Source organism: Mucilaginibacter mali (assembly GCF_013283875.1).
Classification (GTDB): Bacteria; Bacteroidota; Bacteroidia; order Sphingobacteriales; family Sphingobacteriaceae; genus Mucilaginibacter; species Mucilaginibacter mali.
Genome location: NZ_CP054139.1, coordinates 917,592 through 1,378,964 on the forward strand (window position 1 = coordinate 917,592; position 461,373 = coordinate 1,378,964).

The 461,373-nt window shown below is 46.2% G+C and carries 393 protein-coding genes, 4 tRNA genes, 3 rRNA genes and 1 pseudogene (2 of these 401 running past the window's edge); 240 read left to right on the plus strand and 161 right to left on the minus strand.

Features of this window, described 5'->3' with window-relative positions; all coding sequences use genetic code 11:
* On the minus strand, positions 1 to 482 hold the beginning of the coding sequence (locus tag HQ865_RS03985) for a family 43 glycosylhydrolase (RefSeq protein WP_202020447.1). It extends 1,126 nt beyond the left edge of the window; 482 of the gene's 1,608 nt are visible here — the first part of the coding sequence; it begins with the start codon at positions 480 to 482; its stop codon lies off the left edge, out of view.
* Between the two features lie 140 nt (positions 483 to 622).
* On the opposite strand from HQ865_RS03985, the gene lepB reads away from it, so the two are divergent.
* The 4 genes from lepB to HQ865_RS04005 all read left to right on the plus strand — a co-directional run bounded on the left by lepB (position 623) and on the right by HQ865_RS04005 (position 8,644).
* Entirely contained in the window at positions 623 to 1,729 is a 1,107-nt protein-coding gene (lepB, locus tag HQ865_RS03990) for a signal peptidase I (RefSeq protein ID WP_173413645.1), read from the plus strand.
* 426 nt (positions 1,730 to 2,155) lie between these two features.
* Positions 2,156 to 4,495 (plus strand): penicillin-binding protein 1A, encoded by a 2,340-nt coding sequence (locus tag HQ865_RS03995; protein WP_173413646.1) that lies wholly within the window; start codon positions 2,156 to 2,158, stop codon positions 4,493 to 4,495.
* Positions 4,496 to 4,743: 248 nt separating this feature from the next.
* Positions 4,744 to 7,929 carry a DPP IV N-terminal domain-containing protein gene (locus HQ865_RS04000; RefSeq protein WP_173413647.1) on the plus strand — a complete coding sequence of 1,062 codons (3,186 nt, stop codon included), beginning with the start codon at positions 4,744 to 4,746 and terminating at the stop codon, positions 7,927 to 7,929.
* A 109-nt stretch (positions 7,930 to 8,038) separates the two neighbouring features.
* Positions 8,039 to 8,644, plus strand: coding sequence for a fasciclin domain-containing protein (locus HQ865_RS04005; RefSeq protein ID WP_173413648.1), 606 nt, complete (start codon positions 8,039 to 8,041; stop codon positions 8,642 to 8,644).
* Positions 8,645 to 8,943: 299 nt separating this feature from the next.
* On the opposite strand, the gene HQ865_RS04010 is transcribed toward HQ865_RS04005, so the two are convergent.
* Entirely contained in the window at positions 8,944 to 9,300 is a 357-nt protein-coding gene (locus tag HQ865_RS04010; protein WP_173413649.1) for a GIY-YIG nuclease family protein, read from the minus strand.
* An 85-nt stretch (positions 9,301 to 9,385) separates the two neighbouring features.
* Here HQ865_RS04010 and HQ865_RS04015 point away from each other — a divergent pair, with 85 nt between their 5' ends.
* The 5 genes from HQ865_RS04015 to bioD all read left to right on the plus strand — a co-directional run bounded on the left by HQ865_RS04015 (position 9,386) and on the right by bioD (position 13,018).
* On the plus strand, positions 9,386 to 10,165 hold the full coding sequence (locus tag HQ865_RS04015; protein ID WP_173413650.1) for an XRE family transcriptional regulator: 780 nt from the start codon (positions 9,386 to 9,388) through the stop codon (positions 10,163 to 10,165).
* Between the two features lie 66 nt (positions 10,166 to 10,231).
* Entirely contained in the window at positions 10,232 to 10,651 is a 420-nt protein-coding gene (locus tag HQ865_RS04020) for a hypothetical protein (protein ID WP_173413651.1), read from the plus strand.
* A gap of 144 nt (positions 10,652 to 10,795) precedes the next feature.
* Positions 10,796 to 11,200, plus strand: coding sequence for a hypothetical protein (locus HQ865_RS04025; RefSeq protein ID WP_173413652.1), 405 nt, complete (start codon positions 10,796 to 10,798; stop codon positions 11,198 to 11,200).
* A gap of 73 nt (positions 11,201 to 11,273) precedes the next feature.
* The gene (locus tag HQ865_RS04030) at positions 11,274 to 12,395 is read left to right on the plus strand and encodes an aminotransferase class I/II-fold pyridoxal phosphate-dependent enzyme (protein WP_202020448.1); all 1,122 of its coding nucleotides are present in this window, start codon (positions 11,274 to 11,276) and stop codon (positions 12,393 to 12,395) included.
* The gene (bioD, locus tag HQ865_RS04035) at positions 12,392 to 13,018 is read left to right on the plus strand and encodes a dethiobiotin synthase (RefSeq protein ID WP_173413653.1); all 627 of its coding nucleotides are present in this window, start codon (positions 12,392 to 12,394) and stop codon (positions 13,016 to 13,018) included. Before HQ865_RS04030 ends, bioD begins: the two co-directional genes overlap by 4 nt.
* Here the strand turns inward: bioD and HQ865_RS04040 are convergent.
* The 5 genes from HQ865_RS04040 to HQ865_RS04060 all read right to left on the minus strand — a co-directional run bounded on the left by HQ865_RS04040 (position 12,996) and on the right by HQ865_RS04060 (position 19,512).
* The gene (locus HQ865_RS04040; RefSeq protein ID WP_173413654.1) at positions 12,996 to 13,634 is read right to left on the minus strand and encodes a hypothetical protein; all 639 of its coding nucleotides are present in this window, start codon (positions 13,632 to 13,634) and stop codon (positions 12,996 to 12,998) included. The genes bioD and HQ865_RS04040 overlap by 23 nt on opposite strands.
* Before the next feature lie 67 nt (positions 13,635 to 13,701).
* Entirely contained in the window at positions 13,702 to 14,328 is a 627-nt protein-coding gene (locus tag HQ865_RS04045) for a hypothetical protein (protein WP_173413655.1), read from the minus strand.
* Positions 14,329 to 14,417: 89 nt separating this feature from the next.
* Positions 14,418 to 14,978, minus strand: coding sequence for a hypothetical protein (locus tag HQ865_RS04050; protein ID WP_173413656.1), 561 nt, complete (start codon positions 14,976 to 14,978; stop codon positions 14,418 to 14,420).
* Positions 14,979 to 14,990: 12 nt separating this feature from the next.
* Positions 14,991 to 16,490 carry a RagB/SusD family nutrient uptake outer membrane protein gene (locus HQ865_RS04055; protein ID WP_173413657.1) on the minus strand — a complete coding sequence of 500 codons (1,500 nt, stop codon included), beginning with the start codon at positions 16,488 to 16,490 and terminating at the stop codon, positions 14,991 to 14,993.
* A gap of 13 nt (positions 16,491 to 16,503) precedes the next feature.
* Positions 16,504 to 19,512, minus strand: a complete 3,009-nt coding sequence (locus HQ865_RS04060) for a SusC/RagA family TonB-linked outer membrane protein (protein ID WP_173413658.1) — start codon at positions 19,510 to 19,512, stop codon at positions 16,504 to 16,506.
* A 153-nt stretch (positions 19,513 to 19,665) separates the two neighbouring features.
* On the opposite strand from HQ865_RS04060, the gene HQ865_RS04065 reads away from it, so the two are divergent.
* The gene (locus HQ865_RS04065) at positions 19,666 to 20,559 is read left to right on the plus strand and encodes a 3-hydroxyacyl-CoA dehydrogenase family protein (protein ID WP_173413659.1); all 894 of its coding nucleotides are present in this window, start codon (positions 19,666 to 19,668) and stop codon (positions 20,557 to 20,559) included.
* A gap of 60 nt (positions 20,560 to 20,619) precedes the next feature.
* On the plus strand, positions 20,620 to 20,910 hold the full coding sequence (locus HQ865_RS04070; protein WP_173417715.1) for a YXWGXW repeat-containing protein: 291 nt from the start codon (positions 20,620 to 20,622) through the stop codon (positions 20,908 to 20,910).
* A gap of 129 nt (positions 20,911 to 21,039) precedes the next feature.
* Here the strand turns inward: HQ865_RS04070 and HQ865_RS04075 are convergent, their stop codons facing one another.
* Together HQ865_RS04075 and HQ865_RS04080 are read right to left on the minus strand one after the other, a co-directional pair.
* Positions 21,040 to 21,243, minus strand: a complete 204-nt coding sequence (locus HQ865_RS04075; RefSeq protein ID WP_173413660.1) for a hypothetical protein — start codon at positions 21,241 to 21,243, stop codon at positions 21,040 to 21,042.
* A gap of 258 nt (positions 21,244 to 21,501) precedes the next feature.
* Positions 21,502 to 22,497, minus strand: a complete 996-nt coding sequence (locus HQ865_RS04080) for a fumarylacetoacetate hydrolase family protein (protein WP_173413661.1) — start codon at positions 22,495 to 22,497, stop codon at positions 21,502 to 21,504.
* 405 nt (positions 22,498 to 22,902) lie between these two features.
* On the opposite strand from HQ865_RS04080, the gene HQ865_RS04085 reads away from it, so the two are divergent.
* From HQ865_RS04085 to HQ865_RS04105, 5 genes are all read left to right on the plus strand, one after another.
* A complete protein-coding gene (locus tag HQ865_RS04085) occupies positions 22,903 to 24,060 on the plus strand; it encodes a homogentisate 1,2-dioxygenase (protein WP_173413662.1) in 1,158 nt (385 codons plus the stop codon).
* Between the two features lie 98 nt (positions 24,061 to 24,158).
* Positions 24,159 to 25,283, plus strand: a complete 1,125-nt coding sequence (gene hppD / locus HQ865_RS04090; protein ID WP_173413663.1) for a 4-hydroxyphenylpyruvate dioxygenase — start codon at positions 24,159 to 24,161, stop codon at positions 25,281 to 25,283.
* 253 nt (positions 25,284 to 25,536) lie between these two features.
* Positions 25,537 to 26,190, plus strand: coding sequence for a DNA alkylation repair protein (locus HQ865_RS04095; RefSeq protein WP_173413664.1), 654 nt, complete (start codon positions 25,537 to 25,539; stop codon positions 26,188 to 26,190).
* Between the two features lie 104 nt (positions 26,191 to 26,294).
* Entirely contained in the window at positions 26,295 to 26,768 is a 474-nt protein-coding gene (locus HQ865_RS04100) for a YciI family protein (protein WP_173413665.1), read from the plus strand.
* A gap of 8 nt (positions 26,769 to 26,776) precedes the next feature.
* Positions 26,777 to 27,388: a YdeI/OmpD-associated family protein gene (locus tag HQ865_RS04105; RefSeq protein ID WP_173413666.1), complete on the plus strand. Its 612-nt coding sequence runs from the start codon at positions 26,777 to 26,779 to the stop codon at positions 27,386 to 27,388.
* Between the two features lie 540 nt (positions 27,389 to 27,928).
* Here HQ865_RS04105 and HQ865_RS04110 read toward each other — a convergent pair.
* From HQ865_RS04110 to msrA, 6 genes are all read right to left on the minus strand, one after another.
* A complete protein-coding gene (locus HQ865_RS04110; RefSeq protein ID WP_173413667.1) occupies positions 27,929 to 28,687 on the minus strand; it encodes a class I SAM-dependent methyltransferase in 759 nt (252 codons plus the stop codon).
* A gap of 24 nt (positions 28,688 to 28,711) precedes the next feature.
* The gene (locus tag HQ865_RS04115; RefSeq protein WP_173413668.1) at positions 28,712 to 29,578 is read right to left on the minus strand and encodes an aldose 1-epimerase family protein; all 867 of its coding nucleotides are present in this window, start codon (positions 29,576 to 29,578) and stop codon (positions 28,712 to 28,714) included.
* 356 nt (positions 29,579 to 29,934) lie between these two features.
* Positions 29,935 to 32,382, minus strand: a complete 2,448-nt coding sequence (locus HQ865_RS04120) for a bifunctional YncE family protein/alkaline phosphatase family protein (protein WP_173413669.1) — start codon at positions 32,380 to 32,382, stop codon at positions 29,935 to 29,937.
* 293 nt (positions 32,383 to 32,675) lie between these two features.
* Entirely contained in the window at positions 32,676 to 33,470 is a 795-nt protein-coding gene (locus tag HQ865_RS04125; RefSeq protein WP_173413670.1) for a 5'-nucleotidase, lipoprotein e(P4) family, read from the minus strand.
* Between the two features lie 27 nt (positions 33,471 to 33,497).
* Entirely contained in the window at positions 33,498 to 33,695 is a 198-nt protein-coding gene (locus HQ865_RS04130; protein WP_173413671.1) for a UPF0175 family protein, read from the minus strand.
* 34 nt (positions 33,696 to 33,729) lie between these two features.
* On the minus strand, positions 33,730 to 34,275 hold the full coding sequence (gene msrA / locus HQ865_RS04135; RefSeq protein ID WP_173413672.1) for a peptide-methionine (S)-S-oxide reductase MsrA: 546 nt from the start codon (positions 34,273 to 34,275) through the stop codon (positions 33,730 to 33,732).
* Positions 34,276 to 34,357: 82 nt separating this feature from the next.
* Between msrA and HQ865_RS04140 the strand changes: the two genes are divergently transcribed.
* Together HQ865_RS04140 and galB are read left to right on the plus strand one after the other, a co-directional pair.
* The gene (locus tag HQ865_RS04140; RefSeq protein WP_173413673.1) at positions 34,358 to 36,817 is read left to right on the plus strand and encodes a hypothetical protein; all 2,460 of its coding nucleotides are present in this window, start codon (positions 34,358 to 34,360) and stop codon (positions 36,815 to 36,817) included.
* 89 nt (positions 36,818 to 36,906) lie between these two features.
* A complete protein-coding gene (gene galB, locus HQ865_RS04145; protein WP_173413674.1) occupies positions 36,907 to 39,342 on the plus strand; it encodes a beta-galactosidase GalB in 2,436 nt (811 codons plus the stop codon).
* A gap of 371 nt (positions 39,343 to 39,713) precedes the next feature.
* Here the strand turns inward: galB and HQ865_RS04150 are convergent, their stop codons facing one another.
* The gene (locus tag HQ865_RS04150; RefSeq protein ID WP_173413675.1) at positions 39,714 to 40,337 is read right to left on the minus strand and encodes a hypothetical protein; all 624 of its coding nucleotides are present in this window, start codon (positions 40,335 to 40,337) and stop codon (positions 39,714 to 39,716) included.
* 557 nt (positions 40,338 to 40,894) lie between these two features.
* On the opposite strand from HQ865_RS04150, the gene rpsF reads away from it, so the two are divergent.
* The 6 genes from rpsF (at position 40,895) to HQ865_RS04180 (ending at position 43,937) form a co-directional block, all read left to right on the plus strand.
* The gene (gene rpsF / locus HQ865_RS04155) at positions 40,895 to 41,257 is read left to right on the plus strand and encodes a 30S ribosomal protein S6 (protein WP_173413676.1); all 363 of its coding nucleotides are present in this window, start codon (positions 40,895 to 40,897) and stop codon (positions 41,255 to 41,257) included.
* 5 nt (positions 41,258 to 41,262) lie between these two features.
* Entirely contained in the window at positions 41,263 to 41,526 is a 264-nt protein-coding gene (gene rpsR / locus HQ865_RS04160; RefSeq protein ID WP_173413677.1) for a 30S ribosomal protein S18, read from the plus strand.
* A gap of 15 nt (positions 41,527 to 41,541) precedes the next feature.
* Entirely contained in the window at positions 41,542 to 41,985 is a 444-nt protein-coding gene (rplI, locus tag HQ865_RS04165) for a 50S ribosomal protein L9 (RefSeq protein ID WP_173413678.1), read from the plus strand.
* A 274-nt stretch (positions 41,986 to 42,259) separates the two neighbouring features.
* Complete coding sequence (mtgA, locus tag HQ865_RS04170) at positions 42,260 to 42,967, plus strand: monofunctional biosynthetic peptidoglycan transglycosylase (protein WP_173413679.1); 708 nt, start codon at positions 42,260 to 42,262, stop codon at positions 42,965 to 42,967.
* A gap of 10 nt (positions 42,968 to 42,977) precedes the next feature.
* Positions 42,978 to 43,496 (plus strand): hypothetical protein, encoded by a 519-nt coding sequence (locus tag HQ865_RS04175; RefSeq protein ID WP_173413680.1) that lies wholly within the window; start codon positions 42,978 to 42,980, stop codon positions 43,494 to 43,496.
* A 48-nt stretch (positions 43,497 to 43,544) separates the two neighbouring features.
* The gene (locus HQ865_RS04180) at positions 43,545 to 43,937 is read left to right on the plus strand and encodes a group III truncated hemoglobin (RefSeq protein ID WP_173413681.1); all 393 of its coding nucleotides are present in this window, start codon (positions 43,545 to 43,547) and stop codon (positions 43,935 to 43,937) included.
* An 11-nt stretch (positions 43,938 to 43,948) separates the two neighbouring features.
* Here the strand turns inward: HQ865_RS04180 and HQ865_RS04185 are convergent, their stop codons facing one another.
* On the minus strand, positions 43,949 to 45,190 hold the full coding sequence (locus HQ865_RS04185; RefSeq protein ID WP_173413682.1) for a zinc dependent phospholipase C family protein: 1,242 nt from the start codon (positions 45,188 to 45,190) through the stop codon (positions 43,949 to 43,951).
* Positions 45,191 to 45,341: 151 nt separating this feature from the next.
* The gene (locus HQ865_RS04190; RefSeq protein ID WP_173413683.1) at positions 45,342 to 45,830 is read right to left on the minus strand and encodes an ABC transporter ATPase; all 489 of its coding nucleotides are present in this window, start codon (positions 45,828 to 45,830) and stop codon (positions 45,342 to 45,344) included.
* 46 nt (positions 45,831 to 45,876) lie between these two features.
* Here HQ865_RS04190 and HQ865_RS04195 point away from each other — a divergent pair, with 46 nt between their 5' ends.
* The 6 genes from HQ865_RS04195 to HQ865_RS04220 all read left to right on the plus strand — a co-directional run bounded on the left by HQ865_RS04195 (position 45,877) and on the right by HQ865_RS04220 (position 51,214).
* On the plus strand, positions 45,877 to 46,350 hold the full coding sequence (locus HQ865_RS04195) for a hypothetical protein (protein ID WP_173413684.1): 474 nt from the start codon (positions 45,877 to 45,879) through the stop codon (positions 46,348 to 46,350).
* Between the two features lie 155 nt (positions 46,351 to 46,505).
* Positions 46,506 to 47,834: a gliding motility-associated C-terminal domain-containing protein gene (locus HQ865_RS04200; protein ID WP_173413685.1), complete on the plus strand. Its 1,329-nt coding sequence runs from the start codon at positions 46,506 to 46,508 to the stop codon at positions 47,832 to 47,834.
* A gap of 145 nt (positions 47,835 to 47,979) precedes the next feature.
* Positions 47,980 to 48,738: a hypothetical protein gene (locus HQ865_RS04205; RefSeq protein ID WP_173413686.1), complete on the plus strand. Its 759-nt coding sequence runs from the start codon at positions 47,980 to 47,982 to the stop codon at positions 48,736 to 48,738.
* A 4-nt stretch (positions 48,739 to 48,742) separates the two neighbouring features.
* The gene (locus HQ865_RS04210) at positions 48,743 to 49,504 is read left to right on the plus strand and encodes a hypothetical protein (RefSeq protein ID WP_173413687.1); all 762 of its coding nucleotides are present in this window, start codon (positions 48,743 to 48,745) and stop codon (positions 49,502 to 49,504) included.
* A 41-nt stretch (positions 49,505 to 49,545) separates the two neighbouring features.
* A complete protein-coding gene (locus HQ865_RS04215; protein WP_173413688.1) occupies positions 49,546 to 50,325 on the plus strand; it encodes a hypothetical protein in 780 nt (259 codons plus the stop codon).
* 1 nt (position 50,326) lies between these two features.
* Positions 50,327 to 51,214, plus strand: a complete 888-nt coding sequence (locus HQ865_RS04220; protein ID WP_173413689.1) for a hypothetical protein — start codon at positions 50,327 to 50,329, stop codon at positions 51,212 to 51,214.
* Between the two features lie 299 nt (positions 51,215 to 51,513).
* Here HQ865_RS04220 and HQ865_RS04225 read toward each other — a convergent pair whose 3' ends face one another.
* The 4 genes from HQ865_RS04225 to HQ865_RS04240 all read right to left on the minus strand — a co-directional run bounded on the left by HQ865_RS04225 (position 51,514) and on the right by HQ865_RS04240 (position 54,791).
* Positions 51,514 to 52,299, minus strand: coding sequence for a (Fe-S)-binding protein (locus HQ865_RS04225; RefSeq protein ID WP_173413690.1), 786 nt, complete (start codon positions 52,297 to 52,299; stop codon positions 51,514 to 51,516).
* 22 nt (positions 52,300 to 52,321) lie between these two features.
* The gene (locus tag HQ865_RS04230; RefSeq protein ID WP_173413691.1) at positions 52,322 to 52,762 is read right to left on the minus strand and encodes a DUF2750 domain-containing protein; all 441 of its coding nucleotides are present in this window, start codon (positions 52,760 to 52,762) and stop codon (positions 52,322 to 52,324) included.
* 55 nt (positions 52,763 to 52,817) lie between these two features.
* On the minus strand, positions 52,818 to 54,119 hold the full coding sequence (locus HQ865_RS04235) for a (Fe-S)-binding protein (protein ID WP_173413692.1): 1,302 nt from the start codon (positions 54,117 to 54,119) through the stop codon (positions 52,818 to 52,820).
* Positions 54,120 to 54,272: 153 nt separating this feature from the next.
* Positions 54,273 to 54,791, minus strand: a complete 519-nt coding sequence (locus HQ865_RS04240; protein ID WP_173413693.1) for a DUF892 family protein — start codon at positions 54,789 to 54,791, stop codon at positions 54,273 to 54,275.
* A 244-nt stretch (positions 54,792 to 55,035) separates the two neighbouring features.
* On the opposite strand from HQ865_RS04240, the gene arr reads away from it, so the two are divergent.
* The 9 genes from arr to HQ865_RS04285 all read left to right on the plus strand — a co-directional run bounded on the left by arr (position 55,036) and on the right by HQ865_RS04285 (position 69,498).
* Positions 55,036 to 55,473 carry an NAD(+)--rifampin ADP-ribosyltransferase gene (arr, locus tag HQ865_RS04245; protein WP_173413694.1) on the plus strand — a complete coding sequence of 146 codons (438 nt, stop codon included), beginning with the start codon at positions 55,036 to 55,038 and terminating at the stop codon, positions 55,471 to 55,473.
* A 358-nt stretch (positions 55,474 to 55,831) separates the two neighbouring features.
* Positions 55,832 to 57,325 (plus strand): hypothetical protein, encoded by a 1,494-nt coding sequence (locus HQ865_RS04250; protein ID WP_173413695.1) that lies wholly within the window; start codon positions 55,832 to 55,834, stop codon positions 57,323 to 57,325.
* A gap of 76 nt (positions 57,326 to 57,401) precedes the next feature.
* Entirely contained in the window at positions 57,402 to 58,715 is a 1,314-nt protein-coding gene (locus HQ865_RS04255; RefSeq protein ID WP_173413696.1) for a discoidin domain-containing protein, read from the plus strand.
* A gap of 12 nt (positions 58,716 to 58,727) precedes the next feature.
* Positions 58,728 to 62,597 carry a PKD domain-containing protein gene (locus HQ865_RS04260; RefSeq protein ID WP_173413697.1) on the plus strand — a complete coding sequence of 1,290 codons (3,870 nt, stop codon included), beginning with the start codon at positions 58,728 to 58,730 and terminating at the stop codon, positions 62,595 to 62,597.
* A gap of 13 nt (positions 62,598 to 62,610) precedes the next feature.
* A complete protein-coding gene (locus tag HQ865_RS04265; RefSeq protein ID WP_173413698.1) occupies positions 62,611 to 66,453 on the plus strand; it encodes a DUF6443 domain-containing protein in 3,843 nt (1,280 codons plus the stop codon).
* 3 nt (positions 66,454 to 66,456) lie between these two features.
* Complete coding sequence (locus tag HQ865_RS04270) at positions 66,457 to 67,467, plus strand: pentapeptide repeat-containing protein (RefSeq protein ID WP_173413699.1); 1,011 nt, start codon at positions 66,457 to 66,459, stop codon at positions 67,465 to 67,467.
* 141 nt (positions 67,468 to 67,608) lie between these two features.
* On the plus strand, positions 67,609 to 67,791 hold the full coding sequence (locus HQ865_RS04275; protein ID WP_173413700.1) for a hypothetical protein: 183 nt from the start codon (positions 67,609 to 67,611) through the stop codon (positions 67,789 to 67,791).
* Between the two features lie 191 nt (positions 67,792 to 67,982).
* Complete coding sequence (locus HQ865_RS04280) at positions 67,983 to 68,543, plus strand: REP-associated tyrosine transposase (protein WP_173413701.1); 561 nt, start codon at positions 67,983 to 67,985, stop codon at positions 68,541 to 68,543.
* A gap of 244 nt (positions 68,544 to 68,787) precedes the next feature.
* The gene (locus tag HQ865_RS04285) at positions 68,788 to 69,498 is read left to right on the plus strand and encodes a hypothetical protein (protein ID WP_173413702.1); all 711 of its coding nucleotides are present in this window, start codon (positions 68,788 to 68,790) and stop codon (positions 69,496 to 69,498) included.
* Between the two features lie 101 nt (positions 69,499 to 69,599).
* Here HQ865_RS04285 and HQ865_RS04290 read toward each other — a convergent pair.
* Positions 69,600 to 69,672: transfer RNA gene (locus tag HQ865_RS04290), tRNA-Phe, on the minus strand.
* Between the two features lie 335 nt (positions 69,673 to 70,007).
* Between HQ865_RS04290 and HQ865_RS04295 the strand changes: the two are divergent.
* Positions 70,008 to 71,279: pseudogene (locus HQ865_RS04295) on the plus strand (malic enzyme-like NAD(P)-binding protein); the annotation flags it as partial.
* 76 nt (positions 71,280 to 71,355) lie between these two features.
* Here HQ865_RS04295 and HQ865_RS04300 read toward each other — a convergent pair.
* Positions 71,356 to 73,626, minus strand: a complete 2,271-nt coding sequence (locus tag HQ865_RS04300) for a PAS domain-containing protein (RefSeq protein ID WP_173413704.1) — start codon at positions 73,624 to 73,626, stop codon at positions 71,356 to 71,358.
* A gap of 162 nt (positions 73,627 to 73,788) precedes the next feature.
* Between HQ865_RS04300 and HQ865_RS04305 the strand changes: the two genes are divergently transcribed.
* From HQ865_RS04305 to HQ865_RS04315, 3 genes are all read left to right on the plus strand, one after another.
* The gene (locus tag HQ865_RS04305; RefSeq protein ID WP_173413705.1) at positions 73,789 to 74,127 is read left to right on the plus strand and encodes a zinc ribbon domain-containing protein YjdM; all 339 of its coding nucleotides are present in this window, start codon (positions 73,789 to 73,791) and stop codon (positions 74,125 to 74,127) included.
* 63 nt (positions 74,128 to 74,190) lie between these two features.
* Complete coding sequence (locus HQ865_RS04310) at positions 74,191 to 74,922, plus strand: YoaK family protein (protein WP_173413706.1); 732 nt, start codon at positions 74,191 to 74,193, stop codon at positions 74,920 to 74,922.
* Between the two features lie 41 nt (positions 74,923 to 74,963).
* Positions 74,964 to 75,554, plus strand: a complete 591-nt coding sequence (locus HQ865_RS04315; protein WP_173413707.1) for a lipocalin family protein — start codon at positions 74,964 to 74,966, stop codon at positions 75,552 to 75,554.
* 16 nt (positions 75,555 to 75,570) lie between these two features.
* On the opposite strand, the gene HQ865_RS04320 is transcribed toward HQ865_RS04315, so the two are convergent.
* Entirely contained in the window at positions 75,571 to 76,863 is a 1,293-nt protein-coding gene (locus HQ865_RS04320; RefSeq protein ID WP_173413708.1) for a S41 family peptidase, read from the minus strand.
* Positions 76,864 to 77,288: 425 nt separating this feature from the next.
* Between HQ865_RS04320 and HQ865_RS04325 the strand changes: the two genes are divergently transcribed.
* From HQ865_RS04325 to HQ865_RS04375, 11 genes are all read left to right on the plus strand, one after another.
* Positions 77,289 to 78,440 carry a FecR family protein gene (locus tag HQ865_RS04325; RefSeq protein ID WP_173413709.1) on the plus strand — a complete coding sequence of 384 codons (1,152 nt, stop codon included), beginning with the start codon at positions 77,289 to 77,291 and terminating at the stop codon, positions 78,438 to 78,440.
* 245 nt (positions 78,441 to 78,685) lie between these two features.
* Positions 78,686 to 81,967 carry a SusC/RagA family TonB-linked outer membrane protein gene (locus HQ865_RS04330; protein ID WP_173413710.1) on the plus strand — a complete coding sequence of 1,094 codons (3,282 nt, stop codon included), beginning with the start codon at positions 78,686 to 78,688 and terminating at the stop codon, positions 81,965 to 81,967.
* An 18-nt stretch (positions 81,968 to 81,985) separates the two neighbouring features.
* Complete coding sequence (locus HQ865_RS04335; RefSeq protein ID WP_202020449.1) at positions 81,986 to 83,611, plus strand: RagB/SusD family nutrient uptake outer membrane protein; 1,626 nt, start codon at positions 81,986 to 81,988, stop codon at positions 83,609 to 83,611.
* 39 nt (positions 83,612 to 83,650) lie between these two features.
* Positions 83,651 to 84,640: a glycoside hydrolase family 18 gene (locus tag HQ865_RS04340; protein WP_173413711.1), complete on the plus strand. Its 990-nt coding sequence runs from the start codon at positions 83,651 to 83,653 to the stop codon at positions 84,638 to 84,640.
* A 27-nt stretch (positions 84,641 to 84,667) separates the two neighbouring features.
* Positions 84,668 to 85,657, plus strand: a complete 990-nt coding sequence (locus tag HQ865_RS04345) for a BT_3987 domain-containing protein (protein WP_173413712.1) — start codon at positions 84,668 to 84,670, stop codon at positions 85,655 to 85,657.
* A 26-nt stretch (positions 85,658 to 85,683) separates the two neighbouring features.
* Positions 85,684 to 86,841 carry a DUF1735 and LamG domain-containing protein gene (locus tag HQ865_RS04350; protein ID WP_173413713.1) on the plus strand — a complete coding sequence of 386 codons (1,158 nt, stop codon included), beginning with the start codon at positions 85,684 to 85,686 and terminating at the stop codon, positions 86,839 to 86,841.
* A gap of 101 nt (positions 86,842 to 86,942) precedes the next feature.
* Positions 86,943 to 89,180 carry a GH92 family glycosyl hydrolase gene (locus HQ865_RS04355; protein WP_173413714.1) on the plus strand — a complete coding sequence of 746 codons (2,238 nt, stop codon included), beginning with the start codon at positions 86,943 to 86,945 and terminating at the stop codon, positions 89,178 to 89,180.
* Between the two features lie 31 nt (positions 89,181 to 89,211).
* The gene (locus HQ865_RS04360) at positions 89,212 to 91,887 is read left to right on the plus strand and encodes a glycoside hydrolase family 2 protein (protein WP_173413715.1); all 2,676 of its coding nucleotides are present in this window, start codon (positions 89,212 to 89,214) and stop codon (positions 91,885 to 91,887) included.
* Positions 91,887 to 93,308 (plus strand): glycoside hydrolase family 125 protein, encoded by a 1,422-nt coding sequence (locus tag HQ865_RS04365; RefSeq protein WP_173417717.1) that lies wholly within the window; start codon positions 91,887 to 91,889, stop codon positions 93,306 to 93,308. The genes HQ865_RS04360 and HQ865_RS04365 overlap by 1 nt, the downstream gene beginning before the upstream one ends.
* Positions 93,309 to 93,311: 3 nt before the next feature.
* The gene (locus HQ865_RS04370) at positions 93,312 to 95,702 is read left to right on the plus strand and encodes a glycoside hydrolase family 3 N-terminal domain-containing protein (RefSeq protein ID WP_173413716.1); all 2,391 of its coding nucleotides are present in this window, start codon (positions 93,312 to 93,314) and stop codon (positions 95,700 to 95,702) included.
* A 398-nt stretch (positions 95,703 to 96,100) separates the two neighbouring features.
* On the plus strand, positions 96,101 to 96,676 hold the full coding sequence (locus HQ865_RS04375) for an RNA polymerase sigma factor (protein ID WP_173413717.1): 576 nt from the start codon (positions 96,101 to 96,103) through the stop codon (positions 96,674 to 96,676).
* A gap of 10 nt (positions 96,677 to 96,686) precedes the next feature.
* Here HQ865_RS04375 and HQ865_RS04380 read toward each other — a convergent pair whose 3' ends face one another.
* The gene (locus tag HQ865_RS04380) at positions 96,687 to 98,165 is read right to left on the minus strand and encodes a sialate O-acetylesterase (protein ID WP_237073743.1); all 1,479 of its coding nucleotides are present in this window, start codon (positions 98,163 to 98,165) and stop codon (positions 96,687 to 96,689) included.
* A 189-nt stretch (positions 98,166 to 98,354) separates the two neighbouring features.
* Between HQ865_RS04380 and HQ865_RS04385 the strand changes: the two genes are divergently transcribed.
* The 4 genes from HQ865_RS04385 to HQ865_RS04400 are packed head-to-tail and all read left to right on the plus strand — an operon-like array spanning position 98,355 to position 105,327.
* Positions 98,355 to 99,914, plus strand: a complete 1,560-nt coding sequence (locus tag HQ865_RS04385) for a GH39 family glycosyl hydrolase (RefSeq protein WP_173413718.1) — start codon at positions 98,355 to 98,357, stop codon at positions 99,912 to 99,914.
* A gap of 9 nt (positions 99,915 to 99,923) precedes the next feature.
* Entirely contained in the window at positions 99,924 to 101,153 is a 1,230-nt protein-coding gene (locus HQ865_RS04390; protein WP_173413719.1) for a DUF2264 domain-containing protein, read from the plus strand.
* Positions 101,154 to 101,180: 27 nt separating this feature from the next.
* On the plus strand, positions 101,181 to 102,389 hold the full coding sequence (locus HQ865_RS04395) for a glycoside hydrolase family 88 protein (RefSeq protein WP_173413720.1): 1,209 nt from the start codon (positions 101,181 to 101,183) through the stop codon (positions 102,387 to 102,389).
* A 4-nt stretch (positions 102,390 to 102,393) separates the two neighbouring features.
* Complete coding sequence (locus HQ865_RS04400; RefSeq protein WP_173413721.1) at positions 102,394 to 105,327, plus strand: glycoside hydrolase family 2 TIM barrel-domain containing protein; 2,934 nt, start codon at positions 102,394 to 102,396, stop codon at positions 105,325 to 105,327.
* Between the two features lie 172 nt (positions 105,328 to 105,499).
* Here the strand turns inward: HQ865_RS04400 and HQ865_RS04405 are convergent, their stop codons facing one another.
* Genes HQ865_RS04405 through HQ865_RS04415 form a run of 3 tightly spaced genes read right to left on the minus strand, consistent with a single transcriptional unit; the run spans position 105,500 to position 110,939 of the window.
* Complete coding sequence (locus tag HQ865_RS04405; RefSeq protein ID WP_173413722.1) at positions 105,500 to 106,294, minus strand: sialate O-acetylesterase; 795 nt, start codon at positions 106,292 to 106,294, stop codon at positions 105,500 to 105,502.
* Positions 106,295 to 106,329: 35 nt separating this feature from the next.
* Positions 106,330 to 107,961, minus strand: a complete 1,632-nt coding sequence (locus HQ865_RS04410; protein ID WP_173413723.1) for a RagB/SusD family nutrient uptake outer membrane protein — start codon at positions 107,959 to 107,961, stop codon at positions 106,330 to 106,332.
* A 20-nt stretch (positions 107,962 to 107,981) separates the two neighbouring features.
* The gene (locus tag HQ865_RS04415; protein WP_173413724.1) at positions 107,982 to 110,939 is read right to left on the minus strand and encodes a SusC/RagA family TonB-linked outer membrane protein; all 2,958 of its coding nucleotides are present in this window, start codon (positions 110,937 to 110,939) and stop codon (positions 107,982 to 107,984) included.
* A 432-nt stretch (positions 110,940 to 111,371) separates the two neighbouring features.
* Between HQ865_RS04415 and HQ865_RS04420 the strand changes: the two genes are divergently transcribed.
* Positions 111,372 to 114,407, plus strand: coding sequence for a discoidin domain-containing protein (locus HQ865_RS04420; protein ID WP_237073744.1), 3,036 nt, complete (start codon positions 111,372 to 111,374; stop codon positions 114,405 to 114,407).
* A gap of 5 nt (positions 114,408 to 114,412) precedes the next feature.
* Here the strand turns inward: HQ865_RS04420 and HQ865_RS04425 are convergent, their stop codons facing one another.
* A complete protein-coding gene (locus HQ865_RS04425) occupies positions 114,413 to 118,546 on the minus strand; it encodes a hybrid sensor histidine kinase/response regulator transcription factor (protein ID WP_173413725.1) in 4,134 nt (1,377 codons plus the stop codon).
* Positions 118,547 to 118,696: 150 nt separating this feature from the next.
* On the opposite strand from HQ865_RS04425, the gene HQ865_RS04430 reads away from it, so the two are divergent.
* The 12 genes from HQ865_RS04430 to HQ865_RS04485 all read left to right on the plus strand — a co-directional run bounded on the left by HQ865_RS04430 (position 118,697) and on the right by HQ865_RS04485 (position 134,120).
* Positions 118,697 to 119,383: a DUF2461 domain-containing protein gene (locus HQ865_RS04430; protein ID WP_173413726.1), complete on the plus strand. Its 687-nt coding sequence runs from the start codon at positions 118,697 to 118,699 to the stop codon at positions 119,381 to 119,383.
* A gap of 203 nt (positions 119,384 to 119,586) precedes the next feature.
* Positions 119,587 to 120,450 (plus strand): S66 peptidase family protein, encoded by an 864-nt coding sequence (locus HQ865_RS04435; protein WP_394353370.1) that lies wholly within the window; start codon positions 119,587 to 119,589, stop codon positions 120,448 to 120,450.
* 76 nt (positions 120,451 to 120,526) lie between these two features.
* A complete protein-coding gene (locus HQ865_RS04440) occupies positions 120,527 to 121,456 on the plus strand; it encodes a hypothetical protein (protein ID WP_173413728.1) in 930 nt (309 codons plus the stop codon).
* 62 nt (positions 121,457 to 121,518) lie between these two features.
* A complete protein-coding gene (locus HQ865_RS04445) occupies positions 121,519 to 122,082 on the plus strand; it encodes a hypothetical protein (RefSeq protein ID WP_173413729.1) in 564 nt (187 codons plus the stop codon).
* A gap of 152 nt (positions 122,083 to 122,234) precedes the next feature.
* On the plus strand, positions 122,235 to 122,609 hold the full coding sequence (locus HQ865_RS04450; RefSeq protein WP_173413730.1) for a response regulator: 375 nt from the start codon (positions 122,235 to 122,237) through the stop codon (positions 122,607 to 122,609).
* A 191-nt stretch (positions 122,610 to 122,800) separates the two neighbouring features.
* The gene (locus HQ865_RS04455; protein WP_173413731.1) at positions 122,801 to 124,153 is read left to right on the plus strand and encodes a sigma-54-dependent transcriptional regulator; all 1,353 of its coding nucleotides are present in this window, start codon (positions 122,801 to 122,803) and stop codon (positions 124,151 to 124,153) included.
* A gap of 8 nt (positions 124,154 to 124,161) precedes the next feature.
* Positions 124,162 to 125,304, plus strand: coding sequence for an FIST signal transduction protein (locus tag HQ865_RS04460; RefSeq protein WP_173413732.1), 1,143 nt, complete (start codon positions 124,162 to 124,164; stop codon positions 125,302 to 125,304).
* Positions 125,291 to 127,933, plus strand: coding sequence for a PAS domain-containing hybrid sensor histidine kinase/response regulator (locus tag HQ865_RS04465; RefSeq protein WP_173413733.1), 2,643 nt, complete (start codon positions 125,291 to 125,293; stop codon positions 127,931 to 127,933). The genes HQ865_RS04460 and HQ865_RS04465 overlap by 14 nt, the downstream gene beginning before the upstream one ends.
* The gene (locus tag HQ865_RS04470) at positions 127,933 to 128,361 is read left to right on the plus strand and encodes a hypothetical protein (RefSeq protein ID WP_173413734.1); all 429 of its coding nucleotides are present in this window, start codon (positions 127,933 to 127,935) and stop codon (positions 128,359 to 128,361) included. The genes HQ865_RS04465 and HQ865_RS04470 overlap by 1 nt, the downstream gene beginning before the upstream one ends.
* A gap of 193 nt (positions 128,362 to 128,554) precedes the next feature.
* The gene (locus HQ865_RS04475) at positions 128,555 to 129,517 is read left to right on the plus strand and encodes a glycoside hydrolase family protein (RefSeq protein WP_173413735.1); all 963 of its coding nucleotides are present in this window, start codon (positions 128,555 to 128,557) and stop codon (positions 129,515 to 129,517) included.
* Positions 129,518 to 129,527: 10 nt separating this feature from the next.
* Positions 129,528 to 131,570, plus strand: coding sequence for a discoidin domain-containing protein (locus tag HQ865_RS04480; RefSeq protein ID WP_173413736.1), 2,043 nt, complete (start codon positions 129,528 to 129,530; stop codon positions 131,568 to 131,570).
* Between the two features lie 147 nt (positions 131,571 to 131,717).
* A complete protein-coding gene (locus tag HQ865_RS04485) occupies positions 131,718 to 134,120 on the plus strand; it encodes a DUF5703 domain-containing protein (protein ID WP_173413737.1) in 2,403 nt (800 codons plus the stop codon).
* 1 nt (position 134,121) lies between these two features.
* Here the strand turns inward: HQ865_RS04485 and HQ865_RS04490 are convergent, their stop codons facing one another.
* Positions 134,122 to 134,904 (minus strand): NIPSNAP family protein, encoded by a 783-nt coding sequence (locus tag HQ865_RS04490; RefSeq protein WP_202020450.1) that lies wholly within the window; start codon positions 134,902 to 134,904, stop codon positions 134,122 to 134,124.
* Positions 134,905 to 135,127: 223 nt separating this feature from the next.
* Here HQ865_RS04490 and HQ865_RS04495 point away from each other — a divergent pair, with 223 nt between their 5' ends.
* On the plus strand, positions 135,128 to 135,871 hold the full coding sequence (locus HQ865_RS04495) for a hypothetical protein (RefSeq protein ID WP_173413738.1): 744 nt from the start codon (positions 135,128 to 135,130) through the stop codon (positions 135,869 to 135,871).
* 111 nt (positions 135,872 to 135,982) lie between these two features.
* Positions 135,983 to 136,366 (plus strand): hypothetical protein, encoded by a 384-nt coding sequence (locus HQ865_RS04500; RefSeq protein WP_173413739.1) that lies wholly within the window; start codon positions 135,983 to 135,985, stop codon positions 136,364 to 136,366.
* Between the two features lie 118 nt (positions 136,367 to 136,484).
* Here HQ865_RS04500 and HQ865_RS04505 read toward each other — a convergent pair whose 3' ends face one another.
* The 3 genes from HQ865_RS04505 to HQ865_RS04515 form a co-directional block, all read right to left on the minus strand.
* Entirely contained in the window at positions 136,485 to 138,398 is a 1,914-nt protein-coding gene (locus HQ865_RS04505) for an AMP-dependent synthetase/ligase (protein ID WP_173413740.1), read from the minus strand.
* Positions 138,399 to 138,593: 195 nt separating this feature from the next.
* Entirely contained in the window at positions 138,594 to 138,842 is a 249-nt protein-coding gene (locus HQ865_RS04510; RefSeq protein WP_173413741.1) for a hypothetical protein, read from the minus strand.
* A gap of 28 nt (positions 138,843 to 138,870) precedes the next feature.
* On the minus strand, positions 138,871 to 139,038 hold the full coding sequence (locus HQ865_RS04515; protein ID WP_173413742.1) for a hypothetical protein: 168 nt from the start codon (positions 139,036 to 139,038) through the stop codon (positions 138,871 to 138,873).
* Between the two features lie 257 nt (positions 139,039 to 139,295).
* On the opposite strand from HQ865_RS04515, the gene HQ865_RS04520 reads away from it, so the two are divergent.
* Together HQ865_RS04520 and pruA are read left to right on the plus strand one after the other, a co-directional pair.
* The gene (locus HQ865_RS04520; RefSeq protein WP_173413743.1) at positions 139,296 to 139,751 is read left to right on the plus strand and encodes an energy transducer TonB; all 456 of its coding nucleotides are present in this window, start codon (positions 139,296 to 139,298) and stop codon (positions 139,749 to 139,751) included.
* A gap of 115 nt (positions 139,752 to 139,866) precedes the next feature.
* The gene (gene pruA, locus HQ865_RS04525; RefSeq protein WP_173413744.1) at positions 139,867 to 141,504 is read left to right on the plus strand and encodes an L-glutamate gamma-semialdehyde dehydrogenase; all 1,638 of its coding nucleotides are present in this window, start codon (positions 139,867 to 139,869) and stop codon (positions 141,502 to 141,504) included.
* A gap of 159 nt (positions 141,505 to 141,663) precedes the next feature.
* Here pruA and HQ865_RS04530 read toward each other — a convergent pair whose 3' ends face one another.
* From HQ865_RS04530 to HQ865_RS04570, 9 genes are all read right to left on the minus strand, one after another.
* Positions 141,664 to 142,329: a carbonic anhydrase gene (locus tag HQ865_RS04530; protein WP_173413745.1), complete on the minus strand. Its 666-nt coding sequence runs from the start codon at positions 142,327 to 142,329 to the stop codon at positions 141,664 to 141,666.
* A 38-nt stretch (positions 142,330 to 142,367) separates the two neighbouring features.
* Positions 142,368 to 142,865, minus strand: a complete 498-nt coding sequence (locus HQ865_RS04535; RefSeq protein WP_173413746.1) for a hypothetical protein — start codon at positions 142,863 to 142,865, stop codon at positions 142,368 to 142,370.
* Position 142,866: 1 nt separating this feature from the next.
* Positions 142,867 to 143,601 carry a YoaK family protein gene (locus HQ865_RS04540; protein ID WP_173413747.1) on the minus strand — a complete coding sequence of 245 codons (735 nt, stop codon included), beginning with the start codon at positions 143,599 to 143,601 and terminating at the stop codon, positions 142,867 to 142,869.
* An 11-nt stretch (positions 143,602 to 143,612) separates the two neighbouring features.
* A complete protein-coding gene (locus HQ865_RS04545; RefSeq protein ID WP_173413748.1) occupies positions 143,613 to 144,011 on the minus strand; it encodes an energy transducer TonB in 399 nt (132 codons plus the stop codon).
* A gap of 4 nt (positions 144,012 to 144,015) precedes the next feature.
* Positions 144,016 to 144,426 (minus strand): energy transducer TonB, encoded by a 411-nt coding sequence (locus HQ865_RS04550; RefSeq protein WP_173413749.1) that lies wholly within the window; start codon positions 144,424 to 144,426, stop codon positions 144,016 to 144,018.
* 14 nt (positions 144,427 to 144,440) lie between these two features.
* On the minus strand, positions 144,441 to 144,842 hold the full coding sequence (locus HQ865_RS04555) for an energy transducer TonB (protein WP_173413750.1): 402 nt from the start codon (positions 144,840 to 144,842) through the stop codon (positions 144,441 to 144,443).
* 72 nt (positions 144,843 to 144,914) lie between these two features.
* A complete protein-coding gene (locus HQ865_RS04560; RefSeq protein WP_173413751.1) occupies positions 144,915 to 145,628 on the minus strand; it encodes a carbonic anhydrase in 714 nt (237 codons plus the stop codon).
* Positions 145,629 to 145,656: 28 nt separating this feature from the next.
* On the minus strand, positions 145,657 to 147,255 hold the full coding sequence (locus HQ865_RS04565; protein ID WP_173413752.1) for a SulP family inorganic anion transporter: 1,599 nt from the start codon (positions 147,253 to 147,255) through the stop codon (positions 145,657 to 145,659).
* Between the two features lie 80 nt (positions 147,256 to 147,335).
* Complete coding sequence (locus HQ865_RS04570; RefSeq protein ID WP_173413753.1) at positions 147,336 to 147,671, minus strand: hypothetical protein; 336 nt, start codon at positions 147,669 to 147,671, stop codon at positions 147,336 to 147,338.
* A 257-nt stretch (positions 147,672 to 147,928) separates the two neighbouring features.
* Here HQ865_RS04570 and HQ865_RS04575 point away from each other — a divergent pair, with 257 nt between their 5' ends.
* The 6 genes from HQ865_RS04575 to HQ865_RS04600 all read left to right on the plus strand — a co-directional run bounded on the left by HQ865_RS04575 (position 147,929) and on the right by HQ865_RS04600 (position 152,964).
* On the plus strand, positions 147,929 to 149,470 hold the full coding sequence (locus HQ865_RS04575; RefSeq protein ID WP_173413754.1) for an acyl-CoA carboxylase subunit beta: 1,542 nt from the start codon (positions 147,929 to 147,931) through the stop codon (positions 149,468 to 149,470).
* A 103-nt stretch (positions 149,471 to 149,573) separates the two neighbouring features.
* Positions 149,574 to 149,852 (plus strand): GIY-YIG nuclease family protein, encoded by a 279-nt coding sequence (locus HQ865_RS04580; RefSeq protein ID WP_237073745.1) that lies wholly within the window; start codon positions 149,574 to 149,576, stop codon positions 149,850 to 149,852.
* A 156-nt stretch (positions 149,853 to 150,008) separates the two neighbouring features.
* Entirely contained in the window at positions 150,009 to 150,443 is a 435-nt protein-coding gene (locus tag HQ865_RS04585; protein WP_173413756.1) for a hypothetical protein, read from the plus strand.
* A 1-nt stretch (position 150,444) separates the two neighbouring features.
* Positions 150,445 to 151,152 carry a DUF92 domain-containing protein gene (locus tag HQ865_RS04590; protein WP_173413757.1) on the plus strand — a complete coding sequence of 236 codons (708 nt, stop codon included), beginning with the start codon at positions 150,445 to 150,447 and terminating at the stop codon, positions 151,150 to 151,152.
* A gap of 98 nt (positions 151,153 to 151,250) precedes the next feature.
* Positions 151,251 to 152,000 (plus strand): hypothetical protein, encoded by a 750-nt coding sequence (locus HQ865_RS04595; RefSeq protein WP_173413758.1) that lies wholly within the window; start codon positions 151,251 to 151,253, stop codon positions 151,998 to 152,000.
* Between the two features lie 145 nt (positions 152,001 to 152,145).
* Positions 152,146 to 152,964 (plus strand): 3-keto-disaccharide hydrolase, encoded by an 819-nt coding sequence (locus tag HQ865_RS04600; RefSeq protein WP_202020451.1) that lies wholly within the window; start codon positions 152,146 to 152,148, stop codon positions 152,962 to 152,964.
* A gap of 97 nt (positions 152,965 to 153,061) precedes the next feature.
* Here the strand turns inward: HQ865_RS04600 and HQ865_RS04605 are convergent, their stop codons facing one another.
* From HQ865_RS04605 to rpsL, 7 genes are all read right to left on the minus strand, one after another.
* Complete coding sequence (locus HQ865_RS04605; RefSeq protein WP_173413759.1) at positions 153,062 to 153,262, minus strand: hypothetical protein; 201 nt, start codon at positions 153,260 to 153,262, stop codon at positions 153,062 to 153,064.
* A 191-nt stretch (positions 153,263 to 153,453) separates the two neighbouring features.
* The gene (locus HQ865_RS04610; protein ID WP_173413760.1) at positions 153,454 to 153,711 is read right to left on the minus strand and encodes a hypothetical protein; all 258 of its coding nucleotides are present in this window, start codon (positions 153,709 to 153,711) and stop codon (positions 153,454 to 153,456) included.
* Positions 153,699 to 154,793 carry a leucine-rich repeat domain-containing protein gene (locus HQ865_RS04615; RefSeq protein ID WP_173413761.1) on the minus strand — a complete coding sequence of 365 codons (1,095 nt, stop codon included), beginning with the start codon at positions 154,791 to 154,793 and terminating at the stop codon, positions 153,699 to 153,701. The genes HQ865_RS04610 and HQ865_RS04615 overlap by 13 nt, the downstream gene beginning before the upstream one ends.
* A 120-nt stretch (positions 154,794 to 154,913) precedes the next feature.
* The gene (gene rpsJ, locus HQ865_RS04620) at positions 154,914 to 155,219 is read right to left on the minus strand and encodes a 30S ribosomal protein S10 (protein ID WP_078347761.1); all 306 of its coding nucleotides are present in this window, start codon (positions 155,217 to 155,219) and stop codon (positions 154,914 to 154,916) included.
* Positions 155,220 to 155,357: 138 nt separating this feature from the next.
* On the minus strand, positions 155,358 to 157,472 hold the full coding sequence (gene fusA, locus HQ865_RS04625) for an elongation factor G (protein WP_173413762.1): 2,115 nt from the start codon (positions 157,470 to 157,472) through the stop codon (positions 155,358 to 155,360).
* Between the two features lie 123 nt (positions 157,473 to 157,595).
* Positions 157,596 to 158,063 (minus strand): 30S ribosomal protein S7, encoded by a 468-nt coding sequence (gene rpsG / locus HQ865_RS04630; RefSeq protein WP_173413763.1) that lies wholly within the window; start codon positions 158,061 to 158,063, stop codon positions 157,596 to 157,598.
* Between the two features lie 19 nt (positions 158,064 to 158,082).
* Positions 158,083 to 158,496, minus strand: coding sequence for a 30S ribosomal protein S12 (gene rpsL / locus HQ865_RS04635; RefSeq protein WP_107826625.1), 414 nt, complete (start codon positions 158,494 to 158,496; stop codon positions 158,083 to 158,085).
* A 247-nt stretch (positions 158,497 to 158,743) separates the two neighbouring features.
* Here rpsL and HQ865_RS04640 point away from each other — a divergent pair, with 247 nt between their 5' ends.
* Positions 158,744 to 159,007: a hypothetical protein gene (locus HQ865_RS04640; protein ID WP_173413764.1), complete on the plus strand. Its 264-nt coding sequence runs from the start codon at positions 158,744 to 158,746 to the stop codon at positions 159,005 to 159,007.
* 372 nt (positions 159,008 to 159,379) lie between these two features.
* On the opposite strand, the gene HQ865_RS26030 is transcribed toward HQ865_RS04640, so the two are convergent.
* Positions 159,380 to 159,505: a hypothetical protein gene (locus HQ865_RS26030; RefSeq protein ID WP_262889718.1), complete on the minus strand. Its 126-nt coding sequence runs from the start codon at positions 159,503 to 159,505 to the stop codon at positions 159,380 to 159,382.
* Between the two features lie 137 nt (positions 159,506 to 159,642).
* Between HQ865_RS26030 and HQ865_RS04645 the strand changes: the two genes are divergently transcribed.
* The 4 genes from HQ865_RS04645 (at position 159,643) to HQ865_RS04660 (ending at position 164,780) form a co-directional block, all read left to right on the plus strand.
* The gene (locus tag HQ865_RS04645) at positions 159,643 to 160,872 is read left to right on the plus strand and encodes an AAA family ATPase (RefSeq protein ID WP_173413765.1); all 1,230 of its coding nucleotides are present in this window, start codon (positions 159,643 to 159,645) and stop codon (positions 160,870 to 160,872) included.
* Entirely contained in the window at positions 160,869 to 161,441 is a 573-nt protein-coding gene (locus HQ865_RS04650) for a DUF4276 family protein (protein WP_173413766.1), read from the plus strand. Before HQ865_RS04645 ends, HQ865_RS04650 begins: the two co-directional genes overlap by 4 nt.
* A 251-nt stretch (positions 161,442 to 161,692) precedes the next feature.
* Positions 161,693 to 163,984 carry a TonB-dependent receptor gene (locus tag HQ865_RS04655; RefSeq protein ID WP_237073746.1) on the plus strand — a complete coding sequence of 764 codons (2,292 nt, stop codon included), beginning with the start codon at positions 161,693 to 161,695 and terminating at the stop codon, positions 163,982 to 163,984.
* 4 nt (positions 163,985 to 163,988) lie between these two features.
* Positions 163,989 to 164,780 carry a DUF4249 domain-containing protein gene (locus HQ865_RS04660; protein WP_173413768.1) on the plus strand — a complete coding sequence of 264 codons (792 nt, stop codon included), beginning with the start codon at positions 163,989 to 163,991 and terminating at the stop codon, positions 164,778 to 164,780.
* 84 nt (positions 164,781 to 164,864) lie between these two features.
* Here HQ865_RS04660 and mscL read toward each other — a convergent pair whose 3' ends face one another.
* Positions 164,865 to 165,251 (minus strand): large-conductance mechanosensitive channel protein MscL, encoded by a 387-nt coding sequence (mscL, locus tag HQ865_RS04665; RefSeq protein WP_173413769.1) that lies wholly within the window; start codon positions 165,249 to 165,251, stop codon positions 164,865 to 164,867.
* Between the two features lie 160 nt (positions 165,252 to 165,411).
* On the opposite strand from mscL, the gene rpoN reads away from it, so the two are divergent.
* On the plus strand, positions 165,412 to 166,887 hold the full coding sequence (gene rpoN, locus HQ865_RS04670) for an RNA polymerase factor sigma-54 (protein ID WP_173413770.1): 1,476 nt from the start codon (positions 165,412 to 165,414) through the stop codon (positions 166,885 to 166,887).
* A gap of 34 nt (positions 166,888 to 166,921) precedes the next feature.
* Here the strand turns inward: rpoN and HQ865_RS04675 are convergent, their stop codons facing one another.
* The 4 genes from HQ865_RS04675 to HQ865_RS04690 all read right to left on the minus strand — a co-directional run bounded on the left by HQ865_RS04675 (position 166,922) and on the right by HQ865_RS04690 (position 173,028).
* Positions 166,922 to 167,710, minus strand: coding sequence for a CPBP family intramembrane glutamic endopeptidase (locus HQ865_RS04675; protein ID WP_173413771.1), 789 nt, complete (start codon positions 167,708 to 167,710; stop codon positions 166,922 to 166,924).
* Positions 167,711 to 167,862: 152 nt separating this feature from the next.
* Positions 167,863 to 168,882 (minus strand): PorP/SprF family type IX secretion system membrane protein, encoded by a 1,020-nt coding sequence (locus tag HQ865_RS04680; protein WP_173413772.1) that lies wholly within the window; start codon positions 168,880 to 168,882, stop codon positions 167,863 to 167,865.
* A gap of 11 nt (positions 168,883 to 168,893) precedes the next feature.
* Positions 168,894 to 172,352 (minus strand): PKD domain-containing protein, encoded by a 3,459-nt coding sequence (locus HQ865_RS04685; protein WP_173413773.1) that lies wholly within the window; start codon positions 172,350 to 172,352, stop codon positions 168,894 to 168,896.
* 223 nt (positions 172,353 to 172,575) lie between these two features.
* Positions 172,576 to 173,028: a response regulator gene (locus tag HQ865_RS04690; protein ID WP_173413774.1), complete on the minus strand. Its 453-nt coding sequence runs from the start codon at positions 173,026 to 173,028 to the stop codon at positions 172,576 to 172,578.
* 145 nt (positions 173,029 to 173,173) lie between these two features.
* Here HQ865_RS04690 and HQ865_RS04695 point away from each other — a divergent pair, with 145 nt between their 5' ends.
* Positions 173,174 to 175,282 carry a sensor histidine kinase gene (locus tag HQ865_RS04695; protein ID WP_173413775.1) on the plus strand — a complete coding sequence of 703 codons (2,109 nt, stop codon included), beginning with the start codon at positions 173,174 to 173,176 and terminating at the stop codon, positions 175,280 to 175,282.
* Between the two features lie 96 nt (positions 175,283 to 175,378).
* On the opposite strand, the gene HQ865_RS04700 is transcribed toward HQ865_RS04695, so the two are convergent.
* Positions 175,379 to 176,089, minus strand: coding sequence for an NUDIX hydrolase (locus tag HQ865_RS04700; protein WP_173413776.1), 711 nt, complete (start codon positions 176,087 to 176,089; stop codon positions 175,379 to 175,381).
* A 123-nt stretch (positions 176,090 to 176,212) separates the two neighbouring features.
* A complete protein-coding gene (locus HQ865_RS04705) occupies positions 176,213 to 177,856 on the minus strand; it encodes a M28 family peptidase (protein WP_173413777.1) in 1,644 nt (547 codons plus the stop codon).
* Positions 177,857 to 178,510: 654 nt separating this feature from the next.
* Here HQ865_RS04705 and HQ865_RS04710 point away from each other — a divergent pair.
* The 5 genes from HQ865_RS04710 (at position 178,511) to HQ865_RS04730 (ending at position 183,433) form a co-directional block, all read left to right on the plus strand.
* Entirely contained in the window at positions 178,511 to 179,164 is a 654-nt protein-coding gene (locus HQ865_RS04710; protein ID WP_173413778.1) for an ABC transporter ATP-binding protein, read from the plus strand.
* On the plus strand, positions 179,164 to 179,472 hold the full coding sequence (locus HQ865_RS04715) for an ATP-grasp domain-containing protein (RefSeq protein ID WP_173413779.1): 309 nt from the start codon (positions 179,164 to 179,166) through the stop codon (positions 179,470 to 179,472). The genes HQ865_RS04710 and HQ865_RS04715 overlap by 1 nt, the downstream gene beginning before the upstream one ends.
* Positions 179,459 to 180,073 (plus strand): HAD family hydrolase, encoded by a 615-nt coding sequence (locus HQ865_RS04720; protein ID WP_173413780.1) that lies wholly within the window; start codon positions 179,459 to 179,461, stop codon positions 180,071 to 180,073. The genes HQ865_RS04715 and HQ865_RS04720 overlap by 14 nt, the downstream gene beginning before the upstream one ends.
* A 141-nt stretch (positions 180,074 to 180,214) precedes the next feature.
* On the plus strand, positions 180,215 to 181,711 hold the full coding sequence (locus HQ865_RS04725; protein WP_173413781.1) for a S41 family peptidase: 1,497 nt from the start codon (positions 180,215 to 180,217) through the stop codon (positions 181,709 to 181,711).
* 144 nt (positions 181,712 to 181,855) lie between these two features.
* A complete protein-coding gene (locus tag HQ865_RS04730) occupies positions 181,856 to 183,433 on the plus strand; it encodes a S41 family peptidase (protein ID WP_173413782.1) in 1,578 nt (525 codons plus the stop codon).
* Between the two features lie 347 nt (positions 183,434 to 183,780).
* Here the strand turns inward: HQ865_RS04730 and smc are convergent, their stop codons facing one another.
* Positions 183,781 to 187,317, minus strand: coding sequence for a chromosome segregation protein SMC (gene smc / locus HQ865_RS04735; protein WP_173413783.1), 3,537 nt, complete (start codon positions 187,315 to 187,317; stop codon positions 183,781 to 183,783).
* A gap of 670 nt (positions 187,318 to 187,987) precedes the next feature.
* On the opposite strand from smc, the gene HQ865_RS04740 reads away from it, so the two are divergent.
* Entirely contained in the window at positions 187,988 to 189,181 is a 1,194-nt protein-coding gene (locus HQ865_RS04740) for a pyridoxal phosphate-dependent aminotransferase (RefSeq protein WP_173413784.1), read from the plus strand.
* Between the two features lie 81 nt (positions 189,182 to 189,262).
* Here HQ865_RS04740 and HQ865_RS04745 read toward each other — a convergent pair whose 3' ends face one another.
* The 4 genes from HQ865_RS04745 to HQ865_RS04760 form a co-directional block, all read right to left on the minus strand.
* On the minus strand, positions 189,263 to 189,676 hold the full coding sequence (locus HQ865_RS04745; protein WP_173413785.1) for a DUF1573 domain-containing protein: 414 nt from the start codon (positions 189,674 to 189,676) through the stop codon (positions 189,263 to 189,265).
* 112 nt (positions 189,677 to 189,788) lie between these two features.
* Entirely contained in the window at positions 189,789 to 190,844 is a 1,056-nt protein-coding gene (locus HQ865_RS04750; RefSeq protein WP_173413786.1) for a TlpA family protein disulfide reductase, read from the minus strand.
* 100 nt (positions 190,845 to 190,944) lie between these two features.
* On the minus strand, positions 190,945 to 191,610 hold the full coding sequence (locus HQ865_RS04755; RefSeq protein ID WP_173413787.1) for a bacteriocin fulvocin C-related protein: 666 nt from the start codon (positions 191,608 to 191,610) through the stop codon (positions 190,945 to 190,947).
* 525 nt (positions 191,611 to 192,135) lie between these two features.
* Entirely contained in the window at positions 192,136 to 192,996 is an 861-nt protein-coding gene (locus HQ865_RS04760) for a sigma-70 family RNA polymerase sigma factor (RefSeq protein ID WP_107826388.1), read from the minus strand.
* 441 nt (positions 192,997 to 193,437) lie between these two features.
* On the opposite strand from HQ865_RS04760, the gene HQ865_RS04765 reads away from it, so the two are divergent.
* Complete coding sequence (locus HQ865_RS04765) at positions 193,438 to 194,157, plus strand: CPBP family glutamic-type intramembrane protease (protein ID WP_173413788.1); 720 nt, start codon at positions 193,438 to 193,440, stop codon at positions 194,155 to 194,157.
* 16 nt (positions 194,158 to 194,173) lie between these two features.
* Here the strand turns inward: HQ865_RS04765 and HQ865_RS04770 are convergent, their stop codons facing one another.
* The 3 genes from HQ865_RS04770 to HQ865_RS04780 form a co-directional block, all read right to left on the minus strand.
* Complete coding sequence (locus tag HQ865_RS04770; protein WP_173413789.1) at positions 194,174 to 194,896, minus strand: DoxX family protein; 723 nt, start codon at positions 194,894 to 194,896, stop codon at positions 194,174 to 194,176.
* Positions 194,893 to 195,210, minus strand: a complete 318-nt coding sequence (locus tag HQ865_RS04775; RefSeq protein WP_173413790.1) for a hypothetical protein — start codon at positions 195,208 to 195,210, stop codon at positions 194,893 to 194,895. The genes HQ865_RS04770 and HQ865_RS04775 overlap by 4 nt, the downstream gene beginning before the upstream one ends.
* A 111-nt stretch (positions 195,211 to 195,321) precedes the next feature.
* A complete protein-coding gene (locus HQ865_RS04780; protein ID WP_173413791.1) occupies positions 195,322 to 196,161 on the minus strand; it encodes an MBL fold metallo-hydrolase in 840 nt (279 codons plus the stop codon).
* 168 nt (positions 196,162 to 196,329) lie between these two features.
* Between HQ865_RS04780 and HQ865_RS04785 the strand changes: the two genes are divergently transcribed.
* From HQ865_RS04785 to HQ865_RS04930, 30 genes are all read left to right on the plus strand, one after another.
* Positions 196,330 to 197,028: a CoA transferase subunit A gene (locus tag HQ865_RS04785; protein ID WP_173413792.1), complete on the plus strand. Its 699-nt coding sequence runs from the start codon at positions 196,330 to 196,332 to the stop codon at positions 197,026 to 197,028.
* 72 nt (positions 197,029 to 197,100) lie between these two features.
* A complete protein-coding gene (gene ubiE, locus HQ865_RS04790; RefSeq protein ID WP_173413793.1) occupies positions 197,101 to 197,832 on the plus strand; it encodes a bifunctional demethylmenaquinone methyltransferase/2-methoxy-6-polyprenyl-1,4-benzoquinol methylase UbiE in 732 nt (243 codons plus the stop codon).
* Entirely contained in the window at positions 197,829 to 198,611 is a 783-nt protein-coding gene (porT, locus tag HQ865_RS04795) for a type IX secretion/gliding motility protein PorT/SprT (protein WP_173413794.1), read from the plus strand. Before ubiE ends, porT begins: the two co-directional genes overlap by 4 nt.
* Positions 198,612 to 198,819: 208 nt before the next feature.
* On the plus strand, positions 198,820 to 199,578 hold the full coding sequence (locus tag HQ865_RS04800) for an SDR family NAD(P)-dependent oxidoreductase (RefSeq protein WP_173413795.1): 759 nt from the start codon (positions 198,820 to 198,822) through the stop codon (positions 199,576 to 199,578).
* 113 nt (positions 199,579 to 199,691) lie between these two features.
* Positions 199,692 to 200,141: a GatB/YqeY domain-containing protein gene (locus tag HQ865_RS04805; protein ID WP_173413796.1), complete on the plus strand. Its 450-nt coding sequence runs from the start codon at positions 199,692 to 199,694 to the stop codon at positions 200,139 to 200,141.
* 120 nt (positions 200,142 to 200,261) lie between these two features.
* Positions 200,262 to 201,023: an alpha/beta fold hydrolase gene (locus tag HQ865_RS04810; protein ID WP_173413797.1), complete on the plus strand. Its 762-nt coding sequence runs from the start codon at positions 200,262 to 200,264 to the stop codon at positions 201,021 to 201,023.
* Between the two features lie 10 nt (positions 201,024 to 201,033).
* Positions 201,034 to 201,696 (plus strand): CBS domain-containing protein, encoded by a 663-nt coding sequence (locus tag HQ865_RS04815; RefSeq protein ID WP_173413798.1) that lies wholly within the window; start codon positions 201,034 to 201,036, stop codon positions 201,694 to 201,696.
* A gap of 13 nt (positions 201,697 to 201,709) precedes the next feature.
* The gene (locus HQ865_RS04820; RefSeq protein WP_173413799.1) at positions 201,710 to 202,588 is read left to right on the plus strand and encodes an NAD kinase; all 879 of its coding nucleotides are present in this window, start codon (positions 201,710 to 201,712) and stop codon (positions 202,586 to 202,588) included.
* Between the two features lie 119 nt (positions 202,589 to 202,707).
* Complete coding sequence (porG, locus tag HQ865_RS04825) at positions 202,708 to 203,502, plus strand: type IX secretion system protein PorG (protein ID WP_173413800.1); 795 nt, start codon at positions 202,708 to 202,710, stop codon at positions 203,500 to 203,502.
* Between the two features lie 228 nt (positions 203,503 to 203,730).
* Complete coding sequence (locus tag HQ865_RS04830) at positions 203,731 to 204,252, plus strand: ExbD/TolR family protein (protein ID WP_173413801.1); 522 nt, start codon at positions 203,731 to 203,733, stop codon at positions 204,250 to 204,252.
* A gap of 187 nt (positions 204,253 to 204,439) precedes the next feature.
* The gene (locus tag HQ865_RS04835) at positions 204,440 to 204,913 is read left to right on the plus strand and encodes a hypothetical protein (RefSeq protein ID WP_202020452.1); all 474 of its coding nucleotides are present in this window, start codon (positions 204,440 to 204,442) and stop codon (positions 204,911 to 204,913) included.
* A 3-nt stretch (positions 204,914 to 204,916) separates the two neighbouring features.
* Positions 204,917 to 205,132, plus strand: a complete 216-nt coding sequence (locus tag HQ865_RS04840; protein WP_173413802.1) for a hypothetical protein — start codon at positions 204,917 to 204,919, stop codon at positions 205,130 to 205,132.
* A gap of 329 nt (positions 205,133 to 205,461) precedes the next feature.
* Positions 205,462 to 206,202 (plus strand): isoprenyl transferase, encoded by a 741-nt coding sequence (locus tag HQ865_RS04845; protein ID WP_173413803.1) that lies wholly within the window; start codon positions 205,462 to 205,464, stop codon positions 206,200 to 206,202.
* A 62-nt stretch (positions 206,203 to 206,264) separates the two neighbouring features.
* The gene (bamA, locus tag HQ865_RS04850) at positions 206,265 to 208,820 is read left to right on the plus strand and encodes an outer membrane protein assembly factor BamA (protein WP_173413804.1); all 2,556 of its coding nucleotides are present in this window, start codon (positions 206,265 to 206,267) and stop codon (positions 208,818 to 208,820) included.
* A 16-nt stretch (positions 208,821 to 208,836) separates the two neighbouring features.
* Positions 208,837 to 209,367, plus strand: a complete 531-nt coding sequence (locus tag HQ865_RS04855; protein WP_173413805.1) for an OmpH family outer membrane protein — start codon at positions 208,837 to 208,839, stop codon at positions 209,365 to 209,367.
* Positions 209,368 to 209,422: 55 nt separating this feature from the next.
* Positions 209,423 to 209,980: an OmpH family outer membrane protein gene (locus HQ865_RS04860; protein ID WP_173413806.1), complete on the plus strand. Its 558-nt coding sequence runs from the start codon at positions 209,423 to 209,425 to the stop codon at positions 209,978 to 209,980.
* Positions 209,981 to 210,045: 65 nt separating this feature from the next.
* Positions 210,046 to 210,873 carry a glutamate racemase gene (murI, locus tag HQ865_RS04865; RefSeq protein WP_173413807.1) on the plus strand — a complete coding sequence of 276 codons (828 nt, stop codon included), beginning with the start codon at positions 210,046 to 210,048 and terminating at the stop codon, positions 210,871 to 210,873.
* 178 nt (positions 210,874 to 211,051) lie between these two features.
* On the plus strand, positions 211,052 to 211,687 hold the full coding sequence (locus tag HQ865_RS04870) for a bacteriocin fulvocin C-related protein (RefSeq protein WP_173413808.1): 636 nt from the start codon (positions 211,052 to 211,054) through the stop codon (positions 211,685 to 211,687).
* Positions 211,684 to 212,058: a DUF1573 domain-containing protein gene (locus tag HQ865_RS04875; protein ID WP_173413809.1), complete on the plus strand. Its 375-nt coding sequence runs from the start codon at positions 211,684 to 211,686 to the stop codon at positions 212,056 to 212,058. Before HQ865_RS04870 ends, HQ865_RS04875 begins: the two co-directional genes overlap by 4 nt.
* A gap of 3 nt (positions 212,059 to 212,061) precedes the next feature.
* Entirely contained in the window at positions 212,062 to 212,934 is an 873-nt protein-coding gene (locus HQ865_RS04880; RefSeq protein WP_173413810.1) for a TlpA family protein disulfide reductase, read from the plus strand.
* A gap of 219 nt (positions 212,935 to 213,153) precedes the next feature.
* Positions 213,154 to 214,224, plus strand: coding sequence for a complex I subunit 1/NuoH family protein (locus HQ865_RS04885; RefSeq protein WP_173413811.1), 1,071 nt, complete (start codon positions 213,154 to 213,156; stop codon positions 214,222 to 214,224).
* A 155-nt stretch (positions 214,225 to 214,379) separates the two neighbouring features.
* Positions 214,380 to 214,961 (plus strand): 4Fe-4S binding protein, encoded by a 582-nt coding sequence (locus HQ865_RS04890; RefSeq protein WP_173413812.1) that lies wholly within the window; start codon positions 214,380 to 214,382, stop codon positions 214,959 to 214,961.
* Positions 214,958 to 215,503 carry an NADH-quinone oxidoreductase subunit J family protein gene (locus HQ865_RS04895; protein WP_173413813.1) on the plus strand — a complete coding sequence of 182 codons (546 nt, stop codon included), beginning with the start codon at positions 214,958 to 214,960 and terminating at the stop codon, positions 215,501 to 215,503. Before HQ865_RS04890 ends, HQ865_RS04895 begins: the two co-directional genes overlap by 4 nt.
* Positions 215,500 to 215,805, plus strand: a complete 306-nt coding sequence (nuoK, locus tag HQ865_RS04900) for an NADH-quinone oxidoreductase subunit NuoK (protein ID WP_173413814.1) — start codon at positions 215,500 to 215,502, stop codon at positions 215,803 to 215,805. The genes HQ865_RS04895 and nuoK overlap by 4 nt, the downstream gene beginning before the upstream one ends.
* A gap of 3 nt (positions 215,806 to 215,808) precedes the next feature.
* Positions 215,809 to 216,318 carry a hypothetical protein gene (locus HQ865_RS04905; protein ID WP_173413815.1) on the plus strand — a complete coding sequence of 170 codons (510 nt, stop codon included), beginning with the start codon at positions 215,809 to 215,811 and terminating at the stop codon, positions 216,316 to 216,318.
* Between the two features lie 2 nt (positions 216,319 to 216,320).
* Positions 216,321 to 218,375, plus strand: a complete 2,055-nt coding sequence (nuoL, locus tag HQ865_RS04910) for an NADH-quinone oxidoreductase subunit L (protein WP_237073747.1) — start codon at positions 216,321 to 216,323, stop codon at positions 218,373 to 218,375.
* Between the two features lie 5 nt (positions 218,376 to 218,380).
* Positions 218,381 to 219,991, plus strand: coding sequence for a complex I subunit 4 family protein (locus HQ865_RS04915; RefSeq protein ID WP_173413816.1), 1,611 nt, complete (start codon positions 218,381 to 218,383; stop codon positions 219,989 to 219,991).
* Complete coding sequence (locus HQ865_RS04920; protein WP_173413817.1) at positions 219,992 to 221,491, plus strand: NADH-quinone oxidoreductase subunit N; 1,500 nt, start codon at positions 219,992 to 219,994, stop codon at positions 221,489 to 221,491.
* 340 nt (positions 221,492 to 221,831) lie between these two features.
* Positions 221,832 to 223,139, plus strand: coding sequence for an ammonium transporter (locus tag HQ865_RS04925; protein ID WP_173413818.1), 1,308 nt, complete (start codon positions 221,832 to 221,834; stop codon positions 223,137 to 223,139).
* 600 nt (positions 223,140 to 223,739) lie between these two features.
* Positions 223,740 to 225,647 carry an amidophosphoribosyltransferase gene (locus tag HQ865_RS04930; RefSeq protein ID WP_173413819.1) on the plus strand — a complete coding sequence of 636 codons (1,908 nt, stop codon included), beginning with the start codon at positions 223,740 to 223,742 and terminating at the stop codon, positions 225,645 to 225,647.
* A gap of 190 nt (positions 225,648 to 225,837) precedes the next feature.
* Here the strand turns inward: HQ865_RS04930 and HQ865_RS04935 are convergent, their stop codons facing one another.
* The 4 genes from HQ865_RS04935 to HQ865_RS04950 all read right to left on the minus strand — a co-directional run bounded on the left by HQ865_RS04935 (position 225,838) and on the right by HQ865_RS04950 (position 228,388).
* The gene (locus tag HQ865_RS04935) at positions 225,838 to 226,533 is read right to left on the minus strand and encodes an ATP-dependent Clp protease proteolytic subunit (protein ID WP_173413820.1); all 696 of its coding nucleotides are present in this window, start codon (positions 226,531 to 226,533) and stop codon (positions 225,838 to 225,840) included.
* A gap of 94 nt (positions 226,534 to 226,627) precedes the next feature.
* Positions 226,628 to 226,894, minus strand: coding sequence for a hypothetical protein (locus HQ865_RS04940; protein WP_173413821.1), 267 nt, complete (start codon positions 226,892 to 226,894; stop codon positions 226,628 to 226,630).
* The gene (locus HQ865_RS04945; RefSeq protein WP_173413822.1) at positions 226,875 to 227,411 is read right to left on the minus strand and encodes an RNA polymerase sigma factor; all 537 of its coding nucleotides are present in this window, start codon (positions 227,409 to 227,411) and stop codon (positions 226,875 to 226,877) included. Before HQ865_RS04945 ends, HQ865_RS04940 begins: the two co-directional genes overlap by 20 nt.
* Positions 227,412 to 227,737: 326 nt before the next feature.
* Positions 227,738 to 228,388, minus strand: coding sequence for a LysE family translocator (locus tag HQ865_RS04950; RefSeq protein WP_173413823.1), 651 nt, complete (start codon positions 228,386 to 228,388; stop codon positions 227,738 to 227,740).
* Between the two features lie 161 nt (positions 228,389 to 228,549).
* Between HQ865_RS04950 and HQ865_RS04955 the strand changes: the two genes are divergently transcribed.
* A complete protein-coding gene (locus HQ865_RS04955) occupies positions 228,550 to 230,019 on the plus strand; it encodes an MFS transporter (RefSeq protein ID WP_173413824.1) in 1,470 nt (489 codons plus the stop codon).
* 98 nt (positions 230,020 to 230,117) lie between these two features.
* Complete coding sequence (locus HQ865_RS04960; protein WP_173413825.1) at positions 230,118 to 230,573, plus strand: deoxycytidylate deaminase; 456 nt, start codon at positions 230,118 to 230,120, stop codon at positions 230,571 to 230,573.
* 212 nt (positions 230,574 to 230,785) lie between these two features.
* On the opposite strand, the gene HQ865_RS04965 is transcribed toward HQ865_RS04960, so the two are convergent.
* The 4 genes from HQ865_RS04965 to HQ865_RS04980 form a co-directional block, all read right to left on the minus strand.
* Positions 230,786 to 231,229: a hypothetical protein gene (locus tag HQ865_RS04965; protein ID WP_173413826.1), complete on the minus strand. Its 444-nt coding sequence runs from the start codon at positions 231,227 to 231,229 to the stop codon at positions 230,786 to 230,788.
* Between the two features lie 219 nt (positions 231,230 to 231,448).
* On the minus strand, positions 231,449 to 232,780 hold the full coding sequence (lat, locus tag HQ865_RS04970; protein ID WP_173413827.1) for an L-lysine 6-transaminase: 1,332 nt from the start codon (positions 232,778 to 232,780) through the stop codon (positions 231,449 to 231,451).
* A 225-nt stretch (positions 232,781 to 233,005) separates the two neighbouring features.
* Positions 233,006 to 233,917 carry a 1-aminocyclopropane-1-carboxylate deaminase/D-cysteine desulfhydrase gene (locus HQ865_RS04975; RefSeq protein WP_173413828.1) on the minus strand — a complete coding sequence of 304 codons (912 nt, stop codon included), beginning with the start codon at positions 233,915 to 233,917 and terminating at the stop codon, positions 233,006 to 233,008.
* 6 nt (positions 233,918 to 233,923) lie between these two features.
* Complete coding sequence (locus tag HQ865_RS04980; protein ID WP_173413829.1) at positions 233,924 to 235,003, minus strand: DUF6588 family protein; 1,080 nt, start codon at positions 235,001 to 235,003, stop codon at positions 233,924 to 233,926.
* Between the two features lie 71 nt (positions 235,004 to 235,074).
* On the opposite strand from HQ865_RS04980, the gene HQ865_RS04985 reads away from it, so the two are divergent.
* The 4 genes from HQ865_RS04985 to HQ865_RS05000 are packed head-to-tail and all read left to right on the plus strand — an operon-like array spanning position 235,075 to position 237,657.
* Complete coding sequence (locus HQ865_RS04985; RefSeq protein ID WP_173413830.1) at positions 235,075 to 236,118, plus strand: RluA family pseudouridine synthase; 1,044 nt, start codon at positions 235,075 to 235,077, stop codon at positions 236,116 to 236,118.
* A 22-nt stretch (positions 236,119 to 236,140) separates the two neighbouring features.
* Positions 236,141 to 236,977 carry an aminotransferase class IV gene (locus HQ865_RS04990; protein ID WP_173413831.1) on the plus strand — a complete coding sequence of 279 codons (837 nt, stop codon included), beginning with the start codon at positions 236,141 to 236,143 and terminating at the stop codon, positions 236,975 to 236,977.
* A 9-nt stretch (positions 236,978 to 236,986) separates the two neighbouring features.
* A complete protein-coding gene (locus HQ865_RS04995) occupies positions 236,987 to 237,238 on the plus strand; it encodes a hypothetical protein (protein WP_173413832.1) in 252 nt (83 codons plus the stop codon).
* A 53-nt stretch (positions 237,239 to 237,291) separates the two neighbouring features.
* On the plus strand, positions 237,292 to 237,657 hold the full coding sequence (locus tag HQ865_RS05000; RefSeq protein WP_173413833.1) for a hypothetical protein: 366 nt from the start codon (positions 237,292 to 237,294) through the stop codon (positions 237,655 to 237,657).
* A 43-nt stretch (positions 237,658 to 237,700) separates the two neighbouring features.
* On the opposite strand, the gene fmt is transcribed toward HQ865_RS05000, so the two are convergent.
* On the minus strand, positions 237,701 to 238,615 hold the full coding sequence (fmt, locus tag HQ865_RS05005) for a methionyl-tRNA formyltransferase (protein WP_173413834.1): 915 nt from the start codon (positions 238,613 to 238,615) through the stop codon (positions 237,701 to 237,703).
* A 107-nt stretch (positions 238,616 to 238,722) separates the two neighbouring features.
* Positions 238,723 to 240,027, minus strand: coding sequence for an exo-beta-N-acetylmuramidase NamZ family protein (locus HQ865_RS05010; RefSeq protein ID WP_173413835.1), 1,305 nt, complete (start codon positions 240,025 to 240,027; stop codon positions 238,723 to 238,725).
* A 93-nt stretch (positions 240,028 to 240,120) separates the two neighbouring features.
* Here HQ865_RS05010 and HQ865_RS05015 point away from each other — a divergent pair, with 93 nt between their 5' ends.
* Positions 240,121 to 241,341 (plus strand): ABC transporter permease, encoded by a 1,221-nt coding sequence (locus HQ865_RS05015; protein WP_173413836.1) that lies wholly within the window; start codon positions 240,121 to 240,123, stop codon positions 241,339 to 241,341.
* Between the two features lie 158 nt (positions 241,342 to 241,499).
* On the opposite strand, the gene HQ865_RS05020 is transcribed toward HQ865_RS05015, so the two are convergent.
* From HQ865_RS05020 to HQ865_RS05050, 7 genes are all read right to left on the minus strand, one after another.
* A complete protein-coding gene (locus tag HQ865_RS05020; RefSeq protein WP_173413837.1) occupies positions 241,500 to 242,939 on the minus strand; it encodes a hypothetical protein in 1,440 nt (479 codons plus the stop codon).
* A 2-nt stretch (positions 242,940 to 242,941) separates the two neighbouring features.
* Positions 242,942 to 243,484 (minus strand): RNA polymerase sigma factor, encoded by a 543-nt coding sequence (locus HQ865_RS05025; protein WP_173413838.1) that lies wholly within the window; start codon positions 243,482 to 243,484, stop codon positions 242,942 to 242,944.
* Positions 243,485 to 243,657: 173 nt separating this feature from the next.
* Positions 243,658 to 244,092 (minus strand): hypothetical protein, encoded by a 435-nt coding sequence (locus tag HQ865_RS05030; RefSeq protein ID WP_173413839.1) that lies wholly within the window; start codon positions 244,090 to 244,092, stop codon positions 243,658 to 243,660.
* A gap of 65 nt (positions 244,093 to 244,157) precedes the next feature.
* Entirely contained in the window at positions 244,158 to 244,961 is an 804-nt protein-coding gene (gene mazG / locus HQ865_RS05035; protein WP_173413840.1) for a nucleoside triphosphate pyrophosphohydrolase, read from the minus strand.
* A 210-nt stretch (positions 244,962 to 245,171) separates the two neighbouring features.
* Complete coding sequence (locus HQ865_RS05040) at positions 245,172 to 245,828, minus strand: 3-oxoacid CoA-transferase subunit B (protein ID WP_173413841.1); 657 nt, start codon at positions 245,826 to 245,828, stop codon at positions 245,172 to 245,174.
* A 652-nt stretch (positions 245,829 to 246,480) separates the two neighbouring features.
* Entirely contained in the window at positions 246,481 to 246,816 is a 336-nt protein-coding gene (locus HQ865_RS05045; RefSeq protein WP_173413842.1) for a DNA-directed RNA polymerase subunit omega, read from the minus strand.
* Between the two features lie 18 nt (positions 246,817 to 246,834).
* Complete coding sequence (locus HQ865_RS05050; RefSeq protein ID WP_173413843.1) at positions 246,835 to 247,761, minus strand: outer membrane protein assembly factor BamD; 927 nt, start codon at positions 247,759 to 247,761, stop codon at positions 246,835 to 246,837.
* 1,412 nt (positions 247,762 to 249,173) lie between these two features.
* On the opposite strand from HQ865_RS05050, the gene HQ865_RS05055 reads away from it, so the two are divergent.
* The 9 genes from HQ865_RS05055 to HQ865_RS05095 all read left to right on the plus strand — a co-directional run bounded on the left by HQ865_RS05055 (position 249,174) and on the right by HQ865_RS05095 (position 257,116).
* Positions 249,174 to 250,695, plus strand: a 16S ribosomal RNA gene (locus tag HQ865_RS05055).
* Between the two features lie 203 nt (positions 250,696 to 250,898).
* Positions 250,899 to 250,973: transfer RNA gene (locus HQ865_RS05060), tRNA-Ile, on the plus strand.
* A gap of 92 nt (positions 250,974 to 251,065) precedes the next feature.
* Positions 251,066 to 251,139 (plus strand) — tRNA-Ala (locus tag HQ865_RS05065).
* Between the two features lie 275 nt (positions 251,140 to 251,414).
* Positions 251,415 to 254,291 (plus strand): 23S ribosomal RNA (locus HQ865_RS05070).
* Positions 254,292 to 254,494: 203 nt separating this feature from the next.
* Positions 254,495 to 254,606, plus strand: a 5S ribosomal RNA gene (gene rrf / locus HQ865_RS05075).
* The 16S, 23S and 5S rRNA genes sit together here with 2 tRNA genes alongside, the layout of an rRNA operon.
* Before the next feature lie 289 nt (positions 254,607 to 254,895).
* Positions 254,896 to 255,609, plus strand: coding sequence for a M23 family metallopeptidase (locus tag HQ865_RS05080; RefSeq protein WP_173413844.1), 714 nt, complete (start codon positions 254,896 to 254,898; stop codon positions 255,607 to 255,609).
* Positions 255,606 to 256,367, plus strand: coding sequence for a DUF4846 domain-containing protein (locus tag HQ865_RS05085; RefSeq protein ID WP_173413845.1), 762 nt, complete (start codon positions 255,606 to 255,608; stop codon positions 256,365 to 256,367). Before HQ865_RS05080 ends, HQ865_RS05085 begins: the two co-directional genes overlap by 4 nt.
* Before the next feature lie 279 nt (positions 256,368 to 256,646).
* Positions 256,647 to 256,784: a hypothetical protein gene (locus HQ865_RS05090; protein WP_173413846.1), complete on the plus strand. Its 138-nt coding sequence runs from the start codon at positions 256,647 to 256,649 to the stop codon at positions 256,782 to 256,784.
* Positions 256,785 to 256,963: 179 nt separating this feature from the next.
* A complete protein-coding gene (locus HQ865_RS05095; RefSeq protein WP_173413847.1) occupies positions 256,964 to 257,116 on the plus strand; it encodes a hypothetical protein in 153 nt (50 codons plus the stop codon).
* A 51-nt stretch (positions 257,117 to 257,167) separates the two neighbouring features.
* Here HQ865_RS05095 and HQ865_RS05100 read toward each other — a convergent pair whose 3' ends face one another.
* Positions 257,168 to 258,190: an aldo/keto reductase gene (locus HQ865_RS05100; RefSeq protein ID WP_173413848.1), complete on the minus strand. Its 1,023-nt coding sequence runs from the start codon at positions 258,188 to 258,190 to the stop codon at positions 257,168 to 257,170.
* Positions 258,191 to 258,317: 127 nt separating this feature from the next.
* Between HQ865_RS05100 and HQ865_RS05105 the strand changes: the two genes are divergently transcribed.
* Positions 258,318 to 258,644: a hypothetical protein gene (locus HQ865_RS05105; protein WP_173413849.1), complete on the plus strand. Its 327-nt coding sequence runs from the start codon at positions 258,318 to 258,320 to the stop codon at positions 258,642 to 258,644.
* 75 nt (positions 258,645 to 258,719) lie between these two features.
* Here the strand turns inward: HQ865_RS05105 and HQ865_RS05110 are convergent, their stop codons facing one another.
* Together HQ865_RS05110 and HQ865_RS26035 are read right to left on the minus strand one after the other, a co-directional pair.
* Positions 258,720 to 259,700, minus strand: a complete 981-nt coding sequence (locus tag HQ865_RS05110; protein WP_173413850.1) for an acyl-ACP desaturase — start codon at positions 259,698 to 259,700, stop codon at positions 258,720 to 258,722.
* Positions 259,701 to 259,812: 112 nt separating this feature from the next.
* On the minus strand, positions 259,813 to 259,938 hold the full coding sequence (locus HQ865_RS26035) for a hypothetical protein (protein ID WP_262889719.1): 126 nt from the start codon (positions 259,936 to 259,938) through the stop codon (positions 259,813 to 259,815).
* Positions 259,939 to 260,093: 155 nt separating this feature from the next.
* Between HQ865_RS26035 and HQ865_RS05115 the strand changes: the two genes are divergently transcribed.
* From HQ865_RS05115 to HQ865_RS05125, 3 genes are all read left to right on the plus strand, one after another.
* A complete protein-coding gene (locus tag HQ865_RS05115) occupies positions 260,094 to 261,092 on the plus strand; it encodes an ABC transporter ATP-binding protein (RefSeq protein WP_173413851.1) in 999 nt (332 codons plus the stop codon).
* A gap of 331 nt (positions 261,093 to 261,423) precedes the next feature.
* Positions 261,424 to 262,830, plus strand: a complete 1,407-nt coding sequence (locus HQ865_RS05120; RefSeq protein WP_173413852.1) for an IS4 family transposase — start codon at positions 261,424 to 261,426, stop codon at positions 262,828 to 262,830.
* A 230-nt stretch (positions 262,831 to 263,060) separates the two neighbouring features.
* Positions 263,061 to 263,669, plus strand: coding sequence for a helix-turn-helix domain-containing protein (locus tag HQ865_RS05125; protein ID WP_173413853.1), 609 nt, complete (start codon positions 263,061 to 263,063; stop codon positions 263,667 to 263,669).
* Positions 263,670 to 263,671: 2 nt separating this feature from the next.
* Here the strand turns inward: HQ865_RS05125 and HQ865_RS05130 are convergent, their stop codons facing one another.
* The 14 genes from HQ865_RS05130 to HQ865_RS05195 form a co-directional block, all read right to left on the minus strand.
* Positions 263,672 to 265,087, minus strand: coding sequence for an ATP-dependent DNA helicase (locus tag HQ865_RS05130; protein ID WP_173413854.1), 1,416 nt, complete (start codon positions 265,085 to 265,087; stop codon positions 263,672 to 263,674).
* 210 nt (positions 265,088 to 265,297) lie between these two features.
* Positions 265,298 to 266,077 (minus strand): DUF1223 domain-containing protein, encoded by a 780-nt coding sequence (locus tag HQ865_RS05135; protein ID WP_173413855.1) that lies wholly within the window; start codon positions 266,075 to 266,077, stop codon positions 265,298 to 265,300.
* 220 nt (positions 266,078 to 266,297) lie between these two features.
* Positions 266,298 to 267,548, minus strand: a complete 1,251-nt coding sequence (ilvA, locus tag HQ865_RS05140; protein WP_173413856.1) for a threonine ammonia-lyase IlvA — start codon at positions 267,546 to 267,548, stop codon at positions 266,298 to 266,300.
* A 3-nt stretch (positions 267,549 to 267,551) separates the two neighbouring features.
* Positions 267,552 to 268,718 (minus strand): 2-isopropylmalate synthase, encoded by a 1,167-nt coding sequence (locus HQ865_RS05145; RefSeq protein WP_173413857.1) that lies wholly within the window; start codon positions 268,716 to 268,718, stop codon positions 267,552 to 267,554.
* 144 nt (positions 268,719 to 268,862) lie between these two features.
* Entirely contained in the window at positions 268,863 to 269,621 is a 759-nt protein-coding gene (locus HQ865_RS05150) for a class I SAM-dependent methyltransferase (protein ID WP_173413858.1), read from the minus strand.
* A gap of 95 nt (positions 269,622 to 269,716) precedes the next feature.
* Entirely contained in the window at positions 269,717 to 270,787 is a 1,071-nt protein-coding gene (leuB, locus tag HQ865_RS05155; RefSeq protein ID WP_173413859.1) for a 3-isopropylmalate dehydrogenase, read from the minus strand.
* 128 nt (positions 270,788 to 270,915) lie between these two features.
* Positions 270,916 to 271,503, minus strand: a complete 588-nt coding sequence (gene leuD / locus HQ865_RS05160) for a 3-isopropylmalate dehydratase small subunit (protein WP_173413860.1) — start codon at positions 271,501 to 271,503, stop codon at positions 270,916 to 270,918.
* 47 nt (positions 271,504 to 271,550) lie between these two features.
* The gene (locus tag HQ865_RS05165) at positions 271,551 to 271,901 is read right to left on the minus strand and encodes a GxxExxY protein (protein WP_237073748.1); all 351 of its coding nucleotides are present in this window, start codon (positions 271,899 to 271,901) and stop codon (positions 271,551 to 271,553) included.
* Between the two features lie 66 nt (positions 271,902 to 271,967).
* Positions 271,968 to 273,389 (minus strand): 3-isopropylmalate dehydratase large subunit, encoded by a 1,422-nt coding sequence (gene leuC / locus HQ865_RS05170; protein ID WP_173413862.1) that lies wholly within the window; start codon positions 273,387 to 273,389, stop codon positions 271,968 to 271,970.
* A 153-nt stretch (positions 273,390 to 273,542) separates the two neighbouring features.
* Positions 273,543 to 274,601: a ketol-acid reductoisomerase gene (gene ilvC / locus HQ865_RS05175; protein WP_173413863.1), complete on the minus strand. Its 1,059-nt coding sequence runs from the start codon at positions 274,599 to 274,601 to the stop codon at positions 273,543 to 273,545.
* 197 nt (positions 274,602 to 274,798) lie between these two features.
* Positions 274,799 to 275,449, minus strand: a complete 651-nt coding sequence (ilvN, locus tag HQ865_RS05180; protein ID WP_237073749.1) for an acetolactate synthase small subunit — start codon at positions 275,447 to 275,449, stop codon at positions 274,799 to 274,801.
* Positions 275,450 to 275,495: 46 nt separating this feature from the next.
* Complete coding sequence (gene ilvB / locus HQ865_RS05185; RefSeq protein ID WP_173413864.1) at positions 275,496 to 277,250, minus strand: biosynthetic-type acetolactate synthase large subunit; 1,755 nt, start codon at positions 277,248 to 277,250, stop codon at positions 275,496 to 275,498.
* 89 nt (positions 277,251 to 277,339) lie between these two features.
* A complete protein-coding gene (ilvD, locus tag HQ865_RS05190) occupies positions 277,340 to 279,028 on the minus strand; it encodes a dihydroxy-acid dehydratase (protein WP_173413865.1) in 1,689 nt (562 codons plus the stop codon).
* Between the two features lie 559 nt (positions 279,029 to 279,587).
* Positions 279,588 to 280,139, minus strand: a complete 552-nt coding sequence (locus HQ865_RS05195) for a NifU family protein (RefSeq protein ID WP_173413866.1) — start codon at positions 280,137 to 280,139, stop codon at positions 279,588 to 279,590.
* A 367-nt stretch (positions 280,140 to 280,506) separates the two neighbouring features.
* Here HQ865_RS05195 and HQ865_RS05200 point away from each other — a divergent pair, with 367 nt between their 5' ends.
* Positions 280,507 to 281,334: a hypothetical protein gene (locus HQ865_RS05200; protein WP_173413867.1), complete on the plus strand. Its 828-nt coding sequence runs from the start codon at positions 280,507 to 280,509 to the stop codon at positions 281,332 to 281,334.
* A gap of 141 nt (positions 281,335 to 281,475) precedes the next feature.
* On the opposite strand, the gene purB is transcribed toward HQ865_RS05200, so the two are convergent.
* A complete protein-coding gene (gene purB / locus HQ865_RS05205; protein WP_173413868.1) occupies positions 281,476 to 282,819 on the minus strand; it encodes an adenylosuccinate lyase in 1,344 nt (447 codons plus the stop codon).
* A 368-nt stretch (positions 282,820 to 283,187) separates the two neighbouring features.
* On the opposite strand from purB, the gene HQ865_RS05210 reads away from it, so the two are divergent.
* The 4 genes from HQ865_RS05210 (at position 283,188) to HQ865_RS05225 (ending at position 289,819) form a co-directional block, all read left to right on the plus strand.
* Positions 283,188 to 283,802 carry a TetR/AcrR family transcriptional regulator gene (locus tag HQ865_RS05210; RefSeq protein WP_173413869.1) on the plus strand — a complete coding sequence of 205 codons (615 nt, stop codon included), beginning with the start codon at positions 283,188 to 283,190 and terminating at the stop codon, positions 283,800 to 283,802.
* A gap of 80 nt (positions 283,803 to 283,882) precedes the next feature.
* Positions 283,883 to 285,244: a TolC family protein gene (locus tag HQ865_RS05215; RefSeq protein ID WP_173413870.1), complete on the plus strand. Its 1,362-nt coding sequence runs from the start codon at positions 283,883 to 283,885 to the stop codon at positions 285,242 to 285,244.
* Between the two features lie 37 nt (positions 285,245 to 285,281).
* Positions 285,282 to 286,382, plus strand: coding sequence for an efflux RND transporter periplasmic adaptor subunit (locus HQ865_RS05220; protein ID WP_173413871.1), 1,101 nt, complete (start codon positions 285,282 to 285,284; stop codon positions 286,380 to 286,382).
* A gap of 29 nt (positions 286,383 to 286,411) precedes the next feature.
* Entirely contained in the window at positions 286,412 to 289,819 is a 3,408-nt protein-coding gene (locus HQ865_RS05225; RefSeq protein ID WP_173413872.1) for an efflux RND transporter permease subunit, read from the plus strand.
* Positions 289,820 to 290,050: 231 nt separating this feature from the next.
* Here HQ865_RS05225 and HQ865_RS05230 read toward each other — a convergent pair whose 3' ends face one another.
* Complete coding sequence (locus HQ865_RS05230; RefSeq protein ID WP_173413873.1) at positions 290,051 to 291,574, minus strand: sialate O-acetylesterase; 1,524 nt, start codon at positions 291,572 to 291,574, stop codon at positions 290,051 to 290,053.
* Between the two features lie 301 nt (positions 291,575 to 291,875).
* The gene (locus HQ865_RS05235; RefSeq protein ID WP_173413874.1) at positions 291,876 to 292,250 is read right to left on the minus strand and encodes a hypothetical protein; all 375 of its coding nucleotides are present in this window, start codon (positions 292,248 to 292,250) and stop codon (positions 291,876 to 291,878) included.
* Between the two features lie 645 nt (positions 292,251 to 292,895).
* On the opposite strand from HQ865_RS05235, the gene HQ865_RS05240 reads away from it, so the two are divergent.
* The 6 genes from HQ865_RS05240 (at position 292,896) to HQ865_RS05265 (ending at position 298,270) form a co-directional block, all read left to right on the plus strand.
* On the plus strand, positions 292,896 to 293,354 hold the full coding sequence (locus tag HQ865_RS05240) for a hypothetical protein (protein WP_173413875.1): 459 nt from the start codon (positions 292,896 to 292,898) through the stop codon (positions 293,352 to 293,354).
* Between the two features lie 66 nt (positions 293,355 to 293,420).
* Positions 293,421 to 293,846: a DUF1801 domain-containing protein gene (locus HQ865_RS05245; RefSeq protein ID WP_173413876.1), complete on the plus strand. Its 426-nt coding sequence runs from the start codon at positions 293,421 to 293,423 to the stop codon at positions 293,844 to 293,846.
* Positions 293,847 to 294,095: 249 nt separating this feature from the next.
* Positions 294,096 to 295,199 (plus strand): hypothetical protein, encoded by a 1,104-nt coding sequence (locus HQ865_RS05250; protein WP_173413877.1) that lies wholly within the window; start codon positions 294,096 to 294,098, stop codon positions 295,197 to 295,199.
* Positions 295,183 to 296,301, plus strand: a complete 1,119-nt coding sequence (locus tag HQ865_RS05255) for a hypothetical protein (RefSeq protein ID WP_173413878.1) — start codon at positions 295,183 to 295,185, stop codon at positions 296,299 to 296,301. The genes HQ865_RS05250 and HQ865_RS05255 overlap by 17 nt, the downstream gene beginning before the upstream one ends.
* Positions 296,302 to 296,469: 168 nt before the next feature.
* A complete protein-coding gene (locus HQ865_RS05260; RefSeq protein ID WP_173413879.1) occupies positions 296,470 to 297,177 on the plus strand; it encodes an RNA ligase family protein in 708 nt (235 codons plus the stop codon).
* Positions 297,164 to 298,270 (plus strand): AAA family ATPase, encoded by a 1,107-nt coding sequence (locus HQ865_RS05265; RefSeq protein ID WP_173413880.1) that lies wholly within the window; start codon positions 297,164 to 297,166, stop codon positions 298,268 to 298,270. Before HQ865_RS05260 ends, HQ865_RS05265 begins: the two co-directional genes overlap by 14 nt.
* Before the next feature lie 192 nt (positions 298,271 to 298,462).
* On the opposite strand, the gene HQ865_RS05270 is transcribed toward HQ865_RS05265, so the two are convergent.
* A complete protein-coding gene (locus HQ865_RS05270) occupies positions 298,463 to 299,989 on the minus strand; it encodes an IS1182 family transposase (RefSeq protein ID WP_173413881.1) in 1,527 nt (508 codons plus the stop codon).
* Between the two features lie 476 nt (positions 299,990 to 300,465).
* Between HQ865_RS05270 and pxpB the strand changes: the two genes are divergently transcribed.
* The 12 genes from pxpB to HQ865_RS05330 all read left to right on the plus strand — a co-directional run bounded on the left by pxpB (position 300,466) and on the right by HQ865_RS05330 (position 318,112).
* Positions 300,466 to 301,185, plus strand: a complete 720-nt coding sequence (gene pxpB / locus HQ865_RS05275; RefSeq protein WP_173413882.1) for a 5-oxoprolinase subunit PxpB — start codon at positions 300,466 to 300,468, stop codon at positions 301,183 to 301,185.
* Entirely contained in the window at positions 301,182 to 302,177 is a 996-nt protein-coding gene (locus tag HQ865_RS05280) for a 5-oxoprolinase subunit C family protein (protein WP_237073750.1), read from the plus strand. The genes pxpB and HQ865_RS05280 overlap by 4 nt, the downstream gene beginning before the upstream one ends.
* 5 nt (positions 302,178 to 302,182) lie before the next feature.
* Entirely contained in the window at positions 302,183 to 302,947 is a 765-nt protein-coding gene (locus tag HQ865_RS05285; protein WP_173413883.1) for a 5-oxoprolinase subunit PxpA, read from the plus strand.
* A complete protein-coding gene (locus HQ865_RS05290; RefSeq protein WP_173413884.1) occupies positions 302,944 to 304,128 on the plus strand; it encodes an NRAMP family divalent metal transporter in 1,185 nt (394 codons plus the stop codon). The genes HQ865_RS05285 and HQ865_RS05290 overlap by 4 nt, the downstream gene beginning before the upstream one ends.
* Positions 304,129 to 304,135: 7 nt before the next feature.
* Positions 304,136 to 306,730: a M1 family aminopeptidase gene (locus HQ865_RS05295; RefSeq protein WP_173413885.1), complete on the plus strand. Its 2,595-nt coding sequence runs from the start codon at positions 304,136 to 304,138 to the stop codon at positions 306,728 to 306,730.
* A gap of 402 nt (positions 306,731 to 307,132) precedes the next feature.
* Entirely contained in the window at positions 307,133 to 307,699 is a 567-nt protein-coding gene (locus HQ865_RS05300; protein ID WP_173413886.1) for an RNA polymerase sigma-70 factor, read from the plus strand.
* Positions 307,700 to 307,807: 108 nt separating this feature from the next.
* Positions 307,808 to 308,959 carry a FecR family protein gene (locus HQ865_RS05305; RefSeq protein ID WP_173413887.1) on the plus strand — a complete coding sequence of 384 codons (1,152 nt, stop codon included), beginning with the start codon at positions 307,808 to 307,810 and terminating at the stop codon, positions 308,957 to 308,959.
* A gap of 274 nt (positions 308,960 to 309,233) precedes the next feature.
* A complete protein-coding gene (locus tag HQ865_RS05310; protein ID WP_173413888.1) occupies positions 309,234 to 312,740 on the plus strand; it encodes a SusC/RagA family TonB-linked outer membrane protein in 3,507 nt (1,168 codons plus the stop codon).
* A gap of 43 nt (positions 312,741 to 312,783) precedes the next feature.
* The gene (locus tag HQ865_RS05315; RefSeq protein WP_173413889.1) at positions 312,784 to 314,268 is read left to right on the plus strand and encodes a RagB/SusD family nutrient uptake outer membrane protein; all 1,485 of its coding nucleotides are present in this window, start codon (positions 312,784 to 312,786) and stop codon (positions 314,266 to 314,268) included.
* 19 nt (positions 314,269 to 314,287) lie between these two features.
* The gene (locus HQ865_RS05320; RefSeq protein WP_173413890.1) at positions 314,288 to 316,045 is read left to right on the plus strand and encodes a redoxin family protein; all 1,758 of its coding nucleotides are present in this window, start codon (positions 314,288 to 314,290) and stop codon (positions 316,043 to 316,045) included.
* A 30-nt stretch (positions 316,046 to 316,075) separates the two neighbouring features.
* On the plus strand, positions 316,076 to 317,605 hold the full coding sequence (locus HQ865_RS05325; RefSeq protein WP_173413891.1) for a TlpA disulfide reductase family protein: 1,530 nt from the start codon (positions 316,076 to 316,078) through the stop codon (positions 317,603 to 317,605).
* A 57-nt stretch (positions 317,606 to 317,662) separates the two neighbouring features.
* Entirely contained in the window at positions 317,663 to 318,112 is a 450-nt protein-coding gene (locus tag HQ865_RS05330) for a protein-disulfide reductase DsbD domain-containing protein (RefSeq protein ID WP_173413892.1), read from the plus strand.
* A 171-nt stretch (positions 318,113 to 318,283) separates the two neighbouring features.
* Here HQ865_RS05330 and HQ865_RS05335 read toward each other — a convergent pair whose 3' ends face one another.
* On the minus strand, positions 318,284 to 319,159 hold the full coding sequence (locus HQ865_RS05335) for an AraC family transcriptional regulator (RefSeq protein ID WP_173413893.1): 876 nt from the start codon (positions 319,157 to 319,159) through the stop codon (positions 318,284 to 318,286).
* A gap of 336 nt (positions 319,160 to 319,495) precedes the next feature.
* Between HQ865_RS05335 and HQ865_RS05340 the strand changes: the two genes are divergently transcribed.
* The 10 genes from HQ865_RS05340 to HQ865_RS05385 all read left to right on the plus strand — a co-directional run bounded on the left by HQ865_RS05340 (position 319,496) and on the right by HQ865_RS05385 (position 339,393).
* Complete coding sequence (locus HQ865_RS05340; protein ID WP_173413894.1) at positions 319,496 to 322,372, plus strand: polysaccharide lyase family 8 super-sandwich domain-containing protein; 2,877 nt, start codon at positions 319,496 to 319,498, stop codon at positions 322,370 to 322,372.
* Between the two features lie 161 nt (positions 322,373 to 322,533).
* Positions 322,534 to 324,363 carry a sodium:solute symporter family protein gene (locus HQ865_RS05345; protein WP_173413895.1) on the plus strand — a complete coding sequence of 610 codons (1,830 nt, stop codon included), beginning with the start codon at positions 322,534 to 322,536 and terminating at the stop codon, positions 324,361 to 324,363.
* 33 nt (positions 324,364 to 324,396) lie between these two features.
* Positions 324,397 to 325,581: a glycoside hydrolase family 130 protein gene (locus tag HQ865_RS05350; RefSeq protein ID WP_173413896.1), complete on the plus strand. Its 1,185-nt coding sequence runs from the start codon at positions 324,397 to 324,399 to the stop codon at positions 325,579 to 325,581.
* A gap of 3 nt (positions 325,582 to 325,584) precedes the next feature.
* Entirely contained in the window at positions 325,585 to 326,766 is a 1,182-nt protein-coding gene (locus tag HQ865_RS05355; RefSeq protein ID WP_173413897.1) for an AGE family epimerase/isomerase, read from the plus strand.
* 235 nt (positions 326,767 to 327,001) lie between these two features.
* Positions 327,002 to 329,113, plus strand: a complete 2,112-nt coding sequence (locus tag HQ865_RS05360) for a polysaccharide lyase family 8 super-sandwich domain-containing protein (protein WP_173413898.1) — start codon at positions 327,002 to 327,004, stop codon at positions 329,111 to 329,113.
* Positions 329,114 to 329,359: 246 nt separating this feature from the next.
* Positions 329,360 to 332,452, plus strand: coding sequence for a SusC/RagA family TonB-linked outer membrane protein (locus HQ865_RS05365; protein ID WP_173413899.1), 3,093 nt, complete (start codon positions 329,360 to 329,362; stop codon positions 332,450 to 332,452).
* A 12-nt stretch (positions 332,453 to 332,464) separates the two neighbouring features.
* On the plus strand, positions 332,465 to 334,153 hold the full coding sequence (locus tag HQ865_RS05370) for a RagB/SusD family nutrient uptake outer membrane protein (RefSeq protein ID WP_173413900.1): 1,689 nt from the start codon (positions 332,465 to 332,467) through the stop codon (positions 334,151 to 334,153).
* A 55-nt stretch (positions 334,154 to 334,208) separates the two neighbouring features.
* Positions 334,209 to 335,315, plus strand: a complete 1,107-nt coding sequence (locus HQ865_RS05375; protein WP_173413901.1) for a glycoside hydrolase family 88/105 protein — start codon at positions 334,209 to 334,211, stop codon at positions 335,313 to 335,315.
* 49 nt (positions 335,316 to 335,364) lie between these two features.
* Positions 335,365 to 336,954: a glycoside hydrolase family 28 protein gene (locus tag HQ865_RS05380; RefSeq protein WP_173413902.1), complete on the plus strand. Its 1,590-nt coding sequence runs from the start codon at positions 335,365 to 335,367 to the stop codon at positions 336,952 to 336,954.
* 93 nt (positions 336,955 to 337,047) lie between these two features.
* Positions 337,048 to 339,393: an alpha-L-rhamnosidase-related protein gene (locus HQ865_RS05385; protein WP_202020453.1), complete on the plus strand. Its 2,346-nt coding sequence runs from the start codon at positions 337,048 to 337,050 to the stop codon at positions 339,391 to 339,393.
* 678 nt (positions 339,394 to 340,071) lie between these two features.
* Here the strand turns inward: HQ865_RS05385 and HQ865_RS05390 are convergent.
* The 3 genes from HQ865_RS05390 to HQ865_RS05400 all read right to left on the minus strand — a co-directional run bounded on the left by HQ865_RS05390 (position 340,072) and on the right by HQ865_RS05400 (position 342,103).
* A complete protein-coding gene (locus HQ865_RS05390) occupies positions 340,072 to 341,001 on the minus strand; it encodes a phytanoyl-CoA dioxygenase family protein (protein WP_173413904.1) in 930 nt (309 codons plus the stop codon).
* A gap of 300 nt (positions 341,002 to 341,301) precedes the next feature.
* Complete coding sequence (locus HQ865_RS05395; protein WP_173413905.1) at positions 341,302 to 341,532, minus strand: transposase; 231 nt, start codon at positions 341,530 to 341,532, stop codon at positions 341,302 to 341,304.
* A gap of 7 nt (positions 341,533 to 341,539) precedes the next feature.
* The gene (locus HQ865_RS05400) at positions 341,540 to 342,103 is read right to left on the minus strand and encodes a cation diffusion facilitator family transporter (RefSeq protein ID WP_173413906.1); all 564 of its coding nucleotides are present in this window, start codon (positions 342,101 to 342,103) and stop codon (positions 341,540 to 341,542) included.
* Positions 342,104 to 342,210: 107 nt separating this feature from the next.
* Between HQ865_RS05400 and HQ865_RS05405 the strand changes: the two genes are divergently transcribed.
* Positions 342,211 to 342,666, plus strand: a complete 456-nt coding sequence (locus HQ865_RS05405; protein WP_173413907.1) for a nuclear transport factor 2 family protein — start codon at positions 342,211 to 342,213, stop codon at positions 342,664 to 342,666.
* 48 nt (positions 342,667 to 342,714) lie between these two features.
* Here HQ865_RS05405 and HQ865_RS05410 read toward each other — a convergent pair whose 3' ends face one another.
* Positions 342,715 to 343,353 carry an RNA polymerase sigma factor gene (locus HQ865_RS05410; protein ID WP_173413908.1) on the minus strand — a complete coding sequence of 213 codons (639 nt, stop codon included), beginning with the start codon at positions 343,351 to 343,353 and terminating at the stop codon, positions 342,715 to 342,717.
* A 119-nt stretch (positions 343,354 to 343,472) separates the two neighbouring features.
* On the opposite strand from HQ865_RS05410, the gene HQ865_RS05415 reads away from it, so the two are divergent.
* The 6 genes from HQ865_RS05415 (at position 343,473) to HQ865_RS05440 (ending at position 347,727) form a co-directional block, all read left to right on the plus strand.
* On the plus strand, positions 343,473 to 343,859 hold the full coding sequence (locus HQ865_RS05415) for a hypothetical protein (protein WP_173413909.1): 387 nt from the start codon (positions 343,473 to 343,475) through the stop codon (positions 343,857 to 343,859).
* Positions 343,860 to 343,864: 5 nt separating this feature from the next.
* Complete coding sequence (locus tag HQ865_RS05420; protein WP_173413910.1) at positions 343,865 to 344,530, plus strand: FAD-binding oxidoreductase; 666 nt, start codon at positions 343,865 to 343,867, stop codon at positions 344,528 to 344,530.
* A 6-nt stretch (positions 344,531 to 344,536) separates the two neighbouring features.
* A complete protein-coding gene (locus HQ865_RS05425; RefSeq protein ID WP_202020454.1) occupies positions 344,537 to 344,950 on the plus strand; it encodes a 6-pyruvoyl trahydropterin synthase family protein in 414 nt (137 codons plus the stop codon).
* Positions 344,910 to 345,596 carry a GTP cyclohydrolase I FolE gene (gene folE / locus HQ865_RS05430; RefSeq protein WP_173413911.1) on the plus strand — a complete coding sequence of 229 codons (687 nt, stop codon included), beginning with the start codon at positions 344,910 to 344,912 and terminating at the stop codon, positions 345,594 to 345,596. The genes HQ865_RS05425 and folE overlap by 41 nt, the downstream gene beginning before the upstream one ends.
* Positions 345,597 to 345,661: 65 nt before the next feature.
* A complete protein-coding gene (locus HQ865_RS05435) occupies positions 345,662 to 346,984 on the plus strand; it encodes an MFS transporter (RefSeq protein WP_173413912.1) in 1,323 nt (440 codons plus the stop codon).
* A gap of 14 nt (positions 346,985 to 346,998) precedes the next feature.
* Complete coding sequence (locus tag HQ865_RS05440; protein WP_173413913.1) at positions 346,999 to 347,727, plus strand: (Fe-S)-binding protein; 729 nt, start codon at positions 346,999 to 347,001, stop codon at positions 347,725 to 347,727.
* A gap of 4 nt (positions 347,728 to 347,731) precedes the next feature.
* Here the strand turns inward: HQ865_RS05440 and HQ865_RS05445 are convergent, their stop codons facing one another.
* From HQ865_RS05445 to HQ865_RS05455, 3 genes are all read right to left on the minus strand, one after another.
* Entirely contained in the window at positions 347,732 to 348,268 is a 537-nt protein-coding gene (locus HQ865_RS05445; protein WP_173413914.1) for a hypothetical protein, read from the minus strand.
* Between the two features lie 128 nt (positions 348,269 to 348,396).
* Positions 348,397 to 348,918, minus strand: coding sequence for a hypothetical protein (locus HQ865_RS05450; protein WP_173413915.1), 522 nt, complete (start codon positions 348,916 to 348,918; stop codon positions 348,397 to 348,399).
* 66 nt (positions 348,919 to 348,984) lie between these two features.
* Positions 348,985 to 349,302: a zinc ribbon domain-containing protein gene (locus HQ865_RS05455; protein ID WP_173413916.1), complete on the minus strand. Its 318-nt coding sequence runs from the start codon at positions 349,300 to 349,302 to the stop codon at positions 348,985 to 348,987.
* A gap of 362 nt (positions 349,303 to 349,664) precedes the next feature.
* On the opposite strand from HQ865_RS05455, the gene thrS reads away from it, so the two are divergent.
* The 5 genes from thrS (at position 349,665) to HQ865_RS05480 (ending at position 354,287) form a co-directional block, all read left to right on the plus strand.
* Complete coding sequence (thrS, locus tag HQ865_RS05460; protein ID WP_173413917.1) at positions 349,665 to 351,590, plus strand: threonine--tRNA ligase; 1,926 nt, start codon at positions 349,665 to 349,667, stop codon at positions 351,588 to 351,590.
* 1 nt (position 351,591) lies between these two features.
* A complete protein-coding gene (infC, locus tag HQ865_RS05465) occupies positions 351,592 to 352,161 on the plus strand; it encodes a translation initiation factor IF-3 (RefSeq protein ID WP_173413918.1) in 570 nt (189 codons plus the stop codon).
* Between the two features lie 141 nt (positions 352,162 to 352,302).
* Complete coding sequence (rpmI, locus tag HQ865_RS05470) at positions 352,303 to 352,503, plus strand: 50S ribosomal protein L35 (RefSeq protein WP_173413919.1); 201 nt, start codon at positions 352,303 to 352,305, stop codon at positions 352,501 to 352,503.
* A gap of 77 nt (positions 352,504 to 352,580) precedes the next feature.
* Positions 352,581 to 352,925 (plus strand): 50S ribosomal protein L20, encoded by a 345-nt coding sequence (gene rplT / locus HQ865_RS05475; RefSeq protein ID WP_173413920.1) that lies wholly within the window; start codon positions 352,581 to 352,583, stop codon positions 352,923 to 352,925.
* 549 nt (positions 352,926 to 353,474) lie between these two features.
* Entirely contained in the window at positions 353,475 to 354,287 is an 813-nt protein-coding gene (locus tag HQ865_RS05480; protein ID WP_173413921.1) for an enoyl-ACP reductase FabI, read from the plus strand.
* A 187-nt stretch (positions 354,288 to 354,474) separates the two neighbouring features.
* On the opposite strand, the gene HQ865_RS05485 is transcribed toward HQ865_RS05480, so the two are convergent.
* The 3 genes from HQ865_RS05485 to HQ865_RS05495 form a co-directional block, all read right to left on the minus strand.
* Complete coding sequence (locus HQ865_RS05485; protein ID WP_173413922.1) at positions 354,475 to 356,028, minus strand: ArnT family glycosyltransferase; 1,554 nt, start codon at positions 356,026 to 356,028, stop codon at positions 354,475 to 354,477.
* Between the two features lie 82 nt (positions 356,029 to 356,110).
* Positions 356,111 to 357,589: an ATP-binding cassette domain-containing protein gene (locus HQ865_RS05490; RefSeq protein WP_173413923.1), complete on the minus strand. Its 1,479-nt coding sequence runs from the start codon at positions 357,587 to 357,589 to the stop codon at positions 356,111 to 356,113.
* 61 nt (positions 357,590 to 357,650) lie between these two features.
* The gene (locus HQ865_RS05495) at positions 357,651 to 357,878 is read right to left on the minus strand and encodes a hypothetical protein (RefSeq protein ID WP_173413924.1); all 228 of its coding nucleotides are present in this window, start codon (positions 357,876 to 357,878) and stop codon (positions 357,651 to 357,653) included.
* A gap of 256 nt (positions 357,879 to 358,134) precedes the next feature.
* Between HQ865_RS05495 and HQ865_RS05500 the strand changes: the two genes are divergently transcribed.
* The 3 genes from HQ865_RS05500 (at position 358,135) to HQ865_RS05510 (ending at position 360,582) form a co-directional block, all read left to right on the plus strand.
* Entirely contained in the window at positions 358,135 to 358,302 is a 168-nt protein-coding gene (locus HQ865_RS05500; RefSeq protein WP_173413925.1) for a phosphatidate cytidylyltransferase, read from the plus strand.
* A gap of 176 nt (positions 358,303 to 358,478) precedes the next feature.
* Complete coding sequence (locus HQ865_RS05505; RefSeq protein WP_173413926.1) at positions 358,479 to 358,928, plus strand: PA2169 family four-helix-bundle protein; 450 nt, start codon at positions 358,479 to 358,481, stop codon at positions 358,926 to 358,928.
* 313 nt (positions 358,929 to 359,241) lie between these two features.
* Positions 359,242 to 360,582 carry a GH1 family beta-glucosidase gene (locus tag HQ865_RS05510; protein WP_173413927.1) on the plus strand — a complete coding sequence of 447 codons (1,341 nt, stop codon included), beginning with the start codon at positions 359,242 to 359,244 and terminating at the stop codon, positions 360,580 to 360,582.
* Between the two features lie 14 nt (positions 360,583 to 360,596).
* Here HQ865_RS05510 and HQ865_RS05515 read toward each other — a convergent pair whose 3' ends face one another.
* The gene (locus tag HQ865_RS05515; protein ID WP_173413928.1) at positions 360,597 to 362,696 is read right to left on the minus strand and encodes a tetratricopeptide repeat-containing sensor histidine kinase; all 2,100 of its coding nucleotides are present in this window, start codon (positions 362,694 to 362,696) and stop codon (positions 360,597 to 360,599) included.
* A 125-nt stretch (positions 362,697 to 362,821) separates the two neighbouring features.
* On the minus strand, positions 362,822 to 364,003 hold the full coding sequence (locus HQ865_RS05520) for an acyl-CoA dehydrogenase family protein (protein WP_173413929.1): 1,182 nt from the start codon (positions 364,001 to 364,003) through the stop codon (positions 362,822 to 362,824).
* Between the two features lie 290 nt (positions 364,004 to 364,293).
* Between HQ865_RS05520 and folB the strand changes: the two genes are divergently transcribed.
* Together folB and HQ865_RS05530 are read left to right on the plus strand one after the other, a co-directional pair.
* Positions 364,294 to 364,650: a dihydroneopterin aldolase gene (gene folB / locus HQ865_RS05525; RefSeq protein WP_173413930.1), complete on the plus strand. Its 357-nt coding sequence runs from the start codon at positions 364,294 to 364,296 to the stop codon at positions 364,648 to 364,650.
* A 1-nt stretch (position 364,651) separates the two neighbouring features.
* Positions 364,652 to 366,073, plus strand: coding sequence for an FAD-binding oxidoreductase (locus tag HQ865_RS05530; protein WP_173413931.1), 1,422 nt, complete (start codon positions 364,652 to 364,654; stop codon positions 366,071 to 366,073).
* 104 nt (positions 366,074 to 366,177) lie between these two features.
* Here the strand turns inward: HQ865_RS05530 and HQ865_RS05535 are convergent, their stop codons facing one another.
* Positions 366,178 to 366,624 carry an acyl-CoA thioesterase gene (locus tag HQ865_RS05535; protein ID WP_173413932.1) on the minus strand — a complete coding sequence of 149 codons (447 nt, stop codon included), beginning with the start codon at positions 366,622 to 366,624 and terminating at the stop codon, positions 366,178 to 366,180.
* A 137-nt stretch (positions 366,625 to 366,761) separates the two neighbouring features.
* Between HQ865_RS05535 and HQ865_RS05540 the strand changes: the two genes are divergently transcribed.
* A complete protein-coding gene (locus HQ865_RS05540) occupies positions 366,762 to 367,199 on the plus strand; it encodes an Hsp20/alpha crystallin family protein (protein ID WP_173413933.1) in 438 nt (145 codons plus the stop codon).
* Positions 367,200 to 367,449: 250 nt separating this feature from the next.
* On the plus strand, positions 367,450 to 367,851 hold the full coding sequence (locus HQ865_RS05545) for a DMT family protein (RefSeq protein ID WP_237073751.1): 402 nt from the start codon (positions 367,450 to 367,452) through the stop codon (positions 367,849 to 367,851).
* Between the two features lie 124 nt (positions 367,852 to 367,975).
* Here HQ865_RS05545 and rpe read toward each other — a convergent pair whose 3' ends face one another.
* On the minus strand, positions 367,976 to 368,629 hold the full coding sequence (rpe, locus tag HQ865_RS05550) for a ribulose-phosphate 3-epimerase (RefSeq protein WP_173413934.1): 654 nt from the start codon (positions 368,627 to 368,629) through the stop codon (positions 367,976 to 367,978).
* A gap of 368 nt (positions 368,630 to 368,997) precedes the next feature.
* Between rpe and HQ865_RS05555 the strand changes: the two genes are divergently transcribed.
* Entirely contained in the window at positions 368,998 to 371,520 is a 2,523-nt protein-coding gene (locus HQ865_RS05555) for a S9 family peptidase (RefSeq protein ID WP_173413935.1), read from the plus strand.
* A 284-nt stretch (positions 371,521 to 371,804) separates the two neighbouring features.
* Here HQ865_RS05555 and HQ865_RS05560 read toward each other — a convergent pair whose 3' ends face one another.
* Entirely contained in the window at positions 371,805 to 374,477 is a 2,673-nt protein-coding gene (locus HQ865_RS05560) for a carboxypeptidase regulatory-like domain-containing protein (RefSeq protein ID WP_173413936.1), read from the minus strand.
* Positions 374,474 to 375,445: a GLPGLI family protein gene (locus HQ865_RS05565; RefSeq protein ID WP_173413937.1), complete on the minus strand. Its 972-nt coding sequence runs from the start codon at positions 375,443 to 375,445 to the stop codon at positions 374,474 to 374,476. The genes HQ865_RS05560 and HQ865_RS05565 overlap by 4 nt, the downstream gene beginning before the upstream one ends.
* Before the next feature lie 336 nt (positions 375,446 to 375,781).
* Here HQ865_RS05565 and HQ865_RS05570 point away from each other — a divergent pair, with 336 nt between their 5' ends.
* Positions 375,782 to 376,882 carry a Fic family protein gene (locus tag HQ865_RS05570; protein WP_173413938.1) on the plus strand — a complete coding sequence of 367 codons (1,101 nt, stop codon included), beginning with the start codon at positions 375,782 to 375,784 and terminating at the stop codon, positions 376,880 to 376,882.
* 17 nt (positions 376,883 to 376,899) lie between these two features.
* Here the strand turns inward: HQ865_RS05570 and HQ865_RS05575 are convergent, their stop codons facing one another.
* From HQ865_RS05575 to HQ865_RS05595, 5 genes are all read right to left on the minus strand, one after another.
* The gene (locus HQ865_RS05575) at positions 376,900 to 377,526 is read right to left on the minus strand and encodes an RDD family protein (RefSeq protein WP_173413939.1); all 627 of its coding nucleotides are present in this window, start codon (positions 377,524 to 377,526) and stop codon (positions 376,900 to 376,902) included.
* Positions 377,527 to 377,618: 92 nt separating this feature from the next.
* The gene (locus HQ865_RS05580) at positions 377,619 to 378,590 is read right to left on the minus strand and encodes a LiaI-LiaF-like domain-containing protein (protein WP_173413940.1); all 972 of its coding nucleotides are present in this window, start codon (positions 378,588 to 378,590) and stop codon (positions 377,619 to 377,621) included.
* Between the two features lie 5 nt (positions 378,591 to 378,595).
* Positions 378,596 to 379,138 carry a PspC domain-containing protein gene (locus tag HQ865_RS05585; protein ID WP_173413941.1) on the minus strand — a complete coding sequence of 181 codons (543 nt, stop codon included), beginning with the start codon at positions 379,136 to 379,138 and terminating at the stop codon, positions 378,596 to 378,598.
* 30 nt (positions 379,139 to 379,168) lie between these two features.
* Positions 379,169 to 379,873 carry an SDR family oxidoreductase gene (locus tag HQ865_RS05590; RefSeq protein ID WP_173413942.1) on the minus strand — a complete coding sequence of 235 codons (705 nt, stop codon included), beginning with the start codon at positions 379,871 to 379,873 and terminating at the stop codon, positions 379,169 to 379,171.
* A 52-nt stretch (positions 379,874 to 379,925) separates the two neighbouring features.
* The gene (locus HQ865_RS05595; protein ID WP_173413943.1) at positions 379,926 to 380,078 is read right to left on the minus strand and encodes a hypothetical protein; all 153 of its coding nucleotides are present in this window, start codon (positions 380,076 to 380,078) and stop codon (positions 379,926 to 379,928) included.
* A 126-nt stretch (positions 380,079 to 380,204) separates the two neighbouring features.
* On the opposite strand from HQ865_RS05595, the gene HQ865_RS05600 reads away from it, so the two are divergent.
* The 9 genes from HQ865_RS05600 to HQ865_RS05640 all read left to right on the plus strand — a co-directional run bounded on the left by HQ865_RS05600 (position 380,205) and on the right by HQ865_RS05640 (position 391,723).
* On the plus strand, positions 380,205 to 380,936 hold the full coding sequence (locus HQ865_RS05600; RefSeq protein WP_173413944.1) for an MlaE family ABC transporter permease: 732 nt from the start codon (positions 380,205 to 380,207) through the stop codon (positions 380,934 to 380,936).
* Positions 380,933 to 381,685, plus strand: coding sequence for an ABC transporter ATP-binding protein (locus HQ865_RS05605; protein WP_173413945.1), 753 nt, complete (start codon positions 380,933 to 380,935; stop codon positions 381,683 to 381,685). Before HQ865_RS05600 ends, HQ865_RS05605 begins: the two co-directional genes overlap by 4 nt.
* Before the next feature lie 360 nt (positions 381,686 to 382,045).
* The gene (locus HQ865_RS05610) at positions 382,046 to 382,930 is read left to right on the plus strand and encodes a class I SAM-dependent methyltransferase (protein ID WP_173413946.1); all 885 of its coding nucleotides are present in this window, start codon (positions 382,046 to 382,048) and stop codon (positions 382,928 to 382,930) included.
* Positions 382,931 to 383,205: 275 nt separating this feature from the next.
* Positions 383,206 to 384,279 carry a hypothetical protein gene (locus HQ865_RS26170; RefSeq protein ID WP_237073752.1) on the plus strand — a complete coding sequence of 358 codons (1,074 nt, stop codon included), beginning with the start codon at positions 383,206 to 383,208 and terminating at the stop codon, positions 384,277 to 384,279.
* 546 nt (positions 384,280 to 384,825) lie between these two features.
* Positions 384,826 to 386,463, plus strand: a complete 1,638-nt coding sequence (locus tag HQ865_RS05620) for a TldD/PmbA family protein (protein ID WP_173413947.1) — start codon at positions 384,826 to 384,828, stop codon at positions 386,461 to 386,463.
* A 3-nt stretch (positions 386,464 to 386,466) separates the two neighbouring features.
* Positions 386,467 to 387,807: a TldD/PmbA family protein gene (locus tag HQ865_RS05625; protein WP_173413948.1), complete on the plus strand. Its 1,341-nt coding sequence runs from the start codon at positions 386,467 to 386,469 to the stop codon at positions 387,805 to 387,807.
* Positions 387,808 to 388,009: 202 nt separating this feature from the next.
* Positions 388,010 to 390,562, plus strand: coding sequence for a BamA/TamA family outer membrane protein (locus HQ865_RS05630; protein WP_173413949.1), 2,553 nt, complete (start codon positions 388,010 to 388,012; stop codon positions 390,560 to 390,562).
* A 21-nt stretch (positions 390,563 to 390,583) separates the two neighbouring features.
* Positions 390,584 to 391,060 carry a helix-turn-helix transcriptional regulator gene (locus HQ865_RS05635; protein WP_173413950.1) on the plus strand — a complete coding sequence of 159 codons (477 nt, stop codon included), beginning with the start codon at positions 390,584 to 390,586 and terminating at the stop codon, positions 391,058 to 391,060.
* A 120-nt stretch (positions 391,061 to 391,180) separates the two neighbouring features.
* The gene (locus HQ865_RS05640) at positions 391,181 to 391,723 is read left to right on the plus strand and encodes a DUF4199 domain-containing protein (protein WP_173413951.1); all 543 of its coding nucleotides are present in this window, start codon (positions 391,181 to 391,183) and stop codon (positions 391,721 to 391,723) included.
* Positions 391,724 to 391,801: 78 nt separating this feature from the next.
* Here HQ865_RS05640 and HQ865_RS05645 read toward each other — a convergent pair whose 3' ends face one another.
* From HQ865_RS05645 to HQ865_RS05655, 3 genes are all read right to left on the minus strand, one after another.
* Positions 391,802 to 394,339 (minus strand): ATP-dependent Clp protease ATP-binding subunit, encoded by a 2,538-nt coding sequence (locus HQ865_RS05645; RefSeq protein WP_173413952.1) that lies wholly within the window; start codon positions 394,337 to 394,339, stop codon positions 391,802 to 391,804.
* Positions 394,340 to 394,954: 615 nt separating this feature from the next.
* Positions 394,955 to 397,126, minus strand: coding sequence for a TonB-dependent receptor (locus HQ865_RS05650; protein WP_173413953.1), 2,172 nt, complete (start codon positions 397,124 to 397,126; stop codon positions 394,955 to 394,957).
* An 82-nt stretch (positions 397,127 to 397,208) separates the two neighbouring features.
* The gene (locus HQ865_RS05655; protein ID WP_173413954.1) at positions 397,209 to 397,610 is read right to left on the minus strand and encodes a hypothetical protein; all 402 of its coding nucleotides are present in this window, start codon (positions 397,608 to 397,610) and stop codon (positions 397,209 to 397,211) included.
* A gap of 420 nt (positions 397,611 to 398,030) precedes the next feature.
* Here HQ865_RS05655 and ettA point away from each other — a divergent pair, with 420 nt between their 5' ends.
* Positions 398,031 to 399,710 (plus strand): energy-dependent translational throttle protein EttA, encoded by a 1,680-nt coding sequence (gene ettA, locus HQ865_RS05660; protein ID WP_173413955.1) that lies wholly within the window; start codon positions 398,031 to 398,033, stop codon positions 399,708 to 399,710.
* Positions 399,711 to 399,870: 160 nt separating this feature from the next.
* Here the strand turns inward: ettA and HQ865_RS05665 are convergent, their stop codons facing one another.
* Positions 399,871 to 401,406 (minus strand): IS1182 family transposase, encoded by a 1,536-nt coding sequence (locus HQ865_RS05665; protein WP_173412997.1) that lies wholly within the window; start codon positions 401,404 to 401,406, stop codon positions 399,871 to 399,873.
* A gap of 179 nt (positions 401,407 to 401,585) precedes the next feature.
* Between HQ865_RS05665 and tnpA the strand changes: the two genes are divergently transcribed.
* Positions 401,586 to 402,047, plus strand: coding sequence for an IS200/IS605 family transposase (gene tnpA, locus HQ865_RS05670; protein WP_173413956.1), 462 nt, complete (start codon positions 401,586 to 401,588; stop codon positions 402,045 to 402,047).
* Between the two features lie 770 nt (positions 402,048 to 402,817).
* On the opposite strand, the gene HQ865_RS05675 is transcribed toward tnpA, so the two are convergent.
* Positions 402,818 to 404,863, minus strand: a complete 2,046-nt coding sequence (locus tag HQ865_RS05675; protein ID WP_173413957.1) for a M13 family metallopeptidase — start codon at positions 404,861 to 404,863, stop codon at positions 402,818 to 402,820.
* A 218-nt stretch (positions 404,864 to 405,081) separates the two neighbouring features.
* On the opposite strand from HQ865_RS05675, the gene HQ865_RS05680 reads away from it, so the two are divergent.
* Both HQ865_RS05680 and HQ865_RS05685 read left to right on the plus strand, forming a co-directional pair.
* Positions 405,082 to 405,555, plus strand: a complete 474-nt coding sequence (locus HQ865_RS05680) for a ribonuclease H-like YkuK family protein (protein ID WP_173413958.1) — start codon at positions 405,082 to 405,084, stop codon at positions 405,553 to 405,555.
* A gap of 265 nt (positions 405,556 to 405,820) precedes the next feature.
* On the plus strand, positions 405,821 to 406,339 hold the full coding sequence (locus tag HQ865_RS05685; RefSeq protein WP_173413959.1) for a TlpA family protein disulfide reductase: 519 nt from the start codon (positions 405,821 to 405,823) through the stop codon (positions 406,337 to 406,339).
* 17 nt (positions 406,340 to 406,356) lie between these two features.
* Here HQ865_RS05685 and HQ865_RS05690 read toward each other — a convergent pair whose 3' ends face one another.
* The 3 genes from HQ865_RS05690 to HQ865_RS05700 all read right to left on the minus strand — a co-directional run bounded on the left by HQ865_RS05690 (position 406,357) and on the right by HQ865_RS05700 (position 408,729).
* Positions 406,357 to 407,508 (minus strand): carboxypeptidase-like regulatory domain-containing protein, encoded by a 1,152-nt coding sequence (locus HQ865_RS05690; protein WP_173413960.1) that lies wholly within the window; start codon positions 407,506 to 407,508, stop codon positions 406,357 to 406,359.
* A gap of 155 nt (positions 407,509 to 407,663) precedes the next feature.
* On the minus strand, positions 407,664 to 408,155 hold the full coding sequence (locus HQ865_RS05695) for a YajQ family cyclic di-GMP-binding protein (protein ID WP_173413961.1): 492 nt from the start codon (positions 408,153 to 408,155) through the stop codon (positions 407,664 to 407,666).
* 73 nt (positions 408,156 to 408,228) lie between these two features.
* A complete protein-coding gene (locus HQ865_RS05700) occupies positions 408,229 to 408,729 on the minus strand; it encodes a glycosyl-4,4'-diaponeurosporenoate acyltransferase CrtO family protein (protein ID WP_173413962.1) in 501 nt (166 codons plus the stop codon).
* A 141-nt stretch (positions 408,730 to 408,870) separates the two neighbouring features.
* Between HQ865_RS05700 and HQ865_RS05705 the strand changes: the two genes are divergently transcribed.
* From HQ865_RS05705 to HQ865_RS05745, 9 genes are all read left to right on the plus strand, one after another.
* On the plus strand, positions 408,871 to 409,494 hold the full coding sequence (locus tag HQ865_RS05705) for a hypothetical protein (protein ID WP_173413963.1): 624 nt from the start codon (positions 408,871 to 408,873) through the stop codon (positions 409,492 to 409,494).
* A 215-nt stretch (positions 409,495 to 409,709) separates the two neighbouring features.
* Positions 409,710 to 411,764, plus strand: a complete 2,055-nt coding sequence (gene ppk1, locus HQ865_RS05710; RefSeq protein WP_173413964.1) for a polyphosphate kinase 1 — start codon at positions 409,710 to 409,712, stop codon at positions 411,762 to 411,764.
* A complete protein-coding gene (locus HQ865_RS05715; RefSeq protein ID WP_173413965.1) occupies positions 411,761 to 412,648 on the plus strand; it encodes a Ppx/GppA phosphatase family protein in 888 nt (295 codons plus the stop codon). Before ppk1 ends, HQ865_RS05715 begins: the two co-directional genes overlap by 4 nt.
* 163 nt (positions 412,649 to 412,811) lie before the next feature.
* Positions 412,812 to 413,372: a UbiX family flavin prenyltransferase gene (locus HQ865_RS05720; RefSeq protein WP_173413966.1), complete on the plus strand. Its 561-nt coding sequence runs from the start codon at positions 412,812 to 412,814 to the stop codon at positions 413,370 to 413,372.
* 70 nt (positions 413,373 to 413,442) lie between these two features.
* Positions 413,443 to 414,840: a tetratricopeptide repeat protein gene (locus tag HQ865_RS05725; RefSeq protein WP_173413967.1), complete on the plus strand. Its 1,398-nt coding sequence runs from the start codon at positions 413,443 to 413,445 to the stop codon at positions 414,838 to 414,840.
* A 128-nt stretch (positions 414,841 to 414,968) separates the two neighbouring features.
* The gene (mtaB, locus tag HQ865_RS05730) at positions 414,969 to 416,288 is read left to right on the plus strand and encodes a tRNA (N(6)-L-threonylcarbamoyladenosine(37)-C(2))-methylthiotransferase MtaB (RefSeq protein WP_173413968.1); all 1,320 of its coding nucleotides are present in this window, start codon (positions 414,969 to 414,971) and stop codon (positions 416,286 to 416,288) included.
* Between the two features lie 29 nt (positions 416,289 to 416,317).
* Positions 416,318 to 417,487, plus strand: coding sequence for a prolipoprotein diacylglyceryl transferase (locus HQ865_RS05735; protein ID WP_173413969.1), 1,170 nt, complete (start codon positions 416,318 to 416,320; stop codon positions 417,485 to 417,487).
* A complete protein-coding gene (locus HQ865_RS05740; protein WP_173413970.1) occupies positions 417,487 to 417,975 on the plus strand; it encodes a GtrA family protein in 489 nt (162 codons plus the stop codon). The genes HQ865_RS05735 and HQ865_RS05740 overlap by 1 nt, the downstream gene beginning before the upstream one ends.
* Positions 417,935 to 418,720, plus strand: coding sequence for an inositol monophosphatase family protein (locus tag HQ865_RS05745; protein ID WP_173413971.1), 786 nt, complete (start codon positions 417,935 to 417,937; stop codon positions 418,718 to 418,720). The genes HQ865_RS05740 and HQ865_RS05745 overlap by 41 nt, the downstream gene beginning before the upstream one ends.
* Here the strand turns inward: HQ865_RS05745 and HQ865_RS05750 are convergent.
* Together HQ865_RS05750 and HQ865_RS05755 are read right to left on the minus strand one after the other, a co-directional pair.
* Positions 418,717 to 418,977, minus strand: a complete 261-nt coding sequence (locus HQ865_RS05750; RefSeq protein WP_173413972.1) for a type II toxin-antitoxin system RelE/ParE family toxin — start codon at positions 418,975 to 418,977, stop codon at positions 418,717 to 418,719. The two genes, HQ865_RS05745 and HQ865_RS05750, sit on opposite strands and share 4 nt — an antisense overlap.
* Positions 418,978 to 419,013: 36 nt before the next feature.
* A complete protein-coding gene (locus HQ865_RS05755; protein WP_173413973.1) occupies positions 419,014 to 419,256 on the minus strand; it encodes a hypothetical protein in 243 nt (80 codons plus the stop codon).
* Between the two features lie 121 nt (positions 419,257 to 419,377).
* Here HQ865_RS05755 and HQ865_RS05760 point away from each other — a divergent pair, with 121 nt between their 5' ends.
* Both HQ865_RS05760 and HQ865_RS05765 read left to right on the plus strand, forming a co-directional pair.
* On the plus strand, positions 419,378 to 420,160 hold the full coding sequence (locus HQ865_RS05760) for a Fic family protein (protein ID WP_173413974.1): 783 nt from the start codon (positions 419,378 to 419,380) through the stop codon (positions 420,158 to 420,160).
* 66 nt (positions 420,161 to 420,226) lie between these two features.
* The gene (locus tag HQ865_RS05765; protein ID WP_173413975.1) at positions 420,227 to 420,505 is read left to right on the plus strand and encodes a hypothetical protein; all 279 of its coding nucleotides are present in this window, start codon (positions 420,227 to 420,229) and stop codon (positions 420,503 to 420,505) included.
* Positions 420,506 to 420,671: 166 nt separating this feature from the next.
* On the opposite strand, the gene atpC is transcribed toward HQ865_RS05765, so the two are convergent.
* Both atpC and atpD read right to left on the minus strand, forming a co-directional pair.
* On the minus strand, positions 420,672 to 420,923 hold the full coding sequence (gene atpC, locus HQ865_RS05770) for an ATP synthase F1 subunit epsilon (protein WP_173413976.1): 252 nt from the start codon (positions 420,921 to 420,923) through the stop codon (positions 420,672 to 420,674).
* A gap of 139 nt (positions 420,924 to 421,062) precedes the next feature.
* Positions 421,063 to 422,568: a F0F1 ATP synthase subunit beta gene (gene atpD / locus HQ865_RS05775; RefSeq protein ID WP_173413977.1), complete on the minus strand. Its 1,506-nt coding sequence runs from the start codon at positions 422,566 to 422,568 to the stop codon at positions 421,063 to 421,065.
* A gap of 269 nt (positions 422,569 to 422,837) precedes the next feature.
* Between atpD and HQ865_RS05780 the strand changes: the two genes are divergently transcribed.
* Entirely contained in the window at positions 422,838 to 423,902 is a 1,065-nt protein-coding gene (locus tag HQ865_RS05780) for a TPM domain-containing protein (protein ID WP_173413978.1), read from the plus strand.
* A gap of 297 nt (positions 423,903 to 424,199) precedes the next feature.
* On the opposite strand, the gene HQ865_RS05785 is transcribed toward HQ865_RS05780, so the two are convergent.
* A complete protein-coding gene (locus tag HQ865_RS05785) occupies positions 424,200 to 425,183 on the minus strand; it encodes an NAD(P)H-quinone oxidoreductase (protein WP_173413979.1) in 984 nt (327 codons plus the stop codon).
* Positions 425,184 to 425,218: 35 nt separating this feature from the next.
* The gene (locus tag HQ865_RS05790) at positions 425,219 to 425,899 is read right to left on the minus strand and encodes a hypothetical protein (protein ID WP_173413980.1); all 681 of its coding nucleotides are present in this window, start codon (positions 425,897 to 425,899) and stop codon (positions 425,219 to 425,221) included.
* 88 nt (positions 425,900 to 425,987) lie between these two features.
* On the opposite strand from HQ865_RS05790, the gene HQ865_RS05795 reads away from it, so the two are divergent.
* The 4 genes from HQ865_RS05795 to obgE all read left to right on the plus strand — a co-directional run bounded on the left by HQ865_RS05795 (position 425,988) and on the right by obgE (position 428,405).
* Positions 425,988 to 426,449 carry a redoxin domain-containing protein gene (locus HQ865_RS05795; protein ID WP_173413981.1) on the plus strand — a complete coding sequence of 154 codons (462 nt, stop codon included), beginning with the start codon at positions 425,988 to 425,990 and terminating at the stop codon, positions 426,447 to 426,449.
* Between the two features lie 107 nt (positions 426,450 to 426,556).
* Positions 426,557 to 426,630: transfer RNA gene (locus tag HQ865_RS05800), tRNA-Arg, on the plus strand.
* 55 nt (positions 426,631 to 426,685) lie between these two features.
* Positions 426,686 to 427,258 carry an adenylate kinase gene (locus HQ865_RS05805; protein ID WP_173413982.1) on the plus strand — a complete coding sequence of 191 codons (573 nt, stop codon included), beginning with the start codon at positions 426,686 to 426,688 and terminating at the stop codon, positions 427,256 to 427,258.
* Positions 427,259 to 427,367: 109 nt separating this feature from the next.
* On the plus strand, positions 427,368 to 428,405 hold the full coding sequence (obgE, locus tag HQ865_RS05810; RefSeq protein ID WP_173413983.1) for a GTPase ObgE: 1,038 nt from the start codon (positions 427,368 to 427,370) through the stop codon (positions 428,403 to 428,405).
* Positions 428,406 to 428,610: 205 nt separating this feature from the next.
* Here obgE and mqnC read toward each other — a convergent pair whose 3' ends face one another.
* Entirely contained in the window at positions 428,611 to 429,735 is a 1,125-nt protein-coding gene (mqnC, locus tag HQ865_RS05815) for a cyclic dehypoxanthinyl futalosine synthase (protein WP_173413984.1), read from the minus strand.
* 141 nt (positions 429,736 to 429,876) lie between these two features.
* Here mqnC and HQ865_RS05820 point away from each other — a divergent pair, with 141 nt between their 5' ends.
* From HQ865_RS05820 to HQ865_RS05830, 3 genes are all read left to right on the plus strand, one after another.
* Positions 429,877 to 430,692 carry a hypothetical protein gene (locus HQ865_RS05820; protein WP_173413985.1) on the plus strand — a complete coding sequence of 272 codons (816 nt, stop codon included), beginning with the start codon at positions 429,877 to 429,879 and terminating at the stop codon, positions 430,690 to 430,692.
* An 83-nt stretch (positions 430,693 to 430,775) separates the two neighbouring features.
* Positions 430,776 to 432,413, plus strand: coding sequence for an alpha/beta hydrolase-fold protein (locus HQ865_RS05825; protein ID WP_173413986.1), 1,638 nt, complete (start codon positions 430,776 to 430,778; stop codon positions 432,411 to 432,413).
* A 204-nt stretch (positions 432,414 to 432,617) separates the two neighbouring features.
* A complete protein-coding gene (locus HQ865_RS05830) occupies positions 432,618 to 433,313 on the plus strand; it encodes a hypothetical protein (protein WP_173413987.1) in 696 nt (231 codons plus the stop codon).
* 95 nt (positions 433,314 to 433,408) lie between these two features.
* Here HQ865_RS05830 and HQ865_RS05835 read toward each other — a convergent pair whose 3' ends face one another.
* From HQ865_RS05835 to HQ865_RS05845, 3 genes are read right to left on the minus strand one after another with little or no spacing between them, the layout of a single operon-like run.
* Entirely contained in the window at positions 433,409 to 434,050 is a 642-nt protein-coding gene (locus HQ865_RS05835) for a uridine kinase family protein (protein WP_173413988.1), read from the minus strand.
* Complete coding sequence (locus tag HQ865_RS05840; protein WP_173413989.1) at positions 434,037 to 435,248, minus strand: DPBB and LysM peptidoglycan-binding domain-containing protein; 1,212 nt, start codon at positions 435,246 to 435,248, stop codon at positions 434,037 to 434,039. The genes HQ865_RS05835 and HQ865_RS05840 overlap by 14 nt, the downstream gene beginning before the upstream one ends.
* 13 nt (positions 435,249 to 435,261) lie before the next feature.
* Positions 435,262 to 436,023: a DUF4905 domain-containing protein gene (locus HQ865_RS05845; RefSeq protein WP_173413990.1), complete on the minus strand. Its 762-nt coding sequence runs from the start codon at positions 436,021 to 436,023 to the stop codon at positions 435,262 to 435,264.
* A 108-nt stretch (positions 436,024 to 436,131) separates the two neighbouring features.
* Here HQ865_RS05845 and HQ865_RS05850 point away from each other — a divergent pair, with 108 nt between their 5' ends.
* Positions 436,132 to 436,611 (plus strand): Dps family protein, encoded by a 480-nt coding sequence (locus HQ865_RS05850; RefSeq protein WP_173413991.1) that lies wholly within the window; start codon positions 436,132 to 436,134, stop codon positions 436,609 to 436,611.
* 166 nt (positions 436,612 to 436,777) lie between these two features.
* On the opposite strand, the gene HQ865_RS05855 is transcribed toward HQ865_RS05850, so the two are convergent.
* Positions 436,778 to 438,274: an OmpP1/FadL family transporter gene (locus HQ865_RS05855; protein ID WP_173413992.1), complete on the minus strand. Its 1,497-nt coding sequence runs from the start codon at positions 438,272 to 438,274 to the stop codon at positions 436,778 to 436,780.
* A gap of 39 nt (positions 438,275 to 438,313) precedes the next feature.
* Positions 438,314 to 439,204, minus strand: coding sequence for a hypothetical protein (locus HQ865_RS05860; protein ID WP_173413993.1), 891 nt, complete (start codon positions 439,202 to 439,204; stop codon positions 438,314 to 438,316).
* 183 nt (positions 439,205 to 439,387) lie between these two features.
* On the opposite strand from HQ865_RS05860, the gene proS reads away from it, so the two are divergent.
* The 5 genes from proS (at position 439,388) to HQ865_RS05885 (ending at position 443,878) form a co-directional block, all read left to right on the plus strand.
* Positions 439,388 to 440,860 (plus strand): proline--tRNA ligase, encoded by a 1,473-nt coding sequence (gene proS / locus HQ865_RS05865; RefSeq protein WP_173413994.1) that lies wholly within the window; start codon positions 439,388 to 439,390, stop codon positions 440,858 to 440,860.
* Between the two features lie 81 nt (positions 440,861 to 440,941).
* Complete coding sequence (locus HQ865_RS05870) at positions 440,942 to 441,310, plus strand: four helix bundle protein (protein ID WP_173413995.1); 369 nt, start codon at positions 440,942 to 440,944, stop codon at positions 441,308 to 441,310.
* 107 nt (positions 441,311 to 441,417) lie between these two features.
* Positions 441,418 to 442,557: a cystathionine gamma-synthase gene (locus HQ865_RS05875; RefSeq protein ID WP_173413996.1), complete on the plus strand. Its 1,140-nt coding sequence runs from the start codon at positions 441,418 to 441,420 to the stop codon at positions 442,555 to 442,557.
* Between the two features lie 38 nt (positions 442,558 to 442,595).
* Positions 442,596 to 443,009, plus strand: coding sequence for an SMI1/KNR4 family protein (locus tag HQ865_RS05880; protein ID WP_173413997.1), 414 nt, complete (start codon positions 442,596 to 442,598; stop codon positions 443,007 to 443,009).
* Between the two features lie 2 nt (positions 443,010 to 443,011).
* Positions 443,012 to 443,878, plus strand: coding sequence for a TIGR02757 family protein (locus tag HQ865_RS05885; RefSeq protein WP_173413998.1), 867 nt, complete (start codon positions 443,012 to 443,014; stop codon positions 443,876 to 443,878).
* Here HQ865_RS05885 and HQ865_RS05890 read toward each other — a convergent pair.
* Both HQ865_RS05890 and ligA read right to left on the minus strand, forming a co-directional pair.
* The gene (locus tag HQ865_RS05890; protein ID WP_173413999.1) at positions 443,875 to 444,408 is read right to left on the minus strand and encodes a GNAT family N-acetyltransferase; all 534 of its coding nucleotides are present in this window, start codon (positions 444,406 to 444,408) and stop codon (positions 443,875 to 443,877) included. The genes HQ865_RS05885 and HQ865_RS05890 overlap by 4 nt on opposite strands.
* A gap of 174 nt (positions 444,409 to 444,582) precedes the next feature.
* Positions 444,583 to 446,595, minus strand: a complete 2,013-nt coding sequence (gene ligA, locus HQ865_RS05895) for an NAD-dependent DNA ligase LigA (protein WP_173414000.1) — start codon at positions 446,593 to 446,595, stop codon at positions 444,583 to 444,585.
* A gap of 153 nt (positions 446,596 to 446,748) precedes the next feature.
* Here ligA and HQ865_RS05900 point away from each other — a divergent pair, with 153 nt between their 5' ends.
* Positions 446,749 to 447,054, plus strand: coding sequence for a YXWGXW repeat-containing protein (locus HQ865_RS05900; protein WP_173414001.1), 306 nt, complete (start codon positions 446,749 to 446,751; stop codon positions 447,052 to 447,054).
* A gap of 78 nt (positions 447,055 to 447,132) precedes the next feature.
* On the opposite strand, the gene HQ865_RS05905 is transcribed toward HQ865_RS05900, so the two are convergent.
* Both HQ865_RS05905 and HQ865_RS05910 read right to left on the minus strand, forming a co-directional pair.
* Positions 447,133 to 447,975 (minus strand): endonuclease/exonuclease/phosphatase family protein, encoded by an 843-nt coding sequence (locus tag HQ865_RS05905; protein ID WP_173414002.1) that lies wholly within the window; start codon positions 447,973 to 447,975, stop codon positions 447,133 to 447,135.
* A gap of 116 nt (positions 447,976 to 448,091) precedes the next feature.
* Positions 448,092 to 449,858 (minus strand): DUF885 domain-containing protein, encoded by a 1,767-nt coding sequence (locus tag HQ865_RS05910; RefSeq protein WP_237073753.1) that lies wholly within the window; start codon positions 449,856 to 449,858, stop codon positions 448,092 to 448,094.
* 118 nt (positions 449,859 to 449,976) lie between these two features.
* On the opposite strand from HQ865_RS05910, the gene HQ865_RS05915 reads away from it, so the two are divergent.
* Complete coding sequence (locus HQ865_RS05915) at positions 449,977 to 450,450, plus strand: DinB family protein (protein ID WP_173414003.1); 474 nt, start codon at positions 449,977 to 449,979, stop codon at positions 450,448 to 450,450.
* Here the strand turns inward: HQ865_RS05915 and HQ865_RS05920 are convergent.
* The 3 genes from HQ865_RS05920 to HQ865_RS05930 all read right to left on the minus strand — a co-directional run bounded on the left by HQ865_RS05920 (position 450,447) and on the right by HQ865_RS05930 (position 452,368).
* Positions 450,447 to 450,737, minus strand: a complete 291-nt coding sequence (locus tag HQ865_RS05920) for a type II toxin-antitoxin system RelE/ParE family toxin (RefSeq protein ID WP_173414004.1) — start codon at positions 450,735 to 450,737, stop codon at positions 450,447 to 450,449. The genes HQ865_RS05915 and HQ865_RS05920 overlap by 4 nt on opposite strands.
* Positions 450,731 to 450,946: a hypothetical protein gene (locus HQ865_RS05925; RefSeq protein WP_173414005.1), complete on the minus strand. Its 216-nt coding sequence runs from the start codon at positions 450,944 to 450,946 to the stop codon at positions 450,731 to 450,733. The genes HQ865_RS05920 and HQ865_RS05925 overlap by 7 nt, the downstream gene beginning before the upstream one ends.
* Positions 450,947 to 451,090: 144 nt before the next feature.
* Entirely contained in the window at positions 451,091 to 452,368 is a 1,278-nt protein-coding gene (locus tag HQ865_RS05930; protein ID WP_173414006.1) for an alpha/beta hydrolase family protein, read from the minus strand.
* Positions 452,369 to 452,579: 211 nt separating this feature from the next.
* Between HQ865_RS05930 and HQ865_RS05935 the strand changes: the two genes are divergently transcribed.
* The gene (locus HQ865_RS05935) at positions 452,580 to 455,006 is read left to right on the plus strand and encodes an outer membrane beta-barrel protein (protein WP_173414007.1); all 2,427 of its coding nucleotides are present in this window, start codon (positions 452,580 to 452,582) and stop codon (positions 455,004 to 455,006) included.
* Here the strand turns inward: HQ865_RS05935 and HQ865_RS05940 are convergent.
* The 8 genes from HQ865_RS05940 to HQ865_RS05975 form a co-directional block, all read right to left on the minus strand.
* Complete coding sequence (locus HQ865_RS05940; RefSeq protein ID WP_173414008.1) at positions 455,003 to 455,389, minus strand: DUF1634 domain-containing protein; 387 nt, start codon at positions 455,387 to 455,389, stop codon at positions 455,003 to 455,005. The two genes, HQ865_RS05935 and HQ865_RS05940, sit on opposite strands and share 4 nt — an antisense overlap.
* A gap of 2 nt (positions 455,390 to 455,391) precedes the next feature.
* Complete coding sequence (locus tag HQ865_RS05945) at positions 455,392 to 456,228, minus strand: sulfite exporter TauE/SafE family protein (protein WP_173414009.1); 837 nt, start codon at positions 456,226 to 456,228, stop codon at positions 455,392 to 455,394.
* 628 nt (positions 456,229 to 456,856) lie between these two features.
* A complete protein-coding gene (locus HQ865_RS05950) occupies positions 456,857 to 457,426 on the minus strand; it encodes a MarC family protein (RefSeq protein ID WP_173414010.1) in 570 nt (189 codons plus the stop codon).
* Between the two features lie 114 nt (positions 457,427 to 457,540).
* On the minus strand, positions 457,541 to 459,061 hold the full coding sequence (locus tag HQ865_RS05955; protein ID WP_173414011.1) for an amino acid permease: 1,521 nt from the start codon (positions 459,059 to 459,061) through the stop codon (positions 457,541 to 457,543).
* A 394-nt stretch (positions 459,062 to 459,455) separates the two neighbouring features.
* Positions 459,456 to 459,908 (minus strand): 50S ribosomal protein L27, encoded by a 453-nt coding sequence (gene rpmA / locus HQ865_RS05960; RefSeq protein ID WP_173414012.1) that lies wholly within the window; start codon positions 459,906 to 459,908, stop codon positions 459,456 to 459,458.
* 57 nt (positions 459,909 to 459,965) lie between these two features.
* Positions 459,966 to 460,274 carry a 50S ribosomal protein L21 gene (rplU, locus tag HQ865_RS05965; RefSeq protein WP_173414013.1) on the minus strand — a complete coding sequence of 103 codons (309 nt, stop codon included), beginning with the start codon at positions 460,272 to 460,274 and terminating at the stop codon, positions 459,966 to 459,968.
* A gap of 207 nt (positions 460,275 to 460,481) precedes the next feature.
* On the minus strand, positions 460,482 to 460,988 hold the full coding sequence (locus HQ865_RS05970) for a hypothetical protein (RefSeq protein WP_173414014.1): 507 nt from the start codon (positions 460,986 to 460,988) through the stop codon (positions 460,482 to 460,484).
* Positions 460,989 to 461,140: 152 nt separating this feature from the next.
* Positions 461,141 to 461,373, minus strand: the end of a protein-coding gene (locus HQ865_RS05975; protein WP_173414015.1) for a dicarboxylate/amino acid:cation symporter. The gene runs 1,165 nt beyond the window's last position; only the last 233 of its 1,398 coding nucleotides appear in the window; the start codon falls outside the window, past its right edge; the stop codon is at positions 461,141 to 461,143.

Here is a 461,373-nt window from a genome sequence, read left to right on the forward strand (position 1 = left end):
GGCTTATCGGCAACGGTAATCAGTACCTTGCCGCCATGCTGCACAAACAGGGCATACTTGTTCAGCTCCTTAACATAAGCCACGCCCAAACGCCCCACCCAGGTGCGCCTGCCGTTAACATTGGTTACTTCCGGCAGTAACACATCGCCCTCCAGCTTCCAGCTCACCATATCGGTAGAGCTATAGCAGGTAACCGACTCGAAGATATTGCCGTTCAGCGTAACCGATGGGTCGGCACGGTAGGTTTCGGCCTGTTTGTAGTGTACGCCGTACCAGTAATACTTTTTGGCGTGCGTCAGCGGGTCGGCAAACTGGAAGATGCCGCCGCCCTGGCTATAAATAGGTCGCCCGTCTACCGTGTTCCAAAAGGTATCGTTTTTAATATTGCGCAGCTGAGCCACAGCACCGGTGCCTAAAAACAGGCAGGCAAACAGGCATAAACAGGCACATCGTTTCATCAGGGTGGTCGAAATCATTTTCATAGTAAAGCAGGTGCTAATTGGCAACCTAAAATTGCGCTAATATTTTAATTAAGGCATCCTGCACTGTGATGATGATAATTTGCCATCCTCCCTGTAACAATCCATGCCGTGCTGCGTCCAAAATGGTAAAACAGACCTCAATGCAATTAAAAAACATCTTCCGCAAAAAAGTTACCGATAAGCAAAAGCCTAAAAAAAGCAAACTACGCGAGTGGGGCGACGCGATATTATTCGCCGTTGTGGCTTCTACCATTATCAGGGGGCTATTGTTCTCGGCTTATGCTATCCCGTCAGGATCGATGGAGGGAACTTTGCTAACGGGGGATTATTTGTTTGTGAGCAAGATCAACTATGGTCCGCGCATGCCGTTCACACCGCTGGCCATCCCGTTTACCGAATCGACCGTTTATGGGATTAAAACCTACTGGGATGGCATTAAATTGCCATATATGCGTTTGCCCGGTCTGTCGGAAGTAAAGAAGGGGGATATTGTGGTATTTAATAAACCTGAAGAAGCTGATCCACAATACGACCGCCCGGTTGATGCCCGTACCAACCTGATCAAGCGTTGCCAGGCCACGGCAGGGGATACCTTAAGTATTATGAACGCTCAGGTATATGTAAACGGTAAGGCTGTACCGAACGCGCCGAAAGCACAAACATCATACAGTGTAACTACTGATGGGAATGATATTAACCCGCAGGCACTGCGTGATATGCATATCGAGGTTACGCAGCAAACATCAGTCAATCAATTTGAAATGATTATCCCGACCGAGCAATTGGCGACGTTTAAAAAGTTTGGCAATATTAAAAATGTGGTGCCGGTGATACAAGTGGCTGGTGAATATGATCCGCAGGTGTTCCCGCATAATAGCGCCTTTAAATGGAACCAGGATAATTTTGGCCCGCTGGTGATGCCAAAGCGGGGAATGGCCATTGCGCTGAATGATTCGACCATGGCGCTTTACCGTCGTGCTATTGAACTATATGAAGGCAACAAGGTGACTGTTAGCGGCAAAGACGTTTTGATTAACGGGAAAAAAGCCACGCGATATACCTTTAAAATGAACTACTATTGGATGATGGGCGACAACCGCCACAACTCGCTGGATAGCCGTTTTTGGGGCTACGTGCCCGAAGACCATGTGGTGGGCAAGGCTATGATCACCTGGATGAGTATCGATTCGACCGGTACTTTTTTGGACAAGGTGCGATGGAACAGGATCTTGAAAGCGATAAAGTAATTCCTGTTCGGTAGAGCCAGATAATTATCTGGCTCTACCGAACAATGCACAACCGCCCAACATAAACCCGAAGTGGAAAACCCGCAGCCGTGATAGGCTATGTGTTTGGGAAAGGCGAGGCTTTGGAACGGATAGTGGGAACAAACGCTGATAGGAGTAGTGGCAGTGCTTTTCAAAAGACTTTTTGTTAGTGATTAAACCCCTCCCTGCCACTGCACCAACCAGCCGCACCCTCCCCTAGGAGAGAACTGGACCGTAGAGCCAGGTAATTATCTGGCCCTACAGGATGATCCATATCTCAATTGAACTCAATCCAACAAATTAAATCGACGAAAACCTTAGTGCACACTAATCATTTAGTAATTTCGTTTGTTAAATTTGTGCCTGCTGTTAGGTATTAGCGGCATTATTTTCCATCTTTAACCCATGTTCAAACGCATCAGCAACAAGTACCTGCGGTACCTGGCCATATTTATATACTTCGTTATCATTTTTGTTTGCGCTATCGAGCTTAATTTCCTGTGGCTGTTTGGCTACGAGCCGGATATGCACGATATTAAAAATCCCACGATTTCGGTGGCCAGCGAGGTTTATACGGCTGATGGCAAGCTGATTGGTAAATACTACCACGAAAACCGCTCGCCTATTGAATATAAGGACCTTTCGCCGGCGCTGATCAACGCGCTGGTGGCTACCGAGGATGTGCGCTTTTACAAACATGGCGGGGTTGACTTTTACTCGTTCAGTACCGGGATGCTTGCTACGGCCAAAGGCGATAAGCGCGGCGGTAGTACCATCACGCAGCAGTTGGCCAAAAATCTGTTCGCCACCCGTAAGCGTAAATCGCAAGGGGTAATGAGGCATATCCCTGTTATCAAGACTTTGGTGTATAAGATAAAGGAATGGCTGACGGCGTACAAAATTGAGCATGTGTATAATAAGCAGCAGATACTCACTATGTATTTCAATACCGTTCCGTTTGGAAATAACTCGTTCGGGATAAAAACGGCTGCTGTTAAATACTTTAATAAGCAACCTGCCCAATTGAACCCAGCGGAGGCGGCCACACTGATCGGAATGCTGAAGGCGACATCAACCTATAACCCGATCACTAATCCCGAGCGTTCTCTGCAACGCCGTAATACAGTACTTGGCCAAATGCAAAAATACGGCTACCTGAAGCCGGAAGAGTATGCCGCCAATAGTAAGCTGCCGCTTAACTTGGATCTGAGTTATGTGGACGATGAATCAACAGGCGACAGTTACCTACGCCAGGCGGTTGAAAAATGGCTGAAGAAATGGTGCAAGGATAACGACTATGACCTGTACGAGGATGGCCTGAAGATCTACACCACTATTGATAGCCGCATGCAGCAGTATGCCGAAGACGCGGTGGCCGAAAAAATGAAGATGTTGCAAAAGCGCTTCTACAATATTTGGGGCAATAAAAACCCATGGCGCGATAGCAAAGGGGTGGAAATAAAAGACTTTTTACTAAAGGCCGAGCAACGTTTGCCGGTGTATGCCGTACTTACTAAAAAGTACAAGGGAGATACTGTGCAGATAAACAAGTATTTCAACACGCAAAAGAAGATGCGGGTATTTACCTGGCATGGCGAACGCGATACCACCATGAGCAGCGTCGACTCCATAAAATATTATACCAAACTGCTGAACACAGGCATGATGACCATGGAGCCATCTACCGGGAAAATTAAAGTTTGGGTAGGCGGTATCGACTATAAATACTTTAAATACGATCACGTTAACCAGGCTAAGCGCCAGGCGGGTTCTACCTTTAAACCCTTCGCTTATTTAACAGCTTTGGATAATGGTTACAGTCCGTGCGATAAGTTTACCGATAAGCCGGTATCTATCAACTATACCTACGAAGGTAAACAGGAAACCTGGGCGCCTAACAATGCCGACTTTAAATTCAGCGGGATGGAAATGTCGTTGCGTTGGGCCATGGGTAAATCGGTTAACAGCATCACCGCTCAGCTGACTGAAAAGGTGGGTTGGGATAAAGTGGTCGACTACGCTCACCGCGTAGGTATCGAAAGTCCGCTGAAAGCTATCCCGTCGGTATCGCTGGGATCGAACGATGTATCGGTATATGAGATGGTGCGTGCTTACAGCACATTCCTGAATAAGGGCCAAAAGGTTGACCCCATACTGGTAAGCAAAATAGTTGATCGCGATGGCAAAACCGTTGCTGAGTTTACTTTAAAACAAGAGCAGGTGATCAGCCCGGAAACTGCCTGGCTGATGCTGTATATGTTCCGTGGCGGTATGGAAGAACCGGGCGGCACATCGCAAGCGCTGTGGGAATACGATGGCCTTTGGAGAAGCCCTCTCTGGAAAACGGAGAACCAGATAGGCGGTAAAACAGGTACATCAAGCGATTATGTTGATGGCTGGTACATGGGTATCACTAAAGACCTGGTGACTGGCGTATGGGTTGGCGACGATGACCGGAGCGTACACTTTAACAGTAGTGAAAGCGGTGAAGGCTCGCATACGGCCCTGCCTATTTTTGGGAGCTTTATGCAACGTGTTTACGCGGATAAAAGCCTGGGGTACGGTTTTGGGCTGTTCCCTAAACCGTGGGTGAAGATAAGCAAGGATTATAACTGCCCATCGCCACGGATGCCTAAGGATAGCGGCGAGGTGGACAGTAGCTGGGTGCCGGTAGATACATCGGCTGTATTGCCGCCGGCAGTATCGACAGAAGGAGAGAAGAACGAGACGAAGCCGCCGAGGTAGTTAGACTCACCCGGTCGTTGCTTCGCCCGACCACCCTCTCTTCGCTGCGCGAAAAGAGGGGATTGTTTTATCGGATACTGCTCCTGCACTCTTTCCGCGCAGCGAAGAGAGTGCCGACCAGCGTAGCGCAGTCGGGGTGAGTAAAACCGATATGCTGAGCCAATAATATGTTAAAATAAACATGTGCGCTTCAATACATCGCATAATAAGTTTAAATTTATACGTTATAACACCACAATACCCTTTGTATGGATAACAACTACACCCTGTTAAGTAAAACAAAAAGATATATTGCGGTTGCACTTTGCCTTGTGGCGGGTTTGCTGCTTACGCAGCAGGCAAGCGCGCAGTATTTTGGGCAAAACAAAGTGCGCTATAAAAAGCTGGATTTTAAAGTGTACAAAACCCCGCACTTCGAGATCTATTATTACATGAAGAACGATAGCTTGCTGAAGCGCTTCGCGCAGGAAAGCGAGCTTTGGTATACGCTGCACCAGCAGATCTTCAGAGATACCTTCCGCAAGGCCAACCCTATTATTCTGTATGCTAACCACCCTGATTTCCAACAGACAACTGCCATTGATGGTGAGATTGACGTAGGTACCGGCGGTATTACCGAGGGTATGAAGAACCGTGTGGTGATGCCGATAATGGAAACTAACCAAACCACCCGGCACGTAATCGGGCACGAGTTGGTGCACGCCTTCCAGTATCACCTGTTATTGGGTAATGATACTACCAATACCGATAATATCAACAACCTGCCCCTGTGGATGATAGAAGGTATGGCCGAATACTTGTCTATTGGTAAAAAGGATGCCTACACCGCTATGTGGATGCGTGATGCTTACCTTAATAACGATATCCCCACGGTAAAAGACCTGACCGAAACTAATAAGTATTTCCCATACCGTTATGGCGAGGCGTTCTGGTCGTTTATGGGGTCAACCTATGGTGATACGGTTATTGTGCCATTCTTTAAAAACACGGCCCGCTTTGGGTTGGAGTATGGTATCCGCCGTACATTCGGGTACGATGAAAAAACGCTTTCGGCCTTATGGAAAAACTCCATTATTAATGCCTATAAGCCTTACCTGAAGGATACGGTACAAAAACCGGTAGGTAATAAACTGATAGATTACAAAACCGGAGGAGATTACACCGTAGCGCCATCGGTTAGTCCGGATGGTAAATATCTCACGTTCCTGTCATCCAAAGAATTATTTACGATAGATCTCTTCCTCGCCGACGCGCATACGGGACAGATCATTACAAAGCTGACGAGTAAGGTGAGCAATACGCACATTGACGAATTTAACTTTATCGAATCGGCAGGTGCATGGTCGCCGGATGGAAAGAAGTTTGCGTTCAGCGTATTCAGTAAAGGCCGAAACCGGATGATGGTGGTAGAGATACCGAGCGGCCGTGTGCTGGATAACGTATCGATGGGCAAGGCAGAGCAGTTCAGTAACCTTAGCTGGTCGCCGGATGGAGATCATGTAGTTTTCCAGGCATTGTCAGAGGGGCAGGGCGATTTGTACATGTACAGCTTTAAAAGCAAAAAAGTAACCCAACTGACCAACGATAAATATTCGGATTACCAGCCAAGCTTTTCGCGCGATGGTAAGAAGATCATCTTCAGCAGCGACCGTACTACCTACGATAAATCTGCAAGCCAGGCCATCACTTTTAATTTGGCAGAACTGGATATCGCTACCGGTAAGGTAACCGATATTAAAGTGTTCGATGGCGCTAATAACCTTAACCCGGTTTATTCAGGCGATGGTAAACAGGTACTTTTCCTAAGCAACCGCGATGGTTTCCGCAACCTGTACCGCTACACTTTTGCCGATGGCAAGGTGGAGCAAATGACCAACTTGTTTACCGGTATTAGCGGTATTACCGAGTTTTCACCGGCCTTAAGCGTATCTGCACAAGGTGATGTATTATACTCGTATTACAGGGCGCAAAAATATCAGTTGTATAATGCTAAGGAAAGTGATTTTAAACCGGTTACCGTACAGCCGCAGGAAACCAACTATGATGCCGCTCAACTACCGCCGTTTAAAGCAGTTGGTGTCGATCTGATCAATGCTAACCTGAACAATTATCTTGCTTATCCGCGCATCCCTGCCGATTCGGTGAAGCAAATTAAATACCGGCCGCAATTTAAGCTTGATTATCTGGCCAGCAGCGGTGTAGGCATTGGCGTTAGTAATTATGGCACAGGCTTGGCCAGTGGCATACAAGGTGTATTCAGCGATATTTTAGGCCGTAACCAAATCTATGCCGGCGCGGCAGTAAATGGCGAAGTTTACGATTTTGGCGGTGCTTTCACTTACATCAATCAGTCAGGCCGATGGAATTTGGGTACAAGCATTTCGCATATCCCATACCAGTATGCTACTTATAATTTGGTGAACAGTACCTATACCTATAATGGTACCACTATTCCCGCTTATGAAGAACGGTACGATATCGTCCGTATTTTCCAGGACCAGGTAGGGGTATTCACCGCTTATCCATTCTCGAAAATTAACCGCATTGAGTTTGGTACCGGTGCTGCTTACTATTCGTACCGGGTAGACCGTTATAGTACTTTTTATGATCAGAGCGGTTATATCCTCGATTACCAGAAACACCATATTTCCCGCGCGGATTACGAGGCCGACCCTAACAATGGTGGCGTAAGCCTTGCACCATTTACTGTATTTAATTTTAATACGGCATTTGTTGGCGATAATTCCTACTTCGGTATAGCGGCGCCTTTAAATGGTTTCCGGTACAGGCTGGGTGCCGAGTATAACTTTGGTACATTTAACTACTTCGCCCCAACTATCGATTTGAATAAATATGTGCGCGTAAAACCCGTAACATTCGCCGGTCGTTTATATGGCTACGGTCGCTTTGGCGGACAGAATACCTTGTACCCATTGTATTTAGGGTATCCGTTCCTGATCAGAGGTTACGAATCGCAAACTTTTTATGGTAATAATAACAAAGTTGCTTCCAATAATTTCACCATCGATCAGCTTTCGGGTAGCCGAATAGCGGTAGCCAGTTTTGAAATGCGTTTACCGTTTACTGGCCCTGAAAAGTTGGCCGCCATCAAATCTAAATTCCTGTTTTCCGATCTGAATCTATTCTTTGATGCGGGTTTGGCCTGGAACGCCGGTGATAAGATATATTTCCAGACTAATCCGCCTATAGTTGGTCAGCAAAAAATGCTGGATGCTAACGGTAACCCGCAGGTGGTTAACGGGCAGATTGTTACCACGCCAATATATGGCCGCGTACCTGCTTTAAGTACAGGTGTGTCGCTAAGGGTAAATATGTTCGGTTATTTTATATTAGAGCCATACTTGGCATGGCCGATAAACCGTACCGATATCAGCAAGCCGGTATTTGGTTTAGGCTTTACACCGGGCTGGTAGTAATAATATTGTTGATTTGTAAAAATGGGATCAGTATCATGATATACTGGTCCCATTTTTGTTAGATTTGCATCCGTTTTGGTTTAGGCTTTTGTGCCTTAATTTACTGATGATGAAAAAGGCTTGTATAATTATCCTGTTGAACCTGGTTACCGTGGCCGTGTTTGCCCAAAAAGTTGATAGCGCTAAGGTAAACCTGATCAAACCGAAGGGTATTAAAACTACCATGGTAAATGGCGCAACTATGATGGGCAATCTTAACATCATTCAAAACGTATCTAAATCAGGAGAGCACACGCAATTGCTAAATGCCATAAAGGCTGCCGGACTTACTTTAACATTTGAGAGCAAAGGCCCTATTACCATATTTGCGCCAACCAATGCCGCTTTTGCTAAACTACCGGCCGGTAAATTAGACACCTTATTAATGCCCGAGCATAAATTGGAACTTAGCAGCCTGGTTACTTACCATGCCATAGCGGGAAAGGTAAGCGCTAAGGATATTTTACATAATATTCGTGAGCATAAGGGAGTAGCTAATTATGTTACGCTTGCTGGCAGTAAACTTGCCGCAACTATTGATGCCAACCGTAACATTGTTTTAACTGACGAGACCGGGGGGCAATGCGTCATCAGCCAGTTTGATGTAGAGCAAAGCAACGGGATGCTGCATGTAATAAATGGGGTTTTTGTCCCTAAAGCAAGGGCTATATAATTTTATAGTAACCATCCCCGTGTTCAATTCAATTTATATCACAGGTCCCAAGCCTGGAAATAATGGCTATTAAAAATTGCTTTAATGAATCTGTGTTAGGGATTGAAACGAATACCGGCCAGCGAGCGTAATGTCTGCAGGCGTATGAGTGTAAAGCCCGGCCGAAGGCAGCACCATGATAATCCTGATCGTCGGCAGAAAAGTATCTGTCCGTACTAATAAATTAATGTATTTGACGATGAGTTTGTCGATAGAAACCCGTCAAACGTTGCCGCATGAGCGGGCTGCCTTTACGTTTATTAAAAAGCGAAGCTTTTGCGGGCCTGTGGCGCGGTGTTACGCATAACCGGGCGACTGTATAATTCCTGCTCTAACTTTAAACCCTTGGTCAGATCCATCCAGTCTGCATTGGCCGAGCGAATCATTTTCTCTTTTTGCGCACGGGTAAAAGTGCTTACATATTTAAAGCGGTCCATTGCCATTTCTTCGTTATTGATCTCTTCAAAGTAAACCAGCCTGGTCAGGTGCTTCGAGCTGTCGAAAAATAGGGTGGGCATCTGGCTGTAAAACTCTAACGTTTTTAGCAGATCGGTGCACATGCCAACGTGTAGATTATTGCGGTTACGATCGGTGATGATATAGATGAAGTTCTTCATTTTGATAAATTTTTTTGCCGTTTCGGAATTTATTACTAATTTTATGAGCATAAAGTTACTAATAAATTTAGCAAATCCAAATTTTATGTCAATTATTTCACAAAATATTAAGTTCTTACGCAAAAAAAAGGGCCTTACCCAACAGGCTTTTGCCGATGAAGTAGGTATAAAACGCTCATTAGTAGGCGCTTATGAAGAGGATAGGGCGGATCCTAAGTATGATCTGCTAAAAAAATTAGCAGTTTACTTTGATGTAAGCCTGGACGACTTTATTAACGAAACAATTGACGAAAACTGGGCGCCTAAACCCAAAAGCGAGGGGAGTAACCTGCGTATCCTTAGTATCACCGTAGATAAGGAAGATAACGAAAATATAGAAATGGTACCGGTAAAGGCCAGCGCCGGCTACCTGAACGGCTATGCCGACCCGGAGTATGTATCCAAGCTGCCCAAGTTTTACCTGCCGATGTTTAAGCAGGGCACCTACCGCGCATTCGAGATCAATGGCGATTCGATGCTGCCGCTGCAATCGGGTAGTATTATTATAGGCGAATACCTGGAGCGCTGGGGAGATATTAAACAAGGCGACACTTATGTAGTGGTATCTAAAAGCGAGGGCGTAGTATATAAACGCATTGGTAATAAGTTTAAGGATAATAAAAAGCTGAAGCTGGTATCTGATAACCCGGTTTATGACCCGTACGAGATCAGCGGAGAGGATATCCTGGAGATATGGAAGGCGAAAGGTTATTTCAGTACCCATCTGCCTGAACCGACACCAGAGCCTACAATGGAAAGCCTGACAGGTATGATGACCCAAATGCAGCGATCGATTGCAGACCTGCAAAAAAACAGCAACAATTAAGTTACATGGTTGCGATTAAACGATTAGGGTATATCTTTATCTAAACTTAAAAAACTGAATAATATAATGAAAAAATTAATCTTAGTAGGCTGTTTCGTGTTAGGCGCAACAGTAGCCAGCTTCGCCCAGGGTGGCGGTGGCCAGGGCGGTCGTGGCGGTATGAATATGAAGCCGGAAGATCGGGCAAAAGCGATGCAAACAGCTTTAAAATTAACCGACGATCAAACAGCCAAAATAACTGCTATTTACACTGCACAAACTGCAAAACAAGATAGCATCATGAAAGCTAACAATGGCGACAGGCAAGCAGCTATGGGAGCAATGCGCCCAATGCGCGAAGCTACCAACGCTAAAATCAAAGCGTTATTAACCGAGGATCAAAAAGCCGAGTTCGACAAAATGTCGCAACGCGGTGGTGGCCGTGGTCAAGGCGGTGGCCAGGGTGGTCAGGGCGGTGGTACTCCTCCCCCTCCTCCAGCAAAATAATTTGCATAAAATTATCTTAAAAGCGGCTTTCGGGCCGCTTTGTTTATTGGATAACTAATTATCGATAGCAATAATTAAAAATCAAAGGCGTTAGAAATATAGTTTAACGCCACATTCATCAAACTAAAATCTAATTAAAAAACCATGAAGAAATTAATGTTAGTATGCTGCTTCGTTATCGGCGCGGTAGCAATGAGCTTCGCCCAGGGCGGTGGCGGTATGCGAATGAAACCTGAAGATCAGGCTAAGCGTTTGCAAACCCAGTTAAAATTAAATGATGACCAAACCACTAAAATTACAGCTATTTACACTGCACAAGCTGCAAAAATGGATAGCTTAATGAAAGCGGCCAATGGCGATTTCTCATCACTGAGAACCACTATGGGCCCAATGCGCGAAGCTACTAATGCAAAAATTAAAGCATTATTAACCGACGAGCAAAAAGCTGAATTTGACAAACAACAAGCTGCTATGCGTAACCGTATGGGCGGCGGTCAAGGCGGCCAGGGCGGCGGTACCCCACCTCCTCCACCTCCACCAGCAAAATAATTTTGCGGTAACAATATTTAACAGGGAAGCGGCTTTTGGGCCGCTTTCTTTATTTTAGCACAAATTTATAGTCTTGAAAAAAGCAGATCAGTTTATACAAGCCAAACTACAGGAAAGGCAGGAAGCCGGGAATTACCGCCAGCTGAAGCCCGAAACAGGCTTGATGGATTTCTGCTCTAACGATTACCTGGGCTTTGCGCGATCGGCAAAATTGCGAGATGCCATTGATCAGGAATTAGCAGATCGTCCAACGGTTTTAAATGGCTCAACAGGATCAAGATTATTGGCAGGTAATACAGATTACGCGGAAAAACTGGAAGCGGAAATAGCAGGTGTCCATGGCTACGAAGCCGGGTTGATCTATAACTCGGGATATGACACCAATCTTGGACTGTTTTCGTCGCTGCCACAAAAAGGCGATACCATTATCACTGATGAACTGGTGCATGCCTCCATTATTGATGGTTGCAGGCTAAGCCATGCAGAACGCTTCCGTTTTAAGCATAATGATATCAATAGTCTTGAAGATAAACTACAACGGGCAAAAGGAAATATTTATATAGCAATTGAAAGCATCTACTCCATGGATGGAGATGTTGCCCCGTTAATAGCTATTGCCGCGATAGCTGAAAAATATAAGGCCCATTTAATTGTAGATGAGGCACACGCCACGGGCGTCTTCGGCTATGGTTTGGTTCATCAACTTGGCTTGCAGGGTAAAGTTTTTGCCCAGGTGGTAACTTTTGGCAAGGCCCTGGGCTGCCATGGCGCTATTGTGTTGGGCAGCAATTTACTGCGCGATTATCTTATTAATTTTTCCCGGTCGTTTATTTATACCACTGCCGCGCCCTTTCATCAGTTGGCATCGGTTAAAATGGCTTATCGCTTATTGCAGCAAAATGATATGCACGCTCGGTTACTTCATCATCACATCAACTATTTCAAGGCCAACTTTACTAATAAATACTACCGGCTAATACCCAGCGATAGCTCCATCCAGTGCATTATAATGGGGAGTAACGATAAAGCAAAAGCATTGGCAGGGCTATTACAGTCGGGTGGATTTGATGTGCGCCCTATACTTAGCCCAACCGTTGCAGCAGGGAGTGAACGAGTACGGATCTGCATCCACAGTTATAATACCGAACTCGAAATTGCCGGATTATTAGCCATCATTAATACTTTTACAGCATGAGCAAACCGATATTTATTACCGGCATAGGCACTGATGTGGGCAAAACCGTTGCATCGGCCATATTGGTTGAGGCCCTGCAGGCCGATTACTGGAAGCCCGTACAATCCGGCGATCTGGATAATAGTGATACGATGAAAGTGCAGCGCTTGATCAGTAACACCAAATCGGTATTTCACCCCGAGGCTTATCGCTTAACGCAACCATTCTCGCCACATAAGTCGGCCGATCTGGATGGGGTGGAGATAAACATTGATCAGATCGTCGCCCCTAAAACAACTAACCGATTGCTTATAGAAGGGGCAGGGGGACTAATGGTACCCTTAAATAATAAGCATTTCATTATCGATCTTATCGCCAGGCTTGAAGCCGAAGTAATATTGGTATCGCGCAATTACCTGGGTAGCATTAACCATACCTTGCTATCAATTGATGTGCTGAAGAACAGGGGGATCAATATAAAGGCCATTGTATTTAATGGCCTTACAGATAAATATTCAGAAAGTGCAATTGCCCTGTATGCAGGTGAAGATGTTCCAGTATATCGCATTGGAGAACTGACTGAAATTAACCGGCAAAGCATTGCTGCCGAAGCGGAAAAATTTAAAGCGAATTATAATATATAAAAAGCTTAGCCAGGTCGGCATCGTCTTTTAGGTTTGGATTTTCCTTTTTTAGATAGGCCTCAATTTGAGTTTGCTTATCAGCAAGGGCAGTGGTCACTGCTTTTTTATCCCTTTTAAACGGAGTTGTTTTGTTATCCTTCAGTATAAAATATTTATCGGCAGATATGAAGGTTTTAGTGGGCGCCGCGCCCACGTAAGTTGGGTTTTGCTGTATCTCTTTAACAGGCTGTTTCAGCAGGTTGATACGGCCATTGGTAAGTACCTGGTAAAATGCGCCATTATTCGAAATAAACTGCTGATCGGCGCCATTATTATTTATGGTAAACTCGGCAATAGGGTCAACAAATTCTAAAACGGAATCGTCCTTACCCTTAAAATAAGGCTTGCCTTCCTTTCCGTTAAACTTCAGGTAAACGTTTTTATAAACAGATCCGTTGCTCATTTTAACGGTGCCGCTCATCCAGTCATCGTATAAATATGGCGAACCCTCAACGCCATCATAATTTCTAACATTAAATGGCCGGCCGGTAACATCGGTATATACGGTTACCTGTGCCTTGCAATCAAACGCCAGGAACAATAGCACCAGGACTGTGGCTTTTAAAAGGTTTTTCATGTCGTTCAAATTGTGGTTATATCAACAACGCTGAAAGATAGGTATTTAATTGCCACTGCCGGTTAATTTAAAGCGAATTATAATAGATGAATAGCTTGGCCAGGTCGGCATCGTTTTTAAAGTTAAGGCTTTCTTTTTTCATATAGGCCTCAACTTCGGCTTGTTTGCCAGCCAATGCGGCAAGTATGGCTTTCTTGTCTTTTTTTACTGCGGTCAATTTACCGTTGCTCATCACAAAGTATTTGTCGGCTGCTATAAAAGTTTTACTGGCTACTGCCGATCCGTAGGTTTTGGTTTCCTGTATCTCTTTAACCGGCTGTTTTAATAATTTGGTGCTGCCATCAGCCAGTACCTGGTAAAATGTACCGGCTTCAGCAATAAAGTGCATGCCGTTAAGTGTAAATTCGGTAACAGGGTCAACAAATTCAAGCACTTCATCGTTTTTGCCTTTAAAATAAAGCTTGCCCTCTTGTTCGTTAAGCTTAAGGCTGATGTTTGTATAAACCGATCCGTAGTTCATTTTAACTGTTCCGGGCATCCACGCATCGTATAAATAAGGCGAACCCTCAATGTCGTCGTAGGCTTTAGTCCGGTAAGGCCGGCCATTAATGTCGGTTACCATATTTCCCTGTGCCTTGCAATCGACAGCAAAAAACAGTAGCAGCATGGCTGTGGCTTTTAAAAGGTTTTTCATGTTTTTAAATGATGACAATAAATAAAAAAAGAGTACTGAAATATATCTATTCCAGTACTCCTATACAATTAACGATTAACTATATAATACTACCGGCGTAGCATAAGTAAAAACTTGCTGTAGTTTGCACTTGGTGCTATTTGTGCGTTGCCGGTAATATCTATTGTTAGTATGCGCTGCTGGCCCACGGTAGTTATACTGTTAGGTATAATATCTACCAAAATATAAGCCTGCGATGTGTTTGGGGCAAAGGTAACTTTGCGCGCGCCAACGGTGCGGAAGTTATAGTTTGTGCCCTCAACCGCAAGGGTTGTGCCGACAGGTGCCGAAGCGGGTACCGTACCGCGTACGGTATAATTAATATCGATAGGGCTGCTGCTTTGCGGGCCAACCAATTGTACCAAAATACTATCGGTAGGGCGCGAGTTGATCAGCACAGTCCGCGACGAATCTGTTTGTGCAGTGGTGGTATAAATACCGCGCGCGGTTAGTTGCGCGGTTAACTGGCCCAGTGTTTGATTCTTTACTTCAACCACCGCCGGCCCCTTATAGGTAAGCCCGGTCTCGGCTTTTTCAGGCAGGCAGCCGGTAATTAAACCGCAAAGCGCCACGCCTAAAATGCTGTATACAATATATTTTTTCATCTTCATTTCTCTTTATTATTAATAGTTAGGGTTTTGCGGCAACGCCGGGTTTAAAGTAACTTCGGCTGTTGGCAGTGGTGCCAGTAACCTGTAATCGGTAGCAGCGATGGTGCCAACCGCGGTAAGTGCCGGTTTGGTGATACCGTTGCCCAGGCGTTTCAAATCGAACCAGCGGTGGCCTTCAAAAAACAACTCCCTTCTTCTTTCAGTTTGTATGAAAGTTAACAGCGATGCATCTGTAGGTACCGCGAGGGTAGCGTTACGTGCAGTACGCAGGGTAGTAACCAGCGCTGCAGCGGCTACGTATTGTGTTTGATTAGCCAGCGCTTCAGCCTTCATCAGGATGATGTCTGAATAGCGCATCATCAGGATGTTATCGGTAAAGGCACCACCAGCGCCCGAATATTTGTTGGCCCAGGTATAAACATTGGTGTTGGTAGTGGTACGGCTGTTAAAGAACATGCCTTTACGGTCGTCGTTAGCTTCAAACAGGGCAACCAGTTCGGCGGATGCGGTTTGACCTGCAAAAGTAGCCACGTTAGCCGCGTTATAACCGGTAGGCTGGGTATAGGTAAATGGAGCATCGTTGCTGCCGGTTACGCCAACCACTTCAACCGATTGGTTATAATATAGTTCAAGTAATGATTCGGGGTTAGGGATCTTTTTAAAGGCGGCATTATAAGTACCTGCTGTAATTGGTGCCAGTGTGCTTGGAGTGATAGTAGGATCAAGCGCGTTATCAAACTCGGTAACAGCTTGTGGATACTTTTCCCAGTACAAATAAAGCTTACCTAAAAACGCGTGTGTAGCGCTCTCGTTAATATGGTAAGGGTTGGTTGGCTTTTTAACAGTTGTAAAAGAGTAGCTGGCTTTAAAGGTAGCGATAGCCTTGTTCAGATCGCTCTCTATCTGGGTATAAGTTTGGGTGATGGTAGAGCGGTTGATCGAACTGGCCTGATCGAAGCTTGTGGTTGGCGTTAAGCGTATAACAGCGCTTTTATCAAAACTTGCATCGGTACCTGTAGTTGGTACTTTATTAGGTTCGAAACCATATACACGTGCAATATCAAAATAGATCATGCCGCGCAGCGCGTAAGCTTCAGCTTTAACCTGTGCCTGTTGTAATAATTGCGTATTACCAACAGCAGGTGCTGCATCAATACCTGCAATAATGTTGTTCAGGTCGTTAATGGCGGCGTAAGCCTGTGTCCAGATGTTGTAGTGGGCGCCACGGGTGTTGGTGTTAACCGTAGTGTAACGGCCGCCTGCCAGCGCGGTAACGGTATAAATGTTATCGGCCAGGGCATCGCCTTCCAAAGCCATATCGCGGCCCCAGAAAGTGTACGATTGCATCCTGTCGTAAACCGATATTAATAAAGCGTAATAGCCGCTTACATCCTTTAACGCAGCCTCAGTACTGATCTGGTTCTGCGGTTGTATATCTAATATCTTTTTGCAGGCCGTAAACGACGACGACAGCATGATGATTAGAGATACTACAAATATTTTCTTATTCATTTTCATGTCTTGTTTAGAATTTAACGTTAATACCTGCGGTAAGTGTCCTGGCGTTAGGATAGAAGTTCAGGTTGTTGCCGGTATTTTCCGGATCATCACCCCTGTAGTGGGTAATAGTAGCCAGATTTAATGCCTGCAGGAACAGTGATACCGAACCTACTTTTACTTTATCAGTTACCGATTTTGGCAGCTTATAACCTAAAGTAACTTGTTTTAAACGGATGTATGAAGCATCCTCAACAAACCTGCTCGACAGGGTTTGTACCGATACACCACCTGGTTCGGCACCGGTACTGCCTACATAAGGGCGTGGTACCGAAGTGATCTGGCCCGGAGTTGTCCAGCGGGTTAGCTGGCTTGCTGCCTGGTTGTTAGCCAAATCGCCCGATGTTTCAAGGTATTGCTGGGTTTGCAGGTACGATTTGTTGCCATATTGGTATTGCAGTAATACATCAAGGTTAAAGCCTGCATAAGTAAAGGTGTTTCCAAAGCCACCATAAAAGCGTGGCAACTGGTTGCCAATAATACGCTGATCGGTAGTTTTTGGTGCATAGGTGATATTACCATTAATATCATAATACATGGCGCGGCCGTCTGCCGGGTTAACACCAGCCCATTGTTGGGTATAGATGTTTTGCAGCGGGCTGCCTACTGTATAGGTAAAGGTACCGGTTTGCTGTAAGCCGTTAACCAGTTGTAACAGTTTGGTGCGGTTCCATGAAATATTGAAGTTGGTAGTCCATTTAAAAGGACCATCAACGTTAACCGAGCTGATCTGTAACTCGATACCTTCGCTTTGCGCGGCACCGGCGTTAACGGTGTATGATGTAAAGCCCGAGTCGCCTGGCAGGGTTAAACCTAATATCAGGTCGGTATTCTTTTTACGGTAGATATCAAACTGACCGGTAATGCGGTTGTTGAAGAAACCATAATCTAAACCAAGATCGATCTGGGTTGATTTTTCCCAGGTGAAATCGGGGTTAGCCAACTGTGCGGGCCTTAAACCACCAGCCAGCGGAGCGCCGTACTGACCACCGCCACCATATAAAGAAAGGCCGGTAAAATCGGTAGTTGGCTGCGAACCGGTAACACCATAGCTAACACGTGGTTTTAACTGGCTGATGAATTTCACATTGTTCATGAAAGACTCTGACATCATGTTCCAACCGCCGGAGAAACCATAGAAAGTACCGTATTTTTTGTTGGGGCCGAACCTTGATGAACCATCGCGGCGGATATTGGCCGAGAACAGGTATTTGCCTTTGTAATCGTATTTTGCATTACCCAAAAAGCCCGCCACACGGTAACCGGTAAAGGTTGATGTTGCGGCAGTTGGGGTTGAACCGCTGCTCACCAGGATCAGCAGAGGGCTTGGGAAGCCTTGTGAAGATGCTGATTCGACACGGTTAGTAACCGAACGGTATTCGAAACCGGCAATGGCCGAGAAGTTATGCTCGCCAAATTTTTTAGTGAAGTTGAAAGTACCGCTGGTATTGTAGTTAATATTACGGCGGTAGGTTTCAACACCCGAGCCAAGCGGCGCGTAAATTGGAATAGTAGCCGGGCGATAGTTAACATCGCGGATATCTGAAAACTCCAAACCCCCGAATGCCCTGAACGATAATTCGGGCAAAATGCTGTATGTTAAGCCCAGGTTACTAACTGTTTGGAAGGTACCTGCGGTACGTACTTCCTGAACCACGTTTTGTATAATGTTATTACCCGCGTTAATACCCACTGTAGCCGTGTTGTAAGAACCATCGGCATTATAAATTGGGTTGATAGGTGAGGTAAGTATAGCGCCGGTAAATGGCGTATTGGTAAAGAAGCCTGAGTTTGTTGACGGACCAGCTTCGCCCGAACCGGTAAGGTTGATGGCGGCCTGCATGGTAAATTTATCAGATACCTTATGATCAACATTGGCACGGAAAGTACCGCGGGTAAATGATGAATTGATAATGGTACCCTGTGTATTGTTGTATGAACCGGCTACAAAGAATTTTGTTTTAGCATCACCACCACTAAACGAAAGGTCGTACTGGCCAACTTTACCGGTTTGTGTAATACCTTTCACATAATCGTAGGTAGGGATGTTTGCTGGCAATACCCCGCTTGGAAACGAAGCGGTGATAGCAGCGGCAGTACCTACGCCCGGTGCATTACCAATGCGTTGGTTATAGTTCTCGTAAGCTTCCTTTTGCAGCAGGAAGTAATCGGCGCCGCTAACGGTTTTGTACGGATTGTAGTTACGGGCCTCGCCAAACTGTGCTGAAGCATTAACAGTTGTTTTGCCGGCCTTACCGCGTTTGGTAGTGATAATTACCACACCGTTACCTGCTAACGAACCATAGATCGAAGCCGATGCCGCATCTTTCAGCACTTCGATAGATTCGATATCGTCAGGATTGATAGATGACAGCGAGTTAACCGATGTTTGACCAGACAGGCCGCCGGTTGAAAGTTGCACACCATCTACAATGTAAAGCGGCTGGGTAGTACCGTTGATAGTAGCCGTACCGCGGATAACCACCGATAAACCACCACCCGGCTGACCGCTTGATGAAGTTACCTGCACACCGGCGGCGCGGCCCTGCAAGGCGCGGTCCATGGTTTGGATAGGTTTGTCTTCAATATCAACAGCTTTCAACGATACGATGGAGCCTGTTACTTCTCTTTTTTGCTGCACACCGTAACCGGTTACCACAATTTCGCTCAGTGCTTTATTGTCGGTTTGTAGTTTTACGGTATAAGTATTAGCAGATGTAATAGGGACAGTAAGTGTTGAATACCCTAAGTAAGAGAATTGCAGCGATTTGGCGCCTGCTGCAACATTGAGGCTAAAGTTACCATCGGCATTACTTTGTGTGCCCTGGTTAGTACCCACAATTTTAATGGATACCCCGGGTAGCGGTTGCCCCTCGTCGGCACTCGTTACACTACCCGTAATTTTTCTACTTTGAGCAAATGCACTTGAAATGGCAAAAAAACTCAAAAGAAGAAGATTGAGTAAATTTTTCTTCATTTTTGATCAGTTAAGAAGTTAAATAATAGTTTGAGGCTGTAAAGTAACAATACTTTGACAGTGTAACAATAATATTAATAAAATATTAAATGATTGACAATTTGATGACCGAGTATATTATAGGTTATAAAATATTTTTATATTGAAAACAACATGAAAAACATCACAGTAATTGGTTCCGGAACAATGGGCAACGGGATAGCCCATGTATTTGCTCAGCATGGTTTTAAAGTGCAGCTGGTTGATATGAAACCCGAGGCTTTGGACAAGGCGATGAACACTATTTTGACCAATTTAGACAGGCAGGTAAAAAAAGGTGTTATAACAGAGGATATTAAAACCGATACACTAAGTAATATTAATCCGGGTACCGATCTGGCCGCCGCCGTTAGTAATGCCGACCTGGTTGTAGAGGCCGCTACCGAAAACCCCGAGATTAAACTTGGTATATTTAAACAAATAAGCGATTTATGTGGCCCCGATACCATTTTGGCTACTAATACCTCTTCTATTAGTATTACCCGCATAGCCGCCGTTACCAAAGCGCCGGGTAATGTAATAGGTATGCACTTTATGAACCCGGTACCGGTAATGCAACTGGTTGAGGTAATACGAGGCTATGCTACTACTAACGAGGTTACCCAAAAAGTAATGGACCTGAGCCGCCAGCTAAATAAAGTACCGGTTGAGGTGAACGATTACCCGGGCTTTGTGGCCAACCGCATTTTAATGCCGATGATAAACGAGGCTATTTATACCTTATTTGAGGGCGTGGCCGGCGTATACGAAATTGATACTGTGATGAAACTGGGTATGGCCCACCCAATGGGCCCACTGCAACTGGCCGACTTTATTGGCCTGGATGTTTGCCTGGCTATATTAAATGTATTGTACGATGGTTTGGGTAACACCAAATACGCGCCTTGTCCGCTGCTGGTAAATATGGTTACTGCCGGGCATTTGGGAGCAAAATCGGGCAGCGGCTTTTATAAATATACCCCGGGCAGTAAAGAATTGGTTGTTGCAGATAAGTTTAGCAAAGGTTAATTTTTTAAACCATTGCGTTTGTTGTTTGTCATAATTATATGTACTGAAAAACATTTAGCTATGAAAACTACAAGTAAATTAATATTGGGATTAGCCCTTGCCGGAAGCATGCTTGCCGGATGCGCTGGCAGTTATTATGTGGCCGAACAGCCCGTTGAACCTGTTTATACCCGTCCGGTTGCACCATACGAAGGCGCGGTTTGGGTATCGGGCGAATGGAGCTGGCGCGGCGGGCGATATGTATATACCAATGGCTACTGGACCCGCCCACGGAATAACCGGGTATGGGTATCCGGATCGTGGGAGCGGGGCGGAAATGGCTACTACTGGCGCCGCGGGCACTGGAGATAATATTTTAAAGTGATTTCACCGATTTGAGGATGATTTCACCGATTATACTAATAAGGCTGCCTGTAGAAATGCGGGCAGCCTTATTTATTCCTTATGAATACTTAGAACTTCTTACTAAAAACTCAGGACCTAATCCTTGGGTGCTTTCTTTACCGGGTGCACCGGCTGCTCTTCATTCTCGTGTCTTTTGGCGATGTTTTCCTGTTCGGGTTCATCGGCATGATATTGTTTATCGCGGTTTTTCACTACGTTTTTGTGGCCTTCGTCATTTGGCCGGTCGGTAGGGGTATCCGCGGGCGATGGTTTATTGGGATTGTTGGCTGGTTCTGTCATGGTAGGATAACAGGCAGTGCCATAAAATAGTTTTCGTCAAAACCCGCGTTATGGATTGAAGCGGATACCGGCCATGTGGCTAAGGCCTTGTGTAGTATGAGCGAAAAGCCCGGGCCGCAGGCAACGCCCATATTCAACTCGTCATCCTGAGCGATAGCGAAGGATCCCCGACAAGCAGAGCAGAAATGCAAAGTTTGGGATCCTTCGCTATCGCTCAGGATGACGATCTGGAGCGGAACTCCAGAATGAGGATAGGTATTATTTCTTCAACCCTAATATCGAAAAATCGCTTTTAGAGGCTACGATCACGTTACTTAAAACGCCCAGCCCGGTAATGTCCATCTCTACCAAATCACCTGCTTGCAGCCATTGGGTTTGATAGTTAGGGTCGTTAAGCAAACCTGTACCGTTTAGTTCAAGGAAGCAGCCGGTGCCAACCGTGCCCGAGCCAATCACATCGCCGGGCAGTATATCGCAACCGTAAGCGCAACGCTCGATGATCTCGGCAAATGTCCAGTCCATATCGGCCATATTCCCTGCCGATACCTGTATGCCGTTTACAGAGCAGTTCATGGCCAGGTTATAGTTGTTGCCGGTATGGCCTGCTTTTGCGGGCACTTTATATTGTTCCAGTTCATCGGGCGTTACCAGCCATGGGCCTATCACGGTGCTAAAGTCTTTGCCTTTTGCCGGGCCAAGATTTAGCAACATTTCTTCCATTTGCAGGGTGCGGGCGCTCATATCGTTCATGATCATGTAACCGGCTATGTAATTATCGGCTTCGGCGGCAGTAACATTGCGGCCTTTTTTACCGATAACAATGGCCACCTCCAGTTCAAAATCAAGCTTTTGAAAGTGATCGGGCATGCATTCTATCTCGCCCACGCCTTGCACGGCATTGTGGTTGGTGAAATAGAAGATGGGATATTGATCAAACTCGGCTATCATATCCACCTTACGATTACGGCGTGCGGCCGCTACATGCTGACGAAATGCGTATCCATCGCGGCAGGAGGCAGGGTGGGGCACAGGGGCCAGCAGTTCGAAAAATAGTTCTTCTTTAGCTTCCAACTTGCCCGAGATGATATCGGCATTGATCTTTTTCGCGCGGTCCATCAACTCGTCGCCGCCCTGTAAAAAGGCGTTCATGTTATCGGGGATCAGTTTATCGCACGAGTTTAAGTTATAGATATGGTTGTTGGCAAAAATGCCCAGGTGCTCACGGTCTTCGGTTTTATAGGATACAAGTTTCATGGCGGTTTATATTTGGGATGTGGTCAAATCTATGAAAGAAAGCTGAAAGCCAAAGGCTCAAAGCAAAAAGCTTTATGCTTTAGTCTTTTGGCTTTTTGCTATACTATGCTTGCATATTAAAATTATATGTTTTAATTTCGTTGTTATGATCATTCGCGTTATACGTGGCTTTTATTGCTCAATGGGGTTAACCTCTATGAGTGGCGCCGCGCTTTTCCGTAACGCGGTACTCTCTAAGATCATTTTCGCGCAGTATTAAAGTTTCGGTTTTAAGGTTTAAATGTTGGAAAGTTGTAAGGTTTGCAACGCCCCTTCATTTGAAACCAATGTTGAATACACTTGTTGTTATGTTAACCAATTGAACATTTCAACGTTCCAACTTTACAACATTAAAACAAAACAAAAATGCCAATCTATCATACATTAGGTCAAATCCCGCATAAGCGGCATACGGTTTTCCGTAAGCCCGACGGTGGTTTGTATGCCGAGGAACTGGTATCAACCGAGGGCTTTTCCAGCTTGTATTCGTTGGTTTATCATTGCTATCCGCCTACCATTGTGAAAACTTTGGGCGAACCCTATTCGGTAGAACCCAAGATAGCGCGCGCTAAATACCTGAAGCATACCAGCCTGATTGGTTTTAATATTAAGCCTGCCGACGATTACCTGGAAAGCCGCAAGGCCGTATTGGTGAATAACGATCTGCACATATCGCTGGCCGCGCCGCGAAAAAGCATGACCGACTATTTCTTTAAAAATGCGCAGGCCGATGAGGTGATCTTCGTTCATATAGGTTCGGGTACGCTAAAGACCGGCTTCGGCGACATCAAATTTGAATATGGCGATTACCTGGTGATACCACGCGGTACCATTTACCAAATGGAGTTTAATACCGAAGATAACCGCTTGTGTATTGTAGAAAGCTTCGGGCCGATCCGCACGCCTAAGCGCTACAGGAACCAGTTCGGTCAGTTGATGGAGCATTCGCCCTATTGCGAGCGCGATATTAAACGTCCCCAAAACCTGCAAACACACGATGAAAAGGGCGATTTCAAGATCCTGATCAAAAAACAAGGTCTGATCTACCCATACATTTACGGTACGCATCCTTTCGATTTCATCGGCTGGGATGGCTTTCACTACCCATGGGGATTCTCGATCCACGATTTTGAACCAATAACCGGCCGCCTGCACCAGCCACCGCCGGTACATCAAACTTTTGATGGGCACAACTTCGTACTATGCAGCTTTGTGCCGCGCAAGTTCGATTATCACCCTGATTCTATCCCTGCACCATATAACCATAGCAATGTAGACAGCGACGAGGTGCTGTATTATGTTGACGGTGATTTTATGAGTCGCAAAAATGTGGTAAAAGGGCAGATCACCCTACACCCGGCGGGCATCCCGCACGGGCCGCACCCGGGTTCGGTAGAAAAATCGATAGGTAAAGAGGCCACCGAAGAACTGGCCGTAATGATCGACCCGTTTCATCCGCTGCAATTGACGGAGGACGCGGTAAATATTGAAGACGAGGGGTATTACCACTCGTGGGCGGAGTAGCCCCACCCAAACCCTCCCCAAAGGGGAGGACTTTAAAAACATAGCCTTTGCCTCCCTCTCCTATGGAGAGGGCCGGGATGAGGCCAAACAACAAAATAATGGACACGCTAATAGCAGATAAAAAACTACAAACCACTGATTTCCTGCCGCTGAACGGCACGGATTACGTGGAATTTTACGTGGGCAATGCCAAGCAGGCTGCTCACTTTTATAAAACAGCATTCGGTTTCCAAAACCTGGCTTATGCCGGCCCTGAAACCGGTGTGCGCGACCGTGCATCGTATGTGTTGCAACAAGGCAAGATCAGGCTGATGCTGACTACGCCGTTACATTCAGACCATCCCATTGCCGAGCATATTAAAAAACATGGCGACGGGGTAAAAGTATTAGCCATTTGGGTGGATGACGCTTATGACGCTTTCGAACAAACAACCAGTCGCGGTGCCGAGCCGTACCAGCAACCGCAAACGCTGACCGACGAGTTTGGCGAGGTACGTACCAGCGGTATCAAACTTTATGGCGAAACCGTGCACCTGTTCATCGAACGTAAAAACTACAACGGTGTTTTCCTGCCCGGTTATGAAAAGCTGGAGAACAACTATAACCCAACCGATACCGGCCTGCTTTATGTAGACCATTGCGTAGGCAATGTAGGCTGGCATAAAATGAACCACTGGGTTAACTTTTATGAGGAGGTAATGGGCTTTAAAAACATCCTTACGTTCGACGATAAAATGATATCAACAGAGTATTCGGCGTTGATGAGCAAGGTAATGAGCAACGGCAACGGCTATGTGAAATTCCCGATAAACGAACCAGCCGAAGGCAAAAAGAAAAGCCAGATAGAAGAGTACCTGGAGTTTTACGAAGATGAAGGTGTACAACACCTTGCCCTTGCCACGCACGATATTGTTAAAACCGTTACCGAACTGCAAAGCCGCGGCGTTGAGTTCCTGACCGTACCCACCACCTATTATGATGAGCTGGAAGCCCGTGTTGGCAAGATCGATGAAGACATTGAACCACTGGCCAAATTAGGTATCCTGGTAGATCGTGATGATGAAGGGTACCTGCTACAGATCTTTACCAAACCGGTAGAAGACAGGCCGACCGTTTTCTTCGAGATCATTCAGCGTAAGGGGGCACGTTCTTTCGGCGCGGGTAACTTTAAGGCGCTGTTCGAGGCGATTGAGCGTGAGCAGGAACTAAGGGGTAACTTATAAGCCCTTAACCCTCTAAAGGAGGAATTTAAATAGAAACTGTTAACTGATCTATTATAAGCCGAAGCCGGGCAGCGAGTGCCCGGCTTTATTTAAGCAAACTACTTAACTGATCTATAAACCCGAAGCCGGATATTTATTATCCGGCTTTACTTGAGCAAACTATTTAACTGATCTATAAACCGTGAGCCGGGCAGCAATGTCCGGCTTTTTTTGTAATTTTATTTATCACCAGCGTGGTATTAAACACTTGCAAATGACACTTACCGCAGCCCTCGAACACCTTAAAGAACACGCATCGCCGCAGTACCTGGCTGGCATGTCCCGCTTTGGTATTGATAACAGCAAAGCGCTTGGAGTTAAGCTCCCGGTGATCCGCAAATTGGCTAAGGTCATCAAAAAAGATCAGCAGCTATCACTTGAACTTTGGGCGACCGATATACATGAAGCCCGCCTGCTGGCTACGATGATCGGTGATCCGGCGCAGGTTAGCCCGCAGCAGATGGATACCTGGGCCGGCGATTTCAGTACCTGGGATGTTTGCGACCAGGCTTGTGGCAACTTATTTATCCGTACGCCATTTGTGCTGGATAAGATCAGGGAGTACTGTACATCCGACCAGGAATTTGTAAAGCGCTGTGGCTTTGTACTGATGGCCGAGTACGCAGTGCATCTAAAAAAAGCCACCGATGATGTGTTCCTGTCATTTCTGCCCATTATAGAACGCGAAGCCTGGGATAACCGTAACTTTGTAAAGAAAGCTATCAACTGGGCTTTGCGGCAAATTGGCAAGCGCAATACTCTACTTAAACACACCGCGATTGACACCGCCGACCGGATCTTAGAGCAGGATATCAAAGCCGCCCGGTGGATAGCAAAAGATGCTTTGCGCGAATTACATAACCGATAATACCCTCCCCCCTATAGGGTGATTTTCGCATATTTCGACCAACGGTTATTGTACGCTATGCAATTATATTATATTTGATTTTAACCTAATTACACATTTTAACGATGAAAAAATTGCTGATACTGGCTTTTGCTGCCTTTACCTATTGCGGCAGCTTTGCACAAACCACCACCGCCAAACCCAACCCCGAATATGACGCGGCCTTAGCCAAAAAACTGGGCGCCGATGAATACGGCATGCGCAAGTACGTAATGGCTTTCCTTAAAACCGGCCCGACTAAAATAGCCGACAAAGCTAAATCGGCCGAATTGCAAAAGGCGCACCTTAAAAACATTACTAAGCTGGCCGATGAGGGCAAACTGGTTGTTGCCGGCCCCTTTATGGATCCGGGCGAGGTAGAGGGCATTTTTATATTTGATGTATCTACCATTGCCGAAGCCAAAGCACTTACTGAAACCGATCCGGCTATAAAAGCTGGTGTGCTGGTGATGGAACTGCGCCCGTTCTATTGCTCGGCGGCCTTGATGGAAGTAGCCAAAACCCATAAAAAATTAGCTAAAAAGAATTTTGCCGATTAATACATATCATGGAAAATACCGAACCTAAAGTAGATGCTTACATCGCTAAATCGCCCGCATATGCCCAGCCCATCATTACCCATTTGCGTAAGTTGATACACCAGGTTACCCCGCAGGTTACCGAAGTGATGAAGTGGGGCCACCCGCATTTCGATTATAAAGGTCCGTTTATGGGGTTGGCCGCCTTTAAGGAACACCTGGGACTTAATTTTTGGAAAAGTACCCTGATGGACGACCCCGCCGGCCTGTTTGCCGCCGCCGAAAAAGGCAGCGCCGGCAGTATCGGCAAGATCAGATCGATGGCTGACTTACCGGCTGACGATGTTTTGATAACCTATATGCTCAATGCCATCGATCTGAATGAAAAGGGAATCAAACTACCGCCACCTAAAAAAACCGAAGAGCCAAAAGAATTAGAAATGCCGACCGATCTGATCGAAGCTTTTAAATCCAATACCGGCACTTTACAGCATTTCGAAAAGTTCAGTCCATCTGCAAAGAAGGAGTATATCTCGTGGCTTGACGAGGCAAAGAGTGAAGCTACCCGCCAAAAACGATTAGATACGATGATGGAGTGGGTGGCCGAGGGTAAAACCCGCCATTGGAAGTATAAAAAGTAAGCTTCATTTTCGGATCTTATCATAAAAAAATTTCCCGAAACTGAAATTTAAAGACCGGGCAATCTGTGTGATCTGCCCGGCTTTTTTGTTTTATGCCTGAGCGTAAATGGGCAATGGGCCCCATGGAAGCGGTTTTGTGCAATTAAGTGTCAAAGAACTGATTGTTTTTGGTGTTTGTTTTAGGTAGGCTTCGCCAAATTATATTTGGTGATTTAAGCCTTCCTGAAAAAGTGGGGTTTGCAAACATCGTACAATCGGTTGATGGTACGGGAGCAGGGATATACAATATACGGAAAATTGGCCGGAGTTGCAAATGTAATTGGTGGCTTAAAGATGGTCGCTTAAGTTTTGTCGGGTTTGGCTAAAGCGTCGCTTCTTTTTTGTCCTGCCGTCCCATAAATGTGCGGCAATGAATTTGCACAGTTATTCTTTATTGCCGTTGGCTATAGCCAACGGATAAGTTAAGGACTGAAAGGAGGCTTTGGCCTAAAACGCTGAAGCTTGTTTTAAAAGTAATGCTCCTCTACTTGCTAATTAGGGCTACACCTCACCCAAATAAACTTCGGTCTGGTATTCCATATTCACCGTGCCGTTGTTTTGGTGACGATCAAAAAGCTCCTGTAGTTTTTTCAGGAATAGGGCGCCTTCGGGTGTTTCTTCGGAAGGTACATAGGATGAAGAGAATGCGCGGCCGGCCAATCCCTCCATATCAAACACCTGGGTGTTGGGGAACCGGGTAAGCTGGTATTTGCCGTCCTTAAAAAACGCGTTGAAGTTGGCTTCGGTGAGGTTTTGGTGATTTACACGCTTATAATCTGATGCCTGTTGCTGCAGCAGTAACTCGTAATTGATCGAAAATTCGTCAACCTCTACCTGCCGGTTGTTCCATATCAAAGCTACGTTGCCGCCGGGTTTCAAAACGCGGGCAAACTCGGCCTTGGTTTTATGGGCATCAAACCAATGGAAGGCCTGCGCGCATACCACCATATCAGCCGAATGTGCTTTTAAGGTGGTAGCCTCGGCAGTTCCATTAATCGAATGATATTTTTTATCTCCGCCTAAGCTATCATCTGCCGCCTGTCGCATCGCTCCATTGGGTTCAACGGCGTAAACCGTGTATCCCTCATCCAACAATAATTTAGTGAAGATACCGGTGCCCGAACCCACATCGGCAACAACCGCGTTGGCTGATAGATGGCCCGATGTGCGCAGCAATTGCAGCACAGCATTAGGGTAACCGGGGCGATATTTGGTATAATTATCAACCCGGTTGGTAAAGCGTTGGGTAGAACCCGTCATATATTTAGATATGTTGTGTAGGTTTTATATGCTGATATAATAACTGGCATCAAACACATGCCCGTGCACCAGTTTTTGCACACCTTCCTTGTTTTTAAACTCCACATGCTGGCCCGCGGTATCGGCATGCCCCAGCCATGGTTCAATGCAAACAAAATCGGCATTGGTTTTGGCCCAGATGCCCAGGTATTGGAAATGCGGGAACTGCACAGTAAGGCTCTCATCGTGCTTGTGGCTTTTTATCGTCACCTGGCGCGATTTCATGTGCTTAAACACCAGCGCGTCGTTGGCAAACAGTTCGTGCGTCAGTTGCAGGTTTTTGCCATCCAGCTTTAAAGGTCGGGTCTCCCCGCTGAAAACGCCTTCGGGCGATAGCAGGTGTTCGGTCAGTTGCTCCTCGGTTTCAAACTCCAGGTAGTAATCATCATAATTTTCGCCGGGGTGGAAAGGTACATTAAAAGCCGGATGCCCGCCTACCGAAAAGTAAATGGTTTTATCATCACGGTTAAGCACTTTAAAAGTTACCCGCAACGAGTTGTCGATCAGGTCGTATATAATATGCAGATCGAATTTGTAAGGATACATCGCCATGGTGGTTTCGCTGTAGGGTAGCGAAAATTTGGCGTGATTACTGTCGGATTCTATGAGTAAAAACTCCGAATAGCGGGCAAAGCCGTGGCGCTGGGTAATTTCATAAGGCTTGCCGTCAACAATAATTTGGTTGTCTATCAGCGTGCCAATAACCGGGAACAGGTTAGGGGAGTGCCATGGCCATGCCTCGCCGGCCTGCCACATGTGCTCCACACCGGTTTCCTTGTTAATTAATGATGATAGTTGCGCGCCCTTGGTATCGATGGCCGCTTTCAGAAATTCGTTCTCGATGATGATCATGCTTAAAAGAAAGGTTTATGCCAATATATTAAATACTGAACATATTATTCATTATCCTGTTTCTTTTTCTTTTTGAATTTCAAAAAGTATGCCGGGGGCTGAGTTACGGCAATGTATAGCTGCTCTGCCACTTTTGTTTACTCACCCCGACTGCGCTTCGCTGGTCGGCCCTCTCTGCTGCGCAAAGAGGGCAGGATTATTTTAACCCTCTTTGCACAGCAGAGAGGGTGGTCGGGCGAAGCCACGACCAGGTGAGTCAACTCGCCGGCTCAGTTTGTCATAGTGAGCTGACCCTTACACGCAGTCTTCGATAAGCTTAGGCTGACAGCACCCTTGGATTTCACCGCTATCATGTCTTAATCATCGTCATCTTTCTTCTTCTTCTTTTCCAATATCACAAATGCGCTGCGTTTTGGGGCTGGCATTACCGATGCTTCGCCTTTTACATATTTCCAAACTACTTCGTTTAGTTCAATATCCGGTGCGGCATCTTCCTTGGCTAAATTCCACAATTCAGACCGGCGGCTACTTTCGTTCACTGCTACGTTTCGTTGTTCCAGATCAACCTCGGCAGATTTTGCAGTATAAGGCGTAAAATCGGGCTTGCTGGTGAAGCATTCGTAAAGTGGCATGGCAGCAGCATCGTACTGGCTCATTGGCGGTAGACCCAGGATCAGCTCCATGGTGCGCAGTACGCCCGATGTTGAATACATGCCATGCACCACAGCATTACGTTTTACATATGGGCCAACCACGTAAACCGGCGAACGGTGTGCATCCACATGGTCGGGGCCGTTTTGGGCGTCATCCTCCAAAATAAACACCACCGATTCTTTCCAGATCGGGCTGTGCGACAGGTGATCGATAAACTGACCAACTGCCAGGTCGTTATCGGCAACAGCGGCTATCGGCGATATTTTGCCTTTGCGCTGGCCGCTGGTATGGTCGTTACCCAGGCGTACGGTATTAAACTGCGGTACCGCGTTTATTTTTAGTAACGAATCAAAGTCATGCTCCCAGATCGATTCGCGCAGCACATCCTTAATATCCAGCGTAAAGCCCGGCGATTGCGGGCACAAATGCCCCTGCAGCGATTTGATATTGGCCTTGCCATTTTCGGCAAACTCGCCATAGGTGCGGTAGCTTACACCGGCACGCTTGCAATAATCCCAGATATACCCATCGCGCGGGTCGCCAATTTTGCGGGTGCCTTCGCCATCGTAATTACCACCGCGACCGCCGTAACTGGTAGGCCAGGTCTTCTCGATAAAATCGGTAGCGTAGGCGGCCATGCTCCAGTTGTGTCCATCGCAGCTTACTTCGGCATCTACATAAAAGTTATCGGCCAGTACGTAGTTTGATGCGATAGCGTGCAGGTTTGGCGTAACCTTGCGCGGAAAGATACACAGCGCGCTGTCGCCATTGCCCTGTTTCATATCGCCCAAAACCTGGTCGTACGTGCGGTTTTCTTTAATAATATAAAATACGTGCTTAATTGGCGATTTATCCCCCACCTTGCGTGGTATCGGGTTGCCCGCCAGTCCATCGGCCAGGTTCACTTTATCGTTAGTGAACGGCGTGTTGGCGTAAACCTGTTTGGTATAAGCTTTCAGCTGATCGGCTGTAGGCGCGTTGATAAACGACATGGTGCCTTTAAACAAGCCGCCGATGTATTGCTCGCGGCTATTGGTAGAGCCAATGTGATGGCCGCTGTTATCGGTTTTGCTTACCGGCTGCGGGCCGTTAGGGTTAGCCATCGATGTGAAACCCTTACCGTTTGAAACAATGATCTGGTTGCCCAAAGTTTTTACATTGGTTGGATACCAGCCTACCGGGATAAAGCCCATGCTTTGGCTATGCCCGGGGTTGCTCAGGTCGAATACCGCCAGGCAGTTGTTATCGGCATTGGCAATGTAAAGTGTCTTTTCGTTTGGCGATAAAGCTAAGCCGTTGCTGGTAGAACCGGTCAGTTTGGTTGGGTATAAAGCGGTAGATACTGTTTCCAGCACTTTATTGCTTTGGGTGTTAATTACCGATACGCTGTTATCGTTAGCGTTGGCGGCAAATAAAAGGGTGCCTTTTTTGTTCAGCAGCAACTCGTTAGGGTGGTTGCCCACTTTAATGCTGTTTTCAATTTTGCCAGATACGGTGTTGTAAATAGCTACTTCCTCGCCACCCCATAACGATATGTAAAGTTTCTTTTCATCGGGCGATAGCAGGCAGCTATAAGCTTCGGCGGCCAGTTTAACACGGCCGGTGATGCTTTTATTTGCGGGGTCGATAGTGTAAAGGGTGTTATCCTCTTTGGTTACGGCATATAAAACGCTGTTGTCTTTTTTAAGGGCAAGGCCCGTGGCGCATATTTTGTTGGCAGGCCACGGTTTGCCAAGCGTAATGGTATCGGCTTTGCCCAGTTTATTATTCTCGATAGGGTAAACTACGATGCAATTGTTATTACCGCCCGACGCGTATATCTTTTTCTCATCGTTGCTGATGGCCAGGCCATACCACGATTTGTTGATGATCTTTGTATCAAGTACTTTTTGGCTTTTGGCATCGATCAATTGTACCGATTGCGTGCTTTGCCCGTTATTGGTAACTGCCATCAGCTTGCCCGACGACGATAGTTGAATATTTAACGGCAGATCGCCAAGCGGCAGCGAGTTATGCCCCGCGGGGCTCAGTTTCCAGCCGTTTGGCAGTAAAACCTGGTCGGTGCCTGATACCTTGCCCGGGGTTTGTGCAATGGTAATTTGTACAAGGCCGGCAATGGCCAGCGCTGCGGTAAAAAGTTTTCGTAACATCAGTTAATTAAATGTAACCAAAGCTAAGAAAATTGAAAGGAAATGACTGTGGGTTAACAGAAACTTAATAATGGGCTGAACCGCCACGTAATTACGAGGTACGAAACAATCTCTACGCATGTAGGACGGCTCTGCTTATCGTTAGACTCACCCCGACTGCGCTACGCTGGTCGGCCCTCTCTCCGCCTTTGGCAGAAAGAGGGCTGGCGCAATATTTGACAGTCGCATTCCCTCTTTTCGCGCAGCGAAGAGAGGGTGGTCGGGCGAAGCCACAACCGGGTGAGTCTTCGCCATTACTGCGCCAGTTTTATATTCGCCCGTATCACCGAATCCTTTTGCGCCGGCGTCAACTTGTAGTTAAACTTAAATAAAGCCCCTTCAAAATCGCCATAACCTGGATTAGGCAGCACGATGTATTTAGTGCCAAATTGTTTCCTCAGCTTTTGCGTGGTGGCTTCGCGGTTTTCTTCGGATGGATGGTTATCATACAGGGCATCAAAATCGGCCAGGTTATCGCCGCAAAGCAATACGATGTTGTATTTCTTTAATACTTCCTGCCGGCGGGTTTCCTTGCTGGACGTGGTAGTTTTCAGGATCAGGTGCGCATCGTCGGCAAAAGGGAGATGGTATAATTGCAGGTTTTTAAGCGTGCCTGCCCGCTCGTCCTCATCACGGTTGGTGATGTAGAATACCTTTACACCTTTAGCTGCGGCATATTTAAAAAAAGATGGTGCGCCGGGTACAGTATCGGCAATGCCTTGTGCGGTCCATTTTTTCCAGGCTTTGGCATCAAACTCCTGGTTGTTAATGGCAGCGCGGGCGTCTTCGGGACTATTATCTAAAAGGGTTTCGTCAATGTCGGTTACAACGGCCAGCGGCTTGGTGCCTTTGTGCTTTACAGCCTCGTCAATACGCAGGCGGGCGATGTTGTAAGCCTGGAAGCAAAGCGCCTTATACTCGGCGGCGCGCTGCTGGTAGAGCGATGCCCATAGTTTGCCGGCGTTGGCTGTGGATAAATTTGGCGCCTGCGCGAATGAATTAATAGCAAAGCACAGCAATAACGCCGCGATAGGGTACTTGATTTTCATAGGGAAGATTTTGGGTGGAAGATACCGTTAATAATGGTACATCACTGCGCTGTTTTCTTTTAAACTTTGCGCGGTAAGCTCTTCAATAAAGGCCGATAGGTTGTAGCCGGCCATGTTTGCAGCCTGTTCAATACTTAGTTTACCGGTGTCGTAAAGACGGGTGGCGACAGCTGTTAAAACATCTTTTTCAGATATTTTTACACCATCCGGTAAGTTAATATTCAAAGTTTGCATAATCAAATATAAACATTTTTGACAATTACAATACTTCTGGCTTAATTTTTTCCACAAATTCCTTAATAAATTTGTTAAGCTTGGGCTGTATCACCACCATGCAATATGGTTTCAATGTATTATCATTATAATAATTCTGGTGATAATCTTCGGCTTTGTAAAATTCAGACGCCGGGGTAACTTCAGTTACAATGGGCCTGTCAAACACCTTTTCATCGGTTAGCTTTTTGATCATCTGTTCGGCCTGTTGCTTCTGTTCTTCGCTATGATAAAATATGGCCGAGCGGTATTGCGTACCTACGTCATTACCCTGGCGGTTAAGCGTAGTGGGGTTGTGGCTTTTAAAAAATGCCAGCAGCAATTCATCGTACGAGATCGCATCCGCATCAAACTCAATGTCAATAACTTCGGCGTGGCCGGTATCGCCATTGCAAATTTCCATATAGGTTGGGTTAATGGTATGCCCGCCTGTATAACCCGATCGTACCTTTATTACGCCTTTAAGTATTTGAAATATCGCTTCGGTGCACCAGAAGCAGCCGTTACCAAATGTTGCTTTTTGAATATTCATATCTGCTAAATTAACCACAAAATGTATCTTTAGTTTAATTTCACTGTCATTGTAGCCTTTTCACCTTAATAATTGCTTTTGTATGATGTTTAAACTTGCCATGCGTATGGCCATCCTAATACTGCTGACGATCGGTAATATGGTTGTCCGCGCGCAAGGCAATAACCCCATGGTAGATAGCATACTGAAGCATGCTGCATATTATCATGTTAAAAACCCGGTATCGCTGATGTTCGTCCACCTGGATAAAACGGTGTATGTAAATAACGATATGATGTGGTTTACCGCTTACCTTTTGGGCGTTAAGGCGCACGAGGCTGCGGGGCACCAGGTATTATCGGCCGCGCTGGTGAATAATAACGACCAAAAGATAGCCGTTCAGGGCCGCTTTGTAATGAGCAGGGGACTGGCTTATGGGAATATGATGATCCCGGATAGTGTGCCGCCCGGGCATTACAGCTTTGTGGCCTATACCAACCGCATGCTGAACGGCAAGCCGCAGGTTTGCTTTGTGCAGGCCATCACCCTTAAAACTGTTACCGAACCTAATTTTAATGTAGAACTGGCTTTGGATACCATGTATCATGATCCGGCCAATATGCGCGTATTGTTAAAAGCCGATTCGCGCAGCACGCCGCTTGATGGGGCTTCTGTCAGCTATTTTTTAGGTAAGAATGCCAAAACGCGTGTAGCGGGCAAAGCCAAAACCAACGTGATAGGCAGCTATACCATTATGCTCCCCAGGGATCGTATCAATGCCACGCAGCATAATTTAGAGGTGCAGGTAAAATCGGGCGCTGATGTTAAAACCCTGCACCTGGATATCCCCGTAAAACGCCCGGCCGTAGCCATCGGCTTCTACCCAGAGGGTGGGCATTTGATAGAGAACATAGTGAGCCGCGTAGGCTGGGAAGTGAAAACACCGGGTGGTACAGCCATTAAAACCGATGCGGTATTATATATAAATGGCAACCCGGCAGATACCATCCATACTGATAGTTTTGGGATGGGTGTTTTTTCCATTAACCCGCAGGTCAATGCCACCTACGCGGTTAAACTGCTGGATAATGATTACGATACCGAACTGCATCCGCTGCCTGCGGCGCTTAAGGCGGGGGTGGTGGTCCGTGTAGCCGATGCGATCATAAATGATTCGTTACGGCTCCAGTTGCGGGCGCAGCAGGTAGGGCGGGTTACGCTGCTGGTGCATAATTACCGGCAGGTATATTCGGCTACACCGCTTACGGTATCGCAGGCGGCAAGAGGCGTAAAGGTCGATATGTCGGCAATTCCGCGCGGTATCAGCTGCATCACGGTGTTAGACAGTCTGAACCGTCCCTGCGCCGAGCGGTTGTTCTTCGCGCATTATAACCAGCGGCCCCGGCTAAGCATCAATATTGATAATACGGACCCTCTTTTACGGCAAAAGGTAAGCGTAAAACTGAAGCTGAACGAAAATAACGGACACCCGCAGCAGGGCATTGTATCGGTAGCCTGTGTGCAGGATAGCCGATTTGAGGTTAAGAACGATAATAACATCGAAAACTATGTTTACCTGCAAAGCGAGATAGACGATCTGCCGGTAAAAGAACGCCTGATGGGCAGTGCCGAGCTCGACCTGCAATATCTGAATGAACTGCTGCTGATACGGGGCTGGAGCAAATACAAATGGCTGGATATGATGAAGACATCGGAAGCGGATACGATTATCCGCAATGACAGCTTATTCTATGCCGGAACAATAACCCATTTTGGCAATAAACTGAAAAAGCCTGTGGAAGTATTGCTGATGAAGGATTCATCAGCAATGAATATGATAGCCAGCACCGCTACCGGCGGCTTTACTTTGGCTAACAATCAGCTATATACACCGGCCGATAAAAAAGTACACCTGATCGTTAGCGGTAGCAGCAGCGATTACCTGATAGATGTGGCAGATCCATATCCGGATAGGAATAAACAACTGGCAAAGGATATCGAGCCCGTAATGTTTGAACCGCCAATTGTGCAAAGCACAAAGGAACTGGTGCTGAAAGGTTTTGAACATACCACACACCTGAAGGAGGTGGTGATCAAGTCATCAAACAGCAGGAATTTTAAGCATGGTTTTGCTGTTAATGCCAACGCCTGCGGCGATTATGTATGTCCGTACCATATCCTTAACTGCCCTAACCATACTTCGGACCCGGGTAACCACGCGCCGCAGCAGGGCGAAATGGTGCACATGGGCGGGCAAGGTTTAACACCGTATTACGGCTGCTCTGATGAAGTACCGAAAGGAGGGATGCTGATATTTCAGGGCATTTACGCCGCGCGCGAATTTTACGGTGCCGATTACGCCAAGATCAATCCAACCGAACCAGATTACCTCTCTACCATCTGCTGGAAGCATGGTGTCGGCATCAGTTCGGAAAAGGAAACCGAGATCTCGTTTTATACCAGCGATATCACCGGCAAATTCCGCATTGTAGTGCAGGGTATTACCAATAGCGATGTGGTTTACGGCGAAGACAGCTTCACGGTGCGGAAAAAATCACCCTGAATGGTATAATATTTCGGCGGGCGTGTCTTTGTATATATAAGGCAATTACTAACTTCGTTTTTGTATCTATACCCAACCATCAATTCCATATGATATTAAACCACATCTGTTTTAAACAAGGCAAGCTGTTAGCGCTTGCTTTAACTGTATTATTTACAGTAAAAGGCTACGGTCAACAAAGTCGCACTACTGTCGATTTTGATGCCGGCTGGCGCTTTCACCTGGGCGATGTAGACAATGGCCAGGAAGCATCAATTGCCGATAAAAGCTGGCGCCTGCTCAACCTCCCGCACGATTGGAGCATCGAAGGCGAATTTAGCAAAGATAACCCCGCTACACCCGAAGGCGGCGCGCTGCCGGGCGGTATTGGCTGGTACCGCAAAACATTTACCGTGCCTGCAACATCAAAAGGCAAGCAGGTATATATTGATTTCGATGGCGTTTACCAAAAAAGCGATGTATGGATCAATGGGCATCATTTGGGCTTCCGTCCCAACGGTTATATCTCGTTCCGTTACGAGTTGACACCTTATTTAAAATACGGCGCGGCCAATGTGATAGCCGTTAAGGTTGATAATGCAAGCCAGCCAAACTCGCGCTGGTATTCAGGTTCGGGAATTTACCGCAACGTGTGGCTGGTAACTACCAATAAAGTGGCGATAGATCACTGGGGGACTTTTATTACCACGCCAAAAGTGAGTAAAGAGCAGGCCAGTGTAGAGTTGCAGGTGAACATCCGCAACAGTGGCAAACCACAAATGGTTGATATGACCACCACCATTTATGACGCGCAGGGTAAAACCATAACCAGCACGGGCAATAAAGTGAACCTGGCCGATAGTATTACTACGATGCACCAGCAGTTTAAAATGGCTGCGCCAAATTTATGGTCGGACAAGCGCCCGTACCTGTATAAGGCTGTAACCAAAGTTTATAACGGCAAAGTATTGACCGATAGCTATACCACCAATTTTGGTGTCCGTTATTTTGATTTTAATGCCGATAATGGCTTCAGCTTAAACGGTGTACCGACCAAGATCTTAGGCGTGTGCGACCACCACGATCTGGGTAGCCTTGGTTCGGCCGTGAGTGTGCGTGCTACCGAGCGTCAACTGGAGATACTGAAAGCCATGGGCTGTAATGCTATCCGTACATCGCACAATCCCCCATCGCCCGAATTATTAGATCTGTGCGATAAAATGGGCTTCATCGTGATGGACGAAGCTTTTGACGTTTGGGAACGCACCAAAGAAAAATACGATTATGCCATATTTTTTAAAGAGTGGCACAAACGCGACCTGGAAGACCAGATATTGCGCGACCGCAACCACCCCAGTGTAATCATTTGGAGCATGGGTAACGAGATCCCCGAGCAGGGCCGCCCACGCGCCGGCGAACTGGCTACCGAAATGGCGGCGATTATCCATAAGCTGGATACCAGTCGCCCATTAAGCACCGCTAACAACAACCCCGATACCACTAACAAGATCATCAAATCGGGCGCGGTTGATTTGGTGGGCTATAACTACCACTTCCGCGATTATCCAAACTTTCACAAACGTTACCCGGGCAAGATCTTCATTGGGTCGGAAACTACATCGGCGCTGGAAACCCGTGGTTATTATGATATGCCGCCAAAGCTGGATAGCATTCGCCGCTGGCCGGTAAAAGGTAATTATAACGACCACGTGAACATGAATGCCGACAATACCGTATCGGCCTATGATAACGTATCGGCCCCATGGGCATCAACGCACGAAGAAAGCTGGAAACCGATCAAGAAATACCCTTTCCTGTCAGGCATGTTCATCTGGACTGGTTTTGATTACCTGGGCGAACCCACACCATACACCTGGCCGTCGCGCAGTTCGTACTTTGGCATCATCGACCTGGCGGGTTTTCCTAAGGATGTTTATTACATGTACCAAAGCGAGTGGACCGACAAAACCGTGCTGCACATCCTGCCGCACTGGAACTGGGAAGCAGGCAAAACTATACAGGTTTGGGCCTATTATAACCATGCCGATGAAGTGGAATTGTTCCTGAATGGCAAATCGCTGGGTAAAAAAGCCAAACAGGGCGACGACCTGCATATCTCATGGGGCGTACCTTTCGAGCCGGGCACGTTGAAAGCCGTATCATACAAGGATGGCAAAGTGGTTAAAACAACCGAGGTGCACACTGCCGGTCCGGCCGCTAAAATTGAACTGGTTGCCGATAGAAAGAACATCAAGGCAGATGGTAAGGATATGTCGTTTGTTACTGTTAGGATACTGGACAAGGACGGCAATATCGTACCTAATGCCGATAACAAAGTTAACTTTAAACTAAAAGGCAATGCCTTTATAGCTGGTGTAGACAACGGCGACCCGGTAAGCCACGATCCGTTTAAAGCCGATTACCGCAAGGCTTTCCACGGTTTGGCGTTGGCCATTTTGCAGTCGAACGCTAAAGCAGGGGCTATTACCTTTACCGCTACGGCGGATGGATTAGCGCCGGCAACCGTTACTTTGCAGGCGAAGTAAGTTAAAAAACACAAACAGGAAAAGGCGCTATCAGCGCCTTTTCCTGTTTTCACCCACCCGTCATGCTGAGCGCGAGCGAAGCATCCCCGATAAGCACAAAGCGATAATGCGTAGCGGGAATCCTTCACTATCGCTATCCAGACGTGAATACTCACCCCGACTACGCTACGCTGGTCGACCCTCTCTTCGTTGCGCGAAACGAGGGCAGAAGCAGTACCGGATAACCTTGTCCCTCTTTCCGCCGCAGGCGAAGAGAGGGTGGTCGAGCGAAGCAACGACCGGGTGAGTATTAACCTTTGTTAGTTTCTACGCGTCATCGCACCCCTACATGCCATGGGTTTTAACTGAGGATGACAATTATTTTCCGGTAATTATTGGATCTCTATCCCTGTTATTTCCTTTACGTTATAATAACCTTTGGCTTGTGGCAGGTAAACTTCCATATCCTGCCAGGTAATCTTTAATTTTTTGCCGGTAGCTTTTACCGGTGTAGCCATAAAGGCTTCGGAACCCGGGAATTGTTTCAGCCACAGGAAAGACTTTTCGTTGCCGCTGTTATCGGTAATTACAATATAATTAAAACCCTTGTTGTCAATGCGTTTAAAGGTGCCGGTGGTGCTGCTGGCGCTGATAGTTGGCGGCTCGCCATTGTTTTCTTTTTTTACCATCAGCATAGATAATTTCAAAAACGACTCGCATTTTTGCTTCAGCAGGTTTTTGCCGATATCGATACCCACATTACGCATGGCTTCCTGGTCGGTCATGTCTATTTTCCGTTCTTCGGCAAGGGCAGGCAGCAGGTCCATGTTCTCCATCAGGCAATTGGTGAAAACTTCCGTCGCCTTTTCCTTTGATGTTATGGTCGAAAAATCCTGTTTGGCCAGGCAATTGCAAATATTATCGGTTATCTTTTTTTCAACAGGACCAATAGTGGTTTGCGCCCTGGCAGTTAGTTGGATAAGCGGTAGAATAAGTAGTAGTAAATATTTTTTCATGTGTGATAATGTTTTTACCAAATATAATATTTTACTGTTAATAGTAATGGTAAAGAGATTTTTGATGTTGACTTAGGGTGCGTTATCGGGAGATGCAAATTATGCGTCTCTACATTTATGTACGAACCGTTCAACCTAAACGCGATAGGAGTGGAAACCCCGCAAGCCTGCACGGCCTGTGCATTGGGAAGCGCGGAGTTGGAACGGATAGCGGGGCTACCGGCCGCCATGAAATACTGACGTTCATTTTCAAACTTGTCTGAACCTTTGATCTGCGTTGATTTTTTGATTTCGTTGATGATGCTCCTAATCCGTCATGTTGAGCGATAGCGAAACATTCCAAATTAGCAGAGCGACTATGCAATATAGATATGCAATCCGGGGATGTTTCGCTATCGCTCAACATGACGTAGGAAGGAGAGATGCTTCGCATCACCCCAGGATGAGGTAACAAGAGCATAAGAACAAAAACCACCTATCTATTTGATTATAAAAATATTCTTACTACATTTGCATCCCCGTTTATAGGCGGGTAAAAAGTAAAAATCATTTAAATAATGCAACAGTACGAAACCGTAATCATTCTGACCCCGTTGTTATCAGAAGATGCTGCGAAAGAGGTAATTGCCAAATTCTCAGGTATCCTGACTGCTAACGGAGCCGAAATTATCCAGGAGGATAATTGGGGTCTGAGAAAACTTGCGTATCCTATCCAAAAGAAATCGACAGGATACTATCACCTTACTGAATACAAGGCTCCGGGTGAATTAATTAACAAACTGGAGATCGAGTTGAAGCGTGATGAGCGCGTTGTACGGTTCCTGACCATTGCTTTGGACAAACATGCCGTAGCTTACAACGAGAAAAAACGCAGCGGTGCATTCAACAAGAAACCGGCTACTAAAACCGAGGAGGCATAATTAAAATGGCAAACGAACAAATTCAATACGTTACTGCTCCCAAGGTGGACGATAACCGTAAAAAATACTGCCGTTTCAAAAAGAACGGTATCAAGTATATCGATTACAAAGACGCTAACTTCCTTTTAAAGTTCGTTAACGACCAGGGTAAATTATTACCACGTCGTTTAACCGGCACTTCACTGAAGTTTCAGCGTAAAGTGGCACAAGCTGTTAAACGCTCACGCCACATTGGTTTATTACCTTACGTTACAGATTCACTTAAATAATCGGGAGGTTTAACAATGGAAGTTATTTTAAAACAAGATATTAAAAACCTGGGCGAGAAAGACGATATCGTGAACGTAAAGCCAGGTTATGGCCGTAACTTTTTGATCCCTCAGGGTTTCGCTCAGTTAGCCACTCCTTCAGCACGTAAAGTACTGGCCGAAAACATTAAACAAGCGCAATTTAAGCAAGAAAAGATCCGCAAGGATGCCGATGCTGTTGCTGCTAAACTGGAAGGTGTAAAACTGACCATCGGCGCTAAAGCCGGCGAAAGCGGTAAGATCTTCGGTGCTATCAATACCATCCAGGTAGCTGATGCCCTGAAAAAACAAGGTTTCGACGTTGACCGTCGCCGCATTACTTTCGAGACCGAGCCTAAAATGGTTGGCGAATATGTAGCTAACCTTAACCTGCACAAAGAAGTGAAGGTACAGGTTCCGTTTGAAGTGGTAGCTGAGTAATCAGACCCCTCCCAAACCCTCCCCGAAGGAGAGGGCTTAAGATATAAAAAGGTGTTTAGCGAAAGCTGGACACCTTTTTTGTTTACCAGGCGGTCATGCCGAACTTGTTTCGGCATCCCACTTGCATAGTTAAACCTTGCATCCTTACCTGTATGATGGGATGCTGAAACAAGTTCAGCATGACCTGCTTTTTCTCTGTGTCCTCTGTGCTTCTCTCTTTGTGCCCTCTGTGGTTAAATTCTAAAAATCCGAAATAAAAAATTATTTTCGGACAATGAAACGGCGTGTAAAAACAGGAGGTATCTGGAAACTCATCTGGCGTATTGTAAAACTTGCGTTGATCCTGTTTATCAGCCTCAGCGTGTTTTGGGTACTGTTGTACCGTTTTATAAACCCGCCGGTCACCTGGCTGATGATCACCCGGGGCTTCGAGCGTAAAGCTGACGGTAAGCCATGGAAGATAGATAAGCGCTGGGTTGATTTCGATTCTATTGCTACATCTATGAAAAGTGCTGCCGTGGCTGCCGAAGACCAAAAGTTTTTAGAGCATTACGGGTTCGATTTTAAAGCCATGGAACGCGCTATTGATAAAAACGCGCATAGCCATAAACTGATAGGGGGTAGCACCATATCGCAGCAAACGGCTAAAAACGTTTTCCTGTGGCCGGGGCGTTCCTACGTGCGCAAGGCTTTCGAAGCCTGGTTTACCATGCTGATAGAATTATTCTGGAGCAAGAAACGCATTATGGAAGTGTACCTAAATGAAATAGAAATGGGCGATGGCATATACGGCATTGAAGCCGCCGCGCAAAACTACTACCATAAACATGCCGCCAACCTCACCAAACGCGAATCGGCAGCTATTGCTTCTATTTTCCCTGATCCGCTGAAATGGTCGCCCACTAACCCGAGTGACAGGGTGGCACATCATCAGTATTTGATATTGAAGAATATGCGGAGGTTGGGGCCTTTGGATTTTTAAAGGGAATATTATGGTTGATGACATAGATTTTAATAAGTCGGTAAAATCCATAAAAATTAAATGGAAGGATTCTGATTTTATTGGTCATTACGCACTGCCGATACCTTTAATTGGAGCTGTTATAGTTTTGATACTTGATGCAAAGTATTATCAATCCCATAATTATCAAATAGGTATGGCAGTAACTATAGGCCTGTTATATTTAATAATTGATGTTATATATCAAAACGATAAATTGATAAAAGTCCCTTTTTATGGAAACGTAACAGAACTTAGGAAGAGTTTAAAAGAAAAGATAGAACAAGACGGGTGGATTTTATACAGGAATAACGCGCACTACATAACTGCCGATAAGCAAGGTAAATGGCTTGCCGGTAGTAAAATGGCCATATTGTTTGATAAAGGTGTTGTTTTTATTAATGTGCAAAACCTTGAAGGCTTCCGCGGTTATTTCCCGTTTTCGTTTGGGCGAAATAAAAGGATACGAGAGGAATTTATTAAATCGATAGGATCTTACAAGGTATCATGACTTGCTAATTACTTCAAACTACATTTTAGTAACTACCTTTGTCTAACCATGCAAAGCCAAACTCCCATATTAACCCTCGACGATATCAAGAAACTGGTTGATACCTTTTATGGTAAAATACAGGTTGATAGCCTGCTTGGCCCCATATTTCACGATCGGATAGAAGACCGCTGGCCGCAGCACCTGGAAAAAATGTACCAGTTTTGGCAAACCACCCTGCTGGGCGAACATACTTATACCGGCCGCCCGTTCCCGCCGCATGCAACATTGCCGGTTGGCCACAAACACTTCGAGCGTTGGATAAAGCTATTTACCGAAACGGTTGACGAATTGTTCACCGGCGAAAAGGCCGATGAAGCTAAATGGCGCGCTAGCCGCATTGCCGAGATGTTCGAGATCAAGGTGCACAACTTTCAGAATAACAACGGGTTTATCCTGTAATTTGCCCGCATTTACTTAGGCGCAATCATACTCAGTATCAGCAATGCTTCGCGTGCCTTATTATCAGGAATGTTAAGGTTGGGTTGGCTATAAAATGCCAGGATATCCTTTTGTACCGCCGGGGTGATATGGGCAAAGTGATCCTCCTGTAGCTTCAGTATCCAATCGGCGTAGCTTTTATCGGCCAGGCCGTATTCGTGCAGTTCGGTTCGGTTGCCGGTATCAAAATCGATGTTTTCTAAAGCGAGAGTATTTTCGGCGGCATGCTGCAGGGCGATGTTATAGTTTACCATAATGCTGTCCATGCTGCGCATATACAGTTCCTCGGCGGTTATGCCGGGGTATTTAAAGTTCAGCTTTTTAAGCGGGCCTATTTTGGGCAGGGCGTTAATTACAGCCACAACGCCGCGGGCCAACAGACCAGTACGATCGTAATCCTTACCGAATTGCTTATCGAAGGCATTTTTCGGCATCCGGCTGGTAAATGTTTTTTGGTTAATACTGTCGATAGATAACTGGGTGCCCTCCGGGTCGGTTTGCCAGGCGGTGCGGGCCAGCTCGGGGAAAAACTCGCGTACGCCCCAACGGAAGTTGTTGATAGCCTTTTGAAAGTTAGGGAACACGCTGTAAAGGCTGTGCCCGTAAATTTTCAGGAAAGCCCTTTCTAAAACAGGTGTAGCCATTTCGAAGCCGGTAAAATTGTGGTAAGCGGTGCTGGCATAATTGCCTTTATAGGTTTGGATAATATCGTAAGCAAATTCGATGCTGCTGTGCGAGCTGTGGTCGTTATCGTAAGTTACCACCCTGCCAAATTTTTTCTCTAATTGCGGATAAACAATCGGTACCGAAACATTGGTAGCCAGCGCGTGCCCGTATTTATCGGCCATATAGTGCGACATGGCGCCAAGGGCAAAGGCATATTCGTTCACGTTTTGCGATTCGTTAATAAGCGCCATCACCATATCGCCGCTGCGTACATAATGTAGCAGGTTGGTGAAGTAGGGGCAACCCGATGGCATATAACCCATATCGGCCACCAGCGAGCCGCCGTAGGCAAAGGCATGGGCCTTATCCAGTTCGGCATCTGTTGAGCCAGGGTATTTTTTAAGCAGCAGCGGGCGGATGTGTCCCAGCCATTCGGCATCTATAATAGCCTCGTGCGCCAAAATTGAAAAGGAAAAGGACGGGGCCGCGAAAGTGAGAATAAATAAGAGGGTGAGGAGATATTGCTTAAACGGGTTGAGCAATTTCATGATATCGTTATCGTGGGGTTAAACGCCTTGCAGATCACGATGCAAATATCCGCAGCTAATTTAAGCTGGTTATTTCTTTATGTTAAGTTTTGATTAAATATTGCGGTTGATATTAAAAAATTTGGCTTTTTCTTAACATTAAAAGCGGTGTTTATTTATCTGCAACTAACGATGCGAACAGTTGGATATGCCAGCTATCCTTAAACGGCACTTCCCATTTGGTTTGCAGTTCGCCCAGGTTTTGCACCAGGTTGTTAAATACAATGGTTTGCTTGTTGATGGTATCCTGCCTGATCATTTCCTCAAACTGCAGTCGCGGTGCCGAGAGTACTTTTTCTCCCTCGCGGTAGGCCAGGTTAAACCGGTCGAACAAATTAATACCAAACTCCTGCTCCAAATGCTGCATAAAATGAACGGATTTATCTATCGAGCAGCCGCTGGCGCCGGCCTGGCTTTCATCAACAACCAGGATGATGAAGCGGTTATAACGCACTTCACCCCTGGCTTTTAGCTGGTGGTTGTGCGCGGTCCAGCCGGTGGCGAAGCTGTTGAGTTGCTGCTGTATTTGTTCAGTCTCGGCAGCCGATAGTTCACGGTTGCTCTGGTAGATCCAAACCCTCGAATTTTCAGAAAATTGCATGTGCAAATTTATTCAAATTATTAACTTCGTTTACGCTATTGTTGTCATGGTAAACTCAGTTCTGCAAAAAACCTTTAAACTGTCGTTTTTATTGTTGCCCGGTTTGCTGCTTTACAGCTTTAAAACCGACCCCGATGCCCAGCAACTGTTGAGTTGGAGCAACCGCCTGCTCACCCGTGTTTACGATCCATCTAACGAGGTAAAACTGAAAAAGTGGGAGCTAAACCTTACCGACGGCTACTTTCTTCGCCTGCGTAAAACCTATCAGAACGGCAAGCAGGAATACTACTCGTGCCAGCTGCATGCCTTTAACGATCTGGATTACATCGGCACCACTGCCAGCGGCCTCATCCGCATCACTACCAAAGCCGACGATATCATTGTACAAACCTATAACGACCGTAAGGGAGATGTGGATTCGATGGCTACATCCCTAACCATCCCTGTAAAAAATATGGAACCAGAGCAGGTGGATAGCCTGCGCAATGCGCTGCTGTATTTTAAAACGCAGCGGTTGTGATATAAAAAACACCTAACCGGCTGATGTTCTGCAATACAAAAAGGAATATATAGCGCACCATTTGCTTTTTTGATAGTCTTAATTTTGGTATAACCGGTTAAGCTAAAATTAAAGTATTGTTGACGACACGTTGCCGACTGTGGTTTTTCCTCGCGATGTTTTTTATCGCGGGGCGATGCTACGCGCAGGAAATAGTGATCACACCAACATCCTATCCGGTTGCCGGGGGTAGTGAAACTTTTAGCGGTCGTTTGTTTTATACCATGCCGCCGGAGATAGACACCTGTATGAAGGTAATCCCCGTTATAATTAATGGTAACTATTATATAGACAGTTTGGTGATCACCGGTTCGTGTGTTAAGTATACCGGCGATAAACTGCTGATCCTATCGCGCGGTACATTTAATTTTGAGATATATTGGCGGGGGCGCCTTGATGTAAAAAAGACGATAGAGGTGGGCCCCAGGCCGGCGCCTGTCATATCATCTATCATTGCCTTACCAAACTTCGGTTGCGAGGGTGAGACGGTTACTTACATGGCCGATGTTCCCGCCGCGCATGATAAGGCACTATATCAATGGCAAATAAACGGGGCGAACGCGGGTGTTAATTCTGCTGCTTATACCGGCATTTTAAAATCGGGCGATAAGCTAAAATTAAAGGTTACCAATTTTGATCTCTGCACCACATCTGCCGATAGCATGACGGTAACAGTACCCGTGCTTAAACCCTCGGCATTGCATACCGTTACGGTAAGCGCTTCAGAGAACCCGCTTTGCGGCGCCCACCCGGTAACGTACACGGCCTCAAGCAGCAGAAGTAGTCCCGGCATGGTTTATCAATGGCAATTAAACGGCCAGGATGCTGGCGATAACAAATCAACCTACACACTTAACAACCCGCATGATGGGGATAGGGTAAGTTGCACCATTGGCGACCTGAGCAATTGCGTACTGCCCGTAAGTTCGCCCTTGCTGATCGTTAGCGTCAGCGAAGTTCCAACAGTTAAATTTGCCGGCAACTTAACCACTAACTATGGCGGCCAGCTGCAATTGCAACCTGTTATAAACGGCAACATCAGCAAATTTATGTGGACGCCGGCCATAGGTTTAAGCGATGCCACTATCGCTAATCCAATGGCAAGCCCGCCCGTCAGTACTAAATATAAATTAACCGTATTCAACAATGATGGCTGTACAGCCGAAGCCGATATTTTAGTGAAAGTTACCATTATGGTACCCAATACGTTTACACCAAATGGCGATGGCGTTAATGATACCTGGAAAATTCCCCAGCTTATCTATTACCCCGATTGCAAGCTGAAGGTTTATAACCGCACGGGGGGATTAGTTTTTCAATCTGCCGGTTATGCAAAAAGTTGGGATGGTACAAGTAATGGCCACCCGCTGCCTGCCGGGGCTTATTATTATGTTATCGAAGTTGACAAAACCATCGTATCCGGTTATATTACCATTATAAGATGAACCATGGTGCCGCCTGGCAAAAGCACCGGCTGATTTAAAAGATCGCCTAAATCTAAATTTATCTGCAACATTTTTGTGGCCTATTGTTTTAGTTAAACTAATTATTTAGTTTTATGAGCAACTATTATTAACCTGTCAGCATCCTATGAAAAAGTCGACTTTTAAAATTATAATACCCGCTATGTTTTTATCGGCAATTAGCGTCGCTAACGCTCAAAAACTACCCGGCAAGCAGGAGGTAAGCGTGCGTGCACCAGCCGATATGAAAACCGATGGTAAACTAACCGAATGGGACGGCAAGCTGCAGGCTTATAATAACGCTACCGAAATTTATTATACCATCAGTAACGATGATGCTAAACTTTACCTCACCATACAATGTAAATACCGCGACATTGTAGATAAAATATTGCGTGGCGGCATCGCGTTAAGCATCAACCATATTATCAAGAAGAACGACCCTGAAGCCGTAACCATTACCTACCCGGTGCTGCGGGGAGGGGATATGTCTGACGCTACTAATATGTTTGCCAGGGCTACAAATATTAAAAATGATGGCAAAGATGGCCCTGTCCCGCTCGGCGAGTTGAACACTCTGCTGCAAGCGAAATCGAAGCAGATCAATATTAAAGGGATAAAGGATATTACCGATCCGTCGATATCGGTTTATAACGAGGAGGGCATCAAAGCGGTATCCATGTTTGATAAAGACCTAACCTATACGTACGAACTGGCTATTCCGCTAAAATACCTCAACCTACCTGCTACTCAATTTAGCTATCACGTGAAAATTAACGCGCCCGACGAAACCCCGATGCGGCATGATGGCCCGCCCGCTCCGCCAATGCCCATGACCGCTACCGCGCCTACCGATTTTTGGGGTGAGTACACCTTAGCTAAATAATGCTATGAAATACACCCTGCCGATTGGAAAGACTGCGGTTTTATGTTTGATGATTGCCACCGTACAGGCGCAGAAGCTTCCTAATAAACAGGAAGTGAGCCTGCGCGCCCCCGCCGATATGAAAACCGACGGTAAACTGACCGAATGGGAGGGCAAGCTGCAAGCCTATAATACGGCCACCGAAATTTATTACGCCATCAGCAACGATGACGAAAGGCTGTTCCTTACCATACAATGCAAATACCGCGATATTGTAGATAAGATACTGCGCGGCGGTATTACGTTAAGCATTAACCACATCATCAAAAAGAACGATCCGGAGGCGGTCATGGTTACCTACCCGGTGTTGCGCGGTGCGGATATGTCGGCGGTTACCAATATGTTTGCTAAGATGAATAACGAAAAAAGCGAGGCCCATGATGGCCCGGTACCTGTGGGGGAGCTGAACACACTGCTGCAAAACAAATCAAAGCTGATCAATATTAAAGGGATAAAGCCGATTACCGACCCGGCTATTTCGGTTTATAACGAAGAGGGTATTAAAGCCGTATCCCTTTTCGATACGGGGTTGACTTATACTTATGAACTGGCTATCCCGCTAAAATACCTTAACCTGCCAGCTACACCATTTAGCTATCACCTGAAAATTAATGCGCCCGACGAAACGCCGTTGCCGCCGAATGGCCGGTTTGCGCCACCGGTGGTGATCACGGCTACCGCGCCTACCGATTTTTGGGGTGAGTACAACCTGGCAAAAAAGCAATAATTTGTATGATGCTAAAAAACTGCTTGTTTATCGGTTTGTGTATGCTTGCCCTAACTGTAGCCGCACAGAAAAAATTGCCGGAAGTGCAAAAGGGTGGTTTGCGTGCACCGGATAAAGTTAAAATTGATGGTCGTTTAGATGAGTGGGGCGATCAGTTGCAGGCTTATAACAAAGCCTCGCAAATATTTTATACCCTAACTAACGATGATACTTACCTGTATTTAACGGTCCGCGCCGCAGATAAGGACGCGGTACAAAAAATAAACATGGGCGGTATTACGCTAACCGTCAGCAAGGCTAAAAAGAAGATGGAAAACGCGCCTGCCATCATCTTTCCGGTTTATGATAAAATGGGCAGTAAATGGTTTTCTGTTGAAGACCGGCCTGCAATAACCAAAAACGTAGAAAGGGACAGGGTGCAGCTCGACTCGTTTGTAAGGGTGAAGAATAAGCAGCTGACCGAATATTTTAAATGGATAGGCCTGGCCAACGTAAAGGATATAGCCGATAATACGCTTTCTATTTATAATGAGGAGGGCATAAAGATTGGCTTTATGCTGGATGCGGGAGTTAATTTTAATTGCGAAATCGCCATCCCGCTGAAATACCTGGGCATAGGAGATAGGCTCAGTAAGTTTTATTACAATATTAAGCTTGATGGCGAATCGAGGTACAGCACTAATTTCACGGAGGTGAGAACGGGTATGTACAGCTATGTAAAAGCTGATGGTAAAAGCTACATTATCGGCTCGGATCCTGCCCAGGGCTATAAACTGTTCCCCACCGATTTTTGGGGCGAATACAATCTTGTAAAAAAATAAGATGAAAAAAATAGCTATACTACTGCTTGCCTTATGCTGCAAACTATCTATGGCGCAAAGCTGGTCGGTGTCTTCAAAAACAATGGACCTGGCCTTTGGCTCCATTGTTTACCTGGAAAGCGTATACCCCGGGCCGGGTGGCGCTAAGGCCGGTACCGATACTTTAACCGCTACCGGGATATTGTTTAAGGATAGCGCCCGGGTTTACCTGGTAACCACCAAGCACAGTGTGCAACGTGCCTTGCTGGGCAAAAACCAGCACCTGCTGAATACCAATATCACATTGACCGTATCGGCAGTGCCCGACAGGATAAAAAAGATCAAACTGCCGCTGCTGACAGCAAACGACAGCCGGGTAAAACCTTATGTGTTTTCGTCGGACGAGGAGGATATCGCCGTTTTGTCCTTTCAAAAAAAAAGGTTTAAGCGGGTTCTGGCTTTTTTATTAAAGGACGAAGCCAGGCCCCTGCCGGTAGATTCCTTAGATCTGTCGGACGATCATTACCCCGATGAGGACTTCTTCCACCCATCGTACATGGTGTATAAAGCTAAAACCGGGGCCAAAACATGGTCTAAGGGTTTAGGGACAGCCAAAATCAAAACCTATCCCGATGCTTCTAATAATTTTGTTATCAGCGATTATATCAGCGCCGGGCGCAGCGGGTCGCCGCTTTTTGTTAACGACAAGATCATCGGCATGGTTAAAAACGGGGAGGGCATGGGCACCAATGCCGATGCCATACGCGATCCGTTTAAAGCAGTAAAGGCAGGCATTGTAATAAAGGCCACGCTGATATTACCCTTGATACGAAAGATGCAGCAAATTGAAAACATGCCGGAATTTAATGCCCCGGATATTGAAATTAAGCCAAGTGCGTTTAAAAGATAGCAAAGGAACTGTTTGTAAGATTTTAAGAACTCCTGATCGTCATGCTGAGCGATAGCGAAGCATCCCAAACTAAGCATGCCCGCCCTGCGTATCGGGGATGCTTCGCTAGCGCTCAGCATGACATGTTTGTTTTTCCGCTGAAGCCTCACCCTGCCCTCTCCAGAGGAGAGGGTTCCAAAGTCCCCCCCTTTGGGGGAGATTTAGAGGGGGCTTTCATCGGCATGTCATTTAACCATTAAGAGGCCGCCGGATTTTTATAACTCAGCATGACGGGGAGTAATTGGGTTGCAGATTGAACCCTACAGCCCGTTAGCCCTTACCGTAATCTCTGCAATATCCAGCACCTGTATCTCGCCCTCTTTTTCGCTGTGTTTAACACCGTCGCTCAACATGGTCATGCAGAAGGGGCATCCCGCGGCTACCACTTTGGCTTGCGATTGCAGGATATCGTCCATACGCTCCATGTTTACTTCCTTGTTGCCTTTTTCGGGTTCCTTAAACATCTGCGCACCGCCCGCGCCACAGCACAGGCCGTTGCTTTTGCAGCGCTTCAGTTCAACCAAATCGGCATCCAAAATCTCCAGCGAACGGCGTGGCGCTTCGTAAACATCGTTACCGCGCCCTAAATAACAGGGATCGTGATAAGTAATCCGGCGACCTTTAAAGCTTTCGCCGCCCTCGGCCTTTAGTTTGCCCTCGTCAATTAATTGCTGAATGAGTTGGGTATGGTGGATCACCTCGTAATTGCCGCCGAGACCGGGGTATTCGTTTTTAATGGTGTTGAAGCAATGCGGGCAGCCGGTAACTATCTTTTTAACCTCATAACCGTTAAGCACCTCAATATTCATCATGGCCTGCATCTGGAACAAAAACTCGTTACCGGCACGCTTGGCCGGGTCGCCCGTGCAGCTTTCCTCGGTACCCAGCACGGCGTAGCTGATGCCCACGTGCTGCAATATCTTGCAGATATCGCGGGTGATCTTTTGTGCGCGCTCATCAAAGCTACCGGCACAGCCTACCCAAAATAAAATATCAGGGGTTTTGCCCTGGGCCACCATTTGGGCCATAGTTGGTATTTCCAGCATCGTTATTAAGCTTAGCTTATCGTTAATTGTCTTCTTCGGTTATATTGTTCAAAAATTCATCTATGCTGCTGTAATCTCTAAATTTTATAGATGAATTAATGCTTTTCAGTTGTTTTAAAATATCGGCAGCAACCTCCAGTGCATCGGCTTCCATGCCAAACATATTGGCATCCCAATTGGCACCCACCAATGTTTCATCGTCGGCCATCCCTATGCACCAGCTCTCTAAAAATTCGGCCAATGGAATTGCGGTAGGCACATATCCCCGCCAATCGTCGCGGGCGCAAGCCTTGGCATAAGCCCTGTCCGACCAAAATGGGATGATATCAACGTCCTCGTCCTCGTTAGAATGGGAGTTAGCCCAGCCATCCTTGCTCATCAATCCCCACACCATTTTTGTGGCGGCTGCTTTTTCAATAAACAGCTTGTATTTGTCTTCTATCGCGGCTGTATCCTGTAACATCTATCAAACTAAATTTATTGCCCGTAAATGGCTGCTACTACTAACTGTCAACTGCTTACTGCTTCTCCGCCCAGTTAAACCTGTCGGCCTGGCTATACTTCCATGGGGCGCCGTTATTTTCCACGTTACCGAACATGTTATTCAGGCTGGCCGGCGCCTGCGATTCTTCCATCACCACATAGCGGCGCATTTCGGTGATAATTTCCAACGGATTGATGTTTACTGGGCAGGCTTCCACACAGGCGTTGCAACTGGTGCAGGCCCATAGTTCTTCGCGGGTGATGTAGTTATCCAGCAGGGTTTTATCGTCTACATGGTCTTTGCCGTGCTTGTCGATGTTATTGCCGATCTCGGTGATCCGGTCACGGGTATCCATCATAATTTTACGCGGCGACAATAGTTTACCGGTAATATTAGCCGGGCAGACCGAGGTACAGCGTCCGCACTCGGTACAGGTATAAGCCTCCATCAGGTTCTTCCAGGTCAGGTCGGTGGCATCCTTAACGCCAAAGCGGGCCACTTCGCCGGTAGTTTCGGGCACAAAAGATGGATCAAGCATAGCCTTAACCTCGTTAGTAACCGATGCCATATTGGTAAACTTACCCTTGGGATTAAGATTGCTGTAATAAGTATTGGGGAACGCCAGTAAAATATGGAAGTGCTTTGAATAGGGCAGGTAATTTAAAAATGCCAGTATGCCGATGATATGGAACCACCAGCAACCGCGCTCGATACCCTCCAAAGCCCCGGTCGATCCCGGCAGGATAGGGGCGATAAGCGAACTGATGGGAAAGCTGCCAGCGGTAACGTAATGCCCGAAGTGCATGGCCTGTAACTTATAATCGGCCCCGTTCATGGTGAGGAAAGCCGTCATTAGCAAAATCTCGGTGATCAGGATGTAGTTAGCGTCAGACTTTGGCCAGCTTTTCATCTCTACACCGCTAAAGCGCTTTAAATGCAGCACATTACGGCGGCATAGGAAAACCACGCAGGATGTAAGCACAAGCAGGGCCAGTACTTCAAAGCCACCGATCAGCAAACCATACAAGCTGCCCAGCGGTTTAGAAAAAATACGGTGCGAGCCGAAGATGCCGTCTATCATGATCTCCATCACCTCAAGGTTGATGATGATGAAGCCCACGTAGATGAAAAAGTGCATTACAGCGGCAACCGGGCGCTTGGTCATTTTGGTTTGACCTAAGGCGATTTTAGCCATTGTCTTCCAGCGCAGGGCGGGTTGATCGGAGCGGTCGGTATCCTTGCCTAACAGGATGTTACGGCGCACTTTAGCCACATTTTTACTGAACAGGTAGATGGCCGCGGCCAGTATGATGATGAAGATAATTTGTCCTATCATTATGCATGCATAGTATTTAAGGCTAAAGTAGAAAAATAGTTTTTATTATGAAGTTAAAATACAGAAAGATGTTGAGGCTGGGCCTAATTTAAAACGGTTAAAAATAATAGGGGAGGTTTGGCCGGCAAATCTTTTGGTTTTATCTCATGGGAATTAAGCGTCAGGAGCTATATCAAAATATTCTCCGGCCACGTACTGTATCAGCTTCGAGTTATCGCGCGAAATATCCAGGCATTCCAGCACCAGTTGGGCATAAGGCTGGTAGGCGATCTTTTTGGCCAGCAAATGCAAAATTTTACAGGCGCCCACCTGCATGTTTTGAATTGCCGACAAGTAGAACAGGATAGACATATCACTCTCATAATGGTTATCCTGCTTATAGCTAACCTGCTGCAGGGCTTCCCTGATCATGGCATCAACGCCAAGGCATTTCTCCGTTTCCCACGATGCCGCCATCAGTTTAAAGATCTCTTTTAGCGTTGCCATTTGGGTTTTAGAATCTTCCAGATCCTCCCGCAGTGCCGACTTTAAATTTTGAAAAGTGCACTGTTCAACCAGGCGCGGTAGATTTTCTATCAGGTTGGTTTTGGCGTTATAGAGGATGGTTAGTTGCTCTACAAAAACGGTACGCAACGAATCGTCAGATAAAGTTTGTTTTGATGGTTGAGTCATAAAGCCAGGGGGTTTGTTTTTGGTAACAAGGCTAATAACAACAAAGTAAGGCGAGGGTTTTGCCTCGCTGTATTGCAAAACTAAATTAACATCTTTTTAAACCTGCTGTTGTAATTATAACGATTTCATTTATTGCCTATTGTGTCCATGAAATTATAGTTGAGGAAATGCTTTTTTGTACTGGATACCTTATATTTTTGACTTTATATCAGGGCGATATTACCCACGTTTAACAGCATCATAAATGAAGGACGACATTATTGAAACCGGGAAAACAGAGGTTTTAGAAAGCGGTCCGTTTTATCACGGAACAAAAGCTGATCTGCAAATTGGCGATCTTTTAACCGCCGGCTTCAGGTCTAATTACCACACCGAAGTAATTATGAACCATATTTATTTCACAGCGTTGCCAAATGGCGCAGGCCTTGCCGCGGAACTGGCTAAGGGAGATGGTAGCGGGCGGGTTTATATTGTGGAACCGACCGGGGTTTTTGAGAATGATCCTAATGTTACTGATAAAAAATTTCCGGGCAATCCCACCCGGTCATACCGAAGCAAGGCACCGTTGAAAATTATTGGCGAGGTAACCGATTGGGTAAGATTAACGCCTGAAGAGTTACAAACCTGGCACGACAAACTGGCCAAAATAAGATCGAACCCGGAAGCGAAAATCATTAATTGATTGCTTGACAGGGGTAATACCTCAGGCTTAAATTTCGGTTTGTAGCACCTGGCTGGCTTTTAAAGTTTTCTCTGCCAGTCTCTTTGCTTCGCCTGCGACCTGCGACGCATTTGCTTTGTTGTTTTACCGGCCCGGATAAATACCTGATCACACAATAAATCATTACTAAATACCCATCGAATGGTGACACAGTTGTGTCACCATTTTTGTTTCGGATTGTCCGGATATTTGTTGTGTAACGTTACGGTCCCCGTTTTTGTACCGAACCAACACCGTGTTGGCGGCCTTCAATTTTATTCTTTCACCATTCTTTAGTTGAATGCAACACGAAGTTGCATCAACGCTTAATCATATTAACATGAAAAAAGTCTCACTGGCAGTCATCATCCTGCTTTCGGCAATTTCTTTTGCTTCCAACGCGCAAACATGGTCCGGCTCTACCCCCGGAGATATTTATTATAACTCCGGCAATGTCGGCATCGGCACGACAAGCCCGTCCACCAAGCTTAGTATATACGATAACAGCAACACCCTTAAGATGCCCCGCCTGATAAAGGACGGCTACTATGACGAGCTGGGCCTCTATAACTATTCCGCTACCGACTACTACCGCACCGACCTCAGCTTCCGGAGGGCGCGCGGAACGGCGGCCTCGCCGGCTGCAAGCCAAAGCGGCGACTGGCTCGGCTCGTTCAGCTTTTGGGCGGCCAATTCCGGGGCATCGTTCTCCAATCCCAGCGCCAGCATCGTCGGTATCGTTGACGGCACGCCCGGATCATCCTACGTTCCGGGCAAGATCGTCTTTCAGACATCGGACGGCAGCGCGACCACCACAGACCGCATGACGATCAAAAACAACGGACATGTGGCGATAGGCACCGGGGATGGGAGCGACCTGCTGACCGTTGCCGGAAATACCCGGGTTGTCGCTTACGCGGGCAACGGGTTCCTTGGCTACGACGCGGCTACCGGCGGGAACCACGTATTCAGCCTCACCCGGCAATCTAATGACCTTGCCCTTTCTGCGCTGGGCGGCATCGGGTTCAGTACGCTCAAAACTTCGCCATCTGCCAGCTACAGCATGTTTATCAACACGTCGGGCGATGTCGGCATCGGCACGACAAGCCCGTCCACCAAACTTAGTATATACGATAACAGCAACACCCTTAAGATGCCCCGCCTGATAAAGGACGGCTACTATGACGAGCTGGGCCTCTATAACTATTCCGCTACCGACTACTACCGCACCGACCTCAGCTTCCGGAGGGCGCGCGGAACGGCCGCCTCGCCGGCTGCAAGTCAAAGCGGCGACTGGCTCGGCTCGTTCAGCTTTTGGGCGGCCAATTCCGGGGCATCGTTCTCCAATCCCAGCGCCAGCATCGTCGGTATCGTTGACGGCACGCCCGGATCATCCTACGTTCCGGGCAAGATCGTCTTTCAGACATCGGACGGCAGCGCGACCACCACAGACCGCATGACGATCAAAAACAATGGAAAGGTCGGCATCGGCACGAACACACCCGACCAACTACTGTCGGTCAACGGCACCATCCACTCCAAAGAAGTACTGGTCGACCTGACCGGCTGGAGCGACTACGTGTTAAAACCCGCCTATAAATTACCGGCGCTGTCGGCGGTGAAAACCTATATCGATCAGAATCACCATCTGCCCGAGATCCCAGCCGAAGAGGAGATAGTAAAAAACGGCCTGAACGTGGGCGAGATGAACAAGTTACTCATGAAGAAGGTGGAGGAGCTGACGCTGTACCTGATTGAGCAAAATACGGCCATTGAGACTCAGCAACGACAACTAAATCAGCTTAAACAACAATTAAAAAATAAGCAACAATGATCACAGCGCAATGTGCTATATGTATACTCCCCCCCATTCGTCCAATTTATATTTATAATCTTCAAATTTCCATCACATGAAAAAAAGAACCCCAATGCAAGTTGCGGCCGCTATAGCCGTATTAGTTATCATTAGTACATTTAATGCGTTTGGTCAGTCTCTGCCATTAACCGGTGGCACATTATCGGGCACTGCAATAGGGCCAAATTTTATACAAAAGGGCAGCATGGCCGACCTCGCCGCTACCGGCACGCTCACTACCAACGGAAACAATTTCGGTGGCGGAGCTCTTTACAGGAGTTCGCAATCATATACTTCGTTGACAACATCACAGTATATGACGGTAGATATCGGAAGCACCTCTTTAACGGTTAATGTCATTTCTTTTGGCACAAACTGGAGTTCTGATGCCAGATATATTCCTGCAGGTTACACTATTGACTACAGTAATGATAATTCATCATGGACAAATTTTGCCACTGTAACTGGCAACACCAATCTTAATCCATCCTATACGCTTTCCATTGCAGCCCGATACTGGCGATTAACAATTACCGCGTTACAAAGCGGTCAGTCAATATGCTCTATTTCCGGATTTCAACTTATCTCCACCGTTGCTGGATCAACAGGTCTCGACTACTGGGTTAGTCCAATAAACAGTGCTGGCATATTTACCAATTCCCTTGTGGGTATTGGTGTCTTGAATCCATCGGCCAAGCTACATGTAGATGGATCGGGCCTCTTTTCGGGGAATGTGACGGCTGCAAGCCTGGTCTCCGGGAGTTCTGCCAACGGAAGTAATATCTTTCAGCAAGTTGCCGTAAGTAACTATAATGGCATTTCAGGTGTAAGCTACCCCGGGCAATTCAGGTGGTATACATCACCCAATAATTCATTATATAAAGATGCCGCCTTATATCAATTGCGATCATATGATTTAGGTAGCACCACCGAAGATACGTTGATCTCTTTCAAAGGCAATGGCCATGTGGGCATTGGTACCACAAATCCCGACGAACTCTTGTCGGTAAAAGGTATCATCCATAGTCAGGAAGTAAAAGTTGATTTGACCGGATGGAGCGACTATGTGTTAAAACCAGCCTATAAATTACCGGCGCTTTCGGCGGTGAAAACCTATATTGATCAGAACCACCATCTGCCCGAGATCCCAACAGAAGAGGAAATAGTAAAAAACGGGCTGAACGTGGGCGAGATGAACAAGTTACTCATGAAGAAGGTGGAGGAGCTGACGCTGTACCTGATCGAAAAGGACAGGCAGGTGGACGAGCAGAAAGCGGTCAACCAGCAGCAAAGCGCAAGTATTCAAGCTATGCGATCTCAACTCAACCAAATCAAAAGGCAAATTGCTGTAAAGGCAGCCAAACATTAAACACTCAAACTTATGAACAAACGAATTTTCATCATGCTCACGGGCATGATACTGCTATCCTATTGCCGTATTTTTGGGCAAGGCGTGGCATCGGTGAATAACTTTACGGGGGCGGCGAGTGTCACCATCCCGCTTTATAACGTCACCAACGGATCTCTCAGCGTACCTGTAAGTGTCAGCTACAATTCAAATGGCGTAAAGGTGAAGGAGGTAGAGGGCAACGCTGGCATCAGTTGGAACGTGAACATTGGCGGCGCGGTGTACCGTACCGTGCGCGACCTGCCCGACGACGTGAAAAAGGATGAGTCCAGCCATGACCGGAAAGGTTGGCTGTACAACACCAATTCCACCGGGATCGGCAATTTTGCATTTCACAACACCGGGCCCGACTGCACCAACGAAGCCTGGGACATTTCCTATATCAACAGCAACTTCAACGACCTGTCTGATACCGAACCCGACGAGTTCAACGTAATTGCACCGGGCTTGTCATGCCGCCTGTACCTGGATTCGGCGCATCATTTCAGGGCCTCTCCCTACCGGGACTATAAGGTAAGCACAGATACGGATGGGGTGGGCAAAATCAGCAGCTTTACTATCACCAACGATCAGGGTACTACCTATATATTTGATGTTATAGAATCTGAGAGAAAGAATACTATCACCAGCGGAACAGTCAGCTTCTTTAAGCGTGATTACAGCTTGTACAGGTATGGCATTACCTATTATACCGCCTGGAAGCTAAGCAGCATTACGGATATGCGCGGCAATTCGGTCATTTTTGATTATACCATTGCGCCCGATATCTACCGCAGTACACCTATCAGGCTGGCATTGGGGGGCAGTTCAACCGCTACTTATCAGTTTGAAACCGTTGAGTATATGTATACCAAGTACTTAACTACCATATCGGTAAGCTCGCGCGGCGGCACAGCCAAACCGGTATTGGGTTTCAGCTATTATCCTTACGCGAGGATCGGTACGGTAGTCAGCGGGATAATGGGTTACGGCAAGTCGGTAAATTTCACCTACACTAATCCCTACAGTCGCGATGGCAGCGAGTACGGGCGCGAGTTTTTAACGGGAATAGATGTTGGTGACCATCAGTACAGCTTTACTTATAAGGGCCTGCAAATGCGGGGACAGTACCACCCGGTCATCTCCCTGCCCGATTCTACTTCCAAAAAACTCGATTATTGGGGCTATTACACGGGCAGCAGCAATACCTCGCTGATATCATCGGTATATGTAAACCCTTCGGATACCACGCTGGAGCGTTACCGTAACATTTATCCTGGTGTCCATAACTTCGATTACCCCTACTTCATAAATGGGGTAAGCCGCTTCATGGTGCCCGACTCGGCCAAGATAGGCCTGATGGACACCGTAAAGTATTCGAAAGGCGGCTTTACCGTCCTCAAATATGAGCCTAACCAGTTTTACGATGCTACGGCGGACAGCTATACCTACGGCAGCGGCTTCCGGGTAAGGCAGATAAGAGACTACAATGGCACGGATACCACAAAAGCAAGCGTCCGCGATTATAGTTATAGCGATGCTTCGGGCAATGGCAGCGGCCGGGCCTTATCTATGCCGCAGTTTCAGTTCACTACACCTTACAGCGGTGGGGGTACAACGCAGGCCCAATGGGAAAACTCCACCATCCGCTCGGAAGACGACCTGTCGCCCGAGGACAAGAGCATTGTATACGGTATGGTCACAGTTAGTCAGCCGGGGGCGGGCAAAACGAGATACGAATACACCACGCCCGCAACTTTTTGGGATACAAGCTACGGTACCGACTGGCGCCCTACTAAGGTTTACCTGGCGCGCCCAAGTTGCACCACGCTCAGTTTCGCCACTAACGATAAGAACACCTATCCTTTTCCCAACAATACCAATTACGATTTTGAGCGCGGCCTGCTGACCAGGCAAACCGCCTTTAACAGCGCCGGCGATACGGTAAGCAAAACCACCTATACGTATACACGCAGCGCAACACCATTCCGTATCACTGCTTTCAAGTTTTCATCTAACGGAACAGACACCGCCTACGCGAAGTACAACATCCTGACCGATGTGGACAACCTGACCACCAAAGTGGTAACCAAAGTGTATGACCTGAACAGCACTACACTTTATAAGCAGAGCACGGTAGACTACTACTATAACAGCGCCTATCACAAGCTGATGACCAAACAACAATCGACAAGCAGCGATGGCAGCGTGAACATTACCAACATCAAGTATGTGAAGGATTACGCGGCCACCAATTCGGGTACCGACAGCGTGAACCTGGCGCTGTATCATATGCAACAGATGAACTGCAATATCCCGGTAGAAACTTACCAGCAGGTGCAGCGCGACAGCCTGCGCACCGTGGGAGCAAGTTTGGTAAAGTTCAAAACCTTTGCTTTTTCAGGATACGATGACCTGTACCTGCCCGCGCACAAGCTTAGTTACATTTCGGGCACAGGTGTTACTAATTTTACACCTTCAGCCATTAGTTCTAATGTGTTTGGCAGTGATTCAAGGTATTTCGTTACCGAAAACGATGTGATGTACGACTATCGTGGCTACCTGCAAACCAGTAACGACAACAACCGGCATACCAATACCGTATTAACCGACGTGATGGCGCAGCAGCCCGCGGCGGCATTTGCCAACGCAACAGCGGCCGAGGTGGGCTTTATGAATTATGACGCCGATATTCCGTCAACTGCGTTCGATGTCGATCCTGCCGAAATCTCTGCAGATGGCCGCACCGGAAAAGGACTGGCGCTGGCGTATACCGATTTGCCCAGCCGCGTATTCACCAAATCGCCAAGAGCAAATAATTATATTTTTTCTATCTGGATAAAAGCATCCTCAGGCGGTACAATGACCATTACCCTTACCAGCGGGGCTACATCTCATAATTATACCTTTGCTTATACAGGCGGCAGCAAGTACAATTATTATCAAAAGGCATTACCACTTACCGGTATGTCGTCAACCTTTACCCTTAGCTACCAGCCGGGCAACAGCATCTTAACCGACGACGTGGCAGTATATCCTGACTGCGCCCAGGCCGCCATTACGGGTTACGACACCGTATCGCGCCAGAAAATAGCGGAAACCAATACCAATGGCAAAGCGGCCTACTACAGCTACGACAGTTTCTGGCGCCCGCTGGCGGTGTTCGACAACGACCATAATATGGTAAAACGCATGTCGTATGTTAACCGCAACGGCGCCGATCCCGCAGACCTTGGTACAGCTACCGTCGGCACATCATCGAGCGATAAGACGGTGAACTTTTATGTGGGCATCCCCGACGCAGACAACCACACCGGCTTGCGCTACAGGTGGAATTTTGGGGATGATACTACGCATGTTACAACGATGAGCGGTATAATATCCCACGTTTATCCGGCCTACTCCACCTATAACTACACCCTAACCATTTCCTCCCCTTATTATCCGGATGAAACTATAACCGGCAGTGTAACCACATCGGCAATTCCCGATCCCGGCTCGTACCCGCTGGTAACAGCCACAGGTTTGGGCGATGGTACGGGGACAATAACCGCGGTGCAGTTTTACCAGGGCAGTACACTGGCATACAGCTTTTCGCAGGCACAAATGGAGTCGGGCACTGTATATGTAGCGCCGGGCAACTATACTGTTATTATCAGCGTGGACGGGCAACAGTACAACGAGAGCCTGGGCACCGGCTATAAACGCGCCGTAGTGTATTACAACGGCGTTGAGCATGATTGCACCCCCTTTGCCGGCCACTCCTTTCACCAGAATTACAGTTTTTCGGTCGACCTTACCTCCAGCGGGATCACCAGTCTCATCTTCGCGCTTGATACCACCAATTGTACCCCCGAATCTTAAGATCAAAAAACACATGAGAACGAAAATATTATTAGCCATTGGCTCGCTGCTTTGCGCGGCGGGCCTGGCAAAGGCGCAAACCCGCGACTATGTGCAAACGGATGTAGTGAAGGTGAGCGGCATAAAAACCGACAGCGCCCTGTTTGTACTTGGCGTAAACGGCAGGCAAACCAGTCGCGTTTACCTCGACGGGCTGGGCCGCACAGCCCAAAGCATTGCCATAAAAGGCAGCCCCAACCAAAAAGACCTGGTGCAGCCCGTAGTTTACGATAGCCTTGGGCGCAACAGCAAAGCCTATTTGCCCTATACCGGGGCGGACGGACTGGGAGGCTTCCACCCCACCGCGCTTACCGAGCAGCACAGCTTTTACAACGGCGGCATGAACAGCACCATAGCCCGCGATACCTCGCCTTATAGCCGGCAACTGTTCGAGAACAGTCCGCTGCAAAGGGTATACGAGGTGGGCTCCATCGGCACCGGCTTTCAGCCGGTGAGCGGGCAGCATTTTAAAACGGCCGACTACCGCACCAATACCGCTGCCGACAGTGTGGTGGTTTGGCTGCCATCGGGCAGCAGCAGCGGCTATTACAGCGCGGGTAAGCTGATGGTAACCTATGGTAAAGATGAGCAAAACAATCAGGCCTATACCTTCAGTAACGATTTGGGCCAGCTGGTGCTGAAGCGCCAGCAAGGCCCCTCGGGTACCTGGTTAAATACCTATTATATTTATAACGATGCCGGGCAGGTAACCTGCATCGTACCGCCCAAAGCTTCGGCCTTGATGAAGGCGGCAAACAGCTACAGCCTTTCGGTTACGGGAGTAGATAAACTGCTGTTTAAAATGACCTACGACTATCGCGGGCGCATGACGGTGAAGAAAGTACCCTCGGCAGGGGAAATGTATGTAGTGTACGACCCTTTGAGCCGCCCCGTACTGATGCAGGATGCTAATCTGCGCGCCTCCAATAAGTGGAACTATATCAAGTACGATGTTAAAGGCCGGGCCATCAGCCAGGGTATTTATACCGATGCCACCCATACCAGCCTAAGCAGCATGCAAAGCTATGTGAGCGGTTTAACTTACACCTACTATTACGAAGACCGCAGTACCAGCAGCACCTATCAGTACTATACCAATAACAGCTTCCCCACCAGCGATACCGAGCCATTGGCGTATAGTTATTATGACGATTATCATATCACGCATACCAATACGCCCGACTACGCTTATGCCCCCCAGGGCCTGAGCGGCGAGGCATCGGCAGATACGCTGGTGAACGGCATGCTGACCGCTGTAAGGAAACGCACCGTAGGATCGGGGATTTCAGCTACCTGGCTGATGAACGTGGTGTTTTACGATAGCTTTGGCCGTACCATCCAAAGCCAAAGCAATAACCAGCTGCATACGTCGGGCACGCCCGATAAATCGACCATCGTAATGGATTTTACAGGCAAGCCTATGCTCACCAAAACGGTAAAGATCAGCAGCGGCAGCGACAGCATCCGGGTTCAGACGGCTTATACGTATGATCATGCGGACCGGGTAACTGCCATCGATCAAAGCTATAACGGCGGCATCAACAAGCGCATAGCCGCGTATGCCTATAACGAGCTGGGCCAGCTGATCAAAAAGAACCTGGGCCGGCTGAACAGCGGGACCAGCTATCCTTACGATGTTACCCTGCGCAGTACGGTTATCGCTACTACCAATACCATCGCGCAGAACAGCATTAAGCTGGACAGCGGCTTCCATGCCACGGCAGGCAGCAGTTTAAGCTATACCGCCAGGATAAAAACCGATTACCTGCAGGCATTGGATTACCGCTATAACATCCGCGGGCAGCTGATCAGCATGAACAACGCCACCCTCGCAGCCGATACCGCTAACAATGCCGATGTGAACGACGTGTTTGGTATGGAGCTGCTATATGACAAAGCCGATGGCGGCCTGGGCAATACGGCTTATTATAACGGCAGGCTAAGCGCCATAAAGTGGATGACCAGGAGCGGGACGGCTTATGGCACCCAAAGCGCCCAGAAAGCGTATAACTACAGCTACGACGAGCTGAACCGCCTGACAGACGCCGGTTATTACGAGAAAGCCGCCGGCGGCAGCTGGGTGAATAATAAAGCATATGATGAAGGCGGGCTTACCTATGATGCCAATGGCAATATCCTGAGCCTGAAACGCAACGGCGTTTTAAGCGGCCTTGTAAAACGCATTGACAGTTTGACCTACAGCTACGATGGCAACCAACTGACCAATGTTACCGATGGCACCGGCAGCCAGTATACCGATAACGGCTTTAAAAACCTGACCGGCAGCGCCGATACGGCCACTTACAAATACGATGTAAACGGCAACCTGACCATCGACCCGCGCAAAGGCATTGTAAACCATTACAATATCCTGAACCGGGTAGATAGCATCAGGGTAACGGCCGGTACCAACCAGTGGATCAGCTATACTTATGATGCTACCGGCACGCTGCTGCGTAAGCGGCAGTTTAACGGCAGCAGCACCGTGCCTGTTAAGGTTACCGATTACATTGATGGTTTTGTTTACGAAGGCGGCAGCCTGGTTTATTTTGCCACTAATGAAGGCCGCGTACGCGACAGCGCCAATGTGCTAACCAACGAATATGTGATCACCGATACGCAAGGTAACTCCCGCGTAAGTTTTGAAGATAATGGCAGTGGCATTGCTAAAGTAAGGCAGGAGAATAGTTATTATCCATTTGGTTTGGTGATGGGAAATACTACCACGCCTGGTTCTCAACCCAACAAGCATTTGTACAATGCTGGCAGCGAGTGGCAGAACGATTATGGCGATTTGCCGGATTATTACCAAACATTTTATAGGAATTATGATGCAAGTATTGGAAGGTTTGTTGGGGTGGACCCGGAAGCTGAAAGTGCCGATGATTGGACGCCTTATCAATATGCTCTAAACAACCCGGGGATGTTGAATGACCCGATGGGAGATTTGACAGTAGCTGAATTTCACGAGGTATTGGGAAAATTGACTAACTCCGAATATGGTGGTCACTGGTCAAGTTCGGATGCCAGCAATGTTTATGAATATGGGAATGATCAAACAGCCCTTTTATATGGGACACAAACCTTTGATACCAACAACTCATGGGGCGCTAATCCGGGTTGGGCTAATAATATTGTCCAGGTACAGGATAGGTATAATAATAACACGACTGTAAGCGTAAGTGCCAAATTTTACTTTAGCAATGCCCGATATTATCAAACAGCGATTTGGTATCATGATAAAAATGGTAATGGCATTACAAATGACCGTGACATCAGTAGTGAAGCTACAATATTTGATTTTGGAGACCCGGCAGCACGCAGGGCAGCTTATTTGGAAAGTAACCGATATGATGCGTATCTTGCAACTGAAAAACAGTTATCCACAAGGCGCGACCCCGGTGAATTAGTTTTAGAGGCTGCTAAATTTTATGCAGGTGGAGAAATAGGTGGTGCCATTTTAAGTTGGGCGTTAAAAGGGGCTGTATCCTTGGCTGGAAGATACGTTTTAAGTAAAGCTATTAGTAATCCTATATATAAAGGGGGTGAAGAGTGGGCTATGAATAATATCCCTCGGATAGAAGCTCTAATGAGAGGAAAAGGAATTGACCGTGCTTTTCGAGAGATTGGTAGTGATAATTTGATTTTAAAACTATTTAAAAATATTAACCTGATAGAATTTAGCCCGATGAATAAAGGTGCAGATATAGTAGGAAAAGGGTTATTAAAAGATTCATGGTGGGATATAACTACACCTGGATCATGGGCTCCTCATGTTACTAAATATGGTCCTGGCGGAACAGGTTTATTTTATTAAATTATGAAATCACAATTAGTAAATCGGTGGAAAACAGAAAGCGGCGTTTTGCTTGCGCAGCAGATTAGAAAAACGTTAATGGCTGGGGAGCCGCTTGAAAAAATAGATGGAATTGAAAAAAATGGCTATAGATTAGACCTTCGTGGTATTACATTATCTGAATTAGAAGATGAACAAACAATAAAAGCGGGAGAGCATCAAGCTATTTTCAAAGCAGGTATTTTGAAATTAAAAAACAATGTCTTCGATGCGATCGACTTTTCTTTTTCAACTATAAGCTATGCGCAAATACAAAAATGCAAATTTAGTAACTGTGTTTTTGAATCAGTTATTGCAAAGGAACTTGAAATCAGCGCATCCGACTTTATTGACTGCGTATTCAAAAAAGTCAATTTTTATTGTTCATTTATGAATAAAAATATTGGCAGCAATTCAGGATCATACGTAAATTGTACATTCGATGAGGCAAATCTTACTGAAACTTCTTTTCGTTTTCCGACAATAAAAAACTGTGTATTCAAAAATTGTAAACTATCTGCAACCAATTTTGATGGTAGTCGGTTTGACAATTGCAAATTCATTGGTAAGGTCGATTCTCCACTATTTAAAGGATATTCCGTGTATGCCGTTAAATCTATTTTATGGATTTTTAACAGAATTGATCCAAAGATGTACCCTAATAAAATGTTAAATGTCGATTTCTCAGAAGCAGAAATGAAAGGCGTATCTTTTTCTCATGGAATAGATTTGACAACGTGTATTTTTCCAAAAGGCGACCAATACATATTTATCAAGAATCTTAACGGCACTATGACTAATGTTAGAGAAACTATAGCAACTGAATGGGAAGATGATGAACAGGAAAGAGGCCTTAGATTAATAGACAATCTTTTCTATGATAAAAGAAAGCAAGATCAACAAATGGACTTTATAGATACTTTATTTACAGGAAACTATGATCCGGAATTTGATAAAATTTTTTTTGATTTAATTAAGAATAATTTAAGAGATTAATTGGGGCGCTAAAGATTGTTTCAAGCCCGTAGTCATTCCGGCTACGGGCTTTTTGCCGCGTTAGATTGAAGAGGAAAGCCCCTAACTGGCGCGAGTATGCAGCGTTGGGCTGAGATGGGAGTACTCGTGCCTTAGCAGGTAATGCTATTCAAGCCCGTACCCGGAAAGGTTACGGGCTTTTTTGCGCGTCTTAGCTTCCCACAGGCAGCGAGTGCCGAAAGCTGGACGGTTTACCAGTATGCATATAATAACCCGGGGATGTTGAATGACCTAACTGGCGCGAGTATGCAGCGTTGGGCCGAGATGGGCGTACTCGTGTCTTAACAAGCAATGCCCTTCAAGCCCGTAACCTTTCCGGTTACGGGCTTTTGGCGTTTTAGCTTCCCTAACTGGCGCGAGTATGCAGCGTTGGGCTGAGATGGGCGTACTCGTGCCTTAACCAGTAAGACCAAACAACAAGACCCGGCAAAAGCCGGGTTTTGTTGTTTATATAATTATTGTATTTTTAAACAAGTATGAGTGTCAAGTATAAATTCAGAGACCAGGAGAAACTATACTTTATCAGTTTTGCCGTAGTGAACTGGATAGATCTTTTTATACGAAACGATTATAAAGATATCATGCTCAACTCGTGGAAATATTGCCAAACCCACAAAGGGTTTGAAATATATGGCTGGTGTATCATGACCAGCCATGTACATATGATTATAGGCAGTAATGGCGCAAAGCTGGAAGATATTATGCGCGATATGAAAAAGCATACTTCGATAGCGCTGAAAGCCGCTATACAAAATCATCCTGGCGAAAGCCGCAGAGAATGGATGTTATGGATGATGGAAAGAGCGGGCAGAAAGAACAGCCAGAATATAAATTTCCAGCTTTGGCAGCAGGATAATCACCCGATAGAAATATATGATTTCAGGATGTTGCATCAAAAGCTGGATTATATACATAACAATCCGGTAGTGGCAGGCATTGTTGACAAACCACAGGATTATTTATATAGCAGCGCGCGCGATTATTATGGTTTACCAGGTATGGTCGATATAATTTTAATTGATCCATTGGTGGCATAAAGGCACGAGTACGCCCGTCTCAACCTAACGCTGCATACTCGCGCCAGTTTGGGCTTTTAGCTTCAAAAGGCACTTTAAGACACAACAGAAACCTCTTAGCTTTCACTAAGAGGTTTCTGTTGTGGTGCAGGCTTTAATTATAACACACCATTTATTTTATGATTTGAAAAGACTGACAGATTTAGACCTTAGTTGAAAACAGTTCAAATTTTTTATATTCATCTAAGATTAAAGCTTTATCAAAATGAACATGCTCAAAAAGAATAAACACACCATTAAAGCATTTGCTTTGGCTATTTTGATCATCAGCCTGTTGGGTTGTAAGGGGAATAACAGACCAAAAACGACCGAAAATCCAGCATCAGCGACCATAAAAGTTAGCGCGAATCAAACAACGGACACCACAAAGCATAAACAAGAAATTCAAAAACTCATCCGTAACGTACTTGTTTGGGCAGAAGATGGTAAAAGGGTTCCAGACCTGCTTCCCTTTGTAATAAATCGCCAGGATAGTATAGTTACAGGCTTTGATCTGAGTAAACTACAGGGAATTGATGATAGTTTGAAAAATACTGGTTTTTTTTCTAATGAGTTCATTAATAACTACAACCAAATTATCCAAACCCTTGCTCGAAAGATGGAAAATAAAGAAATCAAGCCTTTCTCAACAGGTGAAATACCACCTTTTGGTTTCCATACTGATGCTGATCCCTGGTGCGATTGCCAGGACGTGCCATATGATGATGAGAATGCATTTAGCATAGCGGCTAACTTAGTTGATGTGCATATTATTGAATTAAATAAAGAAAGGGGCAAAATGTATTGGACTTGGGGGAGTCTGCCTAAAAACGTTTCACCCGATTGGAGAAGCTTTACCTATAAATTCAACGTTATAAAGAAAGATGGTAAATGGAAAATATCTTATTTAGAGGGGTTTGATGTCAAAAAAAGCTAATAAGTACCAAAGGTGATATGGAATAATGTGCCCCACTTTGGGTGATGACACACAAAAACAAAAAAGCCCTCAAAAATTAATCCGAAGGCTTTTTGTTTTTGTGGTACCAACTGGGATCGAACCAGTGACACAAGGATTTTCAGTCCTTTGCTCTACCATCTGAGCTATGGTACCGCCCGATTTGGGATTGCAAATGTAGTTTCTTTTTTTGTTTATCGAAACTTTTTTTGAACTTTTTATTTGGTTGTGGCCTATCGAACTGGATATCAGTCATAATTATTTTAAACGCAGCAGCGCTTTAACCAGGGCCAGGCACATGATAAACCCCACAGCCGCCTTATGGGGATTTTCAATAGTTGAAGATAATAAGGACTGGTTTTACATCATATTTGCGCAAATAGGGTAGTAGGGGGATATAATAAACACTATCGCTAATTATTGATGAATAAAAACTATATTCGACGGATAAAATGCCGCGTATATCGCGACAATACGATCAATATTAAACTATGCAACAAAAGATAACCCGGGAGCAGGCGCTTGAATATCACGCCCAGGGGCGCCCCGGAAAGATACAGGTGGTACCCACCAAACAAACAAAAACCCAACGCGACCTAAGCATGGCTTATAGTCCCGGCGTTGCCGAACCCTGTATGGAGATTCACCATAATAAGGATGATGTGTACAAATACACCGCCAAAGGTAACCTGGTGGCGGTAATAAGCAACGGCACGGCGGTGCTGGGCCTTGGCGATATCGGTCCGGAAGCCGGTAAGCCGGTAATGGAGGGTAAAGGCGTATTGTTTAAGGTATTCGCGGATATTGATGTGTTTGATATTGAAATAGACGAGAAAGACCCGGTTAAGTTTTGCGAGATCGTACGGTCGCTGGAGCCTACGTTCGGTGGCATCAATCTTGAAGATATCAAGGCGCCTGAATGCTTTTACATCGAGCAGACCCTGAAAGAACAAATGAATATCCCGGTGATGCACGACGATCAGCACGGCACCGCCATCATCAGCGCCGCGGCACTGATCAATGCGCTGGAACTGCAGGGTAAACGCATGGAGGATGTGCGGATAGTGGTGAACGGCGCCGGCGCGGCGGCCATCAGCTGCGCGTCGTTGTATATCGCGTTGGGCGTACGTGGCGAAAATATCATTATGTTCGATTCTAAAGGTGTGCTGCACCATGGGCGTACCGATATCACCACCGAGAAAAAACAATTCACCTGCGCGGATAACCACTGGACACTGGAAACGGCTATGCAGGGTGCAGATGTATTTGTAGGGTTAAGCAAGGGCAACGTAATTACCGGTGATATGGTGCGGGGCATGGCCGCAAACCCGGCCATCTTCGCTATGGCAAATCCTACGCCCGAAATATCGTACGAAGAAGCTACAGCAGCCCGCGCCGACCTGATCATGGCGACCGGGCGTAGCGATTATCCCAACCAGGTAAACAACGTGCTGGGCTTCCCGTATATTTTCAGGGGAGCGTTGGATGTGCGTGCGAAGCATATTAACGAGGAAATGAAGCTTGCAGCTGTACACGCGCTGGCCGAACTTACCCGCCTGCCGGTACCTGAAAGTGTATTACATGCCTATGCGATAAAAGAACTGGCCTTTGGCCCCGATTATATTATCCCTAAACCGCTCGACCCACGTTTGCTGGCTAAAGTAGCGCCGGCTGTGGCTAAGGCCGCCATGGAAACCGGCCTGGCGCGTATCGCCATCGAAGATTGGGCAGCTTATGAGGATAGCCTGAACAAACGGATAGGTTAATAAAGAATTGAAGCAGGTGTTGCTGTTGATATGCTTTAGGTTGTATCAGCAGTAACATTTTTGTTTTACAGGCTTATACCTTTTGCACTGTTTTGTTTGAAATATCGGTAACAACTTTATCCAGTTCCTGCGCGGTGGTCATTATATAATCCAGTAATTCTGCCTCGATATCGTTACCGGTTTGGTGTTCCTCCTTCATTAGCCCTACCAGGCCCATCAGGCGGGCCAGCGGCGCGCGCACCAGGTGCGATTGCATCCAGGCGATATCCCACAATTGCGATTCGGCTATTTTGGTGCTGGTGATATCCAGGCAGGAGCCGATCATTTTTTCGGGGCTGCCGGCGGCATCGCAAATTACCCTGCCCCATGATTTCAGGTGCCGCATTTCGCCATCGGGGCGCATGATCCGCTCTTCAAACACCGTGTCCTCGCGCGTGTGCAACGCATTAAGTATGATATTACTTACAGGCTCCCGGTCATCGGGGTGCAGCATGGAGAGGTAACTTTCGTAGGTGGCCATATGGTGCCTTTTATCCACGCCGTATATGTTATATAATACGTCCGACCATTCAACCGTATTATTTTTGATATCCCATTGCCAGTTGCCAAAGTTGGCGAGTTCCTGTCCCTGGGTCATCAGCATGGTGTTTTCTTCGATGATCCTTGCCCGCTGCTTATTTTCGAGGATAACCTTTAAAATAGCGGCCGATCGCTCGATGATCAGTTGCTCGGTATCGTCCGGTTCCTTCACCTCATCGTAGTACATGCCAAATACGGCCATTACGTCGCCATCGCTGTTGATGATAGGGCACGACCATGATGACCGGATATTGTACTTTAAAGCGCAGTCCCTATATTTTTCCCACAAAGGGCTGGTTGATATATCGGCAACTATTATCTTTTCCTTGCGGTAGGCTGATGCACCGCAGGAGCCTGCCTGCGAACCGATGGGCTGACCGTTGATGGCATCTGTATAGTCCTTCGGGAGCGACGGCGCAGCCAGCGTGTATACCTTATTATTTTTAACTTGTAATAAAGAGCATCGCATATGCGGTAACAGGTTTTCGATACCTTTCAGGTACATTACCAAAATGCTGTACTGGTCTTCCCCTTTATTGGCGGCAAGTTCCAGTACGCTTTTTTCGAGGTTATCCAGGCTGGCCATCAGCTTCGATTCAGTAATGTCGATCATTACCCCCCGCAATAGTTTAGGCTTGCCGTTTTCGGCAATAACCGATACCAGGTCTTTGATCCATACAATACCACCGTCGGCTTTGATCATGCGGTAATCAAAAACGTGGTTTAAAACCTCTTTGGTTTGATCCTGGCAGTAGGTTACGGCCCATTCACGGTCGTCCTGGTAAATGTGATTGGCCCAAAAATTGGGGTCGCTCAGCCATTGTTCGGGCGTATAACCAAGTATGCTTTTTATCTTGTTGCTGATGTAGGTAAACTTAAAAGTAGTGGCGTCGGCCTCCCATACCACACCCTCTACCGACTCTACCAGCGCCTGGTATTGGTTGCGCGATTCGGTCAGCGCTTTTTCGGCTATTTTAGATGTGGTGATATCTTGTGTTACGCCGTATAATCGCACACATTGATCGTCCTTTACGTCGGCCTTACCTGTGCTGCGGATCCACCGTGCATTACCTGCCGCGGTAACTATTTCCAGTTCCACATCAAATACGCTGTTCCGTCCGGCGGCTTCATTTACCGCGTCGATGATAATAGCCCGGTGGTAATCATCCTTATAAAAAGCCAGGCCCGATTCAAACGTTGGCTGATAGTCGGCCGGTACCTCGTATATTTCCTTCAGCACATCGCTCCAGGTGATGATATTATTGATCATATCAACCTCCCAATTGCCAATAAGGGCAATACGTTGCGATTCGCTTAAAAACTTCTCGTATTTAACAAGGTCTTCGCGGGTGGCGCGTTCGTTTTGCTTTGCGGCAACAAGTTCGGTAACATCGTTAATAATGCAGCTGATAAACTCCACTTCGCCATCATCGCCTAATATTGGGGTGCCGATAATATCGGCATATTTAACCCCGCTACCGGTTGGGGGGGGCTGAAGATCAAATTTAACGGAGGGCAGTTTTTGCGCTGTTTTATATTGCAGCGCATGATGCAGCATGTGCGATACCTTTTCCACGCCAACCGAATGCGTCTGCAGCAAGCTGGTAAAACTGTTACCAGCCAGATCTCCCCGCGACGAATTAATGAACGCCTCGCTGGCCGCGTTGGCAAAAGCGATGGTATAAGCAGGGTGGTCTGCCTTTAATAATAAGGTTGGTTGAGGGGAAGCATTAAATAAAACGCTCCAGTAGCTATTGTCTATCATATGATGCATATGGCAATACCAGAAACTTTCATGCTAAATATAGCAACTCCTTTAGCTATTATAAAATTATTAATATTGGTGGAGAATATTATCATTTGCCGCCGAATATATACGCATTGCCAAATTGAGGACAACAGTTTTTATCTTTGGCAAAATTTTAATATGACCGAATTAAGCCCCTGCCCGCTGTGCAAATCAACTTTTACCTATGAAATGGACAACCTGCTTGTTTGCCCCGAGTGCGGCCATGAGTGGAGCGCGGAAGAAAATAGTGCTGGCGAACAGGAGTTTGTGGTAAAGGACAGCAACGGAAACATCCTGCAAAACGGGGATTCGGTGGTGGTTATCAAAAATCTGCCGGTAAAAGGCTCGTCGCAAAGCATAAAGGCGGGCACCAAAGTAAAAAACATCCGTTTGGTAGATAGCGATCATAATATCGACTGCAAAATAGACGGCTTCGGCGCGATGGCGCTTAAATCGGAATTTGTGAAAAAAGCGTAAGCCAGATCGGTTCGGCCTTTAAAATCCCAGACTGATCTTCAGCGATTTTTCCGATATTTAGCCATGCTGCGTCATACCGGACAACGAAGAGGTTTTGTGCATAACCTGCGCCTGGCTATATTGCTTTGCCTGAATGCCGGCTTTATCAATGCCGCCGGCTTTATTGTTTTTGCCGTACTAACAACTAATGTAACCGGCCATGCAGCCTTGCTGGCGGTTAACTTAACCACCGGGCAATTCCACTCGGCAAGTGTTGTTGCACTGTGGTTGTTATTGTTTTTGGCAGGGGCCTTTACATCCAGTTTATATATTGGGAAGGTTGGCCGCGATAAGCCGTTTGCGTATACGGCGCCTATTATAGCTATTATTGTAATTGTGCTGGCAGTTGCGTTTTTTGGCCATGATTACAAGCATACTTTGCCAAAAACCGAAATTTTTGCCGGTAGTTTATTGTTTGCAATGGGTATGCAAAACGCTTTGGTATCTATGGTGTCCGGCTCAGTTGTACGGACGACGCACTTAACCGGAATGTTCACCGATCTTGGCATCGATCTTTCAAACGCTTTTTTATCACGCAAAAAACTGAATCCAGTTGGCAACAGGCGCATCATTTTGCGGCTTTGCATTATCACGTTTTTTTTATTGGGTGGGTTGATTGGGGGCTTTTCTTTCCTTTACCTCAGTTTTTCGGCTTTTTACATCCCGGCCGGTTTATTACTTGTTGTTCTTTTCTACGATTATTTCCGCATGCGCGTTATCCTTATTCGTCATCGTTTGCGAACACCGGCAAATTAAATTGGCAAGCCTTTTGCAGCAATAGCGGCATAAACACTGCCATGAATACACAGATCAACCTTAAAAAATTAGCGCCCTATGCTGTAGCGGGCGCCGCAATTGCTGCGGGTATAACCCTATGGTCGGAGGCACAGAGTGGTTTACCTAAGGGTGCCATTGTGGTAAACAATTTTGAAATTAACAGCTATTTAGGACAATGGTATGAAATAGCCCGTTTTAATTACCGCTTTGAAAAAGGACTGCAAAACGTTACCGCCCATTATTCGCTAAACAAGAACGGAACGGTTAAAGTAATTAACCGCGGCCAGGAAATATCCACCGGCCGATGGAGGGAAAGCACCGGTAAGGCCAAATTTGCCGGCGAAGAAAACATTGGTATGCTGAAAGTATCGTTCTTTGGGCCGTTTTATGCGGCCTATAACGTGATAGCTATTGCCGATGACTACCAGCATGCGCTTGTGGCCGGTAAAAATTTAGATTACCTGTGGCTATTGTCCCGTGCCCCGGAAATGCCCGACGCGGTACGAAACAGCTTCCTGCAAAAAGCATGGGCCATTGGTTATGATGTGGGTAAGCTGGTATGGACCCAACAGCAGGCGGCTGATGAAATGCCGATACCAACGGTTAGCTAATACATTCTGCTTGCCTTCACTTTTTTGATGAGATTAGATCGAGCGCGAAATTTAATTCCGTATCGGCGCCTTTTAAAATATCGTCAATTTTGGGGCTAACCGCATATTCCGGCTCAACGCCCCGGCCTTTAGTAAAGGCAAGGGCGTTTGTTGTTTTTACTAAAGGTATTTGAACCCTTATTTTAGTATGCGGTAAAACCAACCTGCCGATATTGTGCGAGGTATTGCCCTCCATCGTTCCGCCGCTTTCTTCTCCAATAAATACAGCCCGTCCGTTTCCCTTTAGAAAATTAGCCACCACAGCTGCCATAGAGCCGGATGCGCCGTTGATGAGCACATATAAATTCCCTTTGTAATGAGTGGCATTTGGTTGCTGCTTGCCAAGCAGCGGCATATACTTGTTTTTAAGCTGGTACATCCCTGTACTTGTTTGATTGACCAGCGAATCTGCAAAAAGCAGGTCTTTGCCGTTTTCCAGGTATTCGGCCACCGGCGCGTAGCCTTTAAATTTTAGTTCGGCAGCTTCAAAGTGTTTATACGGCTTTGTTAAAAGATAGGTCAGCAACTTTTCGCCTGTACCATCGCCACCTTCGTTATTTCTCAGATCCAGGATCAGATTTTTGGTATGCTTTAAATTTAGTGTGGTGAAAACACTATCGTACAGAACAGTAAAGTCTTGTTTAAAACGGTTTCGATGCCATTTTAAAAAGGAGGAGATACGCAGGTAAGCAATGTCTTTTTTTAGATATTTAAACTCCAATGGAGCCGTCAATTTTGTTCGGCTGTAGAAAAAACGCTTATAGGTCTGTTCATCAAGGCCGGTGAGTGTTGCTACCTTCTTTTTTGACCGATCAGCGATATCTGTAAATTCTACCCGGTATGCATCTGTATCTTCTACAAAAATTGGGTAATTCAGATCAAAAAGGTTTTCCTCTTCCGTCATGCTGTAATCTTCCAGATGGCGAATATTAAAAGTTTGGATATACCCGTCGGACGGGATGGTGGGCAATAAGGTATTCAGGATATCTTCAACAGGTCTTCCGTTAATGGAAAGAATTTCCGATCCCGCAGGGATAGGACTGTTGGGTTGCGCTGACGCGAGGACGTAAAATCTTCTGTCGATAATTTTTAAGGAAAAGGGGAGGTAATGATGGGTGTTTTTTAACGAGAGATAGTAGTCTTTCGATGGTGTTGGGATCAAATGCTCATCGTTAACCCTTGCACAGGTGGTAGCTAAGAGTTTGTAAAATTCAGTTTCCGTTTCAAGATGATCTAACGATTTGAAATTGTCGTCTAAGTATTTAGTCATTATTACGCTATCTGTAAACCTGTAAAGGCTTGGATAGGTTGTCTCTAATGCTTTTCGGAGTATGGCGTAATCCTCCTGTAGCTCTTTGGTGCTGTACTTTAAAGGCTTATGTTGTGCGGTTTGGTTTTGGCAGTAACCACCAAAAATCTTTGCTAAAAGCAGGAATATCAGTAATTGTTTTCTTATCGGATTCAGCATAGTAAATATCACTTCTTAGATACACTGAAAACTGGGCGCAGGAAAATACGTTACAGGAAATCTGAAAATTATTCGGCTTTTATAGGGACAGCAGCTATTTTAAACTCATGCTGCGGCGCTGGAAATAAAAAGATCACATTTTTTTAAAATTATTTTAATACCCGATACCCGATTGACTTTCCTGATGTGTCTATATGTTTAAATAGGCAAACATCCTATCGCAACCAATGAGCAAGAAAGAAGCCCGCGACCTTATTCATAAGTTTAAAAACAAGCAAGCCACGCCCGAAGAGGAAGAGAAGCTGAGATACTGGCTGCATTATTTAAACGAGGATAAACCAACCGACCTGACAGGGGAAGAGTTAGACCGCGCCGAAGATGACATCTGGGATAAACTGCAATTTGCGGAAGCACACAGGCGTTCCATCATTCGCCCATGGATGGCAGCTGCCGCGGCTGTGTTGGTAATGTTTAGCGTTGCCGGCTATTTTTATATGGGGCGTAACGATAATGTTCCCGCTAAATCACAGATCGCTACCGTCAAAGCCATCGTCCCCGGCGGAAATAATGCCGTGCTTACCCTGGCCGGGGGCAAAAAGATCATCCTGAACAATGCTGCCGAAGGCGACCTGGTGAAGCAATCGGGCATAACTATCCGCAAAACCTCAGCCGGGCAAATTGTATACGATGTAAGCGGCGGTGATAACACGGATACCGAAGCCCCCATCACCTACAATACCATCGAAACCCCCATTGGCGGCCAATATCAGGTAAAACTGGCCGATGGCAGTATGGTATGGCTTAACGCGGCCACTAAACTGCGTTTCCCAACTCGATTTGTGGGCACCGAACGCCGGGTGGAATTATCTGGCGAGGGCTATTTTGAGGTGGCCCATAATAAGGACATGCCTTTTAAGGTGCAATCAAGCAGGCAGGAGGTAACCGTGTTGGGTACCCACTTTGATATTTCTACTTACGATGATGAACCCGAGGTGCGCACCGTGCTGTTGCAGGGTTCGGTAAGAGTAAGCCTGCTGAATAAGGATACTAAACCGGCGTTGCTGAAGCCCGGTCAGCAGGCTATGCTGGCGGCAAATGGCATAAATGTAAGCACTGCCGATACTACCGTAGCCGTAGCCTGGAAGAACGGCAACTTCCGCTTTGATGACGAGAAACTGGAAAGCGTAATGCGCAAGGTGGCCCGCTGGTATAATGTAACCGTGGTGTTTGATAATGAAAAGCTAAAAACCGAAACCTTTAACGGCGTGATCCAACGCTTCGCTAAGGTATCCGACCTGCTGAAAATGTTGGAAGCGGTAGGCAAGGTGAAGTTTAAGGTAGAGGGCAACCGGATCCATGTAATGAAGAAGATCAATTGAACCAATTTATAATAACCAATAAACCAACATGATGAAGACACAGAACACATCTTAGCCCGGGCCCCCGACAAAAGGTTATCAAGATAAAAAGATCAGGAACACTGGTACTGTTCCTGATCGCAATAGCTGGATAAACCTGTATCGTATTGACAAGATTTTCAATTTAAACAGCTTATCAAATGTATAAATTTTTTACAGATCATTTTTGTAATCCACCCGGCTATATCCGAAAATTCACCCTGATTATGAAACTTATAGCCCTATTCATATTCACCGCGCTAATGCAGGTGCAGGCCACCGGGCTGGCCCAGCAGATCACGCTTAATAAAAACTCGGTCAACCTGAAGGATATCTTCCTCGAGATCAACAAGCAAACCGGGTACAACGTGCTGTGGTCGTCAAAGGAAGTTGGCGAAAAGGTTGAGGATGTTCACTTTAAGAACACACCGCTGGCCAAAGCCTTAGACTATATGCTAAAGGACATGCCTTTTACCTACACCATCCAGGACAAAACCGTTTTAATAAAGGAAAAGGAGCAGGTGGTAACCACTGTTGAGCAACCTGCCGTAATGCTGAGGAAAATTACGGGTAAGGTAGTTGACGAAAGCGGCAAGCCATTGCCCGGCGCTTCAATTACGGTTAAGGGCACCACAAGGGGCACCGTCTCTAAACCCGATGGCTCATTCACGCTTGATGTAAACGCAGGCGAGGTGCTTACCATATCGTTCGTCGGTTATATCCCTGCCGATGTAACCATTGCCGAACAAACTTCGCTAAACATCGTGCTGAAGGAAAGCGTAAATACGATTAACCAGGCGGTTGTAGTAACGGCGCTGGGTATTAAAAAGCAGGCAAAATCGCTGGCTTATAATGTGCAGGAGGTTAATGGCGATGAACTGACCAAAGTAAAAGACGCCAACTTTGTAAACAGCCTTGCCGGCAAGGTAGCCGGCGTTACCATCAATGCCAGTTCTACCGGTGTTGGCGGCAGCGACCGTGTGGTAATGCGCGGTACCAAATCCATATCGGGCAATAACAATGCCCTGTATGTGGTTGACGGTATCCCGATGCCATCGCTGAGCAGCACGCAGCCTACCGATATTTTTACCGGTATGGGCCAAACCGGCGATGGTATCTCCAGCATCAACCCCGAAGATATCGAAGCGGTATCGGTACTGAGCGGTCCATCGGCAGCGGCGCTTTATGGCAGCGACGCGGCTAACGGTGTCATCATGATCACTACCAAAAGGGGAAGCAAGGATGCCACGCGGTTGACCGTTGGTAACTCATCCGAGTTCTCATCGCCATTTGTGATGCCGAAGTTTCAGAACACTTATGGTTCCGATCCGGGCAACTATTACAGCTGGGGTTCAAAACTAACTACGCCAAGCACCTATCAGCCAAAGGATTTCTTTCAGACAGGCCTGAATATCACCAATAACTTCAGCCTTTCTACCGGGAACGAGAAGAACCAAACCTACCTGTCGTTCGCTTCGGTAAACGCGCATGGTATTATCCCTAACAATAACTTCGACCGGTACAATTTCAATATCCGCAACACCACAAAGTTTTTAAACGATAAACTGGAGATGGATCTTGGGGCGATATATGTAAACACCCGCGAGCAGAACATGCTGGCAGAGGGCCAATACTTTAACCCGCTGATCCCGATCTACCTGTTCCCGCGCGGCGAGGATATCACCAAATATCAAACCTACGAACGTTACGACCCGACCCGCAACTTTAAAACACAGTATTGGCCTTATGGCGATCTGGGTTACCAGATGCAAAACCCGTACTGGATCATCAACCGGGATATGTTTGTGAACAGCAAGGAGCGCTACCAACTGAGCGGATCGTTTAAATACACCATTAACGATTGGATGAACGTAGTGGCCCGCGCCCGTACCGACAGGAATACATCAGACAATAACCGCGATTATTACGCTTCTACATCGGGCCTTTTCGCCGGTCCGGCAGGTGCGTATTATAACTACAACTATGTAACTAACCAGGTTTATACCGACGCGTTGCTGAACATTAATAAATACATCCAGGATTTTAACATCACGGCCAACTTAGGCGCCAGCTTGCAGGATGTGGTTTACAAAAACTCAAACTTTGGCGGCAACCTGCAAAGTGTGCCCAACCTATTCAACTATAACAACCTAAACCTTACACAAGCCCAAACATCGCAAAATGGTTACCATGACCAGGCGCAGAGCGTGTTTGCCAGTACCCAGGTAGGATGGAGGAGCGAGATCTACCTGAATGCTTCAGCCCGTACCGACTGGGTTTCTGCATTGGCCAATGCCAATAATAGCAGGTCTATCTTTTACCCATCGGTAGGTTTATCAGCCGTAGTATCCGATCTGCTGAAGATGAACTCGAAAACGCTTTCATTTCTGAAGGCACGGCTTTCTTACAGCGAGGTGGGTAACGCGCCGCAGCGCTTTATTTCTAACGGTACCTACCCGGTTATTAACGGTTATTCGCAAACCAGTACATTTTTATCGGCAGATATCCAGCCCGAAAGGACCAAATCGCTGGAGGCTGGTTTAAATATGATGCTTTGGAAAGGTAAGGTAAAATTGGATGTAACCGCCTATAAATCATCTACCTACAACCAGTTGTTCAATCCAACGCTGTCAACAAGTTCGGGCTTTACCAACCTTTATGTAAACGCGGGGCAGATAGACAACAAAGGTTTGGAAATTTCGGCCGCCGTAAACCAAAACATCGGCCCGGTAAAATGGACTTCGAACGTGGTATTCTCGCTGAACAGGAACAAGATCGTGAAACTGCTGCCTGCCTATACCGACCCGCAAACCGGCGAGAGAGTATCGCAGGATAGTTTGGATCTGGGTGGCGCGGCCAGTTATAAAATGATATTGCGTCCCGGTGGTGCTATGGGCGATGTTTATGTAAACACGCTTAAAACCGACGAGCATGGTTACATCGCGGTTAACCTGGCATCGCAGGCGGTAACGGCCAATCCAACAAAATTTGTAAAGGCCGGCAATGCAAACCCCGATTATAACATCGGCTTCCGCAATAGCTTCACCTATAAAAACTTCGATATCGGTTTCCTGGTATCGGCCAGGATAGGCGGCGTAGGCGTATCGGTAACGCAGGCCGCTATGGACGCGTTCGGCGTATCGCAGGTATCGGCTGATGCCCGTGATAATAACGGCGCGCTGGTGAACGGCTACCGTATCCCGGCACAGCAGTATTACCAAACCATTGGCGGCGGTACAGCAGGTATAGGCTCCATGTATGTTTATAGCGCTACCAACGTAAGGCTGGGCGAGGCCACCATCGGCTGGAATGTGCCCATCACTAAATATGTGAAGTTTGTGAAGAACCTAAACATATCCGCCGTTGGCCGTAACCTGTTCATGTTCTACAATAAGGCGCCGTTTGATCCGGAATCGACCGCGAATACAGGCACTTACTTCCAGGGCATCGACTATTTTATGCAGCCAAGTTTGCGCACCATAGGTTTTTCAGTAAAGGTTAGTTTATAATATTAAAGTATACAGATAATGAGAACGAAAAAATATTTTACACTCAACAAGCGGTTGCCAGGGATGGCGCTTCTTGCCATGCTGATACTGGTAACAAGTTGTACAAAAAAATTTAACGAGTATAATACAAATCAATACCAGGCAACATCCGCCATGCTGGATGAGGACAACCTTTCTACAGGTACCTTTTTTGTACAGATGGAAAAAAATGTATTCCCCATTGCCCAGCAACCGTCATTTGGCGATGAGATTTACCAGGAGGTGCAAAACCTGGCCGGTGATGTTTACTCGGGTTATATGGGTGCCAGCAACAACTGGTTTTCAGGCGCCAACAATACCACATATGCACTGATCCCTGATTGGTATAACCAGGGTTTTAACCGCGGTTTTGTAGGTATAATGCCTGCATGGAATGCCATTAAAAAAGCAGCCGCTACAGTCAATCCGCCGGCTTATGCCGTGGCTACCATTGTTAAGGTAGAGGGCATGCACCGCGTTACCGATATGTACGGGCCGCTGCCTTACATTAACTTTGGCAACGGCGCGCTGCAAAACAAATACGATGCGCAAAAGGACATCTACTACAAGTTTTTTGATGAACTGGATGGCGCGATAGCAACCCTTACCGATTTTAACAGTAAGAACCCCAGCGCAACCGTAATGGCTACTTACGATTTTATTTACGGCGGCAACGTGGTAAAATGGATCAAGTTTGCCAACTCGCTGAAACTACGTTTAGCCATGCGCCTGGCTTATGCCGACCCAACCAAAGCGCAATCGGTAGCCGAATCGGCAGTGAGCCACCCGATTGGGGTAATGACCGATGCATCAGATATCGCGCAGCTGCAACATACCAGTAATTTGGTGTATAACCACCCGCTGTATATCATCACCTATAATTTTACCGATATAAAGATGGGCGCAACAATGGAAACCTACCTGAATGGTTATAAAGACCCGCGCATCTCTAAGTATTTTATGACAGCGACGGATGGTTTGTACCACGGTGTACGTAACGGCATCACCATTACTAATAAAGCCGATTATGCCAACGGGCCGTTCTCGGCTATTAACGTAGCGGCCACAACGCCTATCGTTTGGTTTAACCCTGCCGAAGCTTACTTCCTGCGTGCCGAGGGCGCTTTGCGTGGCTGGGCCATGGGCAGCGATGCGAAGACGCTTTACGAAACCGGTGTTCGTACCTCATACACCGTAGCCGGCGTAACTACTGCGGCCGATACTTACCTGGCAGATGCGACCAGCGTGCAGGCGGCCTATACCGACTCTAAAAACGCCGGCAACAGCGTGGCCAGCAATAGCACGCTGTTGAGCAAGATCACCATTAAGTACGATGCTACCGCCACAATGGAAACCAATCTGGAGCGTATCATCACCCAAAAATATTTGGCGATGTTCCCCGACGGGCAGGAAGCATGGAGCGAATTTAGGCGCACCGGCTACCCTAAGGTTTTCCCGGTAGTGGTGAATAGCAGCGGTGGCGTGATCAGCAGTACTACGCAGATCCGTCGCCTACCGTTCCCAAGTACCGAATACCAGAACAACTCGGCAGGTGTGGCCGGTGCCATCACCCAACTGGGCGGTGCGGATAACGGCAACACCAAATTATGGTGGGATAAGAAATAACACAGACACATGTTTTTACACTCATATAAAAAACAGCGTATGAAATTTTATCAATTTTTGGCCTTATGCCTGCTGGTGATCGTGGCAGGTTGCGTAAAGCAAACCACCCCACAGGCGGTGGACATACAAAAGCCATTTACTTATAGCGATCAGTATTATCAAAACCTGCGCGATTATAAAAAATCAGACCACGAGATCACCTATGGCTGGTTCGCCGATTACTCGCAGACCTTTTCCATCGGCTATCATTTCATCGGCTTACCCGATAGTTTGGATATCTGCAGCCTTTGGGGCGGTATCCCATCGCTACGGAAGAACGACCCTAAGGATTCGGTAACCAGCTATAACCCGGTAGCCTATAACGAAATGATCCAGGTGCGCACGCAAAAGGGCGTTAAAATGGTAGTGCCGGTAATTACCCGCATGCAGGCCCTTAAATGGACCAAGCTAACCGACGACGGCATTAAAGCCTACGGCGATTACCTGATGGGGATGGTATTTGACAACGACCTGGACGGCCTTGACTGCGATTACGAACCCGAGGGCGACTGGCTACAGGGCGATAACTTTGTTAAGCTGATCCAGTACATCGGCCAGTCTTTAGGGCCAAAATCAAAGAACCCGCAAAAATTGTTAATCGTCGATTTTTATTCGCAGGCCCCGCCGGCAGCTGTGGAGCCTTATGTAAATTACTTTGTAAGGCAATCGTACAATGCCACGTCTGATGCTACCCTGCAATCGCAGTATAACACCGTGGCAGCTTATTGCCCAACCAAAAAGTTCATCGTTACCGAAAACATCGGCGATAACTGGCAGAACGGCGGTGTGGCTTTTACCCAGGCTAACGGCAACAACAAAACCAAAGCAGGAACGCAATTATACTCGCTGGAGGGCATGGCCCGCTGGGAGCCGGCCACAGGCCGTAAAGGCGGCTGGGGTGGTTTTTATATGCAAAGGGATTATAACCTCGATCCGCCTTACAAGAATTTCAGGCGCTGCATCCAGATCGTGAACCCATCGGTTAAATAATGTTCAACCTTAAAAAAGACATTAACAATGAAAAGAAATTTGATACACAGATACCAGCAATTGGCGGCCATCGTGCTGATAGGTATCGCCTTTGCTTCGTGTAAAAAACAAGCCAGTTACGATTTTAACGGCGATAGCGACAATAAGGTATACCTGACGGCCGGCACTTATAACGGGCTTGCTTACAGCGGTTATAACTTTTCGGTAGCCAACACGCCGGGGGGCATTGTGGGGGCGGTAAGCGCCGCCATTCCCGTGCACAGCACCCTGAGCGCGACAAATGACATCCAGGTAAAGGTTACTACAGATAATACGCTGGTGGGCACATTCAACGCAAAAACCGGCGGTACGGCGATAGCTGTTCCGGATGGAGCGATCACCTTGTCATCCAACCTCACCATCCCCGCCGGACAGGTAAATTCAAAGGATTCGCTGAAGCTGTCTATCGCTTCTGATAAACTGGCGACTTTAGCCCCGGGTACCTATGTGGTGCCTTTAAGGATCTCATCGGCTAATAACGCTTCGGTAAGCGCCAATCAAAACGTTACCTACGTATACTTTACATTGGTGGCCACCAACTGCTATCCAAGTCCGGCGGCAGCCGATATGACTGGTGCCATAGTAGCTACCCGCACCGGCTGGACCGCTACCCTGGACGCCACCCCTACATCGGGCGCATTGGCTAATATGTTTGATGCCAAAACCAATACCAGTTGGTCGCTTAACCCACCCAAAGCCTGCACCATGACGGTGGATATGGCTGCCACCAGGAATGCCATCACCGGTGTGCGCATCCATACCAGCAGCACAACATATTCCGTAAATACGGCGGTAATATCAACCAGTACCGATGGTACCAACTGGACGGCGCAGGGTACGGCTACCTTGCTTAATACCTCGGCTTATGAGTACGTGAAGTTCTACTCGCCGGTGAACGCGCGATACATCAGGATGAACATTACGGCATGGAAATCGGCTACGCAGATCATCCTGACCGAGTTTGACATCTATCAATAGTTTCAACATTAAAGATCAAAAAGACAATGAAGATCAATAAAATATTAGGCGTAGCCTTGCTGATGCTGGCGGTTGTGTTAAACAGCTGCAAAAAATCGGCACAGTATCATGATATCATTTATTTTACCGGTACCGAGCAAACCCCCGAAACCAAGCTTACGCTGGATGGGCCGGGCAGTATCGGCCTGTCGGTTTCCTCATCAACCAAGGCCGATAAGGACGTGAACGTGAAGCTGGAAGTTCAACCCGACCAGGTAGACGCTTACAACGCCCAAACCGGTAAATCGTACATTGCCATGCCGGCGGGCAGTTACAGCCTTGCCAGCAGTTCGGTAACCATAAAGGGCGGTACCAACGTATCCAACTCGGTGGCCCTTTCGGTAACCTCCTTAAATAATTTTAAGGAGGGCGCTACCTACTGTATCCCGGTAACCATTACCGAGGCCGATAACGGCATGGATATCCTGGCGCCATCTAAAACAATTTATGTGCTGATCAATAAAACCATCATTACGCAGGCGGTTAACATTAACGGTAATTATTTCACTGTGCCCAGTTTTGCTACCGATGCTAATCTTACAAGCATCGGTCAGCTAACAATGGAGTGCCGTGTGTATGTAAACGCTTTCCAAACCAAAAATCCATTCATCAGCTCGGTAATGGGTATCGAAGAAAACTTCCTGCTGCGCTTTGGCGATGTGAGTATCGCTAACAACCAGTTGCAGTTAGCCGGCGGTTTGGTGGGTACCAGTAAATACCCGGTTACCAGTAACTCTACGTTTTCGGTAGGGCAGTGGTATCATGTGGCGGTGGTGTTTGATGGCGCTAACATGCTGTTATACGTAAACGGCAAGCTAGATGCCTCTACCCAGGCGCAAAGTGGCTCGGTTACGTTTACCGGCACTGCCGGAACTTATTCGGGCGGTTTCCACATCGGCTATTCGGCCGATGGCCGTTTGCTGAACGGATATATCAGCGAAGCTCGTGTTTGGACTAAGGCTTGTACCGCGATAGAACTGCAGAATAACCTGTGCTATGTAGATCCTACTTCAAAGGGGCTGCTAGCTTACTGGCGCTTTAACGGCGATACCAATGGTACGGTTACCGACTTAACCGGGCACGGCTATTCGGCTATTGCCAACAAGGCTGTTACCTACGTGCAGGGCGTAAGATGCCCTAAGTAGTTGTTTGTTTAATGCTAAGGCCACTCATCGCGATGATGGGTGGCCTTTTTATACTATTTTCGCCGTCGGTTTGTAAAACCAAAACCTGTCTATATCAACCAATGCTGAAGAAAACAATTAAACCTGTAGTATTTGCTTTATTATTATCTGGAGGAGTATTCGCCCAAACCGCTAAACTAACCAGGCACGTCGATCCGTTTATCGGCACCGGCGGCCATGGTCACGTTTTTATGGGTGCCAATGTACCCTTCGGAGCGGTGCAACTGGGGCCGGTCAATCTGTCAAAGGGCTGGGATTGGTGTTCTGGCTATCACTATTCCGATTCTACTATTGTCGGCTTCGCGCACACGCATTTAAGCGGCACCGGCATTGGCGATTTGGGTGATGTGGAGTTGATGCCGGTAAGCGGAGCCATCAGCGGTTTAAACGATGTATTGAGCAATAGCAACGCCGGAACATGGTCGCTGTTTAGCCATAAGGATGAAGTAGCCAAACCGGGTTATTATTCGGTGCGCTTAAAGCGCTACGGCATCAAAGCCGAAATGACGGCCACCACACGCGTAGGTTATCATCGTTATACCTTCCCTGCCGGTAAGGATGCACAAATGGTGATCAGTCTGCAAAACGGCATTTCCAGCCGTCCTGTAAAATGCTATATCGAACAGGTAGATGAGCATACCATCAGGGGGTACCGCTATACCAGCGGATGGGCTACCGACAGACGTATCTTTTTCTCGGTCGTGTTTTCAAAACCGGTTAAAAACTTTTCCATTTATAATAACGGGCAGCCGGTAACCGGAAAGAAGTTTACCGCCACCAATCTGAAGGCCGTGCTTAACTTCGGCTTACAGCAGGATGGGCGGGTGCTGGCCAAAGTGGGCATCTCGCCGGTGAGCATGGATAACGCCCAACTCAATATCAATACCGAAGCCAAAACCTGGGACTTTGATCAGATAAAGAATGATGCCCAAAATACATGGGAAAAGGCACTAAATAGTGTAGCTATTAAAGCCGATGCCGAACGCTCACGCACGTTTTATACAGCGCTTTATCATACCATGATAACGCCATCGGTTTTTAATGATTGTAATGGCGATTATTGGGGAACCGATAAAAAGGTACATCACGATCCGGCTTTGCAAAACGTAACCACCTTATCCCTTTGGGATACTTACCGCGCCGAAAACCCTTTACTTACTATTTTGCAACCGGGGCGTGTGCCTGCTATCATCAACAGTATGCTGGCCATTTACCAGCAGCAGGGTAAATTGCCCGTATGGCACCTGATGGCCAACGAAACCAATACCATGCCCGGTAACAGCGCCATCCCTATTGTGGCCGATGCCGTACTGAAAGGTATTAAGGGTATAAATGCTGAACAAGCTTACCAGGCTGCCAAAGCAACCGCCATGCGCGATGAGCGCGGTTTGAACTTTGTAAAATCGCAGGGCTTTATCCCGGCAGATACGATGGTAGAAACAGTAGCAACAGGGCTGGAATATGCCATAGACGACTGGTGCATTGCCCAAATGGCCAAAATGCTGCATCATGACGAAGATTATGCCTATTTCAGCAAAAGGGGGAAGTATTATACCAATTACTTTGATAGCAGTACGCATTTTATGCGTGGCCGTGTTTCGGCTACCGAATGGCGTTTGCCTTTCAGTCCATTTGTGGCAAAGCACATGAAGGACGATTTTACCGAGGGCAACGCCTGGCAGTATACCTGGCTGGTGCCGCAGGATGTGGAAGGGCTGATCCAATTGCAGGGTGGCGTAAAACCATTCACTCAAAAACTCGATTCGCTATTTGTAGCTACCGGCGATTTGGGCGGCGAGGCCTCGCCCGATATCAGCGGGTTGATAGGACAGTACGCCCATGGTAACGAGCCGAGCCATCACATTGCTTACCTGTATAACTATGTTGGCCAGCCTTATAAAACCGCTGATAAGGTGCGTTTTGTTATGGATAACTTTTATACCAACAAACCCGATGGCATTATTGGTAACGAAGATGTGGGGCAAATGTCGGCCTGGTATGTGTTTTCGGCGATGGGATTTTACCCGGTAAACCCGGCCAATGGGACTTACGTGCTGGGCAGCCCGCTGGTGGATAATGCCGTGATCGCTTTACCGGGCGGGAAGCATTTTACCATCAGCATTAAAAATAATTCTAAAACCAATAAATACGTCCAGACTGTTTATCTTAACGGCGCGCCGTATAAACCATCGTATATCAGGCATGCCGATGTGATGAAAGGCGGCAACATGACCATTATAATGGGCGCTAAACCATCGGCAACCTGGGGTGTATCCCCTGCTGCATGGCCGCACTCGTAACCGATACTATTACCCAAAACGAACACGCACAATGCTGAACGCATTATCAAAAAAACTATTTATTGTATTGCTGGCCCTGTTGCCTTTGGCCGCATCGGCGCAACAACAATACGAGCTGAACAGCGGCTGGGTTTGCATGCCGCACGCAAAGGTTAAAGTTGATGGCGCCGCGATATCTAACCCGGGGTTTTCGCTGAACGGTTGGAAAAAGGCCGTGGTACCCGGCACCGTGCTGACCACCATGCTGGCCAACAAGGAAGTCCCTGATCCATTTTGGGGGATGAACAATAAACATATCCCCGATATATATGACACCGGTCGCGAGTACTACACCTACTGGTTTGTGAAGGATATTAACGAGAAGCCTGCTGCCAATGGGCAACAGATTTGGCTGAAATTCAGGGGTATTAATTACAGTTGCGATATTTACCTGAATGGTAAGAAAGTAAATACCGAGCCATACGAAAGTATGTTCCTGCGAAAGAACTTTAACATCACCAACTTATTAGCCAAAAACGGGCATAACCGTTTGGCCGTTATTGTTTACCCGCCCGATCCGGTAGGTAACCCCAATGGCGGGCAGGGGGGCGATGGTACCATAGCCCGCAACGTATCTACCCAATACACCGCCGGCTGGGATTGGATCCGCCCCATGCGCGACCGGAACACCGGTATCTGGGATAAGGTTTGCCTGACCCGCACCGGTAAGGTAAGTTTAAGCGACCCGCATATTATTACACTGGTGAGCGGTAAACGGAATCCGGAGGGCGCGCAGGCGCCGGCCACGATTAAAGCATCTGCCTCGTTGACAAATAGCAGCGACAAACCGGTAAGCGGGATGCTTACTTATACCATGGGCGGGCAAAAGGTTAGCAAGCAGGTTAAACTGGAGGCTAACAGCACTTCTGAAATAAATCTGCCCGACCTGTCTCTTAAAAACCCGCGCTTATGGTGGCCGTCGGGTTATGGTAGCCAGTACTTGTACCCGCTGCATATCAGTTTTTTAGAGAACGGGAAAACCTTATGCGATAGCCAGACTGTTAACATTGGTGTGCGCGAGATCCAAACCAGTTGGAACAGCACCACCAGCAGCCGCGAGATAGCGGTGAACGGGCAAAAGATCTTTATAAAAGGCGGCAACTGGATCATCAGCGACGCCATGCTGCGCTTCAGTAAAGCACGTTACGATGCCGAGATCCGTTATCACCGCGATATGAACCTAAACCTGATCAGGGTTTGGGGCGGCGCGCTGGTGGAGCGGCCTGAGTTTTACGCCGCTTGCGATAAATATGGCCTGCTGGTTTTCCAGGATCTGTGGATGTCGGGCGATTGCAATGGCCGCTGGCAGGACCCCATGAAGCTGGAAAGCCAGGACGTACGTCGCAAATATCCTAACGATCATGGCCTGTGGCTGGCATCGGCGGCGGATATGGTGAAGATGGTGCGCAACCACCCATCACTGGCCGTTTGGTGCGGCGGTAACGAGATCACCCCGCCCGATGATATCCTGAAACCCCTGCGTGACAGCATTATGCCAAAACTGGATGGAACCCGCTGGTTTGTCGATTTCTCCAACTCGCTGGAGATGTCGAAGAACGAAAAAGGTATCAACGGCGATGGGCCTTACGGCATCCAGCATATCTCCACCTTTTGGGATAAACGCACCTATCCGTTTAACTCAGAAGTTGGTTCGGTGGGTTTGGGCGATATTGAATCGTTAAAACGGTTTATACCGAAAGAAGATTTGATCGCTCCCGAATATGTAGGTCCTACGCCGGGTCAGCCTAAGGCAAGGTTAGAAAAGGTAGATTCGGTTTGGGATTATCATCATTATTTGGATGTGGGCTATAACGAATTTATAGCACCCTACGGCAAACCGAAGGACGTGGCCGATTTTGCCCGTAAAGCGCAACTGGTTAATTACGATCAGTACCGCGGACTGATGGAAGGCTTCAGTTCGCATATGTGGGATTGGTATACCGGCGTCATCATCTGGAAAACCCAAAACCCATGGACCGCCACCCGCGGGCAGATGTACGATTATTACCTCGACCCCAATGCTTGTTTATTCGGCCTGCGTTCAGGTAGCGAGCAATTGCACGTAATGTACAACGCCACTACAGGTATGGTGATGCTGGTGAATAATGGTTTCGCGCGGAAGCAAAATCTGCACTTGCTGGTCCGCTCGTACGATATGCAGGGCAAGGCCACCGTATTAGCGCAGCAAAGTATTGAAGCGGACGCCACATCGTACAAAAACATCATCGATATTAAGAAACAGGTTGCCGAGCTTAGCGCTAAGCAAGGCTCGTTCCTGTCACTGCAACTGACCGATGAACACGGGCAGTTGATCAGTAATAACTTTTACTGGTATCCGGATGAAAAAGGTGTTTACTCGGGATTAAATGAACTGCCTGCGTCGGCCATGAAGATCACTGCGAAAAACATTGGCAGGGGCAAGGTGGCGGTAAGCTGTACAAACCCTAAAAATGCACCGGTAAGCTTCTTCAACCGGGTATCGGTGTTGGATGGTAAAACACATGAGCGTATATTGCCTGCGTTTTACCAGGATAATTACTTTTCGGTATTACCGGGCGAAATAAAGACCATTACCATCGATTATAAACCAATTGTATCCACGGTCCTGCCATACCTGACTATAGAAGATCACGCAGGGAGGGTTAAGCGGATAGAAATAAAAAAATGATGAACAGGAAGCAATTTATACGCAGTGGCACTATGCTTGGCGCGGGTTTAATGTTAAACAAGCAACTGGCTTTTGCCGATGCGGTGTACCCCACGGTGCGCATCCCCGGGGCAAAACGCAAATTCAGCAGCCCGGCTGTTGAGGAGGCTATCGTAGCGTTCCAGAAGCGTGCCGGTAATAAAGAACTGGCCTGGCTGTTTAACAATTGCCTGCCCAATACGCTGGATACCACCGTTAATTTCAACATGAAGGACGGCAAGCCGGATACCTATGTCATCACGGGCGATATCGACGCCATGTGGCTGCGCGATAGTTCGGCGCAGGTATGGCCGTATTTGCAGTTTATGAAAAGGGATGAAAAGCTGAAGCAACTGGTTGCCGGTATCATCAACCGCCAGGCCCGTTATGTGCTGATGGATCCTTATGCGAATGCTTTTTATGATGACCCCAACAAAAAAAGCGAGTGGGCCAGCGACCATACCCAAATGAAGCCAGGCATACACGAACGCAAATGGGAGGTAGATTCGCTTTGCTATACCATGCGCCTGGCCTATCATTACTGGAAAATGACCGGCGATAAGCAGCCTTTCGACGCGCAATGGAAAAGCGCTGTGGAACTGATTTACGATACCTTTACCGTACAGCAGCGCGAGCATGGCCAGGGGCCGTATAAATTTCAACGCAATACCAGCACGCCTACCGATACCTTGCCACTGGGCGGCTACGGCTTCCCGGTAAAACCAACGGGTATGATCTGCTCCATGTTCCGCCCCAGCGATGATGCTACACTATACGCTTACCTCATCCCGTCAAACCTGTTCGCCGTGGTAAGCCTGCGTCAGATGGCCGAAATGTTTACCGCCATATTTAACGACCGTGCTTTTGCCGCCAAACTAACGGCAATGGCCCTGCGTATTGAAAAAGCGGTATACCAATACGCAATTGTACAGCACCCGGTTTACGGCAAGATCTTCGCCTTTGAGGTGGATGGCTTTGGTAATGTGAACCTGATGGATGATGCCAACGTGCCCAGCCTGTTATCGCTGCCATACCTGGGTGCGGTAAAAGCTACCGACCCGATCTACCAGAACACGCGCAAATTTGTGTTATCAGCACACAACCCGTACTACTATAAAAGCGCCAACTTTGAAGGCATTGGCGGCCCACACGTGGGCAGGCCCGATATGATATGGCCGCTTAGCATCATCACGCGCGGCTTAACCAGCAATAACGACGCGGAGATAAAGCAATGCCTCACCATGTTGATCAAAAGCAGCGCGGGCAGCGGCTTCATGCACGAATCGTTCAATAAGGACAAACCTGAAACCTTCACCCGCTCGTGGTTTGCCTGGTGCAATACCATTTTCGGCGAGTTTTTGTGGAAGATATACCAGGAAAAGCCGCACCTGTTACAAGCCTGATCAATGATAAGAAACAGCTTTCTTTATGTTGCTGTACTCGCATTCTTTGCAGGTGCAGGCACCCCATTATGGGCGCAGCAAAATATCACCGTATATAAAAACGCCCATGCCCCGGTAGCGCAGCGGGTAAAAGACCTGGTTTCGCGGATGACGCTTGACGAGAAGATCGGCCAGTTGTCAACCTTGTTGGGCTGGCCGATGTATGAGAAGAATGGCGACGAGGTAAACGCTTCGGAGGAGTTTAAGAAAGCCATCGCCACGCAACATATCGGCATGTTATGGGGCACCCTGCGCGCCGACCCCTGGACTAAAAAGACATTAGAGAACGGCCTGAACCCATACCTTGCAGCCAAAGCCACCAACGCCTTGCAAAAATGGTCTATTGAGCACAGTCGGCTGCAAATCCCCGTATTTATTGCCGAGGAATGCCCGCACGGTCATATGGCCATCGGCACAACCGTATTTCCTACGGCCATCGGGCAAAGCAGCACCTGGGATACCGGCCTGATACAGGAAATGGCCGCCACCATTGCTAAGGAAGCCCGCCTGCAGGGCGCGCATATTGGCTACGGACCGATCCTTGACCTGGCGCGCGAGCTACGCTGGTCGCGCGTGGAGGAAACTTATGGTGAGGATACCTACCTGAATGGCAGCATGGGCGAAGTAGTGGTTCGGGGTTTCCAGGGCAAGGGTATCGGCAGCGGGACCAATATCATTGCTACATTAAAACACTTTACAGCTTATGGCGTACCCGAGGGTGGCCATAACGGCGGCGCGGTTAACCTTGGCCAAAGGGCCTTGATGCAAAATTACCTGCCACCCTTTAAGGCCGCGGTAAAGGCCGGGGCGCTGTCGGTAATGACGGCCTATAACTCTATTGATGGCATCCCATGCAGCAGCAACACTTACCTGCTTAATGATGTGCTGCGCAAGCAATGGGGATTTAACGGTTTTGTGGTATCCGATCTGAACAGCATCAGCGGGGCTACCGGTGCCGACCATGTGGCCGGAACAGAGGCCGATGCCGCCGCGCTATCCATCAACGCCGGTTTAGATAATGATTTGGGTGGTAACACTTATGCAACATCCCTGTTAAAAGCCATTAAAGGCGGACAGGTAAAAATGACCCGCATCGACGAAGCCGTTGGTCGTATCCTGAAGCTGAAATTTGAAATGGGTTTGTTCGAACACCCTTATGTAGATGCCGAGATAGCAAAAGCACAGGTTAGAGATGAAAAGGCTGTGGCTTTAGCCCGTAAGGTGGCCGATGAATCGATCATCCTTTTGAAAAATGAGCGAAACCTGCTCCCCCTTAATAAAGCCATTAAAAGCATAGCTGTTATCGGCCCTAATGCCGATAATATGTATAACCAATTGGGCGATTATACGGCCCCGCAGCCCGATGATAATATTGTTACCGTATTGCAGGGTATCCGCAGCAAGTTACCGGCATCGGCTAACATAAGGTATGTAAAAGGCTGCGCCATTAGGGATACTACGCAAAATGATATTGCCAAAGCCGTAGAGGCCGCTTTGCAAAGTGATGTGGCGGTAGTGGTATTGGGTGGATCGAGCGCCCGCGATTTTAAAACCAACTACCAGGCTACCGGCGCCGCCGTGGTGAACAATAAAAGCGTAAGCGACATGGAAAGCGGTGAGGGGTACGATCGCGAGAGCCTGGACATGATGGGGCGGCAATTGCAACTGCTGCAGGCCGTAGCCAAAACGGGTAAACCCGTTGTACTGGTACTAATAGAAGGCCGCCCGCTTAATATCAACTGGGCGGCGGCTAATATTCCGGCCATTATTAATGCCTGGTATCCGGGCCAACAGGGCGGCAATGCCGTGGCCGATGTGTTGTTTGGCGATTATAATCCCGCGGGCCGGCTACCGGTTTCCATCCCGGTGTCGGTGGGGCAATTGCCGGTATATTACAGCTACCAGAACGGTTCGCATCACGATTATGTAGAAGGCAGCGCCAAACCGCTTTACAGCTTCGGCTATGGCTTAAGTTATAGCGCTTTTCAATATACAGATGCGCAAACTAAAGTAACAGAAAACGCTAACGATGTTTTGGTGAAAGTATCCTTTAAAGTTAAAAATACAGGCAGCCGGGATGGCGATGAGGTGGTGCAATTATATGTTAAAGATGAGGTAAGCTCCGTAGTGGTACCTAATAAACAGTTGAGGCGCTTTCAACGGGTACATTTGGCAGCCGGTGAGGAAAAGCAAATAACCTTCGATCTGACCGCAGCCGATCTAAGCCTGATCGACCAAAATTATAAGCGTGTGGCCGAAAAGGGCGGTTTCAGATTGCTGATAGGTGGTAATTCCGACCGGCCGCAGTTAACTACAAGGATAACGTTGTCGCGTTCTTTTACGGTGGTGGAATGATAATCGTGATGACATGTTTGTTTTTTCGACAGCAAAGGACTGTGCGGCAAAGGAAGCATTTTTGCTGTCTTGAATTTTTGCTACTTTTTTTTCAAGAAAAAAGTAGTAGGCCCCTGCGGCTATGAGCAGACTAACGTTAATAAAAACACAGCCGATCATCCTATGGGATTGCCGCGCTATCGCTCGCAATGACAATATCGTTTAATGTAAAGGCCGAATTCAGGATGACAGTCTCCTAATTGCTTAAAACGAAGCTATACATAATAAAATATTGACATCGATTGTAATCAAAATTTTATACGGCAATGTTGGTTTCAAGCCAAAGAATTATTGATATTTGATAGACTGACTGCGAAATTGTATACTGTTACATATCGCGGCGTCATCGCCCACAACCAATGAGCCTGTACACTGAACTAACCGATGCTGAACTGATAGCCGCGATGCGCGATGGCGATGAGCACGCGTTCAGGGAGATTTATGTGCGGAACAGTAAGTTGCTCATCATCTACGCCCATAAAAAACTAAAGGATATTGACGAGGCTAAGGATGTAGTACAGGAAGTTTTCGCCAACCTGTGGGCCAACCGGGGCGCATGCGCGGTAGAAAGTAACCTTTCAGGCTATCTTTACCGCTGCGTACTCAATAAGGTGCTGAATATTTTCAGGCATAAGGATATTTCCCAATGGCATGTGGAGGGGGTGCAACAATTACTGGACCAGGGCCTACCCGATACCGATTACCAGGTACGCGAGAAGGATATCGCCCGTGTTATTGAGCGGGAAATACAGGCCCTGCCACCCCGCATGAAGGAAGTGTTCGACCTGCGCCGCAAGGAATACCTCACCAACAAGCAAATAGCCGAACGTCTGGACATATCCGAACACACGGTAGCCACCCAAATAAAAAAGACCCTGAAAATATTACGCGGACGGCTGGGCAGGGAACTTTATTCGATATTCTTTTTGCTATAGTTTACACAAATTACCGCACATCGTCCCAATTATCCGTACGGAATGATGATGCCGGGATGCCATCGTTATTATACAGCTCGGCCATTACATATTCTTTAAAGGCATAGCGCACGGCAATCGGGGCTGATACCTTATCGCTTTGCAGTACCACCTGATTAGCTTTTATGGTAGCCTTTGCAGGATGGAATACTTTATCTGCACCCGCAACTTCAAATAGGGTTAAAGATGGCTTTTCATAAGTGGTGAGATAGGGGGCATTGTTAAACGTTACCGTAATCTTATCGCCGCTTACTTCCATACTTTTGTAGGCGGGGGCAAGGTAATTAATCCCTTTTATACCGTAGGTTTTGCCCAATGCCCAATAGGCCAATCTTTGCGCGGGCAGGGTCTTGTTCATATAATGGATAAATTTTTCCATCCCCACATCCATGGTTGATGCCATGCCCGAGTTGGGTATCGCGTCCATGCCTTTTAATTGTGCTTCACGCAGCAGTGGCCCGCTACGGGTTTTATCTGTAGAACCGAATGGCGCTATCTGCACATAATAAAACGGAATATCACCCAGTCCCCATTGCTTGCGCCAATCGGCTACCATAACCGGGAACAGCCTGCCATACAGCTGCGGTTCGTGGCGGTTGCTTTCGCCCTGGTACCAGATAATGCCTTTAACATTGAAGCCCAGCACCGGGGCCACCATACCGTTAAATAGAGCGGTAGGTAATTTCCATGGCTGCTTAACGGTATCAAGAATGGTCGGCGGTACCTTTACTTCGGGAAAGGCCGCAAGGCTACCTTTACTCATCCAGCTTTCTATCATCGTGCCGCCAACGCTCGATACGATCAGCCCAACCGGTACATGCAGCTTCTTTTGCAATATCGCCCCAAACTGGTAAGCAATAGCGCTGAAGTTGCGCGCCGTTTCTGAGGTCGATTCATTCCATTGGGCCTGCACATCTGTCAACGGCGTTAACGAATTGGCAGTATGGAACGTGCACAGGCGCAATTGTGGATTATCAGCATTCAGGATAATTTCAGCGGCATTCAATATCGGCGATGAGTTTCCCCGTAGCGCCATTTCCATGTTCGATTGCCCCGAGCAAAACCACACCTCGCCGATCATTACGTTTTTAAGCGTAAGCGGGCTGCCGTCGTTAAACGCGATTTGATATGGTCCACCAGCTTTCGGAGCGCTAACCGTTATCTTCCAGTTCCCCTGCGCATCGGCTTTTGTATGGTAGGCTTTGTGGTCCCAGCCGGTAGTGACATTCACCATGGCGTTCGCGCCAGCCCATCCCCATAGCTTATCCTGGGCTTGCTGCTGCAATACCATGTTATCGCCAAAAATACCCGGCAGTTTAATTTTTGCGTCGGCCCTGTTGGCGATAAGAAGCGAAAACGCGATCAGTAATAGGAGGGAGTAGAAAGTCTTCTTCATGGTAGATCTATCAGTTTTATTGGTGATGCTAAAGTAGGTAATCGTCCCGGGCATCGGCAGTAAGTTTATTTCAAACTTACGGGTATAATGATACACGGCGATACAAGTTTTCGCTTCAAAACCGGCTAATAGTTCATTTTATAATACATATCTGCTTCATTTGACCTGCCTCCTGCTTCGGATTATCGGCTACATTGCAGCCATTCAGAAAACCAATTTACAGGCCCTGTCCCGTATTTATTTATGAGAGTCAATTTTGTTGTTTTAGCCAGCCTTTTGCTATCCGGCCTTTGCGCCAGCGCGCAGGTTACCGGTCGTACTATCCATGCCGATATGAAGCAGGAAGCCGGTAAACGATCTTCAGTGTTTAACGAATGCATCGGCGCCGGTCGCGCCAACGAGGGGCTGCGCGCCGACTGGCAGCAGCAACTAACCATGGTGCAAAAGGATTTCAACTTCAAATATATCCGCTTCCACGGATTACTGCACGATGATATGCGGGTGTATTCGGTAGATAAGGAGGGTAAGGCCAGCTATAACTGGCAGTATATTGATGCGCTGTACGATTTTCTGCAAAGCGTGCACCTGCGGCCTATTGTAGAACTCAGTTTTATGCCGGCCGATATGGCCAGCGGCACCAAAACCGTTTTTTGGTGGAAGGGGAACGTAACCAAACCCAAATCGTACGAGTTGTGGGATGGCTTGATCAGCAAGCTGGTAACCCATTTACAGGAGCGGTATGGCAAGGCCGAGGTAGAGAAATGGTACTTTGAAGTTTGGAACGAACCCGATCTGGGCGGCTTCTTTGCCGGTACGCAGGCCGATTATTTTGAACTGTATGAGCATACTGCGCGGGCTGTAAAAGGCGTATCGCCCACATACAGGATAGGTGGCCCGGCAACCTCGGCTATGAAATGGATAGGAGAGTTTTTAAGTTATTGCGATCAGCATAAGGTGCCGGTTGATTTTGTTTCGACGCACGATTATGCCACTACCTCCGTACTGGATGAATTTGGCACCAAGAAGCAGAAACTGAAGCCGGATGTAGATTCGGTAGCTAAGGATGTGAAGCGCATCCGCCAGCATATCAGCGCATCGCCGTTTAAAAATGCCGAATTTCACGTTACCGAGTGGAATACCTCGCCATCATCGCACGATCCTATTCACGACAGCTACCAAAACGCCGCCTTTGTATTGCATGTGCTAAAAAAGGCCATGCCCTGGGCCAACTCCATGTCGTACTGGACGTTTACCGATGTGTTTGAAGAAGCCGGTCCGGCGTTGACGCCGTTCCATGGTGGTTTTGGCTTGGTAAACCTGCAAAGCATTAAAAAGCCTACGTATTTTGCCTATCAATACCTCAATCAATTAGGCGCGACCGAGTTGAAGAACAGCGACCCGGAATCCATCATTTGCAAAAGCAATAAAAATGTGCAGGCCTTGTTTTGGGATTTTACGTTCCCCGAAACCGGTAAGGATTTTGACCAGGGATACTTTATTAAAGATCAGCCGCCTGCTGCCACACGTAAAGTGCAGTTGAAGCTAAGCAACCTCGCCAACGGCACCTACACCATAGAAGTTTATAAAACAGGCTATAAATCAAACGACCCCGGCACGCAATATACCGCCTGGGGCAGGCCATCGTACATCAACCCTCAGCAGGTTGCCGAACTGAAGCAACTGTCATCGGGCAAGGCGGTAAAAAGCAGTACAATAACCGTGAGGAATGGCGTGTACACCGAAAGCTACGCGACCGGCAGCAACGATATCTACCTGGTGAAACTCAATTTTAAACATATATAATACCTGTAAATGAAATATAAATATCTTTTTACCGGCTTCATGGCCGCCTTAACCCTAAGCGGGAATGCCATTGCGCAGGACACCCCGCTGCCCGGCGGTAAAGCCGAACGCGCGTATTTGGTATCGGCCTTAACCCGCATTGCCGATCCGGTGCTGAGCGCCCTGAGCAAAAATGAATTAAAGAAGACCATGCCTGTAGAGGCTAAGGTTTCTAAAGACCGCGTGTACAGTACGCATTTGGAGGCGTTTGGTCGATTATATGCCGGGATGGCCCCCTGGCTGGAATTAGGTGCCGATAATACCCCCGAAGGGAAACTGCGGGAGAAGTATATCAAGCTAACCATCACCTGTATCCACAATGCCACCGACCCTAAAGCGGCCGATTTTATGAATTTTTTTGATGGTCGCCAGCCGGTGGTGGATGCCGCATTCTTTGCGCAGGGGTTACTACGCTCGCCACACCAGATTTGGGATAAGTTGGATGCGGCCACTAAGGCCAATGTGATCGCCGCGCTGAAATCCAGCCGGGTGATCCAGCCATCGTACAGTAACTGGCTGCTGTTCAGCGGCACTATCGAAGCCGCCCTGCAGCAGTTTGATAAAAGCGGCGATAAAATGCGCATGGATTATGCCGTGAAGCAACACCTGATTTCCTGGTACAAAGGAGATGGCGCTTATGGCGATGGGCCAAACTTCCATTGGGATTATTATAACAGCTTCGTAATTCAACCCATGCTGGTGGGCGTGTTGAAAGTTTGGAGCGATGAGGAAGCCGCCAGGAAAAAAGATTACGATCTGGCATTAGCCCATATTAAACGCTACGCCGCCGTGCAGGAGCGCCTGATATCGCCCGAGGGTACTTATCCACCCATCGGCCGTTCGCTGGCTTACCGGTTTGGGGCGTTCCAGGTATTATCGATGGTGGCCATGATGCACGAATTGCCCGAAGAGGTGAAGCCCCAGCAGGTGCGCGCAGCCTTGTACACCATGATCAAGCGCCAGGTAGAAGCGCCCAATACCTTCGATAAAAATGGCTGGATGCAGATCGGCATCTACGGGCACCAGCCTGATATCGGCGAAAATTACATCTCTACCGGCAGCCTGTACCTGTGCTCGGAGGGTTTCCTGATCCTTGGCCTGCCCGAAAGCGACCCATTGTGGCAAGGTAAGGACGAAGACTGGACCGCCCGCAAGGTTTGGAAGGGTGAGCAGATCCACATCGACCATGCGATAGATTAATCTTTAATATCAATAGCCAACATAAACATGAAAATCAAACACTTATTTGTCCTCACCGCCGCCACGCTTAGTGGGCTGACGGGATATGCCCAAAACAAGCAAAACTTTAAACCCAAGCCCGAGATCCTGAAGCTGATCGATCAAAACTTTAAAGATGCCGATAAGCAATACAAGGTTTTGATGCAGCACGTGCCTGCCGATAGCCTGCCCGAGTCGTTCAACCACGATGGCACCTGGAAAACACAGGCCAACAAGGGCTGGACGGCCGGCTTTTACCCCGGCACGTTGTTTTACCTGTACAGCGATCTGAAGGATAAGGCCCTGTACAATGAAGGCGTGCGCCGGTTGAAAAACATGGAGCCAATGCAAACCATCGACTCGCACGATATTGGCTTTATGATGTACGACAGCTACGGCGTGGCCAACCGCCTGATGCCGAACGAAGCCTACAAACAGGTATTGATCACCAGCGCGAAATCGCTGGCTAAGCGGTTTAATCCAAAGGTGGGCTGCACCATGTCGTGGAGTTCGCAGCCGGGGCATTTCAGGGTGATCATTGATAACATGATGAACCTGGAACTGCTGATGTGGGCTACTAAAGCCACCGGCGATTCTACTTATGCTAAGATCGCCATATCTCATGCTAATACCACCATGAAGAACCACTTCAGGCCCGACTATAGCTCGTACCATTTGGTTGATTACAACCCGGAGACCGGTGAGGTGATCAAAAGACAAACTGTTCAAGGCGCTGCCGATGAATCTGCATGGGCGCGTGGGCAGGGTTGGGGGCTGTATGGCTTTACCATGATGTACCGCGAAACCAAGGACCGCAAATATTTGGAGCAGGCCAGGCACATCGCCAACTTTATCCTCAGCAATCCAACATTACCTGCTGATAAGGTACCGTATTGGGATTACAGCGCGCCCGGCATACCTAATGCCCTGCGCGATGCTTCGGCAGCTACCATCTACGCTTCGGCGCTGATCGAACTGGCACGCTACGATGCACCGAACGCCAAACGCTATATTGATGTGGCCGAAACCATCATCAAAACACTGTCATCACCAACTTATAAGGCCGTTAACGGCGATAATGGCGGTTACCTGCTGAAGCACAGTGTTGGCCACTTCCCTAAGGGATCGCTGATCGATGTGCCGTTGACCTATGCCGATTATTATTTTGCAGAAGCGATGCTGCGCTACAAGAACATGGATAAAAACATCAACCGTTAACACGATGAAAAGAACGCTCCTTTTTGTTTGGCTGATCTGCATGACCGCGTTTGCCGGCTATGCTAAACCAGCCCCCGCTTATGCCATTATTCCCTTTACGGGGATGGATTATATCCGTGTGGAGGTGGATGCCGCTTATCAAACATCGGCCCAAAATACCTTTAAGCTGGTCATCAAGTCAGTTGCCGATGGCAATGTATTATGGCAGGGCGATGTGAAGCCAACGGAAGCCATCAATATTAAAAAAGGCAAGCTGGCCTTTACCGTAAACGGATTGAAGCCCATCCTGTGGCAACCGACAAACCCGTACCTGTACCAGGTAAGCCTGCAGCAATACAGTAATGGGCAGTTGCAGGATGAATTAAAGGAACGCGCCGGCTTCCGTAGTTTTGAGCGGAGGGGCGGCAGCCTTTACCTGAACGGTAAGCCCATATTTTTACGCGGCATCGCCATCAACCCGCCAGGCAGGGGCATCCCCGCCAAAATAGAGGAAAGCCGTGCCTTCGCGCTGGAATATGTGCGGTATATGAAGAGCATCAACGTAAACATCATCCGCATACCCGATGCTGAAGAGTGGTACGATGTATGCGATGAACTGGGTATGATGGTGTTCGGTGGCAACTACAGCGGCAAGGTGGCCGGTGGCGAAAAGGTGGACAGCAAGGAGCAGTTTGGCGATGAGACCGACGGCGGCTTTCCTAAAGATTATGACAGGGGGGTAGACTGGTACGAGAATACCAAGTTCCACGCCATCGCGCAGCATCCCAGCTTGATGGTATATGCCATGACCAACGAAACGCCATTTGCAGGTTCACGCGCCGCGCCCTGGGAGAAGTTTTTGGCTTACGCTTATGATAAACTAAAAAAGTGGGATGAAACCCGCGTGTATATTGCCAACGCCGGTTATGGCTACGGCAAGGCGGGCGATATTTGCGATATCCACCGCTATTGGGGCTGGTATTACAGTTCGCCTTATACTTTCCTTAATATCAGGGATAACTCCAAGATCATTCCGTTCCCCAAGCACGATCAGCCCATTACTTTTACCGAGTGCGTGGGTAATTATACCGGTCCGGATGGCAGGTATAATTTAACACCAGCCCACAAGAACCCAAGCTCGCAACTGGCCTGGACGGGGCATGCTGAACAAGGCCTGCAATCGAAACTGGCTGATGAGCATCAGAGTAGCACTTTCCGCTATGCTACGGAACTATTCAGGCAACTGCGTGCCGTAAATCATGATCTGAGCGGTGTATTCCCGTTCACCATCCTTTTTTACAACTGGGATACGGTAGAGAAATTTGGCGATATGCACCCCAAACCGGTAACCGACCAGGTGAAGATCTCCTACCAACCGGTGCTGCTAAGCTGGGAATGCTGGACCAAGAACGTATATGCCGGGTCTACGTTTAACCCGATTGCCCACGTAATAAATGACGATGAACATTTTGAAGACCTGAAGGACCTGAAGATGATCTGCCAGTTGCGCGATAAAGCGCACGTGCTGGTGTATACCGATACCATCGCCATGCCCAATGTTGCTTACTATTCATCGGCGCAAAAGCAATTGCAGATAAAGCTGCCGGTAAATTTGGCTAGCGGTTATTATAAATTAACCGGCGAATTGTGGTCGGGTGGTAAAGTGGTATCGCATAACTTCTTCGATATCTTTATTTCGGGCAAGCAATTTATCCCGCAAAGCCCGGTGCTGGACAGGCAGGTGCTGGTATACGATAAAGGCGGCAAATTAAAATCATCGCTGGAGAAGCTGAATATCCCATCGCGACCCCTAACATCGTGGAAGAACCTGCCGCTGAATAAGGTGGTAATTATTGGCGATAATGCTGCCGATAATGCCTTGGCGCAAAATGCCGCGAGCATTAAGGATTTCATCAGCAAGGGTGGCCGAATCCTATGCCTTCGCCAGGATAGCGCGCATCGATTGAATTTAAACAAGATCCTGGATAGCAAGCTGGCCAACAGCACGGTTGATATTGATCACCCGGTATATCCGGTATCGGCCAACCCTCCGCGCAATGGATATTATATTAATTATGAACGGCCAGATCACCCGGTGTTTGCTGGGGTTACGCGTGCGAACTTAAGGGTGTTCTCTGATTATTCCGGCTGGAGCGAAAACCAAAAGGGGATGCCCGAGATCTACCCGGTTAAGGATGGCTTCACGCTGGAAAACCGGGATGGGGTAAGCAATACGGCTATCCTTGGCAATTATGGTTCGGGCTTGCAGGCTATCGCTGTTGCCGAGCAGTTTATCGGCAAGGGCAGCATTGTATTAAGCGGAATGGACCTGCTTAACCGTACCGGCTTGGATCCTGTTGCCGATAGGTTGCTGCTGAACCTGGTTACTTATACCAGCGCCAATGCCGGGCATGTGCTGTATCAAGCCATTACCGGCCCTATCATATGGGGCGATTACGAGACTGAAAAAGGCATCGTAACCGATTACTACAGCGGCTTCCTGGTGAACTCGACACCGCGCCTGCCCGATAATTTTGTAAGCAAAAGGCCGATCGTAGTTACCAGGGAGGGCTACCAGCTGGCCGGCGGCAGCAGGGCGGGCTTCAATACGCATCCGGGCATACAATATGTGGCTAACGGTCGCCGTCCATGGGGACCGTATGTACAAACCTTTGGCGGTCAACCCAAAATGCTAACCGATAGCGTTACCGATGGGACTGCCAGGTTTTGGTGCCGGATCCCGGCCGGGCAAAACATGTCCACCTCGCTGGTGTGGAACCCGGGCGATGAACCCATCAGTATCAAAATAAAAGTGAACAACCTGCCCGGGGTGAAGCAAACGATAAAACCCGGCGATAAGGTGTTTATCAAAGCCCCGGTAAATTCGGATATCGTTAATATGACCTTTACCGGCGACAGGCGCGCGGTGGTATTAGAGACGGCGTTTGGGAAAAGATAAGATTACATAACCGTAGAGACACGATATTTCGTGTCTCCCTACATATTAAATAGAGACACGAAGTATCGTGTCTCTACGGTTGATAAAGGGATCAACAAAAAAAGCAGCGGTGGGACTGAAAACCCACCGCTGCTTTTTTATTGATGTTTTGTGTAGGAAGATGCTTAAAATACTATTTCTTAACCTGCCCCTGCACCTTTAACATTTGCTGCGCCAGCCTGCGGCCCATTTCCTGCGCGGATGGGCCATCAAAATGGGTGGTATCGCCTTTGTGCACCAACCCCTCTGACGAGGCAAGGGCAGTGAAAGGCACCGTAGCCGGCAGCTTAGCCAGTTGGGTGTTGATATTAGCGTAAGCAGGGCGGTAACGACCCAATTCGCCAACTACAAAAGGCAGGTTAGGGTTGCCAACCAAGGTGCGTACACGCTGGATCAGTTCCATAAGCTTAGCTAAATAGTCTTTTGCTTTTTCAGGACTACTGTTCGATTCGCCCTGGTGCCAGATAACGCCTTTTACGGTACCGTACTTCATGGCTGCGGTAATGCGTTCAACGGCGTCATCGTAGGGGTGGGTTTTGGTGGCCTGGTCGTAGGCCCCGGGTACCCAGTGTTCGATGGGGGTGCCACCTACCGCGCATGGGATCAAACCAATTAGATGTTGAGGGTTGGATTGCTCCATTGTTAAACCAAACGTTAACCCTGGGCCTACGCCGGCAACCGACGGCTTGTCGAAATGCAATGGGTGTTTGGCTGTCACCCATTGCTTATCCTTTGTAAACATGTAAACGCGGTTGTCCTTTTCGTTGGCTATTTCAGTTGTAATTGGCCCGCGCCCGGCCATATTACTTTGCCCTATCAGTATGTACAGATCAAGCGGTTGGGCGGGGGTGTTTTGGGCGCGCCCTGCCGTTATCGCGATGAATAATATAATGATCTGCACAAGCGCGGTTCTTTTAAATCTGGGCATCGTTTTATTTTTCTATAAATATCTGCTTTAGCCAATTAATAACCCGGGTTTTGCGGGAATTTTTTGGTCAGGTTGGCATCTATCACGTCTTGCGGAATAGGCAGCAACTGATCGCGCGTGGTGATGGTTGCCCCGGCCAACGCGTTGTGTGCCTTGGTGCGGGTTAACCAGGTACCGGTGCGCAGCAAAGTGTAACGGCGGTCCTCCTCGGTGAATAACTCTCTTGAACGTTCGTCTAAAATGAAATCGAGATTGATCTGCGCCAGGGTAGCCGGAGTGGCGTGCGCCCGGTTACGCAGCGCGTTTATCGCGTCTACAGCGCCTTGCAAGTCGCCGGTTTTAAAATCGGCTTCGGCAAGCAGCAGGTAGGTTTCGCCCGCACGAAGGTAGATCTGATCGTTATAACCTTGTGAACCATTTACATCCAGCGGACTGGTATAATCCCATTTGCGGGTATTAGGGTAGTTGGGATTACTCACTTTTTCGGTAGCGGTACGGTCAACCGGAACCACCTGGCCTAATACATAGCCCTTAGGCGGGTTAGTGTTGATGGCATATGAGAACCTCCAGGCAAAATCGCCGCCACGGTCATCGGTAGCATCGTAAATGCTGAACGCCCATTTAGTTGGCCCTAAGCGGCCGATACCACGGCCACCAAAATCGGCACTTGGCGCAAATGGACTGGTGGTTTTGTTATCGGTACCCTTAACGGTTAATGAGTAGTAGCGGTTAACCCAATAGCGGCGCATAATGTTATTGCCCTCGCCGCCCACTACGTTCAGTTCGTTTTGCAACACCCACAGCGCTTCGGTGTTACCCTCGCTGCGATTGGAGTTGCCATCTAAAAACATATCGGTAAATGCGGTGCCGGGCTTGGTGGCATTTACGCCATAGCGCGCGGTAACCAGTTTGTAGTTAGCATTGGTGGTTACCTTAAGTGCCCAGATCTTAGCCGAATCCGGCTTGTTATCGGCCAGGTAAAGTTCGGCCAGGTAGTGTTCGGCTACACCTTTTATCAGTTTGCCGTTGTTGCTGCTGGTAACCGGCAGGTATTGGTCGGCAAATTGCCAGTCGGCCTTCATTTGATTGTGGATGGTAGCCACAGGGGTGCGGTCGTAATCGGTCCGTACATTCTCACCGGTCGATTCGTGTAGTTGCAGCGGCACATCGCCCCATAAATAAGTAAGATGGCGATAAGCCCATGCCCTGATGCAGCGTGCTTCGGCCTGTACCGAATTGCGCTGCGCATCGCTTAAAACGGTGCTGGCTGCAGAGCGGTCGATAATGGTGTTGGCCGAATTGATGGTCTCGTAAAGGTATGCCCAGGTTTTGCTGTAATAGCCCTGGCCGGCGTTATTCAACGCCCCCCACGAGTTAAATATACCCTCGGTATTAGCGGTTACGTAGTTTCCGTAACCATTATCCACGCCTATCACGTTCATCTCGAACATCATATCGTTCACCGGGTCGCTGGTGGTAACGCCCGAGCGGCTGCGGCGCACTTCGTAGTAAAGGCCGTTCAACGCGTTTTGATAACCATCGTAATTGGCAAACAGGTTATCGGCCACTAAAATATTGGGCGGGCTTTCCTGTAGGTATGATTTTTTGCAGGATGCCATAGAAGCCAGCAGGCAGGCTCCCAGGCCTATTTTATGATATAGTTTCATTGTAATGCTCTTTGTAGTGATTATAAACTTACGTTAATACCAAAAATGATCTCTTTTTGCAGCGGTATACCACCTGCCTGGTCGCTCAGTTCAGGATCGAAACCCTTCCATGGAGTAACGGTGAACAGGTTGCGGGCCTCGGCATATATCTTCAGCCTGCTGATCTTTACCTTGCTTAGCAAGGCCTTGGGCAACGAGTAAGACAGCAACATATCCCTAACCCTTAAATAACTGGCGTTCTGGAAAATGTGCACGTTATAAATGTTGGGCAAATAGCCGGTCACCTGGTTGGCATTAGCGAAATAATCGTTGGTTGGGTTGGTAGGTGTCCAATAGTTTTTAACAAAGGTGTTCTTCTCCACCTCGGTGTTCACGTTATCAGATAGCGTACCATTATCCTTGGTTACGCCCTGTACGCCATTAACAAAAATATAAAACGACCAATCCCTGTAAGTAAAGGTGTTGCCTAAACCGTAGGTAAAGCTAGGCTCAACGTTTGGCAGCAAAGTACGGTCGGATGGAGTGATCTTGCCGTCGCCGTTCACATCAACCACCTTGGCAAAACCCGCCTTGGTATTTGGTTGTGGCGATTTGGTCAGGTCGTCGGTAGTTTGCCATACACCACCATATTTATAAGCAAAGTTATTGTTTATAGGCTGGCCAATGAACCAGTTGTTGAGCGTGTCGTTTTTTCCATTACCATAAAGATCGACGATCTTGTTGCGGTTAAGGCTAAAGGTAGCGTTGCTGCTCCAGCTAAAGTCTGCTCCCTTAATATTGGCGCTGTTAATGCCGATATCGATACCCTTGTTAGCAGTTTTACCAATGTTTTGTACAATACTGTTTACACCCGTAACGGTAGAGATGGAACGGGCCAGCAACAAGTCGCGCGTTTTAGCCGAATACACGTCGATGGTACCGGTAACACGGCCATTCCATAAACCGATATCTAAACCGGCGTTAAACGAATCGGTGGTTTCCCAATGCAGGGTATTGTCGCCCAGCTTATTAGGAATATAACCAGCAGCGGTAGTGGTACCGTTAATGTAAGCAGCGTTTGCAAGCCTTGCAAAGGTGCTGTACGGCGATACGGCCTGGTTACCATTGCTACCGTATGAAAGGCGCAGTTTTAGGTTCGATATCGCTTTTACCTTCGACATAAAATCCTCGCTGCTGATATTCCAGGCCAGGGCTGCCGATGGGAAGAACGAGTATTTGCGGTCATCGCCAAAAGGAGAGGCCCCATCACGGCGACCGGTCAACGTAAGTAAATACTTGCTGTTGTACGAGTAGTTTAACCTGCCCATTTGCGATACCAGCGCGCGCTTAGAGTAGCTGCTTGATGGCAGCACCTGCAAGGCCTGGTTAGCCTGGTAATAGGTCAGCACATCGTTAGGGAAACCCTGTGCGTTCAGGGTATTATTGGTAGATACATTGCTCTCGTAGCTATACAAACCGGTGAACGATATGGTATGCTTGCCAAAGCTGTGGTTATAATCGATAATGTTCTCAAAGGTAAGGTCGGTGCCCAGGTTGTCGCTTTTGTTTAACTCGCCCAGGGCCTCTAAACCGCGCTTGCTATTGCGGCCATAATAGGTGTAGTTGTTTTGCGATGAGTAGCGCACACCAGTGTTAATGCGGTATTGCAAGCCCGGTACCGGCAGTTTAACCACGGCATAGTTGGTGGTGAACAACGAATAAGTATGATCTGAATTATTAGCCAGCGTAGGCGACAGCGGGTTTGCCCAGGCGGTTTTTTCAGGCCATGGATAAATGGTCAGCGAGCCATCGGCATTATAAGCGGTGGTCAGCGGGTTAAAGCTGTAAATGCTGCCATCGCCGGTAATGGTTGGGTTAAGGCCGCTGCGGTCATCATAATTTAATGATGTACTGGTACCATAAGTCAGCCATTTGGTTACATCCACATCCACATTGGCGCGGGTGGTGATGCGTTTAAAATTATCGTTTATGGTGACACCCTCTACATTAAGATAGTTGGCCGATACAAAGAAGCGCGAGTTATTGCCGCCGCCACGGATAGACAGGCTATGGTTATTACGACCACCGGTACGGGTACCCATTTTAAAATAATCAGGGTAATTGCCCGAATCGTGAATGGCCTGCTCGGATGCGGTCATGATGCCCGGATAGCGGGCGTTCTTAAAGTCGTAAAACTGATCGGGGGTGAATAATTGCGGCAGTTTGCCCAGCTTCTGGATCCCGTACGATCCATCGTACGAGATAGATGGCGGACCGGTAACACCCTTTTTAGTAGTGATCAGGATAACGCCGTTAGCACCGCGCGAACCGTAGATGGCCGCTGCCGATGCATCCTTTAAGATATCCATGGTAGCGATATCGGCCGGGTTAATGTCAGATGATGAACCATTATAAGGGATCCCATCTAAAATGATCAGCGGGTCGTTACTGGCCGAGATAGACCTGCGGCCACGGATGATCACACTGTTGCTGTTGCCCTCGGCGCCTGCTGTATTTAAAGTAACCGCAAGACCGGGGATCGATCCCTCCAGCGCCTGGATATAGCTGGTGTTCGGCATATTCTCCAAACGCTTCGGATCTACGGATGATACCGAACCGGTAATGTCCTTACGCTTTTGCGTACCGTAACCTACCACCACCACTTCGTTCAGTCCCTTGGCATCGGATGCCATGGTGATGTTAAACTGGCGGGTTTTGCCAACGGTGCGCGTTTCGGTAACGTAGCCCACGTAGGTGAATTGCAGTACGGCCTGCTCGTTAGGAACGGTGATGCTGAATTTACCGTTAACATCGGTAACCACGCCGCCGGTTTTCCCTTTCACGGTAATGCTTACGCTGATGAGCGGCAGATTGGTGTTGTCGATCACCATACCCGTTACCTGGATGCCCTGTTGCGCATAGGCCGGGGTTTGCAACATGCCCACAGACGCGATAAACAGCGCCAGCAGCATAAGCCATCTTTGATAGAATTGTCTCATACAAATTGTTTAATAAATTGGTTTTTATGTTGGTTATTTCGGGGCGGTGCCCCAGGGTTTATATCACCAGGCTAAATACAAACAGCACCATTAGTATGATCACCAGCGCTACAATAAGTATAGTGCCGGTTTTGTTTCCCGATCTTGTTTTTAAAGGTGTTGGCATGTGTTTAAATTGGTGCCTAAAGGTATACAGCTAATCACGTCCCGCTACCCGACATATCTTACAACTTTACCCGAAGAATGCTGCATCACCATGAAACATTTATAGTGAAAAAGCCCCATGCTCGCTTACAGCGCGTTTTTGCTGTTGATACGAATAAACGGTATATGTGAACCATCTGTACCGTGTGCGCATGTACACAGGTTGCTATCTTGCGCTGCTTAATATAGTGCTACCCTGCACCATCACCAATTATAACCTAAAGAAGAATGAAGCTTAAATTGCTGCCTGTTTCCTGTTTTTTAATATTGATGAATTGCGCGCTCACCTCGTCGGCGCAGCAAATAAATGTGGCTTTGCATAAGCCCGTTACCGCTACATCCGAGGATAAAAATCACCCGGCCAAAAACGCGGTGGACGGCACCATCACCCGACAATCCAAATGGATGAGCGCCAATGGCCGCGCGCCACATATTCTGGAGATCGACCTGCAAAAGTATTGCACCATCAGCGAGGTAAATGTTTATACCGGTATCCCCGATAACGAGAAGACCGCCGACGAAAAGATCCAGGCCGCGGGCTTCTTCTCCGCCAAAAACTTCAGGCTGCAATATTGGGACGATGCCAACTGGACCAACTTTCCCAATACCGAAGTTTTGGAGAACAGGCAGACCAAGGCCTCGTTCAAATTCAGTCCGGCGGTAACCACTTTCAAAATCCGCTTTGTGTGCGATGACGGCGAACCCATCAGCGTGATGGAGGTAGAAGCCTTGGGTACCGAAGCCAAAAATATGCCCGCCCCGCCAAACCTGGCATCGGATATTAAAAAGTCTGCCGGGCCAATGACCGATCAAAGCATCAGCGTTAAAGTAAGTAAAACCGAGGTGGGCAAAAGCCTGAAGTATGTAGGTTACAACCAGGGCTACTACTTCCCGGGCAGCAATGTATCCGGCTGGCTGGAATACGCCGGGGTGAATTCGGTAAGAGTATGGGCGACGCTAAATTCATTCGTGCCGGAAAAAGATGTGCAGGTGGACGCGGCGCTGAACAGCGTTGACGAGTTTGATAAGCGCAAAAGCGAACTGCGCGTCAATCCCGAGCATAACCGCTTTATTAAATGGGACGCGCTGAACCCGCTCTACACCAAAATGGATTCCTCATCCACCAATGCCATGGTGTTTGATTACACGCTAAGCGAACTGAAACGCCTGCATATCGAAACCCTGCTGCAAATGAACAATACCGACTTTAACGACACCTGGGGCAATAAATGGAAGCAATGGCAGCGTTATTACGCGCTGGCCTATCACGCCGCCAAGCAGGGTGATGTCAGCATGTTTGCCATGCAAAACGAACCAAACCACGTGAACTCCGGTCCGATGAAATTGGAACAATGGATAGCCGGGATGCAGATCGTGTCGGATGCCATCCATTGTGCGGTGGCCGATGTGAATAAGCAGTATCACAAAAATCTGAACGGCCGCTTTGTTGGCCCGGTTACCGCCGGACAAAATACCGATTGGTGGGCGGCGGTAAGCAAAGCCATCCGCACCGATTACCACGGCAAAACCATCGATCATGACCTGATCGATATCTTTTCCACCCATTCCTATAACTCACCCGCAGCAGGATATACCACGCGCGTTAATAATATCCGTAAGGTAATTACTGATAACCATCCTAAAGGCAATGCCCTGCCTATCGTGTTCACCGAGATTGGTCGCTGGATGAATGCTTACCTGATTGACAAGGAGGAGACCATGGATTCGCCATCGCTGTTTACCGAATGGGCGGGCATTTATGCCAATAATATGAAGAACAATGGCTACGGCATGTGGGCCTTTAAGTTTGCCAATACCAGCAGCAGCACTTATACCGAGGGTATTAAATCGGGCCACCACCTCACCTGGCACGGGCAACGGATTGTGGAGGATGCCTACCGCAATTTGGCGCAGGGCAAACCAGTAAGGGCATCGTCGGATAACGCCGCATGGCCCGCCAAAAATATTACGGATGGCATCAAGACCGATCAATCTATGTGGCGTTCGGATAGTACATCGGCGCCAAAATGGCTGGAAATAGATCTGGGCAAAAAGGAGGCCATCGGCAGCGCGGTTGTTTACACCGGTTCATCATACGGCGTTTTTACCGGGACCGATAGGATAAAGAATTTTAAACTGGAATATAGCGATAACGGTAAATGGACGGAGATCCCCGGCACGGCGGTTAAAGGCTTTAAATACGTGCAGGATTACGTAACCTTTAAGCAGGCCATCACCACCGATAAGGTGCGTTGGACAAGCACTGATCCCGGCGTGCTGAAAGTGCGTGAGATCAAACTCTTTGCAAAGGGTGATGGCCCATCGGAAACGCCTGATTTTAATATCTCAGGTATTCAGCGTACCGGCGAGGTGGTGCACCTGTTTGCCAAAGGCTTTAAAAACGAAATGCCATTGCTGAAAACAGAAGCATCGGTAAACGATGCCGGGCTGGACACCTACACCAGTTACAACACCGCGCAGCAGACCTATTACATGTGGCTGGTGCAGCGCGGAGCTTTCAGCTATCACACAAAAATTAATTTGGGCGATTTGCAGATAGCGGCAGGCTCACCCATAATTGCCGAGACCGTGAGTGATAAATACTACGGCGAAGTAAGCGGCGTATATCAAACCAAGACAGATAAAAGTATCGATATCACTTTAGCCCCGCAAAGCGTAACCCTATTGACTATCCCGCTTAATGCCCCGGCGCAAAAACTAATTTATGCCTCGGCAGATGCCATGGTAAGCGGTGGCGCGAACAGCACCAGAAACTACAGCGTCGCCAAAACCCTTGGCGTAGCGCTTAACGCTGCCGAACCGGCGAAGAATGAAGTTAGTTATATCGATTTCAATACCAATAATATTGCCAGTGCAAAGCGGGTGCTGTTAAAGGTAAACGGCAAGGTAAATGATGACAAGGGCGCCTATCGCCTGCATGTATATGCTATCCCCGGCACTGGTTTAAATGCCGCGAAGTTGAACTGGAAGAACGCCCCGCTGCTGGATGCTAAGGAAGCGCTGATCCACCAGGTGGGGCAAAAGGCTTATGTGGCAGGCGAACTGGCCTTTGATGCTAAGGTGCAATATCACCAACTGGATGTAACCGATATTGTTAAAAATCATCAGGCCCAGCACATCACCTTTGTATTTGTGCGGGAGACCAGGGAACTGGGCGATGATAACGATAAAGGCCGTGAGGTGCAGATTAGTTCGATGGAGAGCACCCTGAAGCCGCAATTGCAGGTATGGTCGGCTAAATAATATGCTTAACTGTTCTTATCAGCCGTATGGGCATACTCTTTAGGGGTGTGCCCATATTGTTCTTTAAAGCACTTCCTAAAATAATCCACATCAATAAAGCCCACCATGTAAGCTACTTCGCTTACATTAAATTTGTTTTGTTCCAGTAACTGGGCGGCGCGTTTAATGCGTACGCCACGGATAAATTCGATGGCGGTTTGATTGGTGAGCGCCTTGATCTTGCGGTACAGCGTTACGCGGCTCATGCCAACCTCCTTGCCCAATTCCTCTACACTTAGGGTGGTTTCGGCCATATTGCGTTCGATAAAGGCCATCACCTTGGCCAAAAACTTTTCATCGGGCGATGTAATGGCCACGTTCTGCGGCTGCAGACTGATCTCCTTGCGGTAACGGTCGCGCAGCTTCTTGCGCGATTCGATAAGATTGCGTACCCTCGTTTCCAAAATATCAATGCTGAACGGCTTGGTGATGTAATCGTCGGCGCCCGTTTCCAGTCCCTCTAATTTAAATATCAGCGGAGTGCGGGCAGTGAGCAAAATAACCGGGATATGGCTGGTGCGGGCATCGGTTTTTATCTTACTGCAAAGGGTAATGCCGTTCATGTTCGGCATCATCACATCACTGATGATCATATCGGGTATCAATTCGGTAGCCAGCTTCAGGCCCTCTACACCATCGGCGGCGGTATGCACCACGTAATCGGCGCTGAAGTTATTGGCAATGAAGTTCAATACCTCGGCGTTATCTTCAACAATCAGCATTACTGGTTTTTCATCCTGTTCGGTAACTGCCGGTGCTTCCGTTTTAACAGGCAGGTTTACCGTTTCTGCGGCGGTTAGGTATTGCTCGATATTCTCGCTATCCTGAAAATCGTTCACAATTTCATTCGTCCGCAAATGTGCCGAACCTAATGGCAGGCGGACCGTAAAGCAAGTGTGGCCATGCTCGTTACCATTGGCAACGGTACTCTCTACGCTAATACTGCCGCTATGCAATTCGGCCAATCCCTGCGAAAAGGAGAGACCAATGCCCGTGCCGCCCGCGTTTTGCTTTGGGTTGCTGAAATGGTTAAAACGGTCGAATATTTTAGTCAAATTTTCCTGCGGGATGCCGATGCCGTTGTCTTCCACTTCAACCAGCAGTTGGTTGTTGTCGGTTCTAACGTTTACCGCCACGCGCCCGTTGGTTGGGGTAAACTTCAGCGCGTTAGATAGCAGGTTATAAAAGATCTTCTCCAGTTTATCCCTGTCGTAAAACACCTTTATCTCCGGCGCAGCCGATTTAAACATCAGGCTGATATTTTTCGATTGCGCGTAACCTTCAAACGATATCACCACCTCGTTCAAAAACTTCACCACATTGCCCTCGGCGGCCTGTAACACCATGTTGCCCTCCTCAAACCGGCGGAAGTCAAGCAGTTGGTTGATGAGCCTGATCAGTCGTTCGCCGTTGCGCTGCATCAGCATTAATTGGTTTTGCACCTTATTATTACTCTCGTTTAATCGGATCAGCTTTTCCAGCGGGGCAAGTATCAGCGTCAAAGGTGTTTTAATTTCGTGCGATATGTTGGTAAAGAACGTCAGTTTGCGTTGCGCCAGTTCCTGGTCCTTTTGATGGCTCAGGTATTCAAACTCCAATTCGTTAGTTAGGGTGGCGGTTTTAATGGAATAGTAATAAAAGGCGTACAGCAGCAAGCCAATGATGACCACATAGGTTAAATACGCCCACCAGGTTTTCCACCAGGGCGGCAGCACAATCAGCTTGATGGATTTTACCTGGTTATTCCAAACGCCATCGTTGTTTGATGCCTTTACCTTGAAAACATAGGTGCCCGCATCTAAATTGGTATAGGTGGCCATGCGTTGGTTACCCACATAGTGCCAGCCGTTATCGCCCTTAAAGCCCTCTAACTTATAAGCATAGCTGTTATTATCGGGGTTGATATAATTGAGCGCCGCGAAGCGGAAGCTGATAAAGCCCTGGTCGTGCGTAAGCGTGATCTCACTAGTCTCGTTAATTTGGCTTTGCAGCGGCGAATCCACATCGCTAACGGAAACTGACTTATTCCTTATCAAAAAATCCGTGATCACTACCGGCGGTTTATAAGTATTGGTGATGATCCGCGCCGGATCGAACAGTGTAATACCCGATATACTACCGAAGATCAACTGGTTACCCTGCCCGGTAATAGCCGACTGGTTAGAGAACTGGTTGCTCGGCAAGCCGTCGGCAATGGTATAATTGGTTACCTTAACATGCCCGCTAAACGGCGGGGCAGGGGTGTTGAATTTGATTTTCGACAGGCCTTTATTGGTGCTCACCCACAGATTACCCTGCGCGTCCTGGTTAATGGCATGTACCACGCCGTTGGCTAAACCATCGGCCTCACCAATACTGTAAAATTTGTTATGCGTGCGGTCGAAGTAGTTAACGCCGCCACCCTCGGTACCAATCCACAGGCGGTTCTGCGCATCGGCAAACAGGCTGATCACTGTGTTGCTGCTGAGGCTGGTCGTGTCGTTGTCGTTATATTTATAGCGGGTAAACTGTTTGGTTTGGGCATTGAAAAAGTTCAGCCCGCGCTGGGTGCCTATCCAGTAATTACCCTTGTCGTATAACAGCGCGCTAATATTATTACTGCTGATGCTATGCGGGTCCTTCTGACTATGCAGGTAGCTAATCACCACGCCTTTATGATCCAAAAACTGTAATCCCGCGCCGTTGGTGCCTATACACAAACCATCGGCAGTGGCATGCAACGCGTAAAACTGACTAATGGCGGGCGTACTGTCTTTTTTCAGGTAAGGATAGGACGCGAACTTGCGGTTGGCCACATCGAAATAGTAAAGGCCGTTATAGGTACCTACCCAAAGGTTGCCCCTGGCATCCTTGCTTAATGCCTTTACAATGTTGCTGCCGTTCAGGTTTTGCAGATCGGAAATGGTATAGTGCTGAAAAACGTTGTGCTTCAGGTCGGCATAGTTCAGGCCGCCGCCCTCGGTACCTATCCACAGGCTACCATCGGCATTTTTAACAATAGCGCTGATCACCCTTTGGCTCAGCCCCGGTTTCATACCGATCTGTTCGGATATATTAATAAAGTTCTTGCTCTCGGCAAAGTAAACATCTACACCGCCGGCAAAGGTGCCTACCCAAATATTCCCGGCCCTATCCTTCATAAAATGCCGCACCGAGTTATGCGATAGTGCCTCGGGGTTATATTTATCGTAAGTATAATTGCTGATATCGCCTGCCCGTAAAATACTGAGGCCTTCGCGGGTCCCTATCCAGATCTCGTTATCGGCAGCCACCAGTACATCGCGCACAATATTGCTCAGCATGCCATTGGCATCGCCGGCTTTGTAGCGGTAGTTGTTTAAAGTATTCCTCTGCGCGTCATAATCGTAAAGACCTGCTGTTTCGGTACCTATCCAGTAATGATCGTTCCTGCTCTTGCGGATGCAGCGTACGCCGCTGTGCTTCAGTTCTTCGTTTTTATCGATGATGGCCGGCAGCGAAATAAAAGCCTGTTTTTGGGTGTCGAATAATTTCAGGTCGTTTCCTGTGCCCACCCATAGTTTGCCATTGTATAACGACATGGTTTGGATCTTGTTGGTCAGCTTGCTAAGACCCGGGCTGTTGATAGGGAATACTTTGAACGAATTGCTGCCGGGTTTATAAAGCTTCAACCCATCGTAGGTAGATACCCATATGCTTTTGGCTTTATCCTGCACAATGGTGGTGATAAAGTCGTTACTCTCGGATGATTTTTTCGATAGCGTATAGATCCTTTTGAATTGATCTTTCTGCCGATCGTAAATGTTAATACCATCAGTAGTGCCCACCCACAGGTTTTTATCAGCATCCTCAAAAAGGCAGGTTACCTGACTGTTGGATAAGGTAATTGGCGATTTTTTGTGCTTGTAGATGGTGAAGTTATACCCGTCGTAGCGGTTCAGCCCGTCTTCGGTGCCTATCCATATAAAGCCCTCGCTATCCTGCAGGGTGCAATAAACCGTGTTTTGCGACAGCCCCTCGTTAATAGTAAGATGTTTGAATTTTACAGGCGTAACTTGTCCGTTGCTAAACAACGGGAAAACGAACAACAGTAGTAGTATATATTTTAGCGAAGAACGCATGGGCAGATGACGGTATTAAATTGGTATGGCTAAGATAAGGTTTTAACTTTAAGGTAACTGAAAATCCTGTGTTTAAATTCCCTGTTTCCTTGCCTGTAAATGACATTGACGATTATTATTAATTACTAATTTTATCAAAACATCATACGCATGGCAACCGGGCAAATCTCCATCTCCAGTTTTAACTTTTTGAATGATCTGAAGCAGAATAACAACCGTGAATGGTTTACCGCGAATAAAGAAGTGTTTCAACAGGAGCAGGAACAAATAACCGCCTTTGCCGATGCCTTGCTGTATGAACTAAATACCCACGATGTAATTGAAACCCCATCGGGCAAAAAAAGCCTGCATCGTATCTACCGTGATACCCGCTTTTCTACAAATAAGAATCCCTACAAAACCAATTGGAACGGGCATTTCAGGCGGGCCACTAAGTACCGCCGCGGCGGCTATTATTTTCATATCGAACCAGGCCGCACCTTTGTAGCGGGCGGCTTTTGGGGGCCTGTTCCGCAGGATCTGAAACTGATACGGGATGATATCGCTTTCGATCCGGCGCCGCTGCGCGCTATTTTAAACAATGCGGAGTTTAAATCGGCATTCGGTGTTCTGAGAGGCGAGCAGGTAAAAACCACGCCGAAAGGCTACAGCGCCGACCATGAGGCAATCGACCTGTTACGGTTTAAGCAGTTTGTGTTGGTGTGTGCATTTACGGATGAGGAGGTTTTAAGCCCTGATTTTGCAAGAAAGGCCGGACTGGTTTACAGAAGCATGCGGCCGTTTTTTGATTACATGAGCGAGGTATTGACTACTGATGTGAACGGGTTAAAATTGTAGCGTCCGGATAATTTGCTGATTATTGTATCATGAACCGCAAATATTTCCTCTCTTCCATAATTACTGCCGGGGCTGCGTTATCTGCCAAGCCGGGCTGGGCCATTACATCGGTTGGTAATTATGGCGAGGCTAAGCATAAAATACCGCCTTATTTAAAACCGGGTGATACCATTGGCATTACCAGTCCGGCCAGTTATATCAGTTTGGAGGATGTTCAATCGGCTGTCCAAAAAATGGAAAGTTGGGGTTTTAAGGTAGAAATAGGCAAATCTGTAGGTAAAAAGGATTTTACTTATGGCGGTACAGACGAAGAGCGCCTGTCCGATCTGCAATACATGCTGGATAATCCCAACATCGCCGCCATTATGTGCGCCCGCGGAGGTTACGGATTGGTGCGGATCATCGACCAGGTTAATTTCAAGCAATTTAAAAAACATCCCAAATGGGTCATCGGCTTTAGCGATATTACGGTGCTGCATTGTCATATCAACCGGCATTTCGGTATCGTTACGCTGCATTCTAAAATGTGTAACAGTTTTCCAGGCGATTGGGCCAGGGCCGAGCCGGTTCAAATATCCACTATCGAATCCATCAGGCAGGCGCTTATCGGTGAGGAAATGAGTTATACTGCGACTGCCGCCGCTCAAAATCGTGCCGGTAGGGCAGAAGCGATATTGGTGGGCGGGAATTTAAGTATGATCGCTACGCTATCGGGTACCGAATCCGATTTGAAAACCAAAGGCAAGATCCTGTTTATTGAAGATACTGACGAATATCTCTACAGCATCGACCGCATGTTCTGGAACCTGAAGCGTAGCGGCAAGCTGTCGGACCTGGCCGGACTGGTCATCGGCGGCTTTAAACTCAAGGCCGATACCCCTGGCGAGGAGTTTGGCAAAACCATTTACGATATCGTGATGGAAAAGGTTAAGGAATACAATTACCCCGTTTGCTTCGACTTTCCAGTTGGGCATCAGCGTAATAACGCGGCTTTGAAATGCGGCATGCCGCATGTGCTTGAGGTTAACGCGGACGGCAGCACGCTGAGGTCGATTAACAATATTTAACATATTTGTAACTAATACGATAAATTACCGTCTTAGTTTTTGTGTACCTTAGTGCACCTGATTAAAAATTGAAATTTTGAAAAAGAAGATCCAAATCATCAGCAGGTTAGCCATTGGCAGCCTGTTTGTTACCTTGTTAAGCTTATCTGCTAACGCGCAAAAATTACCGGCCGTGCAGGAAGCCAGCGTAGCCGCCCCGGCCAATGTAAAAGTTGACGCCAAACTGGGCGAATGGGAAAACAACTTCCAGGCGCTAAATAAAACCACCGATATTTATTATACCATGGCCAACGATGCCAATAACCTGTACCTGGTTATGAAATCGGCCGACCAGGCCAATAATAACAAGATCATTGGCGGGGGTATTAACCTAACCATTAACAAGGCGAATAAGAAAAGTGAAAAGGATGCTTTTGTGGTAAGCTTCCCGGTAGCTAATATGGCTAACCTGCGCAACGCCATGATGTCGGGCATGCGTACTTCACGCCCGGCAGCCAGCGGCACTACAGCACAGCAGGGGCCGGATTCGGCAATGATAGCTGATATGCGTAAGCGGGTAGTAAGCACTTTTAAAGAGATAAAACTGATCGGCTTTAAGGATATTCCTGATAGCGTGATCTCTATTTACAACGAATATGGCATAAAGGCTTTTGTTGATTTTGATGATAAAGGTTCGCTGGTGGTTGAAATGGCTGTTCCGTTAAAGGAGCTTGGCCTGGATGCAGGCGCGGCATTTACCTATAATATTAAACTGAATGGTATTAACCTGAACGCCATGATGAGCGGCATGAGGGTTAGCGGTGGCCCTGGTGGTGCCAGTTTTTCCAGAGATGGCGGCGGCGGTGGCGCCGCGCCTATGGCTACCACGGTAGTGATGGCCGCGCCTGCCGGCGGAATAGCAATGGACGGCGGTGGCGGCATGGGTATGCCCCGCAGTATGGGCGATATTGCCAATATGCTAAGCCCTACCGATTTTTGGGGTAAGTATACGCTGATAAAAAAGTAGCAGCTATAAAATATTGATGAGAAAGCTGGGGTAAATACTCCGGCTTTTTTATTTTTGGCGCGATGGATGCCGCTAAAAATATTACGTCTGCAAACTATATCCGCGATCTGGACTTCGCCTATATGGAAACCTATTCGTTACAGCGGGGCCCGGCGTTTGAAGAACGCTTAAACGATCTGCTCGCCGAGCGGAAAAGGCTAAAAATAGCTTATGGAGGCCGCTGGACCGATGATGGCTTTAAAGTGCAATTAGCTTCAATAGAGCAAAAGATATATGCGCAATATTTAGTTGATGATAATGGCCAATTCCATTGGTCGGCGCAACTGATGCGCACGATTGACAAGCACGATGCCGCCACCGATAGGCTGAAGAGTATATTATTAATCGATGCGAAAGAGGTGCCGGCATGGATGTGCGCACCGGTTTACCGGGACGCTATCGTTTTTTATGATGCCAACAGTAACAGGATCTCATGCCTTAATATTTGTTTCGACTGCGATTATATGATCACAGACCACCTGGTCTATGTTGATACCGACGCTTCGGCATATGTGAAGCTTAAAGCTCTGTTTCTGGAATCAGGCCATGATATCAACTCCCCGATAGCAAGAATAAACCGTCTGTAAGCAATAATTTATTGCATAGAATTATTCCATTTTTTGGAAATCATATCCGTATATTAGATTTATTGAATTTTGGCATATAATTAACTAATTGATTATTAGTGTTTTAATAGTTTGGCACATGCTTGGCATAAGGCATTCCAAATCATATCAACATGGACACTTTAAATATTTTCTTAGTAGACAACGACCAGTACAACCTTAACCTTTACAGGCATTTTTTGGGCAGCTTAGGTTATGCAAATGTAAACATCATTAACAACCGTACCGAGCATACCATCTATATGGATGAAAAACCCGACCTGGTATTTTTAGGAAACAGCCTGGGGCAGCGCTCGGGTTTGGAATTGTTAAAAAGCTTCCGCTCGGTTGATCCTGAAATTGAAGTGGTGATGCTGCCGCAGCCCGAGCATAAAGTAAGTGCTGCTAATTATGGTGGCGTAGATAACTACGTGTTAGATTACATGTCGGCTATTGTAGATCGTGCCGCGCGTGTTAATACTTATGGCTATATGCGCCAGAGTGCATGACTGCCAGGTGTCCAAAATGCGGAAAAAACTTCCTGAATTTGGAATTATATAAAAATGATTTTTAAATAAAATGTTGATAATTAGTAATTTATAAAATTGGCACGATATTGACTGATGAATAAATCAGCGTGTTATATAGTTAAATAAATAAGGGCTTTAATACAGCTTACTAAGTATCGCTAAATAAAAAGATGACAAACGGATACCACATATTTATTGTTGAGGACGACCCCTGGTACGGCGAGATCCTGCAATATCACCTTTCATTAAACCCCGACTATAAGGTCACCAAGTTTATGAACGGGGAGGATTGCATCCGCGAGTTACACCAAAAACCTGATCTGATCACCATGGATTACAGTCTGCCCGATATGAATGGGGCCGAACTGTTAAAGCAGGTGCAGCAGGTAAATCCAAACATCCCTGTGGTAATTATCAGCGCACAGGAAGATGTAACCACCGCGATAGAACTTTATAAAAAAGGCATCGCCGATTATTTGGTTAAGGACGATCATACCAAAGACCTGCTTTGGAACGCCGTTAACCGCATTCGCGAAAACCAGGCCCTGAAAAAGGAAGTGGAAATATTGCGCGAAGAACTGGGGCATAAATACGAGTTCGGTAAGATCATCATCGGCTCATCGGCACCCATTAAAAAGATCTTTACGCTGATGGAAAAGGCGGCCCGCACCAATATCAACGTATCGGTAACCGGCGAAACCGGTACTGGAAAAGAACTGGTAGCGAAAGCCATCCATTATCATTCGGATAGGAAAAAGAAGCCCTTTGTGGCACTAAATATGGCCGCCATCCCGGCCGAACTGCTGGAAAGCGAACTGTTCGGGCACGAGAAAGGCGCGTTTACCGGCGCATTGGCCCGTAAAAACGGTAAGTTTGAAGAAGCCAACGGCGGCACCCTGTTTTTAGACGAGATAGGCGAAATGGATGTAAACTTGCAGAGCAAGCTATTACGTGTATTGCAGGAAAGGGAGTTAACCCGCGTTGGCGGTACCGATAAAATTAAGCTGGATATCCGCCTCATTGTGGCTACCCATAAAAACCTGGCCGAGCAGGTAAAACAAGGCAAATTCCGCGAGGATTTTTACTACCGCATTATGGGTTTGCCTATAGAATTGCCGCCATTGCGCGAGCGGGGTAACGACCTGCTGTTGCTGGCCAAATTCTTTTTAGATGAGTTTTGCAAGGATAACAAACTGCCTGCAAAGCAGTTCAGCACAAGGGCAAAGGAGCGTTTGTTGAAGTATGATTTCCCGGGCAATGTGCGCGAATTAAAATCGATGGTTGACCTGGCTGCCGTAATGGCCGATGGCGACGAGATACAGGAAGAGGATATCCGCTTCAGCGCGCCGCAATCCGAAGAAGACATTTTTGCTAAGGAAAAGACATTGAAGGAATATACCAACCAGATTGTTCAGCACTTTTTAAACAAATACAACCACAGTGTGCTTAAGGTTGCCGAAAAACTGGATGTAGGTAAATCTACCATTTATAAAATGATACAGGAAAAAGAAATAGAAGGATAAAAAGAATTATGAAAACTGCACTATATCAATACAAACACGGTCAGTGGGAAATGCACGAGAAAAGCGCGGGTATCAATGGCGGCAAGTCTAAACTGGCGCTTTGCTTTGCCAATAAGCAAGCCCTGCTCGATCTGCCGGTTTACGACCTGATCAGGCAGAAATTCCCTGAGGCTATGATCGCTATCTGCTCAACCGCAGGCGAGATCTACCATACCAGCGTGTCTGACGAGGGTTTTACCGTTGCTATGATGGAGTTTTCATCAACACAACTGCAATCGCAAAAAGTATATATTAAAGATTATGGCGATAGCTTCGACGCGGGTAAAGCGCTGATCAATAAATTTGATACCAAAGATCTGGCTTATGTGCTGGTGTTATCAGATGGCCGCTATGTAAACGGCAGCGAACTGGTGCGTGGCATTAACCAGGTAACCGGAGACAAGATCATGGTAACCGGCGGTTTGGCAGGCGATGGCGATCGTTTTGAATCGACCCTGGTGGGCCTGAATGCCGAACCTGAAGAGGGCATTATTGTAGGTATCGGTTTTTATGGCGACAAATTGAAAGTTGAGCACGGTTCAAAAGGCGGCTGGGAAATGTTTGGCCTGGAGCGCATTGTAACGAAAGCTAAGGATAACGTATTATTTGAGATCGACGGCAAGAACGCGCTTGAACTATATAAAAAATACTTAGGTCCGGATGCTGATGCTTTGCCGGGCAGTGCTTTGTTGTACCCGTTGGCAGTTACCCTGCCGGGCAACAGCGAGCCTGTAGTGCGCACCATCCTGGCTATCGACGATAAAAATGGTAGTATGACCTTTGCCGGTGATATACCCGAGGGTACTAAAGTACGCTTTATGCGCGCTAATTTTGATAAACTGACCAGCGCCGCTTCTGATGCTGCCGCACAATCGTTTATCGACGAAAAAAATCCTCCATCTTTTTCCTTGCTTATCAGTTGTGTAGGCCGTAAATTGGTGCTCGGTTCCCGTACCGAGGACGAGGTGGATGCTGTTGACGAAATATTTGGCCGTAATACCTTATTATCAGGCTTTTATTCGTACGGCGAGATCTCTCCGTTTATTAAAGGTCAGGGTTGCCAGTTGCATAACCAAACCATGACCATAACCACTTTTAATGAAGTTGAATAAACTGCTTGAACGACAAATAAAGAAATACTTACAGCCGGGTGAACAGCCCGGCTTATCTGCTTTCTTGCAGGCCATCAGCGACTCCTATTCGGCCTACGAAAAGGATGCCATATTATCCGAACGTGCGTTTAAAATGAGCGAAGAGGAATACATGGAGGTAAACGAACGCCTGCAGCAGGAGGTGGAGTTCAGGAAAATATCCATAGAAAAACTGAAGGAAGCGGTAGGCCAGGTGGGCGAAGGTTTCACCATGGATAGTAATAACCTGCTGGATATTGTAGAGTTATTGAAAGCCCAGATCAGCAAGCGCAACGAAGCCGAAGCGCAGCTGAAAGCCGGTGAAGAGTTGCTGCAATTTGCGCTTGAAGGATCGGGTGATGGCGTTTGGGATTACGATTTTCAAACCCGGAAAATATTTTTCTCGCTGCGGTATAAGCAAATGCTGGGGTATGAGGACGACGAATTTCCAAACCATCCCGACCAGTGGATGAGCCGGATCCACCCCGAAGACCTGCATTTGGTAATGAAGACCGACCAGCGGTATTTTTATGAGCAATTGGCCAGTCACCAGGTTGAATACCGTATACGGCATAAGGATGGGCATTATATTTGGGTGTTGGACAGGGGGATGGTAGTTAGCCGTACGGTAGGAGGTTTACCCGGCCGTATCATCGGTACGCAGAGTGATATTACCGAGCGAAAGCTGGCTGAACAGGCTATTAGTATCCGCGAGGAAAAGTACCGCAATATTCTTGCTAATATGAACCTGGGCTTGCTGGAGGTGGATAATAACGAGGCGATACAATACGCCAATCAAAGTTTCTGCGAAATGTCGGGCTATACGCTGGAGGAAATGATGGGCCTGGAAGCAAAAACGCTTTTCCCAACCACATCTGCCACACCTACATTAGAGCAAAAGAACGATCTGCGAAAAAAAGGCATATCCGATGCTTACGAGTTAACCGTTAAAAATAAAAAAGGCGAACTGCGCTGGTGGCTTATTAGCGGGGCGCCGCGCTATAATGATTCGGGCGAGTTGATGGGCTCTATCGGTATCCACCTGGATATTACCGAACGTAAAAAACTGGAACTGGAACTGAACGAAGCCCGGGAAGTGGCCGAGCAATCGGTACGCGCCAAAGAAGCTTTCCTGGCCAACATGAGCCACGAGATCCGCACGCCAATGAACGCCATTATTGGCATGGGCCGCCAACTGGAAAAAACCGAAATGCAACAGCAACAAAGGTTTTACCTGAATACCATTACTACGGCTGCCGATCACCTGCTGGTGGTGATAAACGATATATTGGATATCTCTAAAATTGAGGCCGGTAAACTTGAACTGGAAAAACTGGGTTTCGATCCGCAGGATGTGGTGAACCATGTGGTGCGCATTATGCAACCCCGCGCCGAGGAGAAAGGTTTGGAACTAAGTCTTGATTTTGATGACGATATCGCCCCGGTGCTTATCGGCGACCCACACCGCATTAACCAGGTGTTGCTGAACATGATCAGCAACGCAGTTAAATTTACCGAGAAGGGTGGCGTTACCCTATCGTGCAAAATGCAAAAGCGCGTTAAAAACAAACAGGTACTGGAGTTTAGTATCCGCGATACCGGCATTGGCATATCTGAAGAATATATCGACCACGTATTCGAAAAATTTACGCAGGAAGACCGCACCACCGCCCGTAAATATGGTGGCACGGGTTTGGGTATGGCCATTACCAAGGAATTGGTTGAACTAATGCAGGGCCAGATAAAGGTTTACAGCAAAAAGGATATCGGTACCGAAATACTGATCACCGTACCGTTTGAAACAGGTACATCAAACGATCTGCCGCAGGCCAAAACCGATTTTACCGACAGCAGCTCGCTGAAAGGTAAAAGGATACTGCTGGCCGAGGATAACGAAGTGAACCGCCTGGTGGCTGTTACTGTTTTGGATGAGTACGGCGTGATCACCACCGAAGCGAAGAACGGTGCCGAAGCCGTAAAGGCATTGAAAACCGGGACTTACGACCTGGTACTGATGGACGTGCAAATGCCGGTAATGAACGGTATAGAAGCCACCGAAGCCATCCGCAAGGAACTGAAGCTGGATATCCCGATCATCGCACTGACCGCCAACGCCATTAAAGGCGATAGCGACCGCTGCATAGCCGCTGGTATGAACGGCTTTGTATCCAAGCCCTTTGAAGAGAACGACCTGATCAATGCCATTGCCACTTCGCTTAAACTGGAAGCCGGTACACCTGAGAGAAGAGGTAATAAGCCGGGCGATGACCTGTCTGATCAGCCTTTGTTTAGCATGACCAAGCTGGAGCAGATCAGCCGGGGCGATAAGGTGTTTATCCAAAAAATGGTGGACCTGTTTATGGAGCAAACCCCACAGGTAACCGCCGAAATGCACGAAGCGCTAAAAGCTAAAGATATCCCTGCTATTAAAAAGGTGGCCCACAAGGTAAAGCCAATGATAGACAGTTTGGAGATCGTTCAGTTAAAGGAAGTGATCCGAGGGTTAGAAGCCATGTCTGATGATAAGCCGAACACCAAACTCATTGCCGAATACATCGACCGTTTTGAGACCGTGATGGACAAAGTGCAAACCGAGATGAAAAAACTGTAATGAATACAGGAATTATCTTAGATATTATCAAAAATCTTATAACAGTAATAATTGCTGTTTTAGGTTGGCGGATTGCGCATTACTACAATAGCGTTAGGGATAAAGATTTAAAAAGACGAGAGCTTATAACAAATCATTTGATTGCTGCTTATCGTATATTGGCGAATGATATAACTAAGAGAGAAGAATCGGTTGAAAGGGATGAAAAGTTAGAAGCTGTAATTGCAGAACTACAATTGTTTGGATCTGATGAGCAAATTCGTTTGACCAAAAAACTGGTGGAAGATATCGTAAAAGGTGGAGATTTCTATTTCGATGATTTATTAAATAGCTTACGTAAAGATTTAAGAAAAGAGTTGAACTTAACACCTGTAAACGGTAATGTAAAATGGCTTCGGCATGGGAAAATCCCAAAAGATAATGAGTAAAGAACCCTATCCAAATATAAGCCAGCCTCCGGGAGTCAACCACCGGGGGCTTTTTTGTACTTGATCCACTTCAGACTAATAACTTCGGACTTTAGACTCAGCAAACGTCAATTTAACTGATGATTTAGCTTTTATCGATCACAAAACAAATTCCAAATAAACCGATGTTAGCTTTGTTGAACCAATGATAAACATGAAGTTATTCCGTAACCTGCTATTACCATTTCTATTTGTATCGGTATTGATTAGCGCGCAAGCCCAAAGTATTAAAGATGCCATACAACCCGCCATCAAAAATGCCGGGTTTAAAATGGAGGGCTATATCCTGTGGTGCTCAACTATTATTAAAGTAGGGAACACTTATCATATGTTCGCCTCGCGCTGGCCGGAGCAATATGGTTTGGGCGGGTGGACGACTTACTCGGAGATCGTGAGAGCTACTTCTGATAATATCTACGGCCCCTACAAATTTCAGGAGGTGGTGATACAAAAACGGCCCGGCGCCTGGGATAAGGAGAGGGCACATAATCCTAAAATTGTAAAAACCGGCGATACTTATGTGCTGTATTACATTTCCACAGCCAACAAAACCGGGTATGCCTGGTCTAGATCTATAACCGGTCCGTGGACACGGAGCGATGAGGAGGCGATGCCATTTTCGAATCCTGCTCCGTTGGCGCGCGCCGATGGCAGCATTTATGTTTTTGGGCGCAAGGCTGTAAATAATGTCCGCGTAGCGCAAGCCTATACTGCCCCGGCCTGGAATGGCAAGTACACCTTGTTAAGTGATAAAGATAATTTGCTGCCCGATAATAACCAATTGGAAGACCCAACTATATGGTGGGCGCAAAATCAATATAATGTTATCCTTACCGATTTTACCGGCACACTTACCGGTACTACCAAAGCCGGCGCGCAATATGCCTCGGTTGATGGGATCAACTATAAGGCGATATCAAAAGAGCCCGTGTTTACCAAAACCGTAACTTATGACGACGGCACTACTCAAACCTTTAAAAGGCGCGAACGCCCCTTTGTATACACCAACGAGAAAGGTGAAGTGATCGCGTTCTTTACCGCGTGCTTAACCGAAGACGGCAAATCGTGGGTGGTAGTAAACCCGGTTAAAAACTATGTGCCGCCGAAAATTAAATAAGCATAGCATCATGATGAAGCGAAATATGTTAGCAGTTATTTGTGGTTTAATAACTTGCGGCGCTTTGGCGCAAGGGGGCAAAAGCCAGTGGGTTTATAAAGATAAAACAGGTAAGCTGACTTATAAAACTACACCAACAGGCGACAGGATAATGGATTTTTCGCATGCGGGATATATGGGCGGCGGTGTTGCCCTGCCTGTTGTGCCGGTTAAGCGAACGGTGCAACCATCTGGCAGCGAAGATGATACCCGGCAAATTCAAAACGCGATAAACGAAGTAGCAGCGATGCCTTTGGTAAACGGTTTCCGTGGTGCGGTATTACTGGCGCCGGGCGTATTTACCTGCTCTGCATCGTTAACATTATCGGCTAATGGTATTGTTTTACGGGGCAGTGGCAGTGGCGCGGGCGGTACTACCATTAAAATGACGGGCGGGCGCCACACCGCTGTTGTGATAGGTGTAGATAATACCAACATAGCTTTGGGGCGGACTGAGCGTGCTGATGATAATGAAGAAGGTAAGCAAACCACCATTAACCACGACTATGTGCCTGCGGGTACAAATTCGTTCACTGTAGCCGATGCATCAGGCTTTGCGGTAGGCGATACATTAATTATCCGTCGCCCGGTTACCGATGCCTGGATACATTTAATGGGGATGGATGATATGAAACGCGACGGCAAACCACAAACATGGATCAGTAAATCGGCCAAAGAGGTGATCAAACGGAAAATAACAGCTATCGACGCCAATAAGATCACGGTAGATATTTCGCTGCCCGACTCCTATAATGCGCGATATGTTCCTGGTACAACTGTGGCAAAGGCCGCCGTTTCGCATCGTGTTAAACAGGTTGGGTTAGAAGATCTGCAAATCCACTGCCCGCCGCTTGAGATCGATTATGGGCATGCGCCTTATTCCGGGATAAGGGTAGGTGGCGATGATTGCTGGGTGAAAAATATTTATTGCCGGGAAACAATGAATACCACTGTGCTGGCCGGTAACCGTATTACCATGCAACGGGTGAGGATAAGCCATACATTTACAAATCTGGGTGCTTCTAAACCCGCTGATTTTAGCCTGGAGGGGAGTCAGAATTTGATTGATCGCTGCGATGTGACCGGCGGCAATACTTATATTGTATGGACATCATCGCTTATACCCGGCCCTAATGTGGTGTTGAATTGCACTTTTAAGGGTATTGGCAGCCGCATACAGCCGCATCAGCGCTGGGCAACGGGGTTACTGGTAGATAACTGCACGGTAGCCGATGGCGGTATCGACTTTATGAACCGTGGCGTGGCCGGTTCGGGCCATGGCTGGACAATGGGCTGGGGCGTAGCCTGGAATTGTATTGCCAAAACCTATATCATCCAAAACCCGCCGGGAGCCGCTAACTGGGCGATAGGATGTATAGGCAACCGGCAACAAACCGCGCGCTTGTTCGATTCGGCTCCTGTTTTAGGTGAAGGTTATTTTGATTCGCACGGGAAGCCGGTAGCTATACAAAGCCTGTACCTGGCGCAATTGCAGGAACGGTTAGGCATATCAGCCCTGCACAATATAAATTATGAAAGTAATAGCCAGGTTGCCTTTCATAATAAAAAACCGGCGCTAACCCCGGTTAAAACCGATGTTGATAAAACATTGGGCTTAAACCTGGCTTTTGAACGGCCGGTTAATACCAGCGAAGTGCGTGGCAATACCCGCGAATTTGGCGGCGAAAAGGCTCTCGACGGTAATAATAAAACTTACTGGGCAACCAACGATGGGCAAACTGCCGCTACTTTTGAGGTGGATATGGAAGGCCCGGTTGATATTAATGCGCTGAAAGTGAGCGAAGCGCCTGGCAACAGGATAGAAGGATATAAGATAGAAGCGCAGGTGCAAAGCGACTGGATGCTGTTATCGGAAGGTAAGGCGATAGGTGATAATATGGTAGTTAAATTCCCAAAAGTGACGGCATGGAAGGTTAAACTCACTATTACAAAAGCAAAGGATTACCCGGCAATTAGTAGTTTTGGCCTATACCTAACAAGTAAAAAGAAGTAAAGATCATTGTATATTTAGTACCATACCACTTGTGGTTAATGATCCATATAAACAGGATAAAATATTACAATAATTCGGCAAAAAGAAACAGCCGTCATACCAGCTAATGCCCGAACTTAGTGTTTGCCAATTATTGCCGGTAAACCTATGTTATTAAAACGGATCTGTTTTTTATTTACCCTTACAGCGTTAAGTATTATTGTAAAGGCCCAGGATATTTCTGCTTACAATGTAGTATGGGATAGCCAAAGCAAAAACTCGTCGGAGAGCATGCCGCTGGGCGGCGGCGATATCGGCTGTAATGTTTGGGTAGAAAATAACGACCTCATCTTTTACATCAGCCGAAGCGGAACGTTTGACGAAAATAGTTCGATGCTGAAACTTGGCCGGGTGCGCATTACACTCCCCAATAATCCTTTTAAAAACAACTTCAGGCAAGAGCTAAAACTAAAAGAAGGCTACATTGAAATAGCCGGCGAACATAACACACTGGTAAAACTTTGGGTCGAGGTTTTTAAGCCCGTCATCCACGTATCTATTACCAGTAACGACAAGTTTAAGGCTAAGGTTATTTTTGAGAACTGGCGCACCGAAGACCGATCTCTTGCCACCGACGAACGCCACCAGGCCTACGGCTACAGCAATACCACGCCCGATAAAATTGGCGTATTCACCCGTAAGGATACCATCAGCCCCGGTAAATCATCGCTTGTATGGTATCACCGGGATCGTAACGATGAAATGATCATCGACCGGGAAGCCGTACAACAACATCTTGGAGCAGTTAAAGGGCAGCTTTGGAACCCGATGAAAGACCTCATCTTCGGTGGCGAATTGTTGGCCCCGGGCATGAAGTTTACCGGTACTATGGACAGCATTTACGTGGCATCTAAATACCGCGGCTGGGTGTATGAAAATACGCAGGCTGTGAATGCTCAAAATATTGATATTGTGCTGCACACCTCGCATAGCCCAACAAATGCCGGATGGTTGCAGGGTTTACAGCAGGAGATGAAAATATCGGCAGCTACTTCCGAAAAATGGAATAAAACCAAACAATGGTGGGCGCAGTACTGGGATCATAGCCATATCTATATTAATCAGGATAAAAAAGGGACTAACGACAAAGGCCGGGAGATAGGCCGCAATTATAATGTATTCCGTTACCAGTTGGGCTGCAACGCCTTTGGCGAATATCCTACCAAATTTAACGGCGGCTTATTTGTGTTTGATGCCGATTTTGTAAAGGGCGAGTATAAGAACCGTGTAACGCCCGATTTTCGCCGTTGGGGTGGCGGCAGTTTTACCGCGCAAAACCAGCGGCTGGTTTATTGGCCGATGTTAAAATCGGGCGATTTTGATTTGATGAAGCCGCAGTTTGATTTTTACGCGCGCGCCCTGAAAAATGCCGAACTGCGCAGTAAAATATACTGGGGGCATGAGGGGGCTGCCTTTACCGAACAGGTAGAGAATTTTGGCCTGCCTGCCGGCCATACCTACGAGCGCCTTTGGGGTACAGATCCATTTAAGCCCCGTTCCGATTCGTCAAGTACACGGGTGCTAAAGAACGTTAAGGGCGAAGAAATGAAGTTTACCGATTATGGCTTCCTGACCAATGTTTGGGTGGTAGATCATTACGACGGCCAACTGGAGTTTTCGAAAATGATACTTGACTATCAATTATACAGCGGTGCCGATATTGGCAGGTACATGCCTTTTATAACCAGCGCCGTTAAGTTTTTTGATCAGCATTTTCAATATTGGTCTAAAAAATTGAATGGTTATCCGCTGGATGCCGATGGCAAATTGATCATGTACCCGGGTACGGGACTGGAAACTTATAAAGGCGCCACAAATTCAACAAGCACCATAGCCGGGATGAAAACCGTACTGACTGGCTTGCTCGATCTGCCGCAGAAGTACGGTACGCCACAGCAACGCGCCTACTGGCAAGCGGTGCTGAAGCGCCTGCCCGAAATTGCCACCCGCGAGAAAGATGGCAAAACGGTAATATCGCCCGCTAAAAGCTGGAACGGCAAATCCATTAATACCGAACTGCCGCAACTGTACCCGGTATTTCCTTATCACCTGTATGGCGTAGGGTTACCAAATCTGCAAATGGCTATAGATACCTGGCACCACGGGGCCGATAACAAAAATCAGTACAGCATAGTAAGCTGGCACCCCGACCCGATTTACGTAGCTGATCTGGGCCTGACCGATGAAGCCAAAGATCTTACCACGCAAAAATTATCCGACGCTAAATATCGCTACCCAACCTTTTGGGGGCCGGGCCTGGATTGGGCGCCCGATCATAACTGGGGCGGCAGCGGCATGATTGCCCTGCAGGAAATGATGATGCAAACCGTTGGCAAAAAAATATACCTGCTGCCCGCCTGGCCAAAGGATTGGGATGCGGAGGTTAAGCTTCATGCGCCTTATAATACCACTATCGAGGCCACAATTAAAGATGGCAAAGTACAAAAGCTGAAGGTAACACCGGCGTCAAGGGCAAAAGATGTAACCGTAATGCCCCCGCACGGCTCCTGATCTATATGTCCGAATAATCCGTTGGGCGTACAAACAGCGTAACGTTTTTCGATACGTTATTTTGATACTGTGGCAAGCCACTGATCTTTTTGTATTCGGGGCCAAAATCGGCCCAATGTTTATCCCGGTCGGCTTTATTTTCGAAAGTGGTCAGATACATCAGGTTAGGCATGTGGCTGCCCGAAATTACCTGTCCATAAAACACAGCGTTAAAGTTCAGTTTATCAAAAATAGATATCTCATCCTTGTTGAACATACCGATCTTGTTGAGCGAGATGTTTTCGGTAGCGCTTTCGTAGCTGCGTAGTTCATACACACGTTCACCTTTCGGAGCGCTTAATTTGGGCAGATGGTACTCGGGCACAGCCGAAAATGCTTTCAATATGATAGATTCCAAACGGATATAAGGCGGTTTATTGTAAACCGCGGCCAGGTAATTTTTACCATCCTGCTGGTATTGCTGATCTTTTTCTAAAGCGGCATCAATGCTTAAAAACCCGTCGATCTTTTTAAACGGGATAAACACATAAACCAGTTGCTCGGTTGTATCAGCAACTAAGGGTTTAAACACGCCTACTGATGGTATACCCGCGCGGTGCATGGCCGGTATGTAGGCATTTTGTAAATACTCGTCAACCATATCCTGCTGGGCCTTACCTTTTATGTGATACACTTTCAACTGGTAATAGTAAGGCGTGCCTTTGGCAAAAACTGCTATGCCGCTAAACTGGCAAAGAAGGCAAAATATGATCAGCTTTAACGATACGGGCATTTTTTGAGGCATAATGATATTTGTATTTGGGTTAAGCAAATATGCAAAAATGCAAACATATATCACGGGCATTAATACACGCTATAACCTCAGATTATTACTCATGAGGAAATATAATATCGCTAATATTAATTATTGGGCAACTTTTTTGATACAAAGGCGTACTTAATATTAAGTAAACAATAAGGGCAGCTATTATTTTGTCCGATTTTTTTAACTAAAAACTACAACTATTATGAAAACGAATTTATGGAGAACCGGATTGGCCATTGCTATGGCAGCACTGTTATTTGGCGCGTGTAAAAAGGATAATAATTCGGCTAATGGCTCGTCATCAGGGTCGGCAAAAATGTCGTTTGGTTTGCAGGCCGATAATGCTTCGGCCGTGTTAGCTAATAATGAAACTTCCGAAGCTTTGGTTACACAGGCCTCATCGGGCGCGGGCAGCGTTACCTGGACATCCGGCACGGCCAATATCAGCGGCTTTAATTTTGAAGCCAAAAGGCGCGGGCTGGAGGTAGAGATCAGGTCGAGAAGTATGGCATCGATAGATATTTTTGCCCCGGTACCAACCATGGTAAGTTCGGTGATAGATACCGGCCTTTATCGCGAGATAGAGATACGCGTAATGCTGAGCAAAACATCGGGCAGCACCATACCGCTAACATTAAAGGGCACATTTACTACTTCAGGCGGCGCGGCGGTACCAATAGAACTTGATTTTAATGATGATGCCACCATAAAAGCCGAGGCTGACAATGTAACGGTTGATAACACTACCGACATTACTACTATTGTAAGCATGCACCTTAATAAACTGCTCGATCACGTTTCGGCCTCCGGCCTGGAAGCTGCTACCCGCACAAGCGGTACAATTGTAATTAGCAGCAGTAGCAATACCAGTATTTATAACAAGATAAGAGATAACATAGGTAACTGTGGCGGCTTTAGAGGGTTTAACCATCGGGACCGCGATTAAGATATATTATTGACTGACAACTGAACCCCGCCATTGCTTTGGCGGGGTTTGTTTTTACCACCCTTAAACCATTTGTCATTTCCTGCATCTATCAATAAAAAATTAAACAGAATGAAGAAGTTAATGATGCTGCTGTTCCTGCTTGCAGGATTTTCTTTTGCCGGTAATGCGCAAACAGCTAAAAAGCCGGCCGCGGCCAAATTACCCAAGGCATTAGTGCAACAACTAAATCTTACAGCCGACCAACAAGGCAAGATCGAAGCTATAGTGAAAACAAAAGCTGCCAAACTGGATAGCCTGACCGCTCTTGGTGATAAACTGGACAAGAAATCGTTGCGACAGGGTAAAAAGGCTGTTAATGATGATGCTATTACCAAAGTAAACAACGTGTTGAACGCCGATCAGCAAAAAATATATGCCGATTATCGTGCCGCGCATCAGCAAAAAGCCAAAGCTAAAAAGGAGGGTGCTGAGCCAACGCCACCAGCTAATTAAATATAAAACTTATTGTCATTTCGAACGCAGAGCAAAATCTTATACGGCAATACCTATCACGTGTACAAGATTTCTCCTCGTACCTCGTTCGAAATGACATTTTTCTTTTGCGGGAGAGTTAGTCAGCCTCTACACTTTGCATGTATAATTCATCAATAGCGCCCGCGTACTTTTTCTCTATCACTTTGCGCTTAGGTTTCAGTGTAGGGGTTATCTCGCCCTCTTCCATGCTAAATGGTACACGCTTAACCTTGAAGCTTTTAATACGCTCAAACTTGGCAAGCTCGTTACCAAATTTGCGGATATCCGGGTTTAACCAATCGATCACTTCCTTGTCTTCAATAAATACTTCGGGTTTTTCAAAAAAGGCGTTATCTAAACCAAGTGCTTCCTGCAGGGGTTCCCGTGCCGGCGTGATGATGGCAGTTACGTATTCGCGCTTATCGCCAATTAAAAATACAGCTTCAATTTTCGGGCTTTTCAGGTAGGTATTCTCTACCGGGGTTGGGTAGATGTTTTTGCCATAGGCATTTACCAGCATGTTCTTCAGGCGGTCGGTAATTTGCAGGTTGCCTTTAAAAAAGCGGCCGATATCACCGGTATGGAACCAGCCCTCGTTATCAATAGCCGCCTTGGTTTCCTCGGGCTTGTTGAAATAGCCTTTCATTACACAATGCCCGCGCACGATGATCTCGCCTTCTTCCGATTGGTAATTCTCTTTGAAAGTATCGTGGGTTTGTACAGTATAGATCTGTTTGGTATCTACATTTTGGATTCCCACCTCAATACCCGGGATAATGCGGCCCACCGTGCCATAAACCTGGCGGTGATATTCGGTCACAGCCATTACAGGCGATGTTTCCGTTAAGCCAAAGCCCTCAAGTATCTTAATGCCCAGATCGCCAAAGAACTCGCCGATATTTTTAGGCAGCGCGCCGCCACCCGAGATCATGAATTTCAACCGGCCGCCGGTCTTTTCCTTTATCTTGCTGAATACCAGTTTATCGGCAAGTTTAAACTCCTGCTCTAAAAGCAGACCTGGCTTTTTACCGGCCTCCAGTTTTTCGCGATGCTTGCGGCCGATCTTAAGCGCCCATAAAAATATTTTGGCTTTAATACCGCCAGCATCAGTACCGCTCTTCATGGCACGGTCGTGGATGCGCTCCAGTAAGCGCGGCACACAGTTCATTACAGTTGGCCGCACTTCGCCCATATTGCGGGCCAGCAGGTCAAGGCTTTGGGCAAACGCTATCCGGCAACCCATCGACAAACAGATATGGTAAGTAGCTGTACGCTCAAATACGTGCGAAAGCGGCAGGAACGACAGGAACAGATCGGTGTGTTCAATCACCGGGATCTGGTCCAGGCTGCGGTTCACGTTCTCGGTAAGGTTATGATGGGTAAGCATCACGCCTTTGGGCGTGCCTGTAGTACCTGAAGTATAGATCAAACAGGAAAGGTCGGATGGTAATATCGCCTCGCGGGCAATATTAATGGCATCCTTATATTTACCCATCAGGCCTTTACCTTCGGCTATCATTTGTTGTATCCCCAATACACCAGCATTCAATTCAAGTTTGGCGGTGTATTTCTCAAAATCGTCAAAAGCCGGGATGATGCGGATCAGTTCCGGGCAATTATTGGCTATCTTTAATACCTTGCGCAGCAGGAAGGGGTTACCCACAAGCAAAGTCTTCGCGCCCGAATCGTTAAGGATATACTCGATCTCCGCTTCAGAAAGGGTAGGATATATCGAGGTATTTACAGCGCCGATCTGTTGCAGGGCCTGGTCGTAGTATACATAATCCGGTCCGTTCTCGATGATCAGGCCCAGGCGATCGCCTTTAACTACGCCGATATCCAGCAGCCAGGCCGATATGGCATCTATTTTGGCAAGTGCTTCGCCATAGCTGATCTCCTTCCACACCTCGCCAACCTTATGCATTAAAAAGGTATGGCTTTCGGGGTGGATGTGGGCTACGGTATTACGTATAAACTGGGGTACTGTTGATGACGCTACAGGAGGTTTCATTCAATTAATTTGGTGCGTAATTAGTTAAAAACAAACTTAACGTAATTTGCCTAAATATAAAACCTGAATTGTGTGCTGTACCTGTAGAGACACGATACCTCGTGTCTCCGCTTCATATCTCCCGCGAATTGCAAAAAAAAGAGACACGAAGTATCGTGTCTCTAAGGTATCATGCGTTAGCAATCTACTATTTTATTAATGATGCCTGTAATACGGGCGGCGGTAATAATGATGTACCGGGCGGTGTACCACAACCACCCTATGGTGATAGGCCGGACGCCTTACTACAACAGTGCGTGGATGGTAAGGGGGCCTGTGCACAACCACTACACGATGGTGCGGAGGCGGTGTGCCAATAGTAGCGTGTACTCTAACTTGGGCGTTTGCGGCACTGAAGGTAAACACAGCCACCAGTGCAATAAACATTATTTTTAAGCTTTTCATTTTTCTGAGATTTTAAAGGTTGAAAATTTTAGTAACGGTTATAATGATGATCGTCGTGATGGTCATCATGGTCGCGGTCGTGGCCACGATCGTGCCTTTCGGCTCTGCGATGCTCGCGGTACTCCAGCGAACAACTTGATGCGGCTACCGATGCGAACATCAGCAGGGCTATCAATTTTATCATGTAATTTTTCATGGTATCTTATTTTAGTTCCTATATCATATTAAACAAAAACAAAACCAAAAGGCTTAACACAGGTTAATGAAAATAAAGTGGCGTAATTATTTTGTTACAATAAAAAAGTTTTTCTAACTTTAATAAAGTCAACCGGCTGATCCCTAAGCAAGCCGGTACTATTGTTTCTTTCAGCACCTTATCATGCAGTTATAAAATTATTTATGGTTTAAAAACAAAAGGAGGGTATCATGAAAAGCACTTTTAAAAACAATTGTATGGCATTTAGCACAAATGCCGCGTTTTTTAAAAAATGGTTAACCGTATTTGCCATCGGCATAGGTTTAACTTACGTGTATCATCCCGCCCTTGCACAAACTGATAATGATAAGCCTGCCAACACCCAAATAAACGCCGACTTTCCCGGCGGTATCGAAAAATTCTACTCGTATATCCTTACCAATTTAAAACCCGACCGCAGCTGCATCCCCGGCAAAACCATCTATGTTAAATTTATTATTGATAAAGATGGTACGCTGAAACGCGCCAAAGTAAGCGGCCACGTTTTGAGCGACGCCATGACCGAACAACTGGTGAAAACCTTTGAAAGCGCGCCTAAATGGACACCAGCACAGCAAAATGGCCATGCCCAGCGCGAACACTTTGTTTGCCCGGTAATATTTGCCCCTAAGGTAGATATGATGGCCAGCGTGGATGTGCCGAAGATAAAGTGATAAAGGCCGCGGGGGCATTTAGCTATTTTGTCAGCATGCCGTAATTTGCTATGCATGCATTGCTCGCATGTGCATTGTAATCGGTATCTTTGCGCTGTCAAAAAATAAACCACCTATGCTTAAAGGATTTTTTAATGCCCCCCAGCCTGTTAACGAACCTGTATTGAACTATGGCCCCCGCAGCGTAGAGCGTGCGGCGCTGAAAGCGGCTCTCGAAGACGCCCGTTCAAAGCAAATTGATATCCCCATGTATATTGGCGGTAAGGAAGTACGCAGCGGAAAAACTGCCGAGTTACGCCCCCCGCATGATCATAAACACCTTTTAGGTACTTACCACGAAGGTAATAAACAGCATGTAACCGATGCTATTAACGCTGCCATGGCCGCCAAAGCCGATTGGGAAAACCTGCCCTGGGAGCAGCGCGCCGCCATCTTTTTGAAGGCTGCCGAACTGCTGGCCGGTCCGTACCGTGCTAAAGTTAATGCGGCTACCATGCTTGGCCAATCGAAAAACGCTTACCAGGCCGAGATCGATTCGGCATGCGAGCTGATCGACTTCCTGCGTTTCAATGTGCACTACATGACGCAGATCTACGCGCAGCAACCCCCTATATCGCCCAAAGGCGTATGGAACAGGGTAGAGCAGCGCCCGTTGGAGGGTTTCGTTTTCGCTTTAACCCCATTCAACTTTACAGCAATTGCAGGTAACCTGCCAACATCGGCAGCTATGATGGGTAACGTAGTGGTTTGGAAACCGGCTAACACCCAAATTTATGCGGCCAATGTGCTGATGCAGGTATTTAACGAAGCCGGCGTGCCTCCGGGTGTTATTAACCTGGTTTATATCGATGGCCCGACTGTAGGTGAAGTAGTATTTACGCACCCTGATTTTGCCGGTATCCACTTCACCGGTTCTACCGGCGTATTCAACAATATCTGGAAAACCATTGGCGATAATATCAGCAAATACAAAAGCTACCCGCGCATTGTGGGCGAAACCGGTGGTAAGGACTTTGTGCTGATACACCCAAGCGCCGATGTTGACGTAAGCAACGTGGCTTTAGTTCGCGGCGCTTTTGAATACCAGGGGCAAAAATGTTCGGCTGCTTCAAGGGCTTATGTGCCTGCATCGTTATGGCCAGCCATCAGCGAACGCATGAAGCGCGACATTGCCAGCTTTAAAATGGGCCCGGTTGAAGATTTCGAGAACTTTATTAATGCCGTTATCGATGAAAAATCATTCGATAAACTGGCCAAATACATCGATGCCGCTAAAGCCGACGACAGCGTAGAGATCATCACTGGGGGTAACTACGATAAAAGCCAGGGCTATTTCATCGAGCCGACGGTTATCAAGGTAAACGACCCGTACTATGTAACCATGTGCGAGGAACTGTTTGGCCCGGTACTGACCATTTATGTTTACGAAGACGCGAAGTTTAGCGAAGTGGTAGACATTGTTGATAAAACATCAGTATACGCCTTAACAGGCGCCATCATAGCGCAAGACCGTTATGCCATTGCCGAAATGACCCAGCGCCTGCGCAACGCGGCCGGTAACTTCTACATTAACGATAAACCAACCGGCGCCGTAGTAGGCCAGCAGCCATTCGGCGGCGCACGTGGTTCAGGCACTAACGATAAAGCCGGTTCGATGATCAACCTGCTGCGCTGGGTATCGCCACGCACCATCAAGGAAACCTTCGATCCGCCAAAGGATTACAGGTACCCGTTTTTGGCTAAGGAAGTATAACCCCCCAGTCCCCTAAAGGGGGAGTTGGATGTGCAAATTAGGAAATATGCAAATATGCAGATGATAAAAAAGGCGCTTCGGTTTACTGAGGCGCCTTTTGTTTTTTCATTTGCACATTCGCACATCTGCACATTTGCTCCCCCTTTAGGGGGCTGGGGGCTATTTATTAAACCTAAACACCTCATCCAAATCAGTATTGCTATCGCTGCTAACCTTCAGATCGGTGATAACGCCTGTAGAGAGGCTGTAAACCCAGCCGTGCACGCTTAAAGATTGTCCGTTGGTCCAGGCATTTTGTACGATGGACGTTTTGCACAGATTGCGCACGTTCTCAATCACATTATATTCCACCAGACGGCTGGCGCGGGTGTCGTGGTCTTCAATGGCATCCAGTTCATCGGCGTGCAGGCGGTACACATCCTTAATGTGGCGCAGCCAGTTATCAATCAGGCCAAACTGTTTATTGCTCATGGCGGCTATTACACCACCGCAACCATAATGACCGGTTACGATTACGTGTTTTACCTTCAGCACATTAACCGCGTAGTCCAACACCGACAGCATATTCATATCGGTATGGATCACCATGTTGGCAATATTACGGTGCACAAATATCTCGCCCGGTTTGGTATTGGTGATCTGGTTGGCAGGCACGCGGCTATCGGCGCAGCCTATCCAAAGTACAGGTGGCGCTTGCCCGGCTGCCAGGGTGGTAAAATAGTCGGGGTCTTTTTCAAGCGTTTCGGCTACAAAACGCTGGTTGCCGTCAATCAGGCTTTGATAGCTGATGTGGCTGGTATCGTGGATATGTGGTTTGTTACTCATAGTGTAGCAAATGTAGGTACGATACGACAAATTTGTCGCTATTTTTTTCGTTCAGCTAACAACTTATCGGTGATTTTGGCAAGTGGCAAAAACTTTTCGGTAAGAACCACGATCTCGTTGGGTAAGGTGGCGTCGTTTAATGGCAAGTGTCCTTCCATCAGTGTAAGCGGCCCGAATGCTGTACTTACATTTGGCCACATCTCTTCGTAAGTTTTAAACTCCCGGCGAAAAGCATCGGCAAACTCGCGGCTTTGGATCCGGTAGCCTTTCAGCTCCCGCATTTTCAGCGCGTGGATGTTGTAAAATACTTTGCCACTTGCAATAGTATCATCATTAACCCAAACCGAAAAGAAAACAGACTCGCTAAAAGGCTTTGTTTCGGGTGATTGATTTACCCATGCCTTGCCTTGTATTTTCAACACTACCGAATTTAGCCATACGCCAACCTTCAATTCCAAAGTTTGTTGCTGAAATGGTGTTTGATCTATTAAGTCAAACCCCTTATTGAACAGGTCGAGATAATGATTGGTATCCATTTTATTTACCGGTTTGAAAGATCCGCATCACTTTATGCAATGCCAGTGGCGACAGATCGTAATACAATATCGTTAACAAAATAAGCGGGATACAGAAGAAGATGCGGAAATCGTACAGATCGAAAAAGAAACCGCCTGCTACACCGCCAATAAAATAAAAGGTTAAGATAGTAAGGCGAATAACAACCCTGTTTTTTGCTGCATGGGTGTTGGTGGTTTTGGGATGTGTTACTTCGGCTACATCGGCGCCCAAATCGGTAAACAAGCCGGTAAGGTGTGATGTTTTGATCAAGCCGCCCGATATATTGGATACCAAACTATTTTGCAAACCCATGCTGAACAGGATAGCGCCGATAACCATTTCGCGCTCAAGCCGGGTTTCATCGTAAAAGTGATAGCCATAAATGGCTACCCCGAATAGTACAATGATCTCGATAATGATGGGTATGGAATGCGCGCGGTATTTGCTCTTATCCTCCATAGAGCGCACAATGAAGTTAGAGATAAACGCCCCGGCAAAAAACAGCAGCAGCCATACGAAGAACACCAGGATCTCCCTTAAGTTTTGCTCTACCACATGTTTGGCCAGGTTAGCCACATGCCCGGTAATGTTTGATGTGAAAGCCAAAAAGGCGATAACCCCGGCTACATTGGTAACCCCCGAAACAAAGGCTGTGGATGATGCCAGCAGCAGGTTCTCTTTAAGGGTGCGGTTTTCTTTGGCCTGGCGCAGCATGAATATCTAATTTAATTTTTAGCGAGAGTGAAGTTTATAGGCACAGTATATCTCTGACGAACAACTATGTCGCCTTGTTTACCCGGTATCCATTTAGGCGATGATTTAATTATACGGATAGCTTCAGCATCAATGTCTTTTGATACATGTTTTGTGATTTTTATATCAGATAAATTACCATCTCGTTCTATTATAAAACTTACTAAAACTTTTCCCTGAATATTTTTTTCGTATGAATCTGACGGGTATCGTACATTCCTACCGAGAAACATTCCCAATGCGTTTACCCCGCCCGGAAACTCTGCAGAAACATCCACCTTGTCAAACACTGTAGTTGAGTCTGGTTTAGTTTGTGCCATTGCAATGCACACAGCAAAAATTAACAGAGTTGTTATCAAATATTTTTTCATGCCATTAATTATCAAGCGTAAATGGTATTGGTAAGGTATAATTTTGCCTTACAGGATTATTGCCTTGCATCCCCGGTTTCCATTTTGGTGAAGCTTTCATCAGGCGTATAGCTTCAGCATCAAGTTCGGGCGATACGCTTTTAAATATTTTAATGTCTGTTAACGAACCATCCTTTTCTACAACAAAACTAACAAACACTTTGCCCTGTGTTTTTTCTTCTTTTGCCTTTTCGGGATATTTTAAATTCTTAAAAATGTACTGCGCAAACTTTTCCAATTCCCCCGGAAATTCTGCCGATACATCTACAGGCAAAAAAACTTCAGTCTCTTTTTTTGAACTGTCAGGCTTTGTTTGCGCCTTTGTAACAAAGCAAATCGCAAAAACTAATAAAGAAGCGATAAAATATTTTCTCATGATATAATTTAAATTTAATCGTCGGCTAATGCAAAACTTATCGGTACAGTGTATTGTTGTCGTGCCACAACGCCCGCTTTTTGCCCGGGTACCCACTTTGGCGACAGTTTCATAACTCTAACAGCTTCCGCATCAAGATCCTTTGATACACCTTTTATTACTTTAATATCGGATAGTCTACCGTCTTTCTCTACAACGTAAGTTAAATATACTTTACCCTGGATATGTTTAAACCGTGCGTCTGCGGGGTATCTGATGTTTCTTGCAAGAAACATACCGAAAGCGTTTAACCCGCCCGGAAATTCCGCAGAAACATCGATCTCTTTAGAAAAAACTTCAGACGAATCGGGTTTTGTTTGCGCTTTGGCAATGCAAACCTCAAATACCAATAAAGCTGCGATAAGGTATTTTTTCATATCACTAAAGTAAACAAAAAAGGAGCCCTTTTGCAAAGGCCCCTTCCATAGATATTGTTGATGCAGGAAGAATTAATGTGCTGCTTCGGCTTTTTCAACCTCGTAAACATAACCCAGCGATTTAGAACCACTGCTGCTTACCTTCAGGTCTTTCACCAGTCCGCTTTTCAAATCGATCACCCAGCCGTGCACATGCAGGTCGCTACGCTCTTTCCATGCATTTTGTATGATGGTGGTTTTGCACACGTTGTATACCTGCTCGGTTACGTTCAACTCCACCAGGCGGTTCACCTTAGTTTCGTGATCGGTAATGCGCTCCAGTTCGTGGCTGTGCAGTCGGTAAACGTCTTTTATGTTACGCAGCCAGTTATCAATCAAACCAAATTGTTTGTTGGTTAAAGCCGCTGCCACACCACCGCAACCGTAGTGGCCGGCAACGATAACGTGTTTTACCTTCAATACGTTAACAGCGTAGTCCATTACGCTCAGCAGGTTCATGTCCGAGTGTACGCACACGTTGGCAATGTTGCGGTGTACAAACACTTCGCCAGGTTTGGTGCCGGTAACTTCGTTAGCCGGCACGCGGCTGTCTGAGCAACCTATCCATAACACCTCCGGACTTTGGCCTTTAGCCAGTTTGGTGAAGTATTCGGCATCGCTGTCTAACTGGCGTTGCACCCAATCGCGGTTGCCTTTCAGCAGTGTGTTGTAGCTATCGCTGGGGGTAAAAGTATTGTTTGCAGTTTCTGCTACTATATTTCCGTTTTTTTGATTTTTAGTTTCCATGATATATTTAATTTTAGCTATTGATAAATTATTTAACGTCGTGTATCAACTCTTTCAGTTTGGGCACTTCGTAGTATTGCTTCACGTCCTGCAACTGCACAATGATGGCCTTGGTATAAGCATTATGCTTATAGTTATTGATGATCTCCAGCACATCCTGATCGATATAACGGGAGTTAGAACCATCGATAATTACGGTCGACTCTTTAGGAATATTGGTTAGGGTAACCTGTATGGCGGCTTTATTTAAAAAAGAAACTTCTTCGGCCAGGCGTATGCGGATCACTTTTTTATCGCCATTTCTTTCCACATGGTAAAAGTATGGGTTACGCAAATTGGTGCGCAGGATATAGAAAATGCCTACCAGCATACCGATGCCTACGCCGATGAGCAGATCGGTGAATACCACGGCGATGATGGTTACCACAAAAGGGATAAACTGATCGAGCCCCTTATGCCACATGTGCTTAAACAGCGATATGCGTGCCAGCTTATAACCGGTCATCAACAGGATTGCCGCGAGGCAGGATAAGGGGATCAGGTTGATCAGTTTGGGGATAAACAACAGTGATACCAGCAGCAGTATGCCATGCGTAACCGCGCTGGTTTTAGTGCGCGCGCCGGCATTTACGTTTGCTGATGAACGGACGATCACCGCCGTCATCGGCAAGCCGCCTAAAAAGCCGCTGATCAGGTTACCTGTGCCCTGTGCCAGTAATTCGCGGTTGGTGGGCGATATTCGTTTAATCGGATCTATCTTATCAACTGCTTCCAAACTTAGCAGCGTTTCCAAACTGGCTACTATGGCAATAGTGAAGGCCGTTATCCAAACCTGTTTGTTACCTATCTGGCTAAAGTCGGCCATTTTAAACAGGCCGAAAAATTCGCCCGCGCTGTTTACGATAGGGATGTGCACAAATTGCTTTTCGCGCAGGGCCAGGCCGGTGCCGTTAAAAGCAAGGCTTAAAGCTATGCCTGTAAGCACTACCAGCAAAGCGGCGGGCACACCGGCCACTTTTTTAAATTTAGGCCAGTAGATCATCAGCGCTATGGATACCAAAGCGATAACTACCGCGCCGTAATTGATTTTTGATAAGGCGCTGTATATGCCCGAGAAGGTGTTTTCCTTATCGTCCTGCGCGAAGTTTTCGTCGCCCACAAAATCGGCGTCGTAGCCAACCGCGTGCGGAAACTGTTTCATGATCAAAATAATACCGATAGCCGCCAGCATCCCCTCGATAACCGCGGAAGGAAAGTAATTAGCGATGGTACCCGCCTTTATCAGCCCAAGGACGATCTGTAGTACCCCGGCAATCACCAGCGCCAGCAGAAACGTTTCGTAACTACCTAAGGTAGTAATGCCATGTAGTACAATAGTGGTTAAACCAGCCGCCGGGCCGGCCACGCTGAGTTGCGAACCGCTTAGCGAACCCACTACTATACCGCCAATAATACCGGTCAGCACGCCCGCGAAGAGCGGCGCGCCCGATGCCAGCGCTATACCCAAACACAGCGGCAGGGCCACTAAAAAAACTACTATACTTGAAGGAAGGTCCTTTTTTAAATTTTTAGCCAAAAAATATTTACCCAGGTTAAGGCCACCTGCAGTATTGCCATGTTGCTCCATAAAATGCAATAATTGAAGAGATCAAAAAATAAATGAATTAGGGATCATCCCGGGCCGTTGCTGGTCCGGGGTAAATTCATTTATGTGTTGGGAGGCGGCGTGGGGACAACGGGGTGGTACGTTTGCACAAAGAGGCAATGTTCCTGATTGTGCAAAATATTGGTTTCGATAATAATGGGGATGAGGGTGTAGCAATGAAAAACGATATCCTCGTCAAAGAACTTTTTCTCTTTCATCAGTTCCTTTTCGGTAGTGTCCTTTTCGTTCTTGCCCTCCAATTCAAGCTGCATGATTACAGCATTGACGGTCTTATTGTTCAGCGTTAAAAACAATGGCGCGACAGATATTAACATCTTTATTAAAAAGATGCCGAGGAATACCCCGCATATCATTATCTGGTTCCTTTTTGCTTTCACGCGATTGCAAATATAGCGCTTAAATGTATAAAATATCGATTTATTGGTTAAGGTTGTGTAAATTTTGTTGGGGCGATGGTTTTAACCACGGAGGGCACAGAGGGAAAGTTTAAGAAAGAATAGTTTAATATTCTTCTTTCGGTCTTCTACACAACCTCTGTGTTCTCTGTGTTTCTTTCTCTGTGGCTTCTGTGGTTAAATCTTCAATAAAAATTCCCATCAATTACTTACTTTAGCCCTTACTAATCAAACCCAAATTGGAGAAAAAGATAAAAACACTGCTGCAAAAACGCGAACAGGCGTTATTAGGCGGCGGACAAGCCCGTATTGATAGCCAGCATAAAAAGGGAAAATTAACCGCGCGCGAGCGACTACATTTCCTGCTGGATGAAGGTTCGTTCCAGGAAATTGGTATGCTGGTGGCGCACCGTAGTACCGATTTCGGGATGGAAAAGGAACATTACCCAGGCGATGGTGTAATTACCGGCTATGGTACTGTTAACGGGCGTACTACCTATGTTTTCTCGCAGGATTTTACCGTGTTCGGCGGCTCGTTATCCGAAACTCATGCCGAAAAGATCTGTAAGCTGATGGATATGGCCATGAAGAATGGCGCGCCTGTTATCGGGCTCAACGATTCGGGTGGGGCGCGGATCCAGGAAGGTGTAGTATCGTTGGGTGGCTATGCCGATATATTTTACCGCAACACCATGGCTTCGGGTGTTATCCCGCAACTGTCGGCAATTATGGGGCCTTGTGCCGGCGGCGCGGTATATTCACCGGCTATTACCGATTTTATTTTGATGGTAGAAAATACCTCGTACATGTTTGTAACCGGTCCCAACGTGGTAAAAACGGTAACACACGAGGTAGTAACTTCCGAAGAACTGGGCGGGGCTGCTACCCACGCCACCAAATCGGGCGTTACGCATTTTGCCTGTGCTAACGAGATTGCCGCCATTCAGCACATCAAACAATTGCTGAGCTATATGCCACAGAATTGCGAGGAAAAAGCGCCATCTGTACCTTATGAAAGTGGCAATGAATTGCGCCCATCGTTGAACGACTTTATGCCCGAATCGGCATCACAGCCATACGATATCCGCGAGATCATTGAACAGGTAATAGATGACGGTTCGTTTTTGGAGGTGCATAAAGATTTTGCCGAGAATATTGTGGTTGGCTTTGCCCGTTTGGCAGGCCGTAGCATTGGTATAGTAGCCAATCAGCCCGCGTTTTTGGCGGGTGTGCTGGATATTAATTCATCAACCAAAGGCGCCCGCTTTGTGCGCTTTTGCGATAGCTTTAACATCCCGCTGCTGGTATTTGAAGATGTGCCGGGCTTTTTACCGGGCACCGACCAGGAGTGGAACGCCATCATCACCAACGGCGCTAAACTGCTATATGCTTTTTGCGAGGCTACCGTGCCACGTATCACTGTGATTACCCGCAAAGCTTACGGCGGTGCTTACGATGTGATGAACTCGAAACATATTGGTGCCGATATGAACTACGCCTGGCCATCGGCAGAGATTGCTGTGATGGGAGCCAAAGGCGCCGCCGAGATCATCTTTAAACGCGAGATCAGTACTGCCGAAGATAAAGAAGCCAAATGGCTGGAGATGGAAAAGATCTATTCAGACAAGTTTGCCAACCCATACCGCGCCGCCGAACGTGGTTTTATCGACGAGGTAATAGAACCCGCCGAAACCCGCCTGAAACTGATCCACGCCTTTAAAATGCTGGAGAATAAGGTGGTGAATTTGCCGAGGAAAAAGCATGGGAATATACCGTTGTAGGTTCTCCTCTCCAACACGTCATCGTGAGCGATAGCGAACGATCCCCAGCAAGCAGAGCAGAATTAAAAGCAACTAAATGACAAGAGGAGGCACAGTTTACATCATGACGAATAAAACCCATTCGGTTTTATATGTAGGCGTTACGTCTGAATTATTGACAAGAGTATACGATCATAAAAATAAGAAAGCCCCACAGTGCTTTACGGCAAAGTATAACTGTAATAAATTGGTCTATCATTTTAGTTATTCAACTATTAACGAAACCATAGGCCGGGAAAAATATTTGAAGGGAAAGGGGAGGCAGTTCAAAAATAACTTGATTAATGAGTTTAATCCGCTATGGAAGGATTTATATGATGAATTGGTTATTGAATGGGCATAGCCGCTCTATTAAACGGGGATCGTTCGCTATCGCTCACGATGACGCACACACTACCGTCATTCTGAGCACAAGCGAAGAATCCCAGACTATACATTTATGTTTTGCTCATCGGGGATCGTTCGCTATCGCTCACGATGACGGGTTGGAGGTAATCGTATGAAAGCCTACCTCTTCGGCTGGAACCCCAACAAATTCCCCTGGGAAAACTTGCATAAGGACAAGAAAAAACTTGAACGCACCGGCGAGTTAGAAGACAACTGGAGTTGCGCCAGCCACAAAACCATCCAACCCGGCGATAGGGCTTATATTGTACGGGTAGGGGTTGAACCTAAAGGCATATTCGCATCCGGCTATATCTCGTCCGAACCGTATTTGGCTTTTCGTAAAGGCAGGCATTACTACCGCGTAAATATCAAGCTGGATGTATTGCTGGATCCTGATAATGAACAGATACTTAGCATGGATATCCTGAAAACCGGTAACCTCGCCGCGCAAACCTGGGCGCCGCAGGCATCGGGCATCTCCATCCGCGCCGAACTGGTTGACGAACTGGAAGGTGTTTGGCTGGATTTCTTAAACCCCGAAGATTAATATGGCATTAGCAGATCTCCTTATTGGTATTTTTCTGCTGGCTGCAGCTGCCTGGAGTTATTTAGCCAAAAAACTAACGCTTGCCGGCGCAATTACCGGCTTTGCGGTGGGTTTGCTCAGCTACAAAGGTGCTGGGTTTACAGGGTTGGCAATGCTCACACTGTTTTTCTCGGCCGGATCATGGGCTACCGGTTGGCAAACAAAAAGCAAGGCGGAAATGAACGCTAACGAAAAGCGAACAGGCGGTCGCACCGCCGGGCAGGTTTTGGCAAATGGAGGGATGGCGGCGCTGCTTGGCGCAGCAGCGTGGTATATGCCCGCATACGCGATACTTTTACATCTCATGATGGCGGGCAGCCTGGCCTCGGCAGCTGCCGATACATTATCATCGGAACTGGGCACGGTTTATGGGCGACGTTTTTATAATGTGCTTAGCTTTAAAAAAGATACAAAGGGCTTAGATGGTGTTATTAGCTTAGAGGGTACGCTGATAGGCGTAGCGGGGGCTATTTTAATAGCCATAGTATATGCCATAGGCTTTGGCTGGGGTATAAATATATTTTGGATAATACTGGCTGGTTTTATTGGCAATTTAACCGATTCGGTGTTAGGCGCCACACTGGAGCGTAAAGGTATTATTGGTAATAATATGGTGAACTTTTTGAATACGGTAACCGGGGCGCTGGTTTGCTATTTGCTGATGCTGTAAAAGTATTGACAATAAAATACCCCCTTTTAGGGTGATTGCTGCAGATAATGAACAGTTTATATTAGATTAACTATTTAAACTGTATCAAATATTACCTTATGAAACAATCCCCCATATATATCAGTATCGGCATTGCTTTATTTGCTATCTCGTGGATAGGGGTAGGTACCCAGCATTTGATGTATTTAAAGTTTGTTGGTACACTTGTTCCGGCCTATATGCCTTTCAGGGTGTTTTGGGCCGGGTTAACCGGTGGCGCTATGATAATGGCAGGGATCAGTTTTGCCAGCCGTATAAAGGTAGCGTTGGCTGCATCTTTATTAAGTATAATGATGGCGTTGTTCCTTTTAATGATACATCCACCTTTGCTACTGGGCACACCTCAAAAACTAATGACCTGGACACGTTTTGTTCAGGATATAGCCATCACAGGCGCAGCGATGATGCTTACCGAACGCAAAGGAATTGCGGTTATTGGCAAATATTTTTATGCCCTGGCCATTTTTGTTTTAGGTATTGGGCATTTTTTGCACCCCGCGTTTATTACAGGCAGGATACCGGCATATTTCCCGGCTTTTAATGTAGCCGATCTTGTAGTAGGCGTTGTGATGGCCTGCGCCGCCATCTTTATCATCACTAACGAATATGTTGCCAAAGCCGCCACCATCCTTGGGGTGATGCTTTTAATGCTTACTCTGCTTTGTAATATCCGCGCATTAGTTAAAAATGTGTACGATCCTGGTATATGGACGCCATTCCTACTGGAGTTAGCTATAATTGCCGGCACTTTCTTTATAGCAGCAAAGCCGGGTGAGGAAAGAGTTAGGGAGCTTAAGCGTAAGGATTAGCCGATGTGTTACAACAGCTATGCTGATATGCCATATCATTTGGTTAAATCTGCGGTGCAATCTTAGTTGTGGTGATGGTATATTAGCTTAATTATAAATTATTTAGCCGATATTTTTTATGATGAAGCACCGTATATCCTGTCTCTTGCTCCTTCTATTAATAACATCTTTCCCCGCCTTTACGCAAGGCAGGCAACAAAACTGGGTGCAATTGTTTAATGGCAGGGACTTGGGTAACTGGGACAGCTATTTAGGAATACCGCGCGACACAGCAGGTAAAAAGATAGGCGATACACCTATTGGCTTAAATAACGACAAGCTAAACGTATTCACCGTGATCAAACAGGGGGGCGAGAATGTGATCCGTGTTTCGGGGGAGTGCATCGGCGGCATCTCAACCAGGGCCGAATACGAGAATTATCACTTGCAGCTACAGTTTAAATGGGGAAGCTGGCTGCAAAAGGGCCGTAAGAAAAAAGATAGCGGTCTGCTGTATCATTCGGTAGGGGAGCAGGGCGCCGATTCGGGTGCCTGGATGCGGTCGCAGGAGTTTCAGATAGAAGAGGGTGATTGTGGCGATTACTGGGGATGCGCAGGGGCCATGGCCGATGTTCCGGCCAGTAAAAGATCAGAAAAAGAATATGTATTCGATCCGGCCGGGACAACGCTCACGTTTAGTGCAAAAAGTCCGCAGGGCAGGCATTGTATTAAACGCGGTGATGGTGAAAAAGCTTTTGGCGAATGGAATACGCTTGACCTGTATTGCTATGGCGATACCAGTATACACGTGGTGAACGGTAAAGTGGTAATGGTGCTATATCATAATAGCCAGCAAGAGAAAGATCAGGTATTGCCGCTTACCAAAGGTAAAATACAGCTACAGTCGGAAGGCGCTGAGGTTTTTTATAAGGATGTGAAATTGCAGTCTATCAACAAATTGCCGGAAGCTTTATTGAAAAATTGAGATTCTTCGCGTTAGGGATAGAAGCGGATACCGGCCGGGTGGCTAAGGCCCTGTGCAGTATAAGCGGATAGCCCGGGCCACAGGCAACGCCATATATCTATTCTATCTCGTTGTCTTCCAGGTGTTTCTTTAAATTATGCAGCGTTGCTATGTTTTTCGCTTTAACTTCATCCGGATCTTTTTTTTCATGCAGCATAAAATCGGGTAGGTCTTCGGTGTAATAAATAATGTTATGCTCTTCTAAAAAGGCCACAAGTATTTTCTCTTCTTCGTTAGTAGGATGGACAATGTATTTCATGATCTGCTTATTCTTGTTTCAAAATTACTAAAACTAAAACGATGGTTGCTGAATATTGCAAACTATCTACAACCATTCTTTGGGTGTGCGATTGCTTCGTTCCCTGCAGTGACGAGGTTTGAGAAAAACAAGGGCTCCTCTTTTGCATAGCATCTGCGGGCCTTATGTTTTGAGACATCGTGATGGCCATATTAAAACGATAGTTCTGCATTTGGGAATAACTTTTTCATTCTTTCTTCTTCCTGTTCATCAAATCCATTCCCGTTCAATATAAAATAACTAACCTTTTTAAGCTTGAGCAAACCCGGTGGCATTCGGTCAAATCCATTGTAAAATAGACTTAGCTTATTAAGCTTATTCATTTTTGATAGTATTAAAAAAGTAGTATCCCATTTTAAGTTTGGTAATTTCCCTATGGCTAACCATTCTAAGTTTTTTAGTTTTGACATTTCTGTAGGTAATCTGATAAGAGGATTAGCCTTATATCTAATTTTTTGATATTCTTCAATCGCTTTACATGTCGGCTTATGTTATTAATGTTATTGCCTTGGAGATCAAGCTCGGTTAACCAACTCATATTAAAAATTGGAGCACCCCCCTTGTTTGTTAGCTTATTGCCACTTAATTGCAGTATTTTAAGGTTGGTCAGTTGAGTTATTTGCACTGGTATGGAAGAAATATCGTTACCATCTAAGCAGATTAATTTTAAGGTCTTCATATTCACGATATCTTTAGATATATGTTTTACGCCTGACTGGCGCATCCAAATGGTATCTAATTGGGGTAGTATAGCAAATTCTTTAGGGAAGTTTTCAAATTCATTATATCCAAGATCAATATTCCGTAAGTTCTTGAGGTCGCCTTTTTTTAGACTGATGTTTTTTAAATGATTACCTGATAGGCTAAGGAAACGAATAGGTGTTCTTTTTATTGAAATTGGTATATCTGTAAGATCATTTCCATTTAGCCAAAGATCAGTCAAATGTTTTAACGTAATAATAGATTCGGGTATGGACGTTAAATTGTTATGATCCAACCAAAGGCTTTTAAGGTTGTCAAGATGTGATAAAACAGTTATCGCCTGATCGATATTTAAGTCTGGATTTTCACCAATGACAACTTCTTTTAATTCCGTTAATTTTGAAATACTTGTAGGGAGTTTGGTAAGCGTGTTGTCAGCTAATCCCAATACTTCAAGATTTTTTAGATTTGCAATTTCATCGGGAAGCGACGTGAGCTTGTTTTGGGCAAACCAAAATGACTTTAGATTTTTTAAATGTGATAGTACTGCTATTACCTGTTTAATATCCAGATCAGGGCATTCATCTAAACTAATTTCTTCAAGGTTCTTTAGTCGAAGGATCTCTATTGGAAGTGTTTTTATGCTATCCTTATGCAATGAAAGCTTTTTTACTTCAATTGAATCAGTAAGGGCATCTTTGATAGATCGGTAGATTCTTGGATGACTGGATTGTCCAAAAACATTAACAATACAAAGTAAAAGGACAAGATAGGCTAAGGAAGTTTTCATTTTAGTTAGAACTAAATATACGATGCCAGATGATAGATTATTCCATAATATTTATTTAAAAACAAAGGCCACTCTTTTTCAAGAATGGCCTTTGTATATTTTTCGGATCTTCCGGTACTATCACACTTTGATCTCAACTTCAACGCCGCTTGGCAATTCAAGCTTCATTAAAGCGTCTACAGTTTTTGAGTTAGAGCTGTAGATGTCTAATAAACGCTTGTAAGAGCACAGTTGGAACTGCTCGCGGGCTTTTTTGTTTACGTGCGGTGAACGCAATACGGTAAACACTTTTTTCTCGGTTGGCAGCGGCAGTGGTCCGCTAACTACAGCGCCTGTTGGCTTTACTGTTTTTACGATCTTCTCGGCCGACTTGTCGACCAGGTTGTAATCGTACGATTTTAATTTGATCCTGATTCTTTGGCTCATTTTGTTGTTAATTATAACCAACTATAAGAGCTATTAATTATAGTTGATTGGGTTGATTATGTTTATTAAGTTGATTAGGTTGTTTCGAAGCAGCTAAACTACTCACTCAATCAACCTAATCAACTAATCTCTAAAAGACTATTCGTCGATAGCACCTTTTTTGCGGCCTTTGTTTTTGGCTACAACTTCTTCCTGTACGTTACGTGGCGCTTCAGAGTAGTGATCGAACTCCATTGTTGAAGTTGCACGACCCGAAGTGATGGTACGTAATTGCGTTACATAACCGAACATTTCAGAAAGTGGTACCTGCGCTTTAATTACCTGCGCACCGTTACGGGTGTCCATACCTTGCAGCTGGCCACGACGACGGTTCATGTCACCGATCACGTCACCCATGTTTTCTTCAGGGGTTAAGATCTCGATCTTCATGATCGGCTCTAACAATACCGGTTTACATTTTGGCAATGCTTCACGGTAAGCAGAACGGCCTGCGATCTCGAAAGATAACGCATCCGAATCGACCGCGTGGAACGAACCATCGATCAAACGAACTTTTAAGCTGGTTAATGGGAAGCCTGCCAGTACACCGTTATCCATAGCCGACTTGAAGCCTTTTTCTACAGATGGGATGAACTCGCGTGGGATAGAACCACCAACAATTTCGTTAACAAATTCTAAACCTTCTTTACCTTCTTCTCCCGGAGAAATAACCACCTGGATATCGGCAAATTTACCACGGCCACCGGTTTGTTTCTTATAAGTTTCACGGTGTTGGGTAGTGCCGGTGATAGCTTCTTTGTATGCTACTTGCGGAGCGCCCTGGTTAACCTCTACTTTAAATTCGCGTTTTAAACGGTCCATCAAAATATCAAGGTGCAACTCGCCCATACCGCTAATTACAGTTTGGCCAGTGTCCTGATCGGTTTGTACACGGAAGGTTGGATCCTCTTCGGCCAGTTTACCTAAAGCGATACCTAATTTATCAACGTCGGCCTGAGTTTTAGGCTCGATAGCCAAACCGATAACCGGATCAGGGAATACCATTGATTCCAGTACGATCTTGTTTTTCTCGTCGCAAAGGGTATCGCCAGTTTTAATATCCTTAAAGCCTACTACCGCAGCAATATCACCTGCACCTACGTTAGGGATAGGGTTTTGCTTGTTAGCGTGCATTTGGAAGATACGGCTGATACGCTCTTTGTTATCCGAACGCATGTTGTAAATGTATGAACCAGCATCCAGGTTACCCGAGTAAACACGGATGAAGCACAGACGGCCTACAAATGGGTCGGTAGCAATTTTAAATGCTAAAGCTGCAAACGGTTCTTTTACGTCTGGTTTAACCAATACTTCTTCGTTAGTATCAGGGTTGGTACCGATAACACCTTTTGAATCCATTGGCGAAGGCATCAACTCCATTACATAATCAAGCATGGTTTGTACACCTTTGTTTTTGAAAGATGAACCGCAAGTCATCGGAACGATCTTGCCGGCCAAAGTAGCCTGGCGTAAAGCGTCCAATACTTCGCGCTCGGTAATAGTAGTCGGATCTTCGAAGAATTTCTCCATCAGGTGATCGTCAAACTCAGCTACGGCTTCCAGTAATTTCTCTCTCCACTCGTTAGCTTCTTCCAGCATATCGGCAGGGATCGGAACCTCAGTAAAGGTCATACCTTTATCGTGCTCGTTCCAAACGATACCGCGGAAGTTGATCAGATCAACCACACCTTTAAACTGGTCTTCAGCACCGATAGGTAACTGCAATGGAATAGCAACGCTACCCAGCATTTCTTTAACCTGTTTAACCACGTTAAGGAAATCGGCACCGCTACGGTCCATTTTGTTTACGAAACCAATACGTGGCACGTTGTAGTTATTAGCCAAACGCCAGTTGGTTTCAGATTGAGGCTCAACACCGTCAACCGCGCTGAATAAAAATACCAGACCATCTAATACACGCAACGAGCGGTTTACCTCTACGGTAAAATCCACGTGGCCCGGTGTATCAATGATGTTTACGTGGTAGTTATGACCACGGTATTTCCAGTTTACTGTAGTAGCAGCCGAAGTGATGGTGATACCGCGTTCCTGCTCCTGTGCCATCCAGTCCATGGTAGCTGCACCTTCGTGCACCTCGCCAATTTTGTGGCTAACACCGGCATAATAAAGGATACGTTCGGTAGTGGTAGTTTTACCGGCATCGATGTGAGCAGCGATACCAATATTTCTTGTGTATTTTAAGTCTCTTGACATGTTTGTTTTTTTATGATTTCACCGATTTTGGAAATGATTCCACCGGTTTGCAATAATAACTACGTTATGTAATCTTAATGTTAACCGGTGAAATCCTTTTATATCTCAGTGTAATCTTAGATATTAGAAACGGAAATGTGAGAACGCTTTGTTAGCTTCAGCCATTTTGTGGGTGTCCTCTTTTTTCTTCACAGCGGCACCTTCACCTTTAGCAGCAGAGATGATCTCGGCAGCCAGTTTCTCCATCATGGTTTTTTCGCCACGACGACGTGCATAGCTGATCAGCCATTTCATACCCAAAGCCACTTTACGTTCCGGACGAACCTCGGTAGGCACCTGGAAGTTAGCACCACCTACACGGCGGCTTTTCACTTCAACAGCAGGCATTACGTTATTCAGCGCTTTTTTCCAGGTATCTAAACCGTTTTCGCTGGTTTTCTTTTCAACAATTTCTACAGCATTGTAAAAGATAGCGTACGCGGTAGATTTTTTACCATCGTACATCATGTTGTTTACAAACCTGGTTACCAAAACATCATTAAATTTTGGATCAGGAAGAAGGATTCTTTTTTTTGGTTTTGACTTTCTCATTGTTACTATCCTCCTTTAATTATTTCTTTTTACCTTTTGCCGGTGCAGCAGCTGCCTGACCTGGTTTAGGGCGTTTAGTACCATATTTAGAACGACGCTGGTTACGACCGTTAACGCCAGAAGTATCCAATGCACCACGGATGATGTGGTAACGTACACCTGGTAAGTCTTTAACACGACCGCCACGGATCAACACGATCGAGTGCTCCTGCAGGTTGTGGCCTTCGCCAGGGATGTAGGCATTCACCTCTTTACCGTTGGTTAAGCGCACACGGGCAACTTTACGCATTGCTGAGTTTGGTTTCTTAGGGGTAGTGGTGTACACACGGGTGCACACGCCTCTTCGCTGTGGACAGCTGTCCAACGCTGGCGACTTACTCTTGTCAACCAGAGCTACTCTACCTTTTCTAACTAATTGCTGAATAGTAGGCATTTCTTGCTTTTTGTTTTACTTCTTTTTATCCCTTCGTCCAGCCGACATTGGCGGGCACTTTTCGGGACTGCAAAAGTATGAACTTTATTTTTGATTTTCAAGTGGTTGGTTAAAAAAGTTTTGAGGTTTTGCAAAGTTTTAATGTTGAAAGGTTTTAAGATTGCAAAGTTGTTGTTTAATAGCGGGTTAGATGTAAATTAGAGGCAGGTAACAGCGTAATAATAGCGGGCAAAAATTATATTGATAAATGAAGTATATAAAAAGCCATTGGGACGAATCGCGCGGGGATAAATTTAATTATTGGGGTACATCAGAATGGTACTTTGAACTTGATGAGGATAACTATGTAACCCGGCAAATTGAAATATATGAAAACGGCCCGACCCTGAAATATGATGAAGATAATATTGAAGATGAATACGGTGGCCTGGCAGAAAAAACATTGGATTTGGATGAAATGGAATATACGGTGATGAGCAATGCTGATTTTGAAGAAATTTGGAAAAAGTGATTGTTTTTTTGAAAATGAACGGAAGCATTTCATCGGGTCGGGTAGCCCCGTGTTCCGCTCATACTACACAAGGCATTAGCCACAGGGCCGGTATCCGCTTCACCCGGGTTTAGGCTGAGTGGGGAGTGCTGGCGTTTGGCTAAAGCCGATATTGTGCCGGCTTATTCCGTTGGCTGAAGCCAACGGCAATGAAATAAATTCATGATCATAATGTTCGCTATGATAATTGCTGGTCTCCGGTCGGGTAGCAAATGTTCATTGCCGTTGGCTTTAGCCAACGGATTGAGTAGGTAAAAATGGGGGCTTTAGCCTAAATTTATCGATAACATTAAAGGCCTGCGATGTTTAACAACGCAAGCCTTTAACATCGCTTTACTTGGCCGGCGCTCCCGGAGGGGTAGGCGGTTTCGGCGGCGCTTCGCGCGGAGCGGCGCAGCCGGTAGCTAATGCGGCGACAATCGCGCCCAGCATCAGCATGCTTAATAATTTCTTTTTCATAGTAGTAAATGTTTGTTATAGATATAATAAATGCATGGTGTCATTTGTTTTGAAAGTCCTGTTAAAACAAACATTTGTATATCTTTAGAAACAAATACATTTGCACTGTTTAAACAGATAAACGTTTATACAATTCTATGTCAAATAAATTAGCTGAAAGGCCCAAGATTTTTGTTGATAAAGTACATCTAAAAGGATTTAAATCTATTGAAGATGTTACTATTGATTTTAAAGAAGGGCTGAATATATTGATAGGTAAAAATGGTTCTGGGAAATCGAATTTTTTAGAGCTAATGGAGAAGGTGCTTTATCATCCTCGAGGAGCAATAATATTTTTTGATTACGCTAAGATTATTTTGAAAACAAACGATAATCATACTTTTTTTATTGAGATAGAACGGCCTTCAAGAAATATTTCTTACCGAAAAGATGAAATTGATGAAAGACAATATGTGATTGAAAAATTTTATCTTGATAATGAAATAATTTTTGATAGTTCTATAGATAGCATGTTGAGAAAACCTTTTCTATTTAAAGGTAAGAAATTCTATTATACATCCAGCGCTACTTATGCTTTACAAAGAATTGGGTATCAATCAATATCTCCTAAATATATTGGTTTCAATTTACCTGATAAACTAGAATATATAGCTACTTCAGGGACTTTTACATTTGAAATTGAAGATTTATTAGAAGCTTCTTTCGATAGGAGTTTGAATTTTTTAAATTCACTATTATGGAGTCTTGAAGCAAATATAGGTGATAATGCAATAGCCGAAGCAAAGAATGAAATAATATCGCCTGAGAAGATTATTGATTTAGTGAATGAAAGTATTAGTAATTTACTAATACCTCAACAAATAATAATTGATAATATTAGAGCTTTTAGCCCAATTGAAGATTTAAGATTTAATAAAAACATAAACTTATATAACGACAGTAAAAGAATAATAGTAGAAAATATAAAACTTGAATTCAAAATTAATGGTAATTGGATGCCTTGGTCACAGTTGTCTGACGGAACTAAAAGATTGTTTTATATAATTTCGGAAGTAACATACACTGCTGGTTTAATATTAATCGAAGAACCCGAATTAGGCATCCACCCTCATCAATTTAACCTGCTAATGGATTTCTTAAAAGAGCAATCCGAACACAAACAAATACTGATATCAACGCATGCTCCAAAAGCATTAGATCACTTATCTCCTGAGGAATTAGATAGTATATTAATTGCCAGCTACGATCTGAAAAAAGGTACGCAAATAAGGCACCTTACATCCAAAGAGATTACTAAGGCTAAAAAGTACATGAAAGAAGTTGGCTTTTTTAGCGATTATTGGACGCTTTCAGACCTTGAAGAATGATAAAGGTTGGCCTTGTAGGTGAAGACCCAAGCGATACTTCATCAATTAAAAATTTATTGGAGAAAAGGTACAAAAAGCAAGTTCAATTTTGCGTGTTAACACCGCGTATCAAAGGCTATCATTTAGATACAAAAAAGCTGAAAGATCAGTTACCAATTGAGGCCAAAGACAAGAAGTGTAACCTGGTTATTTTCGTGCGCGATTTGGACGATCTTGCATCAAATAAAAACAAGTTGAAACAACGAAAGGATTGGTTTCAATCGTTAAATGTATTAGTAGATAACAAGGGCGTTTTGCTATTAAATATATGGGAATTGGAAGCATTGATATTGGGCGATATTGACACTTTTAATGCAGCGTATAAAACCTCTCATAAAACAAAAGCTAACCCCATGTTTCAATCTAAACCAAAAGAGTTTTTGAAACAATTAACTGCCAGATTAAATAAACAATTTCACGAATCACATTGCCCCGAAATATTCAAAAAATTAGACATCGATTTAGTCGAAAAGAACTGTTCATGCTTCAGCGCTTTCATCACCGAATTCAACAAAAGATTAGTACAATAACCTCCGTGTCCTCCGTGCAAAACTCCGTGTCCTTTGTGGTTAAATTGCCACTATTATAAAACACAATCCCACCCCGCAAATTCACCATTTCACCACATTGCATTCACAAAATAAAAACGCATATTTAACGTCTTAATAAATAAGCGTAAAGCTTTTGGTAAATGTGTTTTCAGCCCGTTATTAAATTCTGCTCCAGCCTTGTTCGTTCTGTTCTTTTGCAAGTTTGTTTAATGCTTGTTTTGGGGCTGTGTATGCTGCCGTTTAATGCCTGCGCCCAGCAAAAATTCACCATCAGCGGAACCGTTACCGATGCCCAGACCGGCGAGAACCTCATCGGCGCTACTATCACTACTATCGAACTAAAACAAAACGGCGTTGTAAGTAACGATTTTGGTTTCTACTCGCTTAGTCTGCCCACAGGTACTTATAATGTGCAGATCAGCTACATTGGCTATACCACGGTTAACGTAAAGATAGATCTGCAAAAAAATACCATCCTTAATCAAACCCTCAATAGCGCCAATGCACTAAACGAGGTAGTGGTAAAAGGTACCAATGCACCAGCCAACGAGAATATCAGCAACCCGCAAATGGGGCTAAATAAGCTGGATGCCAATATCATGAACAACGTACCGGTACTGCTTGGCGAAAAAGACATCCTGAAAACTATCCAGTTGTTGCCCGGCGTAAAATCAACCGGCGACGCTAATACAGGCTATTACGTGCGTGGCGGTGGGTCTGATCAGAACCTCATCCTGCTGGATGGGGCGCAGGTGTATAACGCTACGCACCTGTTTGGTTTCTTCTCTATTTTTAATTCGGACGCGATAAAAGATGTAAGCTTGTATAAAGGTGGCATGCCGGCGGCTTATGGCGGCAGGCTGTCATCGGTACTGGATGTAAAGATGGATGAGGGTAATAACCAAAACTATCACTTCGAGGGTGGAGTGGGATTGATCTCCTCGCGCATTAAGGCCGAAGGGCCGCTGGTGAAAGGTAAAAGCTCGTTCATGGTGAGTGCCCGGCGCACCTATGCCGATGTGTTCCTAAAACTCTCGGGCGATTCGAGCCTGAAAGGCAGCAGCCTGTATTTTTACGATCTGAACGCGAAACTGAATTATAAGCTTGACGATCAGAACACGCTTTACCTGTCAACCTATTATGGTAAGGATAACATCGGCCTGAAGGATAATTTCAGTACAAACTGGGGTAACTCCACCGCATCGCTGCGCTGGAACCATATCTATAACAGCAAGCTATTTGCCAATACATCGCTGGTGTACAGCAATTATAATTATGCTATTAATAACCTTAGCGATAACAATGTATTCAATGTGGCATCGCGCATAAAAGATCTGAGCCTTAAACAGGATTTTACCTGGTTTGCCGGGGCGCGAAATAAGATAACATTCGGAGCTGATATTACGCGTAAGTATATCAAACCGGGTAACATCCAGTCGACCCCGACAGCTATCTATAATTCAACCAAAATAGAAGACCGGAGCGCCGACGAATTTGCCGCGTACATTTCGGATGACATGAAGATCGGCAGCCGCATTAACCTGGTTTACGGCGCGCGGCTCAACTGGTTCAGCCTGCGCGGGCCGGGCACATTTAATACTTATGATGTTAACGGCGTCATTACGTCCACAAAAACCTATAGCAGCGGGCAATCAGCGCAGGATTACTTGAACCTGGAACCCCGCTTCAGTGCTAATTATACTATAAATGAGGCTAATGCCGTTAAAGCATCGTACAATCATAATACGCAAAATATTCACCTGTTATCAAACTCAACAGCCGCCTTGCCTACCGATATTTATATCATGAGCAGTAATAACGTTAAGCCCGGCATAGCCGACCAGGTATCGCTTGGGTACTACCGTAATTTGCAGCATAACCAATATGAGTTTTCGGCCGAGGTATACTACAAAAAGCTGCAAAACCAGATCGACTATAAAAACAACGCGCAACTGCTGGCTAACGAGAATGTGGAATCGCAACTGCTGTACGGCGTTGGCAGGGCTTACGGCCTGGAACTGTATCTTAAAAAGAAATACGGTCGCTTGAATGGCTGGATAGGCTACACGCTTTCGCGGGTGGAGAATAAATTTGACGCGATAAATAATGGCAACTACTTCCCCGCCCGGCAGGACCGCACGCACGAGGTATCGTTTGTGGGTATATACCAGTTGAAGCCGCGCGTTACACTTTCGGCGGTGTTTGTGTATGGTTCGGGCAACGCGGTAACCTTCCCCAGCGGCAAGTATAAGGTTGGCGGGGTTACCACGTATTATTATTCAGCACGTAACGGGTACAGGCTGCCGTCAGACAATCGTTTAGACCTTGGGGTTACCTTTGATGGTAAGCTGCATAAAAAATATCATTCGGGCTGGACGTTTGGCATATATAATGTGTATAATCGTAAAAACCCTTATAGTGTGATATTTAAGGACACCAAGGATAGCCCGCCGCGCACCGAAGCTGTAGAGACCAGCCTGTTCGGCATTATCCCATCGGTAACCTGGAACTTTAAATTTTAGATCTGTGCGTAGATACTTATTGCTGATACCGGCTTCAATCCTGCACATGGCCATTGCGTCGTGCCAGCGGGTTATTGATATTAAGATCGGCAATAACGATGAAAAGATAGTGATAGAGGGTAAACTCACCAATGTTGCAGGTGTGCAAACCATCACTATATCTAAAACAGTTGCTTATGATGATGCCAATGTTTACCCGCCCGTAACCGGTGCCGCGGTTACGGTAGCCAGCACTACGGGAACAACCACTTTTAAAGAAACACAACCCGGTCAGTATACCCTAGCTAATACCCGGGGGCGTTCGGGCACGGCTTATACCATGACCGTAAAACTGGGCGATAAAACCTACACTGCCACATCGGTTATGCCCAACCAGGTTACGCTCGATTCGATAAATATCAGTGGCCTGGCAGTAGGTAAAAAAACGGTAAAAACGGTATCAGCCTTTTACCACGACCCGCCGGATGCTGTCAATCAATACAATTTCCTGATGTTTGTGAACGGTGTACAGGTAAAGCAGGTATTTACAATTAACGATAACCTTAGCAACGGCCGCATTGTAAACAGCACCCTTTATCAATACGATATCGAACTAAAAACCGGCGACAAGGTAGAAGTGGAGATGCAGTGCATCGATAAAAACGTGTACAATTACTGGTACAATCTCGGTCAGCAGGGCGGCAACGGGCCGGCCAATTCGGCTACGCCATCCAATCCAACATCCAACATCAGCAACGGTGCATTAGGCTATTTCAGTGCGTATACCGTGCAGCGCAAGAGTATAATGGTGCTTTAACCCCCCCCAGCCCCCTAAAGGGGAGCACGCCTTTTAAGACATTTTGCCCATTCACTCCCCCTTTAGGGGGCTGGGGGGCTCGGCTTATTTCCTCGCCAGCAGATCCCTTATCTCAGTAAGCAATATTTCCTCCTTGGTAGGCGCAGGTGGCGCGGCGGGGGCGGCCTCTTCTTTCTTTTTGGTAGCGTTGATGCCTTTAATGATGAGGAATAAGGCTACGGCTACGATAAGGAACGAAATAATTTGCGACAGGAAGTTGCCGTATTTAATAGCCGTTCCGGGTATTACCAGTTCGCTCAGGTTGGTTAAGTGAGCAGCTTTAAGCGCCGGGGTGAGGATAGCCGGGGTGATGATATCATCAACCAACGAACTTACGATCTTGCCGAAAGCCGCGCCAATTACCACAGCCACAGCCAGATCTATCACATTGCCTTTAATGGCAAATTCCTTAAATTCTTTAACAAAGCCCATAGATTGAAATTTTTATTTGTGATTAATAAATTCTACTTCAAAATGAAGTTAAGGCATTATTTATAGAAACCAAAAACAAATAAAAGGTTTTACACTTTACATCAAATGCCGGCGTTTTTATTTCGACATAATTTGATGTAATTTTGGCGCTATCTAACATATGCTAAAACAGAATCTTCAACAAAAACTATTACAAAAATTATCTCCGCAGCAAATTCAGTTTATTAAGTTGCTGCAGGTGCCAACCGTATCGTTAGATACCCGCATTAAGGAGGAACTGGAGGAAAACCCCGCGCTTGAAGATTTTAGCCTGACCAATATGAGCGAGCCCGAGGAGCAATACCCCGACCGCGACCCCGACGAAGATAACTACAGCAGCGACGACGATATGGGGGGCTCTGATGAATTTAACATCGACGACTACCTGCAGGAAGATAACGTGAACGATTACGGCTCGCGCTACGACCAAAACGGAGATGATGACGAAGACCGTAAAGAGATCCCCATTGCCGTTCAGTCATCTTTCTTCGAGAACCTGCAATCGCAGCTTGACCTGTTACCGCTTACCGAAAAAGATTTCCGTATCGGGCAGCAAATTATAGGTAGTTTGGATGACGACGGCTACCTGCGCCGCCCCATCACTTCGCTTACCGACGATCTGGCCTTTTCGCAAAACGTGATGGCCGAGGACGAGGAGGTAGAGGAGATGCTGAAGGTGATCCAAACTTTCGACCCGGCGGGCGTTGGCGCGCGCACCCTGCAGGAGTGCCTGCTGATACAACTGCGCAAGAAAGACGCGAACGATCCTGTTATTAAAAAAGCCATTATTGTAGTTGAGGATTACCTGGATGAGTTTACCCGCAAGCACTACGATAAACTGGAAAAGGTGCTTAATATGGACTCGATGGAGTTGCGCGCCGTAGTGAGCGAGATACTGAAGCTAAACCCCAAGCCCGGTGACAGCAACGAGGTGAATACCAAACAAATGCAGGTGATCCCCGATTTTCATATCACCAATAACGACGGCACACTGGTATTGACCCTTAACGCTAAAAACGCGCCCGAGCTACGCGTAAGCCGTTCGTACCAGGATATGTTTGAGCATTACGATAAGGCATCGCAAAAGGATAAGAAGCTGAAAGAAGCTGTGCAGTTTGTAAAGCAAAAGCTCGATTCGGCCAAGTGGTTTATCGATGCGATAAAACAACGCCAGCAAACCCTGCTGAAAACCATGAATGCCATTATGCATTACCAGTACGATTTCTTTTTGACTGGCGATGAAAAGAACCTGAAGCCGATGATCCTGAAAGATATCGCCGATAAAATTGGTATGGATATCTCTACGGTATCGCGTGTGGCCAACTCCAAATATGTGCAGACCGAATACGGTACCTTCCTGCTGAAATCTTTCTTTAGCGAAGCCATCCAAACCGAAAGCGGTGAGGAAGTATCCAACAAAGAGGTGAAGAAGATACTTGAAGAGCATATTGGCAAGGAAGATAAACGCCACCCGCTGGCCGACGAAAAACTCACCGAAATATTAAAGGATGCAGGCTACAACATCGCCCGCCGCACCGTAGCCAAATACCGCGAACAGATGAACATACCGGTGGCGAGACTTAGAAAGGAGTTGTAACTACGCTGTTAAAATGTTTGTGAATAACATATCTTTAAGCCTTTATGGAAGTTGCCGGCTTCCACATCCAAAGTATCAAAATACTTAACAACGCAACAATAATGTAAGGAATTACCACGTTTAAAACGCCGTATGTAGCCTGGCTGTTAATAATGATCAACCCTGAATTTCCTCCTCCCGAAGCGCGGGGTATTAGTAGTTGCAGGTAGTTCCAACCAAGATGAATGCCTATAGGCAGCATCAGGCTTTTAGTTTTAATATACGCGAGCCCAAAAAGTACCGACCCTATACCTGTGCATAACATAGTTATCGCAATATCACTACTGCTCATTTTATGATCCATAAGATGCATTAAACCAAAAGGTATCGCTATTATCAATTGTACTATCCACGGCGAATAGCGTTTTAATAAAGTTTGAAAAGGATACCCCCTGAATACAAATTCCTGGACAAATGCAGACCATAGGCAAATTAAAAAGGACATGATTAAATACATAGGAGCAACCTTGCAGTTAAACAACCATGTATCCTTCGTTAAGAATACCGTTAAGGCGAAACACCCCAGCAACATTAAAGCGCCTATACCAAGCCCATTAAAAAAATAGCTTACTTGCTTTTTATTGAGTGGAATAAAACCCAACGATAGCAAAGACTTATTCTCCATAGTTAAAAATATCCAGCTTAAAGCCAATGAAACCAAAAAGAAAAAGGCAAAATCATTGAACATAGGTAATATGCCCGTAATTAGGGTTGCACCCCACAAAGCCAGGAAATAGATGAGTACCTTTAACCAGGCGGGTAAATTTTGAATAAATACTTTCATTGTACTTTTTAGCAAATAGCGTGATTTGAGAAAAAAGTATCAATAAATAATCGGCGAAACCACGTTTGTTTTCGGTAAACGTACCGTATTCACCTGTTAAGTATTAATTATATATTATATGAGCAAAAATGTCTTTATGACTGGGCATTAAGTTAAAACCCGTGTTGTGGGCAGCGTACCTTATACTTGTTGTTCAGCAAAATACCGATCACAATTTCGTGTGTGCCGTTGCTTACGGTTTTTAGGGCCGATGTAGTAAGATCGTACGAATAGCCTACGTTGATGGTTGAACTGATATTGAAACCGGCCAGCGCGCCGAACGAATCATCTTTACGGTACGATCCTCCTATCCAAAATATATCGCGGAAAGCCATTTTTAGGTTCACATCAAAGGTAGTAGGCACAGGTTGTATCACTTTTACAAGTACCGATGGCAGCAGGGCCACATCGTCGCCCATTGGCACTTTTACGCCGGCTGTAAAAAAGTAGTGCGGTACCGTTTGGCTTTGGGTTACGTTGCTGGTGGTATTAAAATACAGGTTTTGCTTTAACAATTGCTGTACCGATACGCCCATAAAGTAATTACCCGAATAGGCCCATATACCCGCGCTCAGGTCGGGCTTCCATTGGCTGGCATTGCCGTTTACAATTACCGGGTCGGGTTGAGTATCTGCAACCGTAATTTCGGCCAGGTTTAGGCCAATATGGTTAACACCGGCCGATACGCCTACTGCCAGGTTAAGGTTTGAGGTTAGGCCCAGGTGATAGGCATAGCTCAGGTCCATATTGGTTTGGGTGATAGGGCCGGTTTTGTCGGACACTAAAGAAAAACCTACACCGTGATGCGGTTCGGATGCCATGTAATCCTGCGTATAGCTGCGGCTGTAGGGGTTTGCGCCATCGCCGGGCATGGCGGTAGCATCGCCCTGCACAAAATTGCGGCCTATAGGGCCGTTGATGGTAATATAACTGGTTACAGGTGCGCCGTCCAGCCCTGTCCACTGGCTGCGATAGCCGGCTTTAAGGTCTACATAGTTTTCAATACCGCTTACCGCGGGGTTCAATAAAAAGCTATTGAACACATATTGGGTATACTGCGGGCGTTGCTGGGCGCATGCCAATTGCACCAGCCCGGCCAAAATCCCTCCGCACAATAATAATATCCGCTTCATTAAATTTAAACCTACCTGATTATAGTTATACTGCCACTGATGACCTTTCGGCCGTTTTTCGGGTTGATAATATAGTAGTAGGTACCCACAGGCAGGGTGGCGCCCTGGTAGGTGCCATCCCACGGTACAGGGTAACCAACAGACGAATATAGCTTTTCTCCCAATCGGTTGTATACTTCAACCGTACAATTTGGATAAGTATCTAAATATTTTATTTCCCAGCGGTCGTTAAACCCATCATTATTGGGTGTGAAGGTGTTAGGCACCACCGGCGCTTTAAGCACGCTTACATGCACTACCGACGATTTACTGCAGCCATTGGCCGTTGTTACCGTAAGCATATAATCGGTATCATCAGTTGGCGAGGCTATGGGACTAAGCACATCGTCGTGATCTAAACCAATGGCCTTGCCACCGTTGGCCAGCGTCCATTTGTATTGAAGCGGTTGCGGACCGGCGCTGGCATTAATGGTGATGCTGCCACCCTGCAAAACATGCAGATTGGGGCCGGCATTGGCGGTAGGAGTGGGGTAAACGGTTACCGACAGCGTGGTATCGAACGCGCATTGGGTATTATCATTTGCAAAAGTATAATGGATATTAAATGTGCCGGGGCCGGCCTTTGCCGGATCGAACAGACCCGAAGCGGATACGCCTGTACCACTGAACGTGCCTGTGCCATTGCCATAAACCACGCTAACCGGAATTTGCACCGGGGCAGCCTCCTGGCATAGCGGGCCTATTGGCGTTACTTTAGCATAAGGATTGGCATTTATCACAACATTTTTCACCTCGCTTACACTTACGCAGCTTTCGCCCGAGTAAGCTTCCATTTTTACAGCATAAGTTTTAGACGGCTGATTATTAAATAAACCATAATTATGATGATATATCCGGTCTGCAGGGAATTGATCTTTGGTGTAGATTACGGTTTGACCGGGGTTATTATTGTAGTCAAAATACCATACCAGCCTGGTGATATTGCCAAAGTTAACCGTCGAATTATCTTTAAATAAGGCATCATCGCTGCTACAGGTTGGAGCAGGGATATCAAACAAAGCTTTAGGAGTATCGCCATTAACGGTAAACTGCTGCGATTTGGTGACTATGCAACCGTTTTTTGAGGTAATTGTTAAGCTAACCGTATAATTGCCTACCTGTGTGTATTGATGCTTAGGATTTTGCAGCTGTGAAGTATTTGGATTAATCGCGGTTGATCGTGTCGCATCGCCAAAATCCCACGACCAGGTAAATTGTCCTTCCGATCCATCGGCAATGGTACTCTTATCCGTAAATTGTGCGAAGGCATCTGAAAGGCAAACATCGGGCAGGATAAAATCAACCACCGGCAACGGATTAACAATAACACTATTAATAACTGTATTGCTGCACCCTGTGCTGCTGGTAACCGTTAACGATATTTGGTACGTACCTGTTGCTGCAAACTGGTGCGGAAAAGGCTGGCCGTTTGTTTTTTGAACTGTAGCCGTACCATCGCCAAAATCCCATAGCCAGGTGGTTAAAGTACCCTCGTTAGCTGCCGAAGCCTGCGCATTGAAAGTGATATCCCGTGTCTCGCAATCAGGAGTCGATGTGGTGAATGCTGCGGTTGGAGATTGATTAACATGGATGGTTTGTGGAGGAGAGGTTGTAGAGCAGCCGTTTTGGTTCTGAACCGTTAGCATTACGGTATAATCGCCCGGTTTGATAAAAGTATGCTTCGGGTTTTGATTAGTGACGTTGTTGGGGTTACTCGCTGTAGAATTTGCCGCATCGCCAAAATCCCAGCTCCAGCTTTTAATGCCCACGGTTTTTGGGTCGGTGGTATCGGTAAAAGTAACCTCATCGCCGGGGCAGGTACCGGTTGGTTTAACCGAATGGGTAAAATTGGCTGTGGGGACATCAGATATGGTATAGTCAAATTCGATATCCTCGTTGCTGCCGCAGTCGTCGGCGTTTTGATTGAATACAGTGGCTACAATGCTATAATTCCCGGGAGTATTATAACTAATAGTGGAAGAATAGTTATAAAGATATAGTGTTTGTCCGTTTTTTGTTAAGGTTGAATCGGGCTGGGCGTAAGTGATAGCAACGGGTGTTTTACCATCTTTCATATCCCAGGTTATCTTTGTGGTTTGATAAGGTATAATTACCCTTGGCTTGTAGGTTACCCCGGCACAGCCTTGCGATACAATGCTGTTAGTGGCCGCGTCCTGCAAATTGATAAATTCATTAAGGTTTTTTAGGTCGGTACCGGCGGCGTAGCCGTAGGATTCAAATTGACCAAATCCATAAGCAATAGCATTGAAAGGAGCGGATGCGCTGATATTATGTGTACCTAATGTTGGCCCGGATTTAACAGGTATTTGGGCATATGAATAAGTGGTATTAATGCTTGAGAAATTGGTGTACGAGGCCCCGTCCAAAACAAACGATGATACCGCTGTAGTGGGGATAATCACATTAATATAACTTTGCACTATAACCTGCTGGTCTGTAGAATATAAAGTAACATGGTCAAGCCCTTGTTCAATCGGCGATAAAAATATCATTTCGGGGTCGCCTATCGTTTCAGCAAGATTGTCTACACAATTAATGGTGGCGTTTTGAGTCACTGCATATTGTGCAACTTGTATTGGCTTATCAGATGTAATTACATTTGAACTTTGTGAATTAAACTCGTAATATAAATTATTTATTAACTGGTTGCTTTGTATAAGCGTCCCGTTTAAAGTTACTTTTGCAGTAGGGTCGCTGTATATAATGCGAAATACATCGTAGTTGCGCCCTGCAAGCGGGGCTGTAACGTAATTTTTTCCCCATGCGGCTGTCGGATATACTTGTTGAAATAAATTATCAGCAGATGCTTTAGCGCCCTGAGCCGTATTACAATTAATGGCGAGCCATGTACTTCCCGAATATACAGCTATCTTTTTGCACGGTTCCGTACCGCTGCTAATCGACCGGATATGGCTGCCAGTAAGATCAGTTGATGACAATGCCTGATACACTTCGCCTTTTCTTAAGGAAATATTAAACGCCGTTTTGGCAGCCTGGCCGGTAGTTAGCTTAGCAGATGGAGTAATTTCTACTGTGGTATTGTCTTCGGTAGCGATTACGCAAAATACTGAATAGGCAGAAGTGGGTTTTTGTGTATAATTAATTGAATAGTAATCTTTACCCATTGCATTTACCGGAAGAACTAACGTAGCACCAGATCGGGAAGCATGGTAAATATGGGCATATACAACAATGTTTTTTGCCGAAGTGATGTAAATACCTTTAGCGATTTGTCCGGCACTACTTAAATAAACGCTTGTTGGTATATTTACTATAGTAACCTTATTTGCAGTAACATTAAAAGGTATAGATGCTGTCGTGCCGTCGGCAAAACTTACAGTGCCAGTAGTGGTAATATCGCCAGTGATATAAAGGCTCATTGAACTGCCTGTACCGTCAACGTGACTCATCCAACAAGTCCAAAACTCAGTGCCTTTGTTAGATGTGCTACCCTGCGCAAAAACACGGGTACAGCAAAAAGTAATAAATAGCAGTATAACTACAATATGGGGTATTGTTTTCAACGCATCAACAGTATTAATTAGTGTTACCTGCTATGCTTATTTAGGCAAAAACATAACGGTTTGCTAAAAATACGTAAACAGTTGAAAAAAAGTATATTGATAGTGAAAATTATATCTTCTCTCTGGCCGATAGCATTTCCAGTTCCATGGTGGCTATTTTTAGTTTTTGGGCCAGGTCTTTATTTTCTTTGCGCAGGTTATATAGTTCAAGGGCGTTTTGGATATACATTTTCAGTTCGTCATCCTGCCATGGTTTTACCAGGTATTTGTATACCTGCCCGCGGTTAATGGCACCCATAACGGCGTTAATGTCCGAAAAGCCGGTTAACAGGATGCGGATAGTATCGGGATAGATGGGCAGGATAGATTCCAAAAATTCGATGCCGGTTTCGCCGGGCATGCGCTGGTCGGTAATAATTACGCCAATTTCTTCGGCCTCCAGTATTTTGCGGCCTTCACGGGCCGATTGGGCCGTATGTATGTTAAAGTATCTTCTGAACGCAGCTTTAAAACTATTCAGGTTATTCACCTCATCATCAACATATAGTATACCTATCTGCATAGTTCTGGTTTTAGGGGTTTCGGCATCAATAGTTAAACGAATTTAATAGTTTAAGGTTTAATAAACGCAAAAATTTGTGTAAAATTATTGCGGTAATTCATTTGTTTGTCCATAAATGGGAAAAATTCCGGCTTTTATACTATTAATGCTATGGTGTTTTGCTGCAAAGGCTACCGATACACTCACCATCAGCAATAATCAATCGGTATTGCTAAGCAAGCGTTACTTCACCCAACTGGAGGATCGCGAGGCCAACCTTACCATTGCCGATATCGCGGTCAGCAAAGATTTTCATCATACTAAAACGCAATTTCCCTTTATTAACTATGCCGACTCGGTAATTTGGGTAAAACTAACCCTGCATAATAAAACCATCGAACCCTACCTGCCCGTTACCATAAACTTTGGGGTGATAGACGGCTTCGACCTGTATGATGTGGGCATTACCGACCGCCACGTGATCCACCTCGGCTCTACCGATGTGCAGGATAAAAAAAATAATTCTAAACAGATCAGCCGCATTATTAACTGCCCTGTACTGCCCGATTCGGTTTGTACCATTTACCTGCGCATAAAAAGTAACGACTCGATGGCTATCCCCATCCGCATACAAAGCGCCGATTACTACCTGCACAGCAGCATCATCGAAAATGTAACCGTAGGCTTTTTTATGGGAATTATCGGCATTATGGTTTTGTATAACCTGATGCTTTATATACTAGTGAAAGACAGAAGCTATCTTTACTATATCTTCTATATTATCTTCCTGGGCCTTACCCAATGGCAGTTGCGCGGCCTGGGCACCAACTTTTTGCCGGTTGATAAGCAATTGCTGAACAATTACCTGATACCGCTTACACGGGTAGGTTTCTGGTATTCGATACTGATGTTTGTGCGCGAGTTTTTACAGTTGAAAGAGCATCAATCTAAAATATATTCCCGCTACTACTATGTGCTGTATATACTGGTGAGCCTGCCGGTAGTTGCTACTTTGTTTAAACAAGCTACACTGGCTTTAAGCTTAATTACCATAATAGCCACAATTAATTCAATAGTGCTGCTGCTTATCGGGATATCGTTGTATGTAAAGGGTTTTAAGCCGGCCAAGTTTTTTATGCTGGCCTGGAGCTTATTCCTTATCACTGTTTTGGCCACCATCGCCCGCAATAAAGGTTTGTTACCTTATAATGATCTTACTGCCAACCTTATTCTGTACAGTTCGGCTTTCGAACTGATCATGTTCTCGGTAGCATTGGCCGACCGTATTAACTTTTATCGCAAGCAAAGCCTGGAAACCAAGGAACTGGCGCTGGCCATTGCCCGCGAGAACGAACGCCTGATCACCGGGCAGAACTTCGCGCTGGAGAATAAGGTGAAGGAACGTACCCAGGAGTTGATAGAGACCAACAAAAACCTCTCGGTAACTATCGAGAATTTGAAATCGGCCCAGATACAACTGATCGATACCGAAAAGATGGCATCGCTGGGACAACTTACAGCGGGCATAGCGCACGAGATCAATAACCCCATCAACTTCGTCAGCGCTAACATTAAGCCGCTGAAAATGGATTTTTTGGAAGTGTTTAACCTGATCGAATACTACCGCCAGTTGGTTACTAATCCTACCGATGCCGGCTTGCAGGAAAAGGCGGCCAGCTACGCTAAGGAAATTGATATTGATTTTATAAAGGAAGAGATCATTACCCTGCTGGAGGGGATTGAAGAAGGGGCCGGACGCACTACCGAGATCGTACATAGCCTGCGCACCTTCAGCCGCACAGATGAATTGGTTTTAAAAGCCATTGATATTAACAAATCTATCCTGACCACCCTGGTGCTGTTACGCAGCACCATACCCTACGGTATAGAAATAAAGCCGTTGTTAGATAAACTTCCCCTGCTAAACTGTTACCCCGGTAAGATAAACCAGGTGTTGGTAAACCTGATCAATAACAGTATACAAGCCATTAAAGCCAAGCCCGTACATAACAACGAGCATATCCTCATTATCACCCGCGACTACCCCGAAAATATCAGCATTGAAATTACCGATACCGGCATTGGTATGAGCGACGAGGTAAAGCTACACATGTTCGAACCCTTTTACACCACAAAAGATATTGGCGAGGGCACCGGACTCGGGCTGTCCATCGTATTCGGCATCATTGAAAAACACCACGGCACCATCGAAGTTAAATCGGCACCGGGAGAAGGGACTACCTTTACGGTGATATTGCCGAAGACGTTGCAATAATTGTCTGAACCTTGATTAAACGGATTTAACCGATGACAGGATTTAAAAATAGTGGTGATCCGATAAATCTGTTTAATCAAGGTTCAGACAATACTCTTAATCCTTAAAAAACCTGTCGGGATTTGGGATGAAATTCAGGAATGAGTGGAAGTTTTCCAGGTAATTAGATTGATCTAATTTGTAATAAAACGCCCCTTTTTTTGATGATAGTTTTTCCTTTTCGGGCAGTTTAACCAGTAAGCCGGTTGATAATATTTTACGGCTGAAGTTACGGTCGTCAAGTTTGGATTGATAGATGCCCTCGTATAGGGCCTGCAGTTGCGGGATGGTAAATTTCTCGGGCAATAGCTGGAACAGGATAGGGTGCAGGGCGGCTTTGTAGCGTAATTGCTTTTTAGCCAGCTTTACCATTTCGTTATGGTCGAATATCAGTTCGGGCAGTTCGTTCAACTGGAACCACTCGGCATGATGCTCGTGGGTTAACTGCGCCTCGTACTGGTGTATATCTATCAGGGCAAAATAGGCAACTGATATTGTCCGCTCTACGGGGTCGCGGTCGGGCGCGCCGAATACGTGCAGTTGCTCCATGTACACATTTTTCAGGCCGGTAAGCTGTTCAAGCACCCGGTTGGCGGCATCATCAGGGGTTTCGTCTTTTTGTACAAAACCACCCATCAGGCTCCAGTGATCCTTCATGGGTTCCAGCCCGCGGTGTATCAGCAGCAGTTTAATATCGGTGCCATCAAATCCGAAGATGATACAATCGGTGGCTAATAAAAATCGTTCCTGTCCGGTATAAGTGTGCATGTTTAGCTAACTGTTTAACCTGTCATGCCGAAATATTTCGGCATCTCTAATATGCAAGTATAGTAAAAATGCAACAACGAGACACCGAAACATGTCGGCATGACAGGTAAATATCCGATTTATTTAATTCTTTTCAAAGATATCACCTTTATTCCAGGTTGGGCGTTGCGGATCATTTGCAACCACATACCCTATCAGGAAGTTAAGCTGGGCGTATTTACGGCCGGCGTCAAAATCAAACATGCCATTTATATCGTCCTGTGGTTTGTGGTAGTATTTGGCGCGCCAAACTTTCACCAGGTCGTTCAGGTTGTTTTTACCGTCAGGCGTGCGTGCGCCGTATTTAATGTGCAGCGCCGGGATACCGTGTACCACAAAGCTATACTGATCGCTGCGTACAAAACGGTTCTGCTCCGGCTCAGGGTCGGGTTCAACGGTCATATCCATGTAGCGGGCTGCCTTATCAACCACCGCCGCCAGCGATGAATGCTCGGCACCCAAAGCGGTAACCGACAATAGCGGGGCAATGATGGTAGGCATATCGGTATTCACATCGGCTACCATCGATTTTACCGGAACGGTTGGATGGCTTGCAAAATAGCCCGAGCCCAAATCTCCCAACTCTTCGCCGGTAACCATAACGATCAGGATAGAGCGTTTGGGCTTTTCTTTCAGGTTATGGTAGATCTTGGCTATCTGCAACAGGCTTGATACGCCCGAAGCATTATCATGCGCGCCGTTATAGATAGAGTCGCCCTGTATAGGTTGACCAACACCAAGGTGATCAAGGTGAGCGCTATGCACCACGTATTCATTCTTCAATTTTTTGTCTGATCCTTCTATTTTGCCCACTACGTTAAAGCCGGCAATATCCTGGTAGCTAAAATCGGCGGTAGCGCTTACGGAAGCATTGACAGGGAACGACATGGGTGTTCCCGCTTTGATAGATGCTACCACATCGCCTGCATTTTTCCCGGCCGTAGCGGCTAATGCCTTAAACGTTTTGTAACCAACCATGGCCAACATTTCCACCCCGCCAAAATAATTGCGCGACACTACGGGAACACCCTTCTCGTCCATTATACTATAAGTGCCTCTGCGACCGGGATTAGGCAGTATCGGGCGCGCGGTAGAATCGCCCACGGCAAGGATAACCCCTTTGGCACCATGCGCGGCTGCATTTTTTTGTATGGTGATCAAATCCATACTGTGTGATGCATCCGAAGACGGGAAGCTTTTTGGCGCCCCGCGAACGATCACCACGATCTTGCCTTTAACATTCAGCCCGGCATAATCATCGTAGTTCAGTTGTTTATCGGTAATACCGTATCCCGCGAAAGCCAGCTGGCCTGATGAGGTTACCACCTGGTGAACCGGATCGGGATAGATGAAGATATCGTTACCGTACTTAATGCTATCGGTTTTGCCGGCTATGGTTAATGTAGCCGAACCCGTTTTACCAGCGAAAGTGCGGCGAAAACGCACTTGTTGTGTCCAGCCGCCATTTTCGCCGGCGGGTTTTACGCCGTACTCGGTTAACTTGCCTATTACATAGTCGGCACCCATTTGGAAACCCGGCGTACCAGGCGCGCGGCCCAGTAATTTATCATCGGCCAGGTAGGTAATGCTGGCCTTTATTTCGTCGGCGCTGGCGGTTTGCATAGCCGCGTCGACAGCGGGATTAACTAATTTTTGCTGTGCGAAAACGCCGGTGCTTAAGGATAGCAACACGCCTGATGCAAGCGTTGCTGTAAACTTTAATTTCATGTCAGATCAGTTATTGGTCGGACAAGATAAATAAATCCTGAATAATTTAAAGTAACATATAGGTGATGGTAGTGGCGATGAGTTAACCACAACGGGCACGGAGGTTTGCACAGAGAACACAGAGCATGTCCATCGTATTATTGGTAATTCCTAAACCGATGGACTTTAAAAGAGAAAATGGCACAAGGAAACTAACCAAGGGTAGACTCACCCGGTCTACGCTTCGCTGGACCACTCTCTCTTGCCTTCGGCAAAAGAGGGGATGGGGTTTCTGATAATACTCTTGCCCTCTTTCCGCGCAGCGAAGAGAGGGCCGACCAGCGAAGCGTCGTCGGGGTGAGTAAGGCCGATAGCAGAGCCGACGGGTAGACCCACCCGGTCTACGCTTCGCTGGACCACTCTCTCTTGCCTTTGGCAAAAGAGGGAACGGGGTTGCCGGAATAGTAATTCATCCGCGTTATGGATGGGAGCGGATACCGGCCTTGTGGCTAAGGCCTTGTGTAGTATGAGCGTACAGCCCGGGCCGCAGGCAACGCCACAATTGTCTGAACCATGATTAAACAGATTTAACAGATGGCAGGATTTTTGAGAAAAATCAACGAAATCAGTGTAATCATAAAAAATCAGCGGTCTAGATTCCCTACCTTTACCCCCATGCTTAAAGCTACAGCTATCCATAAATCGTACGGCAACCTGCACATTTTAAAAGGGGTTGACCTGGAAGTTGCCAAGGGGGAAATTGTGGCCATTGTAGGCGCGTCGGGCGCGGGGAAGAGCTCGCTGCTGAATATTTTGGGCACGTTGGATAAGCCCGATGCAGGTCGGCTATTTTTTAACGGGCACGAACTGAGCAGCATGAACAGTACGCAGCTAAGTAACTTCCGTAACCGCAAGATCGGGTTCATCTTCCAGTTTCATCACCTGCTGGCCGAGTTTACCGCGCTGGAGAATGTGTGCATCCCGGCCTTTATTGCCGGTACCGCTAAAGGAGTTGCCGAGGCACGCGCCATGGAACTGCTGGATATGCTGGGTTTGAGCGATCGGACCACGCATAAGCCTAACCAACTTTCGGGCGGCGAGCAGCAGCGTGTGGCCGTAGCCCGTGCGCTGATCAATAAGCCCGACCTGATCTTTGCCGATGAACCCTCGGGTAACCTTGATTCGGCCAACGCGCGCGAACTGCACGAATTGTTCATCAGGCTGCGCCGCGACTTTGATCAAACCTTTGTAATTGTAACCCATAACGAAGACCTGTCTAACCTGTCGGACCGTAAGGTGACCATGAAGGACGGCTTAATTATATCCTGATGGCTAAAATGTTGATTACCGGGGCGGCTTCAGGCCGGGCGCATCAGTTGAAGAGTAAGCTGGAGGGAAATATCGTTTTGGGCGATTATGCAGAACTGCCCGCTGTGATGTTGCAGAGCGGGGCGATGATCAGTTTGCCCAACCCGAACGATGCATCATACGCGCATAAGATGCTGACTTTAAGTTTAGATAAGGGTATTGAAATCATATACGCCCTGCAAACTGCCGAACTTGATCTGCTGAACGAGGCAGCCTTATTATTTAACGAATACGGAATAACCATTAAAGCGGCCGATGAAGTACAGTGATATAGACCCGCGCAAAACCGCCTTTATTTTTGAACTGGATAACGTGCTGTATCCCGAAAAGGATTACCTGTACCAGGTGTATTACCTCTTCGCAGGTTTTTTGGAATATACTGAAATGCTGGACGCCAAGGTGCTGGTAAACCTGATGGTGAAAACACACGATGAAGATGGTCCGGAGGTGGTGTTTGATCGTGTTCAGCAGCGCTTTCAACTGGATGAGCAATACCGCTTCAATTTCGAACATCTGCATAAAAGCGCCCAGTTGCCGCTAAAACTTTTGCTATATGCCGATATGCTGCAATTGATGCAGGATATTGTGGTGGACAGGAAAAAACTGTTCATTGTTACCAACGGCAACCCAGAGCAACAACTGAATAAATTAAAGCATGTAGAATGGCACGGACTTGAAAAATACCTTACCTGCTACTTCGCCGATGAACTTTCGCCCAAACCCGAACCGGACAGTATCTACAAACTCATAGCCGACCACGGCCTGCAGCGCCGCGATATGGTGATGACCGGCGTAACTGATACCGATGTACTTTGCGCTGAAGCTTGCGGCATTGATTTTATTTATGCCGACGAATTCATATCTTTATAGTAGCCTCACTTAATCCTCTCCAAAGGAGAGTACTTGACATGTACTTTTTTAAAAGTCCCTCTCCTTTGGAGAGAGGGGTGAGGCTGAAGCAACTTAATGTAAGTGCTTTACGTTTAAAGTAATGTGGTTAAACTATTGGATATGAAAAGATCGTTTTACTTTGCTGTAGTGTTGGTAGCCGGCGTTTTAACGGCCTGCCACCATAAAAAATCGGATGAAGGTATTTTAGATGGACCAACCAAAGAGGGTACCACTTTAGACCTGGTGCGCGATTCGGTATACCTGTACACCAAAGAGGCATATTACTGGGCCGATGCTATCCCAAGTTATCACGATCTGCAGCCACGTAGTATAAACGGGAGCAGCGATCTGGCCGCTGTTGGCGCCGAAGTAAATATCCTTTCGCAGTTTAAAATTAACCCGCAAACCGGGCAACCTTACGAGTATGTAGCCAATAGTGGTGGGCAAGCCAAGTATTCGTTTATTGATAACGGGCAAACCAGCGCTGCTTTGGGTGGCAATAAGGCCGATTTTGGCTTCGCCCTGACCGCCATCAGCAATACAGACATAAGGGTACGCTATGTTTACGGTGGATCGGCAGCAGGTAATAATGGAGTGCACCGGGGTGATATGCTTACTACAGTGAACAGCCGCAGCAACCTGGATCTGTCTTCAAACACCGATTACAATTTTATTGTTAACGCATTGGGCACGTCGCCGCTGAGTATGACGCTTAAACGCCCCGATAATAGTACCTACAGCGTAACGCTAAACTCGGGCAGTTATACGGTTAACCCGGTGCTGCTTTATAAAACCTTTGATCTGGGCAGCGGGAAAAAAGTTGGTTATATCGTTTTTAATACTTTTACTGCGCCTGCAAATGCTACACCAAAGTTGGATGAAGCTTTCGCCAGCTTTACCAGCAACGGCATTACCGATTTGGTGGTAGACCTGCGCTACAACGGCGGCGGTTATGTTTCCACATCCGAATATTTGGCTAACCTGATCGTCCCTACGGCTAAGAATAATACCACCATGTACAACTATTATTTTAACAGCACCCTGCAAAGTGGTAAGGCCGAGGTGTTGAAGAACCAGGTAGCGCGTGATGCGAACGGTTTATATAACCTGGCCCAGGTTGATTATACGGTGGCCGGTAATGCGGTTAATTTTAGTAAAAAGGGAAGCCTGAATATTGGCCGCGTATTCTTTTTGGTTACCGGCGGCACTGCATCGGCCAGCGAACTGGCTATTAATAACCTGATACCTGCTATGGATGTTAAGCTGATAGGCACTAATACCTATGGCAAGCCGGTAGGGTTTTTCGCTATCAACATTAATGCTTACCAGCTATACGTACCCGAGTTTGAAACTAAAAACTCGGCAGGGCAGGGTGGGTACTTTACCGGCATGAACCCTGGTGGTAACTATCCCGGATTTGGCAGCAATGATGACCTGACCAAAGATTTTGGCGACGCCACCGAAGGTTTGCTGTCGCACGCGCTTAATTATGTGAAAAACGGTACTTATGGTACCAGCCTGAAAATACAAAGCGTTGATGGCCAGCCGGCTGTTAGCCATAATATAGGTGCCGAAGATTTTAACGGGATGATAGCCAACAGGAGACCGAGAAAATAAAGACTGTTGTGGATTGACGATCTTATCGCCAATTTTCTTTAACGTGTATTTATTATAGCCGTAATAAATATTATTAATAAAATTTACATTTGTAAACACTAATATGCATGTTGCTACGTATATAGTGTGTTAACCCCGATTAAAATGAAAAAAATACTGTTTATTGCAGGAACGCTATTGATATTTTTTACCGCCTGTAAAAAAAGTAAACCAGCCGACGAAGCTACAGATACCGGTACCACCACTACCGATCCAACTATCCCCACTACAGGTACCGCGTTAGATAAAATGAAAGACTCGGTATTCCTGTATGCCAAGGAAGATTATTACTGGTACGATGGCATCCCCGATTATAATACCGTTAACCCCCGCGCCGTAACCGGCACAACCGACCTGACCGCGCTGCAGGCCGTGGTAAACAAAATATCGCAATATAAAATTAACCCGGCCACCGGCCTGGCTTATGAATATGTGGCCAATAGCGGCGGCCGCGCGAAGTACTCGTATATGGATGATGGTACATCATCACAAAAGCTAAATGCTACAGCGGGCGATTTTGGTTGCTTACCTTTTTATGATGCTTATAGCGGGAACGTAAATCTTTATATCAAATATGTTTATCCCGGTTCGCCGGCTGATGTGCAGGGTGTAAAACGCGGTTACCAGATCATGAGCGTTAATGGCCGTACCGATTTGAGCGCCGCCTCCAACTATGCTAACCAGGCCGCTAATCTTGCTTTTTTGCAAAATGCCTTTAGCAGCGGTAGCAGCACAATTACTATGGTGCTAAAGAAATTTGATAACACTACAATTAACGTAACCATTAATGCCGGAACTTATACCATTAACCCGGTTATTACCTATAAATCGCTTGATATGGGTAACGGTAAAAAAATGGGTTATATCGTATTTAATAGCTTTGTAAGCAAGGCCAGTGCCCAGGCGGCTTTATCAACCGCGTTTACATCGTTTGCTAATGACGGTGTTACCGAGCTTACCGTCGATCTGCGGTATAATGGCGGTGGCTTTGTTGAAACAGCCGAGTACCTGGCCGGCTTAATAGCCCCGACATCGGCTAATGGTAAGGTTATGTATACCACTTACTACAGTACCAACTTAGCCGCCGGGAAAGATCCTTTATTAAAGAATCAGGTGCGCCGCGATGCTAATACAAACCAGCTTTATAACTATAGCCAGATAGATTTTTCGACTGCGGCTACCAATTTTGTTAAACAAGGGACTTTGAATATCAGCCGCGTATTCTTCCTGGTAACCGCGGGTACAGCATCGGCCAGCGAGTTAACGATTAACAGCTTGCGTCCATACATGAATGTGCAGCTAATAGGTGTTACAACTTATGGCAAACCTGTTGGCTTTTTTGATATTAATATAGGCAAATACCAAATGTATATCCCTGAGTTTGAAACAAAGAATTCATTAGGCCAGGGTGGTTACTATGCCGGGATGGAGCCGGGTACCACTGATTATGCTGGTAAAAAGATGAATGACGATGTGACCAAAGACTTTGGTGATGTGAACGATAAGTTAATAGCACAAGCCATATACTTTGCTAAAAACGGGGTGTACACCACTTCAAACGATCTGCAAATTCAAAGCGTTGATACCAATAACACCAAACTTGCTACCGAAGCCATTAACAATGCTTTAAACGGTAACCAGTTTAATGGGATGATCATGCAGCATCACTTGCTGAAGAAGTAAGTTTTTAGTGATTACTACAAAAAGAGAGGGATATGGCCGCAGGCCATATCCCTCTCTTTTTACCAAAATTTGTCATTGCGAGGAGCGTAGCGACGTGGCAATCTCATAGGCAGGTCCTCGTTGCACATCCTATGGGATTGCCGCGCTATCGCTCGCAATGACAATTACGGCTATCAAACCCGCCGCGTCAAGCGTCCACGCTTGTCGCAACTCCTAATTAAGCGTCCACGCTTAATTTTTAAACGTGAGCGTAGACACTCACTTAGGATAACGTTCAAGCGAAGACGCTTGAACGGGCATTTTTTACTAATCTCTAATCTCCAACCACTAATCTCTGGCCGAAGGCCCTAATCCACCAACTCCCGTAAATCCACCGGCACCACGCGCGATACGCCCTGCTCTACCATGGTAACACCGTAGATCACATCCGTGCTGGCAATGGTGCGCTTGTTGTGCGATACGATGATGAACTGCGAATCGTTGCTAAACTTGCGGATGATATTGTTGAATTTATCGATGTTGGTATCATCCAGCGGGGCGTCCACCTCGTCGAAGATACAGAAGGGGGCCGGCTTCAGCAGGTAAAGCGAGAACAGGATGGCCGTAGCCGTCAGCGTTTTTTCGCCACCCGATAGCTGGTTGATAGATAAGGGCCGTTTGCCCTTAGGCTTGGCGATGATGTCGATATCCGATTCCAGCGGGTGTTGCGGGTCGGTTAGGATCAGGTCGCAGCTGTCCTCCTCGTTAAACAGCGAACGGAACACGTGGATAAAGTTTTCGCGCACATTAATAAAGGCCGCCATAAACTTCTCCTTAGCCGTATCATCAATCTCCTGTATAGTAGCCAGCAGTGAAGCCTTGGCTTCCGTCAAATCCTTCTTTTGAGCTTGAATGAAAGTATAACGCTCGTTCATCTCGTTATAAGCCTCAACCGCCATCGGGTTTATCGCGCCGAAGTCGTCCAACTGGCGTTTCATCTTTTCAGTCTTCTCGCGCAGGTCGTCTTCGCTCTCGTCCTGCGGCACTTCAGTATTCAGAAGGTCCTCAATATTAATATTAAACTCTACCGAAAGGCGTTCCTTCAACGCGTTCAGATCAACGCGCAGGTTGGTGCGCTTGTCGCGCAGTTCGCTTTCGATCAGTTCGGCATTGTCCTTTTTACGGCGCAGCGCGGATACATTATTTTCAACCTCGGTTATCTGACCCTTCCAGGCATAGTACTCCTGCTCGGCCTGCTGGGCGGCTTTTTCCAGTTCCTCCTTTTGGGCATACATTTCCAGCAGGTCGTCATCACTGTGGTCGGCCAGCTTTAATATTTCCTGTATGGCAGCCTTTACGGTCAGTAGTTCGGCGCTGTTTTGATTGATGCGGGTTTCCAGGCCATCCTGCTGCGTTTCGCGGTAATCCAAATCCTTCATCAGGCCCGATACCTTGTTTTGCTGCTGGTGGAAGCGGATATTCTCCTGGTTGTAAGCGTTCGATTGCACGGTGAGGTATTCGTTCAACTCGTTAAACACCTGCTGCTTTTCGGCCAGGAGGTCGCCTTGTATCTCTTTTTGGGTTTTAAACTCGGCCACCTGCGGCTGCAAGGCCAGCAATTCATCCTTAATGGTGGCAATTTTGCGGGCAATATCCTCTTTGCGGTTGCGGCTGTTCTCTATAAAAGCCTGGTACTGCTCCTGCCGGGTTTTAACGGTGATCAGTTCGGTATTCAACTGGTTTAGCTGCAACTGTTTTTGCTTGATCTCGTCGGCCTTGCCCTCGGTGCGCAAAGCTACTAAGGCGCTCTGCAATTCTTCCGATCGGCTTTTTAACTTGCCCACCAGCGTTTCCAGTTGCTTAATCTCTTTCGACAGGTTCTCCAAATTACGTGCGCGACCAATACGCTTACCCTCAAACAAACCCACCGAACCGCCCGCCATGGTAAACTTAGCCTTGTTGAACTTACCGGTTTTCCCTAACAGCACCACGCCATCGGGCAGTTGCTGCCCGTCTAAACCTTTTTCGGCGTTTTCATCAACCAGGTAAACGTTTTTTAGCAGGTGATTGCACAGCGGCTGGTATTTGGCCTCCACCTCAACCACGCTCAGGGCCGGCAGCCAATCGCCATGCACAGCCGGCGAAAATGCTTCGGCAGGGAAGTTATTCAGTATAAAAAACTGCGCCCGCCCGCGCGAGGCGTTGCTCAGCAGGTTAATAGCGCTGATGGCATCCTCGTAGCTATCCACCACGTAATGGTTCATCATCGGCTCCAGGTAGTTCTCTATCGCCACACGGAAATCCTCGCGGCAAAAAAGCACATCGCTAAACAGGGGCGCGTTCTTGCCCCAGTCGCTGTTCTTCTTTAAAAAGCGGATCGATTCGGGGAAACCCTCCAGATTATCCACCAAACTTTTGGTCAGGTTATATTCGTTCTGCTTGGCATCCAGCCGGCGGCTTTCGGCCACGGCCTGATCTTTTACCTGCGTTAGTTCCTCGTCGGTAGCCTTTATTTGCTCCTGCAGCTTGTTTTCGGCATCAACGGCCTGCTGCAATTCCTTTTCAAAACCCTCAGTGCGGTATTGCAGTTCGGCCAGTACCTGGTTAAAGTGAGATAGTTCCACCTCCTTGCCGCTGGCATCTTCCATATTGCGCAGGCTTTCCTGCTCTAAGGCTTGTTCCTGTATCTGTAAGATCTCAGCATCCTTTTCTGCTTTGTAGATCTGGTTTTGGAGGCGGTTGTTAATGCTGTTCAGCTCGTTTAATTCGGTACGTGCTTCGGTTTGGTTAGCGCGTAATTCATCAACGGCAGCTTTCAGATCGGCCACGCGTGCGGTTACAACATCAAGGGTTTCGTCTTCCTGTGCTTTTTCCTCGTTCAGGCGTTTAATGTTATAAAGCACGTGGTTCAGCTGCTGGCGGTCGCGTTCCAGTTCGTCGGTAAGGCGTTTCTCCTTATCCTGCTGGTTGCGCAGTTGCTCGTTCTTTATTTTCTTCTCGCTTTCGTAGGCGCGTATTTTGGCAACGTATTCGTTGGTAGCCTTCTGCTGGGTCGATAGGTTCTTTTCGCGGGTAATGCTGTCCAGCTTTTGCTTTTGCAGGTCGGCTTCCAGTACATCTATCTGGGTTAATATGCCCGCCTTTTCTTCCTTCTGTTTCTGCTCTAATTCCTCAATTTCGGCCAGCGACTGGCTGAACGTGGCTATCCGGAACGAAGCCAGCATCACGCTCAGGGTTTTGTATTGTTCTTTTAGCCGATAATACCGTTCGGTTTTTTTTGCCTGGTTCTCTAAGGTTTTTAAGTTTTTCTCTATTTCAAAAAGCAGGTCCTCCACACGCTCAAGGTCGGCTTCGGTATCTTTTAACTTATTAAAAGTTTGCTTTTTGCGCAGCTTGTACTTGGATATGCCCGATGCTTCCTCGAACAGGGCGCGACGCGAGTTTTCTTTATTGGTGATGATCTCGTCGATCATCTTCAGTTCGATGATGGAATACGAATCAGATCCGATGCCGGTATCCAAAAACAGGTCGGTAATATCCTTCAGGCGGCATTGCACATCGTTAAGGCGGTACTCGCTTTCGCCGCTGCGGTACAGCTTGCGGGTAAGCGTCACCTGCGAAAAATCGGTAGGCAATACGTTTTTGGTATTATCAAAAGTGAGGGAAACCTCGGCCAGGTTGGCGGGCTTGCGGCTTTTATTGCCGTTAAAAATGATATTCTCCATCTTCTCCGACCGAAGCGCGCGCGTGCTCTGCTCGCCCAAAACCCAGCGGATGGAATCGACCACGTTTGATTTGCCGCAGCCGTTAGGCCCTACAACAGCCGTTACACCCTCGTCAAAATTAATGACGATCTTATCCCCGAAACTCTTAAAACCCTTTACTTCTAACTTGGTTAGCTTCATTATTTATAGTCCGTAGTTTATGGTTGATAGTTCATGGATTGATGCTGAACTATGCCACTAAATTTGCTTAAAAACGATTGTCATTCATTACCGTCGGCTTTAGCCGACGGTAAACAAAAGCGACAACATGGGCTTTAGCCCAATATTAAGCGACATTTTGGCTAAAGCCACTTAACTTCTGTTCATTATTCCGTTGACTAAAGTCAACGGCAATGATTTTTTGCAATACGCAAATAATCAAAATCGAATTTAAACTGCTTCTAACAATTGAACCCGAAAGATACACCTTATAGCTAAGTTTTACAGGTTAAGTTTTTATTGAGTTAATAACATGGGGTGTGGAAAAGTGAGGTAGTCCATAGTCGATGGCCCATAGTCCATAAAACGTCTTCTGCTATGGATTATGGGCCATCTACTATGGATTAAATAGAAAAGCACTGCCGGTGCAGCAATTAACGCTTGTTCCTGCTATCCGTTACAGGTTCGCTCTTTCCTCCTCGCACAATATCTTGCGTAAACTGTGGGATATCCGCTGCCACCCAACGCGGACCTGCACAATGTAGCGCCAGATAATTATCCGGTTCTACCGTTCATCCAAAAACCTTTTACCTTTCTGCTTTCACCTTTCCGCTTTTTTCTATATTTGCCGCATCACAAAAAAATAAAGAAAATGAGCGTATTAAGCGACAGGATAAATAACCTGGCAGAGTCGGCAACCATTAAAATGGCCAAAATGGGCCGCGAACTGGCTGCCCAGGGTGTTGATGTAATTAGTTTAAGCTTCGGCGAGCCCGATTTCCATACTCCAGAGCACGTAAAGGAAGCCGCTAAAAAGGCAATGGATGATAACTTTACCTATTACACACCCGTTGCCGGTTACCCTGATCTGCGTAAGGCCATCTCCAAAAAGCTGAAAGACGAGAACAACCTGGATTACGACCCGAGTCAGATCGTAGTTTCAACCGGTGCCAAGCAGGCTATTGCCAATGCGGTTTTATGTTTGGTTAACCCCGGCGAGGAAGTAATTATTCCTACGCCTTATTGGGTATCCTACTCGGAAGTGGTGAAACTGGCCGAAGGCAAAAGCGTATTTATTGATACCACCGTTGAAACAAACTTTAAAATAACCCCTCAGCAATTAGAAGCGGCTATAACGCCGAAAAGCAAGCTGTTCATGTTCTCGTCGCCATGCAACCCAACCGGTAGCGTTTACAGCAAAGCCGAACTGGAGGGCCTGGCAAAAGTGTTTGAAAAGCACCCGGACATCTACATCCTGAGCGATGAGATCTACGAGCATATCAACTTTATCGGCGGGCACGAATCTATCGCCCAGTTTGATAGCATTAAAGACCGTGTGGTGATCATTAACGGCTTCAGTAAGGCTTACGCCATGACCGGCTGGAGGATTGGCTATACCGCATCTAACAAAGACATAGCGGCCGCCTGCGATAAAATGCAAGGTCAGATCACTTCGGGTACCTGTTCCATCACCCAGCGTGCCGGTACCGCCGCTTATGAGGGCGGATTGGAAAGCGTGCTGAAAATGCGCGAGCAATTCCAAAAACGCCGTGATATCGTGTACAAACTGTTAAGCGAGGTTGAGGGGCTGAAAGTGAACCTGCCTGAGGGCGCGTTTTATTTCTTCCCTAACGTAACCGAGTTTTTTGGTAAAAGCTATAATGGCCGTACCATTAACAATTCAGACGACCTGAGCTTATACCTGCTTCAGGAAGGCCACGTAGCCACCGTAGGCGGCGATTCCTTCGGCGATCCTAAATCTATCCGCCTGTCTTACGCGGCAGCCGAGGATAAGCTGGTAGAAGCTATGCGCAGGATCAAGGAAGCTTTGGGGAAATTGCAATAATAAATAGATCCGGAATTATCTGGCATAAAAAAAGCGATAGGTTAATCTATCGCTTTTTTTATGCCGTTTTTTTGAAGTATATTAACGGGTGTAGTGTATCTGGAAAACCGAAAATGGTTTTGTGGCGTTTGTTTTTACGACAACCTGCTGCATCTTGTGCCCCTTTCTGTCCGAAGTGTCTGATTGAACGGTTACATTAATAAATCCGCTGTCGCCGGGTTTTACAGGTTTTTTTTCCCAGTTTATAGCAACACAACTGCACGATCCTGCTACACTATCAATTACAAGGTTGGCCGTGCCGGTATTTTTAATATAAAAGGTGTGCTTAATTATCGTATCTGAAGGTTTTAACTGGCCTGCACGGTATATAGAATCTGCAGCTATGCTATTTGTGGTATTTTTATTGGCATTATTGCAGCCTGTCAGCAAAAAGCCGCCTAACATTCCCGTTACCAGCAAACCACTGGTGTAAACTATAAGCTTCTTTAATTTCACTTTTTAGAGTATAGGTTTAACATGTACACCGAAAAAACATGTTTTGCTGCACCAATACAGGTGAAACAAGCGTTTAATAAATTTAGCTGTATTTTATGTTTTATTAATTACTTTACTCAGCCATGGATATACCGCCTTGTAAAAGATTATTAACCGTGGCCATAGCGCCTTTTGTATCGCCCTCGTAAACAACAAAGCCTTGCTGGTCTATTACTATAGTGGTAGGGAAAGCGCGTATGCCCAAAGACCGTACCATGGTATTGTCGTATCCCGCGGTGGCCATAGGGAAGGTATAACCACGTTGTTTAAGCATTTTAAAACTCTCTGATACGTTTTCACCGCTCGAAGGCTGGTTAACCGTATAAAATTGTAAGTTAGGATTGTTTTTATGCTGGTTATAATACTTTTGAAACTCAGGAAATGCTTCAAAGCAAGCCCCGCATCTTACAAACCAAAGATCCATAATAGTCAGCTTCCCTTTTTTTGCAGTAACAGCCGTGTTATTGATATCCGTTAGTCTTAAATCGACTGGGATTTTTTTATAAACCTTACCGGTAAAAGTACCATAAGCCAATTTTGTTTCCCACATGCTGTATCCGTAAAAATAGACGAACAAAACCAGTAATATCGAAATAGAAAGGTTTATTGTTTGCACTATTTTGTGGCGGTGATATAATAAAAGGCCGACTACTACCCCCAGGACGTGTGCCAAATAATCGGGTAGGGATATTAATGTACCGGTAAAATCATATATCCTTACAGGGAGTTGTATAACGGATACGCCTATTAATATATAAAGTGCTATCAGCCATGGTTCCGTATTTTCCCTGTCTTTCCTGATGAGGAGAAACGTAGCTATAAGACATATCGCAAAGCCGCAAAGTGTGCTAGCCTGCATCCCACCAAAATACCCCCTAAACGGATAGGTGGAAAGTTCTAAGATGAAACCCCAAAAGGTAAGCGCCAGCCACCGGGGGGCAACAACTTCGGGAAAAAATTGCTTTGTTACGAAGAACATGATTGGCGGGATGCTCAGCGATGCGACCAAAACGCCAGTCTGCTGACCAAAATATTTAACTGCTACAAAAAACAGGGATAATTCAAGCAGAAAAACAACCGGTATCAATATTATTTTATAAGAGCTTAAGCTTATGGTAGTGTTCTTCATGTAAATTATTCGGTGCTAATTATTGGTGACGCGCAAATTGTGTTTTTAAATTGCATCTAATGCTACCCATTAAATGGGTAATATTTTGTTTTCGCTCCAGTTAGTCAGTCGGAATTTTTGGCAGTATGATACAGGTGTTGTCGCATGCCCAAAGTATACAAAAACCACAACCCCAACTCGTCTGGTTTTTACATTCCTGCATATCGTCATCTCTGTGGCAGGCGGTTCCTTCACAACCATAGTCAGAGTTAGTATTACAATTACAATTAGGTATGCCTTGAGCAGCTAAATTTATTTTTAAATCGCTTTTGGCGTCGGTTGCGCCAAATAATTTATAAGCTAATGATTCTATTTGATCATGCGTTAACAAGGCTTTCGCTTTCTTTAACCAGTTATCCCGAAAAGTAGCAGCCTGACCTTTGTTGTTCCCATTATTATTCCCGGTATTAAATAACTGCGGTGTAAGGAAACTTACAAGTTCAACTGCGAGTAATTTTTGTTGCGGTGTAAAATTTGCCGATGCGATCCTTGCATTTTCTACCCAGGCGCCATATTTTTCAATTGGCGACAACAAGCCAAAAGCTATTTTTTTCTGCTCCTGGTTAGATAAGTTTTTAACGCCGTCAATATTAGCCACGTTTTGGGCTGTTAAGGTATATTCGGCAGGTGTAGTAATAGTGGTATCAGTAGTAGTAGCAGCTTCTTTTTTACAGCTTGTAAAAAAGAAGATTACTACTGCAGTTAACGTTAGTAATACTTTTTTCATGTGATTGGCCCCAGCTTAATATTTTCTTTATAATCGATTAATACGCAAAACTATGCAAAAGGTTTTGTATATAAAAAATATTTAATAAATAATATGCGAGAGTTTTTTAATATTGGTTAAAAAGCACAACTATTGGTTGTTTTTGCATGAGTTTGATTAACCGTTGGTAATTAAAATAGCCGTTTAGGCAAAAAAATGGCTGTAAATTTTTTTAACTTTTTTTGAATAGTAGGCAGCCGGCAGTGCGTATTCCTGATGGTATTTCGGAGTTATCAGTAGCTTTTGTAAGCGCCTGACCGTAAAAAATTGCGAAGATCTATTCGTTTCGGCCTTTAAGCTACCCGTTTTTTTTAAACTTTATGCATTGATTATGGTATTGCTTCTCATTTGTGCCCGATGTGAAGTATTATAAAGGCATGTAATTATGAAATATTATTTCATCCGGAGCAAAAGTCAGTTACGATAGTACACGGGGCTTCTTAAAAACAAAAATCCCCGGAGGTTTTTCCCGGGGATTTTTTATTGTTAACCTAAGTACGATTTCAGGATCTTGCTTCGGCTGGTATGCCTTAAGCGCTGCAGGGCTTTGTCTTTAATTTGCCTTACCCTTTCGCGGGTTAAATTAAATTTTTCGCCTATTTCTTCAAGCGATAGCGGGTGGTTGGTACCCAGGCCAAAAAACAGTACAATGATTTCGCGCTCGCGCTCGGTTAAAGTAGAAAGCGAACGTTTAATTTCTTCAGACAGCGATTCGTTGATCAGGATCGAGTCGGTATTCGGCTCTTTATTCTCCAATACATCTAATAATGTATTTTCCTCGCCCTGTACAAACGGCGCGTCCATAGATACATGGCGGCCCGAGTTGCTCAGCGTGTCGGATATTTTATCAACGGTGGTTTCCAGTATGTCGGCCAGTTCTTCGGGCGAAGGCTCGCGCTCGTATTCCTGCTCCAGCTTGCTAAATGCCTTGCTGATCTTGCTTAATGAACCTACCTGGTTTAGTGGTAAACGCACAATACGCGATTGCTCGGCAATAGCCTGCAGTATCGACTGACGGATCCACCATACGGCATACGAAATGAATTTGAAGCCCTTGGTCTCGTCGAAGCGTTTGGCAGCTTTGATCAAACCTAAATTGCCTTCGTTAATCAAATCGCCAAGGGTAAGGCCCTGGTTTTGATATTGTTTGGCTACCGATACAACAAAGCGTAAGTTGGTTTTTGTTAAGCGTTCCAGCGCGGCCTGGTCGCCTTCGCGGATCTTTTGTGCAAGAATTACTTCTTCTTCGGCAGTAATCAGGTCAACCTTACCAATTTCGTGAAGATACTTGTCTAACGACTGCGACTCGCGATTGGTAATGGATTGGGTTATTTTGAGTTGTCTCATCTATTAAATATACCTCGATTCTTTTGATTTAAGAATAGAACGTGCAAAGGTAAGCAATTGTTACGAAAAATAATAACTCGTTTTGATTAATGCAAGCTATTTTACAATCTGTTTATAAATGTAAATTATACATTTAATTGCAATGCTGTTAAAATCAGTCATTTATGCAAATGTTGCTTTTAACGCTTGTTTTGTTTTTTGGGCTATTATGCTTATAATATTGCCAATAAAGTATAGGGCTGTTAAAAAAACGGATGCCTGCCCAATTTACATATAAACTGCCTGTTTAACGGGGTAAACCTCCCAATTGTTTCCGCTTATGGGGTAATATTTCTACCGGGTTTAATAGTATAACATTGATATGACACGGGACGGCTTATTGTAAAGCATGCTTACAAATGTTTACTATGCTTATATTAGTAGCAGATCTTTAAACGGCAAATGCTAAAAGAAATATTCGCTATCGGTAATTATCCTAACCTTAACAGTAATGCGCGCTGGGATGAAAAGCTGCTGTCTGTTTTCAAGATGTACGGGATCATTGTGCTGGCTATGATCGCTTTTGGCCCGCTATGGCTACTGGCTGATAAACTGGTGACGGACGTTTTTCACCACAAAAGTTTCGCTTCGCATTACCGGGAGGTATTTCAGCAGATGTATCAAAAGCTTGGCCTTACTACGGCTATTATATTTATATGCATAATAGGGCCGTTGTTTGAAGAGGTGATCTTCCGTTTGCCCTTATCGTTTAAAAGGCGACAGGTATTCATTGCTATTGCCATAGCCATATTTTATTTAGCCGGCGCGTTTTTTAAACCCAGGGTACTGATGCTGAAAATTGTTATTGAAATAGTTCTTGCCATCCTGGTACTTGTTACAGGCTTTAAGTTTATCCCCGATACTCCCCTAAATATATCACAAAAACACCGGCAGCAATTAGTGGTTTTGTCTGTTTGTGTGTTTGGCCTTATGCATATTAGTAACTACAGGCCTTTAGACTGGCCGCTGATATGGCTGTACCCTCTATTTGTTATCCCGCAATTGCTGATAGGATGGGGGATAACCTACGTTCGCTTTAAACATGGCTTTGTATGGGGCATAGCGCTGCATTGTTTGGTTAACAGTATATCAACCTTACTGAGTTTGCTGGTGAAGCATTAGTAGGTTTGATTATGCATCACTTTGCATTAGCCTTGCGCATATCTTTGGCTTTATTAAAAGTAGCCAGGCAACTATCCAATGGCTGGCCTTGTTTATATATACAATTGCAAAAAGCCTGGCATGCCGCCGGGTTTTTGCTGCCCGCGCATTGGTTGCGGCACTCCGCTTCGGAGTTGCCCGGCACTATCTCAAATAAATAAAAAGTGCCGGCGATAACAAAGGCTGCTATCGCGAAGCCCCCCCCGAAAAATATCAGCCTCAGGCGCTTGCCCACAGGTTGTTTTGCGACCGAAGGATCGGTTGCCGACCGCCCGAAAGGCAGGATGTGCTTTATACGGTCATAATCCCAAACTAATAGAAACAGGTTTGCCAATACCATCAATGTGATTATCCGGGTGCCATCAAAACGGGTAGCGTAGGTAAGTACACAAATATTAATAATAATCGGAAAATACATCAGCGCGCCAAGCAACGCTGTGCGCGGGATAAGTAATAATATGGCAACGATGATTTGCCCGATACCGATGAAAGTATAGTAATACCCGGTGGTATGCAGGGCATCGAAATAATGCCCCAGGGGATTATTTGACGGCAGACCGGCGGCGAACCGTTCGCCTATGATCTTAACGTACCCCGCCACAAGAAAGCCCACAGCCAGCGATACGCGGCAGAAAACAGCGAAGCGCCTGATCCAGTTATCGCCCCTTGCCTCGTGTAATATTTCATCAAAACTGTTCACGCTTTTTTACGGGGGATCAATAAACTTAGGATAAAATGAAGTACGAATGCCATCACCGTCCAATACACCGCGCAGGCCAATACCCGGATAGGCGGTGCGGGGTCCGGATCGTTAAATACCGGGGCCAGTGGGCCTACCAAAATAATTTTAACTGGATAGATAATGGCGGCTAAGTTGCGCTTCCAGGCTATTGGTGAGTTGGTACCTGCAAACCAATCGCCGTTTACAGGTTGTAAAAGCAAATTAGTGATGCCCAGAAATACAAACGCCGAAACGAGAAAGGTAATGATGAATTTAGTTCTTGATATTTTCATATAAAAAGTACTTTGATATTCAAAGTTAAATAAACCAATAATATCTCAAAGTATTTTTTTGAAAATTTTAAAAGGAAAGACCGGCGATTTCAAATGCCGGTGTTTGTAGACCTACAATTCCGATAATTTAAACGCCTCCTTAAGCCTGATCCCTTTCTCGGTTTGCTGCAGGGTGCAGCACTCGTTAACCGGGTCGTGTTCCAGGTATAGGATGTAGTCGTTATTTACAGCCTCGTTCCAGTATTTATGCCGTTCGGTCATGGTAGTAAGCGGGAACATATCGTAGCCCATTACATATGGCATGGGCAGGTGCCCAACGGATGGAAGCAAATCGGCCATGTACAAAATTTGTCTGCCCTTATAGTTGATCAGCGGCAGCATCATCGAATCGGTATGGCCCGATACAAAGCGTACGCTGAAATTATTGGTGAATGACACGCCATCCTGCACATCAATAAACTTTAGTTGTCCGCTTTCCTGTATCGGCATAATGTTTTCGGTAAGGAACGATGCCTTTTCACGCTCGTTGGGGTATACGGCCCAGTTCCAGTGTTTATCATTACTCCAGTAGGTAGCGTTTTTAAAAGCAGGGGCAAAGGTTTCGCCAACACGTTCAACCGCTCCGCCTACATGATCGAAATGAAGATGGGTTAAAAATACATCAGTAATATCATTGCGATGGAAGCCCAGCTTTTGCAGCGATGTATCCAGCGCGGCATCGCCATGTAAATAATAGTGGCTGAAGAACTTCTCGCTTTGCTTGTTGCCAATGCCGGTGTCTACCAGGATCAGGCGGTTACCATCCTCAACCAGCAGACAACGCATAGCCCAGGTACACATGTTATTATCGTCGGCGGGGTTGGTTTTTTGCCAGATTGATTTGGGCACCACGCCAAACATGGCGCCGCCGTCTAATTTAAATAAGCCGGTATCGATGGTATGTAAGTTCATTAGTAGTTCATTGTTGATGGTTCATAGCCAAATGCGGTATCGAAAGTAGAAAAATATAAATCGCTACCCAAATTCCTGTCGTTAATAAAAACCTGCGTAACTTTGACGCATAAACCAATTGATGGCAGTTCAGCCATGAACTATGAACCATCAACCATGAACTAAAATATGAACAAAGTAGTAAACAATGCCGATGAGGCCATACACGATATTAATAACGGCGCGGTGCTGATGGTAGGTGGCTTCGGCCTTTGCGGCCTGCCCGAAAATTGCATTGCCGCCCTGGTGAAGAAGAATGTGAACGGGCTCACCTGTATATCTAACAATGCCGGGGTTGATGACTTTGGCATCGGCCTGATGCTGAAGCAGCGCCAGGTAAAGAAAATGATATCATCGTACGTAGGCGAAAATGCCGAGTTTGAACGCCAGTTGCTCAGCGGCGAACTGGAGGTGGAATTGATCCCGCAGGGTACTTTAGCCACCCGTTGCTTGGCTGCGGGTTACGGCATGCCGGCTATATTTACGCCGGCAGGTATCGGTACCGAAGTAGCTGAGGGTAAAGAAGTGCGCAACTTTAACGGGAAAGATTACCTGATGGAAATGGCATTTAATGCCGACTTTGCCATTGTAAAAGCCTGGAAAGGCGATACCACGGGCAACCTCGTGTACCGCTCTACCGCGCGCAACTTTAACCCGGTAATGGCTATGGCAGGCAAGGTAACCATTGCCGAGGTTGAAGAACTGGTGCCCGCCGGGGAACTCGACCCCGACCACATTCATACGCCGGGCATCTACGTGCATCGTATTTTTGAGGGTAAGGATTACGAGAAAAGGATAGAGCAGCGCACTGTTAGAGCAGAAAGCTAAAAGACCAAAGCAAAAAGCTTTCTGCTTTCGCCTTTCGGCTTTCAGCTCAATGTAACTATCTTTGCAATTCACATGAGCAAAACAGTAACGCCCTATCAGCATAACGATGCCACCAAAAAAGAGCAGGTGGCCGATATGTTTAATAATATCGCCAAAACATACGATTTCCTGAACCACTTCCTGTCGCTGGGGATTGATGTGATATGGCGAAAGATGGCCATCAACGAGTTGAAAAAGGATAAGCCCGCGCATATTTTGGATGTGGCCACTGGTACCGGCGATTTTGCCTTTGAGGCCTTGCGTATCCTGAAGCCAGAGAAGATAACCGGTGTGGATATATCGCAGGGAATGCTGGATATCGCTAAACAAAAGATCAGCAAACGCGGTTTGGACGATCAGTTCCAGGTAAAGCTGGGCGATTCGGAAAAATTGCCGTTTACCGATAATGAGTTCGATGCGGTTACTGTGGCCTATGGCGTACGTAACTTCGAAAATTTAGAGACTGGTCTGGCCGATATGTTCCGTGTGCTGAAACCAGGCGGGAAGGCAGTCGTGCTGGAGTTCTCGAAGCCAAAGGTATTCCCGGTAAAGCAATTGTATAACTTCTATTTTAATTACATCACCCCGGGTATCGGTAAGCTGTTTTCTAAAGATGCCAGGGCTTATACCTATCTGCCCGAATCGGTAGCGGCTTTCCCCGATGGCAAAAACTTTACGGCTTTGATGGATAAAGTGGGTTTTAAAAATACCAAAAGCCGCCCTTTGGCGTTTGGTATCTGTTCTATTTATACGGGCGTTAAATGATCAAACTTCGATATGTACTTATTTGCCTGTGCTTGTTTGCCGGTAAAAACCTGTTGGCGCAAGACCAGGTGGTGCATAACTGGGCCAGCGGCGCCGATCAGAACGATTGGAGCTGGGGCTTTACCTTTCAATACGTACGTACCGATTTTAAAATAGCCAAAAAGCCCGACTGGCGCTCGCCCTATTACGACCCGACAACCGGCCAAAAGCTAACCGACTCATTAAACAGCATCAGTTCAAAACCATCAAGTGGTTTTGCTATCGGCTTTATTACCCGCTATCGCTTAACCGATCATGTGGAGGCGCGCCTAACGCCGATGCTGCTTTTCGCCGACCGTTTGTTAAGGTACGAATATAATAGTCCATCGGCTAACCCGCTGCTGACAACAAGAGACCGTACTGTAGAACCCACTATTTTAGAACAGCAGGTACAATCTACCGTAGTAGAGTTTCCGCTGAGTATGAAACTGAAATCGGACAGACTGGGTAATTTTCGTGCTTATTTGCTGGGGGGGCTAAAATATTCAATGCTGATCAGTTCTAAAAAAAACGCTGATAATATATCGCCCATTGATAAGGTGGTAAGAAACGTAGGAGGTTATGCATCGTACGAAGCCGGTATAGGCTGCGACATCTATTTCGAATTCTTCAAATTATCGCCCGAGATAAAAATATCCAACTCCTTTAAAAATATGCTGGTGGCCGATAATACCCCATACTCGCGGCCTATTGATAAGCTGTTTCTACATACGCTTATGATCAGCTTGTACTTCGAATAAACATTGCATTGGTGATAATTTAACCACAAAGGTCGCAAAGGATTTTCACAAAGAGCACAAAGAAATATTTCACTAATAAAAGCCTTTGTGGTCTTCGTGTTTCTCATCTTAGTGTCCTTTGTGGTTAAATAATCCGCATGTTGTTCAATATTTTACCCAACTCAATATAAAAAAGCATAATTTCGTTGCACTATTGTTGAGTTTACCTATGGCTAAAATTGCATTAATAACCGGTGCCACATCGGGCATTGGCGAAGCTTGCGCCCACGTGTTCGCCCGCGAACGTTATGATCTGATACTGACCGGCCGCCGCATGGACAGGCTGGAAGAACTATCCGCACATCTGAAAGAAGAATATAACGTAGACGCGACCCTGCTAAATTTTGACGTACGCGACCGCGATGAAACCGTTAAAAATTTGGAAAGCCTGCCCGACGAATGGAAAAAGGTAAATGTCCTGGTTAATAATGCCGGCCTTAGCCTGGGTTTAGAGCCATTTCAGCAAGGTAGCTATGATGACTGGGATACCATGATCGATACCAACATTAAAGGCCTGTTGTATGTAAGCAAGGTGGTTGCCAACTGGATGATCGCTAACAAAACCGGGCATATCATCAATCTTGGTTCGATAGCAGGCAAGGAAGTATATCCCAACGGCAACGTTTACTGCGCCAGTAAGCACGCGGTTGATGCCTTAAATAAAGGCATGCGTATCGATCTGCTGCCGCACGGCATAAAAGTAACGGCTGTACACCCCGGAGCGGTGGAAACAGAATTTTCTGAAGTGCGTTTTAAAGGCGATAAAGCCCGGGCCAAAAAGGTTTACGAGGGGTTTGAACCATTGGTAGCCGCCGATGTTGCCGAGACCATCTGGTTTGCCGCGTCGCGCCCGGCGCATGTAAATATTAACGAATTAACAGTAATGCCCACCGCGCAATCGGGCGGGGCGAATATATTTAGAAAATAGTCGGAAAAGTCCGGAAGTCAGAAAAGACCGAAAGATATTTCTCTAAACAACTGAACTATAAACAATCTTCCGGACTTTCGGACTTTCCCGACTTCCGGACTTAACAAAAACACATGTCACTAATAACTACTATAGACCAGGACATCAAGCAAGCCATGCTGGCCAAACAGGATGTTAAACTACGGGGCCTGCGCGCCATTAAATCGGCATTGCTATTGGCCCGTACAGAAAAAGGCGCATCGGAAGAGATCAGCGAAGAAACCGAGATCAAGGTGTTGCAGAAACTCATTAAACAACGTAAGGAATCGGCTGATATCTACAAGGCGCAAAACCGCGAAGACCTTTACAAAATAGAGGCCGAAGAAATGGAAGTGATAGAAGTTTACCTGCCAAAGCAAATGGACAGGGCGGATATAGAGGCGTTTATTAAAGATCTGATCGGCAGGGTAGGTGCTACTTCTGTTAAAGATATGGGCAAAGTAATGGGCGCCGCCAATAAAGAACTGGCAGGCAAAGCCGATGGCCGGACGATATCGGAAGTGGTAAAACAATTATTGGCATAAATTTGCTTTTATACTTGTAAGTAAACAGCAATAACCTATTTTTATAACCAAATAGTTTGTTTTTGTACCAATTTGCAAAACAGGCTGAATGTGCATTTTTAATATAAAGGATAGTAATTTATGGATCTCGTACTGAAGGAAGAACACGGTTTCAGCTATATTGATGAAGGCGAAGGCGAGGTGCTGCTACTATTACACGGCCTGATGGGCGCGTTAAGCAACTGGGAACGGGTTGTTGAAGAGTTCAGATCGGAGTATAGGGTAATTATCCCTATGCTGCCTATATACGATCTGCCACTGCTTACCACCGGGGTAAAAAGCTTATCGAAGTTTGTACACAAGTTTGTAAAGCATAAGGGGTTAAAGGATATCACCCTGCTGGGTAATTCGCTTGGCGGGCACGTGGGCCTCATTTATACCCTGGCACACCAGGAATATGTAAAGGCGCTGGTATTAACCGGTAGTTCGGGTTTGTACGAGAACGCCTTTGGCGGATCGTTCCCGCGCCGCGAGAGTTATGATTTTGTAAAGGAAAAGGTGGAATATACCTTTTACGATCCGGCCACGGCTACCAAAGAATTGGTTGACGAAGTATTCGCCACCATAAACGACAGGCATAGGGTTATCCGCATCCTGGCCATGGCCAAATCGGCCATCAGGCATAACATGAGCAAGGAGGTGCATAAGATTAAGGTGCCTACAGCGTTAATATGGGGTAGGGATGACAAGATCACACCGCCTGATGTGGCCGTTGAGTTTAATCAATTGATACCAAACTCGGAGTTGCACTGGATAGATAAATGCGGGCATGCCGCCATGATGGAGCGCCCCGAAGAGTTTAATGTACTGCTAAAAGCATTTTTACAAAAGATAAAAAACTAAAACAGCCCTGATGGTTGCAATTGAATTAGTTTCCGACTCGATACCACCGGTACATACCTCTGATACGATACAGAAGGTACTCGACCGTATGGTGGAGTTTCGTGTTAGCCATATGCCAATTGTAAATGAAAGCCAGTTTTTAGGTTTACTGTCAGACGATGACCTGGTGGGCGAGACCGATTACCAGGCCGCCATAGGCTCCTTAGGATTATCCTTAATTAATCCTTACGTGCTGGAACAGCAGCATATTTACGATGTGATGCGCCTGTTTTACGAACAACAGCTAACCATGGTGCCGGTATTAAACACGGCGAAAGATTACCAGGGCGTAATATCCATTAACACCATGGTAGAATATTTTGCCAAATTAACCTCGTCGGCCGAGCCGGGCGGTATCATCGTGCTGGAAATTGGCAATAAGGATAATTCGCTGGCCCACATGGCGCAGATCGTCGAATCGGATAACGCGCAGGTGCTGAGTTCTTATATCCGTACCTTCCCCGATTCTACCAAAATGGAAATTACCCTAAAGGTGAACAAGCAGGATATATCCAACATCACCGCTACCTTTTTACGGTACGGATACGATATTAAGGCCACCTTTAACCATGCCGATCATGACGACGGTTCTAAAGACCGTTATGATTCGCTGATGAATTACCTGAATATATAAGTAGCCTGCAAAAATGAAGATAGCAATATACGGCAGGCAATTTAACGATACGGCATTGCCGTACATACAGCAGGTATTTGATAACCTGGCCCAGCATCAGGCCGAAATTTATGTGCATCATCAATTAGAAGTGCACCTTTCGGGGCGTATTGTAACCACGCCTTATAAAATACTTGAAAAAGGCGCTACACTGAAAGGTTTTATCGATGTATTCCTGACCATTGGCGGCGATGGTACGCTGCTGGATATGGTTAGCCTGATCCGCGATTCGGGTATCCCGGTCATCGGTATCAACTTTGGCCGCTTAGGTTTTTTGGCCAGTGTAAACAAGAACGATATTGCCGCCGCCATTTACGCCGTAGTGAACAAACAGTTTACGCTGGATAGCCGCGACCTGCTGAATATCGAATCGGAAGTGAAAATATTTGGCGATGATAACTTCGCGCTGAATGATATTACCATCCATAAGCGCGACGATTCGGCTATGATCACCACCCATGCCTACCTCAATGGCGAGATCCTGAACTCGTACTGGGGCGATGGGATTATTATTTCTACACCTACCGGGTCAACAGCCTATTCGCTAAGCTGCGGCGGGCCTATTATCTTCCCGCAATCAAACAGTGTGGCTATTACGCCAATCTCTCCGCATAATTTAAACGTAAGGCCGGTGATTTTGCCCGATAACAGCGTGCTGACCTTCGAGGTAGAATGCCGCAGCGCCAACTACCTGGTCAGTTGCGACTCGCGTACGGCGGTGATAGAGAAAAGCATGAAGTTTAAGATCTATAAGGCCGGTTTTCAGTTAAATTTGATCAGGTTGAATAATGAAAGCTATTTAACTACGTTAAGGAACAAGTTATTGTGGGGATTGGATGTCCGCAATTATTAATTTTAGCGTAAAGCTGAAAGCTAAAAGACCAAAGCCGGGTTTTATCAAATATGCATATCAAAAGCAGCCAAAGTATACAGTTTAGCAAAAAAAAGCCTTCCGCTTTCCGCTTTCCATTTTTGGCTTGGAAAAGGCTTTTTGCCTTTTGCTTTCTGCTTTCTGCTTTCCAGGCCAAACTTTTCGCCCAAACATGGGAGGCGGGGGTATCAGCGGGCGCCTCAGGCTACATGGGCGATCTGAACCAGCAGAACCCGGCTAAGATCAGCGGTTATAATTTAGGCGTGTTCGTGCAGCGCAACTTTAATCCTTACTTTGCGCTTAAACTGCATTACAGTCATGGGGAAATTGCCGGTGCCGACAGTACATCGGGTACGCAACAATTTCGCGATCGTAACCTGAGCTTTAAAACCAAACTGGATGAACTAAGCCTGATAGCCGAGGTTAACTTTATGCGCTACACACCGGGAGCCGGCCGCGACCGTTTTACACCCTATATCTTTTTTGGAGTTGGCGGCCTTAACTATAATCCGCAGGCTACCTATTCAGGCGTTGAGTACGACCTGCGCCCGCTAATGACCGAAGGACAGGCAACGCCTTATAAAAACATGGCTATTGTAGTGCCTTTTGGAGCGGGCATCAAGTATAATTTCTCTAATAATTGTAATATCATGTTTAACGCAGGGTACCGTTATGCAATGACGGATTATATTGATGACGTAAGCGGTGCCTACGCCAAAAAGAGCAGCTTCAGCAACCCGGTTGCCATGGCCCTGTCCGATCGCTCGGGCGAACAGACCGGCGTTTATATCGGCACACCAGGCACCCAGCGTGGCGATTATCGCAGCCATGATACTTATCTATTTGTGGGCTTTACGTTATCGTTTACGTTTGTTACGGCTAATTGTTATTATTGAAATGATGGTGTGACGGTGTTTTAACCACAGAGAACACAGAGGAGAAGCACAGAGAACACAGAGAAATAGATGGTTGTTTAATGGTCTGCGAGCGATAAGTTCTGTGCCCTCCGTGCAAATCTCCGTGGCCTCTGTGGTTAAACCCTAAATCTACTAAAAATTTAGTTTGAAACACAATATGCCCTCAACCTGCTGCGTTTTATAGTTTTAACCTTAAAACTTAAAACCATGGCCGAACTAAATGAATCCCCCGCAAAAAATGCCGGCGGCGCCAAGCCCCGCAAAAAAATGTCGACCCGTGTAGACCTGACCGCGATGGTTGACCTGGCATTCCTGTTGGTCACCTTTTTTATGCTGACCACATCCCTGAGCAAACCCAAAGCTATGAACCTGGCCATGCCTGATAATACTGAGCCGGGCCCGGTGGCGGCATCGCGCACTGTTACGCTGTGTTTGGGTAAGGATAATCAACTGGTATACTATCGCGGCGAGATAGATAAACCGGTAGATGCCCCGCAGGTGATCGGTTATCAAAAAGACCTGCGCCATACCTTATTAACAACCGCCCAAAAAATAAAGGCCGAAACCGGCAAGGACATGATCGTAGTAATAAAGCCAGGCGAGCACTCGGTTTACGGAAACGTGGTAAACACCATCGATGAACTGAACATCACCCGCTCGCCCATCTACGCCGTAACAGAGATCACTCCAAAGGATAACGACCTGCTAAAGCAAAAAAGCATTTTTTAAGTTCAGATCAGTATAAATTAGCGTGGCAGCCTATCCCGCAAGGGGATAGCTGCCTTTTTTGTTTGAAATACATCTGCCAATTTTTTTAGTATATATTTAAATATATTCCTTATATTCGTGTGATGCCGATTCACCTGCTTATCATTTAGATATTTTCATTGACGAGTTAACAAATAGCATCCGACACGTGCAGACCGGAGAAAGTTTTGATACAGAGGTATTTGAAATTACAATAAAAGATTTGGCTGACGTAAGAAAAAGGAAGGGAGAATGGCATTTTCACTGGCGGTCTGAATTAAAACAAGTCGATAGGAAAGTTTATAAGTTAGTTATAACAGGTCAACCTAATATATTACAGGGATTGGTGAGTGTTAGTAATATGGGTGATCATTACTATCTTCATCTGGCAGAAAGTGCGCCAATGAATTTTGGTGAGGATAAAATATATGAAGGCGTTGGGGGAAATCTGTTCGCTTTTTGTTGTAAATTATCGTTAGATAATGGGAACGAGGGATTCATCGCCTTCAAATCAAAAACAACCTTGATCAGTCATTATGAGAAAACATTGGGCGCTGTTCATATAGGTAATCATCAAATGATCATATATCCGAACGAGGCATTATTTTTGATTGATAAATATTTTAAGAATAGAAAGAAGTAAACAATGGGATATATTAAAGAGCCAAAAGGAGTCGATTTTATTGTTGCGCCGTCAGTATTAACTACAATAGATAGCAATGCAATACATCAGGCCATTGCAAACTATAAAAAGGAACGTCAGGTACAAGCACTTAATGTTCAACAAACTCTTGTGTCGTTGTCAGCTGTTAAAAAGACATTTCGTAATCGTAAAAACGATACCAAGCAACCAAATATATAGCGAAGGGGTAGTTTGTGTTCTTAGCGTTACTCTTTTTGTGACCTTTGGTTAATTAGCCACCACGTCACCCACCCGCCTAACCATTTTATACTCAACCCAAACAGTTAAAATGTGTTAATTTTCTTTTTCTGCACATAATAAAAAAATTGAAACTAAGTTTTACCTTTGTACCCTGAATTTTTAGGCCTAATCGGGTTTGAGATGAGGATATATCCCCGGTTAATTGCCAATGTGATCAACCTGGAGCGATACGATTTTTAAGTATAATTAGTAAATAAAATAGCCAGTCCACAATTTAAGGTCCGTTAAAAAGGGATCTCTTTCAGCACATGGGATATAAAGAGCAGATAGACTTATCGAAACTACCAAAACACATTGCTATTATTATGGATGGTAACGGCCGCTGGGCCAAGGGCAAGGGCAAGCTGCGTGTTTTCGGCCATCACAACGGTGTAGTATCGGTAAGCGATGTAGTAGAGGGCGCCGGCGAAATAGGTATCGATTACCTTACGCTATACACTTTCAGCGCCGAAAACTGGAACCGCCCCAAACTGGAAGTAGCCGCGATTATGGAATTGCTGGTGAGCACCATTAACAAAGAGATCAAAAAACTGATGGACAACAATGTGCGCCTCAACGCCATTGGCGACCTGGAAATGCTGCCCGGCAAATGCTACAAAGAATTGATGGGCGCTATCGAAAAAACATCAAAAAATACCGGCCTGACACTTACCCTTGCATTAAGCTACGGTTCGCGCCGCGAAATTATGCATGCCGCGCAGCAGATAGCTAATAAGGTACTTAAGGGCGAATTAAAGCCCGAAGATATTACCGAGGATGTATTTAGCGCCAACCTGTATACCTACAATATGCCCGATCCCGAACTATTGATCAGGACAAGCGGCGAGTACCGCATCAGTAATTATTTGCTTTGGCAGATAGCTTATGCCGAACTATATTTTACAAATAAGCTATGGCCCGATTTCCGCAGGGAAGACCTGTACGAGGCCATATTAGACTACCAGCAGCGCGAACGCCGGTTTGGCAAGACAAGCGAGCAGGTAAAGTAAATTTTCAACTTTAACACTTTTTAACAACTGTATAAACTATTTTTAGCCACCAAAATATTCGGATGAATAAATATATTTTCGCTATTCTTTTTTCAGTGCTAAGTGTCGCTGCAATGGCCCAGATCCCTGGTCAGCAAAGGCAGCCGTCGTTAGCCAGGTCTGTTTCGGCTGATAGTTTAAGTTACCTTAACCCTAAGGAATATATCATTGGCGGCGTATCTGTTGCCGGTACCAAATACCTTGATAAAGACATCCTGCTGCAAATTTCAAAACTAAACAAAGGCGATAGGGTTACTTTGCCCGGCGACGCGTCGGCCAAGGTAATTAAGGACCTTTGGGAGCAGGGCCTTTTTGATGATGTAAAACTGAACATCACCAAGATCAATCTCGATACAGTTTACCTTGAAATAGCTATACAGGAACGCCCGCGCTTATCGCGTCTGCACCTTACCGGCATCCGCAAGGGTGAAATTGAAGACGTACAGAAAAAACTGAACGATAAAACTGGTAAGATCGTTAACGAAAACCTGCTGAATACCACCAACGCTATCATTAAAAAGCATTTTGCCGAAAAAGGTTTCCTGAACACCACCGTTACTATTAAACAAAGGGTTGACCCCGGTGATGCCAACAGTGTGATACTGGATGTGGCGGTTGATAAAAAGCAAAAGGTAAAAATAGCCCACGTATATTTTGAAGGTAATAAGGCTTTCAGCGCGTCTAAGCTGAAGGGCTACATGAAAGATACTCGCGAGAAGAAATTCTATCACATCTTCGGTTCGAAGAAGTTTAAGCAGGATAAGTACGATGAAGATAAACAAACCCTGGTTGAAAAAATGCAGGGTGCCGGCTACCGCGATGCCGAGGTAATATCAGATTCGGTTTGGAAGAATGATGAGAAAACCGTTAACGTAAAGCTAAAAGTTTACGAAGGCCCTAAATATTACTTTGGTAATGTAAAATGGTCGGGCAATGCGCGTTATCCTGCAGATTTCCTGCAAAAGGTATTGCGTATTAAAAAAGGCGATGTGTTTAGCGAGGAAGAGCTGAACAAAAGGCTGAGCGGCCCAACCCAAAACAGCGATGACCTGAGTTCGTTATACCTGAACGACGGTTACCTGACCTACCAGGCCGACCCGGTACAAACCCGCATCTATAACGATACCATCGATTTGGATATCCGCATTTACGAAGGCCCCCAATATACCATCAACCGTATTATATTAAAAGGTAACGATGTTACCAATGATAAAGTGGTATTACGCGAACTGACCACCAAACCAGGCCAGAAATTCAGTAAGGAAGCCATTGTGCGCAGTACCCGCGAAATTTCGCAGCTGGGTAACTTTGATGAAACCAAGATCGACCCGAAGCCAACCAACATTCAGCAAGCTGATGGTACCGTTGATATTGTTTACAACGTGGTTGAAAAACCATCAGACCAGGTGGAGTTATCCGGTGGTTTTGGTGGCGGCCAGCTGGTGGGTACGCTGGGTTTAACGTTCAATAACTTCTCGTTACGTAATATTTTCAACCTGAAAGCTTACAAACCACTGCCTAAAGGCGATGGACAGAAATTAAGCTTACGCGGCCAGGCCAACGGTAAAAACTACCAGAACTATTCGTTCACTTTCTCTGAGCCATGGCTGGGCGGTAAAAAACCTATTTACTTCGCTTTGAGCGCTTATACACAGTTAAGTTCAACAGGTCAGTACTATCCAAAGTCCGATCCTAACTATAACTTCCTGCGCATTAACGGTATCGGTGTAACTTTAGGTAAACGCCTGCGTTTCCCTGATAACTACTTCCAGTTGAATTACTCGTTAAACTTCGATCATTATAAGCTGGATAACTTTACTGGTTACCTGTTTAGCAATGGTACATCGTTCAACATTAAGTTAACGCAGGAGTTAAGCCGTAACTCGTTAGACGCGCCGATCTTCCCGACACAGGGTTCAAACATTAAGTTCACGGTGCAGGTAACACCGCCGTACTCGTTATTTAACCATACCAACTATGCCATTGCTACGCCAGAGCAGCGTTACCACTTTGTAGAGTACCACAAATGGAAATTCGACGCGCAATGGTTCCAGCGTGTTGCCGGTAAACTGGTGCTGATGACGCAAACCCGTTTCGGCTTCTTAGGTCAGTACAGTTCGGCTGTAGGCCAGTCGCCATTCGAACGCTTTAAAGTAGGTGGTGATGGTATGCAGAGTTACCAGTTTTTGCAAGGTAGCGAGATCATCGGTTTGCGTGGTTATCAAAACTTCTCTATCGTTCCTTACGGTTCAAACTATAACGAGAACAATAACCCGGGCAGCCCTATCTATAATAAATACACGCTGGAGTTGCGCCACCCGATCACCGCGAGCCAATCGGCCACCATATTTTTACTGGCCTTTGCCGAAGGTGGTAACGTTTGGAACAATTTTAACGACTTTAATCCGTTCCAGGTTAGGCGTTCGGTTGGTGTGGGCGCGCGCATATTTCTTCCTATATTTGGTTTACTTGGGTTGGATTATGGTTATGGCTTCGATAAAATACCGGGCATACCGGGTGCAAATAAAGGCCAGTTCCATTTTTCAATTGCACAGAGTTTAACCGGTGGATTTAATTAACTTTGAGAAAAGTTTTATGAAGAAGATAGTTTTAACCCTCGCGTTTGTATTGCTGGCTTTTGCCGGCGCCTTCGCGCAACGCTTTGGCTTTGTAGATTCGGAATATATATTAAAACACATTCCCGATTACCTTTCGGCACAAAAGCAGCTGAGTGTACTTTCAGAACAATGGCAAAAAGAGGTTGACGGTAAGTTTGACGAAACCAACCGCCTGTATAAAGCTTACCAGGCCGACCAGGTGCTGATGACCGCCGACATGAAAAAACGCCGCGAAGCTGAAATTGTGGAAAAAGAAAAGGCCGCGAAGGATTTTCAGCGCCAGAAATTTGGCCCGGATGGCGAATTATCGCAGCGTAGCAGCGCTTTGATTAAACCTATTCAGGATAGGATGTCTAAAGCAATACAGGCAGTGGCCGAAGCAGAGAGCCTGGATATGATCTTTGATAAGAACAGCGAGACCATTATGTTGTACGCCAACCCGCGTTACGATAAAAGCGCGGCGGTGATCACTCGTTTAGGCTTAAAACCCGGCGTGTTTGCCAAATAGAAAATTTTATATAAAATAGCATAAATTAAAAAACAAAGAACAAGAAAAGAAACAAATGAAAAATTTAGTTAAAAGTGCTTTAGTTGCAGCATGTGTTTTAGTATTGAGCAGTTATGCAAAAGCACAAACCAAAATCGGTTATTTAAACTTCCAGAATGTGGTTACTGCCGATCCGGAATTTGCTAAGGTTACCACCCAGATAAATGCTTATCAGCAACAGTTTGTTGAAACCATAAAAGGTATCAACACCGAGTATCAGACCAAATTAGACGAGTATAACGCTAAAAGGGCTACAATGACCGATGCACAGCGTACAAAAGCTGAAAGCGAACTGACCGACCTGCAAAAACGTTTGAATGACCAAAACACCAATGCGCAGAACCTGGTTAACCAGAAATATGGCGAATTAACCAAGCCACTGGTTGACAAATGGAAAGCCGCTGTTAACCAGTTGGCGAAAGAAAAAGGTTATACTTATGTTATCGACTCTTCGCAAGTAGAATTACTGGTTGCTCCTGATGGTGATAACCTGGAAGCTGCTGTTAAAGCTAAAGGTGGCGTTACCGCTGCTCCTGCTGCTACTAAACCAGCCGGCGGCCCTGTAAAGAAATAACAAAATTTAAACAGATTGATAAAAAGCGCCCTGATATCAGGGCGCTTTTTTAGTTTTGTGCCTGTATGAATAAACAGCCCATAGGTATTTTTGATTCTGGTTACGGGGGACTGACCGTGTTTAGGTCTATTTTAGATACCCTGCCGGGATATGATTATATTTACTTTGGCGATAACGCGCGGGCCCCCTATGGTAACCGCTCGTTCCAAACCATACATCAATACACCAAAGAATGCGTGGAGTGGCTGTTTAAGCAAGGTTGCCCGCTGGTGATCCTGGCATGCAATACGGCATCGGCCAAAGCCTTGCGCACCATCCAGCAGCGTGACCTGCAGGAGATCGGCCCCGACAGGAGAGTGTTAGGCGTTATCCGCCCAACTGCCGAGGTGATCGGTAATTACACCAAATCGGGGCAGATAGGTGTATTGGGCACTAAGGGCACGGTACAATCAGAATCGTATCTGAAGGAAATAGAACACTTCTTTCCGGATATACAGGTATACCAGCAAGCCTGCCCGCTTTGGGTGCCGCTGATAGAGAACGGCGAGTACGATAAACCCGGCGCCGATTACTTTGTGAAGCAATACCTTGATCAGATATTGGCGCAATCGGCAGAGATAGATACCCTGCTGCTGGCCTGCACACATTACCCTTTATTGCAGGAAAAAATAAAAGCCCACCTGCCACAGGGGATGAACGTGGTAGCCCAGGGCGATATTGTAGCAAAAAGCCTGGCCGATTACCTGCACCGCCACCCCGAGATCGAATCGCGCCTGAGTAAAAGCGGCGATCTTTCCTTTTATACCACTACCGATGATACGGCCGATTTTGACCACCATGCCTCGCTGTTTTTTGGCGAAGCGGTGCGGTCGGAGTATGTATCGATGAAGTAAGTTTCTTCGAATCATTCCTCCATCGCTCGATTTAAATCGAGTGATAGAGGAAGAGCCAATTAATTACACTGCCAGATACGTTAAATTATCTTCAAATAATTGTTAAATATTTTTTGAACTTATAAAAACATATCTCTATATTTAGATTAACATCTTAAAATACTTAAACTTATATCACATGAAAAAAGTCATTTTTGGCGTATTCACGCTATGCTTGTATCTCTGTATTAATAGTTGTAAATCGAATATTAGAGATACTCCATCACCTATTTCTGCAACATCAAAGGAAGTTAATTCTGAGGAAACAAATCGCAAAATACAAACTATTCTTGGTATGGTTTCTGAACAAGAACAAAGATTAGCAGTTAGAACGTTGACACCAGCAGAAAAATCTGCTCTTTGGAAACAACATTTGAATGATTTTATACAGAACGGCGGATTTTCCATAGCGCAGAAAAATTTATTAACAGAGTTACAAACTTGGATTAAACCGGAATTTTTTACAACAGAAAAGCATGTCAAAACAGCATTCGAAAGCGAATGGACAATGCGTGCTATGGCAATGTTTACTTATGATGAAGTAGTCCAAACTACCGTTAGCCTTTTACCCCCTAACTTTAATAAAAAAACATCGTTGCAGATAAATACTGAGTTCGAAGGAAAAAAAGATTGCACTTGTAGCGATGAAAGTGATTGGTGTGCAATTGGAAAAAAATGTAGTAAGGCAATTGATTGTTTTAGTTCTCAATTAGGCTGTGGTTTTTTTGGGGCATACGATTGTGTTGGACTTTGCGCATTAAGTTCACCTGAATGAATAAAATAATATGGATTGTTTTGTTACTACTATATTATAGCTGTAGTAATAACAATAATAGTAAATTGACAACTATCAATATTAAGGACACTATTGTGAGGTTAGGCTCAGCCAGATTGACTGATACGTTACATTACAAATTTTTAATACGAAATATTGGAGTAAATAATCTTGCTATACAAAACGTATCTCCCTCGTGCGGTTGCGTTGAATTTAGTTGGACGAAAAAAGCAATACTTCCTAACGAATCAGGTTATGTAAGTATAGCTATTAAGCCGAAAGAAAAAGGCGAAGCGGTTCAAACGATTGTTATATCAACAAACACAATTAAAGTATTTTCGACTTTAAAAGTATTTTATAATGTTTATTGAAAAATGATTTATTTTCAAAAAATAGAAAAAGCGATAGCAAGCAATAACTACTATGTGTTATTGCTTGCTATTATTGTTTTTTCTGTATCGGGAGTTATCACTGCAATTTTAGGCCATAAGTTTAATATAGCCTTCTGTATACCTGTTTATTGCTTATTAGTATGGTATATACTCTTTTTAAGAAAAACAAAAAAAATGCGCTTAACGGCTGTATTAATTATATCAATTCCCGTATTAATTACTTTGCTGCCGATACATATATTGAGTTTTAAAGCAACTTTAATTAGTCTGCCAAGCCTGTTCGCGTATTTCGTAGGCATGGGTTTTGGGTTTTTATTATTTAATGCAAGGGCGCAATACCGAGTGGCGTTGGTAGGATTAATACTACTGTTAACTGTGTATACATCAACCCTTGGTTTTGACCTGTGGCTTAACAAGCATAACTTCGGCACTTGGTCTTCGCATGTTAACGAAATTGTGCCTGTTAATGTAAAGTTTAAAGACAATGCCGGAATAGAGTATCGTATTGCCGACCATCAAAACCAAATATTGGTACTTGATTTTTGGAATACTGCCTGTGGTGTGTGTTTCAGAAAGTTCCCTATCCTTGCCGAAAAGATCAAGGCATATTCATCCCGGGATAAAGTGCAATTTTACACAGTTAACTCCCCGCTTTCAAGAGATACTATTGGTGAAGCCTCTGCCACGCTTAAAGAATTTAAATACAATTTTAATCAGCTTGGCGTGTCTAATATTAAAGCGGCAAAAAGTATGGGTGTTATGTTTTATCCTACTGTATTGATTATCTACAAGGGCCGTATCATTTACCGTGGCGAGATTGAAAATATCGACCCGGTGTTAGAAAAACTTTTGTGAAATAGGTCATTTTCTCCGCGTCATTAAGTCATTCACTTCGCTGTCGTTAAGTACATTTTCATTCGGCCATATTTGCACATCTGCATATACGCACATCTGCATATTTACGCTCGCTTTAGAGGGCTGAGGACTTACTCTACTAATTTAGTCAACTATTAACAATTCATCACCCATCACTCGTACCTTTTTATTAAGTTTGCATCTAAATAACAAGAATACTTGATCAGCTATCTCATATACTTTGGTATCGCGCTTGGCCTGTTTGTTTTCGCGGCCCTGTTCACCCTTTTCGGGGTATATGCCGAGCGGAAAGTATCGGCGCTGATACAGGACAGGTTAGGCCCCACCGAAGTAGGTAAATACGGCAGCCTGCAAACCCTGGCCGATTTCCTGAAGATGCTGCAAAAAGAACTGATTATCCCCGCAGCGGCCGATAAATGGCTGTTTATGGCTGCGCCCGCTATTATTTTTGTAGCCGTTTACCTTGGCTTCGCGGCTTTGCCATGGGGGCCGGGACTGGCGCCATCGCACCTTAATTTAGGCTTGTATTACCTGTTGGCCATCATCTCGATAGAGACATTGGGCATCCTGATGGCGGGCTGGGGATCTAACAATAAATATTCTATACTGGGCGCCATGCGTTCGGCGGCACAAATCATATCTTATGAGATACCGGCCGGCTTCGCGCTGATATCGGCAGTGATGATAGCGCAGACACTTGACCTTCAAACCATATCGTACCAACAGGGGATCTTAGCATCAGCGCATACAAAATTTTGGGGCTTTTGGGATGTATCGGCAACCGGCGGCATTTTAAGCTGGAATATCTTCCAAGCGCCGCACCTCATTATCGCCTTTATCATTTACTTTATTGCCGGACTGGCCGAAAGTAACCGTGCACCGTTTGATATCCCCGAGGCTGAATCTGAATTGGTGGCCGGTTTCCACACCGAGTTTACCGGTTTGCGCTTTGCTTTTGTATTTTTGGCCGAATACAGCATGATGTTTTTGGTATGCATGGTGGCCGTAGTGGTATTTTTAGGCGCCTGGAATACGCCGTTGCCCAACATCGGCCCGGTAAAACTAGCCAACTGGACAACCGGAGCGGTATGGGGTATATTTTGGATCAGCGTAAAAACACTATTATTAATAGCCGTACAAATGTGGATCAGGTGGACGCTGCCCCGCTTTAGGGTAGACCAGTTGATGAATCTGTGCTGGAAGGTATTAACCCCGCTGGCTTTTGCCTGCATGGTGATATCGGGAATATGGCGGGTGTGGTTAATGTGAAAATGTGCAGATATGCGTATGTGCAGATGTGCAAATAAAGAAAAAGTATGTCATCCTGAACTTGTTTCAGGATCCCATCATATGAGTTACCTGTGTGAGGGGGTGCCGAAACAAGTTCGGCATGACAGGATGTATTGATCGGTGAAATCAAGAAAATGAAATCTAAAAAAGTAATATCTACAGCAATAAAAGGGTTAGGATTAACCCTTGTGCACTTCTTCGCGCCTAATAAAAAGCGCCAGGTGCAAACCGTTGCTGCCGATAATTACTTTAAAAAACTGGAAGAGGGCACCAATACCATCCAGTATCCAACGCAAAAATTACCCGTACCCGAGGTGGGCCGTTATCAGCTGGATGTAGAAATGGACGATTGCATTGTATGCGATCTGTGCGCTAAGATCTGCCCGGTTGATTGCATTACCATTGAACAAATAAAAGCTACCGAACTGATCGGTACCACATCTGATGGTAGCCCTAAGCGTATCTACGCCGCTAAGTTTGATATTGATATGGCCAAGTGTATGTATTGCGGCCTGTGCACCATAGTTTGCCCTACCGAGTGTATTGTAATGACCAATCAGTACGATAAAACGGTATTTGAATTGAGCGACCTGGTCTATCAATTCTCTGACATGTCGCCCGAGGATGCTGCCGAAAAGCGTGCCCTGCTTGAAAAGCAACAGGCCGAAAAGGCCGCCGCCAAGGCAGCCGCGTTAAATAAAGGAGGGCAGGCATGAACCTGACGACCGCTTTGTTTTATGTAATGGCGCTGATCACCATTGGCTCGGGCCTGTATGTGGCTTTTAGTAAAAGTTTGGTACGTTCGGTATTCATGTTCTTTATTACGTTGTTCGGGTTGGCGGGCTTATACGTTTATGCCCTGGCCGATTTTGTGGCCATTACGCAAATTGTGATATACGTAGGTGGTATTTTGGTGCTGATCTTATTCGCCTTTATGCTGTCGGGCCGCGAAACGCTGGACAGGTTGAAGCAGCAAGCGAGCTTTATCAACCTGAAGAACTGGCCTTCGGCTTTATTAGCGGTATTGTTTTTTGTGGTGATGTTGTGTGTGATAGTTAAAGCCGTACCCGATAAACTGGAATGGCTGGCCAACTCATCGGCAAATAATAACGTGATATTGCCAACCGATACCACCACAGGCAACATCGGCATTAATTTAATGACCCGCTACCTGTTGCCTTTTGAAGCGGTATCGGTGCTGTTAATGATGGTACTGGCCGGTGCGGCACACCTGTCGCGGAAGGAGGGGGGAGAATGATACCTTTATACCACTTCCTGATCATTAGCGCGGTGCTGTTTTGTATTGGCTTGTTTATGGTCATCAGTAAAAGTAACGCCATACAGGTATTGATCGGCATTGAACTAATATTAAACGCCGCGATACTAAACCTGGTAGCCTTTGGTAAATACGATAAGCTGAATAACAACGGGCAGGTATTTGCCCTGTTTGCTATTGTATTGGCGGCGGCAACAACAGCGGTGGCGCTGGCTATCATCCTGAATGTGTACCGTAAGTACAAAACCATCGAACCAGATAAAATAGACCAATTAAAAGACTGAGATATGAAAAAACTATTTGTACTCCTGTTATCGATGACACCTCTTTTTTTGTTTGCGCAAAGCGGGAGCAAAGCAGCAACAGCTCAAACTCCATCAAAAGATCAATTGTGTGTAGTGGATAATAAAGTTATTACCAGGCAAGAACTTGATAAGGTAAACCCGGAAAATGTGGTGGACATCCAGGTATTAAATTCGGCTGCTGCAAAGGCTTTATATGGAGATAGCGGGGTGAACGGAGCTATTATCGTAGTTACTAAAAAATTTGCAATATCAAGTTACCAGGAGAAGTTCAGCGATTTCTCTGCCGATTACGAAAGCTACCTGACCAGCCATGGCACCGATGATAAGCAGTTTATTTATATAATAAACAATATGGCCCTGCCAAAAGATAAAAATGAGGTAAGAAAGCTATATGATATCCCAAAAGATAAAATAGAGAGCGTAGTTTTTATACAGGATCAGCCCGAGGGCAGTAAGATACTGGCCAAAGTTGCCATCACTACAAAAAAATAATATTGGAAAGTACTTTAGCACAACCGGATCCCCAACTCATCTGCTGCACATTGGTGGCGGTATTGGCTCCGCTTGCAGCTTTTTTAATAAACGCGCTGCTGCTACAGAGGGGCAGCCGTGTAGCCGGATGGGTATCTACCCTGGCTATATTGATAAGCTGCGTGTGCGCGGTAACCGTATTTGCCCGGGTATGGAATGCCGGTAGTTACTACCATGCGCAATATCAGTGGTTTACCATCGGCGAAACTAAGGTAGTAGCAGGTATCTTGCTTAATAATCTTTCTGCTTTGCTGTTGCTGTTAGTTACCGTGATAGCCTTGCCGGTACATATTTACGGCACAGCCTATATGAAGGGAGATCCTAATTTTGGCCGTTACTTTACCTATCTCAGCTTCTTTTGTTTCAGCATGCTGGCCTTAGTAGTGGCCGATAACATGGTGCTGCTCTATGCTTTTTGGGAACTGGTGGGTTTTTCATCGTACCTGCTTATTGGTTTCTGGAATACCCGCGACAAGGCCGTGCAAGCCAACAAGAAGGCGTTTATTATGAACAGGATAGGCGATATCGGTCTGCTGGCGGGTATCATGATCCTTTATGCGCATTTCCACACCTTCGATATCGATGTGCTGTTTGGCAGTAACGGCCTGGTAGTAAAAGATACCTACTGGATGAACCAGGACACCGCCATGTCGCCGTTTTGGCAATGGATAGCTTGCGGTGGCATTATTTTAGCTGTGGCGGCTAAGTCTGCACAATTCCCGCTACATACCTGGCTGCCCGACGCGATGGAGGGGCCAACCTCCGTTTCGGCGTTGATACATGCTGCTACCATGGTGGCAGCGGGTGTATTTTTATTGGGGCGGGTTTACCCGTTCTTCAATGGCGCTCAGTTAGATCTGCTGGCTATTATCGGCTGCTTTACCGCTTTTATGGCGGCTACCATCGCCCTAACTCAAAACGATCTGAAGCGGATACTGGCTTATTCAACCATATCGCAACTGGGTTTTATGGTAATGGCTATGGGAGTTGGGGCTTATGCCTCATCGTTGTTCCATTTGGTTACGCACGCGTTTTTTAAGTGTTTACTGTTCCTGTCGGCGGGTATCATCATTCATGAGATGCAACACCTGAAGGAGGAGCATAACCTGGATATCGACCCGCAGAATATCCTGTATATGGGTGGCCTGCGCAAAAAGTTGCCGTTTACTTTTGTGGTATGCAGCATTGCCGCGCTGGCGCTTATTGGCGCGCCCTTAACAACCGGTTACCTTTCAAAAGATGGTATCCTGATACAAGCCTTTGAATGGGCCGGCGGCAAAAGCTGGATATACAGCATTGTACCCGTGATGGCATTGGTGAGCGGTGTAATGACCGCCTTTTACGTTGGCCGGATCATCTTCAGGGTATTCTTCGGGCACTTTGAGCAGGAGCGGGTTAACCCGGCTATCAAAACACATTTTACCGATGGCGGTTGGGCTTACAAGCTGCCTTTGGGCTTTTTGGCTATCTGCTGCTTATTCCCGGTATTTTCCATCAACCCTTTCTTTTATGAAAATGCATGGGTGCTGAAAGGCCTTGCCGTGGTTGATCAGTTATCGCGGATCAATCCGTACCATACCATTATCCCGGTAGGGGTAACCCTGGCCAGCGTGTTTGTGGTGTATTGGGCTTATAGCATTTATGTATCGCAAAAAAGGGCCGCGTTGCCCCAGCATACATTCCTGTTCAAGCTATCGTACAACCAATGGTATATCGATAGGTTTTACAATGCCATAATTGTTAAAGCGGTGATGAGCCTTGGAAGCGCCTTGTTTTGGATAGATAAAAACGTTATCGACGGCTTTATCCATTTGATTGAGCGGGCAACACGATCGCTCGGTTCGCTGGCTAAATGGCTGGATAAGTACATTGTCGACGGATTTTTGCATAGTGTTGCCGCTTTGGTGGTGGCGATAGCTAATTTTGTCCGTGGCTTTCAAAACGGACGGGTGCAGTATTACCTGTTTAGTATGCTGGCCGTAATACTGGCCCTGTTTATTTATAAAATTCTGATCTGAACCTGATGAATATATTAACGCTGCTGATATTTGTCCCCGTGCTTTTCGCCCTTGTTATTTGGGTGATGCCATCGGCTTGGCGGGGGAGTTTTAAATATATAACACTTGGCGCTACGCTGGTACAACTGTGCCTTGCGGTTTGGATCTACTGTAATTTTAAAACGGGCGCCGGCTTTGGTGGCATCAACACCGAGGGTGGGTACCAGTTTGTGCAGAAATTGCCCTGGATTAACCTAAGCCTTGGCGATACCAAACTGCAGATAGATTATTTTATTGGGATAGATGGGGTATCGGTAGCCTTGCTGCTCATGTCATCGCTGGTGATGGTGGTAGCGGCGCTGGCCTCGTGGGAAATCAAAAGTAACCTAAAGGGGTTCTTTGTTTTGTTCCTGATGCTGGATATGGCCGTTATCGGCGTATTCTGCGCGCTGGATTTCTTCCTGTTTTACCTGTTCTACGAGTTGATGCTATTGCCGCTATACTTCCTCATTGGTATGTGGGGCGGTGTACGGCGCGAATACGCAGCCATTAAGTTCTTCCTGTATACGTTGTTCGGTTCGGTGTTTATGTTGCTGGTGATGATCGGTTTGTACCTGTCGGTAAAAGATCCGGTAACGGGGAATCACACCTTTAACATGGTTACTATGATGAACCCGGCTAACTATATCCCAGGTTCCATTTTCGATGTAGTTAGCCAGTATACCCTGTTCGGGATGCATGCCCGTACGCTGGGCTTTATCATATTATTTATTGCTTTTGCCATTAAGGTGCCGGTAGTGCCATTGCACACCTGGCTGCCCGACGCGCACGTGGAGGCGCCAACGCCAGTATCAATTATCCTGGCCGGCGTGTTACTAAAAATAGGCGGTTACGGTATCATCCGTATCTGTACCGGCATCTTTCCGGATGTGGCCATATCATCAGCCTACTGGCTGGGTTTGTTAGGCATTATCTCCGTCATCTACGGCGCGCTGAACGCGCTGGCCCAACGCGATCTGAAGCGGTTGATCGCCTACTCGTCAGTATCACACATGGGTTTTGTGCTGTTGGGCATCGCGTCGTTAACACCCGAAGGTATTGCCGGGGCCATGATGCAAATGGTGAGCCACGGCTTTTTATCATCTATGCTGTTCTTTTTGGTAGGGGTGGTTTACAACCGGGTGCATGACAGGGATATATACAATTTCAGGGGTTTAAGCACATTGATGCCACGTTATACGGTTTATGTGATGATCGCCTTTTTCGCATCGCTGGGTTTGCCAGGCTTTTCGGCCTTCGTGGCCGAGGCTTTCTCGCTGGCGGGCGCTTTCAAGTCGCATAGTTTTAACGGACTGCTGCCACAATGGATGGCTGTTTGCGGTGCGATAGGTATTTTGCTAAGTGCCGCTTACTTTTTATGGACGCTGCAACGCATGTTCTTTGGTAAGGAATTGCTGAAAGGCGGCGATATCTGGAAACTGGCCTTAACCGACCTGAACCTGCGCGAAACCATTACCCTGCTGCCGTTGGCTTTGCTGGCCCTGTGCCTGGGTATTATGCCATCACTGGTGTTTGATAAGATAAATGATTCGGTACTGGCGCTGGTGCATGTTACCACCAATTTTATGGCCAAATAAATGCAAAACCTGTTGCCCTACATATCATCGCAGTTAGATGGCGCGCTAAGCAGCCTGCACTTCTTTATGCCCGAAGTTTATTTGAGCGCATTGTTTTTGCTGGTGTTGATAACCGGGCTGGTTTATACCCGCAACGCGGCTGCAATTTGCCGGATCATAGCCGTAGTGGGGATGGTATTTGTGATAGCGCAGGATGTGATCCAGTATTATATGCCCGCTGCCGAAGTGCGGCCGCTGTTTAGCGGGATGTTGCTGCTGCACCGCACAACGGTATTGTTTAAACTGATTACCGATGTGGTAAGCATATTATTACTCATGTATTTTGCCTGGGATAAGCAACTGCGGGCACACAAAAAGGGTTTATCCGATCTGTATGCCATTGCCATTGCTTCTATTTTGGGTTTGCATTTAATGCTGATGTCGGTCAATCTGCTGTCGATATACCTGTCGGTAGAGTTTGTGTCGCTGGCATCGTACCTGATGGTGGCCTATAAATCAGAACAGGGCTTTAGCGCGGGTGCAGGCTTGAAATACGTGCTGTTCGGCGCGGCTTCGTCGGCGGTGATGCTGTATGGCATATCGCTGCTTTATGCTTTTACCGGGTGTACGGATATTTTCGCGCCTGAGTTTGTGTTAGGACTGGCCAAAGTAAACGGGTTAAGTGTTGCCTTTGCAATTGTATTGTTTTTTGCGGGTTTGGGCTTCAAACTCTCGTTCGTGCCTATGCACTTTTGGGTGCCCGATGTTTACCAGGGGGCAGCCACACCGGTTACAGCCTGGTTATCAACCCTGCCTAAAATAGCCGCCTTTGGCATGCTGCTGCATTTAATAGCACCGTTTATGGCGCCCGGTAGTTTGCCGGTGTTCGATTTCCGGTTGTTTTTATCCGTAATCGGGCTCATTACCATGATAGCGGGCAACTTTGCTGCCGTGATGCAGAAAAACGTTAAGCGTATACTGGCCTATTCAAGCATAGGGCATACCGGCTTTGCCCTGATGGCTATCGCGGCCTTTAACGCGGAAGGGATCAAAGCGCTGGTATTTTACCTGGCGGTTTACGCTGTAGCCAATATCGCCGCGCTAATGCTGGCATCGTACTTTAATAATATTACCGCTGCCGAAAAGGTAGACGATTATAAAGGTTTGGGCTTTAAACTACCTGCCGCCTCGGTTTGCTTTGTAATGGTATTGATATCGCTCACCGGGCTGCCGGTAACCGCGGGTTTTATAGGTAAGGTATTGGTGTTCCAGTCGGTTTATACAGCTTACCAGCAAAGCCATAATACTTTGCTGATGTTGTTAATGGCAACAGGAGCTTTAACTACAGTTGTAGCCCTGTTTTACTATATCAAAGTGCCGCTGTATCTGTTCCTGCGCAAGTCCGACGATAACCACGAATACATTGTTACCAGCCAAAGCCTGTTAATAGCGTCGGCAATTATTACTTTTTTACTGGTTTTTATCGGCATCTTCCCCGATTATATTGCAAGATATTTCTAAAAACCGGATTTTCTTCCCGGCAAACTCCATCGGAGTGATATTTTAATTTTCTTAACCACTATTTGCGACAAATTTAATTTAAATAATTGGGTTTGATGTATGATTAATTGCAGGTATATGATGATGGATCTGCAAAATGTGGTAGATTTTATAAAATATAGATCATGATTTTTTGATTTTTTTGGCTTTTGAAGGCCTTTTTTTCTGCTTTATTACGATGTTTTTATAGTATTTTAACATCATTGGTGTTTTTTTAAAGAAATTGTTAATTTTTGTTAGTTTTTTTAAAAATATTACTAATTTGTGCCCAGAAAATGAAATTCTATTAAGCCTATATACAATGAAGCGTTTTATCCCCTTTGGCCTGGTGTTGGTTATCCTGGTATTATCTTTTATCTTTCCGTCGATTGACGTTCATAACACAAAAGTATCAACCATAAACGCGGCCGATACCGCCTGGATGCTAACCGCCACCGCGCTGGTTTTAATTATGACCCCCGGCCTTGCCTTCTTTTACGGCGGGATGGTGAATAAGAAAAACGTAATATCAACCATGCTGCAAAGCATCATCTGTATGGTGATTGTAACCGTAATGTGGGTGGTATTTGGCTTTAGCCTGGCTTTTGGTAATAGTATTGGCGGCTTTATAGGCGACCCGCGCACCTTTTTTATGCTGAAAGGCATGCTGGGCGACAGCACCTGGCGCATGGCCCCAACCATCCCGATCCTGCTGTTCGCGATGTACCAGTTGAAATTCGCGATCATCACCCCGGCGCTGATCACCGGTGCCTTTGCCGAAAGGATCAACTTTAAATCGTACGTGATCTTCCTTTGCCTGTTCTCGATATTTATCTTCTCGCCGTTGGCGCATGCTACCTGGCACCCGGATGGCTTTTTGGCCAAACTGGGCGTACTGGACTTTGCCGGCGGAACAGTAGTACACATGTCGGCCGGCTGGGCGGCGCTGGCATCTGCCTTGTATTTGAAAAAACGTAACGAAAGCACCCACTCACCGGCGCGGATCACTTATGTAATGATCGGTACCGGCCTGTTATGGTTTGGTTGGTTTGGGTTTAATGCAGGTTCGGCATTTGGTGCTACCCCATTGGCTGTTACAGCTTTAGCTACCAGTATGGCGGCATCGGCGGCGGCAGGTATCACCTGGATATTTTTTGATACTGTGCGCGGCCGTAAGCCATCGGCCATGGGTACCTGTATCGGCGCGGTAGTTGGTTTAGTAGCCATTACCCCGGCGGCTGGCTTTGTATCGGTACCGCACTCGCTGGCTATCGGTATCATATCGGCCATTGTAAGTAATTTGGTAGTTGAATGGCGCACCCGTACCGCGATTGATGATACACTGGATGTTTTTCCTTGCCACGGTGTGGGCGGTATGGTGGGTATGCTGCTTACCGGCGTTTTTGCCCATAAAAACATCAATGCCGCCAACATTACCGGCAATGGCCTGTTCTTTGGCGAAACGCACCTGTTCCTGGTGCAACTGGGCGCGCTGATCGGTGTTTCACTGTTCGCGTTCTTCGGTTCGATGTTGCTGCTGAAAGTTACCGATATGATACAGCCTTTGCGTGTAACTAAAGAGGAAGAGACCCTTGGTTTGGATATCTCGCAGCACGGAGAGAAGTTGTAAGTGCCTGCAATTATTCTAAACTAACATAATTAAAAATTGTCATTGCGAGCGATAGCGCGGCAATCTCGTAGTAAGTTTACACGCGACGAGATTGCCACGTCGCCCTTTTACGCATCCAATCCTTTCCGCTCCACAGCAATGACATACTGGTGAACACCGCGTTAGGGATAAGAGCGGATACCGGCCCGTGGCTAAGGCCCTGTGCAGTATGAGCGGATAGCCCGGGCCGCAGGCAACGCCCGGATAAATCACAAATGCCTGTAAATAAGTTAGTTGAGTGTATGGGTGCAATGTAACATAGTTTACGCTGGTTTTTAAGTTAAGTAGTTGATAATTAAATAATTAACTTAAAAAAATTAGTAAATTATGTTACATTGTGTTAACTTTTTTATAACCGGCAACATTTACTTCGCATAACGAATAGGTGATAATGACCGGAGCAATACCCAAAACTATTCAGCAAATACAGCACAACCATCAGCGCAAACCGCACGTATTGTATATGTTACACAAAGCAGGAGTTTATTAATGCTTTTTAATGACAATCGGTATAGTGGATTATAGGTTGAAAATTTTAACTTTGCGGGCTCAATAACAATCATGAGCGATTCGATCAAGCATGAATGCGGTGTGGCTTTTATCCGTCTGCTAAAGCCACTATCATACTACCAGAAAAAGTACGGCACAGCGCTGTACGGCATTAACAAACTGTACCTTTTAATGGAAAAACAGCATAACCGTGGCCAGGATGGCGCCGGTGTTGCCACCATTAAACTGGACATTGAACCGGGCAAGCGCTACATCAGCCGCCACCGGAGCATGGCCCCAAGCGCGGTAGCCGACATTTTTGAGTACATCCAAAAGAAATTTGCCGACATACAAAAGGAGTCGCCTGAAAAAATGCAGGATGCCGAATGGCTGAAGGAAAACGTAAGCTTCACCGGCGAGGTTTTACTGGGCCACCTGCGTTACGGTACCCATGGCAAAAACTCGATAGAAAGCTGCCACCCTTTCCTGCGCCAAAACAACTGGCAAACCCGTAACCTGGTAATTGCCGGTAACTTCAACATGACCAATGTTGATGAGCTGTTGCAACAACTATACGACCTGGGCCAACATCCGAAAGAGAAAGCGGATACCGTTACCGTGCTGGAAAAAATAGGCCACTTTTTAGATACCGAAAACCAAGGCTTGTTCGACCAGTACAAGCGCGAGGGCATGGACGATAATAAGGAGATCAGCAAAATGATCGCTAACGATCTGGACGTGGCCAAGATACTGAAGAAATCGGCCAAGAGCTGGGATGGTGGTTATACCATAGCTGGCATACTGGGCCATGGAGACGCCTTTGTAATGCGCGATCCGGTTGGTATACGCCCTGCTTATTACTATTATAACGATGAAATTGTAGTGGCTGCTTCTGAGCGCCCTGCCATACAAACGGCCTTTAATGTAGCTTTCGAGGATATCCGCGAGATAAAACCGGGCCATGCCCTGGTTGTGAAAAAGAACGGCCGTATAACCGAAGACCAGTTTAGTGAACCAAAGGAAAAGAAATCGTGCTCGTTCGAACGTATCTATTTCTCGCGCGGCAGCGACGCCGCCATTTACCGCGAACGTAAACAACTGGGCCGTTTGTTATGCCCGCAAATACTGGAAGCGGTAGACCATGACGTTAAGAACACGGTGTTCTCGTTTATCCCCAATACAGCCGAGGTTGCTTACTACGGCATGGCCGAAGGGGTGCATAAATATATTAAGCAGTATCAACGTGATGCCCTGCTAAACCGCGAGGATAAAATAAGCGACGAAGAACTGACCGAAGTGTTGGCCATTGCGCCCCGCTTAGAGAAATTGGCCATAAAGGACGTGAAGCTGCGCACGTTTATTACCAACGATGCCGACCGCGGCGAAATGGTGGCCCACGTATACGACACCACCTACGGTGTTATAAAAAATGGCACGGATACGCTGGTGGCTTTGGACGATTCGATTGTGCGTGGTACTACACTAAAGCAAAGCATCCTGAAGATACTGGACAGGCTTGGCCCTAAAAAGATCGTGATCGTATCATCGGCGCCGCAGATCCGTTACCCGGATTGCTACGGCATCGACATGAGCCGTATGGGCGAGTTTGTAGCTTTTGAAGCAGCCGTAAGTTTGCTAAGGGAAAACGGCATGGAAGCTGTGCTGGCCGACGTATACCAGAAATGTAAAGACAGCCTGCTGCTGCCCAAAGAACAGGTGCAGAACTACGTAAAAGCTATCTACGAGCCATTTACCGACCAGGAAATATCCGACCGTATTGCGCAGATCATTACACCTAAAGGCACTAATGCCGAAGTTAAAGTGATTTACCAAACCCTTGAAAACCTGCACACCGCTTGCCCCGATCATTTAGGCGACTGGTACTTCAGCGGCGATTATCCAACCCCGGGCGGCAACAAAATTGTGAACCGCGCTTTTGTAAACTGGATGGAAGGTAAGAATCAAAGGGCGTATATGTAGGCCCTGGCCCCTAAAGGGGGAGTAAAATATATTAACGAAGAAAGGCGCTCTCAAGCGCCTTTCTTCGTTAAATAAGTTTCGTCATCCTGAGCGATAGCGAAGGATCCCAAACAGGAAGGTCGGCTAAGCATTTCCGCTCTGCCAACCGGGGATCCTTCGCTATCGCTCAGGATGACGTTGGGTTAGGTGGTTAGGCCACCACTCGCGCCAGCACCTCATCAATAATCCCAAACTCCTGCGCCTCAGGTGCCGTCATCCAGTTATCCCGGTCGGATGCCTGGTGCACTTCTTCGTAGCTGCGGCCGCTGTGTTCGGATACGATGGTGTATAGTTCCTTCTGGATCTTTAGTATCTGCCTGGCAGTAATTTCTATATCCGATGCAGGTCCCTGCGCGCCGCCTGATGGTTGGTGCAGCATAATGCGCGAATGCTTCAAGGCCGAGCGCTTGCCTGCCGCACCGCCGCACAATAGGTTGGCCGCCATAGAGGCCGCCATGCCTGTGCAGATGGTGGCTACATCGTTACTGATGAGTTGCATGGTATCATAGATCCCAAACCCGGCATATACCGAGCCGCCCGGCGAGTTAATGTACATCTGGATATCTTTTTTGCTGTCGGTAGACTGCAGGAACAGCAATTGCGCCTGAATCACGTTGGCCATATGGTCTTCTACCGCGGTACCCAAAAAGATGATGCGATCTACCATCAACCGCGAGAAGACATCCATTTGGGCAACGTTCAATGGGCGCTCTTCGGTAATGTAGGGCGTCATCGACATGCGTGGCGTGCCCGTTTCCACACCGGCAATGTAGCGGTCGACCGCGAATTTTTGGACATGGCAATGCCCCACCGCATATTTGCGGAATTCATTTTTATCGATATTCATAAAATTTATGGTTTTGTATGTTAGTTCCCTCCCCTGGGAGGGGTGCGTAGGGCTGTGTTGTGGCAGGGAGGGCTTAAACCGACCAGACCTTATATCACTTAAATAATCCCAATATCTTTTCCCTGAAACTTTGGTATCGCGATAGCGTAAACAACTGTTGGTGCACCGCGTCTAACTCGGCTTTTAACCTACGACGGCCATATTGGCTAATCACCGCGTAAGTTTCCTTTTGCAGGCTAACCTCCCCCGCCAGATCCACATCTACAATGGTGCGGGCTTCAAAAACCAGGCGGTCGGCTATATCGCCTTCGCGTATCAGGTACTGCTCTATCTCCTGTAGTTTATTCAACGAAGTCCTCATACGTCAGCGATTTACTTTTAACTGTTTCCCTTACTTTTTCCAAACACTTAAACTTCTGCACCGTGGCCGAACGCTCGCCCGAAAAGCCGAATGCGCGGGCGATATCAGTCATCGGCAGCTTGTCGTAATAAAAACTCTTCAGCAGGTCCATGCATTTTTGCCCGGTTGCTTCCAGGTAGTGCAGTATTTTGTTGCTGATAGGCTGCTGCTCATCATGCGCAGGCAAATCAGTCGGTCCGGCTTCATCAAGCGGGATATAGCGGCTATGTTCCCGGTAGCTTTTCAACCATAGGTGTTTGGCTATGCCTATTAAATAAGCTTTGTTATTCCGTGTTGCATCCACGGCTTCAACGTGCCGTTCGTACCAGATCATCACCGCGTCGTGAAAAACGTCCCTGGCCTCATCAACCGAACCACCCCTATGGCTTACATACCTTGCCACAATGGGGAAAGCCGACAGGTACAAATTTGTAAAAAGCTGCTGATTGCTGTGTGCTAAAATATCATCTGCTGCCATAAGCCTGTGCATTTAATACTAAGTGCGTTAAATTAACAAAGTATCACCGGGAAAGTGAAAATATTTTTTGAGGTAGATGAAAGGTTAAAGGCGAAAGGTTTTGTGTTTAGTAGAAGTAATTTGAAAAGCAATACCTGTACTGCTATTAATGTTTGTTCCTGCTCTCCGTTATAACTCCGCGCTTGCCACCGGCACAAGCTAACGCACGCTTGCGGGGTTTCCACTGCGATCAGGTTTATCTTGAACGGTTGTGCAGGTAGTGTTTGTAACGACACAAACATCGGGACCGATCAACTAATCTCTAATCACTGATCACTGCCGCAGGCTTACGACATCGGCGAGAACACAAAGTGCGTCACCAGCTTATCAACCAAAATCAACGAAGCAATAATAAGTGCAATACCAGCCACCTCGTTAAGGCGGTGCACCAGTTTCTCGGATATGCGCTCGCGCAGTTTATTGGCATAAAAGGCTTTGGTGCAATCCATGCCGAACTGCACGATGAGCACTGTAAGGAACATGGTGGCCAGTTTCAATCCGCGGTTTGGGATACCCTGATGATAAATAGTACTGGCGGTACCAATAACGGTTATCCAGTGGAAAAGTATAGTTGGGTTAAAAATACACATCAAGAAACCCTTCAGGAAAAAACCCGCTTTGCGGATACGTTTGGGAGTGGTGGTTTTGAAGTTTACATCGGCTTTTTTAAAGATATAGTGCAGGCCGATGCCAAACAAAATAACGCTGCCTACTATACCCGCATATATTTTGGTTTTGGGATCTACATCAAAAAACTGGGAGCCGAAAAGGATAGCGCCAACAAAAACCACATCGCTGGTTACAACGCCCAAAGCCAGGGCCATACCGGCGTGGAAGCCTTTTTGGATACTGGTTTTAATTAACGCGAAGAAAACCGGGCCTGTTAAAAACGTCAGCACTAATCCGATCCCGATACCCGATATTATAGCTTCTATCATTTACTAACAGGCTTGTTGATAGTTTAAAGTATGCGAATATGCATTTTATATGTTAAACAAAGAAAATCCCCGTTCGATTTTAATTTATAAAAATATCCATGAATAATAAAAAATTAGCTTATGTTAGTGTCCTTTAAACACCAATTTTAAAAAATTACCTTATGGCGCAAAGTAACAGCAAGAACTATGGTTCGGCATTGCTGACGTTGATCACTGTATTCTTTTTTTGGGGCTTCGTAGCCGCAAGTAACGACATTTTAATCCCTGTATTTAAGGAGAAGCTAAACCTGGAGCAATGGCAATCGCAAATGATATCGTTCGCGTTTTACTTTGCTTATACCGTAGGTTCGCTTATTTACTTCTTTATTTCAAAAGCACGCGGGGGCGATATTCTTAACCACTTTGGTTATAAAAATGGTATCGCGGCGGGTTTGGTGCTTTCGGCACTGGGGACCTTGTTGTTTTACCCTGCGGCAGAAAGCGCTTCGTTTTACATTATGATCACCGGCTTGTTTATTGTAGGTTTGGGCTTCTCGTTACAGCAAATTGCGGCCAACGCCTTAGCGGTTGCCATGGGCGATCCTAAAACCGGCGCGCAACGTTTAAGCCTGGCCGGCGGTATCAATAACTTTGGTACAACCATTGGGCCGCTGTTGGTTAGCTGGGCCATTTTTGGTTCGGTGGCAGCCGGTTCAGATCATGTTGCCGATATCAGCGCGGTGAAATTCCCTTATTTAATACTGGGCGCGGCTTTTATATTGGTGGCCATCATCTTCAAGTTTTCATCGGTACCCAATAAAATTGAAAACATTACCGAAGAAGTGGTAAGCAGCCCAACAGATGTAGCCCCACCGCTTCAGGGCGACCGTAAAAGCGCCATCAATTACCTGCAATTATCGCTGGGTATGATCGCCATATTTGTTTACGTAGGGGTGGAAGTTTCAACAGCCAGTAACCTGCCGGCTTATATGAAAGAAAAGCTGAATGTACCTACGGCCAACATCGCGCCTTTTATCTCGTTATACTGGGCCAGTTTAATGATCGGTCGTTGGACTGCATCTATCGGCGCCTTCGACCTGTCGGGCGGTGCTAAAAAGATCCTGCGTTTTATCATGCCATACATTGCCTTCGCGGTATTTTTAGCGGTAAACAAAATAGCCCAGCACGATATTACACCATTTTATATTTACGCCGCAGTGGTAGTGGTACTAATTATTGCCGACTTGCTGAGCCGTGGTAATCCGGCCCGCCAGTTGCTCATCTTCTCAGGATGTGCAATAGCAGCACTATTTATCGGCATGTTCACTACCGGTATGGTAAGCGTATTTGCCTTTGTTAGTGTAGGGCTGTTCTGCTCTACACTGTGGCCATGTATTTATACCTTAGCCGTAACCGGTTTGGGCCGCCATACCAACGAGGGTTCCAGCTTCCTGATCATGATGATCATGGGTGGTGGCTTTATCAGCTTGCTGCAAGGTTACCTGGCCGACCATTTCCTGGGTATACAATTCTCGTACCTGGTAGGTGTTGCCTGCTTTGTTTACCTGGCATTTTACGCTATCAGGGCTAAAAAAGAACTTAAAACACAAGGTATTGACTTTGATACTGTTGAAGTATCGGGCGGGCACTAATATTTAGAGATTAGTTGATTAGAGGTTAGAGATTAGTATCTTCATGCTAATTTTTAACCTCTAATTATTTATACTGATCTCTAATCAACAAATCTCTGATGAATAAACCCTCATTCGGACATATATTTATGAACCTTGCGGCTGATCTGGCCAAGCGGTCGCATTGCGTAAAGGCGCAGGTGGGCGCGGTGCTGGCTAAGGATACGCGCATTATTTCTATCGGGTATAATGGCCCGCCATCCGGAACACATAATTGCGACGAGGAATGGCCGGAGACCGGTTGCGCGCGCGACTCGAAGGGGAGTTGTTCGCTTGCACTACATGCCGAGGAAAATGCCATATTATATGCCGTGAAAAACGGCACCCGTTTGGATGGGGCTACTTTGTACACTACGCTATCGCCTTGTTTGGCTTGTGCCCGGTTGATCTATTCGGCAGGGGTGAAGCAGGTATACTACCGTTACTCGTATGCTGAGTATAAGGGTTTAGCCAGCGATGAGGGTGTGGATTTTCTGAATCGTTTTGGTGTAGCCACCGAGAAGTTTGTAGAGTAGGTGCACAATCGTTCAATATAAACCCGGGCGCAGTGGAAAACCCGCAGCCGTGGTGGGGTGGTACGCTGGACGGCGAGGATTTGTAACGGAGCACGGGAGCAAACATTAATAGGAGCACTATCCCTGCTTTTCAAATTTTAAACAATAACGTATCCCTATAACAAAAACGCCCCGGTAAATTACCGGGGCGTTTTTGTTTAAACCTTGCTGGCTTACGCTTTCACATACTCAAAGCGGTTGTTGGTATTGCTGCGTTCGCGTTTTAGCTTATGCTCGTTAGCTAATTTTAAAAGGATACCCGATAGTTCGGATGTTTTAAAATCAGAATCGTAATTGGTTTTGCAGTAATCGGCAATAGACGATATGGAACGGTGGGTCTCAAAAAAGTCGGTACCGGTTAATAACTGGTTTAGTACTTTGGTAGCCCCGGGCTTTTTGCGGCCGGCTCCATGCTCGTAATTAGATTCGTTGCTTTTTTGCTTAGGTCCTTTTTTGTGTAGCGCATCATTTGTATCGGCATCCGATCTTTCCGCGTCAATCATCACCTCCAACAGCTTGTCAATCACCTTCACCTGTACGGCTTCAGATTTAAACAAGTTCACCACTTCGGAAATCTCAATTAATTGTTTCTTTAATTTTTCAGTTTGTTTGCTCATAATAGTGTGTAGCTCCCCTAATTAAACAGAATAGAATAGTAGTAGATAGTACATCAATAGCACAATAAATTAGGGAGTGCGATAAAAAATAGTATAGTGTATATGCGCGTATATCCGAGAAACGCACATAGCGGCAATTATAGTATCTTCCACGCAAAAAATAGTATTATATACTATAAAATATGAGGCTTGTAGCAATATTATTACACTGCTTTTACATTATAAGTGGCTTATTATTTTTTCCATAACCTGCAGGCCCTCATCAATGTGTTTTTGCTCCATTATAAGCGCCGGCCTAAAGCGGATGGTTTTATCGGCGCATCCCAAAAACATTACGTTATGCTCCATGCCTTTTTGTATAAATAAGTCGCGTTTCTCCTTATCGGGGAAGTCGAAAGCAGTGAGTAAACCCCGTCCGCGTACATTGCTGATAACCTCGTATTTTTCAGACAGTTTTGTTAATTGCTGTTGCAGATAAGCGCCCATATTGGCGGCATTATCGCAGAGTTTATCCTCTTCGATGATCTCCATAATTTTGGATGAGCGTACCATATCTGTAAGGTTACCGCCCCAGGTTGAGTTAATGCGCGACGGCACCCGGAATACGTTTCCCTCTACCTCGTCAACCCGTTTGCCGGCCAAAATGCCGCATACCTGCATCTTTTTACCAAAGGCAATGATATCAGGCTGAGCATCCGCACCGAAATGCTCATGACACCAGAATTTACCGGTAAGGCCTACGCCGGTCTGGATCTCATCGTAAATTAACAGCGCTTCATGTTCATCGGCCAGTTGGCGTAGTTGACGCATAAACGCTACACGCAGGTGGTTGTCGCCGCCTTCGGATTGGATAGGTTCGATAATAATGGCACAGATCTCATCAGGGTTGTCCTTAAAAGCTTGTTTAATTTGCGCTATCGATGCAGCCTCAAGTTGCTGTACATCCTGCTGATTTTCTTCGGTTTGGGGGAACTGCATCATTGGCGTACTTACCCGCGGCCAGTTGAATTTGGCAAACCACTTAGTTTTATTGGGAATGGTATTGGTTAAACTTAAGGTATAACCCGTGCGACCATGAAACGCGTGTTCAAAATGCAAAACCTGGAAACCCTTCTCCACTTTATGTCCTTTAGCAAAGTTTTTCTGCACCTTCCAATCCATGGCAGTTTTCAGGGCGTTTTCGATAGCCAATCCACCGCCGGCTATAAAAAAGGCATGGGGCAGGTAGGATGGTATACCCACTCTATCGAAAGTATCCATAAACTGTGCGTACTGCTGCGTATAAATATCCGAGTTGGATGGGTTGGTCAGCGCGGCCAGCATCAGGTTGCGGGTAAAGGCATCGTCGCCCAGCATTTTGGGGTGATTGTAGCCCAACGGCACCGAGGCAAAGCAGGTAAAAAAGTCTAACAGGCGGCGGTTATACTTCGAGTCGTAAATGTAAACGCCTTCGCTTTTTTCCATGTCGAAAGTAAGGTCGAAGCCATCGGCCAGGATGTGCTTACCCAAGGTTGTGCCAACGTGCTCGGGACTGATATTCAGGTTATACATAGGTAAATTGGTTTGCTCAAATTTACCTAAAAACCCTCAAACAAGCTAATTTAAGCGGTTTTTGAACCGATGTGGTAAAAAATAGGTTTAAACAATTTAAAGTTGGTTTTTGTACCGGATAGGGTTTTAGTATAGGGGACAAATATGCAGATGTGCAAATGTGGAGATGTGCAAATGCCCGTAAATTTCTAATTTGCATATCTGCACATCCGCATATTTGCACATTTAAAATTTCTCTTTCATTCCCAGCAAACCCCAGATGCCGCCACTGTGGATGACCAGTATCTCATCGCCGGGATTGAAATAATTGTTACGGGCCATGTCGAATATCGCGTACAGCATTTTGCCGGTGTACACGGGTTCGATCAGGATGCCGGTTGACGCGATAAACGCTTTAATGAAATCGATGAGTTGCGGTGTGGTCTTGCCGTATCCGCCAAAATGGTAATCGGTGTGCAAGTGATACGAATCCGTTCTTTCGGAAAGGGAAGGGTGAGGTATTAAATATTTAGCAATTTCATCACGCATAAAATCGCCACCCTTAAAAACAGGGATGCCGTGAAATTTGGTCGGCAGTTGATGTGCTGCAATGCCATTAATAATACCGGCTGCTGTGGTACCCGTTCCGCAGGCGCAAAAAAGGTGGGTGTAGGTTTGGGGTAACTCGGTAACCAGTTCGCTGCAACCTTTAGCCCCTTCGGCTGATGCGCCACCCTCATCTATAAAAAAGGCGTCGGCATCATTGCCAAAATATTTTTGAAACAATGCAGGTTTATCGCGATAACTGTCTCTGTCGATAAATAACAACCGCATGCCATGCAGGCGGCACATAAACAGGGTGTCGTTGTTAACTTCTTCGCCGCGTACAATGCCAGTTGATTGGAAGCCGAACTTTGCCGCCGCCGCTGCCGTAGCTAATAGATGATTGGAATAAGCGCCGCCGAAAGTTACCAGGTGGGTTTTACTTTCAGATTGTGCCTTTGCGAGGATATATTTTAGCTTGCGCCATTTATTGCCCGATATAAGGGGATGGATCAGGTCGTCGCGCTTGATAAAAAGCTTCAGCCCCTTTTCATCAAGCAGCGGATGCTTTATTTGATGAACGGGGCTGAAGATCTCTAATTCTATTTTTTGCATTGAGTTTTAGAAGCCGAAGCCAATACCGGCATTTGCCGATATATACTGGCCTGTGCTTGCGGATGCATAGATACGCAAAATTGCTAAATTAAGCTGGAAACCAAGGTCGGCGCGCATGCCGCTTACACTGGTTTCGTTAATGTGTACAGGGTCGGTTACGGTAATATATTGATTTGGCGCCAACGGATTTGTTGATGCAATTGGATAATTACCCAAAACGCCCAAATCGGTGCTGGCGGTTTGATAAGCTACCGCGAGGAAAGGAGTAAAGAATAACAACTTTTTAGAAATAATAGCCTGTACATTTACCCCACCGAAATGCGCCTCGATACGTTGGTTGCTAAAATCGCTTGATTGGCCGGCGGCAGGCTGGCTTCCTGCATCGGGTTTAACGTTGAGTGTTTTAGTATAGTTAATACGGTTGTAATTTACAGCAAGAGCCAAATCAAATGGTTTGGGAACTTTTTTAGCAAAATCTTGTATTACATCGTGTTTAATACCAAAACCAATCATACCAACCGAACCGGCATCATCGCCAAGATTGATTTTAGGAACGGTGCGGATAGTAAGATCGGTATGATGAACTAAACCAATGGTAAGTTGAATATTTGGGGCAGGAACATAGTTAAAAACACCTTTAGGTAAGGTAAAACTGCTAACAACTGTAGTCCCGTTATCGCTCATGATATTCATCTTTGGGCCTTCAACATCATTGTTATTCCCAAAGGTAGGAGCAATAGTTTTATTGGGGTCGGCGGGTTTCAGATTGTTCGACAAACCGATCTTGGTTACATCAAATGTCTGGTCGCCGGTAGGCACCTGGGCTACAGCTGCTGAAATACGCAGATCGAAATGCAATAATTTTTTAGTCGCGGCGGTATTGTTCCAACCACTGTTTAGGCCGGTGCCAAAACCTTTAAACATGGGTTCGGCATAAGCTTGTAATAATTTGGTTGCATCGCCAGGACTTGATTTAATTAGCTGACTGAAGCCGTCGTCGTTTGAGGACGAACTGCTTTGGGCATAGCTTTTTAATGCCGGTATAACTAATACGCCGGCAATAATTAGTGAGTAAAGTTTTTTCATAAAGGGCTGAGGTTTATTTATTCAACAATAATGAGGTATTTAATATTAAAAAACAAGTATTTTTGCATCCCATGATAAATAATACTGACCTGCAAGATATTGAGGAACAGGACTTTTACGAGCATTTAAGGGTAGTTGTAGATAAAGGCCAGTCTTTATTACGCATTGATAAGTTTTTGATGCATCGCATCGAGAATGCCTCGCGTAACCGCATACAAAACGCTATCGACCAGGGTAATGTACTGGTAAATGATAAGCCCGTTAAGGCCAGTTACAAGGTAAAACCACTGGATGTGATATCGGTAGTGTTACCACACCCACCACGTGATACTGAGGTATATCCCGAAAATATCCCAATTGATATTGTTTATGAGGACGATGATGTACTGATCGTGAATAAAGTTGCCGGTATGGTGGTGCATCCTGGTTATAATAATTATACCGGTACGCTGGTGAACGCGCTGGTATATCATTTTCAGCAATTACCCACCTTGCCAGGTAATGATGGCCGTCCCGGTTTGGTGCACCGTATTGATAAGGATACCTCGGGCTTGCTGTTGATCAGTAAGAACGAGCGGTCTATGACCTACCTGGCCCGTCAATTTTTTGAGCATACGATCAACCGTAAATATATCGCCCTGGTATGGGGCGACCTGGCCGAAGATGGCACCGTAACCGGCTACATTGGCCGCAGCGTGGCCGACAGGCGGGTAATGTCTATTTACGATACCGAGGAAAAAGGCAAATGGTCGGTAACGCATTATAAGGTGCTGGAGCGATTTGGTTACGTAACCCTTATCGAATGTAAGCTGGAAACCGGTCGTACGCACCAGATCCGCGCGCATATGAAGCATATCGGGCATCCGCTGTTTAGCGATGCTACCTACGGCGGCGATAAAATACTTAAGGGCACCGTGTTTAATAAATACAAGCAATTTGTAGATAATTGTTTCGAGATAATGCCGCGCCAGGCGCTTCATGCGCAAAGTTTGGGCTTCAGGCACCCATCAAAAAAACAGGATATTTATTTTGAAGCCCCTTTACCACAGGACTTTGACTCGGTTTTAAAAAAATGGCGCGGATATGCCACAACAATGGCAGACCAAAATAGTTAAATAGTAGTTTTGGAGAAATTTAATGAAGCCCGCATTTATCAACTTTAACGACGAGATCTTACCTGCCGATACCAAAGTAATGGGTATAGCCAACCGCTCATACCGTTACGGGGATGGCTTGTTTGAAAGCATGCGCCTGATGAAGGGCCAGCTAAAATTTGCCGATCTGCACGCCGACCGCTTGCAACGTGGCATGAAGGCCCTGAAGATGGACGGCTATTCGGCCATGGACGCGTGGTTTTTGAGAGATCGTTCCGAAACTTTAGCTACACGTAATAAATGTAAGCACGGGCGTTTGCGCCTTACAGTCTACCGGGAATCGGACGGTTTATATACACCATCGCAAAACAAGGTCGGCTTCTCGCTCGAACTACAGCCAATGGAAGAGCCCCGCTACTTCCTGAACGAGAAGGGCCTGATCATGGATGTATTTACCGAAGTAGGCAAGCCGTTGAATTATTTGTCGAACATAAAATCGTGCAATTCGTTGGTTTACGTGATGGCGGGGATCTACAAAAATCAGCAACGGCTGGAGGATGTGTTTATCCTGAACCAAAATAAGTTTCTGTGCGAGGCCGGCAGCTCCAATGTTTTTGTGCTATATAAAGATCATTTATACACCCCGGCCCTAAGCGAGGGTTGTGTGGAAGGTGTGATGCGGCAGGTAGTCATCAACCTGGCCCTAAAGAATAATATCCCGGTTACCGAAGCACAGATCAACCCCGAAATTTTATACGAAGCTGATGAGGTATTCCTGACCAATGCTACCAAAGGTATACAATGGGTGATGGGATACGGTGTTAAGCGCTACTTTAACCAGGTGAGCAAGGCCCTGATGGATGAACTGAATAACCTATAACTGCATTACATGCTAAACAATCTTCATCCCGCCGATGGTGGCATGCCTTATACCGAAACCAACCTGCACCACCTGTTTCCCGAACCATGGAATATGGTTACCTCGGCACTTTTCCTGCTGCCGGGAATTTACTGGTTAATTAAATTAAGGGGTTTCGATCGTAATTATACTTTTCTAAGTTCGGCGGTTTGGCTGATGCTGGTGGGATGTATCGGCGGCATTGTATATCACGGTCTGCGGCGCTGGTCTTTTTTATATTAATGGATTGGGGGCCGATAGCTTTTTTGTGTTTAGCTGCGAGTGTTTATTTTTGGATGAAGCTGACAGATAAATGGTATTCCGGCATCATCGCGCTCGGTACATTTATAGCAGCAGTAGTGTTATTGCACCCGGTTTTACAAACCCGTTACGCGCAGGTTGCTATCAGTATTAACTATGCTATTATGGTTTTAATGGTGGTATTGCCCCTGGTATTGTTATTGGTAAAAACCAAAGCTGATAACTGGAACCTGGTGGCGTTAGCTTTCCTGGCATTTGCGATAGCTTTGTTTTTCCGTATTTATGATGCCCATACGCAACTTGCTATGGGGACGCATTTCCTGTGGCATAGCTTTGGTGCAGCGGCTACTGCTTTAATGTTTGCTTATTTGTATAGGTTAGAAAACTATCGGCTTCAATAAGTATCATCTGCGTATGCGCACATCTGCATATTTGCACATCGGCCTATAAGCCCGCCCCACGCAAAAATGCTTCCACATCCATGCGCTTTTTGCCTTCCATCTGCAGGTCGGTTACTTTTACAAAGCCGTTCTGGCAGGCAAATTTAAGATAGGTTTTGCTGTCGGTTAAAAAGCCGCCGGGTTGTATGCCGGGTTCAGTTTCCTCTTTTACGGTGTTGAAGATCTTAAGCGTTTTGCCATTAAGGGTAGTAAAGGCGGCAGGAACCGGGCTTAGCCCGCGGATCAGGTTATATACCTTTTCAACCGGTTGGTTAAAATCGATAAGGCAATCATCCTTAAAGATCTTGGGCGCGTGTTTGCTTTCCACTCCCTCAATGCTATCCTGCGAGATTTCGGTATAACGGCCACTTTCTATGGCTTTTACCGTTTTCACCAGCAAACCCGCGCCTTTGTTCATCAGGCGGTCGTGCAGATCGCCGGCAGTTTCCTGGCCGGTAAGGGTTACCTTTTCGGTAAACAGGATGTTGCCGGTATCAATATCGTGCTTCAGGAAAAAGGTGGTTACGCCACTTTCTTTTTCACCATTAATTATGGCCCAGTTGATAGGGGCAGCGCCACGGTATTGTGGCAGCAGGGAAGCATGCAGGTTGATGGTCCCTTTTTCGGGCATATTCCAAACCACTTCGGGCAGCATGCGGAAGGCAACTACTACCTGCAGATCGGCATTCAGGGCTTTTAGTTCTTCTAAAAAAGTGGGATCTTTTAATTTTTCGGGTTGTAATACTTTAATATTATGGGCAACCGCATATTGCTTCACGGCCGATTCGCTTAATTTTTTACCCCTGCCGGCTGGCTTATCGGGCGCGGTTACCACGCCAACAATATTTGCCCCCGATGCTATCAATTCTTCAAGCGATGCCACCGCAAATTCGGGTGTGCCCATAAATACTATCCTCATATACGCTACAATACTAAGTATTACAATTATCTAAACTCTCCTGAACTTCCCTGAAAAGCAATTTGCTTTTAAAGCCCTCTCCTTTGGAGAGGGTTTGGGTGAGGCTTTTACTTATAAAGCAAGTACTTTTGCCGCATTAATTTATACCTGCTTAAGGCCGGTTCCCAGCTTAAGCGGATCTCTTGCTCTGTTTTGCCGGCTTCTATTTGTTTCCGCATTTCTTCCGAACCTGTAAGCTTGGTGAAATAAGCAGTAAAGAATTTCGATTTATCCGGGAATACTTTATATAGATCTATAATCCACGACAGGTTTAACTTACCTGTTTTCCAGAATATATCGGTATTATATTTTCGCAGATCTATGCCATAACAGGTTACATCTTTTTGCGGCGGGTTATCGCTCACGCCCGGAATGCTGTGTGGCGTAAAGCTGAATTTGTATTTATCCTTTAATAAAGGACTACCGGCAACCTGGAATGGAAATTCGGTACCCCGGCCAAGGCTAAGCGAGGTGCCTTCGAACAGGCAAATGCTGGGATACAGCAGTACCGATTGATAAGTGCTTAAATTGGGCGATGGATTAATGGGCGGCTGATACTTCATATTATGTGTATAGTTGGCCACTTTTACCACCTTTATTTTGCACTTGATATGTCCTTTTAGCCAACCTTCACCGTTTATCATCTGCGCGTATTCGCCCAGGGTCATGCCATGGCTGATAGGGATAGGGTGCATGCCTACGCTTGAGCGGAATGCAGTATCCAGTATCGGGCCATCAACCAAATAGCCGTTAGGGTTGGGGCGGTCAAGTATCATCAGCTCCAAATTATTTTCGGCACAAGCTTCCATTACATAGTGCAGAGTGGTGATATAGGTATAAAAACGCGCGCCTACATCCTGCATATCAAATATCAGCAGGTCCAAACCTTTCAAATCGTCGGGACGGGGTTTGTGATTGCGGCTGCCATATAATGATATGGCCGGGATGCCGGTTTTTGGATCAACCGTATCTCCTACATTGCCGCCATCGGCAGCATTGCCGCGGAAGCCATGCTCGGGGCCGAAGATCTTTTTAATATCTACACCCAGTTTCACCAGGCTGTCAACGCTAAATGCCAGGTTTTTGCCAATAACCGATGTTTGGTTGATCACCATCCCCACCCGCTTGCCTTGTAAATAGGGAAGGTATGCTTCAATTTGGTCAGCGCCGGTGAGAATACCCGAGTTATCTTTTAGCTTGTTACGTTTGTCCCTGCCCATTGAATGGGAAAACTCTGCAGGGCGTGCTGTTACGGTTGATGGGCTGCCACCTGCTATAACAGGTTGCAGCCCGTTGCCTTGCGGGCGCACCTGCGCTACTACAGTTGCGCCGCAAAATAATATCGCTGTAAAAATCAAGGTGTTTTTATTCATCGCCTAACAATTATTAATAATGCTTGTTGCAGGCAAATAAAGGCATTTTCGCCTTAATTCTGCATCTTTGCTAAAATACAAAATAAATCAGCATTGAGTTTTTCAAGGTTCATCGCCGCCCGCATCAGTTTTAAATCCAAACGCACTTTCTCTAAGCTGATTGTGCGCATTGCCATTATTGGCATGATGCTGGGATTGGGCGTAATGATATTATCCTTAGCCATTGTTAAAGGTTTTAAACAGGAAATAAAGGAAAAAGTTCGGGGCTTTGCGGGTGATATTGTGGTTTTTAAATATGATCTGAATAACTCGTACGAGAATTCGCCCATAGAAACCGACAAGGGATTTGAAAACCGTGTAAAAACCAAACCGTACATAACCGGCATTATGCCTTTTGCCACCAAGCCGGGTATTATTAAGGCTAATGATGAAATAGAAGGTGTGGTGCTGAAGGGCGTTGATAAAAGTTACGATTGGTCGTTCTTTAAAAAGAACCTTGTGGAAGGTAAGGTGATCGATTTCAGCGAGCCGGACAAGGCCAAACAACAGATCATCATTTCAACCTATACGGCAAAGCGACTGAAATTAAAACTGGGCGACCGCTTTGTAATGTACTTTGTACAAAACGATCTGCGTAAGCGCCCGTTTAAAATAGTAGGCATTTATGATGCCGGGGTAGAAGATGTGAACAAGCTGTTTGTAGTCGGTAGCCTCCCGCTGATACAAACACTTAACAATTGGAAGCCTGATGAAATTGGCGGCTACGAGTTACGTGTTCGCGATTTTGAAAATGTAGAGTTATATCATAACCTGGTGCGGGATGTGATGCCGGTCGATCTGAAATCGAACGCGATCACCGAAAGTTACCCCACCATTTTCGGCTGGCTGCAATTGCTGGATACCAATACGCAAGTGATCCTGGGATTGATGCTGATCGTCGCGGTTATCAATATGATATCGGCTTTATTAATTATGATACTGGAGCGCACCACCATGATAGGTATGCTGAAAGCTATGGGCTGCACCAACTGGAAAATACAGAAGATATTTTTGTACAATGCGCTATACCTGATAGGGGTGGGGTTGCTGCTTGGTAATATTTTGGGCGTGGGCCTTGGCTGGATACAGCATGAAACCCATCTGTTTAAACTGGATGAAGCGTCGTACTACATGAAGTTTGTGCCGGTACAATTGGAATGGCCGGATGTATTGCTGCTGAACCTGGGCACGCTGATCATATCTATTTTAGTGCTGGTTATTCCATCAACATTGGTAAGCCGCATCTCGCCGGCGAAGTCAATAAAGTTTAAGTAGGTTTTGGGTAATGGCAATTTAACCACAAAGAGCGCAAAGTGGACAAAGGCCTTGCAGGAATCTTTAAGAAAATCTTTTTATCTTTTGTACTGATGAAATAACTATTCTCTGTGCTCTTTGTGGTTAAATTACCATCAATCGCCAAACTAATACTCTTTTTATTTTTTAGCCGGTACAAAATTTAACTTGAGGTTCACGCCACCGGCGCCAAATTTTATCTGCTGCATGCCCAGGCCATCGAGCGGGTATTTTAAAAATGGCTCGATGATCAACCGGTTACTTTTCCCTAATGGGTAACCGATACCAAAAGATACGTTGAGCGTTTTGGCGAAATCGAAATTATTGAAACTGCCATGCGTAGTACTTTTTTGCTCCAATTGTGCCGATGTATAGTTAAGCACATAGGTTTCATTAATAAACGTGCCCGAACTTAAGCCTGCTGATACATAGGTATCGCTTTTCTGCGGATTGAACTGATATTTTAAATTGATAGGCACGTCGAGCCCGATCAAACTTGCGGTATAATTTTTAAAGATGGGCGTTAACACCGAAGCTAAGCCGGCACCGGCAGATATGTTATACGCAGCATTATTAAGCGCGTTCGAAGCAGGATCGGCAGTGAGGCCCGTGGCCCTGTATCCACTGCCAGAATATGCAGGCACACCGCCAGTATAATTAAGCGAGTTTTGCGCGATGGAGACACCGGTCGATAATTTCAGCTTTTTAGAGATCCGAAAATCCGAGCCAAAGCCCGCGCCTACATTAATATTATTATCGCTGCCTTTGGCATAATTAAAATAGGTAGCGGCAAAAACGCTTAGCACCGCTTTTTTTCCGGTGGCTTTATCTTGCTTGGCGTTTACTTTAGTGGCCGGTGTTTTTTCGCTTAACAACTTATTCAGCGCGTCAGCACTGCTGGGTTTGCCCGCATCAATTGGTTTGTTAGCTGCAATGTAAGGGTTATTATGCTGTACCGATGTGTCTGCTTGTTTTTGGGTGATGGTGTTATTAGCTATTATATCCTTCGTGTTTACCTTGTTGATAATAGTATCCTTCCCGTTGGTTTTAGGAGGGATAACGGCAATAACCGGTAAGCCGGTGTTAGTATTAACAGCCGCATTTTGCTGTTGGGCGCTTGCCGCTGGCGTTGTTGACTTAGGTTTTGCTACCGACGTCAGCGCGTTTGTTTGTTGCCCCGCAGATTTTAAAATAGGCGTTGTTTGTGTGTTTGTAGTAGTTGGCTTTGACTGCTGTGTATGGTTCTGTGCTAAATTATCGGTCGCTGTAGCATTAGCTGTAACAATTGTATCCATATGGTTACGCTCTTTTGCCGCGTTTTTAATAATTGTTTTAGGATTTTTTACCATTAATTTATTGGCATCGTTGCCGGGCTGATACCTAAACCATAGGCCCAGGCATAGTAATACCACTGCCGCGGCGGCATACCATAGCCAGGCCAAACCGCGGCGTTTTTCCTCTTCGGGAAATTTTTGGCGCAGTAATGCCCAACCTTCATCAGCCATGGTATCCTCGTCGTAATTGTCGAATACCTCGCGAATGCGGTCGCTTAATTTGTCATATATTTCTTCTTCGTCCATATTTATGGCGCTGCAACTATTAGTTTTCTTAATTTCTCCTTTGCCCTTGTCAGGTACACCCGCGATGAACTTGCAGGTATATTCAGCATGCCGGCAATCTCATCGTGGCTGTAACCATCTACTTCATACAGGTTAAAAATGGTACGCTGTATGGCGGGCAGGTTATCCATCAGTTTTATAATATCCCGCGCGTTTATCGTTTCAATAATATATGTGCCCGCTTTAACCGGGGCGGCGTTGTCCAGTTCAATATTCAACTGGTGCTTCAATTCCTTGCGGCGGCGGTCTATCGCGGTGTTTACTATAATAGTGCGTAACCAGGCCTTAAATGGTTTGCCGGTATCGTAGCTGTGCACCGTTTTAAAAATCTTGATAAAACCATCATTCACCACTTCCATCACATCATCGGGGTTAAAGCAGTAGCGGCGGGCAATGCCCATGGCAAAGCCATAGAAATGCTTATAAAGCATTTCCTGGTGCTTAAGACTGCCTTGTTTACACCGGTCGATCAGTTCAGATTCGGCGGTGTCCGTTGGTGGATGCATGAAGTGTTTTAGTCCCTGTGTTTGATAATTTGCTGCACTGTTTCTATTTCATACGTAAGCAGGGTATGAAATGCTACAATTAAATTAAAATTAATTTAACCGCTGCCCTTTAAAATAAAAAGAGACCATTGATTTATAATGGTCTCTCTTCATTATTTATTCGCCTGTGTCAATTACTGCCTTTTCAGATCGTAAAAAAAGCCAAGCGTATCGGCAAACGTAGCATCTATTTGCAGGTTAGTGCCGTCGTAACCATATTCGTAAATACCATACAGGTGTATTTTGCTTGGCGGTGGTGTGCTGGTATAGGTTTTATCGGCAAACTGTATGGCATAGGCATTCATAGAGAAATCGCCAAAACTGCCAGCGTGCACGGTGCTGGTATCGCCGGTAACCTTGTAGCCGGTTTTTACATCCATGGTTAAAACAATATTGGCCGATAAAGTATCGTAGCCTTTTTTAGTGGTATTATAATGCAGCCGGGTAAACTTGCCCGCAAAACTCCCCGATGGTACTGGGAAAGTGTTGCCATCGCTATCGTTATGCTTCATGCAACCTGCACCCAGCATCACCATAAACGGAAGAAAAAATATAAACGCGCGTTTCATAGGATATGTATTTAAGTATGCATTACGTTTACTTTATGCTAAACGTTACAATTGGGGTATTTATTTTAAAGCTTTTTGGCTTCGTTCCAAAAAACGTCCATTTCGGCCAGCGTCATATCTTGTAGCTTTTTACCACTTTCGTGCGCCCTGGTTTCTAAATGCTGAAAACGCTTAATAAACTTTCGGTTTGTTTTCTCAAGGGCGTCTTCGGGGTTGATATTGATAAAGCGCGCATAGTTAATAAGCGAGAATAGCAGGTCGCCAAACTCTCCTTCAGCTTTCTCACGATTGATGTCGCCTTCATTCTCTACATTAAATTCGGCACGAAACTCCTGCATTTCCTCTTCCACCTTTTCCCAAACCTGTTCCTTGCGCTCCCAGTCGAAGCCAATGCCGCGGGCCTTCTCCTGTATGCGCGATGCTTTTACCAACGCGGGCAGCGAGGCCGGCACACCGCCCAACACCGATTTATTACCTTCTTTCAGTTTTATCTTTTCCCAGTTGCGCTTCACATCCTCCTCGTTGTTCACTTCAGTATCGCTGTAAATATGCGGGTGCCGGGTAATCAGTTTATCGCAAATGCCGTTAAGTACATCGGTAATATTAAAGTCGTTCGTTTCCGAGCCAATGCGGGCATAAAATACCAGGTGCAGCATGATGTCGCCCAGTTCTTTTTTTATCTCCTGCATATCACCACTTAGTATGGAGTCCGAAAGTTCATAGGTTTCCTCGATGGTGAGGTGGCGCAGGCTTTCCATGGTTTGCTTCATGTCCCATGGGCAATTGGTACGCAGATCGTCCATAATGCGTAGCAGGCGTTCAAACGAGGTAGTCGGCGTTAGGCCGGTATCAGGAGGAATAATAGGCATGTATGATGTTTTTTGCAAAGGTATGCAGAATGCCCGATTTAACGGAGATTAATTACGAATGTTGAATTTCGAATATCTAATGACAAAGGTAAAATGCCGGTCAATATCGGATAATCAATGCCGGGTGTCAGATGATCAACATTTGATATTCATCATTCATAATTACACATTCAATATTTTCCTAACCAGTAGGGTAGGAGGGGGCCGGTGTTAGAGAACCATCTCCGGGATATTGCCTTCTACAATTAACTTCCCGGCTGTAGCTTTTACAATTTCCTCAACCGAAATTCCCGGTGCGCGTTCCAGTAGTTTAAAACCACCACCGGGCAATACGTCTAAAACCGCCAGTTCGGTAACGATCTTTTTCACGCAGTTAACACCAGTGAGGGGTAGGGTACAGGCGGGGAGCAGCTTCGACTCACCAGCCTTGTTAACATGCTGCATCGCTACAATAATGTTCTCGGCCGATGCTACCAGGTCCATCGCGCCGCCCATGCCTTTCACCATTTTGCCGGGAATCTTCCAGTTGGCAATATCGCCGTTTTCCGATACCTCCATGGCCCCTAAAATGGTCAGGTTAACTTTCCGTGCGCGGATCATCCCAAAGCTCATTGCCGAATCGAACACCGCCGAACCGGGCAGCATAGTGATGGTCTGTTTGCCGGCGTTAATTACATCCGGGTCTTCCTCTCCCGCAATGGGGAAGGGCCCCATACCCAGTAAACCATTCTCTGATTGCAGCACCACATCCATATCATTGGGGATATAATTGGCCACCAGCGTAGGGATGCCGATGCCCAGGTTAACGTAATATCCATCCTTAATTTCACGCGCTATACGTTTGGCTATGCCTTGCTTATCTAACATAAATAATGGTTTATCAGGCGGGGTATCAGTACCCCAAATGGTTATTACAAAGATGCGATTTGTTTGGGCTTTTGCAGCGCTATCGCATCAATATTTTTAATGCATGCATAATATTTTCCGTAATAGATCGATGGCCTTGTCCAGAAACCCGTATCTGTATTTAAGTTAAATTATAATTTTATATAAACTTTAAAAATATCTGAATATAAATTAATTAAAAATATTTCTTTATCGAAATACAGAAATATTTCTGCTGAATATTCTGTATTTCAGGTGCTATCAGGGCTGGATTTTAGTTGCTTGGAATGGTGATATCGATTATCGGTGATAATGAAAATAGCGCGTGTAGGTGCGACAAGAAAATGATTAAACGCCATCTTGTCGTACGCGGCTTTATCGTCCGTTTTGTGGCATAAGAAGAGACGGCGTTACCATAGCAATAGGTTTCAAACCCATCGCTATATTGAGATGCACCCTGCCATGTTTTCGATGGCGAAGAGAGGATGTAAATCGTTAGCTAATGGAGTTGACGGGGTTGGGTCTGCACATTATAGATAGTGCGTTGCGCTTCCCCATATCGGCCTAAAACAACAAAGCCGCCTTGCATAAGCAAGACGGCTTTGTTCAATATATCCTTTAATAAAAGGAGCAATTATAACTGCTCTTTAGTAGGGTTGCGGTGGTACACCTTATCCTCCAAAAATTCCTGGATGGCTACCAGTGTAGGCTTAGGCAAACGCTCGTAGTGTTTAGAGATCTCTATCTGCTCGCGGTTCTCAAACACCTCTTCCAGGTTATCGTTTGATGAAGCAAACTCCGATAGTTTTTGGTGCAATTCTTCTTTGATATTGTTAGATATCTGGTTGGCCCTTTTAGCCACGATAACGATCGATTCGTAAATGTTATCGGTTTTCACATCCAGCTCGCGCAGGTCGCGGGTGATGGTGCTGCTGGCCGGAGCCGGTTTATTTGCAATGTTATTTGTCATATCTTTTATCTGCTAGTATTAGTTTGGTATTTTTTGGCTTTGTTGTTTTTCTGATGGCACCTGTATTTTTACACTGTCCTTTTGTGCAAGCTTGCGGGCCAGGCGGACGTTGGTGGCGGCTTCGGCCATAAAGCGTTGCACCTGTTTAATACCGTTCTCGCTGTCCTTTTTCAGGCTGGCAGCCTCTTTCAGGTATTTGCTGTTAGGGTACTTCTCTACAAATTGATCGTGAAAAGAAATAGCCTGGTTGTAACGTTCTTCCTGGCGGCGTTCGTTGCTGTTTTTAGCATACAGGTATTGTGCCTTAATAGTTAAAAAATCCATCTCCTCAGCATATTTAGTATCAGGGTAATCGCGCAGCGAGTTACCGAACGCGATAACAGCCGACTGGTAATCCATAATAGTTAAATACAACTTGGCGTTGGTGTACGATTTCTCCTCCAGTTTATCGCGCAAATCCTGTATCAGTTTGCTGGCCTCGGCTACACGGTCGCTTTTAGGGTAAAGGTTAATAAACAACTGCAGGGCCTCAATAGCCTTGGTTGTATTATCCTGATCGAGCGTATAGTTTGGCGAATCAAGGTAAAAGCAATAGGCGGCCATAAAGCGGCACTCCTCGGCACGCGGGTCAGCCTGGTAGTTCTCGGCAAAGTTTTTAAACTGGTAACGCGCCGATGTAAAGTCCTTTAGTTTGTAGTTAGTATAAGCATAGTAATAAAACATATCCTCGGCACCCTGGCGGCCACGGTATTTAACCGATAGGTCGTCAAAAAGTTCAAGCGCTTTGGTGTATTCCTTTTTATTATAGTATTTGATCGCTTCCTGGTATTTTTTCAGGTTATCGTTACTGGCCTTCAGCTTTTCAAATTTGCTTTTGCAACCGGCAAATATCAAAACAGCAGCAAGCGACGCGCTAAAAAATCCGAGACTTAGTTTTTTAAACATTTTGCAAAGATAGTGAATAATACAAATCAGTCAATTATTTATTTGGGTGCTAATATATAAGCTATAAAACGCACGGTATAATAGGGGAGGTTGTTTTAACATCTTTTAACAGTAGGGCAGGGCTGAGTTTTAATTAACCACAAAGTACGCAAAGCCCGTTGTAGTCATCATTGCACAAAGGGCACAAAGCTTGGTCTACCTATACCTACTATATAACTATATATACATACTGTATGCATACTATATGGGTATATTATATACTATAGGTCAAGTCATTTATATACATACTTCCTATTATATACATACTTCATGGGCCACCAATTGCAAACGTTATACTATATATAATAGTGTATGCTTTATATGATAAAGTATTCTTTGTGACCTTTGTGAAAGCCTTAGTGCACTTTATGATTAAAATCTACAATTTGAAAATGAACGTTCAGTGTTTCATAGGAGCCAGTAGCCCCGCTTTCCGCTGCAAAGCCTCGCTTGCCCCTGCGCAGGCCACCCCACGCTGCGGATTTTCCGCTGCAATCAGGTTTAGATTGATCGGTTCCTGCTATTACATATACAACATTACAGGTGTATTACTATAGCACAACCATCTTTCGGACTTACAGGCTTTCCGTCTTGCGGACTTTCTCCCAAATTTTTCACCCTCGTTTTCAAAGTGTTATAAATACAATATGTAATTAATTGCAGAAACATTTGCATAAACAAAAAACCTGCGTACCTTTGCAGCCCGCAAATAAGGAAAGCGGGACGTTCTCTGACAGATTTTGAAACGAATTTTAAGCCGAAAAAAAGTTTAAAATAAATTTTAGAAAAAGAAAAAAGGTTTATACCTTTGCAGCCCGCAACGACGAAGAAGAAAACTTCGAAAGGAGTTCAGAAACATCGAAAACGGGGTCTCAAAAAAATAAAAAATAAAATTTTGAGATAAGAAAAAAGGTTCTTACCTTTGCACTCCCGAAACGAACAAGACGAAAGTTGGAAACGGAAAAAGGGAAAAGCGCTGACCGCAACGGGCAGTGGAATTGAAAAGAGAAAGCCGTCATCAAATACTAAGATGAGCAAACGGCAGGGCGGCGAAAGCGGCCATCATTAAACAAGACATTGACCATCGCAATGATGGAAAACATACAGCCGGTACCGGGATGGGAAAGCGAAAAAGTTCTTAGAAAGATAAAGAGACAAAAATAAATCATGAAGCAAAGCGGGGCTTTGAGTAAGATCAAAGTAACTGTCAATTTAACTCGGAAGCTTGGGATTTGTATAAAGATAACATAGCTAAAAGCGCAAAGCTAAAAGCAAAAAGCTGTCAAAGGCTTTCAGCTTTAGTCTTTCAGCTTTCAGCTCAAATACAGATTTCTATTTTGAGTAATAGGGTCTGGATACAAACAAAACATTTTACAATGGAGAGTTTGATCCTGGCTCAGGATGAACGCTAGCGGCAGGCCTAATACATGCAAGTCGGACGGGATTTGGGAGCTTGCTCCTAATGAGAGTGGCGCACGGGTGCGTAACACGTATGTAACCTACCTTGTTCAGGGGGATAGCCTCTCGAAAGAGAGATTAAGACCGCATAACGTTATGATGTGGCATCACAATATAACCAAATATTTATAGGAACAAGATGGGCATGCGGAACATTAGCTAGTTGGTAAGGTAACGGCTTACCAAGGCTACGATGTTTAGGGGATCTGAGAGGATGGCCCCCCACACTGGTACTGAGACACGGACCAGACTCCTACGGGAGGCAGCAGTAAGGAATATTGGTCAATGGGCGGAAGCCTGAACCAGCCATGCCGCGTGCAGGACGACGGCCCTATGGGTTGTAAACTGCTTTTGTACGGGAATAAACCTTGATACGTGTATCAAGCTGAATGTACTGTAAGAATAAGGATCGGCTAACTCCGTGCCAGCAGCCGCGGTAATACGGAGGATCCAAGCGTTATCCGGATTTATTGGGTTTAAAGGGTGCGTAGGTGGCCTGTTAAGTCAGGGGTGAAAGACGGTAGCTTAACTATCGCAGTGCCCTTGATACTGATGGGCTTGAATGGACTAGAGGTAGGCGGAATGTGACAAGTAGCGGTGAAATGCATAGATATGTCACAGAACACCGATTGCGAAGGCAGCTTACTATGGTCTGATTGACACTGAGGCACGAAAGCGTGGGGATCAAACAGGATTAGATACCCTGGTAGTCCACGCCCTAAACGATGAACACTCGATGTTGGCGATATACGGTCAGCGTCTAAGCGAAAGCGTTAAGTGTTCCACCTGGGGAGTACGCCCGCAAGGGTGAAACTCAAAGGAATTGACGGGGGCCCGCACAAGCGGAGGAGCATGTGGTTTAATTCGATGATACGCGAGGAACCTTACCCGGGCTTGAAAGTTAGTGAATGTGGCAGAGACGCCACAGTCCTTCGGGACACGAAACTAGGTGCTGCATGGCTGTCGTCAGCTCGTGCCGTGAGGTGTTGGGTTAAGTCCCGCAACGAGCGCAACCCCTATGTTTAGTTGCCAGCATGTAAAGGTGGGGACTCTAAACAGACTGCCTACGCAAGTAGAGAGGAAGGAGGGGACGACGTCAAGTCATCATGGCCCTTACGTCCGGGGCTACACACGTGCTACAATGGTCGGTACAGAGGGCTGCTACCTGGCAACAGGATGCCAATCTCTAAAAGCCGGTCACAGTTCGGATCGGGGTCTGCAACTCGACCCCGTGAAGTTGGATTCGCTAGTAATCGCAGATCAGCAATGCTGCGGTGAATACGTTCCCGGGCCTTGTACACACCGCCCGTCAAGCCATGGAAGCTGGGGGTGCCTGAAGTCGGTAACCGTAAGGAGCCGCCTAGGGTAAAACCGGTAACTGGGGCTAAGTCGTAACAAGGTAGCCGTACCGGAAGGTGCGGCTGGAATACCTCCTTTCTGGAGCAAGTCCGTAAGCCTATAGGTTATATAGACAGACCTGCTTTGCCCATGTTTATTTTTGTCGCTTTAATAAAGATAACCCAGGAAAGATGAAGCCATCGGTTGGGCCTGCCAGGGCAGGGACAATAAGTGGCAGTAGCAGTAGTAAGTAGCAGAAATAAAACGCTGCCACTGCAACTAAATACTGCAACTTATAATAAAGTCCCGTAGCTCAGTTTGGTTAGAGCACTACACTGATAATGTAGGGGTCAGCAGTTCAAATCTGCTCGGGACTACAGTGCAGCGAAGCTGCAGGTTAAAAGAGAGCGGTTGAATAAGTTAAGTAGTTAACTACTCACCAATCAACTACTCACTAATCACTATCCTTGGGGGATTAGCTCAGCTGGCTAGAGCACCTGCCTTGCACGCAGGGGGTCAACGGTTCGAATCCGTTATTCTCCACGCTGTTTAGGTAAAAGGCCAAAGGCGAAAGGAAAAAGGTATCAAAACCTTTCACCTTTAAGCTTTCACCTTTCACCTCAAACAAAACGTTCTTTGACATATTGGAAGAAGTAATTGAAAAAAAGAGAAAACAACAGTAGGGACGTTGTTGATCAGAATCAAGAGTACAGAATCAGGGATCAGGACTTGTCTTGACTCTTGGCTCTAAGAATCCTGAATCTGTGAAATGACTCTCAATAAAGCATACGCTGCCGAGCAAAAGCGGCAGATGTAGGAAGAAAGTAAATAAGGGTACACGGGGGATGCCTTGGCTCTCAGAGGCGATGAAGGACGTGATAAGCTGCGATAAGCCGCGGGGATCAGCAAATATGAATTGATCCGCGGATTTCCGAATGGGGAAACCTAACTATCTGAAGGATAGTTGCAATAGCGCGAACCTGCTGAACTGAAACATCTAAGTAAGCAGAGGAAGAGAAAATAATAATGATTTCCAGAGTAGTGGCGAGCGAAATGGAAGAAGCCCAAACCCATAATGTTACGGCATTATGGGGGTTGTAGGACCACGACATTGGATATTAAACTGAACCGGAAGGGGGTGGGAAACCCCGCCATAGAGCATGACAGCTGCGTACGGGTAAGGAATAATAACATAGTGGTATCCTGAGTACCGCGAGGTCGGAGACGCCTTGTGGGAATTTGCCGGCACCATCCGGTAAGGCTAAATACTCCTGAGAGACCGATAGTGAACCAGTACCGTGAGGGAAAGGTGAAAAGAACCCCGAACAGGGGAGTGAAATAGAACCTGAAACCGTGTACTTACAAGCGGTCGGAGCCTGGCAACGGGTGACGGCGTGCCTTTTGCATAATGAGCCTACGAGTTACTCCTCACTGGCAAGGTTAAGTGTTTCAGACACGAAGCCGAAGCGAAAGCGAGTCTGAATAGGGCGTGCAGTCAGTGGGGGTAGACGCGAAACCTTGTGATCTACCCATGGACAGGTTGAAGGTGCCGTAACAGGTACTGGAGGACCGAACCGATAAACGTTGAAAAGTTTCCGGATGATCTGTGGGTAGGGGTGAAAGGCTAATCAAACTGGGAAATAGCTCGTACTCCCCGAAATGTTTTTAGGAACAGCGTCGTGGTAGAGTTAAATAGAGGTAGAGCTACTGATTGGGTGCGGGGGAGTCAAATCCTACCAAATCCAGACAAACTCCGAATGCTATTTAATATACACGGCAGTGAGGCTATGGGTGCTAAGGTCCATGGCCGAGAGGGAAAGAACCCAGACCATCAGCTAAGGTCCCCAAATTATTGCTAAGTTGAACTAACGAGGTCCGATTGCACAGACAGCTAGGATGTTGGCTTGGAAGCAGCCATTCATTTAAAGAGTGCGTAACAGCTCACTAGTCGAGCGATCGGGCATGGATAATAAACGGGCATCAAGCAGTATACCGAAGCTATGGATTTGCAGCAATGCATCTGGTAGGGGAGCATTCTAACGCCGGTGAAGCAGGAGCGACAAGCAACTGTGGAGGTTTTAGAAAAGCAAATGTAGGCATAAGTAACGATAAGGCGGGAGAGAAACCCGCCCACCGAAAGACTAAGGTTTCCTGATCAACGCTAATCGGATCAGGGTTAGTCGGGGCCTAAGGTGAAGCCGAAGGGCGTAGCCGATGGACAACTGGTTAATATTCCAGTACTTTTTATAACTGCGATGCGGTGACGGAGTAGTGAAACTGACGCGAACTGACGGAATAGTTCGTTAAAGGCCGTAGGTATAGGATCTGTAGGTAAGTCCGCAGATCTTGCTGAAAGCCGATAGTACTCGGAACCTTCGGGGGATGGGATAGTTCAGGTAATCAGACTTCCAAGAAAACCCGCTAAGCTTCAGGTTATAAAAACCCGTACCGTAAACCGACACAGGTAGTCGAGGAGAGAATCCTAAGGTGCTCGAGTGAATCATGGCTAAGGAACTCGGCAAAATGGCCCTGTAACTTCGGGAGAAGGGGCGCTGTCAGCAATGGCAGCCGCAGTGAAAAGGCCCAGGCGACTGTTTAACAAAAACACATGGCTTTGCAAAATCGAAAGATGACGTATAAGGCCTGACACCTGCCCGGTGCTGGAAGGTTAAGAGGGGATGTTAGTCGCAAGGCGAAGCATTGAATCGAAGCCCCAGTAAACGGCGGCCGTAACTATAACGGTCCTAAGGTAGCGAAATTCCTTGTCGGGTAAGTTCCGACCTGCACGAATGGTGTAACGATCTGGGCGCTGTCTCAGCCATGAGCTCGGTGAAATTGTGGTATCGGTGAAGACGCCGGTTACCCGCAACGGGACGGAAAGACCCCATGCACCTTCACTACAACTTAACATTGATATCGGATACAGGATGTGTAGGATAGGTGGGAGACTGTGATCCGGCTTCGCCAGGAGTCGGTTAGTCAACGTTGAAATACCACCCTTTCTGTATTTGGTGTCTAACCCTGCAAAGCGGGGGACATTGTTTGGCGGGTAGTTTGACTGGGGTGGTCGCCTCCAAAAAGGTAACGGAGGCTTTCAAAGGTAAGCTCAGTACGCTTGGTAACCGTACGCGGAGTGCAATAGCATAAGCTTGCTTGACAGTGAGACAGACAAGTCGAGCTGGGTCGAAAGACGGATATAGTGATCCGGTGGTTCTGCATGGAAGGGCCATCGCTCAAAGGATAAAAGGTACGCTGGGGATAACAGGCTGATCTCCCCCAAGAGCTCATATCGACGGGGAGGTTTGGCACCTCGATGTCGGCTCGTCACATCCTGGGGCTGGAGAAGGTCCCAAGGGTTGAGCTGTTCGCTCATTAAAGTGGCACGCGAGCTGGGTTCAGAACGTCGCGAGACAGTTCGGTCCCTATCTGTTGTGGGCGTTGGAAGTTTGAGTGGGGCTGACCTTAGTACGAGAGGACCGGGTTGGACTAACCTCTGGTGAATCTGTTATGCCGCCAGGTGTACTGCAGAGTAGCTACGTTGGGAATAGATAAGCGCTGAAAGCATCTAAGTGCGAAACTAGCCACGAGATGAGACTTCCTTATAGGGTCGTAGCAGACTACTACGTTGATAGGTTACAGGTCTAAAGGTAGTGATATCAAAGCCGAGTAATACTAATAGCCCGAAGCTTTCTCATAGCAGGTAATTAAGGGGCCTGAGCTAACGCTCGGCCCCGAACACAAAGCTGTTGTTTTCTCTATATTCAATTCCTTCTTTCAATACTTGTCATAGATTAGCTAAAAGCAAAAAGCGTAAAGCAGAAAGCCGGAAGCCTATCTAATACCGAATTGGCTAAAAAGCTTTATGCTTTCGGCCTTGAGCTTTCAGCTCAAAAGAAATTCAGGTGCCTATATCGGCGGTGTCCACCTCTTCCCATTCCGAACAGAGAAGTTAAGCCCGCCAGAGCCGATGGTACTGCAGTAAAATGTGGGAGAGTAGGTCGGTGCCAAACCTTATCGTCTGACCGACGTTAATGTTAAGCCCCTCATCATTGCGATGAGGGGCTTTTTTTGTGCGCTAAATTCTCTGCGAAGAGCGATATTCCTGAAATAGCGGCTACCGCTCATTATAAACCCGATAGCAGCGGAAAACCCGGAGCTTGGGCAGACCGCGTTCGGGCAAGCGAGGCTTTGCAGCGGATAGCGGGACTGAACCGCCGACATTGGCATAATCGTTCATTTTCAAAACAACGCCCCGAAATATTTTATCCTTACCTTCGTTCTAATATCAATTCAATACCTATGCGGAAAGTGCTGCTCCTTATCACCGTTCTGTTAACTGCGAATATTCTTTTTGCGCAGAACATCCAATCAGTTTGCATAAAGATCAACGAGTTGAATGATAACATCCTTTTAGGGAATATAAAAAAGCAACAGGCAATAGCGCCTTTTAAGGCCTTAATGGCAGAACTAAACCGGCTTATAAAAACTAAACAATTGGATAATGCCTGGGTATTCCCATTGCAAGGTTATAAGCCCAGCGCTATCGGCGGCACAAACGGCAATGGCTATAGCGATAGGGGATACAATTACTTCGACGGTAATAAGCACGCCGCCCATCCGGCGCACGATATTTTTATCCGCGATAAGAATCAGGACGATATTGACGATAAAACCCTGCAGCCTGTAAACGTTTTAGCAATGGCTGACGGCATTGTACTGGCCTGCCGGAGTAACTGGGATGAAAAAAGCGATCTGCGGGGTGGTCGCTACATCTGGATCTATCATCCGCAGCTAAATATCATCAGCTATTACGCGCATAACCGTGAGATATTTGTAAAGCCTGGCGATGAAGTTAAGGGGGGCCAAAAGATTGCAGAAGTTGGCCGTACAGGTTTTAATGCCTTTAAAAAACGTTCACCAACGCATTTGCATTTCGGTACTTATCACCTGCAAAATGGTTTACCTATACCTTTTAATGCCTATAACCAACTTATTAAAGCGCAAATCAAATGAAAACGTTGACCATATTCCTTTTAGCATTCTTTGTTTCGGCCAGCATTCCCGCGGATGATGTTAATACACGGTTTAAAGTCCCGGCGGGGTATGGTATCATAACTAACATTGGTTTTGGGAAATGGCTTGGTCAACTATCTTTAAAACCTGCAGGCACGCATACGCAAACATATAAGGGAGATATTGCACGCACCGATGCCTATACCGCCGCGGTAATTGATATGAGTGTTGGCAAACAGGACCTGCAGCAATGTGCCGATGCCGTAATGCGCCTGCGCGCTGAATATCTGTTTCATCAAAAACGGTATGATGCGATTGCTTTTAATTTTACCAGCGGTTTCCGATGCGATTATGTACATTATGCCAATGGTTACCGCTACAGCCGCGATAAATGGGTAAAAACTGCCACCAAGGATTATTCGTATGCGGCTTTTATGCGTTATATGAACCTGGTATTCTCGTACGCCGGGACTTTATCGCTTGAAAAAGAGTTGATAAAAGTTAACAATGAGAAAGATCTGCGCGCCGGCGATGTATTTATTCACGGTGGCTCGCCCGGGCACTGCTTTATTGTGCTGGCTGTGGCAGAAAACGTAGCGCATGAAAGGAAATTCCTGATGGCACAAAGCTTTATGCCCGCGCAAAATATACAGGTACTACAGGCTGATGGGAATCCGTGGTTTAGTATGGCGCAGACAGCTCGGATACCTTACGGAGAACTGGTTGATCTAAAATATCTTCGCCGGTTTAAAGATTGACCTACCTGGGGAATAATCCACAGTTTATACGTTGCGGGAAGAGGAGTATCGGATTCAATTTCCCCACTATTTCCCCAACATTGGGTTATAGCTGTTGCAGAAAATCGATACAACTGACTTGATTTATATTAATTGCCCACTGAAAAAACGCTGTTTGCAGCTTGGTAGGGCCGTTTTTTAGACTTTGTTGTTGCGTTATTAATTTTCGGTTAAAATGTTTTCAATCAATGGCACAGGGATTGCATTATCCTTTGCAACACTAATTAAATTGATTGAAATATGAACGCAGTAATTAACGATACCCTGAGATTTTTAGCTAATTTTTCAGCTTGTGTAATTGTTTTTGGAGTGATAGTTTTAGTAAATTATATGTTTAGCCGCGATAAGGTGATCACCAGGACCATGCGTCATAAATAACCAGGATTTAGCAGGAACGATTATATTATGATCCGGAGCGACAGCTTACAGCTGCGCTCCGGATTTTTTATTTTACAACTTCTATGTTTTGTTTAATGAAGGTTTACTTAGCTGTTGATTAGAATAAAGGCATAGTAATTGCGTTTTAATAAATATTGTTACACTAAAATTAATTACTTATGCGTAGTATATTAATTGACCTGTTTCACATATTTGTAATGCTGGTTATATTAGGCTTTGGGGTAGCTTGTTTGTTTGCCAGCGGTGGCCGGTACGATCACTGGAACAAACGCCTGAAAGGCCGGAAGCCATCCAACGGCAGTTTCCAGTAAGCAGTGCCCGCATTTCAGTTTGCACTAAGCACAGCAGCAAACTGCACCTGATCAGGACCGTTTCTCCACGCGATCATAAAATCCCCCAAAGGAGTTTATTCTTACGTTTTCTTCTTTAAAAAAATCGCCGGGGAAGCCGAGCGGTACAGCACTTGCTTCGTCGATCTTTTTAAGATGCTCATCGCTTAATATTAAAGAAGTAGTTTTTAAGTTATCTTTCAACTGGCTTAGTTTGGTAGCGCCAACAATGGGGATGCACGAAAAGCCCTGCTGACGCATCCATTGCAAAGCCACATTGCCGGCCGATACGCCCAGTTCATCGGCTACTTCCATCACCACTTTAGTAATGCGTTCGCTGTTTTCATTACGGCGATTACTTTCGGGTTTTACGCGGCCGGTATCGCCCTTTAAATATTTACCGGTTAATGCACCTCCTCCAAGCGGGGCCCATGGCGTAACTGTCATCCCGAAGTGTTTGGCCATGGGGATCAGTTCGCGCTCGGGGGTGCGTTGCAGCAGGCTATATTCAACCTGCAGGGCAATAAACTGGCTCCAGCCCATTAGTTCGGCAAGGGTATTGCCTTTGGCCACCATCCAGGCTGGGGTATCGCTAATGGCGGCGTAAGTTACTTTGCCCTGTCGTATCAGGTCGTCCAGGCCACGCAGTACTTCATCAATTGGAGTAATATCATCCCAAATATGCAGATAGAGTACATCAATAAAATCGGTTTTCAAGCGCTTCAGGCTCTCCTCTACGCTGCGCATCATATTTTTGCGGTTATTGCCCGATGCATTGGGGTTGGTTTGGTTATCCTTCAGGGTATACTTGGTGGCCAGCACAAAATAATCACGGTCTTGATTTGCCAGATAATCGCCTATTATCCGCTCGCTGGTGCCTTTCTGGTAAACATTGGCTGTATCAAGGAAGTTTCCGCCCGCGCCGGCAAACTCATCCATAATATCAAAACTGGTAGCGGCATCGGCGCCCCAGCCATTATCGGTGCCAAAGCCCATGGTGCCTAAACAAAGTTCGGATACTTTAAGGCCCGAGCGGCCCAGCAATTTGTATTTCATAAAGATGATAAACGTATATATTGATTAAACGCCATAAACCGATGCCGGTTTCGGCCGAAGATAACATTTATCGTATCCACAAACAATATAATGCTGTAGGGGTTAACATAAAAGCATATATCAACCCATGAAGATCATTACCGCCAACCGCCCCTGGAATATTGATAAACTATTTGAAACATTGCAATCAAAACTGAACCCCATTTTTATGGAAGCCCGCCAAATGGATATACAGTTTGATATTGAAAGGAGTGGAGATGATATCAAGATAGGTAACCCCCAATATTATGATGGCTACCTCTTCAAAATAACAGTACAGGGCAATAAACTATACATCGCCAAGTCCGAACATTATGTGGACGACGTGAACCAAATAACCCTGCAAAGTATTTTAGAGACTTTGCAAATGGATAGTTTGGATGGGGCAGATATTACTTATATAAGCGGGGAATAAGTTTAAGTAAAAAGTCCAAAGTCAAAACTGAAAATCTGACTTTGGACTTTTTACTTTAAACTTTCGACTTGGAATTTACCCGCTTATCCAGCTAAACTTATAATCAAGCATTGGGTTTTTCATCCTGTCGGCAACGCGTATCAGGCGGTCAGGGAGGGCGGTGATATAATCACGGGCCTTTTCGCCGGCTTCGTTCAGGTCGCTGATCGATTCTAATTTCCATTCAACGATCAGGTCGCGCAAAATATCTACATAATCAGTAGCGGTATAAATGCCTAAACGTTGGGCCGCATCGGTAAAATGACCGAAGGTTTGGCCTATCTTTAAACCAACTTCGCGCAGGAAGTGCGCTGGCATAACTATCTTTTTGCGCATCATGTCTTCGAAGGCGATCATGGCCTCGCTGGCATCAACTTCAAATGCTTTTGAAATAAAAGCTATATAAGCCTTGGCATGGCGCGCCTCGTCCGACGCGATAACGCCGCACATTTTTGATAACAAAGTATCGCCGCACTTTTTAGCCTGGCTGGCCACGCGGCGGTGCGATATATTGGTAGCCAGTTCCTGGAAACTGGTATAAATGAAGTTACGGTAAGGGTCGGTGCCGGTACCAATGTCAAAGCCATCAGCCAGCAGGTATTGGGTTGATACCTCCATGGCGCGCATATTCACACGGCCGCTTAGGTACAGGTATTTGTTCAGCAGGTCGCCGTGGCGGTTCTCCTCGGCAGTCCAGGCGCGTGTCCATTTCATCCAGCCGCCTTCTTCGGCCATATTAACACCCTCAACCATCGTCAGCCACGATTCGTAAGTAGGCAAAGCTTCTTCGGTAATAGTATCGCCAATTAAAACAGCTACCAGATCGTACGATAGGCCTTTAGCGCTCTCGCGTAATTCTTTTACTTCCTGGAAAAAGGTATCACGGGTCGAATCGGGTAAAAAGTCAGATGGCTGCCAATTGGTCTCGATAGGTTTCAGATAATCGTGCATATTTTCCAGCATATATTTTTCAATATGCTTCATTACCTCACGCCGTTTTTCTTCAAAGAATCTCATTATAGCTTATTTCGCACAAAGGTAATCAATTAATATGTAATAAATAATGATATCCCTCACATGTATTATAACCAAATTGTTAGGGTAATGTGTGGCGGCATTACTTATTTAACTATACCCAATAATAGCTGGTAGCGGCTTTATCTATCCAATAACTAATGAGTAATGATAGCGCAGCGTAATGACCAAATGACGCGAAGCCTAAGGGCGTTGCCTGCGGCCCGGGCTGTCCGCTCATACTGCACGGGCCTTAGCCACAAGGCCGGTATCCGCTACTATCCCTAACGCGGAATTTGTCTGAATCAAAATTCACAGAATTTTAAAATGACCAGAATTCTGCAAATCCTAAAATCCTGTAAATTTTGATTCAGACGATTATCTTTGCCTGAACATATGACTGACATTCCGTTTTTACAGGCCAGCGCCGTAACCAAAATATATCCCGGTGCGCAGCCAGCAGGCTTAAAACCTACCAACCTGGTGATAGAACCGGGGAAGATCACTGCTATTATAGGTGCCAGCGGAAGCGGTAAAAGTACCCTGCTGCACCTGCTTTTTGGTTTGATATCTCCTGATAGCGGCAAGGTTTACTTTAAGGGCGATCGTGTTTGGGGGCCCGAAGAAAAACTGATTCCCGGTCATGACGCCATGAAGATGGTAACCCAGCAAACCGATGACATGAACCTGTTTGCCAAGGTTTATGATAATATAGCCATCCTGCTGCCCAATACCGATATCGAGGCTAAGCACCGTAAAACCGAAGAGATCCTGCTGCAACTGAACATGAAGCGGATCGAAAAAAAACGGATAGCCGACCTGAGCGGCGGCGAACGCCAGCGAGTGGCCATTGCCCGTGCGTTGGTAACCCAGCCCGAAGTTCTGTTGCTCGATGAACCATTTAACCAGGTCGACGCGTCGTTTCGCGAGGGTTTGCAGCAGGATATCCGTAAGGTGGTAAAGGAAACCGGCCTTACAGTGGTAATGGTATCGCACGATCCGGCCGAGGTACTTTCCATGGCTGATGAACTGATCGTCCTTAAGGACGGCGAAATACTTGAACACGGTCATCCTAAAACCTTGTACCAGGAGCCAAAGTGCCTGTACACCGCGCGCCTGCTCACCAATTGTAATGTGCTGAGTAACGGCGAGGCCAAAGCGTGCGGCATCATATCCGAAAAGGAAAATGTAGTAATATATCCTGATTGGGCTACTATTACGCCAAGCTATACCGAACAGCATTGGTTAGTGAAGCAGATATTGTTTAAAGGTTTTTACGAGGAATTAGTGATAGAACGTGATAACATTAGCCTGCGTGTAATGAACGCCCACGCCGAAAAATATAAGGAGGGAGATGCGGTGCAGTTGAAGGTGCGCCGGTATTTGGAGTATTAGGTATCTTGAAACTTGGTTGTTAGGCCATTCTAATGGGATCCATATTTTATATAACCCGGGGGCGTATGTCATAATTTAAGCTTTTAAGACGCCTGTGGGGACACAGGCACCGGATAAATCTCCCCTGGTTTGTGTCCCCACCATAGCCGTTAACTTAAGGATTTTCAGAAAGATTTTTTTTGAGATAGTGGCGTGAGATGGCTCCGCCGGTGGGCGAAACCTATTAGATTTTCCCATATTTGTTTGATTATTTTTTATTAAAAAGGGCGGTTTGTTTTCGAGGCAATTACCGCCCTTTTCTTACATAAAGATAACTTTTTTTTGAAAAAAGGTGTCATTTTCTTCGGGAAAAGCTCCTTTTATCTTCAGCCGCGACGCATTTGTTGATGGCATTATCACGCCCTTACAGGACAGTATTACTAATACGCTTGATCGCGACAAACTTGATGTGTTTGCGCGGCAAAGCGGATTTCTGCAACGGAGGTCCAAGCTTAAACCCGACGAGTTTATCGATACATTGATGTTCAGTGGTCTTGATCATGGGCAACTCAGTTTGCAGGACTGCTGCAACGACCTGGCCCGGCAGCACCAAACCGCTCTTAGCAAAGTCGCATTACATAAGCGGTTCAATTCAAAGAGCCTGAACTTCCTCAAGCTTGTGCTGGCCGAACAACTCTCATCCAGGCTGAATATCAAAGGGACGGACGACTGGCAGCCGTTTTCACGGGTAGTGATCGCCGACTCCTGCAAGTTTTCTCTGCCGGCACAATGCAAGGATGACTATCCCGGTTTTACAAACTTCGGCAATGTATCATCCATTATGAATATCCAATATGCTTTTGATATCAAAAACGGGGATTGGGAAAACCTGGAATTGACCAGGGCTACCGAAAATGACCAAAGTCATTCCAAAAAAACACTGCACCGTATTGGCAGGGGGGAGTTGCATATCTGCGACCTGGGCTTTGTTACTCCATCATACCTCAGAAAAGTGGTGAGTGAACAAGCCTTTTTCCTCAATCGCTTACATCCGCAATGGAAACCCCTGCAGCATGGTTCGGGCAAGCCTGTCGATTGGGCGGCGCTCCACCAAAAAATGAATCGCAGCGGGAAATTGCAGTTCGAAACAATGGTTACTATCGGAACCGGGGAGGATGGCTTCAACTGCCGCCTGATCGCTGTTCCCGTACCGGAACAGGTATGGGCCGAACGGATACGGATAGCTCAACAAAGAGCCAAAAGCCAGAAGGTCGCTCTTTCCGATGAATATAAGTCTCGTTGCCGGTTCAGCATATTTATTACAAATACGCCGATAACCACCCTTAAAGCCGCGGAAGTCATTCAACTATATCGTTTAAGATGGCAGATCGAACTCGTGTTCAAGACCTGGAAATCGCTGCTTGCCATCCATAAGGTAAGGGCTGCCAGGACTGAAAGGCTGGAGTGTCAACTGGTCGCCAAATTTATCTGGATATTTATCAACTGGAAGATATTCCGCTTTGTCGATTCCGTCATTCGGAAAAACCAGCCGGCCTACGCCCTTTCCATTTGGAAATTCTTTAAACATGCCCGCCTTAATAGCCAAGTCATCAGAAGTGTGGTTGCCGGTGAATTACCATTAAAAGATTGGTGGGAAAGGTTCCTTTTTCCAATTATAAAAAGTCTGTTGATCGAACCGAAAAAAGGAAAAAAGGCAGCTTTTGAAATTGTCTATGAGGTCTTTAAGAACTTAAGTTAACGGCTATGGTGTCCCCACAGACTACGTAGCCGACTCATTTTTTAGGCTATTTGCCTTGCCTTAATGGCCGTTGTTGGTGGCACACCAACAACATGCGCAATGTGCGTACCGTCTTTTTAGATTGTTATAGCCTTTAAATGATATTCTTTACCTGAGTTTTACGCCAATGTCATATAAATGACGTAAACATTTCTTTGCATAATCCACTTAAGCCCCTCTACATTTGTGTTATGGAAAAAAATATACTTGGCGAAAAAATAAAAGACCTGCGCATAGGAAAAGGCTATTCACAGGATCATCTGTCTAACCTTGCGCAATTAAGCCTGCGCACCGTACAGCGTATAGAAAACGGGGAAACCGAAGCCCGCGGCGACACTTTAAACCGACTGGCGAAGGCATTGGAAGTGAGCATAGACGAACTGATGGGCATAAAGCTAAGTACCGGTAATAACAATGGTTATTTAGCGCTTATCAATATATCCGGCCTTGCCTGCATGTTCGTGTCGTTCCCGTTGCTTGGTATATTGCTCCCGGTGATATTACGGTTGGCAAAAAAAGGCAAGATAGCCGATATTGACGACCAGGTGAAAACGATCATCAACTTCCAGATCACATGGACATTGCTCGGCTTGGGTGTGTTTATGCTGCTGATGATGAATATAGCGTTTTTTCACGTACCCATATTTCACGGCCTGGGCGGCTTAGGTGCGGCTGAAGTAATGCTGCTCATTCCAATTCTTATTTTTATTACTAATGCCGTGCAGGTATTAATAAATGCCGCGAGGATATGGATGCACAAAGAGGTAAAGTATTGGCCGGTGATCAGGTTCATCAAATAACGTCAGGCTATCCACCAGTCAATCACCAAATTCAATTCCAGTTTAGCGCGCGTAATGGCGGTATACCACCATTTGCACAGTTCGTCGCTGTCCATGCCGTACATGCTTTTATCCAGAAAAAGGAACACATCCGTCCACTCGCCGCCCTGGGCCTTGTGGCAGGTAACGCCGTAACCATAACTGGCGCGGATGCAGTTCAGGTAGTCGTCTTCTTTCCATTTGCGTTTATACTCCGCACTGTTGACTTTGATATCTTTAGCATTCATACGGGTATTAAAATCAATCATCAGCGTTTTCTGCTGATCGGTATCCAGTGCGCCCTTCTCGCTGTTTAATGCGTCAAGAGACAATATGGTATCATATTCAATATCCGATGCCAATGCTTTTACCCGGATGTTCTGGAAACACAGATCGAAACGACTGCTAATCTGCCCTAAGGATACCACGCTGACAAAATCGCCGTTGGTGAGGGGTACTTTGTAATTGTTTTGCGTTACCAGTAACACATCGCCGGTGCGTAAAGGCGTATACTGGCTGCCGAACAGGTCGCGGCGCATGGCTTTGTTAATATGCTGCACCATTTTATTGCTGCGGGCAATAGCCAATGCCTTGTTGGGCCCGTTTTTTCGATACTTTTCAGAATACACCTTAAACATATCCCTTACCGAGCCGTGCAGCTTAACATTATTAAGCCCGGCTGCCGGAAGCTTAATAAAACGGTTAGCGCTATATTGACCGCCCATCATTCTAACAGAACTGGCCAGTTTCAACACATCGTTACCAGCATCGGTACGTTCAATTTTTTGCAGGGTGAATGATATGGCAATCCGGTCTTTTTTTGCCAGCCAGTCCATATCCAGCGCCGGACTTAACTTTTGCCCGACAGGTGGCAGCTGACTTGGGTCGCCCACAAAAATGATCTTGTTTTTATCCGCTACCTTAAAAAGGTCGTCGAGCAATACGCCTGAACCGAAACTGGCAAAGTGATCGTCCTTATCGCTATGCTCGCCCGACATCATCGAGGCTTCATCAACAATATACAGGATCTTGTTTTCATCGGGTACGCGCAACAAAAATTGCATGCTCATCTGCCCGCTTTTGTCAATGCCGCCATCTTTGGCTATGGCGTTTTCCAGTCCATCTACTTTACTAAAATTATAGATCTCGCTGTGGACGGTCTTAGTATCGAAGCCTGTTTTACCTCTTAGCACTGATGCCGCCCTGCCCGTAGCCGCCAGCATCCTGAAGTCGTGCTTTTCTTCTTCCAGCCATTTGCCCAAATGCTGCATCAGGAAGGTTTTACCGGTACCGGCATATCCTTTCAATACAAAGGTATTAGCAGTTGGATGCTCCAAAAATTTCTTAATGGCCTTAAACGCCTGGGCTTGTTCGGTATTTAAGGTTGGAGTAGCGGACATTTTCGGTGCGATTGATTGTTGCCCGAAAATTAGAGAGAAGGTTTGAGAATAACAAGGATTTTGCTAAAATATTTAGTAATATGCGGATTGAGACAGCGGACACACCAGTTTAACTCAGCGATGTAGTACACAGTATTGTTTTGTTTTGTATTTGTGGTAGCATGCTGCAATATTAAGCAGACCTGAGGCATACAAAGCGATGAGCTTCTGTTAAGACTTTTCCTTCAGCGCTGATTCAGTTGATGCAGCAATCCGTATTTCACCAGTGCTCTTAACCTGTACAAAGCCTATAATATCCCAATCTTTATTGTTAAAGTTATTCGGTAGCGCTATTTCGGCGCTACCTGCATTGTTTTTAAGAACGATGCTTTCCAGCCTTTGCACAATATTTATGTGCGACAGCATCCGGCCGTTGTTTTCACCTGCTTTTACTTGTGTTTGAGCATACTTTTTTATTACGGCCAGCATAAGGTTGCTACCACCCGGCGTGCCGCTAACGTGATACTGTAAAATAGCTTTACTGCCGTTTATTTTCAGATTGCTCAATTCTAAACGTGCAGGCGCAGCCTTTGCCAATGCTTGTTTAATGGCGGTGTTCATCTTTGCTTCATCCGAACCCACAAATTCGGTTTGCCCGTTTACAATGGCCTGGGGCGTGTAAACACCATCAAGCTTTAAATAGCTGGAATAAGTGCGCTGTCTTTCGGAGTATAGCGGATTGCTGAATACATCTTTCCAGCCCAGGCGGTTCCAGTAATCTACATGGTATGCCAAAACATATACCTCCTTGTCTTTATATTCCTTTGTTATTTTGGCCAGCAGTTTATCGGCCGGCGGGCAGCTTGAGCAGCCTTCCGATGTGTATAATTCAACCAGGGCGAAACCCTCACCGTTGCCCTGTTTTATGCGGGCCCCATACTTACCAGTGGAGGCAACGCCAATTCCTGTAACCAAAAGCAGTGCCGCTAATATGCCATATAAGTTTCTCATATCTGTATACTTTGCCGTTTTTGTAATGTTTACCGTTTTGTCGTTGAAGGCAATGATCCCTTACAACTAATTTACGATTTTATTTGACAGGCGGGTTTCTATCAAATCGTCATAGCCACGTTGCGCTCGCTATGACGATGGGCGTATAAGCATTAAAAAAGCCCTGTGCAGTTTTAAAACTGTGCAGGGCTTTTATGTTCCTCCCTCTTTAGGGGACGCCTTATACCAAATATTCAAACAAGGTAGGATCCTCGTTCAGTACCTTAATACCGAAACGATGCGCATGCATGCGCTGTAGCAAACCCTTATAATCATCGGCCGATTTTAGCTCGATACCTACCAGGGCCGGGCCGCTTTCGCGCTCGGTTTTTTTGATGAACTCGAAACGGGTGATATCATCGGTTGGGCTTAAAACACTGTTTACAAACAGTTTCAACGCGCCCGGGCGTTGCGGGAAGGTGATGATGAAGTAGTGCTTCAAACCTTCGTACAGCAGCGATTTCTCTTTTATTTCCTGCATTCGGTCGATATCGTTATTACCGCCGCTGATGATGCAAACCACCTTTTTACCTTTTATGCGGTCTTTATAAACATCAAGCGCGGCTACCGACAGGGCGCCAGCTGGTTCTACCACAATGGCATCCTCGTTATATAATTTCAGGATGGATGTACACACCTTGCCCTCGGGCACCAGCTGCATATCATCCAGTAGTTTACTGCCGATCTCGTAGGTCAATTGCCCAATACGTTTTACGGCTGCGCCATCCACAAAACGGTTGATCTTATCTAAAGTTACCGGCTGGCCCATGCGCATAGCCTCCACCATTGATGGCGCGCCCTCCGGCTCTACACCCAGCACAAGTATGTTGGGGTTCTGCTGTTTCAGATAGCTGCCTGTACCGGCGGCCAATCCACCACCACCGACGGGTACGATCACGGCCTCAACATCAGGCAGGTCCTGCATGATCTCCACACCAACGGTTCCCTGTCCACTGATGACGCGGTAGTCATCAAAAGGAGGGATGAAGGTCATCCCGTGGGCCTCGGTATAGGCCAGTGCCTCGCGCAGGCAATCGTCAAAGGTATCGCCCGTAAGCACGATCTGGATATTGCCGTTGCCAAACATTTCGGTTTGTTTCACCTTTTGCTTGGGTGTGATCTCGGGCATAAATATCACACCCTTAATGCCCAATTTTTTGCAAGAATAAGCCACACCCTGCGCATGGTTGCCTGCGCTGGCGCAAACCACGCCGTTGGTAAGCTTATCGGCGCCAAGCTGACTGATCATATTATAAGCGCCACGCAATTTGTACGAACGCACAATTTGCAGGTCTTCGCGCTTCAGGTAGATCTCGCAGCCGTAGCGTTCAGATAAACGTTGGTTATATTGCAGCGGGGTGCGGTTTACCACATCCTTCAGGCGTTGGTAAGCTGATTCAAAATCCAGCTGTACTTTAGTTTCCGTCTCCATTTATTATTGTTTCACCAAACGATGCACCATCAGCCCTTGCAGATCGGCATCGTCTATATCCAGCTTGCTATCGGCAAGCGTTAAAAAGTTCTTATAGGTCTCGTTCAATTCGTCCTTATCCAGCTTAAAGCCCAAACGCTCCAGGTGGAATTTCAGCGCGTGACGGCCACTGCGGGCGGTCAACACAATGCTGGCGCTCGGGAAGCCTACATCCTCAGGGCGCAGGATCTCGTAATTCTCACGGTTCTTCAAAAAGCCATCCTGGTGTATGCCTGAGCTATGGGCAAAAGCATTGCTGCCCACAATGGCCTTGTTAGGCTGCACCGGCATACGCATTTGTTGGCTTACCATGCGGCTCAGCTCGTAAAAATTCTTCGCGTTGATCTGGGTATGCAATCCCAAAACTTTGTGGGTCTTCAAGATCATCACCACTTCCTCTATCGAAGTATTACCGGCGCGCTCGCCTATACCGTTAATAGTACCTTCGATCTGGCGGGCACCGTTCTGCAAACCGGCGATAGAGTTGGCGGTAGCCAAGCCCAGGTCATTATGGCAGTGTACCGAAATGATAGCCTTGTCGATATTCTTAACGTTCTCTTTCAGGTATTTTATCTTTTCGCCGTACTGGTCGGGCAGGCAATAGCCGTTGGTATCGGGGATATTAACCACGGTAGCACCGGCAGCGATAACCGCCTCTACCATTTGCGCCAGGAAAACCACATCGGCACGGCCGGCATCCTCGGCATAAAACTCAATATCCTCGACCGACTTTTTAGCGTATTTAACTGCCTCAACGCCACGCTCCAATATCTCTTCGCGGGTGCTGTTAAATTTGTGTTTGATATGCTGATCTGACGAACCGATACCCGTATGGATACGCGGATGTTTAGCGTATTTCAACGATTCGACAGCTACGTCGATATCCATTTTATTGGCGCGGGTTAGGGCGCAAACCGTTGGTTCTTTTACGGCTTTTGATATTTCTACCACGCTCATAAAATCGCCCGGGCTAGATACCGGGAAACCTGCTTCAATAATATCTACACCCAGCGCTTCCAGCTCGCGGGCTATCTCTATCTTTTCGGGGGTTGTCAACTGGCAGCCCGGCACCTGCTCGCCATCGCGAAGCGTGGTGTCAAATACATAAACGCGGTTGGGATCGTGTAACATTTCTTTTTAGATTTAAGATGTTCAGATTCAAGAGTCAAGACACTTTACTGTCTCTCACTTATCTCCTGCATCCGTGGGTTTGTATTGTTTTTTATCTAATTAATTAGTCTTTACTCTCAATTCTTGGCTCTTGATTCTTTGCTCTTAATTCTCTTTCACAGCGATGAAACGCAATCTTTTATAATCGGCATACCATTCGCCGTTCTTGTTGTAATCGGGTTCAAGTATGTAGGTAATTTCTTCCAGTATCGGTTTTAGTTCCGTTTCCGGGATATCCTTAAAGAACGTAGAACCGAACATTTGCAGCCATTTGGCCACACCGGCACGGCCATCCTGCAGCAGGGTAGGCCTGTCAAAATGCGCCATGAATGTCACCCTGAAACCGGCTGCTTCCAACTTACCGGCATATTCGGCCGTTGATGGAAAATACCAGGGATTATTAGCCTGATTAGCGCCGTAGCCGTATTTGTTCAGCACTGTTATTGTTGCAGCTACTATCTGATCCATATTGCCCTTGCCGCCCATTTCGGCCACAAAACGACCGCCGGGTTTTAGGCTTTTGTAAACGTTTTTGGTCAGCGCGTCGGCATCCTTTATCCAATGCAGGGTAGCATTGCTGAAAACGGCATCGAAAGGTTCATCAAAATGATACGATGTACCATCAGCCACCTCAAAATCAACCTCAGGGTAAGTTGCCTTTGCTTTCGCTACCATTTCGGGCGATGCATCGGCGCCGATAACCTCGGCACCCTGCGCTTTGATCTGGCTGGCCAGGTAACCCGTACCGCAGCCCAGGTCGAGCACACGCTCGCCCGGTTTTACATCAAGTAATTCCAGCACATTCTCGCCGTATTGAAATACGAAGGAATGTTTTGAATCATATAGTTCTGCGTTCCATTTCATCTTTTCACAAGCTTAAAGTTGAAAGCACAAGGCTTAAAGCTTTTCTTTATCGTTTTTAAAATTCTGCTTTCGGCTTTGTGCCTTAAGCTTTCAGCTTACAAATACTCCAACACCTTTTGCCCCATGGCGGTGGTGCCTAATATTTTGGCTTTATCGGTATTGGCATCGGCAATATCGCCGGTGCGGTAACCTGCTTTCAGTACTTTATCAATAGCTTCGGTAACTTGCTTAGCTTCTTCTTTCAGGCCGAAGCTGATCTCGAGCATCAGGGCGACCGATAGGATAGAGGCCAGCGGATTGGCTTTGTCCTGCCCGGCAATGTCATGCGCCGAACCGTGGATAGGCTCGAAGAAGCCTGTACCATCGCCTACCGATGCTGATGCCAGCATACCCATCGAACCAGCTATTTGCGATGCCTCGTCGGTAAGGATATCGCCGAACAGGTTGGCGGTCAGCACCACATCGAACTTTTTAGGGTTCTTTACCAATTGCATAGCGGCATTATCAATAAACATGTGTTCGGTCTCTACATCAGGGTATTGCGTGGCCAGTTCCTGTACTACTTCACGCCATAGGCGCGATGCTTCCAGTACGTTAGCCTTATCTACCGAACACAGGCGTTTGCCGCGTACACGGGCAGCCTCGTAAGCCTTGCGGGCAATACGTTCTACCTCGTAACGGTGATAGATCATCAGGTCGGATGCGGTATTGCGGTCTTCGCTACGTTTCTTCTCACCGAAGTAAACGTCGCCGGTCAGCTCGCGGAAGAACAGGATATCGGTACCTTTCAGCACCTCAGGCTTCAGGCTCGATGCATCCAGCAACTCGTCGAACAACATGATAGGGCGCAGGTTAGCATACAGGCCAAGTTCCTTACGGATCTTCAGCAGGCCCTGCTCCGGGCGTACCTTAGCCGATGGGTCGTTATCGTATTTGATGTGACCGATAGCGCCGAACAGGATCGCATCGCTGGCTTTGGCTTTTTCCAAAGTCTCATCGGGCAGGGGACTGCCGGTAGCTTCTATACCCGCGTGGCCCATCAGGGCTTCGTCGTAAGTGAAATCGTGACCGAATTTTTCGGCTATTTTTTCCAGTACGGCCTTACCCCAGGTGGTAACCTCGGGACCGATGCCATCGCCTGGTATTACTAATATGTGTTTTTGCATGATCTATAACCCCCCAGCCCCCTAAAGGGGGAGTTTATTTTTGTTTTTTAATATTTAGTTATTTCATTCCCACCTCCCAACTCCCCCTTTAGGGGGCCGGGGGGTATTCCTATTCCCCCTTTAGGGGGTTAGGGGGCTTCTTCGTATTCTACTATCAGGCCCTTATTGCTCAGTATATAATCAATATCATCGTACCCGTTGATCAGGCAGGCCTTTTTATAGGCGTTGATCTCGAAACTTTCCTGTTCGCCGGTGGCAGATATTCTGATGAACTGGTTCTCCAGGTCTATCTCTACCTGCGCGGTATGATCGGCCTCTACAGCGGCAAAAAGTTTAGCCAAAAACTCGTCGCTTACCTGTACCGGTAGCAGGCCGTTGTTCAGCGCGTTGCCTTTGAAAATATCGGCAAAGAAGCTGCTTACTACGGCATCAAAGCCGTAATCGGCAATGGCCCAGGCGGCATGCTCGCGGCTGCTGCCGCAACCAAAGTTCTTAGCGCCCAGTAAAATCTTGCCCGAATAAAGCGGGTTGTTCAGCACGAAATCGGTTTTAGGCTGATCGTTCTCGTCAAAGCGCCAATCGCGGAACAGGTTGTTGCCAAAGCCCTCGCGGGTAGTGGCTTTCAAAAAGCGCGCAGGAATGATCTGGTCAGTATCGATGTTCTCGATATTGACCGGCACTACGGTGCTTTGTATGTGTTTGAAAATTTTTGTCATCTGAATCAGAATTTTCAGAATTTTAGGATTTTCAGGATCCTTTAATTCTAATTATTGTTAATCTTTATATTGTATTTCGGATTAAATATCAGTTTGTATTGTAGGCTTTGACTTCCGAAGTTTATTAACAGTCCAATCGGAAAATCATATGCAATCGTGTAGTTCTTTGCTTGTGCTAAATGGACATCTTCCAAATTAATAATCGCTTTTAATTCTACCGATAATCTGCCTTCAACAACAAAATCTGCTCTTCTTGTGCCAACTTCTATTCCGTTATAAAATATTGTATGCTCTTGTTCTCGAACAAAACTTACGCCTGCCTCCGCCAGTTCAATTGCTAAACACCTTTGATAAATAACTTCCTGAAAGCCGTTACCTAACGTGTTGTGCACTTTCATAGCGCAGCCGATTATTTTATATGTAAGTTCATCTCGTTGCATCTTGCATATAATATTTTGTAAATTCTATAATTCTGCAAATTCTGATTCAGACAGAAATTCGCGGATATCAGTTACTACACCAGTAATTGCCGATGCAGCCGCAGTAAGCGGACTCGCAAGGAAAGTCCTTGAATTCGGCCCCTGGCGCCCCTCGAAGTTGCGGTTAGATGTAGATACGCAATATTTACCTGCTGGTATCTTATCCTCGTTCATACCTAAGCAGGCGCTACAGCCTGGCTCCCGCAGTGGGAAACCGGCGGCTTCAAACACCTTATCCAAACCTTCGCGGATAGCTTGTTCCTGAACTTGTTTCGATCCGGGGACAACCCAAACGGTCACGTTATCGGCCTTGTGTTTGCCTTTTACAAATTCGGCTACCTGGCGCAGGTCTTCAATGCGCGAGTTGGTGCAACTGCCTATAAAAACATAATCAACAGGTTTGCCTAAAAGCGGTTCGGCATCGTGAATGCCCATGTAGTTAAGGGCTTTGGTGTACGATGGCTGTTCGGCTTTCTCGATATCGGCAGTAGCCGGTACGTTCTGCGTAACGCCAATACCCATACCGGGGTTGGTACCATAGGTGATCATCGGCTCTATATCGGCCGCATCAAAACTTAGTACGCTGTCAAACTGCGCGTCCTCGTCGCTATATAATGTTTGCCAGTAAGCTACGGCTTTGTCCCAATCTTCGCCTTTAGGGGCAAATTCGCGGCCTTTTACGTAGTTAATGGTGGTTTCGTCCGGTGCTATCAAACCGCAACGGGCACCCATTTCGATGCTCATGTTGCAGATGGTCATACGGCCTTCCATGCTCAGCGAGCGGATGGTATCGCCGGCGTATTCAACGGCATAGCCGGTACCGCCCGCGGCCGATATCTTAGAGATGATATACAGGATGATATCCTTGGCGCCTACACCTTTTTGCAGTTTACCGTTCACCTCTATCTTCATGCGCTTAGGGCGCGATTGCAGTAAACACTGGGTAGCCAATACCTGCTCTACCTGCGATGTGCCGATACCGAACGCGATAGCGCCGAAAGCACCGTGGGTAGAAGTATGGCTATCGCCGCACACATAAGTGCCACCCGGGCGGGTAATGCCCAGTTCGGGGCCAATTACGTGTACAATGCCCTGGAAAGGGTGGCCCAGGCCGTAAAGTTCAATGCCAAATTCCGCGCAATTTTTGGTCAGCATATCTACCTGGTAACGCGAAAGCGCCTCCTTAATGGGCAGGTGCTGGTCCCAGGTAGGCACGTTATGATCGGCCGTTGCTACGGTTTGTTTTGGCCTGAAAACAGGTAATCCACGTGTACGCAGCCCATCAAATGCCTGTGGACTGGTAACCTCGTGGATGAAGTGTGTGTCGATATACAATATGTCCGGGAAGCCCTCCGCGCTGCTGACGACATGCGCATCCCAGATCTTATCAAATAATGTTTGTCCCATTGTTATTTGGTTGTTTAGGGCCTCACCCCAACCCCTCTCCAGGGGAGAGGGGCTTAGTGAGACGTTTTATTTTTAAAGTCCTCTCCTTTGGAGAGGATTTAGGTGAGGCTTTTGGCCTGTCCCCTTTGTTCCCCCTTCAGGGGGTTAGGGGGCTTACGCTTCTACAGCCTGGTTCTCAGGGCGTAAGCTGCGTACAGTTTTACCGGCTTGCCATAATTCGCTGTCGCGTAATTCTTTAAGTTCGGCATCCAGTTTCTCGCGGTAATCTGGCTGGCTGTTAGAGTCAATTGATCTTTGCGATTCAAAACCGGTAGCAACGCTTTTGTACAGGTCTTCAAATACCGGTTTGGTAGCGTCACGGAATTTTTTCCACCAATCTAAAGCACCACGCTGAGCGGTGGTAGAGCAGTTGGCATACATCCAATCCATACCGTTCTCGGCAACCAATGGCATTAACGATTGGGTCAGTTCCTCAACAGTTTCGTTGAATGCTTCAGACGGGGTGTGGCCATTGGCGCGCAATACTTCGTACTGTGCAGCGAAGATACCCTGGATACAACCCATCAATGTACCACGCTCGCCGGTCAAGTCGCTGTATACTTCTTTTTTGAAGTTGGTTTCGAAAAGGTAACCGCTGCCTACGGCGATACCTAAAGCGATAACACGCTCGAAAGCATTACCGGTAGCATCCTGGAAGATAGCGTAGCTTGAGTTCAACCCACGGCCCTGCAGGAACATACGACGTAGTGAAGTGCCAGAACCTTTAGGTGCAACCAGGAACACGTCAACATCGGCAGGCGGAACGATGCCGGTCTGCTCGTTAAAAGTGATACCGAAGCCATGCGAGAAATAAAGGGCTTTGCCCGGGGTTAAGTGTTTTTTAACAGTTGGCCATAAGGCGATCTGGGCGGCATCGCTCAGCAGGTAGCAGATAATGGTACCGCGCTCTAAAGCTTCTTCTATCTCAAAAAGGGTCTCGCCGGGAACGAAGCCATCAGCAATAGCTTTATCCCAGGTTTTTGAGTTTTTACGCTGACCAACAATAACGTTAATACCGTTATCTTTTTGGTTAAGCGCCTGGCCCGGACCTTGAACACCGTAACCGATAACCGCTACAGTTTCATTTTTCAGTACGTCCTGTGCTTTTGATAGCGGGAACTCTTCGCGGGTCACTACATTTTCTTCAGTACCGCCGAAATTTAATTTTGCCATGATCTTTTGTTTTTTGTGATCTCACCGATTGATCTGTGAGATCACCGATTGTGTTGTTTTATGTTGTTGTTCTTTAATTACTTGTTATACTTATTGTCATTGCGAGGAGCGTAGCGACGTGGCAATCTCATAGGCAGATCCTCGTTGCATGTCCTCTGAGATTGCCGCGCTATCGCTCGCAATGACAAATTGTTGTGTTACATCGAAAACACCTTTTGCCCCTGGTTCAAATACTCATTTTCTATCACATCTTCACCCGGTTCTAACCTTTCAAACTCGCGCAGTTTGGCGTTGAAGCCTTCACTATCTTTGATGATGGCAACGCGGGCACTGCGAACAAATTCGATCAGTCCATAAGGTTGAAGGATTTTGATCAGCGCATCGGTTTCTTCCCGGTGGCCGGTGGTTTCAAATACGGTATAATCTTTACGGATCACTACCGCGCGGGCGCCGTTCTCGCGCAGTAAACGCTCAACGCTTACCTGCTCGGCAATTACATCGGTAGATACTTTGTAAAGGGCCAGTTCCTGCCAAATTACATCGGCATTGGTATGATAGTATACTTTCAGCACCTCTACCTGTTTTTCTATCTGGCGGCAAAGTTTGCGCACCACGTCCTCGTGCTCGGTGATCACGATATTGAAACGGTGAATTTTATCTATCTCCGACGGAGAAGTATTCAGGCTGTCGATATTGATCTTGCGGCGGGTAAATATAATGGCAATACGGTTTAGCAAACCGATCTGGTTCTCTGTATATACCGTAATGTTAAATTCCTGTTTCACCTCACTCCGGCCCTCTCCAGAGGAGAGGGAGTCATTTGTGTTTTTGTTATTTTGATCGCTCATGATTATATTTTTTAAGCCTCCCCTTTGGGGAGGTTTGGAGGGGTGTTTACTTCAACCTTATCTCGCTTACACTGCAACCTTGCGGCACCATCGGGAATACATTATTCTCTTTGGTCACCATTACTTCCAGCAGATATGATCCTTTGTGGTCCAGCATCTCTTTCAGTGCGCCTTGCAGGTCGGCACGTTCCGAGATGCATTTACCATCGATACCGTAACCTTTGGCCACCATCACAAAATCGGGGCTTTGGATATCCACGAACGAGTAACGGCGTTCGTTAAACAACTCCTGCCACTGACGTACCATACCCAGGAAACGGTTATTCAGGATCAATATCTTCACATCAATGCCCGATTGCATAATGGTACCCATTTCCTGCAGGGTCATCTGGAAACCGCCATCGCCAATTACGGCAACCACGGTACGCTCCTGCGCACCAAATTTTGCACCTATGGCGGCAGGAAGGGCAAAGCCCATGGTACCTAAGCCACCACTGGTAACGTTGCTGCGGGTTTTGTTTAGCTGCGCGTAACGGCAGGCCACCATTTGGTGCTGGCCCACGTCGGTAACAATTACCGCTTCGCCTTTGGTAAGCTCGTTCAGTTGTTTGATCACCTCGCCCATGGTCATTTCGCCGGTGCCTGGATTCAGTTCTTTTTCAATTACGGCTTCCACTTCCTGGCGGGTATATTCGGCAAATTTTTGCACCCATGCCGAGTGATCGTTGCTTTGGATAAGCGCGGTCAACAGGGGCAGGGTCTCTTTGCAATCGCCCCAAACGGGTACGGTCGATTTTACGTTCTTATCTATCTCGGCCGGGTCGATGTCTAAATGCACCACCTTAGCCTGCTTGGCGTATTTATCAAGGCGACCGGTAACACGGTCGTCAAAACGCATCCCGATGGCAATCAGCACATCGCAATCGTTAGTTAAAACGTTAGGGCCGTAGTTACCGTGCATACCCAGCATACCAACGTTCAGCGGATGGTCGCTTGGGATAGCGCCTGCACCCAAAACGGTCCATGCCGCTGGGATACCGCTTTTCTCAACAAAAGCTTTAAACTCCTGCTCGGCATTGCCCAGTATCACACCCTGACCAAACAGGATGAAAGGTTTTTTAGCGCTGTTGATCAGTTCGGCTGCCTGTTGAATATACTCGGGCCTTACAATTGGTTTTGGCCTGTAGCTGCGGATATGGTTGCAGGGGGTATAGCCTTTAAACTCAAATTTCTGTATCTGCGCGTTTTTGGTAATATCGATCAGTACTGGTCCCGGGCGACCGCTGCGGGCAATGTAAAATGCCTTGGCAATAACTTCGGGTATCTCGTTAGCGTCGGTTACCTGGTAGTTCCATTTGGTTACCGGGGTAGTGATGTTAATTACGTCTGTCTCTTGGAAGGCATCGGTACCCAACAGGTGGGCAAACACCTGGCCGGTGATACAAACCAATGGGGTGCTATCTATCTGCGCATCGGCCAAACCGGTAACCAAATTGGTAGCGCCGGGACCGCTGGTAGCAAATACCACACCCACTTTGCCCGATGTGCGGGCGTAGCCCTGGCCGGCGTGGATGCCGCCCTGTTCGTGGCGTACAAGTATGTGGTTCAGTTTTTCCTTGTAATCGAACAAGGCATCGTATATAGGCATTATGGCACCGCCGGGGTAGCCAAAAATGGTATCCACACCTTCAACTATCAGCGCTTCCAGTAAAGCTACCGATCCTGAAACTTCTACAGTTGGTACTGTCGCAGACGGTTCTGCTATTTCACTTATCTCGGGTGCGATCGTTTGTGTTTCCATTTTGTTATATTTTATTTCACCGGTCCCCCGGTGCTGTTATTATCATTTCTTCATTTGCACATCTGCATATTCACGCATCTGCACATTTACTACTCCATCTCATCCGTCACACAGCCATCCGCGGCCGAAGCGACAGTTTTAGCATAGCGGTACAGCAAGCCTTTGGTAACCCTTAGCGCCGGTTGCTGATAAGCTGCCCTGCGGGCGGCCATTTCCTCGTCGCTAATTTTAAGGTTAATGATGTTTTTTGTCGCATCTATCTCTATACGGTCCTCATCTTTTACCAGGCCTATGTTACCACCGCGATATGCTTCGGGGGTGATATGGCCTACCACAAAACCGTGGGTGCCACCGCTAAAGCGACCATCGGTGATCAGTGCTACCGAACTGCCTAAACCAGCGCCAAATATGGCCGATGTTGGTTTCAGCATTTCGGGCATACCCGGTGCGCCTACGGGACCCACATTGCGGATCACTACCACATCACCGGCTTTGACTCGGCCGCTCATAATACCATCTATCAGTTCAAATTCACCGTCGAATACGCGGGCAGGGCCTTCAAAACGCTCGCCCTCTTTACCGCTTATTTTGGCTACGCTGCCGCCGGTGGCCAGGTTTCCGTAAAGGATTTGCAGGTGGCCGGTGGCTTTTATCGGCTGCTCTGCCGGGAATATTACTTTCTGGGTATCAAAATCGATCGCTGGGATATCGGCCAGGTTCTCGGCCAGTGTTTTACCGGTAACGGTTAAGCAGCTGCCATCTAACCAGCCCAGTTTAAGCAGGTATTTCATTACGGCTGGTACACCGCCAACCTTGTGCAGGTCTTCCATCATGTATTTGCCGCTTGGCTTCATATCGGCCAGTACCGGGATACGGTTACTTACGGTCTGGAAATCGTCCTGCGTTAATGGTACGCCTATGCTGCGGGCCATGGCTATCAGGTGCAGTACGGCATTGGTAGATCCGCCCATTACCATAATAGTAACAATAGCGTTCTCGAAAGCCGCGCGGGTCATGATATCCGACGGCTTGATGTCTTTCTCTAATAATATCTTAATGGCTTTGCCTGCCGCTAAACATTCGTCCTGTTTTTCCTGGCTTAATGCCGGGTTAGATGACGAGTACGGCAAACTCATACCCAAAGCTTCGATAGCGGCAGCCATGGTATTGGCCGTGTAAATACCTCCGCAGGCACCCGCGCTTGGGCAGGCGTTCTTCACCACGCCCATAAAATCCTCCGGACTGATGGTACCGGCTATCTTTTTACCCAGGGCCTCAAAAGCCGAAACGATGTTCAGGTCTTCGCCTTTCCAATGGCCGGGTTTAATGGTACCGCCATATACCATAATAGATGGACGGTTCAATCGGCCCATGGCTATCAGCGAGCCGGGCATATTTTTATCGCAACCGGGTAGGGCGATGATGCCGTCGTAATATTGTGCACCCACAACCGCCTCTATCGAATCGGCAATTACATCGCGGCTAACCAGCGAGTAGCGCATACCTTCGGTACCGTTGCTCATGCCATCGCTCACACCTATGGTATGGAAGATCAGGCCTACCAGGTCTTCGGCCCAAACGCCTTTTTTCACAATGGCGGCCAAATCGTTAAGGTGCATGTTACAGGTATTACCATCGTAGCCCATACTGGCAATGCCCACCTGCGCTTTTTTCATGTCGTCATCGGTTAAGCCAATGCCGTATAACATGGCCTGCGCGGCCGGCTGGGTTGGGTCTTGCGTTAGTGTCTTGCTGTATTTATTCAGTTCAGTAGCCATGCGGTGTATCGCTCGTTTTTCGGTTCTGTTGACCTGTTGCCGGCCCCTGAAAAATTAAGCTTACGATTGTGCCGTTTTACGCTTAATTGTTGTGCAGGATCGGGTAACAGGTTTATTATAATTTGTATATCTGTAAGGTAGCGAGATGACTTTTTAGCGACAATAGGGTATGGTGAATTTTTTAAATTAGAATAAAATATCGTTTTCTATATTTTAATAAAATTATATTTTATTTATTTTGAAAAAATCAATACATAAAACTTATGTGCTTATACCAAAGTTGAAATTGGTATTCGGTATGTATTTTATGCTTGCATAATAAAAAGCGGGAAAAACGTCGTAAAATGGGAGAGTGGAACGGAAAAGTTTAAGAAATGAAGTGCCGCGAATTGTTCGGATTTAGAAGGATTGCGCAATTTTTTAGAAGCCTTATAATTTGTTCTAAATCTCCTTAATTTGTGAAATTGGTGCATAAAAAAAGCGAACCTGGTATCCCAGATCCGCTCCATTATAATTTGTTCTAAATTTCCCTAATTGGTGAAATTCGTGTTTGTTCAAATTACATCGCTTCGCTCACCACTTCGGTAACCTCTGGCACCATGCGTTTCAACAGGTTCTCGATACCGGCTTTAAGGGTGATGGTTGATGATGGGCAACCACTGCATGAGCCACGCAGTTCTACAGTAACCACACCTTCGTTAAATGATTTATAGCTGATAGCGCCGCCATCCTGTTCTACAGCCGGGCGCACGTAATCATGGAGGATTTGCTGAATTTTAATTTCCGACTCGGTACCTTCAAAGGTTACTTCTTCTGTGCTCTCTTCAGCTTGCACCTTCAGTTCGGCCTCAACCGCGCCTTTAACAAACTCTTTAATAATGGCTTCGATATCGGCCCACTCGGTACCCTCGGTTTTGGTAACGGTTACAAAGTTGCTGGCGAAGAACACCCCGTTAACAAACGAGAATTTGTACAGCTCCTTAGCAAAAGGCGATTTTTCGGCGCTTTCCTTTGTAGCATAGTCAACACTGCCGTTTATCAGCAACTTGTTTACTATAAACTTCATAGTTGCCGGGTTCGGGGTGCTTTCGGTATATACGTTGATATTCATGGGATGTGCTATTTAATAATGAACAAATGTAACGAGGTTTTTGATTGCTTTTATATACTGATTTAGTTTTGACCTGTGCATGACTGTGCGGGCGATAACGTAAGTCAGGGTAGCGTAGAGAACCTATCGCCGATTTTACTCATCCGGTCGTTGCTACGCTCGACCACCCTCTCTTCGCCTTTGGCGGAAAGAGGGGACAGCTTATCCGGTACTACTCCTGCCCTCTTTCCGCGCAGCGAAGAGAGGGTCGACCAGCGAAGCGCTGTCGGGGTGAGTCTATACGTTTGTAATATTCTTACTATAAATTTAGTTAATTACGAAATATTCGTAGATTTACGAAAATATCGTAGACTAAAACAATATCACCATGAATAATTCGACACCCCAAAAATGCAGGCTGATCTTAGAGGCCTTATTAGTAGTAACAGCCATAACAGCCAATGCCCAAAAGTTACCAAGCGTGCAAAAGACCAGCGTTTATGCCCCAATCAATGTAAAAACCGATGGGAAGACCAACGAGTGGGAGAACAAATTTGAAGCACAGAATAACGCCACCGGGCTATATTATACCATGGCCAACGATGGCGATAAACTTTACCTTACTATACAAGGCCGCCCTGGTACTGGCAGCCCGATCAGTAAAATGCAAAACGGCGGCATCACCCTTACTTTTAAAAGCAATGACAAATCGGTTAAACCGGTAGTGTTTGATTTCCTGATATTTGAGCGTAATGGTTTAACCGATGTGGGTAAGAAGATGAACGCTGCTGATGCAAAAATGGATTCGCTGCTGGGGCCAATAAATACGCAGGTAAGTAATGCTTTAAAGGAAATAGGTGTGAAGGGAGTAAATGATATTACCGATACCTTAATTTCTGTTTATAACGAATATGGTATTAAGCAAGCCGTTCAGTACGACAGCAAAAAGGCGTTAACCTGCGAGATCGCTATTCCGCTTAAATACATCAGCCATTTAATGAAGGACGGCGCGTTTAAATACAATGTAAAACTGAATGCCATGAAAATGGGGAAGGTAAGCATCGTAATGAATGGATCGCCGGTTGCCCCGGGAAGCGCGGGCGAAGCAAAAGCCGCGGTAATGTTTAGTTCTATATCGATATCAGGTACCGGGGGCATGGGCGATGTGTTTAATGATACCGATTTTTCGGGGGCGTATATATTGGCGAAGAAATAGGCTTTGATACACCCAATGTCGATAGAGCAGCGTTGGATTATGGCTTGGGGGCGAAAGAGAAATCTTATACGAGTGATAAGCAAAGTCGTATAAGATTTCTCGCTATCGCTCGAAATGACAGGTTAGTAAAAAGACCAGCGCTTACACCCCCGTGTAATTCCCCGGCGTAATCGCCTTCAACTCCGCCTTAACCGCATCGCTAACATTCAGTGTGTCCACAAAGCCGGCTATTGTATCGGCATTTACACCTGTATTAATGCGGGTCAACTCTTTCAGGGCTTCGTAGGGGTTAGGGTAACCTTCGCGGCGCAGGATGGTTTGTATCGCTTCGGCAACTACGGCCCAGTTGGCTTCCAGGTGGGCGTTGATGGCAGCCTCGTTCAGCAGTAGTTTATTTAAACCGCGCATCGTAGATTTTATCGCGATCAGCGTATGTGCTACCGGCACACCTATATTGCGCAGCACAGTGCTGTCGGTCAAATCGCGTTGCAGGCGTGATATAGGCAGCTTGGCGGCCAGGTGCTCGAACATGGCGTTGGCCATGCCCAGATTGCCTTCCGAGTTCTCAAAATCGATCGGGTTTACCTTATGCGGCATGGCCGACGAGCCTACTTCGCCCGCTTTTATCTGCTGCTTAAAGTAGTTCATGCTGATGTAAGTCCATACATCGCGGTCAAGATCGATCAATATATTGTTAATACGTTTCAGCGCGTCGCACTGGGCAGCAAAGTTATCGTAATGCTCTATCTGGGTGGTGTATTGCGATCGGCTTAAGCCCAACTGCTCGTTCACGAACTGGTTGCCAAATGCCTGCCAATCGATCTGCGGGTAAGCGATATGGTGCGCGTTGAAATTACCGGTAGCCCCACCAAATTTGGCCGAAAGCGGTACTTGCTTTAATTGCGCTAATTGCTTCTCCAAACGTTCGATAAATACCTGCACCTCTTTACCCAAACGGGTAGGCGATGCGGGCTGGCCGTGGGTATGGGCCAGCATCGGTACGTTCTTCCATTCTTCAGCACGTTGTTTCAGCGCGCTGATCAGGTTGGTAATGGCCGGGTAGTAGATATCTTCTAAAGCCATTTTAAAGCTGTAGGGGATGGCGGTATTGTTGATATCCTGCGATGTTAGGCCAAAATGGATAAACTCTTTGTATTGCTCCAGGCCCAGTTCGTCAAATTTCTTCTTGATGAAGTACTCAACCGCTTTTACATCGTGGTTGGTGGTCTTTTCTATCAGTTTGATGCTCTCGGCATCTTCAGCAGTGAAGTTTTTGTAGATGTCCTGTAACTTTTGCTGCAAAGTTTTATCAAAACCCTGTAACTGCGGCAGCGGGTGGGTATACAACGCTATAAAATATTCTATCTCCACAAACACCCGGTATTTAATCAGCGCGTACTCAGAAAAATAACCCGAAAGTTCGGCAGTGGCATTATGGTAGCGGCCATCAACCGGAGAAATGGCCATAAGCGGTGTAAGTGTCATAGAAAGAATTTTTGGCAAAGATAGTTTTTCAAGCCGAAAGTACTAAGCTGAATGTCCAAAGCCCTGAGATATTACTTTTAAAACGGGAGTATATAATTTGTGGCTAAAGCCATCGCACTGTGCAAATTTATCCGTTGGCTAAAGCCAACGGCAATGAATAACAAGTTAAAATTCATTGCCGTCCCATTTATGGGACGGGTATAGCAAAGCCAAGGAATGGCTTTAGCCTAAACGACAGAGCAGGTTTTTTTAAGATCCAACAGCCCCAAAACCTGATCTATCAATAATTGCGAAAAAATATTTGAAAAACTTGTACATGGAAACTTTGAAATCAAAAAATGTTTCCATAGTTTTGACCCGGAAAGTCAATGAGTCAAAAAGAAAGAATTTTAGCAGGTAGTTTAGAGCTTTTTTACCGCGCAGGTATCAAGAGCGTTACCATGGACGATATAGCCAAACACCTGGCCGTATCTAAAAAAACCATCTACCAGTTCTTCACCGATAAAAATGAGTTGGTGATAGCCCTGGTGAAGCAAAAAATGGAAGAGGATGAGCAGCAGATGAAGACATCGATGGCCGCGGCATCAAACGTGATCGAACAACTGATCGACATGATGCAGTGTTCGGAAGAGATCTTCTCACGTGCTAACCCCATCCTGATGTACGATATGCAAAAGTACCACCCGGGCGCGTGGGACGAGTTTCAGAAGTTCAAGAACGGCGTGATTATCAGCACCCTGGAACAATTGTTGCGCGAAGGTAAGGAGCAAGGTTACATCCGCCCCGAAATTGATGAGCGGGCCATAGCGCGGATGCGGGTTAACCAGGTTGAAATGGGCTTTAACACCTCCATATTTCCCTTGTCGGAGTTTAGCCCATGGAAGTTGCAGCAGCAGTTTTTAGAACACTTTAATTACGGGATTTGTACACTGGAGGGATACAAACTTTTAGAAAAGTATAAAAATTTAAAAAAACAGGATTAGCTGCTGACATAAGGTTGACGCAACCGCATCGCAGTTTTACAGCAAATAAAATTACATACATCACAATTCAATATATATACATGAGAAAAATAGCTATCATAACCTTTATGTGGGCAGTGGCGGTGCTGAAGGGCACGGCTCAGCAGGCCCCGCCCAGTAACGGGCCACATAATTTCAGTCTGCAAGACTGTATCAACTACGCTTACGAGCATCAGGATTCGGTAAAGAATGCCAAACTGGATATCACCAGCGCCGATTATAAGGTAAAGGAAACCAAGGGGCAAGGTTTACCGCAGGTAAACGGTACAGTAAGCTTTCAGGATTTTCTGAAACCTCCGGCTTCTGTAGGTCCTAACTTCTTTAACCCGCCTATCGACCCAAACGCGCCATTGGTGCAGTTCCCCTTCGGCGCGGTAAAGTACAACAATACTTTTTCGCTGCAAGCTACGCAGTTGCTGTTCAGCGGTACGTTTTTGGTGGGCTTACAGGCGGTAAAAACCTTTAAGGAACTGTCTGAGCGCAGCCTTACCCGTTCTAAGATCCAAACCAATGTGGCGGTAACCAAGGCTTACTACCAGGTGCTGGTAAACAACGAGCAGATCCGTTTACTGGATGCCAACATTAACCAGTTGAAGCAACAAGTAAACGAGACCTCACAATCGAACAAGCAGGGGTTTGTTGAGAAGATCGACGTTGACCGTATCACCGTGCAGTACAATAACCTGGTAACCAACCGCGAGAATGTATCGCGTTCGTTAGCCCTGGGTTATGCCATGCTGAAGTTCCAGATGGGTATGCCAATAGCCGAAGAGTTGAACCTGACCGATAAATTGGGAGATGTTAACCTAACGCAATCAGTTGCCGAAACCGCGGTTGATACCACTTTTTATCGTAATAGGATAGAGTATAACTTATTGGAAACCAACAAGCGTTTGAACGAACTGGACGTAAAGGCTAAAAAGGCCGATCTTTTGCCTACAGTTTCAGCTGCGGCTGGTTTGGCTACTGTATTCCAGGAAAACCATACCCGCTACCTGTATAACCACACATATCCAAACAGCTACGTGGGATTAAATATCAATGTGCCTATTTTTAGTGGCTTCCAGCGTTCGAGCAAGGTAAAACAGGCCGAAATTGAAGTGCAAAAATCAAACAACATGCTGAACAATGCTAAAAACGGACTTGAACTGCAAGCTACTGCTGCAAGGGTAACTTTTGTGAACAGTCTTAAATCGCTGGATAACCAAAAGCGTAACCAAACCCTGGCAAACGATGTGCTGCGTGTATCGCGCATTAAATACCAGCAGGGCGTAGGATCCAGCATTGAAGTTACACAGGCCCAAACCGCTTTGGAAACATCAAACAACGATTATATACAGGCGCTTTACGATGCCCTGATCAACAAAGTGAACCTTGACCAGGCTTATGGACGCATTAAATAATAACACAACCAACCCTAACATAAACAAACACACAGCAATGAAAAAAATATTATACATATCTGCAGCCATGTTATTAGCTGCCTGCGGCCAAAAGAAACAAGCCGGCGATTATAAAGCGGAACTGGCCGATCTGCAAAAGCAACAGGCCGATATAGCTGCCAAAATAGCTAAGATCCAGGCTGCTCATCCCGCCGCCGATTCATCGCGCGTTACCGATGTAAGCGTGTTGGAAATAAAGCCGACAAAATTCACTAACTATATTGAGATACAAGGTAAAGTTGATGCCCAGGATAACGTAACCGCGTATCCGCAAATGCAGGGTACCATTACCAATATTTATGTAAAGGTGGGCCAGCATGTAAGCAAGGGCCAGGTAATGGTTCAGTTAGATAACAGCGTGCTGAAGCAGCAAATTGCCCAGGCCGAAGCACAGTTAAGCCTGACTAACACAGTTTACCAACGCCAGAAAAACCTGTGGGACCAGAAGATCGGTACCGAGGTGCAGTTTCTGCAAGCTAAAACTAATTACGAGGCTGGCCAAAAACAAGTTGCTGCCCTGCGCGAGCAATCGGCTATGTACACCATCAAATCGCCTATCAGTGGTACGGTCGATCAGATGGATTTGAAGCTGGGCCAGGCTGCTGCCCCGGGCCAAACCGGTATCCGTGTAGTTGATGCCGATAATTTGAAGGTTAAGGCCGATGTTCCGGAGTCTTATGGTGCCCGTGTTTCAACCGGTGATATGGTGAAGATCATCATCCCCGACCTGCGCGATTCTATCAACGCTAAAGTAAGCTTCGCTGCTAAAGTGATCGACCCAACCTCACGCAGCTTCGCTATCGAGGTGAAACTGCCATCGAGCAAAGGCCTGCGCCCTAACATGACATCGGTGCTTAAAGTGGTTGATTACCAAAAGCCAAACGCCTTTGTTGTTCCGGTTAATGCCATCCAAAAGGCCGAAAGCGGCGACTACGTTTATGTGGCCGATAACGGTGTTGCTAAAAAAGTAGTGGTTAAAGCCGGTGCTACTTACGAGGGTAAAACCGAGATCGTTTCGGGCCTTACAGCGGGCCAGCAGGTAATTACCGCCGGCGCCGCCGACCTGGAAGACGGTAACAAAGTTAAAGTAGCTCAATAAGTATTACACAACCTAAAAATTGATCTGCAATGAAGGATCTTGAAAAAGAATTTGGGCCCTCAAGTTGGGCTATAGACAATAAAACGGCCATTTATGTGGTGATCTTCCTGATAACATTATTGGGTATCATCAGCTACAATAATTTGCCAAAAGAGAATTTCCCGGATATCACGATACCTAAAATTTACGTATCGGCGCCTTACCCGGGCACATCGCCGGCCAATATGGAAACATTGGTGACCCGGCAGATAGAAAAGCAGTTGAAATCGCTGAAGGGACTGAAAAAGGTAACTTCTAACTCGTACCAGGATTATTGCGCCATTGTGGCCGAGTTTAACCCAACGGTAAAGATTGAGGACGCCAAGCAGCGGGTAAAGGACGCGGTTGATAAAGCCAAACCCGACCTGCCGCAAAACGACCCTAACTTTAAGGACCCGCAGGTAAATGATATCAACTTTTCAGATCTGCCTATTCTTTACGTAAATATCTCGGGTAATTACGATCTGAAGAAGCTAAAGGAATATGCCGATGAACTGAAGGACGATATTGAAGGCATGCGCGAAATATCTAAGGTTGATGAAGTAGGCGCGCTAACCCCGCAAATACAGATCAACGTTGATATGAACAAGATGGCCGCCGCGCAGTTAGGCTTCGGCGATATTATCCAGGCGGTGGGTAACGAAAACGTAACCTCATCTGCCGGTACCGTGCGTATGGATGGCGTTCGCCGTTCCATCAACCTGCGTATGGCGTTCAAAAGCGCCGACGAGGTGAACAATATGGTGATCCGTAACCCTAAGGGCCAGGCTATTTACCTGCGCGATATTGCCGAGGTAAAAGACGGCTTTAAAGAACAGGAAAGCTATGCCCGCTTGTACGGCAAAAACGTAATTACGCTTAACGTTACCAAGCGTAGCGGCGAGAACCTGATCGAGGCATCGGACAAGATCCAGGCCCTGATCGCTCAAAAAGAAAAAACATCGTTCCCTAAAGGTTTAGAGATCAAAGTAACCGGCGACCAGTCGGAGAAAACCCGTACTACGCTGCACGATCTGATCAATACCATCATTATCGGTTTCATTTTGGTAACCGTTATCCTGATGTTTTTTATGGGTACTACCAACGCCATCTTCGTAGCGCTTTCGGTGCCGTTATCATGCTTTGTGGCCTTCCTGGTGATGCCGGCCATCGGCTTCACGCTAAACATGATCGTGCTGTTTGCGTTCCTGCTGGCCCTGGGTATTGTGGTAGACGATGCTATTGTGGTGATAGAGAATACGCACCGTATTTTTGCCAATGGCGCTGTACCGATTAAAAAGGCGGCCAAGATAGCAGCAGGCGAGGTATTCCTGCCCGTGCTTTCGGGTACGCTGACCACCCTGGCGCCATTCGTGCCGCTGGCATTCTGGAACAGTATCATCGGTAAGTTCATGTTCTTCCTGCCTATAACGCTGATCATCACCTTACTGGCATCGTTGCTGGTGGCTTATATCTTTAACCCGGTATTCGCGGTTGATTTTATGGGACATAAGGAAAGTGCTGAGGAGGAAAAACCACGTTTTGACCGTAAGGTTAAACGCACGCTGATTGGTTTTGCTATAGTAGCCGTGTTAGGTTACTTAATGAATGTGGGTGTAGGTAACTTTGTAGTATTCATCGCATTCCTTTATTTGCTTGATCATTTTGTACTTGAGCATATCATCCACAGCTTCCAGCATAAGATATGGCCTAAGTTTCAGGATTTTTATGCCGGTTTACTACGCCGGGCGCTGCATAGCCCGTGGTGGGTGCTGGCCGGTACTTTCGTGCTGTTCTTTCTGTCGTTTGTTATTATGGCTATTCGTCAGCCGCAGGTGGAGTTTTTCCCTAATGGCGACCCCAATTTTGTGTATGTATACGTAGAGTTACCGGTAGGTACCGACCAAGCCCATACCAACGAGGTAACCAAGCAGGTGGAAGAAAAGGTAACAAAAGTGGTTGGCCGCGATAATCCGATTGTATCATCCATCATATCAAACGTAACCGTAGGTGTAACCGACCCGCAGGACGAGGACCAGGGTAACTACGCTAACCGCGGCAAGGTAACCGTAGCTTTTGTTGAATTTGGCGAACGCCACGGCGAGGATACTAAAAAGTACCTGGATAAGATCCGTAATTCGGTACAGGGCATCCCGGGCGCCAAGATCACTGTAAATAAAGAACAGGGTGGCCCGCCTACACAAAAGGCCATCAGTATTGAACTGGCTGCCGATAACCTGGATACGCTGGTGCGTACTACCGATCGTTTGCGTTCATATATCAACAAGCAAAATATTGCCGGTATTGAAGATCTGCGCTCGGATTTGCAAAGTAATAAGCCCGAGATCGTGTTCGATATCGACCGTGAGCGCGCTAACCGCGAGGGTGTATCAACCAATACCATTTCGCGCGAGTTGTTCCCGGCCATCTTCGGTTACGATGTAAGCGATTTTCGCGAAACCACCGAGGATGACTACAAGATCAACGTGCGTGGTATAGAAAGCCAGCGTTACAATGTAGATCAGTTGCGTAACCTGAAGATCACTTACCGCGATATGGGCACAGGCGGCGCTATCCGCCAGGTACCTATCTCGGCCTTTAGCGATATCAGGTATGTAAGTTCGTACGGTAACATTAAGCATAAGCAGCAAAAACGTGTAATTAACCTTACATCAAACGTATTGCAGGGCTATAATACCAACGAGGTGAACGCCGCTATACAGCAAGCAATTAACCGGTACAAATTGCCATCGGGCGTTACCGTGAAAATGGGCGGTGAACAGGAAGACCAGGCCGAAGCGATGGGCTTCTTACTATCGGCACTGGCTGTTTCATTTGGTTTGATCCTGATCATCCTGATGTTGCAGTTTAACTCGGTAGGTAAAACCCTCATCATCCTGAGCGAGATCTTCTTCAGTATCATTGGTGTACTGTTGGGTATCGCCATCTTCGGTATGAAGTTCTCGATAGTAATGACCATGATAGGTATCATTGCCCTTGCAGGTGTGGTAGTACGTAATGGTATCTTACTGGTAGAGTTCAGCGATTTGCTGACATCGCAAAACGAAAACACCTTCGAAGCGATCATCGAGGCAGGCCGTACCCGTATGACCCCGGTATTGCTGACCGCAACCGCCGCTATTTTAGGTTTGATTCCGTTGGCCGTTGGTCTGAACATCGACTTTGTGAGCCTGTTCACCACCTTTAACCCGCATATCTACTTCGGTGGTGATAACGTAGCGTTCTGGGGCCCGCTGGCCTGGACCATGATCTTCGGTCTGGCATTCGCAACCCTGATCACCCTGATACTGGTGCCATGTATGTACCTGATCAGGATCAGGTTGAAAACCCACTGGTTCGGCAAAAAGAACAAAGCAGAAATGGCCAGGCTGGAAGATCCGCAGTTGAGCCATGCTTAATATATCGCCCAAAAATCAATAATTAAATAGTAAGGCCGACCGGGATAACCGGGCGGCCTTTTTTTGGCATCGGCTGCATTACTTCTGAGTTCCCTCCTTGGGGAGGGGTGCGGCTGGATGTGCTGTGGCAGGGAGGGGTTTATGTGATATTGCATTCGTGACGAAACCCCTCCCTACACCCTCCCGTTGGAAGGGAATCGCACAAGGCCTGCGCTTCCTAAATGGGGCCCCTCAATAATCCCAACTATCCGTCCTAAACGCCTCCATCGGCAAGCCAGCTCCGTTTTGGATATTGGTAACCGGCGCGTTGGTAAAAGCGTAGCGGATAGCTTGAATTGGCAGATTAGTTTCGGCAGGAGCGGTAACAACGATAGTATTGCCGTTGATAACAGCTGCCCCTTTCCTGAAAACACGATCAGCGCCCGCAACAAAAAAATATTGCTTCAAAGGCTGGTTATCAATCGTGTTCAGGCCATCGGCAGTGTTACCGGCAAAGTTAATGGTGGCCGTATTGCCGTTCAATGTGAAATAGCTGTATTTCGGGCCATTGCAAATTACATTTTGCCCGTAAGTGTTTCTAAGGGCCAGCAAAGCCAGGCGCTCGCCAACCGGTTTTTTATTTCGGGGGTGATGATTAGCCGCTTCGCCTACATCCATGGTAACGGCCATGCCGGTGTTAGCTACCCTGGATTGAATATTGGCTTGCGCTTCGCGGAAAAAGGCTAACCAGTTTTGGTTTGGGTCGCCACCGGCGGGGACGGTGTTGTTATAATCTTCTGCAAAGGGCGTAAGTTGAACGTAATAAAATGGCAGGTCGCCCTGTTTAAATTTATCGCGCCAACCTTTAATTAAGGCAGAGTTCAGTAAGGTATAATCACTCACAGGAGATATATGCTGGTTATTTTCTCCCTGGTACCATATAAAACCCTTTAGCTGCAACTTTAGCAAGGGGTTGATCATGCCGTTGTATAAAGTTGATGAACCATGCCCCAGGTAAGCCGCCATCGCACCGGTTAACACTTCAGTATTTGCCCATGTTTCGCACCAGGAACCATTTTCGGAAGCCACGATAATACCGACAGGTATATTTAAATCAACTTGCAACTTCATCGCGAAAAAATAGGCTACCGCGCTGAACTTCCCCACTGTTTGCGGCGAGCAAATCGTCCACGCTCCCGGAGTAGTAAATTCGGTTAGTGGTTTATCCTGATAATCGGTAGCGGCAGTTAATACGCGTATGTTGGGATAATTGGCCGTTGTTATCTCGTCGGCATAATTTAGTACACCGGCAAACGGGGGTATCGCATCAACCTGCATCGTCATGTTCGATTGGCCAGAGCATAACCATACATCGCCAATCAATATATTTTTAAGCGTAACATCGGTAGCATTATTACCACTCACGGCGATAGTTTGCGGGTTGCCGTTAGCAGCTGAAGCAGGAATGCTGATTTGCCAGTAACCATTGGCATCGGCAGTTGTAGTAAGTGGCGAGGCGTTCCAACTGGCAGCAACATTAACGGTAAGTCCGGGTGTGGCTTTTCCCCACAGTAAAAAAGGTTTATCGCGTTGGATCACCATATTGCTTTGCAGCATATTGGCAACCGACAACGTTATGCCTGCGGGCTGCCCGGGAGGGATCTCGACACGGGTTGGCTGGCCGTCTGGTCTTTCATCCGGCACCTGCTTATCCTTACGGCAGGCTGCAAATGCAAGTAAAATACAAAATAAGGCAAGCAGGTATTTTTTGCTCATGTAAAATTAAACTGTGAACAGGTATTGGCCTAATTTAACGGATGTGCAGCTACTGGCAAAGTAATTTTTTTGATAGCTATATAAAAAAGTAAGGCCCCTGTTGGGCAGGGGCCTTTACTAAACCAATTATAAACCTTATGTGTGAGAGACTTTAATTAAAAAGTATGATGCAAATATATGTTGTTTCAACACTTATTCAAAACTTTTTATAAAATTTAACATTTTTTTAACAAACGAATAAGTTTTTAGCACGTTTGGTGTTTAAATTGTATTTATGCTGCTGTAAACGTCTGTATTTCAATCAGGAAACCTGGATCTTAAGCAAGGGCGAGGTAATAAGGGCTATCAGGGCCTCCACCTCGTGCTGCAGGCCATTCAGCCCATCGCGATAATAGGTTTCAAGACTGCGGTCTATCGCTTTTATTTTGCGGCGGACAGGGTGATAACAAAGCAGTATAGCTTTTAGCGTACGGCTTTCATGTATTTGCTGCAGGGGCGGGGCGGCATCAGGTATAACTTCTACCAGGTCGTCTTCCAGTTCAAGGCGCTTGCGGTTAAGCTGGGTTAGTGCAAATGCGTTGCTCTCGCTATAAGAAAACGTAGCAAGGCGTTTTATTTGTTGCAGCAACTGTTGTAAATGATCAAGTATGTTTTTAGGGTCAGTTATATGCGCCATACTTTCTACAAAATTTTATTAAAAACAAATAAACTCCCATTACAACGATAATGTTTGCGGGTATATTATCGTTGATGAAATTTAAATGAAATTATTAACAATAACATTACAAAACAATAGCAAAGTGCATAACATTGTAATATTTTTTATCAAATTAACTTGCAGGCAAAATGGTATAATTAATAGCCAGGCTATTGCATTAAATATCAACTGTTATTTAATCTTTTTTAGATAATCAGTTGGCAGTCAGTGCTGAGATTGCCTGTGCTTTCTTTTGCTTTCGTGTAACTTATAGTAATTAACGCACCGGATAAAATAAAGGTTGCCTGTATTAATATTGTTATTGCAGGGATATAAAGGGTAGTAGATTAAAAGGCACAAAAGTTTGTCCAAATCAGGATAAATGAATAAGGTACTAAAATACGATCGATCCTGACATCCCGAAAATCTGTTTAATCGCAGTCAGACAATCCAGCATGCCCACAATTATATACAGGCTGTACAAACCACACACCACTGTTTTTAGCGAAATATAACAGCACATGCCTTTAAACATGCAGGTTGTGGCATTGCTTGTTAATTTATCCACAATTTGCATTGTGGCAGGTACTTTGATAGTTGCTTTTTAGTTAAATTTGCACACGAATGGAAGCTATAGAAGTATACTCAAAATGCAAGGAGTCGGTATATAATACCAAAGCGCTTTTTAATCATTACGAAAAATATCATGGTTGCGCTTCCATTAGTTATTTAGATGAGAAAAGGAATGATATCCTGCGCAAGATAGCCTGTTCATACGCTTCGATGCTGAAGAAAACAGACAAAACGTTAGCTGTCAATAATTTATTAACGATAAACAATGAGGAGGACGTAGAAGTTATTGCAGATTGTCCTTTATTTATCGATCATATGATCGATCATCTTGAAAAAAATGAAGACCATATTATCGACCTGCTGAAGGATACTACCGAACAGAAGAAGATATCGTACCTGTATAATTTCGACAGCAGCTACCAGGATGCCGATCAGCTGATCAACCGGATGGAAAAACTGATCAGAGATTCGCAAATTATTCATCAAACGTATTATAGGGCCAGCGCCTGATGATTATCGGTTAGCTATCTTCGCAATTAATTTATAAATTGGTGTGCAAATTTATCCCGATCACTCATGGCCAAAAACACCAACAAAACCCAACAAACCGAAGAACCGGTATCCGCAATTCTTGATGCCAAAGTACCCGACCCGCAGGAGCGTAAGGATTGCGACACCCTGATTGCTATTATGGAAAAGGTAACCGGTTACCCGGCCAAAATGTGGGGACCGGCCATTGTTGGTTTCGATAGCTATCATTATAAATACGAGAGTGGTCGCGAGGGCGATATGTGTCTCATTGGTTTCTCGCCACGTAAGGGGAAATTTAGCCTGTATATTCTGCGTGGTTTTGACGGCCAGCAGGAATTACTGGATAAACTGGGCAAACACAAAGTGGAGGGCAGTTGCCTGCACTTTAAAAAAATAAGTGATGTAGATACCGATGTGCTTGAAGAACTTTGCCGCCGGTCGACAGCGCATATGCGTAACGCGCATCAATAAAACACCTTTTAACCACAAAGATCACAGAGGTTTTTACAGAGGGCACAGAGAAAAAATCATTGTTGAATTTTTAAAATCTCTGTGTACGCTGTGTTTCTTTCTCTGTGCCCTCTGTGCTTAATCTCACGAGACGCATAAAGCTGTAACTAATTGACTATAAACTTGCAATTGCGGCCAACCCTGTGTTATATTTGTTCGTAATGCTATAAAGCTTTAAACCAGGCTGCTAACCATTAAACATCATTCGATATGAAAAAGACATTTCTTTTTGGCGCTGCCGCTTTGGCGAGTGTGCTGTTGTTTGCGGGCATTAACCATAAACCGGCCCTGCCTTACGGTTTCACCACCGGCACCCCCGAAATTAAATCCATCACGGCGCTAACCTTTGGTCCTACCGGCGTATTGTTTATCGGCGATTCGCAAAACGCCGAGGTATTTGCTGTGGATACTAAGGATAGCAAGAAGATGGCCGCCAAAGCCTATGATGTAAAAAATATTGACGAAAAAATAGCCGGCGCTTTGGGTACTACTAAAGATAATATCACCATTACCGATATGGCGGTTAATCCCGTATCTAAAAAGCTTTACATCGGCGTTAAAAGTGCCGATGGTACACCGGTATTGCTGGTCATGACTGCCGATAACGACATCAAGCCGCTATCGCTGAAGGACGTAAACTTCTCGGCTGTTGAACTGAATGACGTGCCTGCTGCCGATGCTAAAGACCGCCGCGGACAGCAATTGCGCATCTCCTCTATATCAGACATTGGCTTTGCCGATGGTAAGCTGATGGTGAGCGGCTTGTGCAACAAGGAGTTCAGCTCTTCGTTCCGCAGCATTAGCTTCCCATTTACCGGCAAACAGGAGGACGAATCTACCCTGGAGATGTATCACACTTCGCATGGCAGGTACGAAACAACTTCGCCTATCCGCACCTTTACCACTGCCGAGCTTGACGGCAAAAAATATATGGTGGCCAGTTATACCTGCACTCCGCTGGTGCTGTTCCCAATGGACGAGTTGAAACCTGGTGCGCACGTGAAAGGCCGCACCATTGCCGAAATGGGCAACCAAAATACCCCGTCGGATATGATTTGGCTGAAGACCGATAAAAACTACCTGGTGATGGCCAACAGCAACCGCCCGGCCGTTAAGGTAAGTTATGATGATATAAAAAACTTCCAGGGATCGTTAACTCAACAAATGCCAACCTTTGGCGGCACCAACTTTATCAAACTGCCTTACGAAAAGGTACTGCAGTTGGATAAACTTGACGATGGACGTGCTGTAGTGATGCAACGCCAGGCTAATGGTGAGGTTGATCTTTGGACATCTGATGGAAAGAATATATAAACCCTTTTGGTTTAAAAATGCCGGGCTATACATAAGGTATGGCCTGGCATTTTTTTTATTTACCATTGTCGCGGCTTGTAAGCGCAGCCCTGAAAAGATAGAGCTTGTTTGGGCGCATGATGTTGCAGTGGCCATCACTATTCCTAAACAAATGCTAAAGGATGCTTCGGTACTGCGGGCAGCGCATTCGGTAAAAGTAGTACTGGCTAACAGGGATAGCAGGTTGGGTATTTTGGGCGATTTTACTACAGATGACGGCACCGTAGTATTCAAACCTGTAATTCCCCTGTCGCGGGGTTTAAGCTATGATATTTGGCAGGATGGAAGGCTGGTAGGTACTATTGCTGTGCCTTTGGCAAAGGGGGCACTGCCTGTGGTTGCCGCCGTTTATCCTGAAGCCGATACCGTACCCGAAAACCTGCTGAAGATCTATATCCGCTTCTCGCACCCGATGCGCACGGGCATGGTGCTTGATTATGTTTACCTGCTGGATAAAAACCGGGATACCATGAAGCGCGTTTTCCTGAACCTGCAACCCGAATTATGGGATAAGTTGAGTAGAACGGTTACCTTATGGCTTGATCCCGGGCGTATCAAGCGCGATTTGGTGCTGAACCGCCAGTTGGGTAATCCGCTAAAAAAAATGCAGAGTTACCAGTTGGTCATTAGCGGCGATTGGAAGGATGAACGGGGATTGCCGCTGGGCAGGGATTACATTAAGCGATTTACTGTAGCAGAACGGGATAGCGTGATCCCTGATATCAGCAAATGGCAGCTAACAAGCCCTAAAGCCGGGAGCAAAGATGTGCTTAAGATAACAACCGGCGAACCGCTTGACCACTTCCTGTTATATGATTCTGCTTATATAATTGATGATCACGGAGCGGAGCTGCAAGGCGACGTTAGCGTTGGTGCTAAAGATAAAGTATGGCTATTTGCCCCCAAAGGCGAATGGGATACCGGGCGGTACCGGTTAAAAGTGTACTCGCGCCTTGAAGACCTGGCCGGCAATAACCTGAACCGTGTTTTCGACAGGGATATCCGTAAAGATAAGCAGCAAAATAAGGATTATTTTGTGCGGGAGTTTGAGGTAGGGAACTGATTGACAAAATATTAATCACCAGCTTGTTAAAGAATTTTATATATTTGCCTTGAAAAAACGCTTTAAGTTTTGAGCCATGTAATCGCCAGCGCATAAATCTAATTTATGATCTTTCCCACCCCAGGGAAGGAAGCGATAATCTATTTTCTTATTTGATCTTAAAAAAACATGGCTATATCACAAAAATATGGTCGTACCTATCATTATCCGTTTTCGCCCGGCACCACCAGCGACGACCGCATAGCGCACGACTATTGGGAGCATATACAATGCATCCCAAACATTATACATACCGAAAAACTGGATGGCGAGAATAATTGCCTCTCTAAAAACGGCGTATTTGCCCGATCGCACGCTGCGCCAACCACCTCCGCGTGGACGGAAAGTCTGCGGCGATTTTGGCAATTGGTTAGGAATGACCTGGGCGACCTGGAGGTTTTCGGTGAGAACCTGTATGCAGTCCATTCTATCGAATATCGTAAGCTGGAACATCACTTTTATGTGTTCGGTATACGCGAGCATGACCGCTGGTTAAACTGGGAGGAAACGCAATTCTATGCCCGTATGCTCGATCTGCCGACTGTTCCGGTCATTAAAACAGAAGCAGTGCCGACCGATCGCGGGGTTTTTGAAAAGGAGATGCTTAAACTGGTAAACGGACGCGGGGCGTTTGAACCTTATGATGTGTACGACCAAAGAGAGACGACAATAGAGGGCATCGTAAGCCGCAACGCTGATGATTATGCTGCCTCGGATTTTGCACAGAATGTATTTAAATATGTAAGAAAAGGGCACGTTAAAACCGACGAGCATTGGACCCGCAACTGGAAGCGGGCGGCCCTGGTAAACGAAGGGAGGAAAAATGTGGACCTTTAGCGAAAATAAAAACTGGCGCTACCTTGAAGATAAATTTGAATGGGTACGACGCATGAATGATGTGCCGCAGGATGACCGATACCATGCCGAGGGCAATGTGGCCATCCACACTCAGATGGTGCTGGAAGAGCTGCAAAGGGAAATCGGATATGAAGCATTGCCTGCCTGCGATAAAGAAATATTGTGGGCTGCCGCCTTATTGCACGATGTAGAGAAGTACAGCACTACGGTACTGGAAGCTGATGGAATTATTACATCTAACGGGCACGCCCGCAAAGGGGCGCAGTTTGCAAGGCAATTGCTTTATATGTCGCACCCGGCACCGTTTACTATTCGTGAGCAGGTGGTAGGGTTGGTACGCCATCATGGCTTGCCAATATGGATATTTGAAAAGCCCGACCCGTTAAAGGCATTGGTAAAGGCAAGCATGGAAGTTAACACTCAATGGCTGGCCCTGCTGGCCCGTGCCGATATACTGGGTCGGATTTGCACTGACCAGGACGAGATGCTGTATCGGATAGATTGCTTTGAAGCCTTTTGCCAGGAGAATAATTGCTGGGGCAGTGCCCGCCAGTTCAGTACCGCGCCGGCAAAAATATATTACATGCAGCACGATGATGCTTATGTTGATTACGAGCCCTTTGAGCAGCCCGCTGTAGAGGTTGTTTTAATGAGCGGACTACCCGGCGCCGGAAAGGATAGTTATATTAAAAAGCATTATAAAGATTGGCCGGTGATATCGCTTGATGACATCCGTGAAGAAAACGATATCTCGCCGACAGATAAAACAGGTAACGGGCAGGTAATACAGGAAGCAAAGGAGCGGGCGCGGGTTTACCTGCGTAAACAGCAGCCATTTGTATGGAACGCAACCAACACAACCAGCCAGATGCGTATGCAGCTTATTGATCTGTTTACAACTTATAAGGCTAGCATGACCGTTGTTTATGTAGAGGTACCTTATCAAAATCTACATAATCAAAATAAAGACCGGGACGCGGTAGTGCCGGTAGTAGTTTTAGACAGACTGGCGCACAAATTGGAAGTGCCGGCCTTATGGGAGGCGCATAAAGTTATTTATCACACCAGTTAATTTGTAGAGGCAGATAATTATCTGCCTCCCGGATCGCAAATGCTAAAAGAGGCCGTCTCATAAGTCAATTATGAGGCGGTTTTTTCGTTGATGCCGATTTAGATGAGTTATTAGGAAAGCGGGACTGTATCAGCCTGCTTTCGATTTTTTGAGTTGGTTCAGGTGTTTTTATCGGATAAAAAGCCTTTTTTATCAGGCTTTCCACTTTCTGAGGTTATGTGCGATGGATAATAACCCTATTTCGACCTCGGTTTTGGACATTCCCTTCAGCAGGAATCGCCTGAAGCCGTGATTATGCTTCAGGTTGGCGAACACCGGTTCGACATCTGCGGGCCGTCGCTTTCGGTATTTGATGCCCTGTTCGGTATTCAATCTTTCTTTCGCTATCTGCTTGTGTATTCTAAGGCTGTGGTTGATCTCCACCACGCGGTTACCGGCTGCTTGGTGACAAACGCCCCGCATGGGGCAGTTTTCACAATTCTGCGCCTGATAGCGGCTGATCAGTTGCACATAGCCGGATGTGGAGACCCGCTGCCCGGTGCCGATATGCTGCATGTGTTGTCCCATCGGACATACCAGGTAATCTTCCTGTTCATTATAGTGCAAACTGTCATTACCGAATGCTTTGATGCCTTTATTTTGTTCCTGGTCGAACGTGTTGTATTTGATATAAGCTTCAATGCCTTTTTGCTGTAATACGCCATAGTTCTCGTCCGAACCGTAGCCCGCATCGGCCACTACCGCTTTTGGAAGTGCATGATATAAAGTTTCGTATTGTTCGATGTGTGATGGAAGGGTCTGGTAATCGGTTGTGGTTTGGTGCAGGCTATAGTTCAAGATGAACTGCTCCTGGGTGGAGATCTGCAGATTGTATCCGGGTTTAAGCTGCCCGTTCAGCATAGGGTCTTCTTTCATCCGCATGAAGGTGGCACCCGGGTCGGTCTTCGAAAAGCTGTTGCGACCGCCTAACAGCTTTTCCTGCTCGTCATACCGGGCCAGGTTCTCCGGCCAGTGCTTTTTGGCATAGTTCAGCTTCTGCCTTACTTTCTTATCGACATCTTCCTTATCGTCCAGGGCGGCGTTGATCTTTGAGATCGTTTCTTTTACTTTTTCCGGGTTGATCTCGCTGTATTCCAGCGGTGCGGTGTCTTTAAGTTCTTCGGCAGCGATGGTTTGCGCATAACTCCACAGTTCATCCAATTGGGCTTTCATCTTCTCCTTGCTGTTCTTAATGCTTTTGCCCCATACAAAAGTGTACTTGTTCGCTACCGATTCGATCTTGGTACCATCGGTAAAAACAGCTTCTTTCAGCGAGACGATACCTTCCTGCTGTAATAACAATACGATCTGTGAGAAGATCTCCTTTAAAACACCCGACAGCTTCTCGCTCCGGAAACGGTTGATGGTATTGTGATCAGGCTTTTTCATGCCTAAAAGCCACATGAAATGTACATTCTGCGCGGCCTGGTCTTCCAACTTCCGTGAAGAATACGTGTTGGTCAGATAACCGTAGATCAGCAGCTTGAGCATCAGCCGCGGATGAAAGCTGGATGCCCCGCCGCCTTTATACTTGCGGTTAATCGGTTTAACATCTACCTGATCGACCACCTTCGATACAATACGTACCGGATGACCCTGCGGTACCAGTTCCTCCAGTTTATACGGTAAAAAGGTTAACTGGTCAGGATCATATTCCTTAAAGACTACTTTTCCTCCCATGCCTTTAAGTTACTGAAAATTACGCTCAAAAACAAAGAGGCTGCCTCGCTTTTGAGACAGCCTCTTGTTTTTTGGCGGGAAGAACGGAAATCTATTAGAAGATGTGTAAGAGATTTTGATAGACTTTGCTGACAAACCCGAGAGCTTGTACCGGAGAGAGCCGAAAATTTGTATGCCCTAACAAAACGCTCCGAAATTGATCTGTGCTCATCTTAAAATGAAAATAAAATGGATAACTGTACAAATTGCTAAATAATTTTCGGTTTTACAGGGTAACTATTGATTGATAGATGATGCTATTTTAATTTTACATGCCGTGTTGATTTACAGCTAATAGCGTTTTGAATATAATTACTGTTCAATAGGTATAAAAACTATTGGCCAATATTTCATAATGTAAACGGCAGCAACTAACCAATTAAATATCGCAGCCGGGTGCGTGTTAGTCTCATAAAGGTTCGGGCAGCCAACGATAAATGATAAAGACATCAGCCTATACAGGTTATCAATTAAATGAGCAAGCAGTTACTCTAAATTTCGGGAACGAAATTAGTGAAGAACTGCTTGCATTGATCACCCGTGCGGGGCATTTACTAAATGCAAAACCATTCCCCGGGTTTCGTTCCATAGTTCCCGCATATACTACGTTAAGTGTCTTTTTTGACCCTATTGCTTTGTTGAACAGTATACTCCCAGGGCATGACTGCTTAACTAAGATATCCATGTATTTGGAAAACCAGTTGAAACAACCCGCAGACAGCAGTGAAAACAAAGGCCGGGATATGATTATCCCCGTATTATATGGTAGCGAATACGGGCCCGACCTGGAAGAACTGGCACAAAGACATGGCCTGCGGCCTGAAGCGGTTACGGCCATGCACACCGAAGTTTGCTACACCGTTTACATGATCGGTTTTACACCTGGATTCGCCTACCTGGGTGGTTTAGACGAGCGACTTTTTTCACCAAGAAAAGATACACCCCGGTCAAAAGTCCCGGCCGGTTCGGTGGGAATTGCCGGTATGCAGACCGGCATATATCCTTTTGCTACCCCCGGCGGCTGGCAGATCATCGGCCGCACGCCACTGAAAATGTTCGACCCGGAACGGGAGCAACCAGCCTTATTACAGGCGGGTGATAAAGTTTCTTTTAAAGCTATCGACGAGGAAACCTTTTACCGCCTGTTAAGCACATGATGCGTTTTACCATACATAAAACCGGTTTACTGGCAACTGTGCAAGACCTTGGGCGCGAAGCTTATCTTGCCCAGGCTGTCCCGCATTCAGGTACTATGGATACGCTTTCGGCACGTATTGCTAATATCGCGCTGGGTAATAAACAAACGGATGCGGTCATTGAGTTTACTTATGCAGGCGCTTCGCTACATGCTGATACAGATATGCTGATCGCTTATGCAGGCGACGGCGCACTTTTATATGCAGATCAGCAATTGATCAAGCCGGAGCGGCCGGTATTTATTCCTGCGGGTACGGTTCTTCATTTGAAGACAGGACTCGCCGGTTGCCGCACTTATCTGGCCATTGCTGGTGGTGTTGATGTGCCTGAGGTTTTACAGAGCCGCAGCACTTATCTTCCCGCAGCACTCGGTGGTTTGGATGGCAGGGCGTTAAAGCCGGATGATGTAATGATGGGTAATCCGGGCATATCTTCTGTAACACAAAAAATATTTGATCAGTTAAAAGGAGGCAAGATCAGCACCACTCGCTGGAGCCTGCCCCGGAAAAAAATATTGCCGGTTGATGATGGCACTATCTGCCTCGTTCGTGGGCCGGAGTATGGCTGGTTCAAACAAGCAGATGCTGATATGCTGTGGGCGTCACCATTCCGATTAGGGCAGCGCAGCGACCGGATGGGCTATCATCTGGAAGGGGCTGCGATCAGTCGTGAAACAGACCGGGAACTGCTTTCAACTTGCGTGGTCCCCGGAACCATACAGGTAACCGGCAATGGTGGAATGATCATGCTAATGGCTGATTGCCAGACCACCGGCGGTTACCCGCGCATAGCACAGGTGGCGGCAGTACATTTACCGCTGTGTGCGCAGTTAAAACCGGGCGACCAGCTGAGGTTCAGTGAAATTACATGGGAGCTGGCGATGGAAATGTATATCAAAAGTGAACAGGAAATAGACGATCTTGCAAAAGCGGTAGCCAACCAATATTTATAACAGATATGCAATACATAGACATTAACTGCGATATGGGCGAGGCCTTTGGCAACTATGCCATGCCCAATGATGAGTTATTGATGCAATACATTACTTCGGCCAATATTGCTTGTGGTTTCCACGCGGGCGATGCGGAGGTGATGCAGCGTACGGTAGCCCTGGCCCTGAAGCACGGCGTAGCCATCGGCGCGCACCCGGGGTTACCCGATCTGCAGGGCTTTGGCCGCCGCAACATGGCCATCAACGCCTGTGAAGCTTACCAGCTGACGCTTTACCAGGTGGGGGCCTTGTATGGTTTTGTAAAGGCAGCCGGCGCTAAATTGCACCATGTAAAACCGCACGGCGCGCTTTACAACATGGCTGCGAAGGATGCCGGTTTGTCGCTGGCCATCGCGCAGGCGGTGAAAGATATGGATGCATCGCTGATCCTGTACGGTTTGGCGGGTAGCGAGATGATAACGGCGGCAAAGCAGATCGGCCTGGCTACGGCATCGGAAGTATTTGCCGACCGTACTTACCAGTCTGATGGTTCGCTTACCCCGCGCTCACAGCCTAACGCGCTGATAGGGAACGAAGAAGATGCCATTGCGCAGGTATTGATGATGGTGAAGCAGCAACAAGTAGTAGCCGTATCAGGCGAAGCAGTTACTTTAAAAGCCGATACCTTATGCATCCACGGCGATGGCGCGCATGCTGTTGACTTTGCCAAAACCATTAATCAACGATTAAAGAACGAGGGTATTATCCTGCAGGCACCGGTATCAGCATGAGTAAAAAAACAAATTGGAGTGTACTGACCGGAGCGGCGTTCCTGATGGCCTCATCTGCCATCGGTCCGGGGTTTTTAACGCAAACGGCCGTATTTACGCAGCAACTTGGCGCCAGTTTCGGTTTCGTGATCTTGCTGTCGGTACTGCTTGATGCCATAGCCCAGCTTAATGTTTGGCGAATCATTGCGGTAGCCGATAAACCCGCGCAGGATATCGCTAACAAGGTGTTCCCGGGCTTGGGCTACCTGCTATCGTTCCTGGTGTTTTTGGGTGGACTGGCCTTTAACATCGGTAATATTGCCGGCGCGGGCCTGGGCCTCAATGTATTGTTTGGCGTTAGCGTAGGGCAAGGCGCTATTATGAGCGCCATTGTAGCCATTGGTATCTTTATCTATAAGGAAGCCGGTAAGGCGATGGATCTTTTTGCCAAAACCATGGGCTTGCTCAAGATCGGCCTCGCGCTGTATGTGGCTTATATCAGCAGCCCGCCCCTGGCCGAGGCCGCAGCGCGTTCGGTTAGCCCTACGCAATTCAGCTTTACAGCGGTGCTTACCATTGTGGGCGGCACAGTTGGCGGCTATATCACTTTTGCCGGTGCCCACCGACTGCTGGATGCCGGGCAAGGTGGCCGGGAGAATTTACCAGCCGTTAATAAAGGCGCGCTGAGCGCTATTGGTTTAGCTTCGCTGATGCGATTATTACTCTTTATTGCCGCGCTGGGTGTCATCAGCGCCGGGCATGTGCTTAATCCCGATAACCCCGCGGCCTCGGTATTTCAACTGGCTATCGGCAATTTTGGCTACAAGGTGTTTGGTTTGGTTATCTGGGCTGCCGGGATCTCTTCGGTGGTTGGCTCGGCTTATACCTCGGTTTCATTTATCAAAACCTTTCACCCGTTTATACAAAAGTTTAACCGCTACATCATTATCGTTTTTATCAGCATTTCCTGCGTTATATTCGAGATAGTAGGTAAACCCGTAAAAACATTGGTAACGGTTGGCACTATCAATGGTTTTATCCTGCCGCTGGCTTTGGGGGTGATGTTGGTAGCGGCCTATCGCCAAAATATCATCGGCGGATATAAACAGCCCTGGTGGCTTACGGCTTTAGGAGCGGCTGTAGTCCTCACCATGACCTGGATGAGCGCCGGCGCGATCATGCAAATGTTCAGCACAAAATAAATTAGGCATGAAGAGATCTTTTTTAATTATAGGATTAGGGCTGATTACCGCTGTGGCATATGCGCAGCAAAAACAGATACCCGTTGAACCCGGCGTATCCAGACAACTGGCCGAATACCGCCGCTCAGTCATCGGTGATATCCATTATCATTTGGCTATTGATATCCCGCGGGAAAAGGACAAGCCGGTAACCGGCATATCGGGCATCCGGTTCGACCTTAGATATGTAACGGAAAACCTACAAATAGATTTTAAGCAGCCTGCTGATCATATTCGAAAAATTGAGGTGTTGGGGCATGACGGTAATCTCCCGGTTATTGCCGAGAATGAGCATATCATTATCGATAAAAAATACCTGCATACCGGCGAAAATTTTATCAGCATTAAATTTATCGCGGGCGATGCTTCCTTAAACCGTAATACCGATTATTTGTACGCCCTTTTCGTGCCTGACCATGCCCGTACGGTTTTCCCTTGCTTTGATCAGCCTGATCTGAAGGCCAAATTTTTGCTGGCACTTACCGTACCTAACGATTGGCATGTTTTAGCTAATGGGCTGATGCAAACAATACCTGCGCCTAAAACAACCGGCGAGCATACCGAATATTTCTTTAATGAGACCGATAAACTGCCAACCTATCTTTTTTCGTTCACTGCCGGTAAGTATACCACCATCCATAAAACCATAGCGGGGCATGATGCGGAGTTTTTGTACAGGGAAACAGATACGGCTAAGATCCGCTTCAGTACCGATGCCATTTTTAAAAGCCATGAGAATGCTATTGATTTTTTACAAGAATGGACTGGCATTCCCTTTCCGTTTCAAAAGGTTGGTTTTGTAGCGATACCTGACTTTCAGTTTGGCGGGATGGAACACCCGGGCGAGGTGCAGTACAAGGCGTCAAGCTTGTTTTTAGATGCAGGGGCCACCAAGGATCAGGTGATTGCCCGCACTAACCTCATATCGCACGAAACGGCGCACATGTGGTTTGGCGATTTGGTGACCATGCGCTGGTTTAACGATGTGTGGATGAAGGAGGTGTTTGCCAATTTTATGGCCGATAAGATAACCGGCGCGGAAATGGGAAAAGAAGTTTTCGACCTTAAGTTTTTGCAGGATCATTACCCGGCAGCTTACGGTGTTGATCGTACCGAGGGAAGCCACCCGATCCGTCAATCGTTAGATAATTTGCAGGATGCCGGTTCGCTTTACGGCAACATTATTTACCACAAAGCCCCAATTATGATGCGGCAGTTGGAAATGATGATGGGAGAGGAGAACTTTCAAAAAGGTGTACGTGATTACCTGAAAAAGTATGCTTACAGCAATGCTACCTGGCCCGATCTTATTGCTGAGCTATGCAAATATACCCATAAAGATATCCGCGCCTGGAACAGGGTATGGGTAGACCAGCCCGGTCGCCCGGTGTTCGGACAGACGATAACTTATCGTAACGGAAAGATCGCCGCTATGACCATTACGCAGCACCCCGAGCGTGGCGCAGCACGCGTATGGCCGCAAGCGTTTAGCATTACACTGGTTTACGGCGATCATGAAAAAATCATACCTGTGAGTATCCAGGGGCAAAGTGTAAACGTTAGCGCTGCGATTGGTTTGGCCAAGCCAAATTACATATTGTTTAATTCGAACGGGATTGGTTATGGTGTGTTCCCGATGGATAAAAGCATAACCCGCGAATGGTACGATTGGAAAAGCCCGGTAAGGCGCGCTTCGGCCTATATTAATGCTTACGAACACATGCTTTCGGCAAAAACATTTCGTCCTGGTGAATTGATCCGGCTGTTTACCGGAGGCATAGGACGTGAAGAAAACGAAATGAACCTGCGCCTGATCACCGGGTATATCAGCACCATATACTGGACATTCCTGACACCCGCGCAACGGGATGCCTACCATAACGAACTGGAGCAAAGCTTGTGGGCGGCCATGCAAAAGCAACAACAGGGAAATAACAAGAAGATACTATTTAAAACATACCAGGATGTTTATATAGGTAAGGAAGCCGGCGAACGCATTTACAGTATATGGAAAGCGCAACACGCGCCCGATGGCGTGAAGCTTAATGAGGATGATTATACTTCAATGGCGCTTTCCATCGCTCTGAAAAATGATACCGCCACGCATGTGCTACTACAGCAAACAGCCCGCATCACCAATGCCGATCGCAAGGCCCGGTTAGCCTGGCTTTCATCAGCGCTTTCGCCTGATGTTAACATACGCGATGCTTTTTTTGCATCGCTTAGCGAACGTAAGAACCGCGAGAAAGAAGCTTGGGTAGTTACAGCAGTTGGTTATCTGCATCATCCGCTAAGACAGAGCACGTCAATAAAATATCTGCCTAAAAGCCTTGACCTGCTACAGGAGATCAAGCAGACCGGCGATATCTTTTTCCCGCAATCATGGCTGGGGGCTACATTTGGTAACTACCAGTCGCCACAGGCATGGGCCGTGGTTAACGATTTTCTTAAGGGCCACCCGGGCTATGACACTAAATTGCGTGATAAACTATTGCAGGCTACAGATAATTTAAGACGTGCGAAAATTATCCTGGCATTGAAAACTGTAGATGAAAAAAATTAGAAAATTGTAGAAATATATAGCTTGATAATGCGGCCGGACCTGATATTTTGAGAGGTTATCCCTCCCCCAAAACTTTAAGATACTATCCGCACACAACAGGAGTATTTTAATAAAAACAATGTTCGGAAGTACCAGCAAGTGAAATATTCAAACAACTCCATCATAATAATCAATACAAAAAAGATGAATGCAAGGTTCCTGAGAAATCGATTATAGCCCTTTTAAACCTACCTGTTGATAATAAATGGCGTGGTAATGAATCCCCGGCGGCATTTAAATATAAAAACCTTAATTTACTCTTCTAAAATTTGTATGTGCGAAAGGCAGCTATCTGTTTAAAATTAACATTATATTAACTTTATTGGCTGCGATTTAATACATTCGTGTATTAAACTATTTGTTGTGTCAAATCTGTACGCTCTTTCCGATTTGGAACTGCTTTCCTTATTAAGGACGGGAGATGCTACAGCCTTTACCGAGATATATAACCGCCACTGGAAGTTCTTGTTTACAGCCGCCAACAACGCCTTACATCATCGGTCTGATTGTATGGATGTTTGCCAGTCTGTGTTTATGTGGCTTTGGGAAAACCGCGAACAAATTGAAGTAAAAACCAATCTGCAGGCTTATTTATACACCGCCGTTAAATACAAAATTGCTAACCTGATTAGACAGGGCAAAGTGCGCGAAACTTTATTGGACAACGTGCTGGCTGCCGATATCCGTGCCGAAGAACGTTTGGACCTGGAGGTGAAAGAACTTAAAAGCTTTATTTCGCAATTAGTGCAGGAACTCCCCGAAAAATGCCGCGAAGTTTTTTTATTAAGCCGTGATGAACGATTAAGCCATCGCCAGATATCCGAACGTTTGGGTATCTCCGAAAAAACGGTTGACGATCATATTACCCGCGCGCTAAAAAAACTGCGCGTTCCGCTGAGTCGCCTGAGTAGCATATTCTTGATGTTATGATATTTTGTCTTTGATTAACAGTTGATTATATAATTTCACTAAATTTTTTTCATAACGGGCAGGTGTTAGGGCTTGCAAATGTGCCTTACTAATAACTGCACATCAGTTATGAATAAAGAATTGTTTCAAAATTTAATAAGCAAGGTTGAAAACGGAACCGCTACCGATGAGGAGTTGAGCCGTTATAATGCTTATATGAACCGTTTGGCCCCGGCCCAAACTTCGGCCGGTACAGATATTGGCGACGAAGAAGCCGTACGTAACGAGTTATGGCAAGCCATACAAAATGCTACAACACCTGCTCCAAGGGTTATCAAATGGCCGCGCTTGCTGGGCGTAGCGGCTGTACTACTGCTGGGTGTAGCCATCGGGGTAAAATTTTTAATGCCGGCCTTAAAACCCGAAAATAAATGGCACGCGCAGATAGACCATGATATCAAGCCCATTGGCAACAGTGCTACGCTAACACTTTCGGGAGGCAGAAAAATTATTTTAACCAATGCTGCTAATGGTGTTTTGGCAATGCAACCAAACGCGGTGATACAACAGCCGGTGAGCGGACAGATCAGCTATAGCGGTAACGCAAAAAACATTGGCCCGCCCGTTTACGATACCCTTACCACACCAGCCGGCGGCGTTTATAGTTTAAAACTGGCTGATGGTACAATGGTATGGCTTAATGCCTCTACCTCGCTTACCTTCCCCGAAGCTTTTACCGGCACCCGCAGGGAGATACGGCTTTTACATGGTGAGGCTTATTTTGAGGTAGCCCACAAGGCTAACGCCCTTTTTGTAGTAAATACCCCAAAAGGATCTGTAGAAGATATTGGCACCCATTTCAACATTAATGCCTATCCAGATGAACCCGTGGAGAAAACAACCCTGCTGGAAGGCAGTGTGCGTGTAGGAACATCCTATTATGCACGTGCGGTGCTGGTTCCGGGGCAGCAGGCGCAGCTTAATAGTTCCACAATAAAACCGCTAACTGTAACCGACGATTTTGATATGGACGAAGCCATGGCCTGGAAAAACGGCTTGTTTGTATTTAACAACGAAAAGCTGGGCAGCATTATGCAGAAGATAAGCAGCTGGTACAACGTGAAGATAGCTTACAAAAGCGAAGCTGTGAAGAACGAAGTTTTTTTAGGCAGCGTATCCCGCTTCAAAAATGTTTCGGAAGTAATGGAGATGCTTGAGCGAACCGGAAACATCCATTTTGAGTTGAAGAATAACGTAATTTTAATAAAGCCCAAACAATAATTAACCTTAAAAAAACCAACATTTGCCTATGACAGATCATTGACCATCTCCATGACTTAAGGCTAAAAACAAAAAAGCCAGGAGTGCTACCAACACGCCCGGCTCAATTTCTGTAGCCTGAAGAATTATTGCGCTAACAACATTTTCCATTCACTAAACAGAACTCCAAATGTATAAAACTTATACACAAATTGTATATGGGCTGAAATGCCATTGGTATAAAATAAAACAGTCCATTCCAAGGGTTGATAAAACAGTTAAAAAGCAACTGCTCATGAATTTAAAGTTAACCACTGCGCTGTTGATCCTTACTATCTTACGGGTAAGTGCAAACACGTTTGCCCAGCAGGTTACCTTAAAAAAAGATAATATATCGCTAAGCCAATTGTTTAAAGAGATCCGTAAACAAACGGGCTACAACTTCTTGTTATCGGCAGAGAATATTGACAGGGCCGGGCGCGTAAGTGTTGATTTTAAAAACGCGCAGTTGAACGAGATACTGGATAAGGTGCTGCAGGGCAGGTCGCTGAATTATACCATTGAAAAGAAAACCATCCTGATCTCGGCCGCCCCAAAATCATTCCTTGATGAGCTGATCGATTACTTCAGGCAGATAAACGTACACGGCAAGGTGGTTGACGAAACAGGGCAGCCGATGCCGGGCGCCAGCATAAAGCTGAAGCTGGGCACCCAGGTTACCGTAGCTAATGCCACCGGCGAGTTCTTTATAGCTAATGTAGATGATAAGGATTCTGTCACCATCACCTTCACGGGTTACCAGCCATTGCGCCTGCCAGCAAAGGCTGAAATGGGCACGCTTAGCATGCGCCCAGTTACCGAAGCGCTTAAGGAAGTTACCGTAAGTACTGGTTACCAAAGCTTATTGAAGGAGCGCGCGCCGGGTTCATTTGTACAAGTAACCCAGGAGGTATTGGCAAACCGCCCGGTTTCAAACTTATCTACCGCCTTACAAGGTATGGTTGCCGGTATGCAGGGTAAGGAAAATGCCGATGGTTCGGTATCTTTCCTCATCAGGGGGAGTAGTTCCATTTATGCTGAAAGGGCGCCGCTTGTTGTGGTGGATGGTTTTCCGCTTAATAAAAATGACTTCTCTGCCATCAACCCTAACGATATTGAATCGGTTACGGTGCTGAAGGATGCCGCAGCCGCTTCTATCTGGGGTGCACGTGCTGCTAATGGCGTAGTAGTGGTGGTAACCAAGAAGGCAAAAAATGGTAAAGCAGGTTTAAATATTGATGCAAGCGTATTTACCCGCATATCAAAGCTAACCGACCTGAACCAGTTGATCCCTAACGCTACCTCGGCCGAGCAGGTTGCCTACGAAAAAATGGCGTTTACTAACAGGTGGGTATTTAATGAGTATGCCGGATCGTTTCCTTCTGATCTGGGAAAACCCCTTACACTGGCCCAGGAACTGCTGTATGCCAACAAGAACGGCAAGCTAAGCACTGCTGCTATGAATGCCAGTTTAGATAGCTTAAGCAAGATCAATAATCAAAGCCAGATTAGTGATCTGTTGCTGCGCAGGGCGGTACTTAGCCAGTATAATGTAAGTTTTTCCCAAGCTACCGATAGATCAAGGTCTTATGCTTCATTGTTGTTTGAAGACAATAAAACACGCTACCAGGGCACCGGCTACAACCGTTATGCCATGAATTTTAACAACGAATACAAATTAGCTAAGTACCTTACGTTTAACTTTGGTTTGTATTTACAATATAACAAACAAAGCAACAGCGGCGCGAATGTTGGCGAACTGCAAACCTTATCGCCTTATGAAACATTGCTGAACCCTAACGGAAGTTATTCGGTTAATCTTAATACTTATAATAGAGAGGTATTGTCCAGCCTGCCATTAAACAACTTCCCATATTCCGATCTGAGCTATAACCTGCTGCGCGAAACGAGAGGACGGAAGTGGGGTTACCAGGACTATACGGCCAGGATACAAACTGGTTTTAATATCAAAATTATTCCCGGGCTTACCTTCGATACTAAAATACAGTACGAACGCGGCAAAACCGAAACTGATAATTATTATACTGATGATACTTTTTACGCGCGCAGTATGGTTGACCAAAACACCGAATATACTGCGGCTACAAAAACCGTGGGCAGGCAGTTTTTACCTAAGGGCGGTATAGATCAAAGCAATAATAATAATGTAACTAATTACGTATTCCGTAACCAGCTTAATTTTGTAAAAGACCTGGGCGCAAAACACAACATCAATGCTATTGCCGGTATGGAGGTTTCACAGTTCCGTACCGATGCTCGCAGCAACCCATGGTTGTATGGTTACTATCCTGATAAACTGCAGTCTACCGTGCCGCCTTATGGTTACGGCAGTTCGGTTGATCAGTTTGTGGGGATCACTGGTACAGCCACCACATTATCGGGCGGCACCACGGGGCTTACCTATAACTTAGATCGTTACGTTTCATACTACGCTAACGCTTCATATACTTATGATCGCAAGTACACCCTTTCGGGTAGTATCCGTAATGATGCATCAAACTTTATTACCAAAATCCCTTCACTACGCTGGGAGCCGCTATGGTCGGTAGGTGGTTTGTGGAATATCAAGGAAGAAAATTTTGCCCAAAACATCAATTGGGTTGATAGGCTAAGCCTGCGCTTAACACATGGCCGCAACGGTAACGTTGAAAAATCAACATCTACCAATACCTTATTGGCTGTATCAACATCGCCAAGCACTACTACCGGTACCATTACCGCGTCGATATCTGATAATGGTAACCCAACCTTGCGCTGGGAAAAAACAACCACCACCAACCTGGGTATAGATTACGTATTGTTTAAAGGCAAGCTGAGCGGCAAAATAGACCTGTACAATAGGATAGGTACCGATATTACCGGTACCATCGCGCTGCCCGCAGCTACAGGCACTACCAGCCAAAGGTTTAACAATGCCGGTATAACTAACCGCGGTATCGAAGTAGAGTTGGGCACCCAGGTTAAAATACCAGGCACACCTGTTACCTACAATACCTCATTTAACTACGCCTACAACAAGAACGTGGTAAATAATTTGTACTACCCAGCTTTGTATGCTTACCAAATGGTGGATATACCTAACGCTGTGGTGCAGGGCCGCCCAATTAACCCGGTATACTCATTCACTTATAACGGCACCATAGCCGGTGTACCCCAGGTTTTAGGCCCTAACGGCGCCTCAACCACTATGAATAGTGCTGCCCTGCTTAATACCGGCCTGGGCCTGCAGTTCTTGAATTACGAAGGCACAGCCACACCGCCGCACACCGCGGGTTGGTATAGCACCTTTGGTTATAAGAATTTCAATGTTTCGGTATTGTTCATCGGTAAATTTGGTGGTGTATATCGTAACAATACCTTTAACTACGCTTCAGCTTCTGTTGGGTCGTTTAAAACAGTTGTCAACAACTACATATCAGATGTTTATGCCGGTCGTACAGATATCCCGCCGTTTGCAAATGCCAACGAAACTCAATTATACCTGTGGGACCGCTATGTACCTTACCTGAGCGGTTTAGTAGAAAGTTCATCTTATATTGAGTGTAAAGAAGTGATGCTGAACTATAACCTGCCCCAATCGGTACTAAGCAAAGTTAAAATGCGCAATGTTAAGGTATTTGCCGAACTAAGAGACCTGGGACTGATATGGGCAGCCAACAAAAAAGGCTACAACCCCGATTGGCTGCCGGGTACCGACAGGCCATTGGCTACCTACACTTTTGGAGTTAACATAGGGTTTTAATGGATAACGCCGCTTTAACAAAGCCGTTAAAAACACTAACAAAATGAAAAAATTAAACATAATGATATTGATGCTGACGTTAATTTCGCTGGCATCGTGCAAAAAATACCTTGAAGAGCCAAACAAGATCCAAACCGATATTAAAACGGTCGATCAGTTGCAGGCATTAATAGATAACGTAAGTGGCGGGCCTGCTTTTAGCTACGAAGGCCATAACGCCACGGCAACCTATTCTACCGATGATACGGAGGTTACAATGGATCTGTATAAAAACAACCCGAACGCCGTTTCTATCGCCAATTTGTATTACTACATTTTTGATGTGGATAATGTGATAGGCGCTTCTACAGACGCTTTGTGGAATAACGAGTTTAAAAAGATATTCACGGCCAACGTTATCCTTGCTAATGTTGATAATGTAACCGGAGATGACGGAAGTAAAAAACGGGTAAAAGCCGACGCTTATTTTATAAGGGCCTACAGCTACTGGACACTGGTTAATTACTATTGTCTGCCTTATTCGCAAGCTAACTTAGGCTCCAAAGGTTTGCCGCTTAAAAAAACAACCGATTATTCAGAATCATTAAAACGTGCTACCCTGCAGGAAACCTATGACTTTATCATGTCTGATATCGGCCAGGCACAATCGTTGGTTACCTATACCGATGTACAGGCCGCGTTAAGATGGCGTGTAAGCAAGCCGGCCATTGATGCTTTCTTAAGCCGTTACTATTTGTTTACCGGCGATTATGACAAATGTATCCAATCTGCCAATAGCGCCTTAGCCACAACTACTGCAAAACTGGTTGACTTCAATACTATACCTGCCGGTAATCCGGCATCGTACAGTAATCCGGCCGCAACATTAAAATATTCGGCCTTAAACGATTACGTGGCAGCGAAGTTTTTTACTTGGGACGAGTTTTATTATACCCGCTTTACCTACACCAGTGCGCAATGGGATATCCCCAGTACCAATTTATTGGCGCTGTATGACCAGGCGAATGACCTGCGTTTCCAACTGCTGATGATAGCTAACGGTGGCCGCAGGTTCAGTGTGATCACCCCTGCACAATATCGTTACGATTATTTTAACGATGGCCGTTATTTACCAGCCGGGCCAACAGTAGCAGAAGTACTGCTGAACAAAGCGGAGGCATCGGCCCGTAAAGGTGATATGGCCAACGCGTTGATCGCCGTAAATACGCTGCGTGCAAAAAGGCTTAAAACTAATGTACCATTAACCGCGACCAGCGCCCCCAACGCGCTTACCCAAATATTGCAGGAGCGCCGCCGCGAGTTACCGTTCAGCTTCCGTTGGTTTGATATCCGTCGCTTTAGCGTAAATGAGGATCCAAGCGATGACGTAACCATTACCCGCACGTTTTTTAAAGTGGGTATAGGTACGGTAGATGTAAACACGGTACAAACATATACGCTGCCGGTTAAAAGCCCCCGCTATGCCGTGCCCATCAACGGTGTAGAGATCAATGCCAGTCAGGGACAGATTGAGCAGAATAGTTATTAACGTTTAATCAGATTACATCATGAAAATGAGATCAAAAATATACAAGGCAACTTTATTAGCTGCCTTGATCAGCGCCCCTGCAATGCAACTATTTGCACAGGCTAAAACAGCGGCCGCCCAGGGTGTTTCAGGCGACGCTAAGTTGTCGAAACTAAAAACTACTATCGAAGCGAACCCGAATGACATCAACTCGCTGCAAAGCTATTATGAGACTTTCCTGGAGGTTAACCCCGGGCACGAAAAAGACCTGGTTACCCAAATACAGGCCTGGGCCGATAAATTTCCGTCTGCGCCTTATTTCCCGATCTACTTAAAGCGGGCGGCGAAGCTGGCTGCAAGAACTACCGACAAAGTGGCACTTGATAAGTTAAAAAAAGCCGTAGAAGCCACACCCGACAGCATGAGCAGGCACGAAGCTTATATTGAAGCCATTGGCCCGGATAACCCCGATTTGATAACCCGGTACGATGCCCTGATGAAGGAGTTCCCCAAAAACGCGATGGTTCCGTATGCGCTGGCTAAGATGTATATAGACCAGGAAAGTCCCAAAGCCAAGCCTTACTTATTAAAAACGGTAGCCATCAACCCTAAATATGCCCAGGCATGGGCCGACCTGTGGATGGATGCCCAGCGCTGGGGCCATTTCAACGAGGGGTGGGAGTATATGAAGAAGGCTATCGCTGCCGACCCGACCAATCCATCGTACCAGTTTAGCTACGCTACCTCATTTATGGGATTGGATCAGAAAAAATTCATCGAACTAAGCTTTAAAATAGCAAAGGATTTTCCAAATTCCGAATACGCTGTGCGGGCGTTGGGTTACATGGCCACACGATCGGGTACTGCCGAAGAAAGGATCAAATGTTATCAAATGATCCACGATAACTTTCCGAAAGAAAAGGGCGTGAATTATATGACCTCTTATTTTGATGTTTTGATCGCTACCGATCCTGAAAAAGCTAAAGCGCTGGCTTCGGAAATGAAGGATGTAAAAGGCGCTAACGCCGCCAGTTGGACTGATCTTTCAACCCAAGCCGAATCGTTTATCCAGGGCAAAAAACTATTAGCTGAACATAAGCCAGCTGAAGCCCTGGCTGCTTTAAATAAAGTGAAATTAGGACGTTATTCTGCATTCGGCAATGAAAGCCTGTTATTGTTACAGGCTGATGCAACCGATCAGGCAGGCGACCACGCGGCAGCTTACGCTATGCTGATGAAGGTGTTTGTTAAAGATCCATCACCGGCCGTGCAGCCGGCCTTATACCAATATGGCCTGAAAGCCGGCAAAAACGAAACTGCGGTTAAAGCCGATATTTATGCCAACCTGGAAGCCACTGCCAAAGCAGCCACACCATTCACCTTGAAGAAGTATATTGGCGAAGGAAGTACTTCACTATCTGATTATAAAGGCAAAGTGATGCTGTTAACCTACTGGTTCCCGGGTTGCGGGCCTTGCAGGGGCGAAATGCCTTTCTTTGAAAACGTGGTAAGGCAGTATAAAACTAAACCGTTGGAATACGTAGGCATCAACATTGTAGCCGAGCAGGATGAATATGTGATCCCGTTCCATAACACCAGCGGTTTCAGCTTTACACCTTTGGCCGATTTTAAAGGAAGGGATAAAGGTAATCTTGATAACAGGAACGCCGCCCCGGTAAATTTTATAATCGATCAAAACGGACGCATCATCTTTAGCAATTTCAGTATCCATGCCGAAAATGAATCGCATTTAAAAATGATGATAGATCTGGTATTGAACTCACCTGCTAAGTCGTAGAAAATAGTGTTTAATTAAAATCATAAAGAGATGTTATTAAAAGCACGTATATCAGCCTTAATGCTGATGCTGGTATTGGCAGTGTTGCTTAAGCCAGCCTTTGCCCAGCGCAATAAAAGCGCCATAACAACCGATAAAGCCCTGCTTGAAAAGCTAAAGCAGGATGTAGAAGCCAATCCCGACAGCCTGAGCAAGCACAGCGCTTATATTAACGGTATGGGTTTAGAAAATCCCGCGCTGGTTGCCCAGTACGATGTATGGATGAAAAAGTTCCCTAAATCGGCCATGGTACCTTATGGTTTGGGTAAGGCTTATGTAGATGTGGAAAGCCCAAAGGCCAAACCATATCTGCTGAAAACCGTAGAGATAGACCCTAAGTTTACCGAAGGCTGGGGCGGCCTGTGGATAGATGCCGAACGCTGGGGCGATTTTAAGCTAAGCCGCGATTACCTGGCAAAAGCTGTAGCATCTAACCCGGCCAATGCCGATTATTCCTTTTACTATGCCTCATCGTTCAATAATTACGATCAGGATAAATGGCGTGATATGAGTTTGGCGGTAGCTAAAAAGTTCCCAGACAGCGAGCGCGGCGCGCAGGCGCTGTATTGGCTGGGTGAGCGGTCTACCACAACTGCCGATAAGCTTAAGTACTTCGAGTTGCTGCGTAACAGCTATTCGCCAGCCAAATTTAACTGGTCATCGTCGGGGATGAGTTCGTATTATAATTTATTGTTGAGTGTTGATCCTGGCAAAGCTTTGGCCCTGGCCCGGGATATGGAAAAAAATAGCAAGGATACCAAAACCTGGACCGGCTATATCGATCTGGCACAAAATGTTGCCGATGCCAAAAAACTATCGGGTGAGAAAAAGTACGAGGAAGCTATAGCCGCTTTAAACAAAGTAAAGCTGCCGCGTTACCTGTCGTTCAATAAAAACCTGTTGTTGCTCGTTGCCGAAAATACCGACAAGATGGGCAACACCAAAGGTGCTTACGATAACCTGATGGCCAGCTTTGTTAATGCCCCAACAGCACAGTTTATGAAAGCATTGGTGGTATACGGCGCTAAAATGGGTAAAAGCGAAGCCGATGTAAAGGCCGATATTTATAAAACCATGGACGATCACGCCAAGGATGCTACGCCATTCAGCCTTAAAAATTATTTCACCCAAGCCAATACTTCACTGGCCGATTATAAGGGCAGCGTAGTGCTGTTAACCTATTGGTTCCCGGGCTGTGGGCCATGCCGTGGTGAGTTCCCGCACTTTGAAAATGTGGTAAAGCAGTACAAAGGCAAATCGTTTAAATATGTAGGTATCAACATCGCGTCAGATCAAAACGACTATGTACTGCCGTTTATGAAAAGCAGTGGCTATAGCTTCACACCGTTAGAAGATGTAACCGGTCGGGTAAAAGGTAACCTTGACAATAAAAACGCGGCCCCGGTTAACTTTATGCTCGATCAGAATGGCCGTATTGTATTCGCAAATTTCAGGATAGACCAGGAAAACGAGGACGATCTGAAGCTGATGATCGACATGTTGTTAAATCATCGCGCCTAAAAACAAACAGGAGGGGAGGCGATCGCTTCCCCTCTTTTATCTACTTACAATAACAAAATGAAAAGAATACTTTTTACAATGCTGCTGTTATTCGTTGCCGGTTTAGTAAAAGCGCAGATAGAAAACCCCGTGAAATGGGCAGCCGGTGCCAAAAAGATCAGCAATACCGAAGCTATTATTATGCTGAAGGCTACTATTGATGATGGCTGGCACATCTACTCGCAAAAAAAGAACGATAACGGAGGCCCGGTTAGCACACGTTTTACCTTTACACCATCGGCAGATTATACCATAGTTGGCAACACTGCCGAACCGGAGCCAATTACCCGCTTTGAAGAATCGTTCAGCATGAATTTGAGTTTTTATGAGCACAGTGTTATTTTCCAGCAAAAAATCAAACTGAACAAACCGACTACGGTAATTAAAGGCACTATCAAATTTATGGTATGTAACGACGAAAAATGTTTACCACCCGATACTATTCCTTTTACAGCTATGGTTAAATAGTTTTGGAATTAAAAAAATAAGTGGATACCGACTTATTGATGAGACCCCTCCCTTATTAAACATGGGAGGGTTTTTATTATCAGATGCCGTCAATCCGTGTATCTGGCATGTTCCTTTCGCTCATTCACATCAACCCTGCTCAGGTCAGTTTCGATAGGTGTTGCAAGGCCGTTATATAAATACTCTTGTGCCCGAATAATTTTCGCGAAAATCCTTCGGGGTTGTGTTTTTACGGCGTTTAAATAACCGGTTAAAGTTAGACATATTGTTAAACCCGCATTTAAAAGCGATCTCGGCAATGGTATCGGTGGAGTTGATCAACATGCGGCTGGCGTGCCCGATGCGGATATCGTTAAGGCTATCTACAAAAGTCTTTCCCGTTTTCTTTTTAATAAAGCGGCTAAACGATACCTCTGGCATATTTATAAGCTGGGAAACTTCAGCCAGGCTGATCATCTGGCCGTAATTTTCGTTCAGATATTCAAACACCTTTTGTATTCGCCTGCTATTGTAGTTAATAGCATCAATGTTATTATGGGCATCAGATAAGGTAAGGGTGTTTCTGGAGGTGGAAAGGTCGTGCAAAATCGAGATCAGTTCCAGCACCGAATCAAAGCCCGTTTTTTTCGTCAGGGCGATTATCCTGGGTGCCATCATCTCAATGGTATCCCGTGAAAACAAGATGCCCAGTTGCGACCGTTCTAACATCCCTCGTATAAAACTAAGCTGATTTTTGCGCAATAACGAGTCGCTGAAAAGATCGTTGTGAAACTGTATGGTTACCTCTTTAATGTTTTCGCTTTTGCACTCGTGGTTAAACCAGCCATGGTGCAGGTTAGGCCCAACAAACACCAGTTCCAGGTCAGTTATTTTATCAATATGATTGCCGATGATGCGCTTTGCACCCTCGGCATTAATGATCAGGTTCAACTCATACTCATCATGATAGTGCAGCGGAAAATCAAACTGCTTTTTTTGTCTTGAGAAAAGTGTAAAGCAATCGCTTTGCGTAAGTGGAGTGATCTCCCTGATGATATTGGTTTTCATAATAATTGGGCGCCCTGCGGGCCTTCAATTTTAAATATAGGTTGCAATAAGTATAATGTAAAGCCCGGGGCCACTTTTTGTAATAAATGCATTATATTTTGCTATAAAAGTATTAACCAACCGCCCGGATTGCCCCTAATTTTGATCTTGTAAACCAATAATAAATTATTCTGCTTCCTATTGCCAATGCGCTTATATAACTACTGAACAACTTGTTATGTTAATTACGCGGCAAAATTATTAAGGCGTTAATTTTTTTAACTGATGCCATCTGCTCAATCTTAATAAAAGCGGGTGATGGAATAGTATTATCAATTATTTACAAAAAATAACATTATGAAAAAATCATTACCCGACTTTTTTGCTTCACTTTTAGCTGGCGTACTGCTGTTGTTTTTGTCCGCAGAAGTGCGGGCGCAGTCATTGCTTTCGCAGGGTAAAACCGTAACAGTTTCTTCTACCGAGAGCGGATCGTACCCGGGATCTAATGCTGTTGATGGCAGTATGAGCACCAAATGGTCGTCCTCATCGGCAAGTTATAACGAGTGGCTGTATGTGGATTTGAGTGCCACCAGGGATATCGATTATGTGCAGATCTATTTTGCCGACGGGCGTTATGCGCTCACGTTCGATATACAGGGGACAAATACGCCAACTGTCTCTACCTCGTGGGTTACCATGCGTACTATCCCGCCGGGTAATACCCTGTCAAACTTAACCATCGGCGGGCTTTATGGCCAGTACCGGTATGTGCGTTTTAACGGGCGCGGCAGGGCCAATACGCTGGGCTACCGCGTTGCCGAATTTAGGGTTTATGGCTACGATCCGTCAACCTCAACTCAACTGAATGATATCAGTACGGTAAGAAGCCGGCTGGCAGCCGAATCGCCCGCGCAGCCCGGCGATCTGACCGTGCTGATCACCTCTATGCAAGCTAACGGTAAATGGCCCGACCACGCGGCCCCAGGTCAGCCGGCCATACCCGGGCAGATGGATTATACAGGTAACAACTGGACCTCGCATTCGTTGCGCCTCAACTGGCTTGCTTGTGCTTACCGGGATCCTACTAACGTATTATATAACGATTCGCGGATACCGGCAAAATTTCAGTTGGGTATGCGGTACTTTGTTAACCAGCATTTTACCTCTACCAACTGGTACGATACGGTCATCCGTTCGCCGCAAAACCAAATTAATGGGTTGATGCTGATGAGGGGCGCTATACCTGCCGATTCACTTTTCGCGTATGCCGATTATGTTAAGGATGACACAGGCGACGCGGGTAACCAGGGGGCTAATAAAACTTGGGTGTCATCCATTACTATAAGAAAAGGCCTGGCGTTAGATCGTTATGCTGTGGCTAATACGGGTTTTCAAAGTATGGGCGTAGCGTTGGATCTGGCCAGTTGGCCGATGGCCGAAGGGGTGAGAGCTGACAATAGTTTTCATCAACACCGGCATCAAATTAATATCGGCGGTTACGGTAAGGATTTTATGGCCTACGAAACACAGTATATGCACGATGCTGATGGCACCGCCTTTAGTTCTCAATTCACTACTGCACGGCGTACCAACCTGCAAAATGTGATGCTGAATGGCCTGCAGTTTTTTGGCTACCGCAATGTGCTTGATTTTGGCATCATGGGGAGGGCTGTTACCGGGGCTGGGATGACGGCCAATATCGATAGTAGTGTACTGGAGAAGCAGAAATTGAACGACCCAGGGAATGCTACCGCTTATCAGAACTGGGAAACAAGCCTTGGTGGCGGCGCGTTCCCTACGCCAACTGCCAGGCATTTTTGGATGTCGAACATGGTGGTAAGCCATGGGGCGAACTTCTATATGTCGGCTAAAATTATGTCGGCCCGCAACAAGGGTACCGAGGCGCTGAATAATCAAAACCTGAAAGGCTATAATCTTCCATGGGGCGCTACTAATATCATGACATCGGGGAACGAGTATTATGATATTTTCCCCACCTGGAACTGGTCGCGCATACCCGGCACCACTACCGAGATGAGCGAGGCGCAGGCATCTACCTCGTTCGGGTTGGATAGCGGTTACGTGACAACTACCAATACCTTTGGCGGCACCCTCGCGGTTAACGAGGTGGCTATGGCTGCGTTCAAACTGGATAACAAACGGGGTGTTACCGCGCGCAAGGCTTACTTTTTTATGGAAAATATGATGGTTTGCCTGGGCAACAGCATTACGGCTACTAAAACCAACGAGATAGTGACCACCATAAACCAAACAAAAACCAATGGAACTATAACCGCATTTTATGGCGGCTCTCAACAAGCTTTCACAGCCGATTCTATAAGTAATAATACCTTGCAATGGGTACATCACGATAATGTGGGCTACCTGTTCCCGGCGGGCGGCTATATGTCGCTTACCAATAAAGCACAAACGGGCACGTGGAAAAGTATTGATAACTCCGGGTCGGCAACGCCACAAAGCAACCAGGTATTCAACCTGTATGTTCGGCATAGCCCCACACCGTTAAACCGTACCTATTATTACATAGTGGCGCCCAACAAGCTGGCCAGCGATATGGCGGCGCTTGCCGCTAACCATGGCTTTGTAGTGGATCAAAACACTGTAGATCTGCAGGCTATCCGGCATACGGGTACCAACCAATACGCGGTTGTTTTTTATGCCGCCGGGCAAATCACTACGCCCGATGGTTTGCTGATCAAATCGGACAAGCCCGCTCTTGTGCAGGTCAAAATATATACAACAAGCTATCGTATATCTGTTTGCGACCCGGAATATACCGGCTCGCCGATAAAAATAACGCTGAACAGGAACCTGAGCGGCCCCGGCGCGGTGTATGCCGCCGGACAAACAGTAATCACTGTTGATGCCTACTCGGGAGATGAAAGAGGGAAAACAAGGGTGAATTTTTTCACGCCTAACAGCGGCTCGGTGATGGCCAACAGCACATCAACCAGTTTGCTTGATCCGGACAGTGATGCCAGATTACAGAACAGCGGCATCTCCATTTATCCTAACCCGGCAACAAATGTTATTTATGTAAAAGGCTTAACCGAGGCGGTGGATATTGATGTGTACAACCTTGCCGGGCGTAAGTTTACCACAGTGCACGGTACCCAGGTAGATGTCAGCGCGTTAATGCCGGGTGTTACTTATTTTTTAAGGATCCATACACATAATACCATCGTAACACGGCAATTTATTAAGCAATAAGTGGTTGAGATTGTAATAATTGTACCATATTATGTTATTAAAGTATTAACCGTTAATTACAGGCAGGGAGTATTTTTGAACATGCGCAATATGTGAACAGCAGCCAATTATATTTACATCAAAACACCGGATGATCATTTAAAATTAGCTGTTAAACAATAATGAAACTAAAACTTACAGACCTGCTTATCATACTTTGCTACCTGGTTGTTACCATAGGGATAGGGTTGTGGTACCGTAAAAAGGCAAGGCAAAATAAGGAAAGTTATATGATGGGCGGCAAATCGCTGCCCTGGTATAAGTTGGGCTTAAGCGATGCCTCGGATATGTTCGATATCAGTGGCACCATGTGGATGGTGAGCCTATGCTTTGTGTACGGCATGAAAAGCATCTGGATACCATGGTTGTGGCCGGTGTTTAACCAGGTATTCCTGATGATGTACCTTTCAAAATGGCTGCGCCGGTCTAACGCTAACACCGGTGCCGAATGGCTATCGACCCGGTTTGGGGTTAAGGGGCCGTGCGTAGGTGCATCGCACAAAATAGTGATCGCCTTCGCGCTGATCTGTTGCCTTGGCTTTTTGGCTTACGGCTTTATCGGGTTGGGGAAGTTCATCGAGATATTTATCCCGTGGGATACGGTTAAAGCTTATGTGCCGTTTAATGTGCCGCCGCAATATGTGGCCCATCTTTATGGTATTGTATTTACGCTGTTTGCCATGTTCTACTCTATTTTAGGAGGGATGCATAGCATTGTGCTGGGCGATATGATCAAGTACGCTATCATGACGGTGGCTTGCATATCCATCGCTGTTATAGCCTATACGCATTTAAACGGACAACATCTAAATGTGCCTAAAGGTTGGGAGAGTCCGTTTTTTGGGTACCGTTTAAACCTCAACTGGAGTAAGATCATCGCTGATGTAAACGGAAAAATAAAGGATGACGGGTACTCGTTATTTGGCCTGTTTTTTATGATGATGCTGTTTAAGGGCGCGTTCGCGTCGCTGGCCGGGCCTGCGCCAAACTACGATATGCAGAAGATCCTGTCTACCCGCTCGCCAAAGGAGGCCAGTAAGATGAGTGGCTTTGTATCCATCATCCTGTTACCCATCAGGTATTCGCTCATCATTGGGCTAACAGTATTAGGGCTGCTTTACTATCAGCAAATGAACCTTAAAACACCTGATGGAACTATCGATTTTGAGCGGATCCTGCCGGTTACCATCAATAACTTTTTGCCCGCAGGTTTAGTTGGACTGGTGCTTACCGGTTTGCTTGGAGCCTTTATGGGTACGTTCAGCGGTACGCTTAACGCGGCGCAGGCCTACATTGTAAACGATATCTATTTAAAATACATCCGCCCGGATGCGCCTACAAAACAGATCATATCCATGAATTACCTGGTAGGTATAGTGGTGGTATTTATTGGCATTGTGCTGGGCTTTTACGCTAAGGATGTGAACAGTATTTTACAATGGATCGTATCTGCCCTGTATGGTGGCTATGTTGCGGCCAACGTGTTAAAATGGCATTGGTGGCGCTTTAATGCCAGCGGGTTTTTCTGGGGGATGCTGGCCGGCATTGTTGCCGCGCTGGTTTTTACCCGGTTTTTTACCGGGGTAGAGTTCCTGTACTATTTCCCGCTATTGTTTGCAATATCGCTGGCCGGATCTGTAATTGGTACCTATGCCGCCCCCGCCACCGATATGCAGGTATTGAAAACCTTTTATCGTACCGTGCGCCCCTGGGGTTTCTGGCAGTCGGTTCATGAACAGGTGTTGAATGATGATCCGGGTTTTAAAGCCAATAAGGATTTTGGCAAGGATATGTTTAACGTTGTGTTGGGTATTATAGCCCAATTATGTCTCACAATATTGCCTATGTATTTAATACTGAGCATGAAGCTGCCGCTGCTGGTAACCGTGCTGATGTTGCTTGTGGTTGGCTTTATACTAAAACGCACCTGGTGGAACAAGCTGGAAGATTGATAAATAATAATAACACCTATACAAATGCCAGAGATGGATACGAATTTTGACGAAAGATTGCAAAAACTGCGCGCCGGACAGGCATCTATATTAAGCAGGAAAAATGAAGCAGAGGATTTAGGCAATGGCATTTTTAACCGTTACAAATGGCCTGTGCTTACGGCAGCGCATGTGCCCTTAAGCTGGCGTTATGATCTGGATCCGCAAACCAACCCTTACCTGATGGAACGCGTGGGCATTAACGCGGCGTTTAATGCGGGAGCTATTAAATGGAGTGATAAATACCTGCTGGTGTGCAGGGTAGAGGGTAGCGACCGTAAATCGTTCTTCGCTGTGGCCGAAAGCGATAATGGTGTAGATAATTTTAAGTTTTGGGAGTACCCCGTTGTAATGCCCGAAACGGATAACCCCGATACCAATATCTATGATATGCGCCTCACGGTACACCAGGACGGCTGGATATATGGCTTATTTTGCACCGAAAGGAGAGATCCGGCGGCACCGGAGGGCGATCAATCGGCAGCTGTGGCGCAATGTGGTATTGCCCGCACCCACGATTTGATTAACTGGGAGCGCCTTGCCGATTTGCAAACGCCATCGCCCCAGCAACGCAACGTGGTGCTGCACCCCGAGTTTGTTGGCGATAAATACGCGTTTTACACCCGTCCGCAGGATAGCTTTATTGAAGCCGGTAAAGGTGGGGGCATTGGTTATGGCCTTTCAGCATCTATAGAAAATGCGGTGGTGGATATAGAGACCATTTTGGATAAAAAGGTTTACCATACCGTTTACGAAGCAAAGAACGGCCAGGGGCCTGCACCACTTAAAACCAAACATGGCTGGCTGCACCTTGCGCATGGCGTACGCCACACGGCTGCGGGGTTAAGGTATGTTTTGTATATGTTTATGACGGCTTTGGATGATCTGACAAAGGTGATCTATAAACCTGCCGGTTATTTGCTGGCCCCCGAGGGGGAAGAGCGTGTTGGTGATGTATCTAACGTGGTATTTTGCAACGGATGGATAACGGATGATGACGGGGGGGTATTTATCTACTACGCCTCTTCCGATTCGCGCATGCATGTGGCTACCAGTACGGTTGATAAGTTACTGGATTACGTGATGCACACCCCGGCGGATGGTTTAACATCGGCCAGTACGGTTAAAACCATTATTGATGTTATCGAGCACAATAAATCTGTTAAAACCTTTGCCTGAGCTATGACCGGTATCGAACCATATTACCGTGAGTTGCAGGATATATTACAGTATTGGGCTACTATAGTTTACGATAAAAAGCGCGACCGCTTTTATGGCCGTGTTGATGAAAATAATGTGCCCGATGAGGGCGCACCATTGGGTTCGGTAATGTACGCCCGGGCCTTGTGGGCCTTTTCTGCCGGTTACCAGGCAACCAAAAATCCCCGGGAACTGCTAATGGCCGGGAGGGCGTATCACTATTTAACTACCGCCTTTTGGGATAAAACTTATGGCGGCGTTTATTGGCTGATAGACGCTGACGAGCAACTACTGGCCGATAAAAAGCAGATTTACGCGCTGGCGTTCGCTATTTATGGCTTAACAGAGTATTATAAGATTAACCCTGATGAAAAGGTGCTTGACCATGCCAAGGAATTATACTGGTTGATCGAGCGCTATAGTTACGACCCGGTACACGACGGCTACTTCGAAGCCTTTAACAGGGATTGGTCCCCTGCGGATGATCTTCGCCTGAGCACAAAGGATAGCAATGAGCAAAAAACCATGAATACGCATCTGCATATTATGGAGGCTTACGCCAACTTGTACCGCGTATGGCCGGTGGATAATGTCGCTAAAAAAATATCAAAGCTGGTCAACCTGTTCCATCAGCATATTGTAAACGCGCGCACCAACCATTTAACACTTTTTTTTAATGATGTTTGGGAGAAACGGTCGGATATGATATCCTACGGGCACGATATTGAAGCATCGTGGTTATTGTGTGAATCTGCGGAACTGGTGGGCGACAAAGACCTGATCAAACATACCGAACAGATTGCCATACAAATGGTAAATGCCGCTTTGCCTGGCTTTGATGAATATGGTGGCCTGAACTACGAAGTGGACGAGGGATATCTGATTGCCGAAAAACACTGGTGGGTACAGGCCGAAGCAGCAGTGGGCTTGCTTAACGCATGGCAGCTGACAAGTGAGGGTATCTACCTGAAGTTATTTGACCGCAGCTGGAAATATATCAGGAAAAACATCATAGATGGTGCTAATGGCGAGTGGTACTGGGGGATAAAAGACCAGCATACCATTATGCCCGGGCAGGATAAGGCCGGGATATGGAAGTGCCCTTATCATAATACCCGTTGCATGCTCGAGATCATCAGCCGGTTAAATCAACCAGCTAAATAGTATTACCACCACGTTAAAAAAGCACAGTACTAACCCCGGGCCGTTTTTTGTTTAGTTAGTATCATAAAACGCTAAAAAAACATTAAATGATTTTTACACTGCCACTTAGCTTTGGTATTACCAATTAACAAGTAAAAAACCAGGCTGTTTGATTTGCTACCGTACGGGGTTTATCAAATAAACAAGATCAGATTTGAAAACACTTTATACATATTGTTTTAAAAATATCAGCTGCTTGCTTTTGCTTGTCTTTTGGGTAAACGGACAACAGGCGCAGGCACAGATCAAACCATTAGTAACGATAGCTCAAACGACTATCGACACGCTTACCCGGCGCATGGTACGCCTGGCGCTGAAGGATAAGGAACAGGGTAATGTAGATAGCCTGGCTAAAAGTATATCGGCTGATGGCAGTTGGAAGGATATCAACTATACCGATTCGGTACGTGTGCAATGGACAGGACACAGCCGTCGCTTAAAGCTAATGGCTATCGCTTACAATAATGCGCAAAGTAAGTTATACAGATCTGCCGATCTGTTAAAGGCGATATTAAAAGGCTTCGATTTTATTTATGATAAGAAGTACAAATCGTGGAACTGGTATGATAATGACATTGCCGCGCCTGAGAGTTATATGGTAGCGCTTATTTTGATAAAGGGGGCTACTGATAACAACCGACTGGCAAAATATGCAACTTACCTGAAGGATGCCACCGGCAATAAGGCGCACCAGGGGCAAAACCGCATCTCGGTATCTACCATTACGGTTTATAAAGGTTGTATCGAAAATAACTACAATCTGGTGGAGCGTGGCTTCGCATCAATAGCCTCAACGCTGGTGGTGGAAGCAGAACAAGGGCGCGAGGGCATTAAGGTAGATGATAGCTTTCACCAGCATCGCCCGCAATTGTATTCGGGCGGTTATGGAATGGGTTTTGTAAAATCCATCGCGCAGTTGATGGCGCTTACCACTAATACCGGCTTCGCGGAGGTTTTTACGCCTGAAAAGCGAAAACTATTTTCAAGTCTGCTATTAAATGGGCACCAATTATTCGGCTATCGCGATGTGATCGATTTTGGCACTTTTGGCCGCGGGATATCGCGCCCCAACGCCATGAATAATATTGATGCAGGTACGTTGATCACCATGATGAGTGTGGACCCTGCACACGCTGCCGACTACAAGGCCTGGCGTGACCATTTAGCCGGCGGCTCTTTTCCTAAACCTTACCAAGGAAATAAATATTTCTGGAAGTCGGATATCATGATACAGCATGGCGCGGATTATTACCTGTCGGCCAAGGTGATATCTACCCGTACAGCCGGAACCGAAATGTTGAACGGCGAAAACTATAAAGGCTTTAACTTGCCGCTGGGCGCCACCAACATCGCTACAACAGGTAAGGAGTACCGTAACATTTTCCCGGTATGGGATTGGACAAAGATACCCGGAACTACAACTGTGAATAACCAGTCATCTACACTGTTACAATGGTATCAGTATGGATCAAACGTTTTTGCAGGCGGAGTTAGTAATGGCAGGAGCGGACTTATTGCTTACGAGCACAGCTACAACGGTGTGCAGGCTAAAAAGGCTTACTTTTTTATGGGCGATGCAATGCTTTGCTTAGGCGCAGGCATTAGTGCACTTGGTGTGCAAAGCGTACAAACCACTGTTAACCAATGCTTTTTAAACGGCGATGTAACCATAAATGCTGGAGATGGAATTAAAACCCTGAATAAAGACAGTCGGGCTTTTACCGATTTGAAATGGATGTATCACGATGGGGTTGGATACCTGTTCCCGCAAAAGGCAAATATTACCGTAAGCAAAGCCATGCAGCAAGGCACATGGAAAAGCCTCAGCGTAAACGGCAGCGATGAGGTGGTAAAGTCAAGCGTATTCAGCGCTTGGTTTAATCATGGCACAGGGCCGGTGGATCAGCAATATGCCTACATCGTTATGCCGGCTAAAACGCTTGAAGCATTTAAAGCCGAAGCCGGTAAGCGCAATTTCATCATCCATCAAAACACGGCCGATCTGCAATCCATCAGTTACGGTAATTACTGCGGCATTGTGTTTTATGAATCCGGTACAGCGACACTGGCTGATGGCTTGCGCGTTACCAGCGATAGCAAAGCGGTGGTAATGATAGAAAAGAAGACCGCGGATTATGCTATTTCAGTTTCAGATCCCGTACATCGCAGCGCAGAAATTAAGCTCACGCTAAACAAAAAGGTAACCGGCACAAACACAACTCCGGCGGATATAAATACAGTGCTAAAGTTCCGCTTGCCGGCTGATGACTATGCGGGCAGCACAGTTACCCAAAACTTTAAATGGTAAAATATTAATAATGAAAATGATAGAAGATTTTGAGTTCGCAAAAAGATGTGATGTAAAATACACATTGGATTGCGGTAATAAAGGGGGGCGACACCTCCCGGGTTTGGAAAGGAGGGCGCTGCATATCGCTTAAAAAATTACACAGACCATACCCTTTTATACCAAACCAATATGCCAGGCCCTGCCAGCCCGGGCAGTAGCCAACCAGGTATCGACAAAATATAAACCAACTTATAAACCAAACATATGTGTAAAAACTTTAATTTTTTTATTTACGGCGGGCGACGCTGTTTATATAAAGCTGCCATAATTTTAGCCGGTATGCTACCGGCAGGTGGTATACTCCAGGTGCAGGCCGCCGGTAAGTCTGTTAGCAGAACGGCAGACCGACTGAATATCGATATCACCGGTAAAGTGACCGACGAAAAAGGGCAAACCCTGCCAGGCGCCACCATCACTGAAAAGAATACCAAAAACAGCGTAGCTGCTGATGCGCAGGGTAATTTTAAACTGAGCGTAAACGGTAGCAGCGCCGTCCTGGTTGTATCCTCCGTGGGGTACATTACCCGCGAGGTGGCCGTAGGCAGCCAAACTAATATCACCATCGCGCTTAAGGATGCCACCACCAACTTAAACGATGTGATAGTGATTGGTTACGGTGCCCAAAAGCGTATCGACGTAACCGGCGCTGTATCGCACATTGATGAAAAAACTTTGCGCGAAGTACCGGTAACTAACCCACAGCAGCTGTTACAGGGCCGCGTGGCGGGTGTTGTGGTAACACAAAGCTCAAACAAGCCTGGTGCCGAGCCATCGGTGCTTTTAAGGGGGCACCGCTCCATCAAAGCCGGTAATAACCCTTTATATGTGATAGACGGGATCCCGACTAATGATGGACTTAACGATATTAACCCAAACGATATCGTATCGATGGATGTGCTTAAAGACGCTTCGGCGACTGCTATTTACGGCTCACGTGGCGCTAACGGCGTAATTATTATTACAACCGCGCGTGGCAAGGAACGTGCCGACGGTCAGCCCGACGTGCATTATGATAGTTATGTTGGCGTAACAAAGATCAGCCGGTATATCCATAACTTAAACGGTCCGCAATATGTAGATTTCAGGCGTGAGGCAGCCCGTTCGCTGCCGGCGCCAAATACTTATAACGATGCGGATCCCGTTGCTTCTGACGCGAAGATATTTTCGACCTACGAACTGGCTGCGATAGCCGCGGGGCAATACACCGACTGGCAGCGCGAGGTTACCCAGCGTGGCTTCCAGCAAAATCACGATCTGAGTGTTTTAGGCGCCTCAAAAACAACCCGCTACAATATCTCGTTAGGTTATTACCAGGATAAGGGTTACATTAAAACACAGGATTACACCCGATACAACCTGCGTGTAAACCTTGATCAGGATATCGGTGCACACGTAAAAATGGGCGTTTCTATGCTGGGCTCGTACGCCGAGCGGAACAATGCAGGGTTAAACCCCATCCCTGCAGCGGTAGGCCAGATACCTATCGGTACGCCGTACGATGCCAGCGGTAACCTGGCCTCTTATCCTACAGGCGACCCACTGATGTATAACCCTTTGTTTGATTATGTAAATAACAACGTTATCCAGCTTGAGAAAAGGACCAGGGTGCTTAGCAGCTTTTATGCCCAGGCCGAAGTATGGGACGGTTTAAAATTACGCGTGAATTTCGGTCCGGATATCAGCAACAGCCGTACCGGCAGCTTCAGGTCGCAATTTAGCAGCACAAATACCGGCACCACTTTACCAACCGCCGGTACCGCTAACGAATACATTTTTTCGTACACGCTTGAGAATATCTTAAGCTACGACAAAACATTCGGCAAGCATAAAATTGGTTTTACCGGGCTTTACAGCGTGCAGCAGCGGGTAAACGAAACAGGATCGGCAGCGGTTAAAGATCTGCCGGTGGCGACAACCACTTATAATAACCTGGGGTCGGGTACCATGACGGGTATTACCAGCACCTATTCCAGGTTCGATATCCTATCGTACATGGGGCGCGTAAACTATAATTACGATAGCCGCTTCCTGTTGACCCTGACCGCGCGTGCGGATGGTTCATCGGTTTTTGCGCCGGGTAACAAATGGGGCTTCTTTCCGTCGGCGGCATTGGCTTATAACATGATCAATGAGGACTACATCAAAAGAATGAGCTTCATCAGCAACCTGAAGTTAAGGGCCAGCTACGGTCGCACAGGTAATACCGCCGTAGATTCTTATGGCACACTGGCCGTGCTTGGTCGTACCTATTACGACTTTAATGACGTAGCTGCACTGGGCTATTATCCAAACAGTATCCCCAACCCCAACCTGAAATGGGAAACGACCGAAGCATACAACGTTGGTTTAGACTTCGGAATTTTCGGCGATAGGGTTACCGGCTCCATCGAAGCCTATCGCAGCAATACGTTCGATCTGTTATTGGGCTTCGCGTTGCCACAATCAACCGGCTTTAGCCAGGTAACCTCAAACGTGGGTAATACCCGCAACCGGGGTATCGAGCTAAGCTTATCTACCCGCAACATCGTAGCAAAACAAAAAGGCGGCTTTGACTGGACCACCGATTTGACCGGTGCATTTAATAAGGAAGAGATCGTATCGCTCACTTCAGGCAAGGTGGATGATATCGGCTCATCACTGTTTATTGGCGCGCCTGTTAACGTAAATTACGATTACAGGAAGATTGGTATATGGCAATTGGGCGAAACCCAGGCCACGCAATATGGTTCATCCATAGGTCAGATCAGGGTGGCCGATCAGAATGGCAATGGCAAGATCGATCCGGATGACCGCTCTATCCTGGGATCGCCGACACCAAAGTATACGTTTGGTATCAATAACCGCTTCTCCTTTAAAGGGTTCGATTTGGGCGTGTTTATGCAGGGTGTTACCGGCAACCAGATTGTAAGTACATTTCACACTGCCCCCGGGCAAAATACTATTGCCTTTGGCGGGCGTTATAACGTAGTATCCAGCGACTACTGGACACCTCAAAACCCAACCAATGCTTACCCAAGGCCAATAAGCGGCACATCGGGTAACCCGGGTGTGGTATTTGGCAGCACGCTGAAATACTTTGACGGCGCGTACCTGCGTATTCGCAACGTCGATCTGGGTTATTCCTTCCCATCGGCGTGGATGAAAAAGATCGGCGCTAAGTCTGTAAGATTGTATTTTGATGTGACCAACCCGTACATATTTTCATCCTACGTGCACCAAAACTACGGCACCGATCCGGAGATCACCGACTCGCCGGCTACCGTTAATTACTTGTTGGGGTTAAATGTTAGATTTTAATATAAAAAGATCATGAAGAAAATACTATTTATCGCTTTTACAGGTATAGTTATACTTAGTTCGGCGTGTAAAAAACTGCTTGACGAGGACGTTCGCACGCAGATATCAAATTTATACCTAAATACACCTGCCGGTATAGAAGACGGTGTGAAAGGGTGCTACGCTACCTTAAGAATGTATTACGGCTCGCAAAGCGCCGGCTGGATGACTGTGTTTGGTACCGACGAATATCAAAATGGCAACGCGGATGCCACTTATGCCAATTATACCGCCAATTTAAACGCTGCCAACGGTACTACCGGCGGTATCTGGAACGCTTTGTACATCGGTATTAATGATTGCAATACCATGATAGAGAATATTCCAGCGGTTACGGGCATGACACAAACGCTGAAAAACATCCGCATGGGCGAAGTGAGGTTTTTAAGGGCACACTATTATTTCCTGCTTGTGCAGCAATTCGGCGGTCTTGATCTAAGGCTTTCCTCAACCCGTTCAGCTTCGAAAGTGGCCAGCCGTGCGCCTATCGCCGATGTTTATAAAGCTATTATCGAAGATTTGACCTTTGCCATTGCTAACCTTCCCGCTACCACCAGCGATTACGGGCGGGTAACCATTGCCCCGGCCAAGCATATGCTGGCCAAGGTATACTTAACCCGTGCCGGCAGCACCGCGGCGGTAGCTACCGACTATGACAATGCGGCTGCTATAGCCAAAGATGTTATTGCTACCGGTGGCTATAAGCTGGTTAGCGATTTTTCTGAACTTTGGGCGCAACCCAGCAAGCCCAATACCGAAACGATGCTGGCCTGCCAGTTTAGCAACAATATCGTGTCCGAGCCAACCGTGGCCCCGGCTTCAGGTTCAAATATCAGCGCCTGGAATGCCGCTAATTTTGATTTTTGCGCTGGATATGAAGGCAAACCGGGCATAACCCGCGATTTGGCCAACGGCCGGCCGTTTGGGCATTACCGGCCTACAGCCTACATGGTAAATTTATATAATAAAACTGCTGACAGCCGCTTTGCTAAAACCTTTAAAACAGTTTGGCTGTGCAACGCGCCTAACACCGCGGCTACCGCGTTTACCATTAATGGAAATACCGGCATTATAATGGCCCGTGGCGATACTTGCATATCCATACTCGACCATGATATCACCGCGGCGCAAAAAGCCAAATACAAGTATACTGTACTAACACCAAGCACTTACGAGGTGGGTTTATGGCCACAAAATAAAAAGTTTGAAGATTCGTTAAGAGCCACTGTAAACGATAGCCGTGGTATCAAGGATTTCCCGATCTATCGTTTAGGTGAAACCTACCTGATAGCTGCCGAAGCATTGACCATGAGCGGAAAGCAGGCTGAAGCTGCAACTTATATTAACGCGTTAAGGGCAAGATCTATCATCCAGGGTTCAACACCGGCTATTACCGCTGCCAATACTGCTGCTATGCAGGTAACCGCTGCCGATATGAACATCGATTTTATTTTGGACGAAAGAGCAAGGGAATTATCTGGCGAGTTTATGCGATGGACGGACCTGGTGCGGACGGGTAAACTTTTAGAGCGGGTTCAAAAATATAACCCGGTGGCTACTTTACTAATTAAACCTTATCATATATTGCGCCCTATACCGCAGGTGCAAATAGACCGCACGGAGGGAACGTCGACATCGTTCCCGCAAAACCCGGGCTACTAAGTATATTTAATAAAAAATACCCGGTTGGTAACCGGGTATTTTATTTACTGCCAGCATGATAAAAAAAATTCTGATCATTGGTTTATTTGCCGGGTTAATAAATGCTGCTTCGGCACAGCAAAAAGCAATGTTAAGGCTCGATTCCATACGGCGTGCGATGGATAAGGTAGTCATTTGGCAAATTGGCGAGTTTGCGCAGGGACATGTAAAAAGTTCGGAAATAGGGTGGGAGAACGGCGCGCTTTATACAGGTATCATCGCCCTGAAAAAACTCAATAATGTCCCGGCTTACGATCGGTTCTTATACAACATAGGCGAGAAGCACAACTGGGATACCGGTCCGTACCGCCTGTTTGCTGATGACTACTGTGTTGCCCAAATGTATACTGCCATGTACCTGGAGCATCATCAACCTAAAATGATAGCCAAGTGGACCAAACTAGCCGATACCATTGTGCGTCGCCGGTTTAACGACTCGCTGGCCATATCTGCCGAGATCACTCATAAGGAATGGGCCTGGTGCGATGCCTTGTATATGGGGCCGGTTGGGCTGGCCTTATTAACAAAAGCTACGGGTAACCCGCAATACCTTAACAAAGCCGATTCGCTTTGGTGGAAGACGTCCGCCTATTTGTACGATAAGCAGGAACACTTGTATTATCGAGACAACCGCTTTTTTACCCAGCGCGAAAAGAACGGGCAAAAGATCTTTTGGTCGCGCGGTAATGGCTGGGTGATTGCAGGCTTGGCCCACATGCTTGAACTGATGCCCAGGGACTTTAAGAACCGTAAATTATACCAGCAGCAATTTAAAGAAATAGCCGCCCGGATAGCCGCCCTGCAACAACCCGACGGCAGCTGGCATGCATCGCTGCTTGACCCGGTAACATTTAACGAAAAAGAAACCAGTGGCACTGCGTTTTATTGCTATGCCTTTGCCTGGGGTATTAACCACGGGCTACTATCAAAAAAACAATACCTGCCTTTGGTAAACAAGGCATGGGCCGCGCTGATAACTTCAGTGCACCCGGATGGGAAACTGGGGTATGTGCAAAATGTAGGCAGCGGCCCAATTGCTGCTAATTACAATAGCACCAATACCTACGGCGTGGGCGCGTTTTTACTGGCCGGTACAGAAGTGTATCAATTATATAAAAAATAGCTTCAAGGAGAAGATGAGCTTGAGACCAGGTAATTTAATAACCATCGTGATGCTAATACTTTGCTGTAACGCGATGGCGCAAACCTATAATATAAAAGATTTTGGCGCCGTGGGCGATGGCAAAACCATGAACACCAAATCTATACAATCCGCTATTGATAAATGTGCCGAAACCGGCGGGCGGGTAGTTATTCCGGCGGGTACCTTTATGTCGGGTACGTTGCACTTGAAAAGTAGAGTGCATATCGTAATAAACGATGGGGGCGAACTAAAAGGCAGCCCTTACTTTAAAAATTATCCTGATAATGCCGTGCAGTATCAAAACTCGTTTACGTATTCGGGCGGGAAACCCCGTGCCAACAAAGCTTTTTTACTTGCCGAAGGAGTTAATGATATTTCCATCACAGGCAAAGGCACTATCAACGGCAGCGGCGATAGCCGCGAGTTTAATTTAGGTAACGATGATACCCCTGCCAGTAAACTTAGGCCATGCATGCTGCTGATCATCAATAGTAAGCATATCACCCTGCACGATATTACGCTTACCAACTCGGCTTACTGGCTGCAAAACTATTTAAGCTGCGAATACCTGGAATTGAAGGGCTTAACCATCTACAACCAATCGAACTATAACCAGGATGCCATTGATATTGACGCCAGGCACGTGCTGATAGAAAATTGCAAGATAGATGCCGACGATGACGGTGTATGCCTGAAAAGCCACAGCAAAAATTTTGTGGTAGAAGATGTTACCGTGCGTAACTGCAGCATAGCCAGTAACTGCAACGCCATTAAGTTCGGCACGGCATCAAGCGGCGGGTTTAAGAATATAAATATAACCAACTGCACCATACAAAAGGCCTCGGCCGATCATATCCGTCACTGGCAGAAGAACCTGCAATTTATCGGGCAGCCTGTAACCGTTATCTCCGGAATCGCTATCGAATCGGTTGATGGTGGGGTGATTGATAACGTGCACATTGCTAATATAAAAATGCGTGATGTGCAAACGCCCATATTTGTGGTATTGGGTAACCGCGGTAATAAACAAGCCGGCGATAAAAGCTTTTACAACACCGCAAGCGGCGGGATAAATACAAAAGGCGCAGGTAGCATCAGCAATATCACCATTAACAATATCGATGCGGTGAGCTATAGTAAAATGAGCAGCTCGGTTACGGCATTTCCCGGAGTATATGTAGAAGATGTAAAGCTAAGCAATATCACCCTGAATAACATGGGCACCGGCACAACTGCCGAAGCAGATAGCCTGTTGAAAGAAAACCCCGGAGCCTATCCCGAAAACCGGATGTATGGACAGGTATATCCCTCAAGCGGTTTCTTTATCCGCCATGTAAAAAATATCAGTTTAAGCCAGGTTAAGTTTAAACTTAGAAATGCCGACCACCGGGCATCCATTATTATAGATGACGTTATAAAAGGCAGGTTAAACCAGGTTAGCTTACCGGCAACAGCGGGTAATACAGCGGCAATTAAAATAATAAACAGCAAGGATATCAGCATTAATAAACCGTTAATTATCCCGCAAGGCAAGCCTTTGGTACAATTAACCGGCACGGCAAATAATCAGCTTTGGGTATCAGGCTTTAATAAGTATAAGGGCTGGCTGAAGCTTTAACAATCAAAACAAATAAATATCCGCACCATGTTAAATATCTGCCATAAGAATAATCGTGTAAACGCCTACTTCTTAATAAAGAGATGCCTTGTTGTGCTTTTCATATTCACGTTAGTTTACCAGGCCAAGGCGCAAATGAAGGACAGTAAAATTACCACACCCGTAACCACCTGGAATGCCGACTGGATCGGTTGCCCGGGCGTAAACCTAAAAGAGTATGGCGTATACCACCTGCGTAAAACATTTGAGTTGGCAGCTAAACCGGGCACGTTTGTAGTGCATGTTTCGGGCGATCAGCGATATCGCTTGTTTGTTAACGGCACCCCGGTATGCTTTGGCCCGGCACGTGGCGACTTGCGCAACTGGAATTATGAAACCATTGATATTGCCCCATGGCTAAAAGTGGGTAAAAACGTATTGGCAGCGCAACTATGGCATATGGGTGGCGGCGCTCCCGCGGCGCAGGTATCGGCCCAAACCGGGTTTATTTTACAAGGTAATGGCGATAATGAGCAACTGGTAAATACCGGCAGTACCTGGCGCATCATAAAAAACGAGGGTTACTTTGCCGAGCCTTTCCCTGCATCGCGCCTGGCATCGTACATCGTTGGCAGTTGCGATAGCGTGATATTTAAAAATTACCCGCTTAACTGGCAAAATCCCGATTACGATGATAAAAACTGGCTCACCCCGGTAAGCGAAGCCAAGGCCCGCTATTATACCGAAAAGCGCATCCTTAAACCGCGCGCCATCCCGATGATGGAGGAAACACCTGAACCCATAACCGGCATTGCGCGGGTGCAGGGAATGGATCAGGCTACAATAGTAAAGGCGTTTGACAGCAATGGCACCGTCTATATCCCGGCCAATACAACCGCTACCATTTTATTCGACAGGGAAACACTAACCACGGCCTATCCCGAAATTACATTTAGTCAGGGAAGCGATAGTAAGGTAAAGATAACTTATGCCGAATCGTTATTTGACAGTAAGGGCTTGAAAGGAAACCGTAATGAAATTGCAGGGAAGAGTATAAAGGGTTATTATGATGTTTTTATGCCCGATGGCGGCACAGGCAGGCTATTCCGTCCGTTGTGGACGCGCACATTCCGCTACCTCCAGTTTGATATTACAACCGGCAGCCAGCCGTTGGTGTTGGATAGGTTGCAATCGGTGTTTACGGCTTATCCGTTTAAAGAGAACGCCGTTTTTACATCGAATGATAAATCGCTAACCGATATCTGGACTGCCAGTTGGCGTACCGCTCGCTTGTGTGCCAACGAAACTTATATGGATTGCCCGTATTACGAGCAATTGCAATACGTTGGCGATACCCGCATACAAGCGTTGATCTCTTTATATGTATCGGGCGATGACCGGCTGATGCGCAATGCCATCGAACAATTTCATCAATCGCAGATTCCCGATGGCTTAACCATGGATGCCTACCCGGCAGGCGGTGGGAAGTTTATTCCTCCGTTCTCCTTATTCTGGATCTCGATGTTGCATGATTACTCCCGGTACCGGGACGACTACCCATTTGTGGATAGGTACCTGGTACCCATGGAAGCCATATTGCAATGGTTTCAGCATCGGATAGACCCGCGTACCGGTATGTTGGGCCAACTACCCTTCTGGAACTTTGTTGATTGGTCCTTTACCTTTAAAGGCATCCCGCCGGGCGGCATGGATGGTAATTCAGCCATATTATCGTTGCAGTATGTTTATACCTTGCAACAGGCCGCGCAGTTATATGCACAGGCAGGGCAAGCGCAAAAAGCCGCTCAGTATAGCAAACTGGCTTTGCAAATACGGCAGGCTGTTTACCGTAATTGTTATGATGCCGGCAAAAAGCTTTTAGCTGACTCTCCGGAAAAGAGATCATTCAGCCAGCATGCCAACATCTGGTCGATATTAACGGATTGCATCCCGGGGAAGGATCAGCCGGCAACCATGCAGCAGATCATAGCTGACCGTTCGCTTATCGGAACATCGTTATACTACCGGTTTTATTATGCGCGCGCGCTCAAAAAGGCAGGTATGGGCAATTTATATATCAGCACCCTGCAACCCTGGAAGGATATGCTGGCGCAGGGCTTCAGTACCTTCCCCGAAACTTTGGAACCCAATGTTCGCTCGGATTGCCACGCGTGGAGCGCCAGCCCATGTTACGATTTCCTGTCGACTATTTGTGGTATAGATACAGATGCCCCCGGTTTTAACAAAGTGCTGATAGCCCCCAACCCAGGTAGCTTAACTGATATATCGGGTACAATGCCACATCCCAAAGGTCAAATAAAGGTAAGCTATAAAAAACAGCCCGATGGGGGATATTTGGCAAAGGTTGAACTGCCGCCGAACCTGACTGGTCGTTTCGTTGCAAAAGGTAAGGTAATCGCATTAAAAGCGGGCATACAAACTTTTACATTTTATAAATAGGAGTTTGTTATCAATGTTAGAAAGTTTTTGCCGTTAGAAATTAAATGTCAAAAGCATAATGAGTTCAGTGCGGGCCCCAATTATCAGAATCAATCGAAATCAGCAATAGATATTTTGAGCTATTGATTTTATTGTTTGAACAAGGCCCCTCTCTGACTTTGATTAATTTGATACTCATCTTGCCGAGTGAATGGGAATCTATTAGAACACCTTGATGGAATTTTAGCTGTTATTAAAGAAATTCTCACTAATTAAATTTAGTGATCGATACATAAATATGGCTTTGTTTTTAATTACCGGGATTTAAGATTTTATAATTGATTTGTTTTATCGTTAATATTGATCATCATTATTGGTTTTGCTGAAGGATTTTAATTTGTTTATACATTCTGTAATTCTTGGGATAATTTCTCCAACGATCACATGGGCAGACAGAGGATTCGAACCCCAGGATCTGTCATAGTCAACGATTTTCAAGGCTGCCACGATCGACCACTCTGCCAGCTCTACTAACAGATATGGGAAGATGAAGGTGTTATAGTGGGCCGCAACCTGAATATGTTCATGTCAAAACTCAGGAAAAACCAGAAGCTGACTCAAACATCAACATTGTTGTGATACGCGACAACGGTTATGAGCTTGAAATTAGCGCCTCGGGATAATAAAGCTTTAAATTGTTTACTTCCAGATATCCGCAGTAACTGTTTTTACCGGCTTATAGGTTATATATTGTACCATACGCGGCGTTTTCCCTTTGTTTGGGGTAGCACAATGCGGCAATGCCTGGTGCCATATCACGAGATCGCCTGCTTTTCCCGGCACAGCGACAGGTGTTAATTCATTCAATGCTGCCACCCTGGGACTGGCGCCGGCGGGTAATGCGGCCATCCATTGGTCTATGTTTTTATGAAAACCGGGCACACAATGAAAGGCTCCGTCTGCAGCGGTTACATCATTCAGATATAACAATCCCTGCAAAACAAAAGGTATAGGTAATTGCAGGCTTACATCCCAGTGAAGCGGGCTGCCTGCAAATGTATAAAAGTTTGTTTCAGGCGGATTGAAACTTACTTTATCTACTAAAAGGTAGATATCCGTTTCGCCGTACAGTTCCCGGTATACTTGCCTGATCTTTGCAGCCCTCCTGTTTACTTCAAGAGCCGTGTGCTGAAAGAAACTAAGCATTAATCCTTTTTTTTCGGGGTGAAACTTGTACCAACTGGCGGGATCAGTTATATCAGCATCAAGAAACTGCCATATAGCATTTCTTGCGGCAACTGCATCTTCCTCAGCTACAGCATTTTTAACTACTAAATAGCCATTCCTATCCCAAAAATCCAGGTCCTCTGCGGTTAGTGATACATCACTGAAAACGGCCGGTTGCTCTGAAAGTTTTGTTTGGCCCAGCCAGTCAATAAACGCGTCGAAGGATGGGTTTTTTGAATATAAATAGTTCAACGCTTCTTCCGTTCCTCTGCCATATGAAGATAAACTATATACTTGCGTTTCCCATTCGCCGGGAATTGTATTATTTGATATTTTATATCCCGGAGTATTCCGTTCCCAAAATTTATATAACGCGGTGAATGATATTGTTTCCGTTTCCATGTTATGTGATCCACACAACCAGACACTTTAAACAAAGAGACTTTGTAAACCTGGTGTTCGATAGCGATCTATACTATCAAATATACGCAATGCCGGATATTCCTTGGTGTAATTTGCTAAAAATAAAGCAAAAGATTACCTGAGGCATAAAAGAAGAGGCCGTCTCATAATTCAATTATGAGGCGGTTTTTTCGTTGATGCCGATTTAGATGAGTTATTAGGAAAGCGGGACTGTATCAGCCTGCTTTCGATTTTTTTGAGTTGGTTCAGGTGTTTTTATCGGATAAAAAGCCTTTTTTATCAGGCTTTCCACTTTCTGAGGTTATGTGCGATGGATAATAATCCTATTTCGACCTCGGTTTTGGACATTCCCTTCAGCAGGAATCGCCTGAAGCCGTGATTATGCTTCAGGTTGGCGAACACCGGTTCGATATCTGCGGGCCGTCGCTTTCGGTATTTGATGCCCTTTTCGGTATTCAGTCTTTCTTTCGCTATCTGCTTGTGTATTCTAAGGCTGTGGTTGATCTCCACCACGCGGTTACACCGGCATATTGTATCGTTGGTTCAGGTAAAGGCAAATGCCCACCACAAACAGGCCGGCCACGGCGGCGCTGTCTTCAAATAGTACCAGGAAGTTGGATGGATCCTTGCTTTTTACCACAGCTTCCCAAAACGGGGTTTGGCCGCGCACCTGCTTAAAGTGCTTAATAGCGATTACAAGCGATGCCCCCTCAAAAAGAACGGATAAGCCCAGTACCCAATAACTCATCAGCGGGTTGCCCAGCGGTTCCGGTTCGCGGATGTGGACGATGCCCTGATAAATTGATATGCCCCCGCCCAGCCCGAAGATGAGGATGGACACAATGAACGACCAGAAGTAAAGTTCCTTGCCGTAGCCAAAGGGATGCAGCGAATCCGGCTCCTTTTTGCTGCGGTAAATACCTAACAACAGTAAAACCTCGTTAACCGTATCAACCAGCGAGTGGATGGCCTCGGATATCATCGACCCGCTTTTACCAATAATGCCGGCTATAAACTTGGTGATAGCGATCAGCAGGTTAGCAACCAGCGCCCCATATATTGATGTTTTTGACGAAGCCATACACGCATATAAATAGCATGCCGTATCCTTTGTTTGAAATTTTTGAAGATAGCACTTAGGGTTGTACTTAAATGATGTACATTGTGCTGATCAATCACGCAAAAATCATGGATAATAAACAACTGATCGAAAAGTTTTACAGTTCGTTTGCCAATGGCGATGCCAACGGTATGATAAGTTGCTATACCGATGATATAACCTTTACCGACCCTGCATTCGATACACTACATGGTGATGATGCCAAAAGCATGTGGCGCATGCTGCTGCAAAACAAGGGCGTAAAGGTAACTTTTAGTAATGTAAGTGCCGATGACAAAACCGGCAGCGCCCTTTGGGTAGCCGAATATACCTTCAGCCGCACCGGTAGGAAGGTGATAAACCGGGTATCCGCGCAATTTGAGTTTCGGGACGGCCTGATCGTAAAGCATACCGATAGCTTCGACGTTTGGAAATGGGCCGGACAGGCCATGGGATTTGCAGGCTGGCTATTGGGCTGGACGCCTTTTATGCGCAACAAAATTCAGCAGCAGGTGAGGGGTTTGCTGGCGAAGTTTAAGGGTTAAAGCGTCATTTGCTTCGCGGTCGTTAGGGTCACTCGCTGCGCTGTCATTTTACTTGTTAATTGCCTGCATCACGTGGTTAACTATTACATCACAGCGCACCAGGTTAAACTCAAAAAGCTCTTTCGGCTGCCAGTAGCTGTTCAGCTCGGCGCGTAGCATTTCCTTAGCGCGGGTAAGGCGTATCTTTACGTTCGACTCGCCAATGTCCAGCGCTTCCATGGTTTCGGAGGTGCTCATGCCCTGTACTTCGCGCATTACAAATACCATCCGGTATTTGTCGGGCAGTGTTAAAACCGCCTTTTCCAGTATTGTTTTTAATTCCTTGTTCATCAGGTCATCTAAAGGGGTATGGCTGTGTTGGGTTTGCGGGGTACTTTCGCTTAGTGCCTTTTCCATATGCTGCCTCCGTTTTTTGCGCAGCAGGCTTTCGTTGATCAGGATACGCGTAAGCCAGGTATTAAAGCTTGATTGCTGCCTGAAGCTGGCCAGCTGCCGGTAGGCATTAATATAAGCCGTTTGCATAATATCCTCGGCCTCCTTGTCATCATTAACGATCGACATGCTGATGCGGTACAACTGCGTATTGAATTTGCGCATCAGTTGCTCGTACAAATGCTGTTCGCCGTTCAATATCCGGGTTACAATCTCTTCATCAGTGGGTGGCGCCGGTCGCTCGGGTTTTGTCATATGATATAGCAATTTAAAGGATAGAGTATCGGGCGGCAAAAGGGTTACAAAATGATGGAAAATATATTTTGTAACCCTTTTTTAACAGCTAAGCTCTAATGTATAAAAATTAAACAATTATGGAAGATCAAGCAAAAATCATTAAAATGGTGCAAACCCTGTTGAAGTTTACTTATGGCCTGGTACCCGTAGTGGCCGGGGCCGACAAATTCACCAACCTGCTTACCGATTGGGGCCATTACCTTAGCGCCGGGCAAAAAGCAATGCTGCCCTTTAGCGAACATGTATTTATGATGATAGTCGGCGTTATTGAGATAGTGGCCGGCGCGCTGGTGCTGATCGCCCCGCAAAAGGCTGGTTATTTGGTGAGCGCCTGGCTGGTACTGATCGCTTTAAGCCTGTTAAGCAGCGGTAACTACCTTGATGTAGCCGTACGCGATATTGTAATGGCCATCGGCGCTTTCTGCCTGGCTAAAATTTCGGCCCTTGAAATTGCTAAAAATTAAAATAGATGGATAAGTATATTGTTAAAGTTTTAGCTGTAGATACCCTCACACATAATGTAAAACGCTTTTTGGTAGAAAAACCTGCCGGGTATAATTTTATACCCGGTCAGGCTACCGACGTGGCCATTAACCTGCCCAGCCTGGAAGGCGAGTTGCGTCCCTTTACGTTTACATCTATGGTAGATGACGATCACCTGGAGTTTATTATTAAAATATACACCGGGCACAATGGCATCACCGAAAAGCTGGGCAGCGTTAAGCCCGGCGATGAACTGATCGTGCATGAAGTTTTTGGCGCCATTAATTATCGCGGCCCGGGCGTGTTTATTGCAGGCGGCGCAGGAATAACACCATTTATTGCCATACTGCGGCAGTTAAAAAAGGAAGACGGACTGGCAGGTAATACGCTATTGTTTGCTAACCGCACTGCCGGCGATATTATTTTGGAAGCAGAACTTAACGAATTATTAGGCAACGATTGCAAGCATGTTTTAGAACAGGCCCGTAACAAATCGCTGCCGGGCAGCTGGGTTGACCGTAATTTACTGGAGGCACATATCAGCCCGGATGCTTTTTATTATATCTGTGGCCCTGATGCGTTTACGCAGGCAGTGATAGATAACCTGGGCAGTCTGGGTGTGGCCGAAGATAAAATTGTGATTGAACAATAACAGGCCATGATCAACATTACTTTATGCCGTGCCTTTCACTTTAACGCAGCCCACCGTCTGCATAACCCGCACTGGACCGACGAACAAAACCGCGAAGTGTTTGGCAAATGCAATAATGCCAACTATCATGGCCACAATTACCAGCTTATTGTTAAAATTACCGGCGCTGTAGATCCCGAAACAGGTTATGTGATGGATATGCGCGCGCTGAAAGATATAGTTGAAGCCAACGTCATTGAGCGCTTCGACCATAAAAGCTTAAACCTCGATACCAAAGAATTTGAACACCTGAACCCCACGGCCGAGCACATCGCTTACGTAATTTACAATGTGCTGCGGCCCATGGTTGATGGTGATAAAAAGATAACTATAGTACTTTATGAAACAGAACGAAACTTTGTTGAATATACCGGAGACTGAACTTTTACTGGAAGATATGCTGGGCGATGAGCATATCGGTACATCGTACGATACCCCTTTGCGCCCCAACGCGTTTGATATGGGCGACACGGAAAAGATAAAGCTGATCGCCTATCACTTTAGGGAAATTATGCAAACGCTGGGTTTGGATCTAACCGACGACAGCCTGAAGGGTACCCCGGGCCGGGTAGCTAAGATGTATGTTAAAGAGATCTTTAGCGGGCTGGATCCGGCTAATAAGCCTAAGATAAGCCTGTTTGAAAATAAGTACCGCTATAGCCAGATGCTGGTAGAAAAGAATATCATCCTCTATTCAAACTGCGAGCATCATTTTGTGCCGATAGTGGGCAAGGCGCATATCGCATATATCTCGTCCGGCAAGGTTATCGGGCTGTCAAAACTGAACCGCATTGTGCAATATTACGCGCAAAGGCCGCAGGTGCAGGAGCGGCTTACCATACAAATAGCCAACGAACTGAAACAGGTATTGCAAACCGAAGACGTGGTCGTGGTGATAGATGCCACACACTTATGCGTATCATCGCGCGGAATTAAGGATGTAAACAGCAGCACAGTAACCGCCGAGTATTCGGGCGTGTTTTTAGATCAGGCCCGTAAGGAAGAGTTTTTGAATTATCTGAAATGAGTAGCGGCGACTGATGATCATTGTTTTTGTAAGTATTAAAAAATCCCCTACTTTTAATTCATCGCATGCAAAACAAAAACAACCCCAAAACTATCAGAGCCTGGGCCATGTTCGATTGGGCCAACTCTGCTTATAACCTGGTCATCACCTCTACTATATTCCCGGCCTATTACGTAGCTATCACACAAAATGCTAAAAACGGCGATAGGGTAACCTTTTTTGGCCACAGCTTTGTAAATACCGCTTTGCAGGATTACGCCTTATCAGCGGCTTACTTGCTTATCGTATTGCTACTGCCCATCCTGTCGTCCATTGCCGATTACCGGGGGAATAAGAAGATCTTCATGCAGTTCTTTACCACTATCGGCGCCATATCCTGCTGCTGCCTGTATTTTTTTACTAAAGATACGCTGGAGATGGGGGTAATTGCCTTCGCGTTGGCAGCTATTGGTTACAGCGGGGGCTTTGTATTTTATAACTCGTACCTGCCCGAAATTGCTTCGATCGATATGCAGGATAAAGTGAGCGCAAAAGGGTTCACCTACGGATATATTGGCAGCGTGCTGTTGCAACTCATCTGTTTCTTATTTGTGCTGAAGCCGGAGTGGTTCCACATCACTGATGCCAGTTTCCCGGCCCGCCTGTCGTTCTTACTGGTAGGCTTATGGTGGATGGGTTTTGCCATGATTCCCTTTACCGTATTACCCAAAGGCAGCCCCAACGCGCAGGGGCATCATCATCATATTATAAAGGGCGGTTTTATTGAATTGGGTATTGTATGGGGAAAAGTGAAGAATATGCCATTGCTCAAACGCTTTCTGCCTGCATTTTTCTTTTATTCGATGGGGCTGCAAACCGTAATGCTGGTGGCTACGGGCTTCGCGGCCAAAGTATTACATATGGGGACGGCTTCGCTCATATCTATTATTCTTATTATTCAACTGGTAGCTATTGCTGGTGCTACCTTAATGTCGCGGCTTTCGGGCAAGTATGGTAACGTACGTGTACTGATAGCGACCGTGATTTTATGGATCGGTGTTTGCATAGCCGCTTATTTTACCAGTACTGATACGCAGTTTTATATAGTGGCTGTAGTAGTTGGTTTGGTGATGGGGGGGATCCAATCCATGTCGCGCTCAACCTATTCTAAATACCTGCCCGAAAATACACCTGATACCGCCTCGTTCTTTAGCTTTTACGATGTGACCGAGAAGTTAGCGATAGTAGGCGGGGTATTTAGCTTTGGATTTATTGAGGAGTTGACCGGTAGCCCGCGTAATTCGGTATTGGTACTGGGCCTGTTTTTTATTGTAGGCCTGGTATTATTGTTTTCTTTGCTTCGGGCTGAAAAAAGTACCGGTAAAAATTCGGACTTTAGCGCCGCGTAATTTATTTGTACGGAATGAAGGTAGAATTATTTATCCCCTGCTTTATGGATCAGCTTTACCCCGAAACGGCTATGAACACCGTTAAGCTGTTGGAAAAGGCCGGGTGCACGGTTGATTATAATCCCGCCCAAACCTGCTGCGGGCAACCTGCCTTTAACGCCGGTTTTTGGGACGACGCTAAAACCGTGGGTGCTAAATTTCTGAACGATTTTTCGGAAGATGCTATCATCGTATCGCCATCGGCATCCTGCACCGGCATGGTGAAGAATTATTATACCGATCTGTTCCTTAATACCGTTAAGCACAATAAATGCCGGGCTATACAGGCCAATATCTTCGAGTTATCACAGTTTTTGGTGAACATTCTGCAGTTCGATTACTTCGGCGCCGAGCTGGATGGCCGGGCCGTTTACCACGATAGTTGTAGTGGCCTGCGCGAGTGCAAAATAAAGGCCGAGCCCCGCCAGTTACTGGAAAAGGTGCACGGCCTTGAATTGCTGCCATTAAAAGATAACGATACCTGCTGCGGCTTCGGAGGTACATTCGCCGTTAAGTTTGACGCTATATCAAGTGCCATGGCCCAGCAAAAGGTAAACAACGCGCTCGAAGCCGGGGCCGAATACATCATCAGTACTGATGCATCGTGCCTGCTTCACCTGCAGGGTTATATCGATAAAAACAGCCTGCCTGTTAAAACGATGCACCTGGCTGACGTACTGGCCAGCGGCTGGGGGAATGTGTAATTTCTTATTGCCTTGTTAATACCCTGGTTTGCGTAATATAACCATACGGCAGGCCGCTGCCCTCGTATCCAAACACCAGTAATTTTTCTGATAGGATCAGTTGCCTTTCGTTCAGCGAAATGATGGTGTAACTATTGATATTCGCGCTGTTCTCAAACGCTGCGGCGCCTTCCTTAACGTGGTTTACATTGGTGCGGTTGCCGTTTATGTTTTTTGCCGGCCAGTTTTGCCCCAGCATTGATATTTCGGGGGAGTAGCTATAGTGATCAAACACCCGGTCGGTATGGGTATTGCCGGTTAATGTATAAGCCTCATAGGTGCCGCCGGGTAAAAAATCGGTGTACATGGCCGCGCCGCTGGTCATGGCCGATAGGGTGTCTATTCCGGTCAATACACCCCTGTCGTAAGTGCTGTTATAAATAGCGGTCTCCTTCCAGGTGCCGATGATGGCAACCTGTGGGTCGGGCGGAGTAACAGGCTTTTCTTTTTTGCAGGCGGCTAAAGCGAAAGGAAGCATGCAGATGAGCCAATGTTTTTTCATGTGATGCAGGTTTATATAGATAAAGTTTAAAATGGTTAATTGCATACTATGACGGCTATTGCGCATTATAGTTTAACCGCTTTTAATTTTTATTGGGAATATAATAACCGCGGCGAAGATATCGGAAGTTAATTTCTTATCAGTTTGCGGATTTGTATCGTGTATCCAGGCGATGCTGTTTGCCCACCATCATAAGCGCCGTAAACATTATCGGGTATTTTAACCGATAGTGTAAGGATATTGCCATCAAACGACAGGATATTGTAGATGTATCCATCATTACCATTTTGTCCGGCTGAAGCCCTCATCCGGCCAATGTTGTTGCTGGTATTACTGCTGCCGGCCTGCCAGGTTTGGCTTAATGTTTTTGTAGCATTATTGTAGGTGTAGATGCCATCCAGTATTTCTGTTTTTGCGCTGCCGGTAAAAGTATATGATGCAAAATGGCCATTACCCATAAATTCGGTATAGTAAGTACTGCCAGTTGTTAATACCGGGATGGTATCGGCGGCAGTTGCCACATTAGCTGCGTTATAAGCCATGTTGATCATCATGGTTTCTTTCCATGTGCCGATTACCGGGGATGTACTGTTATTTTTTTTGCACGAAAATAGCAGAATAGGGAGTAGCAACAGGAAGTATCTTTTCATAGATATGGCTGAACACGGGCTAAATTATCAACCAGATTTAAACTTATTGTTAAGTTATACCCGGTTTTAATATACCGAGATCACCGCGAGAAACAGCAGCGCAATTAACCCGGCCCATGTCCACAACGGGGCATGGGTTTGTGTTTTTATTTTATCGCAGCTTAATTTTAATCCTGTTGGCATTGCCCGTTCCCTCAGCACTTTTCGGCAATGGTTACATTGCGATACACTGTACTTGCCGGCAGGGAAAAGTGGTATCATAAATATATGCGCGTACCGCTGAAAGATGTGTGCATCCATAGTGCCGGCTGTATGGCAATTGGTGCATTCATCTTCTATCGGTTCAACGGCTATTTTAGTGGAATTAGCTCCGAAAAATATCATCGGTTGTGCTTCGGTTTATTAGGGTTGACTAATGTAAGGATTGCCGGCGATTTAAGAAAACAAAAATTAATTGTTAAGATAAAAATTAACAGGAATTAGTGAAGTTACAAACTTTCCTTTATCTGTAGGCTTCAGGTATAAACTGAAGCCAGTAAAGCTTTTATGATAGGATAATTTTGCGTAGCAAAATTATCCTATCGGGGCCACACCACTGGTTTCAGTTTATAACTGAAACCCCGGATGAAATGAAGTTTGTAACTTCATTCCTCCCAAAAATCCGTATCTTCGTACCGATAAAAAAGATCACTCCCGTAAGTGATTGACCATTAAATATTTTATTGAACAAAAAATCATAGTTGTAGATGATTAACATTACACTTCCCGACGGATCCGTTCGTCAGTACGACAAAGGGATCACTTCCGCGCAAATTGCATTATCCATTTCAGAGGGCCTTGCACGTAACGTTTTAGCCGCCGAGGTTGATGGCCAGGTATGGGATGCCAGCCGCCCCATCGAGCAGGACGCGCATGTGAAACTGCTTACCTGGAACGATGCCGATGGTAAATCAACCTTCTGGCATTCATCGGCCCACTTACTGGCCGAGGCTTTAGAGGCGCTTTATCCGGGCACTAAGTTCGGTATCGGCCCGGCTATTGAGACCGGTTTTTATTACGATGTGGATTTTGGCGACCGTACTTTCTCGCAGGATGACTTTAAAGCCATCGAAGATAAAGTGCTGGAACTGGCAAAAACCAAGTCTGAATATATCCGCAAGCCGGTAAGTAAAGCCGATGCGATTGAATACTTTACCGAAAAAGGCGACGAATACAAGCTTGACCTGATTAAGGACTTGCCCGACGGTGCTATTACATTTTATAGCCAGGGTAACTTTACCGATTTGTGCCGCGGTCCGCATATACCTAATACAGGCTTCATAAAAGCTGTAAAGCTGATGAACGTGGCCGGTGCTTACTGGCGCGGCGACGAAACCCGCAAGCAACTGACCCGTATTTACGGCGTTACCTTCCCTAAGGCCAGCGAACTGACCGAGTACCTGACCATGATTGAGGAAGCCAAAAAACGCGACCATCGCAAGCTGGGCAAGGAACTGGAACTGTTCGCCTTTTCTGAAAAGGTGGGCATGGGCCTGCCATTGTGGTTACCGAAAGGCACCGCCCTGCGCGAGCGTTTAGTAAATTTCCTGCAAAAGGCGCAGGTAAAATCGGGTTACGAGCAGGTAATTACCCCGCATATTGGGCACAAAAACCTGTATGTAACTTCAGGACACTACGAGAAATATGGTAAGGATAGCTTCCAGCCGATAAAAACCCCGCAGGAGGGCGAGGAGTTCTTTTTAAAACCGATGAACTGCCCGCACCACTGCGAGATCTACAAAACCAAGCCACGCAGCTATAAAGACCTGCCCGTGCGCCTGGCCGAGTTCGGTACCGTGTACCGTTACGAGCAAAGCGGCGAGCTGCACGGCTTAACCCGTGTACGCGGCTTTACTCAGGATGACGCGCACTTATTCTGCCGCCCTGACCAGGTGAAGGACGAATTTAAAAAGGTGATAGACCTGGTGTTATACGTATTCAAAGCTTTGGGTTTTGATAACTACGTGGCACAGGTATCCCTTCGCGACCCTGAGAATAAAGGCAAATACATTGGCAGCGACGAGAATTGGGCACTTGCCGAAAACGCAATTATCGAGGCAGCCAACGAAAAGGGTTTACCAACCGTAGTAGAGTATGGTGAGGCCGCTTTTTATGGCCCTAAGCTTGACTTTATGGTGAAAGACGCCCTTGGCCGTAAATGGCAATTGGGGACTATACAGGTAGATTATAACCTGCCCGAGCGTTTTGAGCTGGAATACACCGGTAGCGATAACCAAAAGCACCGCCCGGTAATGATCCACCGCGCGCCGTTTGGTTCGCTGGAAAGGTTTGTGGCTGTGCTGATTGAGCATTGTGCAGGCAATTTCCCGCTGTGGCTGTCGCCTGAACAATTTATTATTTTGCCGATCTCAGAAAAATATGAAGATTATGCAAAAAAACTTTCAGATGAATTAAAAGATTCCGATATTTGCGGGCTTATTGATTTCAGGGACGAGAAGATCGGGCGTAAAATACGCGACGCTGAAATCAAAAAGATACCGTTTATGTTAATAGTAGGCGAGAAGGAAGCGGCTGAAGGGCTGGTATCTGTCCGCCGCCACGGTGAAGGCGATTTGGGCAGTATGACGGTAGCAGAATTAAAAGAAAAAATAATAAAAGAAATAACAGTATAACTTGGCATTAAACAAACCCAATTTTAACAGAGGTCCGAGGCCGCCTTTCAAGAAGAAAGAGGCTGAACACAACATTAATCAATACATCCGCGCGCAGGAAGTGCGCTTAGTGGGTGATAATGTAGAGCAAGGAGTTTATTCGCTCCGCGATGCCCTGGCTATTGCGCAGGAGCAGGAACTGGACCTGGTTGAAATCTCTCCGAACGCGGTTCCGCCTGTTTGTAAGGTAGTGGACTATAACAAGTTCATTTACGAACAGAAGAAAAAGCTGAAGGAGATCAAGAATAACGCCAAGCAAACGGTTATTAAAGAGATACGTTTCGGGCCGAATACCGATGACCACGACTTTAACTTTAAGCTGAAACATGCTACCAACTTTTTGGAAGCAGGCGAAAAAGTGAGGGCTTACGTACACTTTAAAGGCCGCGCCATTGTTTATAAAGAACAGGGCGAGATATTACTGTTACGCTTTGCCCAGGCTTTGGAAGAAGTAGGCAAGGTAGAGCAATTGCCAAAGCTTGAGGGTAAAAGGATGTTTCTTACCGTTGCGCCAAAGGCAGCCAAAAAGTAATTAGTTAATGTGCAGATGTGCGAATATGCAGATGTGCAAATGACAGAATTAAGATAATTAATTAAGGTGCAGTGATTGCACGGATAGTAATAATAGCAAAACGTATAGGTTAATACGTCTGATAAAAACAAAAATCGAGTTATGCCAAAAATGAAAACCAATTCCAGTGCAAAAAAGCGTTTTAAGCTTACTGGAACCGGTAAAATCGCAAGGAAAAACGCATACAAAAGCCACATCTTAACCAAGATGTCTACTAAACGTAAGCGTAACTTAGGTCACACCAGCTTAGTATCTGATGCTGACATGGGTAACGTAAAACGTATGCTTTGTATCGGAAAGTAATTAATTAATTTTTAACCCAGGTATTCGAGTTCGTCAAGTTCCCTTAAGCGGGACACTCACTACCAAAACACAACAACATGCCACGTTCAGTAAACGCAGTAGCATCACGCAGAAGGCGTAAAAAGATCATGAACCTTGCCAAAGGGTATTATGGTTCACGCAGCAAGGTTTATACCATTGCTAAAAACACAGTAGAAAAAGGTTTGCAGTACGCTTACCGCGACCGTAAAACCAAAAAAAGAGAGTTCCGCGCTTTGTGGATCCAGCGTATCAATGCCGGCGCACGCCAGCACGGTATCTCTTACTCACAATTAATGGGTAAGCTGAATGCTAAAGAGATAGGCCTGAACCGTAAAGTTTTAGCCGACTTAGCTATGAACCATCCGGATGCTTTTAAAGCAGTTGTTGATGCTGTAAAATAAGCTTCTCTCTCTTCTATAAGAGTTTAAAAAAGCGCCCTGGTTACCGGGGCGCTTTTTTTGTTGCACAATCATCCTCCCGATGTCATTGCGAGGAGCAACGGGGGAGATCTGTGAAATGGGGCGACGTGGCAATCTCATAGGCAGGTCCTCGTTGCTTGTCCTATGGGATTGCCGCGCTATCGCTCGCAATGACAAGCTGATTATAGCACCACCGCGCAACCATAAACCCGGGCGCAGCGTAAACCCCACAGCCTGCGCTGGCCTTGTGAGCCGGGGGGGCGAGGAGTTGTAGCGTAGCACGGGAACAAACGCTGATAGTAGCACTGGCAGTGCTTTTCAAAATACCACCACGTCATCGCAAGCGATAGCGTGGCGATCCCCGACAGGCAGATCTGCTCTACAAGGCGGCTTTGCTTTCCGGGGATAGCCACGTCGTTCCACTCCTCGCTATGACGAAGTGTATATGAGGATGATAATCAACAAAACAATTTCGTATTCCTCAATTAATTATAACTTTACACCGCTTTATCAAAACAAACAAAATTAGCTATGGCTTATAATTTATTAAAAGGTAAAAAAGGCATCATCTTCGGCGCGTTGAACGAACAATCTATCGCGTGGAAAGTTGCACAGCGTGCCGTACAGGAAGGCGCTGAAATTGTGTTATCAAACGCGCCTATTGCTTTGCGCATGGGCGAACTGAATAAACTTGCTGAAGAATGCAACGCGCCTGTAATTGGTGCCGATGTAACCAATAACGACGACCTGGTTAACCTGTTCACTAAAACACAGGAGCATTTTAACGGCGGTGTCGATTTTATACTGCACTCTATTGGTATGAGCGTTAACGTGCGCAAAAGCATCCACTATACCGAAAATAACTACGATTTTACCCATAAGGGTTTTGATATATCGGCCTTGAGCCTGCACCGTGTTTTGGCTACCGCCATGAAGATGGATGCCATTAACGAGTGGGGCAGCGTGGTAGCCCTGAGCTACATTGCCGCCCAGCGTGTATTCCCTGATTATAACGATATGGCCGATAACAAAGCTTACCTGGAAAGCATTGCCCGTAACTTTGGTTACCAGTATGGTGTTAAAAAGAAAGTGCGTGTAAATACCGTATCGCAGTCGCCAACCCGCACCACTGCAGGTTCGGGCGTTAAGGGTTTCGATGGCTTTATCAACTACGCCGAAAAAATGAGCCCGCTGGGTAATGCTGATGCGGATCAGTGTGCTGATTACTGCGTAAGCCTGTTTAGCGATATGACCCGTATGGTAACCATGCAGAACCTGTTTCATGATGGTGGTTTCTCGTTCACTGGCGTAACGCAGGCCGTTATCGAGCAGATGGAGAAGTAGTTTTTTAGAGATCAGAGGTAAGTTGATCAGAGATTAGGTACCCATCCTTACAGCGAGTAGCGATGGGTTTCAAACCCATCGCTACGGTGAAGAGACTCTTTTAACTAAAATATATAAACTAAGAAGCCCTGGGCAATTACTCCGGGCTTCTTAGTTTTTTAAAGCTTTTGGCTTTGTTCTTTCGGCTTTATTGCATTCGCTTCTTTGCCAATTCCTGGTTATATCGGTCATAAAGCCCCTGCTTAGGTTGGCTGAGTAGAAAGATAGCCGTCCCTTTTTCGCGGGCGTATGGTGTGGTTACCTCACCGGTTTTTACGGCGCTGCCAAATAACATGCCCAATTTGCCAATTTCGCTTTCGTTGGTGGCGTTAACATATATCATATGTTCAAAATGCAGGCTGTCTGGCGCCCATAGGGTAAAGCTGCTGTTTAGGCTGATAGCTTTGGGGATATGGTATTGCTCAGCATATTGGTGCAGCGCGCCGGCTTGTCCATAATTACTGGCGAAGATGACAGTATGCTTCTGCTGCTCGGGCGTGAGGTTATGATAGGTATCGCCTACCTTTTTAGCCATCTCGTCCCAACCGAACATATCGGCGTAATCTTGTGTAAGCGGGTGCTTCTTTTTATCTTCCCAGGTAACGGCAAAATCAAAAAAATGCAGTTTGCCAACCGAACTGAACCAGCCTAAGGTTTGGTTGATGTTTAACACCGGCAAAAGCAGGGGCAGCAATAAAAGATTAGGCACTGTAAATAAAACGGCCACTGTTGTGCGTATGCCAGTGCCGGCGCTTTTTAACAAGCGTTCGTAGGCAATACCGCCCGCTGCAAATAGCATGGGATAAGCACCAAACAGGTAATAGGCCTTTCCATTCATCAACAGCAGAAATAAAAATACCAGCATGTAGGCAAATGCCAGGAACTGAAACTTGCGCAACCTGAACGATATCAGCAGGAATATAAACCCCGCCAGCCAAACAAACAAGGCAATGCCGTTCACCAGGAAGTTTTGTGCGATAAAGTCGGACGGGTGATTATAATCCAGTTGTTGCTCCTTTAACTCGTGCATGTGGTTAATAAAGGGAAGGTGATGCGCGAATTGCCAGATGACGTTAGGCAGGAAGATAACAAACGCAATGACAAAGGCGATAAATACCTGCTTGCTGAAAAGTATGCGACGCTGTTTGCTGATGAGTAGTCCCAATATCAGCGCGAATGTGAAGAACGCCATGCTATACTTGGTCAGCATGCCGAAACCTACGCACGCGCCCAACCAATACAAATACGATGCCTTTTGGGTATTGATATATCTAATCAGCAGCCATGCCGCCAGCACCCACCAAAACTGATCGAACACGACGGGTTGGAACAAATACTGACTGGCCACAAAAGCCGGGGCAGCCAGCATAGTAACGCAGGCCAATATCACCGCGAATTTACGGCCGCCCATTTCAACCGTGATCCGGCCGGTAAGCCACATGATCAATCCGCTGCAAATAGTAGGGAATACCCGCGCCGCGAATACCGATGTGCCGAACAAGTGCTTGCTGGTATAAGCCAGTACGGCAATAAACGGCGGCACTTCCTTATAACCCCAGTCTAAATGATCGGCCAGTACCAAATGCAGTAACTCATCGCGATGGAAGCCGAAATGCGGCATGGCCAACAAATTGAGCAGTATCTTTAAGGCAACAAAGGTTAGTATCAACCAATTGTAATCAGGCCGCTTGCTTGAGATCATGTTTAAAGATAGTGATTAGAGATCAGTTAATTAGAGATTAGTATGTAATTCGCTCAATTACTAATCTCCGATCTCTGATTAACTAATCACTCACAATGTGGCCATTTACCAGCCTCAGCGTCTTATCCACGCTATCGGGGATATGCTCGGCATAGTGCGTAACATAAATCAGGGTGATATTGGTTTGCCGGCAAATAGTGTCGATAAGTGCTTTAAAGTGTGCTACCTGATGGTCGTCCATCCCCTGGCAGGGCTCGTCCAGTATCAGTAGGGTAGGGCACTTGATCATGGCGCGGGCCAGCAGGCACAGGCGCTGCGCGCTTGCAGGGATATTTTTTAGCAATTGGCGGGCATACTGGTCAATCTCCAGCATTTTCATCCATTGCAGGGCGCGCCCGGCTTTAGTTTTGTCAGACGGGCGGAAAAGGCCCATCGTATCGTAGTAGCCCGATTCGATAGTTTGCAGGCAGCTGTTGTCGGCCGGGAAGTATTGGTAAAGCTCAGGCGATATGAAGCCGGTCTTTTTTTTTATATCCCAAATGCTTTCGCCGCTGCCGCGCTTTTTATCAAACAGGATGATATCGTTGGCATATGCCTGCGGGTTATCGCCATTGATAAGGCTTAGCAGGGTTGATTTCCCCGCGCCGTTATGCCCCATCAGTGCCCAGCGTTCGCCTTGCTTTACCTGCCAGTTGATATGCTGTAAAACAAGTTTTTCTCCATAACGGATGTTTACATTACGCATAGCTACAACATCGGTATAAGCCGGGGCCGGATAGCCGGTAATCAGCCCGCTTAAATCAAAACCCGCTAATGATGCTTTTTCGGACAACTCTTCTGGTTGATACTTATCCCTGGTAGTGATATTTAATGTACTATTTTTTATCACACCAACATGCGTTATGGCAGCCGGCAGTTCATGCGGACTTGTAGCCATAGCAATGGTTATACCTGTAGCAGCTATTTTGTTTACAATGTTGTTAAACTCCTGCCGGGTATCGGTATCCAAACCTGCCAACGGATTATCCATCAATAGTAATTGTGGGTTTTTTAGCAGCGCGGCGGCAATCATCAGGCGTTTAATTTCGCCGTTGGATAGTTTAATGAGTTGTTTATCTGCCAAAGCCCCCAGTTTAAGCAGGCTGATAGTATTGGTAAGGTTCCAGTGATGCGAAGCAGGAAATGCTATAGCTACCTGTTCAAGATAGGCGCTTACAGTAAGCGCGTCTTCCGAATCGGATGAATTATAGCGTTGCTGATAATAGAGATCGGAGGTATTAGATAGGTTGCGAAAGTGATGCCTTGATGCTACAAAGGCAATATGCCGGCGGAAATCGGTTGGATGGTTATTGCTTTGCCCTTCAAAATTCCGTGTGATCTCGCCTTTGCGGTTTTGTAAGTTACCGGCAATGGTTTGCAATAGTGAAGTTTTGCCCGATCCGGCGGCGCCCACAAACGCCCAATGTTGGCCGGCTGTAATTTCAAGATCAAGGTTGTTTAATACCGGTTTGCTTAAATAGCCAATATCTACACCTGTAATAACAATAAATGGTGGTAACATATTCAGGTGCCTAATATAGGCCATCCCTACAGATTATTTCAAATAAAAATTATGCAGCAACTTATGCCGATTGCATTAAGTTATTTTTACCCGGGTTAAGGTTTGGGTTTTTCTTGTTTAGACGATTCCATGTTTCAAAATCAACTAAAGGGCCGGTAACTACATTTTTGCAGGCATCATTGGGGCATTTTACCTCCCATAATCCTTTTTTTGTTTGATCGATAACAGGCCTTGTTCCACACTTTATACAATTTTCACATTCAATTCCGGGCTGTATATCGTAACTCATATTATATAATAAATAAACGCTTTCTTCGACGTGCAAAGATAACAAAGGTTTAAACGCTGAACTATTTTAATTTAAAAACATGTACGATAAGTCAGTATTTTGGGATTTCGTTTTTGTGAATTTTTTTAATCGCATGTGATAACTTGTCGTGCTGCTATTTAATGTTACGTCTTATTTGCCTAAACGTTGCCTGTGATCTTTAAAAAAAGGTATAGTTATTGGATGATATTATACAGATCATTAAAAATGAAACCTTATGAAAAAGATAAACATGTTGTTATTCGCATCAACTTTGATGTTGCTGAGCAGTTGCCAGGTTATTGGCGGTATATTTAAAGCAGGATTTGCCGTTGGTATTATCGCCGTGCTGATCGTGGTTTTTGTAATCATCTGGCTTATCTCGGCATTCCGCGGCAAAAGCTGAGGGGGTAAACCTGTATCAAAATCCATCGTTTTTTTATTGATGTGTGGCAAATTGAAGGCAATTAGTTATGTAATGTGCCTCAATCCGAAAGACAGATCAGTATAATTGTTGAATTTTCTTTTTAGTTAAACTTTTCTTATCCAGGGGCGTTGTCTTTGTAGTAAAACAGAAAAACTATGGAAACAACAAGTGTCACGATAGAGAACCTGAACGACCTGGTGCAAATTCATAACGACCGCATTGCCGGCTATGAAAAAGCGCTGAAAGATCTTGAAAATGGCGATGTCACGCTTAAAGACTTGTTTACCGGTCTCATCGCCCAAAGCCACCAGTTTAAAATGGAACTGGGTACCGAGGTAAACGCTTTAGGCGGCGAGATGGAAACAGATACCAGCTTAAGCGGCAAAATACACCGCACCTGGATGTCGGTTACAGATGCCTTTGGTAAAACTGACAGATCGATATTGGAAAACTGCGAATTTGGCGAGGACGCCACGCAGAAGGCCTACAAAGCAGCATTGGAAGATGATACCCTGCCATCGTATCTGCAAATTGTACTTATCCGCCAGCAAAGCGTATTAAAAGGCGCGCACGATAAAATCAAAGCCCTGCGCGACAGCCGGTAATATGAACTAACAAAAGACGCCCCGGAGTAAAACACGGGGCGCCTTTTTTGTGTTGTTAGGCTAACACTTGTTAACAAAAGCATCATATTAGCCTAACTACAGTTTCATATTGTGGTTGTAGCTTAGTAATACTAAAAATAACCGCCATGAAACTAATAGCAAAAATTTTAAGCTTTATCGGTATAATACGCGAGCGGCTGATGATCAAGAGCATGGGTTCATCATTTATGCACTAAAGCATATTTTGTTGGGCATATTCTTTTTTTATCCGGTTATAATAAACAAATTGGGCACGGCTACGTGCCCGATGTAAATGGAACATACGGAACTCAATAAAAAACTTTTTGGGGATGATTTTGCCTGGGGCGTCTCAACGGCCGCATTCCAGACAGAAGGAGCATGCGATGCCGACGGCAAGGGCCGCTCTATTTGGGATGAGTTTACATCGCGCAAAGGGAAAATAAAAAACGGCGAAAATGCATTGATCGCCTGCGCCTTTTACCACAACTACCGCCAGGATATCGATCTGATCAAACAGATGAATATCCCCAACTTTCGCTTTTCTATTTCGTGGACCCGCGTTTTGCCCGATGGCGATGGCGCTATCAATCAACAGGGGATCGATCATTATCACCGCGTTATCGATTACTGCCTTGAACAGGGAATTGAACCCTGGCTTACCATTTATCACTGGGACCTGCCCCAAAAACTGGAGGCCCAGGGCGGCTGGACAAACCGAAAAGTAATAGACTGGTTTACTAACTTTACAGTCATCTGCGCCCAAAACTTTGGGGACAAGGTAAAACACTGGATGGTGATGAATGAACCCGGTGTGTTTACCGGTGCCGGCTATTTTTTAGGCGTACACGCGCCCGGCCGCACCGGCCTGAGGAATTTTTTGCCCGCCATACATTATACGGTACTCAGCATGGTTTCAGGCGCTAAGAAATTGCGTGAGTTATTACCCGGCGCTGTTATCGGCACTACGTTTTCCTGCTCGCATATCGAGCCGTATTCGCAAAAGACAAAGGATATTGGCGCGGCAGTACGTGTTGATGCTTTGCTGAACCGATTGTTTATTGAACCTATATTGGGCTTGGGCTATCCTACCGAAGTATCTGCCCTAAACGGCATCTCTAAATACAAGCAGCCTGGCGATGAAGCCAACATGGTTTTCGATTTCGATTTTATCGGCATACAGAATTACACCCGCGAAATTGTGCGTTTTTCGCTGTTTACGCCATACGTTTACGCCCGGCAGGTTAAGGCCGCCGAACGTAATGTCCCTACAACGCTAATGGGCTGGGAGGTGCACCCGCCGGCGATATATGAAATGTTAAAGAAATTCAGCACTTATAATCCAGCCAAGCCGGTTTATATTACCGAAAATGGTGTTGCTTTTGAAGATGAATTGACCGACGAGGGCGTGAATGATATCCATCGCACCGAATACCTGCAAACCCACATAGGGCAGGTACTAAGGGCAAAACAAGAGGGAGTAAACGTAAAGGGGTACTTTATTTGGACGTTGACCGATAACTTTGAATGGGCCGAGGGGTATCACCCGCGCTTCGGACTGATCTATATTGATTTTGCCACGCAACGCCGGGTCATTAAAAATTCGGGTAAGTGGTATGGCGAATTTCTTAAGTAATGGAATAATTAAACTTACGCTTTTGTAGCTTCCGGCATCTGTGCCTTGGCTAGGCGTACATAAAAGGTAGTGCCGTTTTCGGTACTGCTTTCAAACCATATTTTACCGTGATGCTTTTCGATGATCTGCCGGCAGATGGAAAGGCCCAGTCCAAATGACTTTTCACCAAGCGTACCCGGCCGCTTGGCCTCGGTAAACATGTTAAATATGGTGTTTTTAATGTTATCGGGGATGCCGATGCCGTGATCGTTTACCGAGATCTGCACATCATGCTCCTGGTCGGTTATACTTACCCGTATATCCGAACCAACGGGACTAAACTTAATGGCATTACTGATGAGATTGCTGATGACCCGCCAGATCTTTTCTCGGCTGATCAGCAGTTCCTCGGGCGCGTCCAGCGTGTTCAGCATTATTTTTTGGTTCTTCTCGGCTGCTTTAAAGCGCAAAAGTTCAACGCTGTTGCTCAGCAAGGTGTTAATATCTACCGGTTGCTTTTGCAGTTCGGCGCCGCCACTGTTGGTGGCCTCCAAAATTTCGTTGATCAGTTCCAGCGAATCGAAGGCGGTTTCCTTAATGATCTTCAGTAACTCTAATTGTTCGCTGGTATAATCGGCATCGCTTACCATTACACTTGTTAACGATGCTATGCCGCCAAGGGGGTTGCGCAGATCATGCGCTACGGTGCGCAGTATGCGGTCTTTTTCCTGGCTGCTGGTTTGCAGGTCGGCAAGGGTGTTTTCCAGGTCGGCTTTTTGCAAGATTACTTGTTTGTTTAGCGCGCTTACGGTAGCCATTTCCTTACCCGAACGTTTCCAGTTACGGTAAATCAACAGCACAATAATGGTGGTCATGCAAAAAAAGATCACCCCGGTATACATGTAAACCCGCTGGCGGTTGCGCAGGTCGGTTATCTGGTATTGTTTTTCAAGATTGGCGAGTTGTTCATTAACGTTACTTTCTTTCAATATCCTGTTACGTGCCGATAGCGAATCTTTGATGTGATGAAAGTTTTCAAGGAAGGGCATGGCATTAACCGCGTCGTTCTTTTTGCGATAGTAGGTGCCCATTACCAGGTTATAACCCGCCTCCGCATCGCTTGATTTGGCGCTATCTAACTGCTTGCGCAACGATATCATTAAAGGCAGCACCAACTCGTACCTGTTTTGGGCAAGATATATCTGCCCCAATTTTACTTCCGACAGTTCTGCATCTATATTGTCGTTACCTTTTTTAAGATTGGTGGCTATACTTTTCTTCAGCAGTTCGGCGGCCTCCTCATTTTTACCCTGTGAAGTTAAAACATCGGCTTTGTTGCCATATATTACGGCGCGTGCTACATTTAAAATATCTATCCGGTCTTTGTACGAAGGCTCGTTATCGTCGATATATTTCAGGGCTTTGCTGTAGAAGAACAGCGCGCTGTCCAGTTTACCGCTGTTACGGTAGCTTAAAGCAATATTATCCAGCACCTCCTGCTGACGGAAGAACGAAACAAACTCAGTTTTACAGGATTTGTTCAGATCGAAGCTTTCCTTGAAATAAGTAGCGGCATATTTATAATTCCCCTGCTTATAAGTGATCATCCCCATTCGATAGGTATAGGCCGACAGGGTGCAATTATCAAGATTGGTTTTCCCCAATAAATAGCCCTGGTAATAACTGTTGTACGATTCGTTATAGCGGCCAAGGTTAAACAAGGCATCACCACGTGCAAAGTTAGCATCCCCAAGAAAAGCAATATACTGCTGTTTATTGGTTAGTTGGTTAGCCGTAATAACCATGGTATCGGCATACAGCAAGGCTTTTTCGTAATCGTGCTTTATTTTGTTGAAATGGTTGTAATGAAAAGCGGCTTTGCGGTGCCGGTCGATAGGGCTAAGGGTAATACCCTGCGAGGCTGAATCGAGATAGTGTACGGCTTCGTCAAACCGGTTGGCCGAAAACAGTCGGTCGGTAGAGTCGTAAATGGGCTTAAATTCTTTAGAAAGTTCGGCAACGCCGTCCGATCTTTGATCGCAAGAGGAGAAAATAAGGGTCGGTAAAACGCACAGCCATAACAGGCTATTAATTAGAGGTTTAGTGCGGGTGCGTTTAACAGTTAACCAAAACATGGACAAGGGTAGCCGAAAACAAATATACTGTTTGCCACCCTGATATACAATTAATTATTGAAAATTGTTCTTAATTATTGTCGCGATTTCCCTTAAAATACCTAAAATTTTCGTTTAAGGATAAACTACTTAAAAGCATCCAATCCGGTAACATCGTGGCCGGTTATCAGCAGGTGGATATCGTGTGTACCCTCGTAAGTTACCACCGATTCCAGGTTAGCCATATGGCGCATAATCGGGTATTCGCCGGTGATGCCCATGCCGCCCAGCATCTGTCGTGCCTCGCGGGCAATGTTAAGCGCAATTTCCACACTGTTGCGCTTAGCCATTGATATTTGCGCGGCTGTGGCGCGGTTCTCGCTTTTTAAAGTGCCTAAACGCCATACCAGTAATTGCCCCTTGGTAATTTCGGTGATCATTTCGGCCAGTTTTTTCTGCTGTAACTGAAAACCGCCTATGGGTTTGCCAAACTGTACCCGCTCTTTCGAGTAGCGCAGAGCGGTATCGTAGCAATCCATAGCGGCACCCAAAGCACCCCAGGCAATACCATAACGGGCCTGGTTTAAGCACCCCAGCGGGCCTTTCAAGCCCGATGCGCCGGGTAATAGGTTCTCCTTCGGTACTTTTACGTGATCAAAAACCAATTCGCCGGTGGCTGATGCACGCAGCGACCATTTGTTATGCGTCTCTGGCGTTGTAAACCCCTCCATGCCGCGTTCAACAATAACGCCTTTTATTTTGCCGGTCTCGTCCTTAGCCCATACTACCGCGATATCGGCAAATGGGGCGTTCGAGATCCACATTTTAGCGCCATTTAAAACATAGTGGTCGCCCGCATCTTTAATATTGGTGACCATGCCGCCCGGGTTCGATCCATGGTCGGGTTCGGTCAGGCCGAAGCAGCCCATCATTTCGCCGCTGGCCAGTTTAGGCAGATACTTCTTTTTTTGCTCTTCCGACCCATAGGCATAAATAGGATACATCACCAGCGATCCCTGTACCGATGCTGTAGACCGGATGCCCGAATCGCCACGCTCTATTTCCTGCATAATAATGCCGTAAGCGGTATAATCTAAACCCGCGCCGCCGTATTCGGTAGGAATAGTAGGCCCAAAGGCGCCTATCTCGGCCAATCCTTTTAATAATTGCTTCGGAAACTCCGCACGTTGGGCGTAATCTTCAATTATGGGCGATACTTCCTTTTTTACCCAATCGCGCACGGTTTGGCGGATGAGTTTGTGCTCATCGCTTAAAAGTTCATCCATTAAATAATAATCGGGCGATTCAAAAAGATCAGTCTTAGGCATAAATTGGTGGTTTATGGTGGCAAAGCTAATGAAAGCTGGCAAATTAACCACAAAGGTTTTGTACGAAGCAAATATTGTAGAGGCACGATACTTCGGTCTCCTGTTTAACAAGCTTAATTATACGTTGTCTGAGACACGAAGTATCGTGTCTCTACAGTAAAGAATGGCATTCGTCGGTGTAGCGATGGGTTTCAAACCCATCGCTATGTACATATCACCTCTTTATGCGCAATATTCTTTAATTCTGAAAATTCTGGTTCAGACAATATAAACAACCTACCTTTATCTTCATGATAAAAGTAAGCTTACACGGTGCCGAATTTTTTGCCTATCACGGCTTTTATCCCGAAGAGCAATTACTGGGTTGCCGGTTTGTGCTGGATATTGATGTGGAGTTTTATACCACGGCCGATTTAGCCGCCGATGAAATTACCGACACCGTAAACTACGAACAACTGTACAATATAGCCGCCGAAGAAATGCGCATTACACGCAAGCTGCTGGAACCAGTGGCGCAATGTATAGCCAATCGCATCCGGCACGATCATCCTTATGTAGAAAACATCCGTGTTGAACTGAAAAAATTGAACCCGCTGTTGAAAGGCAGCGTGGCTTATTCGTCGGTTACCATCACCAATAACAAATAGCATGGCCTACCAAAAAATAACAGGGGATGTTTTAGCGCAGATAACAGCCATTGTTGGCGATGCTTATGTGATAAGCGGCGGCCAGGATATGCAGCGCTACAGTCATGACGAAACCGAAGACCTGCGTTACTACCCCGAAGTGGTGGTTAAGCCAAATACGCCCGAACAGGTGGCCACTTTGCTTAAGTTGTGTAATGATCATCTAATCCCGGTTACGCCGCGTGGGGCCGGCACCGGCTTAAGCGGCGGTGCACTGCCGGTGATGGGTGGCCTGCTCATTAGCATGGAGCGATTTAATAACATCATCCAAATTGATGAAGCTAATTTGCAGGCTACGGTTGAACCGGGCGTTATCACCCAGGTATTTATGGATGCCGTTGCCGAAAAGGGTTTGCTATACCCAGTCGACCCCGCCAGCAAGGGGAGCTGTTTTATCGGCGGCAACGTATCGCACGGCTCGGGTGGGCCCAGGGTGGTGAAATACGGTACCATCCGCGAATATATCCTGAACCTGCAGGTAGTACTGCCCAATGGCGAAATGATATGGACGGGCGCCAACACGCTGAAATATGCCTCGGGCTATAACCTCACACAGTTATTTATCGGCTCGGAAGGTACGTTGGGTATTGTTACCAAAATTGTGGTTAAATTAATTCCCGCGCCAACACAAAGTGCGCTGATGCTGGCATCGTTTAGTACTAATGATGATGGTTGCGCCGCGGTGTCGGCCATATTCAGAGCGGGTATAGTGCCATCGGCACTGGAGTTTATGGAGCGCCGTGGTGTAGAATGGGTGATCGCTCACAATAATATTGTGTTCGATCTGCGCGATGATGTGAATGCCTTTTTGCTGATAGAGGTAGACGGCAATAATATGGATACCATATTTGGTGATTGTGATAAGATAAATACCGTGCTGGAGGAGTTTAATTGTAAAGACGTACTTTTTGCCGATACCGCTGCTCAAAAAGAAGAACTATGGCGCATGCGCCGCATCATGGGCGAATCGGTAAAATCAAACTCGGTTTATAAGGAAGAAGATACGGTAGTCCCTCGTGCAGCCTTGCCGCAACTAATTAAAGGGATAAAAGATGTTGGTAGCCGATACGGCTTCGAATCTGTTTGCTACGGACACGCCGGTGATGGCAACCTGCATGTGAATATCATTAAAGGTGGCATGAGCGACGAAGACTGGAATACCAAACTGAAAGACGGTATCCGCGAGATATTTGAACTGACTGTTTCCCTTGGCGGCACCATCAGCGGTGAACATGGTATTGGCCTGGTGCAAAAAGAATTTATGCCGTTAAAATATTCGGAGCTGCATTTGAGATTGATGCGAGGCATTAAAACTGTGTTCGATCCGAACGGGATCATGAACCCGGGGAAGATGATACCCCCTAGCCCCCTAAAGGGGGAATAAATATGCAGATGGGAGGATGTGCAAATATGCAGATGCCGTGTCTCAGAATAACTTTGTTCATTTGCACACTTGCACATCAGTTCCCCCTTTAGGGGGTAAGGGGGTTAATTCGTATTCGTAATCAAGCCCGGCTCATCATACTCTATCATGCGCTGGCGCTCTTCTTTCGGTATACCGATAGGTTTTTTGGCAGTATAATCGTAACTCACGCACAGGCTTTTGCCGGTGGTGCAAATCTCCTCGCCGTTGGGGGTTACTTTTACCAGGATATACATCACATCAAAACTACTGTTGCCAATGCGCGATGTGCGCACGTAGCATTTCACCTGGTCTTCCTGCACCAATGGTTTCAGGTAATGTATTTCTGATTTGCCCAAAATAATCCCGTGCTGGCGCAGGTCCCATTTAATAATATCCTTCCAATAGCTTTGGCGGGCTATTTCAAAGTAGGTTAAATAGATGGTATTGCTCACGTTCCCGAAGGCGTCGATATCCGAAAAGCGGATGGGGATGGGGGTGCTATATTTAAAGTCGGCTAAATTTACAGGCATTATATGTTTTTTTGTCGGTAGATAAATAAAATTACAGACAAAATGTCTGCTGAATTGCCCGGAATAGCCCATTGGTATTGGCTTTGTACAATCCTTTCCAAAAATAAGTAAAAACAAAAACTTAGGAGGATATAAAAATGACTTTAGTAAAATTTAACAACGGCCACAAACCAGCAGTAAACCCTTGGTTCAGCGATGTATTTAACGCTATAGCTAACGATTCGTTCATTAACGATAAACTACAAACCAAAGTACCGGCCGTTAATATTGCAGAAACCGAAAACGAATTTCATATTGAACTGGCTGCCCCTGGCCTTAAGAAAGAAGATTTCAAGATCAGCCTGGATAAGGATGTGTTAAGCGTATCGGTTGAAAAGAAATCGGAAAACACCGACGAAACTAAAAAATACAGCAAACGCGAGTATAGCTACAAATCGTTCGTAAGGTCTTTCACCTTGCCTGATAGTGTAGATTATGCAAAAATTGATGCCGAATATACAGATGGTATCCTGAAACTGACCGTAGCTAAAAAGGAAGAAGCTAAGATCCAGTCGCGCGAGATCGCTGTAAAATAATATTAAAGAGCGTTTTCATAAGTAAGAGTGAGAATGATTAGTGTGGTTGAAAGGCCGGTTTGCGTAAGCAGCCGGCCTTTGTTGTTTACAAATCGTCATCCTGCGATAGCGAAGGATCCCCGTGGCGAGTACTTACCCGGTCGTGGCTACGCCCGACCACCCTCTTTCCGCGTAGCGGAGAGAGGGTCGACCAGCGAAGCGTAGTCGGGGTGAGTCCATAGGTTTGAGCGTAAACTATAATCTCCTACCTTTGTTGACCAACAAATACTTCACCATAGCCATGCGCGGATTAAAAACCATCATTTTCCTCATTATATCCAACACCTTCATGACTTTTGCCTGGTACGGCCACCTTAAATTTAAAGAGTACGACTGGGGTAAGAACCTGGGACTAACGGCCATTATCTTCATCAGCTGGGGCCTGGCTTTCTTCGAATATTTGTTCCAGGTGCCGGCCAACAGGGCGGGTTTTAAAGGCGACGGCGGCCCTTACACATTGGTGCAGCTAAAAACCATACAGGAAGCCATTACGCTTACCATCTTTATGATCTTCAGCATCGTATTCTTTAAAACCGAAAAATTCGCGTGGAACCATTTGGTGGGGTTCGGGCTGATCGTGCTGGCGGTTTTTGTGATATTTAAGAAGTGGTGAGCCGCGGGCGAACCACAAAGCAAATTCGTCATCCTGAGCGATAGCGAAGGATCCCCAATAAGCAGAGTGGAAATGCGCAGTTTGGGATCCTTCGCTATCGCTCAGGATGACGCGAGGAAAAACCTTATTTCTTCAACTCAGCGATAGTCGCAATCTGATCCTTCGAACTAAATACAAAATTCCCCGCCACCAACGCGTTAGCGCCTGCTTCCAACAATTTGGCCGAGTTTTGCAGCGATACACCGCCATCTATCTCGATGAACAAATTTGGGTTGCGTTCGGCAGAAAGCGCTTTTAGTTCCTTTATTTTTTTGTAAGTATTCTCAATAAAACTTTGCCCGCCGAAGCCGGGATTTACCGACATGATCAGCACCAGGTCAACATCGGCAATAATATCATCCAGCAGGGCCACCGGGGTATGCGGGTTAAGCGCAACGCCCGCCACGCAGCCAAGATCTTTTATAGCATGGATAGTACGGTGCAGGTGGGTGCAGGCTTCGTAATGTACGGTGATATGATCGGCGCCGGCATTTTTAAAATCGGCCAGGTAGCGGTCGGGATCAGTAATCATCAGGTGCACATCCAGCGGTTTTTTGGCGTGCTGCTTAACAGCCTTCATCACCGGGAAACCGAACGAGATGTTTGGCACAAATACCCCGTCCATAATGTCCACATGTATCCAGTCGGCAGCGCTGGCGTTTATCATTTCAATATCGCGTTGCAGGTTGGCAAAATCGGCTGCTAATATAGATGGAGCTACTTTGTGGTCATTAGTCATTGGTCATCAGTCATTGGTGTGCGGTGGCAAAGATAGATAATAGTCCGGAAGTCCGAAAAGTCCGGAAGACGGAAAGATGATTAAGTATATGGACCATGGTCAATGGAAGTGGCCGTTCGGCCTAAACCTGATTGAAGTGGAAAACCCGGAGCGTGCCTTGGGATAGCGCACCGGCAGGCGAGGCTTTGGAACGGAAAGCAGGGCTATCGGTACCGAAGAACTACTGCCGTTAATTTCCTGATCAGAATTTACAGATTTAAAAATTATCAGAATTCTGTAAATCCTGAAATTCTGCAAATTTTGATTCAGACAACACGATTTGCACATCCTCACATTTACTACTATCTTTCCTCCATCAATTTATTACCATGAGGAAACTTTACTTTTTATTATGCGCCGCGGCTTGTGGCTTAACCGTCCGTGCGCAAAGTCCGGCAGCGCCAGCCGCGACACCGGCCCAGGCAAAAGGCAATTACCTGCTGGCCTCGCGTTTCTCGCCGAAAAAGATCAGCAAAATGGTGTTCAGCACTTCGGTCGACCCGCATTGGCTCAAGCTATCGAACCGGTTTTGGTACAGCTACGAGAGTGGTGCCGGCCGCCAGTGGTACATTGTAGACCCTGCTTTTAAAACTAAGAAGGCCATTTTTGATAACGCAAAACTGGCGGCGGCCATCACCCTGATCGTAAAAGACCCTTTCGATGCGCAGCATTTGCCGATAGAGAACCTGAAGTTCACCAAGGATGAAAAGAGCGTACAGTTCGAACTGAAAAGCACTGTAGACCAGGTAAAAAAGGACCGTAAGGATAAAAAGGCCGCCGACTCGCTGGAGAAGAAAACTTTTTACTTCACCTACGATATGCAAACCGAAAAGGTGACCGAGTTGAAGAATTACGAAAAGGTAAAACCAAAACCAGCCTGGGCTTCGATAGCGCCCGATAGTTCGGCCATTGTGTTTTCGCGCAAGTATAATTTATATTGGATGGATAAGGCCAATTACAAAAAAGCGCTGAAGAACGAAGACGATAGCACCATTGTAGAGCACCAGTTAACCAAGGATGGCGTAGAGAACTACGCCTACGGCGGATCGGGTAACGAGACCAATGTAGAGCGCGAGAAGAACGCCAAAAAGCGTAAGCCGGCGGGGGTGCTATGGTCGCCGGACGCGAAGCATTTTGCCATGAACCGCACCGATATGCGCAAGGTGAAAGATTTTTGGGTGATCAACAGCATAGCCGAACCACGCCCAACTTTAGAGACCTATAAATACCAGATGCCGGGCGAAAAAGAAGCCCCGATAGAAGAGATCCTGTTGTTTGATTTTGAGGCCAAGACCTATAAAAAACTGGCTGTAGCATCATTTAAAGACCAGGATGTATCGATGTGGTCGGCACCAGTATTGCAAAAAAGCAGGGACGATGAGTTCCGCCCCTCGCTGTGGTTGGGTGATAATGATAAGTTCTACTTCTACCGCACCGGCCGCGATCTGAAAAAGATAGACGTATGTAGCGTAGATATCAAGACCAGCGCTGTAAAAGTGCTGATAGAAGAACGTATGAATACCTACGTAGAGATAGCCCGCCCGTGGCTGATCAACGGTGGCAAGGAGCTGATCCATTGGTCGGAACGAGACGGCTGGGCGCATTTTTACCTTTTTGATGGCGACGGTAAGCTAAAGAACCAGATCACCACCGGATCATTCCACTGCGATGAGGTGGTAAACGTGGACGAGAAGAGCCGCACCATGTACTTCACCGCTGCCGGTCGCGAGGCGGGCGAGAACCCATACTACACTCACCTGTACAGCATCCATTTTGATGGCAGCGGATTAAAATTACTGAACAGTGGTAACTTTACCCATACCGCCAGCATGAGCGACGATGCCAAATACTTTGTGGGCAACTTTAGTCGTGTTAACGCCGCGCCAAAATCGGTATTGTATGATAACAACGGCACTAAGATAATGGACCTGGAAACTACCGACCTGAGCCAGCTGATGGCCGCGGGCTACAAATTCCCCGAGCCGTTCAAGGTTAAGGCTGATGACGGCATTACCGATCTGTTCGGTGTAATGTACAAGCCGTACGATTTCGACCCGGCTAAAAAGTATCCGATCATTGAGTACGTATATCCTGGTCCGCAAACCGAGGCCGTGAATACCGCCTTTAGCCGGGGTATGGATTATACCGACCGCCTGGCGCAAATGGGCTTTATTGTGATATCGGTAGGTAACCGTGGCGGTAACCCCGAACGCTCTAAATGGTACCATAACTATGGCTACGGCAACCTGCGCGATTATGGCCTGGCCGATAAAAAAGCTGCCGTTGAGCAGCTGGCCGATAAATATCCTTTTATTGATATTACCCGTGTAGGTATTACCGGTCACTCGGGTGGCGGCTTTATGTCTACCGCGGCATTGCTGGTTTACCCTGACTTTTACAAGGCCGCGGTATCCGAATCGGGCAACCACGATAACAGCATTTATAACCGTTGGTGGAGTGAGAAACACCATGGCGTGAAAGAGATCATCACCGCTAAGGGCGATACCACATTCACTTATACTATTGATAAGAACCAGGACCTGGCCAAGAACCTGAAAGGCCACCTGATGCTATCGACAGGGGATATCGATAATAACGTAAGCCCGTCGAATACCATCCGTGTCATCAACGCGCTGATCAAAGCCAACAAACGTTTTGATTTTGTATTGCTGCCCGGCCAGCGCCATGCTTACGGCGATATGACCGAATATTTCTTCTGGCAAAAAGCCGATTATTTTTGCAAATGGCTGCTGGGCGATTTTTCTCAACCCGTAGATATTTTGGAAATGACCCGTGAGGTAGAGATGACCAATAAGCGCCCCGGTGGTGGAACAAGCCCGGATGAAAATTAAGAAGTTTTTTATAACCGAAGCGGCCGATCCTTTAGGGTCGGCCGCTTCGGTAAATACCACTGGCTTCAGTTTATAACTGAAGCCTACTGATGGGATGAAGTCTGTGACTTCAGGCAGCCGCAAGTCACAGACTTGCACTTATCCTAAGGCTTCAGTTACAAACTGAAGCCAGCATTTGTTTAATCAGGAAAGCGCGGTTCAATTGAACCGCGCTTTCCTGATTAATGGGCATCCTTATCATTTGCACACCTGCACATTTGCTCCCCCTTTAGGGGGCTGGGGGGTTACAAAGTAAACATCATTTTAGCTAAAACTATCCTGCCCGGTATAGTGTACGTACTACTGGTATAAACGTTGGCCGACAGGTATACCGCGGTGTAGTTCTTTGTATCGAACAGGTTTTGGGCGGTTACTTCCAGATCCAGCTTGGTTTTGGTGAAGCGGTAGCGGATAGAAGCATCGGCGAACATGTATTTCAAATCGTTGGCGGCTTGCTGGTGCGTATAGTAATGGTCGCCGCTGATATTGAAGTATAGATTGGCTAGCGGCGCATAGTTTACCGATGCGCTTTGTACCAGGCGCTGGAAATCGCTGCTGGTGGCCACTGCCGACGATTTGCTGGTGGTTAAACCTAAATTGGCCTTATAGCTAAAGTTTACCTTCTGGCTCACCTTGGTATCGGCACCCACGCCAAAGCCTTTTGATATGGTATTGTAAGGTAATGTCAACCCGTTTTGCAACTGGTTAAGTTTGGTGGTTGCGTACGATGCATTGGCGCTGAATGTAGTGCGCAGGTCAAAATTATACTTGCTGATACTGCCGCTAAAGTTCCAGCTATCAATATTGTTATCAAATGGCAGCACAATACGGCGCGAGATATTATTATCCAAAATGCTGGAGCTGATGGTATTGGCACTCACGTGGCTGTAGTTGGCGCTCAACCCAAAGAAGAACAGCGTGATGGCTTTGTGGTAATTAAAGGCAATGCCTGCGTTTTGGCTTTGGCGTTCGGTCAGGTCGGCGTTGTTGGCTACAATGCTGCGATAGTTGCTCAGGATGCTGCCGCGATAGATATCTTGTATATTACCGATCTGGTTGCGGTAGCCATAGTTCAGCGTAAAATAATTTTCGATACCGCTTTGATATTTCAGTGATGCCCGCGGATTAAAGTACAGGTTAGTTTGGCTTACATCTTGTTTGTAATGCGGATCGCTATAACTACTGTTCAATAAATTCACCGGTAACTGCACACTAAACTTCAGGATCTTCCCCGGGAAATCGTAACCGGCTTCGCCATATAGTTTATTGCGCTTCCAATCCAGGTTGTTGCGGGCACTATCGGCTACTAAATTATAGGTGCCATTGTTTTGGGTGATGGTCAAGTCCGAATTTAATTGCTGCGACTGCGCGCTGAAGCCCACCTTGTAGCTTTGCGTGATAGCGCGCGGTATCTTGTACGATACATAGTTGTTGGTAAACCAGGTAGGGATATTAACGTGCTGCGTCAGCAGGTTATAATTAACCCCATGGTTAAAAATGTTGGGGTTCAGGTTCGGTTCTATATCGCGGCTCTCGGGTTCGCTGATATGATCTACATAACTGTATAGTTCGATGATATTGTTGGATTTGAACGTGTTCATGTAGTTAAATTCGTTGCTAAAATCAGCCAGGTTATCTTTAAAATTCTGGTTCAATGGTACACCATTGCTCACCAGTGCCGAGTACGAACTGTTGTGACTGTAATCGGCAACAAGATTATCGTTCAGGTAAAACTTCGGTTTGTTCACATTCAGCAACACCTGGGTGTGAAACAGATCGGGCCGGCGGCTGTTGCGCTGCGTTTCGCTATAATGAATGTTACCGGTATTGGGCGAAAATATATCCGTTGTTTTGGTATAATCCTGGCGTTGTGCATCACGCAGGTACGAAAAATTGGTGCGGAACTGCACGTCCTTTTTCAGGTTCCACAGGTTATTCAGGTTAAACAAGCCCGCCCGGTTAAACAGGTAGCGGTTGCGGGGCAGGTCAGGGTCGCCGGCGGTGCCCAAAGACAACACAGCGCCGGGCTTATCATTATCAATACGGGCCAGGTAATCGCCCAGGTTGTGCGATACCAGGTCGTTTGATACATCATTGCCCACATTATTACCTTTAATGTAATTAATGGCCTTGTACTTATCCTTAAACATCATGGCGTTTAACTCGCCGTAGTAGTTGCCGGGCAGGCCCGCGCCTACGGTTTCCTGGCCTATTAGTTGCAGCTTGGCATCTTTTTTAATGGTGAGGTTAAGGGCCACATCATCGCTGTTCACCTTATCCTTAAGCATTTTTATAGGCTGATGGTTCTCCATCACCTGCACCTGGTCTACCACGCCGTTAGGGATGGTTTTGGTGGCGATGTTGTACTTGTCATCCAATAAATTATCGCCGCCAATGTACAGGTTGGATATGGCCTTGCCGTTGTATTTGATCTTGCCGTTATCATCCACGTCTATACCCGGCAGTTTTTTAATTACGTCGCCAATTACCCTGTCCTGCGGACTGCTAAAATCAGATACCTTATAGCTTAGTGTATCGCCGCTCAGCCGGGCGCGGGGCTTGTTATCTTTAATGGTTACTGTTTTCAGCATGCTCACCGCGCCATGCAGCTTAAAGTTATAGGGCGTGGTAAAACTGCCTACCGGCTTGCTTTCCTTTTTAAAACCAATGCAGCTTACTTCCAGTTGCAGGCCGTTCTTGTCAGCATCAGCCGGAACGTTGAGGCTAAATGCCCCTTTATCACCGCTGGTGGTATAGGCTATAATGAGGTTGCCCGCACCCTTAAGGTTAACGCTGGCAAAGGATACCGGTTTGCCCAGGCTGTCCGTCACGGTGCCTTTAATGGTTTGGGCATGGCATACCACGGTCAGCAGCATCCATAAAATGAATGCTCCTAACCATTTATTTGTGGCTATCATTTCTTTTCAGGTAGTTCTAATGGGTTGTTAATTACCGGGCCGCCGCCGCTCATGTTTACACGCATGGTAGGGGTACCGGTGGTTACCACACGGCCGCCACCCATTTGCATGCCCCCACCCATGTTAGATCCGGCCATCATACTGTTCATAAACGCTTGCGGGTCTTTCAGCATGGCCGCGCGCAGGTCGTCGTATTGTTTAGGTGTGGTTTTTACCGCGTCGGCAGGGATGGCGATTATATTAGGATCAACCGTATCATCGTCCATGCCGCCTAATCTAACAACGGTTACACCCGCGGCGGCGGCAGGGGTAGCCTGAGCCACTTGCGCTGGCTTGTCCGACTTGGTTACGGCTTCCATACCGTCGAACTTAAACTCTACCTCTTTGTTAGTATCGTAAGCTTCAACGATCAGGCCCGGTAAGCCGCATAGTTTCCACGGACCGGCATGAAACGGCAGATCGGGGCAGAACCAGGCGGTATAATCGCGGCCTTTAAAGTGGCCGGTAGCCTTTTGGCAATGCAGGGTACCAAAGCTCATGGTATCGGCGCTGATCTTCCATTTGATCATCGGCATCGCTTCTTCAATGCGGTACTTGGTGATCATCAGGTTTTCTTTGCGCACCATCTTGTTTTCCAGCGGAAACTGGTAGATCTCGCCCTGCGTGGTAGCGCCGCCATTACGCTTAATATTGATGTTTACAGGCCCGCCCGCAGCAGCGGCAACCTGCTCCTGTACTTGTTTTTTCACCAGGGCATCCTGGATCTTTTTATCGTAGCTTTTGTAGGCGCTGGCCTTCTGACCGATGAACAGGATCATGTTTTCGGTATACGGCTTATCCCTGTTCAGGGTGTCGCGCACATGGCTGAATTTATATTTTACAATGGCTTTAGCCGAATCGGCCTCCTGGGCGCGTACAACGTAGCCGGCCATCATGGCTATAGTAAAAAGAAGTAATGGTTTTTTCATGACCTTTTGTGTTTTAGTTTAAGATATTGTGGGTTACCAATAATTTAATTAATAGGTCAAAGATATGTACGAAATTTTCGTATACGAAACGTTCGTACTGGTTTTAACATATTTTAACAAAACAAATGTTAAATGCGGTTTTAGGCTTTTATGCTCACCCTGAAAGGGGGAGGGGAGCTATCGTATTGCTCCATATTTATGAGCATTAGCGCAAAGTAACCGCATATATATGTGATATTAAACCAACACAAAATATGGGCTCGACAGAGTAATTGTTTGCTTAAAGGATATTGTGCGGAGATTATTTATTATATTCACCGTATAATTGCGGCGAATATGTATATTCATCAATCTATCAATTGGCCAAATTTTAAATGGAAAGCGGAAGTTATCTTACCGGTATTGGGAGAAGTACGACACCGTGAAGGGCGCATAATCGGGCAGATGAATGCGCTTGGTTTTAAGATCAGGGAATCGACCCTGCTTGATACACTAACCCGCGATGTAACTAAATCGAGTGAAATTGAAGGAGAGATGTTAAATGTGATCCAGGTTAGGTCATCCATTGCCCGGCGCCTGGGGATTAGTATAATTGATGGTGTAGCCAGTAGCAGGGAAGTGGACGGAGTAGTGGAAATGATGCTTGATGCCACACAAAAATTTGACAGGCCCTTAACAAGCGAACGTTTATTTGGATGGCACGATTTACTTTTTCCTTCAGGGAGAAGCGGGATGCAGAAAATAACTGTAGGTAAATGGCGAACTGCCGAGGCAGGGCCAATGCAAGTAGTATCGGGGCCGATGGGTAGAGAAATTGTGCATTTTGAAGCCCCCGAAGCCGAACGTTTAACTGCTGAAATGGAGCAGTTTATTAGATGGATAAATCATAATAACACTAACGATGCTGTTATCAAAGCGGCAATCGCACATTTGTGGTTTGTAACCATCCATCCTTTTGATGATGGAAACGGAAGAATAACAAGAGCATTAACAGATATGCTATTAGCCCGTGCAGATGGAATACCGGAGCGGTTTTATAGCATGTCTGCGCAAATACTAAAGGAAAGGAACGATTATTATCAACTGTTGGAAAAGACGCAGAAAGGGGGGATGGATATAACAGCCTGGCTGTTATGGTTCCTTAAATGCCTTAACCGTGCCATGGATCATACTGAGGAGACGATTGCAGGGGTAACACGTCGTAATGAGTTTTGGAAAAAATTCCAGGATGTGCAACTTAACGAGAGGCAGCGGCATATGATCGTAACATTATTAGATAGTTTTTTTGGAAAACTTACATCGGGTAAGTGGGCAAAAATGAATAAATGTTCGGCAGACACCGCATTACGGGATATACAGGATTTGATAAACAAAGGGGTACTAATAAAAGAAAGTCCGGGCGGACGAAGTACAAACTATGTTTTGAATTGGAATTAAAGTTTTATTACAGGGCTCTAAACCAGCCTATCCTTAACAATAACCGTATCGGTGATCATATCGTGTAAACATTGCTGCCGTTTGTTAAAAAACGCCATCAGGTAGCCAATGCCCAGCGTAGCCACCGAGCAGATCTTAGCCAAATTACGCCCTATAGATTGCCCGGCGCTAAGGCGCTGCCCATAAATATCGCATACCCTGATCTTGAGGATCTGCTTGCCATAGGTAGCCTGTTTAACCGAGCATTCCATTACGATATGATAAATGATCTTAGCAAGCGGGATAAGTATTAGCAGGCTGATGCCGATAATGATGCGCACCAGCTTATCGTTAATGATGAGTACCGCCACAAAAGCGGGTACCACAAACACCATCGATACCATAAACCAATCCATTACCGAAGCCAGCAAGCGCTGATCAAAACTGCCAAAATACTGCGGCGCTACAATACGCTTATGGAAACCGAAGATCTCGCGCAGTTCGGCCAGTTCGTGAGCTTCCTTGTAATCGTCCATGCCGTCGGTACGCACAAAATCGGTGGGCCTGATGCGTTTCTGCTTCAGTTCATCAACAGTGAATGGCCCTTCGGGTTTGCCGTTGATAACGAGGAGGTATTGTTGATCGCTGTTGTTGGTTGCCGGCATAAAAACTCTAATATAAAAAAGACTTACGAAGTTTCTAAAACTTCGTAAGCCTGTTAAGTTTTTGTGTTCCCCCTTTAGGGGGGTAGGGGGTATTAATATCTCGTTACCCTAAAGCCCGACAGGCCGCCATCCAGTTTAATGTGGATCTTGTTTTTGGCGCTGCTGTAGCCCGGGGTTTCGTAGGTATCGTCGTCGGTTTTGTTAAAGCCATCAAAGTGGTTTGATGACAGGCCCGAATCGGTATCTATCTTGCAGGCGGCATCCTTAGGTATACGGATATTCACTTCAGATACACCGGTCGAGATATCGATATTGGTTGATGCCAGCGGCTGGCCCATTTTGATATCGAACGATGCCGCGCCGCCATTGATATCCAAATTGCGGATCTTAAACTTGCTCAGGTCAAAATCAAGCTTGGTGGCGCCGGTGCTGATATCCATATCCCAAACCGGGGCTGTGTTAAGCTTAAAGGTAGCCGAGTTCTCTTTGCCTTTATCCCAACGCATGTGGTTGTTCTTTTTCATGCTGAAATCCAGTACATAAACAGAATCCTCGTTATGGCGGGTAAACTCGTAGCTGCCGGCTATCTCCTTGGTATAAGCCTGGAACAGGTCGGTGGTGGTATCGCTTAAGCGATACATGGTGCCGCCGCCGTTGATGTTAAGTTTAGCAATTTTGGTAGCCGCGTTGTAAGGCTCGTTAAAGGTGCTGGTGCCGCCTACCTTTACTACGTCTACTTTGTCGTCATTATCATCGTCATCGCTATCGTTATTATTATTATCGCTGTGATAGTAATAACGGCCCGGCCAAAAATTGTACCGGTTGTTAAAGTTACCAAACAGCAGGATGCACAGGCCTAACAGCACTACACCGATCTTCAGCCCGCTGGCCAGTGGCGATCTATTGTGCGCGAATATCAGGTTGATGCCGCCGATCAGTAAAAAGATAGGCCACAGGTGCAGGAAGTTCATCCAATGGATATGCACTACGCCAAAGCTGCGCAGCAAAAATATGATGCCCAGGGTGATCAGTATCGCGCCGGGAACTAATTTATCGTGTCTCATGATGATTATAGGGTTGTAGGGTTGTCGTTCTGTGAATTATCGTTAGCTGGTTCCTGCTTAACAGTGTCGGCTTTGTTAAAGTCGGGGTTTTCCCAGGGTTGTTTTTTGCTGCCTGCAAATATAGCGGCTATACCCGCGCCTATCAGTACCAGCGGCCAAAGATGCTCCAGGTCCCAGTCGGGGATAAGGTCAAGGTCATCCAGCAACACGCAACCACCAACAATGATTAGTATGGTGCCGGCAATAATTGCCCCTGCCGATGTTTTTTTAGGCTGGTTAAGCGATGGGTCCCACTGTGGCGCGCTGCTTACCGGCGGCACGGTATAATCAACAAAAGGTTGTTGTGGCGGCATTTGGAAGGTCAGCGTTTTTTTGGGCAACACCATCCAAAGGATAATGTAAATGAGTAAGCCGCCGCCTTTTAGTATCAGCGTAAGTACAAATATCAGGCGCACGATGGATACGTCTAATTTCAGATAGTCTGCTAAACCGGCGCATACCCCACCTATTACTTTGTGGATATCGTCGCGGTATAATCTGTTGTTCATGATGGTTAGTTTTTAAAGTGTGATTAGTATTTACTGCGGACCGAACACAGGGTTTATGGTGATCTCATCAACGTTGGCGCCGGGGCTCATGCGGTAAGCGTTCATAATTGCCGAAGCGATATCGCCCGGCATAATAAACTTCGCGCTATCCACCTGTATCCCGTCCCACGATGATGTAAGCGTAGACCCCGGGATAACCGCGGTAACTTTAACACCATATTGTTGTAGTTCAAGTCTCATAACATTATTAAGACCCAACAACGCGAACTTTGTTACACTATAACTTCCGGCAGCAACAACAACATTTTTTGAAGCCGATGAACAGATATTAAAAATATGCCCTGAACGCGCCTGCATCATCTTTTTACCGAAGTAACGGTAAAGCTCGTAAGCGGGCAGCAGGTTGGTGTGCATCAGTTTATCAAAAGTATCGTCGGCATCATCAAGTATGCTGGTGGGAATGAAAGTCCCTGCATTGTTCACAATAATATCTATCGAACCCAAGACACTTTCGGCTTCGCCGGCAAATTTTATGATATCGGCCTTTTTACTTACATCGGCCACAACAGCAATCACTTTGATGCCGGGATCGATCTGTTTCAGTTCTTCTTCAAAAGTTTTCAGTTCGGCAGCATTACGCGAGCAAATGGCAAGATTAAAACCTTCGTTGGAAAAAGCTAAGGCAATAGCGCGGCCCATGCCACGTGTAGCGCCGGTGATTATGGCGTTTTTCATGTCTGTAAGTTAGGGATTAATTGCAATAGGTATCAATAACATAATTTATATGCTACAGATCTTGCCATGCGACATCTTCTTCAGGAGACAGCCAGTCTTCCGCTAAAATAGTTTCGCTGATCAGGTGTGTAACAGTTTCATCCTCAATTTCAGGCAACCTTATCGATAGATTTTGATCTTTCGGTTTAACAACTGTCCGTATCATATTTCAAATATACAAAACTAAAATAGATAAGGTTTCTTTATACAAAGAACTTAATGCTGCTTAATTTGTATTATTGGGGCCAACAACAACAAATTGTAGTATTTTTAACGGCGTTATATCACATAAATGTTCACAAGTTTAGGCAGATACATACTTCTACTACGTTTAAGCTTTAAAAAGCCCGAAAAGTTCAGCGTTTACTGGAACGAGGTGATCCGCGAGATGATATCGGTAGGTATCGGTTCGCTGGGTATCATTGCTATTATTTCGGTATTTATCGGCGCGGTGGCGGCTATACAGGTGGCTTTCCAGCTATCAAGCCCGCTGGTGCCGCTAAGCATTGTAGGCAGCATCTCGCGCGATTCGACGATATTAGAGTTCAGCCCAACCATATCTGCCCTGGTACTGGCCGGCCGTGTAGGCTCAAGCATCGCCTCGCAAATAGGCACCATGCGGGTTACCGAACAAATAGATGCGCTGGAAATTATGGGTGTGAACGCTCCCGGTTACCTGATCGCGCCAAAAATTATTTCGGGCGTATCCATGATCCCGCTGCTCACCATCATATCGGTGGCGTTGGGCTTGGGTGGTGGTTACCTGGCTTGTTTAACCTCATCAACCATTACACCTACCGATTATATACAGGGTTTGCAGGATGGCTTTAAACCAATCATTGTAACAGTGTGTGCCGTGAAATCAATTGTTTACGGTTTCCTGATCACCTCCATTTGCGCGTACAACGGATTTTATACCGAGGGTGGCGCTTTGGAAGTAGGCCAGTCGGCCACACGTGGTGTGGTTTATAGCTGCGTAATGGTATTATTTGCCGATTTGATGATCTCCAGCATGTTGTTATGATAGAAGTAAGAGACGTTTATAAAACATTTGGAGAGAACGAGGTGCTGAAGGGCATCACGGCGCAGTTTAAGCCCGGTAAGAACAACCTCATCATCGGTGGGTCCGGATCGGGTAAAACTACACTGCTGAAATGCATCGTCGGCTTGCACGAACCTACTAAAGGACAGGTGTTGTTTGATGGTAAGGACTTTACGCAAATGAATTTCGAGGAGCGCGTACCCATCCGTAAGGAGATCGGCATGCTGTTCCAAAACTCGGCCCTGTTCGATTCGATGACTGTTGAAGAGAACATCATGTTCCCGCTTAACCTGTTCACCGAGCAATCGCGTGCCGAAAAACTGGAACGTGCCAATTTTTGCCTGGAGCGGGTTAACCTGAAAGGCAAGAACAAGCTTTTTCCATCCGAACTATCCGGCGGTATGAAAAAGCGTGTAGGCATTGCCCGCGCTATATCCATGCAACCAAAATATCTGTTTGTGGATGAGCCCAACTCGGGCCTCGACCCTAAAACATCCATCCTGATAGACGAACTAATTGCCGAACTGACCGAAGAATACCAGATCACCACCGTAATTGTAACCCACGATATGAACTCGGTAATGGGTATTGGCGATCACATCATCTTTTTGCACGGCGGCAAAAAATGGTGGGAGGGCAGCAACAAGGAAATTGCCAAAACCGATAATAAGGAGTTGAACGACTTTGTATTTGCCAGCCGCTTTATGCGGGCAGCGAAGGAGAAGCTATAGGTAGAGATCAGCGGTTGAAGATTGGAGATTAGTTGATGACATTCTGGATGATCTTTAACGGCTGATCATTGTAGTCAGCCAAAACAGATCTCAGGCATGGGCCGCCAGGCAGGCCAAAATAACCAGCAGCCAGCACAGGGCTTGTTTTATTAAACTGCTATCGGGCTTTTGCATAACACGGGATATTGAATAGATATAACCTTCAGGCCCGCCAAATATTTTAAGAACCCATAAATTTTAACAGAAATTAACAATCGATCGGAAATGTTGCACTCACACGGACTTCCGGACTAATTACTACCTTTGCAAATTACTTCCGGTCTTTCGGTCTTCCCGTCTTCCGGACTATTCTGCAAACAAATGATCCAACTCCTCACACCCACACACTGGAAAGATTACGAACTGATCGATTGCGGCGATTTTGAAAAACTGGAACGCTTTGGCAATGTGATATTGATCCGTCCCGAGCCGCAGGCGGTGTGGGCTAAGCAATTGCCGGCAACCGAATGGCAGCGCCAGCATCATATCCGCTTTAAAGGCCGTTCGGCTACATCGGGCGAATGGGTGAAGAAGAACCCCGCCACACCCGACCGCTGGCACGTGGAATATAAAAATAACGATGCCGCCATCAAATTCCGACTGGCCTTAACCTCGTTCAAGCACGTAGGCATCTTCCCCGAGCAGGCTGTAAACTGGGATTATATCTCGCAAAACATCAAACGCTTTAAAACGCCCGAACCAAAGGTGCTTAACCTGTTTGCCTATACCGGCGGCGCATCGCTGATGGCCCGTGCAGCCGGGGCCGACACCACCCACGTAGATTCGATAAAGCAAGTGGTTACCTGGGCCAACGAGAACCAGGAACTATCAGGCCTGAGCAATATCCGCTGGATGGTAGAAGATGCCCTGAAATTTGTAAAGCGCGAAATAAAGCGTGGCAAAAAATACAACGGCATTATCCTCGATCCGCCTGCCTACGGGCATGGCCCCAACGGTGAAAAATGGAAGCTGGAAGACCATATCCTGGAGATGATGCAGGATGTAGTGCAATTGCTTGATCCGCAGGAGCATTTCCTGATCCTTAATACCTATTCGCTTGGTTTCTCATCTGTAATAGTGGAAAATCTGATCCGTAGTTCGTTCCCTAAAGTGCAAAATCTGGAGATAGGGGAGTTGTACCTGCAGGCCACATCGGGCGTGAAATTGCCTTTAGGGGTATTTGGTAAATTCTATAAAACCGCCTGACGATAGTGGTGGTGATTTAACCACAAAGAGCACAAAGATTTTCACAGAGAACACAAAGGCTTTGTGTATCGAATAAAGAAAAATTTATCTTAAATTTCTTTGTGTACTTTGTGAATTTATAATCCTGTAAATCTTTGTAATTAAATTGCCCCAAAGCTTAAAATATACCTGATTAACGGAGTGTTAACTGTTGATAACTTTTAACACAATGGTAACAGAAATGATGTTATTTTGCACGAAACGTGCGTTTACACCAAACCTCGTAAATATTATATATGAAACTGAAAAACATACTCTTACCTGTTCCATTATTACTGCTGTCGCTGACGCTTTTTTCAAATTGCCAAAACGGTAAACCCGCTGCTAAAACAGCCGAGGCCGATGCCAAAACCGGCACCGCTACTGCTAAATCTGAAGAAGCTGCCGCACCGGCCGATACCACGCCTGCAAAGGTTGTTTATCCCCCAATTGATAAAGCCGTTTACGATTCGTTAAACAAGGCGCAGGCTAATGGCGATACTTCCGGCCACTGGCCCGTAAAAAAAGCGCCTTACCCGCTGCCGGGCGCCATATTACCTTACAAAAGGGTGGTAGCTTACTACGGCAACCTGTACGCTAAAAAGATGGGTATCCTGGGCGAATTGCCGCCTAACGAGATGCTGGCTAAACTGAAAGGTGAGATCAAAAACTGGCAGCGTGCCGATCCTAAAACACCTATTCAACCTGCGCTGCACTACATTGCCGTGGTTGCACAGGGCGATGCCGGTAAAGATGGCAAATACCGCTACCGCATGCCGTTCAAGCAAATTGACAGCGTATTGGTACTGGCTAAAAAAATAAACGCCATTGTTTTCCTTGATGTGCAGGTAGCATTGAGCAACATCCACGCCGAGTTGCCATTGTTTGAGAAATATTTATCGATGCCACAGGTACACTTCGGTATGGATCCCGAGTTCTCGATGAAAGACGGTTCTAAACCGGGCAAAAAAATAGGTACTTATGATGCTGAGGATGTAAACTATGTATCGGGCTACCTGGCCAATTTGGTTAAAAAGAATAACCTGCCGCCAAAGATCCTCATTGTACACCGCTTCACTAAAAAGATGGTGACTAATACCCCGGGTATCAAACTGCGCCCTGAAGTGCAGTTGGTAATGGATATGGATGGCTGGGGCGAACCGGAACTGAAAATGGGTACCTGGCGCTATTTCATCCATAACGAACCTGTGCAGTTCACCGGCTTTAAACTGTTTTACAAAAACGATATCAAAAAAGCCCCTCATCACATGTTAACGCCTGAGGAAGTGTTGAAATACAAACCACGTCCAAACTATATCCAATACCAGTAATTGGATAATATGATATAAAACACCAAAGGCGCGATGAGCGCCTTTGGTGTTTTATGCTTGTCATCTCGACGAACCAGGGCAGGGAGCGTGGGCCCAATGTCATTAAGTTTAAGTTAGGGATGATCAGCCGAATAAAGCTCCCTCTAAATCTCCCCCGGTAGGGGAGACTTAGCTGCACAAGCGTAAAATCCTTAAAGTCCTCCCCTTTGGGGAGGATTTAGGTGGGGCTTAAAAGCGTAACTTAATGACATTGGGCGTGGGGTTGCGTGAGGAGAGATCTTATACGCGCGACTGGCTGTATGTATAAGATCTCTCACCCTTGCTCCGCTATCCCCCCCTCTAAGGGTTCGAGATGACAAGATACCCGCCAATTTTCATCGCGAGAGCTTACCCTAAAGTATCGCTGCCAGCCATAAACTGCCGACCGCTACTTCCCACTCCCCCCAATAGGGTGATTTTAACCATCGTGCAAAATTAAAAACCGCTTTTACTTGCTATTCAGGGCTATGTTTTACGATATTTAGTAAAAACTAAACAATATCAGCTTTGAAAAGAAAAGACTTCCTTTACCTTACCGGCATGGGCATAGGTGCCGGTATGTTAAGCCGGGTGCCGGTCTTTGGATCGTCGATGCCCATTGGGTCGCATGTGGAAACGGTAGACGTTGCCCTTAAAAAACGCATGGCCGATGTGGCCCTGAACGCGGCCCGCAGCAAAGGCGCCACTTATACCGATGTACGCATAGGCCGCTACCTTAACCAATACGTGGTTACCCGCGAGGATAAGGTAGAAAATATCGCCAACACGCAATCGTACGGTATGGGCATCCGCGTGATAGCCAATGGTTGCTGGGGCTTTGCCGCTACCGATAAACTGGATAACGACAGCATTGCCAAAGCGGCCGCCATGGCAGTAGCAATTGCTAAGGAGAACGCCCGCATACAAGCCGAACCGGTGCAACTTGCCCCGCAAAAAGGCTATGGCGAGGTAAGCTGGAAAACCCCGATAGAAAAGAACGCCTTTGATGTGCCGATGAAGGATAAGACCGATCTGCTGCTATCGGCCAATGCCGCTGCGATGAAGAACGGCGCCAACTATGTCAACTCCATCCTGTTTTTGGTGAACGAACAGAAGTACTTCGCCTCAACCGATGGCTCCTATATCGATCAGGACGTTCACCGCATCTGGCCTACATTTACCATTACAAAAGTGGATGCCAAGACCGGGAAGTTTGAAACCCGCAACGCCCTGAGTGCGCCACGCGGTATGGGTTACGAGTACCTGATGCCCCGCGAAAGTGATAAGATAAAAGGCGGTCCGGCCATTTTATACCGCGACCGTTACGATATGCTGGAAGACGCCGGGAACGGTGCTTTGCAGGTTACCCAAAAAATGGCCGCCAAATCGGTAGAGCCGGGTAAGTACGATCTGATCCTCGATCCAAGTCACCTGTGGTTAACCATCCACGAATCGGTGGGGCACCCAACCGAGTTAGACCGTGTACTGGGCTACGAAGCCAATTACGCCGGTACCAGCTTTCTTACTTTAGATAAATGGAAAACGGGCAAATTCAACTTTGGCAGCAAGAACGTAAACATCGTGGCCGATAAGTTACAACCAGGCTCGCTGGGTGCGGTGGGGTACGATGATGAGGGCGTTAAATGCGGGCAGTGGGATCTGATCAAAGACGGTATACTGGTAAACTACCAGGTGATTCGTGATCAGGCGCATATCATCGGCCTCAATCAATCGCAGGGCTGCTGCTATGCCGATGGCTGGAACGATGTACAATTCCAGCGCATGGCCAACGTATCGCTGCAACCGGGCAAAACGCCGCTGGCCGTGGCCGATATCATTAAGAATACCGAGAAAGGCATCTATATCATCGGCGACAGCTCGTTCTCTATCGATCAGCAGCGCTATAACTTCCAGTTTAGCGGGCAAATGTATTACGAGGTGAAGAACGGCAAGATAGCAGGCATGCTGAACGATGTGGCTTACCAGGCCAATACCCAGGAGTTCTGGAATTCGTGCGTAGCCGTGGCCGATAAGAGCGATTACCGTTTAGGCGGCTCGTTCTTTGATGGCAAGGGACAGCCGGGGCAGGTGAGCGCCGTATCGCACGGTTCGTCAACCGCGCGTTTTAATGGGGTTAACGTAATTAACACAGCAAGAAAGATCTAAACCATGGCCATACTAACAGAAAACGAAGCAAAGGCTTTAATGCAAAAAGCGTTAAGCTACTCAAAGGCCGACGAATGCGAGATCAACCTCAACGGGTCCGACTCGGCCAATATACGTTATGCGCGCAACTCGGTATCCACCGCGGGTAATGTCAACTCAACCAACATGGCCATATCATCGGCCTTTGGCAAAAAACTGGGCGTAACTACGCTGAATGAATTTACCGATGCCGAACTGGAAAAAGCCGTGCGCCTGTCGGAAGAGCTGGCACGCCTGGCACCCGAAAATCCGGAATACATGCCGGTGATGGGGCCGCAAACTTACGCGCCAACTACATCAACCACCTATATAAAAGCTACCGAAGATATGACGCCCAAACAGCGCACAGACCTGGTAGCCCAAAGCCTGCAGGTAGCTAAAGAGGCTAAGTTAACCGCAGCCGGCTTCCTGCAAAGCACTACGGGTTTTTCATCCATGATGAACTCGAAGGGTTTGTTCGCTTATACCAAATACTCGGATATCAACTTCTCGGCTACCTTGCGTACCGATGACGGCAAAGGCTCAGGCTATGCCACCCGCGATTACGAGAACGTAGCCGATATGGATACTCTGAAGTTTACTAAGATTGCTGCTCAAAAAGCAACAGGTTCGGCCGGGGCAAGGGCTATCGAACCGGGTAAGTATACGGTGATACTGGAACCTGCCGCGTCCATCGTATTATTAGAGAATTTGTGGGGCAGCCTCGATCAGCGCAGTACCGATGAGGGCCGCAGCTTTTTAAGCAAGAAAGGCGGTGGCACCCGTGTTGGCGAAAAGCTGATGGACGAGCGTGTAACCATTTTCTCGGACCCGGCACGTACCGATTTGCCGGGCCTGACCTGGACCGGCGATGGCCGTCCGCAGGTTAAACGCACATGGATAGAAAAAGGCGTAGTTAAAACCCTGTACAATTCGCGCTACTGGGCCGATAAGCAAAAGATAGAATCGATACCCGGCCCGGGGCCGATGATAATGGAAGGTGGTACACAAACGCTGGAGGAACTAATAAAAGGCACCGAGAAGGGGATACTGGTAACCCGCCTGTGGTACATCCGCCCGGTTGATCCGCAAACGCTGCTGTACACAGGCCTTACCCGCGATGGTACTTTTTATATCGAGAACGGCCAGATCAAATTTCCGGTAAAGAACTTCCGCTTTAATGAAAGCCCGGTGATCATGTTGAACAACCTGGATGCTTTGGGTATTCCGGAACGTACGGTAAGCGCCGAGAGTAACCAAAGCGCCCTGATACCGCCCATGCGCATTCGCGACTTTACATTTACCTCGTTAAGCGACGCGGTTTAGGAAATAGATTCAAGACTATTAGAATCAGGAATCAAGATAATGAATACAGAGACCTGCCTTTGTCGGCGGGTCTTTTTTGTTTGGTGGTTTATCAACATATAAAAGTCAATCATAATTGGCAGGTCATTATTATAGGTAAATGAGTGTTGAGATGAACTTTTGTTAAATTTGAATTTTAAACCGATCTGCTTATCCGGCCGCTATGAAAAAAATATTTACCCTGCCGATACTCGCTTTACTGATGCAACTCGATGCATCAGCCCAAATCAAAAATACGTTCACGGATAGCGTGGTGGTTGCCGTGCACCCATCGTATAATGATGTTACCGGCGCACACCGCTGGCTGTTTGGCGAGAATTACCGGGTAGATTGGGCCATGCAGGTTAAGCTGCCTGTTATTAAACTGTCAACCTTTCACGGTGGTTTAGCACCTGTGAAGCAGGGCGGCGGTATGGAATCAAAATCGTTACGATTGGAACAAAAGAACGGCACCGAATGGGTATTGCGCAGCGTAGAGAAAACGCCGGATAAACTATTGCCCGAAAATTTGCAGGGTACCTTCGCGGTAGATTGGATAGGGGACGAGTTTAGCGGGCAACATCCTTATTCGGCATTGATCGTCCCGCCGCTGGCCGAGGCCGCGCATGTGGCACACGCCAACCCGGTTATTGGTGTAGTAGCCGACGACCCTGCCCTTGGAGAGTACCGCAAAACCTTTGCCGGACTGGTATGCCTGCTGGAAGAACGGGAGCCGGCCGGCAATTCAGACAATACCATAAAAATGGATCGTGAACTGGTGAAAAGCTACGAAGCCCGGGTAGATGGCGAGGCTTTTCTTCGTGCCCGCCTGCTCGATCTGCTGATTGGCGATTGGGACAGGCACGAAGACCAATGGCGCTGGGCCGTAAAAAAGGATGGCAAAGAGCGCAATTACGAACCCGTTCCCCGCGACCGAGACCAGGTGTTTCACGTAAACCAGGGTTTGCTGCCTACTATCGCGGCCCGTTCATGGCTCGATCCGCAGCTGGATCATTTTGAAGGCGATATCCCCCGCATCAAATATTCGATATTTAAAACACGCTTTATGCGGGCCTTCCCCGATGCACAAATGAGTTACGAGCGCTGGATGGAGATCACCAACGAATTTGTAAAGGCCGAAACCGATGCCGTACTGGAAGCTGGTTTGCGCCGGTTGCCTAAGGAAAGCTATAACCTGCGCCATACCGAACTGCTCAATAAGCTAAAGCGACGCCGCGATAATATCCCGGCTGCCATGGCTGAATATTATCACTTCATCAACCGTATAGTTGATATCCGCCTGACTGATAAAAACGAGCAGGTAAGCATCACCGATGCGCCGGACAAGGCCATGCGTGTAGTAGTAGAAAAGCAAAATAAAAACGGGCAAGCCAACGGCAAACTGATGGATCTGGTTTACCACCCTGATATCACGAAGGAAATAAGATTATACCTGCAGGGCGGCGATGATAAGGTGGTGCTGAACAACAGCGCATCGCCCATAAAACTACGGGTGATTGATAGCGCCGGAAGCAAAACCTTTGATATTAAGCAAGCTTACAATAAAGTGCAGGTCTACGGGCAAAAGGACAGTACCCGCTTTACGGGAGCCGCCAATCGCGTAAGCAAACATTTATCAAATGATACGCTGAACGCCAAATTTGTGCCGGTAGATCTATATAACGTGTGGATGCCATTGGCTACAGCGGGTATTAATGCCGATGACGGCTTCCTGTTAGGGCTTGGCTTTAAATATACTGGCAAGGATGGTTTCCGAAAAGGGGTATACAGTACCGTTCAGCAGCTGATGATTACCCATTCGTTCGCTACCGATGCGTTCCGGATAAAATATAACGGCGAATGGATCCAGGCCATCGGTAAGGCAGATTTAACCGCCGAGGCTTTGATGCAGGCGCCGGATAATACCATGAACTTTTTTGGTCGGGGCAACAATACGGTGTTGAATAAAGCCGGGCAGTACCGCCGCTATTACCGCACCCGTTTTGATATCTATCAATTTAGTCCGGCGTTGCGCTGGCATACGGGAGAGGGGGCTACTTTTAGCGCCGGCCCATCCATCCAGTTTTATCATTTAGACCTTAACGATAATGCCGGCAGGTTTATCAGCCAGGCCGGCCAGATCAACTCGTACGATGCGGCTATTGTTGATCAAGATAAGGCGCACCTTGGCCTGGTTTTTAATTACACCAGTAACCAGCGCAATAATAACGTGCTGCCCAGTAAGGGCTTTTATTTTGATGTGGATGTGCTGGGCTATTCGGGCCTGAACAGCTACTCGCGCGGCTTTGTGCAGATCCGGCCCGAGTTTACGTATTATCAAAAGATAACTAAGGGTATCGTCCTGTCGGATAGGGTAGGTGGCGGTGTGAGTATAGGCAGCCCGGCCTTTTACCAGTCGATGTTTTTAGGTGGACAGGGGAACTTGTTGGGGTATCTGCAAAACCGCTTTGCCGGGCAGCATATGGCCTATAATAATTTGCAGGGGCGTGTAAAGCTGGCCAATATCGCCAGTTATATTTTGCCGGGACAATTGGGCTTAACCGGTTTTTACGATGTTGGCCGGGTATGGGTAAGCGGCGAAAATTCGGAGACCTGGCACCAGGGCGCGGGCGGCGGGCTATACTTCTCGCCGGCTACCTTAACCGTGGTGCAGGTATTGGCCGGGCACAGTACCGAGGGCTGGTATCCGTACATATCGCTAAACTTTAGGATATAATTTGCTACATTGGTGGTAGATATGGCACTCACCAATCCCCTGATAAAAAATAAGCAAACCATTTTATATGGCGTATCGCTGGCTGCCGTACTGTTTTTATTAAAGTGGCTGGAGATCCGTCTGCTGATCATCGATCACGCCATGGAGGTGTATATGGGCGTGATCGCCCTCTTTTTTACCTCGCTGGGGATCTGGTTAGCCCTAAGACTGGCCAAGCCCAGGGTACAAACAGTAGTAGTTGAAAAGACTGTTTACAAGGATAACACCGCCGGTTTTGTAGCCAACGAACAGGAGATAGACCGCCTCAACATCAGCAAGCGCGAACTGGAGGTGCTGCAATTAATGTGCGATGGCTTAAGTAACCGGGAGATTTCCGCGCGCCTGTTTGTATCGTTAAACACGGTGAAGACCCATACTTCTAACCTTTTTGAAAAGATGGAGGTGAAGCGCCGTACCCAGGCGGTAGAGGCGGCAAAACGATTGGGTATTATTGCCTGACGGCATAGTACTTTTGAGTGGTTTTAAGCCATTTTATTAAAAATCACCCGAAAGTATGACTGTGAAAAGGTGGCAGTACCACACCTTTGCTTCATCAAATCATTTAAAACAATAATCAATATGAAAAGAAATGTACTTGTATTTGGCGGCATCGCGGGTTTAATTGTGGGAATATGGATGATATTAACTATCGGCCTTAATCACAACAACCCCAATTTTGAGCACAGCATGTGGATGGGCTACGGCTCTATGCTGGTGGCTTTTTCCTTTATTTTTGTGGGGATAAAAAATTACCGCGATAAATATAACGGCGGCTATATCACCTTTGGGCAGGCTTTTAAAAACGGCTTATTTATCGCCCTGATCGGCTCAACCATGTATGTGCTAACCTGGCTGGTACTTTACTACTGTTTTATGCCCGATTTTATGGACAAATACGTTGCCCATACCATGGCGCAAATGCAGAAGAGCGGTGCAAGCGCTACCGAATTAGCCGACACCCGGAAGCAAATGGCTGGCTACCAGGAAATGTATAAGAACCCGCTGATGGTAATTGTACTCACTTATATGGAAATATTACCGGTGGGTTTGGTCATCGCTTTATTAGCCGCGCTGATATTGAAGCGTAAACCAGCTAAGGCCCAAGGAGTGGCTGTAGCGTAACAAATTTGTAAAACATATGGTAACAAAAAAACGCCTCCGAAGTATCGGGGGCGTTTTCTTATTTATTATCAACACAAATTACTCCTGTGTTTCTTCCTTGGTTTTCTTGTTGCCGCCGGATGATTTTACGTTAACAACGATCTGATCGGCTTCCTTGTCATAGTCAACTTCCATTACATCGCCTTCGGCCAATTCGCCTTTCAGTATTTCTTCAGCAATTGGCTCTTCCAGGTATTTCTGGATGGCGCGCTTCAACGGACGGGCACCGAATTGTGAATCGAAGCCTTTATCGGCAACAAACTCCTTCGCATTGTCGGTCAGCGCGATCTGGTAACCCAGTGTGCTGATCCTGCCGAACAGGGCCGAAAGTTCGATATCGATAATTTTGAAGATCTCGTCTTTACCCAGCGAGTTGAACACGATCACATCATCGATACGGTTCAAAAACTCAGGAGCGAAGGCACGCTTCAAAGCATTCTCTATCACCCCGCGTGAGTGGGCATCAGCCTGTTTGCTCATGGCGCTGGTACCAAAACCTACACCCTGGCCAAAATCCTTCAACTGGCGTGCGCCGATGTTAGATGTCATGATGATGATCGCGTTCCTGAAATCAACCTTGCGACCAAGCGAATCGGTCAGCTGGCCTTCATCCAACACCTGTAGCAGAATATTGAATACATCAGGGTGGGCTTTCTCTATCTCATCCAGCAATACCACGGCATATGGTTTACGGCGAACCTTCTCGGTCAGCTGACCGCCTTCTTCATAACCTACGTAGCCCGGAGGCGCACCCACTAAGCGCGATACCGCGAATTTCTCCATGTACTCGCTCATATCTATCTGGATCAGCGCGTCCTCGGTATCAAACATAAAGCGGGCAAGCTCTTTAGCTAACTCGGTTTTACCAACACCGGTAGGGCCTAAGAAAATGAACGAACCGATTGGTTTTTTAGGGTCTTTCAAACCGGCACGTGTGCGCTGGATAGCTTTGGTCAGTTTCTTAATGGCATCATCCTGGCCAATGATCTTACCGCCAATGTTCTCGGCCATGTGCAGCAGTTTCTGGCTATCGGCCTGGCCCACCTTTTGTACAGGTATGCCGGTCATCATGGCCACAACTTCTGCCACGTTATCTTCGGTAACGGTGTAGCGTTTAGATTTGGTTTCGGCTTCCCAAACGGCTTTAGCCTGTTCCAACTCTTCTAACAAATGCTTCTCAGTATCACGCAGTTTGGCAGCTTCCTCGTATTTCTGGCTGCGCACCACTTTGTTTTTCTCTATCTTGATCTGCTCTATCTTCTGCTCAATATCCAAAATCTCCTGCGGAACATGGATATTGGTCAGGTGCACACGTGATCCTGATTCGTCCAGCGCGTCGATCGCCTTATCAGGTAAAAACCTGTCGGTGATGTAGCGGGTGGTTAGGTTAACGCAGGCCAATATAGCTTCGTCGGTATAAGTTACGCCGTGGTGCTCTTCGTATTTATCTTTAATACGGGTAAGTATCTCAACAGTTTCATCCGGACTGGCTGGTTCAACCATCACCTTTTGGAAACGACGGTCTAAAGCACCATCTTTTTCAATATACTGGCGATATTCATCCAAAGTGGTCGCGCCAATGCATTGGATCTCTCCACGTGCTAAAGCCGGCTTAAACATGTTCGACGCATCCAGCGAACCCGAAGCGCCACCGGCACCCACAATGGTGTGGATCTCATCAATAAACAGGATCACATCCGGCGATTTTTCCAGCTCGTTCATCACGGCTTTCATACGTTCCTCGAACTGGCCACGGTATTTGGTGCCGGCCACCAGCGATGCAAGATCCAGCGTAACCACGCGCTTGTTAAACAAAACACGGCTTACTTTACGTTGTACAATGCGCAGGGCCAAACCTTCGGCAATGGCGCTTTTACCAACACCCGGTTCACCAATTAAAATAGGGTTATTCTTTTTACGGCGCGACAGGATCTGCGATACACGCTCAATTTCCTTCTCACGACCAACAATTGGGTCTAAACGGCCTTCTTCGGCGGCTTTGGTTAAATCGCGGCCAAAATTATCCAGCACAGGTGTTTTCGATTTAATGTCGCTCACCTTTTTAGGCTGGCTAAATGATTCCTCTTCTTTAAAGTCATCATCGCCGCCGGTTGATGAGCCGGGCATTTCGTCGGTAACGTTATTTTTGTGCGCGTCTACTTCGTGTTTAAATATCTCGTAATTCACGTTAAATTGCAGTAAAAGTTGTGAGGCGATGTTATCCTCGTCACGCAGGATAGAAAGGAGCAGGTGCTCGGTACCAATTACATCGCTTTTGAATATTTTAGCTTCCAGGTAAGTGATCTTCAATACTTTTTCGGCTTGTTTGGTTAAAGGTATGCTGCCAATGTGCACGTTGGTGCCGGTGGTACCCTTTACGGCATCTTCCACGGCGCGGCGCAGTTTGGCGGTATCTACGTTCAATCCTCGTAATAATTTTATGGCAACGCCGTCGCCATCTCTGATAAGGCCTAACAGTAAATGCTCGGTACCAATATAGTCATGCCCAAGGCGTAAGGCCTCCTCTCTGCTATATGATATAACGTCTTTTACCCGTGGCGAAAATTTAGCTTCCATATATACCTTTCAATAAGTTATGAACGTCCTAATCTATAAATTAGTTTCTTTTCGATGTCCGACATCCATGTAATAATTATCAACAATATTGCCAATAATTTTTGGCGGATAAAATCAGACAATCTGATGATACAAACCGGCTTCAATGCTGCTAAATAAAGCTTTTTAAGGCCATTTACCGCATGTATCCGCATAAAATTATTAATTAAATGCCAAACACCGGTTAACGTTTTGATAATAATTACTTTAAATAGTTTAAATACGTTGCTTATGTCAATAATTTATTCTTTAATGTAGGCATAAAGTCATGTAAACTGACAATAAGGCATAATGATTTTAAGGATTGATAAATAGGGGAATGGCGGTTAGACTTTAATACTTCTGTGTTGTTGTATTAGTGGGGCAGGTTTTCTACAACGCGTGTTGCTTATAGTTAACAGTAATTTACTGATCTCTGATTAACTGATCTCTCAACAATGGCGTTGCCTGCGGCCCGGGCTGTACGCTCATACTACACAAGGCCTTAGCCACAAGGCCGGTATCCGCTCCCATCCATAACGCGGAGAAATGGATATATACAAAAACAGGCGCAGGTACCTGCGCCTGTTTGGCGGCCTACATCACTTTTATCTTAACACCCATGTTCACAACAACGCCATCAAGCGGAGCATAAATATCGGTAAACAGGGGAGAGGTAACGGTTCCTTTATAAATATTCCCCCAGCGGGTTTGGCGCTGGTCGGTCAGGTTTTCGCAGTTGATGAAAATATCCAGGTGCTTCCACATTTTTTGCACTAACAGGCCAAAGGTCCAGTAGCCGCGGCCTGTGCTGCCATCGTCAAGATACTGCGAACTATTGTAGAAGCCCTCCACACCTGCGCGGAAACAGTTCTCGATCTCGTAGGTTACATCGGCATTTAAGCGGTGCTTAGGGGTTAAGCTTTGCGGGGTAACTATGCTGTTATAATGCCGGTTGGTATTAGTAAGGGTATAACCGAGGTAAACACCCAGTTCATCCATTAATATTTTGGCATTGGTTTCCATACCCCTGGTATATAGGTTACCCGGCGCGTTGATAAAGGTACTGCCTTGCAAGATCAGCGGATCATTCACCCTGGTATAAAAAAACAGGTGGTTGATATTGACCATCGCATCATCGCCCACCACACCACGGTAATTAATATCCGCGTTAACCCCGGCCGATCTTTCAGCCTTAAGCATACCAATATTGATTGGCTGGATGGCGCCGTATCCACGCTCTTCGCTCTGATCGTTAAAAATGGTTGGCATTTTGTAACCCATACCACCGCCAAGGCGACTGGTCAACTGCTCGCTGATCCTGCACAGGAAGTTAACACGCGGCAGCAGGAACAGCCCGTTGGTGTTATTATTGGCAGCCGGTACGTTGTGGTCAAGCCGTAAGCCACTTTCAACCGACAGCCAATTGCTGGCCTTGTAGGTTTGCTGTACAAATATGCCTAAGGTATTCAGATCATATCCTAATGCCGCGTAAGGCGGCAAGGCCGTCAGATGGTCTGTCCATAAATTGGCGCCACCTACCCAACTGGCTTTATTGCCTTTATGCACGTAGTTAACCTCGGAGTAGGAAGAGGTTTGTTTGGCGTGAAAGGCATAGGCAGGTACCGCCAGGTCGCGATCGAAGTAGCCCACCGTATTTTTAACGTTAATGCTGCTTGCCGTATCGATCTTGTGGGTGAATGATAGCTGGGTAGAGAAGCGATAACTTTTATTCCGCTCGAAATACTGGTGCGTGTTATCGGCATTGCCGTTTACCACCTGTATATCGCCGCCAAAGCGGTTCTCGTAAGTGCCGTTAATGCCTATCCAGCCGGTGTTTTTATCATTCATGTATAAAAATAGCTTGGGGTTAACGCTTACCCTGTTGGTGTGCGGCACAGCGGTAAACAGCGTATTGGCCGGGGCATACGCGCCGTTATAATTATACGATGTAAATACGGTAGTACCCACGTGCTGCCATTTTTGCGCGTAATATCCGCTGGCGTCTACACCCTTAGCGCTGTTGCCATTCAGCAAAAAAGTAAGTTCAGGCTCGTTAGCCGGGGTTTTGCTGATAAGGTTCACCAAACCGGCAATAGCCCCGCCGCCGTAAAGGGTAGATGCCGAACCTTTAATAAATTCTACCTGTTTAAGGTTAATTGGCGATACCTGCATCAAACTAAGCCCACCCGAGAAACCCTGGTACATGGGCATACCATCCTGCAGTAGCTGCGTGTAACGGCTATCTAAACCCTGTATACGGAAGTTAGCTGTACTGCTCACGGCCGATGTTTGTTGTACGTGGATGCCCGTTGCCTCGCCCAGCAGCATTTTAATATCGCCGGGGCGCATGGTGCCTTTTTCGTCCAGTTCTTCCTGTGGCAGTGCCTCAATGCGGGTAGGGATATCTTTCAGGTTTTGGCCGGTACGGGTAGTTTGTACCACCACCTCGGCCAGTTCGCCCGATTGCGGCTCTAAAAATATCTCAGTTGCAGTATTGGCATCACGCAATGGAAAAGTAAAGGTTTTATTCTGGCCGAAGTAGCTCACATAGCTAAATTGTATCTGGAAGCTGCCATTGGGGATATTGCTGATCGTTGCTTCGCCGCCGGCGTTAGTGGTAGCACCTTTATTTAACGCGGTTATCGATACGCTTACCCCCGCCAGCGGAAGGTGGGTTTTATCATCTTTAATAATGGCCTTAAAAGTATTTTGTGCATAGCTGATATGGCAGGCCAATGCCATAACAAGCAGTAGATAAAATTTCATAAAAATAGTTCAGAGGCGATGCCATGCATCGCGGTTAATAAACAGGTTACCTATGTTTGCCGGGAAGGCAAAAAAGAAAATATCAGGCAACGGTATTTAACGGCGGCCTGAAGAGTTCGTTATGAAATTTGGGACTAATAGCTGGTATTGGTGCGGGAATATATTTGGTAACCACCTCGGCAACCGTTACACCGCGCATATGAAAGTGCAGGGCCGGTACGCTCAGCAAACCATCGGCATGCTGAAATTTTACAGCGGTATTGGCCGGCGCGTCTTCTTTATTATGGCCTAACAGGGTTTTGCCATCAAGCAGGTAATCGCCGATAAAATCGGCTATGCCCATTTCATCGGGCGCAGCCACCTGCTGGTAGGCGTGGTACATGCGCGGCAGGTCCCTGATGAGCGAAAAATCGCCCAAAGGCAACAGCACGCTACTTAATAAAAAGTAGCCGGCTATTAAATATGCGGTAACGCGATGTATCATGCTGCGCAAAAGTAATAAATGATCCTGTAGAAAAGCTGTGAAAAACCTGATCGCCAAATCAATCTCTAAACTGCCTGTATAGGTATCGTCAAATAGTGTCTTAACTGTATTTGATTCCGTTAGTGTTAACTTTGCAAAATATACGCATATTATTTGCAGTCCATGGTGGCGTAAGTTTGTCAGTACCCTTAAAAAATCCGCCTGAGGAGAAAAAGTGAAATCTTGAACAATTGTATGTTTTTGATTGTAAATCAATGTGTTGCGTGTTCAAATTTTGTTCAAAAAAAGGGGATTTTTGTTCATTTTTTTTTCGCGTTGAACATTTGTAGCTGCCAGAATGATCTCCTGTAAAAACCTGATCTACAATCAACCGATCTCTAATCTCTAAACCCTATATTTGCCATTCAAATATTAATTTAAATGGCCGACGAGAAGATCATATTTTCTATGGCGGGGGTCAGCAAGATCTATCCGCCGCAAAAACAAGTCTTAAAAAATATTTACCTGTCGTTTTTCTATGGCGCTAAAATTGGCGTTATCGGTTTAAACGGTTCTGGTAAATCATCTGTATTAAAAATTATTGCCGGGCTTGATAAAAGCTACCAGGGCGAAGTGGTATTCTCGCCGGGATATACCGTGGGCTACCTGGCCCAGGAGCCGGAACTTGACCCGAACAAGACTGTTCGTGAAGTGGTAGAAGAAGGCGTATCTGAAATTACCGCTATCCTGAAAGAATACGAGGAGATCAACGAGAAATTTGGTTTAGAAGAAGTATATAGCGATCCTGACGCCATGGATAAACTGATGGCGCGCCAGGGCGAATTGCAGGATAAAATAGACGCCGTTAACGCCTGGGAACTGGACACCAAGCTGGAACGCGCCATGGACGCCCTGCGCTGCCCCGAGCCGGATACCAAAATATCGGTACTATCGGGTGGTGAGCGTCGCCGCGTGGCCCTGTGCCGCCTGCTGCTGCAACAACCCGATGTATTACTGCTGGACGAGCCTACCAACCACCTGGATGCCGAATCTATTGATTGGTTAGAGCAGCACCTGAAACAATATGCGGGTACGGTTATCGCCGTAACGCACGACCGCTACTTCCTTGATAACGTAGCCGGCTGGATCTTAGAACTTGACCGCGGCGAAGGCATCCCATGGAAGGGTAATTACTCATCGTGGCTGGATCAGAAGGCTAAGCGTTTAGCGCAGGAAGAAAAAACTGAAAGCAAACGCCAGAAAACTTTAGAGCGCGAATTGGAATGGGCACGTATGGCCCCCAAAGCTCGCCACGCGAAAGGCAAGGCCCGTTTAGCCAACTACGAGAAACTGGCCGCCGAGGAAGGCAAAGAGCGCGAAGAAAAACTGGAGCTGTTTATTCCGCCCGGCCCTCGTTTGGGTAATGTGGTGATAGAAGCTACCAATGTAACCAAAGCTTATGGCGACAGGGTGCTGTTTGAAGACCTGAGCTTTTCGCTGCCGCCTGCGGGTATAGTAGGTATTATTGGGCCGAATGGCGCGGGTAAAACCACGCTATTCCGTTTAATCACAGGGCAGGAACAACCGGATGCGGGTACCTTCCGTGTAGGTGAAACGGTAGCGCTGGGTTATGTAGATCAGATGCACGATGACCTGGAAGCCGAAAAATCGGTTTGGGAAAACATCACCGGCGGTAACGAGACTATTTTGCTGGGTAACCGCCCGTTAAACTCGCGCGCCTATGTATCGCGTTTTAACTTTAACGGCGCCGATCAGCAAAAGAAGATCAGTGTGTTATCAGGCGGTGAGCGTAACCGTGTGCATTTGGCTATCACGTTGAAAAAAGGATCTAACGTGCTGCTGCTGGATGAGCCTACCAACGATATCGACGTAAACACCCTACGCTCGCTGGAAGAAGCGCTGGAAAATTTTGCTGGCTGCGCCGTCATCATCAGCCACGACCGCTGGTTCCTCGACCGTATCTGTACCCATATCCTTGCTTTCGAGGGTAACTCGCAGGTTTATTTCTTCGAGGGTAACTACAGCGATTACGAAGAGAACCGCAAAAAGCGTTTAGGAGATGTAGCGCCGAAGCGGATCAGGTATAAGAAGTTGGGATAACCTCTTGATTTTTTAAATATATGAGGCCGTATCATAAATCAAATGATGCGGTCTTTATTTTTTTAGCCTAATAGCTGAATTTGGTATTGAGTTTCTATGGAATTTTTTGAGGGGGAGGGGGTAGCTTTCTTGGGCGAACCTGAGTGGTAAAACGACTCATTTAAGCCGCTTTTTTCCTTAGATTTTGTGCGATTGCAACTAAACCCCATTCTATTTCTACTTTTTCCTTGCCGCGGAGCATAAACCGTTTAAAGCCATGGTTCTGCTTAATATTACCAAATACAGGTTCTACATCAAAGCAGCGTTTCTTTCGCCGTTGTATGCCTTCTTCACTGTTTAACAGCTCGTGCGCCTTTTGTTTCAGGCGGTTCAGGTTTTCATTGATTTCAATGATCCGATTCCCTTTTGATTTATGGCAAATACCGTTCAGCGGACAGTTAGCGCAGTTAACTGCCTGGTATCTTTTTACCGTTTGTTCAAACTCCGTGCTTGTTTTTCTTTTACTTGTTCCGATGAAATTCATTTGCTGGCCCATCGGGCAGATGTAACAATCTTTCTCCTGGTTGTAAAAAAGCTTATTTGCTGCAAAAGGGTGCTTGTTGTTGTGATTCTCATTTTGTTCCTTATCGAACATCCCATACTTTACAAAGGCGATTGTTCCTTTTTGTTCCAACCGCGTGTAGTTCTCCTCGGAGCCATATCCGGCATCGGCTGTAAGCACTTGCGGTGCTTTGCCAAAGCTGACTTCATGCTGCGCTAAATGAGCACTTAATGTATTGGTGTCTGTGGTGTTGGAGTGAATGGTGTAATTGACAATGAACTGGTTGGATGTGGATATCTGAACATTATACCCCGGTTTTAACTGGCCGTTTTTCATGTGGTCTTCCTTCATCCGCATGAATGTGGCATCCGTATCGGTCTTGGAATAGCTGTTGCGTTCACCCAGCAGAGCTTCCTGCTGCTCATAGCGGGCAATGGCCTGCGGGTAATGTTTGCTGATATACCGCAGCTTGCTTTTGACCTGTTTGGAAACATCCTCACGCGAGGAAAGCTTCTCATTGAGTTTATCTACTGCGGCATTGACCTTTTCACTGTCAATAACAGTAAAGTCAGGCGGATCAGGCAGCCTGTCTTCTTCTTTTGCTACGCTTTGGGCATAGTCCCATATCTCTGACAGCTGCTTTTTCATCTTTTCCTTATTGGTCTGAATCGCTTTCTTCCAGACAAAGGTATACCGGTTTGCATTCGCCTCTATCTTTGTCCCGTCCGTATTCACTTCTTCAATACTGAGCAGGCCTTCCTCTGCCAAAAGTTTCACCACATCTTCGAACACATCACGCAGCGCATGCTTCAAACGTACGCCCCGGAAACGGTTGATCGTATTATGATCAGGATAGTTCATCGAACTCAGCCACATCAGGTAAACGCTTTCCCGGCAGGCTGCTGCCAGCTTTCGGCTGGAGTAGGTGTTGGTTACATACCCATATACCAGCACCTTTAACAACATTTGCGGGTGATAGCTTGAACTCCCGCGGATATGATAAGCTTTCAGCAATGGTTCCAGATAGAGCCTGTCGATCACATCGTTAACTACACGCACCGGGTGCGATGCCGGAACTAATTCGTCAAGTGTTGGAGGAATAGCCATCAACTGCCGTTGCTGGTAGGGCTTGAATACAGGTCTTTTAGAGGACATACTACGCTACTTTCGATACATAAATATATGAAAATCAGATTATTATATCAAATAAATACCCCTCTTTATTCCAATAAATTATGCACAAATAAAAAAGAGGCCATACCATGATTTATGATACAGCCTCTTTTGTTTAGCTTTAATAATCGGAATAAAATCAACCTATAAATTCACAATTAATGTCAAATACCTATACTCAAATTCATATTCAATGCGTATTCGCGGTGAAGTTTCGCCAGGCACTTATACACGTTTCATGGAAAGAGCAATTACATGGGTATATTACCGGCATAGTTCAAAATCAGGGTCATAAAATGATCGCTATAAATTGTATGCCCGATCATTTGCATTTGTTTATCGGTTTCAGACCAACCCAATCGCTTTCGGATTTGATGCGGATTGTAAAAAGTGATTCATCAGAATGGATCAATCTGCAAAAATTCAATAAATCTAAATTTAACTGGCAAGAGGGATATGGCGCGTTTTCGTATTCCCGTTCACATGTTAAAGCCGTAACCGATTATATTTTGGATCAGGAAGAACATCATCGTAAAAAGACTTTTTTAGATGAGTATAGACAGTTTCTTGAGCAATTTGAAGTAGATTATGACGAGCGCTATATATTTAAATTGCCTGAATGATGGTGTAGCGCACCTACGGCGCGCAGCAAATGGTCAATTTATTTTTTCTACCAACCTATTGCTCCTCGGGAGCATGATAGCTATAAAACAATCCCGTATAGATTAGTGCCCGTTGTGTAGCGCACCTACGGCGCGCAGCAAATGGTCAATTTATTTTTTCTACCAACATATTGCTCCTCGGGAGCATGATAGCTATAAAACAATCCCGTATAGATTAGTGCCCGTTGTGTAGCGCACCTATGGCGCGCAGCAAATGGTCAATTTTTTTTCTACCAACATATTGCTCCTCGGGAGCATGGTAGCTATAAAACAATCCCGTATAGATTAGTGCCCATTGTGTAGCGCACCTACGGCGCGCAGCAAATGGTCAATTTTTTTTCTACCAACATATTGCTCCTCGGGAGCATGATAGCTATAAAACAATCCCGTATAGATTAGTGCCCGTTGTGTAGCGCACCTACAGCGCGCAATAACTGGTGATGGGTTTTTCTACCAACATATTGCTCCTCTGGAGCATGGCATCTGCAATAATCCAGTATGGGATTTTTCTATCAACACATCCGTTGCATGATAGCCGCAAAAAAATCCCATAGGGATTAAATGTTGGTAGAAAAAGCAAAGTGGAAATTCATTCGTGCCGTAGGTACGAAACCTTTCGACATTCTGCTGTTCCCGTGATAAATACATAAACGCGCAACGCCCCGGAATTCCCGGGGCGTTGCGCGTTTGATGAAGGCCTTTCGCCTTTCAGCTTTAACCTTTTACCTCACTTACCAAATCTTCACCCTATCCTTATCCTCACGGTACATCTTATCGCCCGGTTTAATACCGAAGGCGTTATAAAACTCAACCATGTTTGATAACGGGCCGTTCACGCGGTAAACTTCGGGCGAGTGCGGGTCGGTGTTAACACGCATGCGCATGGTTTCATCGCGGGTTTTAATGCGCCATACCTGGGCAAACGATAGGAAGAAGCGCTGATCAGGCGTCAGTCCATCTATCTTGGTATTGCCTTTGCCTTGCTCGGTATTTTTAAAGGCATTGTAGGCAATGGCCAAACCGCCAATATCGGCAATGTTTTCGCCAAGGGTTAGTTTGCCGTTCACATTAAGGTCTTTAAATACCACAAACTTGTTGTACTGATCAACCACCATTTGGGTTTTGGCTTTAAACTTGGCTTCATCCTCTTTGGTCCACCATTGTTTCAGGTTGCCTTCTTTATCGTACTGCGCGCCCTGATCGTCAAAGCCGTGGGTCATTTCGTGGCCAATTACCGCGCCAATGGCACCATAGTTAATAGCATCATCAGCATCCTTATCAAAGAATGGGAATTGCAGGATCCCGGCCGGGAAAACGATCTCGTTGAACGATGGGTTGTAGTAAGCGTTAACCGTTGGCGGCGTCATGCCCCATTCGGTTTTATCAACAGCCTTGTTTATGCGTTTTAACTGCTCGGCATAATTATGTTTGCTGATCGACTCCATGTTTGAGTAATAGCTTACACGGTTGATAGATACGTCATCGTATTTTTTCCACTTATCCGGATAACCGATCTTTTTGGTAAAGGCAGCCAGTTTATCTTCCGCTTTTTGTTTGGTGGCGGCGCTCATCCAGTCCAGTTTTTCGATGCGGGTTTTGTAAACGCCCTGCAGGTTGTTCACCAGGTCGAGCATGCGTTTTTTAGCATCCGGGGTAAAGTATTTGGCCACATAAAGCTGACCTAACAACTCGCCAATGCCGCCATCAACCGCGTAGCTGATAGTTTTCCAGCGTTCTTTTTGCTTCTTTTGGCCATTCAGCGTTTTGCCGAAGAAATCGAAGCGTGCATCGCGGAAATCCTTGCTCAGGTACGATGCTGATGAGTTTAGCGTTTCGAAAGCCAGTTTAGTTTTCCAAACGTCAATCGGTTGCGATTTTAACAAGCCGTTCAATGCTACATAATATTTAGGCTGACCAACCAATACGGTATCGGTTTTCACGCCCATCTGGTCGAATACATTCTTCAGATCAATATCGGGCACTTGCTTTTGCAGGTCGGATACAAGGAATTTGTGGTAGTTAGCCTGCGGGTCGCGCAGTTCAACCGGGGTGGAGTGCGATTTGGCTATCTCGGTTTCCAGCTTCAACACATCGTTAGCTTTTTTAGTTGAGGTAGCCGCATCGTCGCCAACAAGAGTAAACAGTTTGGCAATGTATTTTACGTATTCGGCGCGTATTTTAACCGATGCGGAATCTGTTTTTGAATAGTACTCGCAATTAGGCAGGCCCAAGCCGGTTTGGCTAAATTGCGCCATGTTTTTGGTGCTGTTTTTATCATCGGGCGCTACATAAAAGCCAAACAGGTAGCCGTCGCCATCTTTAAAACTGCTTGCGGCAAAGTTCACCAGGGCCTTGTAATCGCTAAGGCCGGCAATGCGGGCCAGTAGTGGTTTGATAGGGGTATAGCCCAACTTGTCGATGCCCACGGTATCCATGCCGCTGGCATACAGGTCGCCTACTTTTTGTTCAAGGCTGCCAGCATCGTGCGTTTGTGCCGATGTTTCCTCTAATATCTTGTGCAGGTTTTTGGTGTTATCGTCATCCAGCGTGTAAAACGATCCCCAGCCCGTTTCCGAAGCCGGTATCTCGGTTTTTTTAATCCAGGCGCCGCTGGCATAGTTAAAAAAGTTTTCGCCCGGCGATACGGTGGTATCCATACCTGCCTTGTCGAAAAATACGGTGCGTTTAGGCACATCGCCTGATGCATCTGGTTTGCCTTTACAGCCCACGGCCAAAGCGGCGGGGATAGCTAACCATAGGTAATTACTCAGTTTCATTGGTTTGATTTAGTTTTTTTAATAAAGATGGTAATTATGCAATGAAATAAAAAGCAGGAGCGCAATTTGTCCACCATTTGTATATTATTAATGTGTTGATAATAAGCGAGATGTTAACAAATAAATTATCTGGATTTAACGTTAATACGATAGTTAATCGCTTATTTTTATAAACCTGAAACAGCGGTTGTAAAAATTCACCCTAAAACGATTTTTATATGACCTGGAGAAAATTCAGCGGGGAAGTGATCCAATTTCCCATTATGGAAGAGGTAGAACGCGCCATCGAACGTGAAACCGCTTTAGGAAACAAGCTTAAAGTATGCATCGGTACCGACTCGCAGGTGAAAGGCGCGGTGACAGATTTTGCCACCGTTATCGTATTCCTGCGCGAGGGCCGTGGCGGTTTCATGTACATCCACCAGGAGCGCACTACGCAAAAAATGAGCATTAAAGAACGCATGCTTAACGAGGTGCAAAAATCTATCGATATCTCGTACAAACTGTGCGATCTATTAGACCTGTACGATGTAGACCTGGAAGTACATGCTGATATCAACACCAACCCTATGTTTAAAAGCAACCAGGCCCTGCACGAGGCGATGGGCTATATCCTAAGCATGGGTTTTGTGTTTAAAGCTAAGCCCGAGGCTTTTGCCAGTTCGTGCTGTGCAAATAAGATGGTGCAGTGATTGGAGATTAGTTAATAAGTGATTAGAGTTTAGGCTTGAAATTGCCGCATCAATAAGTAATCACTTATTAACTAATCTCCAATCACTGTACCATGGCGTTGCCTGCGGCCCGGGCTTTCCGTACAAGTCCTCGCCAGGCTGGCGCCCGGGCCACCCCGGCTCCGGGCTTTTCCTCCAATCCCTAACGCGGATTTGGTTGATAGACTCTCTACCTCTTAATTTTTCATTGTAATATCTTATATTGCATTATTAAACATCCATTGTCATGAAAAAACAAATCCTTATCCTCGCGCTTACCATTTTAGCCATCGGTGTAAAAGCACAAGCACCGGATGCATCAACCCTTACCAGGGTAGGCGATATGGCACCAACGTTTAGTTTTAGCACCGCTAAGGATAAAACGGCTGATATTAAAGACTATCGCGGCAAAATAGTGCTGCTTAACTTTTGGGCTACCTGGTGCCCGCCCTGCCGCGCCGAATTGCCAAGGGTGCAGAAAGAGATATGGGAGAAGTATAAGGACAATCCAAAATTCGCGATGTTCGCTTTCGCCCGTGAAGAGGGTTGGGAGAAAGTGTTGCCTTTTAAAGAACAAAATAAATACACCTTCGCCATGCTGCCCGACGAGGGGAGGGCTATATTTAAGTTGTATGCTACGCAATCTATCCCCCGCAATGTAGTGCTCGACGAGAACGGTCGCATCATTTATCAATCTATAGGATATAGTCCCGCCGAGTTTGATGTGCTGTTAAAGCTGCTTGATACCAAGCTGAAAGCTAAATAGTAGAAGCGGGTCTGTTTTTAAAATGTTGCGGGTAGTTCGTAATCAACCGGCAATAATTCGGCTATGCGGTTAAAAGCCCAGCTACCCTCTATCAATACGTAGTGAGGGGTTAAAATTATTCCGTTGTTATCAAAATAAGCATATTCCTTTTCAAACGTCACCATCGAACTGTTGCCTGTACTCTTATAATGTATCCTTAAAAGATTTGGATAACCGAAAGCGTATATCCCTTTCTTTTGTGTCAGCTTAATATAGTCGGCGCTCTTTATAGGCGTATTATTCATGATGTCGATATATTTGGGCAGCCTCGATTTTTCCGACCAGTAGCGCAAAGAGTCAGTCATCAGTAAAATACGGGTACTTCCCGCCGGGCGAAATTTTTGCAGTTTAGCCCTGATCAGGCTGTCGGCCGGCCTGTCGGGGTTAGGCTTACGGATCACCGGGTAAACCGTAAAGCCCTCTTCGGCTACCTGCTGGCCAATGCAGGCGCGCAAAAAATGCATATCCGAACCGCGATAGGCTTTTATCCTGGCCTTTTGCCAGCGCTTTTCGTCAGATGATTTGCCGGTCATGGGTTCAAATACGGATGAACCCGTATAAGAAACGTATCCCCGCTGCGGGTCCCATTCAAACGATGCCAGCAGATATTTAATATTATAGCCTAATGCTTTATTTTCAATAACTAAAAAATCGTCGGTGCTACCGGTAAGTTTACCTGTGCTTTTTTCAAAGGTGAGGTTAAGTATTTCGGGGTTAAGCAACTTGCATTGCATCGCGTTTTCGGAATGCCCTAAAAACTCATCCAAAAACATTTTTACATGCCTGTCGCGGTTTGAATCATATTGAATAGTAACCTCTTTCAGTTCGGTTATTTTGGGCGATAGATGTATAGCAGGCAAAGCGATAGCTTCGGCGTTTACCAGCACGGTTTCATGATAAGTTTCAAAACCAATGCAGCTTACCACCAGGTCGTATTGGCCGTATTTAACATTATTTAAGGTAAAGGCGCCATTTTCGAGCGTTTTACTGCCCACACTGGCATTGCTTAAAAATACGCTGGCATCGGGCACGGCATTGCCGGCCTTGGTTAGCACACTGCCTGTAATAACGCTTTGGGCAAATACGGTAGCAGGGAAGAGCAGGAATAGGATGATGAGGTTTTTTAGCATACAATAAAAGTATGAACTAAAAAATTAATTTTCAAAGAAGGGGTGTGGCAATTTAGCCACAAAGAATGTCTGAACCGGAATTTTCAGAATTCAAGAATGAGCAGAATTCTGAAAATTCAAAAATTCGGCAAATTCTGGTTCAGACAACTTTTACCTTAGGCCCGCATATTAATATACTGCAAAGGCTGCCCAAAATCCTCGCCACGGCACAAGCTGATCACGGCTTGCAGGTCGTCTATCTTTTTAGCTTGTACGCGTACCTGGTCGTCCATAATAGATGCCTGTACTTTCAGGCCGCTATCCTTTATTTTTTTAACGATCTTTTTAGCGGCTTCCTTGTCGATGCCCTCTTTAATGGTGATCTCCTTGCGGATCATATTGCCCGATGCGTATTGTTCCTTGCCAAAATCAAGTGCTTTAGGGTCAAGTTGTTGCTTAACCATGCGGCTGATGATGGAGTCGGTAATGGCTTTCAGGCGCATATCGTCTTCGGTAACAATGGTTACCACGTTGGTTTTCTTATCAAGGTCAATGGTGCTTTTCGATCCGTTAAAATCATAACGGTTCAATATTTCCTTTTTGGCGGTGTTGATAGCGTTGTCGAGCGTCTGCCCGTCAATTTTGCTTACAATATCAAATGATGGCATATCGGGTAATGGTTTATAGGGAACAAAGATAATGGTTAGTTAATAACGATTGGGTGTTTTACGGCCAAACACATTATATTGTTTGCCGGCCGGTTACTTTAGCTACCCGTGCCCGGTTGTATTGTTGCAAAAATATGGGATAGATATTGTATAAAGTATTAGCGGGTATAATAAGCATAGCAAATAAATATTGCCCTTGTATAAAGGCGTGAATAGCCGTCAGTGTGAAAAATACCAGACAGCCAAAATGGTAAGCATGGTACATGGCCAGTGTTTTCATATAGCTGGCCGGGCCCTGCCTGCCTTTTATAACCCGGTGTGCGGGGTTACTTTTCCTGATCGCACGGTTAACATAATCGCCATTTTGCACAAACTTCCGGAACAGTTTAATACCCAGGCCTGTATAAAAAGCCGGCTTATCGCTCAGTTGCAGCCAGCGCATCGGAATAAACAGGCATAAAAAGCCGACGGCTAAAAACCAGTAGCACGGCGCCAGGCTATCGGCAAAACACCAGCAAATAATCACCGGGCCAAAGCACAAAGTAGTCCAAAAGAAATTGATGGCTTGGTTCATCTATACTAAGCTAAGGTGTTTATTGGTAATTTGGAAGCGCCAAGATTTCGGCATTAGATGTTGTTTTTTGAAGATGTGATTAGTAGCCAAAGAAGCAGGCGGATTGTTCTTCTTTTTTTATCTTAGAACAAAAAACATTTTATGCCTGATAGCCTTATACAGCAAATACTAACACCCTTTCTTTCAGCGGCCGCAGGAACATCTGTAAGTGTTTTCATAGGAAAGAGATTTATCTCTAAAAGCATTGAGCATACCTTTGATAAAAAGATGGAATATTATAAATCCAACCTGCAAAAAGAAAATATAAGCTTTCAAATCGAAAAGTCCGAATTTGCGAGGAAGAAATTTGACTTAATAATTGCCTTACATCAAGAACTTCTAAATCACCGCAAAGAATTAGAATCTTACTATGGTTGGTTACCGGATAACATTGACGATCTTAAAAAATATTTAGAAAATTCAAGGGATAAAAGTCCAGAGTTGCGCGACAAATTATCAATCGCATCATTATTTATAGATGAAAGTATTGCGAACCTTATTTCACAGTATTTTTTCAATGTCGCAATATTCAAAACTCTAAAAGAAGAACAAGCGGCATTTCGTATTAATGAATTAGACCCTGAAGAAGGCTTGAAGATTCCTTTGAAAGTTAGTAAAAAGCGAATGAAACAGGTCAATAGTATGATTGATGATATGGCAATGAAAACTATTCTTCAATTTAAACAAATTGAGGAAGAATTTAAAGGCATTCTTTACATTAATTGACCATGAATTATTTGCCAGCGTAGCGATATATATCTTTTCTTTCCTGTATACTTCGTTTTGATTTAGTTTTTGGTGGTTTTCAGACGGTAGCAAACCTAAAAGTTAAAATTAGCAAAACGTTCATTACTGTTCAGTTGTTGCTGTTAATTTAATATTATCTTAACAAATAAATAGGCAGATTTGCTGAAAGGCCGTTAGCCGATACTATTCAAACTATGCCTCATCCGCGTGTACCATTAATAAACAGGGAGATCAGCTGGCTGTATTTCAACGACAGGGTTTTGCAGGAAGCTGCCGACCCCACTGTGCCCCTGATAGATCGTGTGCGTTTCCTGGCCATATTTTCATCTAATTTGGATGAGTTTTACCGCGTGCGTGTGGCAACGCTTACCCGCCTGGCTAATTTGAACGAGAAGGCTAAGGAATTGTTGGGCTATAACCCCAAAAAACTGCTCAACCAAATTAAGAACCTTGTAGTAAAGCAGGAGCAGAAGTTCAACAACCTGTACGAAAACATTATTGTTAAGCAACTGGCCGATGAACGGATATTTCTACTAAGCGATGCCCAACTGAACGTAACCCGCGGTACGTTTGTTAAAAACTACTTCAGGGAAAAACTGCTGAGCAATATGGTGCCGGTAATGCTTGACGGGCATGGCTCAATGCCCGAAATGCGCGACCGTGCCATTTACTTTTTTGTGAGGCTGCGCAAAAATAATAAAACAAGGCTGGCGCTGATGGAAATACCTGATACGGTTTCCCGCTTCCTGGTGCTGCCCGAAACCAATAACCTGAAGTTTATTATCCTGCTGGATGATATTATCCGCTATAGCCTGGAGGATATTTTTTTCATTTTCGAGCATGATAGTATCGAGGCTTACTCTATACAGCTTACCCGCGATGCCGAGCTTGACCTTGACCAGCAGGTGAGCGAAAAGTTTATTGATGCCTTATCCAAAAGCTTGCAGAAACGTAAGAAGGGCAAACCCATGCGTTTACAGTACGATGCCGAAATGCCGGTTGATATGCTGGAATACCTGGTTGAAAAAATGGACCTGGGCAAGGAAAGCCTGATACCCGGTAACCGTTACCAAAACTTTAAAGACTTTATTAAATTCCCCAACGTTGGCCGCCCCGACCTGGAGTATGCAAAGTATAACCCATTGCCGGTTGACGATCTTTCATTCGGAAAAAGTATAATGGCTGCCATTGCCAAGCGCGATTTCCTGATCAGTACGCCATATCAGTCGTTTGATTATGTGATCCACTTTCTGCGAGAGGCCGCTATCGACCCAAAGGTGAAGGAGATCAGTCTTTCAGTTTATCGATTAGCTGAAAACTCACGCGTTATAAACGCGCTGATTAATGCTGCCAAAAATGGTAAAAAAGTAAATTGCCTGGTTGAATTGCGCGCCCGTTTTGATGAACAGAATAACATCCACTGGAGTAACCGCCTTGAAGAAGAAGGGGTAAAGGTAATTTACGGTATTCCGGGTTATAAAGTACACTCAAAAATATGCCTGGTTACACGCATAGAAAAAGGGAAGCCGGTGTATTACGCCACCCTGTCAACCGGTAACTTTAACGAGAAGACTGCCCAGATATACGCCGACCATACCCTGCTTACGACCAGTAAAAGGCTTACCGGCGATTTGGCGCAGGTGTTTAAATTTATTAATAAAGGCATACTGCCGCGCGACCTGAAACACCTGGTGGTATCGCCAATTGATTCGCGACCGTTTATTTATAAGCTGATAGATAACGAGATTGGCAACGCCAAGGCGGGTAAGCCAGCTTATATGGTGCTGAAAATGAATAGCCTGGCCGATGAGGACATGATAGCCAAGCTTTACCAGGCCAGTAACGCCGGGGTGAAAATAGAACTGATCATCCGCGGGATGTGTTGTTTGATACCGGGGGTAAAAGGCGCCAGTGAGAATATTACAGTGATCAGTATTATTGATAAATACCTGGAACATGCCCGCGTGCAGATCTATTGCAACGGCGGTAACGAACTGATTTACCTTACTTCGGCGGATTTTATGACCCGTAATATTGATAACAGGGTAGAAGTGGGTTTTCCGATATATAACGAGGAATTGCGTAAGGAGATCCGCGATATCATCAATATCCAGCTAAAAGATAATACCAAGGCCCGCGAAATAAATGCCGGTAATACCAATAAGTACCACAAAACAAAATCAGCTACGCTGACCAGGGCACAAATAGATATTTATAATTACCTAAAAAATAAAAACCTTAAAAATTGAGATACGCAGCAGTTGACATCGGATCGAACGCGGTTAGGTTATTAATAGCCGATATAAATGAAAGTAACGGAGCCATATCGTTTAAAAAAAACACCCTGATACGCGTACCCCTGCGTTTGGGCGACGATGCTTTTTTAAATCAGCACATATCCGACCGTAAGGCCGCTGACCTGGTAAAAACCATGCAGGCATTTAAAAACCTGATGGATGTTTACAAGGTGAGCCATTACCGGGCCTGTGCCACGTCGGCCATGCGTGAGGCGAAGAATGGCGCCGATATTGTAGAGACCATAAAAAACGAGGCGGAGATAGATCTTGAGATCGTCCGCGGTGATGTGGAAGCCAATATCATTTATTCGAGCCATGTTGAACAAAACATCGATAAAAGTAAAAACTACCTGTATATAGATGTGGGCGGTGGCAGCACCGAACTATCGCTTTTTTCGGAGGGGGAAATGATCGCGTCGCAATCATTTAACCTGGGTACCATCCGCATTTTAGATAACCAGGATAAGGACGAGACCTGGGAGGAGATGAAAGAGTTTTTACGCATACATACCCGGCACTTTAAAAGCCTGTCGGGCATAGGTACCGGTGGTAACATCAACAAGTTGTATAAACTGGCCGAAGAAAAGGATGGCAATCCATTGTCGGTAACCAAGCTAAAATCGTTGTATAATTATCTTAACTCGTTCTCGCTGAAAGACCGTATTAATGTGCTTGGTCTTAACCAGGACAGGGCCGATGTAATTATACCTGCCTGCGAGATCTATCTTAGTGTACTGAAGTGGTCGGGCATTAAAAATATTTATGTTCCAAGTGTGGGAATGGTCGACGGGATCATCCAAACACTTATTGATGAACACCATGTTAAGGGTGTGTAAAAAAAAGTAAAATATTTGTTAATAAATAAAAAAGTGTTACTACCTTTGCCTTACCCTCTCATAGGGTATGTTTTTCATAGGTAGATGTAGGGTCGAATACGAAAGTAATCGACCCTTTTTTTGTGCCTTTAAATTAAAGGTTAAATTTGCCGCAATCGATATTATGGGGAAAAAGATCATTATTGCCATTACAGGGGCCAGCGGGGCCATTTATGCCAAATTATTGCTCGATAAGTTGCAGCAGCTGGATACACAAATTACCGAAGTTGGTGTAGTGATGAGCGATAATGCCCGCCAGGTTTGGCAGCTGGAATTGGGTAATGAAGGTTATAAAAATTATTCCTTTAAGTTTTATGATAAGGCGGATTTTATGGCGCCTTTCGCCTCAGGATCGGCAAAGTTTGATACCATGGTGATCGTACCCTGCAGTATGGGGACGCTTGGTCGTATTGCCGGCGGCATATCAAATGATTTGACCACCCGCGCTGCCGATGTGATATTAAAAGAACGCCGCAAACTGATACTTGTAGCCCGCGATATGCCTTTCAGTTTGATCCACATCCGCAATATGGAAACCATTACGCTGGCCGGCGGCATTATTTGCCCGGCTGTTCCATCTTTTTATAGCAACCCGCAAACTGTGGAGGATGTAGCTATGACCGTGGTGAACCGGGTTATAGATTTAATGGGACTGGAGAACGAAAGCTACAGGTGGAGCGAATAGTTTTTACCACATGAATTGCTTATTAATATAATTCGTAAATTATTACTACATTCGGTTGATTTTCAACCGCATGACCCGATCCCTTAAATTAGCTATTGTATTCTTCCTGGCACTTACTGTGCAAGCCTGCCGGCAAAGCATCGGTGTTGGCGGGGATAAATATCATACTACACCTAACGCCGACAGTTTACTGATCAAATCGCTGATTGCCAAGGGACAAAAACTGCGGAATGGTGTTGTAGATTCTTTACCGGCCGTGGCCTGGGAATTAGAGAGCGTGAGTAAATTCCGCGATAATAAGAACGGGATAGTTCAGGCCGGCATACTTAAAGCATATTACTACTGGCTAACCGCCGATTATGCTACCGCCATGAAGGTTACGCTTGAGGCCCTGGATAACGCCCAGAAATGGAAACTTACCGAACCTGTGCCGGAGCTATATTCCATTATGGCCAACATCCATAAGGAAAACACCAATTACGATGCCGCTTTTAAGGATTGCATCAACGGGCTTAAAATAGCAAGGTTAAATAAAGATACTTCGTGGACGATCTCATTATTGGGCTTGCATGCCATGTTTACCCACGGCTATTACCGTAAAACCCATCAGCCGCAAAACGATCATACCAGTTTGAAAATGCAATTTGAAGCGTTGAAAATGGCCGAATCGCAGCCGAAGTATGAAAAGATGCGCATCCGTTTTTACAACAACATTGGGCAGGCTTATAAAGAATTGGGTAAATACGACAGCGCCCTTGTTTACGCGCGGAAAGCAGTTGTGCTGGCTAATAAATATAATCAGCCCCGCTCGCTTACTTACTCGTATAACTGGCTGGGCGAGGCTTATTACTATATGGGGCAGCATGAAAAGGGGGTAGCCTTTATGGATAGCGCCATCACCTTGTCGCGCAAGGCCAATCTGCCTTACCGGCAGATGGAAATTTATGAAGCCATGCACTGGTGCTACCTTTATACAAAAAATTACGAACCTGCTATCGCGGCGCTAAAACGATCGGTAGAAATGCACGACTCGTTACAAATAGCCAGTAATGAAAAGCAAATAGCCGAGTTGCAGCTGAAGTATAATATAAAAAATAAGGATAAGCAAATCGCTTCGTTATGGGCTACTAATAAGGACACTAACCGCAAGGCCCTTTGGATATTGATAGGATTGTTAGTGTTTGTGCTTTTTACAGGTATAATACTTTACCAATACCGCGTTATCAAGCATAATAATAAACTAATGCAGGTAAACAACGCTAAATTGAACGATGCGTTGCTACGCATAGCTCATATTCAATCGCACCAGGTACGTCAGCCGCTTGCATCAATTATGGGTTTAATTAACGTGATAAAAGCCAATAATTACAAAGCCAGCAAGGAGGTACTGCAAAATATGGATACCGTAGCTAACGAACTTGATGAGCGTATCCGCGCCGTAATAAAGGAAGCGGAGAAGGGGGATTAGAGGTTAGTGGATGGAGATTAGTTGATTAGAGATTAGTTGCCTTACGGTTATCAATCGTCAGCCTAATGCAAAAACCACTAATCAACTACTTAACTAATCACTAAATTCCCTACCTTTGCAGCCTTAAAATGAATAAGAAGGTAGCATTTTATACATTAGGCTGTAAGCTGAATTACTCGGAGACATCCAGTATAGGCCGCCTGTTTAACCAGGCCGGTTATGATACGGTTGACTTTACCGATACACCCGATGTATATGTGATCAACACTTGTTCGGTTACCGATAATGCTGATAAAAAGTGCAAAAAGGTAGTTAAAGAGGCCTTGAAGGTGTCGCCAAACGCCTATGTTACCATTGTTGGCTGCTATGCGCAACTGAAACCAAAGGAAATATCCGAGATACCGGGTGTGGATATGGTTTTAGGCGCCGCCGAAAAATTCCAGATCATCGATCATATCACTGATCTTACCAAAAAGCCCAAGGCGGTTGTTTACAACCAGCCGGTAAGTGAGGCTAATCAGTTTGTATCCGCTTATTCATTTGGCGACCGTACCCGCACTTTTCTTAAAGTACAGGATGGTTGCGATTACTCATGTACCTTTTGTACCATCCCGCTGGCCCGTGGCTCAAGCAGGAGCGATACCATCGAGAATGCGGTTGAGCAGGCCAGGCAAATAGCGGCTTCAGGCGTTAAGGAAATTGTTTTGACTGGCGTTAACCTGGGCGATTTCGGCATCCGCGATGGTGAACGCAAAGATAAATTTGTGGACCTGGTGAAAGCGCTGGATAAGGTAGAAGGTATCGACCGCATCCGCATCTCATCTATTGAGCCAAACCTGCTAACCGACGAGATCATTGAATTTGTAGCGCAATCAAAACGTTTTGTGCCGCATTTCCATATTCCGCTGCAAAGTGGTAATAATAAGATCTTAGGTTTGATGCGGCGCCGCTACCGCCGCGAATTGTATACCGACAGGGTGGCTAAAATAAAGCAGTTGATGCCCGATTGCTGTATCGGGGTGGATGTGATCGTCGGCTTCCCTGGCGAAACCCGCGAGGATTTTGTGGATACCTACAACTTCCTGAATGATCTTGATATATCATACCTGCACGTTTTCACCTATAGCGAACGCGAAAATACACCTGCGGCCGAAATGAGCGGCGTAGTGCCAGGCTCTACCCGTGCCGACCGTAGCAAGATGCTGCACATACTGAGCGAAAAGAAACGCCGTGCCTTTTACGAGACCCAATTAGGCCACCAGGCCGAGGTTTTATTTGAGGGTGATATTAAGGATGGCTTTATGCACGGCTTCACCCGCAATTATGTAAAGGTAAAAACCAAATTCGATCCCGTATTGGTAAACGAGGTAAAACAGGTACAATTAACAAATATTTCACCTGATGGTGATGTGGAGATCACAGAAGCCGTGGAAATATTAGTACATTAATTGATATATTCGTTGCAAATTATTTTCTGATGTTTCCAACCCTTTCCAGTTTAATACAATATTTTACCGGGGCCAATATTCAACTTCCGTTTCAAACATTCGGTTTTTTTGTAGCTATAGCTTTTATGGCCGCTTATTGGGCTTTCAGCCAGGAGTTTAAGCGCAAGGAAAAACTGGGGGTGATCCATTCGTTTAGAAAAACAATTACGGTTGGCGAAGCGCCGAAAATGGGCGATATTATCGGCAACGGTATATTCGGTTTTATAATCGGCTACAAATTGGTTGATGCCGCGCTTAACTACCACGCGCTGATAGACGATACCCAGGCATTCATCCTTTCCAGCCGGGGAAACCTGATAGGAGGGATATTATTTGGTGTGGGTTTTGCCTACTGGGCTTATTACGAAGCTAAAAAACAACAATTGCCCGAACCTAAAAAACAAGAAGTAACCGTGCATCCGCACGATCTGATGGGCAGCATTTTACTATGGGCGGCCGTATTTGGCTTTGCGGGGGCTAAGATATTCGACTGCCTGGAGAACTGGGACCGCTTCCTGCAAAACCCTATTGAAAACCTGATCGGCTTTAGCGGACTGACCTTTTACGGCGGTCTGATCTGCGGAGGCGCTGCTGTATTATATGTCGCCAATAAACATGGTATCAAACCTTTAAACATGCTTGATATCGGCGCTCCCGGTATGATGCTGGCTTATGGTGTGGGGCGTATAGGTTGCCAGATGGCCGGCGACGGCGACTGGGGTATCCCTAACCTGCAAGCCAAACCAAGTTGGTTAAGCTGGGCACCCGATTGGATGTGGTCGTTCAATTACCCGCACAATGTGGCCGAAATGGATCCGGATAACCGCATTGCTGGTTGCATTGGTAAATTTTGCTATGCTTTAAAAGAACCTGTATATCCAACCCCTTTTTACGAATGCATTGTTTGCCTGCTGTTGTTTGTATTGATATGGCAGATACGCGATAAGGTTAAATCGCCGGGTGTGCTGTTTGGCATCTATATGATACTTGCAGGCGTGGAACGTTTTTTTGTAGAACTGATCAGGGTGAATACCAAATATCACCTGTTTGGTATACCATTCACCCAGGCCGAAATGATATCGGTGATACTGGTACTGGGCGGCTTAGGCTTAATTTATAATGGCCGCTTACACGATAAAAAGCTACAGGGGGCGGGTTAATGGCCGAATCGTACATTAAGCAGATCTCTAAAAACGAGGTTGTTAGGTTTGTGCTGTCGGCAGGGACAGGTTTTGTGGTCGATATCACTTGCTTCTATTTGTTCTATCATAATATTTTCGAGCAGAAGTATTACCGCGTACTGGGCATGAACCTGCGCAACTTTACGGTATCGCTGGCCGTATCCTTCTTCCTTGGTGTGCTGGTCAATTTCCTGATGACCCGCTATATCGTTTTTACCCAATCGAAGACCAGTTTCAGTAAGCAATTTTTCAGGTTTACGGCGGTGGCTATTATCGGTTTTTTTGCAAACCAGGCTTTGTTAGAGTTGTTTGTTAACAAGATGAACTTTTACCCGCCGGTAGCAAGGCCGGTAGCGGCGTTAAGCTTGTTCTTCGCCAGTTTTTTTATACACAAGGCATTTTCATTCAGTTTATCATTACGTCATCATGCTGCAACAGATACTTCCGCAAGTAGTAGAAATAGCTAAAAAAGCCGGTGCCTTTATCCGTGAGGAGCGCGCCAAATTCAATCCGGATAAGATAGAATACAAGGGCCTGAACGACATGGTATCCTATGTAGATAAAACCGCCGAGCAGATCATCGTATCCGAACTGGAAAAACTGCTGCCCCAGGCCGGTTTCATTACCGAAGAGAAGACCAAAACCATTGTTGCCGAGCAATACAACTGGATCATCGACCCGCTGGATGGGACCACCAACTTCATCCATGGCTTGCCCTGTTTCTCGGTAAGTATAGCCCTTAAAGAATACGACGAACTGGTTTTAGGCGTGGTATACGAAGTAAATCTTGACGAATGCTTCTACGCCTGCAAAGGCCAGCCTGCTTACCTGAACGGCAAAGAGATACACGTAAGCAATAAACCCAAAGTTGCCGATAGTCTTATCGCTACCGGCTTCCCTTATTACGATTTCAGCAAGCAAGCGGCCTACATTAGTCTGTTTACCGAATTAATGAAAAGCTGCCACGGCCTGCGCCGTATAGGTTCGGCAGCGGTAGACCTGGTATACACCGCCTGCGGCCGTTTCGAGGCTTTCTATGAGTATAACCTTAATCCATGGGATATAGCGGCCGGCGTGGTCATCGTACGCCAGGCTGGAGGCGAGGTAGTGAACTACAAAGGTGGCGATGAGGTGATGGAAGCCCGGGAATTATTGGCTACTAATGGCAAGATAACAGGTGAGATGTTGGAGATAGTGCAGAAATATTTTTAAGAATTTCTTTTATATTTCTTTCTCGGGCTTCTGCTGGTATGAAATACTGCGTAAACCACAATATCGTTTTGAATGATTCTGAATAAGACTACGTAAGGAAATCTTTTTAAATTGATCTGTCGGTATTCATCTTTTACTTTTGCATATACTGTCGGCCAAGCTTCAATTTTGTCGATACAACCGTACAGTTCTTTTAGAAAAATCTCGCCAACACCAGCTTGTTCCTTTTCATACCAATCATAAGCTTCCTGTGCCATTTTAATGGCCCTGGGTTTTAGGATTAACCTGTACATTTAAAACGAACGTAATCCTCTTATTATTTGATCGGCCTCTTCCCTGGTATACGATTTGCTTTTGCCGCTTATGTGCAATTCGTGTTCTTTCTCAAGTATTTCAAATTGCTCATCCGTCAAAATAAATTGATCAGTAACATTTTCAATCTCTTTTTCGAGCAGAATATACATAGCGTTAACTTTACTGTCTTCGGCCTCAGCTAAATATGTGATCAGCTTTTCCCTCATGGTTAATGTTGTCATAACTGTCAATCTTTATAATCAAATTTAGATAAAAACAACCAACAAAAAAAGCCCCGCGATTTTCGTAATTGGTGCAATATGAAAAACGGCATTTAAAGTATTAACTTCACCAACGTTTAGTATGGAGGAAATAGCTTTAGAAATATTGCCCGTCGCGCTTTTGGAGACCTATACACAACAGGTCGATAAAACGGTACAAACAGCATTTGAAGAGCTGGAAGACAACCCTTTATCCGCAGGTACGTTCAGTTTTTATACCTCCGTATCAGCTGTGTTTTCATCTAAAATAGAAGGGGAGAATATCGAATTAGATTCGTTCATCAAACACAAAAAGCTGAACGTAAAATTCCTGCCCGACTATACCCAAAAGATAGACGACCTGTACGAAGCCTACCAATTCGCCCAGCAGAATCCATTAACTGCCGGTAACATACAGCCGGCACACAAGCTATTGACCAAACACATCCTGCAGGTAGCCCATCGCGGAAAGATACGCACGATGAATATGTTCGTGATGACACCTGATGGCAAGATAGAATATGTGGCCTGTACACCGGATAAGGTTCAAACCGAAATAGAAAAACTATACCGGGATATCGACAAACTGCTTAGCGCCAAACTCACATTTGAAGAGGCTTTATACTTCGCATCCCTCATACACCTGGTATTTGTAAAGATACACCCGTTTGAAGATGGTAACGGCCGCACAGCCCGCCTGCTGGAAAAATGGTTCCTGGCGCAGAAGTTAGGGGAGAAGGCCTGGTATATGCAATCGGAAAAATACTATTATGACCATCATCAAACGTACTATGCCAATATCAGGCTGATGGGGTTAGAGTATGATGAGTTGGACTACGGGAAGGCAGGGGAGTTTTTGGGGATGTTAGTGGGAGCGATTATATAAAATACGACTATCTAATATTTTTCAACAATCATATTTAGTTAATAGCCTTTTAATAGATTTACATTTATGGGAACATTATTTGATCAACAGCCGCGGAACTATGTAAATGTTAAAACCGATAAGGTTTTGGAATTAATAGACAAAATTAAGAGGATTTCAAAAGATACTAATTTATCAATTGATCAGGTTATAAAAATCTACGAAATTAAAGAATTAGAAAGGAAGAATGATTTATTTGCAATGAATGGAGATATTCACGATGAGCAAATGACGGGGTTTGGGGAGTTGCTAAAAAACGCTATTTCATCTTTGGATGCAATATTTGAAGCTATTGAGAATAAATAAAGTCACCTTAAACCAGATCGGCGGTAAAGCTTTACGCATGGAGTAAAACTTGGACAGAGAGCGGGACAGAAGCTCCCGAAGTAGTACTATCGTTCATTTTTCAAATTAAATAGAAAGCCCCGCAATATTCATCGCAGGGCTCCTCAAAATCTTAAAGAAGATATGCTTACCTATGGGTGATACCCTCGGCCAGTACAATAACTTTGTTGTTAGATGCTTCTACAACGCCGCCATGTATCAGGTAAACATCTTCTGCTTTGCCTGCGCCGCGCACTACCAGTTTACCATCTTCTAAAGTAGAGATGATAGGAGCGTGGTGGTTCAGTATTTCAAATGATCCCATAGTACCCGGCAGGGTGATCGAATTTACTTCGCCTTCGAATACTTTTTTATCGGGAGTTAGGATTTCTAATATCATTTTTTTAATGTGCGTATGTGCAAATATGCAGATATGCAAATGATTTGATTTGCGTACTGCCCGTTTGCATGTTTGATGTGCTTATGTACAAATATGCAGATGTAATTTGCACATCTGCATATCCGCACATTTGCATATTTTAAGCATTCGCTTCAGCTAACAGTTTTTTACCTTTTTCAATAGCGTCTTCAATGTTACCTACAAGGTTGAAGGCTGCTTCAGGGTATTCGTCAACTTCGCCGTCCATGATCATGTTGAAACCTTTAATGGTTTCTTTAATGTCAACCAGTACACCTTTTAAGCCGGTGAACTGCTCGGCCACGTGGAATGGCTGCGAAAGGAAACGTTGTACACGGCGTGCGCGCGATACGGTCAGTTTATCTTCTTCAGATAACTCGTCCATACCAAGGATGGCGATGATATCCTGTAACTCTTTGTAGCGTTGCAGAATTTCTTTTACGCGTTGTGCAGTATTATAGTGCTCATCACCTAAAATAGCAGCGCTAAGGATACGCGAGGTTGAATCCAGTGGATCCACCGCAGGGTAGATACCTAACTCGGCAATTTTACGTGAAAGTACGGTAGTAGCATCTAAGTGGGCGAAGGTTGTGGCCGGCGCAGGGTCGGTCAAGTCATCCGCAGGTACGTAAACGGCTTGTACAGATGTGATCGAACCACGCTTGGTCGAAGTGATACGCTCTTGCATCATACCCATCTCAGTAGCCAGGGTTGGCTGGTAACCTACCGCTGATGGCATACGGCCTAATAACGCCGATACTTCAGAACCTGCCTGGGTGAAACGGAAGATGTTATCGATAAAGAAAAGGATATCGCGGCCTTTGCCTTCAGCGTCACCATCACGGAAGTATTCTGCTAAAGTTAAACCTGACAATGCCACACGTGCACGTGCACCCGGCGGCTCGTTCATCTGGCCGAATACGAAGGTAGCTTTCGAATCCTTCATTTCTTCCACATTTACTTTGCTCAGGTCCCAGCCACCGGCTTCCATCGAGTGCATAAACTCTTCGCCGTATTTAATAATGCCCGATTCCAGCATCTCGCGCAGTAAGTCGTTACCTTCACGGGTACGCTCGCCTACACCGGCAAATACCGATAAACCAGAATATGCTTTCGCGATGTTGTTGATCAGTTCCTGGATCAGTACGGTTTTACCTACACCGGCACCACCAAACAGACCGATTTTACCACCCTTTGCATAAGGCTCTAACAAGTCGATAACCTTGATACCGGTAAACAGTACTTCAGATTCGGTTGAAAGGTCTTCAAAACGTGGAGGTTGGTTATGGATAGGGCGGCCACCAGTTTTGTCAAGGCTAACCAAACCATCAATAGGATCGCCAACCACGTTAAATACACGGCCTTTGATGCTGTCGCCTACAGGCATGGTAATGGCAGCTTCAAGGTCAACTACTGGCATGCCACGCAGTAAACCATCGGTCGAGTCCATCGCTACAGCACGTACACGGTCTTCACCTAAGTGCTGCTGAACTTCAAGAATAATTTTTTGTCCGTTGTCTTTGGTGATCTCCAAAGCGTCAAAGATACGAGGCAGGTGAGCGTCGTCAGCAAAGCTAACGTCAACTACCGGGCCGATGATCTGAGATATTTTTCCAATATTGGGCATAAATAACCTGGTATTTAAAGAATTTGTTAAACTGTTGGCGCCCTGTTTATGGGGTGCTATTTTAGTGGTGCAAAGTTAAATTTTTTATGCGATAAAAAAACACCTGTATTAAAAAATTTTGTATGGAAAAATAATATCGCCCTAAAATTGACACTATTGGCAATTTATTCAGTTATTGGTGTAATTTATAAGGTGCGATGTTTTGTATATCTGCAAAATATTTGCTTATTTCATCATATTATTAAATCATAATAAAAACGGTTTACCCGATGAAAAAAACCTTATTACTTCTATGGGTTTGTATTGCCCAAATTGCAATAGCGCAGATCCCCAAGCCTGAAAAAAATACCTATGTAAATGATTTTGCCGGCGTTTTAACAAAAGCCCAAATAACCGATCTGAACAAAAGCATTTTTGAGATTGAAAAAGCAAAACAAGTGCAATTGGCTATAGTACTGGTAAACAAAGTGCCGGCCGCATATGATATACAGGACTTTGCGGTGCTGATAGGAAAAAAATGGCATGTTGGGACAAATAAAAAGGGGATAGTATATGTTGCCGCTATCGATCAGCATAAACAGCGCATTGAAGTAGCACGAAACCTCGACGATATTTTTACCTCGGCAAAATGTACGGGTATAATGGATTACATGAAGGAATCCTTCCGCGGGAAGGATTACAATGGTGGGTTAGTTATACTGGTAGATCAAATTTCTTCGGCCCTGCAAGTGCAAGCGCCTGCCACGCAGAAAACCCCAACGGCGGTTACCGCGGCAGTAAGCGCGCCGGCAACGCCGGCAAAAGCCGATGACGGTAACCGTGATACCATAGTAGGCTTTTTGTTTGTAGCTGTTGTGGTGATCCTGATACTTTGGTACAGAAGCGTAAGAAACAGGAAGCAGCGGGCCATGCAACAGTTTTATAATAACAGCAATGCCAATAATCAAGGCTATTATAATCCCGGTCAGGCTGCGGGTAACCCCGGGTATGGTAACCCGGGTTATGGCCAGCCAGGCTACCAACAGCCAGATCATACCGTGCGCAACGTAGTTACCGGCGCTGTGCTGGGCGCCGCGGCAGGATATGCCGCGCGTACTATTCAGGATAATATGAACGATCATCACCAGGGTCAAAACCAGGGTAATAGTAATTATAACTCAAACAATATCAGTAGTAACGATGATAGCGGTAATCAGCCGTCAAGCTGGGGTAACTGGGGTGGCGATAGCGGAAGTTCATCCAGCGATTCATCATACGACAGTGGCTTTTCGGACGATTCATCCGATAGTGGTTCGTCTGATAGTTCATCCAGCGGCGCCACATCAGATTGGTAGAAAAACAAAGATCCCCGTTAGTGCTGCCAACGGGGATCTTTGTTTTTACGATATGAGTTTTTGAAATGATCGTCCGCGTTCCATCGGTACCAGCAGCCCCGCTTTCCTTCCAAGTTTTGCTGCCACCCGTACGACTTGTCCGCGCAAAAGCTTTCCGTCCAATCGGGTTTAGGTTGAGCAGCCTGTGCGTGAGGTCTTAAACATAGAGGCACATATTTGTGGCTCTCTTGTGATTTCCGTTATCCCGCGACGAGCTTTGCACATGCGGGGCACAAATATGCGCCTCTACAATTAAAATCATTCAAACTCCAGCACGATCTTCCCGATATGCGCACTGCTCTCCATTAACTCATGCGCTTTGACAGCTTCATCAGCCGCAAATACTTTATAAACAACGGGCTTAATTTCACCTGAAGCAAGCAGGGGCCAGATATGCTCCGCTAACTTTTCCGCAATAGCGCTTTTAAAACCCACATCCCTGTTGCGCAGGGTCGATCCGGTAATTACCAGTCGCTTGCGCATTACCAGCGACAGATCAATCTGAGCATCCTTGCCCTTCATGCTGTTGATCATCACCAGCCGGCCATCATTAGCCAGTATCTGTAGATTATCTGGCGTGTACGGACCGCCTATCATATCTAATATCACATCAACGCCTTTACCATCGGTTAAGCGGGCAACTTCACCCTGAAAGCTTTGTGTATTGTAATTAATGGCTTTAGCAGCGCCCAACTTTTCGCAAAAGGCGCACTTCTCATCGCTGCCAGCTGTTACGTAAACCGTGTTGCCCATAGCTTTCGCCATTTGTATGGCCGCTACGCCAATACCGCTGCTGCCGCCATGCACCAATAAGGTCTCGCCGGGCAGTAACCCGGCGCGGTCGAACACATTACTCCATACCGTAAAAAAGGTTTCGGGTAGAGATGCTGCTTCAGTAAAATTTAAATTAGGTGGCACAGGCAGGCATTGGCCCTCCGGGGCTATACAGTATTCTGCATATCCGCCGCCCACAACTAATGCGCAAACCTTATCTCCCGGCTGCCAGCGGCTAACGTCATCGCCAATGGCTTCAATAATGCCGGCTACTTCCAATCCGGGGATATCTTGTGGTGCGCCGGGAGGTGGTGTATAGTTGCCCTTCCGCTGGGCCACATCGGGGCGATTAATACCGGCGGCATGTACTTTTATCAGCACCTCGCCAGGCGCGGCTGTGGGTTTTGGGTGTTCTCCTATTTGCAGAACTTCAGGGTCGCCGGGTTGGGTAATAATTATTGCCTTCATAAAGTATATAATTAACCTGCCGCCATGCGGATTGTTTATGATCGTGAAAACAAGCGGGCGAAAACACGTTCGGCTAAGTGTCGTGGCCTTTTGGTGAGGATGTAAAGCATATATTTTAGATGCGTGATCTGCTGGCCGATAGCCGCCAGTCCTTTAGCTTTTCGCTCAATGATCAGCAGGCCGTTGTTATCATCGGTCATAAAGGAGATCTTCCAACCGCCTTTGGCCAAAAATGGCATAATGGCATACTTTAAGCCTCGCCCGCAGCATATATCTCCGGTCATGCCGGGGTAGGGCGCTTCGCCAAAATTCCAGAAGTAAGCCGTATCGTGAAATCCTATATAACGTTTTGCTTTATCCGCATGGCGGGCCAGTTCGCGTTCTAATTGTGTAGCGGTATGAAATGTGTCGATAAACAGGAAGTCGGTTTCTTCAATATCGGCTTTTAACACATCTTTTAAAATGAATTTGAAAGTACCGGGAGCCAGGTTCTCCACTGTCGCTATTCCGGGTAGTCTTTTAATATCGTAGCTTATCAATGTAACGGGCTTGCCAGCTAAAAAGGCATACGTTGATGTTGGTTCGCGAACCCCCATTTCAGTAATATGACTGCATTTTTCGGCATACCGGCGCAGATGGGGCAGTAACTCATTAATGTCGCTGGGTGTGGCGCAAAGGCTTTCGTATATTTTAAAAATCTCAGGAGAATTGATCACGCGGCTTTATTTGCAATAAAAGTAACAATAAAGGTGTTCAGTAACAGATTAATTTTTATCCTTGCACTAAATCAATACATGTATCAATATGAGCATTCAGTTAGGCCAGCAAGCGCCAAACTTCACCTTAGTATCCGGCGAGCGTAAGGAAGTTTCCCTTGCCGATTTTAAAGGTAAAAAGGTAGTGATCCACTTTTTCCCATTCGCGTTTACCGGTACTTGTACCACCCAGCTTTGTACCATGCGCGATAATTTTGGCTATTACGATGGCCTAAACGCACAGATATTGGGTATCTCTGTCGACTCGCCTTTTACATTGGCCAAATTTAAGGAGGAATATAATTACCAGTTTCCGCTGCTGTCTGATTTTAACAAGCAGGTATCGCCGGCTTACGATGCCATGTACGAAGAATTTAACTTAGGATTGAAGGGTGTATCTAAAAGGGCGGCCTTTGTAATAGATGAAGATCAGCGTATTATTTACGCCGAAGTGTTGGAATCGGCAAAAGATTTGCCTGATTTTGAAGCTATTGCCGAAAAAGTGAAGTAAATTTCAAAAAATATTTCAACGGATTGCAAAATTATTCTACCTTTGCAGTCCGTTCAAAAAGGGAAATATCCTTAAATAACAACGGTTCTTTTTATATAAAAAGATACGCATTTGTAGCTCAATTGGATAGAGCATCTCACTACGGATGAGAAGGTTTGGGGTTCGAATCCCTACAAGTGCACTCAACATGGGCCTTTCTACCAAAAATAGAAAGGCTTTTAACTTTAACTCAAAGGATGCTGAACTTAGTATTGTTTGGTCCGCCCGGGGCCGGTAAAGGTACTCAATCTCAAAAGCTTATTGAAAAATATGGGTTGATCCACTTGTCGACAGGCGACTTGTTGCGTGGTGAGATCAGCCAGGGTACGGCTTTAGGTTTGGAAGCAAAAAAACTGATGGACGATGGCCTGCTTGTACCGGACGCGGTGGTTATCGGTATGATCAGCAATAAACTGGATGCAAACAAGGATGCCAAAGGTTTTATTTTTGATGGTTTCCCGCGTACGGTAGCACAAGCCGAAGCATTGGATAACCTGCTGGAAAGTAAATCAGACAAAATTTCGGGCATGATTGCCTTAGAGGTTAACGATGATGAGTTAGAGCACCGACTGTTACTACGTGGTAAAGAATCAGGCCGCGCTGATGATGCCAATCCTGAAGTTATCCGTAAACGCATTGTAGAATATAATAACAAAACGGCCCCAGTTGCCGATTTTTATAAAAAACAAAATAAGTTTACCAGCATTAATGGTATAGGTTCCATCAACGAAATATTTGATGGTATAACTAATGTTATTGCAGCGTATTAATAATTAGTCCGAAAGCCGGCAAGTCGGAAAAGTCCGAAAGTAGGAGTAAAGCTTCTCACTTTCGGACTTTTCCGTCTTTCGGACTTTTCTGACTTAAAAAATCAAAACTATGTCTCAAGGTTCAAATTTTGTCGATTACGTAAAGATCTGCTGCCGCTCTGGCCAGGGTGGCGCTGGTTCGGCCCATTTACACCGCGATAAACTTACCGCCAAAGGTGGCCCTGATGGTGGCGATGGCGGTCGCGGTGGCCACGTGATTGTTAAAGGCAATGCCCAGTTATGGACACTGCTGCACCTTAAATTCCGCAAGCACGTAATCGCAGGCCCTGGCGATTCGGGTGGTAGTTCGCTGCGTACCGGTAAAACCGGGCAGGATGAGATATTGGAAGTTCCACTGGGTACCATCGCCAAAAATGCCGAGACGGACGAGATCCTGTTCGAGATCACCAAGGATGGCGAAACACAAATATTAACGCCCGGCGGTCGTGGTGGCTTGGGTAACTGGCATTTTAAATCGCCAACGCAGCAAACCCCGCGCTTTGCCCAACCAGGTGAATCGGGTCAGGAACAGTGGAATATCCTTGAATTGAAATTGCTGGCCGATGTAGGTTTGGTAGGCTTTCCCAACGCGGGTAAATCAACCCTGCTGTCGGTAGTTTCGGCTGCCAAACCAGAAATTGCCGATTACGCGTTCACCACGCTGGTGCCTAACCTTGGCATTGTGGCTTATCGTAACAACCGCTCGTTTGTAATGGCCGATATCCCGGGAATCATCGAGGGGGCATCGCAAGGTAAGGGTTTAGGTATCCGCTTCCTGCGCCATATCGAGCGTAACTCTGTGCTGTTGTTTATGATCCCGGCGGATACCAATCGCACCATTAAAGAAGAGTACGAGATATTGCTGAACGAACTGGAACAATACAATCCCGAACTGATCCATAAACCCCGCGTACTGGCCATCACCAAAGGCGACCTGCTGGATGATGAACTGCAACAGGAAATGAAGGCTGAATTACCTGCCGATATCCCATCGGTATTCATATCATCGGTAGCGCAAAAAGGCATTACCGAGCTGAAAGATATGTTATGGAAGGAGATTAATGTCAGTCCGCAAGTCGGCAAGTCCGAAAGTCCGGAAGAAGAATAAAAAACGAAGAAGCGCGATCGGGAATCGATCGCGCTTCTTCGTTTTTAAACCACCCCGTCATAGCGAGGAGCGTAGCGACGTGGCTATCCCCGGCTAATAGGTCAACAATGTAAGTCGGCCCTGCTTATCGGGGATAGCCACGCTATCGCTCGCTATGACGAGTTGGTTGCATATCTTCCCGTCTTTCCCGACTTCCGGACTATCCCTAATAATTAATCACCTGCTCCTCCAAATGCGCAGGCGTATCGCGCCAAACGTATTTTTGCGTGCGCAATTGTGGCTCGAAACCGGCCTCGCGGATAGCATTCTGTATACCCTGCGCCGTGAAGCGGTGAGGTGCGCCAGCCGCAGATACTACGTTCTCTTCGATCATGATCGAACCAAAATCATTAGCGCCTGCATGTAAGCACATTTGGGCTACCTGTTTGCCTACCGTTAGCCATGATGCCTGGATGTTTTTAATATTAGGCAGCATAATACGGCTTAGGGCTATCATGCGGATATATTCATCGCCGGTTACATTGTTAGTGATGCCGCGTACTTTACGCAACAGGGTGCCGTCATCCTGGAATGGCCACGGGATAAAGGCGATAAAACCGTAATTCCCCTCCGGTTTTTCCGACTGTACCTCGCGGATCCAAACCAAATGCTCAAAGCGCTCTTCAATGGTTTCCACATGGCCGAACATCATGGTTGCAGATGATGGCAGGTTTAATTTGTGGGCCGCGCGCATTACATCCAGCCATTCCTTGCCGCCGCATTTACCTTTGGATATCAGGCGGCGTACACGATCGTTCAGTATCTCGGCACCTGCGCCGGGGAGCGAGTCTAAGCCCGCTTCCTGCATGGCTTTCAACACATCGTAATGGCTCATGCCCTCCAGTTTAGAAACGTGGGCTATCTCCGGCGGACCTAACGAGTGCAGTTTCAGCGTTGGATATAACTCCTTTAATTCCTTAAACAGATCGGTATAAAATTTTAAGCCCAGATCGGGGTGGTGGCCGCCTTGCAATAAAAGCTGGTCGCCGCCGTAACGGAAGGTTTCCTCTATCTTTTGCTTGTAGGTTTCAATATCGGTGATATAGCTATCCTCGTGCCCCGGGCGACGGAAGAAGTTGCAGAACTTGCAGTTGGCAATGCAAACGTTGGTGGTGTTCACGTTGCGGTCAATCTGCCAGGTTACCTTGCCATGCGGTACCTGTATCTTGCGTAGCTCGTTGGCCACGTAAGCCAGTTCGGGGGTAGATGCATTGTGGTATAGATGAACGCCCTCTTCTATCGATAAAAATTCGAAGTTTAAGGCGCGTTGTAGCAGATCTGCGGTATTCATGCAGCAAAAGTACATACTATTTATATGCCTTGCGCGCCATTGTTAAATAATTGACAATTGTATGCCGCTATATTAAATTTTCGTGAAGCTTAAACCATGGCGGGTGCAAGCCGTTCAAAAGCCATATACCTTTATACAGCTATGAAAAACACCCTTATCCTATCGGCATTAGTATTGCTGCTCACATCGTGCAGCAAGTACCAGATCAACGTATTAAGCAGTAACAACATCAAAAAAGACCCGGACAATGGCAAATTCGTTACCGAGAACGACAGCGTGAAGATCACCTACAGCTTCTTCGGGCGCAACGCCCCGATAAACCTTGATGTTTATAACAAGCTGAACGAGCCGCTTTATATCGATTGGCAGCGTTCGGCCTTTATTACCGGCGATAAGGCGGTGAGCTACGCCAGCGACAAGGTGTACATCACCGGCGACGTATCGGGCACAAGCATCGGTAATAAATCGGTCAGCTACTCTTCCGGCAGTATCGACGCGGTGGCTACATTGCCAAAATCGGTCGTATTTATCCCGCCGCATACCCATGTAAATAATACTTTATTAGAAGTAACCAGCCAGTTTGTTACCTATATCCCCGATAATAAGTTTACTAAGAAGGAGATCCCGAGCCTGAGTATATCGGGTACCAGTTTGGTGAATATTGCCGAGTTTGGTACAGATCAGTCGCCGTTGAATTTCCGTAGCTACCTGAGCTTGTATGTGATGGACAACAATGTACCGAAGTATATGGCTTATGAGCATAATTTCTTCGTATCGAAGCTGATCAACACCAGCGAGGAGCCTGCGAACTTTGAGTTCTCGCAGGTAAGGCGTGGCGATTATTTCTATACCTCTAAGGCCACAGCAGGCGGGCAGGTTGCTACGGGTGTTGGTATAGCCGCCGTAGTGGTTGGCGTTGCTGCCCTGGATGCAAAACATCCCGAAACTGCTAAATAAGATCATTCAGTTAGTGGGTTATTAGCTTATGGTTCATAGACTGAATATTTCCTATATTTAGGAAACCAAACTTCCTGCCAATCATGTATAAATCCTTACTGACTATTATTTGCCTGCTTTTTCCTGTTATAGCTTTTGCCCAAACCCCGGTTGAAAATTACCCGGAAGATCCGGCATCGGTAGAGCATGCGGGTGTGCCAAGGGGCGAGATCATTAAGGTGACGTTCGAAAACTCGAAGATATACCCCGGCACCTGGCGCGAGTACAGCATTTATGTGCCGGCGCAATACGATCCTGCTAAACCAGCCTGTGTTTGGGTAAACCAGGACGGTATCCAGTTTAAAGCCCCTACGGTTTTTGATAACCTGATCAATAGTAAGGAGATGCCCGTAACCATCGGCGTGTTTGTTACACCCGGGCAGGTGCGCGCTGCTGATGAGATGACAGCACTTAACCGTTATAACCGCAGCTTTGAATACGATGGTTTAGGCGATGCCTATGCCTGCTTTATTTTGGAAGAGATACTGCCCGATGTAGAAAAACATAAAACCAAAGATGGCCGGGCTATACACCTTTCTACTCATGCTAACGACCGTGGCATTGGAGGGAGCAGCAGCGGCGCTATTGCTGCTTTTAACGCTGCCTGGGAGCGGCCCGATGCCTTTTCGCGGGTGTTTAGCTCTATCGGCACCTACACCGCCTTGCGCGGTGCCGACCGTGTCCCATCGCTGATCCGTAAATATGAAGCCAAGCCCATCCGGGTGTTTTTACAGGATGGCAGCAACGATCTGAATATCTACGCGGGCGATTGGTTTAAAGCCAACGAAATGATGGAACGCTCGCTAAAGTTTGCCGGCTACCAGGTGCAGGCTATCTATGGCGAGGGCGGGCATAACGGCAAAATGGCCACGGCCTACTTCCCGCAGGCCATGCGTTTTTTATGGAAGGATCATCCGCAACCGGTTACCACATCGCCATCCAAAAACGATATGCTGAAGGCTATTACCATCCCCGGCCAGGATTGGGAGTTGGTAAGCGACCATTTAGACTTTTTAGGAAAACTGGTAAGCAACGCCAATGGCGAAGTATTTGCCCGCAATGTGGGCTTAAACGAAGGGGCTGTCAAAATAAGTGCTGATGGCAGGGTGGAGGCAGTAGCCAAAATGCCTAAGTATGATCAGGATATCCGTATCACAGCTAAAAACAGAAGCCAATACCGCGTGGCTGCATGGTTTGGGCCATATAATAAATTAGTAGCCAAACTTCCTAATGGAAAAAGCCAGGTAGTGAAGATCAGGTTTAATCCCGGCGCTATGGCATTAACACCCGATCAATCGCAATTGTATATCGCCGATTTTGCCTCGCATTGGATTTGGTTGTACCGCCTGAACAGCGAGGGTGCCCCTGTAGATGGACAGCGCTACGGCTGGTTGTACACGCCTGATGATGCAGACGCCGCGCGCACAACGGCCATGCAATGCGATACCGCTGGGCGGGTATATGTGGCTACCAATATGGGCATACAGGTGCTGGACCAGGTAGGCCGGGTAAATGCTATCTTCCCGCTGCCAGGCCGACAGGTAGAAAGCCTGTGCTTTGGCGGGGCTAATTTTGATATGCTGTATGTGCTTTGCCGTGATAAATTATACCGCCGGAAACTGAATACTAAAGGGATAAATAGTTGGGATGCGCTTGTAAAACCTGCTAAACCGAAGCTATAACTTGCATGCCCCGGAGCAGGACTACCTGTAGAAAATGCATATGGAAGTTTAACTATTATCCCCTGCTATCGCAATGGGTAGTAGTACAATATGATCGATAACACTTCTTACCCCGGGCATGCTTTATTAAAATATAGTGGCAATTTAATTTTATTCTATATAGTTTTATGTATTCCGATAGATCAATCCAGATCTACCTTAGACATGAGACAGTTAGCGTTTTTGTTTTTTTTAATTTGTGGTGTTTTCTCAGTATCCCTTTCATGGTGCCATGCTCAAGTTAAGGTTGATTGCTGTGGTGTAAAAATGGTCATTCCTAAATTTAACGCGACATCTGTTGAATCTTCGAAGAGTGGAGGTTTCATCAGGCAGCATGTGCTCCCTTCGATAGATCGTTCAAGCGCGCAGTTAGAGATCCGTGTGAGCCATGTTCGTTACCAGCGTCCTGCGGATGCTGATATGTTGACCATTCGGTGCGAGGGAGGGAAATTTATTGTTACCCGCTATCTCATGATGCCCACTATCCAAAAAAGCCTTCCCGATTCGCAATTTCATAACCTGGGGCCTTATCGTGATGATCCCTCGTTGAACATTTTTTTGTTCAGGGAGAACATAAATGTAGACCCTGAAAAATTCGATTGGAATAACTTTTTTAAGCAGTTAATAACAAATCATTTTTTCGATCTCTGCTCTGGCCCTACAATTCAGGCGTTAGTTGCTAAGAAGTATTCCGGTATATCCCTTCAGCGGACCGGTGTGATAAATGTAGATTTAAAAGTTAAAGATCACTGTCGAAGTTTTCAGTTCGACGGTTATTACGATACCATGCAACCAGATGTAAAAGAATACAATTATTACAGAAAGGTACTTCAACTTATAGGCCAATTGCAATCATTATGATTGCGTTTATCCATTAACCTATATTACCCCTATAAACAGGTAGCCCCCTTCGGGGAGATAGTCTCATTAAGAAATTGAAACGGTATCGAAAATAGCTAACCCAATACCGTCTCCCGTAACTCGCGCGAGATCTGATCGGTGATCTCCATAATATCACCCGCAACCTGGGTGTTATTGCTGATCACTTTGGTGCAAACATCCCGGTAGGGCAGCAGATATTCTTTGTACGATGGCACTACGTGGTTATGCCATTTATACATCACATCATCGTGCGAGTAGCCGCGCTCCAGCAGGTCGCGTTTCAGGCGGCGCTGCAGGGCTACGTCTTCTTCGGCATCAATAAATACCTTCATATCCAGCAGGGCGGCAATCTCGGTAAAGTGCATAATAAACAGGCCCTCTACAATAATAATGGGGGCTGGCTTTATCTCTAATACTTTTGGAACCGCGTTCGGGTTGTTAAAGGTGTACTCGTGCTTAATAACGGTTTCGCCGTTGATCAGGCTGCTGATATCCTTAAAAAAGTGCTCACGGTCTATGGTCGATGGCAGGTCGAAGTTATATAGCTTATTTTCCTCGGGCGTCATGTTGTGGGCCACAGGGATATAGTAATCGTCCTGAGATACCAGGCACACCTCATCGGCACTAAAATGCGCGAGGAAACAATTTAAAAAGAAGGTTTTACCGGAACCGCTGCCACCGGCAACCCCGATAATGTAAGGCTTATTGTTGGTCATTTGGTACGCCGTAGCTAATATCAACACGGAAACGTTTATCAACCGCGCCGATCATATCGGCAACATTTTTGGTAACTACTACTATTACGTCTTTGTTGTTTTCGTTATCGGCAAAACGACCGGCAACCTTGGCAAACACACTGCGGCCGGTCATCAGGTTGGTGATCTTCATCACGGTACCGATAGGGGCGGTACGGTGCAATACCAGCTGCTTTTTAGGGTCGAAGCTTGGATCGTCCATCCAGGTGGCCGGGCCTTTTTCGTCCTTTAAGAACAGGCCGTAACGGTTAGCCGGGATATGGCGGTCAAGACTATCGGCAATGCCGGCGACGTTTGTGGTATCGCGTTTGGCAATCACTACATCCTGCGGTTTTGGTTTAACAGGCTCTGGTGCAGGCGGCATACCGCTGCGCACTACCAGTATCTGGTTGGGCTGCAGGTTATTATTAGGCAGTTTATTCAGCGCGATGATATCCTCTACCGATGTGCCGAAGCGCTTGGCTATGGTAAACAAGGTTTCACCTGCCGATACTTTGTATTGCTGCGTATTGCGGGTGTCAACAGGGGCATTTTGCACAGGCTGGTTTGTATTAACCTGCGTTTGTGCTACTGTTTGCTGCGGCTGGCTAACCGGTGGTTGCACCACTGGTTTGGTTTGCTGCGTAACCGGAGGGGCTTGTACGGCTGGTTTGTTTTCGGCTACGGCTTCCTTTTCAGGCGTTTTGGCAGCGGCATTCGCAACTGTCCTGATCTGCAATGTTTCTCCCGGTGTCAGTACATCCGATTTTAAGTTGTTGGTTGCTTTTATATCATCAACTGTAGTGCCGAAGCGTTTGGCTATGGAATATAATGTTTCGCCCGGCGCTACGCGGAATTGCTGCATGGTATATTTTACTTCCGGCTTTTTTTCGGCTATAGCTGGTTTCGCGGTGTTTTGGGCAAATGGCATGTCGGTTGGCACCTTCATTACCATACCCGGTTGTAACACTACGTTATTGTTAAATTGGATCACATCGCCTACTTTGGCATGATAACGCTGGCTAATACCATAATAGGTTTCTTTAGGGCCAACTTTATAAAGAATTACTTTTTTACCATTCAAATTCTCAACACCCACCGAATCGACTACGTTTTTTGCTAATATGCTGCCGGCTGACAGTAACAGGGGAAATATGATTACTAATAATTTAAACCTCATATTGTTTACTTGTTCAGTTTCCTAAGTTAATCACCATTAATTCACCTTTATTTTTCAGATAAATTAAATAGTGCTTGTGTAATACAAACGCCTCGGGCTGCAATTTTTGTATGCCGGTGTGCAATAAATCGGTAAATACCTGTTGCCCACCTTTAAAAATATACAGCGCCTGGCTTAATGTATTATTTTTTAGCGCGTGCAAAGATACAATTCTGTACCAGTTATACCACAGTTGATGTACGATATTTCCGTAAGGTTTTTCGGGAAGGGCACTCTCCATACTATCGGCACTTAGCATATCAGGCAAAACAATATCATTGGCAACATCCTGGCTAACTGACGGCTGATAGCTGCCCAATGTTGCACCGGTGGTGATATCGATAGTAAATAATTTACGTGGTTGTATGCGGGTATCAAAAACAACAGGTCCGGCGGTGCTTAGGTGATCGAATGTTAAATTGTAGTTGCTCCACAGCGCTTGCCCGGTTTGCGCATCGATTGCGATGATGGCTTTATGCGTAGGGCTGCCCGGCGACGCGTAATGGTGCAATAGCAAAACGCCGTTGTATGCCGCTTCCATGCCGGTTAGCCAGCGTTCGCCGGTTGTCAGTCCTGAAAAATTTACCTTGCCCGATGACAAACTGACCGATGTAAAACCGACCTGCTTTTCGCCTTCGTTACGCACTTCGGCAAAAAGCGTATCCGTCAGTGGGTCAATCTCCATGCGCCATACTATGCCGGCGGTTTGATGCGAAATATGAGGCGTTAAAATCATTTTAATTTACAAATATGGTATATTTAGACTGAAGTATGACAGTGCGCACCGAACATAGCACGGTTATTGAGTGTTTACCGGCATATCACATACATCAACATAAATACTATGAACGCAAAAGAAATCAGCCTGACAGAGAAAAAAGTAAAACCTGTTGTAGATCACCTGAACGATCTGCTGGCCAACTATCACATCCATTACCAAAAATTACGCGGCTGCCATTGGAATGTTAAGGGCAAAAGCTTCTTTACCCTGCACCTTAAGTTTGAAGAATTGTACACCGCCGCCCTGACCACCATCGACGAACTGGCCGAACGCATACTGACCTTAGGCAAGGCCCCATACAGTACCTTCGACGATTACATTAAAACATCTACGCTGAAGGAAGTTGACACCATCGGCATGAAGGATACCCACATGGTAAAGGCCCTGGTTACCGATATGGCCACCCTGATAGAAATGGAACGCGAGCTACTGGAAATTACCGCCGATGCCGGGGATGACGGCACCAACGATATGATCAACCGCTTTATGCAGTTTAAGGAAAAGAACACCTGGATGCTGCGCTCGTTTATTGATGAGGATTGAGATCAAAGTCCGAAAGTCGGAAAGACCGAAAGTCCGGAAGGTGCATGCCTCGATATGCTTCAATGACATATCGTAATAAAAGCAAAAAAGCGGTGGCATGCCACCGCTTTTTTGCTTTTATGTATCTTCCGGACTTTCAGTCTTTTCCGACTTTCGGACTGGTTCGTTAGAACCTGAATCCCACCGTTACATAAACGTTATCGTTAGTTTTATTTAACAGGGCCGATGGGCTGCCGGTGCCAATTTCGTAAGGGAAAACATTTTGGTTACCGGTAATATGGCTGTAGGTAAAATCGATATAGTAATCGCTGTTACGATAGCCGATACCGCCGCTGGTAGTATTGATATTGCTGCCGTTGTTTTTAAGCGGGGTGCCTTGTATGCCGTAACCGCCGCGCAGAAACACTGAACTGCTTAACCTTGCTTCGGCGCCGAAGTGCGCATTAACTGCCGATTGGTAAAGCGTTTTGATATCATTATTATCACCACTTGAACTATAGTCGCCGCTTAGGCTGGCTGATGAATAATCAACATATTCCACATCGCCGGTAATAAAACCGTACTGCTTAAAGAAGATGGCCATACCGCCCGCCGCCCTGAATGGGGTAGACAGTTTGTAGCTGAACGGGTAATTGGCAGGTCCGCCTTGGGGGGCGTTGTTGTTATTCAGTTTAGTGCGCAGGTTCTCGTTATAATTATCATCAATGTTGTACCAGGTAGGGGTGGTGATCACAGCGCCTAAACGCAGCATATCGGTAGGTTTAAATATAAAGCCGGCCTTTAAATTAAACCCGGTCCCCTTGGTTTGCTGATCCTGGCTATAGGTGGTAGTGTAGGGTTGATTGGCAGTTACAATAGGAGGGCCAACAGCAGTAATTACAGATGCAATGCCGCTTTCGGTAAAAGTGGTGTTGGTGTTATAACGTAAATTAGTGATACCGATGCCAAAGCCAGCGTAAAACTGGTTGCTGTAATTAGCGCCCATGGATAAACTTAGCTCCGATTGTCCGCCGGTGCGTATAGCGCTGCTTTGCTGCGCGAAGCCGTTGGGGTTGATATTGCTTGCCGTAGCGTTTGATTTATAAGTGCTCCCGGTACCGGCCGCGTACGAGTCGATCAGGTTTTGTTGATACGCCCAGTCGCCTAACGATCCACTGGCCAGGCCGTTGCTATTGGCATCTTTTGCAAAATAGTCGGTAACACTGTTGGTTTTATTGGTGCCGCCGTAGTTGATATCCTCGTAATAGTTATTGGTGCGGTTATAGGATATACCAAAGTTAAGGCTTAGCCAGCCCTTGGTTTTATCGGCGCCCTTCGGCGTGTTCAGGCGCGAATAGAATACGGCAGCCACATTGTTAAAATTGATACTGCTTTTAGAGGTATTGCTTTCCTGTCCCTGGTAGGTGGCCTTAACCTTCGAGCCGTCGAACTCGGGGGTGAAACTAAACTCCGACCGGGTGAAAAAACCGATACCTGCCGGGTTACCGCCTATCGAACTTAGGTCGCCACCGATGGCTGTACCGGCATTGCCGATAGCCTTAATGCGTGATGTAGAGCCTGTTTGAAAGGTAGAATACCTGATGGCATCCTGCGAATATTGGGCAAACCCCATCCTGGCGGCCCCTACTATAAGGGCTGCTGTTAGTAAATATTTAGGTTTCATAGATATGCTGAAAATGCGCGATAAATAATTGGTGATTGACTATGGCCTTACCGGACGGGCACCGCCGCCGCCTCCACCGCCTGATGAACTGCTGCTGCCACCACCGCTGTTACCCGAGCTTGATGGCGGAGGTGAATAAGTTTGTGTTTGCTGCGGTGTATAAACAGGGCGCGTATTTTGCGTTTGCGTATTGCTATCGCCACCGCGCACCGGCCTGCTGCCATTATTTGTATAAGCGCCATTGCTGTTTACAGCCTGGCGGCCATTGCCATTAACGGTAGGACGGCCCGGGTAGTTTGAGTTCATTGGATAGTTGCCGTTGTAACCGATATTGCCTGTAGAACGGTTAACCATGGCATTGCCTGGCGAGCCTGAACCACGATATGGCCTTGCTACGTTTCTGCTGGCCGAATAGGTGCCCCAGAAACCACCGCCACCGCCGTAACCATAACCGGTGCCAAAGTAGTTGTAACCATAGTATGGATTATAGCCGTAACCATAGTAACCACCATAACCAAACGGCGAATAAAACGGATTGTAGCCATAATAACCGCCATAGTAGCCGTAGCCCAGGCCAAAGCCTAAACCTAAATTCCAGCTGCTGTAGGGGCTGTAGTATGAGTAGGGGGAGTATCCGTAATAAATATCGTTGTAATAGCTAAACGGCGAGAAGTAGCCAAAACGGTTAATGCGCGATGCATAGCTATCGTAAAAATAGTAATCGTCGTCGTTATAGTTATTGTAGCGGTTTTGCTGTGTGGTAACGGGCTGGGTCGACGCCACGTATTGAACCTCATCACCGGCTTTAGCGTTCGAAAAGTAAACGTCGTCATCCTTGTCCTTTAGGTTGGATGCGAGTTGTGTGGTAGAGCAGGAACCCAGGGCTAACGCACTGATCAGTATCATTCCTTTTATAATGTTCCGTTTCATTGTTGATTTGTGATTTTAATAATCTTTAAATTTATAAATTTGGCCGCTATAGTACGTAATACAAAAGTAAAAATTAAATAGGTTAATCAGGTTGAATTGGGTGGGGTATTTATAATTAAGACACCGCTCGCTGATAAAGGTTTAACACTATCTTAACAAAAATAAAAAAATAATAAAGCTGAAATGAGTAAAGGCATCGTAAGTAAAGAAGAAGACTATTCTGCATGGTATAACGACCTGGTTATCAAGGCCGATCTGGCCGAATACGCGCCGGTGAAAGGTTGTATGATCATTAAGCCTTATGGATATTCCATTTGGGAAAAAATGCAGGCCGTATTAGATGGCATGTTTAAGGAAACCGGCCACGTGAATGCCTATTTCCCGTTGTTTATCCCCAAATCATTCTTCAGTAAAGAGGCCAGCCACGTTGATGGTTTTGCCAAGGAGTGCGCGGTTGTGACCCATTACCGCCTTAAAAATGACGGCAACGGCAATATTATTGTTGATGAGGAAGCCAAGCTGGAGGAGGAACTGATCGTTCGTCCGACATCTGAAACCATTATTTGGAATACCTATAAGGGCTGGATCCAATCGTACCGCGACCTGCCGATACTTTGTAACCAATGGGCCAACGTGGTGCGCTGGGAAATGCGTACCCGTATGTTTTTACGCACCACCGAGTTTTTATGGCAAGAGGGGCACACCGCCCACGCTACCGCTGAAGAAGCCATTGCCGAAACCGAGCAAATGCTTGAGGTATATGCCGATTTTGCCGAAAACTGGCTGGCACTACCGGTAGTAAAAGGCCGCAAAACTCCTAACGAACGCTTCGCCGGCGCGCTGGATACCTATTGCATCGAAGCGCTGATGCAAGACGGTAAGGCCCTGCAGGCCGGTACATCACACTTTTTGGGCCAGAACTTCGCTAAGGCCTTTGATGTGAAGTTCACCAATAAGGAAAACGTGCAGGATTTTGTTTGGGCTACTTCATGGGGCGTATCCACCCGTATGATCGGCGCGCTGATCATGGCGCACTCTGATGATGCCGGTTTAGTGCTTCCACCAAAACTGGCCCCTATACAGGTAGTTGTAGTGCCGATCTACAAGCACCAGGAAGAGCTGGATAACATCAGCGAGTATGTAAAAAGCCTGAGCAAGGAGTTAAAAGCCAAAGGTATTTCTGTTAAGTTTGATAACCGCGACACTCATCGTCCGGGCGCTAAGTTTGCCGAGTACGAGTTAAAGGGCGTTCCACTGCGTGTGGCCATCGGCAGTCGGGATATGCAGAACGGAACGGTAGAACTGGCCCGTCGCGATACCAAAACCAAGGAGACCACCGCGCAGGAAGGCTTGGCTGATACCATCGAACGCTTACTGGAAGAGATCCAGCAGAATATCTACCAAAAGGCATTAAACTTCCGTGTAGAGAATACTACCGAGGTAGATACTTACGATGATTTTAAGCGTATCCTCGACGAGAAGCCAGGCTTCGTATCAGCCCATTGGGACGGCACGCCGGAAACCGAGCAAAAAATAAAAGATGAAACTAAGGCAACAATCCGTTGCATACCTTTGAACAACAAGCAGGAAGAAGGTAAGTGTATATTGACAGGTAAGCCAAGTACACAACGCGTCCTTTTTGCAAGAGCATATTAAGCTTTTAGTTGATTAGGTTGATTGAGTTCGATTTAGTGAATAGTTAGTTCTTAGAAATAGCAATTAAATACATCACACGCAATGGCCTCATTTACTGAACTTGAAGCATGGAAGCAATCGAGAAAGATAAGAAACTGGATAACCGAATTAGCTAAAACTTTCCCGGCTGAAGAAAAGTATAGATTAACAGATCAGATTATCCGATCATCCCGGTCTATCGGTAATAATATTGCTGAGGGACATGGACGGTTTCATTATCAGGATAATATCCGCTTTTGTATACTTGCTCGTGGCTCATTGTCTGAAACACTTGATCATATGATAATTGCATTTGATGATAAGCTTATTTCAGAAGCAACCTTACAACTGTTTAAAGTAGATCACGATAATTGTTTAAAGATACTTAACGGTTATATTCAATATTTAAAGAAGAAGAAATCGGAAGATTAGTTGATAAGTGAGCAGTTGATTAGGTAGAATCGGGTTAACATTAACTTAGCCATACCAATTAACTTGTTTCAACTCAATCAACTTAATCCAACTTAATCAACTAAAAGATGAAATTCGCAACCAAAGCAATCCACGCCGGACAAGAGCCCGACCCTACAACAGGGGCGGTAATGACACCTATATATCAAACATCAACCTACTGGCAGCGCGAGCCGGGGGATAATAAGGGCTACGAGTACTCGCGTGGCACTAACCCCACCCGCAAGGCGCTGGAGGATTGTTTGGCAGCCTTGGAAAACGCTAAGTATGGATTGGCTTTTTCCAGCGGCATGGGCGCTACCGATGCCGTGATGAAGCTGCTGGCCCCCGGCGATGAGGTGATTACCGGTAACGACCTGTACGGCGGCTCGTACCGTATCTTTACCAAGATCTATGCTAACTACGGCATCAAGTTTCATTTCCTCGATCTGTCCAACCCGGAGATCATCCGCCAATACACTAACGAGAAAACCAAACTGGTTTGGATAGAAACCCCAACCAACCCAACCATGCAGGTGGTGGATATCGAAGCGATAGCCAAAATATCTAAGGAGAAAAACCTGATGCTGGTGGTAGATAATACCTTCGCCTCGCCATACCTGCAAAACCCGATGGACCTGGGTGCAACCATTGTGATGCACTCGGTAACCAAATATATTGGCGGCCACAGCGATGTGGTAATGGGAGCCCTGATGATGAACGATGAAGACTTGTACAAACGCCTTTGGTTCATCTACAACGCCTGCGGTGCTACGCCCGGACCAATGGACAGCTTCCTGGTGTTGCGCGGTATCAAAACCCTGCACCTGCGCATGAAGGCCCATTGCGAGAACGGCCGCATCATTGCCGAATTTTTAAAAACACACCCAAGGGTTGATAAGATCTACTGGCCGGGTTTTACCGATCATCCTAACCACGAGATAGCCAAAAAGCAGATGCGCGATTTCGGCGGGATGATTTCCATCACCTTGAAAGGTGCCGACCTGAAGGAAACCTTCCGCGTTGCCGGTTCATTTAAAGTATTCACACTGGCCGAATCATTAGGCGGTGTGGAATCGCTGATGAACCACCCCGTAAGCATGACCCACGGATCCATCCCCAAAGAGGTGCGCGAAGCCGTAGGTGTAACCGATAACCTGCTACGCCTGAGCGTAGGGGTAGAGGATGTAGAAGATCTGCTGGATGATTTAAAGCAAGCGCTAAGTTAAACCCCCTGGCCCCCTAAAGGGGGAATAGAAACTGAAGCATGGAAAACTGGATCCAGAATGTTTTATCAAAATGGCAGTCGGAGGGTGTAAAATTAAATCCTCCGGCCTCTGGTGCTGAAATAGAAAATGTTGAAACCATTTTGAATTTCAAGTTTCCGCAAGATTTTAAAGAGTTCTATTTACAGGCCAATGGTTTTGCTGATCTAGATTGGCAGGAACATATGTTCACTTTTTGGCCTCTGGATATGATAGTTGAAGAGTTTGAAAGCCATTATTCAGATAAGGATTTTATAGGGTTTTCCGATTTCCTTTTAGCTAGCCATATGATCGGTTTTAGCAGAAAAAAGCCAGGCATTTTTAAATCGTATGATAGCCTTGATGGCGAACCTATAGCTGAGAGGTTTGACGTGATAATAGAGATGATAAATTCAAATAACGACCGTATCTATTAATTATGCCTAAAAAAGCCGGCATAGAACTCCCCCTTCAGGGGGCAGGGGGGCTTAATCTCAAAGCCTTTCTCGACGCTAAAGTTGCCCAATACAACCAGCCTGATTTTATTAAGAACGATCCGGTAAGCATCCCGCATCTATTCACCCAAAAGCAGGATATCGAGATCATGGGCTTTTGGGCAGCTACACTGGCCTGGGGGCAGCGGGTTACCATCATTAATAAATGTAAGGAATTGATAGCCCTGATGGATGGTGCCCCTTACGATTTCATCATGAATCACCAGGAGCCTGATCTTAAAAAACTCCTGAAATTCAAGCACCGGACTTTTAACGATATTGATACGCTGTATTTTATCGCGTTCTTCAGATATCATTATGAGCACTTCGAGAGTTTGGAGGATGCATTTATTCCTAACCAGACCGTCATCCAGAGCGATAGCGAAGGATCCCTGACAAGAATGTCAGTAATACAGGCACAAACTAATACTGCGGTAGAAGCTGCGCTTAATCATTTTCGCCAATATTTTTTTAGTTTACCAGACTACCCACACCGCACCAAAAAACACGTATCATCGCCATCGCAAAAGTCAACTTGCAAGCGCCTTAACATGTTCCTGCGCTGGATGGTACGCAAGGATAACCACGGCGTCGATTTTGGCATCTGGAATCAAATTAAACCCGCCGACCTCATTATGCCCTGCGACCTGCACGTGGACCGTGTTGCCCGCAAACTCAACCTCATCAGTCGCAAACAAACCGACTGGCAAACCGCCGTTGAACTAACCGAACGCCTGAAGAAATTCGACCCGACAGACCCTGTAAAATATGATTTCGCGTTATTTGGTTTGGGGATAGAAGAGAAATTTTAAGCAGATATGTCTTTACGCATTTTTACGATGCCCAATGTTTCGCCATCAGGCATCGGCGCGTCAACACGCTTTAGGGCAATGTACCCCATTGCTTCATATAAAGGTACACCGGGTAAGGTAGCACCCAGTTCAAAGTTCTTAAAACCGGCGGCAATTGCGGCGTCCTCGCATACCTGCATCATTTTGCGGCCAATACCTTGCCGGGCATAATTAGGGTGAACAAAGAATGCCCGGATACGGGCTGCATCGGTAGCGGGATCAAGCAGCGGATCTTCCTTTTCCTTATATTGATTGCCGCCGTATAGTGTGTTCCGTTTACTCCAGCCACCGCAGGCTACAGGAATGCCGTCCTTTTCCAATACATAATAGGTGCCATCGGTAATTAACTGGCTATCCACCCCGAAAATGTATTTTATGGCGCTTTCAATTTGGTTAAGCGTATAATATTGAGTGCTTAAACCCCGAACGGATAGCGCGATGAGTTTTTGCAGTTCGGGGATATCATTGAAAGTGGCTAAGCGGAATTGCATGGGTAAGATACGTTTATTTTGTTTACGTCATTGCGAAGTATTTCCCCTATCTACGTCATGTTGAGCGATAGCGAAACATCCCCGGGTAATAGATGTGTATTGTATGACCGTTCTGCTAATTTGGGATGTTTCGCTATCGCTCGCAATGACGTGGTGTAGAAACGCGGGGGCGATTTATCCGATCATCTCCATCAACTCCTGATCGCTAATAATAGGGATATTCAGTTTAGTGGCTTTCTCCAGCTTCGCCGGCCCCATATTATCACCAGCTACCAGGTAGTTCAGTTTAGCCGATATGCTGCCCAATATCTTACCGCCGTTGGCTTCAATAATATCCTTCAACTCATCGCGCGACATTTCGAACGTGCCCGATATGATGAAGCTTTTGCCCGCCAGTTTATCGCTGGCCAGTTCAACAGGTTTATCATCGGCAACCAATTGCAGGCCATGGGCGCGCAGTTTTTCTATCTGCTCACGGTGCTGCGGGTCGGCAAAGTATTCGATCAGGCTTTGGGCAATGCGTTCGCCTATTTCATCGGTAGTGGTCAGTTCTTCAAGTGATGCGGCCATCAAATTATCGATGGTTTTAAAATGCGCTACCAGTTTTTTAGCTACGGTTTCGCCTACGTATCGGATCCCCAAACCGAAAAGCACCTTCTCAAAAGGCATCTGCTTGGATTTTTCAATACCATCCAGCATGTTATTGATGGATTGCTCGCCGAAGCGGTCCATCTGCTTTAATTCGTCCGCACGTTTATATAGGTCGTACAGATCGGCAATGTGGCCGATGAAGCCTTTTGTATATAAAGTATTAATGGTCTCATCGCCAAGCCCATCAATGTTCATGGCTTTGCGACCGATAAAGTGCTGCATCTTCCCGGTGATCTGCGGGGCGCAGCCCTCATCATTAGGGCAGTACGAGGCCGCTTCGCCCTCTTTACGCTCAAGCAATGTGCCGCAAACCGGGCAATGTGTTACATATTGTATAGGCGCAGCGCCAGGTTGGCGCTTATCCAAATTAACGCTGATGATCTTCGGGATAATTTCGCCGCCCTTCTCTACATACACGGTATCATGCTCGTGCAGTTTCAGGCGTTCGGTTATCTCATCGGCATTGTGCAGGGTAGCGCGTTTAACGGTGGTGCCGGCCAGTAACACCGGTTTTAAGTTGGCCACAGGCGTAACTGCCCCGGTGCGACCAACCTGGTAGGTCACCGCCAGTAATTCAGTCTCTACCCGTTCGGCTTTAAATTTATAGGATATAGCCCAGCGCGGCGATTTGGCTGTGAATCCCAATTCCTGCTGCTGGCTGTAGTTGTTTACCTTGATCACAATGCCGTCAATATCGTAGCTCAGGCCGTAACGGTCCTTATCCCAGCGGGCAATAAACTCCAGCACCTCGTCAAGGTTTTTGCAAAGCTTGTTATGGTCGTTCACATGGAAACCCCAGTCCTTAACTGCCTGCAGGCTTTCCCAGTGTGTTTTAAATACCTGCTTTTCGGTATACAGAAAGTAGAGAAAGCAATCCAGTGGGCGTTTGGCTACCTCGGTACTGTCCTGCAGTTTTACCGTGCCCGACGCAAAATTGCGCGGGTTGGCATAAGGTACTTCGCCGTTCTCTACGCGTTCGTTATTCAGCCGCTCAAAGGCCTTCAGGTGCATAAATACCTCACCCCGGATCTCAAACTCGTCGGGGTAATTGCCGGGTTTCAGCTTTTTAGGCACGCTGTGTATTGTGCGGACGTTGGCCGTTACGTCATCACCCTGAACACCATCGCCACGGGTAACGGCGCGCAGTAATTCGCCATTGTGATAGGTAAGGCTCATGCTCAGGCCATCAAACTTCAATTCGCACACGTATTCAAAATTATCGCCAATGGCCTTGCGGATGCGCTGATCAAAATCGGTCAGCTCCTGTGTGTTGTAGGTATTGCCCAGCGACAGCATTGGCCAGCGATGGCGCACCGTCTGGAACTCCTTGGTGATATCGCCGCCCACCTTTTGCGTAGGCGAATCTGGCGATAAAAACTCGGGGAATTGCTGCTCTAAACCGGCAAGTTCTTCTAATTTTTTATCAAATTCAAAGTCGGATATAACGGGCATGGCCAGCACATAGTAGTTATAAGTGTGCTGTCTTAACTCGGCCGATAATTCTTCAATACGTTTTTGGGCTTCAACTGGCGACATAGGAGCGAAGATAATAATTGTTCATAGTTGATGGTTCATAGTTCATTGTAAAAATCTGTGAAATCATTCCTGATCTATGAAATCACTAATAAAAATATTTTAAACCGTTCGGCATTTCCTTTGTCATATACTTAAACAAATTAAAAACATACTATGAAAACCGTTTGGAAAAGTTTAATGGTAGCAGCTGCATTAACAGCCGCCGTTAATGTGAGCGAAGCACAGATAGTAATAAGGGCGCGCTTAGGCCGCCCTGTAAATAGAGTAGTTGTACGCCGCCCGCCGGCACCATCGCCGGCACACGTTTGGGTTGATGAAGACTGGCGCCCAAGCGGTCGTACTTATGCCTGGCATGGTGGCTATTGGGCCGCTCCGCCACGCCCGCATGCCGTATGGGTTCCGGGCCATTGGGATCACCGCCGTCATGGTTATGTGTGGGTACAAGGGTATTGGAGATAATTTTTTAAAGTTCATGGTTCATGGTTGATAGTTCATAGAACTTCCAAATGCCATGAACCATGATCTATGAACCATTAACTAATGGCTTAACGCCACCACTACCGGGTAATGATCTGACGGTACATGCCCGTTAAAGGTATTCGTCAGCACCGCGTAGCGGTTCACCTTAAATTCTTTGGTGATAAAGATATGATCGATACGCGCACCGGTGTTTTTAATGTTGATATTAAAGCCGTTGAATGTGTTATTACCGGCCAGCTTAACAGGCGATAGCGTATAGCAATCGGTTAGCAGGCCGGCATCGTTAATGGTTTTGTAGGCTTCAGAGTTTTGGTCGACATTGAAATCTCCCGTCAGGATGCTGGGCATACCGCCAACCATTTGCTTCATTTTGGCCATGATCAGTTTAGCGCTTTCGCGACGGGCCACTACGCCCACATGGTCCATATGCACGTTGAAAAAGTTGAATACAAAACCCGTTTTAATATCCTTTACCTGTGCCCAGGTGCAAACGCGGGTCAGCGCGGCATCCCAGCCTACATTGGGGTGTTCGGTATCGGTAGGGGATAGCCAGAAGCTGCCGCTTTTCAGGATCTTAAATTTTGATGTTTTATAAAAAATGGCCGAGTGTTCGCCTTTTTCACCACCATCGCGGCCGATACCTATCCACTTATAGCCCGGCAGGCTATCGTTCAGGTTCTTCAGCATCGGGTACAAACCCTCCTGTGTGCCAAAGATGTCCAGGTCCTGGAACTTGATGAGGTTGGCTATTACCGGGTAGCGGTCGCCCCAGCCATTGCCGGCGGTAGAGTCGGCCTTGTTGGCATAGCGCAAGTTATAAGTGCCGATGTTATATTGCTGGGCACGTGCTGCAACAAAAAAAGATACCAGTAAAATAAGCGAAAGCGATTTTTTGATCATGATGTTTTGGTCAAATGTTATAAACTTTGTACAAACATACATACATTTAAATAATTCATCCCGATTTTATTGTTAACTTTTTATCAAGTTTAATTGATAGGATGAAACCTTAACGCTTACTTGGCTTCTGTTGTAGTTTTAGCCAGCATCGCTTCCTTAATAAACTTAACAGGTGCGCTGCCGTAGCTCAAAAACTTCTCGTTAAAATCCTTTACGTTATACTTATCACCCATCTTTTGCTTCCAGGCATCGCGCAGATCTACGATCTCTTTATAGCCGCTGTAATAGCTGGTGAGTTGCACGCTGGTTACGCTTACCCGGCGCCATTTGCCTTCGGCTTCGGCCTGTTGCTGGAAAGCCTCGCGGGTTAGGAATTTTACGCAGGCATCCTTATCCATAGTGCCGGTGTGCACGCTGTAATCAACAATGGTATTGCATACCGAGCGCAGGTTCCATTTATACCACATCAGCCACATTTCGGGTTCGTTATTGCCGAAACCTGCCTCCAGCATCATCTGCTCGGTGTATACGGCCCAGCCCTCTATCATCGCGCCATTGCCCAGTATGGATTTGATCATACTTGGCGCTTTATTGGCATAAACCAATTGCGTATAATGGCCAGGAATGGCCTCGTGAATGCAAAGGATCTGTAAAATATACTGGTTGTATTCACGCAGGTAGCTTTCAGCTTTTTCAGGTGTCCATCCGGCCAAACTGCCGACGTTGTAGTAGGTATTTCCGTTTTTATCGTACGGCCCCGGCGAACTTACCGACGCACCGGCCACGCCCGCCATATAAGCCGGCTCCTTGCGGATCACCAGCGGTTTGCTGTCATCCAGCGTCAGCAGGTTTTTAGCTTTGATGAATGATACCAACTGCGGGATCTCCTTCTCAATAGCCGATTGGAATTCATCAGGCTTCACATGTTTTACCGATAGGGTATCGATCATGCGGCGAACCAGGTCGAGCGTATCCTTTGGCATTGGCGCTTTGCCGAAGTATTTTGGCCAAAGCTTTACCGCTATTTTGGTCATGTTGCCGTGCAGTTCCTTTTTACGCTCCACAGCGGCGTTATACAATTGCTGCGCGGTACCCGCCGATTGAATATCGAATTTGAACTTAGCCTCGTACAGTTCCTTACCCAGGCGAAAGCTGCGGGGCTTGTCATTCTTCATGGTTTTAAGCCACTGGGCAAAGTCTTTTATTACGTTGGCCGATGCCTGCGCACGGGCCAGCATCAGCTTTTGCTCGGCTTCGGGGATATTGGTTTTCTTCAGCGAATCGGCAAAATCCTTTTCTATTACACTCACACCACCGCTCATTTGTTCTGATGCCAAAGTAGTCAGTTCGGGCACGGGATTTTTGATCTGTTTTTGTGCCTCTTTATAATAAGCCGGGATATTAGCCATACGCTGATAGAAGCTGCGCAGGCGTTTTGGCAATGGGGCATAATTTTCGTTCAGGATGCGGGCGAAGGTATTGATGACATTGTAATTGCCTGGGTTCCATTCATAGGATTTTTCCTGCTGAATAGCCCATTGGGTGGCATCCAGGTGATTTTGGATCAGCTTGTAATCCATACGGTTGCCTTCAGAAAGTGTACCGGGATTATACTTAGCCAGCGAATCCATCTGCACCTTGGTAAAAGCGATCAAAGCTGAGCGGCTGGCCGGGTTGGGGATAACCAGTACGCTATCGTACTTATGGTAACCCACATCGCTGGCCCAATCGGGGTTTAGCTTCCACAAAGCATCCAGGAAATGGCCTTCGTAAGCGGTAAAGGCATCATTGTCCTTGGCCGACTCGTCGGTACTGTTCATATCCTTTTTGCAGCTGTAGGCAAGCAGGGCCATTAAAGCTAAGGGAATAAGTTTTTTGATCACCGTTCTTCAAGATTAAATTAGCGTTATAAACTTAGAAATTTAAACGCAAATATTAACCAATGCGCATTTCTTAAATAAAAATTGGCAACCTTTAAGCTAAATTATTGTTGATACCGATATGGAAAAGCATGATATCCTGATCACCGAACTCACCAACTTATTAAAAGGCGGCAACGCCCATGCCGACTTGAAAACAGCATTAGCCGGCCTGCCACCCGAACTGCGTGGCGCCAAAGCAGGCGGACTGCCATATACCATTTGGCAACTGGTTGAACACATCCGCATTGCACAATGGGATATGCTGGAGTTTAGCAAAGACGGCAACCACCAATCGCCAAAATGGCCTGATGATTATTGGCCTAAAGAGATCGCGCCCGCCGATGACGCGGCCTGGAAAAGATCGGTAAAACAAATTGAGGATGACCAGGAAGCCTTTATTGCATTATTGCAGGATGGTAATATCTACGCGCATATCCCGCATGGCGATGGGCAAAGCATTTTACGCGAGGCTTTGCAAATTGCCGATCATAATGCTTACCATATTGCCGAGATCATTGTGATCAGGCGATTGCTGGGGGCGTGGACGCGTTAATAAGCTAAAGGAGATCTGCTGGTATGCCTTAAACGAACAATACTAATTTCATCTGTAGTTACCCGATATGATATGCGGTAGTGATGTACTTCGAAAGCACGCCATGTGCCGTCATTGTCTTTTTTGAATTTATCAAGGGGATATTTCTCGGGGTCTTTTGCCAAATTTATGGTGTGGTCGATAATGTCATCACGAACCATTTCGGCATTTTGCAACGATTCCAGTAAAATATACAAATAGGCTTTGTGTAATTCCTTCGTTGCCTTTTTTTCCCAAACAACTACCATTTACGCGCTTGTATCTTCAAATCTTCAGCTGTTATAAAGTTTCCCTTCTTAATTTCAGCATAACCTTGCTCAAGCTCTTTGTTGTACTGATCAATTGTTTGAGGTTTTTCAGTGGCCTGAAAATCTATGCCCATTAGTTTTAAAGTGCGTAATAGCCATTCTTTTTTACCAGGGTCTTCAATTTTATCAAAATCAATAATCAGTTCCATTGCGCAATCTTAACTGTTTATACAAATCTATCTAAATAAAATAAACCGTACAACAATAGTTTAAACAGACTCATATGAATACTGCCCTATTTGCGTAGAGATTGCTTCGTTCTTCGTAATGACGTGCTGGTGAATTTCGGTAAGCTACTTCAACTTATTAATAAACCCAACCACTCCTGTAACCAACTCAGGCTTTAGCGGCAGGTTGGGGTCTTTATAAGTTTCTATATTTTTTTCCCTATCTGCAGGGGCTTCCTTTAAAACGTGATTCATGCCGGGGATGATCAACAACGTAGCATCCGACTTGGCCTTTTTTAATTTCTCTGCATCGGCAACGCCTATTTGTATATCGGTAGTACCTTGTACAATCAGTACCGGTATCTTCAACTTTTTGATCTCGCGGATAGGGTCGTGCATCATCCACGATAACAGGTAGGGCTGCACACTTGGACGCGCAAGCGCGTATAATGATGGATCTACACGGTCGGTAAACTTGCCGCGTTTTAAGCTATCCATAATAGTTTTAAAGGCTTCCTGCACAAAGTCAGGTTTCGATTTCATCTGATCGGTCAGGATCTTATCGGCACGGTCGCCAGCGCCAGACAGCGATATAAAGGCAGCCACGGGCTGATCGGCCGAGGCCATCATCCCCACCAGCGAGCCTTCGCTATGCCCCATAACAATCACTTTGCTAAAGCGGGCATCGCTGCTCAGCATGCCAACCAGGGCAATGGCATCATCGGCATAATCCTCAAAACGCAGGTCTTTCTCTTTGGTGGTTGTGGTACTTTGGCCTATCATGCGTTTATCATAACGCAGGCTGGCAATACCATTTTTACCCAGCGCGCTTGCCATCATTTTGTAGGTATTGCCGCTAACGCCAAGGGTGCTGTTGCCATCCCTGTCGGTAGGGCCCGATCCGGCGATGATCAGTACAACCGGTACCTTGCCGTTAACATTTTTAGGCAGGGCCAAAGTACCCGATATATTGCCGGTGAATACTTTTAATGATACAGGGCTTTCGACGATATTGGGGTCATCGGCAGCGGCTTTGGCTGCGGTTTGCGCCTGTGCCGGTGTTAAGCCCAGGCCAATCATTTTGTTGCTTTTGTTAAGCGAAAGGCTCAGCATCAGTTCGCCGTTTTGAAAAGCCGCTTTATAAATGGCTGTCGGCTCGGTAAAACTTACAAATGTGGTTTGATTAAGCGTACCCAACTGCGTTTTCAATTGCGCTACCTGTTCAGGCTTTAGTCCGGCCTGCATTTCGGGGCCGAATAATTTATTATAGATGCTATCGGGTTTATTGCCGTTAAAGAAAAGTTTAAACTTGCCCATAACCGCTGCATAGTTTGCAGGTTCGGTTTGCGCGAATGCGGCAGATGCAAGTAATAAGCTGAAAAACAAAGCAAACGGTCTTCTCATTCCTGTTATAATTTAGGCTGCAAACTTAAAAAATTATACGCCCGTTTAATAATTATACCTGTATGCATAAATAATTATATTTGCAGCAGGCAACTTAAAATGCGGCCAAACGTATAAACCCTTAACTGACCTGTCGCAATGTATTAATTATGTTACTATATTGAGACAAATTAATATATTAAAGCATAAAACACCTCTACACTGGCATTTAATGAAGTTACTGTTCGGCTGCCTTACCGCAAGCGTATTTTTATTGCTATACACTAACGCCAAAGCACAAAATAAATTTTCGGATGTGCAGGGGCAGGTAGTATTGCAGGATAACAGTATGGCTTTAGCTGCCGCGGTAAGCATTATCCGCGAACGTGATTCGGTGCTTATTAATACCAGTGTGGTTGCTGCCGATGGCTTTTTTAAATTCCATAACATACCCGCCGGCACTTACATCATCAGCGTAAATTATAGCGGTTATCAAACGCGATCTTCAGCGGCCTTTGTCGTTGGTAACTCAACGCCCGTTACAGTCCCGACTATCAAATTGATCAAATCCATAGCCCTAAAGGAAGTGGTGATCACCAATAAAACAGCGTATATCGAAAACCGGCCGGATAAGATCGTCTTGAATATCGAAAAAGGCGGCTTATCAAGCGGCATCAGTGTGCTGGATGTATTGGGATCGGCGCCGGGCGTGCGGGTGGGCCACGATGGCGAGGTGTTTTTAAAAGGTGTTCAAAAGGCAGGCATTGCTATCAATGGCCGTATGGTAAAATTATCGCCTGCTGACCTTGCCGAACAGTTGCAAAACCTGCCAATTGGAAGCATCAGCCAGGTTGAACTCATCGCTAATCCATCAGCCAAATACGAAGCCACAGGCGCGGGCGGACTGATCAACATCATCCTGAAAAAAGGCCAGGGCGATGGCTTTAACGGCTCGGTTTCGCCAAGTGTGGGCCGTGGTAACTTCAATCGTTTTGGCTCGGGTATCAATTTAAATTACCGTTCGGGCAAACTGAATTTTTTCGGCGGGATGAATTTTAACGATTACAATACCGATCATACCATCCTCACCCATCGTTATGTTGGTGCCATCACTAAGTTTGATGTGGATTATTATAACAGCCAAAAAACTTATTCGGGCAGTTATAATGCCGGCGCCGATTATAATATCGATGCCACTCATACCTTAGGCCTTTTAATTGTTGGCTCATTCAATAACAGTTTTCTGCATAAAAATACAGCGTCGTCAATCTCTAACAATTCCATCCCCGATTCTACATTGACCACGGCCTCCATACTTAACAAACGCATCAATAACATCACCTACAACTTAAATTATAACGGTAAGCTGGGGTATAGCGATCAGATCCTGTCGGCAGATGCGGACTATAGTATTTACAACCGCACCTCGGCCGAAGATCTGAACAGTATTATATACTACGCCAATACCGGTTTTACAAGTCCACCTTCGTACTATATTAATTATGCGCCTACGCGCATCACAAATGTTTCGGGCCGGGTTGATTATGTAAATCCGGTATCTAAAAAACTGCGCCTGGAAGCTGGTTTAAAATCGGTATATACCAATAGCGATAATTCGCAGCAGTTTGATAAACTTATTGATGGTGTGCACTACCAAAACGATATTCTGAGCAGCCAGTTTAAATACACCGAGAATATTACCGCCGCGTATATCAACTATATCGCTACGCCATCAAAAAAGTTCGATTATCAAATAGACCTGCGTGTTGAGCACACCCATTCCGACGCCAATACCATCGACGAAAAGCATCAGGTAGTGCGTAATTACACCGATTATTTCCCGGTACTGATGCTGAATTATCATGCCAGTGCCGATCATCTGTTGTCGTTCAACTTCAACCGCCGTATTGACCGGCCTGTTTACCAGGAACTGAACCCCATCATCGCTTTCCAGGACAGGTATGATCTGACCAGCGGCAACGCCTATTTAAAGCCAGCTTACCAGGATAAGATTGAGTTTGCGCATACTTACAAAGGCAAGTACACCAGCAGCCTGTATGCCACCTTTACGCGCGACTTTAACAACTTTACTTACTTTGCTCAAAACGATGCCACCGGCATTTTTATGGTGGGCAAAATGAACCTTAAAACGGCCCATGTTTACGGTATAACCTTTGACGCGCCTGTAGAATTAAACAACTGGTGGAACATCAACATAAATGTGGATGCCAGCTATCAGCACTATACCGACTACGCCGGTAAGCTTGACCAGGGGACCACCGATGCTATTTTTAAGTTAAATCAACAATTTATCCTTCCGGGCGATGTGATGATCAACCTGGCCGCGCAGTATGAAGTGCCAACGTTTTATGCTATTTATCATTACCGGGCATCGTACTATGCAACGCCAAGTATCAGCAAAAAACTTTTCGGCAAGCAGGCTACCCTGAGCTTTACGCTAAAAGACGCTTTCAATACCGAACGCGACCGGTACAGTACCGAATACGCTAACCTGAGTATGATGGGGTATGATAAAAAGGAAACGCGCATAGGCAGCTTAAGTTTTACCTGGCGTTTTGGTAAAAGTACGGTTAAGGCGTCGCGCAAGCATTCGGTTGGTAACAGCGATGATATGAAAAGGGTAACAGGGGTTAATTAACCCGCGTAGCCGCTAAGCATGCTGATAAAAATGATAAGTAACACCACAAGTGTAATAAGGGTGTACATATGATCCTTCTCTAAAATAAAGCCGACGAACGAGCATAACACCCGCAGAACAGGTGTTGCAACCAGCAGGATAATGCCGGCCTGTATGATAGACCTTCCCCTGAAAGCCATGATACCGCTGATAATACCTGATGGATGTACAAAACCGGGTACACCTGTAAATGTAGAATAGTTGGGGATACTGTGGCCATGGCGGTATAAATAAACCACACCACCAAAAACAACAACCGCCATTGATATAATTACGCCCAGGCGCAATACCCAGCCAATAATGGCCTGCATATCCGTATCCTTAAAGTTGGGTTGCTGGTTCATATTTATATTTTACCGGTTATGCCGTTGTAGATCATTTGCACGGCTAATACGCTAACAACAATAGTAAACACCCAGCGCACCCATTTGGATGAACCGGTATGTACCAGTATCTTCGATCCGCTTAGCGCGCCTAATAAAACGCCTATTACTACCGGCATGCAAATATCAGGGCTTATGTAACCGCGTTGCAGATAAACAACCGCGCTGGCTGCCGCGGTAACGCCTATCATAAAATTGCTGGTAGTAGTTGATACCTTAAACGGGATGCGCATAATGGTATCCATGGCTACTACCTTTAACGCGCCTGAGCCAATGCCCAGCAGGCCCGATATCATGCCGGCAAATATCATCATTAAAAAGCCGCCGCCAACGTTGCGCACACCATACTTTACCGGCCCGGCAGGGGTAGGGTAGGTGCCGTTCAATTTTAGTGCACCCGCAGCCTGGCTGCCTTCGGCCGATACTACCTGCACCTTTTTTACAAACGACATGATGGCCGAATAAGCCAGTATCAGCCCAAAAAGTATAGCGATATAGTGTGTTTGGATATGCAGTGCCAGCATTGCCCCGGCCATGGCGCCAACGGTTGTAGCAATTTCAAGAAACATCCCGATGCGAATATTGGTGATCCCCTCTTTTACATAAGCCGCCGCAGCGCCCGACGAGGTGGCGATAACCGATACCAGCGATGCGCCAATGGCGTAATGTATGTTAACATGTAACCCCAGTGTAAGCAGCGGAATGATGACAAAGCCACCACCAAGCCCGGTTAATGAACCCAGCAAACCGGCAGCATATGCCCCGATGAGTATAATTAACGTTAATATGATTACCGACATATCCTGCGTGTAGTGGGCTGCTAAAATAGTAATTTAATATAGCGGAGGATATGTTTTTTTAATTAAAGTAATCCATTAAAACGATGGATTATAGCGAGAATAAGCGGTTTTAACAGAATTTTTAGATTATTGATATATGTATTTAATAAGCCTATAAGTGGTGTTTTTTAGGATATTATCTGTCAAAATATCATTTGCAATTATGATAATTTTAAGGGCAGTCGCCTCCTGTGTTTTTCTATTAATTAAATAGGGTTATTACCCTTCATTTTTATGAATATGTTAAATTATTAATATTCCTGTAAGTTGTGTTGATAAAGAATTATATTTGCTTTAACTATTGAGTAATAACGATTTAACCCCAATTGTTATGGAGACAAGTATATCTTCAGAAAGCAGCATTAAGGATGAAGCCAAACGTACTCCCACGTGCTGGAAATGTAAATCAACTTTAGACTACCGTGTTCCGCGTGGAATGCTGGTTAAAACGCTTTTATTTTGGATGCCGTTGCGCAGGTATTATTGCTATGGCTGCGCTAAAAAGCGTTACGTACGCGGGTAAGCACGTTATAAATACTGATCTTTCAACCTGTGGAACAGGTGTTCTTTTATCGGGGTACTTTAAATATTACAAATGCGTATTATTCCTGAACAACTTTATGGCTATAGCCAGCAGGATAATACCAAAGGCTTTACGCAATATGCTGATGCCGGTTTGGCCGAATAACCTTTCCAGGTACTTCACATTTTTTAATACCAGGTAAACAAACATGGTGTTTAATACAATACCAACAATAATATTGGGTGTTTGATATTGCGATTTAAGCGACAGCAGCGTGGTCATGGTGCCCGCTCCGGCTATCAGCGGGAAAGCAAGCGGAACGATAGACGCCGTTGATGATACCTCTTCCTTAAATACTTTTATCCCCAATATCATCTCCATAGCGATAATAAATATCACCAGCGAACCGGCGATAGCGAACGAGGGGATATCCAGCCCGATCACGTTCAGCAATTCCTCGCCTACAAACAAGAAGATCACCATCAGTACCAATACAGCTATCGATGCCTTTTCCGATTCGATATGGCCTACACGCTGCCGCAGGTCGATAATGATAGGTATAGCACCTAAAATATCGATGATGGCGAACAAGATCATGGTAACAGATAGGATCTGCTTAGGGTCGAAGGCTAACATAGGTGGTAGTATTTAGTGGTTATTGGCAGCTTATTTAAAGCTAAGTAAAAAAGCTATAAAAGCAAAAAAGGTTCTGAATACTCAGAACCTTTTTTGCTTGGAGAATATTCTTAATTATTGTTTCTCAAAATCTGACGCGGTTGGCAATACATCGCCAATATTACCCAGTTTACTGTTCTTGCGGCTGTAACCAAAATAGATCAACAAACCAAGAACCATCCAGCCAAAAGCACTAAGAAGGGTTTCTTTTGGTAAGCCATAGATCATACCACCACATATAAGTGCACCTAAAATTGGTACAATGGGTACCAGCGGGGTTTTAAATGGACGTTTGAGTGTTGGATTGGTATAGCGTAATATAATGACGCCGATACACACCAGGATAAAGGCAAACAGAGTACCTATCGAGGTCAGATCGCCTGCAACACTGCCTGGGACAAATGCCGCGAAGGCGCCAACAAATACGAACAAGATCATATTGCTTTTGTATGGCGTGCGGAATTTAGGGTGCAGATCGCTGAAGATCTTTGGCAACAGGCCATCGTTAGACATGGTGTAGAATACGCGCGACTGGCCCATCAGCATCACCAGGATAACTGAAGAGAAACCTGCCAAAATAGCGATAGTAACCATGGTTGATAACCAGCCGTAACCGTGCATATAAGTGCTGATCGCGTAAGCTACCGATGCTTCTTTACCCGACTTCATGAAATCGGTGAACGGTGCAACACCAGTTAATACCCACGAGAACAGGATATACAGGATAGTACAAACCACCAACGAACCAAGGATACCAATTGGCATATCCCTGCTTGGGTTTTTAGCTTCCTGCGCGGCTGTTGATACAGCATCGAAACCGATAAATGCGAAGAAAACTACACCGGCACCACTGAGGATACCACCCCAACCATGATTGAAGAAAGGCGCATACGAATAAGTAGAACCGTCCGGTAATTTAATATCAGGCTGAGTAGCGGGGATGATATATGGCGTGTGGTTGGCAGGGTTAATAAATTGCCAGCCGATAGCGATAAATACCAATACGATAGCAACTTTGATGAATACGATAATACCGTTCACCAAAGCTGATTCCTGTGTGCCTTTTATTAATAATAATGAAAGTATTGCAAGGATAGCAAGTGCAGGTAAGTTAGCGATACCATGTACGCTTTGGCCATTTACCAGGATAGATTCCATTGGCGAGTGGCACCACTCGTAGGGTATTTTCCCCCCGAGGAGCTTATTGGCATACTCGCTCCAGCTAATGGAAACCGTTGCGGCCCCTAAGGCGTATTCCAATATCAGCGCCCAGCCAATTACCCAGGCAACAAGTTCGCCCATGGTGGCGTAGGCGTAAGTGTACGCGCTGCCGGCAATTGGGATGATTGAAGCAAATTCAGCATAGCAAAGGCCTGCGAACGCACAACCAATAGCCGCTACAATAAACGATAAGGTTACCGCGGCACCGGCGTGCTCACCGGCAGCGGCGGCCGTCCGTACGAACAGGCCCGCGCCAATAATAGCGCCAATACCTAAAGCAATAAGGCTGCCCGCGCCAAGCGTTCGCTTCAGCGTGCCTTCACCTTCTGCCGAGGCCGTTAATTGTTCAATAGATTTTTTTACAAATACCTTCATGTTTAGTTTTTAAATAAGATCAGAGTTTTAATAAATTAAAAACGAGTTTAGTTTCCCAAACCTAATTAATTTTATTGACAGAAAAAACTACCGTTTGTAACAAAGGAGTTTAAAACAAAATAATGTGGTGATTTGTATGCGGGTTTCGAAATATATGAGAGATATACAACCCATAAGTGCAAGCAGAGCGTGGTAATCCCTGGCATGCTGAGGGGCGAATCATCGGGCCGTCATCCTGAGGGAAGCGCAGCGACGAACGATCCCCCGTAAGCAGAGTGGTCTATGTAAGGTAACCATCCCCCCGCAATGACGGGATGGAGAAATAAAAACAACAAAAAAAGCCCTGCGGTAATAATATACCGCAGGGCTTCAATATTATTTAGCTAAAAACTAATTACTCAGCAGGTGCTGCTTCTTCAGTTTCTTCGGCTGGTTTTGCCTTAGCTTTAGGTGCTTTTTTAGCTGGTGCTTCAGCAGCTTCTTCTGCAACTGGTGCAGCTTCAGCAACCGGGGCAGCCTTAGCAACCGGGGCAGCCTTAGCTGCTGTTTTAGCTTTTGGTGCAGGTGCTGCTACTTCAGCAACCGGTGCAGCTTCAACAGGTAATACCGATACATAAGAGCGGTTATCTGCTTTCTTTTTGAAGGTTACGATACCTTCAGCTAAAGCGAACAGGGTATGATCTTTACCGATGCCTACATTCAGGCCCGGGTTGTGTTGGGTACCACGCTGACGAACGATGATGTTACCGGCAATTGCAGGCTGACCACCAAATATCTTGATACCTAAACGTTTACTGTGCGACTCGCGACCGTTGCGTGAACTACCGGCCCCTTTTTTGTGTGCCATTTTTTATGTCTTTATGAAGCCGGGTTAACAGCTTCGGGGGTTAAACTTTGGTGGATATTATAAAGAGATACCAGTGATCTCGATCTTGGTGAACTGCTGACGGTGGCCGTTTTTCTTTTTGTAGCCTTTACGACGTTTCTTTTTGAAAACGATCACTTTATCACCTTTTAAATGCGACACGATCTTAGCCGATACTTTAGCGCCTTTCAGGTCTGCACCTAATTTAAATTTGCCTTCGTTTTCAGCTAATAACACGTTGTCAAATTCAATATTAGCGCCCTCATCTCCTTGTAAGCGGTGCACAAAGATCTGCTGGTCTTTAGCAACTTTAAATTGCTGGCCGGCTATACTTACTATTGCGTACATTGTTAATTAGTTATTTGTTTTTAAAATTTTCGAGGTGCAAATATAGAGTTTAGTTTTCTTAAAAGCAAGAGCTTTTGAGAAAAGTCCGAAAGTCGGAAAAGACCGAGAGTCCGGAAGTGGGAAAATTACATACGGGCTAATGCGAAAAGCCGGTAAGCAAAAACAACTTCCGGACTCTCGGTCTTTCCTGGCTTGCGGACTTCTCCGCTACTTCTTCATCTTCTCCTGCGTATCATCCAGCACGTGCTGGATCTCCTTGATCAGCCTTACATTGGCATCTTTCAGGCGGGCATCACCATCAAAGGCGGCATCAAATACCACGCGCTTGGTTTTGCGCTTGTAGCCAAACTCAATAATATAACGTAGCGATTTAGGGCCGGTCTTTTTCTTGTAAGGGTTGGTCTCATCCGACGGGAAATTCCAGAAACCCAGGTCGGCTGCCTTGCGGTGCAGGTATAGCAGGTCGTTACTGCTCAGGCGCAGGTACATCTTCTTTACCGAATCGCGGTCATCAACATACTGGTAATTACCGCTCTTCGATTCAAATTTGTTCAGCAAACTATCGCCGGTGCCATACTGAAAGCTGATATGATCGAATTCTGAAAATTTATACGGCGCATTCTTCACCATAATGCCATAGTAATAAATAGAATACAGCAGAAATGGGATAGTTACACTGGCTATCAGGAATATTTTTTTGTTTTTGTTGCTCATGCTCTTTAGAAGGTCCGGAAGTCAGAAAAGACCGAAAGTCCGGAAGATTTTAGGGTGCAAAGATAGAAATTAGTCCTGAAGTTCGAAAAGGCGGAAAGTTCGAAAGACAGAACTAATATTGCATCTTTCGGACTTTCCGACTTCCGGACTTTCTACATATCTATCTCCATTTCCTTTTCCTCGCCCAGTTCGCCCTCCCATTTACTTACTACCGCGGTAGCCATGGCATTACCCAGCACGTTGGTAGCCGACCGGCCCATATCCAGCAGCGGATCAATACCAATCAATAAACCTAAGCCAGCCTCCGGGATACCAAACATGGCGATGGTACCGGCTATAACCACCAGCGACGCGCGCGGCACGCCGGCAATACCTTTACTGGTTA

Excerpts from the sequence above, each read along its gene's own strand:
- lepB (WP_173413645.1), top strand. The coding sequence starts at position 623 with ATGCAATTAAAAAACATCTTCCGCAAAAAAGTTACCGATAAGCAAAAG.
- HQ865_RS03995 (WP_173413646.1), top strand. The coding sequence starts at position 2,156 with ATGTTCAAACGCATCAGCAACAAGTACCTGCGGTACCTGGCCATATTT.
- HQ865_RS04000 (WP_173413647.1), top strand. The coding sequence starts at position 4,744 with ATGGATAACAACTACACCCTGTTAAGTAAAACAAAAAGATATATTGCG.
- HQ865_RS04005 (WP_173413648.1), top strand. The coding sequence starts at position 8,039 with ATGATGAAAAAGGCTTGTATAATTATCCTGTTGAACCTGGTTACCGTG.
- HQ865_RS04010 (WP_173413649.1), bottom strand. The coding sequence starts at position 9,300 with ATGAAGAACTTCATCTATATCATCACCGATCGTAACCGCAATAATCTA.
- HQ865_RS04015 (WP_173413650.1), top strand. The coding sequence starts at position 9,386 with ATGTCAATTATTTCACAAAATATTAAGTTCTTACGCAAAAAAAAGGGC.
- HQ865_RS04020 (WP_173413651.1), top strand. The coding sequence starts at position 10,232 with ATGAAAAAATTAATCTTAGTAGGCTGTTTCGTGTTAGGCGCAACAGTA.
- HQ865_RS04025 (WP_173413652.1), top strand. The coding sequence starts at position 10,796 with ATGAAGAAATTAATGTTAGTATGCTGCTTCGTTATCGGCGCGGTAGCA.
- bioD (WP_173413653.1), top strand. The coding sequence starts at position 12,392 with ATGAGCAAACCGATATTTATTACCGGCATAGGCACTGATGTGGGCAAA.
- HQ865_RS04040 (WP_173413654.1), bottom strand. The coding sequence starts at position 13,634 with ATGAAAAACCTTTTAAAAGCCACAGTCCTGGTGCTATTGTTCCTGGCG.
- HQ865_RS04045 (WP_173413655.1), bottom strand. The coding sequence starts at position 14,328 with ATGAAAAACCTTTTAAAAGCCACAGCCATGCTGCTACTGTTTTTTGCT.
- HQ865_RS04050 (WP_173413656.1), bottom strand. The coding sequence starts at position 14,978 with ATGAAGATGAAAAAATATATTGTATACAGCATTTTAGGCGTGGCGCTT.
- HQ865_RS04055 (WP_173413657.1), bottom strand. The coding sequence starts at position 16,490 with ATGAATAAGAAAATATTTGTAGTATCTCTAATCATCATGCTGTCGTCG.
- HQ865_RS04060 (WP_173413658.1), bottom strand. The coding sequence starts at position 19,512 with ATGAAGAAAAATTTACTCAATCTTCTTCTTTTGAGTTTTTTTGCCATT.
- HQ865_RS04065 (WP_173413659.1), top strand. The coding sequence starts at position 19,666 with ATGAAAAACATCACAGTAATTGGTTCCGGAACAATGGGCAACGGGATA.
- HQ865_RS04070 (WP_173417715.1), top strand. The coding sequence starts at position 20,620 with ATGAAAACTACAAGTAAATTAATATTGGGATTAGCCCTTGCCGGAAGC.
- HQ865_RS04075 (WP_173413660.1), bottom strand. The coding sequence starts at position 21,243 with ATGACAGAACCAGCCAACAATCCCAATAAACCATCGCCCGCGGATACC.
- HQ865_RS04080 (WP_173413661.1), bottom strand. The coding sequence starts at position 22,497 with ATGAAACTTGTATCCTATAAAACCGAAGACCGTGAGCACCTGGGCATT.
- HQ865_RS04085 (WP_173413662.1), top strand. The coding sequence starts at position 22,903 with ATGCCAATCTATCATACATTAGGTCAAATCCCGCATAAGCGGCATACG.
- hppD (WP_173413663.1), top strand. The coding sequence starts at position 24,159 with ATGGACACGCTAATAGCAGATAAAAAACTACAAACCACTGATTTCCTG.
- HQ865_RS04095 (WP_173413664.1), top strand. The coding sequence starts at position 25,537 with ATGACACTTACCGCAGCCCTCGAACACCTTAAAGAACACGCATCGCCG.
- HQ865_RS04100 (WP_173413665.1), top strand. The coding sequence starts at position 26,295 with ATGAAAAAATTGCTGATACTGGCTTTTGCTGCCTTTACCTATTGCGGC.
- HQ865_RS04105 (WP_173413666.1), top strand. The coding sequence starts at position 26,777 with ATGGAAAATACCGAACCTAAAGTAGATGCTTACATCGCTAAATCGCCC.
- HQ865_RS04110 (WP_173413667.1), bottom strand. The coding sequence starts at position 28,687 with ATGACGGGTTCTACCCAACGCTTTACCAACCGGGTTGATAATTATACC.
- HQ865_RS04115 (WP_173413668.1), bottom strand. The coding sequence starts at position 29,578 with ATGATCATCATCGAGAACGAATTTCTGAAAGCGGCCATCGATACCAAG.
- HQ865_RS04120 (WP_173413669.1), bottom strand. The coding sequence starts at position 32,382 with ATGTTACGAAAACTTTTTACCGCAGCGCTGGCCATTGCCGGCCTTGTA.
- HQ865_RS04125 (WP_173413670.1), bottom strand. The coding sequence starts at position 33,470 with ATGAAAATCAAGTACCCTATCGCGGCGTTATTGCTGTGCTTTGCTATT.
- msrA (WP_173413672.1), bottom strand. The coding sequence starts at position 34,275 with ATGAATATTCAAAAAGCAACATTTGGTAACGGCTGCTTCTGGTGCACC.
- HQ865_RS04140 (WP_173413673.1), top strand. The coding sequence starts at position 34,358 with ATGATGTTTAAACTTGCCATGCGTATGGCCATCCTAATACTGCTGACG.
- galB (WP_173413674.1), top strand. The coding sequence starts at position 36,907 with ATGATATTAAACCACATCTGTTTTAAACAAGGCAAGCTGTTAGCGCTT.
- HQ865_RS04150 (WP_173413675.1), bottom strand. The coding sequence starts at position 40,337 with ATGAAAAAATATTTACTACTACTTATTCTACCGCTTATCCAACTAACT.
- rpsF (WP_173413676.1), top strand. The coding sequence starts at position 40,895 with ATGCAACAGTACGAAACCGTAATCATTCTGACCCCGTTGTTATCAGAA.
- rpsR (WP_173413677.1), top strand. The coding sequence starts at position 41,263 with ATGGCAAACGAACAAATTCAATACGTTACTGCTCCCAAGGTGGACGAT.
- rplI (WP_173413678.1), top strand. The coding sequence starts at position 41,542 with ATGGAAGTTATTTTAAAACAAGATATTAAAAACCTGGGCGAGAAAGAC.
- mtgA (WP_173413679.1), top strand. The coding sequence starts at position 42,260 with ATGAAACGGCGTGTAAAAACAGGAGGTATCTGGAAACTCATCTGGCGT.
- HQ865_RS04175 (WP_173413680.1), top strand. The coding sequence starts at position 42,978 with ATGGTTGATGACATAGATTTTAATAAGTCGGTAAAATCCATAAAAATT.
- HQ865_RS04180 (WP_173413681.1), top strand. The coding sequence starts at position 43,545 with ATGCAAAGCCAAACTCCCATATTAACCCTCGACGATATCAAGAAACTG.
- HQ865_RS04185 (WP_173413682.1), bottom strand. The coding sequence starts at position 45,190 with ATGAAATTGCTCAACCCGTTTAAGCAATATCTCCTCACCCTCTTATTT.
- HQ865_RS04190 (WP_173413683.1), bottom strand. The coding sequence starts at position 45,830 with ATGCAATTTTCTGAAAATTCGAGGGTTTGGATCTACCAGAGCAACCGT.
- HQ865_RS04195 (WP_173413684.1), top strand. The coding sequence starts at position 45,877 with ATGGTAAACTCAGTTCTGCAAAAAACCTTTAAACTGTCGTTTTTATTG.
- HQ865_RS04200 (WP_173413685.1), top strand. The coding sequence starts at position 46,506 with ATGTTTTTTATCGCGGGGCGATGCTACGCGCAGGAAATAGTGATCACA.
- HQ865_RS04205 (WP_173413686.1), top strand. The coding sequence starts at position 47,980 with ATGAAAAAGTCGACTTTTAAAATTATAATACCCGCTATGTTTTTATCG.
- HQ865_RS04210 (WP_173413687.1), top strand. The coding sequence starts at position 48,743 with ATGAAATACACCCTGCCGATTGGAAAGACTGCGGTTTTATGTTTGATG.
- HQ865_RS04215 (WP_173413688.1), top strand. The coding sequence starts at position 49,546 with ATGCTTGCCCTAACTGTAGCCGCACAGAAAAAATTGCCGGAAGTGCAA.
- HQ865_RS04220 (WP_173413689.1), top strand. The coding sequence starts at position 50,327 with ATGAAAAAAATAGCTATACTACTGCTTGCCTTATGCTGCAAACTATCT.
- HQ865_RS04225 (WP_173413690.1), bottom strand. The coding sequence starts at position 52,299 with ATGCTGGAAATACCAACTATGGCCCAAATGGTGGCCCAGGGCAAAACC.
- HQ865_RS04230 (WP_173413691.1), bottom strand. The coding sequence starts at position 52,762 with ATGTTACAGGATACAGCCGCGATAGAAGACAAATACAAGCTGTTTATT.
- HQ865_RS04235 (WP_173413692.1), bottom strand. The coding sequence starts at position 54,119 with ATGATAGGACAAATTATCTTCATCATCATACTGGCCGCGGCCATCTAC.
- HQ865_RS04240 (WP_173413693.1), bottom strand. The coding sequence starts at position 54,791 with ATGACTCAACCATCAAAACAAACTTTATCTGACGATTCGTTGCGTACC.
- arr (WP_173413694.1), top strand. The coding sequence starts at position 55,036 with ATGAAGGACGACATTATTGAAACCGGGAAAACAGAGGTTTTAGAAAGC.
- HQ865_RS04250 (WP_173413695.1), top strand. The coding sequence starts at position 55,832 with ATGAAAAAAGTCTCACTGGCAGTCATCATCCTGCTTTCGGCAATTTCT.
- HQ865_RS04255 (WP_173413696.1), top strand. The coding sequence starts at position 57,402 with ATGAAAAAAAGAACCCCAATGCAAGTTGCGGCCGCTATAGCCGTATTA.
- HQ865_RS04260 (WP_173413697.1), top strand. The coding sequence starts at position 58,728 with ATGAACAAACGAATTTTCATCATGCTCACGGGCATGATACTGCTATCC.
- HQ865_RS04265 (WP_173413698.1), top strand. The coding sequence starts at position 62,611 with ATGAGAACGAAAATATTATTAGCCATTGGCTCGCTGCTTTGCGCGGCG.
- HQ865_RS04270 (WP_173413699.1), top strand. The coding sequence starts at position 66,457 with ATGAAATCACAATTAGTAAATCGGTGGAAAACAGAAAGCGGCGTTTTG.
- HQ865_RS04275 (WP_173413700.1), top strand. The coding sequence starts at position 67,609 with ATGCTATTCAAGCCCGTACCCGGAAAGGTTACGGGCTTTTTTGCGCGT.
- HQ865_RS04280 (WP_173413701.1), top strand. The coding sequence starts at position 67,983 with ATGAGTGTCAAGTATAAATTCAGAGACCAGGAGAAACTATACTTTATC.
- HQ865_RS04285 (WP_173413702.1), top strand. The coding sequence starts at position 68,788 with ATGAACATGCTCAAAAAGAATAAACACACCATTAAAGCATTTGCTTTG.
- HQ865_RS04300 (WP_173413704.1), bottom strand. The coding sequence starts at position 73,626 with ATGATAGACAATAGCTACTGGAGCGTTTTATTTAATGCTTCCCCTCAA.
- HQ865_RS04305 (WP_173413705.1), top strand. The coding sequence starts at position 73,789 with ATGACCGAATTAAGCCCCTGCCCGCTGTGCAAATCAACTTTTACCTAT.
- HQ865_RS04310 (WP_173413706.1), top strand. The coding sequence starts at position 74,191 with ATGCTGCGTCATACCGGACAACGAAGAGGTTTTGTGCATAACCTGCGC.
- HQ865_RS04315 (WP_173413707.1), top strand. The coding sequence starts at position 74,964 with ATGAATACACAGATCAACCTTAAAAAATTAGCGCCCTATGCTGTAGCG.
- HQ865_RS04320 (WP_173413708.1), bottom strand. The coding sequence starts at position 76,863 with ATGACTAAATACTTAGACGACAATTTCAAATCGTTAGATCATCTTGAA.
- HQ865_RS04325 (WP_173413709.1), top strand. The coding sequence starts at position 77,289 with ATGAGCAAGAAAGAAGCCCGCGACCTTATTCATAAGTTTAAAAACAAG.
- HQ865_RS04330 (WP_173413710.1), top strand. The coding sequence starts at position 78,686 with ATGAAACTTATAGCCCTATTCATATTCACCGCGCTAATGCAGGTGCAG.
- HQ865_RS04335 (WP_202020449.1), top strand. The coding sequence starts at position 81,986 with ATGAGAACGAAAAAATATTTTACACTCAACAAGCGGTTGCCAGGGATG.
- HQ865_RS04340 (WP_173413711.1), top strand. The coding sequence starts at position 83,651 with ATGAAATTTTATCAATTTTTGGCCTTATGCCTGCTGGTGATCGTGGCA.
- HQ865_RS04345 (WP_173413712.1), top strand. The coding sequence starts at position 84,668 with ATGAAAAGAAATTTGATACACAGATACCAGCAATTGGCGGCCATCGTG.
- HQ865_RS04350 (WP_173413713.1), top strand. The coding sequence starts at position 85,684 with ATGAAGATCAATAAAATATTAGGCGTAGCCTTGCTGATGCTGGCGGTT.
- HQ865_RS04355 (WP_173413714.1), top strand. The coding sequence starts at position 86,943 with ATGCTGAAGAAAACAATTAAACCTGTAGTATTTGCTTTATTATTATCT.
- HQ865_RS04360 (WP_173413715.1), top strand. The coding sequence starts at position 89,212 with ATGCTGAACGCATTATCAAAAAAACTATTTATTGTATTGCTGGCCCTG.
- HQ865_RS04365 (WP_173417717.1), top strand. The coding sequence starts at position 91,887 with ATGAACAGGAAGCAATTTATACGCAGTGGCACTATGCTTGGCGCGGGT.
- HQ865_RS04370 (WP_173413716.1), top strand. The coding sequence starts at position 93,312 with ATGATAAGAAACAGCTTTCTTTATGTTGCTGTACTCGCATTCTTTGCA.
- HQ865_RS04375 (WP_173413717.1), top strand. The coding sequence starts at position 96,101 with ATGAGCCTGTACACTGAACTAACCGATGCTGAACTGATAGCCGCGATG.
- HQ865_RS04380 (WP_237073743.1), bottom strand. The coding sequence starts at position 98,165 with ATGCCCGGGACGATTACCTACTTTAGCATCACCAATAAAACTGATAGA.
- HQ865_RS04385 (WP_173413718.1), top strand. The coding sequence starts at position 98,355 with ATGAGAGTCAATTTTGTTGTTTTAGCCAGCCTTTTGCTATCCGGCCTT.
- HQ865_RS04390 (WP_173413719.1), top strand. The coding sequence starts at position 99,924 with ATGAAATATAAATATCTTTTTACCGGCTTCATGGCCGCCTTAACCCTA.
- HQ865_RS04395 (WP_173413720.1), top strand. The coding sequence starts at position 101,181 with ATGAAAATCAAACACTTATTTGTCCTCACCGCCGCCACGCTTAGTGGG.
- HQ865_RS04400 (WP_173413721.1), top strand. The coding sequence starts at position 102,394 with ATGAAAAGAACGCTCCTTTTTGTTTGGCTGATCTGCATGACCGCGTTT.
- HQ865_RS04405 (WP_173413722.1), bottom strand. The coding sequence starts at position 106,294 with ATGCCCAGATTTAAAAGAACCGCGCTTGTGCAGATCATTATATTATTC.
- HQ865_RS04410 (WP_173413723.1), bottom strand. The coding sequence starts at position 107,961 with ATGAAACTATATCATAAAATAGGCCTGGGAGCCTGCCTGCTGGCTTCT.
- HQ865_RS04415 (WP_173413724.1), bottom strand. The coding sequence starts at position 110,939 with ATGAGACAATTCTATCAAAGATGGCTTATGCTGCTGGCGCTGTTTATC.
- HQ865_RS04420 (WP_237073744.1), top strand. The coding sequence starts at position 111,372 with ATGAAGCTTAAATTGCTGCCTGTTTCCTGTTTTTTAATATTGATGAAT.
- HQ865_RS04425 (WP_173413725.1), bottom strand. The coding sequence starts at position 118,546 with ATGCGTTCTTCGCTAAAATATATACTACTACTGTTGTTCGTTTTCCCG.
- HQ865_RS04430 (WP_173413726.1), top strand. The coding sequence starts at position 118,697 with ATGGCAACCGGGCAAATCTCCATCTCCAGTTTTAACTTTTTGAATGAT.
- HQ865_RS04445 (WP_173413729.1), top strand. The coding sequence starts at position 121,519 with ATGGATGCCGCTAAAAATATTACGTCTGCAAACTATATCCGCGATCTG.
- HQ865_RS04450 (WP_173413730.1), top strand. The coding sequence starts at position 122,235 with ATGGACACTTTAAATATTTTCTTAGTAGACAACGACCAGTACAACCTT.
- HQ865_RS04455 (WP_173413731.1), top strand. The coding sequence starts at position 122,801 with ATGACAAACGGATACCACATATTTATTGTTGAGGACGACCCCTGGTAC.
- HQ865_RS04460 (WP_173413732.1), top strand. The coding sequence starts at position 124,162 with ATGAAAACTGCACTATATCAATACAAACACGGTCAGTGGGAAATGCAC.
- HQ865_RS04465 (WP_173413733.1), top strand. The coding sequence starts at position 125,291 with ATGAAGTTGAATAAACTGCTTGAACGACAAATAAAGAAATACTTACAG.
- HQ865_RS04470 (WP_173413734.1), top strand. The coding sequence starts at position 127,933 with ATGAATACAGGAATTATCTTAGATATTATCAAAAATCTTATAACAGTA.
- HQ865_RS04475 (WP_173413735.1), top strand. The coding sequence starts at position 128,555 with ATGAAGTTATTCCGTAACCTGCTATTACCATTTCTATTTGTATCGGTA.
- HQ865_RS04480 (WP_173413736.1), top strand. The coding sequence starts at position 129,528 with ATGATGAAGCGAAATATGTTAGCAGTTATTTGTGGTTTAATAACTTGC.
- HQ865_RS04485 (WP_173413737.1), top strand. The coding sequence starts at position 131,718 with ATGTTATTAAAACGGATCTGTTTTTTATTTACCCTTACAGCGTTAAGT.
- HQ865_RS04490 (WP_202020450.1), bottom strand. The coding sequence starts at position 134,904 with ATGCCTCAAAAAATGCCCGTATCGTTAAAGCTGATCATATTTTGCCTT.
- HQ865_RS04495 (WP_173413738.1), top strand. The coding sequence starts at position 135,128 with ATGAAAACGAATTTATGGAGAACCGGATTGGCCATTGCTATGGCAGCA.
- HQ865_RS04500 (WP_173413739.1), top strand. The coding sequence starts at position 135,983 with ATGAAGAAGTTAATGATGCTGCTGTTCCTGCTTGCAGGATTTTCTTTT.
- HQ865_RS04505 (WP_173413740.1), bottom strand. The coding sequence starts at position 138,398 with ATGAAACCTCCTGTAGCGTCATCAACAGTACCCCAGTTTATACGTAAT.
- HQ865_RS04510 (WP_173413741.1), bottom strand. The coding sequence starts at position 138,842 with ATGAAAAGCTTAAAAATAATGTTTATTGCACTGGTGGCTGTGTTTACC.
- HQ865_RS04515 (WP_173413742.1), bottom strand. The coding sequence starts at position 139,038 with ATGAAAAATTACATGATAAAATTGATAGCCCTGCTGATGTTCGCATCG.
- HQ865_RS04520 (WP_173413743.1), top strand. The coding sequence starts at position 139,296 with ATGGCATTTAGCACAAATGCCGCGTTTTTTAAAAAATGGTTAACCGTA.
- pruA (WP_173413744.1), top strand. The coding sequence starts at position 139,867 with ATGCTTAAAGGATTTTTTAATGCCCCCCAGCCTGTTAACGAACCTGTA.
- HQ865_RS04530 (WP_173413745.1), bottom strand. The coding sequence starts at position 142,329 with ATGAGTAACAAACCACATATCCACGATACCAGCCACATCAGCTATCAA.
- HQ865_RS04535 (WP_173413746.1), bottom strand. The coding sequence starts at position 142,865 with ATGGATACCAATCATTATCTCGACCTGTTCAATAAGGGGTTTGACTTA.
- HQ865_RS04540 (WP_173413747.1), bottom strand. The coding sequence starts at position 143,601 with ATGCTGCGCCAGGCCAAAGAAAACCGCACCCTTAAAGAGAACCTGCTG.
- HQ865_RS04545 (WP_173413748.1), bottom strand. The coding sequence starts at position 144,011 with ATGAAAAAATATTTGATAACAACTCTGTTAATTTTTGCTGTGTGCATT.
- HQ865_RS04550 (WP_173413749.1), bottom strand. The coding sequence starts at position 144,426 with ATGAGAAAATATTTTATCGCTTCTTTATTAGTTTTTGCGATTTGCTTT.
- HQ865_RS04555 (WP_173413750.1), bottom strand. The coding sequence starts at position 144,842 with ATGAAAAAATACCTTATCGCAGCTTTATTGGTATTTGAGGTTTGCATT.
- HQ865_RS04560 (WP_173413751.1), bottom strand. The coding sequence starts at position 145,628 with ATGGAAACTAAAAATCAAAAAAACGGAAATATAGTAGCAGAAACTGCA.
- HQ865_RS04565 (WP_173413752.1), bottom strand. The coding sequence starts at position 147,255 with ATGGAGCAACATGGCAATACTGCAGGTGGCCTTAACCTGGGTAAATAT.
- HQ865_RS04580 (WP_237073745.1), top strand. The coding sequence starts at position 149,574 with ATGACGAATAAAACCCATTCGGTTTTATATGTAGGCGTTACGTCTGAA.
- HQ865_RS04585 (WP_173413756.1), top strand. The coding sequence starts at position 150,009 with ATGAAAGCCTACCTCTTCGGCTGGAACCCCAACAAATTCCCCTGGGAA.
- HQ865_RS04590 (WP_173413757.1), top strand. The coding sequence starts at position 150,445 with ATGGCATTAGCAGATCTCCTTATTGGTATTTTTCTGCTGGCTGCAGCT.
- HQ865_RS04595 (WP_173413758.1), top strand. The coding sequence starts at position 151,251 with ATGAAACAATCCCCCATATATATCAGTATCGGCATTGCTTTATTTGCT.
- HQ865_RS04605 (WP_173413759.1), bottom strand. The coding sequence starts at position 153,262 with ATGAAATACATTGTCCATCCTACTAACGAAGAAGAGAAAATACTTGTG.
- HQ865_RS04610 (WP_173413760.1), bottom strand. The coding sequence starts at position 153,711 with ATGTCAAAACTAAAAAACTTAGAATGGTTAGCCATAGGGAAATTACCA.
- HQ865_RS04615 (WP_173413761.1), bottom strand. The coding sequence starts at position 154,793 with ATGAAAACTTCCTTAGCCTATCTTGTCCTTTTACTTTGTATTGTTAAT.
- rpsJ (WP_078347761.1), bottom strand. The coding sequence starts at position 155,219 with ATGAGCCAAAGAATCAGGATCAAATTAAAATCGTACGATTACAACCTG.
- fusA (WP_173413762.1), bottom strand. The coding sequence starts at position 157,472 with ATGTCAAGAGACTTAAAATACACAAGAAATATTGGTATCGCTGCTCAC.
- rpsG (WP_173413763.1), bottom strand. The coding sequence starts at position 158,063 with ATGAGAAAGTCAAAACCAAAAAAAAGAATCCTTCTTCCTGATCCAAAA.
- rpsL (WP_107826625.1), bottom strand. The coding sequence starts at position 158,496 with ATGCCTACTATTCAGCAATTAGTTAGAAAAGGTAGAGTAGCTCTGGTT.
- HQ865_RS04640 (WP_173413764.1), top strand. The coding sequence starts at position 158,744 with ATGAAGTATATAAAAAGCCATTGGGACGAATCGCGCGGGGATAAATTT.
- HQ865_RS26030 (WP_262889718.1), bottom strand. The coding sequence starts at position 159,505 with ATGAAAAAGAAATTATTAAGCATGCTGATGCTGGGCGCGATTGTCGCC.
- HQ865_RS04645 (WP_173413765.1), top strand. The coding sequence starts at position 159,643 with ATGTCAAATAAATTAGCTGAAAGGCCCAAGATTTTTGTTGATAAAGTA.
- HQ865_RS04650 (WP_173413766.1), top strand. The coding sequence starts at position 160,869 with ATGATAAAGGTTGGCCTTGTAGGTGAAGACCCAAGCGATACTTCATCA.
- HQ865_RS04655 (WP_237073746.1), top strand. The coding sequence starts at position 161,693 with ATGCTGCCGTTTAATGCCTGCGCCCAGCAAAAATTCACCATCAGCGGA.
- mscL (WP_173413769.1), bottom strand. The coding sequence starts at position 165,251 with ATGGGCTTTGTTAAAGAATTTAAGGAATTTGCCATTAAAGGCAATGTG.
- rpoN (WP_173413770.1), top strand. The coding sequence starts at position 165,412 with ATGCTAAAACAGAATCTTCAACAAAAACTATTACAAAAATTATCTCCG.
- HQ865_RS04675 (WP_173413771.1), bottom strand. The coding sequence starts at position 167,710 with ATGAAAGTATTTATTCAAAATTTACCCGCCTGGTTAAAGGTACTCATC.
- HQ865_RS04680 (WP_173413772.1), bottom strand. The coding sequence starts at position 168,882 with ATGAAGCGGATATTATTATTGTGCGGAGGGATTTTGGCCGGGCTGGTG.
- HQ865_RS04685 (WP_173413773.1), bottom strand. The coding sequence starts at position 172,352 with ATGAGTCACGTTGACGGTACAGGCAGTTCAATGAGCCTTTATATCACT.
- HQ865_RS04690 (WP_173413774.1), bottom strand. The coding sequence starts at position 173,028 with ATGCAGATAGGTATACTATATGTTGATGATGAGGTGAATAACCTGAAT.
- HQ865_RS04695 (WP_173413775.1), top strand. The coding sequence starts at position 173,174 with ATGCTATGGTGTTTTGCTGCAAAGGCTACCGATACACTCACCATCAGC.
- HQ865_RS04700 (WP_173413776.1), bottom strand. The coding sequence starts at position 176,089 with ATGCACACTTATACCGGACAGGAACGATTTTTATTAGCCACCGATTGT.
- HQ865_RS04705 (WP_173413777.1), bottom strand. The coding sequence starts at position 177,856 with ATGAAATTAAAGTTTACAGCAACGCTTGCATCAGGCGTGTTGCTATCC.
- HQ865_RS04710 (WP_173413778.1), top strand. The coding sequence starts at position 178,511 with ATGCTTAAAGCTACAGCTATCCATAAATCGTACGGCAACCTGCACATT.
- HQ865_RS04715 (WP_173413779.1), top strand. The coding sequence starts at position 179,164 with ATGGCTAAAATGTTGATTACCGGGGCGGCTTCAGGCCGGGCGCATCAG.
- HQ865_RS04720 (WP_173413780.1), top strand. The coding sequence starts at position 179,459 with ATGAAGTACAGTGATATAGACCCGCGCAAAACCGCCTTTATTTTTGAA.
- HQ865_RS04725 (WP_173413781.1), top strand. The coding sequence starts at position 180,215 with ATGAAAAGATCGTTTTACTTTGCTGTAGTGTTGGTAGCCGGCGTTTTA.
- HQ865_RS04730 (WP_173413782.1), top strand. The coding sequence starts at position 181,856 with ATGAAAAAAATACTGTTTATTGCAGGAACGCTATTGATATTTTTTACC.
- smc (WP_173413783.1), bottom strand. The coding sequence starts at position 187,317 with ATGAAGCTAACCAAGTTAGAAGTAAAGGGTTTTAAGAGTTTCGGGGAT.
- HQ865_RS04740 (WP_173413784.1), top strand. The coding sequence starts at position 187,988 with ATGAGCGTATTAAGCGACAGGATAAATAACCTGGCAGAGTCGGCAACC.
- HQ865_RS04750 (WP_173413786.1), bottom strand. The coding sequence starts at position 190,844 with ATGAAGAACACTACCATAAGCTTAAGCTCTTATAAAATAATATTGATA.
- HQ865_RS04755 (WP_173413787.1), bottom strand. The coding sequence starts at position 191,610 with ATGAAAAAAGTATTACTAACGTTAACTGCAGTAGTAATCTTCTTTTTT.
- HQ865_RS04760 (WP_107826388.1), bottom strand. The coding sequence starts at position 192,996 with ATGAGACAACTCAAAATAACCCAATCCATTACCAATCGCGAGTCGCAG.
- HQ865_RS04765 (WP_173413788.1), top strand. The coding sequence starts at position 193,438 with ATGCTAAAAGAAATATTCGCTATCGGTAATTATCCTAACCTTAACAGT.
- HQ865_RS04775 (WP_173413790.1), bottom strand. The coding sequence starts at position 195,210 with ATGAAAATATCAAGAACTAAATTCATCATTACCTTTCTCGTTTCGGCG.
- HQ865_RS04780 (WP_173413791.1), bottom strand. The coding sequence starts at position 196,161 with ATGAACTTACATACCATCGATACCGGCTTATTTAAATTAGACGGCGGC.
- HQ865_RS04785 (WP_173413792.1), top strand. The coding sequence starts at position 196,330 with ATGAACAAAGTAGTAAACAATGCCGATGAGGCCATACACGATATTAAT.
- ubiE (WP_173413793.1), top strand. The coding sequence starts at position 197,101 with ATGAGCAAAACAGTAACGCCCTATCAGCATAACGATGCCACCAAAAAA.
- porT (WP_173413794.1), top strand. The coding sequence starts at position 197,829 with ATGATCAAACTTCGATATGTACTTATTTGCCTGTGCTTGTTTGCCGGT.
- HQ865_RS04800 (WP_173413795.1), top strand. The coding sequence starts at position 198,820 with ATGGCTAAAATTGCATTAATAACCGGTGCCACATCGGGCATTGGCGAA.
- HQ865_RS04805 (WP_173413796.1), top strand. The coding sequence starts at position 199,692 with ATGTCACTAATAACTACTATAGACCAGGACATCAAGCAAGCCATGCTG.
- HQ865_RS04810 (WP_173413797.1), top strand. The coding sequence starts at position 200,262 with ATGGATCTCGTACTGAAGGAAGAACACGGTTTCAGCTATATTGATGAA.
- HQ865_RS04815 (WP_173413798.1), top strand. The coding sequence starts at position 201,034 with ATGGTTGCAATTGAATTAGTTTCCGACTCGATACCACCGGTACATACC.
- HQ865_RS04820 (WP_173413799.1), top strand. The coding sequence starts at position 201,710 with ATGAAGATAGCAATATACGGCAGGCAATTTAACGATACGGCATTGCCG.
- HQ865_RS04830 (WP_173413801.1), top strand. The coding sequence starts at position 203,731 with ATGGCCGAACTAAATGAATCCCCCGCAAAAAATGCCGGCGGCGCCAAG.
- HQ865_RS04840 (WP_173413802.1), top strand. The coding sequence starts at position 204,917 with ATGGGATATATTAAAGAGCCAAAAGGAGTCGATTTTATTGTTGCGCCG.
- HQ865_RS04845 (WP_173413803.1), top strand. The coding sequence starts at position 205,462 with ATGGGATATAAAGAGCAGATAGACTTATCGAAACTACCAAAACACATT.
- bamA (WP_173413804.1), top strand. The coding sequence starts at position 206,265 with ATGAATAAATATATTTTCGCTATTCTTTTTTCAGTGCTAAGTGTCGCT.
- HQ865_RS04855 (WP_173413805.1), top strand. The coding sequence starts at position 208,837 with ATGAAGAAGATAGTTTTAACCCTCGCGTTTGTATTGCTGGCTTTTGCC.
- HQ865_RS04860 (WP_173413806.1), top strand. The coding sequence starts at position 209,423 with ATGAAAAATTTAGTTAAAAGTGCTTTAGTTGCAGCATGTGTTTTAGTA.
- murI (WP_173413807.1), top strand. The coding sequence starts at position 210,046 with ATGAATAAACAGCCCATAGGTATTTTTGATTCTGGTTACGGGGGACTG.
- HQ865_RS04870 (WP_173413808.1), top strand. The coding sequence starts at position 211,052 with ATGAAAAAAGTCATTTTTGGCGTATTCACGCTATGCTTGTATCTCTGT.
- HQ865_RS04875 (WP_173413809.1), top strand. The coding sequence starts at position 211,684 with ATGAATAAAATAATATGGATTGTTTTGTTACTACTATATTATAGCTGT.
- HQ865_RS04880 (WP_173413810.1), top strand. The coding sequence starts at position 212,062 with ATGATTTATTTTCAAAAAATAGAAAAAGCGATAGCAAGCAATAACTAC.
- HQ865_RS04890 (WP_173413812.1), top strand. The coding sequence starts at position 214,380 with ATGAAATCTAAAAAAGTAATATCTACAGCAATAAAAGGGTTAGGATTA.
- HQ865_RS04895 (WP_173413813.1), top strand. The coding sequence starts at position 214,958 with ATGAACCTGACGACCGCTTTGTTTTATGTAATGGCGCTGATCACCATT.
- nuoK (WP_173413814.1), top strand. The coding sequence starts at position 215,500 with ATGATACCTTTATACCACTTCCTGATCATTAGCGCGGTGCTGTTTTGT.
- HQ865_RS04905 (WP_173413815.1), top strand. The coding sequence starts at position 215,809 with ATGAAAAAACTATTTGTACTCCTGTTATCGATGACACCTCTTTTTTTG.
- HQ865_RS04915 (WP_173413816.1), top strand. The coding sequence starts at position 218,381 with ATGAATATATTAACGCTGCTGATATTTGTCCCCGTGCTTTTCGCCCTT.
- HQ865_RS04920 (WP_173413817.1), top strand. The coding sequence starts at position 219,992 with ATGCAAAACCTGTTGCCCTACATATCATCGCAGTTAGATGGCGCGCTA.
- HQ865_RS04925 (WP_173413818.1), top strand. The coding sequence starts at position 221,832 with ATGAAGCGTTTTATCCCCTTTGGCCTGGTGTTGGTTATCCTGGTATTA.
- HQ865_RS04930 (WP_173413819.1), top strand. The coding sequence starts at position 223,740 with ATGAGCGATTCGATCAAGCATGAATGCGGTGTGGCTTTTATCCGTCTG.
- HQ865_RS04935 (WP_173413820.1), bottom strand. The coding sequence starts at position 226,533 with ATGAATATCGATAAAAATGAATTCCGCAAATATGCGGTGGGGCATTGC.
- HQ865_RS04940 (WP_173413821.1), bottom strand. The coding sequence starts at position 226,894 with ATGAGGACTTCGTTGAATAAACTACAGGAGATAGAGCAGTACCTGATA.
- HQ865_RS04945 (WP_173413822.1), bottom strand. The coding sequence starts at position 227,411 with ATGGCAGCAGATGATATTTTAGCACACAGCAATCAGCAGCTTTTTACA.
- HQ865_RS04950 (WP_173413823.1), bottom strand. The coding sequence starts at position 228,388 with ATGATAGAAGCTATAATATCGGGTATCGGGATCGGATTAGTGCTGACG.
- HQ865_RS04955 (WP_173413824.1), top strand. The coding sequence starts at position 228,550 with ATGGCGCAAAGTAACAGCAAGAACTATGGTTCGGCATTGCTGACGTTG.
- HQ865_RS04960 (WP_173413825.1), top strand. The coding sequence starts at position 230,118 with ATGAATAAACCCTCATTCGGACATATATTTATGAACCTTGCGGCTGAT.
- HQ865_RS04965 (WP_173413826.1), bottom strand. The coding sequence starts at position 231,229 with ATGAGCAAACAAACTGAAAAATTAAAGAAACAATTAATTGAGATTTCC.
- lat (WP_173413827.1), bottom strand. The coding sequence starts at position 232,780 with ATGTATAACCTGAATATCAGTCCCGAGCACGTTGGCACAACCTTGGGT.
- HQ865_RS04975 (WP_173413828.1), bottom strand. The coding sequence starts at position 233,917 with ATGCAAAAAATAGAATTAGAGATCTTCAGCCCCGTTCATCAAATAAAG.
- HQ865_RS04980 (WP_173413829.1), bottom strand. The coding sequence starts at position 235,003 with ATGAAAAAACTTTACTCACTAATTATTGCCGGCGTATTAGTTATACCG.
- HQ865_RS04985 (WP_173413830.1), top strand. The coding sequence starts at position 235,075 with ATGATAAATAATACTGACCTGCAAGATATTGAGGAACAGGACTTTTAC.
- HQ865_RS04990 (WP_173413831.1), top strand. The coding sequence starts at position 236,141 with ATGAAGCCCGCATTTATCAACTTTAACGACGAGATCTTACCTGCCGAT.
- HQ865_RS04995 (WP_173413832.1), top strand. The coding sequence starts at position 236,987 with ATGCTAAACAATCTTCATCCCGCCGATGGTGGCATGCCTTATACCGAA.
- HQ865_RS05000 (WP_173413833.1), top strand. The coding sequence starts at position 237,292 with ATGAAGCTGACAGATAAATGGTATTCCGGCATCATCGCGCTCGGTACA.
- fmt (WP_173413834.1), bottom strand. The coding sequence starts at position 238,615 with ATGAGGATAGTATTTATGGGCACACCCGAATTTGCGGTGGCATCGCTT.
- HQ865_RS05010 (WP_173413835.1), bottom strand. The coding sequence starts at position 240,027 with ATGAATAAAAACACCTTGATTTTTACAGCGATATTATTTTGCGGCGCA.
- HQ865_RS05020 (WP_173413837.1), bottom strand. The coding sequence starts at position 242,939 with ATGGACGAAGAAGAAATATATGACAAATTAAGCGACCGCATTCGCGAG.
- HQ865_RS05025 (WP_173413838.1), bottom strand. The coding sequence starts at position 243,484 with ATGCATCCACCAACGGACACCGCCGAATCTGAACTGATCGACCGGTGT.
- HQ865_RS05030 (WP_173413839.1), bottom strand. The coding sequence starts at position 244,092 with ATGAAACGCGCGTTTATATTTTTTCTTCCGTTTATGGTGATGCTGGGT.
- mazG (WP_173413840.1), bottom strand. The coding sequence starts at position 244,961 with ATGCCTATTATTCCTCCTGATACCGGCCTAACGCCGACTACCTCGTTT.
- HQ865_RS05040 (WP_173413841.1), bottom strand. The coding sequence starts at position 245,828 with ATGTTAGATAAGCAAGGCATAGCCAAACGTATAGCGCGTGAAATTAAG.
- HQ865_RS05045 (WP_173413842.1), bottom strand. The coding sequence starts at position 246,816 with ATGACAAATAACATTGCAAATAAACCGGCTCCGGCCAGCAGCACCATC.
- HQ865_RS05050 (WP_173413843.1), bottom strand. The coding sequence starts at position 247,761 with ATGTTTAAAAAACTAAGTCTCGGATTTTTTAGCGCGTCGCTTGCTGCT.
- HQ865_RS05080 (WP_173413844.1), top strand. The coding sequence starts at position 254,896 with ATGCGGAAAGTGCTGCTCCTTATCACCGTTCTGTTAACTGCGAATATT.
- HQ865_RS05085 (WP_173413845.1), top strand. The coding sequence starts at position 255,606 with ATGAAAACGTTGACCATATTCCTTTTAGCATTCTTTGTTTCGGCCAGC.
- HQ865_RS05090 (WP_173413846.1), top strand. The coding sequence starts at position 256,647 with ATGAACGCAGTAATTAACGATACCCTGAGATTTTTAGCTAATTTTTCA.
- HQ865_RS05095 (WP_173413847.1), top strand. The coding sequence starts at position 256,964 with ATGCGTAGTATATTAATTGACCTGTTTCACATATTTGTAATGCTGGTT.
- HQ865_RS05100 (WP_173413848.1), bottom strand. The coding sequence starts at position 258,190 with ATGAAATACAAATTGCTGGGCCGCTCGGGCCTTAAAGTATCCGAACTT.
- HQ865_RS05105 (WP_173413849.1), top strand. The coding sequence starts at position 258,318 with ATGAAGATCATTACCGCCAACCGCCCCTGGAATATTGATAAACTATTT.
- HQ865_RS05110 (WP_173413850.1), bottom strand. The coding sequence starts at position 259,700 with ATGAGATTCTTTGAAGAAAAACGGCGTGAGGTAATGAAGCATATTGAA.
- HQ865_RS26035 (WP_262889719.1), bottom strand. The coding sequence starts at position 259,938 with ATGAGCGGACAGCCCGGGCCGCAGGCAACGCCCTTAGGCTTCGCGTCA.
- HQ865_RS05115 (WP_173413851.1), top strand. The coding sequence starts at position 260,094 with ATGACTGACATTCCGTTTTTACAGGCCAGCGCCGTAACCAAAATATAT.
- HQ865_RS05125 (WP_173413853.1), top strand. The coding sequence starts at position 263,061 with ATGGAAAAAAATATACTTGGCGAAAAAATAAAAGACCTGCGCATAGGA.
- HQ865_RS05130 (WP_173413854.1), bottom strand. The coding sequence starts at position 265,087 with ATGTCCGCTACTCCAACCTTAAATACCGAACAAGCCCAGGCGTTTAAG.
- HQ865_RS05135 (WP_173413855.1), bottom strand. The coding sequence starts at position 266,077 with ATGAGAAACTTATATGGCATATTAGCGGCACTGCTTTTGGTTACAGGA.
- ilvA (WP_173413856.1), bottom strand. The coding sequence starts at position 267,548 with ATGGAGACGGAAACTAAAGTACAGCTGGATTTTGAATCAGCTTACCAA.
- HQ865_RS05145 (WP_173413857.1), bottom strand. The coding sequence starts at position 268,718 with ATGTTACACGATCCCAACCGCGTTTATGTATTTGACACCACGCTTCGC.
- HQ865_RS05150 (WP_173413858.1), bottom strand. The coding sequence starts at position 269,621 with ATGAAATGGAACGCAGAACTATATGATTCAAAACATTCCTTCGTATTT.
- leuB (WP_173413859.1), bottom strand. The coding sequence starts at position 270,787 with ATGCAAAAACACATATTAGTAATACCAGGCGATGGCATCGGTCCCGAG.
- leuD (WP_173413860.1), bottom strand. The coding sequence starts at position 271,503 with ATGACAAAAATTTTCAAACACATACAAAGCACCGTAGTGCCGGTCAAT.
- HQ865_RS05165 (WP_237073748.1), bottom strand. The coding sequence starts at position 271,901 with ATGAAAGTGCACAACACGTTAGGTAACGGCTTTCAGGAAGTTATTTAT.
- leuC (WP_173413862.1), bottom strand. The coding sequence starts at position 273,389 with ATGGGACAAACATTATTTGATAAGATCTGGGATGCGCATGTCGTCAGC.
- ilvC (WP_173413863.1), bottom strand. The coding sequence starts at position 274,601 with ATGGCAAAATTAAATTTCGGCGGTACTGAAGAAAATGTAGTGACCCGC.
- ilvN (WP_237073749.1), bottom strand. The coding sequence starts at position 275,449 with ATGAGCGATCAAAATAACAAAAACACAAATGACTCCCTCTCCTCTGGA.
- ilvB (WP_173413864.1), bottom strand. The coding sequence starts at position 277,250 with ATGGAAACACAAACGATCGCACCCGAGATAAGTGAAATAGCAGAACCG.
- ilvD (WP_173413865.1), bottom strand. The coding sequence starts at position 279,028 with ATGGCTACTGAACTGAATAAATACAGCAAGACACTAACGCAAGACCCA.
- HQ865_RS05195 (WP_173413866.1), bottom strand. The coding sequence starts at position 280,139 with ATGAATATCAACGTATATACCGAAAGCACCCCGAACCCGGCAACTATG.
- HQ865_RS05200 (WP_173413867.1), top strand. The coding sequence starts at position 280,507 with ATGAATAATTCGACACCCCAAAAATGCAGGCTGATCTTAGAGGCCTTA.
- purB (WP_173413868.1), bottom strand. The coding sequence starts at position 282,819 with ATGACACTTACACCGCTTATGGCCATTTCTCCGGTTGATGGCCGCTAC.
- HQ865_RS05210 (WP_173413869.1), top strand. The coding sequence starts at position 283,188 with ATGAGTCAAAAAGAAAGAATTTTAGCAGGTAGTTTAGAGCTTTTTTAC.
- HQ865_RS05215 (WP_173413870.1), top strand. The coding sequence starts at position 283,883 with ATGAGAAAAATAGCTATCATAACCTTTATGTGGGCAGTGGCGGTGCTG.
- HQ865_RS05220 (WP_173413871.1), top strand. The coding sequence starts at position 285,282 with ATGAAAAAAATATTATACATATCTGCAGCCATGTTATTAGCTGCCTGC.
- HQ865_RS05225 (WP_173413872.1), top strand. The coding sequence starts at position 286,412 with ATGAAGGATCTTGAAAAAGAATTTGGGCCCTCAAGTTGGGCTATAGAC.
- HQ865_RS05230 (WP_173413873.1), bottom strand. The coding sequence starts at position 291,574 with ATGAGCAAAAAATACCTGCTTGCCTTATTTTGTATTTTACTTGCATTT.
- HQ865_RS05235 (WP_173413874.1), bottom strand. The coding sequence starts at position 292,250 with ATGGCGCATATAACTGACCCTAAAAACATACTTGATCATTTACAACAG.
- HQ865_RS05240 (WP_173413875.1), top strand. The coding sequence starts at position 292,896 with ATGGAAGCTATAGAAGTATACTCAAAATGCAAGGAGTCGGTATATAAT.
- HQ865_RS05245 (WP_173413876.1), top strand. The coding sequence starts at position 293,421 with ATGGCCAAAAACACCAACAAAACCCAACAAACCGAAGAACCGGTATCC.
- HQ865_RS05250 (WP_173413877.1), top strand. The coding sequence starts at position 294,096 with ATGAAAAAGACATTTCTTTTTGGCGCTGCCGCTTTGGCGAGTGTGCTG.
- HQ865_RS05255 (WP_173413878.1), top strand. The coding sequence starts at position 295,183 with ATGGAAAGAATATATAAACCCTTTTGGTTTAAAAATGCCGGGCTATAC.
- HQ865_RS05260 (WP_173413879.1), top strand. The coding sequence starts at position 296,470 with ATGGCTATATCACAAAAATATGGTCGTACCTATCATTATCCGTTTTCG.
- HQ865_RS05265 (WP_173413880.1), top strand. The coding sequence starts at position 297,164 with ATGTGGACCTTTAGCGAAAATAAAAACTGGCGCTACCTTGAAGATAAA.
- HQ865_RS05270 (WP_173413881.1), bottom strand. The coding sequence starts at position 299,989 with ATGGGAGGAAAAGTAGTCTTTAAGGAATATGATCCTGACCAGTTAACC.
- pxpB (WP_173413882.1), top strand. The coding sequence starts at position 300,466 with ATGATAAAGACATCAGCCTATACAGGTTATCAATTAAATGAGCAAGCA.
- HQ865_RS05280 (WP_237073750.1), top strand. The coding sequence starts at position 301,182 with ATGATGCGTTTTACCATACATAAAACCGGTTTACTGGCAACTGTGCAA.
- HQ865_RS05285 (WP_173413883.1), top strand. The coding sequence starts at position 302,183 with ATGCAATACATAGACATTAACTGCGATATGGGCGAGGCCTTTGGCAAC.
- HQ865_RS05290 (WP_173413884.1), top strand. The coding sequence starts at position 302,944 with ATGAGTAAAAAAACAAATTGGAGTGTACTGACCGGAGCGGCGTTCCTG.
- HQ865_RS05295 (WP_173413885.1), top strand. The coding sequence starts at position 304,136 with ATGAAGAGATCTTTTTTAATTATAGGATTAGGGCTGATTACCGCTGTG.
- HQ865_RS05305 (WP_173413887.1), top strand. The coding sequence starts at position 307,808 with ATGAATAAAGAATTGTTTCAAAATTTAATAAGCAAGGTTGAAAACGGA.
- HQ865_RS05310 (WP_173413888.1), top strand. The coding sequence starts at position 309,234 with ATGAATTTAAAGTTAACCACTGCGCTGTTGATCCTTACTATCTTACGG.
- HQ865_RS05315 (WP_173413889.1), top strand. The coding sequence starts at position 312,784 with ATGAAAAAATTAAACATAATGATATTGATGCTGACGTTAATTTCGCTG.
- HQ865_RS05320 (WP_173413890.1), top strand. The coding sequence starts at position 314,288 with ATGAAAATGAGATCAAAAATATACAAGGCAACTTTATTAGCTGCCTTG.
- HQ865_RS05325 (WP_173413891.1), top strand. The coding sequence starts at position 316,076 with ATGTTATTAAAAGCACGTATATCAGCCTTAATGCTGATGCTGGTATTG.
- HQ865_RS05330 (WP_173413892.1), top strand. The coding sequence starts at position 317,663 with ATGAAAAGAATACTTTTTACAATGCTGCTGTTATTCGTTGCCGGTTTA.
- HQ865_RS05335 (WP_173413893.1), bottom strand. The coding sequence starts at position 319,159 with ATGAAAACCAATATCATCAGGGAGATCACTCCACTTACGCAAAGCGAT.
- HQ865_RS05340 (WP_173413894.1), top strand. The coding sequence starts at position 319,496 with ATGAAAAAATCATTACCCGACTTTTTTGCTTCACTTTTAGCTGGCGTA.
- HQ865_RS05345 (WP_173413895.1), top strand. The coding sequence starts at position 322,534 with ATGAAACTAAAACTTACAGACCTGCTTATCATACTTTGCTACCTGGTT.
- HQ865_RS05350 (WP_173413896.1), top strand. The coding sequence starts at position 324,397 with ATGGATACGAATTTTGACGAAAGATTGCAAAAACTGCGCGCCGGACAG.
- HQ865_RS05355 (WP_173413897.1), top strand. The coding sequence starts at position 325,585 with ATGACCGGTATCGAACCATATTACCGTGAGTTGCAGGATATATTACAG.
- HQ865_RS05365 (WP_173413899.1), top strand. The coding sequence starts at position 329,360 with ATGTGTAAAAACTTTAATTTTTTTATTTACGGCGGGCGACGCTGTTTA.
- HQ865_RS05370 (WP_173413900.1), top strand. The coding sequence starts at position 332,465 with ATGAAGAAAATACTATTTATCGCTTTTACAGGTATAGTTATACTTAGT.
- HQ865_RS05375 (WP_173413901.1), top strand. The coding sequence starts at position 334,209 with ATGATAAAAAAAATTCTGATCATTGGTTTATTTGCCGGGTTAATAAAT.
- HQ865_RS05380 (WP_173413902.1), top strand. The coding sequence starts at position 335,365 with ATGCTAATACTTTGCTGTAACGCGATGGCGCAAACCTATAATATAAAA.
- HQ865_RS05390 (WP_173413904.1), bottom strand. The coding sequence starts at position 341,001 with ATGGAAACGGAAACAATATCATTCACCGCGTTATATAAATTTTGGGAA.
- HQ865_RS05400 (WP_173413906.1), bottom strand. The coding sequence starts at position 342,103 with ATGGCTTCGTCAAAAACATCAATATATGGGGCGCTGGTTGCTAACCTG.
- HQ865_RS05405 (WP_173413907.1), top strand. The coding sequence starts at position 342,211 with ATGGATAATAAACAACTGATCGAAAAGTTTTACAGTTCGTTTGCCAAT.
- HQ865_RS05410 (WP_173413908.1), bottom strand. The coding sequence starts at position 343,353 with ATGACAAAACCCGAGCGACCGGCGCCACCCACTGATGAAGAGATTGTA.
- HQ865_RS05415 (WP_173413909.1), top strand. The coding sequence starts at position 343,473 with ATGGAAGATCAAGCAAAAATCATTAAAATGGTGCAAACCCTGTTGAAG.
- HQ865_RS05420 (WP_173413910.1), top strand. The coding sequence starts at position 343,865 with ATGGATAAGTATATTGTTAAAGTTTTAGCTGTAGATACCCTCACACAT.
- HQ865_RS05425 (WP_202020454.1), top strand. The coding sequence starts at position 344,537 with ATGATCAACATTACTTTATGCCGTGCCTTTCACTTTAACGCAGCCCAC.
- folE (WP_173413911.1), top strand. The coding sequence starts at position 344,910 with ATGAAACAGAACGAAACTTTGTTGAATATACCGGAGACTGAACTTTTA.
- HQ865_RS05435 (WP_173413912.1), top strand. The coding sequence starts at position 345,662 with ATGCAAAACAAAAACAACCCCAAAACTATCAGAGCCTGGGCCATGTTC.
- HQ865_RS05440 (WP_173413913.1), top strand. The coding sequence starts at position 346,999 with ATGAAGGTAGAATTATTTATCCCCTGCTTTATGGATCAGCTTTACCCC.
- HQ865_RS05445 (WP_173413914.1), bottom strand. The coding sequence starts at position 348,268 with ATGAAAAAACATTGGCTCATCTGCATGCTTCCTTTCGCTTTAGCCGCC.
- HQ865_RS05450 (WP_173413915.1), bottom strand. The coding sequence starts at position 348,918 with ATGAAAAGATACTTCCTGTTGCTACTCCCTATTCTGCTATTTTCGTGC.
- HQ865_RS05455 (WP_173413916.1), bottom strand. The coding sequence starts at position 349,302 with ATGATATTTTTCGGAGCTAATTCCACTAAAATAGCCGTTGAACCGATA.
- thrS (WP_173413917.1), top strand. The coding sequence starts at position 349,665 with ATGATTAACATTACACTTCCCGACGGATCCGTTCGTCAGTACGACAAA.
- rpmI (WP_173413919.1), top strand. The coding sequence starts at position 352,303 with ATGCCAAAAATGAAAACCAATTCCAGTGCAAAAAAGCGTTTTAAGCTT.
- rplT (WP_173413920.1), top strand. The coding sequence starts at position 352,581 with ATGCCACGTTCAGTAAACGCAGTAGCATCACGCAGAAGGCGTAAAAAG.
- HQ865_RS05480 (WP_173413921.1), top strand. The coding sequence starts at position 353,475 with ATGGCTTATAATTTATTAAAAGGTAAAAAAGGCATCATCTTCGGCGCG.
- HQ865_RS05485 (WP_173413922.1), bottom strand. The coding sequence starts at position 356,028 with ATGATCTCAAGCAAGCGGCCTGATTACAATTGGTTGATACTAACCTTT.
- HQ865_RS05490 (WP_173413923.1), bottom strand. The coding sequence starts at position 357,589 with ATGTTACCACCATTTATTGTTATTACAGGTGTAGATATTGGCTATTTA.
- HQ865_RS05495 (WP_173413924.1), bottom strand. The coding sequence starts at position 357,878 with ATGAGTTACGATATACAGCCCGGAATTGAATGTGAAAATTGTATAAAG.
- HQ865_RS05500 (WP_173413925.1), top strand. The coding sequence starts at position 358,135 with ATGAAAAAGATAAACATGTTGTTATTCGCATCAACTTTGATGTTGCTG.
- HQ865_RS05505 (WP_173413926.1), top strand. The coding sequence starts at position 358,479 with ATGGAAACAACAAGTGTCACGATAGAGAACCTGAACGACCTGGTGCAA.
- HQ865_RS05510 (WP_173413927.1), top strand. The coding sequence starts at position 359,242 with ATGGAACATACGGAACTCAATAAAAAACTTTTTGGGGATGATTTTGCC.
- HQ865_RS05515 (WP_173413928.1), bottom strand. The coding sequence starts at position 362,696 with ATGTTTTGGTTAACTGTTAAACGCACCCGCACTAAACCTCTAATTAAT.
- HQ865_RS05520 (WP_173413929.1), bottom strand. The coding sequence starts at position 364,003 with ATGCCTAAGACTGATCTTTTTGAATCGCCCGATTATTATTTAATGGAT.
- folB (WP_173413930.1), top strand. The coding sequence starts at position 364,294 with ATGATAAAAGTAAGCTTACACGGTGCCGAATTTTTTGCCTATCACGGC.
- HQ865_RS05530 (WP_173413931.1), top strand. The coding sequence starts at position 364,652 with ATGGCCTACCAAAAAATAACAGGGGATGTTTTAGCGCAGATAACAGCC.
- HQ865_RS05535 (WP_173413932.1), bottom strand. The coding sequence starts at position 366,624 with ATGCCTGTAAATTTAGCCGACTTTAAATATAGCACCCCCATCCCCATC.
- HQ865_RS05540 (WP_173413933.1), top strand. The coding sequence starts at position 366,762 with ATGACTTTAGTAAAATTTAACAACGGCCACAAACCAGCAGTAAACCCT.
- rpe (WP_173413934.1), bottom strand. The coding sequence starts at position 368,629 with ATGACTAATGACCACAAAGTAGCTCCATCTATATTAGCAGCCGATTTT.
- HQ865_RS05555 (WP_173413935.1), top strand. The coding sequence starts at position 368,998 with ATGAGGAAACTTTACTTTTTATTATGCGCCGCGGCTTGTGGCTTAACC.
- HQ865_RS05560 (WP_173413936.1), bottom strand. The coding sequence starts at position 374,477 with ATGATAGCCACAAATAAATGGTTAGGAGCATTCATTTTATGGATGCTG.
- HQ865_RS05565 (WP_173413937.1), bottom strand. The coding sequence starts at position 375,445 with ATGAAAAAACCATTACTTCTTTTTACTATAGCCATGATGGCCGGCTAC.
- HQ865_RS05570 (WP_173413938.1), top strand. The coding sequence starts at position 375,782 with ATGTATATTCATCAATCTATCAATTGGCCAAATTTTAAATGGAAAGCG.
- HQ865_RS05575 (WP_173413939.1), bottom strand. The coding sequence starts at position 377,526 with ATGCCGGCAACCAACAACAGCGATCAACAATACCTCCTCGTTATCAAC.
- HQ865_RS05580 (WP_173413940.1), bottom strand. The coding sequence starts at position 378,590 with ATGAGACACGATAAATTAGTTCCCGGCGCGATACTGATCACCCTGGGC.
- HQ865_RS05585 (WP_173413941.1), bottom strand. The coding sequence starts at position 379,138 with ATGAACAACAGATTATACCGCGACGATATCCACAAAGTAATAGGTGGG.
- HQ865_RS05590 (WP_173413942.1), bottom strand. The coding sequence starts at position 379,873 with ATGAAAAACGCCATAATCACCGGCGCTACACGTGGCATGGGCCGCGCT.
- HQ865_RS05595 (WP_173413943.1), bottom strand. The coding sequence starts at position 380,078 with ATGATACGGACAGTTGTTAAACCGAAAGATCAAAATCTATCGATAAGG.
- HQ865_RS05600 (WP_173413944.1), top strand. The coding sequence starts at position 380,205 with ATGTTCACAAGTTTAGGCAGATACATACTTCTACTACGTTTAAGCTTT.
- HQ865_RS05605 (WP_173413945.1), top strand. The coding sequence starts at position 380,933 with ATGATAGAAGTAAGAGACGTTTATAAAACATTTGGAGAGAACGAGGTG.
- HQ865_RS05610 (WP_173413946.1), top strand. The coding sequence starts at position 382,046 with ATGATCCAACTCCTCACACCCACACACTGGAAAGATTACGAACTGATC.
- HQ865_RS26170 (WP_237073752.1), top strand. The coding sequence starts at position 383,206 with ATGAAACTGAAAAACATACTCTTACCTGTTCCATTATTACTGCTGTCG.
- HQ865_RS05625 (WP_173413948.1), top strand. The coding sequence starts at position 386,467 with ATGGCCATACTAACAGAAAACGAAGCAAAGGCTTTAATGCAAAAAGCG.
- HQ865_RS05630 (WP_173413949.1), top strand. The coding sequence starts at position 388,010 with ATGAAAAAAATATTTACCCTGCCGATACTCGCTTTACTGATGCAACTC.
- HQ865_RS05635 (WP_173413950.1), top strand. The coding sequence starts at position 390,584 with ATGGCACTCACCAATCCCCTGATAAAAAATAAGCAAACCATTTTATAT.
- HQ865_RS05640 (WP_173413951.1), top strand. The coding sequence starts at position 391,181 with ATGAAAAGAAATGTACTTGTATTTGGCGGCATCGCGGGTTTAATTGTG.
- HQ865_RS05645 (WP_173413952.1), bottom strand. The coding sequence starts at position 394,339 with ATGGAAGCTAAATTTTCGCCACGGGTAAAAGACGTTATATCATATAGC.
- HQ865_RS05650 (WP_173413953.1), bottom strand. The coding sequence starts at position 397,126 with ATGAAATTTTATCTACTGCTTGTTATGGCATTGGCCTGCCATATCAGC.
- HQ865_RS05655 (WP_173413954.1), bottom strand. The coding sequence starts at position 397,610 with ATGATACATCGCGTTACCGCATATTTAATAGCCGGCTACTTTTTATTA.
- ettA (WP_173413955.1), top strand. The coding sequence starts at position 398,031 with ATGGCCGACGAGAAGATCATATTTTCTATGGCGGGGGTCAGCAAGATC.
- HQ865_RS05665 (WP_173412997.1), bottom strand. The coding sequence starts at position 401,406 with ATGTCCTCTAAAAGACCTGTATTCAAGCCCTACCAGCAACGGCAGTTG.
- tnpA (WP_173413956.1), top strand. The coding sequence starts at position 401,586 with ATGTCAAATACCTATACTCAAATTCATATTCAATGCGTATTCGCGGTG.
- HQ865_RS05675 (WP_173413957.1), bottom strand. The coding sequence starts at position 404,863 with ATGAAACTGAGTAATTACCTATGGTTAGCTATCCCCGCCGCTTTGGCC.
- HQ865_RS05680 (WP_173413958.1), top strand. The coding sequence starts at position 405,082 with ATGACCTGGAGAAAATTCAGCGGGGAAGTGATCCAATTTCCCATTATG.
- HQ865_RS05685 (WP_173413959.1), top strand. The coding sequence starts at position 405,821 with ATGAAAAAACAAATCCTTATCCTCGCGCTTACCATTTTAGCCATCGGT.
- HQ865_RS05690 (WP_173413960.1), bottom strand. The coding sequence starts at position 407,508 with ATGCTAAAAAACCTCATCATCCTATTCCTGCTCTTCCCTGCTACCGTA.
- HQ865_RS05695 (WP_173413961.1), bottom strand. The coding sequence starts at position 408,155 with ATGCCATCATTTGATATTGTAAGCAAAATTGACGGGCAGACGCTCGAC.
- HQ865_RS05700 (WP_173413962.1), bottom strand. The coding sequence starts at position 408,729 with ATGAACCAAGCCATCAATTTCTTTTGGACTACTTTGTGCTTTGGCCCG.
- HQ865_RS05705 (WP_173413963.1), top strand. The coding sequence starts at position 408,871 with ATGCCTGATAGCCTTATACAGCAAATACTAACACCCTTTCTTTCAGCG.
- ppk1 (WP_173413964.1), top strand. The coding sequence starts at position 409,710 with ATGCCTCATCCGCGTGTACCATTAATAAACAGGGAGATCAGCTGGCTG.
- HQ865_RS05720 (WP_173413966.1), top strand. The coding sequence starts at position 412,812 with ATGGGGAAAAAGATCATTATTGCCATTACAGGGGCCAGCGGGGCCATT.
- HQ865_RS05725 (WP_173413967.1), top strand. The coding sequence starts at position 413,443 with ATGACCCGATCCCTTAAATTAGCTATTGTATTCTTCCTGGCACTTACT.
- mtaB (WP_173413968.1), top strand. The coding sequence starts at position 414,969 with ATGAATAAGAAGGTAGCATTTTATACATTAGGCTGTAAGCTGAATTAC.
- HQ865_RS05735 (WP_173413969.1), top strand. The coding sequence starts at position 416,318 with ATGTTTCCAACCCTTTCCAGTTTAATACAATATTTTACCGGGGCCAAT.
- HQ865_RS05740 (WP_173413970.1), top strand. The coding sequence starts at position 417,487 with ATGGCCGAATCGTACATTAAGCAGATCTCTAAAAACGAGGTTGTTAGG.
- HQ865_RS05745 (WP_173413971.1), top strand. The coding sequence starts at position 417,935 with ATGCTGCAACAGATACTTCCGCAAGTAGTAGAAATAGCTAAAAAAGCC.
- HQ865_RS05750 (WP_173413972.1), bottom strand. The coding sequence starts at position 418,977 with ATGGCACAGGAAGCTTATGATTGGTATGAAAAGGAACAAGCTGGTGTT.
- HQ865_RS05755 (WP_173413973.1), bottom strand. The coding sequence starts at position 419,256 with ATGACAACATTAACCATGAGGGAAAAGCTGATCACATATTTAGCTGAG.
- HQ865_RS05760 (WP_173413974.1), top strand. The coding sequence starts at position 419,378 with ATGGAGGAAATAGCTTTAGAAATATTGCCCGTCGCGCTTTTGGAGACC.
- HQ865_RS05765 (WP_173413975.1), top strand. The coding sequence starts at position 420,227 with ATGGGAACATTATTTGATCAACAGCCGCGGAACTATGTAAATGTTAAA.
- atpC (WP_173413976.1), bottom strand. The coding sequence starts at position 420,923 with ATGATATTAGAAATCCTAACTCCCGATAAAAAAGTATTCGAAGGCGAA.
- atpD (WP_173413977.1), bottom strand. The coding sequence starts at position 422,568 with ATGCCCAATATTGGAAAAATATCTCAGATCATCGGCCCGGTAGTTGAC.
- HQ865_RS05780 (WP_173413978.1), top strand. The coding sequence starts at position 422,838 with ATGAAAAAAACCTTATTACTTCTATGGGTTTGTATTGCCCAAATTGCA.
- HQ865_RS05785 (WP_173413979.1), bottom strand. The coding sequence starts at position 425,183 with ATGAAGGCAATAATTATTACCCAACCCGGCGACCCTGAAGTTCTGCAA.
- HQ865_RS05795 (WP_173413981.1), top strand. The coding sequence starts at position 425,988 with ATGAGCATTCAGTTAGGCCAGCAAGCGCCAAACTTCACCTTAGTATCC.
- HQ865_RS05805 (WP_173413982.1), top strand. The coding sequence starts at position 426,686 with ATGCTGAACTTAGTATTGTTTGGTCCGCCCGGGGCCGGTAAAGGTACT.
- obgE (WP_173413983.1), top strand. The coding sequence starts at position 427,368 with ATGTCTCAAGGTTCAAATTTTGTCGATTACGTAAAGATCTGCTGCCGC.
- mqnC (WP_173413984.1), bottom strand. The coding sequence starts at position 429,735 with ATGAATACCGCAGATCTGCTACAACGCGCCTTAAACTTCGAATTTTTA.
- HQ865_RS05820 (WP_173413985.1), top strand. The coding sequence starts at position 429,877 with ATGAAAAACACCCTTATCCTATCGGCATTAGTATTGCTGCTCACATCG.
- HQ865_RS05825 (WP_173413986.1), top strand. The coding sequence starts at position 430,776 with ATGTATAAATCCTTACTGACTATTATTTGCCTGCTTTTTCCTGTTATA.
- HQ865_RS05830 (WP_173413987.1), top strand. The coding sequence starts at position 432,618 with ATGAGACAGTTAGCGTTTTTGTTTTTTTTAATTTGTGGTGTTTTCTCA.
- HQ865_RS05835 (WP_173413988.1), bottom strand. The coding sequence starts at position 434,050 with ATGACCAACAATAAGCCTTACATTATCGGGGTTGCCGGTGGCAGCGGT.
- HQ865_RS05840 (WP_173413989.1), bottom strand. The coding sequence starts at position 435,248 with ATGAGGTTTAAATTATTAGTAATCATATTTCCCCTGTTACTGTCAGCC.
- HQ865_RS05845 (WP_173413990.1), bottom strand. The coding sequence starts at position 436,023 with ATGATTTTAACGCCTCATATTTCGCATCAAACCGCCGGCATAGTATGG.
- HQ865_RS05850 (WP_173413991.1), top strand. The coding sequence starts at position 436,132 with ATGAACGCAAAAGAAATCAGCCTGACAGAGAAAAAAGTAAAACCTGTT.
- HQ865_RS05855 (WP_173413992.1), bottom strand. The coding sequence starts at position 438,274 with ATGAAACCTAAATATTTACTAACAGCAGCCCTTATAGTAGGGGCCGCC.
- HQ865_RS05860 (WP_173413993.1), bottom strand. The coding sequence starts at position 439,204 with ATGAAACGGAACATTATAAAAGGAATGATACTGATCAGTGCGTTAGCC.
- proS (WP_173413994.1), top strand. The coding sequence starts at position 439,388 with ATGAGTAAAGGCATCGTAAGTAAAGAAGAAGACTATTCTGCATGGTAT.
- HQ865_RS05870 (WP_173413995.1), top strand. The coding sequence starts at position 440,942 with ATGGCCTCATTTACTGAACTTGAAGCATGGAAGCAATCGAGAAAGATA.
- HQ865_RS05875 (WP_173413996.1), top strand. The coding sequence starts at position 441,418 with ATGAAATTCGCAACCAAAGCAATCCACGCCGGACAAGAGCCCGACCCT.
- HQ865_RS05880 (WP_173413997.1), top strand. The coding sequence starts at position 442,596 with ATGGAAAACTGGATCCAGAATGTTTTATCAAAATGGCAGTCGGAGGGT.
- HQ865_RS05885 (WP_173413998.1), top strand. The coding sequence starts at position 443,012 with ATGCCTAAAAAAGCCGGCATAGAACTCCCCCTTCAGGGGGCAGGGGGG.
- HQ865_RS05890 (WP_173413999.1), bottom strand. The coding sequence starts at position 444,408 with ATGCAATTCCGCTTAGCCACTTTCAATGATATCCCCGAACTGCAAAAA.
- ligA (WP_173414000.1), bottom strand. The coding sequence starts at position 446,595 with ATGTCGCCAGTTGAAGCCCAAAAACGTATTGAAGAATTATCGGCCGAG.
- HQ865_RS05900 (WP_173414001.1), top strand. The coding sequence starts at position 446,749 with ATGAAAACCGTTTGGAAAAGTTTAATGGTAGCAGCTGCATTAACAGCC.
- HQ865_RS05905 (WP_173414002.1), bottom strand. The coding sequence starts at position 447,975 with ATGATCAAAAAATCGCTTTCGCTTATTTTACTGGTATCTTTTTTTGTT.
- HQ865_RS05915 (WP_173414003.1), top strand. The coding sequence starts at position 449,977 with ATGGAAAAGCATGATATCCTGATCACCGAACTCACCAACTTATTAAAA.
- HQ865_RS05920 (WP_173414004.1), bottom strand. The coding sequence starts at position 450,737 with ATGGTAGTTGTTTGGGAAAAAAAGGCAACGAAGGAATTACACAAAGCC.
- HQ865_RS05925 (WP_173414005.1), bottom strand. The coding sequence starts at position 450,946 with ATGGAACTGATTATTGATTTTGATAAAATTGAAGACCCTGGTAAAAAA.
- HQ865_RS05930 (WP_173414006.1), bottom strand. The coding sequence starts at position 452,368 with ATGAGAAGACCGTTTGCTTTGTTTTTCAGCTTATTACTTGCATCTGCC.
- HQ865_RS05935 (WP_173414007.1), top strand. The coding sequence starts at position 452,580 with ATGAAGTTACTGTTCGGCTGCCTTACCGCAAGCGTATTTTTATTGCTA.
- HQ865_RS05940 (WP_173414008.1), bottom strand. The coding sequence starts at position 455,389 with ATGAACCAGCAACCCAACTTTAAGGATACGGATATGCAGGCCATTATT.
- HQ865_RS05945 (WP_173414009.1), bottom strand. The coding sequence starts at position 456,228 with ATGTCGGTAATCATATTAACGTTAATTATACTCATCGGGGCATATGCT.
- HQ865_RS05950 (WP_173414010.1), bottom strand. The coding sequence starts at position 457,426 with ATGTTAGCCTTCGACCCTAAGCAGATCCTATCTGTTACCATGATCTTG.
- HQ865_RS05955 (WP_173414011.1), bottom strand. The coding sequence starts at position 459,061 with ATGAAGGTATTTGTAAAAAAATCTATTGAACAATTAACGGCCTCGGCA.
- rpmA (WP_173414012.1), bottom strand. The coding sequence starts at position 459,908 with ATGGCACACAAAAAAGGGGCCGGTAGTTCACGCAACGGTCGCGAGTCG.
- rplU (WP_173414013.1), bottom strand. The coding sequence starts at position 460,274 with ATGTACGCAATAGTAAGTATAGCCGGCCAGCAATTTAAAGTTGCTAAA.
- HQ865_RS05970 (WP_173414014.1), bottom strand. The coding sequence starts at position 460,988 with ATGAGCAACAAAAACAAAAAAATATTCCTGATAGCCAGTGTAACTATC.